The sequence below is a fragment of the Achromobacter sp. ACM05 genome, from assembly GCF_019218915.1.
Lineage (GTDB): Bacteria > Pseudomonadota > Gammaproteobacteria > Burkholderiales > Burkholderiaceae_B > Achromobacter > Achromobacter animicus.
The window spans coordinates 56,269-511,953 of record NZ_JAHUWQ010000003.1 but is presented as its reverse complement, the minus strand read 5'-3'; the positions used below and the strand labels follow the sequence as shown (position 1 = coordinate 511,953).

The window sequence follows — 455,685 nt, the reverse complement described above, 5'->3', positions numbered from 1 at the left end:
TTGTCTTCGCGCACGATCGCCTCGACGGCCTGCGCGTCCTGCTTGCCCAGCCAATCGGTAAAGCCCGGAATCGGCGACAAGGTGGCAAAGGCCTTCAGCTTGGGCAGTTCTTCCAGCAGCTGCTCGACCACGCGCTTGAGCAGGAAGTTGCCGAAGCTGATGCCCTTGAGGCCCGGTTGCGTGTTCGAGATGGAGTAGAAGATCGCCCAGCGCGCCTTGTCCAGGTCCTGCGGCGGCAGCGTGCTGTCCAGCAGCACCTGCACGTTGTCGGCCATCTGGCTGGCAAAGGCCACTTCCACGAAGATCAGCGGCACGCCCGGCATCTGCGGATGAAAGTACGCATAGCAGCGGCGGTCGGGCGCCACGCGGTGGCGCAGGTCGTCCCAGGACTTGATCTCGTGGACGGCCTCGTAAAGGATCAGCTTTTCCAGCAGCGACGCGGGCGAATCCCAGGTCAGCGGACGCAGTTCCAGCAGGCCCACGTCGAACCAGGCCGACAAGAGGCCTTCCAGCTCCTTGTCCAGCGACTGGATGCCCGCCACCTGCTTGCGCCAGCGCAGCATGTCCGCGCGCAGTTCCACCAGAAAGCGCAGGCCTTGCGGCTGGGCGTTGAAGCGCTTGAAGAGGCGCACCCCCTCGCCGCCATCGCCCGCATACGTGGCGCGGATCTGCGCCAGCGCGGCCAGCATCAGGCGGCGGTCCTTGCCGTCGGCCGCGGCGTATTGCTCGCACCAGCGGCGCGCCAGCTTGTTGGCGGCCACGTCGGTCAGGCGCGCCTCGAACAGGCGGCGGACTTCGGATTCGCTGGGCAGACGTCCCCGCTCCCACAGGCGGCCCAGCCGCGTGATCAGGCTGGCGCTTTCGGCCGCGGCGGCGGCATCGACCAGATCGGCCTCGGGCTCAGGCGTGCGTGCGCCGCGCGCGGGCGCGAGATTGGCGGGTGCGGACATGGGCGGGCTCCTCGATGACGATGGGATCGGACGGCGCCGCGTCGGCGGCGTCTTCGTTGCTAAGGACGCGCAGCGCTTCAAGCTGGCGCATCAGATGGGTGTGCGCCAGCGCCTGCGCGGCGTCGGAATCATGGGCCTTCAGGGCCTCGAAGATGGCAAGGTGTTCGGCGCAGGACTGCTCGATGCGGCCGGGCCGCGACAGGCTGCGATGGCGCGACAGGCTCAGCACCTTGCGCAGGTTGCCCACCATGTCGGACAGCCATTGGTTGCCGGCCAGCGCCTGGACGGCTTCATGAATGAGGTAATTGGTCTTGTAGTAGGCGTCGATGCGGCCCGCCTTCGCATGGCCGGCCAGCGCGGCGTGCAGCGGTTCCAGTTCGGCCAGCTGCGCGTCGGTGGCCTTGCGCGCGGCCTCGAAGGCGCAGCGCCCTTCCAGCATCGCCATCAGCGGGAATATGTCTTCCAGGTCCTGCGCGGACAGTTCGTTGACGAAGCAGCCCCGGCGGGGTTCCAGCCGGACCAGCCCTTCGGTGGCCAGCACTTTCAACGCTTCGCGCAGCGGCGTGCGAGAAATGCCCATTTCGCCAGCCAGGCGGAGTTCATCGATCCATTCGCCGTTACGCAGCGACCGCGCATGGATCATGCCGCGCAGGCGGTCCGCGACTTCCAGATACAGGGCTTGCCGGACGATGGGTAGGGTCATGGGCAGACGGCGGGGAAATGCCGTAATTCATAATTATGAATAAGCCGATGATAGACCCGGGTTTGGCGAAAGGTAAAGCCGGGGCGGGTTGGGAGCTTCCCTAATAAGAAGGGGCTGCGACGTCGGACGGCGTAGTTATGGACACGGACCACGATCCCGAAAGCTGGTCGGAAATAGGACTGAATTACGACTAAACTTAGTCCGATCAAGCCTATGATTTGGGAGTCCTACCCATGAAATACTCCACTCAAGTGAAGCCGATCTCATACCTTAAGAGTCACGCCGCCGAGATCGTGACCACGCTGACCGAAACCCGCGAACCCATGCTGATCACCCAGAACGGAGAGGCCAAACTCGTCGTCATGGACGTACGAAGCTTCGAGGAGCAGGAGCAAGCCATGGCCCTGCTTCAACTGCTTGCGGGCGGCCGCAAAGACATCGAAGAAGGACGCGTCATTCCGGCGGCGGATGTATTCGCGCAGATTGAAGCGATGGATCGGGACGATTCCGAATGAGTCGAACGGTGGTCTTTTTGCAGACAGCCGCAGATGATCTCCAGGAGATACGCCGCTACATCAGAAAGAACTTCTCGCAGCAGGTCTGGCTCGATTCATACGCCCGGATCAACAAAGCCATTCTGAATCTCGAACAATTCCCGTACGCGGGGCACCCCCTCCCGGAGCTGCCTGCCACCCACTTCATGCAAATAGTCGCGGTCAAAAATCGGGTCATTTATGAAGTTGTTGCAGACAAGGTATATATCCACCTCATCTGCGATAGCCGGCAGGACTTCAAGATCAAACTCGCCCGCCGGCCGCTCAGGACGCTGCGCTTCTGAATCGCTTCAAAAATGCAGTACCCCGTCTACTGCATGCCGCGTCAACGAGCGCGCCCAGCGGCGAGCAGGCAGCCCGTACTTGCCTTCCACGATCTCGGCGCGCGCCAGCAGTTCCGCCGGGGTAATCGCCAGGCTGGGGCCGGAAAACGCCAGAACGATCTGATTGCCGGCCTCGACCTCGGGCAGCAGCACGATGCGGTCGTCGAAGGCCTTGGACAGGTTGTCGATGTTCTTGCCGAAGCTTTCGTGCCGGCCGAACAGGTTCACCGCCAGGATGCCGACTTCGCCCAGGACACGGCGGCAGTCGCGGTAGAACTTCACGCTGTCACGTACCGGGCCCTCGGCGGCCGCGTCGTACAGGTCCACCATCAGCACCGGGCAGCGTCCGGCGTTCAGCGGATCGGCCACCCACGCGCCGGCGTCGGCGTGCTCGACCTGCAAGCGGTTCGCCCCGGGCAGGCGGAAGAACATGTGGCAGGCGGCGGTGACGCGCGGATTCCATTCCACGGCCAGCAGCGGGCCGCGCGTGTGCTTGGCGCAGAAGCGCGCCAGCGACCCGGCGCCCAGGCCCAGCATGCCGATGGCCTCTTCCTTCGGCGGCTCCAGGAACAGCAGCCAGGCCATCATCTGCGCGGTGTATTCCAGCACCAGATCGGCGGGGCTCTTGATGTTCATCGCGCCCTGCACCCATTCGGTGTTGAAGTGCAGATAGCGGACGCCGTCGGCTTCGGAAAGCGTCGGCTGGTCGAGTTCGGAGGGGAAGTTGGATTTGTACATGGGCGCGATTGTAGGCCGGCCGCCCCTCCCCCGGCCGCCGATTACGCCGCCGCTTCCCAGATGCGCTCGAGCAGGTCCGGGCCGGACACTTCAGCCTCCAGGCTGGCCGACAGCCGCAGGACGCGCTTCAGGTACAGATGCGCATCGCACTCCCAGGTCACGCCCAGCGCACCATGCGTCTGGATCGCGTTCTGGGTGGCGCGGCGGCTGGCTTCCACGGCCAGCAGCGGCGCGAACAGGCAATCGGTTGCCGCTGACGCCGCACGGTCATCGAGGGCCGTTGCCGCCGCCCAGCCCGCGAGTCGTGCATCGTCCAGCGCCATCCAGTCCTCGGCCAGCCGATGCTTGATCGCCTGATTGGCGCCGATAGGGCGGCCGAACTGCTGGCGCTCGCGGGCGTACCCCGCTGCCATGTCCAGCGCCGCCGAGGCCGCACCCAACATTTCCGCCGACCGCAACAGGCGCAGACGCGTGCGCAGCAGATGCCACGTGCCCGGCTTGACTTGGACATCGGTGCTTTCCAGGACCGCGGGATCCGCCGCGACCCCAACCGGCATGGTCGGATCCAATCCCGCCACGCCCGCCACCGGCGACAGCAGATCCAGCCGCACGGACGCCGGACCGGCCTCGCGCACGGCAAGCGCGCGCACGCCCTCGCCGGCGCCTTCGATGAAGGCCGACCCGTCGGGGCGTAGTGCCGCATCGGCGTACCAGGTATCGCCGGCCATCAAGTCGCCGGCCCATTGCGCAATAGCCCCCTCCGCCTCGCACAACGTCGGCAGCATCACCATGTTGGATACGAGCGGCAGGCTCAGCAGATGGCGCCCCGCTTCCTCGGCGACGATCCAGGCCTCGCGCATGCCCAAGCCGAGTCCGCCTTGTGCCTCGGGCGCCAGCAAGGCGGGCCAGCCCTGTTCGGCCAGATCGCGCCACAGCGCCTGGCGGGCCGACGCACCTTGATGACAAGCGCCGCGCGCCACGGCCACCGGATGGCGCTGCGACAGGAAACGGTGCGCGGCGTCGCGCAGCATGCGCTGGTCTTCACTCAGATGCAGATTCATTTACGGTCAGCCCTTGGGCAGGCCGAGCATCTGCTCGGCGATGATGTTGCGCTGGATCTCGGACGTGCCGGCCAGGATGGTTTCGGCCCGCGACCATAAATAGGCGTGCGTCAGCGACGCCGCGCGGGTGTCGGCTGCGTCCACGCCGAGGCAGGCGTCCTCGCCCAGCAATTGCATGGACAGTTCGAGCAGGCGCTGGTGCGCCTCGCTCCAGTGGATCTTGGTGGACGATCCTTCCGGTCCGGGCGGATCGCCCCGCGTCGCGGCGGCCAGCGCGCGCTGCGATTTCAGCGCCAGCACGTGGCTGTCGGCCGCCAGCCGCGCCCAGCGATGCCGCACCGATGCCGATGACGCCGGGACGCGGCCCTGCCTGTCCGCCTGCAGCGCCAGCGCGCGCACCTGACGCAGCTCCTGCGAGAAACGCACGAGGCGCGGAATGAAGTACGTGCCGCGCTCGAAGCTTGCGGCCGCCATCGCGATGCGCCAGCCCTGGTTCAATCCGCCCAGCAGCGCATCCTGCGGCACGAACACGTCCTCGAAAAAGACCTCGCAGAACTCGGCTTCGCCCGTGAGCTGGCGGATGGGTTCGACCCGCACGCCGGGACTGCGCATGTCCACGAGCAGAAAACTCAGGCCTTTGTGCCTGGATGCGTCCGGATCGGTGCGCGCCAGCACGAAGCACCACTGCGCCCGGTCCGCAAACGAGGTCCAGATCTTGTGGCCGTTCACGCGGAAGCCGCCCGGCGCCGGTTCCGCCCGCGTACGCACGGCGGCCAGGTCGGACCCGGCGCCCGGCTCTGAATATCCCTGGCACCACACCTCGCGGTTCCACAGGATGCCGGGCAGGAAGCGCTGCTTCTGCGCCTCGGAGCCGAAATGCAGCAGGGTGGGCGCCAGGATGCCGTGGCCGATCAGGTTCACGCCCAGCGGCGCGCCGCAACGCGCGTGCTCTTCATGGAAGACCGCCTGGCGCGACAGCGGCAGCGCCTTGCCGCCGTATGCCGCCGGCCAGCCCAGCCCGGACCAGCCGTTTGCGCACAGCGTGTCTTCCCAGGCGCGCCGGTAGTCCAGATTGCGCGGGTCGGCCCCGCCGGGCCAGGACCGCGCAAACGCTGCGTAGGCCGTGTCGAGCCAGCCCCGAAGCGTCTGCCGGAACGCCTCGTCGTCCAGCGCCGCGCTGTCGGGCACGGCGGTTTGCTGCATCGTCATGCCTCACTCCAGTCGGATGTTCGAGTCGCGCGCCACCTTGGCCCAGGTCGCGACGTCTTTCTGGATGAACGCGCCGAAGGCTTTGGGATCACTGCCGATGATGTCCAGCCCCAGCCCCTCGAACTGCTTCTTCACGTCGGGCTGCTGCAGGATCTGCGCCAGGTTCTGGTAGAGCTTGTCGATCACGGGCTGCGGCGTGCGCGCGGGCGCGACCAGCCCCAGCCACGGCATGGCCGAATAGCCCGGCAGGCCGGACGCATCCACCGTGGGCAACTCGGGCAATGACGCCGAAGGCCTGGCCGTCGTGACCGCCAGCGCGCGCAGCTTGCCGTCCTTGACGAAGGGGCCCGACGAGGCCCACGCATCGAACATCACCTGCAGACGCCCCGCAACCAGGTCGTTGAGCGCGGGCGCGCTGCCCTTGTAGGGAATGTGCGCCATCTGCACGCCGGCCATGCTGTTGAAGAGTTCGGCCTCCAGGTGGGTTGAACTGCCCGTGCCGACGGAACCGTAGCTCACCTTGCCCGGATTGGCCTTCAGGTAGGCGATCAGCTCGCCGACATTCTTGGCCGGCACCGACGGGTGGACACCCAGCACGTGAACCACCGACGCGACTTGCGTGATCGGGGCGAAGTCCTTGACCGGGTCGTAGTTGACCTTGGTGTAGATGCTGGGCGCGATGCCCAGCGACGACGCGGCCATCAGCAGCGTGTAGCCGTCGGGCTCGGCGCGGGACACGTAATCTGACGCGATCATGGTGCCGCCGCCCGGCTTGTTTTCCACGATCACCGGCTGGCCGAGTTTTCCGCTCAACTTCTCGGCCAGCAGACGGCTCATGATGTCGGTCGCGCCGCCGGGTGAGAACGGCACCACGATACGCACGGGGCGCGCGGGGTAGTTGTCCTGGGCTTGCGCGACGCTCGTGGCGCCGATGCAGGCCAGTGCGACGCCGGCCAATATTGTCTTGATCATGCTTGTCTCCTCCTGAGGAATGCGCAGACGCGCTACGGGGTTGCGGGCAGGATCAGCGCGTCCAGCACCGCAACGCCCTGTCCCGCCTCTTTGATCAGCAAGGGATTCACTTCTATTTGCGCCACATGCGCGGGCGCGGCAAGCAAGGCGTTGCCCACGGCCACGATGCTCCTGCACGCCGCCGTCAGATCGCCCCGGGGCTTGCCCCGGAAACCGTCCAGCAGCGCAAACGCCTTGAGCTCCTGCAACATCTGCAAGGCGATGTCCTCGTCCACCGGCAGGAGCCGGTGGCTGGTGTCCTGGTAGATCTCGGTCAGCACCCCGCCCAGGCCCACCGTCAGCACGGGGCCGAAGACCGGATCGCGCGTGGCGCCAACGATGATCTCCGCCACACCGCGCTCCATCTTCTGGACCATGACGCCGTCGATACGCGCATTGGGCTGCGCGCGCGTCACCGCCTGCGTCACGGTGGCCTGGGCGACGCGCACCGCCTCGTCGTCCGCAAGGTTCAGCGCGACGCCGCCCGCTTCGGTCTTGTGCGCGATGTCGGGGCTCAGGACCTTCAGGGCGACGGGATAGCCTGCAATGCGCGCATCGCGCACGGCTTCGTCCGCATTGCGCGCCATCGCGGTGGCAGCCTGGGGCAGACCGAATGCCGCCACGAAGGCGCGAGCGTCCGCTTCGTTGCATGGCAGAGCCGGCGCGCTGGCCATATCCAATGCGGGCGCCGCCGCCTGCCGCCGGGCCGTGCGCGCGTCACACCACAGCAAATATGGCGCCAGCGCCGCGACGGCCAGCCCCAGATCCTCGAACACCGCGACTTCCGCCTCGCGCAGCGCGGCACGGCTTTGCGCGAGGCCCGTATCGATGGCGACGAACAACCGCGGGTGCTCCCGGGAGGCTTCGGCCAACGCGTCGGCCATGCGGTCCAGCATGTAGCCGGGCGCATACACCACCACGGCATCAATGGCTTCCGACGTGCCCAGCGCCTGCACCACGGTGCGCACAAAGGCGGGATCGTTGACCACGTTGCCGGTCACGTCCACCGGATTGCCCACCATGCCGTAATCCGGAATGCCGCCGCGCAGCACCTCCTGCAGATCCGGCGGCAGGTCTGGCAGATCCAGCCCCGCACCGATGAACTTGTCGGCCAGGATGGCCCCCAGCGCCCCCGACATCGTCAGCACCGCCACGCGCTTGCCGGCCGAGCGGTGGCGCAGCGTCGCCAGACTGGCCAGATGCGCCATCTGCGCGAAGTCCGTGGCCTCGATGACGTTCAACTGGCGAAAGGCAGCCGCATACACGCGGCGATCGCCGGCGAGCGCCGACGTGTGCGACTGCACGGCCTGCGCGCCCTTATCGGTGGCGCCTGCCTTCAAGGCAATCAGCAGCTTGCCCTGGCGTTCCAGCTCGCGGCACGCGCGCACGAAGCGGCCGCCATCGCGCAACTGTTCGATGTAGCCGAGCACGATTTCCGTCTGCGGGTCCGCCGCCAGATATTCCAGGTACTGCGAAAAATCCAGGCAGGCCTCGTTGCCGGTGTTGATGAAGTGCGAGAACGGCAGCCCCAGCCGGCGCGCGATCGCGTACACCGCCGCGCACACGTTGCCGCTTTGCGTCAGCAGGCTGACCGAGCCCGGCCCCTCCTGCGCCGGCGCGGTCTTGAAGACCGACGCGAAGGCGGTATGCGCCTGCGTGTTCAGGTTTGCGAAGCCCATGCAATTCGGGCCCGCGACCGCCATGCCGCTTTCCGACACGAAGGCCTCCAGTTCGTCCTGCAAACGCGCGCCCTCGCCGCCCGCCTCGGCAAAGCCCGCGGCATACACGATGGCCGCGGAGATGCCCCTGGCATGGCAGCGCCGCAGCATGGGCGTGACGTCGGCCGCGGCGATGGCCAGCACCGCCAGGTCCACCGGCTCGGGCACGGCTTCGATATCGGGCCAGCACCGCAGGCCGAAGACCTCCTGGTATTTCGGGTTGACGGGATAGATGCCGCCCGAAAAGCCAAAGCGCGTCAGCAGTTCCAGCGGCATGCCGCCAATGCGGCCCGGGTTGGCACTGGCGCCGATCATGGCGATCGAGCGCGGATTCAGCAGCGGTTCAAGGCGTGAGGTCATGCGGCTTCGCCTTTCTTGTTGCGCTGGATGGCCTGCGCCAGGCCGCGCTCGCGCACCGCCTGGAATTCCTCGCTCAGGTGGGACAACTGATGCGTGTCGAAGTGCGCCGACAGCGCCGTGCGAAAGCCCTGCGCGTCCGCCGTGCGGTTCAGCGACCGCTTGATCAGGCGCAGTCCGAACGGCGGCGCCTGCGCGATGCGCTGGGCCAGCGCCAGCGTGGCGGCATCCAGTTCCGCTTCCGGCACCACCCGGTTCACCATGCCGATGCGCAATGCCTCCTGCGCATCGACCTTCTCGCCGGTGTAGAGCATTTCCTTGGCCTTGCGCAGCCCCATGACCCAGGGATGAATCAGCACCTCGGTGGCGGCCGCGGCCAGGGTGTGTCCGACCGGGTCCGAGAAGTACGCCGTGTCCGAACACACCACCAGGTCGCACATGTTGGCGATCATGAATCCGCCCGCCACGCACGCGCCCTGCACCTGCGCCACGGTGGGCTTGGGGAAGTCCCAGATGCGCAGGCAATACCCGTAGTAGCGGCGGGACTCGTAATCCCAGCGTTCCTCGACCGTGAAGTCGGCGCGCTTGGCCTGAGCTTCCTTCAGGTCGTGCCCGGCCGAGAAATGCGCGCCGCGGCCAGCCAGGATGACCACCCGCACCGCATCGTCCTGCTCGGCGCGCGAGAGGGCGTCATCCAGTTCGTCCAGCATCTGCTGGCTCTGGGCATTGCGCGCGGATTCGCGGGCCAGACTGATGCGGCATACCGCGTCGTGCCGTTCGACGGCCAGGGTGGCGTATTCCATGGTCTCCTCGTCCTTGTCATGCCGCGCCGTCGGATGCAGCGCGATCTCCATGCATTGAATTAACGCACCGCAAATCCTAAAATACAAAATATTCGAACCATTTTTCCCACAATATGAACAACCTAGGATCCACCGGCGGCACGCAGAGCATGCGTCGCGCGCTCGGCCTGTTGCGCGTGCTGGCGCAGCACCAGGAAGACGGCATCGACCTGCAGGGCGTCATGGCCGCCACCGGCCTGGAGCGTTCCACGGCGCACCGCCTGCTCAGTTGCCTGCTGGAAGAACAGTTCGCCGAACGCGACCGCGCCACCCGCCGTTATCGGCTGGGCGTGGATTCGATGCAACTGGGGTTTGCCGCCTTGCGGCGCACGCCTTTGCTGGACGCCCTGCGCCCGTTCGCGCAGAAGCTGGCACGCCTGTCTGGCGACACCGTGTTCCTGGTGATCCGCCAGGGCGACTACGCGCTATGTTTGCTGCGCGAGGCCGGCTCATTTCCGGTCAAGGTGTTCACCATCGACCAGGGCGAACGGCGGCTCTTGGGCGTGGGCGCGGGCGGCCTGGCGCTGATGGCGGCGCTGCCGGACGACGAGATCGCCGCGCTGTACGCCAGGCATGCGGCCAGCTACGCGCAGATCCGCGTCTCCAGCACCGCGCTGATGAAGGCGGTCAGGCAGACGCGCAATGCGGGATATTCCGAGATCGTAGATACCATCACGCCCGGCGTGTCGGGTGTGGGCGTGGCGTTTCCCGTGTCGGAGCTGACCTGGGTGGCGTTCAGTTTTGGGGCGATCAGCAGCCGGCTCGACGCGCCGCGGCGGGCGCAGATGGGCACAATGCTTCATGCCGAATGCCAGGCGTGGGCTCAGGACTATCTGGGCCACGACGCCCAATGAAAAACCCGCGAGGATCCGGCGCAGCCGGAACCTCGCGAGCTTGCCGAGCCGAACGAATCAGATCCGTTCGAAGATCGCGGCGATGCCCTGCCCGCCCCCGATGCACATGGTCACGAGCGCATAGCGTCCGCCCACGCGCTGCAGTTCATGCAAGGCCTTGGTGGTGATGATGGCGCCCGTCGCGCCGATCGGGTGGCCCAGGCCGATGCCGCTGCCGTTGGGGTTCACCTTGGCGGCGTCCAGCTTCAGTTCGCGCGACACGGCGCATGCCTGCGCGGCAAACGCCTCGTTGGCCTCGATGACATCCAGCTGATCGACCGTCAGGCCCGCCCGCTTGAGCGCCGCCTGCGTCGCCGGCACCGGGCCGATGCCCATGATGTCGGGGTCCACGCCCGCATGCGCGTAGGCCACCAGACGCGCCAGCGGCTTGACGCCGCGCTTGGCCGCGACAGACGCGTTCATCAGCACCAGCGCGCCCGCGCCGTCGTTCAGCCCGGACGCATTGCCCGCCGTGACGGTGCCGTTTTCCTTCTGGAACACCGGCTTGAGCGTCGCCAGGCTGTCGGCCGTGACGTCGCGGCGCACGTGCTCATCGGTGTCGAACACGATCTCGCCTTTGCGCGACTTGATCTTCACGGGCACGATCTGGTCGCGGAAGTAGCCCGCATCGATCGCGGCGGCCGCGCGGCGGTGCGATTCCGCGGCCGTGGCGTCCTGGTCCTGCCGGTTGATGCCGAACTTGGCGGCCACGTTTTCCGCCGTGACGCCCATGTGCATCTTGCCGAAGGGGTCGGACAGCGCGCCGGTCATCATGTCCAGCATGACGCTGTCGCCCATGCGCGCGCCCCAGCGCTGGGCCGGGGCGATGTACGGCGCGCGGCTCATGCTTTCGGCGCCGGCGCCCACGGCAATGTCGGCATCGCCCAGCATGATGGTTTGCGCCGCGGACACGATGGCCTGCAGGCCCGAACCGCACAGGCGGTTGACGTTGAACGCGGGCGTTTCCTTGGAGATGCCGGCATTCATGGCGGCCACGCGCGACAGGTACATGTCGCGCGGCTCGGTGTTGATCACGTGTCCAACGGCGACATGGCCGACTTCGTCGCCCGAGACGCCTGCGCGTTCCAGCGCGGCCCGGATGACGGTGGCGCTTAGATCGCAGGGGGGCACATCCTTGAGCGCGCCGCCGAAATCTCCAATGGCGGTGCGGACGGCCGAAGCGACGATGACTTCATTCATGGTGTTTCCTCCTTGTAGTGCGTTGTGGTTCGTGCGTTGTGGGTCGCGCGATGCGGTCCATGAAGTGCGTTCCATCATACTGCCCGCCACTCGATACAAAACCCATATCGCAAACCCGCAAAATAATATTGGACAGCTATCAGTGCATTCCCGGATAGTGGCTGTCGGCGCCTGTCGCGGCGCCCTCGCCTGACCCGGAGCGACTGATGATCGACACGCTGGAACTCACTGCCATTCCTCCCGAGGATGAAGCTTTGCGCACCGAGGTGCGCGCCTTCCTGGCCGATGCGCTGGACGGCCTGGAGCCGGATGAGCGCGCCCGTTCATGGATGGGTTTTGACGCGGGCTTCAGCCGCCAGCTTGCCGAACGCGGCTGGCTGGGCCTGACGCTGCCGCGCGAATACGGCGGCGCGGCGCGCGGCCACTTTGCGCGATTCGTGTTGTCCGAAGAATTGCTGGGCGCGGGCGCGCCGGTGTCGGCGCACTGGATTGCCGACCGCCAGAGCGCGCCGCTCATCCTGAAATACGGCACGCCAGCGCAAAAGGACTTTTATCTGCCGCGCATCTGCGCCGCGCAGGCCTTCTTCTGCATCGGCATGAGCGAGCCGGGCTCCGGCTCGGACCTGGCAAGCATCCGCACCCGAGCCGAACCCTTCGCTGGCGGCTGGCGGCTGAACGGCAACAAGATCTGGACGACGAACGCGCACCGTTCGCACTACATGATTGCGCTGGTTCGCACGTCCGGCACCGCGGACGACCGGCATCAGGGGCTGTCGCAGGTGATCGTGGACCTGTCGTTGCCCGGCGTGTCGGTGCGCCCGATCGAAGACCTGGCGGGCGATGCGCACTTTTCGGAAGTCTTCTTCGACAACGTCGAATTGCCCGACGAGGCGCTGATCGGCGAAGAAGGCGGCGGCTGGGCCCAGGTAAATGCGGAACTGGCCTTCGAGCGCAGCGGCCCCGAGCGCCTGTACTCCAGCATCGCCCTGCTGGAGTGCTGGCTGGCGCATTGCCGCGATGGCGGTGGCGATGCCGATGCCGCCAGCCGGACAGCGCTGGGCAGCATCCTGTCGCAGATGGCGGTGCTGCGCGCGATGTCGCTGGCCGTGGCCGGCAAGCTGGCGGCGGGCCTGAGCCCCGCCACGGAGGCGTCGCTGGTCAAGGATCTGGGCACCGAGCTTGAACAGGCGATTCCGCGCCTGATCGGCGATACGCTGGGCAGGCACCCCGACCGCCCCGTGCCGCTGCCACTGCTGCGCACGCTGGCCTATCTGGAACAGGTCGCGCCGACGTTCTCGCTGCGCGGCGGCACCCGCGAAATCCTGCGCGGCATCATTGCCCGCGGCCTTGGCCTTCGATAAGGACGACCGTCATGGACAACATTTTTGGCGACGCCGCCGAACGCCTTTTTGCCCAGACCTGCACCCCGGATGTGATCCGGCGCGTGGAGCGGGGCCAACCGTCCGGTGACGCGTGGCAGGCCTGCGAGGATGCGGGATTCGCGGATGCGCTGGTGCGGGAAGATCATGGCGGCGCGGGCCTGTGCCTGGCCGATGCGCTGCCCGTCGTGCTGGCGGCGGGGCGCCATCTGTGCCCCTACCCCATTGCCCACACGCTGCTGGCGCGCGCGTGGCTGAGCCGCGTGCAGCGGCCGCAGGCGGCGGGGGCCATCGCGCTGGCGCCACACGGCCTTGCCATCGACGGCGGGCGTATCGCGGGCGTGAGCGTAGCGTGGGCGCGCAGCGCTGACTACGTGCTGGCCGGCATCGATGGCCAGACCTGGCTGCTGCCCATGCAGGCGGCGCGCGTCGAATCCAACGGGGTGCACGGCAGCCTGGACGGCGGCGTTTCCTGCGCGCTGTCCGACGCCGAACGCCTCGACAGTCCGGGGCCGCTGGATACGATGGCGGCCGCCGCCTACGCGGGGTTGATCGCGGGCGCCATGGACCGCGTGCTGGCGATGACGCTGGACTATGCGAACCAGCGCGCGCAGTTCGGCAAGCCCATCGGGCGCTTTCAGGCCGTGCAGCAGCAGATCAGCGAGATGGCCGAACACGTGTGGGCCGCGCGCATGGCGGCGCAACTGGCCTTTCAGGGCGATGACGGCCTGCCCCGTCCGCTGCTCGCCGCGCTGGGCAAGGCCCGCGCCAGCCTGGCCGTGCCGCGTGTGGCCGACATCGCGCACGCGGTGCACGGCGCCATTGGCGTCACCGAGGAGTACGACCTGCAGTTGTATACGCGCAGGCTGCGCGAATGGCGGCTCGCGGCGGGATCGGAATCGCATTGGCATGACCGCATCGGGGCTGACGCCCTCAGCAGCCGCAGCGACGCGCTGACCTATCTGCGTACGGCGTTGTACGGCAAGGAAACGGCATGAAGGCCGATCCGCGCCAGCGATTCGCGTCAAAAACACGATGTAACGCGCCCTGCTTGCGGCAATGCCGCAGGCAGGCTTAGGATGGTGCTTCGATCCTCACCACCGATTCGGGAGCACATCGTGAAGACAGTTGCTGAGCTTCTCAGGGAAAAGGCCAATCACGCCGTCGTAACGGTTTCGCCGGATTCGTCGGTCTTCGACGCGATCAAGACGATGGCCGACCGCAGCATCGGGGCGGTGGTGGTGGTGGAGGGCGACGTGGTGCTGGGCATGCTGACCGAACGCGACTACGCGCGCAAGATCGTGCTGCAGGACCGGTCGTCGCGCACGACCAAGGTGCGCGACATCATGACGGACTCGGTGTATTACGTCAGCCCCACCGACACGCGGGAACACTGTATGGCCATGATGACCGAACGGCATTTTCGCCATCTGCCGGTCATCGACAACGACAAGCTGATCGGATTGCTGTCCATCGGCGACCTGGTCAAGGACGTGATGAGCGAGCAGAAATTCATCATTCATGAACTCGAGCGCTACATCACGGGGGAGCGTGGCTGACGGGAGAGTGAGGCCGGCGGTATCTCGCCGGCTGCGCCCGATGGGCCTCGCTTGGCCGGCAGCGCGTAGCCGGCCGCGCCTAGCCGGCCGTACCTAGCCGGCCGTACCTAGCCGGCCGCACCTAACCGGCCGTACCTAGCCGGCCGCCAATATCCTCGTCGCCGGGACGATGAGCCCCAGGCCGGCGGCCAGCAGCAGCACGAACACCATCCGCTTGACCTTCTTCATCGAATTCTCGGTGCTGTAGCGGCGCGCAAACCACGTCACGCCGATCACGACCGGCAGCGCCTGCACGCTCAACCAGAACGACGACACCATGAACGCGCCCTGCACGGTCACGAGCGCCAGGCGCACGGTGGCATTGAGCGAGAAGAGAATCAGCAGGCTGTTGCGGATGGTGGCCAACGGCAGCGGCTGGCGGTACAGGTGATAGACCATCGGCGGACCGGCGCTGGAAAACAGGCCGCCCAGCACGCCCGAAACGCCACCGAAAAATACGCTGGAAGTGCGGGACGACAACTGCGCCAGCGGCTGGGTCCGCGTCACGAGCAAAATGGCGCACGCCAGGATGGTGACGCCCAGCAGCAACTGCAGCAACACCGCCATGGATCCGCTGATCCACGTCAGCGCGGCCACGCCCACCCCGACGCCGGCCAGGCTGCTGACCGCGGCAGGAGTCAGCAGCGACCAGTTCACCTGCGGCTTGGCGCGCAGCAACGTGACGCCCGCATTGACCAGGGACAGCACGCTGACCACGTTGGCGACTTCGGACACCGAGGCAAGCTGGAACACGCCCGACAGGCCCAGCAGCACCAGGCCGAACGCAAAGCCCGTCATCGTCTGGGCATAGGTGGCAAGCGCCACGCAGGCCAGAAACAGCAGATGTTGATAGATGCTCATGCAGGAAGAGCCAGACCTCGGCTCTGCCCGGCTGCGCGCCAATTGGGGCGGCAGGAGAGCGGATCGACGGGAAACGGCAGCGTAATAGTTGATGTGACAACGATTTTTCGCCGGGGATGATAGCACCGGGTGCGGCACGCATTCCGGCCCCGATATCGCCGATTCCACACATATGGTCACAAACTGATGCGCTCATGCACCCCGGGTGCGGCCGGCGGCCGCTATCCTTGCCGCCCGGTAAGCCCTTCACGCCGGTCCCGCCGCGCCATCCCGGTTCGCGGCGCGCGGCCGGACCGCCTGCGTAGCGTAAATGACGCCCAGCGTAAATGACGCCCCGCGTAAAGGACGCCCCGCGAGAATGACGCCCAAACAGACCACTATCAACACGGTGACGCTGACCTGCTCCACGTGCGGCAGCGCCAGTTTCACCAAGCTGGACACCAACGAATACCAGTGCAGCCACTGCCATGCGGTGACGCTGGTCGAAGACAACGTCGCGCAGCGGCTGGAAAAGATCCTGCGCAACATCCAGCAGCCCAAGCCTGCGCCCATCAAGCCCGCCGCCATCGCGGCGATCTCGGCGGCGATCCTTGCCGCCGTCGTCATTCCGCTGGTCGTCTCATCGCTGGGTTCGCGCCCGTCGCCCCTGCCCGCCCGCATTGTCGAACCGCCCATCGACGCCTCGCTGGTCAAGCTGACGGACGTGCAGGAGATCAAGACGCGCGGGCGCAACGAGCTGGTCATGATCGTGCGCAACGAGACCGGCCGGAAGATCGACGTGCCGCGCGTGACGGCATCGTTCTTCCAGGGGGACCTGTCGCTGTCCACCGTGTCGGGCTCGGCGCCCGCGCGCTCGCTGGAACCGGGGGAGTACACGCCGCTGAAGATATCTTTGCCGTCCAAGGCGTACAGCCGCTACGACTTGCAGGTCGGCACGCCGTCGCCCGCGCGCGGCAAGAACAACGACGTGGCTGCCAGCCGCGTTCAGCTTGTGCGCAATGACGGCAGTTACCGTCTGGTCGGCCTGATCCGCAACCAGGGCACCAACCCTGCCAGCAGCACGCAGATCACCGTCATGCTGTACGGCGCCGACGGCGGCCTGATCGGCACGGGCAACGGCTACGCGACCGCCAGCCCGCTGGCCCCCGACGCGCTGACGTCCTTCGACGTGCGCTGCGAAATGCTGCGCGATGGCGAGGTCGCCTCCTACGATTACATGGTGCAAAGTGAAAGCTGATCCCTCCTCCTCCCGGCGCCTGTCGCGGCCGGCCCTGGCAGGGCTGGCGCTGATCCTGTTTGGCGCGGGCGGGTATGCCGCGTGGAAATACACCGCGCTGGGATCCGCCAGCCCGCCCCCGCCCCCGGCGCAGGCCGTGGCCAAATCCGCCGAGCCCGAGGCCGAGCCGCCCGTCAGCCGCATCGTGCGCGTCAGCCCGGCCAACACGCGGGTCATCGACCACGTCCGTCTGACCACCGAAGAACTGCTGGACCCGGATTTCGCCCTGTTTGAAGCCGGGGCGTTGAAGCTGTCCGCACCTCGCCGGCTGCTGGACGAAATCGAACGCCCGGTGCTGTATGCCGAACTGGTCAACACCAGCGACCAGTTCGTAGCGCTGTCGCCCCGGGCGGAAATCGCGGTGTTCGACGGGTCGCGTCCGCTCGAGCTGCGCCAGGCCTGGAGCCTGCCGACGCATCTGTACCCTGGCGAGCGCGTGCCCGTGGCGCTGACCGGGCGCGTCGAACGCTTTACGGAAGTGAAAACCAACTGGCTGCCCGCCAAACGCGCTGCCCTGCCCGGCCCGCGTCCGCAGTTGGCCGTGACGGTGGAAAACACCGAAGCCGCCATCGGCACCGGCACGCTGAACTTTACCTACCGCTTCCGTTACAAGTACGTGACGGTGCACGGCCGGGTGCGCAACGACAGCAGCAGCGAGGTCGAAAAGGTGCGCGTGTGGGTCAGCCTGTATGACGCGCAGGATCAGCTCACGGGCGCCACGTTCCAGGAACTGCGGGTGCCGCGGCTGCCGCCGGGCGACAGTGCGCCGTTCCAGGTGGACGTCAAGCAATACGGCGGCAACTTTGCCCGCGTCGGCGTGGTGTACGACGCCACGGCGCCCTGATCGGCTGGCGGTGGGCTGTTTTACCGAAGCGGCCCACGGGGCCGCTTTTTCTTTGCGGGGCGCCTGGGCCATTGTCGTCCAGGCGCCCCCACCTCCCCACCCCGCTGCCGCGTGCCCGACTCCTGCCGCACGACTCCAGCCGCCCGAGGCCCGCAGCCGACGACCAACGCCGGACGCCCGTCGCCCCGCCAAGGCGTCGCCACCCAACAACAGCTATCGGCTCAAGTCTTATATAAGATATAAGACATTTGCTACCGGCCCCCACTTGCTTCTACAATTCCGGCCGACAACCCTTCTTCCAACCCGACTTTGAGCAGGCCTCACATGCTGGATACTTACCGCCAACACGTCGCCGAACGCGCGGCTCTGGGGATTCCCCCGCTGCCCCTTACGGCCAAACAAACCGCTGAACTGATCGAACTGCTGAAGAACCCGCCCGCTGGCGAGGAGCAGAACCTGGTCGAGCTGCTGACGCATCGCGTGCCGGCCGGCGTGGACGATGCCGCCAAGGTCAAGGCCTCCTACCTGGCCGCCGTGGCGCTGGGCAAGGAAGCTTGTGCGCTGATCAGCCGTGCCAAGGCGACTGAACTGCTGGGCACGATGCTCGGCGGCTACAACATTGGCCCGCTGGTCGACCTGCTGGATGATGCGGAAATCGGCACCATCGCCGCCGATGCGCTCAAGAAGACCCTGTTGATGTTCGACGCCTTCCACGACGTGAAGGAAAAGGCCGACAAGGGCAACGCCAACGCCAAGTCCGTGCTGCAAAGCTGGGCCGACGCCGAATGGTTCACCAGCCGTCCGGAACTGCCGGAAAGCCTGACCATCACGGTCTTCAAGGTCCCTGGCGAAACCAACACCGACGACCTGTCGCCCGCCCCCGACGCCACCACGCGTCCCGACATCCCGATGCACGCCCTGGCGATGCTCAAGAACAAGCGCGACGGCGCTGCGTTCGAACCGGAAGAAGACGGCAAGCGCGGCCCGGTCAAGTTCATCGAATCCCTGAAGGAAAAGGGCCACCTGGTCGCCTACGTGGGCGACGTGGTCGGCACGGGTTCGTCGCGCAAGTCGGCCACCAACTCGGTGTTGTGGTTCACGGGTGAAGACATCCCCTTCGTGCCGAACAAGCGCTTTGGCGGCGTGTGCCTGGGCAACAAGATCGCCCCGATCTTCTACAACACGATGGAAGACGCTGGCGCCCTGCCGATCGAACTCGACGTTTCCAAGATGGAAATGGGCGACGTGGTCGAACTGCGCCCCTACGACGGCAAGGCCATCAAGAACGGTGAAGTCATCGCCGAATTCGAGGTCAAGTCCGACGTGCTGTTCGACGAAGTGCGCGCCGGCGGCCGCATTCCGCTGATCATCGGCCGCGGCCTGACCGCCAAGGCCCGCGAAGCGCTGGGTCTGGCGCCCTCGACGCTGTTCCGCCTGCCCAAGGATCCGGTCGACTCCGGCCGCGGCTACACGCTGGCCCAGAAGATGGTCGGCCGTGCCTGCGGCCTGCCGGAAGGCAAGGGTATCCGCCCGGGCACCTACTGCGAACCGAAGATGACCTCGGTCGGCAGCCAGGACACCACCGGCCCGATGACCCGCGACGAACTGAAGGACCTGGCCTGCCTGGGCTTCTCGTCCGACCTGGTGATGCAGTCGTTCTGCCACACCGCCGCCTACCCCAAGCCCGTCGACGTCAAGACGCACCACACGCTGCCTGAGTTCATCAGCACGCGTGGCGGCGTGTCGCTGCGTCCCGGCGACGGCGTGATCCACTCGTGGCTGAACCGCATGCTGCTGCCCGACACCGTCGGCACCGGCGGCGACTCGCACACCCGCTTCCCCATCGGCATCTCGTTCCCCGCCGGCTCGGGCCTGGTGGCCTTTGCCGCTGCCACCGGCGTCATGCCGCTGGACATGCCGGAATCGGTGCTGGTCCGCTTCAAGGGCAAGCTGCAACCCGGCGTCACGCTGCGCGATCTGGTCAACGCCATCCCGCTGTACGCCATCAAGCAAGGCCTGCTGACGGTTGCCAAGCAAGGCAAGAAGAACATCTTCTCCGGCCGCATCCTGGAAATCGAAGGCCTGCCCGACCTGAAGGTCGAACAAGCCTTTGAACTGTCGGACGCCTCGGCCGAACGCTCGGCCGCCGGTTGCTCGGTGTTCCTGAACAAGGAACCGATCATCGAGTACATCAACAGCAACATCGTGATGCTCAAGTGGATGATCGCCAACGGATACGAAGACGAGCGCACGCTGGGCCGCCGCATCAAGGCCATGGAAGCCTGGCTGGCCGATCCCAAGCTGCTGGAGCCGGACGCCGACGCCGAATACGCCGCGGTCATCGAGATCGACCTGGCCGACGTGCATGAGCCCATCGTTGCCTGCCCGAACGACCCCGACGACGTCAAGACGCTGTCGGAAGTCGCCGGCGCCAAGATCGACGAAGTGTTCATCGGCAGCTGCATGACCAACATCGGCCACTTCCGCGCAGCGTCCAAGCTGCTCGAAGGCAAGCGCGACATTCCGGTCAAGCTGTGGGTCGCTCCCCCGACCAAGATGGACGCCACGCAGCTGACCGAGGAAGGCCACTACGGCGTGTTCGGCACCGCCGGCGCCCGCACCGAAATGCCGGGCTGCTCGCTGTGCATGGGCAACCAGGCGCAGGTCCGCGAAGGCGCCACGGTCATGTCGACCAGCACCCGCAACTTCCCGAACCGCCTGGGCAAGAACACGAACGTGTACCTGGGTTCGGCCGAACTGGCCGCCATCTGCTCGAAGCTTGGCCGCATCCCGACCAAGGACGAGTACATGGCCGACATGGGCGTCATCAACAAGAGCGGCGACCAGATCTACCAGTACCTGAACTTCGACAAGATCGCCGACTACAAGGACGTGGCGGACGTGATCGAGGTCTGATCCCGACTCCCCTGCCAGGCCTCGCGGCCTGAACAACGGCCCCGTGCAATCGCCCGGGGCCGTTTTTTTTGCCTTTATCCGGGCAATTCGGATCGGCGCGCAGCCTGTATAACGAAACGTTTCAATACAATCCAGGCATGCCGGTGAGACGTCGGCCGCCAACGCCGGGAAAGCCCCGGCGCATTTTTCCTGGAGGAAGCCTGCCAATGATCCGGCTATTGCCGCCGACGCTGTTGCTGACGCTAGCCGGCTGCGCCACCGCGCCGCCCTCGAATCCCGACAACATCTGCGCCATCTTCCGAGAGAAACCGGAATGGCACGACGCGGCGCTGGACGTGCAGAAGAAATGGGGCGCCCCGGTGCCGGTGCCCATCGCGATGATGTACCAGGAGTCTTCCTTCAAGCACGACGCTTTGCCGCCGCGCTATTACTTTCTGGGCTTCATCCCGTGGGGCCGCGTCAGTTCCGCCTATGGGTATGCGCAGGCCAAGGACGAAACCTGGGCCGACTACAAGCGCGAAGCGGGCGGCTGGACGTCCAGCCGGGACAACTTTGCCGACGCGCTCGACTTCATGGGCTGGTACATGAGCAAGACGCAGCGCATCAACGGCATCTCGAAGTGGGATGCGTATGGGCAGTACCTGAACTATCACGAAGGCTGGACCGGATACCGCAACCGTAGCTACGACCGCAAGGCGTGGTTGAAGACCGTGTCGCAGAAAGTGCAGGCGCGCGCCGAGAAATTTACCGCGCAGTACAAGAGCTGCGAGTCGAGCCTGTCGCGGGGCGGATGGTTCTGGTAAGGCGGCGCCTGTCGGGTGTCTGACACCCCGCAGAGACGGCGGCACAGGCTGAGGATCGTCTCCCGAGGGTGTCAGACACCGTTGTGCACCTGCGCGGCGACAGGTCAAAAAAAATCCCCCGCGCCGCAAGGCTTTCGGGGGATTTTTCATGTACGGGCATCAGCCCGCAGCGATCAGAAGTCCATGCTGGCCGACAGCGAGAACGTGCGCGGACCGCCCAGGACGAGGTAGCCGTTGCCCGGATAGCCGCCCACCGACGACCAGTAGTTGCGGTTGGCGATGTTGTCGACGCGGGCGCGCAGCGTCACGACGTGGCCGTCGACGTCCATCATGTAGCGCAGGCCGGCGTCAAAGCGCGTCCAGCCGGGAACCTTGAGCGTGTTGGCGTCATCGGCATACGACGAGCCGGTGTAGACCACGCGGCCATCGATGGCCAGGCCTTCCACGCCCGGGATGTCCCATTCCACGCCCATGTTGGCCTGGAAGCGCGGCACGCCGATCACGCGGTTGCCGTTCAGCGAGGCGGTGCCGGTCTTGACCTGCTTGGCATCCAGCCAGGTCAGGCCGCCAAGGAGACGCACGCTACGCACGGGCTCGCCGAAGACGGTCAGTTCGACGCCTTGGTGGCGGTCTTCGCCCGAATTGGTCAGCTCGTTGCTGGCGTTGTAGGCCGCGCGCGGCTTGTCGGTCGAGAAGAACGCCAGGCCGCCACCGAGGCTCTCGCCTTCATACTTCACGCCCACCTCCTTCTGCTTGGACACGAAGGGCGGCAGGCTCTGGCCCACGTTCGGCACCGGACGGCCGCCAGCGGTCGCAGGCGCGGTCGGGCCCGCTACCAGGGCTTCGATGTAGTTGGCATACAGCGAAACGCTCGGCGCCACCTTGAACACCAGACCGAAGGCCGGCGAATTGTGGCTGGCGTCGTAGGCGCCGCTTTCCGCGCCGGTGTTGTAGGCGTAGTCACGTTGCGACATGCGCTGATGACGGATGCCGGCGGTGAACAGCACCTTGTCGTCAAGGAAGGACATCGTGTCGCCGATGGCATAGCTGCTCAGGCGGGTACGGCCCTGCAACGCGGGGTTGTCCAGATCGTTGCCGCGCAGCGCGCCGGCACTGAATGCAGGCTTGTCGTAAGAGATGGGATCGTAGATGTTCGTGGGGAACGTGTTGCGGAAGTCCATCACGTACGCGTTCTTCTTCTTCAGATCGAACCACGAGGCCGACACGACGAATTCGTGACCCACGGGACCGGTGCGCAACTTGCCGCGCAGGCCGATTTCTCCCGTGTTGACGCTGTCTTCACGGGTGTTGTCGAAGCGGTAGAAGTTGCCAGCGCCGGTGCTGCCATTGGTGAGCGTGATGTTGCCCAGCGAATTGGCTTCGTCGCTACGGCGCATGCCGAACGCGCCGTACGCGGTCAGCTTGTCGCTGAAGTCATGTTCGGCGCGCAACGTGCCGAAGACGTCGCGCTCGTTGGAATAGGTCCACGGCTGCGCATAGTTCGAGCTGGCGTCTGGCGCATCGGGCACGGTCGTGACACCGGCGCCCAGCGTCACGTTGGGACGCGGACGCTTGAGCTTGTTTTCCTGCCAGCCGATGTCGGCGGACAGGCGCGTATCGGCCGACCGCCAGTCCAGGCCCAGCGAAACGACGCTGGTGCGGCTGTGCTCGTCATCGATCGCCGTGTCGCCGCTGCGTTGTGCGGCGTTCAGGCGGATGCCGGTGCTGTCATCCGGGCCGAAGCGGCGCGCGATGTCGGTGGAAAGCTGGAATTGGCCGCCGCTGGAAACGCCCGTGGTGACGCGCGTCAGCGGTTCGTTCGGCGCGCGCTTGGGCACCAGGTTGATCACGCCGCCGATGCCGCCGCCGCCGGGCGTCGCGCCGGTCAGAAAGGCGGTTGCGCCGCGCAGCACTTCCACGCGCTCGAACAGCTCGGTGGCGATGTATTGGCGGGGAAGCAGGCTGTAGAGGCCGTTGTAGGCCACATCATCCGAGCTCAGGATGAAGCCGCGAATGAAGTATGACTCCTGGAAATTGCCGAAGCCGCGCGCCACGCGCACGCCCGAGTCGTTCTGCAGCACATCGCCCACGCTCTTCGCCTGACGATCCTGGATCAGCTCATTCGTGTAGCTGGTCACGCTGAACGGCGTGTTCATGAAATCCTCGGTGCCGAGGATGCCGACACGGCCGCCGCGGGCCACCTGGCCGCCCGCGAACGGCGCCGACAGGCCGCCGGCGGACGCGTCAGCGCTCGCCTCGACCCGGATGGCGTCCATCGAGGTCACGGGACCGCTGGTCGTGGCGGGCTGGGTCGTCTGGGGGGCTGTCTGGGGCGCGGTCTGGGCGTGGACGGCGCCAAAGCACGGCAGCGCGGCGGCCATGCAAGCGAGAGTTCTGATTTTCATATGGGGACGCTGGTGGTGCGGAAACAAGCTCCGCGGTGCGGTGGGGAGATCCGCTTGAGAGATCTGACGCGCTAGATGTTACCAAAAGAGAATCGTTCTCATTGCGTCCCTCAAGAAGAATCCGTGTCCAACGTTGCGGTTGAACAACAGATTCCGTCCTAAATCAGCAGATGCTCAATGCATCTTCCGCCGCCGGGCTCTCCACGGCGTCGTATGCCGTCAGCGCCTCGGCAAGGGCCGCATCGGCAGCCGGCGTGATGCCGGCGCCCTGCTTCGACGCCGCCACGACGGCGGGGCCGGCCACCAGCACAAAATGAACGGGCACCTTGCCTGCCATCAGCAGCAGCACGCCTTCTTCACCATCCGGCGTGGCGCTGGCGGCAGCGGCGGAACCGGCGGGCAACACCGCAAAGTCCGGATCGCCCCCCGCCACCTTGGGCAGCGGCGGCCCGCCCTTGCTGCGGTGCCGGGCGCGCACGCCCAGGTCGCCCTGCACCGCATAGAACCAGGCATTCCAGCCAGGCGGCATGGGCAGGAGCGTCGTCGCGCCCGGCCGCAGCCAGCCGTCCAGGATCAGCAGCGGTTCGGGCGTGCACAAGGGCGATTCAAGACCGGCATAGCTGCCCGCCACCACGCGGACCTTGCCCGAGGGGGTCTGGATGACCGGCATGTCCGCAGCGCGCAGCAACGACGTAGACGGCGGCAGGGACTTCAGATGCGCCGGGTGGTCGATGAAGATCTGCAGCCCGTGCAGCGTGGCATCGCCTGCCGGCCGTTGCGCGTGCACGATGCCTCGCCCGGCTTGTGTCCACTGCAGGTCGCCCGCGCGGATTTCGCGATTGTTCTCGATGCCTTCCAGGCTCTGCATGACGCCCGTACTGTCTTCCAGCAGCAGCGTCGCGGCGCTGACGCCGGCGTGCGTATGTGGCTCAAACGTGGGACCCGTCATGACGAAGTGGTCCACCAGCACCACGGGCGACATGCACCCCGAAAAATCGGTATGGCGGAACTGACGGATGGTGCAGGCGTCGCCCAGGTAGCGGCTGGATCCGGCGATGACGGCGCTGAGATGAAGAGTCAAAAAGTGCTGCCTTGCTGTTTGCTGAACATGTATTGCGGCGACAGCTTATGAGGTCGGCCCGCCGGACAGTAGGGGCCAATTTCAGGAATAATTGTCCCGGCCGTCAGGACAATGCCATCAAATTTTCGAATTTCTCCTATTAAAACGCTGTATGCCTAACTACGTTCATCGCCTTGAAGACCTGCTGCTTTTCAGTGAAGTAGTCGAAAAAGGTGGCTTCTCGGCGGCCGCACGTGTGTTGAATATGCAACGTTCCAAGCTCAGCCGCCGGGTTGCGGAGCTTGAAGCGCGCCTGGGCGTGCGGCTGCTTCAACGCAATACGCGCCGTGTGTCGCTGACGCCGATGGGCGAACAGATACATGCCCACGCCCAGGCGCTGGCCCGCGAGGCGCGCAGCGTCTTCGATCTGGCTGCGTCGATGGGCGATGCGCCGGCCGGCATGCTGCGCATCACCGCGCCGGCGCCGCTCGCGACGCGGGTGTTGGGCGGGCTGGTCGCCCGTTTCTGCGCGGACCATCCGCGCGTGCGGGTGCTGCTGGATACCCGCGACCAGATCATCGATTTGGTCGGTGAAGGCTACGACCTGGCGTTCCGCGCCCAGGCGTCTTCGCTCACGGATGCCAAGCTCAATGCGCTGGAAATTGCCCCTGTGCCGCTGGCGCTGGTGTGCAGCCCTGCGATGGCCAGATCCGCACCGCGCCACCCGCGCGATCTGGCCGCCCTGCCCCTGCTGGCCCACGGCACGCAGGACGGCCCGCACACCTGGCGGCTGACCGGGCCAGCGGGCGAGATGGAATCGGTGGAGTTCCAGCCGCGCAGCCTGAGCAGCAATATGGATACGCTGCGCGCAATGGCGGGCGCGGGGCTGGGCGTGGCGCTGGTCCCGCGCTATCTGTGCGGCCCCGAACTTGACCAGGGCGGTCTGGCGCACATCCTGCCCAACTGGTCGGCGGCGCCCGCGCGGATCTACGCCGTCATGCCCGCGCGCTGCGGTGAGCCGCTGGCGTTGAAACGATTTCTTGAATACGTGGCCGCGGAGCTGCCGGCGCGCCTGATCTAAGGGCCATTCTTGCGCGCGCAGGGTCTTGCAGGCTTGGCGCGCGTCCGCCAAAGTAAGGGTTTCGCCGAATCCGGACCGGTCTGGGTCGATAAAGGGCCGGAACTTTGACGCGTCGCCCAAGTCTTATATAAGATATAAGACATAAACCAAGATATAGACCCTCGGCAAACTTGTCCAAGAGACAATGACAAACCTGCCGAAACGCCTGAAAATGCCGCCTTCAGCCTGGGCAAAACCACGGAGTCCATCATGCCGCACAACACCCTAGACACACTCAAGAATTTCAAGATCGGCAACAAGTCCTGTCAGTTCTACTCGCTGCCGGCGCTGGGCAAATCGCTCGGCATCGACGTGCAGCGGCTGCCGGTCTCCATCCGCATCGTGCTGGAATCCGTGCTGCGCAACTGCGATGGCAAGAAAGTCACCGAAGAACACGTGCGGCAGCTCGCCAACTGGCAGGCCAACGCCAAGCGCGAAGATGAAATTCCCTTTGTGGTCGCCCGGGTCGTGCTGCAGGACTTCACCGGCGTGCCGCTCTTGGCCGACATCGCGGCCATGCGCTCGGTTGCCGACAAGATGGGCAAGAGCCCCAAGAGCATCGAACCCCTGGTGCCCGTGGACCTGGTGGTGGACCACTCGGTCATGATCGACTATTTCGGCACCAAGAACGCGCTGGACCTGAACATGAAGCTGGAGTTCAAGCGCAACCAGGAGCGCTACCAGTTCATGAAGTGGGGCATGCAGGCGTTCGACACCTTCGGCGTCGTGCCGCCGGGCTTCGGCATCGTCCACCAGGTCAACCTGGAATACCTGGCGCGCGGCGTGCACCAGGACAAGAAGAACAACGTTTTCTACCCCGATTCGCTGGTGGGCACCGACAGCCACACCACCATGATCAACGGCATCGGCGTGGTCGGCTGGGGCGTGGGCGGCATCGAAGCGGAAGCCGGCATGCTGGGCCAGCCCGTGTACTTCCTGACGCCCGATGTGGTGGGTGTCGAGCTCAAGGGCCAACTGCGCGGCGGCGTCACTGCCACCGACCTGGTGCTGACCATCACGGAAATGCTGCGCCGTGAAAAGGTGGTGGGCAAGTTCGTCGAATTCTGCGGCGAAGGCACCGCCAGCCTGACCGTGGCCGAACGCGCCACCATCGGCAACATGGCGCCCGAGTACGGCGCCACCATGGGCTTCTTCCCGGTCGACGAACGCACCATCGACTACTTCCGCGGCACCGGCCGCACCGAAGAGGAAATCGCCGCCTTCGAGGCCTATTTCAAGGCGCAGAAGATGTTCGGCGTTCCCGCGGCCCAGGACATCAATTTCACCAAGCTGCTGACGCTGGACCTGTCCACCGTCGCCCCGTCGCTGGCTGGCCCCAAGCGTCCGCAGGACCGCATCGAGATCGGCAACGTCAAGAACACGTTCATCGACCTGTTCTCCAAGCCGGTCGCCGAAAACGGCTTCAACCAGCCCGCCGAAAAGCTGGATCAAACCTTCACCACCAGCACCGGCACCAAGATCAAGAACGGCGACATCCTGATCGCCGCCATCACGTCCTGCACCAACACGTCCAACCCCAGCGTGCTGCTGGCGGCGGGCCTGTTGGCCAAGAAGGCCGTGGAAGCCGGCCTGACAGTGCCCAAGCACATCAAGACCTCGCTGGCCCCCGGATCGCGCGTGGTCACCGAATACCTGACCAAGACGGGCCTCTTGCCCTACCTGGAAAAGCTGGGCTTCGACGTGGCGGCCTACGGCTGCACGACCTGCATCGGCAACGCCGGCGACCTGACGGCTGACCTGAACGAAGCCATCACCAGCAACGACCTCGTTTGTTCGGCAGTGCTCTCGGGCAACCGCAACTTCGAGGCGCGCATCCACCCGAACATCAAGGCCAACTTCCTGGCCTCGCCGCCGCTGGTCGTGGCCTACGCCCTGGCCGGCACCGTCACGCGCGACCTGATGACCGAGCCCGTCGGCCGCGGCAAGAATGGCGACGTGTGGCTGGGCAACATCTGGCCGACCACCGAGGAAATCGACGCGCTGCTGAAGTACGCGCTGGACCCCGAGGCCTTCGAGGCCAACTACGGCCAGGTCAAGAGCAACCCCGGCAAGCTGTGGGAAAACATCAAGGGCGTCACGGGCGATACCTACAACTGGCCCGACTCCACGTACATCGCCGAACCGCCCTTCTTCGAAGGTTTCGGCATGACGCCGGGCGCGATGCCCACGGTCAAGGGCGCGCGCGCGCTGGGCGTCTTCGGCGACTCGGTCACCACCGACCACATCTCGCCCGCCGGCTCCATCAAGGAAAGCTCGCCCGCCGGCAAGTGGCTGAAGGAAAACGGCGTCATGAAGGCCGACTTCAACAGCTACGGTTCGCGACGCGGCAACCATGAAATCATGATGCGCGGCACTTTCGCCAACGTGCGCATCAAGAACCTCATGATTCCCGCGCTGCCGGACGGCAGCCGCTTCGAAGGCGGCGAAACCCTGTTCCAGCCCACCGGCGAACAGATGTCGATCTACGACGCCGCCATGAAGTACGTCGCGGCCGGCACGCCCACCGTGGTGTTCGGCGGCGAAGAATACGGCACCGGCTCGTCGCGCGACTGGGCCGCCAAGGGCACCCAGCTGCTCGGCGTCAAGGCGGTCATCACGCGCAGCTTCGAGCGCATCCACCGCAGCAACCTGGTGGGCATGGGCGTGCTGCCCCTGCAGTTCAAGGGCAACGACAGCGTGCAGTCGCTGGGAATCACCGGCGAAGAAACGTACGACATCTCGGGCCTGGAAAACGGCATCAAGCCGATGCAGGACGTGACGTTGACGATCACGCGCAAGGACGGTTCGAAGCAGGACGTGACCGTGCTGCTGCGTATCGACACCCCGATCGAGGTCGATTATTACCAGCACGGCGGGATCCTGCCGTTCGTGCTGCGCCAACTGCTTGCTGCCTGATCGTCAACGGTCGCAGCTTAGTAAATACGCCCCGGGACCTTGCGGTTCCGGGGCGTTTTTCATGGGCGGCAGAGGTGTCTGACACCCTCCAGAGATATCTTCGGCTTGCCGCCGTTTCTCAACGGGTGTCAGACACCAGGTAATGGCGCGAGCTTAATCAAACTGATAGGCGTCCATCGCCAACGCCGCGTACGACACCTCGTCATTCAGCCGCCGCGCCTTCGTGCCGCCCGCGCCTAATGCCACATACAGCGGCATCAGATGATCGTCATGCGGATGCGCCTGCATCGCGCCAGGCGCCTGCGCCTGCCAATCCAGCAGCGCAGGCACGTCATGATGCGCCAGCTTGTCCGCGTACCACGCCTGAAAGCCCGGTACATAGTCGGCCGCCGGCGCGTTCTGCGGCATGCGGACGTGGCGCAGGTTGTGCGTCAGCGACCCCGAGCCGATGATCAGGATGTCTTCGTCGCGCAGGCGCGCCAGCGCGCGGCCCAGTTCCATCTGTCCCGCCGCGTCGCGCCCCATGTCCAGTGACAGCTGCACAACCGGCACATCCACATCCGGGTACAGATAACGCAGCGGCACCCAGGCCCCGTGGTCCAACGGGCGCCGGGGATCACGCTCGGCGGCGATGCCCGATTCGGCCAGCAGCGCCTGCACGCGCGCGGCCAGTTCGGGCGACCCGGGCGCGGCGTACTGCAGCGCGTAAAGCTCCTGCGGGAAGCCGCCGAAGTCGTGCCAGGCGACCTGCTGATCGCGGGTCGAGAGCGCCAGCCCCTCGCCCATCCAGTGCGGCGAAACGACCAGGATGCCGCGCGGCTTGCGGCCCTGCGCGGCGCTCCAGTCCGCTAGTGCGGGGCCGGTGCGGCCGGGCTCGACGGCGAGCATGGGAGAACCGTGGGATACGAAAAGCGTCGGCCAACGCATGGCTGTGCCTCCAGAAACAATAACGATGCCGCCATTGTCGGCCGATTCAAACGAGCAATAAACCCCCGGCCTCGGGATAATCTGTTGCCCGATAAGCATCAATGAAGATCGTGCGCGCTTGGGAAGTCTGCCGTGGTCACGCCCCTACCGGACGGCGGCGGGGTCAGTCAGGTCGGCGCGCAATGGACCGTCACCCCGCCGAGGGTGCCGGGCGTTAAACTACGTCGTTACACACTGAATGGACGTTCCCCGAAGTTATGGCCCGATCCCGCAGCCAATCCGCTCCCCGCATGACCCGTGACGCTACCCGGCTGGTCGCGCTTGCCCAGGCGCTGAACCGCTCGGGCAGCCGCGTCGAAGACGTCTTCTGGGAGACCCAGCTTGGCGAAGCGATCCCGAAGCTGCTCAAGGCTGGCCAGGACGCCCCGCTCGAAGCGGCGCTGGACCACCTTGCCCAAAGCGACGTGGGCGCCTACGAGGTTCTGATCGAACAGGCCGAAACCCTGTCCGAATCGATGAAGATCGAGAAAAGCGGCGTTCGCTACGACATCCTGCTGATCGTCGCGCCCATCGTCGCCTGGACCCGCTACGCCATTCCCACCGGCCCCATTTCGGCCAGCGCGCAGCAAGCCCTGCTGGCCCAGCTTCACGGGCATGTCCTGTCGAGCAATGCGCGCACCACATTGATGCCGCTGCTGGTCAGCGTGGACCAGATGCCGCGCACGTTCTCCGAGACCTGGCAATGGCTGCAACGCCTGGGCTCGCAGGCGCTGGGCGCCGAGACCACCAAGCCGGCGCTGAACACCGACACCGAAACCGCGAACATGCTGGCCGACACGCGCTACATCGTCGGCACGGTCGCCGTGCCCGAAGGCGAGCCGATCTTCCGCTGGCAGGAAAAGCTGGGCGATGCCGACGCCAGCCGTGATGCCTGCCTGGCGCAATGGGCCGCGCAAGCGCAGCCCACGCTGGCCGCGCTGCTGCCGGGGTGCGGTTTCGAGGCCCTGCTGCCCGACGCCTACTACGTCAGCAACCGCGAAGCCGACCGTCAGGTGCGCCCGCTGTCGCTGCGCGCGGCGGTCAGCTGGCTGGAAGGCGCCGTCAACCTTGAAGCCTCGCAGCTCCGGGCCGTGGTGGCCGGCTGCGGCGAAGGCCGCATCGACGAATACCGCATCGGCTTTACCGCGCGCAGCAGCAACGACGTGTATTACGGCTGCGTGTGGCCGCTATACGGCCGCGAGGAAGACCTCGTCATGGACGAAGGCCAGCCCGACGTGGTCGACGAAATCGCGGCACTGCTGAAGGAATACGGGGTCACCGACGTTCGCCGCATCCCCGGCGTGCTGCCGCCCGAGTACTGCGAGGACTGCGGCGCGCCCTACTTCCCGAATCCCCTGGGCGAACTGGTGCACGCCGAACTGCCCGAGGACGCCGAGGCCGCCCCCGCCCAGTTCCACTAGGCCAGCCATGCAAGCGGACATTTTCTGCCGGGTCGTCGACAACTACGGCGATATCGGCGTCTGCTGGCGTCTTGCGCGCCAGCTCGCGCGCGATTTCCAGTGGGATGTCCGCCTGTGGGTCGACGACCTCGCCAGCTTCTCGCACATCCAGCCCGGCATCTCGGCCGACGCCGCGCGCCAGCAGTTGTCGGGCGTCGACATCGTGCATTGGTCCGATGCACCGGACGCCACGCTGCAGGCGCGCGACGTCGTGATCGAGGCGTTCGCGTGCGATCCGCCCGAGGCCTTCGTCGCGTCCATGCGCCGCAGCCACCCCGTCTGGATCAACCTGGAATATCTGAGCGCCGAAGCGTGGGTCGAAAGCTGCCACGGGCTGCCGTCGCAGCGGCCGGACGGCCTGGTGAAGCACTTCTTTTTTCCGGGCTTTACGCCGGCCACGGGCGGCCTGCTGCGCGAACCGGCCCTGGCCGTGGAGCGCGAAGCGCTACAGGGCTCGGCGGACATGCAGGACGCCTTCCTGCGGTCGGCCGGCGTGCCGGACGATGCGCTAGCGCTGCGGCGCAGTGGCGCGCGCACCGTGTCCCTGTTTTGCTATCCGTCGGCGCCGGTGGCCGAACTGGCCCAGGCCCTCGCGGCCGACACGCGCCCCACCCTGCTGCTGGCGCCGCAGGGCGTCGCGCCCGCGCTGGAAGCGGCCTGCCAGTCGGCTGGCGCGCCGCGCGTCGTCCGGTTGCCCTTTCTGGCGCAGCCCGATTACGACCGCCTGCTGTGGTGCGCGGACCTCAATTTCGTGCGCGGCGAAGATTCCTTCGTGCGGGCCGCCTGGGCCGCCCGGCCGCTGGTCTGGCAGATCTATCCCCAGGACGAAAACGTCCATCTTGAAAAGCTGGAAGCCTGGCTGGCGCGCTATCCGGCCCCCGAAACGGCACATGCGCTGATCCGCGGCTGGAACGAGTCCGAACCCGGCCGCACGGCCCCGGCCGTCACCGCCGCGCTGGCGCCCGACGCCTGGCGCGCGTGGTCCGACGCAGCCCGCGACTGGAACGCCAGCCAGTCGGCCCTGCCCGGCCTGGCCGAAAATCTGGCCACGTTTTGCGCAGAGTTGGCCAAGAAACGTTAGAATAGAGAGTTTTCTGAGTTGCCCTGAATCTGTCGGGCCTCAACTATGACGCCTCCCGGGGTGTGCAAAGCCTCACGCGGCTTATGCAAGCACGGCGAGTGCACCCATCACCCCCGGAGTTTTATCGATGAAAACCGCTCAGGAATTGCGAGTCGGAAACGTGGTCATGGTCGGCAAGGATCCCCTCGTGGTCCAGAAGGCCGAATACAACAAGTCTGGCCGTAACGCCGCCGTGGTCAAGCTGAAGTTCAAGAACCTCTTGACCGCCTCGGCCAGCGAATCGGTCTACAAGGCCGACGAAAAGTTCGAAGTCGTTCAACTGGATCGCAAGGAATGCACGTATTCCTACTTCGGCGACCCGATGTACGTCTTCATGGACGAAGAGTACAACCAGTACGAAATCGAAGCCGAAAGCATGGGCGACGCGCTCAACTACCTGGAAGAAGCGATGCCCGTGGAAGTTGTCTTCTACGACGGCCGCGCCATCTCGGTTGAACTGCCCACCACGCTCGTGCGCGAAATCACCTACACCGAACCCGCCGTCCGTGGCGATACCTCGGGCAAGGTGACCAAGCCGGCCAAGATCAACACCGGCTACGAACTGAACGTGCCGCTGTTCTGCGCCATTGGCGACAAGATCGAAATCGACACCCGCACCAACGAATACCGCAGCCGCGTCAACAACTGATCCGGCCCAGCGCAAAAAAGCCAGACCATTTTCGGTCTGGCTTTTTTTTGGGCGGTGGGTGGCAAGGTGTCTGACACCCTTTGAGACGCTGCTTCAAACTGCAGATCATCTAGCCAGGAGAGCCGGACACCTCGGCGCGCTATTGCAGCCGTTCGTCGTCCAGAAAATCCGGCACGGCCATGACTTCGATGCCGTCCTCGGCCAGGGCTTCGCGTTCTTCCACCGTGGCGGTGCCGCGGATGGGGCGGTCGTCGGCGTCGCCTTCGTGGATGCGGCGCGCTTCTTCGGCGAAGCGGGGGCCGACGTTTTCGGTGCTGCGCACCAGCGCACGAACCTGGCGCATGACGGCGGCCTGCAGGGCCGCCATCTTTTCCGCGTCGGACGCGCCGGCCGGCACGAGCGGCTGGGCCGCGGGCGCATGCAGGTGGGCCACGTTCAGCCGGGGAGCGGACAGGCGCTTGGTGATGGTGGCCGACCCGCAGACGGGGCACGTGACAAGGCCGCGCGCTTGCTGCGCGTCGTAGTCTTCGTGCGACCCGAACCACCCTTCAAAGATGTGGTCGTGGTCGCACTGGAGGTCAAAAACTTTCAGAGCCATGGCGTCTATATGGGGTGCAACGCCCAGAGTACAAGAAGGCGCGCTACTTGGCCCGGGTTTGCGCTGCCGGATTGCCGACCTGCGCCTGTTGCGCCTGCAAGGCGTCGATCTGACGCTGCAGGTCGCGCAGTTGCTGGCGCACGTCCTTCTGCTGGCCGGCCAGCGCCGTGGCTTCCTCGCGCGATTGCTGCTGACGCGCCGCGACCTGCTCTTCCTGCTGCAGCCGCACGGTGCGGTCAGCTTGCAGCGCGCTCAATTCGGCGCTGCGGCTGGCCAACAATTTTTCGGCATGCGCGTTTTCGGCCTGCATCTTGATGCGCTTGATGTCCACTTCGGCGAGCTCGGCGGACTGCGCGACGAACGCGCGGTACGTGGCTTCGGCCTGCTTGTCGGACTTGGTCTTGATCACGCGCCAGAAGTCCTTCTGCTGAAACAGCGCGACGTAATACGTCAGGTCGTCGGGCTTGAACAACAGGCTGGCGCCGTAGGTGCCGTTGTAGGCTGTGCGCAGCTCCGACACCTGGCGGTTCTGGATCAGGCTTTGCAGCTCCGACACCGTGGAGGCCGGACGCGCAGCCGGCGGCGGCGCGGGCGGTGTCACGGGCGTGGAGGCGGCCTGCGTGTCCTCGACCTGTTTAACCGTGGGCCGGGGCGGTTCCGGCTGCGCGCTGGCGCAAGCGGCCAGACTTGTCAGGACCGAGCCCAACAACGCCACGCGGGTGGCGCCACGGATAAATTGGACGTTCATATTTACCCCAAAAAAACGGTTGCGGAACTATATCAATTTATTTCTGCCGACAGAGCAACGCTCGTCTGATTCGGCTTCGAAACTGTGGCCCCGTACGGGCCATTCCCTATTGCGGGTTCAAGTCGTCTCGGCAAGGCCGTCGGCCGATTCGTTCTGCGCGGCGCCCAAGTGCAGCTTGCGCATCTTTTCCCATAGCACCTTGCGGCTGATGCCGAGCGTGTGCGCGGTGTCCTGACGGCGCCAGCCATTGGCTTCCAGCGCCGCGAGCACGCGTTCGCGTTCGGCGCGTTCGGCATCGGTGAAGCTGGCGGGATCGAATCGCACAGCCGCCGTGCCGGCCAGCCGAAGCGGTTCGGCCAATTGATCGAAGATGCGCTCGATGCGCGGCTGGTCCCAGGCCTGAAACTGTCGCCGCACGATGGCGACTCGCTCGGCCACGTTGGACAGTTCGCGCACGTTGCCCTCGTAGCGCGTGCGCGCCACGCGGTCCAGCAGCCATGGCGGGGGCTCGTCCTGCACGCCCTGGCTCAGCAGCAAGGCGCGAAAGATCGCCGCCTTCTCGTGCGGACCGCGCTGCTCCAGATTGGGAATGCGCAGCTCGATGACCGCCAGCCGGTAATACAGATCCGCGCGGAATTCGCCCTGCCCCACCAGCATCCGAAGATCCTTGTTGGTGGCGGCAACCAGACGAAAGTCCACCGGCACCTCCGCCGTTGAACCCAGCCGCGTCACCGTGTTCTGTTCCAGCACCCGCAACAGCTTGACCTGCTGGTACAGCGGCAGATCGCCGATCTCGTCCAGGAACAGCGTGCCGCCGTGCGCCTGCTCGAAATACCCTTTGTGCGCACCGATTGCACCTGTGAACGCGCCCTTCGCGTGGCCAAAGAAATGCGCTTCGAAGAGGCCTTCGGGGATGGCGCCGCAATTGACCGCCACGAACGGACCCGCGCGCCATGCGGCCTCGTCATGCAGCAGGCGCGCGATACGCTCCTTGCCCACGCCGGTTTCGCCGTGGATCAGCACATTGCTGCGGCAGTCCGCGTAGACCTCGGCTTCGGCCAGCAGGTCCTGCATGGCCGCGGATACGGCGATCAGCGGCTGCTCGCGCCGGGGCGCCGCGCGGTCCAGCTGGTTCAGCGCGCCCAGCAATTCCGTCAGCAGCTTGCGCAGGTCGGCGCTGGTAAAGGACAGCGGCAGCGTGTACGAGTATTCCGGCGGGTAGAAGCGCGGATCGCGCCCGCGCGCCTCCGCCGCCACCCAGATGACCGGCATGCCTTGCGCCGCCAGCCAGTCGTAGCCGCCGAAGCGCTTGTCGCCCATCACGGACACGGACACCAGCGCCACCGCGCGCCGCGACACGTCGCGCGGCGGCGGGAACGCCGTGCCGGCGTCGGCCCGGATCAGCGACACATCCATGCCGGCCAGACAGCGTTCGGCGCGGCTGGCGATGTCGGAGGCGCCTTCCCAGACGTACACGTCAAAATCTTCGCGCACGAAATTCTCGCTCATCGCTTGGCCCATGCGGGAGGGAAGGAAATGGAATTCAGGAGCGTTGTCATCAGTACACCAGGCGCGGTTTGCCGCAATCCACGGATATCAGGGCGACGTCGGTCTGGCCGACGCTCAGGCCCAGCACGTCGAGCAATTGCTGCAGCACCACGGACAGCGAGCTGAGCAAGGGGTCCAGCAGCACCATGACGACCGACAGCACGCCTCCGACCTGGCCGCTGCCGTTCAGGGCGAGCGTGCCGACCGCGTTGACCCGGCACTGCCGGATCGCATCCGGCGTCAGCGCCAGCGCGCACGTCACATCGCTGATGGGCGCCAGCAGCAGCGAGTTCAGAATGCCGCCCACCAGTTGCAGCGTGCCGCCCAGCACCCCGGTCAGGCCGCCGGTAGTCAAGCGCGCGCTCAACTGGTCCATCGCGGTCTTGGACCACTGCATGTCGTTGACCACCTTGGAGATCGTCTTGCCCGCGTTGTTCTTGTCGCCGCCCACCAACTGGGTCGCCAGGTCCTTGCGCTGCGCTTCGGTCAATGGCGTGCCGGTGTTGAAGAGGTCGCCCAGGATGCCGCCGATCAGCGCGTCCGTGAGGTTGGCGGCCAGCTTGGACAGGTTTACGTTCGTGGCGTTGACGGTGGCCGTGGCGTTGGGCGATGGCGGCTCGGTCAGCGTGACCGAAACGGGCGCCGTCGAACTGAACACCGGCAGCGTCACCCGCGCCGTGAGCGGCAGGATGCCCAGCACGTTCAGGACCTGATGGCGGCCGATTGCGGTGAACGCGCTGGGTTCGCAGCGATTGGTAAGCGACTGGAAGTTTGCGGCGCTGCTGTCGGTGGCCGACGTCATGCCGGGAAAGCGCCCCAGGCAGACGCTGGCTGCGGCCGACGTTACGTCGATCACCGCCTGGTTTTCCTGCAGCGGCGCCTCGCACAGCTTGCGCAGCGTGCCCGTCGATTGCGCCACGTCGATGATGATGGGCAGGTCCACCTTGGTGTTCAGGGTGTTGGCCAGCAAGGGGCCGACCAGCGGAATGTTGGTGGTGTTGACGCGCAGATAGACGCGGATCCCGGCGCTGATCGCCTGCGTGCCCACGCCGCCCACGCCCACGGATGGCGGCTCGACGATGCGCACACGCGCGTCCAGGCCAAGCAACGGCACACTCAGTCCCAGATTGATCAGGTTGCTGCCGTTGGCGATGACCAAGGCGGTTTCCAGGACGTTGAGCGCGTTGACCTCGGCCTGCAACGCGGCGCGGGCGTCGCCGCCCGCAACGTGCAGATCCAGCACACCGCCGTCGCCCAGCAGTTTCACCGGCAGGTTCAGCGGCATCACGGCCAGGACGGTGTTGATGGCGTTGCGCAGCAGCGCCACGTCGGCGGTGGCCGTTGCCTGTTTGTCGATGACGCTGAGCGTCGCGTTCAGCAACTGACCCAGCGTCAGGGTGTTGAGCGCGGCCAATTGTTCGGGCGTGCCCACGCCGGCCACGGCCGACAGCGGCAGGCCCAGCGCTTCCAGCAGGCCGGCCGGCGTGATGTTGACGTTGGCCAGCCCCGCGGCATCCAGCACGTCCAGTTGCGACGGCGAAGCACCCGCCGTCGCCAACAGCTGCGACAGCAACCCGCCGCGCTCCAGCCGCAGGAGGCGCGATCCCACCGTGAAGGCGGCCACCGGCGGCGTGCGGGTCGCCACCGCCGCGGCCGACGCCGTGACGCCGTCCACGCCGGGAACCAGATTGGCCAGCTGCTTGCGCACCGCCACCCGCACCGCGTTGTAGGCCTGCCCGCCCGCCGCGTCGAACACGTGCATGCCGCTGGCGTCGGACCGCGCCGGATCCCACACCTTGCACTCCACCGTCAGGTCGGCGGCCGTGAACGTGTCAAGAATGTCGGGCAGATTGGCCAGGGCGGATGCGCGGCCTGCGGCGGCGGCGCGCGTGCAGTCCGCGCTGGCGCCCAGATTCAGGACCTGCACCGCCGACAACGCGGCCAGATCCGCCGCCTTCTGCATCTCGCGCTTCATGTAGGCCCCGTAGCCCAACTGCAGCACGCCCAGCAACACCACCGCCACCAGCACCGCGAACACGGCGGCGACGGTCATGCTGCCGCGTTGCCGCGGCGGCGGAGGGAAACGTTGATGGCCGGCTGACATGCGCTTGCGACTCCGTCTGGGCATGCGGCGGGAGCGCCCCGCCGAGGGGAGCTATTGGACGTTGGGGATTTCCACGTTCCGGTCGAACCACACGGGAATGGGCTGCTTGAAGCTTTCCACGTAGCGGTTCCACGCGGCCGTGGAGACCGGCCCCAGCACGGGCAACGCATTGCCGGCCCGCCGTCCGTCGGCCTGCGCGGCAAGCAGCCCGCGCGTCACGTCGCCGAAGGCCTCCGGCGCGGCGGGGGCCGAAGAAGCGGCCGATGCCGTCGTCGCCGTTGCCGCAGTTGGCGCCGCCGGCATCGGCGTCTGCACCTGCTGCACCACCGGCCTGTCCGGCATGGCGGTCGGGGACGCCGCGGCGTCCGGCACGGCTGCGCCCGGCGCGGCGGACATGCCGCCCGTCAACGGCGCATTCGTCTGCGCGTGTGCCGCAGAAGGCGCCATCGCGGCGCAGGCCAGCATCAAAAGCGCGTGCGGAAGGGAACGGATCATGGCGGATATCCTGAACATTGGGTTAACGCACGATGGGACCATTGCCCAGCCCGTCCATCAGCGGGCTCATCCTGGGCAACACAACCTGCTCGCCGCTGGACACCCGGGTGGCCGACGCGGAAGACGCGCTTGGCGCCGGCGCCAACTGGCCACGAATCTCGGCGGCCATGCGCAGCACCTGTCCACGCGCCTCCTCGCCCAGTTGCGCGCGCGCCATCACCTGCTGCGCGCGCAGCGCATCGCCCTCCACCAGCAGCAGCACCGCCAGATTCGCCAGCACCTTGCCGCTATCGGGCGTCAACTCCGCCGCCTGCCCCAGCGGCACGCGCGCGCCCGCCGGATCGCCCGCGCGCAGCCGCGCATAGCCCAGGTCGCCGAGGATCCGCGCGTCCATGGGCGACTGCCGGGCCGCCCGCCCCAGGTAGTCCGCCGCCTGGTCGAACTGCCCGCGCCCGCCGGCGATGAGGCCCAGGCCATGCCAGCCCTCGGCCGCCTGATCGGTGGTGGTCAACGCGCGGTAGGCCGCTTCGCTTAACGCGGTCTGGCCGGTCTGGCGCAGCGCCTCGGCGCGCAGGACGGCCACGCGCGGATCATTGCCGAACTTCTGCTGAAAGCCATCGATATACGCCAGCGACGCGAAGTAGCGGTCCTGCCGCTGCGCCTCGACGATCAGGGACAGCATCAGCTCCGGCTCCTTGGGCCGCCGCTTGTTCTCGGCCTCGTCCTCCTGCTGCCGCATCAGCGCCTGCTCCTGCTGCTGTTGCTGGATCAGTTGCCAGGCGGATTCCGCCTTGTTGGTCTGGCATCCGGCAAGACCCGCGCCAATGACCAGCGCCGTGAGCACAAGCCCCCAGCGCGACCGGTTTTCCATTCTTCCGTCCATCACATCCCTCCCATGCGCGACAAGCCGCGCAACACCGCGATAAACCCCGCGCCGCCCGTCACGATCAACAAGGCGGGCAGCAGCGTCACGATCATGACGCCGGTCATCTTGACCGTGGTCTTGCCCACCTTCTCCTTCAGCTCCAGGCGCCGCTTGTCCCGCAGGCGCTCGCCGAAGCGGTTCAGCGGCTCCTGCACGGCGCCTCCGTGCTGATCCACCTGCGCGATCAGGCGGCAGATGGCGGACAGGTCGTCGTTGTCAAAACCCGTGGCCATGCGGGCCAGCGATTGTTCGCGCGTGCGCCCGCGCACATACAGTTCCGAGGCCAGCCGCAATTCCGAAGCCAGCACCGGCAGCACCTGGCCGAACTCCTTGACCAGCACCTGCAGGCTCTGGTCGATCGACAAGCCGACGCCCTGCAAGAGACGCAACAGGTCGATCAGCAAAGGCAGCTCGTCGGCGGCCTGACGGCGGCGGCGCGCCAGGCGGCGCTGCACGATCCACTTGGGCAGCATGTAGCCGATGGCAAACGCCACGAATCCCGCGACAAACGCGCGCAACGGCATCTGCGGCAACTGCTTGTGCCAGTCCAGCAAAATCACGGCCACCGGCAAGACCAGCGCCAGGCCAAACCTGACCAGCACGAAGCGCGAACGCGCGGTGCCGGGCTGGGAGTAGCCAGCCATGTCGACCAGCTTGCGGTCTTCGGCGGCCAGCAGCGCGTCGGCGAGCCGGCCTTCGCTCAGGCGCTTGCCGAACGTATCGGCCACACGCGCCGCCGCGGCCAGCCTGCCGCGTCTTTCTTCTCTGGGCGCCGCGGATGCCGCTGCGCCTTCCCGCGCCGCCAGCGCCTGATCCACCACCTGGCGGCTGCGATCCTGGCTGCGCAGACGCCGCGCCATGCCCAGGCCCAGCACCACCAGACCCGCCGCCACCAGCATCAGCGCCATCGCCAGCACGGTGTTCGCGTTCAAGGATTGGAGGGTGTCCATGCGCCGCCTCCCCTCAAATGGCCTTGGCCATGCGATACAGCCAATAGCAGCCGCCGATCTGCAGGCAGACCGCGGTCAGCAGCATCTTGAAGCCCTGCGGGTCTTCCCACAGGCCCATGAACAGGTTGTTGTTGGCGACGATGATGAAGCCGGCCACGCCCACGGGCAGCAGCGCCAGGATCCAGGCGGACAGCCGGACCTCTGCCGAGCTTGCCGTCAGCTCATTGCGTGCCTGGGCGACATCGCGCATGAAGGCCGCCATGCGCTCCAGCACCTGATCGCTGCGCCCGCCAAAGCGCATCGCCAGCGAGACCACTGCCGCCACCATGTACAGCTCCTTCAGCCCGTACATGCGGGACACGTGCGCCAGCGCCGCGTCCAGTTCTTTCGAGCTGCTCAGGCTGGCGGCCGTCTCCACCACTTCGCGCAGCGGCTCATCGGTGGCGGCCGCCGCCGTGCGGAATGCCGCGGCGATGCTGTTGCCGATGGTCAAGAGGCGCACGATGTTGTCCAGGAACGCGGGCAACTGCGAAATCATCCGGCGCTGACGCTTGTCGGCCCTCAGCCATAGCAGGAAGTACGCAAACACGGCCAGCAGCAGGAACGTCACAGCGCCCGACAGCGGTCCCAGAAAGGCCCACGCCAGCGCCCCGCCCGCGACGACAGGCAGCGCGATGCGCAGGTAAAGGCCGACGCTTTGCCGCAGGCCGGCCAGCCGCAGCAGACGGTCCCAGCCGGCGTGGCCGCTGCGGAACTCGCGCGCGTTCTCGGCAAAGGGCGCGTCGCCCGCCGTCTCTTCGCGGCCGCGCGCCAACTGGCTGTCCAGGAACGCGGAACTGGCGGCCCGGCGCGCGCTGCGGTCGGCGTGGCGCCACAGCAGCACCGCGCCCACGGCCAGCACCGCCGCCAGACTCAACAGCGCCATCACGTCCTGCATCAGCGCCTCCGGCTCCAGAAGCCGCCGCCGCCATCGCGGTCGTCCGGCGCGTTGTCGTTGGCGCGCGCCTCGTTGCGCAGCTTGGCCAGCTTGGGCGTGTGGGGATGGATGCCCAGCCAGTTCCAGCGATCCCGTTCCTCGCCATCCGGCGTCGCAAACGGGTCGTGGCGGTACAGCTCCTGCGTGGAGATGACGTTGTCGCCCATGCCGGTGATCTCGGTCACCGACAGCACGCGGCGCTTGCCGTTGGACAGGCGGCCGATCTGCACAATGAAATCCAGCGCGCTGGCAATCTGGCGCCGCAGGCTGTCCTCGCTGCCCTGGAATCCGGCAAAGCCGGCCAGCATCTCGATCCGGTACAGGCATTCGCGCGGCGAGTTCGCGTGGATGGTGGCCATCGACCCTTCGTGGCCGGTGTTCATGGCCTGCAGCATGTCCATGACCTCGGCGCCGCGCACTTCGCCCACCACCACGCGGTCCGGCCGCATCCGCAGGCTGTTGCGGATGAGTTCGCGGATGGTCACCGCGCCGCTGCCGTCAAAGCCGCCCTGGCGCGATTCCAGCCGCACCACGTGCGGATGGTTGAGCGACAGTTCCGCGGTGTCCTCCACCGTCACCACGCGCTCGTTCTCAGGGATGAAGAACGCCAGCGCGTTCAGCAGCGACGTCTTGCCCGAGCTGGTGCCGCCGGACACCAGGATGTTGCAGCGGTTCTTCACGGCCTCGTTCAGCAGCCGGTAGATCGCTTCGTCGAAGGTGCCCAGCGTCAGCAGGTCCGCCGGTTTGAGCGGGTCCTGCCGGAACTTGCGGATCGACACCATGGGACCGTCCACCGCCAGCGGCTCGATCACCACGTTCAGCCGGCCGCCGTCGGGCAGGCGCGCATCCACCATCGGGCTGGACTCGTCCAGCCGGCGGCCGATGGGCGCCAGGATTCGGCGCACGATGCGCAGCACATGCTGGTTGTCGGTAAAGCGCAGCGACTCGCGGGCCAGCACGCCGCGGCGCGAGACAAAGACGTTGTCGTAGCCGTTGATCAGGATGTCTTCCACGGCCGGATCCGCGAGCAGGTCTTCCAGCGGCCCCAGGCCCGCCAGCTCCTTGGTCAGCGCCTCCGCGATGGCGCGCATTTCGCTTTCGTTGATCGCGACGCGGCGCATCCGCACGAAGCTCGCGACCTCGATGTCCACGAATTCCTGAATGGCCGATCGCGCCCACCGGCCGAATTCCGCACCCAGTTCCTCGATGCGGGACAGCAGATGCTCGTAGGCCGCCGTCTTCACTTCCTGGTAGCGGTCTGACGTCGAGAAGCCTTTGTCGCCGTCGCCGCCGAACTCTATCGTCGCTGTCATGATCATGTCGGATTCCGTAACCGTCCGTCTGTTTCGCCGTCAGGCGCTGTTGGCCTTCAGCCGATCACCATGCGGCGATGCACGCCGGGCAGCCAGGTCGCCAGCCAGCTTGCGTGCCCGCCGGGCGAGGTTTCCTCGGCGCACAGGCGTTCGGCCAGCGTCTGCACCGCGCGCACGTAGACGTCGCGCTCGGCCTCTTCGTGCAGCAGATGGCCGCGGTTGGTGCACACCATCAGCGGCAGCGTGCGGTCCGGCAGCGTGCCCACGAGTTCCAGGTTGAAGCGCTCAGAAATCTGCTTGGCCGTCATGCCGTAGCGCTCGTCATAGCGGTTGACGATGAGGCCAAGGGTGGAACGGTCCACGTGTAGTTGCTCCAGCTCCTGCAGCAGCCCGGCCAGCGACACCAGCGCGCCCACGCTCTGGTCGGTCACGATCCAGTTCAGCTGCGAGTTGCGCGCCAGGCCCGACACGAACTCGGCATTGGTGAAGCCGCCCGCGTCGGCCACGACCACCGAGAAATGCTGGCGCATGCGTTCAAACACCAGCAGCGAATCCGACTGCGACACCTCGCGCATCTGCCCCAGATCGCGCGGCAGCGACAGCACGCTCAGGCCATTGGCCGTGTGCGCCATCGCCGACCCGAGCAGCGTGGAATCGAGGCGGCGCAGATTGCGCGCCGCTTCGGCGAAATCGAAGTCGCCACCGATGTTCAGGTACAGCTGGCAATCGCCCACGGGCCAGCCCAGGTCCATCAGCGCCACGCGGCTGGACAACGGCAGCGGCTCGCCCGGCGGTTGGGAAGCTTTGGCGGCGCGCTGGTTGTGCGCCAGTTTCAGGCGGTCCTGCACCATGCCCGCCAGATGGACGGACAAGGTGCTGGTGCCCACGCCGGGACGCGCGCCCATCAGCACGACGCTGCGGCGCGTGCCGTCCGTGCGCCCGCCCGACGGCCGGTCGAGCACGCGCAGCACCACTTCGCGAACTTCCTGCGGCGCCACGGACGGATCGACGAAATCAACCGCGCCCGCACGCAGCGCGGCGATCGCGCCTTCCGGCTGGCTGACGTAGCCGACCGCCACGCGCGGCAGCGTTGGCGCGATGCGCGCCAGAAGGCGCGCCAGTTCGGCGGACTTGAACAGCTTGCCGGGTTCGTCGTCGCTCAGTGAGAAATCCAGGAACACCACCTGCGGCGCCAGCTCGGTCAGGCGCCGCGCCAATTCCTCGATGCGCGGCGACTCCTGGGTCAGCACGCCCAGGTCGCCCAACGCCATTCCCAATTGCGCGGCGATCGCACTGCCCTGAGAACAAAACAGGAACCGCGTGCCGTTCTGCAGGCCCACTCCTTCGCTGGCATGTGTCTTCATATTGGTCACCGTGAGAATCCCGGCATCTGTTGGCCGCTTGCCGGGCCGGTCAGGTAATAACCCCAGGCATTGAACGCCGTGTCGGTCTGCTCCTGCCGCGCGCCCGGCAGCGGCAGGGCCACGCCGCGCGCGATCGGGCGCACCAGGCGCGGCGTCACGACGATGACCAGTTCGGTGTCTTCCTGGGAATAGTCGACGCTGCGAAAGAACGCGCCGATGATGGGCAGGTCGCCCAGCATGGGCACCTTGTTGACCATCGCTTTCGTCTGGCGCGACACCAGGCCGCTGATCACGAAGCTTTCGCCATCGCCCAGTTCGACCATCGTGTCGGCGCGCCGTGTGCGCAGCGCCGGAATGATGGTGCTGGTGTCTTCGCTGGTGTTGATGGCGATGCCGTTGGTGTAGTCGAGCTCGCTGGCCTCGGGCGCCACCTTCAGCGCGATGCGGTCGCGCGACAGCACGGTGGGCGTGACGGTCAGGCCGATGCCGAAGGGCTTGAAGGTTACGTTGACGGTTCCCAGTCCGCCGGCTTGCGGAATCGGCAGCTCGCCGCCCGCCAGGAAGCTGGCGCTCTGGCCCGTCAGGGCGACAAGCGTGGGCTCTGCCAGCACGCGCGCCATGCCGTTGGTCTGCAAGAGGCGCAGGCGCGCGGCAAAGTTGTTGGAGTCATAGAACAGCGAAAAGCCCGATGCCAACGCGCCGCCCAGGCTGGCGGGCATGGTGGAGCTGCCGCCGCTCCAGGGGCCGTTGCTGGCCGTGAAGCTGATGCCGGCCGCCTTCATCACCGAACGCGACACTTCCACGACCTTCACTTCCACCTGCACGACGCCGCCCGTGCCGGCGGTGGACAGGTCCACCACATTCTTGTCGCCGCCCACGGCGGCGGCCGCCATGGTCGCCGAGGCGATCTGCCCGAGCGGCGATTCGGCGTGGCCCGACACGACCGCGTGGCCGTCCGCGATGTCCACGTTGGCGCCGCCGCCCAAACCACGGCTGGCCAGTGCGCCCTGCACGCCGCTGCCGACGCGCACGGTCCAGACCTGCGGCGCGGCGTTGCCGCCCGTCCAGACCTGCAGCCGCGTGGTGCCGGGCTTCTTGCCGTACAGCAGCACGGCGCCCGCGCGGTTGCCGGTAGCGGGCAGCACCTTTACATCGGCCACGTCCGGATCGCCGATGGCGATGCGCGACGGCGCGCCGTGGTCGAGCATGACGGTCTGTTGCTCTCTGACCGCCATTGAAATGTCGCGGGCCGGCGCGTTTGCGCCGGTCGCGGGGGCCGCGGTTTGTGCCAGGCTGGTTCCTTCGTGTGTCATCGCCGCGGCGGCCGACAGAAGGCAGATCATGGTAGTGCGCTGAAGTTTCTTCATAGTGCCGGATCTGATGATGGGATTCTTCGGCTGCGGGCCGCGCCTGGTGCGCCCGCCGCCCCGTTCAGTAGCGCACGTGCTCGGATTTGTCTCCTCGAATGATTTCCACCGTCCGGCCGCCGCCGGTCCCTTGAGGCCGGACTGCCGGCCGGGCTGCGGGAGCACGCGCGGCGGGCGCCAGAGCGGCGGCCGTGCTGCCATCGAGCTGTACCAAACTTTCGCCCGCGAAGGCGCGGTTCGGGCCCGTCAGCAGCGACTCGCGCTGCGCGGGCGTCAGATCCGCCCGCACCGGCAACACTGTGCCGCGCGGGGCGAACAGGGCCACATCCGGCATGCTGTCGTCGCCCACCGGCCGCAGGGCCAGCTGCAGGCGGCCCGCGCGGCTGGCCAGCATCAATTCGTTCACGCGATCCACCGGCACCGCCAGCACCGCGGTGCGCGCCGGCTGGCCCGGACCGCCTTGCTGCAAGGCAGGCTTCTCGTCCGGTCCTTCCACCGTGGCCTGGCCATAGGCCAGCACGCGCACCTGCGACTGCAACAGGCGCGCCTGGCCCGAGGCGACTTCGGGGCTTTTCTCGATCATGAAGAACACGTCCACCATGTCGCCCGGGACAATGCGGTTGCCCCCGCCGACAACCTCGTCCACCGCGATGGCGACGGCGCGCTCGCCCGTCTTGAGCTGGCGCGCCAACCCCTGCGTCAGCAGGCTGGGCACGATGGGATCGCCCACGGCAATATCCACTCTCGTCACCGCGCCATCCAGCGGCGCAACGTCGGCAAAGCCGCCGGACAACGCAGCCTGCCACTGCACCACCGTCAGCATTCTTGCGCTGTCGATGCGTGAACCGGCCGGGATCGCCTCGCGCGCCACAACCACCGGATACAGCTTGACCGGCTCGGCCGGCGCAACAGCCACCGGCGCCGGCGCCACGGTGGCCGCCGGGCGCGGCGGCGCCGACGCCAGACGCCAGGCCACGAACGCAAGCGCGACGCCCGCCACCAGCAACAATCCCGCGACGATCTTGCTCAGACTGCTCATGGCGTCCCCTGCGATATCTGCACGACAGCCTGCGAATGCAGCCTGCTTGGAATCCAGTTGCGGTTTGCGCCCGGCAAGGCGGTGACCAGGCCACGCACGGTCTCCAGCAGCGGCCAGGTCTGCGTGTTGTAGGTCATGGCGACGATGGCGCAGTCGGCCTGCGCCCCGCCTGCGCCGCTCCACGCGCACGGCGCGCGCGTAGCGCTGCACAGCACCGCCGATCCGGCGGAGAACGTTCGCATTGCCGCCACGCAGGCGATGGCCGGCACGTCGGACTGGCCGCTGAACCGCGCATGGACGGCGGCGCGCGCGCCGTCAGCGGCGGCGGCGGCCAATTGCTGCTGCATCCAGAACAGCGCACCGAATCCGACCACGCCGCAGATGAAGAGCAGCAGCGCCGTGAGCGTCAGCGAAAACTCCAGCGCCGCGATGCCGCGCTGGCGCGCGCGGGTCTTGATGCGGTTGAGGGTTTGCGGCGTCGCGCGCATGTCAGCTACCCCCGCCCAGAGCGTCGCCCAGATGCACCGTGGCACGAGCGCTCAGCACGCTGGAAGCCGGCATCAGCGCCGTGTTCAAAAATGGCACGGCCGGCAGGAGCGGATGGGCGCCGTACGCGTACGACACGTTGACTTCGACCTGATCCTGCGCCAGCGGCAAGCCGCTGCACGCGCCGCCGGCCGCGCTGGTCAGGGCGCCCGCACTGCCGCAGACCGCAACCTGTACGGGTCCGGCGGACATGGCGCTGATCCACGCCGCCTGCGACAGCGCCGATTCTCGTCCCGCTTCCGCCCGCGCCGATAGCGACGCGGTGCCCGGCTGCCACTGCAGGATCTTGCGCGCGCCGTCCTGCGCGGCGAGCGTCACGGAATGCTGCGCGGCGACCACCAGGGAATACGTCAGGATCCCGTAGAACACCAGGAAGAACACCACGAATACCAGGGCGAATTCCACGGAATAAGCGCCGCGCTGAAGGCGGCCAGGCCCAGATATGCGGCATAGGGAATCTGGCGCGCGCGGTTGCTCAGTGCCCAGACGCCCGACACGGCCAGATACAGCAAGCTGTGCAGACCGGCCAGCACGCTGGCCAGCACCAGAGTGACCATCAGCGGCGCAAAGCCCAGCAGCAATCCGAGCACGGCGATGGCCTTGATATCGCCGGCCCCCATCAGACGCCAGCGCCACAGCGGCAGGAAAAGCGCCGCAGTCAGAAATCCGGCCAGCGTCGGCAGCCATCCGCTCCATCGCGGCGGATAGGCCCAGCCGGACGCCAGCAAGGCCGCCAGCAGCCAAAGCAATTGGGCCGCGAATCCCACGACGATCAGCCGGTTGGGGACGCGGCGATGACGCAGATCGCCATGGATCAGCGCCAGAATCCAGCATGTGAACAACAGCCACCACAGCAGCACCCCTGGATACAAGGCTAGACCTTCCAAAAATCCGGTAACACGACAGGCGCGCCATGGCGGACGCAGCCCCCATCAACCAAACGAGGCCGGGTTGCGGCGTCGCGCTGCGGTGGCCCGACCACCGCAGCGCGATTCCGCTTGCGCCTCAGCCGGCGCCGCCAGCCGGCGGCGTGGTGCCGGTACCTGCCTTGGCGTTGTCCAGCTTGGTGCCAAGGTCCTCGAACATGCCTTTCAAGGAACCGGTAAAGGCGCCCACCGCCACAATGAGGGCCACCGCCACCATGCCTGCGATCAGCCCGTACTCCAGGGCGGTGATGCCGTCTTCGTCATTCCAGAACTGCGCAAGTGTTGCTTTCATAACAAGCTCCATGAGCATCGATTGACGACCGAGGCCGTTGTTGCGTGAACAGAACCAGCCCCTTCAAATCCTGAACCGCCCGCACGCCACTGCACTGCCGCGGCGGGGACCCAGGGACCTGCTAACCCGGCCCAGGTGAGGCGCCGGGAGATCTGTGCGGCGCCTCAGCAGGCGCCGATTCAATGATCGAGTCGATGCGCTGCGCCATGCGCGCGCGAAAGCGTTGGGAAGCCCGCTGCAAATGCCAGCGCATGAGCAGCAAGGTGACGATGGACAAGGCGAATGCGATATACGGCAGCATGGCGCCCCCGATATACCCGCCGGCGGCGTCATTGGCGGCGGTGCAGATAACCGCGCCGGCGGCCGCGCCGGTGTAATGCATGCCGCATACCGCGACGGCCATCAATATGGCGGCGCCGATGCGCTGGCGTTCATTCTGCGTATTGAATGCAAGCCAGAGTGCGGCGGTGGCCGCAATGACGGCAATCAGCACCGACAAGACCACCAGGGGAAGATTCCAGAGCAGAACCGCCGGCATGCGCGCGGCACTCATACCGACATAATGCATGGATGCCACGCCGAAGCCTGCGGCGCACCCGCCGATCAGGCAACGGATAAAAGTGAATCGGTCGCGTCCGACATACCAGAAGGCCCAACCGGAAAACCCGGCGGCTACCAGAAAGCTGAGTATGGTCAGCCCCATCTGATAACCGACTTCAAACGGCAGGTTCTGCGCCAGCATGCCGATGAAATGCATGCTCCAGATACCCACGCCGCCCATCGCCACCGCGCCGATGACGACATAGCCGAGGCGGATCTCGCCGTCCTGCGTTTCGGCGCGGATGCCCGCCGCCGCCAGCAGGGCGACGTACGAACCCAGGGCCGCGATCAGGAACGACAGCGCAACCAGGCCGCTATCGAAGGAGAGCGGGACGATGTCGCCCGGGCTCATGAAAGCTCCTTGTGTGGTGACCGGCAGCGGTTATGTGCGGCCGGCGGGTAATTGCAGTGCATCTCGCAGTAATTCCCAGCCATATGAATCTCCGGGAGGGTCCACACATTTTGCGTATTTTTGATACGTGACCTCAGTTTATATATTGCCAAATCATACGCATCAGGGTTTTCACTGAATTTCGCAATGTTGCGACACACCAGTTGTAACGGATACTCCCAACTTCGAGGGAACCGTATAAAAAACACCCCAATCTCGCCTATCTTTCAACCAACGAATTAACGGGGACATCGGGACAATTGAGCGCGAGAGACATATTGCACGTCGTACAACCGCAGTTTGAAATCGATTGTCATTGTTCAGACAATACTGGCACCATATAAACGGCGTTAATCGAAACTTTTCATTACTGGTGACGCAACCCCTATTCCACTCGACACGCGATCTTTATCGGCTCGGCATTCACATGAGCAAGCAGAAATGAAAGATAAAAAAGGCACACGAGTGAAAATTCAGGGCGGGCCATTGGCCCTTGCCCTCTTTTGCCTGATGGCGACGGCCTCACCCTCCCGAGCGGAGGGACCGTTACGAGGCAATCCGGTGGATGCCCTGCCAAGGCCGGAACGTCCGCCATCGGCAAGGCAGCCGCCGCCGGTGGTCCAGACCGCCACCCCGGAGCAACTGGCCTTGCAGGCCCGGTTGGCGCAACGGATCGTGCCGCGTAACTTCGACGTCACCGGGGTGCGCGCCATTCCGTTCGAGGAAGTGTCCGCAATACTCGCCCCGCTGGCGGGCAAGGAAATCAGCCTGGGCGAACTGGTCGCTCAGGTGGACAAGATCACGCAGCTCTACCGCGACAAGGGCTATCCCCTGTCATTTGCGCTGGTGCAGAACCAGACGTTCGCAAATGGCCTGGTCGTCGTGACGGTGGTCGAAGGCTATATCGCCAATGTTCGGATCGACGGCGACATCGGCAATGCGCAGGACCGCCTTGAAGCGCTGGCCGCGCCGATGCTCGCGGAACGGCCGCTCAGCCAGATCACGCTAGAGCGCCAGCTGAACCTCATGCGTACCGTGCCAGGCGTCAGGTTCACGCCCAGCCTGGACCTGCCCCGCCGCGCAGACGGCGCCACCGAATTGTCGCTGACGGCCAGCCGCCAGCCCGTCAACCTTAGCGGCGACATTGCGGACCTGGGCACCGGCATGCAGCCCGTGGTGAATGTCACGACCAACAGCCTGACGCCATTGGGCGAACAAGTGAAGCTCACTGCGGCGGTGCCCTTCAATACCGATGACGTCAAATATGTGTCCGGCGAAATCCGGGTGCCGATCGGCGCGGATGGCCTGTCGGTCAAGGTTGACGGTTATTACTACGATGCGCGCCCGCAGGACGACGCGATCGAGCTGCTGGGTTTTGATCGGCGAGTCAAAAACGATCGTATCGGCGTCGGCGTCAGTTATCCGTTTCTGTTGAACAACCGGCGTTCGCTGACCGGCACATTGGGGGTATATGCCGCCAATTCCAAGGACCGTTACGAAGCCCGCGAATCCGACCGGTGGCTACAGCAAGACGCGCAGGTGCGCGCCGCGACGGCCGAGATGCGCTATATCCAGGTTTCAGAAACCAAAGCGACGGACGTCACGCTGACGGCCGCCAAGGGGTTTGACGCCGCAGGCGCAAAAAAGGATATCTCGACCAACTACGGTTATTCCGCGACGCCACGGCTGGATCTGGACTTCACGCGCTACAACCTGAACGCCCGGCAGACATTCGCGCTGCCCCACCAGTTCGGACTCGTGTTCTCCGGCGCGGGGCAGTATTCCAGCAATATCCTGCCCTCTTCCGAGCAGATTTCCTTTGGCAGCTGGCGGTTTGCCATGGGTTATCCGCAGGGTGAGCAAAGCGGGGATAAAGGCGTCGGCGTGTCGGCGGAAATCAATCGCCGCTTCGGCGTGGGCTGGACATACCTTTCCAGCGTGCAGCCCTACGCCTTGGTCGACTACGCGCGCACCTGGTACAACAACAAGGACCTGCAGACGCTGAATAACCGGCACCTGTCATCCGTAGCGCTGGGCGTGCGGATCACCGACGACAAGCATTATCTATTTGACTTCAACGTGGCCAAGCCGGTGGGGTCGGCCACTGTCAATAACGACCGTGACCTGCGTTTCAACGCCAATTATTCGCTCTTTTGGGACGCGCTATAACTGCCGAACCCTGCCCCGCGCGGTTGTGCCAATGGTTTAAAGACGCCCGTTTAGACGGGCGTTTTTAATGCGGGAAAGGCGCCGATGTTACGTAACGCCGGACGTAACGTCGGCCGTAACGTTACGGCCGATGACCGGCTTTCCGTAACAGTCGCAGGGTCGCCGACATCCCAAAACAGCGATTATCAGGAACCAGGGATAAACCCTTAAAACCCTGGATATGGGCCTGATAACAAAGGGGATTTTTCGGTACAGCATTACCGAAACTGGTGTTTTGCGTCGATTCTGAAAAATCTTGGCATGGTTTGTGCATCTGGAAGCGTACCGGGTTGTATCAACACCCGATTCTTCCAGCCAAAGGAGTTCGTCATGCAGATCCATTCCGAAAAGCGCCGCCTCCATCGCGTCCTCTCCGCCACCGTCCTGGCCACCGCGCTTGTAGGCGCACTGAGCGCCTGCGGAGGAAACGGCGGCAGCGGGAAGAAAACCGCAGGTCTCCCAGGAACCGATATCCCGACCAACCCCGGCGGAGGCGGCCTGGATCCCGGCGTGAACCCCGGCGGGGGCACGAACCCCGGGGGAGGCACCAACCCGGGCGGCGGTACGAACCCCGGCGGGGGCACCAACCCCGGTGGTGGCACCAACCCGGGAGGCGGCACCAATCCCGGCGGTGGCGGCACCGATCCCGGCACCAACCCGCCCCGCGTCATCGGCGTGCTGGAAACGACGCTGGGCAACACCGGCGGCGCAGTCGACAACGCCCTGCCTCTGAACCTGGACTCGACCCTTGGCGGCGTGGGCAAGGCGCTGGACCCCACCATCAAGCCGGTCGCGGACACCGTGGTCGGGCTGACGCAGCAGGTGGGCGCCACGACCGGCCTGGGCCAGCCCCTTGATGGCATCGTCAGACAGGTGGGCGGCGCGGTCAGCGACCTGGGCACGGACGTCAAGGGCGCGGGCCTGCCCGGCGGCTTGTCGGTTGGCGTGGGCGGGCTGGTGGATGGTCTGGGCAAGACAGTGGCCAGCACCGGCGGCCTGCTGCATGCGGACGCGAACAATCCCAATCCCCTGACGACGGTGCTGGGCAATGCCACCGGCGCGGTGGGCGCGCTGACCGGCCCGCTGGCTGGCCAGGGCGGTCTGCTGCAACCGATTACCCAGGTCGTCGCTGGCGTGACGGGCGGAGTGCTCAACGGGCCGACCACGCCGCTGCTCGAGCCCGCGCTGGGCAATGTCGGCAAGACCGTCGACAACGTGCTGCCGCTGGGCCTGCAGACGACACTGGCAGGCGTGGGCGGCGCGCTCGACCCCACCGCCAGCCCGTTGGCCGCCAACGTGGTGGGCCTGACTCAGCAAGTGGGCGACACGACGAAGCTGGGCGCACCGGTCGCCAACCTGTTGACCAGCCTGGGCGGCACGGTCACGAATCTGGGCGGCTCGTTGCCGGGTGCTGCACCCGGCTTGAACGGCGTGCTGCAAGGACTGGGCGGAGCCGTCGTCAGCGCAGGCGGATTGGTCCATGCCACGCCGGGCAACGCGAATCCGCTGGGTTCGACGCTGGCCAACGCCACGGGCGCGGTTGCGTCGCTGACGGGCGGCCTGGGCGGCGTGACCGGCGACGCCAATGGCGCGGGTGGCTTGCTGGCGCCCGTGACGGGACTTCTGGGCGGTGTGACGGGCGCCCTGAATGGCGCGGCGGGCGGCGCGGCGGGCGGCGGTCTGCTGGGTGGGGTGACCGGCGGACTGACCGGTGGCGCCGGCGCCACCGCCGGTGCGGGCGCCTCGGCTGGTGCAGGCGCCTCGGCCGGCACGAACGGCGGCGGCCTGCTGGGCGGGCTGTTGGGTGGCGTGAACGTCGCGGCGGGCGCGGGCGCTGGCGCGGGCGCAGGTGTCACCACCGGCGCGCCGGCCAGCTCGGGAGGATCGGGCGGAACGACGGGTGGCGCAGCCAACGGCGGCCTGCTCGGCGGTCTGCTGGTGGGGGTGACGGGCGCCACGACAGGTGGCACGACGGGCGGTGCGCCCAACGGCGGCTTGCTCGGCGGGTTGCTCGGCGGCCTGGCCGGCAAGAAGTAATCCCCCTAATCGCCAGGAAACCACATCATGCTGCAACAACAGACCTACCATCACCACGAGCCCATGACCGGCATGGTCGAGCCATCAAAGAGCAGCCGGCGGTCCGGCATGCTGGACGAGATCGGCCTGCTGCTCGGCCGGCAGTTTGCCGCCTACAACACCGCCTGCCAATCGGCCTTGGCCGAGAAGCTGGGCACGACAGTGGCGGACCTGAAGGCCCTGGAGCTGGTCATGGCGTTCGATGCCCTGCCCACGGGGCATCTGGCGCGGTTGATGGGCATCAGTTCGGGTGGCGCCACCGCGCTCATCAACCGGCTGGAAGCGGCCGGCTATGTGGAACGCGGCCGCCACCCGCTTGACCGCCGGATCATCGTCATCCGGCCGGTCGAGGCGCAGTGCCGGGTGCTCGCGCAGGAGCGGCAGTGGATCGCCGAAACCATCGCGATGACGTCATGCAACTTCGACACCGCGGACCTGGAGGCCGTGCACGGATTCCTGACGCGTTGCGGCCGCGGCGTAAAGCGCGACACGTTGGACTGGCTGGAGACAGGCAGCGCGCATCAGCCTGGGTAGGCGGCGGCAGGGCCTAAATCCTACAGCCGCTTCAACCGGATCCGGCCACATCGGCCGGATCCGGCTTCAACCCATTCACGCGGCATTAGACGGATCAATCCGCGTCAGGGGGCCCGAAGTGCAGACGCGGCACCGCGGCCAGCAGCCGGCGCGTGACCTCCTGGCGCGGCGCCAGCAACACCGATTCGGCCTGACCCAGCTCCACGATGCGGCCCTTGTCCATGACCGCGATGCGGTCCGCCAGGTATTCGACCACGCCGAAGTTGTGAGTGATGAAGAGATACGCGATGCCCAGATCGGCCTGCAATTCGCGTAGCAGATCCAGAATCTGCGCCTGTACCGACACATCCAGCGCCGACGTGGGCTCGTCGCAGATCAGCACCTTGGGTTCGACCGCCAGCGCGCGCGCAATGGCGATGCGCTGGCGCTGTCCGCCCGAGAATTCATGCGGATAGCGCGTCAGCGTGTTGGCGGGCAGCCCGACGCGCTCGATGAGCTGCGCGGCGTGCTTTTCGCGGTCCTGCCGGCTCATGCCGCGCTTGAGCGACGCCAGTCCCTCGTCCAGGATCTCGCCGATGCGCATGCGCGGATCCAGCGATGCGTACGGGTCCTGGAACACGATCTGGATGTCCTGCCGCAGCCGCTGCAACTGGCGGCGGTCGGCGGTCAGCAGGTCCTGGCCTTGCAGCATGGCGCGGCCCGAGATGCGCGCGCCGTCGATCAGCCGCAGCAAGGCCTTGCCGGTGGTGGTCTTGCCGCAGCCGGATTCGCCCAGCAGCGCCAGCGTTTCCCCCGCGCGCAGCGTGAAGGTCACGCCGTCCACGGCCTTGACCCACGACACGATGCGGCGCAGCGGCCCCTTGCGTACCGGGTAATGGACTTTCAGATCCTGCACATCCAGCACCACGCCTGCCGTGCGATCCGGCCCGGCCTGCTGGCGCTGCTGCGCGGCCACGGCGCGGCCCTGGTCGGTCAGCGGCACGCCACGCTTATCGAAGGTGGGGATCGCTTCGAAGAGCTGCTTGGCATACGGATGGCGCGGCGCGCGGAAGAATTCCTCAGCGCTGGCGCTTTCGACGATCTCGCCGCTGCGCATCAATGCGACGTGATGCGCCACATTCTTGACCACGGCCAGGTCGTGCGTGATCAAGAGGACGGCCATGCCCATTTCCTGCTGGATGCTGGCCAGAAGGTCCAGCACCTGCGCCTGCACCGTCACGTCCAGCGCGGTGGTCGGCTCGTCGGCGATCAGAAGAACGGGCTCGGCCGCCAGCGCGATGGCGATCATGACGCGCTGCTTCTGGCCACCGGAAAACTGGAACGGATAGTCGTCGATGCGGCGGTCGGGATCGGGAATGCCGACCCGGCGCAGCCAGTCGATGGCCCGCGCGCGCGCTGCGGCTCCGCGCAGCGGCGTGTGCGCGGTCAGCGTCTCGATGATCTGGTCGCCCACCCGCATGACCGGGTTCAGGCTGGTGGACGGTTCCTGGAAGATGATGCCGATGCGCCCGCCGCGCACGCCGCGCATGGCGCTTTCCGGCAGGCGGTTCAGGTCTTCGCCGTCCAGGTCGATCTGCCCGCCCACGATGCGTCCGGCGTCCGGCAGCAGCCGCAACAGCGCCAGCGCGGTCATGCTCTTGCCGCAGCCCGATTCGCCCACCAGCGCGAAGGTCTCGCGCTGCGAGATCGCCAGTTGCAGGCGCTTGACCGCGTGCGTCATGCCGCTTTCGCCCGCGACGTCGACGTCCAGGCCGTTTACGGTCAGCAAGGGAGTGTCGTAGCTCATGGCGCCTCTCCGGTCTTGGAGGCGCGGCCGTCCGCCGCCAGCATGGCTTCCGGACGGCGGCCAAGAAAGCCCAGGCGCGCCAGGCGGCTGGGCTTGTAGCGGCGCGTGCGCGGGTCGAAGGCGTCGCGCACCGCGTCCGCGAACAGATTGGCGGCCAGCACCAGCGCCAGCATGAAGAGGAAAGCGGTCATCAGGTTCCACCAGATCATGGGATCGCGCGACATTTCCAGCCGCGCGCCGTCGATCATCGAGCCGAACGAATTCATGCTGGGATCCACGCCGATGCCCAGGTAGGACAGCACGGCCTCGTAAAGCACCAGACCCGAGAATTCCAGCACCACGGTGATCAGCACCAGGTGCGCCACGTTGGGCAGCAGGTGGCGCGTCATGATGCGCCAGTGCGACACGCCGAAGGCGCGCGCGGCCTGCACGTATTCCAGCTCGCGCAGCTTGAGCGTTTCGGCGCGCAGCAAGCGGCACAGCCCCGCCCAGCCGGTCAGCCCCAGGATCATGCACAACAGGAACAGCCGCAGGTCGGCGCGTGCCGCCGAGGTGTCGAACAGGTCGGAATGGTTGTCGATGTACACCTGCATCATCAGCGCGCAGGCGGCCACCAGCAGCACGCCGGGAATCGAGGTGATGGTGGTGTACAGGTACTGGATGGCGTCGTCGACCTTGCCCTTGAAATACCCGGCCGCGATGCCGAAAATGATCGCCGGCGGCAGCATCGCCAGCGTGGTGAGGCTGCCGATGACGAGCGCGGTGCGGATGCTTTTCAGCGCCTGCCACAGCACGTCGTTGCCGATGCGGTCGGTGCCCAGCGCGTGATAGCCGGTGGACAGCCCCGCCAGCGCCCCCACCGTCAGGCACAACAGGGCGAAAGTGATCGTCATGGCGCGCCAGGGAATGTCGGCGCGGCCGGCCAGCAATTCCTCGGCGGCATGGGACGCCGAACCGGTGGCGCGCGTCAGGCAGACAAACAGCAGGACCGCGCCGGCCAACGCAACGGCCAGCCCCGCGGCCAGTCCCCATCCCAGCCGCATCGCGATATCGCCGCCGCGCTCTTTCTCGGGATCGGTCAGGTGCAGCGCCGCCCCGCGCAGCCGAGGAAAATCGCGCACCGGCTTATCGTCGACCAGCATGGTCTCTTTGGTGAACTGATGCGCGGCCAGCGGCTCGGAATAGGTTTTTTCGGGGCGCGTGAGCACGGTGCCGGCCAACAGGCCGTCCAGCGCGGACCGCACCGCGGGCGCATAGACCGGCGGGGCGTCGGCGGCGGCGCCCGGTGCGGGCGGCAGCAGCGGACGGTAGTGGACGGAATCCAGCAGGCCGACCACCGAAAAGGCAACCAGGATGACGGCCGAACACATGGCGGGCGTATCGCGCGCGACACGCGCCCAAGTGGCGCGCAGGTTCGGACTGCGGCGCACGTGCCAGACGTAGGCCAGCGCGCCTGCCACCATCAGCCACAGCGCGATATCGGTCCAGAGAAAGACGAACTTGGGCATGGCGGCTACTCGAAACGCACGCGGGGATCGGCCAGCGTGTAGGAAATGTCGGCCAGGATCAGCCCCACGATGTAAAGCGCGGCGCCCAGGAACACCATCGCGCGCACGATGGAGAAGTCCTGGGCATTGATGGCGTCGATGGTGTAGCTGCCCAGCCCCGGAATGCCGAAGAACGATTCGGCGATCAGGCTGCCCATGAAGAGCAGCGGCAGCGCGGCGACCGTGCTGGTCAGGATGGGCAGCATGGCGTTGCGCAGCACGTGGCGGAACAGCACGACGCGTTCGGCCAGGCCCTTTGAGCGCGCGGTACGCACGTAATCCTTGCCGATCTCTTCAAGAAACAGGGTGCGGTAGAAGCGCGCTTCGGGCCCCAGCCGCGACACGATCGCCACCAGCACCGGCAGCGCCAGGAACTTGATCACGTCCAGTCCGCCCGAATAGCCCGAGAACGGCACCAGCCGCAGCAGCTTCGCGAACAGCCACTGCCCCGCGATGATGTAGAACAGGCTTGATATCGACAGCAGCATCACGCACAGCACAACGCCCCAGAAGTCCAGCCGCGTGGCGCGGAAATACACCAGCGTCAGCGAGAACACGATGCTGGCGAACAACCCCAGAAAGAACGTGGGCACCGCCAGCGCCAGGCTGGGCCCCATGCGCGTCTTGATCTCGCGGCCGATGTCGCGGCCGCCATCCGACGCGCCAAAATCCATCACCAGCAGCGGCACCGAACGCCGGTAGAACACCGTGTCCGTGAGTTGCGCCGTGCCCTGGGCCTCGACATTGAAAAACAGCGGCTTGTCGTAGCCGCGTTCGGCCTTCCATTTCTCGACCGCGTCCTGGCTGACGCGCTGGCCGCCGATGGCCAGCCGCGCCATGTCGTCGGGCGTGTTCACCGCGAAGAACAGGATGAAGGTAAAGAGATTGACGCCGATCAGAATCAGCACGCCGTACAACAGCCGGCGGATGACATAGCCGATCATGATTGATGCTCCTTGCGTTCGGGCGGCACAAACGCCGTCTGGCGTTCACGCCGCTTGAGCGCCGCATACGAAGGCCAGATCGCCAGCGCCAGCAGCAGGATGAAGACGCCGACGGGCCACCAGATGGGCGAATTCCATTCGTCGATCTTCTGCTGCCGCAGTGCCGGGTCGATCTTCATGTACTGCAGCGTGTTGCGCACCATCTGCGTGGGCTTGGCGTTGCCGACCCACTGCTGATAGGCCCCGCCCGACATCGGGAAGTAGCCGAACATCCATGGCGCATCGCGCTGGACGACGGCGATCATATCGGCGATCAGCGCGGCCTTCTCGGGGCCGTCATCCAGGAATTTCATCTGCTCGAACAGCTTGTCGAACTCGGGGCTGGCATAGTTGGCCGCGTTTTCACCGCCGCCCTTGGCTTTGGCATTGGGGCCATACAGCAGGAAGAGGAAGTTCTCGGCGTCGGGGTAATCGGCATTCCAGCCCCACAGGAAGATCTGCGCGGCGCCGCGCAACATCTTGTCCTGGAAGCGGTTGTAGTCGGTGGCCCGCACGTCGAGCTGCACGCCGATCTTGGCCAGCTGGCGCCGCATCCAGTCGGACTGCGGGTTGGAGCCGCCGCCGGACATGGAATCGAAGTACAGCACCAGCGGCGCGCCCGTCTGCGCGTTGCGGCCGTCCGGGTAGCCGGCCTCGGCCAGCAGCCGCTTGGCCACGTCGATGGATTTGCGCACGGGCTTGCCGTCCACCAGGTCATACACGACGGGATTGATGCCTTCGGGCGGATCGCGGTAGCCCAGCACGCCAGGCGGCACCGGGCCATAGGCCACAGACGCCTGGCTGTTCTCGAACACCGCCACGTACTCTTCCCAGTCGAAGGCGATACTGATGGCCTGGCGCAGCTTGCGGTTGCGTTCCTGCTGCTCGGGCGTGTCGCCCTTGCCCACCACCGGATCCAGCCAGTTGAAACCCATGTACCAGTTGGCGGTCTCGACCGTGGTCGGCAGCTTGATGCCGTGTTCCTGATACTTGCGCGCCTTGTCCTGGCTGTCGCCGGCCGCCACCAGCATGGCCACGCCGTATTCGCCGCGCTCGATCTGCGGCACGTCGTAATAGCCCTGCATGAACTTGCCGGTCAGCGGAATGGCTTCCTTTTCGACGCTGAACTCGGCGCGGTCGATGAAGGGCGTGGGCTTGCCGCAGTCGGCCAGAAGACCCGCGGCCTTGTCGCCGGGTTCGCCTTCGCAGGGATAGGGTTCGCCGTGGTAATTGGGATTGCGGCCCAGCACGTGGCGGCGGTTCTGCAGCGATTCGACCAGCATGTACGGGCCGGTGCCCACCGGCCAGGTGTTCAGCGACAGGTCGTGGGCGGCCATGCCGGGCTGGTTGTAGAACCGGTCCGCTTCCCAGGGGATGGGCGCGGTGAAGGTCATGGCCAGCCAATACTTGAACTGCGGATACTTGCCGTCGACGCGGATCCGCAGCGTGTGGGCATCCAGCGCCTCGACGCCTTTGAAGCCGTCGTCCTCGCGCAGGTCCAGCCAGGGCGACGCGCCCGCGCCGCCGGGCACGTCGCGCCGCAGGTCCTGGTCGCGCTTGCGCAACCGGTCGCCGTAGTCTTTGAGGCCCTGCACGTGTTCGGCCATCAGCGAATAGATGGGCGACACCACGCGCGGACTGGCCAGGCGCCGGAACGCATAGACGTAGTCGTCGGCGGTGAGCTCGCGGGTGCCCGTCAGCGGGAAATCGGGAATGTAGAACTTGTCGTCGAGTTCGCCGGGCGCCAGCGGAAAGTAGGCGTAGCTGCCGTCCGGCTTGCGGGCGAAGGCCGGATGCGGCGCGAAGCGGATGCCCGGCCGGATCTTGATGTCGTAGATGCTTTGCGCGATCTGGTCGCCCGGCGCGTCCGCAGGCAGCGTGTTGCCGTCCTTGTCCAGGTACACCGGCGGATCGATCGACGCGGCCGCGCGCGGGATCAGCTCGTAAGGCCGCTTCAGGTAGTGATACCCGTACAGCGGCTCATAGATGTTGTAGGTATATGGCGTTTCGTCGCCGGAATAGGAACTGGCCGGGTCCAGGTACTTCGGAGAGCGTTTGACGAACGCGGAATACAGCGTGTTCTGGCTTTCGGCGCCGGATGGATAGGGGCTGTTGATGGGGCTTTCTTGCGAGCAGCCCGCCAACGCCAGCGACAGCAGCATGGCCGACGCCCAGAGCCGCTTCAGTACACCCATGGAAACCTTCCCTTCGTTTCGTAGCGACAGAGGATAGCAAAAGGGGGGCCGGGGAAATACCCCGGCATGCCCTTAGAGGCGCTACGGGCGGATCGGGCGGGAGCGCGACGGGGTGCCGGCCGGGCGGCTGGATGGCGGCGAGAAACCCGGAGGGCGGCGAAGCATCCCGAGGGCGGCGCTCAGTTGCACTGGCGCTGGCGCCAGCAGTCGTAGCGCCATTTCCAGGGCTGCATGGGGTCCGGCCTCGCCCACAGCCCGCGGCCCGCCGCCTTGGCCTGGCGCTGCAGATCCGGCATGGCCTTGTCGCGCAGGTAATCGCCCTTGCGTGCCGTGTAGGCCCAGGCGTAGCCGGCCTCGACCTGCACGCGGTTGGCGGAGCGGCCATCGTCCAGAATCAGCGCGCAGACATCGCGCCCATATTGGTCTTGCTCGTAGCACTGCGCCGTGAGCGTCTTGCCGGCCACCAGTCCGGCCAGATGCTTGCGCGCCGCTTCGGCGTCTGGCTGGCCGGGCTGATCCGTGCCATGGCCCTCTTCCGGCGCGTCGATGCTGTCCATCCGGATGCGCCGCTGCCCGTCGGGCGCCCGCAGCGTCACGGTATCGCCGTCCGCCACATTCACGATCGTGCCCGTCAACGTGTAGCTTCCTTGCGGCACACCGCCCGCAGGCGCCGTGGCGGACGGTTTACCGCCCGCCGGCGCTGTCCCCGAGGGCTTGCCGGTTGCCGTCGGCCCCGGGCGCTGCGGCGCGGAAACCTGCGGCGAAAGCCAGTTCACGATGGCACCCGCCGCCGCCAGAACCAGGGCGACGACAAGGGCGGTCAGCTTGCTGCCGCCGCGAAAGGGGGATTTGCCACGCACCGGCGGAACTCCAGAGGGAAAACGACAGCGAGTTTGCCACAAGGGAGCTCGCTGTAGACGCCTGGTTGATGTCGTCTGACACCCCGGGATTACAACCAGCCCGACTTCCGGAACCGCCAATACAGCACCGAACACACGGACGCGATGACGCCCAGCGTGACCGGATAGCCCCATGGGGATTTCAGTTCCGGCATGAACTCGAAGTTCATGCCATAAATGCCGGCGATCGCGGTGGGCACGGCCAGGATGGCGGCCCAGGACGCAAGTTTGCGGGTGGTGTCGTTCTGCGCCGCCTGCCCGATCATCAGGCTGGCTTCAAAGGCGAACGCCAGCGACTCGCGCAGCGAATTGAAAAGCTCATCCACGCGCAGCACGCGATCCGCCACTTCGCCAAAGTAAGGCCGCGCATGTTCGTCAACCGCGGACATTTCGACGCGCGCCAGCCGGCGGCAGATCTCGGCCAGCGGCGATACCACGGTATGGATGCGCAAGAGATCCCGCCGCTGCCGGTACAGCCTGCGGATGTCCGAGTCCTTGGCGCCTCGGATCAGCAGCTTCTGTTCGGCGCCTTCGACGACGCTTTCGATCTTGACGGCCGCCGCCACGTAGCGGTCCACCAGCCAGTCCAGCAGCTCGGACGCCACATAATCGCTGCCGCGCTTGAGCAGGTCGGGCGAGGCTTCCAGGCGCTCGCGCAGCGGGCTGTGCCCGGCGGTGGCGCCGCGCCGCACGGTGACCAGGAAGCCGTCGCCGATGAGGAACTGCGTCTCGCCGAAGATGGGACGCTCCGCTTCGACTTCGACCGTCACGGCGACGATGAGAATCATGTTGCCGTAGTCGATGATCTTGGGACGCCGGTGGGCTTCCAGCATCTCTTCCTGGTTCTTGTCGCACGCGCCAAGCTCGCGCGACACCTTGGCAAGCGTCTCCGGACTGGGGTTGCGCAACCCGATCCACAGCATGCTCTGGCCCTGACGCTGGGCAACGTACTGGCCGGCCTCTTCGATAGGGACCTCGCGGTCCCGCCGTCCGTTCACGTAGGCGATCGATGCCACGACTTCGCCCTTGGGCGCGTCGGCGGCTTGCTCTTCAGTAGACATAGACATCCTCGGACAAATCGATCCCTGCGGTGCAGCGTGTGATTATCGGCCGATGATAGCCCAGCCTCCGGGCGGGCCGACGCCTCAGAACAGGTTGCGCACCCGCTTGGCCACGTCGATGCGCGGCGCCTGCGGCTCGCGCGGCTCGGCCCGTCCGGGCGGCAGATCGGGCAGCTTGGGCAGGTGATCGAAGAGCGGCAGCATGGCGTTGGTGATGAACCGCGTGCGCGAGCCGTACACGTGGCGATCGCCCATCCCCGTCTGCTGATGCACGTAGAAGCGCTGCGGCACGACAAGCTGCAGCCGTTCCTTGGCCCGCGTCATGGCCACATACAGCAGCCGGCGCTCTTCCTCGATCTCTTCGGCCGTGCCCGTGCTCATGTCGGACGGGATGCAGCCGTCCACCACGTTCAGCACGTAGACCGCCTTCCACTCCTGGCCTTTCGCGGAATGGATCGTGGACAGGATCATGTAATCCTCGTCGCGCAGCGGCGCGCCGGATTCGTCGCTGGTGGCGTCGGGCGGGTCCAGCGTCAGTTCCGTCAGGAAGCGCTCGCGTGTCGGATAGCCCGACGCAATGCGCACAAGCTGGTCGAGATCTGTCTTGCGCACGCGCGCATCGTCGTACAGGCGCTCGAGCTGGCCGCTATACCAGCGCAGCGCCAGGTCCACGTCGGCCGGCCACTTCAGCGTGGGGTCGCACAGCGCGGCGTACGTGTCGGCGAAGGCGCCCCACTCTTCCTGCGCCGCCGCGCCCGGCTTGAACTCGCGCAGCGTGCGCAGCGGCTCGGTGGACGCGGACATCGCATCCATCAGCTTGCCCGCCGTGGCGGGGCCGATGCCCGGCATCAGTTGCGCGACGCGGAAACCCGCCATGCGGCCGCGCGGGTTCTCGGCCCAGCGCAGGATCGACAACAGGTCCTTGACGTGCGCCGCTTCCAGAAAGCGCAACCCGCCGAACTTGACGAAGGGGATGTTGCGGCGGGTCAGCTCCAGTTCAAGCGCGGCGCTGTGGCTGGCGGTGCGAAACAGCGCCGCCTGCGACTTGAGCGTCGCGCCGCCCTCGCGCTGCGCCAGCACCTGATCGGCGACCCAGCGCGCCTGCCCGGCTTCGTCGCTGACCGTGACCAGCTCGGGCAATTGCGACGACTTGCGGTCGGTCCACAGGTCCTTGGCATAACGTTCGGTCGCCTGCGCAATCACGGCGTTGGAGGCGGTCAGGATGGGTTGCGACGACCGGTAGTTGCGGTCCAGCGTGATGACGCGCGCGGGCGCGGGAAACAGGTTGGGAAAATCCAGGATGTTGCGGACCGTGGCCGCGCGGAACGAGTAGATGGATTGCGCGTCGTCGCCCACCACGGTAAGGCCGCGGCCGTCTGGCTTCATGGCCAGCAGGATGGCCGACTGCAGCCGGTTGGTGTCCTGGTATTCGTCCACCAGCACATGATCGAAGCGCGCGCCCACATCGGCTGCAATCTCCGCGTCCGACATCATTTCGGACCAGTACAGCAGCAGATCGTCGTAGTCCAGCACCTGCTGGTCCTGCTTGGCCGCGACGTACGCGCGGAACAGGTTCTTGAGCTCGTCTTCCCATTGCGCGCACCACGGAAACGACGTCTTGAGCACATCGCCCACGGGCGTCTGGCTGTTCACCACGCGCGAGTAGATCGCCAGGCACGTTCCCTTGAGCGGAAAGCGGGATTTGGTGGAGGACAGGCCCAGCTCGTGCCGCACCATGCCCATCAGGTCCTCGGCGTCGCCGCGGTCGTGGATGGTGAAGGCTTCGGACAGGCCGATACGCAGCGCGCAATCGCGCAACAGACGCGCGCCGATCGCATGGAAGGTGCCCGCCCACGGCAGCGACGGCGCCTGCTGCGACGAACGCAGGTTCATCACCCGCTGCAGCACCGACCCTACGCGCCGCTCCATTTCCAGCGCTGCGCGGCGCGAAAACGTGAGCAGCAGCATGCGCTGCGGGTCCGCCCCGTTCAGAATCAGATGCGCCACGCGGTGCGCGAGCGTATTGGTCTTGCCGGACCCCGCGCCCGCAATCACCAGCAGCGGGCCGTCGTTGCCGGGCGCGCCGGCCACACCAAATTCGGCGGCCTCGCGCTGCGCGGGATTCAGGTCGGCCAGCGGATCGGGCCGCTCGGCCGGACGGGCGGCGGTCTGGGGGTTGTCGGGCGTGCTGGGAGTTTGATCTTGGTCTGGCATGTCGCGGAGCCGCAGCGCTGCGGCCGCAAAAAAGGAAGGAGCCAAGGCTGGCTCCGGGTGAACACTGTATATTTATACAGAATTTTTTGACTTCCGTCTGAACCGCCCGGCGCCATGCCCGATTTTCCCCGCATCCTGACCGGCACCGCCTCCTGGACCGACCCCACCCTGCTGGCCTGCGGCCGCTTCTACCCGTCCGATGCACGCAGCGCCGAATCGCGGCTGCGGTTCTATGCGTCGCGCTTTTCGCTGGCCGAGGTCGACTCCAGCTTCTACGCGATGCCCACGCCGGACAACGCCTACCTGTGGTCCACCCGCACGCCGGACGATTTCGTCTTCAACATCAAGGCGTTCCGGCTATTTACCGGCCACCAGACCCCGCTCACCGCCCTGCCCGGCGACATCCGGCGCGAACTGGCGGACTGGCCGGATCCCATCATCTACCACGACCGCATGCCGGGCGAGCTGCGCGACGAGCTCTGGCGGCGCTACCAGCTGGCCATCGAGCCGTTGCGGATGGCGGACAAGCTGGGCGCGGTGCATTTCCAGTTTCCGCCTTGGGTACGGCGCGACGCCCGCGGCATGGCGCGCGTGGCGGACTGCGCGCGGCGGATGGAGGAACATCTGGTGTCGGTGGAATTCCGCCACCACAGCTGGTTCGAAACCCCGTCGGCCACGGCGGACACGCTGGCCTTCGAACGGGATCTGGGTGTCGTGCACACGGTTGTCGACGCGCCGCAAGGGTTCGAGAACACCGTGCCCGCGGTTTGGGAAAGCACCCATCCGGAGCTGACGCTGTTGCGCCTGCACGGTCGCAATGCGGCCAAGTGGAACGCGTCGGGGCCGGCGTCGTCGGGGCGGTTTCAGTACGAATATTCGGAAGCGGAACTGGCCGAACTGGTCGCACGTTTCACGCGGCTGGCCTCGCAATCGGCGCAGGCGCATGCAGTGTTCAACACCAACTTCGAAGACCAGGGCATGCGCAACGCGGCGGCCTTCGCGTCGGCGTTGCAACTGCCGGGCCTGTGACGGGGGTCAGACACCCGCCTTCGCACTCGTCCTTACCGCCGGCCGCGCCACCTCCGCCAGGCTCTCCAGCAGCACTTCAAATTTGCGCGCGATGTCGTGCTCCGGCACGCAGGCATATCCCAGCAGCAGTCCCGGCCGGCGCCCTTCCTCGTTCACGTAATACCGCGACAGCGCGCGCGTGAGCACGCCCTTGCTGCGCGCCACCTCAACGACGCGCAGGTCGTCCATGTCCGCGGGCAGCGTCAGCACCAGATGCAAACCCGCCATGCTGGCATCGCGATGCAGCCAGTCCGGACCCAGCCGGCGCTCGATCAGGTTGACCAGCATGGCGCGTCGGCGGCCGTACAGCATGCGCATGCGGCGGATGTGCGCCGCGTAATGGCCTTCGGAAATGAACGTGGCCAGCGCCGCGTGCGTCATCAGATGCCCTTCGCGGTACAGCTCCGCATGCGCCGCCTGAAAGGCCGCCGTCAGCGTCTTGGGCAGCACCAGATAGCCCACGCGCAGGCCCGGATACAGCGTCTTGCTGAAGGTCCCCATGTAGATCACCGGCGCATCGGACTCCAAACCGAGCAGCGACGCGATCGGCCGGCCGGAAAAGCGGAACTCGCTGTCATAGTCGTCTTCGATGATCCAGCTGCCGCACTGCCGCGCCACCGCCAGCAACTGCCGCCGGCGTGCCAGCGACATCACGGGTCCCAGCGGATACTGATGCGACGGCGTGACAAAGATGAATCGCGGCGGCGTGTCCACGGCGTCAGGCACACGCATGCCTTCTTCATCCACCGGCAGATGCACGGTGCGCAGGCCGTTGGCTTGCAGGATGGTGCGCGCGCCCCAATAGCCCGGGTCTTCGACCCACGCCGTTTCACCGGCCTCACCCAGGATGCGCGTGGTCAGGTCGATGGCCTGATGCGAACCCTCGGTAATGATGATCTGCTCGGGATCGCAGTCGATGGACCGCGTCAGCGCCAGATGCTGCGCCAGCGCCTCGCGCAGCGCGGGCAGGCCGCCGCCATACGAATACGTCAGCAGATCCGGCGCGGGATTGCGCCACAGCGCGCTGAAGATGCGGCCGAACTTCTTGTGCGGGAACTCAGTCAGGTCGGGCACCCCCGGCATGAACGCGCCCCATTGGTAAGGCGATGCCGACACGCCATCCACGATGGCCGCGCCGCGCGGCGACAGCGCCGGACGCGACGGCGCCTGCTGCGCCTGCCGCGCGCGGCGGCCGCTGGCCAGATACGAATCCGGCACCGAGGCATTGACGAAGGTGCCGTTGCCCTGCCGGCTGCGGGTATAGCCTTCGGCCAGCAGCTGGCTGTAGACGTGAACGACGGTGTTGCGGGCAATGCCCAGTTCGGCCGCCAGGTCCCGGGTGGCGGGCAGGCGCGAGTCCGCGGCAATGGATCCATCCAGGATGGCTTCACGGATGCCGCGATAGAGCCGCTTGTTCATGGGCTCGCTGGCGCCGTCGGCCAGGCGCAGCAGCAGCAAGTCACCGACGATGGACCGCAATTGGTTCTACCTGATTTATCAAAGTGGTTCCCACAAGTGGGGCCATCGTAGCATTAAATAAGTGTTTTACCGCCCATCACTCTCATCGAGACCGAGATGAAGAATCAGGATCTGAATACCCGCCGTTCCCTGGCCACGCCGCGCGGCGTCGGCGTCATGTGCGACTTCTACGCCGTGCGCGCGGAAAATGCCACGCTGTGGGATGCCGAAGGCAAGGAATACATCGACTTCGCAGGCGGCATCGCCGTCCTGAACACGGGCCACCTGCACCCGAAGGTCAAGGCCGCGGTCGCCGCGCAACTCGACAACTTCACGCACACGGCCTATCAGATCGTGCCGTACGAAGGCTACATCTCGCTGGCCGAGCGCATCAACCGTCTCGCCCCCATCGACGGCCTGAAGAAGACCGCCTTCTTCACGACCGGCGTCGAAGCCGTCGAGAACGCCGTGAAGATCGCGCGCTCGTCCACCGGCCGCTCGGGCGTCATCGCCTTTTCGGGTTCGTTCCATGGCCGCACGATGCTGGGCATGGCGCTGACCGGCAAGGTCGCCCCCTACAAGCTGTCGTTCGGCCCCATGCCGGGCGACATCTATCATGTGCCGTTCCCCAACGCCACGCAGTCCATCAGCGTGGCCGATTCGCTCAAGGCGCTGGACCTGCTGTTCAAGGTCGACATCGATCCGAAGCGCGTCGCGGCCATCATCATCGAACCCGTGCAAGGTGAAGGCGGCTTCAACATCACGCCGCCCGAACTGATGACCGCGCTGCGCAAGGTCTGCGACGAACACGGCATCCTTCTGATCGCCGACGAAGTCCAGACGGGCTTTGGCCGTACCGGCAAGCTGTTCGCGATGGAACACCACAGCGTGCAGGCCGACATCATCACCATGGCCAAAAGCCTGGGCGGCGGCTTCCCGATCTCGGGCATCGTCGGCCGCGCCGAGGTCATGGACGGCCCCGCCGCGGGCGGCCTGGGCGGCACGTACGCCGGCAATCCGCTGGCCGTCGCCGCGGCGCACGCCGTGCTGGACGTCATCGCCGAAGAAAAGCTGTGCGAACGCGCCGCCCAACTGGGCGAAAAGCTGCGCGCGCATCTGGAAGGCCTGCGCGCCAAGGTGCCGGGCATCGCCGACGTGCGCGGCCTGGGCTCGATGGTCGCGCTGGAACTGAACGATGCGGCCGGCAAGCCCGACGCCGAAGCGGTCAAGCGCGTGCAGCAGCGCGCGCTCGACGCCGGCCTGATTTTGCTAAGCTGCGGTGTATACGGAAACGTCCTGCGCTTCCTGTATCCCTTGACCATTCCCGACGCCCAGTTCGCACGCGCGCTGGACATCCTGTCCGAGGCGCTTGCCGCTTGAGGCAAAGGCCCTGAATAACCGGTTATTCGGCTGGCAGGAACAACGATTGCGGGCGTAGCAGGCAGGCGGCTTGATGAACAGGCCGCACGCCCGCCACGCCCGCAATCGCTTGGCCCGCCGCACCCATCAAGGAGACTTCCAACATGACAGCACTGTCCCATCCCCTCGCCCGTCCCGACCTGCTGCGCGACGCCTGCTACATCGACGGCAAGTGGGTCGGCGCCGGCGAAGGCGCATCGATCCCCGTCGACAATCCGTCCACCGGCAAGACCATCGTGTCGGTGCCCAAGCTGGGCCGCAAGGAAACCGAGCAGGCCATCGCCAGCGCACAGGCCGCGCTGCCCGCGTGGGCCGCCAAGACGGGCAAGGAACGCGCCGCGATCCTGCTGAAGTGGGCGCAGCTGATGATGCAGCACCAGAAAGACCTGGCTGCCATCATGACGTCCGAACAGGGCAAGCCGGTCACCGAAGCCGCGGGCGAAATCGCCTACGCCGCGTCGTTCCTGGAATGGTTTGCCGAAGAAGCCAAGCGCATCGACGGCGACATCCTGCAAAGCCCCAAGGCCGGCCAGCGCCTGATGGCGCTCAAGCAGCCCATCGGCGTCACCGCCGCGATCACGCCGTGGAACTTCCCGGCCGCCATGATCACCCGCAAGGTCGGCCCCGCGCTGGCCGCCGGCTGCACCATGGTCGTCAAGCCCGCGCAACAGACGCCGCTGACCGCGCTGGCGCTGGCCGTGCTGGCCGAAGAAGCCGGCGTGCCGGCAGGCGTGTTCCACGTCATCACGGGCAGCTCGCGCGACATCGGCGCGGCCCTGTGCGAAAGCGACGTGGTGCGCAAGCTGAGCTTCACCGGTTCCACCGAAGTCGGCCGCACGCTGATGGAGCAATGCGCGCCCACCATCAAGAAGCTGTCGCTCGAACTGGGCGGCAACGCGCCCTTCATCGTGTTCGACGACGCCGACCTGGACCGCGCGGTCGACGGCATCCTGGCATCGAAGTACCGCAACGCCGGCCAGACCTGCGTGTGCGCCAACCGCATCTACGTGCAGGCCGGCGTGTACGAGGAAGTGGCCAAGCGCCTGGTCGACAAGGTCAACGCCATGAAGGTCGGCGACGGCTTTGAAGACGGCGTGACGCAAGGTCCGCTGATTGACAAGAACGCCATTGAAAAGGTGCAGGAGCACATCGCCGACGCCACGGCCAACGGCGCCAAGGTCATCGCCGGCGGCAAGCCCCACGCCAAGGGCGGCACGTTCTTCGAACCGACCGTCGTGCGCGACGTGACGCAATCGATGCGCTTTGCCAGCGAGGAAACCTTTGGTCCCGTCGCGCCGCTGTTCCGCTTCGATTCGGAAGACGAAGTCATCGGCATGGCCAACGACACCATCTTCGGCCTGGCCGCCTACTTCTTCACGCGCGACTACGCCCGCATCTGGCGCGTGTCCGAAGCGCTGGAATACGGCATCGTCGGCATCAACACCGGCCTCATCTCCAACGAAGTCGGCCCCTTCGGCGGCGTCAAGCAATCCGGCCTGGGCCGCGAAGGCTCCAAGTACGGCATCGAAGAGTACCTGGAGATCAAGTACCTCTGCGTCGATCTCGGCGCGTGAAGTCCGGCGCGCGCGGCGTCCTGCCGCGCGCGCCTGTCGTCCGCGTGGCCGATGTATGCGCCACATTCACTCGGATACCATCCAGGCATGTTAGATTTGCGCGTTCCCTGGACGAGTCCGTATGAGCAGAACTTTCACCCTTGAGGACACCCGCAAGCTGGCGGCCATCCTGGCGGAAACCGCGCAGACCGAGGTCATGCCGCGGTTTCGCAACCTGCCCGAAGGCGCCGTGCGCGGCAAGACCTCGCCGCGCGATCTGGTCACCGACGCCGACGAAGCCGCCGAACGCCTCATCGCCGCGCGCCTGTCCAAGCTGCATCCGGGCGCCGTACTGATCGGCGAGGAAGCCTCGGCGCGCAATCCCGCCCTTTTGAACATGCTGGTCGACGCCGACCTCGCCTTTCTCATCGATCCCATCGACGGCACGCGCAACTACGTGGCGGGCCTGCCGCTGTTCGGAATGATGATCGCGGCCTGCCATCGCGGCGACGTGATTGCGGGCGTGATCTACGATCCGGTCAGCCGCGACAGCGCGCTGGCCGTGCGCGGCGAAGGCGCCTGGCTCGAATTCGAAAACGGCAAGCGGCTGCCGCTGGCCGTCGCCAGCCCCGCGCCCCCCGAGGACATGGACGGCCTGATCTCCACCGGCGCCCTGCCCGAGCCGCTGCGCACGACCGTCAACAGCAACCTGTCGCGCCTGGGCAGCACGGCCTCGCTGCGCTGCGCCGCGCATGAGTACCGCATGATCGCCGCCGGCCATTGCCACGTCGCGCTGTACAACCAGTTGACGGCGTGGGATCACGCTGCCGGCTGGCTGCTGCATCGGGAAGCCGGTGGCTATGCAGCCCATTTCGACGGCTCCCCCTACAAGCCCACGCATCGCACGGGCGGCTTGCTCTACGCGCCCGACGCGGGCAGCTGGCACGCGGCGCGCAAGGCGCTGCTGGGGGACGCATTGGAAGGCATCGAGACTTGACAACTGCGGCCGGGATCACCCCAAAAAACTGGGGTTATCCCTAGGAGTTATCCCCAGTTCCTGTGGACAACCCTATGGAAAGGTCTGTAACCGGCCGAAAAAATCGTTGCCGGGCAAGCACTTGCTTAGACCGGTCAAAAACCGGCCGCCCCCGCTTCTTTCTAAAGCGCTTCCAGCGCCAGCGCGATGGGTTGTTCCACTTTCAGGGTCAACAGGCTGTCCGCGCGGGTGCGTCCCAGATTGATGGCGGCAATGGGTAGGCCGGCTCGCGAGGCTGCCGTCACGAAGCGATAGCCGGAATACACCATCAGGGACGAGCCCACCACCAGCACGGCGTCGGCGCTCTCAAGGGCGGCATTGGCCCGCTCGACGCGCTCGCGCGGCACGGTCTCGCCGAAGAACACCACATCGGGCTTGACGATGCCGCCGCAGCGCGGACACGGCGGCACCGTGAACCGCGAAAAATCGTAGCCATCCAGATCGGCGTCGCCGTCGGGCGCGTCGCTGGCTTCAAGCTGCACCCAGTCCGGGTTCAGCGCGTGCAATTTTTCCTGCCAGTCGTGGCGGCCGCCACGCCAGTCGCAGTTCATGCAGCGCACGGCATCCAGGCGTCCGTGCAGGTCCACGACATCGCGGCTGCCCGCGGCTTCGTGCAGGCCGTCCACGTTCTGCGTCACCAGAATGGCGACGTGACCGCGATCCTGCAGTCGCGCCAGCGCTAGATGCGACGCGTTCGGCTTGACGTGTCCAAAGCGGCGCCAGCCCACCATGCTGCGCGCCCAATATCGCGCCCGCGAAAGCTCAGCGCCCATGAACGTTTGCAGCGTCATGGGCGGCTGGCGTTTCCATTCGCCTTCGGTGTCGCGGTAGTCCGGAATACCGGAATCGGTGCTGACCCCGGCCCCGGTCAGGACGAAGAGCCGCGGATGGCGGTCGATGAAGCCGCGCAACGCGGCCAGCTCCGGAAGTGCAGTATCCAATCCTCGCTCCTTGCGTCCCGCCACCGCGCGGCAATCAGGCCGCGCGGCCCGCCGCGGGTTAATCAGACCGCTCGGCCCGCCGCGGATTAATCAGACCGCGCGGCCCGCCGCGTTCAACCGCCCAGCCCGCAATCGGGCATGTCGCTGACCAGGCTGGCCTGCGTCACGTTGCTGCCGGGCGGCACGCTGCGCGTAAGCCAGACGTTGCCGCCGATGGTCGAGCCCTTGCCGATGGTGACGCGGCCCAGGATCGTGGCGCCGGCGTAGATCACGACGTCGTCCTCGATCAGGGGATGGCGCGCCAAGCCCTTTTTGAGTTCGCCGTTTTCGCCCGGCGGGAAGCGCTTGGCACCCAGCGTGACCATCTGGTAGAGCCGCACGCGGTCGCCGATGATGGCGGTTTCGCCGATCACGACGCCCGTGCCGTGGTCAATGAAAAAGCTGCGGCCGATGGTCGCGCCCGGGTGGATGTCGATGCCGGTGTCGGCATGGGCGATCTCGGCCACGATGCGCGCCAGCATCGGCACGCCCAGCCGGTACAGCACGTTGGCGAGGCGGTGATGGATCATGGCCGCGACACCCGGATAGCACAGCAGGACCTCGTCCACGTTGTGCGCCGCGGGGTCGCCCTGGTAGGCCGCCATCACGTCCAGATCGAGCGCGGCGCGCACGGCCGGCAGCTCGGCGCCGAACCGGCGCACGATCTCGGTGGCGCGCTGCTGAGTATCCGCCTGCTGGGCCGGATCATGCCGGCCTTCGTATTGCAGTTCCAGACAGACCTGATGCAAGAGCGCATCGAGCGCGGCGCCGATGGTGTGGCCGACGTAGAAGTCCTCGACCTCTTCGCGCAAGTCGATGGGCCCCAGGCGCATGGGGAACAAGGCGCCACAGAGGTCCTTGATGATCTGGCGCAGGCTTTCCTGTGAAGGGAATTCACGCAGGCCGGCGTCGTCGCGCAGGCGGCCGCGCGGACCGCGCCACGCAACGCGCGCATCGCGCAGTCCGGACACGATGCCGTCCAGGTTCCAGTGCGCCGTGGGGAAATAGCTGGGGCCGCTCATTGCCGGACTCCGGACAGGGAGCCGGCGCGTGCGGCTGAAGGATGGATAACGAACATGGGTTTGCCTCGCTGACGATGCGAAGCCCCCCGCGCAATGCCCCGGGGAATGCTGCTTCGCAATAATTCCGTCAACTGTAACCGCTCCGGCGTATGCGCCGGAAGTCCTCCGACACGGCGTTGGGGTTATGCCGCGGCCGGGACCAACCCCGGCTCCGCCTCATACCCTTGCGGGTTGCCCTGCTGCCAGCGCCAGCCGTCCGCGCACATGGCTTCCACATCGTGCGTGCTGCGCCAGCCCAGCAGCGTCGCCGCCAGATCGGGGTTGGCCCACATACGCTCGACGTCGCCCGCGCGCCGCGGCAGGATGCGCAGCGGGATCTTGCAGCCGTTGACGCGTTCGAACGCCCGCACCAGTTCCATGACGCTGGTGCCCTGCCCCGTGCCCAGGTTGACCGCCACGAAGCCGGGATGGCTGTCCGCATAGGTCAGCGCCTGCACGTGGCCGCGCGCCAGATCCATGACGTGCAGATAGTCGCGCACGCCGGTGCCGTCCGGCGTGTCGTAGTCGTCGCCGAAGACGCGCAGAAACGGTTGGCGCCCCACCGCCACCTGCGTGATGAACGGAAAAAGGTTGTTGGGCAGGTCGCGCGGACTCTCTCCGATCAGTCCGCTGGGATGCGCACCGATCGGATTGAAGTAGCGCAGCGTGACGGCGCTGAATGCGGGATCCGCCACGCACACGTCGCGCAGCATCTCCTCGACCATCAGCTTGGTGCGGCCGTACGGATTGGCCGGCGCCAGCGGATGGGCCTCGGTAAACGGCAGATACTGCGGTTCGCCATACACCGTTGCCGACGAACTGAAGACCAGCCGCGACACGCCCGTCTCGCGCATGGCGCGCAACAGGACAAGCGACCCCTGCACGTTGTTGTCGTAGTACTTGAGCGGGTCAGCCACCGACTCACCCACGGCCTTGCAGCCGGCCAGATGCAGCACGGACTGCACGGGCGAGCCCCGCGCCGCCGCATCCGCCAGCACGGCCGCGACCAGGCCGCGCGAGCGGATGTCGCCTTCGATCAGCGGTATCGGCGCACCGCAAAGCTGTTCAACCCGGCGAACAGCCTCTCGGCTGCCGTTGCTGAGGTTGTCCAGCACGATCGGCCGCAGGCCGGCGGCGATCATCGCCACCAGCGTATGCGTACCGATGTAGCCGGCGCCGCCCGTCACCAACACTTGCGTGTCCGGCATGTCCATGCTCCGTCAGAGGTGGGCCGTCATGCCGGGCACCCACGCATGGCGGGGACGCGGGGCCTGCGCATGGCTGCGGTAGCGGTCGATCCAGTACGACGTGGAAGCGTCATGCCCCCAGTCGACCACGCCCGCCGACACCGGCACCGCCAGCTCGCGCTCGATGCCGCTGGCCAGCCGCTTGCCCAGTTCCACGCCGTACTGGTCGAAGGGGTTGATGCCCCAGACCACGCTCTGCACGAACACCTTGTGCTCGTACAGGGCCAGCAGTGCGCCCAGGCCTCGCGGATCGAGCTGACGCAGCACGATCAGCGTCGACGGCCGTCCGCCCGGATGCACCATGTGCTGCGCCAGCGACAGCGCACGCTCCTGGTTGTCGATGTGAGCGACGTCCAGCAGCGCCTGCTCCAGGCTCTTGCCGCGCATCAGCGCCTGGCGCTGCGCCAGGCAGTTGGCCAGCAGCATGCGATGCGCATCGGGGCTGTCCGCGTGCCCTTGCAAGCTGGCGATGAAGTCCACCGGCGCGCCTTCCTCGCTTTGATGCAGCCACTGGAAGAAGGTGTGCTGGCCGTCCGTGCCCGGCATGCCCCAGATGATGGGCGCCGTCGGCACGCCTACCGCGGCGCCGTCGCCGGCGACCCGCTTGCCCAGCGACTCCATTTCGAGCTGCTGCAGATAGGTCACCAGGTGCAGCAGGCGCCCGCTGTAGGCCGCCACATTCAGCGAGTTGAATCCCAGCACGCTGCAATTGACCAGGCCGGCCAGCGCCAGCTGCACCGGCGCGTTGGACGCAAACGGCGTCTGCAGGAAATGCTGGTCCATGGCCTCGGCGCCCGCCCGCATCCCGATCAGCACGTCCAAGCCCACCGTCAGCGCGATCGACAAGCCGGCCACCGACCAGACGGAATAGCGTCCGCCCACCCAGTCGCACATCTTGAAGACCTGGCTGGACGGCACGCCCAGCGCGCGCGCGGCCGGCGCATTGGCGGTCACGGCCGCCAGATGGTCGGACACATCGGCCACGCCGCCCTGCTTGAGCCAGGCGATGGCGGCGCGAGCGTTGTGCAGCGTTTCCGACGTGGTGAAGGACTTGGAAGAAATGACGACCAGCGTGCGGCGCGGGTCCAGCCCGGCCACGGCGTCATGGAAGGCATGACCGCAAATGTTGGACACGAAGCGGATCTGCCGGCGCTGCTGCGGTCCGCCGAATGCCTGCACGGCCAGGCGCGGACCCCAGTCGCTGCCGCCGATGCCGATGTGCAGGACGGTGGAGAAGTCCGCCGTCTGGTCCACGCGCCGCACGAAGTCGGTCATGCGCGAATACTCGCAGACGGAATCCGCGTCCTGCCCTTCCGGCTGCTCGCGGGTGCGCCCGGCACGCAGCGCGGTATGCCATGCCGCCCGGTTTTCAGTCCAGTTGACCGGTTCCCCGGCAAACAGCGCGCGGCGCGCCTCTTCCAATCCGCGCGCCTGCAGCAGCGCCTGTCCCGCGCCGTCCAGCGACGCCGACTGGCGTTGCATGGTCAAGTCCACGCACAATCCTGCCGCTTCGATCACCTTGAGCGCACTGGCGTCCAGTTCAGCGTTTTGCGCAGCCTGCGCGAAAGCCACCCACTCCGGGCTGTTTGCCAGTCCGGAGTCTGCCCTTAACGCCTCAATCGCCTGTTGAGCCTTTCCCATCGCGTGATGCTCCTTAGAACGGTAAACGAATGTGAGGTGCAATGCGCCTGAACGCCTTGCGAAAGTCCTCCTCGATACGAGCCAGCGCGGCCACGTTGTCTCCTTCGAACCGGAGTACCACCGTCGGTGTGGTGTTGGACGGTCGCGCAAGGCCGAAGCCATCCGCGTAGTCCACACGGATCCCGTCGAGCTCGTTGATGGACACTGCGCCGGGGAACTCCCCTTGGTCGCGCAGCGCCTGCACCAGCTCGACGCCTTCCGTGGTCTCCAGTTTCAATTCGGGGGTGGCGCAGGACTGGGGCAAGCTTTCCAGCAAAGCCGAGGGGTCCGGCGCCGACGAGAGGATCTCCAGCAGGCGGGCGGCGGCGTAGATGCCGTCGTCAAAGCCATACCAGCGCTCCTTGAAGAAAATGTGGCCGCTCATCTCCCCAGCAAGTAGCGCTCCCGACTCGCGCATCTTGGCTTTGATAAGGGAATGCCCTGTCTTCCACATGGTCGCCTTGCCGCCCGCCTCGGTGATGGCGCGGGCCACGTGGCGGCTGCATTTGACGTCGTAGATGATCTCGGCGCCCGGGTTGCGCGCCAGCACGTCGCGGGCAAACAGGATCAGCTGGCGGTCCGGCCAGATGATCTGTCCCGATTTTGTGACCACGCCCAGCCGGTCGCCGTCGCCGTCGAACGCCAGTCCGACCTCGCAGTCCGAATAGCGCAGGCAGTAAATAAGGTCCTGCAGGTTATGGGGATCGGCCGGATCGGGGTGATGCCCCGGAAAGGATCCATCCACCTCGCAGAACAGCTCCGTCACCTCGCAGCCCAGCGCCCGGAAGAGCGCCGGCGCCACCGCGCCCGCGACCCCGCTGCCGCAGTCGATGGCGATCTTCATGGGCCGCGCCATGCGGATGTCGCCCACGAGGCGCGCCGCGTAGCAGGGCGTGATCTGCATCTGGGTGCGGCCGCCGGGCGTGGGCGCCGAATCGATCGGCTGGCGCATCGCGTCGCGCAGCGCGGTCAGGCCGTCGCCATACAGCGAGCCGCCTTCCATCACGATCTTGAAGCCGTTGTGCGTGGGCGGGTTGTGGCTGCCCGTCACCGCGATGCCGGTCCCGGTGTCCATCAACCGGGCCGTGAAGTACACCATCGGCGTGGTGGCCATGCCGATGTCGATCACGTGCATGCCCGCCGAGCGCAGCCCGGCCTGCAGCGCCGCGGACAGCTCGACACTGCTCAGCCTGCCGTCGCGTCCCACCACGATCGACCGCACCCCCTGTGCGTGCGCCTTGGCGCCCACCGCCATTCCGAGGCTGTGGGCAAACCTGGCATCCAGCTCGTCCGGGACCGTTCCCCGTATGTCATAGGCCTTGAAAACCGCATCCAGAATTTGCGGCGTGTCCCAGCCAAAAGTTCCGTGCATGCCAGTTTCTCCGTGTGGCGTTCACTTGGGACCGTTCTGTTTGAAATCACCGTAGTACGCCGCACGGGAGTAGCGATAACCACCGTACTTGGACCGGAACCCGAAACGTTCCGGCAGCAGCTTCAGACCGTTGAAGACCACGCCATCGACCGGCGCGCCCGCCTGGATCAGGCGCTTGGCCGTTTCGCGGATCTCGCCGACCGTATTCATGCCCGACCGCACCACCACCATGACTGCCGCGGCATGCGTACCGACCACGGCGGCATCCGGCGACGACAGCACGGGCGCCGTGTCCAGGATCACCATGTCGTACTGCGTGGCCAGTTCCCGCAGGGTCTCGCCGAACACCGGCGAGGCCAGCAGCTCCGACGGATCGAACGTCACGGCGCCCGTGGCGATGAAGTCCACGCCTTCGGACACGCTGTGCTTGCGGACGCGGCTGAGCGGGATCGTGCCGGTCAGCACTTCGAACAGACCATCTTCCTTCGGCACGCCGAAATAGCGGTTGAGCTGGCCCTTGCGGAAGTCGGCATCGATCAGCAGCACGCGCTTGCCGACGCCCCCCTGGATGAAGGCAAAGTTTGCAGACAGGAAGGATTTACCCACACCCGCCACCGGACCGGTGAACATGACCATGTTGTTGGCGGACTGGCGCAGCGAGGCCTGCAGCACGTTGCGGAAGGATCGCAAACTCTCGATCGGTGGCGAGTTGCCCTGGCTCTGCGCCAGGAGCGCAGGCACGGTGGCGTTCTTGCGCCGGCTGCGGCGCCACAGCTTGTCCTGCACGTCGCTGTACGGAATGGCGGCCAGCACCGGCAGGCCGGTATGGCGCTCGACGTCCTCCGGCTCCGACAGGCCGCCGAACAAGGCGTTGCGCACGAACGCGCACAGCATGGCAAAGATCAGACCGGCAGCGGTGGCCACGCCGATGATGATCGCGCCCTTCGGACGCACGGGCTTGTCAGGCTGCACGGCGGCATCCAGGATGCGCACGTTGCCCACCTTGCCGGCGCGGATCAGCTTGAGCTGCTGCGTGTTGTTCAAGAGCGCCGTGTAGAGCTCGGTGTTGACGCGCACGTCGCGCACCAGGCGCACCACGTCCTGTTCCAGATCCGGCAGTTGCTTGATGTTGTTGCCCAGGCGGTTGACGTCGCCCGTCAGCGATGCGATCTGACGGTCGATGCCCACGATGCTCGGGTGCGTCGGCGCAAAGCGCGTGATCAGTTCCTGGCGCTTCTGGCGCAGTTCCATCACGCGGGTCTGGGCGTCGACCGACTGCCCGAGGATCAGCTTCGCTTCTTCGCTCAGGTCGATCGTGCCGCGCTTGTTGCGCAGCTGGTTGTACTTGGTTTCCGCTGCATCAAGCTCGGCCTTCAGTTGCGGCAGCTGCTGCTCCAGGAACACCAGCGACTTCTCGGCCTGCGCGGACTTGCGGTTCACGTTCTGCTGCACGTATTCCTGGCCGATCTGGTTCAGCACCGCGGTGGTCAGCGCCGGATCATTGCCCTCCAGCGTGACGCCGATCACGCCCGACGTGCGGCCGCGCTCAAAGATGCCCAAGCGCGATTGCACATCCTCGATGGCCGCCAGGCGCGAGCTGCGCGACACCGTGAACTCGGTGCCGGGACGGCCCGACAGCGCGTCGACGTGCACGTCCATCGCGCCGCCACCCGGCAACAGGAAGCGCTCGGGCTTGCCCACCGTGCCGGTGAACGTGGCGCCGGTCAGCTTGTCGCTGAGCGTGTAGCGGCCCTCGCCCAGCGTGGTCAGCCGGAACGGCTTGCCCAGCCACTCGTTGGGCACGTCCAGTTGCGAGATCGCAATGGACTCGCCGCCCCACGCATAGCCCCCGCGCGGCAAGCTGGACGGATACGGCAGGCTTTCGTAGCGCTGCGCCAGCCATTCGCCCACCACGGGGAAGTAGCGCGGCTTCGCATGGATGTAGAGCAGGAACTTGTCGACGGCGGGACCGACGACCATGCGCGAGCGCAGCACTTCCATTTCGCCCGACGTTTCCGCCTTGGTGTCGAACATGGATGAGACATCGCCCAGCAGGCTGCGCGCCTGTCCGTTCGGGAGCTCCTCCTCCACCTGCACGATGATGTCAGCCGAATAGACCGACGGCGTCACCATCACATAAGCGAGCGCGCCGAGAAACGCGAACATGGTGATCGCAATGATCATCCAGCGGTTGGAAAAAATGGCGTCCACGTGGGACGACAACGGGGTTTCCTGCTGACGGGCCGGTACTGACGGCTCGAACGATTCGATGGGCAACGACATGCAGCTCTCCAGGAGAGGGCGCCGCCGCGGTTGCGGCGCCCCCAAAGGCGGGGTTTTGAGGCGGACTAATCGATGGACCTGACGGTCTGTACGGTCTGCGCGCTCGGGAAGAGGTTGCTGATGAAGCGGTTCCACCGCACCAGGCCCGCCGAATCCACGAACACGACATCCTTGGGTTGCAATTCAAACTTGGCGCCCACCGCCAGTGCCTGCGGCGATGCGGCGTTCAGGTGATACACCAAAGGCTTTGCCTCCTCCGTGGCGCGCACGACGAAAATCTGCGAGGTGTCGGCCGTGATCTGGTTGGGCCCGCCAGCAAGACCCAATGCTTCGGTCAGCGACAAGCGTCCATCACGCATGACGGAAGCCCCGGGGATGAACACCTCACCCATCACGAACACCTTGCTATCCTCGCGCGGCGTGACTCTCACGATGTCCCCTGCCTTGAGCATGACCTGGTTCAGGTCCTGGCCGCGCTCGATCAGCGCGGGAAGGTTCACGCGAGTACGCTTGCCATCGCGGATCACATAAACCGCACTGCGGTCTCCGGTTGGCAGGATGCCTCCGGCCCTGTTGAGCGCTTCCAACAGGGTCATGGGCACATCATTGATCGCAACCGTACCCGGCGTGGTTACCTCGCCATCGACGAAGATGCGCTTGCTGCGGAATCCCAGAACGCGTACGGTGATCTGCGGGTCCTGTATGTACTTGCCCGAACTATTGACTATGAGATTGCGCGCCTGAAGTTCAGTCAACCCCGCCACTTTCAGCAGTCCCGTATACGGAAACTGGATATATCCAGCGGATGAGACCGTATAGCCCGGAATGCCCGAGGCGGTATCCCCAATAGCTAATTCCGTTGCCCCTGATCCGATGGCGTAGGTTTGCGTCGGAAGCACGAGCTCGGGGTGATCCCACACGACGATCGAGAGGATGTCTCCCGGCCCGATGAGGTAGGGAGCCGGCTTGCCGATGAGGTGACCGATGCCTTCGTTATCGATCAGCGCTTCACGTGCGCGCTGCTCTTCAAGAACGAGGGACGGCGTGATCTGTTTGATGACCGCCTTGGAGTTCGGGTCCAGCGGATCCGCGAGCTGATTGGCGTTGAACGTCATACCGGGTGATAGGGCGCAAGCGCCTAGCGAGGACACGAGCGCGATAGCGGCTATGGCTCGGCTCATCGTTCCGAAAAATGTAGTCATGGCGAATCCACTGTGAATGACTTCGTTGCCTGGAAAGGAGCCCGATGCGTAACGGGTTGCGACATTCCACACGCTTTTCCTAAGCCCGCACATTCGACGGATGCCCTAAGCCTTCTCCTACACCGTTTGGAGGTTTCGGGTGAGTTGCGCACTCAATAAGATTTTGTCGGTAGCCACATGCTTTGCGGCACTGCACAGTTTTTGCATTGCGCAAGGCGTTTCCCCGAACAGGAGTGCGCGATGGACCCGTCCCAAACGGACACGTCGGCAAGGTTCAGTGGGGCAAGCTATCTGTATCGCTTGCTCGACGCCGCGATCGTCATCACCTGCGGCCTGACTGCCACCGGCTTGAAGTTCTCGGAAGATGCTTTCACGGATCCTCCGCAGATTCATTTGTTCCTGATCTATCTGTGCGGCCTGGGCGTGATCGCGCTCTTCCCGGCCTTCCGCCTGTATGTCTCGTGGCGGGGACGCCTGCTCACCGATCTGGTGGTGCGCAGCCTTGCCGCGTGGGCCACCGTGTTTGCGTTGGGCATCTTCGTCAGTTTTCTCATGCACCAGACCGGCGCGATATCCCGCTTATGGGCTGCAACCTGGTTCGGCATGACGGCGCTGGCGCTGGCCGGCGTGCGCATCGCCGTCTATGCGGTGCTGGGCGCGGCGCGCGATCGCGGCATGGACAAGAAGCGGGTGCTGCTCGTGGGCTTTGGCGCGCTGGGCCACGACATGTGGCGCCGCGTGGAAAAGTACCGCGAGGCCGGCTATCAGATATCGGGGATCTACGCCGAACCGCATGAGATCCTGCCGCCGCAGGTCCGCCGTCTGCACGACCTGGACAACCTGACCGACTTCGTTCGTGAGAACAAGGTGCGCGAGATCTGGATCGTGCTGCCGATGGAAGCCGGCCAGGAGCTGCGCGAAGTGCTCTATCACCTGCGCAACGACCTGGTGGATATCCGCTGGATTCCCGATGTGATGTCCATCCAGCTGCTGGGCCATCGCATCGGCGAGTTCCTGGGACTGCCCGCGATTCAACTGAACAGCCTGCCCGCCGCCGGCGTGCGCGGCTGGGCCAAGGAGGCCTTCGACCGCAGCTTCGCGCTGTGCGCGCTGATCGGCCTGGCGCCCGTCATGCTGACCGTGGCCATGCTGATCAAGCTGACGTCGCGCGGCCCCGTGTTCTTCACGCAACCCCGCCTCGGCGTGGACGGCAAGGTGTTCCACGTCTACAAGTTCCGCACCATGACCGTGCACCAGGAACATGGCGTGGTCACCCAGGCCACGCGCAACGACAACCGTGTCACGCGCATCGGCGGCTTCCTGCGCCGCACCAGCCTGGACGAGCTGCCGCAATTCCTGAACGTGCTGATGGGCGACATGTCGGTGGTGGGCCCGCGCCCGCACGCGTTGGAGCACAACGAAATGTACAAGGACCTGGTGCAGCGCTACATGATGCGCCACCGCGTCAAGCCCGGCATCACCGGCTGGGCGCAGGTCAACGGCTTTCGCGGCCAGACCGACACGCTGCGCAAGATGAGCGACCGCGTCGAACACGACATCTATTACATCCAGCATTGGACGTTCAGGATGGACCTGCTGATCATCGCGCGCACCGCGATATCGGGATGGACGGGCCGCAATGTCTACTGAACCGTTGGGATGGCCCGTGCGTGAAGCGCCGGGGCCCCGTGGCGGCATGCTTGGCCGCTCGGACTTCCGCCAGGCCGTGGAAATGCTGCCCCTGGTGTCGATCGATCTCCTGCTGCGCGATGGCGCCGGCAACTACCTGACCGGGCTGCGGGCCAATCCGCCCGCCCAGGGCGCGTGGTTCGTGCCGGGTGGCCGGATCCGCAAGAACGAGTCGCTGCGCCACGCGCTGCGCCGCATCGTCCACGACGAGCTGGGCCTGTCGTTGCCCGACCTCGAGTGGACGCCGCGCGGCGTGTACGAGCACTTCTACGACACCAATTTCGCGGGTGAGGCGGGACGCTCTACCCACTACGTCGTCCTCGCGTATGAGGCCGAGCTTTCTCTGGATACCGCAAGCCTTCCCCTGTCCCAGCACAGCGGCTATCGCTGGCTGCCGCGGGAAGTGATCGCCGCCGATCCCGGCGTGCATCCGTACACCCAGGCCTACTTCAAGGAGTGAGAGCCATGACCAACCCCCGTCCTCCGTACCGGGCAGTGATTCTTTGCGGTGGTTCAGGCTCGCGCCTGTGGCCGCTGTCGCGCGAACTGTTGCCGAAGCAGTTCATCCGTTTGACCGATGACCGCAGCCTTCTGCAGAACACCCTGCGGCGGCTGGAGTCGGCGGGCGCGCAAGCGCGGCCCATCCTGGTCTGCAATGAGGCGCATCGCTACATTGCGGCGGAGCAGGCTGATGAGCTGGGCATCAAGGACGTCGAGGTCATCCTGGAGCCGTTTGCGCGCAACACGGCGCCGGCCATCGCTGCCGCCACGCTGCGGGCCATGCAGGATGGGGAGGACCCCATCATGCTCATCATGCCGTCGGACCACGTGCTGGAAGACGGCGAGGTGCTCAGCGCGGCGTTTGCCCAGGCGTACGACGCGGCCCGCCAAGGCGCACTGGTGACGTTCGGCATCAAGCCGACCGCGCCGCTCAGCGGCTACGGCTACATCCAGGCGGACGAGCCCGGCGCCATGGCCCCGGCGCGCCGTGTGCGCCGGTTCGTGGAAAAGCCGTCGCCCGAGGTCGCCCAGCGCTTCATCGACGACGGCGGTTACTACTGGAACAGCGGCATGTTCGCCTTCCAGGCGTCGGTCTTCCTGGCCGAGCTGGGCCGGCTGGCGCCCAAGATCCTCGCGCAGGCGCAGTCGGCCGTGGCGACGGGGCATGGCGACAACGGCCTCTTCCATCTGGACGGCCCGGCGTTCGAGGCATGCCCCAGCGATTCGATGGACTACGCCATCATGGAGCGCACCGACAGCGCGGTGGTCATCCCGCTGGCCGCCTCGTGGAGCGACGTGGGTGCGTGGGATGCGGTATGGGGCATCGCCCAGAAGTCGGTGGAAGGCAACTCCACCACGGGCGACGTCATGGTGGAGGATTCGCGCAACTGCCTCATCCATTCGACCAGCCGGCTGGTGGCCTCGGTGGGCCTGGACGACATCGTGGTCATCGAAACGGCCGACGCGGTCCTGGTGGCGCACAAGTCGCGCTCGCAGGACGTCAAGCGCCTGGTCGAGGTCTTCAAGTCGCAGCACCGCAGCGAACTGAACCACCACCGCGAGGTCCAGCGGCCGTGGGGGTCGTACGACTCGGTCGGCCAGGGGCCGCGATACCAGGTCAAGCGCATCACCGTGAAGCCGGGCGCGCGGTTGTCGTCGCAGATGCATCACCACCGCGCCGAGCACTGGATCGTGGTGTCGGGTACGGCGCGCATCTACAACGGCGACAAGCAGTACCTGCTGACCGAGAACCAGTCGACCTACATCCCGCTGGGCGAGATCCACAGCCTGGAGAACCCCGGGAAGATTCCGCTGGAAATCATCGAGGTGCAGTCGGGGGCTTATCTCGGCGAAGACGACATCGTGCGCTTCCAGGACATCTACGGCCGTGTTTAGGGAGCCCCCACGCCGCACACGCTCCGCGCGCTTGCTGCCCCCCGAGGGGGCCGTCTTCGCCTTGGGGCGGCCCGGCGGCGAAGAGCCGGAGCGGGTTCCCTTTTGGCGCCCGGGCATGGCCAAGATCTGCCTGCCCGTGGCGGCCCTCTTTTTCATCGTTCTGATCACGGTGGGCAACCTGCCCGGGCTGGCGGCGGACATGTCCGATGCCTTTGGCGACAAGCGGCTGCATCTGGCCGCCTACGCCTTCCTGACCGGGCTGATCTACGTATCGGTCAACCGGCGCCCGGCGCTGGTGGCCATGCTGGCGGTTACCGCATTGGGAGTGGTGGACGAATCCATCCAGTCCCTTTTTCCCTACCGAGAGGCTGAACTCTTAGACCTTTTGGCCGATATCTCAGCGGCTGGTGCAACAGTAATCTCTTTGCACATTGGTAACGCAGCCATCGGCTCCTTTCGTGCAGTCACTAAGTCTTAAGGACACAACCATGCCAAAACGGGCACTGATTACCGGCGTAACTGGCCAAGACGGGGCCTATCTGGCGGAGCTTCTGCTGGCCAAGGGCTATGAGGTCCACGGCATCAAGCGGCGCGCTTCGCTGTTCAACACCGCGCGGATCGACCATCTGTACCAGGACCCGCACGACCAGCCCCGCAATTTCGTCCTGCACCACGGCGACATGACGGACTCGTGCAGCCTCATCCGCATCGTCCAGTCGGTGCAGCCTGACGAGATCTACAACCTGGCCGCGCAAAGCCACGTGGGCGTCTCGTTCGAGGAACCGGAATACACGGCCAACGCCGACGGCCTGGGCACCCTGCGCCTGCTGGAAGCCATCCGCATCCTGAAGCTGGAAAACAAGTCGCGCTTCTACCAGGCGTCGACGTCCGAGCTGTACGGCCTGGTGCAGGAAACGCCGCAGAAGGAAACCACCCCCTTCTACCCGCGCAGCCCCTACGCCGCCGCCAAGCTCTACGCCTACTGGATCAGCGTGAACTACCGCGAAGCCTATGGCATGTACGCCTGCAACGGCATCCTGTTCAATCACGAATCGCCCAAGCGCGGCGAAACGTTCGTGACGCGCAAGATCACCCGCGGCCTGGCGCGCATCGTGCTGGGGCTGCAGGAATGCCTGTACCTGGGCAACCTGTCCGCCCTGCGCGATTGGGGCCACGCCCGCGACTACGTCGAAATGCAGTGGCTGATGCTGCAGCAGGACACGCCCGAAGACTACGTCATCGCGACCGGCATGCAGTACAGCGTGCGCGAGTTCATCAACACCGCGGCGCGCGAGCTGGGCATCCTGCTGGCGTGGGAAGGCGAAGGCCTGGAAGAGACGGCCACGGTGCTGTTCTCGCCGGTGCATGACGTCAAGGCCGGCCAGGTCATCGTCCGCGTCGATCCGCGCTACTTCCGTCCGACTGAAGTGGAGACCCTGCTGGGCGATCCCACCAAGGCCCGCGAAAAGCTCGGCTGGTCGCCCCGCACCACGTTTGCGCAGCTCGTCAAGGAGATGGTCGAGGCGGACCTGAAGGACGCGCGGCGCGATGCGCTGGTCGAACAGAACGGCTACGAAATCTACGCCTACAAGGAGTAGCCCGCCATGACGAACCTGGACCAACGCGTTTTCGTCGCCGGCCACCGCGGGATGGTGGGCGCGGCGATCACCCGCGAACTGCACCGGCGCGGCTACGAGAACGTGCTGACCCGCAGCCGCGCGGAACTGGACCTGGAAAACCAGAACCAGGTGCACCGCTTCTTTTCGACCACGCCGGTCGACGTGGTGTACCTGGCCGCCGCCAAGGTGGGCGGCATCCTGGCCAACCAGACGCATCCGGTGGATTTTCTGTACAAGAACCTGATGATCCAGTGCAACGTGATCCGCGCCGCATATGCGGCCGGGGTGCGCAAGCTGCTGTTCCTGGGTTCGTCATGCATCTACCCGCGCGAGGCGCCGCAGCCCATCCGCGAGGACGCGCTGCTGACCGGTCCGCTGGAGTCCACCAACGAACCGTACGCCATCGCCAAGATCGCCGGCCTGAAGCTGTGCGAGGCCTATCAGCGGGAGCACGGCGCGCGCTTCATCTGCGCCATGCCCACCAACCTGTACGGCCCGCACGACAACTACGACCTGCACAGCAGCCATGTGCTGCCGGCCCTGATCCGCAAGTTCCACGAGGGCCGCGAGGCCAACGCGGAAAGCGTGACGATCTGGGGCACCGGGTCGCCGCTGCGCGAGTTCCTGTACGTGGACGACCTGGCGCAGGCCAGCGTCATGCTGATGGAGCATCCGGACGCCGAGGGCATCTACAACATCGGCGCCGGCCAGGACATCTCCATCGCGGACCTGGCGCAGCTGGTGGCGCGCGTGATCGGCTACGAGGGCAAGATCGTCTACGACACCTCCAAGCCCGACGGCACGCCGCGCAAGCTGATGGACTCGTCGCGCGTGCAGGCGTTGGGCTGGCGGCCGGAGATCTCTCTGACGCACGGCATCACGCTGGCCTACGGCCATTTCCTGCGCGAGCGCACGCAACAGGCGCTGCCGGTGGCCTGACGGCCGCGCCAGCATGACAGACAGGGTTACCGATGCTTGGATTCGTGAAGAAACACATCGCCGGCAATGCCTCCTTCTGGGGGCTGGTGGAGTACGGCATCGGTCCCGTCGCGGCGCTGGTGGCGCTGCCGATCCTGTTCCGCCAGCTCGGCACGGTCGGCTTCGGCCAGTATTCGATGATCATCGCGCTGGCCGGCTTCGGCAACGCGGCCAACCTGGGCGCGGCGGTGACTGCGACCAAGCTGGTGTCCGAGAGCGCGCACGAACCCGGCGGCGCCTATCGCGCGGCCGGCGTCAGCATGTCGCTGATCGGCTGTGCGCTGGCCGTCGTGACCCTGGCTGCCGTGCTGCTGTGGGGCGTGGTGGGGTTGGGCTGGCCAGAAGCCACATTCGGCGGCGTGGCGGTGACGATGCTGGCCATGCCGGCGCTCGCCATCTATCTCACGCAGCAGTATGACCAGCTCTTTTCCGGCTGCCTGAAGGGGCGCGAGGACTTTCGCGCCACCGCGCTGTGCGAGGTCTTCAGCCGCACGGGCACGATGGCGCTCGCGTGCGCGGCCGCCTGGTACACCGCCTCGCCCACGTGGACGGGACTGGCGCAGGCGCTGGGCCTCCTGATCGCGGGCAGCGTCAAGATGCGCGTGTTCTCGCGCGCCTACGACCGCTACATCGTGCGGCCCGTGCGCGATCGCGGCGCCATGATGGCCGCCTTCCGGTTCTCGCGCTGGTCGTGGCTGAACAGCCTGAGCGCGCTGGCCTTCGGCTCGGTCGACCGCGTGCTGGTCGGCAGCCTGATGGGGCCGGCGGCGCTGGCGATCTATACCGTGGGCGTGCAAGTGGGCCAGATCATCCACACCGCGTCCGTCGCCATCTTCCAGAAGGCCATGCCGCGCGTGACCCGCCTGTCGGTCTCGCCGCCCTACCCGGGCGCGGCCGAACGCGAGATCCGCCGCATGATGCTGTGGAACCTGGCGCTGTCGGCCGGCGCCACGCTGGCAGTGCTGGCGGTCAGCCGGCCGCTCTTGAACGTGCTGCTGGGCGACAACGTCGCCGGCGGCCATCTGGGCACATTCCAATTGCTGATCGTGGCGTCGGGCCTCTTGTCCCTGAACGCTGCGGCGCATTTCTCCCTGCTGGGGCTCGGCAATTCCCGCGCCGTCGCGATCCTGAACGGATTGGGCGGCCTGGCAATGCTGTGCGTCATGGCGGGACTGGTTCACGTGGCGGGGGAACACGCCGCAGCCTGGGGCCGCATGGCCTACGCGGCGATCACGCTGGCCGGCGTGGCCCTCGCCATCCGTCAATCCCGCCCCGAGTTTCCGGGCGCCATGCCTGCGGCCACCCGATAACCAACATGCTGAGGTCTTACATGCGCAAGCGCCACAACGAGTATTCACGCCAGCTCATCGACTTCGTCCGCGAGCTCCGTCCGCCAGCGCCCATCGCCAGCGGCCTGCTGCCCAAGGTGACGATCGTGACGCCCTCGTTCAACCAGGCCAAGTTCCTGGAGCGCACCATCCTGTCCGTGCTGAACCAGGGGTATCCGCGGCTGGAATACATCATCATCGACGGCGGCTCCACGGATGGCAGCGTGGACATCATCAAGAAGTACGAGCGCTACCTGTCCTACTGGGAAAGCACACCGGACCGCGGCCAGTCGCACGCGATCAACAAGGGCTTCGAACGCGCCACGGGCGATTACGTCGGTTGGCAGAACTCGGATGACCTGTATTTCCCGGGCGCGCTGCGCAAGCTGGGCACGGCCGCCGCCAAGGGCCGCGCGCCGATCGTCAGCGGCAACCTGTTCGTGGCGGATGCCAACAACCACATCTTCCGCAAGATCCACTACACGCCCGTCAACCGCGGCACGCTGACGGTGGTGAAGGCCTCGATCCCGAACCAGTCGGCCATCTTCCGCCGCGACCTGCTGCGCAAGTACGGCCTGCTGCAGGAAAGCATGCGTTACTGCATGGACCTGGAGCTGTGGAGCCGGCTGCTGCGCGAAGGCAAGAACCTGATCGTGCCGGACGCACTGGGTGTCTACACCGCTCACGACGAGACCAAGACGGCACTGATGCAGGACGTGCTGCTGGAAGAGCGCGAACAGATCGTCAGCCGCATCCGGCGTACCGAACCGGGTCTGGGCAAGCTGTTCGAACTGTCCTGCCGCGCCTCGAAAGTCGCCGCGCACGCACGCCAGGGCGATCTGACGTATCTGCTGGAAAAGCTGACCACCAAGATCTTCGGACGCGACGATTGGGCCGCGCACTAGGCCGGACCGACACTGATACGGAACTGCAATGACTACGCGCCGGCTTTCCACCCTGCACCTCCTGGGCCTGTTCGTCTTCACCGCGCTGGCGCTGAACGACGACAGGTTCGTCATCGGGGTAGGGAGCTTCAAGCTCTCGCCCTTCGACCTGCTGTTCGTGGCCATGCTGGGCGTCAAGGCGCTCCGGCTGGCCGACCCGGGCGCGTACGCGTTCCCGCGCGGCGCGCTGGGGGTGCTGCTGGGCATCCAGGCAATCTCGGTGATCTATCTGCTGGTGGTGTCGAGCCATCACCCCGGCATCGAGACCGGCGACGTCGCGCGCGACCTGCGCATCGTCTTCTACTTCCTTTGCACGCCGTTCCTTTGCTACAAGGACATCGACAGTCCGCACGCCTATGCGATCCTGCAGAAGTACATCGTTGCGGCGAGCCTGGCGGTTGCCACGTTGATGCTGGTGGAACAGGCGGCCGGCTTCAGCGTCGCCAATCCCCTGCGCAACGTGCGGCTGGGCGTGTGGGCGATCCCGATGGGCGTGGTATCACTGCTGTACTTTCGCCGCACGCTGAACGTATCGGGCCCCAAGGCCTACATGTTGACGCTGTACATGGTGATGGCGCTGGTGTTCTCGCTGAACCGCAGCCAGTACCTGCAGCTGGCGATCTCCGTCATCATCGCCGTGCTGCTGGCCGGCAGCGCCGACATCCGGCGCCGCGCCGTGATGATCTTCGCGCCCGCGGCCGTGGCCGGGGTGCTGATCTTCGGCGCCATCGGCTATCTGGACGTGCTGACCGATCGGATCTTCAGCGTCGAGCGCCTGGACGAAGACTCCAGCTACGGCGCGCGCGTCCAGGAGATGGAGGGCCAGATGCAGTTCTTCGCGGAAAGCCCCGTGTTCGGCAAGGGCGCGGGCTTTCGCAGCTGGGTGATGGGCGAAAACGGCTTCGAGCTGAGCACGTTCGCGCACAACTCATGGGCCTTCTACCTGATGAAGTTCGGCGTGGTCGGCACGATCATGATCATGTTGCCGCCACTATTGATCCTGCTGTTCTCGCTCTTTCGGCGCTACGCCCATCCCGGGCTGGAGATGCACCGGCGATATCTGCTCGCCACCGCGCCCATCTACATCTTCATCGACTCGATGTCCGGCGGTCTGGCCTATGCGCCCAAGACCGCGTTTACCGGCTTCCTGCTGTGCTATTGCCTGTCGCTGATGCGCAATGCACAGATCATGCCCGTGCCTCGCCAAGAATCTCCCGCTCCCAGCCCTCGCCCGGATATCGTGCGCCGGGCGCCACCCACGCGAGTAATACCCCATGTCTGATGTCTTGTTTGTCGCACCGGACTTGCATGGCGGCGTCGGAAGATGCGTCGCCTTCATTGTGGATGCGTTGCCGGAACAGGGGGTGGACTCCGCCCTGTTCCTGCTGCGTTCGCGCAATCGCGAGTATCCCATCGCCAATCCCAAGGTCACCCGCGCATTTCCGATCATCGAGTCCCCAACCAAGCTGCGGCTGGCGCTGCCCGTGGCGTTCTTCAAGCTGCTGCAGCACATCCGCCGCGAAAAGCCCGCCATCGTCTGCTCGCACGGTCTGTTGTGCAACATGCTGGTCGTGCTGGCCAAGAAGGTCCTGCGCGGCAACTTCCGAACCGTGGCCTTCGAGCACAGCAGCCCGGCCATCCACTACGGCGCATCGAAAATGCGCCGTCTGAAGTGCTGGCTGGTCAGCCAGACTTACCGGCGCCATGACGCCGTGGTGGGCGTGTCGCGCGGCGTGAAGGAAGACCTGGTCAGCATGTTCCCGCCGCTGCGCGGCAAGGTCCACACCATCTACAACGGCGTGCCGCTGGACAACGTGCGCCGGCAAGGCGCGCAACCCAAGCTGAACGACGGTGGCGAGTCGCCCTATCACGTGGTGGCCGTGGGCCGGCTCGAGGCGGTGAAGGACTATGCCACCTTGATCGACGCAGCCGCGCTGCTGGACGACCCGCGTATCGCATTCACGATCCTGGGCGAAGGCTCCGAGCACGCCGCCCTGCAAAAGCGCATCGACGACAGGCCATCGCGCACGCAGGTCACATTGGCGGGCCATATCGACAACCCCTTTCCGGTCATCGCCGGCGCCGGCGCCTTTGCGCTCACCTCCGTGCGCGAGAGCTTCGGCAACGTGCTGGTGGAGGCCCTGTGCCTGGGCGTGCCCGTGATCTCCACGGACTGCCCGCATGGTCCGGCCGAGATCCTGGACGCCGGCCGCTACGGGCTGCTGGTGCCGGTCGGCGACGCCGAGGCGCTGGCCGAGGCGGTGCGGCGCCTGGCCTACGACGGCGAGATGCGCGAGAAGCTGGCGGCCCAGGGCCCCGAGCGCGCGGACGCCTTTTCCCTTGAGCGGCACTGCCGCAACGTCATCGATCTCTTCCGCCCGCTCATGCAGCGCGGAACGCCCTGAACAGGACAGCATCATGCAGAAGATACCGGTATCCGTCGTGGTGATGACGAAGAACGAGGAACGCAACATCGCGAAGTGCTTGAAGGGGCTGGTGGAGTTCGACGAGGTCTTTGTCGTCGACTCCAACAGCACGGACGCGACCTGCTCGATCGCCACGGCGATGGGCGCGCACGTGTCGAACTTCAATTGGGACGGCAAGTATCCGAAGAAAAAGCAGTGGTGCCTGGAGCAGCTTCCTTTTTCGCACCCCGTCGTCCTGTATGTCGACGCCGACGAAGAAATGACGCCAAGCCTCGCCGCCGAGATCCGCGAGGTGCTGCCGCGCTTTGCGGCCGGCGCGGGCGGCGCCTTTGTGCCGTTCGACTACGTGTTCTGCGGCAAGAAGCTCGAACACGGCCACCGCGTCTACAAGCTGGCGCTGCTGGCGCGCGACCGCTCGCGCTTCCTGGACTACGACGACCTGGACGTCGCCAACATGTGGGAGGTCGAGGGCCACTACCAGCCGCAGGTCCAGGGCGAAACGTTCGCGCTGCGCCAGCGCATGGTGCACAACGACCACGATTCGCTCTATCACTACTTCGACAAGCACAACCGCTATTCGGACTGGGAAGCGAACCTGCGCACCAAGGGCCTGATGAACGACCCGCGCGAAGCCAATGTGGGCGGACGCGCGCTGCTCAAGAAAATCTTCCAGGCCATGCCGTTCAAGGCGCCCATCTCGTTTCTGCATTCCTACGTCTTCAAGCTGGGCTTCCTGGACGGCAAGGCGGGCTATGACTACGCCGTCGCACGCGCCATGTACTACTGGCAGATCCGCATCAAGACCGAAGAAATCCTGAAGGCGCGCCGGGCCAGCGAGGCCGCGTCGCAGCGCGATGCCGTTGCGGGAGCGGCCAAATGAGCACCTTGCAACGCCTGGACCAGTTCGCGCTGGCGCCGGGTCAGCGCGGGCGTTCGGCGCTGACCGTGCAGTTGTGGTGGATGGTGCAAGGCACGCTCTTTCGCTGGTCGCCGCAGGTGGCCTACGGCTTTCGCCGCTGGCTGCTGCGGTGCTTCGGGGCGCGCGTGGGCCACAAGGTGCTGATCCGGCCCACGGCCACGGTCACCTATCCCTGGAAAGTGGAAATCGGCGACTACGCCTGGATCGGTGACGACGCCGTGATCTACAGCCTGGGCCCCATCCACATCGGCGCGCACGCCGTGGTGTCCCAGCGCAGCTATCTGTGCGCGGCGGACCACGACGCCGGCCGGCCCGACTTCCCGCTGCGTGAACGCGCCGTGCACGTCGAAGACGGCGCGTGGGTGGCGACCGACGTGTTCGTCGGACCCGGCGTGACGATCGCGCGCGAGGCGGTCATCGGCGCACGCAGCTCGGTGTTCCGCAACATGCCGGCCGCAATGGTCTGCCACGGCAACCCGTGCCGCCCCATCCGGCCCCGCACCGCCACGCCAACATGAAAATACTCATCTATGGCATCAACTACGCGCCCGAACTGACCGGCACCGGCAAGTACACCGCCGAACTGGCCGAATGGCTGGCCGCGCGCGGGCACGAAGTCAGTGTGGTCACCGCCCCGCCCTACTACCCGCAATGGAAGGTGCACGAGGGCTACCGCGGCTCGCGCTATGCCAAGGAAACGCGCCGCGGCGTGACCGTGCGACGCGCGCCCTTGTGGGTGCCCGAAAGACCTGGCGGCGCCAAGCGCCTGGTGCACCTGGCAAGCTTCGCGCTGTCCAGCCTGCCGTCGCTGCTGCGCGCCGCAATGCGCCGCCCGGACATCATCCTGGTCGTCGAACCCGCCCTCTTCTGCGCCCCGGCCGCATGGCTGACCGCGCGCCTGACCGGCGCGCGCGCCTGGCTGCACATCCAGGACTTCGAGGTCGACGCGGCGTTTGAGCTGGGGCTGCTGAAGGGCGGCGCCTTGCGATCGATGGTCAAGCGCGCCGAGCGCTGGTTGATGCGCCGGTTCGATCGCGTGTCGACGATTTCAAACCGGATGCTGGATCTGGCGCTATCCAAAGGCATCGATCCCGCCCGTGCGGTGCTGCTGCCCAACTGGATCGATGTCAACGCCATCACGCCGCTGGCCGAAGGCGGCGATTACCGTGCGCAGCTCGGCATTCCGGATAACGCCATCGTTGCGTTGTATTCGGGGAACATGGGCGGCAAGCAGGGTCTGCAGATTCTGGCGGACGTGGCGCGGCGTCTCAACCGCGAGGACCGCCTGTGGTTTTTGTTCTGCGGCCAGGGCCCGGAACGCGCGGCGCTGGAGGAAAAATGCCGCGGCCTGACGCGCGTCATCTTTCTGGATCTGCAGCCTGCGGAACGCTTGGGCGCGCTGCTGGGCACCGCGGACATCCACCTCCTGCCCCAACGCGCCGGCGCCGCCGACTTGGTGATGCCCTCAAAACTGACCGGCATGCTGGCCAGCGGCCGCCCGGTGGTCTGCGGCGCGGCGCGCGGTACGGAGCTTGCCAGTGTGGTTTCGCGGTGCGGTCTGCTGACACCGCCCGAGGATGCCGTGGCGATGGCCGAGGCGGTGCGCAAGCTCAGCTATAACGCACAAATCCGCGAAACTTTGGGCGCGGCGGCACGGCAGTATGCGATGGCGCATCTGCATGTGGACGCGGTGCTAGGTGCGGCGGAGCGGGAGTTTATGGCGATTGCGAAGAGCAAGGGCCGCGGAGCGCCGGCGGGGACGCGGGCGAGTGAGGGGGATGTTTGAAGGGGGGGCCGGAATGGGCGCATGCATGGCGGGCGCGGAACAGCATGGACAGCGTCGCCTTGCTTAGCCACTCCCTGATTAGGCGGTAGAAAAACCACACCGTCGATTGTTCTCTTCCGGAAATTCAATCTCCGGATACTGGAGAATGATCAGATGCGGCAGGGCCATGGACGGCATGAACACGAGCAGAATCGCCAAATCCACCCAGATCATCAGCGGCGACCATCGCCGCCACTTCCTTGCGGTGAAGGACCTAATTATCCAATGTCCACCGTAGCGCAGGAGTACGTCTCTCGGGCTTTGAGGGAGCGAAACAATCTTTGGTGGGGGCAGGCCTTCAACCTTAGCCATATAACGATTGAGCCAAGCCCAGATATGATCTGGATAAATCTTCTCGTTAGACATGATGGGTATCTTGACCAATTGAGGTGCAGGCAAGTTGCGGGTGTAGCCCACAAGGTAAAGATAAGGTTGCGCTTGACCTGTTGACCAGCAAATGCCCTGCAACTGATCCCAGTCAAGTTCCCATATTTCATCCGGGCTTTCTTCGGGATAGGGGACGTAGTAGGCGCAGCGGCTACGGCGGTCGAACCGAACTTTCGAGCACCGGTATCGGAAGCGCGGTCCCAAGACACAAAAAAGAAAAAACACCATAAGCCCTATGGCCGGAAGGCCTAGAACGGCCAGCCAAATAAACCCGAACCCATTGTCAACGCCTGCGATCACTGCAGAAAAGAATACGAGCAGTCCAATAAGCGTGAAAACTTGAAGCATCAAGCTATGACCTTCGGATTTCAGCGAATCGGAGATGACCTCGATGCAATGCTCGTTGATCCGCGTCGCCTCTATGGCGGCGGGATCCTTCGGGTCTGGCACCAGAGGCAACAACGTGCTCGCGAAGCGAAAGATCCGCCATTTTTTCTGGATTTCTCTAAACGACGGGCGCGGCTGCCGGATTTGCTTGCTGGTTCGCATTACTTGGGCTGTCAGGCGATTGAGGAGGAGATGCGAGGATGGCGGTGCCGGCCTTGCGCAGGTGTTGGCGGGTGGGACGCCATTGAACGGGTCGTCTCGCCCGGCCATTACGTCACGCCAACTCAGGGTTGGCTATCAGACACGTATGATTCTGAAGTGCATCAGCTGAGCACTCGATCGGGTTCGCAAGACGTTCGCTTTGGTGGTGGCCGGGTTTCGCCACGCGCCGTTGTAATGCTCAGTGGCACAGCATCCGATGACGCAACGCTCAACGAACGACTTTTATTGCGATAACTTTCACGCGCCCAAAAAAAGCAGGGCCCGTGCAGGCAGCATCGCCACCCGCACAGGCCCTGACTCGCGTCATCACATCAACCCGCTTCGCCCTTCCCGGGCGCGGGCTGCCCATTCGAGCTTCGCACCAACCCCATCTGCACCGCAATGTACGCGGCCTCGGCCTGGTTGCGCGCATTGAGCTTCCAGTACAGCGTGCGCGCATGGCTCTTGACGGTGGCGACCGAGATGCCGACCTGCTGGCCGATCTCGCGCATCGTCTTACCCTGCACAAGGAGCTGCAGGATTTCCTCCTGCCGCTGCGTAAGTTCACGCAGCTCCTGCACGGACGCGTGTGTCGTGCTGGGCGGCCTGCCTGCGGGTTGGGGATAGCATTCGCCGCCTGCGATCACCAGGCTGACGGCCGCGGCCAGCGCGTCGGGGCTGGACGCCTTGGGCAGATAGCCCGCGACGCCGGCGCGCGCACACGCGGCCATGACGCTCTGGTCCATCGCCGAATACAGCACCAGCACCAGCCTGGGCATGAAGAACGCCATCGCCTGGGAAAGAAGCCCGATGTCCTGCTCCGCAGTGCCGCTGCAACCGACCACCAGCAACTCCACTGGCTTGTTGATCGAGCTGGACATATTGAGAAGGTGAGCTGGCGAGATGGCCAGGATATCGTCGGCGTTGCGCACACGTTCCAGCACATGCTGAATTGCGACACGAAGCAGAGCGTAGTCTTCGATCAGTACGGTTGTCATCCCGGGAAGAACCTTGTGACGCATGGCCCATTACGGCTCCCATGACGCTGGCGCGACGCCGCGCAAGGCGCGGGTTCACGCGCGTCGCCAGGTTCAAGGGAATCCTGTCCGCAGCCTTGGGATTGCAGTGGCGAGACTAAGTGATTCGCCCTATCAATCCATGCTTGCGGACACAACTCATGCTATCAGCGGCTACGTTCGCTGAATCTCGTTCAGGAGGATGATTGGTGGCGGAAAGCGAGGTGACAGCAACCCGAACACCTGCTTTCTATGCCTTAGCCGTATTGGCTATGCGCAACCCCGGCAGCGTTGGAACTGGGCGTTCCTGCTGCCGGGCAGGCAGCGCAAACCTGACTCAACCGAGCTTGCGCCCATAGATCTGCCCGGCATCCACTTCGCGCCCGTTCGGTTCATGCCATTCCAAGGTCGCACCGCGTTGCAGCGCCGCGTAAACGGCTTCGCCCTTGTTCTTGACATGCAGGCGTTGATACAGCGTGCACGCGTGCGTCTTGGCCGTCGCCACCGAGATGTTCAACATCCGGCTGACGGTCTTGATGGGATAACCCCGTGCAAGCAGCACCAGCACTTCGTACTGGCGCGGCGTGATCTGCAGGAGCTGTGCCCCCGCGCTCACGGGCATGGTGCCCTTCGAGCCGGCTTCTTCCGCGTCCCGCGACGGCAAGGCGCATACGGTGGAGGCCGGAGCCTGCAGCGCCTGTTCGCTGGGGAAGCATTGCCCGCCCGCCATCACCAGGCGGATGGCGGCCTCGAGGATCTCGACCGAGGCCGTTTTCATCAGGCAACCGTACACGCTGGCGCCAGGCAGGCCTTGCACCGGCATGGGCAAGGGCATGACGTCCGTCAAAAGCAGAATCCGCTTGGGCGTCAGAACGCGCTGAATCTCGTGCAACGCGCTCCATGCTTCATCGGTATCCACTGGCAAACCATAGATCAGAAGATCGGCGCCCGCGTGCACGCCGTCGGCCTTGGACACGTCCGCAAGGCCCATCCCCTCGATCTCCCACACATCATCCAACTTGCTAAGAATCTGCCACAAACCCAACCGCAGTAGCGGATGAGCTTCAATCAGGACCATCTTGGCCATGGTGTCCTCCCGGTTTTTCGACGGGCCTAGAAGGGATCTTCGCTGTGCTGAAGACTATTTTTTATCCAGCCCTGCGGGGGTGGTCCGCATATCCCGGAATATCTAATGAAGCTGAACCGGGACGTTTGGGCTGGGCGACTTTGGTAGCCAACATAACGGATGGCATGGAACCCATCTTATGGTTCGGATTTGTCAAAATCAAGACGTTTCAGGGCGATATAATCCGACAAAATCAGAAATCAATCGTTAGCCTTAATCACGTTCCTAAATATGGATGAGAAGTTCATCTCGTCCTTTTCGCCGCTAGGGTTTTCACCAGCGGCGACGGGCTTCGGGGACGTGTCTCCCTCTATGAAACGGCCCGTCAGGGCGGCCCGCACAGGCGCTCTGGCCCTTGTTACAGACGAAAAAAAGCCGCGTCGGGACATCAGCCGGACGCGGCGTCGAATAGCCGGTGGAAGAGGGAAACCTGTCAACTTGTATCCGCAGACACATCAAGCCCGTGAACAGTCCCTGTATTCGAAATAACGGTAACATTTTTTATTTACACGCCCGCAGGCGGATTTACTCCATATAGGCGAAGTCAAATACCGTGTGCCCCCCCTGATGATGCCAATGGTGCATTGAAGCATGGCGTTTTCTCAGGAAGTTTGCGTAGTGGATTTCGCCGTCGGTTTCGACATAGGTGGAAGGCGTCAATTCCTCGATCTGGTTGAGCGAGACACCCTTGCCGTAGTGACAGAAGCCCTGGTACTGCGCGCACCGGATCACGTCTCCTCCAGGCGAGACAACGATTCCGGCGTTGCGGGCGCGCATCGGGTTGCGCACGATCGGGTTGCAAGCGTGCGGCGTCCAGGTCGTGGAACGTGGCGAATCGGAGAAGAACGCGAACAGCTCGTCGCAATGGCTCTGCCCGTCCGTCCGGTCGATATTTGTTAATAGCCACCAGTATTCGCCGTGTTTAAAAATAATGGTATCCACGGCCGAAATATTGGTCATCAGATTAACGTCAAGCTCCCATTTCAGCGGAAATTCAGTGCATTTCCACAGTTCAATACTGCGATTTCCGCACGTTTCAGGAACCATGTACGTCACGCCTTCGTGTTCAAAAATGTACGGAAACGAAAGGTGATAGGGCAGGTTCAGCGCAGTGCCCAGCAGCCGGAAAGCCCCGTCGGAGTAGGTCGCGACCGAGATCGTGCCCTTGCGGGACGTAAAATCGTAGTCCTCGAAAAATATATATGGTTTTTTATCGTGCGTATAAACGAAAGGGTCGGCGAAAAACCGGCCCTTTGGCGGCTGCAATACCATGGCTTCGGAGACCACGGCCTGCTGGCGCGCAGACGGAAACATACCGATCCGCCAGCGGACATTGCGTTTCATGATGCGGCGCACAACGAGATCGGACATTAACCAAGCCTGGCGCGCAATATATGCAGCGCTATCCCACTCAGCCGGATCGGCCCGGCGCGGGCCGCTCATGATCTGCATGGCGGGCGGGGCGACGCCCGGGCGGTCATGGGCCAGCGCCTGCAAGGCGTCGTAGACCATGAAGTTTCCCAAACTGAATGCGCGCGCCTGATTCTTCAGCCAGAACACTTCCGTATTGAAGCTGCGCTGGTCCAGAAGCTCGTCGTCTTCCTGCCTGGCGCCCACGCGCCAGAGTTTCACGGTGGTGTGATCCTCGCGCTGAAAGACCTCCCAGAAACCCGCATATCGGCTTGTCGCCACCGCAATATCGGAATAGCTCAACTGCCAGACGCCCAGCCGCGACCAACTGGCGAGCTGCGCCCGCGTGGCCGGCGACGCACCCAGCGTGATGACCAGGTCCAGCCCCAGCGCCTGGACCTCGGCGCGCGCGTGCGGATCCTCGTCGCCCGGCGCCAGCGGGATCACCGACGCGCCCGCCTCCTGCAGGCCATCGCGCATGTCGCGGCAGGCCAGCATGTCCCGCTGCTTCTGCGGCAGCAGCTTGCCTTCCAGACGCGACAGCGAGCCAAACAGTGCCTTCACGCTCAGCCTGGGCGCGGTATCGGCGGCCTCGCCGTTCATCACCAGCAGTGCCGTCAGGTCGAAATCCTGGCTATGGAGTAACCACTCAACCATCTCGTGCATCCAGCCGGGTTGCTCATACCCGTCAACCAGCAGTCCCACCTTGTACGTCTTCATTTCTCGTGCTCCTGTATCAGGGCGATTGGCCTGCCGCGCCGTGACTGCGCGGGTGCCTCGCCCGGCACACACCCGGGGCAATGCGTTCATGTTCTCGCGCTGATACTGCGGGGTTTTCGGCGTGCGTTCCAGAGCACATTCATCCTAGGGCCGGTGTCCGAGGCCGATCGGCCAGAACTCAACCTGGCGGACATGTCGCGCCTCATTCTTCTTTCCGGCGGGTCTCGTCCTTACGCCCGATGCGAAGCGCACGTGCCGCAAAACCGACATATCACGCGCGCATTGTTAGGGGTAAACCCTATTGGGGATAGCAGAGGCTCGCCTCTCATCCCTGCCTCCCGCATAATGCTTTGAAACAAACGTTTGAATTCAACCTTATGCAAGAAATCCGCGCCACGTCCACCAGAGAAACCATCCTCGACACCGCCGAGTCCCTGTTCGCGCAACAGGGACACGAAGCAACGTCGATGCGCCAGATCACGGGCGCGGCCGGTGTGAATCTCGCTTCGGTGAACTATCACTTCGGCTCGAAAGAGTCACTCGTGCAGGCGGTGCTCAAACGCCGCCTGGAAGTGCTGAATCGCGAGCGCATGCGCCTTCTGGACGAACTCGAGGCGCAATCCGGCGGCAAGCCCCTGAAGCCCTCCCAGATCGTGGATGCGTTCTTCGGCACCCTGCTGCGCCTGGCCGCCGATCCGGCGCAGGCCGGCAGCACCTTTCTGCCGCTACTGGAGCGCACGATGACCGACCCCACGGATTTCATCCGCGCGTTGTTTGCCGAGGAATATGCCGACGTGCTCGCGCGCTACCGCAACGCGCTGTTCGCCGCGCTGCCCGACGTGCCGCGCGCCGAGATCATCTGGCGCTTCCAGTTCATGCTGGGCGCGACGTCGTACGCCATCATGGGCACCGACCTGCTGCGCTCGGTCACCGGTCTGGCCGGCGACGAGGCGGAACAGCCCAACGACCGCGAGCTGCTCTTGCCGCGCCTGATGAGTTTCCTGCTGGGCGGGCTGCGCTCGCCCCTGCCGCACTTGAATGCAAGCCCCGGAGGCGCCTGACCGCCTTCCACCGCAACAGGCCGGCGAGCCGCCTTCGGTCACCGCCAGGCAACTGAAGAACAACGAGGAGACAAGAAAATGTACGCAGTCATCGTCGCGCTGGTTGTCATTGCGCTCCTGGCCGCCGTGTTGCTGGGCGTGCGCCCCATCCGGCGGGCGCTGCTGTCCGCGCCGATCTTCAACCTGTACCGCAAGGTGCTGCCGCAGATGTCCGACACCGAGCGCGATGCGCTCGAGGCCGGCACGGTCTGGTGGGAAGGCGAACTCTTTCGCGGCCGTCCTGACTGGAGCCGCCTGCTGGCGTATCCGCGCCCCCGCCTGACCGACGAAGAGCAGCGCTTCCTGGACAACCAGGCCGAAGCCGCCTGCCGCATGGTCAATGACTGGAACGTCACGCAAGAGCGCTTCGACCTGCCCGCCGACGTCTGGAACTACCTGAAGTCCGAGGGTTTCCTCGGCATGATCATTCCCAAGCAATACGGCGGCCTCGCGTTTTCCGCTTACGCCCACTCCGAAATCGTGACCAAGCTGTCCACGCGGTCTTCCGCGCTGGCCGTGTCGGTCATGGTGCCGAATTCGCTCGGTCCCGCAGAATTGCTGCTGCATTACGGCACCGAAGAGCAAAAGAACCATTACCTGCCGCGTCTTGCGCGCGGCGAAGAGGTGCCGGCCTTCGCGCTGACCAGCCCGTGGGCAGGTTCGGACGCCGCAGCCATCCCCGACAGCGGCATCGTCTGCAAGGGCGAATGGCAGGGCCGCGAAGTCATCGGCATGCGCGTCACCTGGGACAAGCGCTACATCACGCTGGCGCCCGTCTGCACGCTGCTGGGCCTGGCGTTCCGCCTGTACGACCCGGACGGGCTGCTGGGCGGCAAGAAGGACCTGGGTATCACCTGCGCGCTCGTGCCGCACGACCACCCCGGCGTGGACACCGGCCGTCGCCACTTCCCGCTGAACGCCATGTTCATGAATGGCCCGACGCGCGGCAACGACGTCTTCATGCCTTTGGACTTCATCATCGGCGGTCCCGCCATGGCCGGCCAGGGCTGGCGCATGCTGATGGAATGCCTGGCCGCGGGGCGCTCGATCTCGCTGCCATCTTCCAACACGGGCATGTCCAAGCTGACGGCGCGCGCAGTGGGCGGCTATGCCCGCGTGCGCAGCCAGTTCCGCATGCCGGTCGGCAAGTTCGAAGGCGTCGAAGAGGCGCTGGCACGCATCGGCGGCAACACCTACATGATGGACGCCGCGCGCACCATGACGGCGGGCGCGGTGGACCTGGGCGAGAAGCCCTCGGTCGTGTCGGCCATCGTGAAGTACCACGTCACCGAACGCGCGCGCCAGGTCGTCAACGACGGCATGGACGTGATCGGCGGCAAGGGCATCTGCCTGGGACCGTCCAATTTCCTGGGCCGCGCCTACCAGCAGATCCCCATCGGGATCACCGTGGAAGGCGCCAACATCCTGACGCGCAGCCTGATCATCTTCGGCCAGGGCGCAATCCGCTGCCATCCTTATGTGCTGGCGGAAATGCAGGCCGCGCAATCGCCGGACCGCAAGCAGGGGCTGGACGATTTCGATGCCGCGTTCTGGGGCCATGCGGGCTTCGTGGTGCGCAACACGCTGCGGGCGCTGGGCACCTCGCTGACCGGCGCGCGCTTTGTGGCCGTCAACGCCGACGTCGCACCGGACATGAAGCGCTACTACCAGCTCCTGGGCCGCTACTCGGCCGCCTTTGCACTGCTGGCCGACACGTCGATGCTGGTGCTGGGCGGCAGCCTGAAGCGCCGCGAGCGTCTGTCGGCGCGGCTGGGCGATGTGCTGTCGCAGATGTACCTGATCAGCGCGACGCTCAAGCGCTTCGAGGACGAAGGCCGCCAGAAGGCCGACGCGCCGCTGGCGCACTGGTCGATCCAGGATGCGCTGTGCAAGTTGCAGGAGGCCTTTGACGGCGTGCTGGACAACTTCCCGAATCGCGCTGTCGCGTGGATCATCCGCCGCATCGTGTTCCCGTGGGGCCACAGCCAGATCCCGCCGTCCGACCAGCTTGGCCAGGACGTGGCCCGGCTGCTGATCAGCCCCAGCGCAACGCGCGACCGCCTGACGGCAGGCTGCCACCTGCCCGATACCGCGGACGAACCCGTGGGCGCGATCGAGCAGGCGCTGGCCGCCACGCTGGAGGCCGAGCCCATCGAGGCCAAGATCCGCGAGATCGAAAAACGCGGCGTGCTGGACGGCAATCCGCAAGCCAACGTGCGCGACATCGCCGACGCGGCGGTCACCATCGGCGCGATCACCGCCGAAGAGTATGCGGTCGTCAAACGCCGCAACCGCTTGCGCGATACCGTCGTCAAAGTGGATGATTTCCCCTTTGACCTCGGCGCCGCCGACGCAGACCGGCCCACGGCCGATCGCAAGGTCGCCTGAGGGAGGAAGCGGATGGCATTCAAACCGGTTTACGTCGTCGATGGTTCACGCACGCCTTTCCTGAAGGCCCGCACGGGTCCGGGACCCTTCTCCGCCGGGGATCTGGCAGTACAGGCCGGCCGCGCCTTGCTGCTGCGCCAACCCTACGCGCCCACGGATCTGGACGAGGTCATCGTCGGCTGCGCCGCGCCCTCGCCCGAGGAAGTCAACATCGGCCGCGTGATCTCGCTGCGGCTGGGCTGCGGCGACCGGGTGCCGGGGTGGACCGTCATGCGCAACTGCGCGTCGGGCATGCAGGCGTTGGACTCCGCCATCGCCAACATCCAGAACGGCCGTTCGCACCTGGTGCTGGCCGGCGGCACCGATGCGCTGTCGCGCGCGCCGGTGCTGTTTTCGGACGGCATGGTGCGTTGGCTGTCGCGCTGGTATGCTGCGCGCGGCCTGGGCGCCAAGCTCAAGGCGCTGGGCGGCTTCAGGCCGAAACACCTGGCGCCCGTCATCGGATTGCTCAAGGGGCTGACGGACCCGGTGGTGGGACTGTCGATGGGACAGACCGCCGAAAACGTCGCCACGCTCTTTCACATCGACCGCGCCGCGATGGACGCCTATGCGGCGCGCAGCCACCAGCGCGCGCTCGCGGCGCGCGCGGCCGGCATGCCCGAGATCACGCCGCTCATCGACACGCAGGGCAAGCTGCATCCTCACGATGACGGCGTGCGCGACGACTCCACGCCGGACAAGCTGGCCAAGCTCAAGCCCGTGTTCGACAAGCCCTGGGGCAACATCACCGCAGGCAACAGCTCGCAGGTCACCGACGGCGCCGCGATGCTGGTGCTGGCCTCGGAAGAGGCCGTGCAGAAATGGAACCTGCGCCCGCTGGGCCGCATCATCGATACGCAATGGGCCGGGCTGGATCCCGCGATCATGGGGCTGGGCCCCGTGCATGCCGCCACGCCGATCCTGCAGCGCCACGGCCTGGGCTTGAATGACCTGGACTTGTGGGAGATCAACGAGGCCTTCGCGGCGCAGGTGCTAGGCTGCCTGGCCGCGTGGCGGGACGAGGCCTACTGCCAGCAGAATTTCGGCACACCTGCCTGGGGCGAGCTGGACCCCGCACGGCTCAACGTCGACGGCGGCGCCATCGCCATCGGCCACCCGGTGGGCGCGTCTGGCGCCCGCATCGTGCTGCATCTGCTGCACGCGCTCAAGCGCCGCGGCGCCCGGCGCGGCATGGCGGCCATCTGCATCGGCGGCGGTCAAGGCGGCGCGATGCTGGTCGAAACCCTGGACGAGGACCGCCCATGACGACACTGGACACGCTTTCCCACTGGCGCCTGGACCGCGACCCCGACGGGCTCGCCTGGCTGACCTTCGACCGCGCGGGCAGCGCGGTCAACGCGCTGTCGGCCGACACGATGGCCGAGCTCTCCGTGGTGCTGGACGCGCTGGACGCCGATCCGCCCAAAGGCCTCATCATCCAATCCGGCAAGGCCACGGGCTTCATCGTGGGCGCCGACGTCAACGAATTCGCCACGCTGGACACGCCCGAGCAGGCACGCGGGCTGGTGTCGCGCGGCTGGAACCTCATGAATCGCCTGGCCGGCGTGCGCTATCCCACGCTGGCGGTGATCCAGGGTCATTGCCTGGGCGGCGGCCTTGAGTTGGCACTGGCCTGCCGCTACCGGCTGGTGGCCGATCAGCCCGGCGCCTCGCTGGCGCTGCCTGAAGTCATGCTGGGCATCTTCCCCGGCTGGGGCGGCATGCTGCGCCTGCCGCAGGTGATCGGCGCGCCCGCCGCGCTGGACATGATGCTGACCGGCCGCGGCGCCGATGCGCGCCGCGCGGCCTCGCTGGGGCTGGTCGACGCGCGTGTTCCCCCGCGGCTGCTGCTCGCCGCGGCGCGCCAGACCGTGCTGTCGCGCAAGCCTGCCCGGCGCGCGCGCGGCTTGGGCGGACTGCTGAACCGCTGGCCGTTCAAGGCCATCGTCGCCAACCGCGCCCGCAAGCAGATCGCGGCCAAGGATCCGCTCGGCCACTACCCGGCCGCGCCCGCCATCGTGGAGATCTGGGAAAAACATGGGGGCAATGCGCTGAAGGCGCCCGACCTCATCGACCGCATCATTTCGTCCGGCACCGCGCGCAACCTGCTGCGCGTGTTCCGCCTGCAGGAGCGCCTGAAGGCCAATGGCAAGCAGCCCGGCGTCGCGCCGGCCCGTCACGTCCATGTGGTCGGTGCGGGCGTGATGGGCGGCGACATCGCCGCCTGGTGCGCGCTCAAGGGCATGACCGTCACGCTGCAGGACCAGGAGATGTCGCGCATCGCCCCCGCCATCAAGCGCGCCGCCGAACTCTACGCGCGCCGCCTGAAGGATCCGCGCCTGGCGCGCGCCGCGTTCGACCGGCTGGTCCCGGATCCGGCGGGCGGCGGCGTGCCGCTGGCGGACGTCATCATCGAAGCCATCAGCGAGCAGCCCGATGCCAAGCGCGCGCTGTACCAGTCGCTGGAGCCGCGCATGAAGCCCGACGCGCTGCTGGCCACCAACACGTCCAGCCTGTCGCTCGAAACGCTCCGCGAGGGCCTGGCCCGTCCGGATCGTCTGGTAGGCATCCACTTCTTCAACCCCGTGGCCAAGATGCCGCTGGTGGAAGTCGTGCACGCGGACGGCGGCGATCCCGCCATAGAAGCCCGCGCCTGCGCCTTTGTCGGCCAGATCGACAAGCTGGCGCTGCCGGTCAAGAGCGCGCCCGGTTTTCTCGTCAACGCGGTGCTGGCGCCCTACATGCTGCAGGCCATGCGCAGCGTGGACGACGGCGTCGCGCCGGAAACCGTGGACGCCGCCATGGTGGCCTTCGGCATGCCGATGGGACCGCTGGAACTGGCGGACACCGTGGGCCTGGACATCGCGCGGGACGCTGGCGCGCAGCTTGCCGACGGCGCGGCGCCGCCGCGATGTCTGGCAGACCGTCTGGCCCGCAACGAACTGGGCAAGAAAAGCGGCAAGGGCTTTTACACCTGGCGCGACGGCAAGCCGGTCAAGCAACGCGACCCCGCCGCCGCCCCGGCAGGCCTGGCGCAGCGCCTGATCCAGCCGCTGATCGACGCCACGCGGCAACGCGTGTCCAGCGGCATCGTGGCCGACGCCGACCTGGCCGACGCCGGCGTGATTTTTGGAACGGGCTTCGCGCCTTTCACGGGCGGCCCCTTGCATTACGAAGACGGCAGCACCCAGCAGCACCGCAGCACAGCGGCTCGCGCCGAATAGACCGGCAGCAACAGGCCGGCAGTGGTAGAGAGAGACACACATTCAACTCGAGGAGTCAGTACCATGCGCAGACGTCCATTGTCCCTGAGCACCCTGTCGGCCATCCTGGTCGGCCTGGGCGCATCCGCAACGTCCTACGCTGCCGGCTTTCAGCTCTTGGAGCAGAACGCCAGCGGCCTGGGCAACGCGTATGCCGGCTCGGCGGCAAACCCGGAGAATGCCAGCATCATGTATTTCAACCCGGCAGGCTTGACCTATCTGCCAGGGCTCAATTTCTCCGGCGGGGTAAACCTGATCAAACCGTCGTTCAAGTTTTCGGACAACGGAAACAGCCGCAATCCCAGCGTGCCCGGTATTCCCGGATCAGGCTTGAACGGTTCGGTTCCCACCGGCGGCAATGGCGGGGACGCGGGCCACCTGGGCGTCGTGCCCAACATTTATGCCTCCTGGCAACTGAACGAGCAGTGGTACATCGGCCTGGGCGTCGGCGCTCCTTTCGGCCTGATGACCGAATACGACGACGGTTGGGTCGGCCAGTACCACTCGAACAAGTTCGACATCAAGACCATCAACGTCAACCCGTCCATCGCCTACAAGGTCAACGAGAAGTTTTCGATGGGCTTTGGCGTGAACTGGCAGCACATCGATGCGACCTACAAGAAAAAGACCGTCGTGCCCATCGCCGGCCTGCCGCTGGCCACGAATGGCGACGCGGACCTGAATCTGAAGGGTGACGCGTGGGGCTGGAACGTCGGCTTCATGCTGCAACCCACCGAAGACACGCGCATCGGCTTGTCTTACCGTTCGAAGATCAAGCACTCGGCCAAGGGCGACACCGACATCGACAACATCGGCCCCACCGGCCAATCCGTGTCGTTTGACGCCAAGGCCAACGTCGACCTGCCCGACTCGCTGATCCTGAGCGCCACGCACCAGCTCAACGAAAAGTGGGAACTGCTGGGCGACGTGTCCTGGACGGGCTGGAGCAGCATTCCGGAGCTCAAGATCAAGAACTCGGGCCCGGGCGCGCGCGACGACGAGCTGCCGCTCAACTTCCGCGACACCTGGCGCGTCGCCGTGGGCGCGAACTACAAGTTCGCCCCGGCCTGGAAGTGGAAGTTCGGCCTGGCCTTCGACCAATCGCCGGTGCACGATGCCGCCGACCGTCCCACTTCCCTGCCCGACAACGACCGCTACTGGTTCTCGACCGGCGTGCAATGGGCCGCCACGAAGTCCACCACGATCGACGTCGGCTACACGTACCTGTACCTGCGCAAGACGGACATCGACACCACGTCCGGCAGCCAGGCCACCAAGGGCCGCGTCGCGGGCACCTACGACAGCAGCGGCCACATCTTCGGCCTGCAGCTCTCGTCCCGCTTCTAGCCGTGAACGGGCGGACGGCCGCGCGCCGTCCGCCCGCCTTTTCAGGAGACTCCCTTGAGCAAGTTCGTCGTCAAACACGTCGCCGTGCTGGGTGCCGGCGTCATGGGCGCGCAGATCGCCGCCCACCTGGCCAATGCCGGCGTGCCGGTCACGCTGTTCGACCTGGCCGCCCGCGAAGGCGACCGCAACGGCACCGTCAAGAAGGCGCTGGCCGGTCTCAAGAAGCTGGAACCCGCGCCGCTGGCCGGCGCATCACGCCTGGCGCTCATCACGCCCGCCAACTACGATGACGACCTGGAGCGCCTGCAAGGCTGCGACCTCATCATCGAAGCCATCGCCGAGCGCATGGACTGGAAGACGGCGCTGTACGAGCGCATTGCCTCGCATGTCGCGCCCGGCGCCATCGTCGCCTCCAACACCTCCGGCCTGTCCATCGACGCGCTGGCCAACGCGCTGCCCGCCGGGCTGCGCGACCGCTTCTGCGGCATCCATTTCTTCAATCCGCCGCGCTACATGCGCCTGGTGGAAATCATCGCCACGTCACACACGCAGCCGGCCGTGCTGGACCAGCTGGAAACCTGGCTGACGTCTGCGCTGGGCAAGGGCGTGATCCGCGCGCTGGATACCCCGAACTTCGTGGCCAACCGCATCGGCGTGTTCTCGATCCTGGCCGCCATGCACCACACCGCGCGCCTGGGTCTGGCCTTCGACGAAGTCGACGCGCTGACCGGCCCCAAGATCGGCCGCCCCAAGAGCGCCACGTACCGCACCGCCGACGTGGTCGGGCTGGACACGCTGGCCCACGTCGTGGGCACGATGGAAAAGAACCTGCCCGACGATCCGTGGCATCAGTATTTCGCGCTGCCGGAATGGCTGTCGGCACTGATATCCAAGGGCGCGCTCGGCCAGAAAAGCGGCGCCGGCGTCTATCGCAAGCAGGGCCGCGAGATCCAGGTGCTGGATCTGAAAAAGCAGGATTACGCCCCCGGCACCGGCAAGCTGGCCGACGAGGTGGCGGCGCTGCTCAAGGAACGCGATCCGGCCAAGCGCTTTGCCGCGTTGCGCGCCAGCGACCATCCGCAGGCGCAATTCCTGTGGAGCCTGTTCCGCGACATCTTCCACTACAGCGCCGTGCAGCTTGAGCACGTGGCCGACAACGCGCGCGATCTGGACCTGGCCATGCGTTGGGGCTTTGGCTGGTCGCAAGGTCCGTTTGAAACGTGGCAGGCCGCCGGCTGGCAGGCAATTGCCGCCGCCGTGGCCGAGGACATCGCCGCCGGCCGCGCCATGAGCAACACGCCCCTGCCCGCCTGGGTGCTGGAGTCCAACCGCCAGGGCGTGCATGCGCCGGAAGGCTCGTATTCCGCGCGCACCGGCAAGCTGCATCCGCGCTCGACGTTGCCCGTGTACGCGCGCCAGCTGTTCCCGGAGCGCGTCGTAGGCGAAGCCCCCGACGACCGGGGCGTCACCGTCTGGGAAAACGAGGGCGTGCGCCTGTGGAACCTGCCGCAGGTCGACGCCGGCATCGCCATCCTGTCCGTCACGTCGCGCAACCACACGTTGGGCGCCGAAGTGCTGGAAGGCGTGCTGCAGGCGGTGGCCAAGGCCGAACGCGAATTCGACGGCCTGGTCATCTGGCACGACGCGCCGTTTGCCGTGGGCGCCAACCTGCAGCAGGTGGTAGAAGCCTGCGCGGCGGGCCAATGGGAGATGCTGGAAGCCACGGTCGAAAAATTCCAGCGCGCCTCGCAGTCGTTCAAGTACGCGCAGATTCCGACGGTGGCCGCCGTGCAGGGCATGGCGCTGGGCGGCGGCTGCGAATTCCTGATGCACGCCTCGCACCGCGTGCTGGCGCTGGAAAGCTACATCGGCCTCGTCGAAGCCGGCGTGGGCCTGATCCCGGCGGGTGGCGGCAGCAAGGAATTTGCCGCGCGCGCTGCGGCGCTGGCGGCCAAGACGGCCACGCCCGGCGAGGTCTTTCCATATCTGCAGCCGGTCTTCCAGACCATTGCCATGGCCCAGGTCGCCAAGAGCGGGCTGGAAGCCATCGACGCCGGGTTCGCGCGCGAGCACGACATCGTGCTGTTCCATCCCGGCGAACTGCTCTACGTGGCCATCGGCCAGGCGCGCGCCGCCGCGCAGGCCGGCTACACCCCGCCCGCGCGGTTGCAAAACGTGCCGGTGGCTGGCCGCAACGGCATCGCCAACTTCGAGATGGTGCTGGTCAACATGCGTGAAGGCGGCATGATCAGCGCGCACGATTACCGCGTGGCGCGTAGCGCGGCGGTCGCGCTGTGCGGCGGCGAGGTCGAGACCGGCACGAAGGTCGACGAGGAATGGCTGCTGGCCGTGGAGCGCAAGGAGTTCGTGGCGCTGCTGCGCACGCCGGAAACGCAGGCGCGCATCCGCCACACCCTGGAAACCGGCAAACCACTACGGAACTAGCCCAAAGGAAATGGATATGAGCACGCAGATCCAAGACGCCTACATCGTCGCCGCCACGCGCTTGCCGGTGGGCAAGCGCAATGGCGCCTACGTCACCACCCGCCCCGATGACATGCTGGCCGCCGCGCTGAATGGCGCGTTGGCGCAGGTGCCGGGGTTGGACGCAGCCCGCATCGAGGACGTCATCGCCGGCTGCGCCATGCCGGAGGCGGAACAGGGCATGAATGTGGCCCGCATCAGCCTGCTGCTGGCGGGGCTGCCGCAAAGCGTGGCGGGCGTCACCGTCAATCGCTTCTGCGCGTCCGGCCTGCAGGCCGTGGCGGACGCCGCAGCCCGCATCCGCATGGGCGAGGCCGACATCATGATCGGCGCGGGCACCGAATCCATGAGCGCCATGCCGCAGATCATGGGCAACAAGGTGTCCATGAATCCGGAAATCTTTGCCCATGACGAGAACCTCGGCATGGCGTTCGGCATGGGGCTGACCGGCGAAAAGGTCGCCGAGCGCTGGAAGGTGTCGCGCGAAGACCAGGACGCCTTTGCGCTGGCGTCGCACCAGAAGGCGTGCGCAGCCATCGCTGCCGGCCACTTCCGCGCCGAGACCACGCCTTATGAAGTGGTCACGCATCTGCCGGACGGCGCCAGCGGCGCGGTGCGCGTGGCGCGCCGGCTTATCGAGGTCGACGAAGGCCCGCGCCCGGACAGCAGCCTGGAAGCGCTGGCCCGCTTGAAGCCCGTGTTCTCCACGCGCGGCAGCGTCACGGCCGGCAACAGCTCGCAGATGTCCGATGGCGCGGCGGCCGTGATCCTGGTGTCCGACCGCATCCTGCGCGAATTCAACCTCAGCCCGCTCGCCCGCTTTGTGGGCTTTGCCGTGGCCGGCGTGCCGCCCGAGGTCATGGGCATCGGTCCGGTCGCCGCCATTCCCAAGGTGCTGGACCGCGCCGGCATCAAGCAGGACGCGCTGGACTGGATCGAGCTCAACGAAGCCTTTGCGGCGCAGTCGCTGGCCGTGATCCGCGAGCTGAAGCTGGACCCGGCCAAGGTCAACCCGCTGGGCGGGGCCATTGCGCTGGGCCACCCGCTGGGCGCCACCGGCGCGATCCGCACCGCCACGATCACGCACGGACTGCGCCGCACCGGCGGCAAGTACGGGCTGGTGACGATGTGCATCGGCACCGGCATGGGCGCCGCCGGCCTGTTCGAGGCCCTGTAAGCAGGCGGCGGACAGCGTGAAGCCCTACTGGTTCAAGAACCTGTCGCCCGAGTGGCGCGCGCGGCTGATGCGGGTGGGCTTCAACCTGCATCCGGCGTTTCGCGCCACCGGCGGCCGCGTGTTGCACGTGTCGCCGGACTTCCAGCACATCCGCATCAAGCTGCCGCTCTTGCGCCGCACGCGCAATATCGTGGGGTCGATGTACGGCGGCTCGCTATTCGCGGTGACGGACGGCGCGCATCCGACCATGCTGATGTCGGCGCTGGGCGCCGATCACATCGTGTGGGACAAGGCGGCATCGATCCGCTTTCGCAAGCCGGCCTACACCACGCTGTACGTGGATTTCCGGCTGCCGCCGGGCGAGATCGCCGAAATCCGGCGCCTGCTTGCCTCGCATCACGAAACGACCCGCACCTACACGGTCGAATTGAAGGACAAGGACGACGTCGTGTACGCCGTCGTGGAACGCACGATCTACATCGCAGACAAGAAGTTCTACAAACAGAAGAACACTGGAGGTGACCAATGCGTTTCAACCCCGGAGGGCGCGCCGCCGCCCTGAGTCTGATCCTTGCCGCCAGCCTGGCGGGCGCGCCGGCCCACGCTGACGTCGACGTCGCCGGCGTGCGCGTGCCCGAACAGCTTGCCGAAGGCGGCCACGCGCTGACGCTGAACGGCGCCGGCCTGCGCACCCGCTTCGTCGTGAAGGTCTACGTGGCGGCGCTGTACGTCACCACGAAGACCCACGACCCCGCCGCGATCATCGGCAGCACCGAGCCGCGCCGGATCCGTCTGCAAATGCTGCGCGACGTGGACAGCAAGAGCCTGGACGGCGCGCTGCAGGACGGATTGCGCGACAATACGCCCTCGCAGGCGCTGGCCGCGTTGAAAGAACCCGCCGAACGCCTGTCGCGCCTGATGGCCGACATCGGCGCCGCGCGCGAAGGCGACGTCATCGACCTGGACTTCGACGCCCGCGGCGTGGCCATCGCCAGCAACGGCAAGCCGCGCGGACGCATCGACGATCCCGCCTTCGCCCGCGCATTGCTGCGCGTCTGGCTGGGCGACAGCCCCGCGCAGGCTTCCCTGAAGAAAGCCCTGTTGGGCAACTAGGGCCTTGCGCCCCAACGGAACCGCAAGACATGGAACGAATCTGGCACAAGAGCTATCCCTACGGTGTGCCCGCCGAGATCGAGACCGACGGCGAGACAACGCTGGTGACGATCATCGAGGAGAGCTTCCGGCGCTTTCCGGACAAGACGGCCTACATCAGCATGGGCAAGTCGATCACCTATGCCGAACTGGACGCGCTGACGCGCCGCTTTGCCGCATGGCTGCACGCCCACGGCCTTGCGCGCGGCGACCGCGTCGCGCTGATGATGCCCAACCTGCTGCAATACCCGGTCTGCCTGTTCGGCGCCCTGCGCGCCGGCTGCATCGTGGTCAATTGCAACCCGCTCTACACCGCGCGCGAACTGGAACACCAGCTGGCCGACGCCGGCGCCCGCGCCATCGTGGTTGCGGACAACTTCGCGGCCACGTTGCAAAAGGCCTTGCCCGGCACGCAGGTCGAGCACGTGGTGGTCACCTCCATCGGAGAAATGCTGGGCCCGATCAAAGGACGCCTGGTGGACTTCGCGGTCCGGCGCGTCAAGCGCATGGTGCCCGCGTGGTCGCTGCCCGGCTCGCACAAGCTGGGCGACGTACTGCGTGCGGCACGCGACCTTCCCTACACCGACATGCGGCTCTCGCCTGCCGACCTGGCGTTCCTGCAATACACGGGCGGCACGACCGGCGTGGCCAAGGCCGCCATGCTGTCGCACGGCAACATGGTCGCCAACGTGAGCCAGGCCTACGCGTGGGTAAGACCCCTGGTGAAAGACGGCGAGGAATGCATCGTTACGGCCCTGCCGCTGTATCACATCTTCGCGCTGACGGCGAACTGCCTGACCTTCATGAAGCTGGGCGCGAGCAACCTTCTCATCGTCAATCCGCGCGACATCCCCGGGCTGATCAAGGAAATGGGCAAGGTGCCGATCTCGGCCTTCACGGGCGTCAACACGCTCTTTAACGCGCTGCTCAACCACCCCGATTTCGCCCACCTGGATTTTTCGCGCCTGCGGCTCACCATGGGCGGCGGCATGGCGGTGCAGCGGTCGGTGGCGGACCGGTGGCGCGCGGCGACCGGCGTATCGATCGCCCAGGCCTACGGCCTGACTGAAACGTCGCCCGCCGTCACCATCAATCCTCTGGACACCAAGATCTTCAATGGATCCATCGGATTGCCCGTGCCCTCCACGGATCTGTCGATCCGCGACGACGCGGGCCGCGAACTGGGCATCGGCGAAAACGGCGAAATCTGCGTGCGCGGTCCGCAGGTCACGCGGGGCTACTGGAACCGGCCGGACGAGACGGCGCTCGTCATGTACCCGGACGGCTTCCTGCGCACGGGCGACGTCGGTTATGTCGACGAGACCGGCTACGTGTATCTGGTCGATCGCAAGAAGGACATGATCCTGGTGTCCGGCTTCAACGTGTACCCGAACGAGGTCGAGGACGTGGCCGCGTTGCATCCTGGCGTACGCGAGGTAGCGGCTGTCGGCGTGCCGGACGAACGCTCCGGCGAGGCGGTCAAGCTGTTCGTGATCCGCAAGGATCCCACGCTGGACGCGGAAACGCTGATCGCGCATTGCCGCAGCCAGTTGACCGGCTACAAGGTGCCGCGCCATATCGAGTTCCGCGACGACCTCCCGCGCACCAACGTGGGCAAGATCCTGCGGCGTGAGCTGCGTCCGGACGCGCCGGCGCCCGCCGCCACGCCCGCCGCCAACCCTCCGACCCCCGCGAATCAGGCGACCCGCCAGGACTGATCGGCGTACCGCCGACCGCACCCCGTTCTTGCGGGTGCAACACTGTCGCGCGCCGCCAACAGCGGCCGCGGCAGCGTCCCGCATCGAGCCGCGCGTCAACCCCATGAATTGACAGGAGATTCCTGTGAAAGCCCTGCCGCCTCGGTGCGCCGCAGGGCTTTTTTACATCTTCCCGCGATGCGCGCTATTGGCTGAGCACATCGCCACAATTGATAATTATTATCGTTGTCATTTCTATACGTAACTGGCCGCACCCAACCGACGCCAGTGGGGAGATCCTCTTGAAGCACCACCACACCCCCGCCGCCCCGCGCGCGCGGCTGCACACCCGTGTTCCCGCCGCCGCCGCGCTGGCCGCCTGCCTGGGCGCGGGCGCCGCGCATGCGCAGCCCGAACAGCCCGCCACCCTGCCCGCCGTGCAGGTGCTGGGCACCGGCGAAACCGCCACCGGTCCCGTCGACGGCTACGTAGCCCGTCGCAGCGCCACCGGCACCAAGACCGACACGCCATTGTCCGAAACGCCCCAGGCCATCACCGTGATTCCGCGCGAGCAGATCATCGACCAGGGTTCGCAGAACGTGCAGGACACAATGAACTACGCAGCCGGCGTGCGGCCCAACGCCTACGGCGTGGACAACCGCGGCGACTACGTGCGTGTGCGCGGCGTGGAGCCCGTGCAGTACCTGGACGGCCTGCGCCAGTTCTTCAGCTTCAACAACCCGCGCACCGAGGTCTATGGCCTGGAACGCGTCGAGGTGCTGCGCGGCCCGTCGTCGATGCTGTACGGACAGGGCAGCACGGGCGGCATCGTCAACCTGGTCAGCAAGCGCCCGCAGGCCGAGCAGCAGGGTGAAATCGGCGTGCAACTGGGCAACTTCAACCGCCGCGAGATCCAGGCCGACATCACCGGCCCGCTGACCGAGGACGGCCAGTGGCTGTATCGCGTGGTGGCGCTGGGCCGCGACAGCGACACGCAGGTGCAGTATGCGCAGGACGACCGGATGTTCCTCGCGCCGTCGCTCACGTGGCAACCCAGCGCAGCCACGTCGCTGACGCTGCAGGCCTCCTGGCAGAAGGACCGCTCCGGCACGACGCAGTCGTTCCTGCCCTGGAGCGGCACCGTGGATCACAATCCCAACGGCCGCATTCCGACGCGCCGTTTTGCCAGCGAACCGGGCTTTGACACCTACGACACCGAGCAATTCAACGTCGGCTGGCTGTTCGAACACAAGTTCAACGACACCTGGAAGGTCCGCCAGAGCTTCCGCAACACGGTCAGCAGCGTGGACTACAAATCGCTGTACCCGAACGTGTATGGCGACCGCCGCGGCGATTCCTATATCGACCCCGAGCAGACCACCGTCGACCGCTACTACTACATCAACAAGCCGCGCATGCGCACGCTGCTGGCCGACCAGAACCTGGAAGGCAAGCTGAACTGGGGCCGCACGCAGCACACCGTCATCGTCGGCATGGACTACACGCGGTATCGCGAAACCAGCCAATCGGACAGCGGGCTGGGCTCACCGCTGAATCTGTACCACCCGGTGTATGGCAACGCGCCCGACTACACGCTCAGCGACTCGCCCAAGCAGCGCCAGCAGCAGTTGGGCTTCTATGCGCAGGACCAGATCACGTTCGACAAGAACTGGATCCTGCTGGCAGGCATCCGCCGTGATCGCGTCGAAAGCACGGCCGAGGGCCAGGACAAGGAAACCGATCAGGCCACGACCAAGCGCTTCGGCCTGATGTACGCGGCCGACAACGGCTGGTCGCCGTACGTGAGCTACAGCGAGTCCTTCACCCCCATCGCGGGCGCGGACTTCTACGACCAGCGCTGGAAACCCATGCGCGGCAAGCAGTGGGAACTGGGCCTGAAATACATGCCCCCGGGCGCCGACCTGGAATTCACGGCGGCCGCGTACGACCTGCGCGAAAGCAACCGCCAGACCAACGATCCGGACAATCCCAACAACCAGATCCAGGCGGGCAAGACGCGTACACGCGGCGTCGAACTGGAGATGCGCGGGCGCGTCACGCAAAACGTCGACGTGATCGCCAACTACATCTATACCGACATCGATCCGCAGCTTGAAGGCATGCCCAAGCACATGGTGTCGCTGTGGAGCAAGTACCGCTTCGCGATCGCGGGCCAGCCCGGCTTCGCGGTCGGCGCCGGCACGCGCTTCCTGTCCAAGTTCCGGGACGGCGGCGCGCCGGAGACGCCGTCCGTGACGTTGTTCGACGCGATGGTCAGCTACACCAACGGACCGTGGCGCTATGCGCTCAACGTCAACAACATCGCGGACCGCACGTATGAAGTGGTCTGCCTGGACCGTGGCGACTGCTTCTATGGTGCGCGCCGCACGGTCATGTTGAGCGGCGCCTACCGCTTCTGACGACGAAACCGTCCCCATATCCGGGACGGCAATTGGGGTCAACCTGTACGTACATGCTGTACGTACAGGTGTACACTACGGTTTTTTCACCCGTCCGACAGACGCGCGCATGAACGTCTGCAACCCAGAAAAATCGTCCTGGAGACCTCGATAGTGTCGACCGCAACTACCCGCTCGCCCTTTTTTGGCACGATGCAGAAAATCCCTGGTGGATTGATGCTGGTGCCGCTGATCCTGGGTTCCCTGATCGGCACCTTCGCCCCTGATGCGCTCGCCATCGGCGGCTTCACCACCGCCCTCTTCAAGAACAGCGCGCTGCCGCTGATCGCGCTGCTGATCTTCGCGACCGGCACGCACGTCAACGCCCGCACCGGCGGCCCGATCCTGGCCACGGCCGGCACCATCCTGCTGATGAAGACGCTGGTGCCCGCCACGCTCATCATCATCCTCGGCAGCTACGTCGGTCTGGACGGTCTGTGGGGCGTGTCGATCCTGGCCATGCTGGCCGCGTTCGACAACAGCAACGGCGGCCTGTGGCTGGCCTACACCGGCCAATACGGCGATGCCCGCGACCGCGGCGCCTACGTCGCCAGCGCGGTCAACGACGGCCCCTTCTTCAGCCTGCTGTTCCTGGGCGCGTCCGGCTTGGCCGACATCCCGATGATCGCCTTGGTCGCTGCACTGGTGCCCTTCCTGCTGGGCGTCGTCGTCGGCAACCTGGACCCCAAGTGGCGCGTCGTGCTCAAGCCCGTGCCCAACATCGTCATTCCGTTCTTCGCCTTTGCGCTGGGCACCGGCATCGATCTGGGCGCCGTGGTTGGCGGCGGCATCAGCGGCCTGATCCTGGGCCTGATCATCAGCCCGATCACGGGCGGCCTGGTCTACCTGGGCTACCGCATGATCCTGCGCCGCGGCGGCAAGAGCGGCCTGGGCTTCGCAGCCGGCACCACCGCCGGCAACGCCATCGCCACGCCCGCCGTGGTCGCGGCAGCCGACCCCAACTTCCAGCAGTACGTGTCCACCGCCACCGCGCAGGTCGCCGCATGCGTGCTGATCAGTTCCATTCTGGCCCCGGTGCTGGCATCCTGGTTCCTCAAGCGCGCCGGTGAACTGAAGTCCGAGGACGCCGACGCCACCGTCGCCCCGCCCCTGACCGAAGCCCGCGGAGAGGCCCTGTGAAACCCACCATCGCCATCGTTGCCGACGACCTGACCGGATCCGGCGACACCGCCGTGCAATTCGTGCGCGCCGGCTGGTGCACGCACCTGTCGATTGGCGGCGCGGACGAGGCCCTGTCCGGGCCCGCCCACGACGGCGTCGAGGTGCTGGCCGTCACGACCAACAGCCGCGCGCTTAGCGCGGCCGATGCGGCCGAGGTCATCCGCGGCAACGTACGTCAGTTGCGCGATGCCGGCGTGACCCGCCTGTACAAGAAAGTGGATTCGACGCTGCGCGGCGCATTCAAGGCCGAGATCGACGCGGCGCGCGACGCCTGGGGCGATGACGCGATCGCGGTGGTCTGCCCCGCCTTTCCGGCGACGGGCCGCACCGTCGAGCAAGGCATTCTTTATGTGAACGGCAAGCCGGTCACCGAAACCTCGGCGGCGACCGATCCGGTCACCCCCGTGACCGAAAGCCACATCCCCACCCTGCTCGGCTGCGCCCACGTGGCGCCACTGGCTGAAGACACGCCGGAAACGCTGGCCGCGCGCATCGCGCACGCGGGCGGCGCCGTGGTGGTGGACGCGTCCACCGATGCCGACCTGGAACGGCTGGCGCGCGCCGTCGGCCTGCTGGGCGAGCGCGCCCTGCCCGTGGGCGCGGGCGGCCTGGCCGTCCCGTTGGCCCGCGTTTGGGCGGGCGCCGACCAGACCGCCCCCGTTGTCGTCGTGGTGACCTCGCAGCACAGCGCCGCACGCGGCCAGGCTGCCGCATTGCACGCTGCGGGCGCCGACACCTGGCGCCCGTCGCTCGAACAACTGGCCGACGACGCGCAGTGGCAGGCCTGGAGCCAACCGCTCCTGCAGGCGCACGCGCAGGCCCCGCTGGAAGCCGGCACCATTCTGCTGCTGGCCCCCGAAGGCCAACGCGCCGGCCTGGATTCCGACAAGGTCGCCGACCGCCTCGGCAGCCTTGCCGCGCAATTGATCGTCGCCTCGCGCGCGGCAGGGGTCGTCGCCACCGGCGGCGACGGCGCGCGCAGCGTGCTGGTGGCCCTGCAGGCCAACGGCATTGCGCTGGTGGACGAAGTAATGGGCGGCGTGCCACTGGGCACGCTGACCGGAGGCACGGCCGCTGGCCTGCCCGTGGTGACCAAGGCCGGCGGCTTTGGCACCGAAGACGTACTGGTTCGCGCGGTGCGCGCGATCCGCGACAGGAGATTCAAGCGATGACACAAACCCCTCCCGCAAAGCTGCCCCTCTTGGCCGTGACCTTGGGCGACGTAGCGGGCATCGGGCCGGAAATCACGGCCAAGATGCTCATGGGCCACGACGAACTGCGCCAGAAGGCGCGCCTTTTCGTCGTTGGCGACGCAGACGTCATGGCCAATGCCGTGCGCAATCTGGGCGCCGACCCCGCCATCGTGCGCAAGATCGAACGTCCGGCCGACGCGACCAACACCCCCGGCTTGATCGAAGTGCTGCAGGCCGGCCCGTCGCTCGCGCACGTCAAGCTGGGCGAGATCAGCGCGGACGCCGGCGACGGCTCGGTGCGCTTTGTCACCACGGCCTGCGCCCTGGCGCGCGCCGGCGAGATCGACGGCATCGTCACCGCCCCGCTGAACAAGGCCGCGATGCACGCCGCCGGCCACAAGTGGCCCGGCCACACCGAACTGCTGGCGCATGAGTTCGGCGTCAAGACCTTCTCGCTGGTGCTGTCGGCCGGCGACCTGTACATCTTCCACGCCACGACGCACGTGTCGCTGCGCCAGGCCATCGAAGACGTGAACCCTGCCCGCATGCGCGCTGTCCTGCGTCTGGCCGGCTCGTTCGCCACGGCCTTGGGCCGCGCCGACGAACCCGTCGCCGTCGCGGGCCTGAACCCGCACGCCGGCGAAAACGGCATCTTCGGCAGCGAAGACGCCGACATCCTGGCGCCCGCCGTGGCCGAAGCCAACGCCGCGGGCATCCTCGCCGCCGGCCCCATCCCGGCCGACGCGCTGTTCCCGCAGGCCGTGCGCGGCAAGTGGAAGTTCGTGATCGCCTGTTACCACGACCAGGGCCACGCGCCCTTCAAGTCCGTGTACGGCGATGACGGCGTCAACATCACCGTCGGCCTGCCCGTCGTGCGCGTGTCCGTCGACCACGGCACCGCCTTCGACATCGCCGGCAAGGGCATCGCGCGCGAAGACAGCCTGATCCTGGCCGCCGAGCGCGCCGCGCATCTGGCCCCGGGCTGGACGCATGTATGGGAAACTGCGCGGGCACAAACCGGAGGTTGATTCCCATGGCGCCCGCCACGCACGACGCATTGCCCGATCTTGACCGCGCGGGAGACATCCCGCTGCACGCCCAGGTGGCGTCGCGGTTGCGCGGATACATCCGCACGAACAAGCTCGCGGCGGGCGCCGTGCTGCCCAGCGAGGCCGCGCTGTGCGACCGCTTCGGCGTCGCGCGCAGCGTGGTGCGCCAGGCCCTCGCAGCACTTGCCGCCGAAGGCCTCATCCAACGCGAGACCGGCCGCCCCGCCACCGTGGCGGCGCCGCAGGAGCACCGCCGCCTGGTGCAGCGGTCCACCGGTCTGTACGAACAGTTCGCCCAGTCGGGCGTTGCGCTGCGCACGCGCGTGCTGGCGCTGGGCCCGGCCGAGCCGCCCGCCGAAGTTGCCGAGTTCTTCGGCACCACCCGCCTCCTGATGCTCGAACGCCTGCGCCACGTGGCCGAAGCGCCGCTGGCCTACGTGCGCACGTGGCTGCCCGCCGACGCGGTGCCCGGCCTGCGCGCCGAACACCTGGCCGACGCCTCCCTGCACGGCGTGCTGACGCGGCAGTTCGGTCTGCGCCCCGGCGCCGGCCGCAACCAGATCCGCGCGGTCGCGGCGGACAGCGCGCTGGCGGCCCTGCTGGACACGCAGGCCGGCACGCCGTTATTGATGCTGCAGGGCCAGGGCATGGACCAGCACGGCAAGCCGCTGGAATGGTTCACCACCTGGCACCGCGCCGAACAACTGGTGTTCGACGTGGACGTCAGCATGGGCCATGAAAGCGTGCAGCCCCGGCTGCATGAAACCGCGCCCGAACCGCAGGCGCCGGTCAACGGACAGGACCCGCTGGCGCGCGCGCAGGCGCTGGTGGCGGAGTTATCGGCGGAATTGGCGCGACTGCGCGGGCAGTCCTGAATCACAACGCAACGCGCGCGATGCGGTTTTCAGCGTTCTGAACCGCTGCGATGCGCAGGCGCGTCAAGGCGCTTCAAGCCGCCTTCGCGCCGCTCCCGCTCGCCTTCCAGGCCGCCAACACGCTGTCGCAGATCGCCGGCGCCTCGCCCACATAATTCGCCGGATTGCCAAGACGATCCAGATCATCGTCACTGAGCATTCCCCGCGTCGCGGCATCGCTTTCCAACGCCTCGCGCAGCGCATCCCTGAGCGAAAGCCCGTTCGCAACAGCATCGCGCGACGCCCGTTCCACCAGCGCATGGGCGGGCAGACGGCCCAGCCGGGCGCCCAGCGCCAGCATGTAGGCCTCGCCCAGAATGAGGCCATCGGTCAGCGCAAGATTCTTTGCCATGCGGTCCGGATACACCTGCAGCCCATCCAGCACGCTGCCCAAATGGCGCAACGCCCCACCGGTCAGCGCGGCAAGCTGGGGCAGCACATCCCATTCGGCCTGCCAGCCGCCCAGCGCGCGTTCATGTTCCTGGATCATTCCCGCCAGCATCGTCGACACCAGCGGCGGCACGCGGATCGCGGCGGTCAGGATGGCCGCGCAGCCCACGGGATTGCGCTTGTGCGGCATGGTGCTCGATCCGCCTCGCCCCGGGCCCGATGGCTCGCTCACTTCGCCGATCTCGGATTGCGCCATCAGCGACAGGTCCCGCGCAATCTTGCCCATCGTGCCGGTCAGCACTCCCAGCGACGCGGCCAGGCTGGCAAGCCGGTCGCGGTGCGTATGCCATGGCATCGCAGCCGCGCCCAGGCCCAGCTCGGCGGCCAGCGCCTGCACCACCTCGTTTGCCGACGGTCCCAGGCTGGCCAGCGTGCCCGCGGCGCCGCCGAATTGCAGCAGCGCCATCTGTGACGTGTCCTGCCGCACGCGCAGCCGGCTACGTTCCAGCGCCTCCAACCAGCCTGCCGTCTTGGCGCCGAATGTCGTGGGCAGCGCATGCTGCAGCCACGTGCGTCCGACCATGATGGTGTCCCGATGCGCGCGGGTCAGCCGCGCACACGCCAGCGAGGCGCGCTCCAGCCCCGCGTCCAGCCTGGCCGCCACCTGAAGCAACTGCAGGACAAGCGCGGTGTCCAGAATGTCCTGGCTGGTCGCGCCCCAATGCACGTAGCGGGCGGCTTCGGCATCCACGCGCGCGACGGCCGCGGTCAGTTGCTTGACGAAGGGGATGGCGATGTTGCCCGCCGCCACCGCAGCCCTGGCAATGCCGTCCACGTCCAGTACGTCGCGGATTTCGCCACGCCGGCAGACCTCATTGATGGCGGTTGCGGCGCTTTGAGGAATGACGCCGCATTGCGCCTGCGCGCGCGCCAGGGCCGCCTCCACGGCAAGCATCTGGCCGAGGGTCGCCGCGCCCGAAAACAGCGACAGGATCGCGTCATCCGAATAGATGGATTCGGTCAGCCCGGAAAGGTTGCTCATCGTGTAGACCTTGTCGCACACCGGCTCAGATGTCGAAGAACACGGTTTCTTCCGAACCCTGCAGGACGATGTTCCAGCGCAAAACGCCCGCCTCCGCCGCTGTTGCCACTAGCGTGCCGCGCCGGTGTGCGGGCACTTTGGCCAGGATCCAGTCCTGCTCGTTGGCGCCGGGCTCATCCGGAAAGTACATCCGCGTCGACAGATGCTTGAGCAGGCCGCGCATGAAGACGGACACCACCAGATGCGGCGCCTGCATCTGTCCTTCCGGGCCGGGCACACAGCCCGGCTTGATCGTGGTGAAACGAAAGCCGCCGTCAGGCTGCGTCGCCACCCGGCCAAAGCCGCCGAAGCCCGCGCCGCCCTCGTCATGCCGGGGGTCGTCCGGATGCCCGTACACACCGCGCGCATCGGCCTGCCATATCTCGACCATGCCGTCCGGCACAGGATTGCCCTCGCCATCGATTACGCGTCCTTCGATGACGACGGGCGCCGCGCCCAGGTCGCCGCACCCTGCCGTCAGATCGTCACGGTTCAACCCGGACAGCCCGATGTGCAGATAGGGACCGACAGTCTGTGAACTGGTGGGATAGAGCATGCGTTACTCCATGGGGGTGGCGTTGCGGCCGCGCAGGACGATGTCGAAGCGATAGCCCAGCGCGTACTCGGGCACGGTGGTCTCCCAATCCAGCGCAGCGATCAGCCGGTTGCGCGCCTTGGCGTCTGGCACGCACTGGAAGATGGGATCGAACTCCAGCAGCGGGTCGCCGGGGAAGTACATCTGGGTGACCAGACGCGTGGCATAGGCTCGGCCAAACAGCGAAAAGTGAATGTGCTGCGGACGCCATCCGTTGTAATGGTTGCCCCACGGATACGCCCCCGGCCGGATCGTCTTGAACTGGTAGCGCCCCTGCGCGTCCGTGACGGTTCGCCCTTCGCCGCTGAAGTTCGGATCCAGCGGCGCATCGTGCTGATCGCGTTTGTGCAGATAGCGGCCCGCGGCATTGGCCTGCCAGATCTCGATCAGCGCGTCCGGCACCGGCCGGCCGTTCTCGTCCAGCACCCGGCCGGACACGATGATGCGCTCGCCGATCGCCTCCGCGGTGGAGACGCGGGTCAGGTCGTTATCGCCCTGTTTGACGAACGCCGCACCAAACATCGGCCCCGTGACCTCCGAAAGCGTCTGCGGCACGACGATCAGCGGTTCGTTCGGCGAGCGCAAACGCGTGGATCCATACGGATCGAAACGGTAGCCCGGCTGGGTGTCCCAGAAGGGGCGCCGGTATTGAGCAAGATCGGACATCGCGAAAAATCTCCAATGAATCGAGCTTCAGGTTGCGCCGGCGAGCGGCGCGGGAGGTGCGTTGGCGCCTACCCGCCAAACCACCGCGCGGGAATGATCACCAGGGCCGGAAAGGCCACCATCAGGAACATGACGAGAAACTCGGCGGCCATGAACGGCAGGACGCCGCGCGTCACGTCGTCCATCTTCATTTTCCCCACGCCGGCCACCACATTGAGCACGGTGCCCACGGGCGGCGTGACCAGCCCGATCGAGTTGTTGATGATGAACAGCACGCCGAAATACACCGGATCGATGCCCGCCGCGCGCACCACCGGCATCAGCACGGGCGTCAGGATCAGGATGGTCGGCGTCATGTCCATGGCCGTGCCCACCACCATCACCAGCACCATGATCGCGGCCATCAGCAGGATCTTGTTGCCCATGAAAGGCTGCAACATGTCCACGACCTTGGACGGCAGATCGGCCACGGTGATCAGCCACGCGCTGACCATGGCGGCGGCAATCAGGAACATGACGATGGCGCTGGTCTTGGCTGCCGACACGAACACTGCGTAGAGCTGATTGAGCTTGAGTTCGCGGTACACCAGCGTCGACACCAGCAGCGCGTAGGTCGCAGCGACGACCGCGGCTTCGGTCGGCGTGAAGACGCCCATCCGCAGCCCAACCAGGATAATCACCGGCAGCATGAGCGCCCAGATCGCCTTGCGGAACGCAGTGGCAATTTCCTGCGGAGACTTGCGCGGCGGAGGCACGATCTTTTCGCGCCGGACCAGAAACGCCCACGTCAGCCACAACGCCCCGCCGATCATCAGGCCGGGCGCGATCGCCGCCATGAACAGTTTGGAAATGGACACATTGGCCGCCACGCCGAAGATGACCAGGCCGATGCTGGGCGGAATGACTGGACCGATCACACCGGTCGCGGCAATCAGACCGCCCGCGGTCTGCTTCTTGTGGCCGGCGCTGACCATCATCGGCAGAAGCAGCGCCGTCAACGCGGCGGCGTCCGCCACAGCCGATCCAGACAGCGCCGACAGCAGGCAGCCCGCCATGATCGTGACGTAGCCAAGCCCGCCCTTCACGTGCCCGACCAGCGCCAGCGCAAGATCGACGATTCGGCGCGACAGCCCGCCCACGTTCATGATTTCGCCGGCCAGCATGAAGAACGGCACCGCCAGCAGCGGGAAGCTGTCCGCCCCGCCAATGACGTTCTGCGCGAGGATCTGCGCGTCGAAGATGTCCAGATGCCACATGAGCGCCACGCCGCTGGCCAGCAGCGCAAAGGCGATCGGCACACCCAGCGCCATGACCCCCAGCAGCGATCCGATGAACACGGCGATCGTCATGCGCTTCTCCCGGGCGCGCCGTTGCCGGCATCCTCGAGAATCTGCTTGAGCTGCACCGCCTCTTCGGATTCCTGGACCATGATCAGATCCTGGTCCTGCAGCTTGCCGGCGAGCACGCGGTACAGATCCATGGCGATGATCAGGCCCGCCATCACCGAGAACACCAATCCGGCCACGTAGACAATGGCCATCGGCAGGCCGCTCACGGGCGCGCTGACGTCCGCATTGATCACCGCCTGATCCCAGCTTCCCTTGAACATGAGGCTCACGATGTAAAGCATCAGGACCTGTCCCGCGACGAGGCAGATCTTCTTGCCCGCCGTGGGCAGCTTGGCCACGACCATGTCCATGCCCAGGTGGCCGCGCTCCTTCAGGGCGATGACCGCCCCTAGAAACGTCAGCCAGATAAACATCCAGCGCGACAGCTCTTCCGACAGCGTGATGCCGGAGTTAAAGCCGTAACGCGCCACGACATTGCCGAAGACCAGCACCACCATCGCCGCCAGCAGCAAGGCGATGGCGAACTCCAGCACACGGCAGACCGCGCCGATGAATCTGTCTATGACGACCATGGCCAGCCTCCTTGCGGCGTCGGATGCGCGGGCGCCGGGCTCATGCCTTGGCGTCCTGCAAAAGCCCGACCAGGCCACGCAACGCCGTCAGGTAGGACTGGGGGCCCAACCCTTGCACCGTGCCGCGCACCGCCGGCGAAATGATTGAATGCGCGCGCCAGGTCTCACGGGCGGCGATGTTCGACATGTGCACCTCCAGCGTGGGAAACGGCATGGCCTTGATGGCATCGTGCAGCGGCACGCCGTGCTGGGTCAGCCCGGCAGGGTTCACCAAGGCGCCCTGGGCGGAGTCGATGTTCTCGTGCAGAAAGTCAATCAACGCGCCCTCATGGTTCGATTGCAGCGTCGACAACTGGACGCCCAGTTCCGCGGCCAGCGCCGCCAGGCGGTCATTGATCTCCGCAAGCGTCGTGGTTCCGTAGATGTGCGGCTCGCGGCGGCCGAAAAGGTTGAGGTTGGGGCCGTGCAGGACAAGGATCTTCATGATGGGGATGCCGGTGCGGGTTACTTGCGGATGCGGGCGAGTTCGTCGTTGTAGAGCTTGACGATCGCGGGGTCGTAGCTGCTGGTGAAGTGCTCGATCACCGGCTTGACGACCTGCTGCATGCGCGCCTTTTCGCCCGGTTCGATTGTGTTGAACTGGATGCCCTTGGCCTGCAATTCCGTCACGGCCTTCTGCGCGGCGGCCCGGCTGACTTGGCGCTGGTACCCGCGCGCTTCAGTAGCTGCCTCTTGCAGGATCTTCTGCTCGGCGGGCGACAGCTTGTCCCAGAACTTCTTGCTGACCAGCACGATATTCGCGGCATACACGTGGTTGGTCGCGCTGACGTACTTCTGCACTTCGTAGAACTTGTTGGACAGGATCACCGAATAGGGATTTTCCTGGCCGTCGACCGCCCGCGACTCCAGCGCCCCATACAGCTCTGCAAAGGGCATCGGCACGGGATTGGCCTTGAACGCCTTGAACGTATCGAGGAAGACAGGGTTGGGAATCACGCGGATCTTCAGGCCCGCCAGATCCTCCGGCTTGCCGATGGCATGCTTGGAGTTCGTGACGTTGCGAAAGCCCAGATCCCAGAAGCCCAGCGCGACCAGGCCTTTTTCGGGCAGCTTGGCTATCAGCGCCTGCCCCAGCGGGCCGTCCAGCAGCGCGTCCGCCTGGCCGAAGTCGGTCACGGAAAACGGCAGATCGATCAGCCCGAACTCTTTGACGATGCCCGCCAGCGACGTGGAAGCCGGCGCGGACATCTCCTGCACGCCACCCTGCAGCCCGGACTGCTGCTGCATTTCATTGCCGAGCTGCGAGGCGGGAAACTCCTTCACCTTCAGCTTTCCGCCGCTCTTGGCCGCCACCAGTTCCGTAAACTTCTGCACCCCCGCGCTGACGGGGTGATCCGTGTTGTTCAGATGGCCAAAGCGTATCGTGCGTTCCTGGATGTCCTGCGCGGAGGCCGTCATGGCGCTGGCGCACAGGGCCGCCGTCAATGCAATGCGGAAAAGGCTGGTCTTCATCGTTGTCTCCGGTGTTATTTGGAATTTTTTCGATGTCTGGCAAGACTCGGTAGTGGAATGTAATTCCGAGTGGAATAGTTTTCCACCTAGGGTTATCATCCATCACCCCATTACTTGTTGAGATGACATGGCCGGAGTCCTCGAACGCGCGCTCGCCGTCATGGAGTACCTGTCCTCCAGACCCGAAGGCGTCCCCCTCGCTTCACTTGCCCAGCAACTGGAGATTCCGCAGAGCGCCGCGCACCGTCTGCTGACAGACCTTTGCCGCTGCGGCTATGTGCGCCAGATCCGGGATCACGGCGACTACGCGCTGACAGCCCGCGTCGCTTCAATCGGGTTGAGCTATCTTGCGGCGACAGGCATCGTCGACATCGCCCAGCCGCTGGTGGATCGGCTGGCGGACATCTCCGGCGAACTCGTGCGGCTGGCCATCGTGGACAACGAAGAGCGGCTGACCTGGGTTGCGAAGGCGCAGGGCGCGCGTCACGGCCTGCGCTACGACCCGGAGATGGGCTCAGAAGCCAGGCTGTCGTGCAGCGCCTCGGGCCACGCGTGGATGCTGACGATGACCGACGAACGCGCGCTGGACCTGGTCTCGCGCCAGGGTTTCGGTTCGCCGGAGGAATACGGTCCCAATGCCCCCACCACCATCGCTGCGCTGACGAAGATGCTTCAGGCCGGACGCAAGCGCGGCTACGCCATGATCAACGAAGTGTTCGCGCCGGGGATGACCGCGATGGCAGCGCCCGTGCAGCGCAAGGGCGAGGCGGCCATTGGCGTACTGAGCATTGCCGGTCCGGCGATGCGCCTGACCGAAGCGCGGATGGAAGCGCTGGGTCCCGACCTGCTGGCGGCTGCGCAGGAACTGGCGCTGGCCAGCCTGGCATCGCCGATGTTCCGGACGCGCTTCCCGATGCAGGGCCGCAATTCCGGAGACGAGGCGTCCGCGGATTAATCCGCCGCCGGCTCTTCACCCTGCGCGGGGCCGTTTCCCCAGGTGCCCACGCGCGCGGAGCGCAGCAACGGCGAGGCGTCTCCGGCCTGCGCCAGCTCGCTTGCCGCGCGCAGCAGCGCCGGCCCGAATTTCTCCATGGCTTTAACGGTCAAGCGTTGCGACGGACCAGCCACCACCAGGATGCCGGTGCTTTGATGCCCGGGACGGCGGATGGGAGCCGCCATCGCGCTCATGCCGGCCGCGTAGACGTCCTGCAGAATGCTGTAGCCGCGCCGCCGATGCGCGTCCAGGCTGGCGAGCAACGTGCGGATCGACGTGGGGGCATTCGGCCCGAAATCCCGCGGTTTTCCCAGCCCCTGTTCGGTGACGTAGGCAATGGCCTGGTCTTCAGGCAACGTCATCAACCACGCGTGGCCGGCCGCGCTGCACGACAGGCGCAGGTCGATGCCCATGTCCGGGTCGTACAGCAGCCCGGATTTTGCGCCTTGCGCCTTGGCCACCAGCGTCAGGCGTTTGCCGTCGACGATGGCCAGGCGCACGAGTTCACCGGTTGCAGCGGCAAAACGGTCGATGACCGGCTGCGCGATGTCGATCACGCCGGACCGGCTCAGGAAACTCAAACCCATCGACGCCAGCTTGGTCGTCAATGCGTATTCGCCCCGCACCGACGTCTGCCGGACGTAGCCGAACTTCATGAGTTCGTGCAGGGTCCGGTGACATCCGCTGCGCAGTTGATTCAGGTCGTCCGCAATGTCGGCGAGATTCGCGCCGTCGGGATGGGCAGCCAGGTATTCAAGCAACGCCAGTGTTTTTTCGATTGCCCCGCTCATCGCGCTCTCCGGGTGGCATCCATGGAATCGTTCAATTTTTGAATTCGATCAAATTTTGAACCGGATTCAAAATTATGCCCTATGCTCGCAGCCGGGTATTCACACGATGGCCCGCCGCCGTAACCGCATCAACCGGACCTTTGCCAACGACAACCGAAGAAGGTGCTTGTGATGAATTCAAAGAAGACGTGCTTGCGCATCGCCGTGAATGCCGCAGCGACCATCCTGACCTGCCTTGCCGTGGCGGGAACCGCCGCCGCACAAGAGATCAAGGCGCGCACGATGAAATTCGCGTTCAGCCTGGCTGCGGACCATCCCCTGGGCCAGGGCGCGCAGAAATTTGCCGATCTGGTCGCCGAGAAAAGCGGCGGCAAGATGAAGGTGTCGATCTACGCCAATGCGGTGTTGGGTGGGGACCCGCAGAACCTGTCGGCGGTTCGCGGCGGCACGCTGGACTTCACCTCGATGGCGACGGGCCTTCTGGCCGGCATCGACAAGCGATTCATGGTCTTTGACCTGCCGTTCCTGTTCAACGACGCACGCGAGGCGTACGCGGTTTCGGACGGACCCGTTGCCCAGCGCCTCTTGAATGGCCTGTCCGATCACGGCCTGATCGGCCTGGGCATCTGGGACCTGGGCTTTCGCAACATGACCAACAGCAAGCGCCCGATCGCGCAGGCGCAGGACCTGCAAGGCCTGAAGATGCGCGTCATCGCCGCCCCCGTCTACATCGACATGTTCAAGACGCTGGGCGCCAACCCGGTGCCGATGACGTTCGGAGAGGTCTACGGCGCGCTGGAGTCCAAGGCCATCGACGGCCAGGACAATCCGGTGGGCGTGATCCTGTCCGCCAAGTTTGCCGAAGTGCAGAAATACCTGTCGCTGACGCGCCATATCTACACGGGCATGCCATTCCTGATGAGCCGCAAGACGTGGGACAGCATGTCGGAGGCCGAGCGCAAGATCATCCTGGAAGCGGCCGCCGAGGCCAAGGCGGAAGAACGGCGGATCTCGCAGGCCAAGGAAGCGGTGGCCATCGACGATCTGCGCAAGGTCATGCAGGTCAACACCTTGACGCCTGAAGCGGTCGAGCGCCTGCGCGGCGCAGTCAAACCGGTGGTGGACAAGTTCGCGGGCGAAATCGGACCCGACGTCATGCAGCAGGTCACCGCGGAACTTGCCGCTTTGCGGGCCAAGAACTGATCATGGCCATGCTCGGAAAGGCCGCGATCGCAATGTGGTGGGACATTGCGCCGGCTTGGCGCGCGGAGTTCGAAGACTGGCATACCCATGAGCACTTCCCGGAGCGCATGGGCGTTCCCGGGTTTCTGCGCGGCACGCGCTGGACCAGCGCCCAGGGCGGGGAAGGATTCTTCGTGCTGTACGAGCTGGAGGCCTACGAAACGCTGGTCTCCCCCGGCTACCTCCAGCGGCTCAACGCCCCCACGCCGTGGTCCACGAAGCTCATGCCGCAGCACCGCAACATGATCCGCAGCCAATGCCGCGTGGTCGAGAGCGTCGGCGGCGGCTTGGCCAGATATGCTCTGACGATTCGCCTGTCCCCCTTGCCGGGGTCGGAGGAAGCGCTGCGTGCGTATCTGAAGGCGCATGCGGCGGCCGCGGCGGCGCAGCCGGGATTGTCCGGCGCGCATCTGATCGTGACGGACACGCCGGCAATGAACGCCACCACGGAACAGAAAATACGCGGCGGAAAAGACCGCGCGGCCGACTGGATCTACGTCGTCAATGGTTATGCGATCAACGCGGTGACCGCCTGCGACGGCGACATTCTGAACTCGGCCCAGATGCGCGCGATGACGGGTGGTGGCCCGGCGTGGTCAGACGTCTATTGCCTGTCCCACACACTGGAGCGTGCGGGGGCAAGGTAGTTCCCTGCCCCGCGCCCTGCCCCGTCACCGCCCGGCGCGATGCCGATCAGCGCACCATGCAAGGCCGCTTGTTGTCGAACTTCCACCCAGGCACCAGATACTGCATCGCCGTAGCGTCGTCGCGCGCGCCCAGGCCGTGCTGCAGATAAAGCTGATGGGCGCGCTCGATCGCGTCCATGTCCAGCTCGATGCCCAGCCCGCCGGTCTGCGGCAGCTCGACATAACCGTTGCGGATTTGGAGCGGGTTGCGGGTCAGGTGCTGGCCGTCCTGCCAGATCCAGTGCGTGTCGATCGCGGTGACGCGGCCCGGCGCGGCGGCGCCCACATGCGTGAACATCGCCAGCGACACGTCGAAGTGGTTGTTGGAATGCGAGCCCCACGTCAGGCCGAACGCCTGGCAGGTTTGCGCCACGCGCACCGAGCCCTGCAGGGTCCAGAAATGCGGGTCGGCCAGCGGGATGTCGACCGATTGCAGCGACAGCGCATGCGCCATCTCGCGCCAGTCGGTGGCCACCATGTTGGTGGCGGTGGGCAGGCCGGTGGCGCGGCGGAATTCGGCCATGACCTCGCGGCCGGAAAACACGCCTTCGGCGCCGCACGGGTCTTCCGCATAAGCCATCACGCCATGCAGGTCGCGGCACAGGCGCACCGCGTCCTTGAGCAGCCAGCCGCCGTTCGGGTCGAGCGTGACGCGCGCCTCGGGAAAGCGCTCGTGCAAAGCGCGGATGGCTTCGACCTCTTCTTCGCCGCGCAGCACGCCGCCCTTGAGCTTGAAGTCCTGGAAGCCGTAGCGTTCGTGGGCCGCCTCGGCCAGCCGGACGATGGCCTCGGGCGTCATCGCCTTTTCGTGCCGCACGCGCAGCCAGCCTTCGGCGTCGGGCGCCGTCTGGTAAGGCAACGGCGTTTGTGCTGAGTCGCCCACGTAGAACAGATAGCCCAGCATCTGCACGGACGTGCGCTGCACGCCCTCGCCCAGCAGCGCTGCGACAGGCACGCCCAGGTGTTGCCCCAGCAAGTCCAGCAAGGCCGATTCCACCGCCGTCACGGCATGGATCGCCACGCGCAGGTCGAAGGTCTGGGCGCCGCGGCCGGCGCTGTCCAGCCCAGCGAAGGCCTGGCGCATCTGATTCAGCGTGTGCTGATAGTTGCCGATGGAGCTGCCCGCGATCAGGGCGCGTGCGTCCTCCAGCGTGGTGCGGATCTTTTCGCCGCCGGGGACTTCGCCCACGCCGGTGTTGCCCGCGCTGTCGGTCAGGATGACCAGGTTGCGCGTGAAGTAAGGGGCGTGAGCGCCGCTCAGGTTGAGCAGCATGGAGTCCTGGCCGGCCACCGGCACGACGCGCATGCCGGTGATCGTGGGCGTCGGGGAGGCTAGGGATGCGTGAAGAGTCATGATTGCTTCTTGAAAAAGCCCGGCCGCCACGGCCGGGCGCGTTGCGTCATTGCACGGAGATGCCGCCGGTCTCGATGACCTGCTTCCAGCGGGCGCTTTCCTGTTGCTGGAATTTCGTGAAGGCTTCGGGCGAGTTGGCGACGACCTCCAGGCCGATGTCGGTGAAGGGCTTGCTGATCGCCGGATCCTTCAGGGCGGCGGTCAGGGCGGCGGACAGCTTGTCGCGCACGTCTGCGGGCAGGTTCTTCGGGGCCACGACGGCCTGCCAGGCGTAGACGTCGACGCCCGGCACCGATGCTTCGGCGAACGTGGGCACGTCGGGCAGCACCGGCGAACGCTTGGAACCCGTGACGGCGATGGCCTTGAGCTTACCGGACTTGATGTGCGGCAGCACGGCATTCACGTTCTGAAAGGACATCTCCACCTGATTGCCCAGCAGATCGGAAATGGCCGGTGCGCCGCCCTTGTACGGCACGTGCAGGCCCTTCGTGCCGGTCTTCTGCCAGAAGAGTTCGGCAGTCAGGTGGTCGGACGACCCCGCGCCCGACGTCGCGAAGCTGATCGCGCCCGGCTTTTCCTTCAGCAGCGCCAGCACGTCCTGCACGCTGTTGACCTTGGAGGCGAGCTGCGGGCTGACCACGAGCACGTTGGGGGTCTGCACGGCCACGGTCAGGTACGTGAAGTCCTTGGCCGGATCGTAGGTGATGCCCTTCATCAGGTGCGGCGCCACCACCAGCGGCGCCAGCGACGTGACCATCAGGGTGTAGCCGTCCGGCGCGGCGCGGGCCACCTGCGAGGCGCCGATCGTGCCGGTGGCGCCGGCCTTGTTTTCCACGACGAAGGATTGCTTGAGCTGTTCACCCAGCTTGTTGGCCAGCGCGCGCGCCACCGAATCGGTCGCGCCGCCGGGCGGGAACGGCACGACGACGGTGACGGCCTTGTCTGGCCAGGCGTGCGCCACGCCGGCTGCGGCCATCAGGGTCAAACCAACAATCCACTTGCGCGCGTTGCTCGTCATTACTGTCTCCGGTATAGGTTCTTTTATGGGCGTTAACGTTAACATTTCTTTTGTTAACGTTAACATCGCGGCCTTTTTAGAATATTTCTTCGCCCTCTCCGGCTACTATCCGGACAAACCCTAACCGCCTCCGGCCCGCAAGACCGGCGTCTGCAGGTAGGCTTGACCCCAGTTTCACGTCCGTTCCTGTTCCCTTTACGATGCGCCCGTCCCGAATGCCGTCCGCCGATTCGCCTTCCCGCTCCCCGGAGCGCGCCAACGTCACCGTGCGCGAGGTGGCGCAGGCGGCCGGGGTGTCCATGATCACCGTGTCGCGCGCCATCAATACGCCGCAGCATGTTTCCCCGGCCACGCTCGACAAGGTCAATGCCGCGATCCAGGCGCTGGGCTACGTGCCCAACCTGATGGCCGGCAGCCTGCGCCTGTCACGCAGCAACCTGGTCATGGTGCTGGTGCCCTCGATCACAGGCTCGCTTTTCGGCGGCATGCTCACGGCGTTGACGCGGTCGCTCGAGGCCAAGGGCTTCCAGCTCATGGTGGGCCAAAGCGGCTACGACTCACCGCGCGAGGACGCCCTGCTGCGCGCCATCATCGGGCGCCGCCCCGACGGCATCGTGCTGACGGGCGTGATGCATTCGCCGCAAGGCCGGCAGCTCCTCAAGGCATCCGGCATCCCCATCGTCGAAACGTGGGACGCGACGGACGCGCCCATCGATATGCTGCTCAGCCTGTCGCATGACGCGATCGGGGCCGCGGTCAGCCACTATCTGCGCGACGCCGGCAAGACGCGGCAGGCAGTGCTTAGCGGCGACGACCACCGCGCCCGGCTGCGCGCCGAAAGCCTGGTCCGCGCCGCCGTCGATTCGGGCCTGCCCGAACCGCTGGTGCACTACATGCCCGCGCCGACGACGCACGCGCAAGGCCGCGAAGGCCTGCGCGCCCTGCAGCGTTCTGGCCAGGGCATCGACGCGGTGTTCTGCAGTTCGGACATGATGGCCGCTGGCGTCCTGACCGAGGCCGCGGCGCAGGGGCTGGAGGTGCCGCGGCAACTGGCCGTGATGGGCTTTGGCGACATGGAGATCGCCGCGTCGATGTCGCCGGCCATCACGTCCGTGCACGTGGATGGGGCCGCCATCGGCGCGCAGGCGGCCGAGATGATCGGCCTGCGCGCGAACGGCCAGCGTCCCGCGCAATCGGTGGTGGAAATCGGCTTTCGCATCGTGATTCGCGACAGCGCATAAATCTGGCCCGCAGCATCCTCGCAGCGCATTGTTGTCGCCCGGACAACACGGTGCGTCCCTGCGCGGGTCTACCGCGCCGCAACCGCCACCTCTAGGATCTGTCCTGACCGGCCACGCACCGCGGCGCGGCGATTCCAGGAGATCCCCACATGTCCACGCCCGCCATCGCGCCCCACCGCAATACGCAGGGAGCGCCGCATGCTGCCGCATGAATGGATCGCGCAATACGGCGTGCTGGCCGTGTTCCTGAACGTGCTGGGCGCATCGCTCGGCCTGCCGCTTCCCGTCATGCCCACGCTCATCGCCGTGGGCGCCAGCCAGGCGGCGACGGCCGGCGCAGCGGGCCACGTCGCCTTGCCGCTGGCCGTCGTGCTGGCCGCCGCGGTGCTGGCGGGCGTGCTGGCGGACCTGCTCTGGTTCCGCGGCGGCCGACGCTACGGGCCGCGCACGCTGCACACCGTGTGCAACCTGTCGCTCTCGCGCGAGGCCTGCATCAGCAGGACCGAGCGCTTCTTCAACCGCTGGGGCGTGCGCCTGTTGATCGTCGCGCGCTTCATGCCCGGTCTGTCGATGGTGGCCGTACCGCTGTGCGGCGCCAGCGGCAAGCGCCTGCGGTCGTTCGTCTGGCACGACTGCGCGGGCCTGGCGTTGTGGGCCGCGGCGGGGCTGATGCTGGGCGCAATATTTTCCGCGCGGGTGGAAGCGTTGTTGGCAGCACTGAGCGCGCTGGGCGGCCGCGCGTCGGTCGTAGCCATCGCAGCGGCGGTGCTGTTCCTGGCGTATCGCTATGCCCGGCGCGCGTGGGGCTCGAAAGCGGCGCGCCAGGCCGACCCGACCGCTCCTTGAACGGACGTCTGAAGGCAATCAGGAATCGACATCATGCACCTCGGAAAATCCTATCGCCTGTGCGAATTCGTGGTCTGGACGCGCCGGACCATCTATATCCTCGCCGCCCTCAGCCTTGTGCCCGTGCTGCTGTACCAGGTGGCTGGCATGAAATGGCTGACGCTGCCTTTGTCGGTGGTGACGCTGTTGGGCACCGCGACCACGTTCGTCGTGGGCTTCAAGAATGTGCAGACGTACACGCGCACGGTGGAGGCGCAGAAGATCTGGATGGGCATCGTCAGCGCCAGCCGCGCGTGGGGCATGCTGTGCGGCCACTATGCGGGTGACGCCGGGCGCGCCGCAGGGCTGGTCGACCGGCATCTGGCGTGGCTGACGGCCCTGCGGTATCAGCTTCGCGCGCCCCGGGTCTGGGAGTCCATGCAGAACCGGCCGAATGCGGAATACGGCAAGCACTACGTGATCCCCGAGCGCCGCATGCCGCTTGATTCCGCGCTGGCCCGTTACCTGCCGGCGGCGGAAATCGCAGCCTTGGCGGCGGCAGACAACAAGGCGGTGCAACTGCTGGATGGGCAAGCCCGCGCGGCCAGGCAACTGTTGGACGAGGGCGCGATCACGGCGTCGGAATACGCTGACCTGAACGGGCGACTGCGCGACCTGCTCGACCTGCAAGGGCAGGCCGAACGCATCAAGGATTTTCCGTATCCGCGCCAGTACGCGATCATCAACACGCTTTTCGTGCGCGCGTTCTGCGTGGCGCTGCCTTTTGGCCTGACCGCGCAGTTCGACCTGATCGGCGACGCTGCGGGCGGCTTCATGCAGGGCCAGATGGCGTGGCTGGCCGCGCCCTTCAGCGTCATCATTTCGTGGATCTACACCTCGCTGGAACAGGTGGGCCAGAGCACCGAAAATCCGTTCGAAGGCAATGCCAACGACGTGCCGATCAGTCAGTTGAGCACGATGGTGGAACGGGACCTGAGGCAGATGCGCGGCGCCACGGCGCTGCCGCCGCTGTGTACGAATGACATCGTGCTGTAGCTCTCGCGGCTCAAAATGGGAGACCGCCATGGACGTCCCGCGCGCTTGTCGCAGGCAGGCCCCTGCGGCAAAATACCTGCCTCCCTCCCCCCTCGTCCCGGCGCTGGCCCCCTCCATGACCGACTCTGTCGCCCTCTTCGACCAGCACCGTTCCCGCCTTTACGCCATCGCCTACCGGATGCTGGGCGCCGTGGCCGAGGCCGAAGACGTGGTGCAGGAAGCCTGGCTGCGCTGGCATGGCGCGGACCGCGCCTGCATCCAGAACCCGGAGGCCTGGCTCGTCACTGCCACGACGCGCCTGTCCATCGACCGCCTGCGCGCCGCCAAGGCCGAGCGCGAAAACTACGTGGGCGTCTGGCTACCCGAGCCGATGCTGATGGCCGCGCCGTCGACGCCGGAGCAGATCCACGAGATGGCGGACGACGTTTCGGTGGCGTTTCTGTTCATGCTGGAACGACTGTCGCCAGATGCTCGCGCGGCGTTTCTGATGCGCGATGTGTTCGACGCGGACTACGAGGACATCGCACAAACGCTGGACAAGAACCCCGCCGCCATCCGCCAGATGGTGCGGCGGGCGCGGCAGCAACTGCGCCAGGGCGCACCGCGCGAAACAGTGCCGCGGGCAACGCTGCAGCGTCTGTTGCAGGCGTTTGCGGATGCGATGCAGCGCAGTGATTTCAACGGGCTGCTTGCGTTGCTGAGCGACGACGCCGAGCTCATCGGCGACGGCGGCGACAAGGTCACGGCATTTGCCAGCCTGGTTGGCGGCAAGCGACTGGCGCAACTGTTTTATGCGGGCAAGCGCCGGTATCGCGACGCGCTGGACGTCGAGGTGGTGCAGGTGAATGGGCAATGGACCTTGTTGCGCTTCATCGATGGCGAGCTGGAATCCGTGCAGTCTTATGAGACCGACGGCGAGCGGTTGACGCGGGTGCTGGTGCAACGGAATCCGGATAAGCTGGCTCGTATTGCTGCTTCGCTCAAGCGTGCCTGATGAATTCAGGCGGGCGCGGTTTGAGGTTTTTGGGTTCTTTAGACGCCCGGCGCGGCGTGGGCCTGGGGTGGGCGGGGCTCCGATTGCGGTCCGGAGCCTTCGCTCCGGACTACCCCGTCCTCAACCTCGTCCGCCTTCGGCTCCCTTCGGTTTCCGTCGGGCGCATCTAAACGCCCCGCCCACCCCAGGCCCACGCCACACCGGGCTCTAGTTGATTGATCTTTACGGGCGCTGGGGCGGCTTGAGTTCTTAAGGTTCTTGCACACACTTGAGAGGACGAGAAGCATCTTGCGGGGCCCGCCCCCGGGCGGCCGCGCGGGCGGCCTTCGTGGGCTTACGCTGCGTCTTGCGTCGAAGCGATGACGCTTCGCGCGTGGCTGCTTCTGCGTCGGGTGTCAGACACCCTGGCGAAATTTGCGTCATGCCAAGTCCGACTCCCAAAGGTGTCAGACACCGGCAGCGATGACGCTTCGCGCGTAGCTGCTTCTGCGTCAGGCGTCTGATACCGGCAACGGCAGACGTTCTCGCCTACCTCAAGCGGCGCGTCCCCAATCGCCACTTGAACTCCAGTGCCCGATGGGCGGCGCGAACAGGTCGGCAGGTTGTGGCGAATCGTCGCGGCGCCGCCCATCACCGCCCCACCCTCCGTGACGGCGGACCATTAGCAAACCAATCCCCGCCAGCGCGAAGCGCACCCCGCCACGACGCCCCACCAACCCAATGCCGGGTTGCCGCCGCCCGGGCGGCAGCAACCCGGCGGCCCCGCAGATCTCCTTCCCTGACCACAGGTCTTGTAGCGCCCCAAACCAAAGACCCTCGTAGCACGGCGTCGTGGTCACCGGGGAGGCGAGCGCCGTCGATGCGCCCGAGGGAATCTGAAGGCAGTCGCCGAAGGCGACAACGAAGATGACGAAGGGGAAGTCCGGAGCGAAGGCTCCGGACCGCAATCGTGGGCGCTCGCCTCCCCGGTGACCACGGCGTCGGGCGACCTACGGAAACCACGGCGTCGGGCGACCTACGGAAACCACGGCGTCGGGCGACCTACGGAAACCACGGCGTCGGGCGACCTACGGAAACCACGGCGTCGGGCGACCTACGGAAACCACGGCGTCGGGCGACCCGCTGCCACCTAACCCTCGGCCGACCTGCAAACGTTGGTGCATACCAGGCAACACCGTGATCCCCTATACGGACCTACCGCCCCGCCCCCACCAAACCTACGATGGACCCGTCACCCCTCAAAGGACAAACCATGTCAAAGCTCACAAAATTCGTCTTGCCCTTCATCGCCACAGCGACGTTGCTCAGCCAGCCCACCCAAGCCGCCTCCCATCACGCCCAAGCCACCCCCAAGCCAACCGACCCCGTCGTCACCAAAGTAATGACAAAGGCCCTTCCCGACATCCCCGGCAAGGAAGCCCTGATGCTCGTCGTCGACTACCCGCCCGGCGGCGCCGACCCCGTCCACCGCCACGACGCCTCCGCCTTCGTCTACGTGCTGGAAGGCAGCATCGTCATGCAGGTCAAGGGCGGCAAGGAAGTTACGCTCAAGCCCGGTGAAACTTTCTACGAAGGCCCCAACGACATCCACACCGTGGGACGCAACGCCAGTCAGACCGAGCCGGCCAAGTTCGTGGTCGTCCTCATCAAAAAGCAAGGCGCGCCCGCCCTGACGCCGGTCGACTGAAGACGCCAGGCGGACGCCGCCCTTCAAACGCCAACAGGCCTTCCCCCCGGGGAAGGCCTTCTTTTTTTGCCCTCGATGTCACAAGATTGCCGCGCGCGCCGTCTTAGCTGTAGGATCAACCCACTTGCGGCGCCGCCACCATGTCGACACCCTACCCTCCCTCCTCCGACACCCCTTCGAACGGACCGGATTCCCTGGCCGACAGCTTTGCCACCAGCTATGCCGGTGTCATGGCTTTCATTGCCGTCGCCGCCGAGGGCAACTTTGCCAAGGCGGGCGACCGGCTCGGTATCGGCCGCTCTGCAGTCAGCCGCAGCGTCCAGAAACTCGAAGACCAGCTTGGCACCCGCCTCTTCGTGCGCACCACGCGCAGCACCTCGCTCACGCCCGAGGGCCAGCGTTTTTACGAACAATGCCACCCCGGCGTCGAGCGCATCATCCAGGCCCTGGACGACATGCGCGATCTGCGCGAAGGCCCGCCGTCGGGCCAGCTTCGGGTGTGCGCCACCGTGGGTTTCGGCCGCAAGGTCGTTGCCCCGCTGCTCATGGGGTTTCGTGAGGCCAATCCCGGCATCTCGGTCGAGCTGCTGCTGGACGACGGCCCCACCGACTTCACCACCGACCGGGTCGACGTCTCCTTCCGCAACGGCCGCATGGAAGACAGCCAGGTGATCGCCAAAAAGATCATCCCGATGCAGATGATGCTGTGCGCCTCGCCCGCCTATGCCGCCGCGCACGGCCTGCCCAGCAGCGTCGACGACATCGCCGACCATGCCTGCGTGAACTTCAAGCTGGCGTCGGGCCGCGTTTTCGAGTGGGAATTCAAGGTGGCCGGCCAGCTCCGCAAGGTGGCGCCACCGGGCATGCTGACGTTCAACGATGCCGATCTGGTGCTGCAATCGGTGCTGGATGGTCACGGCATTGCGCAGATGGCCGCTTACCAGGTCTGCGACCACCTGCGCGCCGGCACGCTGGTCGCCTGCCTGCCGCAATATGCGCCCGAGGACCGCGGCCATTACCTGTGTTTCCTGAGCCGCCAGCACTTGCCGGCGCGCATGCGCGTGTTCATCGATTACATGACCGAACACATCCGCGCAATGGACCTGCAGATATTGGACAGCCTGCTCGCGAAGCAGGCGTGAAGAAGGCCGCGCTACTGCGTCAGCGCGACCACGCTATCAATGCCGCCCTGCGCCATCTTGGAATACGGACAGAGGCGTTCCGTATTGCGCACCAGTTCTTCGGCAAGGGCCTTCTCCAGGCCGGGCAGGTGGATGTTGACATCCGCGGTCAGCGCAAACAAGCCATCGACCGGATCTCGCCCGAACGAAATGGTGGCTGTGACCGAGGCTTCGGGAATCGACAGGCCCGACCGCTCGGCCAGCATGCTCAGCGCGCCATGGAAACACGCCGCATAGCCGGCGGCAAACAGCTGTTCGGGGTTGGTTCCCCCGCCAGTGCCGCCCAGCTCCACCGGCAGCCGCAATTCCACGATCAGTTCGCCATCGTCCGAGATGGCAATGCCGGAGGCGCGCCCGTGCGCGGCCTCCCCGCCGCGCACCGTCACGCTGGTGGTGTACAGGGGACGGAAGTCGCCGCCCCGGTACTTGTCCAGGAGGCTTTGGGGACGAGGCCGCAGTTTGCTCATGTGGGTCCTTGTGCCCGCCGCTACTTTCTTGCGCCCGAACGGCTGAACCAGGTTTCGAAGTCGATCTTGCCCAGGCGGGGGCCGGATCCCGGCACCAGCGTGTCGTCGTCGAGCAGCGCGCCAAAGTAGCGCACGCCGGCGTCCGCCTGCACGGTGCGAGTGTCCCCGATTCTACCCATGTACCGTTGCGCCAGTTCCGACAGCCTGACCTTTTCGGGACCGGCGATCTCCACGATGCCGTTCACGGGTGCGCCCAGCGTGGCATCGGCCATGGCGAGCGCCACGTCGTCAGACGCGATGGGCTGCACGTAGGCGGACGACAGCCGCACTTCCTCGCCCTGCGTGCCGGACTGCACGATGCCGCCCAGGAATTCAAAGAACTGCGTGCTATGGACGATGGTGTACGGAATGCCCGCCGCCTCGATCAGGTCTTCCTGCGCGATCTTGCCGCGGAAGTAACCGCTTTCGGCCAGGCGGCGGGTGCCGACGACCGACAGCGCGACGTGATGGCGCACGCCGGCGCGCTTCTCGGCGGCCAGCAGGTTGCGGCCCGAGGTCTGGAAGAATTCCAGCACGGCCTTGTCTTCGAAGGACGGCGAGTTGGCGACGTCGACCACCACGTCAACGCCGGCCAGGGCCGCATCCAGGCCTTCGCCCGTGATGGTGTTCACGCCGGTCGCGGGCGAGGCGGCGATGGCCTCATGACCGCGTTCCGTAAGCAGCTTGACGAGCTTGGAGCCGATCAGGCCCGTGCCGCCGATGACGAGGATTTTCATGATCGTTCCTTAATTGAATTGGGCCTTGTCCAGCCCATATGCCTTGTCGGCGGAGCCCGGCACCGTCTGGAAGCCCACGTTCAGGCGGTTCCAGCCGTTGATGGCCATGATGGCAAAGCTGAGGTCCGAGATTTCCTTTTCGGACAGTTCACCGCGCACGCGCTCGTACACCTCGGTCGGCACGCCGTGCACGCCCAGCGTGGTCAGCGCTTCGGTCCAGGCCAGGCATGCACGTTCGCGCGCCGAGAACTGGTTCGATTCGCGCCAGATGGCGACGTGATGCAGGCGCAGTTCGCGTTCGCCCGCAATCTTGGCCTGCTTGATGTGCATGTCCAGGCAGAAGGCGCAGCCATTGATCTGCGAGGCGCGAATGTCGACCAGTGTCAGGATGGACTCCTCGATCGCGCCGGCCTTGGCCAGCATGCTGAATTCGACAAATTTCTTGAACAGTTCGGGCGACTGGGCAAAGGCGTTGAGACGTTGGCTCATGGTGACTCCTGGGTGGGTTGGGCGCTGCCCCGATGGGGTTATCGGGTTTTGCGCTGGCTTGTTCGACGCCCAAATCGTAGGCCGGCGCGCAGCGCGGCAGTAGCCCCGGCGCAGGGACCACGATGTTGCCGCAATGACAACAATCGCCCCGCGCGATCACCCCGAAAATACCCAGGCAATCAAGGCTCGCGCCCGGAAATCATCATGAACAGAAACGTTATCTCGATGCAGGACATCCATTACTTCGTGGAAGTCGCCAAGCGCGGCAAGCTGTCCGCCACCGCCGCCGGACTCGGCCTGCCCGTGGCCACGCTGTCCCGGCGCCTGACGCAGTTGGAGCAGACGCTGGGGTACAAACTGCTGAACCGCACCACCCGCAGCGTCAGCCTGACCGCGATCGGCCAGCAGTATTTCGACCAATGCGCGACGCATGTCCAAGCCGCCCTGTCCGCGCACGAAAGCATCCATTCCGGCCTTAATCATCTGGCCGGCACCCTGCGCGTGTCGGTGATGCCGGGACTGACCATGATCCTGCCGGCGGTGCTGAAGGAACTGCGCGAAACCTATCCGCAGATCTCGTTCGAGGTGGAGCTAGGCTCGGCCGGCGCCGCCCGCAGCGGCCATCCCTTCGACCTGATGCTGCGCACGGGAGAGCTCGAGGATTCCGCGCTGATCCAGAAGCACGTGGCGCAGGTGCAATGGATTCTCGTGGCGGCCCGCAGCTATCTGGACCGCTTCGGCCGCCCGACCTGCCCGGAAGACCTGGGCCTGCACGAGCGCATCGTCACGGGCGGCCTGCCGGACTGGACGCTGGGGGCAGGCGAAAGCCTGCTGAATGTTCGCGGACCGACCCACATCGGCACCAACAGTGCGGCGCTGGGCGTGCAGCTGGCCACCGCCGGGCTGGGGATCGCCTGGATGCCCAGCCATCAGGCGCTGTCGCAAACGCTGCGGGAACTGGCGCTCGAACAGATCCTGCCCGATTGGAAACTGCCGCCAGCCACCATCTACGCCCTATCCGACAATCGCGTGACGCCGGCGCGGGCCAAGGTGTTTCTGGATACGCTGCAACGGCATTTGCGGGTGAATTAGGCCCTGCCCCCTTACCCCAGCAGGTTTTCTCTGACATGCACCAGATGCCGCCGCACGGCCGCCATGGCGCGGTCCGCGTCGCGGTCGTGCAGCGCCTCGACGATCTCGCGATGCTCGACCTGATACGCCGCGCGCCGCTCGGGCGTCAGGCTCTTGCGCTTGAGTGCGCCCCACGTCGCCTGCGAGCGCGCCGCGGTCATCAGTGCAAACACCTTTTCGATGAAGAGGTTGTGCGTGGCCGTGGCCATCAGTTCGTGCAGTTTCGCGTCCCAGACTTCGAATTGTTCAAAGCTGGCTGCGGCCTCCGCTTCATCACAGGCGTTCTGCATCGCGGCAAAATCCGCCGGCGTGCCGTGCTGCACGACCAGCGCCGCGATGGCCGGCTCCAGCACCAGCCGCGCCGCCATCAGTTCGGCCGGACTGGTGGACAGCACCTCGCCGCGCAGCAGCGCCTCGGTCTGCGCCAGCGCCGAGGGCGGGTTGGCGTAGGTGCCGCTGCCCACGCGCTGCGAAATCAGGCCCTCTTCCTTCAATTGCGTCAGCGTCCGGCGCACGGTTGACCGGCTGATGCCGAATTGCTCGCTTAACGCGCGTTCGGTCGGCAGGCGGTGGCCCGGCGCCCATTCGCCCGACTGCAGGTTTTTGATGATGACCGCCCGCATGGCGGAGGCTTTGTTCATGGATGTCCCCGGATGATGACGCCGCAAATGATACCAAAACAGGCCAATAAATTCTTTTCCATCCGCGAATTAGCCGATTCGCCAAGACACGATTTTGGTTTATCCTGCCCAACACCAGCAATTGGGCCTGAGAATCGGCCGATTGGTATCTTTTGGTATGTCATCACGGGCGGCCCTGGCCGCCGTAGGAGCAAGCATGAAAATCGCGGTATTTCGAATCAACGGCGAGCGGCGCGTGGGCGTGGTGTCGGACGATGGCGGCACGGTCACCGCGCTGGACTTCCCGCCGCAACTTGCGGCAGCCGGCGCGCTGACGGCGGTGCAATGGCTGGCCGAGGGCCGCGCCCTACCCGCGAAAACGGGTCCGGCCTATCGCTGGGATCAGGTCGAGCACGAAGCGCCCCTGCCCGCGCAGCCGCGCAACCTGTTCTGCGTCGGCCGCAACTATCACGCGCATGCCAAGGAACTGCGCGATTCCGTGTTCAAGGACAACGACGCCAATCCGGAATCCTGGCCCATCGTTTTCACCAAGGTGCCGCAGACCGTGGTCGGCCCCTGGTCCGACGTGACGCTGCCCACCGGCATTTCCGACAAGATCGACTACGAGGCCGAACTGGCCGTGGTCATCGGCAAAGGCGGCCGCAACATTTCGCGCGCCGAAGCCATGAGCCACGTCATTGCCTACACCGTCGTCAATGACGTCACCGCGCGCGACGTGCAGATGCGCCACCAGCAGTGGGACCTGGGCAAGTCGTTCGACACCTTCTGCCCCATGGGCCCGTGGCTGGTCACCGCCGACGAACTGGACGGCCGCCGGACGCGCGTGCGCTGCTGGGTCAATGGCGAACTGCGCCAGGACGGCAACACGGAAGACCTGATCTTCGACATCCCCACGCTGATCGAGACCTGCTCGCGCGGCATCACTCTGTACCCCGGCGACGTCATCGCCACCGGCACGCCCGCGGGCGTGGGCCAGGGTCTGAACCCGCCGCAGTTCCTCAAGCACGGAGACGTCGTCCGGATCGAAATCGACGGCATTGGACGCATCGAAAACCGATTCGTCTGACGCCCGCGTAAACGAGCGCCGGTCACAAGAAACCGGCGCCGCGCAGCAAAAAACCTAAGGAGTGAGACATGAACCTGCGCTGCAAGCATGTAGCCAGACGGGCGGCCGCGGCCGCCTTGCTATGCCTCGGGGCCACGGCCGCGACGGCCGCCGGGTATCCCGAGCGGCCCGTCACGATGGTGGTGCCCTTCCCGCCCGGCGGCGTCGCGGACACCATCGCCCGGCCGCTGGCGCAGGCCCTGGGCGACAAGCTGGGCCAGCCCATCGTCATCGAAAACAAGGGCGGCGCGGGCGGCGCCATCGGCATTGGCCAGGCGGGCCGCGCCAAGCCCGACGGCTACACGCTGTTGCTGAGCCTGTCGTCGATCTCCATCCTGCCCGCCGCAGACCGCCTGCTGGAACGCAAGCCGGCCTATCAGCTCGACCAGTTCGTGCCGATCGCCCGCATCACGGCCGACCCGACAGTGCTGGTCGTGCGCGCGGACGCGCCATACAAGACGCTGGACGAGTTCATCGACGCCGCTAAAAAACAGGGCGGCAAGCTGAGCTACGGTAGTTCGGGCATCTACGGCACGATGCACGTGCCGATGGAAATGCTGCAAAACGCCGCGGGCGTCAAGATGATGCACGTGCCGTTCACGGGCGCAGGTCCCGCGGTGCAGGCGCTGGTCGGCGGCCAGGTCGACGCGTTGGCAACCGGTCCGTCCAGCGTCATGCAGCTGATTCAGGCTGGTCGCGTGCGGCCGCTGGCGCATTGGGGCGACGGCAAGCTGGACAGCCTGCCCGACGTGCCGTCGCTTACGTCCAAGGGCTACGACGCCAGCTTCGTGCAGTGGTCCGGCGTCTTCGCGCTGGCCGGCACCCCGCCCGCCGTCATCGACAAGCTGCGCCAGGCCGTCAAGCAGATCGCGGCCGACCCGGCCGTGCAGGCGCGCATTGCGGGCACCGGCAGCCCGATGCAGTACCTGGACGCGCCGGCATTCGACGACTACTGGAAAAAGGATTCGGCCTCGTTGGAAGTGGCCGTCAAGCGGATCGGCAAAGTCGAATGACTGACGCTTGAGCCATGCACACGCAAGGGGGGCATCGCGCCCCCCTTTCGCGTTTACTGCACCGTCTCCCGCGCCGCCGCCTGGCGCGCCAGCGCCTTGCGGTCCACCTTGCCCACCGCGTTCTCGGGCAGCCGGTCGATCCAGCAGACGTCGCGCGGCACATAGATCCGGCCCAGCCGCGCCAGCACCTCGGCCTGTATCGCGGCCGCATCCGGGGCGGTTTCGCCATTGCGTTGCACGAAGATCACCGGCGTCTCGCCCAGGTCATCGTCCGGCGCCCCCACCACGCAGCAGGCCGCGATGCCCGGCATTCCGGTGACCACGCCTTCGATCAGCGCGGGCGAGATGTTCTCGCCGCCCCGGATGATCACGTCCTTGATGCGGCCGGTGATGGTCAGGTAGCCCTGCGCGTCAAAGCGGCCCAGGTCGCCGGTGCGCAGCTGCCGGGGCGCGCCCGCGTCCGCGCTGTCCACACCCAGATAGCCCAGCATCAGGCTGTCGCCCGCGATGCAGATCTCTCCTTCCGCGCCGGCCGGCGCCACGCTGCCATCGGGCAAGCGCAGGGTTACGTCCTGTCCTTGCAGCACCGTCCCGACCGATCCCACGCGCCGCGCATCGGGCGGATTCATCGTGGACGTGCAGGTGGCCTCAGATAGCCCATAAGACACGACGAGCGGACACCCAAGAAAGGCTTCGATCCGCCGATGCAAGGCCTCGGTGATGGGCGCCGATCCGCACCGCGCAAAACGCAGCACGGCGAGGCTGTCCGGATCGAACGTCAGTTCCAGCATGCGCGCATACATCGTCGGCACGCCGGTGATGATCGTGGGCCTGAAAGCGTCCAGCAGACCGGGCATGTCCTGCGCGCGGAACCGGCCGGCCAGCGCTACACTGGCGCCTGCCAACAGCGGCGTGAAGATCTGGTTGTTCAGCGCGTTGGTGTGATGCAGCGGCATGACGTGCAGCAGGCGATCCGAAGGCGTCAGCCCCGTGTGCGCCAGCACGCCGCGCGCGTTGTTGACCAGGCCTTGATGGGAAAGCAGCACACCCTTCGGATTGCCCGTGCTGCCCGACGTGAAGAGCAGCAGCCCCGGCGCCTGCGGCGCAATGTCCGCGCCCGCCCAGTCCGGGGTATTCGACGCCACATTCGACGCCACCTTAGCGGCATCCAGCACGCGAGCTTCCGGCAGGCCGCAGGCGCTGGCCGTGGCGGCGTTGTCGGCATCCGCCAGCATCCACGTCAAGCCCACCGCCACCACGCGCCGCGCGGTTTCCTCGACCGACAGTCGCGGCTCGAGCGGACACGGACAAGCGCCCGCCGCCATGACGCCCAATAGGGAAACCACCTGCGCCAGCGAGCGCTCCATCGCCACGCCGACGTAATCGCCCGGCGCGACGCCGGCGGCGCGCAGGCCACCCGCCGCCTGTCCCACGCGGCGGCGCAGGTCCGCGTAGCTGACCGTTTCCTCGGCGGTCACCAGCGCAGGGCGCGCTGCCCATTCCGGCTGGTCCCACAAGCGCGCAAACGCCGCCACGATCGTGGCATCGGCAATCGTCATGATTACTCCCCCTGTACCGGGCTCGTTGATGCGTGGCGCTGTCAGCGCAATGCGACGGCGGCGTCGCGTTCGAACTGTCCGTCGGCGTCCAGCTCGCGCAAGGCGCGCGCTTCCTGCTCGGTCGGCGGTTCGGTCGGGCCCGCGCCGCTGGCGTCGAACTCGAAGCCGGTGCGTTCGCGTACTTCAGACAGGCTGGACTCCGGATGCCACGACTGCAGGGCCAGCCGGCCGTCGCGCTTGATGAACACCGCAATCGGCGTCACCACGCCATGAAAGCCGCCCCACGACGTCATGAAGTCCAGCTTGGGCACGAACGTGCGGCGCGAATGCTCGGTGCGCCAGGTGCAGGCGCGCTTGGCCGTGGGCAGCATCACCGCCCCGCCGCCCCCGCCCGGCAGCCGGACCTTGGGTTCATGCCAGTCGCCGATGCACGAGTTGTTGGCGCAGCCCGCGCCGTCGATCTGCGCGGCGCCCAGAAAGGTCAGGTCCATGCGGCCGCGCGTGCACAGGTCGTAGAAATCTTCGTTGGAAAAGATCGACGCGGTGTGCTCGGCCAGCACCGGATCCGAACTGGACAACGGAATGTGCGACGGCCGCGGGTTCACGCCGCCCGCCACGTTGATGTACACGAAGTCCCAGTCGTACGCGCGCTTGGCCAGCAGGCACGCCAGCATCGGCATGGTGGAATTCACGCCGCTGAAGGTGATTTCGTCAGGACGGATGAATCGCGCCAGATTGGTGACGATGTACGAAAAGCCCGACCATTGCTCAGCCATGATTTCCCTCCCGCGCTTCGGGCGCCGCGGCCATATGCGCGCGCAGATCGCTGTTCTTGTCCATGTAGGTTTCCACCGCCGGATAGTCGATGGCGTAATCGGGCCAGCACGAACCCGGCCACGCGCCCTGCGGCACGACCGCGAAGGCTTGCACCATGAAATACGGCACCAGCGTGGACTCGGGCTGCGCCTCGAACACGGCGCTGTCCACCTGCTTTTCGGCCACGACCAGCACGCTGCCCGCGGCGCGCGACATGATGCGGTCCCAGTGCGCCGTGCCCTGCACGCGCACGTTGCCCAGCGCATCCACTTCGGACGCCTGGATCACGGCGAAGTCCGGCCGTATCGCCGGCACCACCCAGGTCTTCTCGCCGCTGCCGTACGGATCGTCCAGGCATTTCCAGCCGTTCAGCTCCGGCAAACCGCTGCCATGCAGACCGCCGCAGGGCTGGAACGGCACGCCAAAGGCCGCCGCGCGCAGCCCGGCCGTCAGGCTGGCGCAAGCGTGTTCCTCAAGTTCGATCTCGTGGCGCTCCACGGCGCGCCGATACCACGGCGCCAGCCCGAAGTTGCCTTCCATCGCGACGATGCCCGCGCGTACGCGGCGCAGCACGCCCGCGCGGCACAGGATGTCCACGTCATAGCCCGGCGACTGCTTGATCAGTTCAAGATCGCGCTTTTCCTGGCGGATCAGTTCGCGCACAAAGGCGAACGGTCCGCGGTGCAGAAAGCTGCCGCCCAGCGCGATGGACGCCCCGTTGGGCACCAGCGCCGCCAATTCCTGCAGGCTGCACTGCTTGTTCTTCTGGTTGAATCCTGAAGCCATTGTCTTCCTCCTGCTTGATGGGACGCGCTTAGCGCGCCTGCAGATACGCCGCCACGCGGTCCTTCAGGCCGGGCGCCGCGGCCGAACGCACCAGCCGCGCCAGATCCGTGTCCGGCGTCTCCTGCGACAGGGCCGCGTAGAGCTGCGTGCGGCTCGCGTCGGTCAGCGCGCTCGCCGTTTCCAGCGCAGCCTCGCCGATCTGCGGCCATTCCTGCGTCGTGGCCAATCGGCTGACGAAGCCATCGCGCAACGCGTCTTCGGCGTTGAATGTGGCGGCCTGTTCAAGAATCGTGCGCGCGCGCCCCGCGCCCACCAGCGACGCGAAACGCCGCGTGCCCAGCACCAGGCCAAACTTCAACCCGGGCATGCGGAACGTCGCATCCGGCGCGCTGATGCGCCATTTGCAGGCGCCGAACACGTCCACGCCCGCGCCGAAATTGCGCCCATGCGCCAGCGCCACGGTCAGGCACGGCGAGGCCGCCAGCCGCTGCAGCAGCGTCTCGATCCGCACGAAGCGCAGCAGCAGATCGCCTTCGCTCTGCGTCTGCCAATCGCCAAAGTCGAAGCCCGCGCTGAAGTTCTTGCCCTCGCCTTGCAACACGATGACCTGGGCACGTGCGCCCTCGGCCTCGTCCAGCGCGGCGATCAGCGCCTCAACCAGGTCGGCCGACAGCGCATTCATCTTTTCGGGGCGCGCCAGCGTCAGCACGTGGCGCGGCCCTTGCCGGTCGATACGCAGAACGCTCATTGCTTGCCTCCCTTGGCAGACACGCGCAGCGGTCCCAGCACCTCGTCGTTGTGCTCGCCCAGCGCGGGCGGCCGGCGGCGCAGCGCCGTGGTCTCGCCGTCAAACCGCACCGGCAGGCCAAACGTGCGGGTCTGCACGCCATTCGGCAGTTCCAGCGCCTGCACCCAGCCCATGTGCTCGACCTGCTGATCGGCCAGCACCTCCGAATACGTGTTGATCGGCGCGCACGGTACGCCGGCCGCGCGAAAGCGTGCCAGCCAGTCCTGTGCTTCGTGCTCAGCGAAGATCGCTTCCAGGATGTCGCGCAGCGCCGTCTGATTGCGAGCGCGGGCGCTGGTATCGGTAAAGCGCGGATCGCCCAGCAGGTCTTCACGCCCCACCGTCACGCAGACGGCCTTCCACAACGCCTGGTTGCCCGCGGCCATGCCGAAGTATCCGTTCTTGCAGCGAAACGCCTGATACGGCGCATTGCGCGGATGGGCCGATCCCAGCTTGACCGGATCCTTGCCGCTGCCGAAGAACTCGGACGTCTGCAAGGCGGCGATGCCCAGCGTGGCACCCAGCATCGGCACGTCGATGTGCGTGCCCTGCCCGCTGGCCTGCGCCGCGCGCAGCGCCGATGCGATGGCGAACGCGCCGTAAAGTCCCGCGGAAAAGTCCGCCAGCGGCACGCCGCATTTGACCGGTTCGCCGCCGGGCTCGCCGGTGACGCTCATGATGCCGCTCATGGCCTGGATGGTCAGGTCAAAGCCGCCTTCCTGCGAACGCGGTCCAGACTGGCCATACGCCGAGATCGAGCAGTACACCAGCCGGGGATTGGCCTCGCGCAGTTGCACGTAGCCCAGGCCCAACCGCTCCATCACGCCCGGCCGGTTGTTTTCGATGAGCACGTCGGCGCGCAACGCCAATTCGCGCGCCAAGGCCAGATCGCCGGGGTCCTTCAGGTTCAACGTCACCGACCGCTTGTTGCGGTTGAGCGAGGCGAAGTTCTCGCTGTAGCCGTCCGAGATGGGCGGCCAGCTGCGCAGCGTATCGCCGCCTTCCGGGTTCTCCACCTTGATCACGTCCGCGCCCATGTCCGCCAACAACATGCCGCAAAAGGGTCCCGCCGCGACGTTGCAAATCTCCAGCACCGTAATGCCGGCTAGCGCCGAACTGGGTGTCATGTCTGACCTCTCGTTATGAAAATTCAATATTTGGGATGCGGAAAACAGTATAAGACGCGGCCTTCAACGATGGCATCATCCAGACGCGCCGCCCGGGAAAGCCGCTGGTGTCCGGGGGAATCCTAGTGCAATCCCTAGGTGCCGCGGTTAATTGTTGACCAGCATAGCACCGTGTGGAATTCTAGGTAAACCATTTATTGAAACGTCAATCCTATTATTTAGGATTCACAAAAGAGGACTGCAGCGGCCCCGGCGCCCCGCAATCGCGAACCGCCTCCGTCGCATGCTGGCCCATCCACCGAGGAGACTTGCATGAGACTGTCGTGGCGTATTGCCCTGGCCAGCACGGTGCTGGCGCTGTCGGCCAACCCCGCATCGGCCGACAACTGGCCGACCAAACCCGTCCGCATGGTGGTGCCGTTTCCGCCGGGCGGCGCAACCGATGCGGCCGCGCGCATCTATGCGCAGCATCTGGGAGACTTCCTGGGACAGAGCGTCGTCGTCGAGAACAAGGCCGGCGCGGGCGGCGAGATCGGCGCGGAATTTGTCGCCAAGTCCGCAGGCGACGGCTACACCCTGCTGATGGGCGCAGTCGGCAGCCATGCCATCCACGCCGCCATGCCCGACAAGCCGGGCTACGACTTCGGCACGGCATTCGTTGGCGTGTCCATGGCCACCAGCATGCCGATGGCGGTGGCCGTGAACAGCAGCAAGATTCCAGCCAAGAACGTGCAGGAACTCATCGCGCTGGCCAAGAGCAAACCCGGATCGATCACCTTCGGGTCAGCCGGACCCGGCACTTCGCAGCACATGGCCGGCGAGCTCTTCCAGGCGGTCACCGGCACGCGGCTCATGCACGTGCCTTACCGCGGCAGCGGTCCCGCCATTACGGATCTTCTGGGCGGCCAGATCGACATGGTGATCGAAACGCTGCCCGCGCTGCTGCCGCAGGTCGCCAGCGGCAAGATCCGGCTGCTGGGCGTCACGACGGCCAAGCGCGCCACCGCGTTGCCCGACCTGCCGACGCTGGCGGAACAGGGGGTGAAGGATTATTCGGTTGCCACCACGTATGCCCTGCTTGCGCCGGCAGGCACCCCGCCCGCGGTCGTAGACAGGCTGTCGGACGGCATGCAGAAGGCCGCGGCGATGGAATCCGTGCAGCAGGCCGCGCTGAAGCTGGGCGCCGACGCGATCGCCACCTCTCCCGCCGACACCAGCCGGATGCTCAAGCAGGAAGTCGCGCGCTGGGCCGACGTGGTGCGTCTGTCGGCGGCGAAATGACGCGCGCCACCGCACTGGCCCAGCCGGCCACCTCCGAACTCGCCATTGTCGGCGGCGGCTCGGTTGGCGTCAGCTTCCTGTATCAGTTCCTGTTGGCGCTGCAAGCCGCGCCGGCCGTGCGCCCGCCGACGGTCCATCTCTTCGAACCGCAGGCCGACCCCGGTCCGGGCGGCGCGTACCAGGACGATTTGCGCAGCAACCTGCTCAACATTCCCGCAGGCAACATGTCCGCGCGCGCCGATCATCGGCTGGACTTCGTCGACTGGCTGCGCGAACAGGATGCGGACTGGCTGCACGGCTACGGCGTCACGGCCATCGACCCTGCCGACTTCCTGCCGCGTCCGCTGTTCGGCGCCTACATGCGCGCGGTTTACGAGCGCTGCCGCCGGCTAGCCGAAACGCTGGGCGTGACGCTGGCGCATGTGCCTGACCGCGTGCACCGCGTGGTCCCGCAGCCTGATGGCCGTGTGCATGTCCAGCCCGATCAATGTGCGCCGATCGTGGCGCGCCACGTCGTGCTGTCCAACGGCAACCTGCCTTCGCAGGCGTTTCCTGCGCTGGATGGCGTGGCAGGCTACTTCAACAGCCCTTATCCGGTGTCGGCGCTGGCACAAGCCATCGCGCCCGATGCGTCCGTGTGCGTCGTCGGCACCAGCCTGAGCGCCGTGGACGCCGTGGCTGCATTGCAGCAGGCCGGACACCGCGGCCCCATTCTGTGCGTCTCGCGCAACGGGCGGCTGCCATCGGTGCGCAGTCCGCACAACCGTGCGCCCGGCACGCTGCAACAGCTGAGCGCCGACGGCGCGCTCCAACTGGCGGCTCGGCACGGCGGCGCGCTGACGCTGGACGTCATCTGGCAGGCGCTGCGGGACGAGGTGATGGCGTTGCACGGCTCGCTGGACGACGATGATGTGTTGGGCATCGACGGCGACGCGCGTGCCGCCTTGGATGATGAAATCCGCCGGTCGGCCACGGCGCCGCGTCCGTGGCAGGCGGTGGCCGCCGCCACCAATGGGGCGGTGGACCGGATCTGGCATCTGCTGCCGGACACCGAACGGCGCCGCTTCCAGTCGACTTGGCGTTCGCTATGGATGGCTCGGCGCGCGACCTTCCCGATGCGCAACGCCTTGAAGTTGCAGGCATTGTTCGGCGCCAAGCAGCTTCACGTTGCCGCCGGCTTTGCCGGCTGCGATCACGATCCGGCCACCGGCCTGTTCCGCACACGGCTGCACACGGCAGGTGCGCACGTCGAACACTCAAGCCAGTATCTGATCAATGCCACGAGTTTTTCCGTGGACGCGCAGCGCACGGCCGATCCGCTGGTGTCCCAGTTGCTGCGCGACGGTCACGCGCAGGCCGATCCGCATGGCGGCCTGGCGCTGGACTACGGCACCGGCTGCCTGAAGAACGCCGGTGGCCACATCGTGGCGGGCGTCTCGGTGCTGGGCAGCCTGGCAGGCGGCACGTACTTCTGGACCACGTCCATGGACGTAAATGCCCGGCTGGCGCGCGATCAGGCCGGACGGATCGCGGCCACCCTGCGCGCCGCGCCCGCTACTGATCCAGAAATCCCCGGCGATATCCCATCCCCTGAGAGATGGACTGCGCACAGGCCGCCACATCCGGCGCAAGCTGCTTCATCCTAGCGGCGCTCAGACGATCCAGCGGCCCGGAGATGCCGACCGCGGCCACGGGCTGGTCCAGGCTGTTGAACACGGTCACGGCCAGCCCACCCACCCCTTCACGCCATTCGCCGCGATTGATCGCGTAGCCGGCACGCGCGATTCTACGCAGTTCGTCTTTCAAGAGCGGCATGGACACGATGGTGGACGGCGTGTGCCGCACCATCTGCTCCGCGTAGCGTTCGACGTAGCCTTCGGGCTGGTAGGCCAGGAGCGCCTTGCCGGTCGCCACCGCGTAGGCGGGCGCGCGGCCGCCCACCATGGAGTACGCGCGAATGGGCTGCGGGCTGTCGATCTTGTCCACGTACACCACGTCAAAGCCGTCCAGCACCGACAGGTGCACGGTCTCGCCGGTCTGGTCCGCCAGCGTGCGCATGTAGGGCGCGGCCAACTTGCGCACGTCCAGTTGCGCCAACTGCCTCGCCGCCAGTTCAAACAGGCGCACGGCCCCACGGTATCCGCCGCCGTCGTCGTCCTTGATGACGTAGCCGGCGTGAATCAGCGTCTGCAGGGTGCGATGCGTATTGCTGCGGGTCAGGCCCACGCGCGCGGCCAGCGCGTCGATGGTGCGCGGCGGATTGTCCACATCGGTCACCGCTTCCAGCACCATCAGCCCTTTAAGCAGCGTCTTGTCCATTCGTGATTTTTCCTAATATTTAGGACGGGAACATAGCACGAGACACGCCGCGGGAACAGCGGATTTGCCGCAATGCCCGCGCTAGGCCAGCGTGGCGCGGACAGCGGCAGAGCGGTCCCACAAATTGGGCTGGGTGGGCGACGAATAGCCCGAGACGAATGGCTTGGCGACGCCGGTGACCGGGTCGTACACATGGCGCGACACGGCGCCGATGTTGCCGCCGTACAGATGCACGCTGATGGAGACGCGGTCGGGATACGCGTTGGACACCCGGTGGATGTCGCCCTCGGCCGGCGACAGGCGCTCCACATCGCCGGGCCGCAGCGTCGTGGACTCGCCCGCCATGGCCAAACGCCCGTCGACGTCCCGCGTGAACCGCTGATTGATCTCCGAGCCGCGCAGCATGCCGACATAGCCCCAGACCTCGTGATCGTGCACGGGCGTCAACTGGCGGGGGCCCCAGACAAAGCTCACCAGTGAGAAGCGTTCCAGCGGATCGCAGTGCAGCAGGTACTGCTGATAGAACTGCGGGTGCGGGGCGGTACAGGCTTCGGGCAGCCAATCGTCGTGGCTCACCAGGTCCGAGAACGCTGCCTCAAGTTCGGGGCTCTGCTCCAGCGCCTGCGGCGTGGCCAGCCGCGTCGCGGTGGCGATAAAGCGGCGCAGCCGTTCCAGGCCGGTGGTCGATTCAGGCATTGCAGGTCTCCAGGCGGGATCAAATCCCAGAATGAAAAAAGAGTATCCACGATTCAGGACGGCGACGCACGCGTCTGCCGCTTCCGGCTCGGCCGAACATCGCGCAACCACGCTTGACATCCCCGTGGCGGCGCGTGCAGCGTATCGGACTGTCTGCAAGGTTGGAAATGAAAAACACGCATCACGATATTCCGCCCCCGCTGGCGCAGGCGCTGCGCGACGCGCGCCGCGTCGTCGTCTTCACGGGCGCAGGGGTCTCCGCGGAAAGCGGCATCGCCACGTTCCGCGATGCCTTGACCGGGCTCTGGTCGCGCTTTGACGCACAGGCGCTGGCCACGCCCGAAGCTTTTCAAGCGCATCCCGACATCGTCTGGGGCTGGTACGAATGGCGGCGCGCGCAGGTCCTGCGCGCTTCGCCCAACGCCGCACACCATGCCATCGCGACGCTCGCCCGCCATGTCCCCCAACTGACCGTCATCACGCAGAACGTGGACGACCTGCACGAGCGCGCGGGTAGCCGCGATGTCACGCATCTGCACGGCAGCCTGCATGCGCCGCGCTGTTCGCGCTGCGGCGCCCCCCAGTCCTTTGCCACGGAAACACCGGAAGAACCCGATGCCGGCCGCCGCATCCCGCCGCCTGCCTGCACGGCTTGCGGCGCCCCGGTGCGGCCGGGCGTCGTCTGGTTCGGCGAAAGCCTGCCCGCGCAGGCCTGGCGCGACGCCACCCTTGCCGTGCAACAGTGCGACCTGCTGTTCAGCATCGGCACCTCGTCGCTCGTGTACCCCGCCGCAGAACTGCCCCAGCTGGCCATCGCAGGCGGCGCCACGGTCGTGCAGGTCAACCCGGCCGCGACGCCCCTGGACGGCCTGGCCCACCACAACCTGCGCGGCGCCGCGGCCGAAATGATGCCCAAGGTGCTTGCCGCAGCGAGGTTTGGTGAGGATCCGTCGTAACCGGATCACACGTCTATGACACTTGCGCCACACTCGCGGGGAAACCCTCACTTTCACCATTACAACCGCGCTATACAGTGGTGTAATGAGCTTCGCTTGTGGAGATGATCATTCCGTTTTCCTGGAGACTTCCCGACGTCTTCGTACGTTCGCCAGACGGTGTGCTGCACCGTGTGGTGCGTCACGCCACGACCACGGAAACCATCGCCCTGCTTGAAGGCATGCCAAGCAATACCCATCTGGATTGCGAATGCAAGCTCGATAACGGCGAAACGCTGTGCTGGGTGGGCAACGACGAATACCGCCAGTTGAATGGCGGCGCCGTCTTTCTCGCCGTCACCGCGCACACCACACCTCGAGGCGAGTCGCGGCACAACGTCTCCGCCCCGAGCGATGAAAAGCCGGCCACCGCGCCGCGTGCCTCTCGCAAGACATTTGCGGGGGCTCAAGCGCGCCTGCCGCCCGCTGTAGTCAGTCTAAAAACCGGCAACGATTGGAGCCTGATCCGCGCCTGGCGCGAGCACCTGAACATCAGCACTGCTGACATGGCTGCCCGGCTTGGCGTCGATCACTCCATCTATATCGATTTGGAACGGCCCCGCCCGCGGCCCAGGCAGGTCATTCTTGACCGCGTGTCCGAAGCCCTCGGCGTTTCGCCGGAACAACTCGATGATTCATTGTTAGGAGGACAGTTTCATTAGCGCAGCGCGCGACGGCATTGCCCCGCGCCCGCGCCATGAATTGTTCAAACGACTTTGGCGCCGACACCTGACGGCCCGCGCATGGAGGTATTGAATATGCTCGGCACCGCAAGACGATTGACCGACGTGCTCGCCACATCGCCGGATGGCACGTTGTATCGCATTGAACGCTTCGTTTCCGATCCTGGCGCGTATTCCGCGCTGGGCACGCCACGCTTCGATCCAAAGACGCACTGCGTCTGCCGCACCAGTTCCGGTGAAAAGGTTGCGTGGCTGGGCGGCCAGACCTACCAGCTTCTCAAAAGCGGCACATCCCTGACCGCAGTGGACCGACGACGCGCCTGACGGCCGCCGCCAAAGCATTCCACGACAGCCCGCCCCGACAGCCCGCCACTACCGCCCGAAACGCGTCACGACAAAATCCACGAATGTCGTGAGTTTCGGCGGAGCCTGGCGGTCCTTCGCATACAGCAGCGTGATGGGCCGGGCCACCGGCCAGTAAGGCTGCAGGATAGGCACCAGGCGGCCGGCGCGCACGTCGTCGGCCAGCAGCAGCTCCGGCTGCAGCACGATGCCAAAGCCCGCCAGCGCGGCCTGCCGGAGCGCCTGCCCGTTGTTCGACACGAACCGCCCCGTCGGATACCCCATTTCTCCGCCCTCGTCCGTGCCAAGCCGCCAGCCGGTGCGCCGGCTCCAATGCGAGAAATCCAGGCACTGATGCCGCGACAGATCGCCCGGCACGGCTGGGGTGCCGTACCGCGCCAGATACGCGGGCGCCGCGCAGATGATCATCTGGTAAAGGCCGATGCGGCGCGCCACCAGGCCGGAATCCGCAGGCTCGCCGATGCGCAGCGCCACATCGAAACGCGACGCCACCACGTCCTCCACCATATCGCTTAGCGACAGCTCCACGCTGACGTCCGGGTAGATCGACAGGTACTCGGCGATCGCCGGCGCCAGCGCAAAGGATCCGAACGATACGGACGAGGTGATGCGCAGATGCCCGCGCGGCGCCGAGCGCAGCGCTTCGGCCCCCTGCTCTGCGTCGCGGATGTCGGCAAGGATTGTCTTGCAGCGCGCGAAGTAAGCCTGGCCCGCCTCGGTCAGACTCTGGCGCCGCGTCGTGCGGTTCATCAGCCGCAGCCCCAGCCGGTTTTCCAGGCCTTTGACATGCTTGGCCGCCATCGCAGGCGACATATCCAGCTGCGCTGCTGCGGCAGACAGGCTGCCCAGTTCCACCACCGCCACAAAGACTTCCATGCTGAGCAGGCGATCCATGGATTACACACTCCGAGTGTTGACTGATCCAACAATTCTAGGATTTTTCGGGCGGAATACGGCGCGCAGAATGCGTCCATGCGTCGGCGTCCTGCCGGCGCGCTTTATCGGCATTCCCGGAGAACCTCATGAAGATCATCCTCATCGGCGCAAGCGGCACCCTCGGAAGCGCGATCGCCCGCGAGCTGGGCCAGCGGCACGACATCATCACAGTGGGCAAGACCCGCGGCCAGTACCAGGTCGACGTGACCCGCAGCGACAGCATTCGCGACCTGTTTGAACGCGTGGGCAAGGTAGACGCGATCGTTTCCGCTACCGGCAGCCTGCATTTCGGGCCGCTTGCCGAGATGACGGCGGATCAGTTCAAGATCGGCCTGCATGACAAGCTGCTGGGCCAGGTCGACCTGGCGCTGATCGGCCAGCACTACGTCAACGCGGGCGGCTCGATCACGCTGACCAGCGGCATCCTGAGCGATGAACCCATCCGCTTTGGCGCCAATGCCGCCGCCGTGAACAGCGCCATCGACGGTTTCGTGCGTGGTGCAGCGGTAGAACTGCAAGGCGTCCGCATCAACGCAGTCAGCCCCACGGTCTTGGAAGAATCGCTGGACAACTATGGTCCGTACTTCCAGGGTTTCGAAGCGGCGCCGGCCAGCCGTGTCGCGCTGGCCTACAGCCGCAGCGTCGAAGGCGCGCAGACGGGGCGCGTATATCGCGTGTGGTGATCGCGGGCGTCGCAGCTGCCAAGAAGGCGCAAAATCTGCGGCAAAAAACGCGGAGAAAAAAAAGCGGCTTGATGAAATCATCAAGCCGCTCTTCGCGTACGCATTGCTGCGTCTTTCTGGTTGAAACCATGCTGTGAAGCATGACCTCGAATAAGTTGGCGCGCCCGGCAGGATTCGAACCTACGACCCCCTGGTTCGTAGCCAGGTACTCTATCCAGCTGAGCTACGGGCGCCCCGAAAGAGGCGTGTTTATAACACGAAAGAACCGCGCCATGCAAATCGGCCCCGTTTAAATGGCGTACTGGCACAGACAGCGCCCTGGCCTTTGCGGGATGTCAATGAAACACACGGCCAGGCAGCAGTACGCTGAGTTCAACAAGAACACATCAGGCAGACAGCATGGCCAAGAAATTTCCCCTGCACCCCAAACATCCCGAACGCATCTGCTGGGGTTGCGACCGATACTGCTCCACCGACTCCATGGCCTGTGGCAACGGCTCGGGCCGCACCATGCACCCGGCGGAATCGCTCGGCGAAGATTGGTATCTATTCGGAGATTGGGGCTTCGATGAAGCGGACGACAAGCCGCAATCGAAAGAAAAGGAAGAGGCTGCGCATTGATGCGATGGGGCTGTATTGGATGTATCGGCGGGATGCGCAGTTATTTGATGCGCATCGGTGTGATGCCCCACCTATTGATGCCCACCTATTGATGCCCACCTATTGATGCCCACCGATGTACCTCCACCAATTTGACGCGCAAAACAAAAAGGCCTTCGATTCAAGATCAAAGGCCTTTTCATTTTCTTTGCCGCTTTTACATCGCGGTGTTTAGACCGTGAAGTTTGGCGCGCCCGGCAGGATTCGAACCTACGACCCCCTGGTTCGTAGCCAGGTACTCTATCCAGCTGAGCTACGGGCGCTCCGGCAAAGAGGCAAAATTATATCAGAATAATCGTGCCATGTTTGTAGTGCAGTAAAACTTATCGCAGAACTTCTTGCGGCAACTTGTACTTCACTACGCCTGCTTTTTATTCCCTTTCTGGCAAGTCTGCGTAAAACGCAAACAACACAAAAAAGAACTTGGCGCGCCCGGCAGGATTCGAACCTACGACCCCCTGGTTCGTAGCCAGGTACTCTATCCAGCTGAGCTACGGGCGCTTGAAAAAGCAAGCCTTGAATAATAGCGTTGTTTCACGGGATGCGCAAGTCGGAAGGCGCGCGGATGACTGCGTACAGCTTCCCGACAGCGGATGGTCACATCGATAGAACGTTGTCTCTTTAGCCTAGCGGCCGTTAACGATGCCGGCTGTCATCCGGCGATCTTCGTGACGCAATGACAGTGCGCCACGTCATCCGCAAGCTCAAGAGACCTTTCATGTCCGACAAAGACAAAAGCACTGGAGAACCTTCCCAGGACGCCCCCAGCACGACGCCGGTGCGCGCCACGCGCCGCGGCTTTCTGACCGGCATTGCCGCACTCGGCGCGAGCGCAGCCGCGATGGGCGCGCTGTCCGGATGCTCCAACGACGACGATGACAGTCCTGCGGCGCCCGCCCCAGCGCCTGCGCCGGAACCCACGCCCGCCCCTGCTCCTGACCTCACCACGCAGCTGCGCAACAACGTCAAGACGCTGGTGGTGATCTTTGCCGAGAACCGCAGCTTCAACAATCTGTTCGCCAACTTCCCCGGCGTGGAAAAGCCGCTGTCCGCGCTGACGCCGGCCGACTACACGCAGCTCGATCGCGACGGCACGCCGCTGCCCGTGCTGCCGCCGGTCTGGAACGGCATGGTGCCTACGTCGCAGCAGGCCAACCACATTACTTATCAGGTGGATCAGGCCGCGGCCTACATGAATAACCTGCCCAACGCGCCCTTCGCGTTGCAGGGACCGCAAGGCGAGCCGCTGCCGCAAGGGGTGGTGACGCGCGACCTCTGGCACGTGTTCTACCAGAACCAGATGCAGATCAACGGCGGCAAGAACGACAAGTTCGTCGCGTGGGCTGATTCCGGCGCGCTCGTCATGGGGCACTACAGCGATTCGGCGTACAACCTGCGGCTGTGGAAGCTGGCGCAGGAATTCGTGCTGTGCGACAACTTCTTTCAGGGCGCCTTTGGCGGTTCGTTCCTGAACCATCAGTACCTGGTCGCGGCGCGTCCGCCTTTCTATCCCGACGCCGCCACGTCGGTCGCCAAGACGCAGATCGCGCAACTGCAAAGCGCGGACCCCACCGATCCGCGCCTGGAACCTAAGGCCACGTCACCCGCCAGCGCGCTGACCGGCATCCCGCAGTTCGGCGCCAGCGCGCTCACGCCCGACGGCTATGGCGTCAATACGATGGCCCCGCCCTACTGGCCGTCGTTCAGCCGCGATGCCACCGATCCGACACTGGCGGATCCAGCCAGCCCGCAAACGATGGTTCCGCAAACGCACGCCAACATCGGTGATCTGATGAGTGCGAAGGGCCTGGACTGGGCCTGGTACGCAGGCGGTTGGAAAGCCGCCGTCGATTCGACAGCCAGCACGGGCTTTCCGTCGTCGCCGAACTTCCAGGCGCATCACCAGCCGTTCAACTATTTCAAGAGCACGGGGCCGGGCACGGCGGCCCGCACGGCGCACATCCGCGACGGCGGCCTGGGTGATCTCAATTCCACCAACAAATTCCTGGCCGACGCCGAAGCGGGCACGCTACCGCCGCTGACCTTTTACAAGCCGCAGGGCAACCTGAACATGCACGCGGGATACGCGGACGTGGACTCGGGTGATCGCCACATCGCGCACATCGTGGACAGCCTGAGGAAGAGCAAGCAGTGGGAGAACATGGTGGTGGTGATCACCGTGGACGAGAACGGCGGCTGGTGGGATCACGTTGCGCCGCCGCAAGGCGACCGTTGGGGCCCGGGCACGCGTATCCCGGCGGTGATCGTGTCACCCTTTGCCAAGAAGGGCACGGTGGACCACACGATCTACGACACGGGATCCATCCTGCGTCTTGCCACGCGGCTCTTCGACCTGCCGATGCTCGATGGTTTGAAGGCGCGCGATGACGCCATGACGGCGCGAGGACAAGCGGCGATGGGCGATCTGACGAATGCGCTGACGTTCGGCGCCTGACACGGGCTGGCGGGGCGGCGATCCGTCGGGCGGCGATCCGTCGGGCGGCGATCCGTCGGGCGAATCGCCCTCTCTACGCCGCGCCCGCCTGCCCGTGCACCAGCAGCGCATAGATCTCCGCAACGCGGCCGGTCGTGATCCCCTCGCGTTGCTCCACCGCCAACGGATGACTCGTGGGCTCCAGCTCGATGTACGGCCGGATGCCGTCGTCCCGAAGATGCACGTGCGTCTTCAGTCCGATCGTGTCGGGATACGGATCGAGCCGCGTCGTAAGCCAGCCAAACAACGGCGGCGTGTGCGAACGCTTTGCCTCGTCCGACATCCGCACCCACGTCTCGTAGCTTTGCAGACTGAGCGAGACCCACACGCCCCACACGAAGGGTTCTGGGTGGCCCGCGATCGGCAGCTCGATGCAGCCGCGCACATAGAAGTGCTGCTCGTCGATTACGCAATCGTCGCTGCCCAGATCGCAACGATGGTCGCGTTCTTCGGGCGGTACGGCGTAGTACGTTGCGGGCGCATCGGCGCCGAAGCTCGGCAGGCCGTGGTGGAACTCGTCGCAGGTGGTGCACTTGAAGGAAAAGTCCATTGCTACTTTTTTCGGTGTGGGTTCTTGAGGCGTCCGGCACGGTGGCGTCCCGGGGTGCGCGGGGCCACGATTGCGGTCCGGAGCCTTCGCTCCGGACTTCCCCTTTGTCATCCTCGTCCTCGCCTTCGGCGACTCCTACGGATTCCCTCGGGCTTATCGACGCCCCGCGCACCCCGGGCCGCCACCGCACCGGACTCTAGCATTTGAAACCTGTCGGGCGCTGGGGCGGTCTGTGTGCTTGGCGTTTTTGCGCAGAGGTTCTTGGGCCAGAAGCATCTTGCGTTGCCCGTCCCCGTTCGGCCGCGCGGGCGGCCTGCGGTGACTTACGCAGTGTCTTGCGTTGGGGTGATGACGCTTCGCGATTAGGTGGCCTCGGTGTCTGGCATCCGCATCGATGGACTACATGCTTGTAGCGACTTACGCAGTGCCTTGCGTTGAGGTGATGACGCTTCGCGAATAGGTGGGACCTCGGTGTGTGACACCCGCATCGATGGACTACATGCATGAAACTGCGCCCTCCCAGGGTGTCAGACACCCATCCTGGCGAGGGCTGCCATTCTATCCATCCTCAATGGGATCCAGCTCGACACCGCAGCGCAGCGTGCGAGAATTGCAGATCGACTTACCGAGGGGCGGTCCGCGTGAAACACCTGCTTGTCAGTCTGGACAGACTGCATGATTTCGACGAAATCATCGACGTGCGCACCCCGCTGGAATACGCCGACGATCACATTCCGGGCGCCTGCAACGCGCCAGTGCTCGACAACGAAGAACGCGCCCTGATCGGCACGATGTACAAGCAGGTATCTCCCTTCGAAGCATCCCGCGCGGGCGCAGCCATCGTCGCCCGCAACATCGCCCGCCATCTGGAAACCACCTTCGCCGACCGCCCGCAAGGCTGGCGTCCGCTGATCTACTGCTGGCGAGGCGGCAAGCGGTCGGGCTCAATGACGTTGATGTTCAACATGATCGGCTGGCGCGCCCGGCAACTCGACGGCGGCTACAAGACTTACCGGCGCGCCACCCTGGACGGTCTGCAAACGCTCCCACAACCGCTGCGCTTCGTCGTACTGACCGGCCCTACCGGCAGCGGCAAGACGCGCTTGCTGCACGCGCTGCGGGACGCAGGCGCGCAGACGCTGGACCTGGAAGACCTTGCCTCCCATCGGGGTTCGCTACTGGGCGCATTGCCCGGCGCGGAGCAGCCCACGCAGAAGCGCTTCGACACGTTGCTCGCAGGCAGGCTGCGCGAACTCGACGCCAGCCAACCGGTGTTCGTCGAAGCAGAAAGCCGCAAGATCGGCGCGGTGGAACTGCCCGCATCCTTGCTGCACGCCATGCATCAGGGTGACTGTGTCGAAGTCCGCGCCAGCCGCGACGACCGCACGCGCTTCCTGCAGCAGGATTACGCGCGGCTGTTCGACACGCCGGATTGGCTCAAGGCGCAGTTGCAGCGCATGGTGGGACTGCACAGCCGAGAAACCATTAAGGGCTGGATAACGCTGGTGGACGAAGGCCGCCGCGAAGACCTGGCGCGCGAACTGATCGACAGGCACTACGACCCGGCGTACGCGCGCAGTTCGCAATCGCACTTCGTGCGCCTTGCGCAAGCAGTGCAGGTGGATTTCCGGCCGAACGACGCGGATGTGGTGGAACAGGCGCGGGCGTTGATCGGAAGAAGGACGTAGATCACCGCAACCGTATCGAGACTAGGACTACAACTACAACCAGGACGACGGCTACGCGTGGTCAAACGCGCACAATTACCGCGTAGAAAACAAAAAACCCGCAGAGCAATAAGCTATGCGGGTCTTGAGGCAACCTTGGTTCACTGGTGCAAGTGTCTTTGGCGGAGACGGTGGGATTCGAACCCACGATGCAGTTTTTAGCCACATACTCCCTTAGCAGGGGAGCCCCTTCAGCCTCTCGGGCACGTCTCCGAAAAGAGAACGAGATTCTAGCACGATTTTTTTGGCTCTTGCCCGCGATCGGGGCGTTCACGCAAAAAAATCGTGCCGGACCTGATTCATCAGACCTTGGTGGCCGGCGCCTGGTCCAGACCGAAGGCCTTGTGCAGTGCGCGCACGCCCAATTCCATGTACTTGTCGTCGATGATGACCGAGGTCTTGATTTCGCTGGTGCTGATCATCTGGATGTTGATGCCCTCTTGCGAGAGCGTCTGGAACATCAGGCTGGCGACGCCGACGTGCGAGCGCATGCCGATACCGACGATGGAGACCTTGGCGACCTTTTCGTCGGTGGACAGTTCACGGGCACCGACGGCGGGGATGACTTCGCGCTTGAGCAGGTCGACGGCGCGCGTGAATTCGTTGCGGTTCACGGTGAACGAGAAGTCGGTCGTGCCGGCCACGGACTGGTTCTGCACGATCATGTCGACATCGATGTTGGCGGCGGCGACGGGACCCAGGATGGAGAATGCGATGCCGGGTTTGTCGGGAACGCCCAGCAGGGTGATTTTGGCTTCGTCGCGGCTGAAGGCGATGCCGGAGACAACGGCGGCTTCCATTTTTTCGTCTTCCTCAAAAGTAATCAGCGTGCCCGAGACCATTTCTTCGTCGAGCGGGATAAGGGGGTCGGTCAGCGAGGACAGGACCCGGACCGGAACACGATATTTGCCGGCGAATTCGACCGAGCGGATCTGCAGGACCTTGGAGCCCAGCGAGGCCATTTCCAGCATTTCCTCGAAGGAAACGACGGACATGCGGCGCGCTTCGGGCACGACGCGTGGATCGGTCGTGTAGACGCCGTCCACGTCGGTGTAGATGAGGCATTCGTCGGCCTTGATGGCGGCCGCCACGGCTACAGCCGAGGTGTCGGAGCCGCCGCGGCCCAGCGTGGTGATGTGGCCGTCAGGGTCGATGCCCTGGAAGCCCGTCACGATGACCACACGGCCGGCGTCCAGATCAGCGCGCACGCGGGCGTCGTCGATGGACGTGATGCGGGCTTTCGTGAAAGACGAATCGGTGCGCACGGGCACTTGCCAACCGGCATAGCTGCGCGCGGACACACCCTCGGCCTGCAAGGCAATGGCCAGAAGGCCGCTGCTGGCTTGCTCGCCGGTGGCGGCGATCATGTCGAGTTCGCGGCCGTCGGGCTGGGGCGAGAGCTCGCGCGCCAAGCCCAGCAGACGATTCGTCTCGCCCGCCATGGCGGACGGAACAACAACAACCTGGTGGCCGGCGGCGTGCCACTTTGCGACGCGACGCGCCACGTTTCTGATGCGCTCGACCGAGCCCATCGAAGTACCGCCATATTTGTGAACGATCAGGGACATCTCGTACTCTGGCTGGACACCCGCCGCAAGTGTTGACGGGCAAAACCATATATTTTAGCGCGACGGTAAAAATTTGCGCAGTTTGCGCAGATTTATGTCCATTTTCGGGGTGAATACGGTGTTGGGCTTGTCGATACCGCCCCAAATCGGAGTAGCTGACCTCCTGCCGCAAACCGGCTTCCGATCCGGCGTCCGATCCCGCTTACGAACCGGCTTACGTACCGGCCTGCATACCGCCTTACATACTGATTTACGTACCGGCCTGGCCCCGGCGCTCCACCCACACGCGGCCGCGGTGACATCGAATCACGTGGCCCGCCTGCTCCACTCGCAATTGCCGGTCATGGCCCAGGCTGTGCAGGCCACGCAACTGCCTGAGCAGGTCCGCCATGCGCGCGTCGGTGGGCATCCGCGCCCCATTTCGCTCCAGCCAATACCGCAACACCTGCGACTGACGGGCGGGCGATAGTCCGCGCCACGCCTGCAACGAAAAACTGGCGTCATCGGCACCGGGATCCAGCCGTGCGAAATCTTCACGGGCAACTTCGTCCAGAATCTCTGCCGCTTCGGCCATGTGCCGCGCATGGCGCGCGACGATGCCGCGCCAGCCGGGCCAGCGCGCATCCAGCACGGGCGCCAGCAATTCACGCAGCGCGGCACGGGTGTAGCGCGGATCGGCATTGGTGGGGTCCTGCACGGCGCGCCAGCCGATGGCTGCCTCTACGTCATCTGCCGCCTGAAGAATTGCGCTGCGATCCTGCTCAAGCCACGGGCGCACGTACGACACGCCATCGCGCTGCGTCACTGGAGACATGGCCGCCATGCCCGACAGCCCGGTCCCGCGCAGCAGGCGCAGCAACACGGTTTCCGCCTGATCGTTGCGATGGTGGGCGAGCAGGATGTGGTGGACGGCGTGCTCCTGCGCCAACCGGGCGAGCGCGGCATACCGCGCATCGCGCGCGGCGGCTTCGATGCCCTTGCCGCTGGCCGGCTCGACCTGCACGCGCGCCTCGATAAGCGGAACCGACAGTCTTGCGGCCAAGGCTTGGCCGTGTTGCGCCCACTCGTCGGCCTGCGCCTGCAAACCGTGGTGCACATGGAAAAGCATCACCTCGATGCCCAGCAGCGGCGCGACGGCGGCCGCATGTACAGCCAGCATGGCCGAGTCCGCCCCGCCGCTGAACGCCACGGCGATGCGGCGCGGACGCTCGGGCAGTGCCTGGAGCATCTGGCGCAACGCCGCGGCCAGCGCGGTGGAGATGGGCAGGGAGGGAATGGCGCCCGCGTCGGCCCGGGGATGGCTGCCGGGCGGCGGGACGTCAGTCATGAGCGTGCAAGGGCGCGGGGGCCGCGGCGCCGGTAGGGGCCGGCGCCCTGCCCGCTTTACGCGCGCACTTCCTGGAAGGCGCCGTACGAGCGCACGCGCGCAAGGCGCTGCTCGACGAGCTGTTCGGGGGTCATGCCCTGAAGCTGGCGCAGGGCGTCGCCGAGCGCGCGGCGCAAGAGGCGGGCCATGACGCGGGGGTCGCGATGAGCGCCGCCCACGGGTTCGTTGACCACGCGGTCCACCAGACCCAGATCCTTGAGGCGGGGCGCGATGATGGCCAGCGCGTCGGCGGCCTCGGGGGCCTTGTCGGCGCTGCGCCAGAGGATCGAGGCGCAGCCTTCCGGCGAAATCACGGCGTAGGTGGCGTATTGCAGCATCAGCACGGCGTTGCCGACGGCAATGGCCAGCGCGCCGCCGGAACCGCCTTCGCCGATGATCGTGCAGATCAACGGGACTTTCAGTTCGGCCATGGCGTAAAGATTGTGGCCGATGGCTTCGGACTGGCCGCGCTCTTCGGCGCCGATGCCGGGATAGGCGCCCGGGGTGTCCACGAAGGTGAAGACGGGAATGCCGAATTTTTCGGCCAGGCGCATCAGGCGCAGGGCCTTGCGATAACCCTCGGGGCGCGGCATGCCGAAGTTGCGCGCGGCGCGCTCCTTGGTGTCGCGGCCCTTCTGGTGGCCGATGACCATGCACGGCGTGCCGTTGAAGCGCGCCAGGCCGCCCACGATGGACTGGTCGTCGGCGTACATGCGGTCGCCGTGCAGTTCATGGAAGTCGGTGAACATTTCGCGCACGTAGTCCAGCGTGTAGGGACGCTGGGGGTGACGCGCGACAAGCGCCGTTTGCCAGGGCGTGAGCTTGGCGTAGATCTCCTTGGCGAGCGTCTGGCTCTTCTGCTGCAGACGTCCGATTTCATCGGAGATGTCTACCGCCGAATCGGCCTGCACATAGCGCAGCTGCTCGATCTTGTTCTCAAGCTCGGCGAGCGGCTGTTCAAATTCCAGAAATGTATTGCGCATGTAGTGTGGTTCCGTAGATGGGCTGCCTGGTTTGCGTCAGTATTGGACCGGCGTCGGTTCCAGACTGCGCCACAGATACCAGGTCGCCACGGTACGCCAGGGCTGCCACGCCAACGAGACTTCGCGAGCCTCGAAGCGAGAGACAGGCTCGCCGCTGAAATAGTGTAGCGAGATTGCCTTGAGCAACCCGGGATCATCCAGCGGCAGGACATCAGGCCGCTGTAGATTGAAAATCAAAAACATCTCCGCCGTCCAGCGTCCGATGCCGCGGATGGCGACCAGTTCCGAAATGACGGCCTCGTCGTCCATGGCCGCCCATTTCTCGGGATGGACCCGGCGCTCGCCGAAATGCACGGCCAGGTCGAGCACATATTCGGCCTTGCGTTGCGACAGTCCGGCCTTGCGCAGGCCATCCAGGCCAACGCGCAGCACGGCGACGGGCGTGGGTCGTTTGCCCACGGCGTCGATGAACTTGGTCCAGACGGCATCGGCCGCCTTCGGGGAAATCTGTTGCCCGATGATCGCCCGCGCCAGCGTGATGAACGGCGTGCCGCGCGAGGTCAGCCAGACCTCCGGGTGCTGGGGGATGATCTTTTTCAGAATGCGGTCGCGGCGCATCAGGTGCGCCACGGCGGCCTCCCAGTATTCAGGCTTGGGAATCTCGAGATCTGCGGTGGACATGTCCGGCGTATCCTGCGGGGTCACGCGCGGCGCCATTGCGTCAGGCCGCCCGGTTTGTCGTCCAGCTCGATGCCGGATTCGCGCAGCTCGGCGCGGATGCGGTCGGCTTCGGCAAAGTTGCGGGCAGCCTTGGCGGCCGCGCGCGCGTCGATCAGGGACTGGATGGCGTCGGCATCCAGCGTGCTGCGCGCGCCTTGCTCGATAGCGGCCGCGGAATAGCGGGTGGCGGATTGGAAGTACGTGGCGGGCGCCTGCTGCAGCAGGCCCAGCAGCGAAGCCAGGGCCTTCATCTGACCGGCGCTGCGCGCGCTTTTGGTGCGGTTGGCCTCGGAGGCCAGTTCGAACAACGCGGCCACGGCGCCCGAGCTGTTGAAGTCGTCGTCCATCGCGGCCTTGAAGGCCTGTGCCTGCGGCTCGTTCCAGTCAATGCCCTGATCGTCGGCCGGCACGTTCTGCAGGGCCTGATACAGGCGATCCAACGCGTTCTGCGCGTCGATCAGGTTGTCCGGCGTGTAGTTCTGCGGGCTGCGGTAATGGTTGCGCACAATGAAGAAGCGCACCATTTCCGCTTCGCGCGGGTTCACCTGGTACTCGGACTGGTCAGCCGCCGGGTCATTCTGCGCGACGGTCTGGCGGATGGTGCGGAAGTTGCCCAGGGACTTGGACATCTTGTCCGAATCGACCATGAGCGGGCCGCAGTGCATCCAGATGTTGGCCAGCGTGCCGCCGAACGCGCCTTCGGTCTGGGCGATCTCGTTTTCATGGTGCGGGAATTTCAGGTCCGGACCGCCACCGTGGATGTCCAGCGGCAGACCCAGCAGCGACTTGCTCATGGCCGAGCACTCGATGTGCCAGCCCGGGCGGCCCAGGCCGTACGGCGATTCCCACTTGGTGTCGGCGGGTTCCTCGGCCTTGGCGGACTTCCAGAGGACGAAATCGAGCGGATCGCGCTTGCTGGATCCCACCGCCACGCGCTCGCCGGCGCGCAGGTCATCGAGCGTCTTGCCGGACAGCTTGCCGTAGCCGGGGAAACCGCGCACGGCGTAATTCACGTCGCCGTCTTCGGCCTGGTAGGCCAGCCCGTTGGTTTCGAGCTTGCCGATGATGTCGAGCATCTCGCCCACGTACTGCGTGGCGCGGGGTTCGCGATCAGGCGATTCGACGCCCAGCGCGCGCTCATCGGCATGCATGGCGTCGATGTAGAACTCGGTGACTTCGCCGATGCGGCGGCCCGTTTCCACGGCGCGGCGGATGATCTTGTCGTCGATGTCCGTGATGTTGCGCACGTAGTCCACCGACAAGCCGCTGGCGCGCAGCCAGCGCTGCACGACGTCGAACGACACCAGCATGCGGGCGTGGCCCAGATGGCAGAAGTCGTACACGGTCATGCCACACACGTACATGCGCACCTGGCCGGCCTGGGCCGGTTTGAACGGTTCTTTGGTACGCGATAACGTGTTGTAGATTTGCAGCATGGCGCGATAGGTTTCGTTTAGTGTTCCGTGGCGGTTTCGGAAAGTTGCTGTCGACGGAACATACCGTCAACGCGTGCCGCCCAATTCGCCGCCCCATTTACATTGCCGCCCCGATGGCAGTGCAGTTCCATTGGCAGCGCTGTCCATTGGCAGTGCAGTCCTGGCAGTCTGTCCCGGCAGTGCTGTCCCGGCAGTGCTGTCGGTGCAGTGCTGTCCGTGCGGGATCGATGGCCCGTATTCTTCCGGTGGCCCCTATTCCCTACTGCCTTGAACGCGATGGTCGAGCCAAAAACGCAACCGGGGCTAAAATGGCGGTCGTCAAGTATAGCAAGCGGCCCGGTCGCGCGCGTAAGCGCCAGCCGGCCAAGACTTTTAACGGAAAGCCCACGTGACTATCAAGCCGCGTTTTTGCGTTGCCCTGCTCGCCCTGGCCTTGGCCGGCGCGCCGGCGGGCGTCGCCCTTGCCCAGTCGATGAGCGGCGGCGCGGGAGAAAACCCCAACGCCACCCGCACCACCCTGGACCCGATTCCGCCTGAAGGCGGCTGGGACGCTCTGGCCAATCTGCTGGAAGCCGCCAAGCCCAGCGTGGACACCCGGCTGATCCCCTCCGCGTCGCAGATCACGACGCACATCGAGCGCATGCTGAACCGTGGCGAAAACGCGGAAGCGCTGGCGATGATCGAAAAGCGCCAGGCCGAGATCAAGGACCAGCGCGGCACCGACGTGCAGCTCATGTTCCAGCATGCGCGCGCCCTCGCCGCCCTGGACCGCACGAACGAAGCCATCGACATCTACAACGATATGACCACGCGGTTCCCGGAATTGCCGGAACCCTGGAACAATCTGGCAGCTCTATATGCTGGACGCGGCGAACTCGACCGTGCGCAGGATGCCCTCCAGATGGCATTGCGCGCAGACCCGAACTACGCCGCCGCCCGCGCCAACCTCGGCGACCTGCAATTGCTGCAGGCCTTGCGAACCTACAAGGAGGCCGCCGGCGACGGCGTGCCTGGCATGCGGGAAAAGGTCCGCGAAGTTGAAACAATGTTGAAGGATAAACAAGGCAAATGATGTCCCGTTACTCCCCTCTTCACCTGCTGCGCCTGACGGCGTGCTCGTTCGCACTGGCTGCATTCGCTCCGGCGTTCGTCAGCGCCGCCCCCGCAGCCTCTTCTTCTCCCTCCACCTCCGAAGGCACCAAAACCATGAGCACCAATCCCCGCGTCAAGCTTCAAACGAACCAAGGCGACATGGTCATCACCCTGGACGCCGCCAAGGCGCCCAAGTCCGTTGAAAACTTCCTGACCTACGTCAAGGAAGGCTTCTACAACGGCACCGTGTTCCATCGCGTGATCGACGGCTTCATGGTCCAGGGCGGCGGCTTCGAACCCGGCATGAAGCAGAAGCAGACCCACGCCCCGATCGAAAACGAGGCCAACAACGGCCTGAAGAACGACAAGTACACCCTGGCCATGGCCCGCACCAGCGATCCGCACTCGGCCACCGCCCAGTTCTTCATCAACGTGTCCAATAACGACTTCCTGAACTTCACGTCGCCCACGCCGAACGGCTGGGGCTACGCCGTGTTCGGCGCCGTCACCGAAGGCCAGGACGTGGTCGACAAGATCAAGGGCGTGAAGACCGGCAACAAGGGCTTCCACCAGAACGTGCCGAACGAAGACGTCATCATCGAGAAGGCCGAAGTTCTTGAATAAGATCTCCCTGCCCGGCCCGGTCTGGCTGGCATCCGACCTGCACCTGGGGCCGGCCACGCCGGCCACCTCGGAGGCCTTCCTGGCCTTTCTGCAGGCGGCACAGGAAGAGGCGGCAGCCCTGCTGCTGCCCGGCGACATCTTCGACGCCTGGATTGGCGACGACGTGATCCGCGCCGCCCCGCCGTGGCTTGCCACGGTGCTGGTGGCGCTGCGCAATACGGCCGCCCGCATCCCGGTCTGGCTGGGGCGCGGCAACCGCGATTTCCTCATCGGCGAGGAACTGGCAAAAGCCGTGGGCGCCAGCCTGCTGCCCGAGCCGGCCCTGCTGGAAACCGATTTCGGCCAGGTCCTGCTGACGCACGGCGACGAGTTCTGTACGGACGACGCCGCCTACCAGCAGTTCCGCAAGATGGTCCGCAACCCGCAATGGCAGGCCGAATTCCTGGCCAAGACCATTCCCGAGCGGCTGGCCATGGCGCAGCAGGCACGGGGCGAGAGCCAGGCGGCCAACCAGACGAAGTCCATGGAAATCATGGACGTCAACGCGGACGCCATCGAATCGATCTTCCGTGAGACGGGCGTGCGCGTGCTGGTGCATGGCCACACGCATCGCCCCAACCGCCACGTGCTCGATGTCGACGGCCAAAAGCGCGAGCGCTGGGTGCTGCCCGACTGGGACTGCGATCACGTGTCGCCGCCGCGCGGCGGCTGGCTGGTGATTGACCGCGACGGGCTGCAGTTCTACGACCTGGAAACGGAAGCGTAGACGCCACCCGTCCCATGCCGGACAAAACAAGGGCCGCTTGAGAAAGCGGCCCTTTTTCTTTCTGCGATCGCCGTGTGGCGGGAGGAGTCAGCGCGTGAAGATCCAGGCCGCCACGATGCCGCCGAAGATGATCCGGTACCAGGCGAACACGCGGTACGTGTGGTTGGCCACGAAGCGCAGCACGGCACGCACCACCACCATGGCGCTCAGGAACGCCGCGATGAAGCCCACGGCGATGCCCGACAGGTCGTGCTGGGTCAGCAGGCCGAAGTTCTTGTACATGTCGTAGGCCGCCGCGCCCAGCATGGTCGGCATGGCCAGGAAGAACGAGAATTCGGTGGCCGTCTTGCGCTGGATGCCGGCGATCATGCCGCCGATGATGGTGGCGCCCGACCGCGAGGTGCCGGGAATCATCGCAAAGCACTGCGCCACGCCCACGCCCAGCGCCTGCTTCCAGGTGATCTGTTCCAGCGTGTGGGCCGACGCGCGCTCGTCCGAGGCGGTGTCGTCGGCGGCGCCCGGCGCATCGCCCGGCGTGTGGCGCGTGCGGCGTTCGACGTACAGCATGATCAGCCCGCCCAGCACCAGCGTCACCACGACCACCGCCGGGTGGTAGAACACCGATTTGATGGTCTTGATGAAGATCGCGCCGATCACTGCCGCCGGCAGGAACGCCAGGATCAGGTTGCGGGTGAAGGCCACCTCGCTGGGCACGCCCGTCAGCGTGCCGCGGATCAGCTTGAGCAGCCGGGCTCGGAAGACCCACATCACGGCAAGGATGGATCCCAGCTGGATGACCACCTCGAACACCTTGCCGTCGCCCGAATCGAAATTGAGCCAGTCGCCGACCAGGATGAGGTGGCCCGTGCTGGACACGGGGATGAATTCCGTCAGGCCTTCCAGGATGCCCAGGATGAATGCTTTGATCAGATAGAGCGAGTTCTCGGTCACGGGCTGGGGTCTCTCTCTGTTAGTCGTTGGCTAGGGTTGCTTCGTCAGGAAAATGCTCTTCGGGGCGCTTCTCGACTCGCACCAGCGCGATGCGGCGGCCATCCATTTCCAGGACTTCGAAGCGGAAATGCTGGTGATGGATCTGGTATTCGCACACGTCGCCCGGCTTGGGCAGGTGTCCGAAGCGCGAGAGCAGATAGCCCGCAAGCGTGGAAAAGTCCTGGGCGTCGTCGACCAGGCCTTCGGTTTCAAGCACCTGCTCGACGTGGTGCAGGTCGGCCGCCCCGTCGATCTTCCAGGTGTTGTCGCCGTCCGCCACGATGTCGGGCAGCTCGTCTTCGTCGGGGAATTCGCCGGCGATGGCCTCGAAAACGTCGATCGGCGTCACCAGCCCCTCGATGGCGCCGAACTCGTCAGCCACCAGCACGAGCTGGCCGCGCGAGCGCTTGAGGGTGTCCATGAGGCGCAGGATGCCGATCGACTCGTGCACGATGATGGGATCGCGCAGACGGTTGCGGCGCACCCGGCCCTCGGTGATCAGGTCCGCGATCAGATCCTTGGCGCGGCCGATGCCCAGCACTTCGTCCAGCGAGCCGCGGCACACCGGGAAGAAGCTGTGCGGCGCCTCGGTGAGCTGGCGGCGGATGTTGTCGGGATCGTCGTCGATATTGATCCAGGAAACGTCCGTGCGCGGCGTCATGATGGAACGGATGGAACGCTCGGCCAGCGTCAGCACGCCGCTGACCATGTTGCGTTCTTCGACTCCGAAGGCCTGTACTGCCGGGCTGCCGGCATTGGGCAGGTCGGGTTCGTCGCTGGCCGGCGGCCGCTTGCCCAGCATGCGCAGCACGGCCGAGGCGGTGCGTTCGCGCATGGGAAACCGGGCGTCGAGCTTGAGCAGGTTGCGGCGCGCCACCTGGTTGAGCGCTTCGATGGCGACCGAGAAGCCGATGGCGGCGTACAGATAGCCCTTGGGCACCTTGAAGCCGAAGGCTTCGGCCAGAAGCGAGAAGCCGATCATCAGCAAGAAGCCCAGGCACAGCACCACCACCGTCGGGTGGGCGTTGACGAAGCGCGTCAGCGGCTTGGACGCGATCAGCATGATGCCGATGGCAATGATGACCGCGATCATCATGATGGCCAGGTGATCCACCATGCCGACGGCGGTAATGACCGAGTCCAGCGAGAACACCGCATCCAGCACCACGATCTGCGTGACGATCACCCAGAAGCTGGCATAGACGCGCGGGCCGGACGAGCCGGTGTGCATGCTGCCTTCCAGGCGCTCGTGCAGTTCCATGGTGCCCTTGAACAACAGGAACAGGCCGCCCACCATCAGGATCAGGTCGCGCCCCGAGGGCGATAGCGGACCGATATTGAACAGGGGGGTAGTCAGCGTGACCAGCCATGACATGACGGACAACAGGCCCAGGCGCATGATCAGCGCGAGGCTCAGGCCCATGATGCGCGCGCGATCGCGCTGCGCGGGCGGCAGCTTGTCCGCCAGGATGGCGATGAAAATCAGGTTATCAATGCCCAGGACGATCTCAAGGACGACCAGGGTAAGCAAGCCGACCCACGCAGCGGGGTCCAGCAGCCACTCCATCAGGAGCTCCAGAAGTTACACGACCGGTAATCGTACATGGAAAATCCATGACATGCCGGTGACGCATCCCCTCCGTAAGCCTGATGGACAGAGGCTTTGGGCCGTATGGACTAAGGCTTGCAAGCGCCTGAAACGGGCCGTGTGTCCCGGTTTACACGCGCAGCGCGTCAAACGTTGCGGGCATGAAAAAGCCGGCCCCCCGGCCGGCTCTTGCTTGTCTCAACAGACCCGTCGGGGCATCAGCCGCCGACTTTGAGCGTGCCCTTCATCATGGCCCAGTGGCCGGGGAAGGAGCAGAAGAATGCGTAGTTTTCGCCAGCGGCGAGCTTGGAGACGTCGATCTTGACGGAGTCGGATTCGCCACCGCCGATGACCTTGGTGTGGGCGATGACGCGGGTGTCGCCCGCCTTGACGTAGTCTTGTGCCAGCCCGGCGCCCATGCCGTCCGTGGCGACGGCCTGCTTGTCGGCTTCCTTGGTGAGGACCCAGTTGTGGCCCATTGCGACCTTGGCCATCTTGCCGACGTGCTTGAGGTTGACCGTGAATTCCTTGCAGCTCTTGTCGACCACGATTTCTTTGACGTTGAACTGCATGGCGTCGTTGCTTTCGACGGTGGCTTCACATTGCGCGGCCAGCACGGGCAGGCTGGAGGCGGAAAGAAGGATGGCGAGGGTGGCTTTTGCCAGCATGAAATTCTCCGATGACACAGCGGTCGATGCACGTACGCCAGCCAGATGCAGACGCCGTTGCCGCCGCGGATCAGTGTAGGACTGCCTTCCCCTCGCTCTCTTGACATCCATCAACACCCCCTGCGGATACCCCTCAAAACTCAGGAACTTCCCCTACATTTCGTAGGGCTATTAGGCCTTCGACTCTGGCAGATTGACAAACCGCAATCCGGTCCTGGGTGCATGTTCGTAGGATGCCCGTAAGCAAACACGACGAACAGAGTTCAGCATGCGCGGCAGTACCGAAGTACCCCACCGGTTCACCAAACACATTCAGGCCGCGTTCTTTGTTTTATGGCTTTCCTGTCTGTTCCTAGCGCAAACCGCGCAGGCGCAGCGCCTGCCTGACTTTCTTGCCAGCACACCCATCACAGACGTGTTCCCCGGCGCCGACCGCACCGGCCCCGTCGAAGGCAAGCCCGCAATTGCCCGCGTGTTTGCAGGCAACAAGCCACTGGGCCTTGTCTACCTGACCACCGACGTCGTCAACACCCGTGGCTACTCCAGCAAACCCATCGACGTGCTGGTGGGGCTTTCCGACAGCGGCCGCATCATGGGCGCAAAGCTGGTCGAACACCACGAGCCCATCGTGCTGATCGGCATCCCGCAAGCCAAGGTCGATCACTTCATCCAGGGCTACGTCGGCCTGAACTTCGTCGACTCCCCGCCCCGGCACGGCGCGCCGCCGCCCGTCGATATCGTCAGCGGCGCCACGGTCACACTGATGGTGATCGGCGACACGATCACGCGGTCCGCCATCGCGGTGGCGCGCGCCCACGGCATCGACAAGTCGGGCGCGCCGCGCCAGGCCGCGCAGCCAGTGGCAACCCGCGTCATCGACGAAAGCAAAGACACCGTGCAGACCTGGCAGGAACTGCTTGACGCCGGCGCCGTGAAGAACCTGCGCCTGACGCCCGACGACGTCAACCAGGCGTTTCTGCGATCCGGCCGCAAGGACGCCGCCGAACACGGCGAAGGCGGTCCCGACGACACCTTCATCGACCTGTACGCCGCACTGGTCAGCGCTCCGTCCATCGGCCGCAGCCTGCTGGGAGACATCGGCTGGCAGCGCCTGAAAGAACGCCTCAAGCCCGGCCAGCAGGCCGTGCTGGTCGCCGGCAATGGTCTCTATTCGTTCAAGGGTTCGGGCTACGTGCGCGGCGGCATCTTCGACCGCATCGAGGTCATCCAGGACGAAAGCGCCTTCCGGTTCCGCGACCGCAACCACCAGCGGCTGGCCGACGTCAACGCCAAGGGCGCGCCGGCGCTGCGCGAAGTCGCCCTTTTTGTCGTGCCCGAGGATGCCTCGCTCGACCCGGTCAAACCGTGGCGCCTGCAACTGATGGTGCAGCGCGTGCTCAGCGTGTCGGACAAGGCGTTCGTCACATTCGACCTTCCGTATGACCTGCCCACGGCCTACACCCGCGCCGTCGCGCCGCCGACCGCACCCGCAGCAGCAGGCCAACCCGCCACTGCACCCGCGGTTTCGCCCGACGTCGAAACCGCCCCGCCCGCGTTGTGGAAGCAAATCTGGCAAGGCAAGGCCGGCCAGATCGCCATCCTGACCGTCGCCCTGACGGTGCTGGTCGGCATCTTCTTCTTCCAGGATCAACTGACGTCGCGCCCGTTGCTGCACGACCGCCTGCGCCTCGCGTTCCTGGCCTTCGCGCTGTTCTGGATCGGCTGGTACGGGCAGGCGCAGTTGTCCATCGTGAATGTACTGACGTTCTTCTCGGCCCTGCGCACCGACTTCCGCTGGGAGTACTTCCTGATGGACCCGCTGGTGTTCATCCTGTGGTGCGCCACCGCCATCTCCATGGTGTTCTGGAACCGCGGCGCGTTCTGCGGCTGGCTGTGCCCGTTCGGCGCGCTGCAGGAACTGACCAACCGCATCGCCCGGCGGCTTGGCGTGCGCCAGCTCAAGATCCGCCACGGCGTGGCGCAGCGCCTGTCCACGTTCAAGTACGTGATCTTCCTGCTGCTCTTCGGCTTCTCGCTGTACGACCTGGCGGTCGCCGAACAACTGGCCGAAGTCGAACCCTTCAAGACCGCGATCATCCTGCACTTCGTGCGCCACTGGCCCTTCGTGCTGTTCGCCGTGGCGCTGCTGGCCGCGGGCCTCTTCATCGAACGCTTCTTCTGCCGCTACCTCTGCCCGCTGGGCGCCGCGCTGGCCATCCCCGCCCGCCTGCGCATCTTCAATTGGCTCAAGCGCTACCGCGACTGCGGCAACCCCTGTCAGCGCTGCAACATCGAATGCCCCGTTCAGGCGATCGACCCCTCCGGCGAAATCAACCCGAACGAGTGCATCCAGTGCCTGCACTGCCAAATGCTTTACCACCACAAACAGAAGTGCCCTCACCTGATCCAGAAGCAGGCTAAGCGTGAGCGGCGCCCGGCTCCGCCCCCTGAGCCGTCGGTGCAGGAAGTCGTTCTGCACCGCATGCCGACGCCCAACTCGGCAAATCGCCCCAACCGGGAATCGTGAAACACGGTTTCGTACCGCGGCGCTCTGCGCCGTCCCTACCTAGGAGTTATCCATGTCCGACAAGACCCCCGAAAAAGCCGGCCTCACCCGCCGAAGCTTCCTGGGCACCGCAGCCATCACCGGCGCGGCCGGCCTCGTAGCCGGGGCGCAGATGTCCACCGCGCACGGCAAAGAGGGCAAATCAGGCAACGGCGCCGTGCTCGGGCATGTCGCGCCGGGCGAGCTCGACGAATACTATGCGTTCAACTCCAGCGGCCAGTCCGGCGAAGTCCGCGTGCTGGGCCTGCCGTCCATGCGCGAACTCGTGCGCATCCCCGTGTTCAACCATTGCAGCGCCACCGGCTGGGGCCGCACCAACGAAAGCCGCAAGGTGCTGACCGAAGGCCTCACGCCTGAAACCCGCGAGTACCTGAAGGACAAGGGCGGCGTGTTCCCCAACGGCGACGCCCACCACCCCCACCTGTCGTTTACCGACCAGACCTACGACGGCCGCTACCTCTTCATCAACGACAAGGCCAACAACCGCGTGGCCCGCATCCGCCTGGACGTGATGAAGACGGACAAGATCGTTGAACTGCCCAACGTGTCGGGCGTGCACGGCCTGCGTCCGCAGCGCTATCCGCGCACCGGCTACGTGTTTGCCAACGGCGAGCACATCATCCCGCTGCCCAACGACGGCAAGGTGCTGGACGATCCCAAGAAGAACTTCTTCTCGGTGTACTCGGCCATTGATGGCGACACCATGAAGGTGGCGTGGCAAGTGCTGGTCGACGGCAACCTGGACAACGGCGACGCCGACTACCAGGGCAAGTATTCGTTCGCCACCTGCTACAACTCCGAGAAAGGCGTCACGGTCGAGGAAATGTCCGCCAACGAGCAGGACTGGGTCGTGGTCTTCGACCTCAAGCGCATCGAGAAGGCGGTCAAGGACGGCGACTTCAAGACGATGGGCGGCGTGCCGGTGGTCGACGGCCGCCACGGGTCCAAGTACACGCGCTACATCCCGGTGCCGAATTCGCCGCACGGCTGCAATGCCGCGCCCGACGGTATCCACCTCATGCTGAACGGCAAGCTCTCGCCCACGGTCACCGTGATCGACGTGCGCAAGCTGGACGACCTGTTCGCCGACAAGATCAAGCCGCGCGACTGCGTCGTGGCCGAACCGCAACTGGGGCTGGGCCCGCTGCACACCGCGTTCGACGGCCGCGGCAACGCCTACACCACGCTGTTCATCGACAGCCAGATGGTCAAGTGGAACATCGACAAGGCCAAGCGCGCGTACAAGGGCGAAAAGGTTGACCCCATCCTACAGAAGCTGGACGTGCACTACCAGCCGGGCCACAACCACTCGACCATGGGCGAAACCAAGGAAGCCGACGGCAAGTGGCTGGTGTCGCTGAACAAGTTCTCGAAAGACCGCTTCCTGAACGTGGGTCCGCTCAAACCCGAAAACGACCAGCTCATCGACATCTCCGGCGACGAGATGAAGCTCGTGCATGACGGCCCCAGCTTTGCCGAGCCGCACGACATGTGCCTGGTGCACCGTTCCAAGATCAACCCGATCAGCGTCTGGAAGCGCGACGACCCCATGTGGGAAGACGCCCGCCAGATCGCCAAGAAGGACGGCGTGTCGCTGGAAGACGCGGCCAAGGTCGTGCGCGACGGCAACAAGGTCCGCGTGTACATGATGGCCGTCGCGCCGATGTTCAGCTTGAAGCAGTTCGAGGTGAACCAGGGCGACGAGGTCACCGTGTTCGTGACCAACATGGAAGTGATCGAAGACCTGACGCACGGCTTCACGCTCGAAGGCCACGGCATCGCCATGGAAATCGGACCCCAGGCCACGTCGTCCATCACGTTCAAGGCGGATCGCCCCGGCATCTACTGGTACTACTGCCAGTGGTTCTGCCACGCGCTGCACATGGAAATGTCCGGCCAGATGATCGTGCACCCCAAGAAGTCTGCGTAACGATCCATGGCTGCCATCGCAACCTTGCGAAACGCGGCGTGGGCCGCGGCCGGCTTCGTGCTGGCCGGCTTCGGCCCGGCCCTGCACGGGGCGGCCGCGGCCGCCACCCTGGAGGTCGCCGCAGGCGCCGACCTGGCGCAGGCCGTGGCCGCGGCGCAGCCCGGCGACACGCTGCGGCTGGCGCCCGGCACCTACCCCGGCGCCATCGTCATCGACAAACCCCTCGTCATCGAAGGACCGCAGGACCGCTCCGCCATCATCGCCGGCACCCGCGAAGGACGCACGCTGTGGGTCAAGGCCGCGGACGTGTCGCTGCGCAACCTGACCGTCACGCGCTCCGGGCTGGACCTGCCCGCCATGGACGCGGGCATCTTTCTGGACCGCACCGCGCACCGCGCGGTGGTCGAACACAACGACATCCTGGATAACCTGTTCGGCGTTTATGTATGGGGCCCGCAGGACGCGATGGTGCGCGGCAACCGCATCGTCGGCAACCAGGAACTGCGCGTGGCCGAGCGCGGCAACGGCGTGTCGCTATGGAACACGCCGGGCAGCGCGGTGGTGGACAACGACATCTCCGCCGGCCGCGACGGCGTTTTCGTGAACACCAGCAAGCAGAACCGGTTCACCGGCAACCGTTTCCATGACCTGCGCTATGGCGTGCACTACATGTACACGAACGACAGCGAGATCAGCGACAACGTGTCCACCGGCAACGACATCGGCTACGCCATCATGTACTCGCACCGCCTGGTCGTTACCGGCAACGTGGCGGTGAACAACGTGGAGCAGGGGCTGATGATGAACTACGCCAACAACTCCGACATCTCCGGCAACACCGTCGATGGCGCGGGCAAGTGCGTGTTCATCTACAACGCCAACAAAAACCGCTTTGCGGACAACCATTTCTCCAACTGCGACATCGGCATCCACTTCACCGCCGGCTCCGAGGGCAACCGGATCTCAGGCAATGCCTTCATCAACAACCGCAACCAGGTCAAGTATGTGGGCACGCGGGTGATGGAATGGTCGGACAACGGCCGCGGCAACTACTGGAGCGACAACACGGCCTTCGACCTGGACGGCGACGGCATCGCCGACACGGCCTACCGCCCGAATGACGTGGTGGACCAGTTGCTGTGGCGCGCGCCCGCCGCGCGGATTCTGCTCAATAGCCCCGCCATCTCGGTGGTGCGCTGGGCGCAATCGCAGTTCCCCGCGATCCTGCCAGGCGGCGTGATCGACAGTAGGCCGCTGATGAAACCTGTGCGGGAACGGATCGATTATGGCGGTGCGATGGCCAACGCGAAGCCCGGTGCATCGCCTGATGCAAAAAGCGCCGCCAACCCCGTCGCAATAAACGGCGCGAAGCGCGCCGAGGACAATCAATGAGCAACCCACTGGTGACGCTTGCGGGCGTCAGCAAACACTATGGCGGCCACAGGGCGATCAGCGTCCTGGACCTGGACCTGCGCGAAGGCGAATGCGTGGCGCTGGCCGGGCACAACGGCGCGGGCAAAAGCACCCTCATCAAGCTGATCCTCGGACTCATCCGACCCACGCACGGGCGCGTCACGCTCTTCGGCCAGGACGCGCACAGTCCGGCCGCCGCGCGCCTGCGTGACCGGATCGGCTACCTGCCGGAAACCGTGGCGCTGCATCCCGCGATGACGGGCGCGGAGACCCTGGCCTTTTACGCGCGCCTGAAGCGCCAACCCGTGTCGCGCAACGACGAACTGCTCGAGAAAGTGGGAATCTCCGGCGCGGCGCACCGCCGCGTGGGCGGGTATTCAAAAGGCATGCGCCAGCGGCTGGCGCTGGCGCAGGCACTGCTGGGCGCGCCCCGCATCCTGCTGTTCGACGAGCCCACCACCGGCCTTGATCCGGCGTCGCGTCTCAAGTTCTACGAGATCGTGCACGAACTGCGCGCAAGCGGCGCCACCATTCTCCTCAGCACGCACGCCTTGTCGGAGCTGGCCGGCCACGCCGACCGCATCGTCGTCATGAAAGCGGGCGTGAAGATCGCCGACGGCGGCATGTCGGCGCTGCGCCGCGACACCGGGCTGCCCATCCGCATCAGCGTCACGCTCGGGCCGGACAACGCATCCGCCCCGCCCTCCTCGGCCTGGCGCCAGGTCGACGCCAACCGCTACGAACGCCTGTGCCACGAATCGGACAAGGTCGAGGCCATCCGTAGCATCGGCGCCATCGGGGCGCCCATCAGCGACCTGGACATCCAGGTCCCGGGGCTGGACGACATCTACGCCCATTTGCTTGAACGGGAAGACGCATGAACGCCGTAAGCACAATCATCGGCAAGGAAATCCGCGACGGCCTGCGCAATCGCTGGGTCCTTGCCACATCGCTCCTGTTGGCCGCTCTGGCGCTCGCGCTCGGCCTCTTGGGCAGCGCCCCCACCGGTGCGGTCAAGGTCGATCCGCTGACCGTCACGGTGGTCAGCCTGTCCAGCCTCTCCATCTTCCTGGTGCCGCTCATCGCAATGCTGCTGGCGTATGACGCCATCGTCGGCGAGGTCGACCGCGGCACCATGGCGCTGCTGCTCAGTTATCCGGTGTCGCGTTGGCAGGTCATCATGGGCAAGTTCATCGGGCACCTGGCCATCCTGGCCATTGCGACCGGTGCGGGATATGGGTCGTCAGGGCTGGCTTTGCAATGGGTCTACGGGGGCATGGACGCCGGCGCGTGGCGGCCCTTCGCCATGCTGATCGGGGCCAGCGTCCTGCTGGGCGCCAGCTTTCTGGCAATGGGCTACCTCATCAGCACGCTGGTGCGGGAACGCGCCACGGCGGCGGGCATCGCGCTGGGCGTCTGGCTGTTCTTTGTCGTCATCTACGACATGGGCCTCCTGGGCGTGCTGGCGGCGGACCAGGGTCGCCACGTCACGCCGGGCATGCTCAATGCCCTGCTGCTGGCCAATCCGTCCGACGTCTACCGCCTGCTGAACCTGACCGGGTTCGAGAACATTTCCATGTATGCGGGCATGGCCGGCGTCAGCGATCAGGCCCACATGCCCGTGCCGCTGCTGGTGGCGGCGCAATTGCTGTGGATCGCGGTGCCGTTTCTGCTGGCCGCCTTCTGCTTCCGGAGGAAACAGCTATGACGCTGAAACGTTGGGCCGCAATGGCGGCCTTCTCGGCCATCGTGCTGGCGGTCTCGGCCTGCGGCGGCGACGAACCCGCCGCGCCGCCACCCGCGCCGCAGGCCGTCTCCGCCGACGCCGTCGGCCACTACTGCGGCATGATGCTGCTGGACCATGCAGGGCCGAAGGGCCAGATATTCGTGAAGGGCCGCGCCGCGCCGGTGTGGTTCTCGTCCATCAAGCAGGTCTTCGCCTACACGCTGCTGCCCGAAGAACCCAAAGGCCTGGCCGCCATCTACGTCAACGACATGGCAGCCGCCGGCCCCGATGGCGCGGCGGATCTGAAAGCGTGGGTCGACGCTCGGCAAGCCTTCTACGTTATCAACTCCAGCTTCATCGGCGGCATGGGCGCCGAAGACGCCATTCCGTTCTCGGATCAAACGCGCGCGCTGGCCTTCGCCCAGTCCCACGGCGGGCGTGTCGTGCGTTTTGCCGACGTGCCCGAGGACTATGTGTTTGCGCAATAGCGCCAAGCCCTCCGACCTGCCTCATGTGCCCGCGCCAATCGCGCCTTAATCAGTTGATATCGCCATGAACCCTCCCGCCCGCCGCCGCTTCCTCGGCATCATCGCCGCGTCTTCCGCGCTGGCCCTCGCTCCCAGCTTCCTGCGCCGCGCGCACGCGGCCATCTCGCCGACGCGTTGGCAAGGCGTGGCGCTGGGCGCGGACGCGGAATTGCGGCTGTACCATCCCGACCGCCAGGCCGCCGAACAGCTCATCGAGCGCGCGTTGCAGGAACTGCGTCGCCTCGAGGGCGTGTTCAGCCTGTACCGCGACGACAGTGCGCTGTCGATCCTGAACCGCCAGGGGTTTCTGGTCGATCCTCCCTCCGACCTCGTCCGCCTGCTCAGCGAAAGCCGGCACTACGCGGACCTGACGGGAGGCCTCTTTGATCCGTCCGTGCAGCCGCTGTGGCGCGTGTACGCAGATCACTTCGCGCGGCCTGACGCGTCCCAGGATGGTCCGGCCCAGGCGGACATCGCCCGGGCGCTGCGATGCGTGTCGTACCAGAACATCAAGGTCGACCCGCAGCGCATCGACCTGCAGCCGGGCATGGCGCTGACGCTCAACGGCATCGCGCAGGGCTACATCACCGACCGCGTGACGGACCTGTTTCGCAACGCCGGGCTGGAACGCGCGCTGGTCGACATGGGCGAGATACGCGGACTGGATGCGACGGCCAACGCAACGGGCTGGCGCGTCGGGCTGGCCGACCCCATGTCGCCGGACCAGATCCTGGCGCAGGTGCCGATCAGCAACCAGGCGCTTGCCACTTCTGGCGGCTACGGCACGCCGCTGGATGCCGCGGGACAGTATTCGCACCTGTTCGATCCGCACTCCGGTCGGGCGCGGCCGCTCTATCGCAGCGTGTCGGTCATGGCATCCACCGCCACAACTGCCGATGCCCTGTCCACGGCGTTCTCGAACATGCCGTTGGAACGCACCGCGACGCTGGTGCGCAGCCTGGGCGTGCAGGCGTGGATGGTGTTGCCAGATGGACAACTGGTAGCGCAGACCGGCGTAGCCTGATTGCGCGCCGCATGAAAAAACCGGCCGCCAGGGCCGGTTTGCTTTGACCATGAAAAACCGGCCTTCACGGCCGGTTTGCATTGACCACGAAAAACCGGCCATGAAGGCCGGTTTTTATTGCCCGCCGCGCCGATCAGGCCGCCGAGGGCGGGTTCAGCGTCGAGAGCATCTGCGTGAAGATCTTGGGACTGGCGGCCAGGACGTTGCCGCTGTCCATCCAGCCTTGTTCGCCGTCGAAGTCAGCGACCAGACCGCCCGCTTCCAGCACCATCAGGCTGCCCGCCGCCACATCCCAGGGCTTCAGGCCCACGCCGCAGAACCCATCCAGGCGGCCGGTGGCCACGTAGGCGAGATCCAGCACGGTCGAGCCCAGGCGGCGCACGCCGGTGGCGCCTTCGGCCATCTGGCGGAACCGCTGCGAGCCCTGTTCGGGATCGCCGGCGTTGGGCCAGTGCGCGCCCAGCAGCGCGTCGTGGTAGCGGGTGCGGCCCGAGACGCGCACGCGGCGGTCGTTCAGGAACGTGCCGCTGCCACGGCTGGCGGTGAAGAGTTCGTTGCGCGAGGGATCATAGATGACCGCTTGCGTGACCTGGCCGCGCTGCGTCAGCGCGATCGACACGGCATAGTTGGGCAGGCCGTGGATGAAGTTCGTGGTGCCGTCCAGCGGGTCGATGATCCACTGGAATTCCGCCTGGTCCGGACCCTGCAGACCGAACTCCTCGCCCAGGACGGCGTGGTCAGGGTAGGCAGCGCGCAGCGTTTCGACGATGGACTCTTCGGCGGCCCGATCGACTTCCGTGACATAATCGCGCGGCCCCTTGCGAGCCACGCTGAGTCGTTCCAAATCCATGCTGGCACGGTTGATAATGGTGCCGGCACGCCGGGCCGCCTTGATGGCGATGTTGAGCATCGGGTGCATAAAATTCCGTACGTATGCGATGAGTTGGCTTGATGATAGGCCGCTTGCCGCCCCCCGGCACGCCGTCGCCCCCGCGGGGAAATCGACTCAAAAAACCAGGAAGGCACGAAGCCAAACGTGCCATTTTAAATGACTCAAGCATTTTCACGTGTTCGCTTCGTAATGGTGAACCCCAGCCACCCCGGAAACGTCGGTTCCGCGGCCCGTGCGATCAAGACGATGGGCTTCTCGGAACTGGTTCTGGTGGACCCCAAATTCCCGGATGTAACAAGCCAGCCGGAGGCCGTGGCGCTGGCCAGCGGCGCGCTGGACGTGCTTGAGAACGCCCGCATCTATCTGTCGCTGGAAGAAGCCCTGGCGCCCGTCACGCTGGCATTCGCGCTAACCGCGCGGGTTCGCGACCTGGGTCCCCCGCCCTGCGACATCCGGCAGGCAGCCGACCTGGCCTGCGCCCACCTGGCGGACACGGCCGAGGGCGTGACCGCCGTTGTGCTGGGCACTGAGCGCGCCGGTCTGACGAACGCGCAGATCGCGCTGTGCCACCGCATCTGCCACATCCCTGCCAATCCCGAGTACAGCTCGCTGAACGTCGCCCAGGCGCTGCAATTGGCCGCCTGGGAGTTGCGTTATGCGCTGCTGGTGGACCAGGGCGCCGAACTCTTGCCGCGTTCCACCGCGCAGGAGCCTTCGCGTGGCGCGGAGCCGGCTTCCAGCGAGGCGGTCCAGGCGTTTCTGGCGCACTGGGAGGAAGCGCTGGTCGGCGTGCAGTTCCTCGACCCGGCCCATCCCAAGAAACTGATGCCGCGCATGCGCCACCTGTACTCCCGCCTGGCGCTGACCCGCGACGAGGTCGACATGATGCGCGGGGTCTGCACGGCGATGCTGAACGCGGCCAAGAAGAAATAGCGGGTCCGAGGAACCGGCTGGATTCGCCCTTGGCGGGCAACGCATGAAAAAGGGACGGTCCATGACCGTCCCTTTTTACTGTGCCAACTGCCGGCGTGTAACCGGCAGAGACGCCGATCAGTCCACCGTGGCGCCCGAGGCCTTGATCACGGGTGCCCAGCCTTCGACTTCCGACTTGATGAATTGGCCGAATTCGGCCGGCGTGGTCTTCACGCCCACGGCGCCCAGCTTTTCAAAGCTGGTTTGCACGGAGGGCTTGTCCAGCGCCTGCTGCATGGCGGCGTTGAGCTTGTTGATGACTTCCGGCGGCGTGCCGGCCGGGGCAAGCAGGCCGAACCACGACGACACGTCGAAGTCCGTGAAGCCCGATTCCTTCATGGTCGGCAGATCCGGCGCGCTCTTGGAGCGGTCGGCGGTGGTCACGGCCAGCGCCTTCAGCTTGCCCGATTGCGCGTGCGGCCAAGCCGACGGCATGTTGTCGAACATGAACTGCACCTGGCCGCCGATCAGGTCGGTCATGGCCGGGGCGCTGCCCTTGTACGGCACGTGCAGGACGTCGATGCCCGCCTTCATCTTGAAGAGCTCACCCGCCATATGGATGGAGGTGCCGCTGCCGGACGAGGCGAAAGCCAGCTTGCCCGGGTTCTTCTTGGCGTAGTCGACCAGCTCTTGCACGGACTTGACCGGCACCTGGGGATTGACCACCAGGATGTTCGGGACCTTGGCGCCCAGGGCGACCGGAGCAAAGTCCTTCGTCAGGTCGAACGAAACGTTCTTGTACAGGGTCTGGTTGATCGCGCTGGTCACGGCGACGAACAGCAGCGTGTAGCCGTCCGGCGTGGCGCGCTGGACCTGGTCGGTCGCGATGTTGCTGCCGGCGCCCGGCTTGTTTTCAACCACGAAGGACTGGCCGAGCGACTCGGTCAGTTCCTTGGCCATGATGCGGGCGATCACGTCGGTGGTGCCGCCGGCCGAGAAACCGACCACGATGCGGACGGGCTTGTCGGGATAGGCGGCGTGGGCGGAACCCATTGCAAATGCGCTTGCGGCGGTGGCCAGAAGGGTGGCGGCCAAACGCCGCATGCCAGGCTTGTGACCTGTAGTCATAGTGTCTCCGTGCAGGTACTGTCCATTAGATGGACGATTTGAATTATTGGATGAACGCATTCTGCGCTATACATGCGCTGGCCATCAAGGTAGAGTCCACCCTACGGACGATGGTTTTCCCTCGTCCGTACGTTGATAACCCTTAGTTTTCAGAGATCTGCATGCAAGACAGCGATGCCGCGGCCGCCGGCCCACGTACTCTGCGACGCGGCCTCGCCGTTCTGGCCGCCCTGCGCGACCAGGGTCCGGACGGCCTGAGCGTCACCGATATCGCCCGGTTGACCGGCATACAGCGGCCCACCATCTACCGGCTGCTGGCCGCCCTGCTCGACGCGGGGCTCGTGCTGCCGGTTGCGGGCACCAAGAAGTACCGTGCCCAGCTTGCCGTCGATCCGGACACGCGTTCCCGCGATCCGCGGGTGCGCCAACTGCTCCCCGTGCTGCGCCGCCTGGCCGACCGCACCGGCGACGCCGTGTTCCTGGTGGTGCGCGAGGAAGACGATTCGATCAGCCTGCATCGCGAAATCGGCAGTTATCCCGTGCAGATCCTTGCCACCTATGCGGGCAAGCGCCAGCCGCTGGGTGTGGGCTCGGGCGGGATGGCGCTGCTGGCTGCCCTGCCCGACGACATCGCGCGCGGCATCGTCGAACGTAATTCGGGCAGGCTGGACGAGTACGGCGGCATGACGCCCCAGGAAATGTTCCGCCTTATCGAAAACACGCGCGCGCGCGGTTATTCGGTGGTGGGCAACCACGCGGTGCGTGGCGCGCTGGGCGTGGGTTGCGCGCTGCTGGACGCGCAGGGCGCGCCTCTGCTGGCCGTCAGCGTCACCGCCATCATCGACCGCATGCCCGCGCAGCGACAGCGCGAGATCGCGGGCTGGATCAAGACGGAACTGGCGCGGCTTGCGATGCCGGCCTGATTGGCAGGTTGCCGGGGCGACGCGGGGACGACGTCACGCATCAAGCCGTCACCCCGGGAAGCCGAAGATCCAGAAGCGGTCATGCCGTCACGCCTTGCTGGTTCACGCCATCTTGCCGTCGAATAAAAATGGGCGCCTCCAACGAGGCGCCCATTTTCATGGCTGACAAAACAAGGCTCGCACTCAGGTAGCGGCTGCGCCCGTCTTGGGGTTCTGGATCTCGCGCAGCGGGATCGGGGCCTGGAAACCGGCCTCTTCGAGCGAGCGGCGGATCTCCTGGTACAGGCTCCAGCGCAGCTCCCAATATTTGCTCGACTCGGCCCACACGCGCACGTTCACCGTGACGCCGTTTTCCTTGTAGTCGAACACCTTCACCTGCGGGGCCGGGTCCTTCAACGCATCGGGACGCGCGTCCACGATCTGTTGCAGTTTGGCGACCACCGCATCCAGGTCATCGCCATAGCGAACCGGCACCGGGATGTCCAGGCGGCGCGTCTTGTTGCGGCTGTAGTTGGTGATCGTGGCGTTCCAGACCGTGCTGTTGGGCAGCGTCATGTGGATGCCGTCACCCTGCACGAGGCGCGTCAGAAACAGGCCCACTTCCTCGACCGTGCCGTCCGCGCCCGAACTGAGCGCGATGTACTCGCCGGCGCGGATCGGACGCAGGATCAGCAGCATGATCCCGGCCGCAATGTTCTGCAGCGTGCCCTGCAAGGCCAGACCGACGGCAAGACCCGCGGCGCCCAGCACGGCGATCAGGCTTGCCGTCTGCACGCCAAAGCGCGCCAGCACCGCGATCACCGTGAAGATGCGCACCGCCCACATCACGGTCGTGGAGAACATGGGCACGATCGTGGGATCGATCTTCGGCGACCGCGTAGCGGCCCGGCGAACCCAGTTGCCCAGCAACGACGACACCCACCAGCCAATACCGAGAATGAGCAAGGCGACGAGCAGATTGATGCCCATATCCATCAGCCTCGGGGCCCAGATATAGAACTCTTTTACGGCCTCATCCATGGAACCTCCTGCGAAAAAAATCGACGGCAGAATGTATCAGAAGCGGCTGGCACAAAGCGGCGCAGCGCCCGACGGGAGTGTCAGGCTTTGTAAAGCGGAGCAGCGCGTGCCGCCGCGGCGTACGGCGTAAGACTGATTCCGGTGTCTGACACCCGAATCCGAAATCGGTCAGACATGCAGCATAGGTCTTGCCGCGCCGGCAGGCAAAGCGGCGTTACGCCGGCACGATGCGGAAATGGTTGTCCCAGGACATGTCACGCGATGGCGGCAGGACCGGCCTTTCCTTGCCTTGCGCGTCAACGCGGATCATCGCGCCCAATCCGCTACTGATCAGAAAGCCCCCTTGCACGGCAGGCGCGACGCCGCAGCCGTCGGCGAGTGCGGTGACGCCCAGGCATTTGCCGCTGGCGGCGTCCCAGTAGATCACCTGCCCGCCAACCGGGCTGGACGTGGCCACAATGCCGCCGGCGGCGTCGACCGTGACGGAGCCGACGTAGTTGCGCATGTTGCGCAGCGTCTCGGCCGGGCCGTCGAACAGTTCCAGCGCCGCGCCGCGTCGATGGCGGCCGACCAGCGCCGGACGATCCGCGGCCGGGCCCATGTATTGGCAACCGAACCACACCGCGCCATCGGCCGCCAGGGCCAGGTGCCGGATCGACAGCCGGTGCAGCGCTGGCGCGAGCTCCACCTTCTCCAGCAGTTCCCCCGAAGCCGCGTCGATATACGCGAGCGACGGCCGCATGGTGTCCAGGTTCAGTTCCAGCTTGCCGTAGTCAGGGTGCGTCAGGATGCCGCCGTTGGCCACGCACAGCGTCTTGCCGTCGGGCATCAGCACGACCTCGTGCGGTCCGATGCCGCCGGAATCGAACTCGCCCACGCGCCGGTAGCCGCCGCCGGGCGTGGCGTCGTACAGACCCAGCACGCCGCGTCCGCCTTCGAAGTCGTTTTCCGTGGCGGCCAGCAGGCGGCCGCCTTGCACGAAGGCGCCGTGACCGAAAAAATGCCGGTCATCGGGCAGCGGCAAGGGCGCGGGCTCGCCGCCTTCCAGCGAAAAGCCCAGCGCAAAAAAGCCGGGTTGGCGGCCGAACACCACGGCGCGCTGCGCGCTGGCGTCGATCGCAAAGCTGTGGCCGCGCGCGGGCATGGGGATCGTGAGGCGATCGCGGCCCGTCCCGTCCAGCACCACGGCTTCGTCGCGGCCGCCGCGCTTGCGCGCGGTCAGGTACAGCGGCCCGCCATCAGCCGGCAGCGCGGCGCGCGCCGCAGAAGGCGACAGGCCCAGCGCCGCGGCCAGCGCCAGGAAGCGGCGCCGGTCAATCTCCATCGAGCGCGTTGAAGCCGATGGTGACGCCCAGGGCAGGCGCCAGGTTCTCGTCAACGATGGCCTTGGCGTTCTTGAGCGTCAGCGACGCCAGGACCAGCAGGCGGCGCCCTTCCTCGCCCGCCAGCGCCTCGTCCAGCGGCGCAGGCACCGCACGCAGCGTCTCTGCGGCACTGGACAATTCGCCGCGCACCGACGCATCCATCCATTCCTCGCCCGCGGGCAAGGGATAGCCGCCCGCCACATAGAACGCCTTCAGCGCATCCAGGTTGGCCGCCAGCAGGCTCATCGACAGGCCGCTGCGCCAGAACGCCGCGCGCTTCGGACGGGCGGCCTGCGGCGAATCGCCCAGCACCGGCTCGATCTTCACGTCGCGCGCGAACTGCAGGCCGGTGGACAGGGCCTTCATGGCCTCGGCCGCGACTTCCTGCGAACTGCGATAGAGGTCATTGCCCGGTTGGGGCTTGGCAAACTGCCGCCCGAATTCGCCCTGCGCATCCCAGGCCTCGCCCAGGTCGCGCGAGATCGTGGCGACATTGGCGGATACGGCCGTGGCGTAGCCGCAGGCATACGCAAAGCTGGGCTCGCCGGTCTGCTTGAGCAGGTCGGGCTCGCCGTACAGCACGTACTCAAGCGCGGGCAGGCCCTGCACCGCGACGCTGCGGCCAGCCAGCGCGCCGGGCTTGAGCAGCGCGTCATCCTTGGCCGCGATCAGCGCCTGCACCTGGCGGGGCATCACGCCGCGCGTGTCGGGCCAGAAGGCCAAACGTTCAAAGCGGTTGGCCTGCACCAGCGGGCCGAAGCGCAGGATCTCGACGCCCGACCATGCGTGCGCCAGCGTCTTGAACGCATCGCCGACGCGCCCGGCGCCGGCCGCATCTGGCTTGGCGCACCAGCCGCCCAGCGCGCTTTCCAGCGCGGCAGCGGCGTCCGTCATCTTCGCGACCGCCGGCCGGGCGTAGTCGCGCGCCAGGCGTTCGCCCAGGTCGGCGGGCAGCGCGGCCTGTGCCGCAACCACGGCAATCGGCGCCGTCAGCATCAATGCCGCAGCCGCAGCGCGCATGAACAAATGGCGGGCCATCACAGGGACTCCAGGAAGCGGATCAGGTCCGCGCGTTCTTCGGGCGTCATGTCGACGACGCGGTCGCGCGCGGGCTTGGCCGCGCCGCCATGCCACAGCACGGCTTCCAGCAGCGTGCGGGCGCGCCCGTCGTGCAGCCAGGTCGCATTGGGATTGACGGTCTTGGTCAGGCCAATGCCCCACAACGGCGGGGTGCGCCATTCGCGGCCGGTGGCCATGCCGTCGCTCACGCCGTCGGCCAGGTCGTCGCCCATGTCGTGCACCAGCATGTCGGTGTACGGCCAGATCAGCTGGAAACGGTGTTCCGGCTGCTTGGCGTTGCGGCTGGTCACGTACTTGGGCACGTGGCAGGCCACGCAATTGGCTTCGTAGAACAGCTTCTTGCCCGCCAGCACGCGCGCGTCATCTGCATCGCGCCGCATGGGCACGGCGAGGTTGGTCGAATAGATGGTGACGAAGTCCATCAGCTTGCCCGGCACTTCCTCTGGCCCAAAGCGCGGCTGCGCGCCGTGCGGCATGTCCAGGCATTGCGTCTGCGCGGGCGTGCATTCGCCGGAATGCTTGGGGAACAGCGGCGTGGACAGGCCCATGTCGTTGGAGAACGCGGCAGCGCTCTGCTGCTCGACCGTCGGCTGTCCCGCCTTCAGGTTGAAGCGGCCCAGCACGCGCGCGCCGGTGCGCGCATCGGTGACCCAGTTGGCCTTGCCGACGATGCCGTCGCGCTTGTCCGCGCCAACGTTCGCCAGGATGTCGGACTCGTGAATCGATTCCAGCAGGCCCAGCCCGATCATCGGCGGCGCCAGCCGCGGCGAGATCTGCGTGTCCGCGCGCATCGGCCCGTAACCCAGGTTCTCGATGCGATACGTGGGCTTCATCAGCGTGGCGGTCTCGCCGCCGCGCAGCGCCACGGGCACGGCTTCGTATTCGATTTCCATGCGGCCTTCGGCCGGCAGGCCCGCGACCGCGAAATTCTGCAACTGCACGCCGTAGACGGGTTCCGGCAAGGCCGCGATCTCGTCGGCGCCCAGCTTGGGATGCCCGCGATCGGCGCCTTCCGGCACGGCCAGGCGCAGCAGCAGCGCGACCGCATCCGTGCGTTCCAGCGGATCGAAGCCCGGCACCGTGCCGCGGCCGTCCTTGGTGTGACAGGCCTGACAGGAGCGCGCGTTGAACAGCGGGCCCAGGCCGTCGGACGCCTGCGTGGACGAAGGCGCGGACACCCAATCCTTGCGGAACAGGCCGTTGCCGACGATGAACTCCTGGCGGCCTTCAAAGCTCATGTTGGCCGACGGCTGCGAAAAGATGTCGGCGTTGATGAGCTTGTTGGTCGTCGTGGCGCCGGCCTGCATGGTCTCGAAGGATTCGACCTTCGAGAAATCGCTGGTGGGCGCCGTGATGGCGGTGACGCGTTTCTGGTCTTCGGGCGTCAGATCGTCACGCCCGCCGGGAGCGGCGGGCGCGGCGGCGGCGACGGCATGAACCGACGCCGCCAGTACGGCGGCTAATGCGAGTTTCACTTGAATACGGCGTCAGGTTTATCCAGGCTGTCGGACCCTTCGATGGCGACCTTGCCCAGGTCCAGCAGCGCGATCACGCGTTCCAGGCTGCGCGTCTGCGCGACGAGGCTGTCGATGGCAGCCTGCACCACCGCGTTGCCCTCCTTGTTGCCTTCCGCGATCATCTGGTCATAGGTCTCGACCGTTTCGGCGCGCGTCTTCATGGCCTGCATGGCGGCGACGGTGGCGTCCAGCTTGGCGCGCACTTCGGCGTCCAGCTTGGAATCCTTGGCCTTGACCAGTTCGGACAGGCTGGCGCCAGTCACCTTCTTGCCGTCGATGCGCGTGTACGAACCCAGATAGACGTTGCGGATGCCGATCTGGTCGTAATAGTGCGAATTGTGCGTGTTGTCCGAGAAGCAATCGTGCTCTTCCTCGGGATCGTGCAGCATCAGGCCCAGCTTCATGCGTTCGCCCGCCAGTTCGCCGTACGACAGGCTGCCCAGCCCGGTCAGCATGGCGATGAGGCCGGCCTTCGGATCCTCTTCGACCGCCTTGCGCGCCGCGCCGTCCTTCTTCCAGTTGCCCACCATTTCTTCGAGATCAGTCACCAGCAAATCCGTTACCGCCTTCAAAAACTCAATACGGCGTTCGCAATTGCCGCCGGTGCACTGTTTCGGATCGAAATCCGTATGCGGGCGATTGCCGGAGTGACGCTCCTGCGGCGTGCCCTTGCGGTCCGCGGGCGCGGCGCCGGTGCCGTTCAGGTCCTGGCCCCACAGCAGGAACTCGATCGCGTGATAGCCCGTGGCCACGTTGGCCTCGTTGCCGTCGGCCTCGTGCAGCACGTCGGACAGCAGCTCGGGCGTGATCTTGCTGACGTCGACCGTCTTGCCGCCCACCGAGATCTTGGAATTGGCGATGACGTTCACGGCGTAGAACGCGTTCTGGTCGTTTTCCGTGCCGTAGGAGGCGTCGACATAGTCGATCAGGCCTTCATCCAGCGGCCACGCGTTCACGCGGCCTTCCCAGTCGTCGACGATGGGGTTGCCGAAGCGGTAGGCCTCGGTCTGCTGATACGGCACGCGCGCCACGATCCATGCCTCGCGCGCGGCCTTCAGGGTTTCCGCGCTGGGCTTGGCGACCAGCGCGTCGATGGCGTCGCGCAGCTTCTTGGCGGCCGTCAGCGAATCCTCGTAGCCGGCCAGCGCCAGGTCGGAGTACGTGGCGACCACGGCCTTGGGTTCGACGGCGGCCTGCGCCACTCCGCCATACACCGCGGCGGCCAGCACCGCACCCAAAAGCAACTTGCGCATCGTCTTTCTCCCGTAATTCGGACGGCCCGCCCCCGCGGCGGCCCGTTCCGGCTTGAATTTTGTGGATGCGAGTGTAAACAATTTTCGTTTGATATTCAGGCGTTGTTCAGATAGCTGACATATTTTTGAACGAAAAAAGTATGCTCCGGCAGGTCACCCGGGGCCCCGCCGGCCCCGTTTTCTTCAGCCTGGAAACCGCCTCATGGAACTGCGCCAACTCCGTTACTTCGTCCGCGTCGCCGAGCTGGGCAGCATCGGCCGCGCCGCGCGCGACCTCGGGGTGGTCGCGTCGGCGCTCAGCCAGCAGATCAGCCGGTTGGAGAGCGAGCTGGCGACGCGGCTGCTGACGCGCAGCCCCACCGGCGTGACCACCACGCCGGCCGGCGCCGCTTTCCTGCGCCAGGCCCAACTGACCCTGCGCCACGCGGAAAGCGCCGTGGCGGCCGCGCGCGAGGCGCGATTGGCCGGCACCGTCAGCATCGGCTTTGCGCCCACCACTGCGTCGCTACTGGCCCGCCCGTTCTACGCCGCCATGACCGAGCGCTATCCCAACGTGCGCCTGCATCTGGTCGAGGGGCTTTCGGGCAATCTGGGCGACCTGCTCAACGCCCGGCGGCTGGACCTGGCCGTGCTGTTCCAGAACGACACCGCGCAGGGCCGCAGCGTGGTGCCCGTGCTGGACGAGCGTCTGTTCCTGCTGGCGCCGCGCGGCATGGTGGAGCGCCCCGATGGCGAGCCAGTCCGTATGACCGATCTGGCCGGGTTGCCGCTCGCCGTCACCAGCAAGGCGCATGGGCTGCGCGCCTGGGTCGAAGCGGCCTTCGAGCGGGCCGGCATCGAACCCTGGATCGGCGTCGAGGTCGACGGCCTGACGACGCTGATGGACCTGGTGCAGGCCCATCCGATCGCGACCATCCAGCCCGGCGCGGCCGTGGCCCGCGTCGAGACCGGCCTGCTCAGCATGCATCCCATCGACGATCCCTATCTGTTCCGCCGCAACCACATCTACTGCATCAGTGACGACGAGCTGTCGCCCGCCGCGCTGGCCGCGCGCGTGGTGCTGCTGGACGCCATGCGCGGACTGGTCCGGCACGGCGGCTGGCCGGGGGCAACCCTTCTGGATTCGTGATGCCCCCATAGCCTCGGGATGCCTAGGCGGTCGGATTTTCTGAAGATAAATTGATCCACATCAAGTCGCAGCGCGGTGCATGCGACGATCAACCTTCACGAAATCCGATGACCACTTCCCCTTCTCGTCCCGGCCGGCTGGGCATTTCCTCCATGCGGGCGCACTGCTCCGAAGCGGAATGGCAGGCCCGGGTGGACCTTGCCGCCTGTTATCGCCTGGTCGAGCTCTACGGCATGGCCGACATGATGGCCAACCATATCTCGTCCCGCGTGCCCGGCGAGGACAACGCCTTCCTCATCAACCCCTACGGGATGATGTACGAGGAGATCACCGCGTCCAGCCTCATCAAGGTCGACGTGGACGGCACCATTCTGTCCAAGCCCGATTTCGGCGATCTGGACTACGGCATCAACAAGGCCGGCTACGTGATCCACAGCGCGGTCCACGCCCACCGGCACGAGGTGGACTGCGTCATCCACACGCACAGCTGGGCGTCGATGGCCGTGTCGTCGCTGGAGTGCGGCCTGCTGCCGCTGACGCAAACGGCCATGCGCTTCCTGAAGATCGGTTATCACGACTACCAGGGCGTGGTGCTGGGCACCGAGGAACAGGCGTCGCTGCTCGAGGACCTGGGCCAGGGCGAGGCGCTGATCCTGCGCAATCACGGCGCGCTGACCGTGGGACGCACCGTGGGCGAGGCCTTCAACTGGATGCACCGTCTGGAACTGGCCTGCCGCTCGCAGTTGGCGGCGATGGCGACGGGCGCCCCGCTGCAAGCCGTGCCGCCGCCCGTCCTGGAGGCCACCTGGAACAACTACCAGCCCGGCACGCGCCGCCCCTATGGCGTCATGGAGTGGCCCGCGCTGCTGCGCAAGCTGGACCGCATCGACCCCGGCTACCGGGACTGAGGCCGCGCCCGGAATCCCCCTGAACATTTCCAGCGCCGGCCGGCGTGGCGGCACGGCGCGATATCCCACACGACAACGACCACGCGAGGAGACATTCATGAACACTGCCCAAGCCCTGCTGGCTTGCGCGGCGCTGGCGGGCGCCTGTATCGCGCCCGCCGCCAGCGCCGCCGGCTACCCCGACAAGCCGGTCAAGGTCATCGTGGCGTTCTCGCCCGGCGGCACCACCGACACGCTTACGCGCAGCGTCACGAACACGCTGACACAGAAGCTGGGCCAGCCCTTCGTCGTGGAAAACAAGCCCGGCGCGGGCGGCAACATCGGCACCGAATACGTGGTGCGCGCCGCGCCCGACGGGCACACGCTGATCGTGAACTCGGTCGGCCCCATCGCCGTCAATCCCACGCTGAACAAGCTGAACTACGACCCGCTGACCGACCTGGTCCCGATGGTGCAGATCGCCACAGTGCCCAACGTGCTGGTCGTGCCGCCCTCCTCGCCCGCCAAGGACATCCAGGGCTTCCTGAAATACGTCAAGGGCGCGCGCGAACTGAACTACAGCTCGACCGGCGTGGGCACGTCTTCGCACCTGTCCAGCTACATGCTGATGGACGAACTGAAGGTGAACGCCACGCACGTGCCCTACAAGGGCGCGGACGCGGTCAACGATCTGCTGGCCGGCCGCATCGACTTCATGTTCGCCACCATTCCGTCCGTGATCGGCCACATCCGTTCGGGCAAGCTGCGCGCGCTGGCGGTCAGCACGCTGCAGCGGTCCGCCACCCTGCCCGAACTGCCGACCATCGCCGAGTCGGGGTATCCAGGCTTTGACGCCGGCTCGTGGTTTGGTTTCTTTGCGCCCAAGGGCACGCCGCAGCAGGTGGTGGAATTGGTCAACCGCGAAGTCAACGCCTCGTTGCCGGCACTGAACGAACAGATGATTCGCGAAGGCGCCGAGCCTGTCGGCGGCACGCCAGCGCAATTCGCCACGTTCATCAAGGGCGAGCACGACAAGTGGGCCGTGCTGGTACGCAAGTTCGACCCGCAGGCGCATTGAAGCTCGGTTAGTGGGCTGATCCCATACCCGGGGCCACGACGGCGGCCGTGAACTGATCCGAGGCGCGGCACGCCAGTTCCGCCACCAGCCGGATCGCGTCCGAGCCGCCGCTTTCCAGATAGCTCACCATCAATAGCTGCGGCGGCACCGGCAGATCGGTGCGGATGACCTGGATCTCGCCGCGCGCAACGTACTCGTACATGGGCGGCAACGGCACAAGCGCACGGCCGAAGCCGCTGCGCACCAGCCGCGCCAGCGCCGAGATCGAACTGACGAAATGCACCTTGCCCTGCGGCATGCCGACTTCGCGGTACAGGGCCTTCAGCGCCTCGTGCGGCTGCGATCCCGGGCTCATCGTCAGCACCGGCTCGCCGAGCAGATCGTGCGCCGACATTGTGTCCTCGCTGCCTGGCGGCCCGACCCAGCCCATCTCCATCGGCAAACAGGGCATGCTGATGATGCCCGTGTCGTTCAGCACGTCGGTCTGGAACGCGATATCCAGCGTGCCTTCGCGCAACCCGCGATGCAGGGCGCGCACCGTCTCGGACGTCAGCTGGACCTCGATGCCGGGATACGTGGACCGCAGGTTCGTCAGAAAGCCGATCAGCCACGTATGCACGACGGTCTCGATGGCGCCGATCCGCACCAGCCCGGCGACCTCGTCGCCGCGCTTGCCCAGCGACAGGATCTGCTGGCGGATCTCGAGCAGGCGCTCGCCATAATCCAGCAGCCGCGCACCGACCGCCGTGAGCTTCAGTTCCTTGGCATCACGTTCGAACAGGCGCGCGCCGATGTCCTCTTCCAGCGATGCGATGCGGTTGGCCACGGCCGCCTGCGTGATATGCAGGCGGTCGCTCGCGGCGCGAAAACTTCCCAGCCGCGCGGACCACAGAAAGGCTTCGACAAAACGCGTGTTCATGCGCCGATGCTACTGCCAACGCAGCCGGGGCGGGACGCGTCGTTGCCGGCGAGCGGACACGGCAAGAGGACACGTTATGTCCCCTTATGTGGTGCGCCCTGCACCAACTTGGTTCATGCCGAGCACCAGCCTGAGGCGGCGTGACCCGGCGTCATGGGAGAAGCCGCCCCGCGCAAAACCTGGCACGGCTATTGCTTGATGACTGGTATGCAAGCTTGTCTACAAGCGCCCCCAATCAAGCAGCCCAGGAGCCTTACATGATCCATCGCAATGCACCCTACGCCTTCAACGCCACCCGCCGCCGCCTGATCCAGGGCGCCGCCATGGGCGCGGCGGCGCTCGCCGCCCCGGCGCTGGTGCGCGCGCAATCGGGTCCGGTCATCCGCATCGGCTTCTGGCCCGTGGCCGCTGGCCTGCCGTTCTACGCCGCGATCGAGAAAGGCTATTTCAAGGAAGCCGGCCTGAACGTCGAGGCGCTGAAGTTCGCGGGCGCGCAGCAGGTCATGGAAGCCATGCTTGCGGGCCGCGCCGATGGCAGCGCCAACGGCACGGGCTCGGCCAACCTGGCCATCGGCGAGATCGCTTCGCCCGGCCTGTTCAAGATTTTTGCGTCCAATCCCAGCAACGCCAAGAACGTGCTGGATGAGTTCATCGTCGCAAAAGACAGTCCCATCAAATCCATCGCAGACCTCAAGGGGAAAAAGGTCGGTTCTGGTCCCGGCATCCAGAATTCCACGCTGGCCAAAGCAGTCCTGGAGCGCGCCGGCGCAACGGGGGCAACCGTGGTCGAGTTGGCGATCAGCCAGCACGTCGCCGCGGTTGCCGCCGGCCAGTTGGATGCGTGCTACACGCTGGAACCCACGGGCACGGTGGGCCGCCTGAACGGCACGACCCGCGTCCTGGAGACCGGCGTCATCGCCAAGTACGTCCTGGGCGATCCGATGGCGCCGTGGTTCGGCGGCTCGGCTTCGCTGACCACCGCCTTCCTGAAGAAGCATCCCGAGGAAAGCAAGAAATTCATCGCCGCCTATGCGCGCGGCATCGAACTGATCCGCACCAAGCCTGAAGAGGCGCGCCCCTTCCTGAAGGGCTACACCGCCATCGAAGGCCCGATGACCGAGGAAGTGCCGCTGGCCGCCTACACGCTGCACAACGAGTTCACGCCCAGCGACGTGCAGTACTTCCAGAAGTTCTTCGACCTGTTCACCGACAAGGGCGTCTTCGCGCAGAAGGTCGACGTCTCGACCATGCTCTACAAGGGTTGATCCATGACCGCAACCACGGCTACGGGCGCCACGCCCGCTCCCTCCCAGGCCTCTGCCACCGCGCCGGCGAAGACGCAGCCCGCCAAGGCGCAACCGGCCATGTCCAAGCCGCCGCGCAAGTTCGACACCTCGCGCCTGCTGCCGCTGATCGGCCCGCTCGCGCTCTTTGTGGTGTGGGACCTGGTGGTCCGCCTGCAGCTTGTCAGTCCGGTGTTGCTGCCCACGCCCAGCGCGACCATCGTGGCGCTGGTCAAGGGCATGGCGGGCGGCCCGCTGCTGGCTGACTTTCTGTCGTCGCTGAACCGCACCGTTCAGGCCTTCCTGATGGCCGGCGTGATCGGCGTGCCGCTGGGCGTGCTGCTCGGCAGCAATGAAAAGGCCTACCGCAGCGTCGAGTTCCTGGTGGACTTCTTCCGGTCCACGCCGTCCTCCGCCCTGATCCCGCTGTTCCTGATGATCTTCGGCGTGACCGACATGAACAAGATCGCCATCGCTGCCTTCGCGGCCGTGCTGGTGATCCTGTTCAACAGCGCGTACGGCGTCATCAACGCCCGCAAGCAGCGCGTGATGGCGGCGCGCGTGATGGGCGCGTCGCGCTGGCAGATCTTCAAGGACGTGCTGATCTGGGAAAGCCTGCAGCCCACGTTTGTCGGCCTGCGCAGCGGCGTGTCGATGGCGCTGGTCATCGTGATCGTGGCCGAGATGTTCATCGGTTCGGACAGCGGCCTGGGCAATCGCATCATCAATGCGCAGCAAGTGCTGAACGTGCGCGAAATGTACGCCGCAATCCTGGCGGCCGGCGCGCTCGGCTATGTGCTCAACATTCTCTTTCTCGTGCTGGAAAAGCGCGTGGTTCATTGGAGCGGCCGATAAATGTCCACCGTCATCAACCCCGTCATCGCCCCCGCGCCGCCCGCCGCGCCCTTCCAGCCCGGCCCGCTGGGCACGCACATCACCATCCGCGGCCTGACCAAGTATTTCGCCGGCTGGCCGCTCTATGAAGACTTCAACCTCGACATCCCCAAGGGCAAGATCGTCTCGGTCTTCGGCCCCAACGGCTGCGGCAAGTCCACGCTGATCAACATGATCGCCGGCCTGATCCCCATCGATTCGGGCGAGATCCTGTTCGACGGCAAATCACTGGCGCAGACCAAGATCGGCTACGTGTTCCAGAACTACCGCGAAGCCATGTTCCCGTGGCTGCGCACCATCGACAACATCGCCTACCCGCTGCGCCTGGAAGGCCGCAGCAAGGCCCAGGTCGATGCGCGGGTCGAGGAACTGGTGGCGTCGTTCGACGTGAAGTTCGACCTGAACCGCTATCCATACGAGCTGTCGGGCGGACAGCAGCAGACCGCGTCCATCATGCGCGCGCTGGCCCCCGGACCCGAGGTGCTGTTCCTGGACGAGCCGTTTTCCGCGCTGGATTTCGAGATGACGCTGTTCATTCGCGAAAAGCTGCAGGAAGTCTTCCTGCAGACCGGCACGACCATGCTGCTTGTCTCGCATGACCTGGAGGAAGCGGTGTACCTGGCGGATCAGGTGCTGCTCTTGACCAAGCGCCCCACGCGCGTCGCGGAGATCCTGGACTACACGGACGCGCGGCCGCGCACGGTCGAGACGCTGTCCGAGCCAAGCTTCATCCAGATGAAGAAACTGAGCCTGGAAATCTTCCAGCGCGAAGTGCGCAAGTGATTCCACGCTATTAATCCCAAGCCAATACCGGGAGCATTCGCCATGACACAGGAAACCATCGACCAATACGTGCGCAGCGCGCTGGCGCTGTCGGGATATGCGTTGCGCGAGTCCGCCGCCGAGCAGGTCGTGCAGCAGTTCTCGCGCATCCACGACATCGCGTCGACCTTCGCCGACGAGGCGCTGCCCGTGGAACTGGAATCCGCTTCGGTGTTCCGTCCGTGACCGGCCCCGCTCACGACATCGCCCGCCAGGTCCGCAGCGGCGAACGCAGCGCCGCCGCCGTGCTGGACGCCACGCTTGCCCGCGTGCGCGAGCGCGATCCCCGCTACAACTGCTTCACGGCCGTCACGGAAAGCCGCGCGCGGCAGGAAGCCCTGGCCATCGACGCGCGCCGCGCACGCGGCGAAACGCTGCCGCCCCTGGCGGGCGTGCCGTACGCCGTGAAGAATCTCTTCGATATCGCCGACGAGGTCACGCTGGCCGGCGGGCGCGTCAACGCCTCCAACCCGCCCGCTCGGCGCGACGCGCTGCTGGTCGAACGCATGCGTGAGGCGGGCGCCGTGCTGATCGGCGCGCTCAACATGGACGAGCACGCCTACGGCTTCACCACGGAAAACACCCATTACGGCGCCTGCCGCAACCCGCACGACACCTCGCGCATCGCGGGCGGCTCGTCCGGCGGCAGCGCCGCCGCCGTCGCCGGCGGTTTGGTGCCGCTGACCCTGGGATCGGACACCAACGGTTCGATCCGCGTGCCTGCCTCGCTGTGCGGCGTCTTTGGCTTGAAGCCCACCTTTGGCCGCCTGCCGCGCACGGGTTCCTTCCCGTTCGTGGGCAGCCTGGATCATCTGGGTCCGTTTGCAAACAGCGTCAGCGACCTGGCCGCCGCCTACGACGCACTGCAAGGCGCCGATGCCGCGGACGTCGCCTGCGCGCAGCGCCCGGCGGCGCCCACGTTGCCGGCCATCGCGGAAGGCAATGGACGGCTGCGCGTCGCGGTGCTGGGCGGCTACTTTTCGGAATGGGCGGGTCCGCAGGCGCGCCGCGCCGTGGAAATCGCCGCGCGCGCCCTGGGCGCGACTGACGTGGTCGACATGCCGGCCGCCGTGCAGGCGCGCTCCGCCGCCTTCATCATCACCGCGGCGGAAGGCGGCGCGCTGCACCGCCGCCGGCTCGTCACGCATTACGACTACTACGAACCGCACTCGCGCGACCGCCTGGTCGCCGGCAGCCTCGTCCCAGCAGCCTGGGTGCAGCAGGCGCAGCGCGTGCGCCATCGCGCCTACCTCGAGGCGCTGGCCCTTTTCGACCAATACGATGTGCTGATCGCGCCCGCCACGCCCGTCAGCGCCACGCCCATCGGCGCGGACTGGCTGACACTCGCGGGCAAGCAACTGCCCGCTCGCGCCAGCATGGGGCTATTGACGCAACCCATTTCCGCCATCGGGCTGCCGGTCTGCACGGCGCCCACGTGGCCGGAACTGGACGAAGACGGCCACCTGCCGCTGGGCGTGCAACTGATCGCCGCGCCCTGGCGCGAAGCCGATTGCCTGCGTGCGGCCCACACGCTGGAGCAGGCTGGCGCGGCACGCACACGGCCGGTTTGACGTTTCCTACACCGCAACGCCTGGAGCTTCGACATGGAATCCGCATTCGCCGCCATCGACATGCCGCGCACGCTGGCCGACTCCGCTTACACCACGCTCAAGCGTGACATCCTGGAGTTCCGGCTGGCGCCGGGCGACCGCTTCACCGAAACGGAGATCGCGGACCGGCTTCAGGTCAGCCGGACGCCGGTCCGTGAGGCGCTGTTCCGGCTAGAGCGCGAAGGCTATCTGGAGGTGCGGCAACGCAATGGATGGCTGGTCAAGCCGCTGGATTTTGAAACGCTGGATCATTTCTATGAGCTGCGCAGCGTGCTGGAAGCGGCAGCGGTTCATGCGCTGTGCACGCCCGGGCAATCGCCCGATCCGCTGCTGGCGCTGCGCGCGCTCGTGGAGACGTGGCTGGTCGATGAGAGCGAGCGGTCCAGCGATTGCGAATGGCTGGCCGACCTGGACGAGCGCTTTCACATCGAATTGGTGGCGGCCGCCGGCAACCCAGAGATCGCACGGGTGCATCGGGCGGCAACCGAGCGGATCCGCATCGTGCGCCGGCTCGACTTCACCCAGCCCGATCGAATCGGCACCACGTACCGGGAACACGCCGCGATCCTGTCCGCCGTACTGGCGCGCGACGGCGCGAGCGCCGCGGCGCTGCTGCGCGCGCATATCAAGGACAGTCAGGAGGCCGTGCGCAAGATTACGTTGCACCGGCTGTACGCGACACGCCGCGCGAAGGCGGCGTGAAGGCGGGCGGGCGGGGGGCCTGCGGGGGTTGCCAAAATTCGGGCTTGGGGGCGCGCGGGCTTTCGAGCTTTGGGGGCCTTAACGCTTTTGGGCTTTGGGGCTCTCGGGCTCTCGAGCTTTTGGACTTTCGGGCTTTTGGGCTTTCGGGCTTTCAGGCCGCTCCTCGGGCGGCCGCCATGCCGGCCCGGTTCAGCTGGCGCGCAACCAGCGGTGCAGCACGCGCGTAATGACGGGAATGCAGACAAACACCATGATGGGCGTCAATATCACGCTCGTGATCAACACACGCCAGAACACCGGCAGGATGCTCAAGTGCTCGCTCACCAACACCGAGAACACCAGCAGCACCGGAAAGTAGGCCAGCCAAATGCTGACCGCCTGCTTCCAGCGCGGCGGCGTGCTGGCCTTCGGCGCAAACCACCCAGCCGTGCCGCTCACCCGATGCTCGTGACTCGCGCGCACCAGCGTTGCACCGCGCTCCAGCCACATGCGGCGTGGCAAGGACTTTTCCCACCGGTTCAGGCTGGCCTCGTCGGTGAAGCGCAGCACGATCTGATACTCATCGCCGCCTTCCGGCGGCTGCAGCACGCCAGATCCGAGAAACCCCGGAAAACCCGCCGCCAGGATTTCGCCCTGACGCATCCAGGACAGGAAATCGCTATAGCGCTCGGGCGCGATGTGGCGCGTCACCAGCATGGTGACCGGACCGGGAACGGCAGAATGAGACATGGCGGAACTCCTGGGCAGCGTGCAGCGTGTTATGCACGTTAACCCTAGCAATCCGTGTGCCAGCCTTGCGGCGCAGCATTTGCCCCTTGGCGGTGTCATTCAGCCAGAAGGCCCGAGTAATTGCGCACCGCAACACACCCCATATTGGTGATAACCCCTACACGACGCACCAGTTCGGTGCATATCGGAGATAAGCAGCAATGGACATCAATCTGCCCGACGTCTTGGCCGAAGTCACGGCCGCCGTTGAACGCTACGAAGCCGCACTGGTTTCCAACGACGTGCAAGTGCTCGACACCCTGTTCTGGAACAGCCCGCACACGCTGCGCTACGGCGCAGGCGAAAACCTCTACGGTTACGACGAGATCCGCGCCTTCCGCGCACAGCGTTCCCCGCAAGGCCTTGCAAGAGAGGTCCTGCGCACCGCCATCACCACCTATGGCCAGGACTTCGCCACCGCGAACCTGGAATTCCAACGCGAAGGCAGCACGCGCATCGGACGCCAAAGCCAGACCTGGATGCGGACGCCGCAAGGCTGGCGCGTGGTGGCGGCGCATGTCAGTCTGATGACCTGACGCGGCCATCGGCCTTGGCATGACTCGCGGCTGACGACGCCATATGAATATGCGCAATCGGCATTGAGCCCGGCCCCGTGCAGGTCTACACTGGCTGTTCCTTTTTCCCTCGTTGGAGCACACGCTCATGAGCACATACAAGATTGCAGTCTTCGTCGGAAGCCTTCGCGCCGCCTCGATCAATCTGCGCCTGGCGCGTGCGCTGGAAAAGCTGGTTCCGGCCGACTTCAAGTTCGAGTATGTGAGCCTGGGCGACATCCCGCTCTACAACCAGGACAACGAAAACAATCTGCCCGCGCCCGCCGCCAAGCTCAAGCAGCAGATCGCCGACGCGCAAGGCATCCTCTTCGTCTCGCCCGAGCACAACCGCTCGGTCCCGGCCGCCATCAAGAACGGCATCGACTGGGGCTCGCGCCCGTGGGGCCAGAACTCGTGGCCCGGCAAGGCCGTAGGCATCGTGGGCGCATCGCCCAGCGCCGCTGGCACCGCCATGATGCAGCAACACCTGCGCAACATCCTCGCCGCCGAAGGCGCCAACGCCCTCACCACGCCAGAAGTCTTCCTGCAGTATTCCGAAGGCCTGGTCGACGACCAGTTCAACATCACCAACGAAGGCACCCGCAAATTCCTGCAGGGCTGGGTGGACCGCTACGTCGACTGGGTCAAGAAATTCAACACCTGATCTGCCGCCGACGCCGGCCACGCGCAGCGTGCCGGCGCCGATCGCCCGACCTACCTCCGGGCGATCAAGCCCCTCGATTCGTCGAGGGGTTTTTTTTATCCGCGCCGCTTCGTTGTTAGACCAACTTGGGTGTCAGACACCCAGAGAGAAACTTATCCCCTTCAACTGTGGAGAAAGGTGAGGACAGCCTTGGGGCAGGTGCAAAATTCCCTGACGCGCCAAGCACTTGCAGGACGCGGTCAATAAATGCGCAATCATCCTTATGGGCGATTTCTGATGGAGTTATCCCCGGTTTTTGGCACTAGCGTCCGAGAAAGCCAGGTGTCGCGCACTCCAATGTGAATTTGTCCCCGCCTTCTGTGGAAAAGCATGAGGACAGTGTGCGCACAGGTTGAAAATCCTGTTGCATATCAACGCCCTGCGGGGCGTGGTCACGAAAGGCCCAAACGCAGTTTGTTTGGGCCTGTGTTGTCCCCGCCAAATGTGGATAAGCCTGAGGACAGCCTAGGGGGAGTCTGCAAAAAGCCTTGCAGGTCAGGGACTTGCAGCTCGCGGGCAAGAAACGCTCACTAGGCAACCGAGATGCGGGCCGCATCGAGAATGGCAGGCCTCTTGCAAAAAGCAGACAGGCTTGTCCCCATGGAATGTGGACAAGCCTCTGAACAGTCGCACAACAAGTACAGAAACCCGTTATGTGACAGTCACTTGCAAGGTGCGGTCAAGGAATGACCAGCACCGGGATCAGGAATCGCCTTCGAGGCGCATGCCGATCTTCAATCCCACCTGCCAGTGCGCCACCTTGCCGTCCTTGATGTGACCGCGCACTTCGGTCACTTCAAACCAATCCAGGTTGCGCAAGGTTTCGGACGCGCGCTCAATGGCTTTCGCGATCGCATCGTCGGAGGATTTGGTGGAAGAGCCCACCAACTCGATCTGCTTATAGACATGATTCGACATAGCTCGTCTCCGCTGTGAGGTGAGTCGTGAATCGTCGGTGCTTGGCCGTGTTCCGGCGCTTACGACCGGCAATCCATTCGAACACACAGGATACCTGCGCAGCGATAGAGTGGTGTTACGAGTTCCGTCGCGCGGTCTCGACCGGCGACGGAATCGCTTTTGCAACGCGAAGCAAAGGAGATCACCATGCCTGAACGAAAGACCATCGAACGCGCCAAGCGCGACAAGCGGGAGGGAAAGTCCGCGTCGACGCAGGCCGGCGAATTTGTGCGCGAGGAAATCGACAACGTGCGCGAAGGCAAGCATGGCGTGCGGTCCAGCAAGCAGGCCATCGCGATCGGCCTGTCCAAGGCGCGCCGCGCTGGTGTGAAGCTTGCCACGCCCAAGAAGGCCAGCGCCGAAACCAAACGCAAGGCCGAGCAGGACACGCGCGCGGCGCACGACGGCCATGCCAAGTCGAGCACGCGCTCCAAGGCCGCAACCAAGGCCCTGAAGAAGGAAAGCACCAAGCCCGCATCGAAGTCGGCGCTGTCACGCAACGCGACCAAGACGGCGAGCAAGCGCACAGCTGCGGACCGCTCGGCTGCGGCTCGCAAGGCCGCGGCGACCAAGGGTGCGGCTGGCCGCTCGGCCGCTGCCAAGAAGGCGGCGCGCACGCGTGCGGCGAACAAGCAGGCAGCGGGCGGGCATCACGCGGCGCATTGATTTGGCGAACGGCTGCGGCGTATCCCTACCGCGGCCCCCCAATTAACGCGCCGCTAACCGGCCTCGAACGCCTTGAAGCGCTCCTGCAAAAACTCCCGCAGCCGCCGCACTGCGGGGGATAGGAGCATGCGGTGCACGCACAGCAGGTACAGCGGTGACGGTTCGCTGACGTAGCCGGTCAGCAGTTCGACAAGCCGGCCCGCACGAAGATCCGTCAGCACGTCGTAGCGTGATTTGTACGCCACGCCGTGCCCAGCCAGCGCCCAGCGCCGCACCAGGTCGCCGTCATCGCCGACGCGATCGCCCTTGACCGGAATGGTGAGGCTGGTGCCGTCATGCTCGAATGTCCAGCGGTCATGCAGGGTTTCGCCGAGCACGAACGACAAGCAGTTGTGCCGCCGCAGATCCGCCGGCGTTTGCGGCACGCCATGTCGCGCTAGATAGGCGGGCGCGGCGCACACCACGCGCCGGTTGTGTTCGGCAAGCGGCAGCGCGACAAGGCTTGAGTCGTTCGGGGTGCCGTAACGCACGGCGATGTCGACCGGCTGCCGGTACAGGTCCGCCAGCCGGTCGCTGATGCGCAACTGGAAATTGACGCGGGGATGCTGACGCTGAAACTCGTCCAGCCACGGCAGCAGCACGTGGCGGCCCAGGTCGGAAGGGATCGACACCGACAAGGTGCCGGCGATGTCCGTCTTGTCGCGCGCCATGGCGTTCTTGCCAGCCTCGAGCGTGGAGATCGCTGACCGCGCGTATTCCAGATAACGCTCGCCGTCGCTGGTCAGCCGCAGGCTGCGCGTGGACCGCACAAAGAGCCGCGTTTCAAGTTCCTGTTCCAGCCGCTTGAGCGCGGCACTGGCCACCGCCGGCGTCAGGTCGAGCTCGCGCGCGGCGGCGGAAAAGCTGCCCAGATCCGTCGCGGCGACAAAGATTCTCAAATCCTCGAATCGGACCAATTCCGGCCTCATTTTCAAAAAATTATTGAAACTGCCTGCGATGCTAGCCGGTTTTTCATCGCTGCGGTGTGGGTAATCATGCATCCATTCCCCGACACGCAAGGAGTCACCGCATGAACATCGAACTGAAGGGCAAGAAGGCATTGGTCACCGGATCGTCCGGTGGCATCGGCCTGGCCATCGCCACCGGATTGGCGCAGGCTGGCGCGCAGGTCGTCCTGCACGGTCGCAATGCAAGCAAGCTGGCGCAGGCCGCGCAGACCATTTCACAGCAGGTGGCAGGCGCACAGGTCACCACCGTGCAGGCGGACCTGGCCACCGCGGACGGCGCGGCGTCGGTCAGCGCCGCGCATCCCGACGTCGACATCCTGGTCAACAACGCCGGCACGTTCACGCCCAAGTCCTTCACCGAAATCACCGACGACGACTGGCAGGCCATGATGGACACCAACGTCATGAGCGGCATCCGCCTGTCGCGCTATTACCTGCCGCGGATGCTGGCGGCCAACTGGGGCCGAATCGTGTTCATCTCCAGCGAATCCGCCGTGCAGATTCCCGCCGAGATGATCCATTACGGCGTCAGCAAGACGGCCCAGCTGGCCGTGTCGCGCGGCCTGGCCGAGCTGACTGCGGGCACCAATGTCACCGTCAATGCCGTGCTGCCGGGCCCGACGCGGTCCGAAGGCGTCTCCGACTTCTTTGCGGAAATGGCCAAGGAGCAAGGCGTTTCGCAGGAACAGATGGAGCAGGACTTCATCGCCCAGCACCGCCCGACCTCGCTGCTGCGCCGCCTTGCCACGGTGGAAGAAGTGGCGAACATGGTCGTCTACACCTGCTCGACGCAGGCGTCAGCCACCAACGGCGCGGCCCTGCGCGTGGACGGCGGCGTGGTCCGCTCCATCATCTGATCCCTTGAATCACCAGAACCCCATCATGAAAGCCATTGCCTACTTCAAGAACCTGCCCGCCGACCACGCCGAAGCGCTGCAGGACATCACCGCCCCCGAGCCCGTGCCGGGCGACTACGACCTGCTGGTGGACGTGCACGCCATCTCGGTCAACCCTGTCGACGTGAAGATCCGCGCCAACCGCAAGCCGCAGGAAGGAAAGCCCGAAATCATCGGCTGGGACGCCGCGGGCGTGGTGCGGGCGATCGGCGCCCGGACCAGCCTCTTCAAGCCCGGCGACCGCGTCTGGTACGCCGGCGCGTTGACCCGACCGGGCGCCAACAGCGAGCGCCACATCGTGGACGAGCGCATCGTCGGCCACATGCCCAAGAGCCTGGATTTTGCGCAGGCCGCCGCCCTGCCCCTGACCACCATCACCGCATGGGAATTGCTGTTCGACCGCCTGCGCGTGCTGGACAACGCCGCGCCCAGCCAGCGCAGCCTGCTCGTCATTGGCGCGGCCGGTGGAGTTGGCTCGATCCTCGTGCAGTTGGCGCGTCAGCTCACCGGCCTGACGGTGATCGGCACCGCCTCGCGCCTCGAAACCCAGGCCTGGGTGCGGGAACTGGGCGCGCATCACGTCATCGATCACACGCGGCCGCTGACCGAGGAGCTCAAGCGCATCGGCTTTGAGAACGTCAGCTATATCGCCGGCCTGACGCACACGGACAAGCACTTTGCGCAGATGGCCGAGGCGATTGCGCCGCAGGGCAAGATCGCACTGATCGACGACCCGGCCGCCGTGGACGTCCGGCTCCTCAAGGGCAAATCGGCGTCGCTGCATTGGGAATTCATGTTTGCGCGCCCGCTGCACAACACGCCCGACCTCATCGCCCAGCACGAGCTGCTGAACCAGGCCGCCCGCCTCATCGACAACGGCACCCTGCGCACGACGCTGGGCGAGCACTACGGCAAGATCAACGCCGAAAACCTGCGGCGCGCGCATGCCTTCATCGAAAGCGGCAAGGCGCGCGGCAAGATCGTGCTGGAGGGGTTCTAGAAACGCGGCGATCCCGAGCGGGATCGCGTGCGCCAGCGCGGCGCGCCGGGCGTGAACAGGCCTGTCAGGCCCGGCCTTCGCGCTTGGCGCGTGCGTGCGGATCGTTGATTTCGGCTTCCAGCTCGGCAATCAGCCACTGGAACCAGCCGTTTTCCGTGCGGGCATAGACGGCGGCCGCCGGCGTCTTGCCTTCGCGCCAACCCGTCTGATGCGCGTCCATCCAGGCGGACAGGCTCTTGTGCGGCGCCAGCAGGCCGGACAACCAGGACCACACGTAATCGGGCACGTTGCGGCGAAAGCCCTTGGCGCTGGCATAGATGGTCGGCTCCAGCGGCAGGTTGCCCGCACGAGCCAGCTTGGCCTGCGTCCGGCGCAGCGTCTCGACAGCGGCCTGCAATTGTTCGGTGCTGAGCTTTTTCACGTACGACTCCTGATTCTTGATTTGTGCGGATTATCGCCGCAGGGTGCGGCGGTTACCAAGCTGCCATTTACCTTTTGCGAGCCGGCGCAAGGCCTAATAGCAGCGTGGCGGCAAAACGCTCGCCGGGTTCCAGCACCTGCATGCCGGTGCGGGTCTCGCCAGCCGCAGCGAGGTTGAACGCGTCGGCCACGTTGGTGACCGGTTCCACACAAAGAAAATCCGCGCCCGGGGCCGTGTACACCACCAGATGCGCGAATGCCGGATCGGCATGCAGCGCCAGTTCGTGCCCATCGGGCCAATGCAGCGTCGCGCGGCCCTGCCACTGCGACAGGTACGTGTCGCAGCCCTCGGCGGACTGGCGCAATTCACGCACTGTCGTCGTTTTGCTGCCGGTGGGGAGGCCATTCTCATCCGACGGCCAGATGCGTCGGGCGTGCAGCGACACGCGCTGGGCAGTGAAATACGGATGGATGCCCATACCGCATGGCATCGGGGTGTCGCCTTGGTTGGTGATGGACAGCTTCAGGCTGAGCCCGCGGCTGTCCAGGCGCCAGCGCTGCACACACTCGAACGGCCAGGGCCAGCCCAGTACGCCAGCAGGTTGGTCGAGCACGAGGTCGACGCTATCGGGTGTCAGATTGCGGACCTGCCAGGATTGGAACAACCCGGCTCCATGAATCGCCTGCGGGCGGTTCGGCACGGACTGCAGCGCGTATCGGGCGCCGTTGAAGGTGAAGACGCCGTCGCGGATGCGGTTGGAATATGGCGCGAGCGGATAGGATCCGGCGCGAGGCCATTTGCCGGCGGGCCATTCGGTGGCGGTCAGGGGCACGATCCAGTCGTGAGCGCCGGTGGAGAGACGCGTCAGCCGCCCGCCCCCGTCTGGGGCGAATTCGGCTTGGTGGTCGCCGCTGGAAATGGTCACCCTCTCGGTGGCGTCCAGCTCGGCAGGAACAGCAATATCGGACATGGGGGTTGAAACTCCTGCGGCGTCCACGTGCGCCACGAGGGGGGATTGTGCCCGGCGGGGCAATAAGGCTGCAAGTTGGCGGGATCGTGACGCCGGCGGCTAGTCTCTGGCGGACCACCACAGCCATGCCGCCGCGGCAAAGGCTGCCCAGGCCGCAACGATCAATATCGCGCCGAGGACGCTCCGGGGCTTTGCACCCTTTTCTCGCATCCATTCATCAGCGTGCTGACGGCAATCCGAGATGACATCCGAAGGAAGGAGTTTGATGGTCAGCCAGATCAGGACGGGGAGCAGCAGGACGTCGTCGACGTATCCCAGCACCGGGATGAAATCCGGAATCAGGTCGATCGGGCTCAAGGCATAAGCCACGACCAGCACGCCGAGCGCCTTCGCGTACCAGGGCGTTCGCGGGTCCTTGCCGGCAAACCATAGCGTGACGCCGTCACGCTTGATTCGTTTGGCCCAGGTCTTCAACTTTTCGCTTGTGGTCACGGATGGGCAGACCGTCTGGATAACGCGCCAATTGTATTAGCCGGCATGCGGATCGGCGGGGCTTGCCAACGGTAAGGGTCGCTGCAGATCACGGCGCGGCCGCTGGCTCGTCTGACGCTTGAATGTGCCTGACACTGGACGGAAATGTTTAACAAGTCGCTTGTCAGATGCTGAGCCAAGTCGCCAGCGGCGACAACGACAGCAGCACACCAGCCCACGCTACCTTGCTGCCATCTCGGTGTATGGCATAGACGCCGGAAGCCACGCCGGGAAGCCCGGGGATCAATTCGAAGATGATGTACGGCCAGAGTCCCTCGTGCATCACCACCCACCAGTGCAACCAGGCAGTAGCAATACCGCAAATCAGCGCAAGGATGCTGTAGAAGGACCAACCCAAATCGCGCAGCATGCTGATTCCCTTCTGCTGGTTAATGCTGTTGCCTCGCTTGGTTAGCGAGCAATCGTACCCGAACAGCGCAAACGCATCCGCGAAGGTGATCGTATCTGCAAGCGTATCGGCTAGATCGCCCGGCATGGTTGTGAACGTACGCTCGATCTCAATCTGGCCCTTCATTGCCCGCTGGAGTTCGACGGAGTCAAAAATCGAGGGATTTCTGTTCCAGCCACCGTGCACACGAACCGCCCGCCCATCCGAAAAATCGCAACCCGCCGCCAGATCGTCCCGCCCCAGCTCAGCAACCCCTTCCCCGCCCCGATACAATCACGGGCATGAATTCCGCACTGCAAAACACCGCCGCCGACGCCCACGCGGGCCATACCCCCATGATGCAACATCATGCGCGATAGTTCACCTAACGCTTTGACTTTCAACAGGTAATTGCGATACACGTCTAATATTCTGTGCCCGCTTAGCACCCCGTAAGCCCGCATGTTTCCTAGTCGATTCTGCGAGTATTAGACGCAAGAAATGTCCTACTTCACTCCCCTATCCGAGCGCCCCGGAGGCTGCTGGACCTGTACCCACTGGCACGGTGAAACAACCGACCAGGGGCGCAGGCCGTACTGCCGCCGTGAACCAGACTACAAGATAGCCCCCGCGCATCCAGACGATGGGTGCGGGTCATGGGTGCGGGAGATTGGGGCAGATGATGAGATCAATCTATCCAAGGATCGCGGGCCCAAGGAGATCGAATAAGTATGCTCGAAACCTACACAACGCCCGACGATTATCAGTCCCCGGATTGGGGTGATTGCGGGAAAGCGCATGAATGGAAGAACTACGTTACCGAGGAAGTTCGAGGTATGTGGCACACTTTCTCAGACGAATTGAAAAAAGCGCTAGCTCGCCAATCCGAGGCCATAGCAGATATAGAGGAATGGGATTAGTCGTCCATCCCGGGCCAGTCGCACAGCCTTGCGCCTAGCTTGACTAGGGTCGGATCTTCGCTGCCGCCTGCGCCCAAGCGTCGGCCTCCCTCAATCCGTCGATGGCTGCGTCAGCGTCTCTTGCCAGCGCTGCATATTCGTCCGTGCACGCTTTGAGAACGTCCCAGGCTCGGGTAGCGGCTTGCTCAGAGATGCCGGCGCGGGCGGCAGCCTGGGCGGCTCTGGCACGCTGGGTGGCGATGACGTCGCGCAAGCTGCCAGCAGCATCGTTAGCAAGATCGCGCTCGGCGTTCGAAAGGCGGACGTCTTCATTGGCTTTCTCCAGGCGGCCCGTGTAATCAGCCACCATTTCCTGTTCCTGGCGCCGGTACTGCGCCTCGATCTGGCGGGCATTTGCAGCCGCTTCCAGCAGCGTTTGATTGACTCCCGCTCGGTACTGACTCGCGCCGTACCACCGCACACCAAGGCCGACGGCCAACAGCACCCCGGCACCAATCAGATAGGGAAGCGCGGTTCGCAACAGCGGATTCATGGCGTATTCAACCAGTCAGGCACTCTTGCGGGCGGCGCTGGCGGCGGTGACAGGACTTCATCCACCTTCTTGACGACCGTGCTGGCCGACTTTGCCGCGGCTGTGGCCTTCGTCGCTGCCGTACTGGCTTTGGTTGCGGCCCCCCTGGCAGCTTTGATAGCCCCTTCGGCAGCTTCAGCGGCCTGGTCCACTCTGTCAGCCGCCTGCTCTGCCGTCCCGGCGGCTCGGCTAACAGTGGCGGATAGGGCAGCCAGCGCCTGACGATAGTCCTCGCGCTGCTGACGATTCACTTCAGCCTGTTCCGATAGTGCCAATGAGGCACTTTTCCACGTGACCAGACTGCCCAACGAGTACCCGCCGCCGAAGATTGTCGCCACCAGAACGATGGCATACAGCCCACGAAGTGCGCGCGCCAATTTCGGGTGCTTGCACAGGCACCATTCATGCAGCTTTTCCACGTACCTCTCCCTGTAATGCACGCACCTGAGCGGTCAGTTCGGCAATCAATGTGTTCTGCCGCTCTATCGTCTGGGCTTGATAGGCCGTCCGCTCATTCAGCGCAGCCAGCTCGGCTTGCACCTTGGCAAGATCTAGATAGAGGTCGTTGCGCTGCTTGTAGGCCTCATTTGCGGAAGCTCGAGCCGCTTCGGCTGCTTGGCGCTCGACCGCCAACTGAGCCTCAAGCCGTTCGATTGCGTCCTTCTCGGACTTCGCACCGGCCATGGACACAGCCATGCGAGCCATCAAGATGGGCAAGACCTTCCACATGGCGCCGCCGCCAAGCAGCGCCGCGACCAGGTATCCGACGATCTGGGAAAGCGTCAGCGGCTCGCCGGCCGCCGCTGCGCTCACCGCATCCGCACCCACTACGGACAGCATGAATCCCAGGTTCTCCTGCATCATGCCCCCGCGAGCGTGCCGCCGGCGCGCACGTAGGCTTCGCGCAACCGCTCGATCTTCTGCTCGTGCTGGCCGTACCCGGCGCCAGGCAGCGAGGCCCAGATGTTGCGCACCTTCGACACGGCCTCATCAAACCGGCCGGCCTGGATATCAGCGATCGCGCGCCGCTCCTTGAGCTGCTGGACGGCGTAGCGGTCCTGGGACAGCGGCCCAAAATCGGGAAGCTGCAGCAGCGCCTTGTAGTGCGGCCAATAGCGGTACAGGATCTGGTAGCGCCCCGCCGCAGTGGACGACAGCGAGGCGTTCAGCTTTACCAGCACGTTGGGGTGGTCGTCGTAGCCCGCGAACAGCTTGCCTCCCACCAGCACGTCGTAGCCGTCATCCTTCGTCGGCTGCCGGTGGTCGTCGGTCCCCTCGGACACCGCCAGCATGTCCAGGAACGCCAGTACGTTGCGCCCGCCTGCCTCTTTCTCGCTCACCCTTGCCATGATTTGCCTCCCTTGCAGGCATAAAGAAGCCCGCCAAAGCGGGCACGAAAAAGCCGCCCGAAGGCGGCTCGCTTTTGGTCGAAAAGTATCCTCTACGCAGCTCTCGCGCTGGGTCCCCCGAAAACGCGGCGGTTCAAGAAGCTCCGTAACGGCGAACGGAACGGGCGCTCGATGAATTCAAATATCAAAGCTGCGCCAACGATTGAGATAAGCCAATAGGCTGCATAAGCGGTCATCAAGTTGGCTTTCAACCATGGATCGAAATAGGCGAGCATGACCCGCAGCACGAGCTGGTGCAGCAAGTAAAGGGAAAAGCTGATTTCTCCGAGGTAGACAAGCGGTCGAAACCCGAGAACCCTCGAAACGAAGCCTCGCTCTGCAAAAAAAACAACTAGGCTCGCTGCAAAAATAACCGTTGGGCCTGTTACCAAAATCCATAGAGCCAGCTGAGGGTGAGAGGTCCAGAGAACGGACCTCGCCAGCCAGGCGGTGAACACCATGCCGGCCACCATAGCTGCCAAAACAGCCGCTTCCAGCGTCGTTGCTCGAACCACGTCCAGTCCCTTCAAGGCGCTTACGAAGCGAGTTGCTAAGGGATAGGCCGCCATGCCAATGAAGAATTCAGCCACTCGGCAGAGTGGCGATATGTAAAGAAGTCCCCACGCTGAGACCGGGACTCCCTCACTCACGCTCATATCGGCCATCGCGGCAACAGAGACGTTCGCAACGACCACTAGAGCGGCAACTCCAAGCAGATACCAAAAACTCCGTCGTAAGAGCAGCAGAGCGAAAGGGAACGCGAGATAAAAAATCATCTCCGCCGAAACGCTCCAGGCCACCCCGTTAAAAGAGAAATAGAACCAGCTCGACGGGACCAACGACTGAAGCATCAATAGGTTAACGACCGCCCTAAGAAAGTCGTAAGCCGTATTGATGGGAGTCAGAGCGAGAATAGCTATGAGGCCCGTGAACGCATAGGCGGGCCATAGACGTGAGATGCGCGCTGAAAGAAAGGTCCAGTAATCTTTCTTCGCGTTTATGGTCCCGTAGGAGTGGACCAGGACGAACCCAGAAAGAACAAAGAAGAACGAGACCGCATTACGGAGGTCGAAGACATGGATAGAAATACCAAAAGTCTTCATCCCGTGCCCGAACACGACCAACGCCGCAGCAAAAAAGCGCAGCGAGGTCAGGCCATCTATCTTCCTCGTTCCAGACACGTTCATTCAGGGCTTCCGAGCGTTCAAGCAGGCTAGTTCACCCCAAAAATTTGGGGCTAACCTACTGTTGGCGCGAGCAATTCATCTCGGCGCGCCGATGTTACAACGCCCTCATCGACAAGTAAATTTAGCGTCATCGCGACACGCGGGTCATCCAGGTCGACGTACTGGGCGGCAATTAGCATGTCAAGCCCGAACTGGACGGCCAGGTTGTCATGCTGACGAGCCGCGGCGTACTCTTCAGTCGTGAACTTTTGCAGGTAGTCCAGCGAGGAAAAGACCGTGACAGGCACAGGGCTAGGATCCACCGGTTGTGGGGCCTCTCCGGGGACAAGAGTTTCGGGAACGCTGATCAGAAGGCTTCCGCTTACGTCGAAGAAACGGTATACGCCATCAATCAAGCGAATATCGTCGCTCTCAGCAAACTGCCAAGGGCTTCCCGTTTCCGTGTCGATAAAAGTTTTCATTAGCGCAACTCCCTCCAAATCGTTCCCGTGATGCTGCCGATGTTCTGCACCACGTAGGTAGATCCTGCAGGAACCACCATATTGAGAACCAGCGACCCCGTGGAACCGTCCCGTGTGCTGTATGCCGCATCGAATCCGTTTATTCGGCCCACGATTCCACTGCTAGTGGTTGTCCCTGTCGTGGAGACATAAACGACAATGGGCTTGCCAGTTGAATTGGTGTACGTGGTCGCGATGGCACGGCTTGCAGTGACATCCTGCAGCGTCTGCCCGACGCCAAATGTTTGGGACTGAACCACCACATCATCCGAGGCGGCCGATGGTGCGGCCTTGAACGTCAGAGAGGCGCTGCCATAGCTTAAAAGCGCCCCTTCAACGACCCACGCCGAATTCGCGTCGTTGCGCCGCTTGATGAGCATGTTGCCGGTATCGGCCCAAGTCATGTAAGGCCCGGCGAAGGCCGCCGGATCTACGCTACCCGCAAAGTCAGTCGCGACTGTCTCCAGAGCAGCGTTCAGATCCTGTACTAGCTTGAGGCCAGGCAGGGGCGGCGTTGTTGAAATTACGATAGCTTCTTGCGTCATGTCAGTACCCTTGTGCCAACCAGTTGATTACCCGTTCGACGGGCGTCACGTTGTTAAAAATCTGGACGTCAAAACCTAAAAGTGGGTCCGTGGTTTGCCGAATTTCGACCCGATCCCCGCTTACCGCGTCCAACTCGGTGACTTGCAGGTTCGGCTTAGCGTGGAATGCTTTGCCATAAGTGACGCGCATACCCGCGGCTGGGACAGTGAGACCGGTCCCCGTCTGCACCAGGTCCGGCACATCAACAGTCCATGAGAAGTGACGCACGAACGGCACGATTAGCGGATCGTCGGTCTGAAGAACGAGCCGGACGCGGAAATACCGCGCGTTCACTGTGCCGGGTATGTAGTCCTGCCAGTCGCCGAACACCCCATCGTCCTGAGCGAACTGGATCTGCGGTATTACCTGATAGCGTTGGCGGTTCGAATCGTTGAGGATGTCCGATTCCTCTAGGACATCCACAATCGACAGCACATCCTCGCCAAAATTGAGCGCGTACTCATCAATACTGAAGTCGATTCGAACAGGCGTCGCGTACCCGATGTCGATTATGTTCGAATCGTTGGTGGTGTAGATGCCTCCGGATTCCACCCCGCCGAACCACAAGACATCTTCGAGGCTAAGCACGTCTAGGGCAGACAGAATGTCGCCCATCCCCCTCAGCGTCAGTTCGCCATCGTGGATGAACGCCCCGCCTTCTAGCGAACCAGTCCATGCCGGATCTTCGTGGATAGTCGCAAGGACATTTCGGACTAGCACCGCTCCTGTGATCTGAAGACTGTCCGCGGGGCCGTAGATCGTTTGAGAGCCAAACCTGAAGCGCGCCGCCACAAAGTAAAGCCCGTTGCCGACCGCAAGCATATCCAAGCCCTGCGTGGTGCCGACCGTTCGCGAGTTTGCCCAGGAGCTACCTATCCTCACCTCGTAGTCCGGCTGTCGGATATCCGTCACCCGGTTCCAGATAAGGGTTGTCAGCCCATCGCGGAACACACTTGTCAACCCCGTAACCGCTGGCAGGGGAGCCAGAAGGCCTGTTACCGTGTACTGGCTTCGAAACGGCGCCCCGAGGCCAAGCAGATTGACCGGCCGGACGGTGACCACTATCAGGTCGCCCGTCTTCGCGGAAACCGTGATGTTGCGTTCGGTCGTGATGATGGGCTGGAGCGCGACGCCCGCCACTGAAACGTTAACTTGAACCTTAGTGGCAGCAGAAATAGACCAGTTGATCTGAACGTCAATGTCATCGTTAGCGACGCTCCGAATTGCTTCGGAGAACGTCACATTGAACACAACGCCGTTGAGCAACCCTCCATCTCTCGGCGGCGTGTACTGATACGGATTGTTCTCACTTGCGTAATAGCCCGGGTCATCGTCGATTGCCGTAAATTTCACCCCATCAGCGGACGGCTCCACAGAGGTAATCTTGAAACGACGCCCAGGAGTTTGAAGCGGGTCAAACTGCCACACCCAATCAAGCGAGTTGATATCCTCAAAGCCTGGATCCCCCGGCATCGGGAACCCGGCAAGGTCCGAAACGATGGTGAATTCGGTCACATCGCCCACTGCCGAAGTGACCGATACGACTTTCATTCTGCCTCGAGGATCACGCAACAAGGCCACGCCTGTGCCATCGGACGGAACCGCGGAATCAAGCACAACTCTAGGGAGTGCTCCGCCGACGGCACCCCTACTACCCGGCATCATGCGACCTGAGTATCCCCAAACAGTCAAGTCGTGCGTCAGGCGGATCACGTCACCCTTAGACGCCACATAACCTTCGATGTCGGTCTCAAACGAAACCCGCCGGCGGTGCCAGACCTGAGACGCTGCAAGCAGATTCGCTTCGCGGCTCGCCATGTCCAGATTCGTGCAACCATCCAGATCTAGCTGCAGCGGATTGGTAGTCGTAGTCGCGCCGGGAACGCGTACACGCACCTCATCCATCAGCCAGTTGCGATCCGCGTTAACAAAGTTCAGAACGATCTCGTCGACCGTCCCTTCGTTGAGATATGCAATCTGAAAAGATCCAGCTTTGATGTTGAACGGCCCGAATGTGGCCACTTCAGGAAGGTTCGCGGCATCCCAAACGACGCCAAGTTTGCCGGTGTGCTGGGTCTTCGCTGCACGTCCCGCTCGGGCGATCATGTCCAGCACGTCGGCTGAACTCATCTTCCGATCCAACACATAGTTGAACGTCAGGCGGTTTGCATCGCACCACGCGCCCCAGGCCTTGATACCCTCAATGTCAATCTGAGCATCCGTCAGCCCGCACCCGAAGACTCTCGATCCGTTCGGAGCAAGGCGCCCTTTTGCGTACCAAAGGAACCACCAGGCCGGATTGCTTGTCGGCCCAAAGACCCATGCCGATCCGTTCCAAACATTGCACCGAGCGACAGCAACCGCGCTAAATTGATCGACTTGGCCGTTTAGTTGACCGGTCGCCTTGATTCGCAACGCAAATCGACTTTGTCCGGTGTAGTCCGCCTCATCCTGCTGAAAGGCGAGAATTTGGGAAACAGCAGTTTCATTCGATTCCCGGGAATCATTGATATCGCCGGTCACCTTCCGCACGCGGATTTCGAACTGCCCAGGCGGGACGTTCCAAGTCACCTCTCTACGGGTTGGCTCCTGCCGAGAACCAGTCATCCTGAACCCTGGCGCCGCCGGGGATAACAGTGGATCAGGAGCAACCCCAACCCAGGGCTGCCCCAACTGAAAGGGATGCGGTTTCCACTGCCATTGGCCGGAGATTAGTGCTCCGGTGACAGGATCGATGTCTGACCATGATTCTCCGTCCGTATGGTCGCCAAAATTGGTGGAACCAAATCCAATCTGTACCCTCGATGGATAGACGACTTTCGACCAGTAGTGGGTCGCATATACAGCGTCGATGTACCCAAGCTGGTTCCAGGGACCGCCACTGGCATAGCGGTATTCAATCTCAACGTCGACGGACCTAGACGCCATAGACCCATCATCATTCACCCGGAAAAGGCGAGAAGCCAGCTCGACCGAGAGAGTGGTGACGCCAGGCGACGTGGTTCTGCTACGCCATCCATCGGCGGAAGATATCGTGAACCCCTGAAGCGTGTCGACGTTCCCAGGAAACAGGCTCACTCGTCCATATAAATCAGCAACTTGGGCCTGCACACCGGAATAGTTGTAGATCGACGTCTCGCCAATCTTCGGATCTTCAATGATGACTTCCCAGTTCTGAAGCCCAAAATTGAAGATTTGATTCAGATACTGATCGTCCCCCTGCTGCTGCGTGAACGGAATCGCGCTCAAATCCGGTACTACCCGGTGGCGTCCAAAGACCAAAAGCATCGGCTCCCAAGGGCGTGCCTGGTTACGGCCTCCTTGGATGGCGTAGGTGGGACTAGATTCGTACTTTTCTCCAACACCAAGCTTCGCTGCGGTAGGCATCGGCATTGGGAGCAATGCGTTAATAAGCATCGTCCCGGCCAGCATTATCATGCTGCTGCCGATGGCACCGGCTGTTGCTCCAGTGAACCCAAGAGCGCCGCCTAGCGCAGCGCCGTAACCGGCACTGACAACTACTAAAGCTACGAGCGCAACTGTCCGAAGGATCTTGCCAGCCCCGCCGCCGCCCTCCATCTTGGCACGGATCAGAATCTGATCCCCAGTCCTAGGAATCAACCGCTTCCACAGCTTAGCGGGGACCGGGTATCCGTTGTGCCAAACGTGCATAGGCGCGTCTAGTACGCGAACGCCAACCCGAGACAAATAAGCTTCGAGGGTTTCACCGGGCAGGAACGACGCATAACTGACTACCTTGCCGGCGGGCGTGATCGGGTTCGGCAGGTGGACGAGAGAAGGCTGCGTATCCACTACTTCCATTTGTAAAAGCCTTCCAGTTTGAAGTGAATCCGAGTCATGTCACGGAGGCGTTGCCTGATGACTGAGCCGGCAGTCTGGTCCGCGTGTAACACCCACCATTCATGCGCAAGCCAGCACATCACCCCGATATGGCAAAGTCGGCCGCGCCCAATAAATAGAGCGGGACAGCCATCAAAGGGCTGGTCAATCCGGTCGGCGAGTTCGTCGCGATGCTGGAGGATTTGCGTCGTCTGATCGCGCAGCGTCAACGCGTGAGAAGTTGGCAAATTAGGCACCGTGCCGAATTCCGCTTCGGCAACTTTGGCCGCCAATGCGGCGCAATCACCTGTCACGGGGACATACGCCACGCCGACGTACTTATCTGACCAATGCATTACCAAAGACCCGGTGAAGTGAGCGGATCGAACCGCACGGCAACCGCCGTTTGTCCCAACGTGTTTTGGAACCCGAGCAGACCGCTCACTGTCATGTTGTCGATCACTAGACCGGTCAAGTCCATGGTCATATCGAACTCAATCACATTCGGGTCACTGCGCAGCACCTGAATGATTCGGCATCGGGCTCCTTTACCGCCACGGCTGTATTCAAGCCATTGCGTTAGCTCTCGTCCCACGTTGTCGACCTCCAATCGCGCTTGAGGCAACTGTTGGTCCTTGTCATCCGGCAGAGCGACCCGAAATGCAGTCGCAAAAAACTCACTGCCTTGAATGAGGATGTTTTGGGTGTCGTTAACGAACCGTGCCGGGGTCGTCAGATCCGTGTGAAGGATTTCAATAGCAACAAGGAACGGCTCATCCGGACTGGTCGATAGCAGGTTCTCCCGTGCCGCGTTGGAGTAATTTGCCGGCATATCAACCCACCGTCTCAATCTGGCCACTTGCCCGCCAGACTTTGCCAGGACTGGTCCAAGACAGCTTCCCGCCAACGATGCGAGTCTGTTTCACCACACCGTCCAGCGGATCGAGCCAGTCGAACCATCCCGCGCTGCCAGACAGATCAACCCGGCGCCAGGCATCAAAGGCGTTCTTGTCTGCTAGCGAATCAACATGAATCACCACAGTGCGCGTAACGATGGGAAGTGAACGCCGCGGCCTCTGCTTGGCGATGCCGTTGTCCATCTCGGTTCGAAGAACTCCGTAGTCGGAATCCTCCGCGTAGCCGGACAGCAAAATCTTCGCGTAGCTCGGGAATGTGCTCATGCCGCCATCCCCTTGATCGCCCGGGCGGTATCGCCGTTGCGCTGGATATCTCGCACAACGATGCGGATCACTTCGCCCTGAGCGTCGAACGAACTGCTGGCGCTGGATACCTGTTGCGGAGTGCCATTGTTGATGATCTCAACGCGGGTGGATCCACCTGCGGAAGCGGGCATCCCGGATGCACCAACATAACCGCCCTCGGCGTAACCCCGGAGTCGGGACAGAAACCCGACGCCCAGGCGGCGAGTGGAGTCCGCATCGAACACGTACTCACCCTTGTGAACGATGCCAGCCGGGTCAAGTTTCCCACCAGAACCGGTGTATCCGCCTTCGTCGAAGTAGGACAGGCCTTCCCAACTACCCGTGGCCGGCCCAGCGCTGACATAGGAGCTAGACGCCGAGATACTGTTGCCGAAGATCCCAGCCGCCAACCCGCCCAGCAATCCGCCGATCTGGCCCGTCTTTCCATAATCTCCGAACAGCGCTCCCGCGAGGTTGGCGGCAGCTGCATCCGCAGCCATGCGAGTGAGGGTTTGCGCGAACTTCTGCCCAATATCATCAAAGTTCCCAGACAACAGGCCGTACAACCCATCGCCCAGAGAATCCTGAATGCTTCGAGCCGCTTCTCGGGCGAACTCGTCCATTTCCGTCGCGGTATCCTGCGACACTTTGGACATCGCCTTGAGATGCGCCTGTGTTTCTTCGTAGGCCTTGTTCTGCTCTTTGATAAAGTCCAGCGTCTGAGCCGAGGCAAGTGCCTCGTCCTGCTGAGCTTGAGTTTTGAATGTCACAGAGCCAAGTCGGACCTGCTCCAGCAGCTTCTCGTACTCGGTAAGCTTCCCGGTGAGCGCGATCTGTTGGTTCATCTGGTCGATCAGCTTTTGGCCTTGATCGACACGCTCTTTAATCCTGCCTCCACCGCCTCCACCGCCGCTGGGAGGAGTTCCACCGGTCGTTACGATGGGATCCAGCGTGGGAGCGCCAGTCTCTCCCACTCCAGCGTAAGGGTTAGGCTGGTTCTTCAGATAAATCAACAGTCCTTCACGCTGCTTCTGAAGTTCAGCAATGCGATCCTTGAGGTCCTGCGTATCTCCCCAGATGAAGTCGTTAACCTTGTTGGCGAGCGACGCTTCTGGATCCAGCACTTCTAACTGCCGCTGGAACTCCGAGATCTTTTGGTCGATATCAGCGATAGCTCGATCAGGATTGTCAATCTCCGATCCGGAAAACTTCAGCCATGTCGTGAACGACGTTGCGTTGATGACGCTAGCCGCGTTGACAACTTCCCTAACCATATCCGCAAGGAATGACGTGAAGGCAGCAAACGACGCCTTTGTCTCGTCAGATCCAAGCGTGTCGGTAAGGGAGTTAATCGATGCGGTCAACCCATCTACGCTTCCGCCATCTCCGGTCATCAAATCATCGATCTGATTCTGAAGTGCTTGCAATGCGCCGCCCAAAGTCTCCCGGGCAGCTTGCGCGGCGCCGCCATAGGAAGACTCCAGCGCCTTGAGTACAACGTCTTGTGCTTCGGCAACACGTCCAGTGGACTCCAGCGACTCAACAAGCTTTTTCTGCTCTTCAGTGAACCGGAAGCCCTGTTTGGACAGCGATTCGAGACCCTTGCTGGGCACGTCGAGCGCTTTGCCCACCGTTTCCGCGGACTGCTCGACGGTCATGCCTAGGCGCACCGACATGTCGATAGCGGCCTGAAGCGCCCGGGGGAACTCATCGCCAACCACCCCGGTATAGGACAGCAGGCGGGTCTGGGCGCGGTTAATGTCGCCCTCACTGACAAACCCGGCCATACCGCTGGCCATCTTGTTCAGTTCAGCCGCGGTGAATCCTGCTGCGTTAGCGGTGGACTTCAGAACGGCTGCAAGCTGAGCCTGCTCGCTCTGGGCGTTCTTCGTCTCTTCAATGAACTTGTTGAAGATCGTGCCGACGCCGACGCCCAGCAGCGCCCCGCTCAAAAGTCCTGCAAATGCACTGCTCACTTCCGTAGCGGTTGCCTTCGCCTGCTTCTCGATCTCCTTGAAGCGCTTTTCCGAGATCTTGGACGCACGTTGGGCATCGGTCTCAAATGCGCCCGTGAGCAATTTGAGATCGATTGTTATGGACCCTGCCGTTGCCATTGTTTGTCCTTAAGGTTTCAGGCCGAACGCCTTGAGAGTGCGCAAATCTGCATCGGAGTAGTCTTTGACGAACGGGTTCGATAGCAAGTCGACCTTCTGGGCGAAATCGCCTCCTCCCATGCTCTGCGCAATCAACGCCGCAGGCCGGTGGAACACGTGCAGGTCGTCGAAAGGATGCCGTTCGTAGAACGCCTTCCAGTACCTAAACTCATGCTGTGTCATGGCCGACATCAACTCTTGGATCGTTCTGCCCCCGAGCCTCATAGCGAGGACAGCCCATAACCAATCGTCGGAGCCGGCCTCTACGTGTTTCCCGGATCGTCCTGATCTTCCTCGTCTGGCTTCTTGTCAACGACGAACCCGTTGACCTCAAGCAGCGCGACAAACATGGCATTCATCGCTTCGGGTCTCAACCCGCACGCTTGGGAAAGAGTCAATTGGCGTTGACCTTCTTCATTGCAATAACAGTCTGCAATCAAGATGGCCTTTGCCCTGCCTTGCTCCACGGAATCCTGAGATCGAACGGCGTAACCGTAAGCCGCGAATCCTGCCCCGCTGTACTTGCGAAAGTGCAGCTTTTGAAGCTTGCCGTCGCCGAGATCAACGTCCTTTTCGAACACCGTCTCCGGAGTGAAGTACGACTTGTTGAGCATGCTTAGCCCTTCTTCGTGAAGATGACAGAGCCGGAACGCTGGATCGTCAGCGTGCCCTTAACGACGTCATTGCCAGCGAAATCCAGACCCCAGTCCGCAATGTAGCCAGTGAACTGAATGCTGGATCGGCCAACGGGCGGCTCGATGTCACCATTGGAGTCCAAGGTCGGCAGCGTCGTACCGTCAGACATACCGATGACCCATTGCAGGGTTTCACCGGACGCCTTCAGATCGAACATGTCTTCGTGGCTAACCTGCTGCGGGTCGAAGTTCACCGGAGCCGACACTTGGCCAGGGTTGCCCAGACCACGGACGTACTGCTTGTCTTCCGTGTCCGACAGACACGTGGTTTCAACCTGGTCCGCCGCACCACCAAGGCCCGTAATGCCGGTCGGGCAGTGCAACTTGACCAGAACCGGCGAGGAGCCGGGACGAACATAGAAAAGCTCGGTACCTTGAGAGCGGATCGGCATTTCAAAACTCCATAAAAAAGCCCGCTCTAGGCGGGCAGTCGAAACAGGAAAATGAGGTTTAGCGGGAGGTGATGTAATCGGCTTCCAAGCCGATCCGGTATAGCCGCGTCTCTGGCTCCCGAGAGTTCACGACAAGGCGATTGGCGATACCTGCCAAATCCAGCGCGTCCCGGACCGCAGAAGCCAACTGCTCAACCTGTAGATCCGACTTGGACCAGCAGTCAATCTGCACGCTGTCAAAGTCTCCGCACGGCGTGCCGCTGATTTGGTCATACGGCTGCCCAGCGACTTCAAACCACGTGACATAGGGCTTTTCGGTGTCCTGTGGCGCTGCGCCGTGGCGAAAGATGCGAACGGGTGTACCGCCGACGATTGCCAGCACGGCGGGCGTCTGAAGGGTCTGGAATACGGCGGGCAGCATCACTTGTTCCGGTTCTTGGCACCCATTTCGGACACCACCTTTTCTATGCGCTTGTTCAGGTCTTGCGTAATGACGTTGATCGCCGCTTCCCCATGCTGGCGCACTGCGGGCCGCAGCCACGGAGTCGCCGGCTGGTCTTCCGTCCCGTACTCCATAAAGCTTGCCGTGGCCCGGGTCGTCACGGGCTTGCCCTTCTTCCCCGGGTAGGTCTTGCGGCGCACACGCACCAAGTACCTCTCACCCTTTCCAGTGCTGGGCGGCTTGCCTCGACTGGAAATGACATTCTTCTCAAGCAGCCCCGTCGATTCATCGCCGTTCATGACAATGGCGCGGCGCAGGTTCTTCTTGGCCTCGTCGCGAATTAGCCGGGCACCTTTGGCCAACGCGAGCTTCACCGGGCCGCCTCGCTTCGACACGATCTCTGGGGGTAAGCTCTTTAGGGTTTCAATTACCCCATCGACGCCCGAAAGCTTGACCTCGACCTTCATTTGATCCTCATGAACGCGTAGCTCCGGATGCCTTCCCGACCAAGCTCCGTCTCTGCTTCGTTATGCTCCATGCAGGCAAACCCATGGACCAGCATCCAGTCGATCAGACCGCGATGGCTGAAGTACCAGATGTGCTCACCCGGCTTGAAGTGGCGGCTGCCAGGCACGCCGTCCCCTTCCTCGAAGATCGGGATGGAGATAAACGCCCACTCCCGAACCTGGGCCAACAGCGCAGCAGGGTCCGGAATGTGTTCCAGGCTGTCCCAGCACGTAATTGCGTCCACCGGGCGGCTGTAGGGATCGCAGAAGGCCTCGCGCTGCCGCAGCCATTCGTTGGCCTCGACGTTGACGTCGTAGCCCTGAGCCGCGGCGTATTCGACGAACCGACCGCCACCGATACCAATGTCTACCACCTGGCCCGCATAGTGGCGCCGGACCATCGCCAGCCGTGCTTCGGTCAGCATTTCTCCCATCGACGACGCATCGCGCTGGCGGAACTCTTCCCAATAGCTGGTCGTGTAGTCCATCGCAGCGCGGGGATGAAACCCCATGCCGCGCTCAGGCCACCAGATCAGGCAGTCTTCGAAGCCAGTCGGCAAAGTCACTCGCATGGTTTTTGATTCGCTTGTCGCAGTTGTGTTGTCTTTGCCGGCAGCGGCAAAAGTTGTCCGGGACCGCGAACCGAATACGGCTCAGGTCCATGTACTTCTCGTCTGTGATCAGTTCCGGAGCGTTGAACCCGCCCTGCCCGCCGCATATCACCCAAGCGGGGACTTTCATCGCTATGGCAGCCGGGAGAACCCAACCGATCCCGCCAATCACCGTCGCAGCGTTCCGCACCAGCGCCATTAGCTGCCGGACGTTGAACTCCCCACCGTGGTACGTCTCGTCGGCTGGTGGTAGCTTTCCCACCGCCCACTCTTTTCCCTGCTCCAGGTCAGCCACCGAGATAACCCGGTACCCAGCCGCCCGGGCTGCCTCTGCCGCCTCAGCGATGTACATCGTCAGCGGGTTGCGCGCTTCTGCGACCCACTCGGCCCGCACTGTCGCCGGACGGACCACGATGTACCGCCCTGCAATTGGTGACGGGCCGAAATCAGGCAGATCAAACGACCCAGGCGCCACGCCGAAGCATCGACGCATCCCAGTAACGATGCCGGCCGATCCGTACTGCACCGTGACCACGGATTCCCTGGGCGGCGCTTCCCAGCGCGAAGCCTGCTGCAGCGCCATGTTCTTGGCTTGCGTACGTAGCGGCGTATCCGCCTTAACGAACTTCACCCCAGGCAGGTCTTCGTACAGCTCCGGCCAGGGAGTTTCCAGGTATACCGGTCCCTGCAACCGCTTCACAAAGGCGCGCTGGTAGATGTTGTCTCCCAGCCCCTTCATGCCCCGTACTATCAAGCCGCCTCCATTGGGAAGCAGTCCAACGCCGACCCGGGCGTACAGTTCACTACCTCGACCTTCGGGTTGGAACGCGCCCAGTCCCGGAACTGCTGCAGGTGTACCGCTCGCCGGTATGGCTTCGTGTTAACCAGGCCGTTGGTGTATTCACCGAAGTAATGCGACCCGTGCATGTCAAATCCGTACAGCCGGATCCGCGTAGCCCCCAGGTTCACCGCAACCTGCAGCGCCAGAACTCCACTCGCCCATTGCGTATTACCTGGGCGGCACCGCTCAACCCCGGGTAACTCACTGCTCGAAAACCTTCGACCTGCAAAATTCATCGCGTCCGGGTAAGCGCGCCACCAAGCCCGGTCATTAGCAGCCAGGAAGTCAGCCCACGGGGCCAGCTCAAACACATTGCTGACCACCCCGACGCGCTCACCGCGCATGGACTCGGCCAGATCACGGCTCATGCTCGGACCCGGCGCCAGCAACACAAACTCCAACTCAGCCCTCGTTTACCCCAGCCGCTACCGGCAGGGTGATGTATTCCAGGCCGCTATCCTTGTCGGCAAGCACGCCGCGGATGTTGTAGACCGTGCCACGATGGATGATTCGATCGGTGGCCAGAATGTCACGGGTGCGGATCGTGATGCGCGCCGTCACCTCAGCCTGTCCCGCAGCCGACTGAACAAATTCCCGAGCGGAAAGCGGCTCAACAGCAGCCCAGACTTTGGCGATTTCCGTCCACGTCTCAGCAATCGCGCCAGTAACCGGATCTTGGGTACGCTCGATGCGCTCAATTGAGACTCGGTGGCGCAGGCGCCCAGCCTCCAGACTCATCGCACCGTACTCTTCCGCAGACCAGACAGCAGGCTCGTCGCGCCAGCGCCCAGCACGTATCCATGCCCCCAATGGGCGGGCACAGCGCCTGCATCTGACCCATCCCGAAACCGGTACTGCTGGGCCAGTTCAACCAAGACTGCGGCCTTCACCGCATATTTCGGAATCGGGTCGCCGTTCGAATCCTCAGCAGGGATCGGATCGCCAGCGCTGTCGACGTCGCCCGATGCCTCATAGGCACGCCACGAGTCCTTCAGCCAAGTGAAAACTGCGTTCTCGACAGCGGGAATCCACGTTGCAAACCACGGATCGTCGTCCAGCGAGTCAACCCGAAGGTGCATGCGAGCTTCCTCGACGCTCACGAGGCTCATGCTTGGCCCTTCAGTTTGATCGGCTCTGCCGGGCCGGTAGTGACCTTGCGCACAATAGACTCCCCGTCCCGACCCTTGCGGGCAAGGAGACGCCAGTCTTCCTTAGAGCCGTGGCCTGGCCGCTCCTTGGTATCCTTCAACGCGATCCAGGCACTACCGTCGTGGGTGACAATGTCGCCCTTCTGGATTGGCATTCCGTCCCGGTAGTAGCCACGGTCAAGAGGAATCGGCAAGTGTTTGGCGATCGATCCTGATTTTCCCTGAATCGTCAGCGTTCGCTCACCGTCGTAATCAAACGAAGTCTCGGTGAAGTCGGCGCCGTTGCTGCCCACCACAACGCCCAGAGACTTGACCTCTCCATTGGACAGGGTCAGTAGCAAGCAGCCGTCGCGATCAATCATCGCACCAGCAACACCCACACCGGGCTTCGGCTCGGGCAGATCCTTCACGGCCTGGTCAACGCGCCGCTGGGCTTCATCGCTTATTGCCTTGATGGCCTCGTCAACTATGGGCTGAACGTCCTTCAAGGTCACACTTTTGCCGTCTTCGGGCTGCCGCAGTTCACCGACCGCCTTGAACAATGAGTCTCGCGCTGCTTCAGCTAAACGCAGAGGCTCGGCTATAGCTTCATCTGCTTCTTTTCGGATCTGCTGGAGTGCTGCGTCCAGAACCGGGCGAACGTCTTCCAAAGTCACGCTCTTTCCCGGAGCGGGTGCCGGCAGTTCCTTCACCGCATCCGCTACTAGGCCTTTGATCGACTTTTCGAGGCGCGATTCAGCCAGTTGCTCCTTAAGACGGGCAACTTCTTCGCGCAGTGGCTCAACCGCCGCCCGGATTGCGTCGCCCATGGCTTGGCCGAACAGTTCAGGGTCAAACGACATAGGTAGGCTCCAGGGCTTTCTTCATTGCGGCGATAGCCTTGTGGGTACCTGCAAAGGCGCGCAATTCTTCTAAATCAGGGTCCGGTTCGGGCGCAGGAGCGGGCGTGGCGGCAGGCTGCATGGCGGGATCCCATTCTTTGCGGTCTGCCAGCATGCCCAGCGGGTAATCCTGGTTCTGTCCCCACAACGTGTCACCGCCCGCGGTGGGAGCCAGGTTGAACGGCCGGCGCCCTTCGTCAGGAGTCTTGATCATTCCGCCTACAAGCTTCGTGTTGATCTCAGCCTTCTTCGCCTCGTCCATGCGCAACAGTGGCTCCGTATCCAACTCAATACCGAGCGGGCGAATAACCTTCAAACCATCATCCAGCAGGTCTTCCATATGCTGAATGGGGGCCTGCAGCGCATCGCTGTAGTACATCAGGTTCACGCCATCGACGCCCAGACCGGACGGAATGGTCCCGATCCCGACCTTGAACGGCGGAATCCCGAACGGCTGGCAGATTTGCTCGTCGCTGTAGCGCATCTGCTCGATCATCTGAGCGTCGATGCTCTTCATGGCGAACGGGGTGAACTTCATGTCCGCGCCGATGATGGCCACCTTGCCGGACTTTCCTTCCGAAAATTCCTTGTTCCAGTAGTCTTGCACGGCTTTTGCGTCGTCTTCGGACATACCGGCCGGAGCAGTCAAGAGACCGCCAGGCTGCGCATTGTTTGCGAAGAACTCCGTTGCTGAGCGCATGATCTTCATGTTCTTCAGCGCCGGCCAGTGGGCCGCGGCAAGCGGCGGGACACCGATCAGAGGGTGGTGAACCGTCATGCAGCGGTCGTGGATGATCTCGCTGGCCGGAACAATCAGATTCTCCGCTGGGTAGCCCTCAGGTAGGCTGTTTAGTTTGTCGGTCTGCAGCTGGTAGAACACAGCGCCCGAATCCGACACCATCGGCAGCACGCGCTCAGGATCCAGCACGTACAGTTCCGTCACCACTCCACGGCCATCGCGGCGCTTCAGGATGTAGGCGTTCCCTTGGGTCAGCTTGGTGATTATCCAGTACTCACGGAACTGAGCAGGCGTCTGAAACCCGTTGGGCTTGCGAAGCACCGGGTCATACGCCGGATTGCTGACTTCGGTCCACACGCCGTTAGCATCTCGGCTGCGTAGCGAAAACGGCAGCTTCCCGATGTCCGACGAGATGCGGTAAATGCACGCATAGAGCGTCGGATAGGTGATCAGGTCGCCCTGCTTTTCCTCAATGTTCCGCTGCCAGGCGCCAGTAAACGGTTCACTAATGACCCGCCAGGCATTGCGCCACGTACCGCCCACGGCTTCCATAGCCTTCTGACGCCCGAAGGTTACCCCGAGGATCTTCACTCGGCGGCCTCTCGCAGGGCGGCGCGAACCTTGTCCGCACCAGCCTTGTGATGCACCTTCACACCGCGATCACGGGCGAGTGCGTGCAGCGCGTCACCATCCAGCGCATCCAGGTCGATGTCTTTACGCTCGCCAACTGGGGCCACGACAGCAACAGGACGAGCTGCCGCCATGTCTCGGGTCAGGTAGGTGCCCTTTCCCAGGCGCTGCAGCAGTTCGGCATCCCGAGCAGACAGCATCCGTTCACGCCCGTTTTTGTAGGTGAAGGTCACTTTTTGCATGTCAGTCCTTTCGTCTTGCAGAAGGGGCCTCCCTTCGGAAGCCCCTTGAACCTGACGGCTGATTAGACGCAGGGGTTCCAGTTCGCATTCGCCCAGACGACCGCTTGCGGGCGGCGCTTGGCGAAGTTGATGAAGCGTTCGACCAGGAAGGCCACGCTGTTGGTCTGGAACATCGACACCACTTGCGCCGCGGTGGGCGTGGTGCTGTTCATGGTCGGCGCATCGTCCATCACCAGGGAGGCCTGGTCGGACATCGACACCTGCACGCCGCCTTCGTCACCGAGGAAGATCTCGTCGCCCTTGATCAGCATCACCACCGAACCGCTCGAATCGGTCGGGATGTACTGGGACGTGAAGACCGGCAGGCCCATGAAAGTCCCACCCGTGGGGGTGACGCCCGGGAAAGCCGGAGCGCCCATGGCGTTGACCGCCGACGACAGGTCGATGGCCACGGTTTCCGGCATGACCCAGAACGCACCCGCCACGCTCAGGTTGTCGCCGACCAGCTCCTTCAGCATCGCCGCGGCGTCGCAGCGGATGCCTTCGACGCTGCCGTCACCGGTCAGGGTCAGCGGCGTCACGCCGTTGCGGATGCCGGCCGGGGTGGAACCAGACACTGCGGCCGAAGCGCTCACGAACGTGCCGTCGATGGCGGCGTTGACCGAGCGGGCCAACTCGTCACGGATCAGTGCGTCGGCAGCCACCGAAGCGCGATTCAGGAGTTCCTTCGTGGCGGCAGCGATTGCAGCGACCTTCAGGGGCTCCAGCTTGGTCTTCGTGTAGGTCCACTGCGTCAGCGGCTTGGCGGCACCTTCAGCGGTCCACTTTGCCGCGCCGGCCGAACCCTGGATCATCACGGGGGTGTCGAACGGCAGGCGGCGCAGGCGATCGCTGATCTGGCCGACCACCGAACGGGCGCGCAGGTATTCCACGAAGTCGGCGAAGTAACCACCGCCTTCCAGGATCAGATTTCCCGCCCAAGTAGCGTTGCCACTGTTGGCAGCGGGAACTGCGGCCTTCGTGAACGACTTGACCAGGGCCTCGTCGTCGGGGTAGATCGACTTGGCGATCTGGGCGGGGTCCATGTGCTCGATGTGGGCCAGAGCCTTCACGCGGGCTACACGGGCAAACCCGATACCGGGTTCCAGCTTCTCGGTGTTCTTGACCTGAACGGGCATGGAACCACCAGCGGCAGGAGCGGCCGCCTTGGCTTGTGCGGTAACGGGAGTTGCGGAGGCCGCATCCGTCTGGGCCAGCAGCGACAGACGGCCGATATCGGCGTCAAGGCGCTTGATTTCGCTCTGCAGCGTGTCGAACTGTTCCGATTCGCCCTCGTCCATCGAGCGACCTTCGTCGACCGACTTCTGGGCCACCGCACGCATGGCGGCGTCCTTCTCTTGGCGGGTCGCCTTCAGCGCCGCAACTTGTTCAGCAAACGTCTTCATGACGAATTCCTTTCAGAAATGAAAAAACCGCCTCGAGGGCGGTTGCGTATGTGGTTTGATCGGTGCGACCTGCTTGCAACGGCAGGCGGCGGATCGGAAAGCTAGAGGCGGCTCAGCCGAACGGCCCCGTTCAATGATTCGGATTTGCCTCGGGGGACTTCAATAAGAGGCACCCCGTTTCGCAGCGACTTTTCGATCAAAGCGCGGCGTTCTGCGGAGGCCTTTACCTCAAGGCCCATCTCACCTCGAATTGAAGCGACGTCGCATGACTTGAATGCATGCACCAGGGCGTCAGGATTCGCGGGCACGCCGACCAGTGAGAGCTCCAACATTTCCCACTTAAGGAAGCGCAGACCTCCCGTCTTCAGCATCTCGACCGCATCCTCAAGGGGCGAAAATCCAATGCTCACCGCTTGCAGCAGGCGATATTTGACCGAGTGCCAGGCTTCGTTAACGCGTTCCCGCACTACGCCTTCTTCCTTGACGTCCGGGATAGAAGCCTCAAACGGAATCCCCGTCTTGGTAGGGCGGCCAAAATCAACTTGGCCGACAGGCATATCGTGCTTGTGATACAGGAACAGGTTGATTGGGCCACGGCGTGTCATGCCCAGAGGCTCCACCACGTCACGAACACGATCAGGGGTAGGAGTGGTGGCGGTGCCGCTAAGCACCCGCAACTCGTCGCTGATCGCCTTGACCTCAAATAGGCTGTAGGCCCTCATGATTTCCCCGCTTCCATTTTGGCGAGCCTGGCTTGAGCCTTCTCGCACATCCTTGTCATGCCGCGCCGACACAGCCACGCGACCAGTTTCCGTTGCCGGTTAATGCAGCCTTGGCACATGTCAGCCTGCCGTTGCTAGGACCAGCTTGCGCTTCGACGTGGCTGCCGTATTCGCGGCACCAAATGCCATGCAAAGCGCTACCGCGGCGTCGATCTTGTTGATCGACCGCGTTTTAGCCAGCCAGTGATTGCCCCATTTGTCTTCTTCGGTGACCGCCGACATCATCGCGGAGATAAGAACCGGGTTTCGCTTTAGCCGGATCCGCCCTTCCAGCAAGGCGTCTTCCAGCAAGCGAAGCGACCCCGGCATCCAAAGGCCTTCCGCCTTCTCGCCTCTCGCCTCAGCGGTCTTCTTCATTTCCTCACTGGGCTGACCCTTTTTGGTGCCGCCCTGAGGATGTTCCAGAAACTCCAGATCTAGGCCGATCTCCTGCACGGCCTCTTCAAACCGCTTGAATGCGTACCGGTCATATGCCACGAAGGGCAATTTGAACCGTTGCGCATCCTCGGCAAGCGCTTGCGCCACATGCCGATAGTTGATGTTCTCGCCCTGTGGTGCGTGGATGAACCCCTGATCGCGCCACACGGTGTAGGGGATCTTGTCCCGCAACTCGCGTGCAAGGATCGTATCCCCCGGCGTCCAGGCCTCAACCCAGGCATCAAACGTTGGCTTGCCGTCCTCGGTCGTCCCCGTTTGGACCACAGAGGCCTTCGCGGTGATATCCCGGTTTTGAGACAGGTCCAGCCCTGTGAAGACCGCTTTTCCTGCGTGCTCCTCTGGATCGAAGTCCGCTAGCGCCGGGTCCAACGTGGCCCGAGTCATCCACGCGGTTTCCGCTTCGGTCCATACACAAAAATGCAGCCGCAGGATCCCGTTTAGCTGCCCGGGAATCGCCTTGGCCTGGTGGACAATATCCCCCAGCGTTTCATCTGTGATCGTCACTCCCAAGAGCGGGTTGGCCTTCACCCAGCAACTTGGATCCCGCAACGGATCGTCCCCTTCGTCCAGCGCGCACACGTAGCTGAACGTTCGGTCATCAATGACGTCACCGACAAAGGTCGGGTCGTTCACTGCTTCCGTATGCCCAGCGGCCACCTTCACAGCGTGTTCATGCTCTTCCCAGGCTACCGAGTTCCGATCCGACCCGCTGTTCGTGATCATGAACAGCAACGGCTGCCGGCGAAACTTAAAGCCCCGCTCCAGCATTTCGATGATCTTGCGATCTGGCAGCTCGTGGACTTCATCAGCCAGCACGAAGTATGGGCGCGGGCCGGAGCCAGTCTTGCCCGTATCGCGTGACACCGGCCGGAAGAAGCTCGAATTCCGGTGGTACGCAATGTTGTACTCGCGCCCTTCCCCGCCCGAGAACTCCAGACGTTTCTTCAGGCTGGGCGACGCCTTCACCATCTTCACGGCGTCGGCAAACAGAATGCCAGCCTGCTCTTTCTTCGCCGCGGCAGCGTAAATCTGTGCGCCAGCCTCACCGTCAGCGGTCAGACCAAGCAATCCAATCCCACCAGCCAACGGCGACTTACCGTTGCCTTTCCCCTGCTCGATATAGGCTCGACGGAACCGCCTCGTCCCATCAGCCCGCTTCCAACCGAACAGCGACCCGACGATGAACGCCTGGCTTGGGTGAAGCTCGAAATCCTTGCCTTCGAACTGACCTTCTGACAGCTTTAGCACGCCCTCGAAAAAATCGAATGCGTACTCGGCGGCGGCGTGGTCGAAGTACAAACCCCGCTCCCCACCCCTCTCCAGATCCAGCAAATGCCGCTTGCAACTGTTGCGCACATGGGGACCGGCTACGATCACCCCGGCGACTACAGCCTCCGCGTACTCCTTAGTGCGGTCGGCCAAAGAACTCGTCGTGCGGGTCTTCTTCCTCGTCGTCGCCATGGTTCAGTTTTGTTTCGTCGACCGGAGTGGCGGCAAGCTTGGACAGCATCGCGCTGTAGGTTGTAAGAGCATTCACCCCGATATCAGGGTCAGTATTCAGCCTGGCCCGCAGCACACATACCGCCTGCAGCAATGCCCGGTGAGACGAGTTCAGCCAGGGAAGCTCCACGCGGAACTCTTCCCAAGCCTCGACTTGCGCCTCGGTCATCCTGGCGAATGGTTCGCCAAGGGGCCGTACCCGTTTAGGTGCCTTGCGGTCTTTATGCCGCCCGGGGTTTTTGACGTCTGCCCCGCTCACGGAAGCCTTAAGTGCGGGTAGCCGCGGGTTTGCCATGCCTCATGTTTCCAACTGTGGATGCGAAAAGGAAGGTGAGCGGCCGGCCGTGGTTGACGAGCCTGTCCCCGTTTTGACCAGCCCCCCCGGGGTCAGACCTGCCCGGCATACCCCTCAAGGATCGCCGCGCACTCTTCCCCGTAGGTAGGCTCCTTGCCTTCCAGACGTTCGTGCAAGTGGGCCAAAGCCGCCTTGCTGATGTCCTCGAACCGCTCGGGGTTCTTCGTGTAGTCGTCCATCCACATGTTGAACGCCTTGGCCATCACTTGCTTGTCCATGTCATGTCCCTGTGGGGTATCCGTCGACACCGATCTGTACCTTCCGACGCCCGGACTTCTCGAGCGCCTGCTTGTCTGAGTCGTGGTGCGTCTTGCACAGCGACTGAAAGGGGCCGTTCCAGAACTTCTCCGGATCGCCCTTGTGCGGCTCGATGTGATCGCACACCTTTGCCTCTGTCACTCTTCCCTCTGCCTGGCACATCACACAGAGAGGATTCGCTCTTAGGTGGCGTTCCCTTAGCTTCTGCCAGCGCCAGGTCTTGTACCAAGCGCTCCAGGGCTGGCTGCTCATTTCGAGCCTGCCTCCTTGGAGCCGTCGCATTCGGTGTTGATGCAGAACAGTGGTCCAAACCACTTCTTCGCGACGGTATGGCTACCACACCTAGCGCAGTACCCATGCCGCATTGGCGGCCCTGCCATAAGAACCCTGTACAGCAGCCGCCTTGGAGGCGGTGGCGGAGCGGGAACCCTTAACGCGCTGCTCATAGCGGCTTATGCCAACTGCGGAACTGCCCAACTGAAGCGACCTCGAAAGGTTGGTGGATTACCGACCTGGACACCAAGCGGTATCGCACCCATCCGTCCTTCATCTCTACTACTTCCTTCTCGAAGCCTGTCATCTTGCTAACCCACAAGGAGCCAGCAACTACTGGCTGCTTTCGGAATGGCCAGGTCATAGCGGCTGGGAGTCGTCCCGCTCGCCGCCTACTGCCTCACCATCCAGCGTCAGATCAGGCTGATCCATCTCTTCACCTTCATCTGCCAGGGCTTCTATCAGGGCGTCGAGCTTGCCTTCTATCCTGGCCATCTGCTCAGAGATTCTGGCCATTTGTCCACCGCCCACGGGGAGCGGGTAATTCTGCTTGGCGCGCCGCTCTTGGTCACGCTTCAGGCTTCCAGGGAACCCGCGACGGTCTTGCACCATCTGGACCATATCAGCCTACTATCTGCTTGATGGCTTGAGCCACCTTGCCATTCCGCCGAATGTCCTCAACCACCGTTCGAATTACTTCGTCCCCAGCTTCGCGCGGTGTCGCCTCCGGCATTTGAAAGCGGGGTTCGGTAGTTACCTTGAGGTTCACCTTTGCCAGCTTCATCTGCCCGTCATAGATCCACTCCAGATCGCGCTGCACAGTGTTCGCTGCTTGGTACAGCGGGTGCTGGCTCATCAGCGAACCCGTTTCCTTCCTCTCGATGAAGTCGGAAATGGCAGTCTTCACCTCATCCTCGGTGAGAACGCCTTCAAAGCGGACTTCTGCTCGAGTACCGAACTCCGAGGGCGAGTGCTCATAGGAGACGTTGATATGGTCAGACATGGTTTCCCGATCCAAAGCAAAAAAGCCCCGGCGAGTGCCGAGGCTTGTGTTTACTGCGGACGCAATTAGGGCGTCGATACTTCATAGGATATGTCATCATCCTTGTAATTGCAAGTAGATTTAGACGTGTTGTTCGCTTCCCACGTTCTCTGAGACAGCTTCCCATCATGGGCCGCGCCTGCTGTGCTGCCTCGCCTGGCATAGGCAATCTCCTTCTTCTCCTTCAACTTCTGTCTTGCCTCAATGGCTCGCGAGCATCGCTGGTGATAGTCAAGCGCATTGCCGAGATTCGTGGTCAGGTACACATTGCCGACTGCGTAAGGCCCGTCGTCACGCTCTCTCGCCATGCACAGGCCATTCTTCCCCTGCCCGCGCAAATGGTAGTAAGGGCGCCAAATCTCCCACCATTGCGCGAAGGTCAATTCCCACGAGATCCCGCGCACCCGCGCACTATTGGCCTGGACGGCACATGCCCTATAGGGGTCAGGCAATCCTCGGGAGTTGGTCTGCTCCCGAATCTCGGCCAACTGCTCTCGGCTTATGCCGCGGACAAGTGTGGCCATCACTACGCTCCCACCGGCTGCTTGATGAGATCGCGCCGGCGCAGCATCGGAAGCAGCTTGTCCTTGGCCTCTTGGTAGCGACGGTGCTGCTCTTCCCTGCTGCACCGAGGATTGATGAAGACCTTGTTGGGCGCGTCCTTGTTCTTCATGCTGAAGCCAATAGCCACCCTCAATTCAAGGTCTAGCATGGCGACGCACAGTGCAACTTGCTGGCCAATGTACCTGTTTATCTTTGCGTCGGTTTCGTCCGTATCGCCGTAACCATCTAGGTCGGATACGCCCTGAAACCCAGGCGCGACCGCCCTGTAGCCCAAGTTGTCCCGCTGGGCTTTCTCCCAGTGGTACCAGGTCATGAGCAGTTCTTCCAGTTGTTCGCTTTCGTCTTTCGTCATGTGATCCTCGCTGAATAGCTGCTCCAATCCTTGTCTTGCGATCTCCTGCCGACTGAGCCGTGGCTTCTGTGGTCGACGTCGGAGTTCTTCCAGCCGCTCGCACACCAAGGCTGGGTCACCCATCGCCCACTTCGGCAGGAGGGCGCCCATTACGCAAACTCCGGGCTGTACTGGACCTTGCTGGACATGCTGACCGGGCTAGGCATACGCATTGCCTGCAGCCTCGCCGCGGCATTCCTCATCGTGCTGTCCAAGGTGTAGGGCTGCCCACTTCCATAAGCGAGGCGACCTGGGACTACCTCGGAAGGTTTGAGCGCAACCCACGCCCGGATCAACACCATCGCATCCTCCGACTGCAATGAGGGTTCAATGGTCCGAATGGCGTCGGCAATTCCTTCAGATCCGCGGCGCTTCTTATCCAGCACTACGCCATGTTCCGCACGCAAGCGTTCGATTGCCGCTGTACGCATCTGCTTGTTAGAGTCTTCAATGCTTCTCGGGAGTGCCATGGTTGTCCTTTAGTCAGTCTTTGATAATCTCCGCAGGATCTGCGGTGAATAAGGGGCCTAATCTCCGCATCCATTGCGGTATTCACTAACGAAGACACGCACCCGTCCGCCCTTGCAGACGACGCCGCGCTCAATGGAAAGCTTGTCTATTTGGCTGTCGTCCTCAATGACCTGGGCATGAACTAGGCCGTCGAGCAATCCCTTCATCATGTTGTCCAGATCCCTGCGGCGGTTGTCAGGCGGGAATGCGTCGATGTGGACCGACAGCCTTCCAGCCAGCTTGGCGAGCTGGTACCGGCTGGCCTCATCAATCACGGCTTGGCGGTACTCGCGGCCCTTCTCGGAGATCAGATGGCGGCCAGCCAGCTTTCCCTTGGTCGGGTGACGCCAATAGGTGTTGAGGCTCGGCGGGAATGGGAGTTCGAGGACGTTCATTTCCTTCCAGCCTCCTTGATGGCATCGCAAACTTCAGCCGCGCCAAAAATCAAAATCTGGGTGGCGAGTATCGTGGCGGACCACCAAACTTGACCAAAGACAGCTAGCGCGAGCAGTGCGCCTAGGAACTGCAGATACATGTAAACGCGAGTACTCATGCCGTCACCTGGGCAATCAGGGTCGAGAATGGATTGGTTTGGCACTCCGCCAGCTTTTGACGCATCGCACGCGCCTTTACCCAGGCCAGCTTCTTGAGGTTTCGATCCTCGTTGCTTTGAACAACCCTGTTGGCGTCTCGTCCGTACCCGTAGGAATAGACGGGTGTCCGAGGTCCCTTCCCTTTGGGCGGCAGCCAGTCGGAGATATGGATCTTCCCGTCGTCACGAAGCTTGCGCAGGTTGTCGTGAACGGTCACTGGGCTGCATTTCAAGTCTTCCACTAATTCACGGTGCGTCATGTCGCCGCGCTCTTCGAGGGCCTCCAAGATCGAGGGGTAGGTGTAGTTTCTCGGAGGCATCTTCACGCTCCAATGAGGTTGATTGGCTGGCAGCGGCTATCGGCCACGTACTGCAGCGATTGGGGGTGAAACCAAAGCGCGATACTTCCCTCCCACTCGCCGTGCCGGTTCTTGTCGCAAATCAGCATTGCGTCAGGGGCATTGGCGAACTTGTCAGGCAGCGGTGTGCCGGTCCGGGCGCATTGGTCCAGCGCCTTCTCCTTCGCCTTGTTCCGCCACACGGTCAGGAACTGGTCCACCTGGTCAGAAATCGAGCCGCTGCCTTTGGCGTCCAACTTTCCAGGGGGTTTTTCTTCGCTTTCGCCTTTGCGCACGTGATGCACAAGGTGGATATGGACTTGGTGATCCCGCGCTAGGGATGTCAGCATGTCTACGAAGTCTTTCTGCGCGTTGTAGTCATCTTCGCCACGCACGCACTTCATCAAGCTATCGATCACGATGTGCTTAATCCCGAGTTTTGACGCGCAGTACCTGATAACTGCGTAGACCATTTCAGGCTTCACCGTGCCCTGCTGGTCGTACAGCCACACCCTGCCCTTCAGCCATTCTCCGAACTTGCGCGCCATTGCCTCACTAGGACGGTCGTTCATGGCGCCCTGACGCAGCATCCGCTTCAGCGTCGACAGAGGCTTCATTTCGAAGCTCGCAATGCACAACTTCTCGCCAGCCGCGGCAAAACCAAGACACGCCATCCCCAAGAGTTGGCTCTTGCCGTGGCCATTCATGCCCTGCCACACCGTCACCTCGCCCGGGCGAAACCGCAGGTGGTCATGCGTCTTGGCCCACGGCAACGTCGCTCCAGTCACGACATTTCCATTCCGGATTGAATCGACCAGATCATCGGTCCAGGTGTCTGCGCTGATCACCTTGGCCTGCGGCTCCGACTCGGTCATGTAGGCCTTGAAGTCGAAGGTGTCGGGGGTAATCATTTGGACTACGTTGTTCATGCAATCTCCAGGCGGCGAATTTCGCCGTTCTCGTATCGAAGAATTCCAGTCGAATCCAGTGCACATGCCGTCACATCAGCCGGGGAAAAGTCCAGGATCCGCTTGAATAGCGCCTTCACGTGACGCCCCTCAGGGCCGGAAAGATGGACGCTCAGCCCAGCAAGAACGCGCAGGTCTACCGTCTTGAGCGCGTCGTCCGGAAACACGTCAATCTCGGGCAATCCACCGAGTGACATGACCATGTCCGGGTGGGTAAAGACCGTGTAATCCCGCGGCTCCGTCAGGCAGACAAAGACAGCTGCCGGTCGATAGCCTCGCATCCGCAGCGCGAGTAGGGTTTCGTGGCCAATCACAGGGCACCCTCCCAGGGCTGATCCGGGGAGCCTCCGTCCGCCACCACCCCGTCCTCCCAGCGCCGCTGGTTCAGGTAGGTCAACGGCGCGGGTTCAAAGCCGTCCTGCCACTGCTTCGTGCCCTTCATCGCCGCCACGTGGGAAATGATTTGGTCTGCAACGGAGTCAAGTTTTCGCAACCGCCACTTCTTCGCACACTCAGCCTTTGCCGCTCTCCGCTGCGTTACCGGCCAGGTATCCCAGAACTCCTGAAACCGGTCGGCATGGTCGGCGTGAGCCGACGAATGTTTTTCTTTATTGGTGTCTGGTGTCTGGTTAGGTTGATCGTTCGTTCCACGATTCGTCGCACGATTCGTGCTAGTTTCGTTAGACGATCTCGCCTCTTTGCGTTTAGCCTCACGTTCCTGAGCGATGCGACGATTCGTGTCCGCCTGCTTGCCAGCTTTTTCAAGCTCCGCCTCGATACGGCTGTGCATCAAGCCAGACTCAACCACCGTAAAGAACCGCGTCACAGCCTTCACGGCGTCCTTTTCTGCCTTAGTGAAGGCGCCAGCGATGCGGCACAGAGCGCCGTGATCGTTTGGCAATGGGACCTCAGTCGCGTAGTAGTGGTGCATAAGCGCTAGGTAGGCACCGCGCTCCGTCAGGGACAAGTGCCCGGTGTCGCGCTGGAAGTCACCGATGTAGTGCTTGTAGAAGTTCATGCTGCTGCCCTCTTCATCGGCTCATAGGCGGTCTTGTAGGCCTCCTCAACATCGGCAGGCCACAAACCACGTGCAATAAGTTCGGCCCTGGTACGGTCTACGTAAACGACCTCGAGCTTGCGACGCGCTTCTTTACTGATCCCGCCGCTGTCGTGGAATCGATGACAGTCCGGGCAAGCGGGGAAGGTTTGGGAATCGCATGCCTTCAGGCCCAGCCCCTTACCAAAGTTGGCGTGGGCACATTGAGAAGGCCCGAACCGACCGCACACGACGCAATCCAAGCTGGCCACATTGCGGCGGTGCTTCTCTGAACGCATTACCGTGCTGGCCTTCATGCCCGGCGGACGCAGGAAACCAAGGTGAGCTGCAACCTTCTGACCGAGGCCTTGGCCGCGATCCGACTTGGCCCGGAGAGACTTGCTGCGCTTGAGGGTGGAATTCCACGTCATCGTTAAACCCCGTCCCTAACGAACGAGCCATAAATCAGGCACCCGACTCCAACGACCCAGCAAAGCCACCTCGGCGTAGACCTGGAAAGATAGATTGCTGAAAGCAGCACAAAGAAGTAGTACTTATGTTCCGGGCTCATGCTGCCTCCACATCCAGATGAACGCCGCGGCTCGCAAAGTCGTCACGGACGGCTTCGGCGTACTTGGTCAGTTGCTTGGTGGTCATGCGGGAAGTGACGGGGAAGACGCGCATCACGAGCAGCTTTTGCTCATAGGACAAGCCTTTGATGGCGCCGTCATACGCTGCGCGGAACTCTTCATCTTCAGCGCGCAGGATCGGGACGCCGTGATGCAGCTTGCAATAGCACTTCCAACCCAGCGCGTCGTCTTCCGGAAGAGCCAGAGAGATTTCCTCGTACCAGGCGTGGGAAAAGGCGTTCTGCAACTTCGAGCGAGTCTTCGCCTTGATCTCCACCTTGTAGCCATCCGGCGCGTGTGCGCAGGCATAGGCCGCGTTACGGCGGACCAAGGGGCTAGAGAGGATGAACACCTGGCGTTCCATTACTTGCTCGCAGCGCGCAGGACGTTGCGCTCGAGGCGATGGCACATAGTGCGCAGATCGCGGACAAACTCAACAATCTTGTCTGCTTCCGACTGCTCAATCTTGCCGTCAGCAACGGTCTCGACAGTGACGCCCAGGACGCTGCCGGCAATTGCACCGATTTGCATTACCTTGGATTGAATCGCCGTCAGTTCGCACGCCCAGCCGCCAGTCGGAGCCGGCGGAACCGAATCCACGGCCAGACCTTGTTCAGCAGCAAACGCCAAGAACCAGTCATGCGCGTAGTCGACACCGCCCTCTTTCTCTTCCATCCACTCGGACAGAAGACCGGCCATTTCCACGCTGATCGCGTCACCTTCCGAGCGCTTGAGCTTGGCGCGCAGGCTTTCCGGGTGGATCGACTTGCCGCGGCGCTCCGTCAGAAAGCGAGCCGCGTCAGCCACACCGCCCGGCGTCTTGCGCACGCAGTTGTACAGAACGTCGAGCCAGTCAGTGTTGGTATAGCGGCAGGTCATACGTCACCTTGAAATCTGATTTCTTTCAGCCTTTCGGCCCTTGTGCGGTGCAACTAAGATTCACCGCATGGAAAACAACAACAAAACTCTGTCTCTACGAAGCAACAGCGGACTCGGCCTTACTGCGCTTACGCGGTTTGGGTGGGAGGCCAAGCAACTCAGGGCGCATCGACCGGCGGGCAATAGCTGCAATCACGCGGTCCTCGATACGGCGAGGTAGTTCCTCGGGCCACTGAGTTACGGCCTGGGACTTGATGCCAATAGCACGCGCGACTTCTGACACGGTGCCGCCTAGCAAGCGAATAGCGTCGGTCTTTTTCATAAGCTCTATGTTAGCACGCTTACAGCAAAAAGCAAGCACGCTAACGCACCAATAAGTTGTAATCACGCTTACGATGAACACCCTAAAAGAACGCATTCAGGAACTAATGGTCGCGACCGGCTGGGACACCAATCAGGTGGCCAAAGTCGCTGGCGTTAGCCGATCGGCTGTGGCCCAATGGCTAGGCCAAGGTTCGAAAATCATCAACACCATCGGCAAAGTGGAGGTGGCTGAACGGCTATCCGAGCAAAGCGGGTTTAGCGCTCTTTGGTTGGCCCAAGGCATGGGGCACAAGATGCGCGCTTCCTCACTCCGGAGCGCACACTCAAGATCAGAAATCGCCGATCTGGATGAATCTATCCGGATCCCACGGTTCGACACGGGGGGAAAGATGGGACATGGATTGCAGCTCAGGGATCAGCCGGGGATCATTGACAGCTTGAAGGTCAGCCCTGAGTGGCTTCAAAAGAACGTCAAGACGTATTCCGCCGAGACAAATTTGGCAATAGTGACGGGGTTTGGCGATTCCATGCAGCCCATGTTCAACCCCGGTGACCCGCTCATCATCGACACGGGGATAGTCACCGTGGAGTTTGATGCGGTCTATTTCTTCCGGGTCGAAAACGAGGGTTTCATCAAGAGGCTACAACGTATCCCAACCGAGTCCGGCATGGTCATTCGCGCTAAGTCGGAAAACAAGGAATACGATTCCTGGGACATTACATCCGGGATGGACTTTGAAGTATTTGGGCGCGTGCTCAAGGTGTGGTGTAGCCGCGACTTTTGATTTGGCTTCCGTGTTACTGCTTACGAAAAGCTAAACTGACTGAAACTGATCATTTTTTGAGCGCGCTATGGAACTCATCCTTTTATGGCCACTTTTGGCCCTCGCTGTTGGAATCTGGGCCTCAAATAAGGGGCGAAGCGGATTCGGATGGTTTCTGCTAGCCATCCTCATTAGTCCGCTGCTGGCGGCGATTTTCCTGGCCGTCAGTGCCGACCTATCGAGGCAGGCCGAAGCCAGGCCGACAAAAGCTACGCATGTGAAGTGTCCTGACTGTGCCGAACTTATCCTCAAGGAAGCAAAGGTCTGCAAGCATTGCGGCTGCCGCTTGGCGCCGCAATACTCGGATCCAGAGCCAGGCACGTTAAAGACGATCATTGGCGACATTCCTGATACCGGCGCAAGCAAGGTGATCTATTGGGTTTGCGTTGCTCTAGTGCTAGCCGTCGTGATCTGGATCTCTAAACGATAGACGCTCATGCTTACCATCGTCTTCTTCTGGCTGATGTTTGCCCTGGTCGTCGGCATGATCGCCTCCAGCCGCGGCAGATCCGGCTTCGGCTGGTTCCTCCTGGCCTGCCTTGTCAGCCCTCTGCTGGCTGGTATTTTCCTTCTGGTTAGCTCCAACCTGGCAACGAAAGCGGACCGTCCCAACCCGTCGACGCACGTTAAATGCCCGGATTGCGCCGAGCTTGTTCTGGCTGAGGCAAAGGTGTGCAAGCACTGCGGCTGCAAGCTGATCCCCGTTTCCCTTCAAACCAATGCGGACGGCGAGCCGGTAAAGTTGCCTCCACCAAAATACGAGCCCTCCGGCTGGATGATGCTGTTCTTAGTTGGAGTAGTGATCGCTGTTATTTACCTAGCGCGCTGAAGCGTAGACCCCAAATCGCCCGCCTTAGTGCGGGCTTTTTTTCGCCCTCATCATAAGCACGCTTACGTTTTTAGCGTTAGCACGCTTGACATTAAGAGTTAGCACGCTTACACTGGCTTCACGCTATCAAACAGCGAAGCAAGACCCCCACGGACCCTCAGCCAGCAGTCAGGGCATCGCCTCAAGAGGGAGACGTAGCAAGCACGAAGTTGCATGGGGAAGGCGAGAACTGGTGTACAGGCGGTGGCCCCGCCGAGAGAGAAAGCCCGGATGCCCAGACCGTAAGAGTGGTGGTGAGCCACGCGGGAATTGCCTAGCCAGGGCTGCAACCTGGTGGACCGGATCGCCACGACGAGTACCCCTTGGGAGACGTGGACGCTGCGAGCAAGGGAAGAGGATATGGCCTCGGTTGAGGCCACATTCACCAGCCCACTCATTGAGTGCTGGCTGACGAATGAACGATCAATACCGCAGCCTGGGCGGCCCGTAGTCGGGATAGCCAGGACGCGTAAGCCGGTAGAGCGCGCATCAGTTATCACCGGCAGCAAAGGCGCTTCCCTAATCTCCTTTGAACCTCAGGATGCAGTGACCCGGACAGTGTGGGGCCCGACGGTTCGGCCAGCCCTGTGCGTTGCGACGATCTGCATTGCGTGACTTTGCCGACTGACCGGGCGTAAGCGGTCCATCTGCCTGCGCCGTGACAGGACGCAGACACGTGAATCCTGAAAGAAGCGGCGGCGTGGAAGGACACGCTAATTGCGGACTAGGGGTGTCCAGCGGCCGCACAGCTAAGGTTGCCAACCCCAAGCCGGTACTCAAGCCCGGCCCGCTTCTTTCAGGATCCATACCGATTAACAAGGAGAACGAGCATGGCACTGACCATCCAGAAAAGCCCGAAGATGCGACGAATCATGGTGACGGTCCCACAGATCCTGGATGACCAGAACCGCGACGTGACGATGCGCGAATTGAAAAAGGTAATTGTCCGCGAGCATTTTGGCGGTGATCTTGGGTCGCTGAAATCTATCCCGAGTACCAAGGCCATCAGTTAGACATAGTTGCCCCTCCCTATTAGCAGCCCGAATGGCAAAGGAGAAGATATGACAACGCATACGCCGGGGCCGTGGCATCTGAGCGCGGCTAAGGATTGCATCTGGCATCAAGACCACGGGCGAGTCTGTACGTGGCCCAATCACGCGCAGGTATGGAACTGGGAAGCGAACGCCCGCCTGATCGCCGCCGCCCCGGATCTCCTAGATGCGCTTGCGGCATTGATCGGATGCATTGATCACGGGAGCGACGATCCTGCATCAAAACTTGATGCAGCAAGAGCAGCCATCGCCAAAGCCACCGGAGCATAGCCATGACCACCACCCACTACGCAGCATCCGCCAGCAACGCCATGGCCAGCTGGTACCAGATGTGGGACCACGCCGACGCTACGTACTGGGTATCGCTTGGACTTGACGGCTGGTACTCGTACGGTCTTGGCGTGATGGACGACTTTGGCAATCTGGTGAAGGTGAAGTAACGCGCTCAGGGCCGCGCAAGCCCTGAACCAACATAAGGAACGAGTAAATGTTCTTGTTCTTCCTGATCCTGGCGGCGTGGTCAGACCCGCGCCCGCTTTGGTGGTCGCCTCCTGCCAGAGGCCCCTACCGTGAGCCGCCTAAGCCGCGCGTGTGGAAAGTGGAGTGGGGTTAGTGACCAGTAACCCTAAATAGACAGCGGTTGGCAGACCGCGAACATACCTTAGATCGCAGTACCTAACCCGGACCGGGTAAGAGTCCGGGGCTTTCGACAGACCGCATTACGGCAGCGTGTTAGCGACGTTGCTTTCTTTCATCAATGCGTGAAGGTGTAGATGGTCAAAATACCGCACCCTACGGCGGGACCGAGGCTTTGCATCGGGGCGTAGTGCGGTCTGTCGAGGGTGAGCAGGAAATCAGCAGGCACCGGATCTTGTAATCCGACGAGCCAGGAGTAACGGGGATGAAAAGCCACTGGCCTCCCCGCCGCTGACATACGGGTAGCTCCCGGCCACCCCCACCCAAATCTCCCTGGCGCCGTGCAACAGTCGGCCGTCTCCCGGACGAAACCCGGGGTCCTCAAGCGAGGTGGCTTAGCGAGATCTGGACGTTTTGACCGGCAGGCATGTCGGCCAATCGGGATGCAGACGTTAGCAACGTGGCCACGTGAGCCGCCTCCCTTGATGGCAGCAGTACCGTGCTAGCCGGTCCGGGCCAAACCCGGCTGTTATCACGAGGCGCAATCGTTAACTGCGATGACGGGCGGAGAAAATTAGCGTGCCGCTGACCACCCCGGGAAAGCAGCGGGGGCTATCAAGGCAGAGTGTTCTACCCACGTTATGCGGTGGTTGCCATGGACGCATGGCCTAAAGAGCGCTCTGCCTTGAGGGTATGCAGTACGCCCAGGCGATGGGCAGCGGGCTAGAAGTGGATCCACCCGCGCTAGGCAGACTTACTACGCAAGCCGGATTCGCACCCGGCACCCTCACCCCTCAAGCCCCCACTATTCCCCCTAATTCTCCCGTGCAGGGTATGCCGGGGGAGAGCGGGGGCTTACCTGATTGGAGATCGTATGGAAGACCGTGAATGGCTGCAATCGCTGACCGATGGTAGCGAAGTTCTTGTCACTGGAACGTGGGTTAAGCCGCGCATTGCTACGGTCGATAGGGTCACCAAGACGCAGATCATTGTCGGTGGCTCTCGCTACAGCAAAGAAACCAGACAGCTAATCGGCGCAGATAGATGGTCTAGAGCCCAGATCCAACAGGTGTCAGACGGATTCCGAGAAAGCCAAAACAAAGCGTTGCTCAAGGCAAAGATACTTGACCGGCTAGATAGCGCGACCACCGAAGAACTGGCCCAGATCAACGTGATCCTAACAAAGGAGCATTCATGAGAAAGAACAAGATACTGCTGCCAGATCTTCCGTACAGCCTGCTTGAAACGCTCTCTGGAGACGAGATCAACGATGTGTACGACTACGCCGAGCGAGCCGCCCGTGCGGCTATGGCGGCGCAGGAGCCAGCGGCGTGGATGATGGTCGAGCGGAATTACTGGGGTGATCCACCATTCTGTTTGTCTAACCCCGCCAGAATATACAAGTCCCTCTACGTTCCGCTTGCCCGAGTTCCCAATCCCGACAAAGACTCGCCATGCTAGCCGCCCTCAAGCACATGCTGCACAACGCCTGGGCCATGCGCTGGTACTACGCAACCCTAATTATCCCGCTCGCGTGCGTAGTGGGGTGGTAGGACTTTTCTGATTGGGAGCTTACATGAAGCAATCATTGATTCTTGTCGTGGCGTTGTTGGCTGGATGCACGAATGCCGACGACGCAACCCGGGCCTTGAAAGCTGCTGGCTATACCGATATCCAAATCACTGGGTATCGCTGGTTTGGATGCAGCAAAGACGACAGCGTACACACCGGGTTCATTGCGACAGGCCGCGACGGATCCAAAGTCACCGGCATCGTGTGCGGCGAGTTGTTCTTCAAAGGAAACACCATCCGCACCGACTAGGAGACTGACATGGACCGTTGGCATGGAGACGAGCAATACGAAGTCCTCACCGCCACCGTGCAGGACGTATGCCAGACGCTGGGAAACCCTGCTAGCTGGGACGCAGACGGGCATGACGCTATGTGGTGGACCAAGCGGCTGGAGGAAGCTGAGTTTTTCAAGAATCTCGGGCATGCGGATCATCTGGCTATTTTGCAGACGGTGATGAACAGCAATTCTCAGTGGTGCTTGCATCTTCAGAGAGATATCAAGCACGCGATCAAGATTGAATTGGAGGGATAGATGAACACTGACAAAGACGGCGGCAACGCCTTTCCGGTCCCTGGCTTGCAGGACGATCCCGACTTCAACGGCCTAAGCGTGCGCGACTACTTCGCGGCCAAGGCGATGCAGGGATTCAATGCAAACCCCACCCCTGAAATGCTGACGTGGTCGCTGGAGAAAATAGCCAAACACTCTTATAGGCAGGCCGACGCCATGCTGGCTGCCAGAGGTGAGACATGACCCGCCTACTCCGCAAGATCCTCCAATCCGATGCCTACGAGAAAGTAGGCATTTTTTCTGCCGCCGTCCTTGTAGCAACCCTGCTTGCCGTGGCTTACGGGGAGTTGTTCCGAGCCGACCAAGAATCCGCCGAGCGCTGGGCGAAGGACGGCGGCACCCGATACGCAGCAGGTGAAAGCTATGGGCCACGATGACGAAGCCGCCGCGCTGGCCTATCAGCAACAACTAGACGAACAGGAACACGACTATGAGCGTTCACAAGAAACTCATGCAGGCCAGGCTGCGCTTGCAGCAGGCCGAACTGAAGAAGTCCGGGCATAACAAGTTCGCGGGCTACTTCTACTTCGAGCTGGGCGACTTCCTGCCGACCACCCAAGAAATCTTCCACGAGTTGGGCTTGTGCGGTGTGGTGAGCTTCACCGCCGATGTTGCCAGTCTGACTGTGGTTGATACGGACGGCGGCGGCCAAATCGTCTTCACGTCCCCAATGGGAAGCGCCAACCTCAAGGGCTGCCACGAAGTCCAGAACATCGGTGCAGTGGAAACGTATCAAAGGCGATACCTGTGGGGCACCGCCATGGAGATTGTCGAGCATGACGCTCTCGATTCCAGTGAGCCGGTGAAGGAAGCGAAGGCCACTAATAAGGCCAAGCCGACTGACGGGGCCATGGCGTCCCTCAGCAATCAGGAACGCCAAACAGCAAGAAAAATTGCTGACGCCATTCAGCAAGCCTATGTGGCTGATGACGGCTGGAAGGCTTACGAAGAATGGGACACCACGGAAGGCAGCGTGGAATTCAAGACTGCTATCTGGAGCCTGCTTGACAGCAAGTGTCGGGCGGCAATCAAGCAAATGAAGGAACAGGCTCAGAACGAGCCAGCGGAGGTTACTCAGTGAGCTACGACAACAGCGGCATCTTGTTCAAAAACGACCGCAAGACCGAATCCAAACATCCTGATTACAACGGCTCTATCACCGTTGATGGCGTTGAGTACTGGCTTTCGGCCTGGATCAAGGAGGGCCAAAAAGGCAAGTTCATGAGCCTGTCTGTCAAGCCGAAGGAAGAGAAGGCCCAGAAGCCCACCGCACCGGCCCGCCAACCCGCTTACGGCGACGACGATCCCCCGCCGTTCTGATCCCCGGCAGCTCCCAGCACAACCTACCTGGAACCCGCAGCATCCGCTGGGGGCTGCCACCCTATTCCTTGGAGATATGACTATGGACCGCCCAGTTTGGGTCGTTGAATCGTTCTATGCGAACAAGTGGGGGATGGACGAAATGTTTCGAACCCGCCGAGAGGCGCGGCAATACCAACAACGGTACTACGCGCCTGGCGTTTCCCGCATCCGCAAGTACGTCCCCGCCTAACGGAGTTCACATGAGCAAGCGATATGGCCGCAATCAAAAGCGGCGAGCGCGAGAACGTATCGCGCAGTTGGAAGCCGCTCGTGTAAGTGATCAAGGACTGTTGACTCACGTTCGCCGTGAGCTGAGCAATGCCGAGCAAGTTATCGACCACGCTCGAAAAGTCCTGGGGAACGACGTTGCACTGCCTCCCATAGAGAGGGGCTACCACCCTAACCCGCTTGGCGGCGATTTTCGGATGGCTGAGCAGAAGCGATCATTTGCCTGCTCCTACGAGAACTCGCCGATGTTCCTGGAAAACAAGGTTATCCAGTTGCGACAGCTACTTGCCCGCATTGAGTTCCGAGACTCCCCCAGAGCGGTGCATTTCTATGTGCGCTTGGATGACGGCAATGTCGCCTACGCCATAGACGAGCGCGCCTTCATGCAGATGCGTCCAGAGGAACTGGAAGCAACCCTTCTTGGCCCCATAAGCCGAGAACTGGCTCGGCACCTCGCACGCCACCTAAGCAAACGCTGAACCACCATTCGGAGCAGATATGGACATCGCGCAACAACTCGAGCAAGCCGACGCAGACCGCGTTGACGGCTTCACGACCGACAAGCAGTACATGGAGCGCCGTGCCGAGATTGTGGCGCGGACCGTGGACCTTGATGACGCATATGACCGATACAAGGAGCGTGCGCTCCTGAGGGGGATGTGATGACTACGGACGAATTTCGCGACGACGATGAAGACCCGGTAGAGAGCCTTGTGATGGCCTGGGGCCTCCCGGGCTTCGTGATCGGCCTGGCGCTGGCTTGTGTGTTTTTCCTGTACATCGCCAACCGCATTGCATCCTTCTTCTACCCTGGAGCGTGAACAAATGACACAACAATGGAAGCTGGTGCCGGTCGCGGAGCCCACGCCTGAAATGCGCGATGCCTTCGCCCGAGTATTCCACGATAACGAGCAGGCTGACACCTTCGGCCCGGCTGTGGTGGCAATGCTGGAAGCTGCGCCCACCCCTCCCGCCAGCGCACAGGACGATGCGAAGGACGAGCGCGCGACCCTTGCTCGCAAGGCCATCGAATGGGCCACTCCGGGCAACGTCATGGCTGCCCCGCTTGTTGCCTGCGAACACATTCGCGGGATGGCGACTTTGGTACTCAAAGCTCCCGCTGCTGGCGATGCGCGGGATGCGGCGCGCCTGGATTGGATCGCTCAGAACGCATGGGCTATTCGAGATCTTGAGAACGGCCGAAAGAATGCGCTCGTCTGGCAGCAACCGCGCACGTCAACCGAAGGGGCGTTGGATCGCCTGCGCGCCGCCATCGACGCCGCCATTGCAGCCTCTCAGCAGCAGGAGGGGTGAGACATGCGAGTCGAGCAAATCGGCGGAGCCACTCTGTACCAGGGCGACTGCCGCGAGATCCTGCCGACGATTCCGAGGGTGGAAGCGGTGATCACCGACCCCCCCTACGGGATTGGTGAGGCAGCCGGCAAAAACCGCACCAGAGGCTCAGCCGCTGGGGCCAACAAATGGAAGGGATCACGAAACACCACGGGTGTGGGCGTCGCTTCCACCGACTTCGGGGCAGCGCTGGAATGGGATAGCGCGCCACCAGACCGTGAGCTACTGAAGCTCGTGCTGGCTGCAGGAGATTTGCAGGTGCTCTTTGGCGGCAACTACTTCGAATTGCCGCCTTCCAGTTGTTGGCTGGTCTGGGACAAGGTGAATGGGGAAACGGACTTCGCAGACTGCGAATTAGCCTGGACCAACATGAAGAAGGCCGTGCGTCTCATCCGATGGATGTGGAACGGCATGCTTCAGCAGGACATGGCGAACAAAGAGATCCGTGAGCACCCAACCCAGAAGCCGGTGCCAGTAATGACGTGGGCAATCCAACAGGCGGGATGCCCGGGAACAATTTTGGACCCCTTTATGGGGTCTGGCACCACAGGTGTAGCCGCCGTTCAACTCGGCCGGGCCTTCATCGGCATTGAACGGGAACCCCGGTACTTCGACATTGCCTGCAGGCGCATCGAAGACGCTCAACGACAAGAGAGGCTATTCGCATGACCAACAACACCCCTGCCCCGGCGCCGAAGGATGCCGTGCTGACCACTGGGCAAATCCTGAGTCTGGAACGTCGCAGCAACATGACCGACGACGAAGCGTTGCGCTTCGCCCGCGCCATCGAATCCGCCCTGCTACCCAAGCTGCGCGCCCCTGTAGCCGATGAGCGGCCCGACGAGTACGAGCATTTTTCGGACTGGCTCAAGAAAGATGGCCCGATTGAGCGCGAAGTGACGAAAGCCGAAATGGCGCGTCATGGTTGGATGGCGGGCATGAGGTTTGCCGACTTCTACCCCCTGGCAAGCGCCCCTGTAGCCGGTCCGATCCAGTGGCCGACCATGCCACCGTCTAAGGGGCAATCGCCCGTGCTATTCGAGGATGGCTATGCGGAAGGCTGGGCCAAGTGCATGGACGAGTGCCGGCGCGCAGTGTCTGCGGCAAGCGCCCCTGTAGCCGGGGAGGCGCAGCCGGTGGCGTGGGGGACAACGGACGGCCGCGAGCCGATCAGCGACGCGCTCAAACGTGCGCATTCCCGATACGCCACGGCCTACACCGTGCCCTACTATGCCGCGCCCCAGGCCAGCGAGGCGGACCCGCTGCAAGGCGCGGCAGATTGGCTTATGCGCGCATTTGAGCCTCCGTTGAGCGCTTCGGACTTGGCCCGCCAATTGGTGATTGGCTACAACCGCGCAACGCGTTTACGTGACGCCGCCCTGTCCGCGCAACCGGGCGCGCAGAAGAACGGAGGCAGCGATGCGGGTTGAGCAGATTGGTACCGCGACGCTTTACTGCGGAGACTGCACCGATCACTTGGCTGCCTTGCAGGAAGCGGCCGGCGTGCTCACTGATCCGCCTTTCGGAATCAGTTACCGCAGCGGGTTCGCAACGGATGCGCTATGGAGCGAAGAAGGCATTAAGGGCGATAGCTCGCCTGCCATGCGCGATTACGTCCTGGCCAGACTCCAGGGAAAACCCATGCTCGTTTTCGGAAGCTGGAAAGCCCCACGTCCCCAAGGTACGCGCGCCGTTCTCATATGGGACAAGGGCCCTGCCCTGGGCATGGGTGCACTGGATATCCCATGGAAGCCTAGCACCGAAGAGATTTACGTCCTCGGAAAGGGCTTCGTCGGATCCAGGGACGAAGGCGCCGTACTTATGTGCCCGCCCGTCCAAAGCATGGCGAAGAATGGTCGCAGTCACCCGAACGAAAAGCCTGTCGCGCTTCTGCAGCGGCTACTTCGGAAGCTGCCCGAAGGGTTGATCGCAGATCCCTTCATGGGTAGTGGGAGCACCGGGGTCGCATGCGTTGAGGCTGGCCGACCTTTTGTAGGGTGTGAGCTGGACGAGCGGTACTTCGACATCGCATGTCGTCGCATCGAGGACGCTCAGCGGCAACATCAACTATTCCCCCTTGGTGACGGTGCCCAGTCCCACCCCGACCACAAGGACGGAGGCACTTGACTCATATATAGCGCATAGCCCGTTACTGTGAATCATTAATGAGACAAACATGACCAAAGACGAACTAGAGCAGATAGCCACCCGCGAGGCGCACTGCAAGCCCTATGGCTCTGCGGTGACGCTCAGTATTGGAGAGCGCGACGAGCTGGTGGCGCTGGCGAGGGATGGAATGCTGCTGCGGGAGAAGTTCACCAGCGGCAATCAGATTGCGGTTGAGCGGGTGACTGTGCGGGCCGAGGAATTGGACAAGGAGGTAGTGTGAAGGTATCTGAACTGGAAGGCATCAAACTGGACTACTGGGTAGCGCAAGCCAACATCCTAAACGGGGGGCATTGGAAGGACATCGAGCTACGCCCCTACCGCTCCGACTGCTGGACGCTCTATGACCGTTCTGAAGACATGATTTTCGGTTGGATCACCGAGAACTTCCTTGACTCTATCAAGCTCAGGCAGGAACTCAATCTAGGTCACGCGGGCCTTCATTTCTGGCCGTCGGTCGACTGGCAGCACGGGGGCCCGATCATCCAGGCCGAGCGAATCAGTGCTTATGCCCAAGTTGACGAGGGCAACCTACTGCACTGGGTCGGAGTGGTCGAGCAGATGCAAACCGCCCGGCGCGGTTGGCTCGGGCCCACGCCCCTGGTCGCCGCCATGCGCGCCTACGTCGCCAGCAAGTACGGAGAAGAAGTACCGGATGAATGATGCAATTGAGCAGATGCTCAAAACGACGCAGCAACAATGGATGCCCGCCTAGCGCGGGCTTTGTTTTGGAGAAAGCAGATGGGATACCGCACCGTTGTGATGCTCTACAACGATCAGGCTGGACAGTGGACCAACGACCCGGACCTTGGGATGAAGATTTCCAGGAAGATGAACTTCGCGATGGGCACTCCCATCCATCCGCGGGAAGTTGATCTTTCCTACGGGCGGATCATCCAGTGCCACCATGCCGACTGCCTGGACCTTGGCATCTTCAATAGCTACCAATTCGTGCCCCTGGCGTCTGGAGCTTGGCAGCGTGGCGAGGAATCCGACGTAATGGCCCTTCGCATGCTCAAGGAAGCGGCGGAGAAGCTTGGCTACCGACTGGTAAAACGCCCTGCTTGATGCAGGGCTTGGTTTTGGAGGCGATATGCTGACCCTTACCGACCAGGAAATCGGCGAGATCACCGCTCGCCAGCGTCGCCCGGCCCAGATGAAGGTCCTCAAAGCGCTGGGGATCCGCTATCAGGTCAGGCCCGATGGCTCCCTACTGGTCTACCGTCGATACGTGGACAAGGGCCACCCCGATACAATCCCGTCTCGGGAACCGCAAATGAGGCTGAGAAATGGGCCGTCCGCGCAAATCTGACAAGCATTTGCCGCCCTGCGTCTATGAAAAGCACGGCGCTTACTACTACGTCAAAGCCGGGAAGTGGACTCGCCTGGCGGCGGATCTGCCTGCCGCTTTGGCCGAGTACGCACGTCGGTTCGATAACCCGCGTGGAGGCATGCCGGAGCTTGTGGAAAAGGTCCTGACGCACATGTCTCCGAAGCTATCGAAAAACACCATCGATCAGTACAAGATCGCTGCTGCGCGGATCAAAGAGACGTTCGCTGAGTTCGCTCCGGACCAGATCCGGCCGAAGCACGTTGCCGCGCTCAAGATGGACATGTCCGACACGCCAAACATGGCGAACCGCGTGCTGTCGTTCCTGAAGACGGTTTTCAGTTATGCCGTCGAATGGCAACTGGTCGACAGCAATCCTTGCGTCGGGATCCGCCGTCATGCCGAGGGAAAGCGCCAGCGCTACATCACGGACGACGAATACGCCGCCATTTACGCGAAAGCAAACCCGCGGATGCAGGTCATCATGGATTTGCTGTACCTTACCGGGCAGCGCGTCGGGGATGTGATCGCTATCAAGCGAGCGGACATCAACGACGAGGGCATAGCGTTCGACCAGCAGAAGACTGGCGCGAAACTGCTGGTCCGCTGGACGCCAGAGCTACGGGACGCGATTGCTCGGGCAAACGCTCTGAATGGTAATGTGCTGGCTCCCACTCTGTTCCGCACCCGGTCCCATACTAAGGGCGCACCTTCCTATGGAGCCACCAGGGACCGATGGAAGGAGGCAGTGGAGGCTGCCGGTGTCAAAGACGCCAACATTCATGACCTGCGCGCCAAATCCCTGACGGACGCAAAGCGCCAAGGCAAGGACGCGCAATTGCTGGCTGGCCACACGACCGCCGCCATGACTGACCGATACATCCGGCTGCGTGAAGTGCCTGTAGTTGATGGCCCCACGTTCAGCCGCCAAGCAAAGAAAACCGCCTGAGTTTTAGACTGTCTAATATAAGCATGTCGCAAGTCATTGATTCACAACATACTCCCATGATGCAACAGTACCTGCGCCTCAAAGCCGAGGCCGGGCCGTTGCTGCTGTTCTATCGCATGGGCGACTTCTATGAAATGTTCTACGAAGACGCCGAGCGCGGCGCGCGGTTGCTTAACCTCACGTTGACCAAGCGGGGCTCGTCCAACGGCGTGCCCATTCCCATGGCCGGGCTGCCCGTGCATGCCATGGAGCAATACCTGGCGCGGCTCGTCGCGATGGGCGAGTCCATCGCCATCTGCGAACAGATCGGCGATCCCGCCGCCTCGAAGGGCCCGGTCGAGCGCCGTATCGTGCGCATTGTGACGCCTGGCACGTTAACGGACGACGCGCTCCTGCCCGCCAAGGCGGACCGCGCGCTGGCGTCCATTTTCGTCAGCGGCAGCGCGCGTGCCCCGCGAGCGGGACTGGCCTGGCTGAATCTGGCCAGCGGCGAGTTCCGCGTGACCGAATGCGCACCTGCCCAGCTGGAATCCGAATTGCACCGGATCGCGCCGGCGGAAATTATTTGCGCCGACAGCGCCGAATTCGACTTTCCGTTCGAAGGCGCGCGCTCCCGGGTGCCGGACTGGCACTTTGAAAGCGACGGCGCGCGCGCGCACCTGCTGGCGCATTTCAAGACCGACACGTTGGCGGGCTTTGATATTGAAGACATGCCAGCCGGCATCTGCGCGGCGGGCGCCCTGCTGCGTTATGCAGCGCGCACGCAGTCGCAGGCGCTGGCGCACGTGCAGAGCCTGTCCGCCGAGCGGCCCGGGCAGTTCGTGTTGCTGGACCCGGTCACGCGCCGCAACCTGGAGCTGACCCAGACGCTGTCGGGCGAAGACTCGCCCACGCTGTTCTCGCTGCTGGACGGTTGCCGCACGCCGATGGGTAGCCGTCTCCTGCGCCGCTGGCTGCATCACCCCTTGCGCGAGAATGAGCAGGCGCTGGCGCGGCAGCAGGCCATTTCTGCGCTGCTGGCCGGCCGTATGGACGTCGAGCAGACGTTCGGTTCGGCGGGACTGCTGGAAGCCCTGCGCGCCTCCTTGAACGCCTTTCCCGATATCGAGCGCATCGCGGCGCGACTGGCGCTGCGGTCCGTGCGTCCGCGCGAACTGGCCAGCCTGCGCGATGCGCTGCAGGCCCTGCCGGCGCTGGCCGATCTGGTCGAGCCCATGTCGGCCTCGCCGCGCATCGGCGAACTGATCTCCCACCTGTCGGTGGATCCCGCGCTGGCCGCGCTGCTGGTGCGGGCGATTGCCCCCGAGCCGGCCGTGGCCATCCGCGACGGCGGCGTGCTGGCGGCTGGCTTTGATGCGGAACTGGACGAATTGCGCGGTCTGGCCGCCGATGGCGGGGACTTCCTGGTCCAGCTCGAAGCCCGCGAGCGCGAGCGCACGGGCATCAGCAATCTGCGCGTGGAGTTCAACCGCGTGCATGGCTTCTATATCGAGGTCACCAAGGGCCAGACGGCCAAGGTGCCAGAAGACTACCGCCGCCGCCAGACGCTCAAGAACGCCGAACGCTATATCACCCCCGAGCTCAAGACCTGGGAAGACAAGGTGCTGTCGGCGCAAGACCGCTCGCTGGCGCGCGAAAAATGGCTGTTCGAGCAGTTGCTCGACGTGCTGGCCGAACACGTGCGCCCGTTGTCCGACTGCGCCGCAGCGCTGGCCGAACTGGACACGCTGGCCGCCCTGGCCGAGCACGCGCAGCGTCACGACTGGATCGCGCCCGAGCTGTCCGAGCAGGCCGACATCGACATCGACGCCGGCCGCCACCCGGTGGTGGAGCGCGCCATCGAACGCTTTACGCCGAACGGCTGCCGCCTGGATCCGGCGCGGCGCATGCTGTTGATCACCGGCCCGAACATGGGCGGTAAGTCGACGTACATGCGGCAGGTGGCGCTGATTGTGCTGCTGGCGCGCATCGGCAGCTTCGTGCCTGCGTCGCGCGCCCGGATCGGCAAGATCGATCGCATCTTCACGCGCATCGGCGCGGCCGACGATCTGGCGGGCGGACGCTCGACCTTCATGATGGAGATGACGGAGGCCGCGGCCATCCTGTCGGCCAGCACGCCCAACAGTCTGGTGCTGATGGACGAGATCGGGCGCGGCACGTCTACCTATGACGGCCTGGCGCTTGCGTGGGCTATCGCCTGCCGCCTCTTGTCGCACAACCGCGCGCTGACGCTGTTTGCCACGCACTACTTTGAATTGACGCGTCTGCCCGCCGAGCAGGCCACGGCCGCCAACGTGCACCTGGCCGCCGCGGAATCGGCAAGCGGCATCGTGTTCCTGCACGAAGTGCGCGAAGGTCCGGCCAGCCGCAGCTATGGGATTCAGGTGGCGCAGCGCGCGGGCGTGCCCGCCGCGGTCATCCGCCAGGCGACACGCGAACTTGAACGCCTGGAAGCGCAAGGCGCCCCGACGCCGCAGCTCGGCCTGTTCTCGGCCGCCGCCGAGGCCGACGCGCAGGCGTACGCCGAAGCCGAACGTTCGGACGCCATCGAAGCGCTGGACTCGCTGCGCGAGGAACTTTCCGGCATTGACCCCGACAGCCTCACCCCGCGCGAAGCGCTGGATGCCCTTTACCGCTTGAAGAAGCACCTCCAATGAACCTCGACCAACCGCTGCCGCTCCTGGGCAATCAAAGCCCCAACGACTTCATGCGCCGTTACTGGCAGAAGAAGCCGTTGCTGATCCGCCAGGCCATTCCGGCTTTCAAGCCGCCCGTCACCATCGCGGCCATCAAGAAGCTCGCGCGCCGCGACGACGTGGAATCGCGTCTGATCTGGCGCGAGAACGGTGAATGGCAGATGGAAAACGGCCCCTTCGCGCGCCTGCCCAAGGATAACGAGGGTGACTGGACGCTGCTGGTGCAGAGCGTGGACCTGCATAGCGATGCCGCGGCCGAACTGATGGCCTTATTCCGCTTCATTCCGGACGCGCGCCTGGACGATGTGATGATCAGCGTCGCCAGCCACGGCGGCGGCGTCGGTCCGCATTTCGACAGCTACGACGTGTTCCTGCTGCAGGCCGCGGGCGAGCGCGAATGGAGCTACGGCCGCCAGAAGGACCTGTCGCTGGAGCCGGGTCTGCCGCTCAAGATCCTGAGCAACTTCCAGCCCGAGGAAAAGGCAGTACTGGCGCCGGGCGACATGCTGTACCTGCCGCCGCAGGCCGCGCATGACGGCATTGCCATGGGCGACGGCTGCATGACGATCTCCATCGGTTTCCGGGCGCCGACGCAGGCGACACTGGCGCGCGGGCTCCTGGAAGCCGCTGCGGACCAGGTGATGGCCCGCGTGGGCCTTCTGGGCGGTCCGTACGGTGAACCCGCCCTGCCCGGCCCGAAGCTGTCGGCGGTCTACCGCGACCCGGCCCAGCCGGCGGTGGACACGCCCGCGGCGCTGCCGGACGGGCTGGTGGCCGCCACGCTGGAAACGGTCGAGAAGCTGCGTTTTGACGATGCCCTGGCCTCGCGCTTCCTGGGCTGCTGGCTGACCGAGCCCAGCAACCTCAGCGTGTTCGATGCGCCCGAGGGGTTGGATGTCGATCTGGAAGAAGATTGGCCCGCGTCCGGCCGCCTGGTGTTGGATCGCCGCAGCCGCATGCTGTATCGCGGCAAGCAGCTTTTCATCAACGGGGAAACGGCCATGACGCCCGCCGACGTGGCGTTGCGCCTCTTGGCCGATGCGCGTAGCCTGGATTGTGCGCATCCCGCTTGCGCCCGTCTGTCAGAGGATGCGCGCGCCTGCCTGGCGGATTGGCTGGACTCGGGTTGGATTCATTACCGCCCCGAGTAGTATCTGGAAACCTGAAAGTATCCGTGTCGCACAGAAAGAAATCAGGTCTGTAAGCCGGGTCACATCAAGAAAGACATAACACCAAGCTGAAAGGTTTGTTGCTTTTGGGATGCCACCGCTTTAACTTTCACACGCGATCGGCATGAACCTTCCTGTAGCCTGAATTCTGGTTTCCCCTAACGGGGTTTCAAGAGTCGTCATCTACAGGAGTTCAAATAATGATGAGCAAAACCTTGATTATTGCCTCGGTGCTGGCCGTTGCGCTCAGCGCTTGCAACAAGAAGGAAGATGCCCCGGCACCGGCGGCTAACCCCACTCCCGGCGCGACCACGCCCGCTCCTGGTGGCACACCGCCGGCATCGCCCGCGCCGACCCCTGGCACGACCCCCGGCACCGGTTCCACCACCCCGGGCGGCTCGACCACCCCCGCGTCGTAAATCTTCAGGCACGAACCCCCGCACTGAAAGACGCAAAAAAAACCCTGGCATGTCATGCCAGGGTTTTTTTGTGCCTTGCCGCGGCACGCTGAGCGTGCGCGGCAAGGTGGTTTCAATTACATCTTGTCCTTCAGGACGCTCAGCAGGCGCTGCGCCGTCGGGCTGTTGTCAGGCGAACCGTTGGCGTCCAGTACCGAGACGGTGGTCTGTTCGCCGTTGCCCACCAGGTGGATGCGGTACTGGGGCGCCTGCGCCTTCTTGTCGCCGGAGAACATGCGGCTGAAGAAGCCGGGCTGTTCGATCTTTTCGCCGGTGTCCGTGTCGACATAGCGAACGAAGTAGTCGCCAGCCGAACGGTCGCGGTCTTCGACGGCGAAGCCGCCGCCATCGAGCGCCACGCCGACACGGCGCCAGGCGCGGTCGAAGGATTCGCTGACGATGAGCGACGCGCCCTGTGCGCGGACGTCCTGCTGAACAGCCGGACGCTGCGGCGAGGCTTCCGCCTGCTGCACCAGCCTGCGGGCGTTGTCGACGTCGGTGCCCAGGTAAACCATCATGCGCGCCAGCATGGCGGCGTTCAGGCCCGGGTCTTCCTTGCCGTTCTGCCACTGCACCTGAGCGCCGTCGGAGCCGACGCGCTTCTCAAGCATCTGGCGGTGGCTGACATAGATTTCGGTGTGGCCGTTGACGCGTTCGACGCGGGTGCGGAATTTTTCGCGCTCGCCGCTATCCCAGGCCGTTTCCAGCACGGCGCCCAGGGCTTGGCGCAGCCAGCTTTCCGGGATCTTGGCGCGGTTCTCGGCCCAGTCCGTTTCGATCAGGCCGGCGCCGGGGTTGTTGGTGGCGACGGTAAAGCCGCTTTCGGTCCAGAAGTCGATCAGGCGGGGGAAGACCTGCTCGGGCGGACGGTCCACCACGAGCCAGCGCAGGTCGCCGTCGCGCTCGACACGCATGTCGGAGCGGCTGGGCAGCACGTTGCTGGTCTTCGGGGCGCTGGCCTGGGCCACGCCTTGCTGCTGGAACTCAGAGAAGGTGGTGGAGCCGGATGCCGGCGCGCGGTAGCGGGGGTCGCTGTTGGCTTGCGTCAGGTCGGGCGGAATGCTCAGGGGCTCTCCGCGTTGGTTCACTGCGCTCTTGTAGTCGACCGATTCTTCATTGCCCAGGAATTGGTTGACCTCGGAGCACCCGGCCAGCAACACCAGAGACATCAATGCCGACAAACCGGCATGACGCTTGTTCATACGTTTCCTCACGATATTTAGAGCAGTCCCGTTTCCTGGAGCGCGTTGCGCACCGTTGCGTGATGCGGCGCGCTCAGTTCGACCAGTGGCAGTCGGTAGCCAAGCGCGCTGCGGCCCATTTCGGCCAACGCCCACTTGACGGGGATGGGGTTGGCTTCAACGAACAAAGCCTTGTTCAGACGCGCCAGGAACGCGTTAAGTTCACGGACCTTCGGCACGTCGCCCGCAAGGGCGGCGGCACAGAGGTCGCGCATGAGCTTGGGCGCCACGTTGGCCGTGACGGAAATGTTGCCGCGCGCCCCCAGCAGGATCAGGGCGGCCGCGGTGGGATCGTCGCCGCTGAAGACCTGGAAGCTGGCAGGCGCCTCGCGGAGGAGCAGGCCGCCGCGGGCGATGTCGCCAGTGGCGTCCTTGATGCCGATGATGCCCGGCACCTGCGCCAGACGCAGGATCGTGTCGTTGCTCATGTCGGCAACGGTACGGCCCGGCACGTTGTACAGGATGGTGGGCAGGTCGACGGCTTCCGCGATGGTGCGGAAGTGGCGGTACAGGCCTTCTTGCGACGGCTTGTTGTAGTAAGGCACGACCGACAAGCCCGCGTGAGCGCCGACCGCCTTGGCGTGGCGCGTCAGGTGGATGGCTTCGTCGGTGGAGTTGGCGCCCACGCCAGCAATGACCGGAATGCGGCCGGCGGCGTGTTCGACGGCAACGCGGATCAGTTCCGCGTGTTCTTCCATGGAGACCGTGGGCGACTCCCCGGTGGTGCCCACCACCACCAGCGCGTCGGTGCCTTCCTGGACGTGCCAGTCGATCAACGACCGGTAGGCAGCGTAGTCCAGGCTGCCGTCGGGTTGCATTGGGGTGACCAGGGCCACCATGCTGCCCTGGAAATTAACGCCTGCGGCGGTAGCAGGGGATGCCATAGATTCGGGCTCCAAAACCCCGCGGCGGGATTGCCCCAGGGCCTGATTCAGTGAAACCGCTGAGTTTAACGGATATTGGGGGGAATCTTACAGAAACCACTGAACGATTGTCGTTCCCAGCCCGAGCACCGGTTGCATCAATAACCAGAGCACATCGGTGACCAAAAGCACAATGACGATGATCAAGCCATACGGCTCGATTTTCGAGTATTGCCAGGCCAGACGATTGGGCAGCAGGCTGAACAGGATGCGTCCGCCGTCCAGCGGCAGGATGGGCAGCAAGTTCAGCGCCATCAGCACGAGGTTGACGTTGACGCCCGCCACAGCCATTTCGAACCAGAAGCTTTCGTGCAGGCCGCTTTCCATGAACAGACGCAGCGACAGCGCCCACAGGATGGCCATGAACATATTGGCAGCCGGACCGGCCAGCGCCACCCAGGCCATGTCCTTTTTGGGACGGCGCAGGCGGCCGAAGTCGACGGGAACCGGCTTGGCCCAGCCGAAGAGCAGCATGGAGCCGCCAATCAGCTTGGAGGCCAGCAGGATGGCGACCGGCACCAGCAGCGTGCCGACGGGGTCGATGTGCCGCGCCGGATTCAGGCTGACCCGTCCGGCCTGGTAGGCGGTCGGATCGCCCAACATGCGCGCCACGTAGCCGTGCGCGGCCTCGTGCAGGGTGATGGCGAAGATAACCGGTATCGCGTAGACCGCAATGGTTTGGATGATGTCATTCATGGCGAACCGGATTGTAGATGAGCCACGCCCGCGCGCGGCACGTCTCGTGCATCGAGGCGAGGGGTGAAATCAGACAAGTCCGAGCGTGGCGGGATCGCCGCGGCCCAGGCGCACGACAACCGGCTCGTCGGCCGTGAGGTCGATCACCGTGGTGGGCGCCTGCGGGCAGGCGCCTGCATCGATGATGGCGGCCAGATCGTGGTCGTAGCGCTCGCGGATTTCTTCGGCGTCGTTCAACGCCTCGGTTTCATCCTTGGGAATGAGCGTCGTGGACAGGAGCGGCGAGCCCGCCTGTTCCAGCAAGCCCAGGAGGACGGCGTGATCCGGCACGCGGATGCCGATGGTCTTGCGCGATGGGTGCGATACGCGCCGCGGGACTTCCTTGGTGGCCTCGAGGATGAAGGTCCAGGGACCAGGGGTCGCGGCTTTCAGCAGGCGGTACTGCTTGTTGTCGACGCGGGCGAAGTGGCCGATTTCAGCCAGGTCGCGGCATAGAAGCGTGAGGTGGTGGCGTTCGTCGAGTCCGCGCAGGCGGCGCAGCCCGTCGGCGGCGCTTTTGTCGTCCAGGCGGGCGACGACGGCATAACTGGAGTCGGTGGGCACAGCCACCAGGCCCCCGTCATTAAGCCATTGCGCGGCTTGCTTGAGCAGCCGCGGCTGGGGATTTGCTGGGTGGACGGAGAAGTACAAAGCCATGGGTTTATCCTAACATCCTTGAAGGCCGCTCAATTGCGCGGCGATGCAAAATGGCGGTATCGCCGATCCGCCCCGGAGAACGAATATGCGCCTTGGAAATTCGCGCCAGAGCAACAATGTGGAAGACCGCCGGTCGGGCGGCCCGCGAATCGGTGGCCGCGGCACCATCGGCATAGGCACGATAGTACTTGCCCTTGTCGCAATGTACTTCGGCGTGGATCCCCGCGTGGTCCTGGACATGGCCGAGGGGCCGGCGATGCAGGAGCAGGCGCCCGCCACGGCCCCGCCGGCCAACGATCCGCAGGCCGTCTTCGTGTCCAAGGTGCTGGGCGAAACCGAGGACGTGTGGAACGCGATCTTCCAGAAGGAACTGAACCGCCAGTACGTCGAACCCAAGCTGGTGCTCTTTCGCGGCGCCACGCCGACGGCCTGCGGCACCGGCCAATCGGCCATGGGGCCCTTCTACTGCCCGGGCGACAGCAAGGTCTATATAGACCTGTCGTTCTTCGACGAGCTGCAGAACCGGTTCAAGGCGCCGGGCGATTTCGCGCAGGCGTATGTGATCGCGCATGAAGTCGGCCATCATGTGCAGCACCTGCTGGGCATTTCGGACCAGGTTGACCAACTGCGCCGTCGCAACCCATCGCAGGCCAATGCGCTGTCGGTGCGGCTGGAGCTGCAGGCGGACTGCTTTGCCGGCCTGTGGGCGCAGCGCGCCGATGCGGCGCGCAACATTCTTGAAGGCGGCGACGTCGAAGAAGCGCTGGCAGCGGCCACCGCCATCGGCGACGACCGGCTGCAGAAGCAGAGCCAGGGCTACGTGGTGCCCGATGCCTTCACGCACGGCAGTTCCGCGCAGCGCGTGCGGTGGTTCAAGCGCGGCCTGGAAAGCGGCAGCATCAAGCAGTGCGACACGTTTGGTGCGACATCGCTGTGACGGCGGAGTCGCGCTGGGCGTCGGCACCGGCACCGGCACCGGCACCGGCATCGGCGTCGGCGTCGGCGTCGGCATGTCATCATTCCAGGCCGGCCGCCCGCCTGACTGTATATCCATACAGTCAGCCCACCCCTACCGTCTTCATCTTGTAAGATTACGCCCCCTCGCAATGCTGCGCGCGCGTGTTTATCTCCGCGGCGCGGCGGGCGCAGCGCACGCCACTCGCAGGTTTGCCCACGCGCCCTCCAAGACCCTTTATCTGTTTCCATGGCCAACAAGTTCGAACCGCTAATCACCGTTGATGAGGTGCAAGAGATTCTTGCCGAACCCAAGGAAACCGCGAAGCCCATCGTCTGGGTCCCGAAGCCGGCGGCGGGCAGCGCGCAGTGGATGGAGTTCAGCAGCCCTTGCAAGATCAAGGGCGACGTGCGCGAGGACGTGATCTTTCGCGTCATGTACCGGGGCGCCCGCACCGCCGTGCACGGCCAGGCCACCATCTTTCTGACGGAAGCGTTCTGTGCCAGCCTGTTCGTCGGGCCGCACCGGGTGTACGGGGTGGACACCGACGACTCGTTTCACACCAGCCTGGTGGGCGCGGACCGGCCGCAGTACCGCAAGCCGCTGGCCGACCGCAGCCATGAGCACATCTGGGTCGAGGAAGGCGAAGGCTATGCCGAGCCCGTCGTGCCCGCGCTGGACACCATCGCGGCGCTGATGCAGTATTTCCTGCCGCGAGCGAACCTGACGCTGGCCGGCGGCTTTGCGCATCCCCTCAAAGGCCGCCAAATCGAACTGATCCTATGAGCAATTTTCTGGAAGCCTCCGGCTGGACCGTCCTGCCGGCGGGCGAACACGCCATCCGCGCCGTGTCTCCCATGACGCTGGGCCTTGACGGCCAGCACGCGGCCTTTTTCATCGCGCATCCGGACGAGTCGTCGTTCTACCTGACCGACGCCTGTGAGACCGCGATGCACGCGTCGAGCTTCGGCATCGAGGTAGCGGCCAAGCGCATCGACATCCTGAACGAGACGCCGGGCGTCACCCTCGCCCACTTCGACCGGTCGGGCGCCATCGTGGCGTCGGGCCCGAACGAACAGTTGCAGGAAGCGCTATGGGACGCGGTAAAGCTGGCGATGGCCCTGTCGTTTCAGTGCGCGAAGTGGATGCCGCGTTTCAGCCAGCTGCGCTTCCGCGCCCAGGTGGGACGCGCGCTGGCCGAAGGCGTGGGCGTGAACCGCATGGTCAAAGGTGCGCGCGCCAAGGGCAGCAGCGGTCACACGGCGGACTTCGCGTACGCGGTGCGTGCGGCGGGCAGCACCGCCCTCACCTACATCGAGCCCATCGCCCTGAAGGCGGGCAAGAAGATGGACTGGACGCAGGTCTATCAGACCCACGGCAAGATGTCGGACGTGAAGATGGCCGATGCGCGCAACTCGCGCATGGTGATTCTGGAAGACGGCGCGTCGGCCGAGGAATTCAAGAAGGCCGTGACGATCCTGGAGCAGTCCGCCACCGTGCAGACGCTGGCCAAGACGCGCGACTGGCGCGAAGTGTTTTCGACGTAGCCGCCAAAAGGCAGGCGGGTCAGGACGGCAGATTGGTCAGGCCGTCCACGATTTCGCGGCCATGCAGAATGGCCGCATGGACGGCCTCGCGCGGGCTGTAGACAAAGCCGCCGCCGGCAAATTGCGGTACGGGGTATTCGTCGCCGCCTTCAAGGATGGCGCCTGCCTGCACGACCATCACCGATGCGATGAAGACAGGGCCGCTGGATTGCGCCGGAACTTCGATAGCGCCGCTGCCCCGGGAAACCTTGGCCGTGAGGCGGTATCCCTTGTAGATCAAGTTGTTCTGATGCACTTCGGTAGTCCTCTATCTGCCGTCGAGCATACTCCGTGATTCGATGACAATCCGGATAAGTTTTGTAACCCAAGCAGAAAATAGAAACACTGTTGCGCTGCCGCAAGCGCGTCCCCGTTTCTCAACCGCTGGGAAACAAAATGGCCATTTTGCCAAGAGTCAGCGTAGACGCGGCTTGCGGGGCTGCACCGCCATTTAGCGGTGCAGCATCAATAGCGGTTTCCGGGGATTTACCCTAGGCCCTGTTGCGAAAGTGCATCCTGGGACACTTTCATCCCTGTCACGCGCATGTAATCGTCCAGCCGCCAGCCTTTACCGAGCAGGATCATGCGGGTATGCAGGTCGTCCCGCACGGCCGGACTGACCTCACTTCCCAGATACGTAAGCTGCTTGCTGCGCAGGTCCACGAAGCCCAGCACATAATCGCGCGCCAGCCCCATCCACAAACGATGCGCACCCACCGACTGGCGGGCGCCGCTCAGGATGCACAAACCCGCATCCAGCGCCCAGCGGTACACCGCGGTGGCCAGTCCCATGCCCTGGTAAGGGGCGGCGTACTTGGAATGCGGGGCGCGCACGTAGGGATCGGCGCGGCGCCCCACTTCGATCAGGCGGTTGAAGACGGTATAACCCGCCAGCCGGCCGCGCCGCACGTCCACCACATACACGTAATACTCGCCGTCGGCCTCGCGGTAGCGAAGCACGATGCCAGGGATATCGGTCTTGACCTCCGGCAATCCATGCAGGCGGTCCATCGGACGATTCATGCGGTTGTGGATGGCATCGAGTTCCTTGTCGACCTCTTCGGGACTATGGTTAACGTCGATGCGCAATTCCGTCACGATCGACATGACGTGACGGAACGCGTGCAGGGCCAGCGTAGGCAAGGCCACCTCCTGTACAGGGTTGAGAAGCTGTCCGCGAGGGACGGGACGTAAAAAAAGCCGCATCCGCGGCTTGAAAGATTGTGTGCGGGTGCACCGCCGTATGGGGCGGTATGGATGAGGCGAGGCGCGGAGGAAGCGATCAGGCTGCTGCATGCGCGTCCCGTTGGGCGGCGGGTTGGTCGCCGGCAAGACCGAAGAAGGCCGGAAACTGGCGTTCGCCCTTGGCCGTGATGCGCAACGCGCGTGAGTCCAGATCCTTGCTGATCCAGCCGCGCGCCAAGAGCGCATCGAGCAGCGCGGCGCCCAGTGCGCCTCCCAGATGCGAGCGCCGCTCGCTCCAATCCAGGCACGCGCAGGCAAAGCGGCGGCGGCGCTGGCGCGCTTGCGGGGCATCAACGCCCACCTGCGCGAGCGACGCCTCGCCCAGCGGCGTCAGCAGATAGTCGCGGCCGTCCGGCGTCAACCAGTGCCGGGCCAGCATCGCATCGTGAATATGCACGGCCAGCGTGCCAGCCATGTGGTCATAGCAGGTGCGGCTGTCGCGCAGCGCGGAAGGCGTGGTCGGCTTGAACGGGGCGCGGTCGGCGCCCGCCACTACCAACAGCGCCTCCAGCGCGTGGCCGACGTCGCCGCTCGCCAGCCGGTAGTAGCGATGCTTGCCCTGCACGGCCATTTCGACCAGACCCTGATCGCGCAGACGCTGGAAATGGCTGCTGGCTGTGGACGCGCCGATGTCGGCGGCAGCGGCCAATTCCGTGGCGGTGCGCGCGCGGCCGTCCAGCAGCACGCATAGCATGCGCGCCCGCGCGGGATCGGCAATGGCGCCCGCCACGGCGGACAAGTTGATGTCGGCGAACTCGGAATCCATGATTCGGTATGGACCAAAGTGTTGTGTGCAGGACGTAAGCATACTTCGACTCAACGAAAACAACATCCTCGCCATCCCATGCCTGCTTCCCCTTCCTTTTTCGGCTGGAAAGTCCTCTACGCCACCTTCATGCTCGCCATCTTCGGCTGGGGCGTCGGCTTTTACGGGCCGCCGGTCTTCCTGCATGCCGTCGTCCAGCGCACCGGCTGGAGCGTCGGGCTGGTGTCGGGCGCGGTAACCCTGCATTTTCTGGCGGGCACGGTGGTGGTGGCCAATCTGCCGCGTCTGTACCGGCGCATCGGCGTCGCCCGCACGACCGCAGGCGGCGCGGCGCTGTTGGCGCTGGGCGTGGCGGGATGGGCGGTGGCGCAGGCGCCGTGGCAGCTTTATGCCGCCGCAGTGGTCAGCGGAATGGGCTGGGTCACGCTGGGTGCGGCAGCCGTCAACGCGCTGATTGCCCCGTGGTTCGTGCGGCGGCGACCCGCCGCGCTGGGCATGGCGTACAACGGCGCCAGCGTCGGCGGCATCATCTTTTCGCCGCTATGGGTGTTCCTGATTGCGCAGGCCGGCTTCGCGCAGGCAGCCCTGTGGGTTGGCATTGCGATGGTCGCCGTCATTGCCGTGCTGTCGCACAAGGTGTTCAAGGTGACCCCACAGCAAATCGGCCAGGCGCCGGACGGAGATTTGTCGGGCGGCGTGCCGTCGGGCGGCGTCCCGTCGGGCGGCTCATCGTCGGCCGGCTCATCGTCGGGCGGCATCCAATCTAGCGGCACGCCCCCGGCCACCGCCCCATCGCGCGCCGCGCAAGAAAGCGCCGCACCGCCCACGCCAACACTTGCGATCAAGCTGCGCCAAGACCGGGCGTTCGTGACGCTGGCCGCCGGCATGGCATTGGGGCTGTTCGCCCAGATCGGTTTGATCGCGCACCTGCTGTCACTGCTGGCGCCGATCTTGGGTGCGCAGACGGCAGGCCTGGCGATGGGACTGGCAACGGCCAGCGCCATCGCCGGCCGCTCGCTCGTCGGCTGGCTGATGCCGCCAGGGGCCGACCGCCGCAAGATAGCCTGCGCGGCATACGCCGTGCAGATTGCGGGATCGCTGGTGCTGATGCTGGCCGCCGACCATGCGTGGGCGCTGTGGACGGGCGTCGTGCTGTTCGGGTCGGGCATCGGCAACGCCACGTCGCTGCCGCCGCTGATCGCGCAGACGGAATTTGGCCGCGAGCAGGCGGCACGCGTGGTGCCGCTGATCGTCGCGCTGTCGCAAGGCGCGTATGCCTTTGCGCCCGCGGCATTCGGCGCGCTGCGCACGTGGCTGCAGCCTTCGGGATTGACGCTTCCCGGCTTCCTGGCTGCGGCCGCCCTGCTGCAAGCCGCGGCCATCGCATGCTTTGCGGCCGGCCGGGGCGCGCACGCCAAGCGCGGCGCGCCCTGATGCCTCAGGCGCCTTTGCCGCGCCGGGCCACCAGGCCGGCCATGACCGCGTCGCCGCGTTCGCTGACCAGCCCTTCGGCGACGCCCTCGCGATCCGCCGCGTTGCGGTTCTGGCTGACCTTCCACTTGCCTTCGATACGGGCAATGGGGATCTCGACGCCGATAATGGCGCGCATCTGCGCGGCAATGAAATCGGCGGGCGCCTCGTCCACGCGCCACGGCTGGACGCGCGCCTTTTCCTGGCTGTCGGTCAGCGCCTCAAGCTGCGCGCGCAGCCAGGCCGGATCGCCCTGGATCACCGGCGTGCCCCACACGTGCACGGCCACGAAGTTCCAGGTCGGCACGACCTTGTGCGTTTCCGCCTTGGTCGCGTACCAGGACGGCGTGATGTAAGCCTGCGCGCCATGAAAAGCCACCAGACACTCACGTCCCGCGGCCAGCTCGGCCAACTGCGGATTGGCGCGCGCCACGTGCAGGCGCAGGACGCCATGCTCGCCTTCGGGATACAGCAGACAGGGGATGTGATTCGCCATCAATCCGCCCTCTCCGCTGGTGAAGACAACCCCCAGCGGGTGGGCGCGGATGAACTCGTGCTGGATTTCCAGCGAATCTTCGCGAAAAGCGGACGGCAGGTACATGGCAGGCGCGATCAGTAGGACGGAAACCGACAACATACCGCGCGCGTGGCACCACTGAAAGAGCCACACAACCTGCCTTTCATGGAGCCATGCGCGGCGCACACCCGGAACACCGCCCGTGCCCGGCTTGCCCTATTGCCGGGATCGACCGTACGCCGCGTTCATGCGCTCGCGAGCCTGCGTTTCATGCGCGAAAGCGCGGTCGTAGTTTTCCAGGCACCCTGCCGTGGGATTGGGCCACTGGATTGCAGCGATTGCGTCGGTCAGTTCGTCACGTGCCCGCTGCCATTCCTTGACGGCGGCATACCATTCGTTGGCGGTGTCCATAGATACTCTCCCCCTTCTATGTGCACAGGCCAATCGTAGCGCTGGCAAACACCAGCGAGACAGCGTTTTCGCGTGGCCAGATGGATGATGTGGCGGCGACGCAGCGATGCATTGCGCGAGCGAAAAAATTGCCGCGCCGCGCCGCGGTTCAGGCAGATAATTCCCAGCAAGGATCGTGCCGGTTTTGCGCCTGCCTGCCGCGGGCGCCGTTTTTCTGACAAGGGAAAAAGCCATGAAGCCCAACCTCGCACTGCGCGCGGCCTGCTGCGCGCTCATCGGACTGGCCGGCTGCACCAATTTGCCCAAGGCCAAGGACTATTCCACCGCGCTCGGCGAACCGCAAAGCCAGCTTCAGCAGGATCCCAATTGGAGCGGCGGCCGCATCTGGGTCAGGCCGGGTCCGCCGATCGGCAGCCAGTTCGACAAGAAGCTGCTCATGGAAGACGTCACCTACATTCCGGGCGACCGGCCGGACGAGCTGGACTTCCGTGACGACGCCGAGATGCGCCAGCGCGTGCTGGCCTACATGAACGCGGCCCTGCGCCGGGAGTTCACGCAGGCGGGCTATCAGCTGATCTCCGCGCCAGCCCCGCGCTCGGTGCGGCTGCGCGCCGCCATCACCGGCACCTTCCGCAACGACCGCGATCCGCGGCCCGGCGAGTATGTGCCCATTGGTTATGTGCTGGGCCAGACTGCCAAGGCTGCAGGCCTGCGCGACCAGTCGGCGCGGCTGCTGATCGAAGCATCGGCGCGCGATGCCACCACCAACCAATTGCTGATCGCGTCGTTGGGCGCAGTCACAGGCAGCAATTTGCCGGAAAACCGCAAGCCCACCGCCGCCGACGTGCAAAGCGCCATCGACGACTGGGCGCGCCGGGTCCGCGAGCAGTTCGACCGCATCTGGGTCGGCGAAATACCCAAGACCAAATGACGCGCGGCGGACATTTTCCGCCTTCATATCACGATGTGATGAATATTGACGTCAACCCTCACTTACCCAGGGCCGCCGGCTAATGCTACTGTTCCGCCTGTGCAAGGAGTACATGCAATGGATCAGAAAACGAAGCCCTGGGCATTTCCCAAACCCCACCCCGAAAACACGCCACGCGGCGAACGCAACAAACAAGAGTTCGACACGCCGCCCAAGGAAGAAAAACCCGCGGCCAAACCGCGCGCCAAAAAGCAGACGCCTGCGACCGGGCGGGCGCGCCCGTGAGGCTGGCGGCAAAGGTCTGTACGGCAGCGCTGGCGGCGCTGTCAACGCTGTCCATGGCCGCCGCCGCCGCGCCCGACATCCAGACGGGCGACATGGTGTTCCAGCAGTCCCGGTCAGCGCAAAGCCTGGCCATCCAGCAAGCCACGCACTCGCCCTACAGCCACATGGGCATGATCGTGACGCGCCAAGGCCAGCCCTACGTGCTTGAGGCCGCGGCGCGCGTCAGCTACACCCCCCTCTCTCAATGGACCGCGCAAGGCGAGCGCGGCCATTACGTCGTCAAGCGGCTGCGCGACACTTCCCTGCTGACGCCCGACGCGCGCGATCGGCTGGCGAAGGCGGGCGCCGCTTACGTCGGCAAGCCCTACGATCTGGTATTCGCCTGGTCGGACGATCAGATCTACTGCTCCGAACTGGTGTGGAAAATCTATCAGCGCGTACTGGGCGTGAAGGTCGGCGCGCTGGCGCCGCTGAAAAGCTTCGATCTCGCCTCGCCTGCCGTGCAGGCCAAGATGCGGGAACGCTACGGCAAGAACATTCCGTGGGAAGAACCCATCATCTCCCCGGCCGCCATGTTCGAGTCCGACCAACTGGTCACGGTAGGCACCTTCTGATTGCAGTGCGCGGCGCAACCGCCGTCCAAGGAGCGCAATGACGGTTTCCATCCTGCTGGGCATCGCCATTGCGCTGGAAACGGGCTGGGGTGCGCTGGCATTGTGGATCCGCGCGCCGCTTTCATCGGCATGGAAATTGGTCGCAGTGCTGGCGTGGGTGATGTTGGCATTGGCGGCCATCGCCGGGCTGGTATGGCCGCGTTGGTGGCCGGGCCTGGTTCTGCATGGCGCGGCGCTAGCCGTTCTGCTCGTGTGGTGGCTGCGCATCCGCCCGTCCAACGACCGCCCCTGGCTTGCCGAAGTCGCCCGCCAAACCCACGGCGTCGTCAATGGCAACACCGTCACGCTGCACAACGTACGCAACTTCGACTGGCGTTCGCGCACCGACTTCACGCCCCGCTGGGAAACCCGTCGTTATGCGCTGGACACGCTGCAATCGGTGGACGTGGCCCTGTCGTATTGGGGCCGTCCCGCCATCGCCCACGCGCTGGTGTCGTTCGGGTTTGGCGACGACGATCACGTGGTGTTCTCGGTTGAAATCCGGCGCAAGCAGGGCGACCGGTTTTCCGAGATCGGCGGATTTTTCAAGCAGTACGAACTGAGCGTGATCGCCTCGACCGAAGCGGACAGCCTGCGGGTGCGCACCAACGTGCGCGGCGAAGACAGCTACCTGTACCGTATCCACATGCCCGAGGGCGCGGAGCGCGAACTCTTCGTAGCCTACGTCGACGCCGCCAACCGCCTCCGGACAACACCCCGCTTCTATCACACGCTCACGGCAAACTGCACCACCATCGTCTTCCAGATGGCCCGGCGCATCGTGCCCGGATTGCCGATGGATTACCGCCAGCTTCTGTCAGGCTACCTGCCGGAATACCTGTACAAGCTGGACGCCCTGCGCGGGGCCGGCAGCGCCGCAGAGTACCGGCGCCGCGGCCGCTATACGGACCGCGCCCGCGCCACCACCGACCCGGCCGAATTCTCCCGCAACATCCGGCAGGGTGTACCCGGCATCGCGCCTGAATGAGCCTGGTCCACGGCTCCGTCTAGGGAACGCCGGCCTCGGCCATGCGTCACGCGCCGGAACTCCGCGAGCCCCGCCAGCGGACGCCTCGCTCAACGGACGGGCACTGCATCCTTGTAGATGACGCCATCCTTCATGATGACCAGGAAGTTCTTGTCCGGATCGCCGATCAGCTTGATGTCCTGGATCGGGTCGCCATCGACCAGCAGCAGGTCGGCAAGCGCGCCTTCGCGCACGACACCCAGATCGCCGCGGTAGGGGTTGCGCTTGCCCGACAGTTTCAGCAGCTCCGCGTTCGTGCCGGTTGCCATGATGAGCGTCTGCGCCGGCGTGTACCACCGCGTCAGGCTTGCCAGGATGCGGCCCTGCTGCTCGGCCAACTGGCTTGAAAACAGGATGTCCGTGCCGAACGCGGTCTTGAGCTTGTGCTTGATCGCCAGCTGGTAGGTCCGGTCGGTCCCGGCAAAGACCTCCTGCGCCTTTTGCCATTGATCCGATCCTCGCGGAAAGGCGTCGGCCAGTTCGTCCGGAAAGGGCTGCGTGCTCAGCCACACGCCCGCGCGCGCCATTAGCTCGGCCGTTTCCTCGTCCATCATGCTGCCGTGCTCGATGCTCTGCACGCCCGCCTTGATGGCGCGCTGGATGGCGGTGGGCGTGTAGGCGTGCACCGCCACATACGTACCCCAGTCCGTCGCGGCATCCACCGCCGCGCGCAACTCCGGTTCGGTGAACGTCACCACGTCCAGCGGGCTGTGCGGTGACGACACCCCTCCACCGCCGGTCAGCTTGATCTGCGTCGCGCCCTGCATGAGCTGTTCGCGCGTGCGAAGGCGCACTTCGTCGGGGCTGTCGGCGATCGTGCTATCGCCGGACAGATCGTGCCGCGAGCCCGGCGCGCCCAGGGTGCGCGGCAGGTCCGCCATCGAGCGGAAGTCACCATGCCCGCTGGTCACGCTGATCATCGCGCCGGACGGATAGATGCGCGGACCGGGGATCACGCCCTGGTCCACCGCCAGCTTCAGGCTGAAGGCCGAGCCGCCCAGGTCACGCACCGTGGTGAAGCCGCGCATCAGCGTCTTCTTTGCCTCGACGCCCGCGACGATGTTCAGGTAAGTGGGATCCTGCGTCATCGCCACCGCCAGCGGCACGCCCACGAACATGCTGTGCCAATGCATGTCGATCAGCCCGGGCATCAGCGTGCGGCCGCCGCCATCGATGACGCGGGCGCCGTCTGCCGCGATCTTGTCCCGCGACACTTTCTCGATGACGTTGCCGTGAACCAGAACACTGCTCGCCGGGCTCAGGTCGCCGGACACGCCGTCGAAGATGCGCACGTTTTCAAACAAAATCCGCGAATCCGCCGCGGCCTGCGCGGTCGGCGGCGGCGCCGTGGCATCCGGCGCCGCAGGCAAGCTATGAGAATGCGCCAGCGAAGCGCCAAGAAGCAGCGATGCCGCCGTGAATGCAATGCCAGTCCTGACAAACATGATCGAACCTCCGGATGGGGTCATCCGCCCTCAGGACGGAAACAGGATCGGAATCAGCAGCACGCTGACCACCAGCGAAAACACAGCAAGTGGTGTCCCGATCTTCAGATAGTCGGCAAACCCGAAACCGCCCGCCACGCTGACCAGCGCATTGGACGGCGTAGACACCGGCGACATGAACGCCGCCGACGACGCAATGGCCACCGTCATCGCAAATGCATAGGGAGACGCGTGCAGGCTTTCGGCGATGCTGATGGCGACCGGGCCCATCAGCACGGCGGTCGCGGTGCCGGAGACCACCACGCCCAGCGTCACCGTCGCCACGAACACCAGCGCCAACTGGCCGTAGATGCCCCAATCGCCCGAATAGTGCAGCAGGAACTGCGCGGCCAGATCCACGCCGCCGCTGCGCTTGAGCGCCAGCGCAAACGGCAGCATGCCCACGATCAGGATCAGCGCCCGCCAGTTGATCGACCGGTACGCCACGTCCAGCGTCACGCAGCCGAACAGGCCCATCATCAGGGCGCCGATCAGCCCCGCCATCACGTTGGGCACCCAGTCGGTCAGCATCAGGAACACCACCGTCGCCAGCGAGAGCAGCGCGTGGATGGCGCGGTTGGGCACCGGCACCAGCGAATCGGCTTCGACCGGCATCGCCAGGCTGACCAGATCGTGCTCTTCGGCCTGCAGGGAAAAAATGCCCGCCCACGGCCCGACCACCAGCAACGTATCGCCCACGCGCATCTTCACGTCGGGCAGGTCGCGCTTGGCCTCTTTGCCGCGCCACAGGCCCACGACGAAAAGTCCATGCCGCCCCAGCACCACGGAATCGCGCGCATTCGCGCCGTCCAGCCGCGATTCCGACGGGATGATGACCTCCACCATGCCCACATCACGGGCCTGATCCGTGAAGTACACGCCGGACATCTCCAGCCGCCGCAGGTGATGCCGGCTGCAAAAGCCGTCGATATCGAACCCCTCTGCATCCCTGTCCAGGAGCAGGATGTCGCCCGCCTCCAGCACGTCGTCCGCCGTCGCGCGCATGACGGCCCGCGCGAACCGCGTGTTGCGCTCGATGGCGATGACGAATGCTGCCTTGCCGAGTTCGCCCGCCCACAGTCCGAGCTGGCGTCCCACCAGGTCCGAGTCGGTCTGCACCAGCAGGCGGCATGCCCGGTTCTGCAGCGAATATTTGGTCGCCCAGTCGCCCAGGCTGGGCCGGTTCAGCGCGCGCGGCCCCTGGCCCGCGTCGATGAGCTTGCGCGCGAACAGCATGTAGGTGACGCCGCCCGCCAGGACGACGATCCCGATCGGCGTGAAGTCGAAAAAGCCGAAACCCTCGTAGCCCGCATAACCGAGCGCGCTATTGAGCACCAGATTCGGCGTGGTCGCCACCAGCGTCAGCATGCCGCTGATCGCCGCCGCCGCGCCCATCGGCATCAGGATCCGCCGGGCCGCCATGCCGGATTTGCGCGCGATCCGCAGCACGATGGGGATGAAGATGGCCACGACGGCCGTGGAGCTCATCACGGCGCCCATCGCGCCGACCGCCCCCATCACCAGCAACACCAGCCAGCCCTCGCTCTTGCCGCCGTGCCGCAGCAGCAGATCGCCGACGGCCTGCGCTACCCCGGTCCGCACCAGCCCCTCGCCGACCACGAAGAGGCACGCGATCAGGATGATGGCGGGATTCGAGAACCCGTCCAGCGCCTCGCGGTAGGTCACCGTGCCGCTCAGCGGCAGCAGCAGCATGACCAGCAGCGCGACGGCATCCGACCGCGGCCGCCCGATGACGAACAGCACGACGGCCGCACAAAGGATGGTGAGGACAATCGCCAGTTCGCTGCTCATTGCCGTGCTGCCCCCCTGCCCCTTTCGGCTAGAACGCCGTATTGCCCGTGCTGATCGCCCACACGCCGATGCCGCAGGACACCAGCACAAGCAGCAGGATCGGCCACTCGTACGGCGCGAAGATGTTGCCGCGCTGCTCGCGGCGCGATATCAGGAAAAGAATGGTGCCCGGCGCGTAGATGACGCAAGACAGGACGAAATACCGGAAACCGCCCGCATACACCAGCCCGGCCGCATAGACCGTGGCCGCGACCGCCAGCCCCAGCTCGATCTTGCGGCGCCGGCTCCAGCCGTCATAGGTTTCGCCCCGCAGCGCCAGCATCAGGCCGAACGCCGCCACGAAGAAGTACGGAATCAGGCTCATCGAACTGGCCATGTTCTTCAGGAGCACGAAGGTGTCCTCGGTGAAGAGCGTGACGATCAGAAAGAGCTGCACGATGCCGTTGCTGAGCCACAGCGCCGCAGCCGGCACGCCGTGGCGGTTTTCCCGGCCCAGAAACGACGGCATGATGCCCGCGCCCGCCGCGGCGCGCAGCACTTCGGCGGCCAGCAGGATCCACGCCAGGTAGGCGCCCGCCACCGACACCATCAGCCCCACGCTGACCAGCATGCTGCCCCACGGCCCGACCGCCGCCCGCAGCACGCCCGCCATGGACGGGTTGCGCAGCGAGGCCAGTTCCGCGCGCGGCAGCACGCCATACGACAGCATCGTCACCAGCACCAGCAGCGCCAGCACCAGCAGGAACCCGACGATTGTCGCCACCGCTACGTCCTCGCGGCGCTTGGCGTAGCGGGAATAGACGCTGGCGCCCTCCACGCCCAGGAACACGAACACCGTGACCAGCATCGTGTTGCGCACCTGTTCGAAAAGACTGCCCTTGCCCCCGCCGCTGAGCCCTTCGGCAATGTTGGCGCGCAGCACGTCCAGGTCCACGGCAAACGCGGCGAAGACAATGAAGATGGCGATGGGCACGACTTTGGCGATGGTCACGACCGTGTTCATGCCCGCCGCCTGCCGGATGCCCCGCAGGATCAGGAAATGGGTGGACCACAGCAGCACCGACGACACCAGCACGGCGGCCACGGTATCGCCGTCGCCGAAGAACGGCAGGACGGCGCCCAGCGTTCCCTTGAAGATGACGAAATAACTGACGTTGCCCAGGCAGGCGGCCGTCCAGTAGCCCAGCGCGGCCAGAAAGCCCAGATACAGCCCGAATCCGGCCTTGGCATACGCGAAGATGCCGGCGTCCAGATCGGGGCGCCGGCGCGACAGGAACTGGAACACCATCGCCAGCGTCAACATGCCCGTGCCAGCAATGGCCCAGGCCACCAGGCCGCCCACCGGCCCGGTATTGCGCGCAAAGACGCTGGGCAGCGAAAAGATTCCCGCGCCCACCATCGATCCCACCACCATGGCGGCCAGCGCCATGCGAGAAAGTTTGGCAGTTTCCCCGCTCACGTTCTTCTCCTGAAAGCGATCCGGTGGTTGCGCGCCCGCGCGGCCGCCCTTTTCAGGGATGGCCGCGCGCGGCAGTGCGCCGCTAGGCGGGATCCCGCGAAATCGGGCACGTCATGCAGTGCCCGCCGCCGCGGCCCCGGCCCAGTTCGGCGCCGACAAAGGTGACGACCTCGATCCCCGCCTTGCGCAAGAGCGTGTTGGTGTAGACATTGCGGTCATACGCCAGCACGACCCCGGGCGAGATGCAGACCAGGTTGGCGCCGCTGTCCCACTGCGTGCGCTCGCGCAGATAGGCGTTGCCGCCGGTCTCGACGACGCGCATCTTCTTGATGCCCAACGCCTCGCCGATCACGTCCACGAGCGACCCCTTGTCCTTGTGCAGCTCCAGCGACCCCGGCGCGCTGCCCGGCCGGTAGGAGAACGCCTGGATGTTGTTGACGATGTCGGGATACATCAGCACGCAATCGCGGTCGGCAAAGGTCAGCACGGTGTCCAGGTGCATGGCCGCCCGCAGCTTGGGCATGGCCGCCACGATCACCCGGTCTGCCGCATTCTTGGCGAACAGGCTGGCCGCCAGCTGGCTGATGGCCTGGCGCGACGTGCGTTCACTCATGCCGATCATCACCGTCCGGTTGCCGATGGGCATGACGTCGCCGCCCTCCAGCGTGGCCAGTCCATGGTCGGCGGTGGGGTCGCCCCACCAGACGTTCACCTTGCCGGCAAAGCGCGGATGGAACTTGTAGATGGACGACGTCAGGATCGTCTCTTCGTGCCGCGCGGGCCAATAAAGCGGATTGAGCGTGACGCCGCCATAGATCCAGCAGGTCGTATCACGCGTGTACAGCGTGTTGGGCAGCGGCGGCAGCAGGTACTCCGTGACGCCGGCGGCTTCCTTGATGAGCGTGAGCTGTTCGCCGCCGATCGACTCGGGGAACTCCTCGGTCGACAGCCCGCCGATCAAGGTCTCGGCCAGCTTGCGCGCCGGCAAGCCGTCCAGGTAGCTGCGGATCTCGTCGAGCAGGCCCAGGCCAACCTGGTTCGCCACGACCTGGTTGTCCAGGATCCACTTCTTCGCTTCAGGTATCGCGACCGTTTCGGCCAGCAGGTTGTGCATTTCCACGACGTCCACGCCGCGGTCCCGCATCTTCGTCATGAAGTCGAAATGGTCGCGTTTCGCGTTGTCGACCCACATGACATCGTCAAACAGCAGCGCATCACAATTGGAGGGCGTCAATCTTTCGTGGGCGCGTCCTGGCGCGCAGACCATCACCGTGCGCAATTGCCCGACTTCTGAATGGACTCCAAATTCCTCGGTATCAGCCATGACTAGCTCCCAGACGTTAGATGGCAATCCAGCCGTAGATCAGGCCCACGATGGCGGCCAGGGCTCCGACGCATGCCACGATGAAAACGACCAACTCCCAGCCGGTGAAGAATTTCCGGCCCTGCTCACGCCGGGCCCAGAAGTACAGGACCGACCCGGGTGCATACAACAGCGCCGACAACAGCAGGAACTTCAAGCCGCCGGCGAAGATCATGAAAAGCGTATAGACGGCCGCGATGCTGGCAAGTGTGAGATCGCGCTTCTGGTCCTTGCCGCCGACATAGGTTTCGCCGCGCTTGGCGAGCAGCCAGCCGAAACCCGCGACCAGCAGGTACGGAATCAGCGACATCGCGCTGGTCAGGCTGAGCATCAGCGAAAATGCATCGCGTGACCAGTACGTGCTGATGACGAAAAGCTGCACGATGATGTTGGTCACCCACAGCGCGACGACCGGCACGCCGTTCTTGTTCTCGCGGGCGAACGCGCGCGGCATGTCTTCCGTCTTTGCTGCCGCGTGCATCACTTCGGCGCAGATCAGCGACCAGGCCAGATACGCGCCCAGCACCGAGATCAGCAGACCGACGCTGACGAATACGGCGCCCCACGGCCCCACCACCGACTCCAGCACGCCGGCCATGGACGGCTGGCGCAGCGCCGCGATGTCGGTCTGTTGCATGGCGGCATAGGGCAGCAGAGACACCAGCACCATCAGCAGCAGCGCGGTCACAAACCCGATCAGCGTGGCCACCCCCACGTGCGAACGCTTCGACGCGAAGCGGGAATAAACGCTCGCGCCCTCGATGCCCAGGAAGACGAAGACCGTCACCAGCATGGTTCGCCTCACCTGCTCGAACAGGCTGTAGCCGCTCATGTCGCCCCAGAAATTGATGCGGAAGAGGTCAACCTTGAAGGCCACGAACAGCACGATGATGAACACCACGATCGGGATGATCTTGGCCACGGTCACCACGGCATTGATGAACGCCGCCTGCTGCACCCCGCGCAGGATCATGAAGTGGAACATCCAGATGCCCACGGACGCCACAGCGATTGCGATGACCGTGTTGCCGTCGCCAAAGACGGGAAAGAAGGCGCCGAGCGTCGATTTGATCAGCACCCAATACGACACGTTGCCGATGCAGCTGCCGATCCAGTATCCAAACGCGGACAGAAAGCCCAGGTAATTGCCAAACCCGGCCTTGGCATACGCAAAGACGCCCGCGTCCAGGTCGGGCTTGCGCTCGGCCAGCGCCTGGAACACACGGGCCAGCGTGTACATGCCCGCGCCCGCGATGATCCAGGCGATCACCGCCCCAACCACGCCCGTTGCCCCGCCAAAGGTCCGGGGCAGCGAAAAGATCCCGGCGCCGATCATCGACCCCACCACCATGCCCGTCAGGGCAAGCAATCCAAGCTTCTTGGGAGTACTGCTTTCCATCATGCACCTCCAGTATTGAGCAAAGACGTGAGCAGGTCGGCCGCCGTCCCGGATGCTGCCCGGGACGGCCGGCTCAGCCGCGGGTAACGCGCAAACTGCGGCTGGCGCCGTACACCGTGGTCATCGTGATAAGAAGCGGCACGCCGATGAACGTGCCCGGTATGCCCCACACCAACCCCCAGAAAAACACCGCAAACATCACCATCAGCGGCGACAGCGAAAACGCGCTGCCGGCCAGCCGGGGTTCCAGATAGCAGCCGTAGACGATCTGGATGCAGTTCAAGACCACCAGCACCAGAATGCTCGTCTGCAACGATCCGTATTGCACGAACGCGAAGAACGCCGGAAACACCGTCGCCACCAGCGGTCCGAGAAACGGGATGTAGTTCAGCAGGAACGCCAGCCCGCCCCAGGCGGTCGCCAGCTCCAGCCCGGCGTAGATCGCAAACAGCCAGACGGTCACACCCGTCAGCACGCTGGCGATGGTGCGGATCACCATGTACCAGCGCAGCTTGCTCGCCACCTCGCGTGCGACCGCCATCCAGCGCTGCGCCCTTGCCTCGCCCAGCAGGCGGGTCAGCCGCGCCGGCGCCTCGTCCAGTTCGAACAGCCCCAGCGCAATGAACACGAAGGCGATGAAGATCATGCCCAGCATGCTGTTGATCCGCAGCGCCACTTCCTGGATCGCCCGCACCAGCCATGACACGTTGAAGCTGTCCTGGAACATCTGGATCGCCATCGCGCCGTGCGGGTGCAGCGTTTCGGTCTCTACCGTGAACAGGCGCTGGAAGCGCGCAGCGTTGGCCATGACCCACTGCGCGACCAGGCTGAAGCCCCATGCCGCCAGCGACAGGAACACCACCGACACGACCAGCGTCACCACCAACGCCAGGATCGCCGCGAGCGGCGCGGGCATCTTGCGGCCCAGGTACTGGCGCAGCGGCGCGACCAGGCAGATCACGAACAGCGCGAACGTCAACGGCACGAACACCGGGCTGGCCAGGTACAACAGCCCCAGCAGCAGGATGGCGAAAATGCCGGACAGTGCGAAAGACATCATCTTGGTATCACCCCATCAACGCGCTTGACCAGATAGGCATAGAACGGATTGGAGGTCAGCCGGGTCAGCGTATCCATGCCGATCACGAAAGCCCCGACCTCGCCGCGCATGGACATGGCGCCCAGGCTGATGCCGAATTCCTCGATGTTGTCCGGGTGCGTGCCGTACAGCGCGTCGTCCGTCGGGAACGGCAGCGCCACGTGCGACAGCGAATAGACCTCGCGCGGGTAGTCCATGCCGATGGCGCGTTCCACGACCGCGGTCGCGTTCGGCTCGATGACGCGCTCGATCATGGCGCTGGACGTGGGGCTGGCGTTGGTGACGAGCGTCAGCCGGTAATTGCGCTTTTCCCCTGGCAGCGTGCCCGCCAGCTGCCAGGCCACGCCACGGCGGAACAGCGGCCCGAGCTTGGTGGCGCGGTTCAGGTCGAACAGCACCAGGTCGCTGCCGTTGGCGGGCAGGCGCGCATACAGGGCGTTGATCAGCGCGCGCGTGCTGACGGTGAAGTCCAGCACCGAATGGAACGTGATGATGGGCGGCAGACGCTCCAGGCCGCCGGATCGCTGCTGCGCAACCAGCCTGTCCTGCAGCGTCTGCGTCAGTTCGAACGACTGGCGCGCCGCGTGGACCGGGAAAGAGTTGTACTTGAACGGGTTGAACTCCGGCACGATGCTCAGCCACGCGGCCTTGGCGAACGCGGGCAGGATGGCGGGCAGCCCGGCCACGCCCGCAAAGCGCGCGAACGACGTGATGCCGACCATCGGCGACAGCAGCACCAGGCGGTCGGGCTTGTCGAGCTTGGGATTGTCCAGCGCGTCCAGCGTGTGCATCAGCGCCAGCGCCCCGCCGTTGGAAAAGCCCACCATGTGCAGCGGCTTGGGTGCGGGCACCCGGCGCCGCGCTTCGCGCACCGCCAGACGCGTCGCGGCCGCCCAATCCTCCCAGTGCGCGTCCGTCAGCCCGCCCGGCACCGTGCCGTGGCCCGGCATCCGGATGGCGATCGCCACGTAGCCGACGGACTGATAATGCGCGGCGACATGGCGCAGGCTGTACGGCGAATCCGTCAGGCCATGCAGCAGCACGGCCACGCCCTGCGGCTCTCCCGCCGGCGTCAGGACGAAGGACCGGTTCCAGTCGTGCGCGAAGTGTTCGGGGTAGACCTTGGCGTCCGCGAAATAGCGGTTGCTGTCCACCTTGTCCTCCGGCAGCAGCTTGTCGCCTACGTTCTGCCGGACCAGCGTGAAAAGCGCGTCCTCGTGCGCGAGGTAATCGTCCCAGGTGCTGTGGTCCAGGCGTTCGGCGTCCAGCTCCTGGGGAACATACGTGTGCCAGGCGGCCAGCGGCGGGCCCTGCTGGATGTCGTACAGGCGCACCCCCATCAGCGTGACGACGACCAGCACGGCAAGGCCGGCAAGGATGAACACGGCTTTGCGCAGCCTGCGCCACCCCGGGCGCGGGCTGGCGCTGCCGGGCTTGCCGGCGTTCACTGGGGCGCTCCCACGCCGGGCGGCGGAACGGGGGTAGACATGGCGGGCGAACCCTTGGCCGCAGGTTCGCCTGCCGCCCCCCCCGCGCCCGGCGGCGATCCCGCCATCACCACCTGCGGCTGCTCATCCCCGCCCCCCAGCGCGACATACAGCGACACGCCGTTCTGAAGCTGGGACGCGCGCAGCGTCAGCATCTGTTGCTCTGCATTGAACAATCCGCGCCGGGCGTCCACGACTTCCAGGTAGATCGAGATGCCGTTCATGTAGCGCAGCTCGGCAGTCTCGGCCAGGCGGCGCTGCGCCTGGATCGCCGTTTCCTGCGCGGTCACCTGCTCCTGGAAGCGCTTGCGGTTCTCCAACGCGGTGGCCACTTCGCTGAACGCCGTCTGCACCGTCTTGCGGTAGTTGGCGATCAGTTCGTCGCGCTGCGCCGTGGCAAGATCCACCGCCGCGCGCCGCTGCCCGTAATCGAAGATCGGCCATCCGATTCCCGCGCCGATGTTCCAGATCTGGCTGGGCGACGAAAAGAGGTCCGACAGCTCGGTGGAGGCATAGCCGAACGAACCGGTCAGCGCAATGCGCGGAAACAGGGCTGCACGCGCGGCGCCGATATTGGCGTTGGCGCTGCGCAAGCGGTTCTCGGCCTGGCGGATGTCGGGTCTTACGACAAGCAGCGACGACGGCAGGCCGGGACTGAGCGCATCGAACTGGCCCGCGGCCTCAATCGGCGGCCCAACGGTCATCTCCCGCTGCAGGTCTTCGCCCACCAGCACCCACAGACGGTTCCAGTGCGCCGCCGTGGCGCGCTGCCACTCAGCGAGCTGGGTCTGCGCCTGCGTCAGCAGGATGGCCGACTGCTCGAAGTCGACCAGCGAGGTCACGCCGGCGTCCAGCCGGTCCTTGGCGACGCGCAGTGCATAGCTGCGGGTTTCGACCGTGCGCTGCGCCAGCGCGATGCCTTCCTCGCCCGCCCGGGCGTCGTAATAGGTCGAGGCCACGTTCGCAATCAGCGACAGTCGGAATGCCCTCCGCCCTTCCACGGTCGCCAGGTATTGCTGCAACGCGGAGGCGGTCAGGTTGCGGATCCGCCCCCAGAAATCCAGCTCGAAGGACGAGACCATTACCTGGGCGCTGAACTGGTTGAACTGCACGGTCTGCCGCGACCCCGCCAGCGCCGGATCCAGTACGGTCAGCGGCTGCTGGTTGCGCGACGCGGCCGCGCCGGCATCCAGTTGCGGCAGCTGGTTGGCGCGTTCGATGCGGTAGAAGGCGCGCGCCTGCTCGATCCGGGCCGTGGCTGCGGCCAGATCCTGGTTCAGTTCCAGCGACCGGGCGATCAGGCGCTTGAGTTGCGGATCGCCGAAGAACTGCTCCCACGTGACGTCCTGCGCCGCCACCGCATCCGGCGGGACCTCGCCGGGAAACACGGCGGGCGTTGCGACTTCCGGCTGGCGGTGCTCCGGCGCGAAATTGCAGCCGGCCAACCCCCAGCCCATCAGCGCCAAGATGGCAATGCGCGCCGGCCTCATGGGTTCTCTCCCCGCTCTTCGGCCTTGGCCGGAACGCTGGCAGCAGGCGTGGACCCGGGCTTGGCCGCATTCTTGCGCGGCCCCGACCAGCGCCGCGCAACCATGTAGAACAGCGGCGTGAAGAAAACGCCGAACAGCGTGGCGGTCAGCATGCTGCCCATCACGCTGGTGCCCACCGCCTGCCGGCTGGCCGCGCCGGCGCCGGTGGCCAGCACCAGCGGCAGCATGCCCAGCACGAAGGTGATGCTGGTCATGATGATGGGGCGCAGACGCTGCCGGGCGGCATCGACCACCGCCTCTTTGCGGTCGCGCCCTTCCAGCTCCTCTTTCAAGGCGAACTCCACGATCAGGATGCCGTTCTTGGCGGCCAGGCCAATGATCGTGACCAGCCCGATATTGAAATAGATGTCCGCCGACATGCCCCGCCCGAGCGTGAACGCGGCCGCGCCCAGAATGCCGAACGGCAGGATCAGCAGCACGGACACCGGCACGGACCAGCTTTCGTAGAGCGCCGACAGCAACAGGAACACCACGATCAGCGACAGGCCCAGCAGCAGCGCCACCTGGTTGCCCGCCTGGCGTTCTTCGTACGCCGTGCCGGTCCATTCATAGGTGATGCCTTGCGGCAGGACGCGCCCGGCAATGGCTTCCATCTCGGCCAGCGCCACGCCGCTGGAGCGGCCGGCGGCGGCCTCGCCCGAGATGGTGATGGACGGAAAGCCGTTGTAGCGTTCCAGCTGCTGCGGCCCGTCGATCCAGCGCATCCGCGAAAACGCCGAGAACGGCACCATCTCGCCCCGGTTGTTCGGCAACTGCAAGGCGGCAATGTCCTGCGGCTGCATGCGCTGGTCGGCCTCGGCCTGGATGAACACCCGCTGCACCGAACCGTCGAGCAGGAAGTCGTTGACGTAGTTCGACCCGAACGCCAGCGTCAGCGCCTGGTTGACCTGCGCGACCTGCAGCCCCAATGCGCGCGCGTGCACCCGATCGATCTCGACATACAGGCGCGGTCCCGGCGGCATGCCGTCCAGCCGCACGCCGGTCAGCACGGGGCTGGCCGCAGCGGCCGCGATCATGGCCGCGCCGGTGGCGGCCAGACCCGCGCCGCCCTGCGCAGTGCGGTCCTGCACCTTCATGGAAAAGCCCGACGCGTTGCCCATCGACGGGATGGGCGGCGGATTCAGCGCGAAGATCATCGCCTGCGGAATCGACCGGAACGCCAGGTTGCTGCGCCCGACCAGCGCGTCGACGGCCTCGGCCCGATCGGTGCGCTCGCTCCACGGGTGCAGGTCCACGAACGACAGCGCCGCCGTCTGCCCCTGGCCGAAGAAGTTGAACCCGACCACCGATGCCACGTTGCGCACGGCTGGCAACTGGCGCAGCTGGCTTTCGGCCTGCTGCACGGCGGCCTCGGTCTGGTCGGCCGTGGTGCCGGGCGCGCCGGTGTACGACACGAAGAAGTAGCCTTGATCTTCCAGCGGCAGATAGCCGCCCGGCAGGCGCGAGAACAGAAACACCGTCAGGCCGCAGACGCCCAGGAATATCAGCATCCAGCGCAGGGGCCGCACCAGCATGTGTTCGACCGCGCGCACGTACTGGCGTGTCATCGCGTCAAAGCCGTTATTGAACTTGTCGAAGACCCACTGCTTGCCCTTCGAGATCCGGCCCTTGGGCGGCTTGCCGTCCGGCAGCTTGAGCAGCGTGGCGCACAACGCGGCGCCCAGCGACAGCGCCAGCACGGTCGACACCACGATCGCCACGGACAGCGTGATGGAAAACTGGCGGTAGATGGCGCCGCTGGAACCGGGAAACATCGCCATCGGCACGAACACCGCCACCAGCACCAGCGTGCTGGCGATGATCGGCCCCCACACCTGGCCGACCGCCTTGCGCGTCGCTTCCGGCGCAGAAATCTTCTCGTCCTGCATGATCCGCGCGACGTTTTCCGACACCACGATGGCGTCATCGTTCAGCACCCCGATCGCCACCACCATGCCAAAAAGCGACAGCAGGTTGATGGACGCGCCAAACAGGAACAGGCCCGCGCAGGTGCCGATCAGCGCGATCGGCACGATCAGCGTGGGGATCAGCGTGCTGCGCCAGCTTTGCAAGAACAGGAACACCATTGCCGTGACCAGCAACAGCGCCTCGACCATGGTGACCAGCACCGAGCTGATGGACGTGGTGATGAAGGGCGTGGTGTCGAACGGCACCGTCCAGCCGACGCCCGCCGGAAACACGGGCTCCAGCTCGGCCATGCGCTGCCGCACCTGCCGTGCCACGTCCAGCGCGTTGGCGTCGTTGGCCAGCTGGATGGCGATGCCGGCAGCCTCCTTGCCATTGACGCTGAGCCGGAAGTTGTAGCTTTCGTTGCCCAGCTCAACCCGCGCCACGTCGCCCAGGCGCACCAACGAGCCGTCGTTGTTGACGCGCAGGATGACCTGCCGGAACTGCTCGGGCGTGGAAAAGCGGCTCTGCGCCACGATCTGCGCGTTGAAGTCCGCCCCGCGCGCCAGCGGCAGGTCACCCAGCGATCCGCCGATCGTCTGCGCATTCTGTTCCTGCACCGCACGCATCGCGTCGCTGGCCGACATCTGGAAGCTGGCCAGCTTGCGTTCGTCCAGCCAGATCCGCATCGCGTAAGACGAGCCGAACAGCTGCACGTCGCCCACCCCGCGGATGCGGCGCAGCTCGTTGAGGATGTTGTTGGACGCGAAATTGCCCATCTCGACGGCGCTGACGTTGCCGCTTTCCGATTGCAGCGCCAGCAGCATCAGGAAGCCGGACGACGCCTTGGTCACCGCCACGCCAAGCTGGCGGACTTCCTGCGGCAGCCGGGGTTCGACCCGGCTCAGGCGGTCCTGCACCTGGCTGCGGGCCACGTCCAGGTCCGTGCCCGGCTGCAGCGTCACCGTGATCTGCGACGTGCCGTTGGCGCGGCTGACCGACGCCATGTACAGGAAGTTGTCGACCCCGTTCATCTCCTCCTCGATGATCGAGGTGACCGTGCGGTCGATGGTGGTGGTGTCGGCGCCCCGGAAGGTCGCCTGGATCGTGATCGAAGGCGGCGCGATGTTCGGGTACTGCTCCACCGGCAGCAGCACCACCGCGATCAGCCCGAACAGCAACAGGAACAACGCCACCACCCAGGCAAATACCGGCCGCAAGACGAAGAATGAGCCCATGACCGACTCCGCTAGGGTTTCGCGGCTTGCTGTTCGACCGGGTCAACCTGTTGGCCTGGCCTTATCTTGTGCCAGCCATCCACGACCACTTTCTCCCCTGGTTCAAGGCCGCGGCGCACCAGCCAGCTTCCTGAGATCTGCTCACCCACCTCGATCTGCCTGGGCACCGCCGTGTTGTCGGGCCCGATGACGAACACGGTGGCCGTATCGCCGTTCAGCCGCGCCGCCCGCGCGGGAATCAGGACGCCCTCCTGGCGCACCCCGACAAGTATCTGACCGTTGACGAACTGCCCGGGCAGCAACTCACGCTTGGCGTTGTCGAAACGGGCGCGGATGGTCTGCGCGCCAGTGGTCCGGTCGACGCTCAGGTCCGCGAAATCCACGACCCCGGTCTCGCCAAACTCCCGGCCGTTGGCCAGCGTAAGCCGCACCGGAAACGTATTGCCCGCCGTCGCCAGCGCGCCGGAGCGCGCGTAGTCGGTCAGGTCCATGATGGCGGTGTTGGACTTGGTGAACGTGGCGCTGATCGGCGACAACTGGTTGACCTGCGCCAGCAGCGTGGCCGCCGATGCGCTGACCAACGCCCCTTCGGTGACCAGCGCGCGGCCCACGCGACCGGCGATGGGCGCCCTGACCGTGCAGCGGTCCAGCCGCAACTGCGCCAACGTAACCGCGGCCTGCGCATCGGCCACATTGGCCTGCGCCTGCCCCAGCGCCGCCAGCGCGGCTTCGTATTCCTGCGCGCTGACCGCTTGACGCTGCACCAGCGGACGGAACCGGTCCGTGACCGAGCGCGCATTCTTCTGCACGGCCTGCGCACGCTGCAGCATGGCGTTAGCCTGCGCCAGCTGCGCCTTGTAGTCGCTGGGGTCTATCTGGAACAGCGGATCGCCGGCCTGTACGTCGCTGCCTTCGGTGTACAGCAGTTTCTCGACGATGCCGTCAACGCGTGCCCGCACTTCAGCGGTGCGAATCGGTTCGATCCGCCCGGGCAGGTCCACGTTCAGGTCGACCGGCTGGCGGCCGACGGTCATCACGAACACCTTCATCGGCGCAATGGTGACGGCCGCCGCGTCGTTCCGGTCACCACATCCCGCCAATGCAAGCGTCCAGGCGCCCAAGGCATACAACATGACACGACGGACATTGCTGCTTACTTGCGTCATCCACTACTCCCAGGCGGTCGGACTCGGGGTCTCGCGCTGCCCTCACCTCATGGCGGAGGCGAAGGCCTTACTTGGACAGCTTGTATGCGGAACAGCTTATGGGTGGACACCTTGCGGGCGCGCCTGGGCGCGCCGGACTGACGGACGTGCAGCTTATGAAGCGAGGGCGCAGCAAGGCGCCATGGGGTTATCGCGTTGAAGTAGGAGAATGCCGCTGATCGGAAAAAGGCCGACCCAGGCGGGACCTGCCCAATTGAGGCCAGGCTGGCTCTGGCCCGGCGTGGGCCGGGCGCCATGCAAAACGAACAAGACCATCGACTTTCGCACAAGCATCCTTTATGTCGTTGACGAGGAAGACTGGCTGAAATGGGGCTGCATGGTCGTGCGGCGGAAAGGGAATCCGCTTGCGGGCTTTGGCACGGAACGTGCTGAGTGCGGCGCGAAAGCACAGCTTAAGTAGCGACGGCACTTAGTGCAAGCTTTTCTCGTTTGCGCCGTTGGCGAACAGGAACGAAGGCGAAGCGTTTAGAACGGGTGCCGCAGGACAGGGCCATGGGAAAAAGTGCCCCCGATTAAGCGTCTGCCCGCGCATTTGTTGCCAGACTAAACAAATAGGATCAGAAAGAATCCGCCGTGGCGAAACGAGCCGGGAAGTGGCGGCAAACGCATGTGCCGGCCTCTTCCCAAACGCGCGGATCACCCGCGCAACCGCAGCTTGCGAACCACTTCGAGCAGATCGTCCAGCGACACCGGCTTGCTGATGTGGGCGGAAAAGCCTGCGCTGACGGCTTCGCGCATGTCTTCCTTGGCGCCAAAACCGGTGAGCGCGATGGAAGGCAGATCGGCGCCGCTGTCTTTTTCGCGAATGGCGCGCATCAGCGTATAGCCATCCATCTCCGGCATGCCGATGTCCGACAGCATCAGGTCGAAGCGGGCGGTCTCCAGGATTTCCAACGCCTGCCGGCCGTTGGAGGCGGCCGTGACTACCGCCCCTTCCATGTCCAGCAGCTCGTGCATGATGTGCAGGACGTCCTCGGAGTCATCGACCAAAAGCACCTTCAGCCCTTCCAAAGGCATGTCGGCGTTAGCTTGCGGCGCGTCCTCGGCTTCAAGGGAACCGGCCAGATCCAGCCATACCGTGAAGCGCGCGCCAAGTCCCACGCCATCGGAATGGACCTGAATCGTGCCGCCATGCGCACCCACCAGCTCGCTGACAACCGCCAGGCCGATGCCCAGTCCAGAGGTGGCGCCCGTCTTCTGGCGCACGTCGCCCTGGCTGAACATGTCGAACACCCGGCCGATGAACAGCGGGTCGATGCCCTGGCCCGTGTCGGCGACTTCCAGTTTCAAGCGGTTGTCCTCGATGGCCAGCTTAAGCGCGACGGAACCGCCCTCGGGCGTGAACTTGATCCCGTTGTTCAGCAGGTTCCAGATCACCTGTTCGATGCGCACGGGATCCGCGTCCAGGTAGATCGCCAGCGCAGGATCAAAGTCGCTGCGCAGATCGATGCCGGCCGACGCCGCCACGGGCTTGAGCACCTCGAGGATGTTTTTCGCGATGGCCACGACGTCGATGATCGATTTGTTGAGCGCCAGCTTGCCCGTCCGGACGCGCGAGAGATCCAGCAGATCGTCGATGATGCGGGCCTGGCCTTTGACCGAACGCTGGATCAGGTCCGTGGCACGCGCGGCGGGGCCGAAATTGCGCACGGCCGGCGTGCGGGCCAGCAGCTCTGCATTGAGCTGGATCAGGTTGAGCGGGTGCTTCAGTTCGTGCGACACGACCGCGAAGAACTCGTCCTTCAGCACGCTATCCGCATGTGCGCGGTCCAGACGGGACTCCTGCTCGGCGTCGCGCAACTTCAGGTCAGTGACATCGCGCACGATCTTGGCAAACCCCTGATAGACAGGATCATCCATCCGGTTCACGCCGCCCGTGCAGAACACCAGGCTGCCGTTCTTGCGCTTGTGCCAGCGTTCGTCAGGGGCGTAGCCGATCTTCCTGGCGCGATTCAGCTCATGCTCGGGTCTGCCGGCCGCGATGTCCTCGTCGGTGAAGATGATCGCGATAGGCTTGCCTTCCGCCTCGGCGCTGGTGTAGCCGAACATCAGCTCGGCGCCGATATTCCAGTTGGTGATGATGCCTTCGTTGTCCAGCGTCATAATGCCGAAATCGCGCGCGCTCTCGGTCATCAGCTTCAAGTGGGCCTCGCCCAGTCGCACGCTTTCTTCTGCCTTGCGCCGGTCCGTGATGTCGATGAACGTAAGGACCGCGCCTTCGATGCGGTGGTCACCGCTCCGGTACGGTAGCAGCCGCGCCAGATACCAACGGTCCGTCGTGCTGTGCACCTCGCGCTCCAAGGGGCGCAGCAGTTCGAACACGCCGGCGGCATCCTTCGCCAGGTCCGGGTACTCCAGCCGGTGCGTGATGTCGAGCACCGAACGTCCGGCGTCGCTCGGGATCACATTGAAGATGTCGGACGCCCGGGGCGTGAACCACTGGATGCGCATCATGCGATCCACGAACACCGTGGCAATGTCGGTGGACGCGATCAGGTTCTGCAGGTCGTCATTGATCTTCGCGGTTTCATCGACCTTGGCCTTCAGTTCCGCATTGACCGTGATCAGCTCCTCGTTGACGGACTGCAGCTCTTCCTTGCCGGTCTCCAGTTCTTCCGTGGTGGAGCGCAACTCTTCATTGATGGCCTGAAGCTCTTCATTGGAGGCCTTCAGTTCTTCCGTGGAGGTTTCCGCCTGCTCAATGGTCGCTTGCAACTGGCCCTTGGTGCGCTGGAGTTCGGCCTCCAGTTGCGTCAATACCATTGCGGAGCCGGTCGCGGGGCTGACAGCGCCCTCTGCGCTCATGATGTCCTCGACTTCCTCGAACAGCACAAGCAGGTAATCACTGGCCGACTCATCGTGCCGGAATGGCCGCACCACCATGTTGACGTAGGTCTGGCGCTCGCCAAGCGTCATTCTCACGCGCCGCGCCTCGACACTCTTTCGCGAATGCAGGGCCTGAAACATCGCGGTGCGCAATTCCGTGCGCAATTCCGGATGCACCGACAAGGGCAGATTGCGGGAAGGCTCGCCGCCCGGATGGCGCAGGAAGCGGCCTGCCCGCTCCGAAATGTGCACGATGTCGCTGTGAGCGTCGACGATGACACTGGGCGGCGCGAACATTTCGAGCGCACGCTGGTGCACGGCGGCATACGAGACCTTGGGCTGGCGAACCGGCCCCGCCGAGGCGTGCACCGGCCGAACGTGATTAATCCTCCCGTCGGTCAGTTCGGGCATGCCGCTCAGTTGCGACGGCGTTTCCCGAGCGATATAGATGCGGTGGCGCTTGTCCACCACCTGAAAAAGCTGCGGGCACGCATCGGCCGATTCGGAACTGCCGAGGAAAAGATAACCGCCCGGCTTCAATGCGAAGTGGAACATGCGCAACACGTCGCGCTGCACTTCGCGGTCCAGGTAGATCAAGAGGTTGCGGCAACTGACCAGATCCAGCTTCGAGAACGGTGGGTCGCGCAGGATGTTGTGCACGGCAAACAGCACCCGCTCGCGGATTTCCTTCTTGACGCAGTACTCGTTGTCCTGCTCGCTGAAGAAGCTTTGCAGCATGGCTTCAGGCACGTCGCCCTTGATCGCCATCGGATAAGCCGCCGCCCGGCCCACGGCCAGCGCCGTTTCGTCGATGTCGGTGGCAAACAACTGGATCTTGGGCGGGTGGGGCAACGCATCGGCCTGCGCGCTCATCAGCATGGCCAGCGAATACGCCTCTTCACCTGTAGAACATCCGGCCACCCAGGCGCGCAACGCCACGTCCGGCGTGGTGCTCAGCGACTTCAGCAGCTTGGGCAACACGAATTCATCCAGATTGGCGAAAGCTTCCTTGTCCCGGAAAAACTGCGTGACGCCAATGAGCATATCGGACAGCAGTTTAGGGGTCTCGTCGATGCGTTCCTGAAGCAGCTTTCCGTATTCGGGCAAGGTTGACACGCCCGTAACCTGCATGCGGCGCTCGATTCGGCGAAGCACCGTGGCTTTCTTGTAGTGACGGAAATCGTGCGCCGTGCGGGCGCGCAAGAGGGCAAGAATGTCCCGCAACGCATTGCGTTCCTGTTGCGCCCCGTCCGTCACCTGCTCGGCATCCGCGGCGCCGGAGGCCTCGGCCTCGGTCAGCGGCGGCAGATGGATGCTGCCCATGTTTTCCGCGATCTGCTTGAGACGCTGCGGCATGGTGGACACAGGCAGCACAATGTCCACCATGCCGGTGGAAATTGCATTGCGCGGCATGGTGCCGTGCTCTGCTTCCTCGGGCAACTGCGCGAACGTCACGCCGCCCTGTTCCTTGATGCGGGCAAGGCCCACCGATCCGTCGGACCCGCCCCCCGACAGCACGATGCCGACGGCACGGTTCGTATGCACATCGGCCAGCGTGCGGAAAAATTCGTCGATCGCAATCTGGCGGCCTTCCGGGCGACTGGCCCCCGCCGAAATACGCAGGTAGCCATCATTCATCGACAGCGAGGCCGCCGGAGGAATCACGTAGACGTGATCACGCAGGATCGGCACCGGCTTGGTGACCTGCTCGACCGGTAGCCCCGTGCAGGCCTGCAGAATCCTGTCGAGAATGCTTTCGTGATCGGGAGACAGATGCACCACGACGACGAAGGCCATGCCGGGTTTGGCCGGCATGTTCGAGAAGAAAGTCTTGAGCGCGTCGATCCCTCCCGCAGAGGCCCCCAGTCCGACCACCGGGAAGTTCAGGTCGCTTCGGACGACTCCCGGTTTGATGTTGGGAACAGACGGCGATTGGGACATTTTGGGCCTGTAGGTTGCGTGCGTGGGAGTACCCGCCATGATACAGCCGCCAGTTTGCGTGAGGTGCCGCGACAGCAGTCTCAAAGACAGATGTTTGGCGTCGTCGCGCAGCGTCTTCAAATCATTCGATGGGCCCCGGCGGCAGCATCCGCTTGTGCGCCGTGGCGCGGTACTGGCGCTCGATCACCGCGACCGCGTCTTCGGCAACCTCCTCGCCTTCCAGATAGCCATCGATCTGCGCGTATGTCACACCGTACGCGTCCTCATCCGGGCGCAACGGCCGCAACGACTCAAGGTCGGCGGTCGGCACCTTGAGCACCAGCCGGTCCGGCGCGCCCAGCAGCGACCCCAGCGCCCGCACCCGCCGCTTGGTCAGACCGCGCAGGGGCAGCACGTCCGCCGCGCCGTCGCCATGTTTAGTGAAAAACCCCATCAAGGCCTCGGCGGCCTGGTCCGTGCCGATCACCAGGCAGTCAAGCGCGCCTGCAATCGCATACTGGGCAATCATGCGCTGCCGCGCCTTGATGTTGCCCGCCCCGAAATCCTCGGCCGCCTCGTCCGCGTATTCAAGGCCGGCGGCGCGCAGCGCCTCGCGTTGCGCATCCACGGCCGGCTTGATGTCGATCCGCATACGGCGATCGGGTGCAATGAAATCCAGTGCCTGCGCCGCGTCTTCTTCGTCCCGCTGCTCGCCGTAGGGCAAGCGCACGGTGACGAACGTGGCCGGTCTCCCCTGGCCGCGAACGCGCTCGACGGCAAGCTGCGCGATCCGCGCCGCCACCGTGGAATCCACCCCGCCGCTGATTCCCAGGACATAACCTGCGCGGCCTGACTGGATCAGGTAGTCGGCGAGGAACGCGATGCGCCTTTCCAGCTCTTCGGTCGCGTCGAAGTCCGGGGTTACTCCCAGTTCTCCGGCGATGGCATCCCGCAAGCGCAAGGGGGTGTTACCTGAGTTCATTTTTACTTCTCCACGTTGACACATCGGAGCAGCAATCAGCGTTCCTGCGGTCGACTCATGCCCTGCGCGGCGCCCGGCTTGTTTGGGCACGGCACTTGCTTGCCGTTTGATGTTTCATTGTCGGAGGCGCCACGATGGACCCGGACTGGTCGACGATGTTTTCGTTTTCGCTCTCGCCGCTAGAGATTTTCATCCGCGGGACGATCGTCTATTGGTTCATCTTCGTGCTGCTGCGGCTTGCGGGCCGGCGAGATGTCGGGTCGCTGGGCGTGGCCGACATGCTGGTGCTGGTCCTGATCGCCGATGCCGCGCAGAATGCGATGGCGGGCGAATACAAATCCATTCTGGACGGGATGGTCCTGATTTCCACGATCATCGGCTGGACTGTGCTGGTCGACCGGGTTGGCTACTTTTTCAAGCCGCTTGGCCGCCTGCTCGAATCGGACCGCGTATGCCTGGTGCGCGACGGCGTGATCGCCAAGCGCGCGCTGCGCCGCGAATACCTGACGGAAGACGAGCTGATGAGCCAGCTCCGGCTGAAAGGCGTCCTCGAGGTTTCAGAGGTGCGCCGCGCGTATATGGAGCCGGATGGAGATATCAGCGTCATCAAGCGCCGGGCGCACAACCGCTTTCGCCGGACCTAGCGTCGCGCTACCCGATGCCGGCCCGGCGGGATTCCGGCGCCCAGCTCAGCAGCGCCGTACCCCGGCGCTTATGGCAATGTGTGCGCGTCCTCGGTCAGCACCTGCATCAGCGCCTCGACGGAGTACGGCTTCTGCATGACCGGAAATCCCAACGCCCGCGGCCCCGCCATCGCATCGCTGTAGCCGCTGGCCAGCACGATCCGAATGCCGGGCCAGTTTTCTCGAATCCGGCGGGCGAGTTCCATCCCGTTCATGCCGGGAAGCACCAGATCCAGGATCGCCAAGTCAAAGCCGCCGTTGCGTTGCTCCAGTTCGTGCAGGGCCTTCTCGGCATCGACCGTCCACGTCAGATCCTGGCCCAGCTCCGCCAGCCACGCCGACACCACCTCGCCGACCATGCGGTTGTCTTCCACCAGCAGCACCTGGCGGCGCACCGGCACGTTGAGGATGACGCCGGCGGCAGGCGCCTCGACCGCCTCGCCGGGTGACGTGACGGCCGGCAGGTAGAGCGTGAACGTGGTTCCCTTGCCAACCGTGCTGTCCACGGTCACGTCGCCGCCGGACTGCTGCACGAAGCCCTGCACCTGGCTCAGACCCAAACCAGAGTTCTCATGCTGGCCTTTGGTGGTGAAAAAAGGCTCGAACACGTGCGCCAGCACGCCGGGCGCGATTCCCGCGCCGGTGTCCTGCACGGACAGGGCCACGTGCGGGCCATTGAGTTTGGTATGGCCTTCCAGTTCCGACGCGTCCGGCACAACCTTAGCCAATATCTTGAGTTGGCCGCCGGCCGGCATGGCGTCGCGCGCATTGATGATCAGATTGAGCAACGCGGTTTCAAGTTGCCCCGGGTCCGCGAAGATCGTGCAGTCGCCCGGCCCGAACTCGTAGCTGATTGCCACGTGCGATCCGACCGAGGTCTCGAAAAGCTCCCGCATCGACGCCAGGCTGTCACGCACATCAAACGCGTGCGGCTGCAGCGGCTGCCGCTTGGCGTAGGCCAGCAACTGCCGGGTCAGCTGAGCTGCCTTTTCGGTGGTGTCGATGATGATGCCCACGTAGCGCATCAGCGAGGGGGGCAGTTCCGGATAGCGCTTGATGAACTCCGCGGAAAAGCGGATCGCGGTCAGGAAGTTGTTGAAATCGTGCGCAACGCCGCCGGTGAGGCGGCCGATGGCTTCCATGCGCTGGGCGTGATGCATGGAATCGCGGGCTTCCTGCAGTTGCTCGTGCCGCTCCTTCTGTTCGGTGATGTCGCGCGTGATCTTGGCGTAACCGACGAGGACGCCCCGGTCGTCATGGACCGGATCGATGACCACGCTGCACCAGAAGGTACTGCCGTCCTTGCGGACGCGCCAGCCCTCGGCCTCAAAGCGCCCTTCACGCCGCGCCGTCTCCAACGCACGCTCCGGCACGCCGGCATTTCGGTCTTCAGATGTGTAAAAAACGGAGAAATGCTGCCCGATGATCTCGTCCGCGCCATAGCCCTTGAATCGTTCCGCGCCGGGATTCCAGCTGCTTACGCGGCCCTTGGCGTCGAGAAGATAGATAGCGTAATCCCGCACTGCGCCGACTAGAAGGCGATAGCGGTCCTCGGACGGAAAATCCGGTAAAGAAGTCATGCAATGTCCCCACCTGCGTGTTTATTCATGCTCATCGCTCTCAGCAAACGCCGTGCCGTTCAGAAAATCCTGTTACAGCAATCGCCAAACGGGCACAGAATTTGCTGTAACCCGTAGTCAGTGGGCGGCCCATTCCAGGCGCCGCCCGGGCATAGAGGGCCTTAATAATGCAACCGATTCGTAAAGCTGTATTTCCCGTCGCGGGCTTGGGCACCCGCTTTCTTCCCGCCACCAAGGCCATGCCCAAGGAAATGCTGCCCATCGTCGACCGGCCGCTGATCCAGTATGCCGTTGAAGAAGCGGTCGCGGCAGGCATCACCGAACTGATCTTCGTCACCGGCCGCAACAAACGGGCGATCGAGGATCATTTCGACCGCGTGCCCGAACTTGAGTACGACTTGGAGGCGAAGAACAAGAACGCCCTGCTGGAGACCGTCCGCAACGTCATTCCGGACAGCGTCAAATGCGTGTACACCCGACAGCCCGCCGCCCTGGGGCTCGGCCACGCCGTGCTTTGTGCGGCGAACATTGTAGGCAATGAACCGTTTGCCGTGCTGCTGGCGGACGACATGATAGACGCGGACGCCCCCGTGATCGGCGAAATGATGAAGGTTGCCCGGGAATTCGAGGGCAGCGTCCTGGCGATCCAGCAGGTGCCAAAAACCAACACGCACCAGTACGGGATCGTGTCCGGCAGCCGCAAGGCGCACAGCGTCATGAGCCTGACCGGCATCGTGGAAAAGCCCAAGCCCGAGGACGCGCCGACCGACCTGGCGGTGGTCGGACGCTACATCCTGGAACCCCAGATCTTCGCGCTGCTGGAAGCCACCCAGGCGGGCGTGGGCGGTGAAATCCAGCTGACCGACGGCATTGCCGCCCTGCTCAAGACGCGCAAGGTGTTCGGGTTCGAATACGAAGGCGTCCGCTATGACTGCGGCAGCAAGGAAGGCTTTTACCGCGCCACGATGGAAATCGGGCGCAAGTACCACAACCTGGCCTGAGAAAGGAGTCTTTCCATGACCGATTCGAAACCCGCTCCCCCGCCCAATCCGCCGCCCTCCCCGCATGTCGATCGCGCCGAGACCGGCTTCACCGGCCAGCCGACCGAGGACGGACCGCCGACGGGGGAGGTGAATAAGAACCCCGACTCCAATTCGGGATACCCCGCCGGCGGCTCGCAAGCGCCGGCCGGCAAGGATCCGTACGGACGTCCCAAGCAGTCCGATTCCTGAGCCTGCCCGCCGCATTCACCTTGCGCCTTCAGCGACCGCACGGGGCCTTCCGCGTGCGGTCGCTGCCATCTGGCGCCCGTATTTTCCGTGACCGCAGGCGATGCCGACGCCCCCCGCCATGCTGTAGATGAATCAGTTGCCGATGAGCCCCCTCTTTTCCCATTTATTGAAACGCGCTGCCGCCTACCGTGCCGCCATTGCCGAGGACAGCGTCCGCCTGCCGCTGCAAACCGTGGCGGCGGTACTGCTTGCCTTTGGCTGCATGACGTGGTGGCAGATGCCGGACGTCGCGTGGGGCGCCTTCTCCGCCCTTTTTGTGGTGCGCGCCACGGTCGAGGGCACGGTCGGCGAGGCCGCTGCCCGCATCCTGGGCGCACTGATCGGGGTGGCGCTGGGCATCACGATCGTCCCGTTGGCCCATGCCGCAGACATTCCGGCGCCATGGAGCATCGTGGCCGGCGTGGGGGCCGCCGCCTGCCTGTCGATACGCTGGCCGACGCTAAATTACAGCCTGGTCACGGCAACCATTCTGACCGTCACGCCGGACGCCGACATCGTCGCGGGCGCGGTGAACAAGACGCTCGCCATCGTCGTGGGCTCCATTGCCGGGATTCTGGCCGCTTTTGCGGTGCTGCCCCTGTCGGCCCGGTACAGCATGCGGTACAACCTCGCTGCCTCGCTGCAGCTCTACGGCGAACTGCTGGTTGAATGGGCCGCTGCCGTGAACGAAGGCCGTGCCCGGCCGCGGCCCCGCGACAAGCCCGCGCTGGAGCGCACGCACTGGCGCGCACGCGACATGGCAAGCCAGTCTCGATCAGTGCCCATTCGCATCCTGGGCGCGGACACGCAGGCCCATCGGCTGCAGGAACGGATCGAGGAACTGTGGCTGACCGTGCCGCTGATGGAACGCATCGGCGGCATGGAGCTGACCGACAACGTCTGCCGCCGTCTGGGCCCCGCGCTGCACGACGTCGCGATGGCGGCCCGGCAGCAGATCGACGGCTTGGCCCGCGTCATTCGTGACAAGGGCGCCGAAGCGCCCATGTGCAGCACCGGCGAGCCATTTGCCAAACTGGATGCCGCGGTTGAGGAAGCCGCGAGCGGCGGCGGCTTCACGGCCCGCGAACGCGTGGCCGTGGATCTCATTCGCTGGTCGTGGCAGGAGGTCACGCGGGAACTGGACGCCCTGTGCGACACCGTCCAGCCGGAATCCTGACAACCGCGAGGCCGGATGCAGGATTTCCGGCCTCGGTGGTCAAAGCCCAACGATTAAATCGGTCAACGCGTCAAGACTTCAAGGCGTCAGCACGACCTTGATGCAGCGGTCTTCCTTGTCACGGAACGTCTTGTACAAATCCGGCCCGGCCTCCAGCTTGGCGCGATGCGTGATGACGAACGACGGATCGATCCTGCCCTGCACGATGAGGTCCAGCAGCTCGTCCGTCCAGCGCCGCACGTGGGTCTGGCCCATGCGCCACGTCAGCCCCTTGTTCATCGACGCGCCAAACGGAATCTTGTCGATCATCCCGCCATACACGCCGGGCACCGACAGGATGCCCGCCGGCCGGCACACGTACATCATTTCGCGCAGCACGTGCGGCCGGTCGGTCTCGGCGCCCACGGCCTGCTTCATGCGGTCGTACATATGCTCCATCGTGCTGCTGGCGTGCGACTCCATGCCGACCGCGTCGATGCATTTCTCCGGCCCTTTGCCGTTGGTCAGTTCCTTCAACCGCTCCACGACATCCTCGTCCTGAAAGTTGATCGTGACTGCGCCAGCATCGCGCGCCATCTGCAGGCGTTCCGGCACGGATTCGATGCAGATCACCTGGCGCGCGCCCAGCAGGATCGCGCTCTTGATCGCCATCTGGCCGACGGGGCCACCGCCCCACACCGCGACCGTGTCGGTCGATTCGATGTCGCATTGCTTGGCGGCCTGCCAACCGGTGGGCAGAATGTCTCCCAGAAACAGCACCTGTTCATCCGACAGTTCGTCGGGCACCTGCACGTGCGTTGAATCCGCGAATGGCACGCGCACGTACTCCGCTTGCCCGCCGGCATAGCCGCCCGTCAGATGCGTGTAGCCGAACAGTCCCGCCGTCGTGTGGCCGAACATCTTGGCCGCCTGCGCCGCATTGCGGTTCGTGCGCTCGCAGACCGAGAAGTTGCCGCGCTTGCACTGGTCGCACTCCCCGCAGGTAATGGTGAACGGGATCACCACGCGGTCGCCGATCTTCAGGTTCTGCGCCTGTGCCCCGACTTCCACGACTTCGCCCATGAACTCATGGCCCATGACGTCGCCCGACTTCATGCCAGGCATAAAGCCATCAAACAGATGCAGATCGGATCCGCAAATGGCGCACGCGCTCACCTTGATGATCGCGTCGCGCGGGTGCTCGATGACGGGATCGGGAACGGTGTCGTAGCGGATGTCGTGTTTGCCGTGCCAGCAAAGTGCTTTCATCAGAATCTCCTTTGACGTGACCGCAACACGCGATCAGGCGTAGCGCAGCAAATGCCATGCCGCGAGGAATGATTCATCTGAAATGGTCGCAAAGACGCTGGGTCGAACGCAGAACTTGCAACGCAGGTCGAAAAATATCCACGACGCGTCAACACCTTGGGCCGCAATCGCCATTGATCCAGGCGATTTATCGCAGCCCCGCGTCCCGCGCGCGTTCGGCACGATGCTTGCGAAGCGCTTTCACACGCTTTCGGTGTGATACCCCGGCTCAAGCCGCCCCGCCATCACCGGACCCATCCCCATCTCCTGGAGTTTCCATGCGTACCGTCGATTCCTCAATTGGCGGCGCACCCCACGCCCGCCCTCCCACCGCACCGGAAGCACCTGCGGCGAACGGATGGCTGACGCGCGAGCGCCCTGCGATATTGTGCTTTTCCCATCTCCGTTGGAATTTCGTGCACCAGCGGCCCCAGCATCTGATGACGCGTTTCGCTCGGGCCCACGCCGTCTACTACGTTGAAGAACCCGTCTGGGAAGACGCCGCCCGCCACGGCTGGCTCGAGTCCAGCCGCGTCGATGGCGTCACCGTCATCACGCCGCACGTGGCGCGGGAAACGGCGGAGCAAGACCAGCGCTGCCTGCTTGCCGAGCTTGTCCGCGAGCACGGCCTTGCCACACCGGTCCTTTGGTACTACACGCCGATGAGCCTGCCGTTTACCGAAGATCTGGACGCCGGGCTCGTGGTGTACGACTGCATGGACGAACTGTCCGCGTTTCGCGGCGCGCCGCCTGAACTCGTCGCGCTGGAACGGCAACTGCTCTCGCGCGCCGACGTGGTCTTCACGGGCGGGCATAGCCTTTACGAATCCAAGCGACGGCTGCACCCGAATGTTCAGGCGTTCCCCAGCAGCGTGGACCGGCAGCATTTCGCGCGGGGCCGGACGTCGGCCAGCATCCCTGCCGACCTGCTCGCGATTCCATCTCCTCGCCTGGGCTTTTACGGCGTGCTGGACGAGCGCTTCGACACGGCACTGCTGGCGCAGGCGGCCGGCATGCGGCCGGAATGGCACTTCGTGCTGATAGGCCCGGTGGTCAAGATAGACCCGGCCACACTGCCGCAGGCGCCCAACATCCACTACCTCGGCTCGCGCACGTACGACCAGCTTCCCGATTATCTGGCGGGCTGGGACGTTGCCCTTATGCCGTTCGCGATGAACGAGTCCACGCGCTATATCAGCCCGACCAAGACGCCGGAATACCTGGCGGCGGGCAAGCCCGTCGTCTCCACGCCAATTGCGGACGTCGTGCGCGCGTACGGCGGCTGCCCCGTCGTGCACATCGCCGCGGACGCGCCGGCCTTCGTCAACGCAATAGCGCTTGCGCTGGACGCGGCGGCGGATCCGGACACGGTGTCCCAGCACGCCGACCGCGCATTGGACGGCATGTCGTGGGATCGAAGCTGGGAAGGCATCTGCGATGCGATGAATCGCGCCTGGACCAGCTCCCCGCGCGGGGCCCGTCAGGTGTCCGCGGCGCCAGCCGCGCTGCGCCTGCCGCAAAGTCTGACGCCCACGCACTATGACTGCCTGATCGTCGGGGCCGGCTATGCCGGCAGCGTGCTGGCCGAACGCCTGGCGCGCGGCAGCGGCAAACGCGTCATGGTGGTGGACCGGCGTCCGCACATCGCGGGCAATGCTTACGACTTCTATAACGAGGCCGGACTGCTCGTGCACCGTTACGGCCCCCACATCTTCCACACCAACTCGGACAAGGTGCTGCAATACCTGTCCCGGTTTACGGAATGGCGGCCCTATGAACACCGGGTCCTCGCCCGCACCGACGGCATGCTGGTGCCCATGCCGATAAACCTCACGACGCTCGAACGGCTGAACGGACGGTGCTTCACCGCCGCCGAGGCCGAACAATTTCTGCAGACGATGGCCGAGCCGGTTTCCGTCGTGTCCAGCGCCGAGGACTTCGTCGTCTCGCAGGTCGGCCGCAACCTGTACGAAAAGTTCTTCCGCGGCTACACCCGCAAGCAATGGGGCCTGGACCCCTCGCAACTGGACCGCTCCGTCGCGGCGCGCGTACCCACGCGGCTCTCGCGCGACGACCGCTACTTCACTGACCGCCATCAATGCATGCCGCTCAAAGGCTACACGCACATGTTCGAGCGCATGCTGGACCATCCCAACATATCCCTTGCGCTCGGGATGGACTTCGAGGAAGCCAAGACGGCGTTCAGCTATGACGAGCTGATCTATACCGGCCCCATCGACGAATACTTCGGCTATTGCTTCGGCCCGCTGCCGTACCGGTCCCTCAAGTTCCGGCACGAAACGCTGGATGAGGAATGGCACCAGCCCGTCGGCGTCGTCAACTACCCGGCCGAAGACGTCCCTTACACCCGCATCACGGAATACAAGCACCTGACCGGCCAGCGCCACGCCAAGACCGCGGTGACCTACGAGTATCCCAGCGCGCAGGGGGACCCGTACTACCCCGTCCCGCGCCCCGAAAACGCTGCGCTGTTCCGGCGGTACCAGGCGCTGGCGGATGCGTGCGAAGGCGTGCATTTCGTCGGCCGCCTGGCGACTTATCGCTACTACAACATGGACCAGGTCGTGGCGCAGGCCCTGTCCACGTACGAGGAGATGGCAAACCGGCAGGCAGAACCGCGCGGTGCGGTCGTGGCCGAATGAATCGGGGCATGGCGTTTCAGAGCTTCCTGCAGGCGGGATTCGAATGCTCCTGTCACCGCTTCCCCGATGGCCGGCAGCTTGACCTGATCGAGTCCACGGGCCATGCGAAGTGGGCGGCCCAGGACTACGCCGCCATCGCCGCGCTGGGCATGCGGACGGCAAGAGACGGGGTGCGCTGGCACCTCGTCTGCCCCGCCGCCAACGTATACGACTGGTCTTCGCTGCTGCCGCTGCTACGTGCCGCCCGCGACAGCAACGTCGAAGTGATCTGGGACCTGTGCCACTACGGCTGGCCGGCGTGGCTGGATATCTGGTCGCCCTCCTTTCCCGAGGCGTTCGCCCGATATGCCGCCGCAACGGCGCGCCTGATTGCCGGAGAAACCGATATGCCAACCTGGTATTGCCCGATGAACGAAATTTCGTACTGGAGCTGGGCGGGCGGCGACATGGCGCACTTCGGACCATGCACGCTCGGCCGCGGCCTGGAACTCAAGCGGCAGCTCGCCCGCGCCGCCATCCAGGCCAGCGACGCGATCCAGGAAGCCGACCCGGACGCGCGCCTGGTCTGCGCCGAGCCGCTGATTGCCATCCAGCCCGCGCAACCCGGCGACGCACTGGAAGCCGCGGCGGCCAGCGAGGCCCAGTTCGAAGCGCTCGACATGCTGTGCGGACGCGGGCACGCGGACCTGGGCGGCGACGAGCGCTACGTCGACGTCATCGGGTTGAACTACTACCCCCACAACCAATGGCTCCACCGCGGCGCGCCCCTGCCGTGGGACGACGCGCGCTACACGTCCCTGGCCCACCTTCTGCAAGGTTGCGCGCACCGCTACGGCAAACCCCTGTTCATTGCGGAAACCGGGGCCGAAGGTCTCGCCCGCCCCCGCTGGATGCGCTACGTCGCCGACCAGGTCGCGCTGGCGCAGGCGCGCGGCGTCGACGTCGCGGGCATCTGCCTGTATCCGGTGACGGACTACCCCGGCTGGGAAGACGACCGCCACTGCCCGACCGGCCTCCTCAGTGCGCCCGCGTCCGACGGCCGGCGCAGCGTGTACGCCCCGCTCGAAATCGAACTGCGCGCGCAGGCGGCACGCGCGGGGCGCGGTCCCGCCGGCCTGCTCCCCGCGCCCGCACGCAGCGCCGACGGAGATTGAGCCATGCCCGACCTGCCCGCCCTCCCCACCCATCCCACGGCCTTTCTCTGGCGGTACGTCCGCCAGCGGCCCTGGGCGTTCGGCTTGCTGGGGTTGATCGTCGTCCTGGCCGGGGTGTGCTCGGTGACGGTTCAGTACGCCATGAAGCTCATCGTCGACGCCATGGCCCTGGGCGCAGACGCATCCGTGCAGGTGTGGTGGGCGCTCGGCCTGTTCCTCGCCGTCATCGCCATTGAAGCCGCACTATGGCGCTGCGGCGGATGGCTGGGTTGCCGCAACATCGTGGCCGCCTGCGCGGCGCTGCGGGTCGAGGTCTTCGAGCACCTGAGCCACCATTCCACCCGCTACTTCCGCCAGCACCACTCCGGCGCCCTCGCCAACCGCATCTCGTCCACCGCAAGCGCCGCCGGCGCCATCTACGGCGCCATGGTCTGGAGCATCGTGCCGCCCTGCGTCGACTTCCTGGGCGCCGTCGTCGTGCTCAGCATGGTCGACTGGCGCATGGCCGCCGCCCTGCTCGGCTTCGTCCTCGTGCTGGCCGCCATCATCATCTCCTTCGGCGCGCGCGGGCGCAGCCTGCACCAGCAGTACGGCGAGCAGGCCGCCCACGTCGGCGGAGAAATCGTCGACGCCATCTCCAACATCTGGGCCGTGCAGGCCTTCTCCGCCCAGGCGCGCGAACGTGCACGTCTAGAAAAGGCGCTCGGCGAAGAAGCCCGCGCCCAACGCCGAAGCTGGATGTACGTCGAAAAGGCACGCGTCATTCATGACGCCTGCCTGTGGCTCGTGGCCGGCGGCATGCTGCTCTGGGTGCTGCGCGCCTGGGAACAGGGCCAAGCCAGCCCCGGCGACGTCGTCGTCGTCAGCGCGCTCACCTTCCGCATCCTGCATGGCTCGCGCGACTTCGCGCTCGCGCTCGTCGGCACCGCGCAGCAGTTCGGCGTCATCGCCGAGATGCTGCGCCTGGTCGGACGGCCACACTCCGTGCCCGATGTACAGAACGCCCAAACGCTGCGCGATCCCGCCGGCGCCATCGCCTTCGAAGGCGTCCAATACACCTACCCCGACGGCTGCCATGCGCTGCGCGGCATCACCCTATCCATCCGCCCCGGCATGAAAGTAGGCCTGGTCGGCGCCTCCGGCGCCGGCAAGTCGACCCTGCTCTCGCTATTGCAGCGCGCCGACGAACCACAACAGGGCCGCATCCTGATCGGCGGCCAGGACATCCGCGAGGTCACGCTAGCAAGCCTGAAAGACGCCATCTCCGTCGTGCCACAAGACGTCAGCCTCTTTCGCCGGACCATCATGGAAAACATCCGCTACGGCCGGCCCGACGCCACCGAAGAAGACGTCATCACCGCCGCGCGGCAGGCCCATTGCGACACCTTCATCCAGCGCCTGCCCGACGGCTATGCCACCATCGTCGGCGAACGCGGCGCCCTGCTGTCCGGCGGCGAACGGCAACGCATCGGCATCGCCCGCGCGTTTCTGAAAGACGCGCCCATCCTGCTGCTCGACGAAGCCACCTCCGCGCTGGACAGCTACTCCGAACAGCTCATCAAGGACGCCCTGGCCGAACTCATGCGCAGCCGCACTGTCGTCGCCGTCGCGCACCGGCTGTCATCCCTGACCCGCTACGACCGCATCGTCGTCGTAGACGCCGGCCGCATCGTCGAAGACGGCTCCCTGGACGAACTCCTGGCCGCCCGCGGCCCGCTGCGCGCACTCTGGGACCTGCAAGCCGGCCACGACCGCCGCAGCGTCCAGGACGGCATCCACCCGGTGCCCGCCACCGCCTGACCGAACCTTCACCCACTAATCCAGGAGCACCAATGGAACTCGTCCGCCCTCCGGAAGATCCGACCGTCCCCCGCCGCCTGCGCCGCGCCAGCTTCCTGCTGGGCTTCGCCATGGGCGGCTTCTTCGACGGCATCCTGCTGCACCAGATCCTGCAATGGCATCACCTGCTCTCCAACATACAGGTTGGCCCGCTCGGCAGCCTGAGCGCCCAGGTCGCCGCCGACGGCATCTTCCACGCCATCATGTACGTCATCGCAGCCGCGGGCTTGATCGAGCTATATCGCGCCCGCTCCGCCGCCACGACCGGCCCCGCGCTCCGTCCACGATGGGGCCACTTCTGGATCGGCTTCGGCGTCTGGCACATCATCGACGCCCTGCTCTCGCACTGGATCACGGGAATCCATCGCATCAAGATGGACGCGGAGGATCCGCTGGTGTGGGACTTGGCCTGGTTTGTCGTATTTGGCTTGGTGCCCCTGGCGTACGGCTGGCGCACGCGCAATCATCGCCGTCCACCGCCCACAGGACGCACGGGCAAGACGTTTGCCAGCTTGTTGGTTGCAGGCGTACTGGCCGGCGGCCTTATGAACCTTTTTCCCTTGCGCGCGGACGCCGACACCACCGTCATCGCGCTGCGGCCCGGCGCATCGCCCGGGGCGATGTTTCAGGCGCTGGCGGATACCGATGCGCGGGTCGTATGGTCGGATTCGCAGGGATCGGTGTGGGTGATGACCGCGATCCCGATGGCAGAGAAGCTGCGGTTATTTGCGGCCGGCGCAATGTACGTCAGCGGCTCGGTGGCACCGGCCGGTTGTTCGGCGTGGCTGAAGGCAGGCATCACGAGTTGACGTGCGCTTTCCTGCGCCGCCGTCAGACACCCAGCAAAACGATCTGCGGTTCGGAGAACAGCGCACGCCGCAAGCGCGAAGCGTCATCCCCAAACGCAAGACACCGCGTAAGTCCCACCAGGCCGCCCGCGCGGCCGTCGTGTGACGGGCCCCGCAAACCGCTCCATACCCAAATGACGCAGCCAGGAACCTAAAGAACGCCACCCACCCCAGCGCCCGTCAAGCTCAAGCCACCGGAGCCCGGCGTGGCGTCGGCCTGGGGCGCGCGGGGCGTGTAGATGCGCCCGAGGGAATCGGAAGGCAGTCGCCGCAGGCGACAACGACGATGACGAAGGGGAAGTCCGGAGCGAAGGCTCCGGACCGCAATCGTAGCCCCGCGCGCCCCAGGCCGACGACGCGCCGGGCGTCAAAAGAACCCTGCCCGCCACCAAACCCCACCAGCCAACCACCTCACCGCCGCGACCGCAGCAACCAGCAAGCCGCCCCACCAATCACGACGGCAGCGGCAACGAGCGAAGTACTAGGCTGATTAACCGCCATCTTGGTGTACATACTCCGACGGCCAACCTGCTGCTCGGCGGAATGCGACCCGCCGCCTTCATACAGCGAGTCAGATCCCCCGTCAGCCACCGCGCCACCGCGCTGCTGCCGAAACAGCCATCCAGCCATACGGTCCACCAGCCCCGGCATATTCTGACCCAGCGTAGAAATAGCCCGCGACGCGCTCCCCACGTACAAATCCCGCGTCGGATGCTCCGCCGCGTGCAGAATCGCATCAGCCACCGCCTCCGGCGCGTAAACCGGCGCTGGGAGACTAGGCTGAACGTCCATATAGTTGCGCGCGTGCGAAGTAAACCCTGTAGCAATCGAAGCCGGCTTGATCAGCGTCACCGACACCGGCGCCCCTTCTTCACGAAGCTCCATCCGCAACGCATCCGTAAACCCCTTCACCGCATGCTTAGCCGCCGAATACGCCCCCTGCAGCGGCACAGCCCGATCCGACACCTCGCTGCCCACATTGATCAACGCACCGCCACTTGCCTTCATGTGCCGCACCGCCACCATAGACCCGTATACCACGCCCCAGTAATCCGTATCGAACAGCTTGCGCTGGTCCTCAACCGGCACCGACTCCAGCGTTCCAAAGATCGAAACGCCCGCGTTGTTCACCCACGTATCAACCCGCCCATAACTATCAATCGCGCGTTCCAGAATACGATCGTGATCGTCCTGCACACCCACGTCCGCAACCACGCTGATCGCCGATCCGCCGCCGCGCACGATATCGTTCAGCACGCTGTTCAGCCCGTTTTCCTGGCGTCCCACCAGCACCACCTTCGCCCCGCGTTCAGCCGCCATCTTCGCTGTCGCCGCGCCGATGCCGCTGCTCGCGCCCGTAATCACCATCACCTGCTCACGTAGCGGTTTCAGTTTCAATTTCATTGAGTGCTCCCGGTTGCCAACGCGAAAACCGCGCTGCGGATCGGGCCAGCAATCCCCATTCCTGAAGCGTGCCCCAAACGCCACCCCGTCCGCGTCCGCTCCCTCCGCGCCACGCCGCTCCCGCGCCCGCCACGCCAGCGATCCCAACGCCATCCCGAGTCCGAACGCCCCGTAGACCAACACCAGCGCCAACGTGCTCAACCGATGTTCGAATCCCGGGGTCAGGCGCTGCGGCGTCGCGCGATAGTCAACCAGGCACGCGATCGCCGCCGCCGTCAGCCCCGCCGCCACTGCCGGCCCCGTACGATAAGTCGCCGGCATCCCCTGCGTGCCCCGCGCATGCAGCACCCCCCAGAACACCGCCGCCGAATGGTGAATCGCATAGCCGGTTGCCGTATGCCGCCACGTCGGCGCATCGGCGTGCAGCGCCGGTCGTCCCCATATCCAGTGGCTGGTCGAATTGGTGGGCGCCGTCCAACTGTCGGCCTCCTTGCGGCCCGCAACCGCCAACACCAGCGTCGACAGCACACTGGCGGCGGATCCACTGATTGCGCCCTCGCGCAACGCCGTGAGCCATGGGTTCATGAGCATTCCTTGTGATAGTCGACGGGCACGGAGCTTGCGGCGCCCGACATCGCAACGGCGGCGCGGCATTCCCGCAACCGCCAGGGAGAATCGGCTTGAGAATCTTGTTGACGGGGGCAAGCGGTTTTATCGGCGGCAGTCTTGCGCGCGCCTTGCTGGCCGAGGGACACACCCTTGTGTGCCCCGTGCGCCGCATGCCAACCGGCAACGCCATGCCCGACGCAACTTTCGTACCCATGGAGTTCGGCAACGCCCAGTCCGAGGACGACTGGATGCCGCTGCTTAAAGACGTCAACGCCGTCATCAACACCGCCGGCATCTTTCGCGAGCGACAGGCCGGGGACTTTGCCGCCGTGCATGTGCGCGCGCCACAGGCTCTGTTCCGCGCCGCCCAGCGGCAGAACGTCCGATGCGTGATCCAGTTCTCGGCACTGGGTTCCGATGAAAACGCCGCCAGTGACTTTCACCTCAGCAAGCGTGCAGCCGACGACGCCCTGCGCCTGACCAACCTGCCCGCTGCGATCATCCAGCCGTCCCTGGTTTACGGACCCGGCGGCGCCAGCGCCTCGCTCTTTAACCGGCTTGCCGTACTGCCTGCGGTGCCGCTGCCCGGCGGCGGGCCGCAGGCCGTGCAACCCGTGCATCTGGACGACGTCATCGACGGCGTGCTCGCTCTGTTGCGCTCGCCGCCACAAGCGCCCGTCACCATTGCGTTCTGCGGGCCTGCGCCCATCACCGTGCGCGATTACCTTGCCGCGCTGCGCCGCGCATTGGGCGTTGACTCGCGTCAACGCGTCATCGCCATCCCCTTGCGCCTGGCCACGGGCCTCGCCACCGCTGCGGCGATGCTGCCCGGCAGCCTGATCGACCCCACGGCCTTGTCGATGCTCGAACGCGGCAACACCGCCGACCCCGCCCCTTTCTCCGCGTTGCTCAACCGTCCCCCGCGCGCGCCCGGCCGCTTCATCACGCCGCCCACCCGCGACGGCCTGCGCGCAAGCGCGCTACTGGACATCACGCTGCCGCTCTTGCGGTTCAGCATCGCACTGGTGTGGCTGTGGACCGCCGCCGTCTCCTTCGGTCTGTATCCGGTCGCCGCCAGTCTCGACCTGCTGCATCGAACCGGCGTGCCCGCAGTCCTTGCGCCCATGGCGCTCTACGGCGCGGCAACGCTCGACCTGAGCTTCGGCGTATTGACCCTGCTATTACGCGGCCGCGCCCGGCAATGGTTGTGGGTTGCACAGGCCGTGCTTATCGCGGGCTACACCGCGATCATCACCATTCGGCTGCCCGAGTTCTGGATGCACCCATTCGGACCGTTGTCGAAAAATTTACCGATGCTGGCAGCGTTGGTGCTCCTGTATTTGCATGAACCCGTCACGCCCAGGAAACGCGAATGGAATACCTGATCTTCAAGCTGATCCACGTGCTCTCGTCGACGCTGCTTTTCGGCACCGGCATCGGCTCCGCGTTCTACCTGCTGTGCGTCGTGCTGCGCAGGGACGTCCACGTAATCGCCGTCGTAGGACGCCTGGTGGTCGTGGCCGACTGGCTCTTCACCGCGACAACCGCCGTGCTGCAGCCGCTCACCGGCCTGTATCTGGTTCACCTCATGCAGATGCCGCTATCCACGCCGTGGATCGCGTGGTCGCTGGGGCTGTATGCCGTCGCCATCGCGTGCTGGTTGCCCGTGGTGCGTTTGCAGATGCTGATGCGTGATGCCGCGGCGGCGGCGGACCATGCAGGAACTCCGTTGCCCGCAGCGTTCTGGCGCTGGTTTGGCTGGTGGGTCGCGCTGGGCGCAATCGCCTTCGTGGCATTTCTGGCGATCTTTTATCTGATGATCTTCAAGCAAGCGTGATCGTGAAAGAACCAGGCCGTCAGGAACATTTGTTGCGGCATCGGTTCGCTGTCCGCCGCACACGGGGCGACACATTCAGGAGAACGCTATGGAAAGTGATACCAGTAAAGCGGCCGAGCATCTGTTGGATTGGCTGCGTGACGCGCACGCCATGGAAGAGCAAGCCGAAACCATGCTGACGAGCCTGGCGGGCCGCATCGAGACCTATCCCGAGGTCAAGCAGCGGATCGAGCGTCACATTGTCGAAACGCGCGAACAGCAACGCCTGGTGCGCGGTTGCATCGAGCGGCTGGGCGGGGACACGTCGATGTTCAAGGACCTGACCGGCAAGATGATGGCGACGTTCCAGGGATTTTCTGGCGTCTTTGCCAGCGACGAGATCATGAAGGGCGCGATGTTCAGCTACGCCTTCGAGAATCTTGAGATCGCCGCATACAGCCAGTTGGTCGAAGCCGCCAAGTTCGTCGGCGATGCGGAAACGGCCGCGGTCTGCGAACGCATCCTGCAGGAAGAGCGCGCCATGGCGCAGTGGATCGAACACAACACACCGGGCCTCATGCGCCAGTTCCTCATGCGGGCAGATGACCCGGACAGCCAGGCGAAGCGCTGAATCTACAACCCGCGCGTAATGCCTTCACGGCTGCCGCGCAACACGCATCCCGGTGGAGCGCCGGGTATCAGGAGAACGTTATGTTTGCACACAACAAGCGACTGCAATACACGGTACGTGTCAGCGAGACCAACCCTGGTCTTGCCAACCTGTTGCTGGAACAGTTTGGCGGCCCGCAGGGCGAACTGGCGGCGGCCTGTCGCTATTTCACGCAGGCGCTGGCCGAAGACGATCCGGGCCGCAAGGACATGCTGCTCGACATCGCCACGGAAGAACTGAGCCATCTGGAAGTCATCGGCACGCTCGTCGCCATGCTGAACAAGGGCGCCAAGGGCGTGCTGGCCGAAGCCACGGTATCCGAAGCCGAGATCTACCGGCGTCTGAACGGCCCCGGCAATGACTCGCACGTCACGCAGGTGCTGTATGGCGGCGGTCCCGCCCTGGTCAATTCCGGCGGCCAGCTCTGGACGGCCGGCTACATCGACACCATCGGCGATCCGTCCGCCGACCTGCGGTCGAACATCGCCGCGGAGGCGCGCGCCAAGATCATCTATGAGCGCCTCATCAATGCCACCGATGATCCCGGCGTCAAGGATGCCCTGGGCTTCCTGATGACCCGCGAAGTGTCGCACCAGCGCTCCTTCGAAAAGGCGTTGTACTCGATGGAGCCGAATTTCCCGCCCGGAAAGCTGCCCGGCGACCCGCGCTTTGCCTCGGTGTACTTCAACATGTCGCAGGGCGAAGGCGACACGCGCGGCCCGTGGAACAGCGACGCCAACTTCGAGTACATCTCGGACCGCGAAGAACAGGGTGCCATCGACGGCGACGGCATGCCCAATGTGAACCTGACCGAAGACGAAGTGCTGGCGCTGCAGGCCATGGCGGCCCGCACGGCGTCCGACCCGAGCAGCGACCCGGTGACAGGTACGGAGCTCGGTCAGGTGAATGCGGCCGACGAATTGAAGCAGCCGTGACGCGACGCGCCGCAGCCCGGCGCATCCCCTGCCCGCCCCGCCCTTTCGGCCGGGCGGGCTTTCATTTTTTGCGGTCGGGCGGCTGACCTTCTCCGGACCGGTTGTCCACGGGCGGCGCATCCGGCGTGGCGCGGCCCGGGTCCCATACATCCGCGGGGTCCATTCCCGGCGGAAACTGGCGCCCCGCGCCAGTGCGGTTCGGATCGGCCGGGCGGTCCGACAGTGTGCGCTCGCCGGGCGGCACCGGCTTGCGGTCCGCGTCGGCGGGGTCGTCCTGGTGGGAATGGGGCTTGGTGCTCATGGCGCATCTCCTTGAGGTGGAAACGTCCGGGCCAGCAAGCCCTGTGCCGCGGCCCTGGCGGCCAGGCTTCAGGGAAGCTGCTGCGCCACCGCTTGGGCTTGCAAGGCGGGCATCCGCCCCTCTCGCCGCGCCCGGTCCCGGTCAGCGCAGAAGTACGCCACCGTGCGCGCGATGCCATCGACCGGGTGCACGCGGGGCGACCATCCCAGGCTGCGCTGCGCCAGCGAGATGTCCGGGCAGCGGTGGGTCGGATCATCCACCGGCAACGCGCGATGCACGACAGGCACGCGCGATCCGGTCAGCTCTCGCACCATGTCGGCCATTTCCAGCATCGTCAGTTCCACCGGGTTACCCAGATTCACGGGTGTGGCGACGTTGTCGGCGCTTTCCATCAGGCGCACCAGCCCATCGATCAGGTCGTCCACGTAACAGAACGAGCGCGTCTGCGTCCCGTCCCCGTACACGGTGAGCGGCTGGCCGGCCAGCGCCTGCACGATGAAGTTGGACACGACCCGGCCGTCGTCGGGCGACATATGCGGACCATAGGTGTTGAAGATGCGCGCGATCTTGACGACCACGCCTTCGTGATGGGCGTATTCCATGAATATCGTCTCGGCGCAGCGCTTGCCTTCGTCATAACAGGAGCGCGGGCCGACGGGATTGACGTGGCCCCAGTATCCCTCGCACTGCGGATGCTCGAGCGGATCGCCGTAGACCTCGCTGGTGGATGCCTGCAACACGCGCGCACCGGTGCGCCGCGCCAGTTCCAGCAGCTGCATCGCGCCCAGGACGCAGGTGCGCAGCGTCTTCAGCGGATCGGCCTGGTAATGCACGGGCGACGCGGGGCACGCCAGGTTGTAGATCCGGTCCACCTCCATGTCGCCCAGCGGGTCCACCACGTCATGCCGGATGACCGTGAAGCGCGGATGCGACGCAAGCGCCGCAACGTTGCAGGCCCTGCCGGTCTGGAAGTTGTCCACGCAGACCACCTGCCAACCGTCGTTCAGCAGCCGCGCGCAGAGATTCGATCCGAGGAAGCCGGCGCCGCCGGCCACCAGCGCGCGGCCAGTACGGGGAATTGCATCCATCATGCCGTCTCCATCAACGTCTCGAATACGTCCACCCAATCCGACACGAACCGATCCATGCCGAATCGCTGCAGCGCCATTTCACGTCCGGCCGCGCCCCACGCGCGGGCAAGCTCCGGCTCGGCCAGCAGTTGGCGGCCTACCTCCACCAGCTGGTCCAGCCGGTTGTCGACGTAGCCGTTCTCGCCGTTGCGGATCAGCACGGGCAGCTCCGTGCCGCCAAACCCCACGACGGGAACGCCGCAGAGCATGGCCTCGATCAGCGACAAGCCCAGGCTCGCGTAGCGGATAGGGCTGAAAAAGTATCGGTAGCGCGCCATGAACGCCGCCACCTCCATGTTGGGCACCTCGCCCAGCCCGCCCAGCTTCTCGGACTCCATGCCGATCAGATCCAGCGGTGTGTGCGCGCGCACATGCTCGAACACGTCGACCCCGATGCGGCGGCCGCGGCGGCCCAGATGGTTCACCACGGCAATGCCCTTCTCGAAGCTGCCGTCATAGGACACCGACGGCACGGGCACACCATGCTCCACCACGCGGCTGGGCATGTCCCCGCAATCCCACATCACGGCGTTGTACGGCGTCACGTGCACGATCATGCCCTTGTCGTGGCGGAACACGTGGCGCGTTTCCGTGGGATGCGGCATGGGGGGATCGTGCTCCAGGTACGCGGACGGCAAGGCGCGCTGCGCGTCGCTGAGCAGCAGCCGCGCGTCCTCCAGATTCTGGCGGGACTGGTACAGCACGCAATCGAACTGCATGTCACGCAGCGCATAGGCGGACACCTGCGTCAGACCCGGTCCCCAGGGGATGCTGCTGCCCAGCGCCCCGTAATGCGGCACGCGGCCCGGCAATCCGGGCACGATGAAATCATGGGGCGCCTGGCTCAGCGCATACAGATAATTACCATGGACGTGCCACGTCAGGATGCGCAGGCGGCGCTGCGGGCGGGCGGCGGGCGTCATTGTCTTCCCCTTGCTAGCTGGCGGTTCACTTCGCGGAGCACCTGGGGAACCGTCACGGCCAATGCGCACGGGTGGCCAATGGGACAGTGCTCATGCGCGCAGGGCCGGCAAGGCGCATCGCCGGCAAGCACGACATGCAGATCGCGGTTGGTCGGCGCCCAGCGCCGCGCGTCGCTGCCGCTGGCGATGACGACGCTGGGCGCGCGCACGGCCGCCGCAATGTGCGAGATGCCGGTGTCGTTGCAGAGCAGCAGCCGGCTCGCCTGCACCAGCGAAGCCAGGCTGCCCAGCGTGGTTTTGCCGCACAGGTCGGGCAGGTTGCGCCCCGACAGGCGCCGCACGTCGGCCGTGAGCGGCCGTTCCGCGGCGGTGCCGGTCAGCGCCACCTGCCAGCCCTGCAGCAAGAGCGCGGTGGCCATCCGCGCATAGCGCTCCAGTGGCCATCGCCGCGACGGCAGGCGCGCCCCGACATGCATCAGCACCAGGCGCGTTGGATCAAGCGAGTGCTCGCGCAGCAGATCGGCGGCGGCTTGCTGGTCGTCTTCCGAACAAGGTAACTCCAGCGCGTCGTCCTCCGCAGGCAGCCCCAGATGCCGCAGCAACGCCAGGTAGCGATGCGGCTCGGGAAGCTCGTCCGGCCAGGGCAGCCACTGTCCAGGAACGCCCTGATCGGCCTGCGCGACGAAGCCGCCGCACCGCCTGGCGCCCAGTTGTCCCACGATGGGATTGCTCTGCCCGCCGCTGCCGTGCATCTGCAGCGCCACATCAAACTGCGCGCCGCGCACGCGGGTGTAAAACCCAGGCAGTTCGTCTTCGCGGGCAGCCTGCTCGGGAAACGCTTCCACGCCCGGAAACTCGATCAGCTCGTCCACGTAGGCGCGAAAGCGGCTGACGAACTCCCGTGCGTTCGGCAGGCCGATCAGCGCAATGTGGGCCTCCGGAAACGCCTGGCGCAGCGCACGCAGCGCGGGCACTGCGCAGAGCATGTCACCCAGTTGCAACGCCCGGAAGACCGCGATGCTCGCGGGTGCGGGCGACGATGCAAGCAGCGGGGCGTTCATGCGGCGCTCCTGCCAAAGCGCAGCAGACCCACCGTGCGCCAGAAGATGGACAAGAGCGGGATGCACACCGACGTGATCGCCAGATCGATCACATTGCGCGCCGTCCGGCTGGTTCCGCGCAGCCGCCGCATGAAAAAGTGCGCCGTCAACGCAGCCCAGACGCCCGCAGCCGGTATCGCTGCCGTCGAATGACCCGTGGCGAAGAGGCCCACAGCCAGCACGAACGCGCCGGTCACGCTCAGGTAGAAGCGCGGGCCGTGGCGGCGGATGCGCTCCTGATACAGCGCGGGGTACTTGCGCCGCAGCAGCATGTCGAACATGACCTTCTTCTGCATGCCCAGCCCCGCCGCGAAGCGCACGGGCCGCACCGGGTGCACCACCCGCGCGCGCTCGCACCGCGCAATACGAAACCCCGAGTCCAGCAACGCAAACTGCAAGTCGGAATCCTCGCGCCACGCCATCGTGTAGCGCGTGTCGAATCCGCCGACCGCCAGCAACGCCGAGCGCCGCACGAAGCAGTTCGCGGTAATGAACTCGGCGCGCGTCAGCCCCGACGCGTCGCGCTCGTAGTCGCTGGGCGGGTCGGGGATGGGCATTTCCGTGACCCCGGTCACCGCGGCCACATCCGGCGCGAACCCGCGCAATCCCTGCGCCAGCCAGTCCGGACGGGGAATGGTGTCGTCGTCCGTAAAGGCGATGATCTCGGCCTTGGCGCTGCGCCAGCCAAGGTTGCGCGCGCCGGAGGGGCCGCGGGTGCCGGTTACGGCCAGATAGCGCAGCGCGGGCGCACCCTCGCGACCACGCGGAAACTCCTCGACCTGACGGCGCGTGGCCTCGCTGGCCGCATCGTCACACACCAGGATCTCGTAACGCGCGCGAAACTGCTGCCGAACCAACGCGTCCAGGCACCGCGCCAGCAGGTCGGGCCGCTGGTACGTCGGCACCACCACCGACACGGCGATCGTTTCTCCCGGGGCCGTCATCGCGGCTTCTCGACGAGGTAGGAGCCAATCACCAGCGCATCCAGGGGCGACGTCCAGAAGCACTCAATCGCATCGCGCGGCGTGCACACCACCGGTTCGCCCCGCGTGTTGAACGAGGTGTTGACCAGCACCGGCACCCCGGTCAGCTTCTCGAAGGCGGCCAGCAGGTCGTAGTAGCGTTCGTTCTGGTCGCGACGCACGGTCTGCACGCGCGCCGTCCCGTCAATGTGCCGCACGGCCGGGATCTGCCTGGCACGGTGCGGCAGCACGTCATAGACGAACAGCATGAACGGCGCGCAGATCGACGCCGCACCGCGGCCGTCAAACCACTGGGCCGCGCGCTCTTCCATCACCACGGGCGCCACCGGACGGAAGTCTTCGCGGTCCTTCAGGCCGTTCAGGCGGGCCTGCATCGCACTGTCGCGCGGCGACGCCAGGATCGAACGGGCGCCGAGCGCGCGCGGGCCGAACTCCATGCGCCCCTGGAACCAGCCCAGCACTTTCTCATCGGCGAGCAGCGCCGCAGCCTCGCCGGCCACGTCGTCCAGCCGGCGATAAGTCAGATGCGATTTGTCCAGGAAGCGTTCGATCTCGTCATCCGAGTACGACGGCCCCAGATACGCATGCTCCATCGTCCACGCGCGCTTGCCGCCGCGCCGGTGGTAGTCCACGTACAGCGCCGCGCCCAGCGACGTGCCCGCGTCGCCCGCGGCCGGCTGCACCCACACCTCGTCAAAGGGGCCATCCCGCGCGATGCGCGCATTCATTACGCAATTGAGCGCCACGCCGCCCGCCATGCACAGGCTCTTGGCGCCGGTCGTCTCGTACAGCCACTGCGCCATGTGCAGCGCAGTTTCTTCCAGCACGTATTGCAGCGAGCTGGCCACGTTCTTGTGGCGGTCCTCGAACGGCGCGCCGCGCCGCCTTGGCGGGCCGAATCGCTCGGTCAGGCGGGCCGGCTGCAACGAGTACCCGCCCTCTTCTTCCAGGCGAAGGATTTCTCGGAATTCCTTGCGGTACTCGGGCTTGCCGAACGAAGCCAGCGCCATCACCTTGTACTCGTCCGACGAATGCAGAAAGCCCAACCAGGTCGTGACCTCTTCGTACAGCAGGCCCAGCGAATGCGGCAGGTCGATCTGTTTGAGCCGCGCGTACTCGCCGCCCGAAAAGTGGCCGTAGCTGGTCGTCGTGCGCTCGCCGCGGCCATCCATGGTCAGCACCGCGCACTCCGCGCACGGCGCCGCCAGAAAGGCGCTGCTTTCGTGCGACAGGTGATGGTCCAGGTAGATCCAGCGGTCCATGATGTGCTGCAGCGTCAGATCGTCAAAGCGCGGCGACTTCAGGTGCAGCGGGGCCCCGTCAAGCAACTGGCGCGGCGCGTTCACCAAGTACGACAGAAACAGGGGATCCCACGGCGACGCGCCTTCTGCGCCGGCGCCGGCGCGCGAGGGCTCCAGCGGCAGCACGATCTCCTGCGGCAGCGCCGCGCCGTTGGCCAGCAGCGACGGGTCATACGAGTACACGATGTGATCCACGTCGCGCAGCCGGATGCCCGCTTCCGACAGGCAGTAGTCAATCGCGTAGTACGGCAGTTGCCACGTCGTGAACGGGACCGGCCGCTTGCCGTGCTTGACGCGGGTGAAGCGCTCTTCCTCGGCCGCCGCCACCACCACGCCGTCGCGAACCAGCGTGGCGGAGCAGTCGTGATAAGCCGCATTGATGCCTAGCGTGAACATGAAATCTTCTCCTTGACGGCGCGCGGGCCCGTCTGAAACCTGCGGCTTTGCCCCAGCAATTCCCGGGCCGCAAACGCGACACGCTCGGGGCTGACGCCGGACAGGCACGCTTGGTGTCCCTCCGGACAAACGCTGCGGTAGCAGTATTTGCACGGCACATCGTTGTTGAGCACCCGAGCGTCGGTGCGCCAGGGCGTATGCTGCGGATTGGTCAAGGCGTACAGGTCCACGATCGGTGCGCCCACTGCCGCGGCGATATGCGCCGGGCCGCTGTTGTTGCAGATGACCACGGCCGCGCCCTCAAGCGCCGCGCCCAATTCGCCGAGGGTCAGGCCGTCGGACAGGTCGATCAGTCCGGGCAACAGACGCCGCCCGCTGGCCAACGCCGCAGCCAGCGCCGGGTCCTCGTGTCCGCCCAGCAGCAGAATGCGGCGGCCATCGCCGCGCAGGTCGATCAGCGCCTGGACCATCAGTTCGGCCGGATAGCGGCGCGACGATGCGGTGGCGCCCGCGTGGACGCAGATCCAGCCATCGGTTTCGGTCACACCCGCGTGGTGCAGCTTTTCACGCAGCGACGCGCGGTCGGCCTCGCGCACCCGGAACGACAGCCCATCATCGTCACTGCGCGCGCCCACGGTGGCCACAAGATCAAGCTGGCGCTGCACCTCGTGACGGATGCCGTCCCGCGGCTCGACGTCGCGCACCCAGTCGGTGATGAGCCGGTATGGGTTTTCGCGGCAATGCGCCAGCACGCGCGGCACGCCCGCCAGATGGCACAGCAGCGCCGCCGGCAACGGACTCTGGCTGAAGGTCGTGAAGATCACGGCCGCGTCCGGCCGCAGCGCGCGCAACCGGCCGATGGCGTCGACGTCTTGATCCCGCCCCTGCGATCCGTTCTTCACCCACGCGGCGTCGTACGCCATGACGGTGTCCACCTCCGGCATGAAGGGCGCCAGGCGCGCGCCAGACGGCGACGTCAGCAGCGTGATCCGGTGCGCGCCCGCTTGCCGCAGCGCACGCATCGCCGGCGTGCACATCAGCACGTCGCCCATGTTGTCCAGCCGCATGCAGAGCACGTGCGCGTCACGCGGCCACGCCGGATCGGAATTCATGATTGCGCTCCCGGCCTCAGCGTCGCGCCGGCCGTGACGATCTGCGCCGCTGCGTCGAGGTCCGGGGCGCGGCAGGTCGGCTCGCGGTGCGGGCCGGTGCGCCATTCGGTTTCATTGCCCACGTCCAGCAGGATGGTGCGGCAGCCGGCGCGATTGCCGGCCTCTACATCGTCCAGGATGTCGCCGATGAACCAGGACGCGGGCAGATCCAGTTCCAATTCCTGTGCGGCCCGCAGCAGCAGCCCGGGCTGAGGCTTGCGGCAGTCGCACGCAATCGCATAGGCCTCGACCACGCCCTCGGGATGGTGAGGACACCAGTAGAAGCCGTCCAGATGCGCGCCAGCTGCATGAAACATGGCGGCAAGCTTGACGCTGACGGCGTTGAGCGCGTCGGCGGCGAACAGCCCGCGCGCGACGCCCGGCTGGTTGCTGATCACCACCAGACTCAGGTCCGTCTGCGCCAGCCGCGACAGCCCGGTCAGCGCCATCGGCGCGTAAGCCATGCGCTCGGGCTCGACGTTATAGGGCACGTCCGCCAGGACGGTCCCGTCTTTGTCGAGGAACACGGCCGGCCTCAAGGCCATGACGTTTCCTTCATCGGCAGCACCATGACTTCCGGCACCACGGTTTCCGGCGGTTGGGTCAGCACAAAGCGCACCGCGCGCGCGACGTTGGCCGGGTCCTGCAGCGTGCCCGTGTCGATATCCGGAAACCGATCCAGCAGAAACGGCGTGCGCATGCCGCCCGCAATGACCGCGCTGACCTTGATGCCCATGCCGCGCAGTTCGGCGTGCAACGCATGCGACAAGCCCATCAGCCCCCACTTGCTGGCATGGTAGGCACTGGCATTGGGCCAGGCGCGCCGCGCCGCGGTGGACGCCACGTTGACGATATGACCGCCGGGGCTTAGCCGGTTCTTGCCCAGCTTGGCCATCAAAAATGGCCCCGTCAGATTGGTGCGAAGCACACGCTCCCAGACATCCGCGTCGAGCTGATCGATGGGCGCCGTCACATCGACGCCCGCGCTATTCACGATGGCGTCCAGCTTGCCGAATTGCCGCACGACGGCGTCCATGCACTCGGCCACGTCAGCCGCCACGCCAACGTCCATGACGCAGGCCATGACGTCGGCGCCGCCTTCCTTGAGCTTGCTTGCGACCGAGTGCGCGCGCTGCTCGTCGATATCACTGACCGCGACGCGCGCGCCTTCCGCTGCAAGCTGCTCGCAAAGCGCCGCCCCCAGCCCGCTGCCGCCGCCGGTCACAAGGATTACCCGCCCGTCCAGGCTCTCGAATTCGTGCATGGTTCCGCTCCTTTAAGCCGCGATGCGCGCGGCGATCCGATCTTCCCGAGGCGCATCGGCCACCATGCGTCCATAGACGGACAGCAGGTCCTGACCCACGCGCTTCCACGTATAGAGGCGACGCGCGCGCATGCGCCCCGCCTCGCCCATCCGTTCGCACAACGTTCGATCCGCCGCCAGTTCGGCGAGTCTGTCCGCCAGGCTGTCGGGATCCTTGGGGGGCACGAGAAACCCTGTTTTTCCATGCACGACGGTGCTGCGGATTCCGCCGGTGTCCGCGCCGATGACGGGTCTGCCGCAGGCCATGGCCTCGACCGGTGTGATGCCGAAAGGCTCATACCAGGGTGTCGTCACGAACACGTCGCTGGCGCAGTAGTAGGCGCCCAACGCCTCACGTCCACGCCGCCCCGCGAATTCGACCCACTCGGCCACGCCCTCCTGCTCGGCAACGGCCCGCAGGCGGCCGATCTCCGGCGTGGCCTGCACGTTCGCATCCTCGGTATTGCCGCCCACCACGCACAACCGTGCTTCGACGCCATGCCGCTGGCGCAAGCGCGCCAGCGCCCGGATGACGTTGTCGACGCCTTTGCGCGGCACCATGCGACCAAGCTGCAGCACGGTGAACACGTCGTCGTTCCACCCCAGCGCCCGCCGCGCCGCCGCCATCGGCTGCGGCGTCATTTCGGCGGCGTCATAGCCGCAAGGCACGATGTCGATACGGCGCGGATCCGCGCCATACAGTTCGATGAGGTCGCGCCGGTCCTGCGGGCATTCCGCGATGAGGCGATCCGCGCGCCGCGCGATGTCGTCTTCGATCTCGAAACGTGAATCCGGGAACAGGTCTGCGCCCTGCTGATACTGCCTGCGCACCTTGCCCAGCGCGTGGAACGTCACGGCAAGCGGCACGCCATGGTGTTGCGAGACCGGCAGGGCCGCCATGGCCGACATGAAGAAATTCGCGTGAATGACGTCATAGCCCGTCCGCTGCCGGCTGAAGTGACGCATCAGGTAGGCAGAGAATTCATCCATGTACGGAAGCATCTGTTCCTTTGGAAGAAAGCTCGCGGGTCCCGCAGGAACGTGGATGACCTTGACGCCGCGCATCCACCGGAACTCGGCTTCCAGCGCCGCGTTGTCCCTGCGCGTAAAGACATCGACCTCCATGCCTGCGCGGGCAAGCTCGCGCGCCACATGCGCGACATACACGTTCTGTCCGCCGCTATCCACGCTGCCCGCCAGCGCCAGTGGCGAGGCGTGTTCGCTGATGATGGCAATCTTCTTCATGAGGGCAACTCCGTTCGTCGAGCGGGTGCCCGGCATACACATCGTCGAGAGCAAGTGGTGTGCCGAGACGCTGCTACCAGAACGCATGCGGAACAGCGGTTCTATCCGGCACTTCTTACAAGCACGCGTAAGAACTGCCGAGGACGCGCTGTCAACTGGTCTCGCGCCGGGTTTGCACACGCGTGGCGGGCAACAACGCACCGACTGTTGCCAGCAGTTCGTTCGGATCGACAGGCTTGGACAAGTGCACCTGAAAGCCGGCCAGCAGCGTGCGCAGGCGGTACTCCTGGCTGACATGGCCCGACAGTGCAATGGCGGGCAATCGATGCGACAGCGCCGCACCACGCTCCGCTTCCATCGCACGCACACGCGCCACGACTTCGTAGCCGTCCACGTCCCCCAGCGACAGATCGCAGATCAGCACCTGCGGCCATTGCGCCGCCGGCGCGGACGCGAACGCGGCGATCGCCTTGCCCCCGTCCCCAAACTCGGTCACCTGCGCGCCGTTTTCCTTCAGGATTTCGGCGACCATTTCGCGCGCCTCGGCCTGGTCGTCCACCAGCATGACGTGCGCGCCGGTTAGGTTCGGCAAGTCCACATCCACCCGCAGCGGCGTGGGCTCGACGGCGCGCACCGGGAAGTCGACGCAATAGCAAAGGCCGCCCGACGGCGCGGCCAGGCTGTGAAACGCGCCCCCCTGCCGCTGCGCGCGCACGGCAAGTTCTGCAGGATCCAGCGCGGCCGCCACGCGCAGCCCGTCGGTCGGGTTCACCAGGGGGGCATCATCTGCAATCGCCGGAGCGGCCTCGTGTTCCGTGCGGCCGTCGGTGACGGCAAGGCGTGCCAACGGCCCCTCGCGGCGCAGGCTGATCTCGATGCGCCCGCCCGGCGGCGTGACGGCAATCGCATGCAGGCACAAGTCCCACACCAACTGCTGCAACGCGCTGGGATCGCCCGTGATGCGCGCGGCCTCGTTGCCGATCAGCGTGTACACGTTCACACCCTTCTCCTGCGCCAGTTCGCGCGATCCGTCCAGCACACCCGCCACTACCGCCACCAGGTTGACCGGCTGCCGGGTGTCTCGGCCCATCGCTTCTTCCAGAGCCGATTGCTGGCGCTGCAACGTCCACATCTGCGCGTAGATGCCCTGCAACTTGAGCAGGTCTTCGTGGCGGCCCTGCTCGACCACTCTGCCGCGGTCAAGCACGATGATGTTGTCCGCATGCACGATGGTGGATAACCGGTGCGCAATGATCAGTGTCGTGCGGCCCCGCGACAGCCGCTCCAGTTCCGCCTGGATCGCGCGCTCGGTGCGCGTATCCAGCGCCGAGGTCGCCTCGTCGAACACCATGATCGTCGGATCCTTCAGGATCGCGCGCGCGATGCCCACGCGTTGGCGCTCGCCCCCCGAGAGCTTCACGCCGCGTTCGCCCACCGGCGTGTCATAGCCGCCGGGCAGGCTCTCGATGAACTCGTGGATGCGCGCGCCCCGCGCCGCCTGGACGATCTGATCGCGCGTGGCCTCGGGGCGGCTGTAGGCGATGTTGTAGGCGATGGTCTCGTTGAACAACATCGTGTCCTGCGGCACGATGCCCACCGACCGCCGCACGCTGCGCACGTTGACCGCACGCAGGTCCTGACCATTGATCAGCACCCGCCCCGCGTCGGGGTCATAGAAGCGCAATAGCAGCCGGCCCAGCGTTGACTTACCCGAGCCGCTGCCGCCCACCACGGCCAGCGTCGTGCCGGCCGGCACCGTCAGATCGACCCCCCACAGAATCTGCCGTCCCGGTTCATAGCCGAAGTCCACGCCTTCAAATCGCACCTCTCCCGGACCGGCTTGCAGCGAAGGCAGATTGTCGTCGTCCCCTGTTTCTGCCGGATAGCGCAACAGGTCGCAGACGCGCTCGGCGTTGACGAACGCTTCCTTGGCCTGCCGAAAGATGAGACCCAGCGTATTCAGGGGCAGACAGATCTGGATGATGTAGGCGTTGACGAGCACCAGATCACCCACGGTCATCTCGCGCCCCACGACCTGTTGCCCGGCAAGCAGCATCACAGACGCCACGCCGCACGCGATGATGCCGCTCTGCCCCACATGCAGACGCGACAGCGAGCGCTGGTTGCGTTCGCCAACACGCGTCCATTCGTTCAGCACGCGCGACAGCCGGTCTGCCTCCAGCCCTTCGTTGGCGTTGAGCTTGACGGCTTCGTAATTGAGCAGACTGTCGACCATCTGCCCGCTGGCGCGCGAATCCAGTTCGTTGAGCCGCCGTTGATACGCGACACGTTTGCGCACGAGCACCGTCGTGTAGGAAAAGTAGGCAATAAAGGTGACGGTCACGATCAGCGCGAACCAGACGCTGTAGCCCATCACCAGGATCAGCACCACCGATACGATTTCCACCAGCGTCGGCAGCAAGGTAAAGAGCGCGGTGCCCATCAAGAAACCCACGCCGGCCGTGCCGCGCTCCACGTCGCGCGCCAGCGCGCCGGTAGGCCGGCCGCCATGAAATCGGGCGCCCAGCTGTTGCAGCCGCGAGAACACGCTGACGGTGAAGTCGGCGACGGTGCGCAGGGCCACGCGCGCAAACACCACGTCGCGCAGTTCAGTGAACACCCCGCCGCCAAACCGCATGAGCGCGTAACCCAGCAGCAGGAACACCGGCAGCACCAGCGGTCCCGGCGCGCTGAACAGGTCGACGATGGCCTTCAGGACCGCCGGCACCGCCACCATCAACAGCTTGGCCGCGACCAGCAGCGCAATGGCGGCGGCAGTGCGGCCGCGGTATTTCCATAGTGCCCGCAGTATGGTCCGATTGACCTCCTTGCGGGAGAAATCACTGGTGCTGGTGTCCGGCTCGCTCATGGTGCACGCCCTCCTGCGAAGCCCGGCGGGCCAGCAATTGGCGTACCGGGCAGCCGGCCATGCCGACGTCAGCGCGCGCGCAACCGGTCGCGGCGGCCCTGCACCACCGCCTTGAACAGCGATGCCACGGCGGCGGCAAAAGCTTCATCGAACCAGGGGTTTGCGCCGCTGACCGCGACCACGATTCCGTCCAGGCACACGCTCCCCCAGACCTGGGTGTCCTTTGCCTGCAGCAGATGGGGTTTAAGCGCCATGACTTCGTGCGTGGCCAGTCCAGTGCGCCAGCTCACGCGCGCCTTGCCGCGCGCATAGGCGCCATAGTCCGCATCCCAGCCCGCGGGATCGCCGATGCTTTCTTCGTACAGGATCGCGTCCGCGAATTCGCTACTGCCCGGCTGCGCAAGCGGATTCATGACCACCACATGCAGAAAGCCGCTTTCACCGACGCTGCTGTTGGACAGTGCAGCATCCAGCATCGGCCGCGCGAGCTGCACGGCCTCTTGCGCGGCATCGCGCTCCCAATAGGCGGGCAAAGGGGTAGCTGGCATTGGGACTTCCTCCTGGTTGATGCGGCTAATGGACTCGAGCGGGGCGCACGCAGCAAACTGCATACCTGCACAAATCGCCGCTCCAGGCTCCGCGAGACCGGGCGGCACTTCGGAACGCCGCTTGCTGCATCGCGCACGTCAACGGCGGATGCTGCGATGCGTATTGACCACGCCCAGCCCGCATGCACCAATAGCCCGAACGGTGAACAGGAGGCTCACATGGCGAACCCAGCCTACAAGCGTGTCATGGAGGTGGTGGCAGCCGCCGCCGATGGCAGCACTTACCGAATCGACAGATACTGCTCGCAGCCCCAAGGCGACGCAAAGGCCAATTTCTATTGCTGCCTGCCCGACGGCCAGTTAGTCACCTGGGAGGGCGATGGACACTACAAACTGCCCGACGGCACGGTCGTCACGATGGTGGCATCGCGACTCTGCCAATAGCGTGCGGCGCAAGCGCGCCTGATGCAAACGCGCGGCTACATCCCGCGGATCAACAGACCCACGATGAACAGCACGGCCACGGCGCCAATCCAGACGGCCAGCATCAGCCAGGGTCCCCGGCCAGTCTTGGCGCCGCGCCGCGCCGGGCGGGCGCGGGTGGAAGTATCGTCAACAGGTTTCATGATGCGCTCCCAAATATTCGCGCCCGACCGGTGACGCGATGACGGCCCTGCACCACAAGGACACAGGGCCGCATTAGCATCGCTACCGGCTTCATGCAGGTTGCAATTACTTTGCCTTGCCTGCCTTGGCCGCGTCAGCGTTGGTCTGCTGCAGCGCCAGCATGCTCAGCTTCTCGTCGGTGGCCTTTTCTTCAGCCAACGTTTCCTTCAACAGCGTCAGCGCCTCGGTCTCGCCCAGTTGCTTGGCGAAGGTGCAAAGCGTGCCGTAGCTGGCGATCTCGTAATGCTCGACCTTCTGCGCCGCGGCGATGAGCGCAGCATCGCGCACCGGACCTTCTTCGACGTCTTCAATGACGTCCTTGCCTTCTTCCACCAGACCTTCCATGGCGGCGCATTTGATGCGCTTCAGGCGGAAGTCCGCACCTTCAACGATCTTGTCGATGCGTTCGATCTGCCCGCGCGTCTCTTCAAGATGCGCGGTAAAGGCCTCCGCCAAGGCGGGGTCAGTGGCGGCGCGGGCCATCTTCGGCAGCGCGCGGGTCAATTGCTTTTCGGCGCTGTAGACATCCGACAGCTCGTGAATAAACAGTTCCTTCAAAGTCTTCTGGCTCATGATCACTCCTGTATGCGGATCGAGGGTGGGAAGCGGGCCTTGCCCACGCGGTGTAGAGCAAGGCGCATGCCGGTGAACCTTGCGTCAATGGCGAACGGGCAGGCCCGCTTGAACAGCCGGGCGCCGATGCGGACACCGGCTCCGATGGACGCGATTACTTCTTGGCCGACACGCTTTGCTGCAAGGTCTTCGCCGCTTGCAGATGCTGCTGCAGGCTGGGCAGCGTTTCGATCGCAAACTGCTTGACCTCCGGATCCTTCACTTCCTTTGAGGCCTTCTCGAAAAGCTTGACGGCATCCTCGTGCGCGTCCACGCCGATCTCGTCGGCGTACGCCTTGTCGAATCCCTCATCACGCAGCCCCAAGGCCTTGAGCTTGGCCGTCTGCATCATGGAAGGATCCTTGGGCGGCTCAAATCCCTTGCTCTTGGCCAGGGCTTCGAGCTTCTGGGCTACCTTGGTGTGATCGTCGATCATCTTCTGCGCAAATTGCTTGACCTCGGCGTTCTGCGACTTCTCCAGCGCCATCTTGCTGCCGGCAACCTCAAGATGGCCGGACTCTGCCGCGTCGGTCAGGAAGCCGCGAGCTTCGCTGTCCAGCTTGTTTGTTGCAGCGGGCACCTGGCCGCCGGGCGTCGCCGCCGTCTGCGCGAGCGCAACCGAACTCAGGCTGAGGACAATTGCGGCGCCAAGCCCTGCTTTCAAAAGACGGTTTTTCATTCGGACCTCCAGTAGAAATTAAGTCGCCGGCTATCGGCCTGATGCCGCCCGGCGAACGAGAAACACTCAGCAATCGTCATGCCTGGCGACGCTGCGAGGCCGGCCGAACGGCCGGTGTTACGCGGCGGCATCCGACTCAGCCGAAATCGCCCTCACCCACTTGTATCGGGCCATCGGACGGAACCCACTGGGTGCGGTGCGCAAGCTCGCGCAGCGCGTCCGCCCCGCTTTCGAATGCACGCAACAATTCGGGCGCGGTGTCATCCGCGGCGCCAAACCGCCGCCGCAGCACGTCGCCCGATATCTCGAACTGCCGCGTCACGCCGGCCGTTTCCATCTCGAACACAATGGCATCGCCTTGCGCTTTCGCGTTGGTCGCTTTCGTGAATTTCATTCAATCCTCCTGCCTCGTGGTTGATGGAGGCGCGCCGCGCAACGACGCGCCGACAGGAAGGGCCAGCAAGTAATGTTCCTCTCTGGCCCACTGGATTGCGCAGGGCTTTCGCTCGGATGCCCTTCATCCCCGCGTCCAGCGCTCGAGCCAATCCACGCAGCGCTGCACCGCGTCGATGCGGTGGTCGGTCTTGCCGTTCTCGAAGAAGTGGTGATCCCCGTGAAGAACGCCTCGGCCTGCGATTTGGGACAGCGATTGTCCGCATCACCCTGCAGGATCAACGTCGGCGTGCGCACGGCTTCCACGCGCTCCAGCGGCGATAAGCGATGCATCAGATCGCGGCGTTCCCACGGTGCGCCGCCCATCGAGTACGCATCCGAGTAGTAGCCGCTATCCGACGTGCCGAAATGGTGTTCCAGCGAGGTGACGGGCGCGGACACCACCGCGGCCTTGAACGCGGACGTGGTGCAAACCGCCCACGCGGCAAGGTATCCGCCGTAGGACTTTCCGGTAACGGCGATGCGCTCGTCCGCAATCCCTTCGGACCGCAACGCTTGGGCGGCGGCCAGATGCTGATCCAGATCGCATTCACCCCAGCGTCCAAGCACACGCGCGCTGAACTCGCGGCCGTAGCTGCTGGACCCGGCCGCGTTGACCGCAAGAATGCTCCAGCCCAGTCCCAGCAGGACATACCAATACACATGCGACCGAAAATCGAGGAGCACATAGCTGGACGGGCCGCCGTGCAAATCCACCAGCATCGGCGTGGGGCCGTTCTGCCCCGGCGGGCGCAGCAGCCAGCCGTCGATCTGCTCCCGGCCGCCGATGCCGTCCGGCACGTCGAACCGTTTGACCTGCACGTCCGGCAGCAGACGGTCATTCCACCACGCATTGAACTGGGTCAGCTGCTTCTGTTCATTGCCCTGCAGGTCGGCGCACCAGACCTCCTGCGGCGATCGCGCATCCTGATCCACGTACAGCAGCCACTGCCTGGATACCGCCGCCATCGAGATGTGACGGTCGCCCGTGACCAGCGGCGTGACGTCGCCGCCGGGCACCGAGATGCGCGCCAGGTGCTGGCGGCCGCTGCGTGCGACCACGGCCACGATAGCCGGCGTATCCGGCAGCCAACGCACGGAACTGCCCAGCACGATTTCTATTGCGTCGCTTCCCAGCGGCTCAACCACCGCGTCCGCAACGGCCACCAACCACAGCCGCATCTGCGCATCGCCGTCCACATCCGAGCCGGTGACAACGATGGATGTTCCGTCTTGCGACCATCGCGGGCTTTGCACCGACGCCAGATCGCGGCTCAGTTGTTTGGCGCCGCTGCCGTCGGCGGCGACGACCCACAGATCCGAGCGATGCGCGAGCCGGCCCTCACGGGTCCGCGTGTAGGCGATGTATTGACCATCCGGGCTCGCCTCTGCGCTGGTGACGTCAAAAAAGCCATGCGTCAGTTGTGTGGTGTTTCCACTTTGCACGTCCAAGACATGCAGATGCAGCGCGGTGTTGGTCTTTTCGGCCGGGCCGTCCAGCTTGAACGGCAGACGCGTGGCGACGCGGGGCGCATCGGCCGGCTGATCCGCATTTTCCGGCGGGTCCGCGTCAGGGTGTTCGGGATCGATGATGAGGCTGGTGCAGATCAGCATGCGTTGTCCGTCAGGCATCCAGTCGGCCGAAATCACACCCGAGGCCAGGCTGGTGATCTGACGAGCCTCGCCGCCAGATCGCGCGATCAGGTACACCTGCCGGCCCGCGCCACGCGTCGCCAGGAACGCGACACTCGAACCGTCTGGCGACCATCGCGGCGCATCATCCGCGTCGCCTTGCGTGAATTGTTGGGGCGCCGTGCCGTCGGTGGGCACGAGCCACAGATTGGTCAGGGGATCGCCCGAACCAGCGTCGATGCTATGGACCGCACAGACACCCAGGCCGTCGTCATGCGCGCAATCCAGGCTGCTGATGGCGCGGTACAAGCGCAGGTCTTCGGCACAAAAGGGGTCGGCATCGTCTTATCCAAAGGGAGAATGCATTGCGCGGTGAAGGCCCGAGGCGCCGGCGCACTGCGCCGCGCGCCGCCCGGTCCATCGGCGCTTACTTACGTACCTGCTTACTTACGTTGCTGCTGGCGTTCCTCGTTCTGTTCGTTTTGACGGTTGCCCTGTCGTTGGCCTTGCTGATCCTGCCTCTGGTTTTGCTGCTCCTGTTGACGATTCTGCTGATTGCGATCGTTCTGGTTTTGTTGGTTCTGCTGGTTTTGCTTTTGGTCCTGCTGGTTCTGTTGCTGAGTCATGACGTGCTCCAGATAGGCCGGCAAAGCCGCCGGCGGGCGCAGCCTTGCCGCAAGTGGCGCGCCTAAAATCTGGCGGGCCACAATCACGCGGAATGACGCGCGGTCTCGCCGGCCGGGATCGCGCTGCGCCGGCCCGCCAACCGCTCAAACTCCAACGTATCGTGACCGCTGAAGACCAGAACGCTGTCCCCGTTGGACCGGATCAGCTCCCGCAGGCGGCGCTGATTGTCCAGGCGCGCGGCGCGGTCATGTTCAAGCATCCATTGGTAAAGCCGCAGTCCCACGGGACAGCCCGGCCGCTCCAGCGACATCTCGTCGACATGAAAATACGCATCGCCGGCAAGCAGCAGCCATCTGTCCAGCCCACGCATCGCCACTCCCGCATGGCCGAACGTGTGGCCGGACAGCGGGACCAGCGCGATTTCCGGCGGCAGGCCATCGAGCGGGCGAGCCCGCGCAAAGCCATACCATCGCTCGCCTTCGCCCGCCTCGTAAAAGCGCCAGCGCGGGCGCGAAGACCATTGCTGCGGCCGGAAGCGTTGGCGGTCCATCCAGCTTTCCTGCAGCAGGGCCACGTCGGCTTCACGCTGCATCATGTGCACGATCGCATTCGGAAAATCATCAAGGCCGCCCGCGTGATCGAAATCCAGGTGGGTCAACACAATGTGCCGCACGTCTTCGGCAGAAAATCCCAAGGCTTCGATCTGGCAGCGCGCGGTCATCGACTCGCGCCATTCCGGCTTCACCAGCGCCAGAAAAAATGCGCTGAGCCGGCTGCGCGGATCGCGCACGTCGCGCGTGCCCAGGCCGGTGTCGACCAGCGCGAGCCCACCCGAGTCCAGCTCCAGCAGCACGCAATGGCAGCAAAGCCGGCCCCGCCACGCCCACGGTGGCGAGCGCCCATCCATCAGGCGGCCTCCGGCCGGACATGTGGAAATGCAGTTCAGATGATGGATCTTCATATCGGCGCGCTCCCTTGATAAAGGCCGCGCGCCTCTCGGCAAATTCAGACGCGGCAGAAGCCGTCGGGGCCGCAAGCGGCATTCCGAGCGGGGACCATGGCACACGCGATGTATCAGGCATGGCCCCCCGACGCGCGCATTGATCGGCCTGCACGTTTACGCCCGCCTCAGCAGTCCGACGCTTCCAGCCAGCTTGAGAAACCAGCGCACGTCAAATTTTTCCGGTCGTGTAGAAATCGCATCAGTGAATGGGCATGAATGCACGCTACGCGCCGTCATCTTTCCGCCACGCGCGACGGGAACAATAGTTGCGGCGATCCGGTTGTCACAGCGGCAGGGTTACCGGTCTCTGGTTGGGGAGTCCGGTGGCTGGCACGGCCTCGCCACGTCGCTGTGACCTTTGCGTTTTGTTGGACCGTGAGTCTTCGCCCCGCATCGCGCGGGGCGCTTTTTTGCGGCAGAAATAGCGTGTTTTACGGCGATGTAACAAAGAAACGCAGCGTTACACGCCCTCCGTTGCGCGAGCGCAGTGCCATCGGCACACTAGCTGCTCGCATCTTTTGGGAGAGTTGCCATGCAAGTGGATATCCAGAAGTTGGGAGCAGACGCCGCGCGCCAAGGGTTGACCCTTTTGGATTGCCCCTATCTTCGCTCCGCAGCCATGCCTGCGCAGACCGGCGAATCAGTCCATGAATGGCGCAGCCGCGTCGAGATGTGGAAGGCCGGCTGGAAAGACGGCGTCAGATCTCGCGTCGTCGGCCGCGCGCCGTCATCCCCCTTCACGATCACCCGCAGTTAGTCACTGCCTGCGGTGCGTATCCCGCCAGGGCCCTGGGCATCGTCCAGGGCCCGATTCATTTGAAGAACCGTCGGGCATTTGGCGGCGCGTTTTCATGCGCAAATTCGCTTGCGGGCCTTGGTCGGGAATTCTTGCACTTTGTTGCACCCGCGTGGAGGCAGTTTTTGCAAAATCCCGGGCAGGAAATTTTCCGAACACCACGCTCTGGAGCGCACGATGAATACTGAAAAGGGTATTTGCGTAGATGGATTCAAAGTCCACTGCGATGTCATTGAGTTGCCGAGCGGCAAGTATCGGCTCGACGTCACGACCCGGCGTGACGGCGAACACGACGGGAAGGCCGTCTGGCCCATCCCCAGCGGCAAGCTGTTCTCGGCGCAGCACGAGGCCGAGCGTCACGCCAAATGGATCCTCAAAGGCATCCGGCGCGTCGACGCCAGCGGCGCCCCGCAGTTCTGCCTGACCTGATCTTTGCAAGACCCGGCGCATTGCGCGCTTAAGTCTTCTGGAGCGCCCTCGGGCGCTCTTTTTTCGTTGACCCCGCCTCCGCCTGGGGTCCGGGCACGCGCATTGCTCTGGCGTCACGGCCCTGTAGTGTGAATGCGCTATCGCACCACCGCAGAACCACAGCACGACATGGCCGGCAGCCCAGAAACGAGGCGCCGGCCCTTCAACCGAGGAACATCATGAAACGGCCACGCCACCGCACGCAAAAGGATTCAGCGCTTACGGCATACGCATGGCCATCTTGGGCGCTGACGTCGCGACGCTTTCCGGGATCGCGTTAAGTGCCCCGCCCCGCCGTGCAGGACGGCCAAGCCCTGCCGGATCCGCGCGCGTCCATGCTCAAGGGCCTGCTCGGAACCAGTCTGCTCGCACTCAGCGCGTTCGGCGTCTTCGCCCTGTGGCGTTACCTGGACGCCTCGCATCCGGCGGTGGGTGCGGCGCTGCTGGGGGGCTTGCTTGCCGCTGGCGCCACCGCGCTGGGCGCGTTGCCGGTGGCCTTTTCGCAACGGGTGCCCGAACGGGTCCAGGACACGTTGCTGGGATTTGGCGCCGGCATCATGCTGGCCGCCTGCGCCTTTTCTCTCATCATTCCGGGCCTGGACGCCGCCCGCGAGCTCGGCAGAGGGCCATGGGGCGCCGGACTCTCCATCGCCGGCGCCATCCTGCTCGGCGCGTCGGCGCTGCTGATTCTGGACCGCGTCCTGCCGCACGAGCACTTCATCAAGGGCAAGGAAGGCAAGCCCGCCCGCAACCTGCGGCGAACGTGGCTGTTCGTGTTTGCGATCACGCTGCACAACTTTCCCGAAGGCCTGGCGATCGGCGTCGGTTATGCCGGCGCAGACCCCGTGCAGGCCGGCTCGCTGGCCTTGGGGATCTCGATTCAGGACGTGCCCGAAGGCCTTGTGGTGGCCATCGCGCTGCTGGCCGCCGGCTACCGGCGCGCATTCGCGGTGGGATTCGGCATGGCCTCCGGCCTGGTGGAACCGCTGGGCGCAGTGCTGGGTGCAACCATCGTCGGCTGGTCGGCGTCGTTGCTGCCGTGGGGGTTGGGCTTTGCCGCGGGCGCCATGCTGTTCGTCATCAGCCACGAAATCATTCCCGAGACCCATCGGAAAGGTCACGAAGTCCCCGCCACCTGCGGCCTGATGCTGGGATTTGTGTTGATGATGGTGCTGGACACGGCCCTGCAGTGACGTCAGGCCGGCGATACGGCTTAACCGGTATAAACGCGTCATTCCGCCCTTTGGTGCAATGTGCGTTGACGACGCTCATCCGTTTTCAGTAATTTAGGCCGGTGAGCCTTGCGCTCACGTTTTTTGTATAGGCCGTTTTTGTCCGTTTCTCAGTAAGCCGTTTCGTCTGCAAGCCAACCCCCAGGAGCTCGAATATGAAGAAGCACCTACTGATGATTGGTCTTATTGGCTCAATGACCTTCGCGGTCACCGGCCAGGCAGCTGATGCGAAAAAGCCTCTCGCGCTATGGCAATGCCAGGATTTCCTAGGCGTCCAAGAGACCTATCGCCCCGTCGTCGTCAGCTATGCAGAAGCGCTTAACAACAAGGGCAAGCCCGAAGAGGCCGTGCTTGACGTCGAGGGCATCAGCACCCGCACGCCGATGCTGGTCAAGCAGTGCAACGAAAACCCCAAACAGATGCTGCGCGACGCCCTGGCGGGTCTGAAGAAATAATTGTTCGCGCTCCCCTGGAGCTTGCGCTCCGGGGGATTTGGCTGCATCGGCGGCTGCTCGGCTTATCTCCTGCGCTTCCCCTCCTTCCGCGCCCGTCCGGCGCTCCGCAATCTCCCCTGTTCTTAAAAACCACGCGCCCAGTGCGAGGTGCCTGCACGCGCCGTGCTGCGCTGCAAGGAACAACATTTGCTGCGGTCGCGCTTCCCGCAACTGGAGGCCCGACGATGAATTCATGGATTTTTGGAGACTGGATCAACGCACATCCGCTGGCGCTGTGGATCATCGCGCTGGGCGTGGGCGCGGTGCTGTTCATGGTGCTCGCCACCGTGCTGAAGGTGGTGCGCGCGCGGCTGGAGGCGCGCGCGCAACTGCCCGGCCACGGCTTTGCCAATGCCATGGCCCAGATCCTTCGCCGCACCAACTGGGTGGTGTTGGCGTTGCTGTGCCTGATGGCCGGCATCGACATCAGCGATGCGCCCATGCCGTGGAGCGGCGCCACGATCAGTCATCTGTGGTTCGTGCTGATGGCGCTGCAAGGCGCGTTGTGGCTGGAACGCGCCGTGGACGTGATGGTGCGCCGCGCCGTCCTGGCGCGTGGCGAAGCCAGCCTCGTCACAGCCACCCTCCTCGGCTTGCTGCTGCGCACCTTCGTGTGGGCGGTCGCGTTGCTGGCCATGTTGGACAACCTGGGCGTGAACATCACGGCGCTGGTCGCCAGCCTGGGCATCGGCGGCGTCGCGGTCGCCCTGGCGGTGCAGACCATTCTGAGCGACCTCTTCGCCTCCATCTCCATCGGCCTGGACAAGCCGTTTGAAGTGGGCGACTTCATCGTGTTTGGCGCGGTGGCAGGCAGCATCGAACACATCGGCCTGAAGACCACCCGCATCCGCAGCCTCGGCGGCGAGCAGATCGTGTGCTCGAACACCGAACTGCTCAAGCAGACCATCCAGAACTACAAGCGCATGCAGCAGCGGCGCATCGTCTTCTCGGTGCGCATCAGCTACAAGACCGACGTCGAACGCGCCGCCACCGTCCCGGGCATCCTGCGCGACCGGATCAACGAGCAGGCCGACGTGCGATTCGACCGCGCGCATCTGGCGCGATTCGGCGACAGCGCGCTGGAGTATGAGGCCGTGTATTACCTGATGAGCGCGGACTACAACCGCTACATGGACACTCAGCAGGCGATCAACCTGGGCATCATGCGCTCGCTTGAAGCGGCGGGCATCACGCTGGCGCTGCCGGAGCGCATCGTCCACGTCAACGCGCCCGAATCCGAGGAACCGGCCGAGCCGGTGTTGGCGTCGGCGCGCGGATAGGCACGGGGCTTGCAGCCAGAATGCGTTTTCAAGGAGAACACCATGAACGCCAACCATCCCGGCGGCCGCGATCCGGCCGCAGACGCCCACGATCCGGCGCGTGCCGCCACGAACGCAGACGGCAATCCCGCTCCCGAGCCGTCGACCGAAGACCAGGTTGATATTGCGGATCGTGTGCAGAAGGACTTGGCCAAGGCCAACGACCGGGAGCGCGCCCGGGAAGACGCGTCAGTGGAGCAACAGGCCATTGATGGCAATCCCGCACCGCAGCCCGACGTGGAAGGCGGCATGTTCGAGCCGGCCGACGACACGCCGGCCGTGCTGCGGGAGAAGTCCGGGCCGAAGGAATAAACCTTCCGTCGCTATAGCCCCAGGGTCAGCAGCATCAGGAACGCGCCAAACAGCACAAAGTGCGTCAGGCCTTCGATGGCGTTGGTCTGGCCGTCATTCAGGTTGATGGCCGCCACGATCAACGTGACCAGCATCATCAGCGTCTGCAGCGGCGTCATCGCCATGTCGATCCGCTGGCCGGTGAAGAGGGCCATTGCCTCCATCGCCGGCACGGTCAGGATCACGGTCGACAGCGACGCCCCGAGCGCGATGTTGACCACCGACTGCATGCGATTGGCAAGCGCTGCCCGGAAGGCCGTCAACATCTCGGGCGCGGCCGAGATGCCCGCCACCACCAGGGCGATCAGCCCGACCGGCACATCCATTCCTTCCAGACTGCGGTTCAGCGCATGCGACATCTGCTCGGCCAGCGCGCCCACCGCCACGATGCCTACCGCCATCACGGCGGCCGACTGGCGCCATCCGGGACCGCCGCCGGGCGGCACGGGCGTGCGCGTCTTTTTTTCGGGGTAGCTGTAGCTGAAGAAATAGCTGTGAGGCCCGGTCTGCATGCGCACAAACACGCCGTACATCAGCAGCATCGACACCACGGTGAAGGCGCTATAGGCGCGCCAACTGGGCTGCGGCACGAACTCGGGAATGATCATCGACACCGTAACGGCTGTCAGGATCATCACGCTGTACGTGCGCGCCGAATCGTCGTTGTATGCCTGCTCGCCGTGCTTGAACCCGCCGATCAGGGCGGCCACGCCAAGAATGCCGTTGATATCCAGCATGACCGCCGAATAGATGCTGTCGCGAACCAGCGTCGGCGAGCCCGCCTTGGACGAGACGATCACCAGCACGATCACTTCCACCAACACCGCTGACAGCGTCAGGATCATGCTGCCGTACGGGTCGCCGAGTTTCTGCGCGATGCGTTCGGCATGGCGCGCAACGCTCAGGGAGGCGGCAAGGATCGCCGCGATCAGCACGGCCGTTTCCGCCAGGCTTGCGGCTTGGCCTAGACCCTCAAGTTGCGGGTCGATCATGAACCCCGCGATCGCAAGCACGCAGGCGAGCAGCAGGAATTTTTCGGAATGCAGTAGGGATTTCATCGCAACGTGGCGGGCCGGAATTCCGAGAGCCTAGCACGCACCGTTCCAGCCGAGGCGCGCGGAATCGGGCATGCGGCTTGCTGTCCATGGGGTCCGTGCATGTATGGATGGAGCGCCATGCCGAAAAGGAACGCAGCAAAGCGGCAAACGAGATCCCGGCCGCAACCACGACCCCGGAAGACCGGCAAACCCAATCCGGTTTCCCATTTTTTTGACCGCTTCGCGTCGCTTGTAACCAAGTGGGCGGGTTCGCCCGTCGCTTTCGGCATCGCGCTCATCGCGGTAGTGGTATGGGCGATCTCGGGGCCCGCGTTCGGCTTCTCCGAGACCTGGCAACTGGTCATCAACACCGGCACCACCATCATCACCTTCCTGATGGTTTTCCTGATTCAGCAAAGCCAGAACAAGGACAGCGAGGCGCTGCATCTGAAACTGGACGAGCTGCTGATTGCGGTCAGGGGGGCCGACGAGCAACTGGTCGACGCCGAGCGGCTGGATGAAGACAAGCTGCTTGCCTTGGCGTCGGCGCTGACTGCCCGCGCCCGCAAGCAACATCGTCAACGGGCACGCGGCCGCCGCCGTGACGATTAGCGGGCCATCAGGCGCGCACGCGTCGACGATGCGTGCGCAGCCAGATCGCCTGAACTACCGCGCCCACGACAAATATGCCCAGCCAAGCGGCCAGCGCGCCCCGCACGACAGGCGAGTCGGGCCCGCTTGCCAGAGGATGCGCCATCGGCAGGCGCGTCAACGTCTCGTTGATGCCCGGCACCCAGAGCAGAAAGAAGCTGAACGAAAAACCAAGCTGCGAGAGATACGGGTGCGCGTTGGACAGAAAGGGAATACGCGGCGCAAGCAACGCACCTGCGATCGCAAGCAACGCGAGGATGCCCAGCGCGTGCCCCACATTGAAGCCGCCGCTGCTGGACAGCCCGAACGACGTCAATACCGCGACCACCATGCCGGCGACATACGTCTTGCCGGCCGGTGTGCCCGGTTCAACGCGGCGATAGCGTGCCAGGCTGTAGAGCCCTGCGGCGGCAGGAATGAGACTGATGAGGGTATGGACGGCCCCGAGGGCGGAAATGGGATGCGGCACGAGGGTGGCTCCTGATTAACAACCAACTAGTTGGTCGGTTATGTAGAAAAAAAAAAGGCGCGCACTTTCGCACGCGCCTAGCTGCTGTCAGGCCGGCACAGCCATTTGCCGGATCGCGGCCTGGGTGATCGCGGCAAACGCCTTCGGATCGTTGAACGCACGCGCGGTCAGCATGGCGCCATGCACGGTGGACATGAAGGCCTGCGCCTCGACCTGCGCGCTATCGCGCAGTTGGAGCTGCCCTGCCGTCGCCCCGGCTTCAAGCACCGAGGCGAGCCAGGCGGTCAAATCCTTGAAGTAAGCCCGCACCTCGGCCGCGACTTCCTGGGGAATCATCGGCGACTCCGCCGCCAGCATCGCGCAGATGCACATCGACGCGCTGCCTTCGCGGATGCACTTGGCCCAGTAGTCCGTGTAGGCGGTCAGGCGTTTCACCGGATCTGCCACGTGCTGATCCAGCGCCGCCAGACCCGCGAGCGCTTCTTCGCGATGGCGGACGACGACGGTCAGGACGAGTTCGGCCTTCGTCGGGAAGTGATGATGGATGCTGGGTTTGCCGATGCGCACGCGTTCGGACACGTCGGCATAGCTGAACCCGTGATAGCCGCCTTCGGCGAGCAGCAGTTTGGTATGCGCGACGATCTCGGCGGCGCGGGCAGAAAGTTCCAGGCTCATGGCCAGAATGACTCCGATTGGCGGGGGGCAAGTCGATGCGAATGCTCGCCAATCTACTAGTTGGTCGGTTGTATGTCAAGGCGGCTACAGCGCCGCCTTGTTCGTGTCCAACTATGGAATCGCCGACACATCCCGGCCGGTAGGCGCCTCGAGGTTGCCCGAAGGATGCGCCGGCCGCGACAACTGCGCCGGACTCGACCGGGCCGAAGGAATCGGCGCATGCGCCGGCCGTGACAGATTCGACGGATCCGAAGGCCGCAACGCGCGCGAGGCCTGCGTGGCCTGCAACGCCCGCGCCGTCCGCAGCCGCCTCACCTGGTCGTCCAGCTGCGCCCGCAGGCGCTCGATCTCCGCGTCATCGGCCGAGCGCACCGCGGCGGCGCGCACTTCCTCAACCATCTTTTCCAGCCGCGCCATGTCCGGATCAGGCAATGGATTGCTGACGCGCCGCACCTGCATGCGGCCCATCAACTCGTTAACGCGGTCGCGCAGCGCCACGGCAGCCATCGCGCGCAGGGGCTGCCGTAAAAACTTTGGCCATCCGAGCGAAGCTCCCGCGGCCAGTGCCGCGGTCCGCGCCCACGCCCCGCCGACCTTGCTGCGGGGCGCGCTGCGCGCCATGGGAACGGAGAGCGCCTGGCGGTCACGTTCCATCTTGGCCAGAAGGGCCGCCTTGTCAGCTAGCGTGGTCATCTTGGGCATAGTGGCTCCGTGCAGCAGCGGTATCGAGGCGCACCTGGTGGCTCAGCTCCGCAAAGGGCGACCCCTTCGGTGCGCTACGTGTCGAAATGGCGAGCGAAATGAGCGTGATGAGCAACCACGCGCCGGCAACGAGCCACGCGGCAAGTTTGCGATGCTCCGTGTCCCAGAAGCTCACGATGGCGGCCACCGACACGAACCCCAACGTGCCCAGACCGCAGAAAACCAGGGCCACGCTGCTGATCACCGTGGCGACGAGCGCGGCCCGGTACAGGGACAGTTCGATGCCGACCAACTCGACATAGTCCCCCGAGCGTTCGGCAGCAAAAGCCGCGATGCGGCGCAATCTGCGCAAGCGTTCTGAAATCATGGCGTCTCCTTGGGGCGATGACGGGCGATGTCAGCAAATGCCATACCCGTTCGCCCCGCGAGACGCCACAACGCGGCTGTTACCGCCAATGCGCCGGCCAGAGCTGCACGTGGAGTCTGAGCGATTGGCCGGCGACGCGATCCTGCTGGAAGGTGTCGCCCTATCCTCGCCCGGCAGCGCGTCTGCCAGTCAGGCGCAGCAGCAACCCCGCCAGTTGCTCCAGCCGATACGGCTTGGACAACAGCGGAATACCCTCTTGCCCCGCCCTTTTCACTTCCTCGCCCAGAAAGCCGGTCATCAACGCCACCGGAAGATCGGGCCTCTGGGCGCGCACTTCCCGCGCCAGTTGAATGCCGCTCTTGCCACCGGGCATCATGGCATCCGTCAGCATCACATCAATAGCGGCGCCGTCATTCAACACGTCCAAGGCTTCGGCGGCACTGGCGGCGGGCGTCACGACATAACCCAGCTCTTCCAGCATGCTGGCGGTCAGCGTCGCAACGTCCGCGTCGTCTTCCACCAGCAGCACGTTCAAGGCCGCCGGCCGCTCCTGGACCACGCCGGACTCGCCCGATTTTCCCTGCGCAGCCAGCCGCCGTTTCGACCGCGGCAACAAGACCGAAACCGTGGTGCCGACGTCCATCTCGGTGGAGAGATCGATGGCGCCGCCCGATTGTTTGGCAAAGCCGTACGCCTGCGCCAGCCCCAGCCCCGATCCCTTGCCGACATCCTTGGTGGTGAAAAACGGTTCAAACACGCGTTCAGCCACCGCCGGGCTCATGCCGGTCCCCGTGTCCGACACCCGCAATGCAATGTGGTCGACGGTCAATTCACCCTTCCCGGATGCGGTCATGTTCTCGGTCCGGATCTCGATCACACCGCCGTCCGGCATGGCGTCGCGCGCGTTGACCGCCAGATTCAGGATGACGAGTTCCAACTCACCAGGGTCCACTTCGACCGGCCAGAGGTCGTCGGCCAGCGCCAACGCAATGACGATGTCGCCGCGCAGGCTGCGCTCGAGCATCTCGAGCATGTTTTGAACGACCGTGTTCAGGTTGAGGACCTCCGGGCGCAACGCCTGGCGGCGCGCGAACGTCAGCAATTGGCGAGACAACGAGGCGCCGCGGTCCACCGCCTGCCGCATCGAGCCATACAAGCGGGTGCGCCGCGCTTCGTCGATGGGACGCTGCAGCATTTGCAGCCCGCCGGAGATGACCATCAGGAGGTTATTGAAGTCGTGGGCCACCCCACCGGTGAGCTGACCCAGCGCTTCGAGTTTCTGGGCCTGGCGCAGCGATTCCTCGATCCTGCTGCGCTCGCGCATCTGCTGCTGAAGCTCGGCGTTGGCCAGTTCCAGTTCGCGCGTCCGGCTTGCCACGACCGACTCAAGCGCCTGCGCGGCCTGCTTCTCAGCTTGCAGCAACGTGCGGATTTCATATTGCCGGGTCCGGGCGCGCGCCGCCGTTTGAACCGTGGTGGTCAAAGCGAGGCTCTGAACCGGGCGTTCCAGGAGCGAGACATTGCCCAATAATTCGGTCATTTTCTCGCGCCAGCGCACGATAGGGCCGGTTTGCGTCTTGCCGGTCAACACAACGAACGGCAGCCCCGACCACGCCGGCTGCGCCTTCAGCCACTCGGACACCAGTTCCAGGTTCTTGCCGAACAGCCCTTCCTCGGTCAAACAGACGGCCAGGGCGCCGGCGTCCGCCTGCGCCAGCAGCTCCTCGATATTGCGACAGACGAACGTGTCGAAACCCGCGCGCTGCAGCAGCCGCGCGCCGGCTTCCCCGTCGCGGCCGATCGGTGCGTAGACGAGCACGCGCGATTCAGCGTCCTCAGGTCGATGCATCGGGATTGTTCAGCAAAAGGCGCAAATCGTCGCCGGTGTATTGCGGCGTTCCCGAAAAGATTCCGTCAAACGAGGTCAATGGCGGGCCAACGATCAGCCCATCTTCGGACATGCTGAATTCGCGGATGGCATGTTCGTGCGCGCCACTGCGCTTCTTGACGACGGAGATGGCACGCCGGACGCGTCCGTCGTGCTCGAAATACCGCAACATGATCACCGTATCGCTGAGATAGCTGATGTCCATGGGCGTTTCCATCGGGCCCACCAGACCGTGCTGGGCCAGGATCATCACCGTCGTCACGCCCTGCTGCCCCAGGTAGCTCAGTAATTCGTGCATCTGCAGAATCAAAAAGCGCCCGTCGGGCATGGCGTTCAGATAGCCGTTCAAACTGTCGAACACCACCACGCGCGCGCCATCATTTTCGACCGCGCGGCGAACCATCGCGGTGAATTCGCCCGGCGCCATCTCCGCGGGATCAATTTGCTTAAAGGTCAGAAGCCCTGCGTCCAGCGCGGATTCCAGCGGCATTCCCAGCGCACGTGAGCGCGCGAAGAATGTGGCCCGGGACTCGTCGAACGCGAAAATGGCTGCGTGCTCGCCGCGCTGCGTCGATGCCAGCGCATAGGTTGCCGCAAGCGAAGACTTGCCCACCCCCGCCGCGCCGATCAGCAGAACATTCGTCCCGCGGTCCAACCCGCCGCCCAGCAAGCTATCCAGTTCGGCGTTGCCGCTGGGCGTGGGCGTCGGGGCAAACTCTTTGTGATGCTCCGCCGCAACGAGCCGCGGATAGACCTCGAGCCCGCCCTTCCTGATCGTGAAGTCGTGGTAGCCACCGCGAAAATCCATGCCGCGCATTTTCAATATGCGCAGCCGCCGTCGCTGGGCGCCATAGTCGACCGCCAATTGCTCAAGTGCGATGACGCCGTGCGAGATCGAGTGCAATTGCAGGTCGTCCTCTTTGGCCGCCTGATCGTCCAGCAGGATCACCGTACACCGGCGATTGGCGAAAAAATGCTTCATTGCCAGAATCTGCCGGCGATAACGCAGTGAGCCCTGCGCCAGCAGGCGCAGTTCCGACAGGCTATCGATGACGACCCGTGCTGGGTCAAGCTGTTCAACCTTGTCCAGGATCAGGCGCGTGGTCTCGGTCAGCTCCATCTCGGCGGGGTGCAGAACGGTGAGTTCCCGCTCGGGATCCAACACGTCTTCGGACACCAGTTCCAGGATCTCGACACCGTCCAATGACCACCCGTGGCGGTGGGCAACCAGACTGAGTTCGGCCGGACTTTCGGAAAGCGCGACATAAAGGGCGCGCTCGCCGTGGCGGACGCCTTCCAACAGGAATTGCATTCCCATGGTCGTCTTGCCCGTGCCCGGCCTTCCCTCGCACAGATACATTTTGTTGGGATCCAAGCCGCCGCCGAGAACGTCGTCGATGCCGAGGTTTCCGGTCGAAATTCGGGGATCTGGCTTGAAAGCCGCAGTCTGTTCTTCAATCGTTGCGCTCATGGCTTTCCCGTAAAAACGAGTGAGAAAGCAAGCATATCGCCATCGTCAATCCCGAATGGCATCCAGCACGAAAGATATGTTACGTACTGAATCGCACCCGTCGGACGAGAATCGCGGCTTCAAGTCCGACCAGAAGGAGGTCAGCGCGGGATTGCACGGCCTGGCATGCCGCTTGGCCATGTAACAAAGGCGCAATGCAACCCGCAAAAAGCCCGCCTTCTGCATGCGAATGCAGAAGGCGGGCGTCTTGCGGGTGAACCGGCTTATTCGAACGAAATCTGAAGCTGAGGATTGATCTTCCATTCGAATCGGGCGCTGGCCTCGCCGCCGCCGGCGTCCTGGGCCAACACCACATACCGGCCTTCTTGCGGCGTCGGCGGCACCAGGCCCCGTAGCGTGCCGGTGGCCTCGTCGAACTTCAGGCCTTCCGGAAGCCGGGCGGGCGTCGTGCCGTCCTTGTCGAATAGCGTGTAGCGCACCGCACCGCTTCCGCCCGTGGCGCTGACCACCGGCACCGCCGACGGCATCGTGGCGCCCGCCGTGAGTTCGATCGGAAGGGTGGAGACCTCCAGCGCGGGCGCCAGGTTGAAATCGACGGGAATGGAAACGCGGGCGCCGCCCTCGTCGCTGATGGTGGCCGTGAGCCCCGCCATTTTTTCCAGGGACTTGGGCACCGCGCCGCTGACACGGCCGCTGCCGTCAAGCACCAGCCCGGAAGGCATGCGCATGGCGCTGCCGTCGGGATTGGAATAGGAGACGGCGTAGTTGCCGGTGCCGCCGCTGACGTTGATGAACTTGACGGGGCTCTTGATGCGCCCGCCCGCCGTCGCTTGAATGGAGCCGCCCTCGACGTTCAAGGGCGGATTGATGGTCAGTTGCACGGTACGGCTGGCCTTGCCGCCGCCGCTGTCTTCGACCTGGATGAGATACGTCAATGTCTTGGGGCTGGCCACAGAAGGAGCGGCGCCAGACAGCGAACCGTCGGATCCGAACACCAGCCCGGTGGGCAGTTCGGCGGGTTTGCCGCTGGTATCAAGCAGCCGGAAGTTCAAAGCCCCGGTGCCGCCCGACGTGCGCACCCGGATCAACTGGGAATTGAGCGTTGCGCCCGAGGTGATGGAGAGGCCCTTGTCCGGTGCCACGGCAGCCGGGCGGGCGCGGGTGATGTCTTGAGATCCCGTGGTTGCCGCGGACGCTGCCGGCGCTTTGGTGCCGGATGAAGGTGCCCCCTTGGCAGGCGCGGCACGCTGAGTGATTTTCCCCACGGGCGGTTTGAAGTCTTCGGCAGCGATGGCTTGGCCAGGCGTGACTGCGATCAGTCCAACAGCGGCTCCCAAGCACGCGAATCGGGAGATTATCTTTTTATTCATAACGGTCCTTGTGACTTAATCAACGATGCGCAGTGCGCATTACACGTCTCTCTACAGGCCAGGCGCGGCAGCCTGGCGTGCGAGCCCCCAATTACCTCGTGCCCTTTAATCAGACCTTGATGCGCCGCTTTGCCGCTTTGCATTTAAATCACGGCGTCGCGCAAGGCTGTAGGCCACGTTCTGCGTCAACGAATCTGGAAACTGGGCGTCACATTATTTCAAGATCAACAGGCCGAAATGCAGAGTAGAACTACCTCTTTGCAGGCAAAAAATGGCGAGGCGACTCAGTAAGCCTGCCGTCGCTGACCGGCTTTATCAGACCAATGAAAAGGCGGGCCAAGGCGAGCGAGGTGTTGATGTTCAACTTCGAGTAAATGCGCGCCTTGTGGTTGTCGACGGTACGGACTGAAATATGGAGGTGCTCTGCGATCTCTTTGCTGGAATGCCCGGCGATGACGCCTTGGACAATCACCAGTTCACGCGGCGTGAGCATCGCTTTGCGTGCTTCTTCCTGGTCTGATCGGAGCCGGTTCAGGTGAGCGCGGCGGCTCAGGCGCAGTGCATGGTGAATGGCTTGGCAGAGCCGGCTTGAGTTCAAGGGCTTGGCAAAGAAATCGACGGCGCCGCGCCGCATGGCTTCGACGGCATCTCCGAATTCGGGTTCGGCCTTGATGAAGATGGTTGGCAACGCCGCGTTGACCTGAACCAGGTCGCGCTGTATCGCGGTATCGGCAGCCGCCTTCCCGAAATCCATGATGAGACAGTCGCACTCGCCCGCTGAATAAATAGACAGGAATTCGTCGACTGTTCGGCTCTGCACGACTTCGATGGAGAAGTCGGCGAGCGTCCGGCGCACCGCCCACACCGAAGACTCGTCCTCGTCCACGATGTAGGCTTTGGAGCCACTGGGCAAGGCGCTGGCTTGGCCAATGACTGACTCCGCATCACGCGATGCCAGAAATTCGTCCGGAATGGACCGGTATTGATACTGCCTCCACCGCAGCGGTTGTTCGGAATACGGCATCGTTGAACAGCCAGGAAGAATTGAAAAGTGTCCAATACGGCCGGCAAATTGCCAGCACGCTGCGCAGGCGAGTATAGGTATGCAGTCCCCGTCCCGAAATCGGATATTTATTAAAAACTTGGGGTGACCGCTCACCGGACAGGATGACTCAATCTTGCCGCCATCGCTTTATAGCCAGGAGTAATATGACGCGTCTGGCGTCAAACCCGCCGGCGCAAGCAAGCCGATTCACGCCTGGTCCTTCCCACCCCCTGTCGACAGCGGAGCGTCCCTCCGTGCCCGCCCTCGGTGTCTGCAAGTCCTGGCGCGCAAGCGGCCACAAAAAAGACATCGAGGAGAAGCGGATTGGATAAGCAAGAGTCGGGCGGCTGGTATTTCGGCTGGAACATCGTCGGTGCCGCCACGGTACTCACCCTGTTTACGGTCGGCCTGCGCATGGGCATCGGACCGTTCTTTCTGCCCATGGCCGAAAGCCTGGGTTTTTCGCGCAGCCTGCTGTCGGGCATCGTCGCCATCGGCATGCTGTGCTATGGCCTGGGCATGCCGCTGGCGGGTTATCTGGTCAGCATCCGCGGCACGCGCTTCGTCCTGCTGACCGGCACGGCCATCGTGGTATTGGCTTCCATCTGGACCGTCTTCGCGCGCGGACCCCTCGAATTTTTGCTGGCCTTTGGCGTTGCGCTATCCGTGGGTCTGGCCTTCACCAGTCCGGTCGCGCTGACGCCGGTGATCAGTCGCTGGTTCACGCGCCAGCGCGGCATGGCGCTCTTCTTCCTGTCCACCGGGTCGATGGCCGGCATCGCGCTGATGACCCCGACGCTCACCTACGCCATCTCGGCGGTCGGCTGGCAGGAAACGCTGCTGGGCTTTGCCGTGCTGTTTGCGCTGCTGACCGTGCCGGTCGCGCTTTTCGTGATGCGCGACGAGGCGCCCGAGCACACCGACCTGCTGCCCCATCAGATCATCGAAAAGACCGGCACGGCCAAGCCGACAGCCAAGGCGCCCGCGCCGGGGCTGGGTGATGCCCTGCGCACGTTGCCGTTCTGGCAGGTCGCGCTGGGTCTGTTTGCCTGTGGTTTCAGCATGAACCTGCTGGGCACGCACGGCATGCCCATGCTGATGGACCACGGCTTTGACGCCACCACCAGTTCGCTGGGCATCGGCCTGATTGGCTTGGTCGCCATTTTCAGCACCTTGGTGCTGGGCCGCATGTCCGACCAGGTCGAACGCCGCAACATCCTTGCGGCCATCTATCTGGTGCGGGGACTGGGATTCTTCGCGCTGGTCATGGTGGGCGCGCACTGGGAACTGTATCTGGCCGCCACCATCGGCGGCATCGTCTGGGCCGGCAGCATCGCGCTGTCCTCGGCCATCCTGGCGGACGTGTATGGCATCCGGCTGGTTGGCGTGCTGTACGGGCTGACGTATCTGGGCCACCAGATCGGCGGCATGATCAGCTCGTGGCTGGGCGGCTGGGCGTTCGAGACCTTTGGCACGCACTGGGTGGCCTTCGGGTCGGCCGGCGCGCTGCTGTTCCTGGCCGCATTCATCTCGATGCGCCTGCCGCCGCGCGGAATCCTGCGCGCGCCACGGGCAGTGCCTGCCGCCGGACGCTGAATCGCCCGAGCCTTGGGCGACTTGCCGAGGGTGCGCCGCACCCCCGGCCCGCAGGCGTTAACGGTCTTTCAGCAACGACACCAGCTCGGGCACATAACGTTCGCCGCCGCCTTGCGCAACGGCCTGATCGAACGTTTGCTGCACGGCGGCGCCGATCTCGCGGACCGCTCCGGCTTCGGCGGCCATGGTGTTGTAGTACGAAAGATCCTTCTGCGCGTTCGACATGAAAAATCGCAGGGACGACGGATCCTGTTCCAGCAGATACGGCTTGATGCGCTCCAGCGCTACACCGCCGCCGCCGCCCTTGGCCAGCACTTCCGCAAAGACGGCCGGGTCGATGTCCGAACGCAGCGCGCACGCCGCGGCTTCGGACAGCAGCGCCACCACGCCCAGCGACACATAGTTGTGCAGCAGCTTCATGCGATGGCCGGCGCCCACCGGGCCGGCATGCGTGATGTTTTCAGCGAAGCAGGCCAAGAGCGGCTTGCATTCGTCAAACAACGCCGCATCGCCGCCCACCAGCAGGTTAAGACGGCCTTCGGCGGCTTCTTTCGGGGTGCGCGTCATGGGCGCGTCCAGAAAGCGTCCGCCGCTTTCGGTGACGGCCTGCGCGACCTTCACGGTCGACGACGGAATGGCCGTTGAGCAATCGATGATGACGGTGCCGGGACGCAGCCCCTCGAGCACACCGGCCGGCGACAGCAGCACGGCTTCGACCTGCGGGCTGCCGGTGACGCACAGGATGATCACATCCGACTGCGCAGCCAGCTCGGCCCCGCTGGTCACGCTGACCGCGCCGGCCGCCTTGAGCGCGTCCAGCGGCTGGTTGCCCGGGTGTTCGAGCACGGTCAGCGCGTGACCATGCTTGACCAGGTTGCTTGCAATGCCGTGGCCCATGAGGCCGATACCAACCATGCCGACTTTCGCCATCTTCAAATGCTCCTGCCATGTAGGGTGATTGTTGTGCCGTAGATCTTACCTTCAGAAGATGAGCGCTGGGCCGGGGGGGGGGGGGGGGGGGCCGGGGGGGGGGGGGGCACGGCGTGGTGACAATTCCGCGTGCGTCCGCGCCCCGATCACCGCGCTATGCCTGCGCGGGCGCGTCTGGAATACTTTCGGGGATCGTCCTACGGGACTCTTGCATCGCCAGCCATGACAGACTCCCTTCCCGCCGGTTTCACGCCTTGGTATCCCAGCAGCCAGTTCATGCGCCACCTGAACGACCTGGGCCCGTTCTACCGCCGCAAGGCCGACAACGTGTTGGCCCTGCGGGTCACCACGGCGCACGGCAACATGCACGGCATGGCACACGGCGGATTTCTGGCCACGTTTGCCGACAGTGCGCTGGGCCTCGTCATTTCCGAAGACGCCCACGTCTCCGTCGTCACGGCGCAGATGTCCGTCGAGTTTCTGAATGCCGTCAATCCGGGCGATTGGCTCGAAGCCCACGTGCAGATCGACAAGCAGGGCAAGCGGCTCATCTACGCGACCTGCCGCCTTCAGGTGGAGGGCCGCGTCATGCTCAAGGCGAGCGCCGTGTTCGCGGTGCGACATGCGGCGGTGCCGGCTTCGGACGGCTGATCGACGAAGCGGGCATGGCCGGCGGCACAGGCTTGCCGGCCGGGACCCTCGCTACAAGGGACCCACGCTACAAATAAGGCGTGGCCAGCCAGATCACCTTGTTGCGCAGGCGCTTCGCAAAAGGCGCCTGCAGCAGATCTTCCAGCGTCACGCGATGCGCGTTGGCGATCAACGCATCAACGCGCGCGCCGATCCAGCGCGCCACCTCGGGATCGTAGATCTCGGTGTCCAATTCAAAATTCAATCGCAGGCTGCGCGGATCCAGGTTCGACGAGCCGGCGTAAGTCCACGCGCCGTCCACCGTCATCAGCTTGGAGTGATCGAACGCACCGCTCGACCGCCAGACGCGGCAGCCCGTTCGCACCACCTGATCAAGCTGCGCCGTCATCGCGTAGTCCACCAGCCGCAGGTTGTTCTTGCCCGGAATCACGATGTCCACGACGATCCCACGTCGCGCCGCCGTGGCCAGCGCGCCGATCAGCGTCTGGTCGGGCAGGAAGTAAGGCGATTGGATCCGCACGTGATGCCGCGCCACCGCCAACGCGCCCAGCAGCATGTTGTGCGTGCTGCCGATTGCGCGGTCCGGGCCGGACGGCACGCAGCGGATCGGCACACGGCCCGACGGCGGCAGGTAGTCAGGATCGAACCACGGCTTGGCGGACAGCGACTCGTGCGTCGTGAAATTCCAGTCATGCGCGAACACCGACATCAACTGCGTCACGATCGGCCCTTCCACGCGGAAGTGCGTGTCGTGGTTGGTGGCGTCCCCCGCCAGCGCGCTGACAAACGCAGCCCGCACGTTCATGCCGCCCGTAAACCCCACACGTCCGTCCACCACCAGCACCTTGCGGTGGCTGCGCAGATTGGCGTAGGGCATGCGCAGCACGCCCATCGGATTGGTCATGAACCGCGCCACCGGCACGTTCGCCTTCGCCAGCATGCGCACGATCGGCGGGCGTGAATACTTGGAACCCACGGCGTCGATCAGCACCCGCACCTGCACACCGCGCGCCTGCGCTTCGATCAGCGCCTCGGCCACCTCGCGCCCGATCGGATCGTTATCGAAGATGTAGCTCTGCATCGCCACCGTGTGCCGCGCCTCGCGGATGGCCTGCAGCATCGCGGGATACGTCTCGTCGCCACCCGCCAGCGGCCGCACCTGGTTGCCGCCCAGCAGTTCGAACCGGCTGACGCGGTCGCCAAGCACTTTCAATGACGCAAACTGCTCGCCCGATATGGGCACCACATCCACCGGCGCCGTCGCGACCTGCCCAGCGTCCTCGAGCATCGCGTCGTCCCGCTGCTGCGACACCCGCGTCTTGCGAATGCGGTTGATCCCCGCCACGAAATAGAAAAGCGCCCCGAGGATCGGCGAGAACATCGCCACCCCCACCCAGCCAATGGCCGCCCGCACATCCTGCTTGGTCATCGCGGCATGCACCGCCGCGCCCGTGCCCGCCACGATGCTGATGGCAAAGGCAACATGAGGCCAGTATTCGATCAAAAATGCGTGTATGCGATCCATGGCGATGGCTTGAAACACGGCCTCCAGTGGTTAACCAGCGCAAGAATAGCAAGGCTGCCGCCGGTGGCAAGACTACTTTTTAAAGGCGATTTCACACCCTTCAAAAAAACGTGCTAGAATTCGGCCTCTTCGTTGTTGAGCAGCTTTCGAAGCAAATTTGAAAGGCGCAAAACGACGAAAGCACTGAAGGAAACTGAAGTGCAAAGCAGTACCAGAGGTGGCTGTAGCTCAGTTGGTAGAGTCCCGGATTGTGATTCCGGTTGTCGTGGGTTCGAGCCCCATCAGCCACCCCAAGAATTCATTTGAAATCAGCCGCTTTTAGCGGCTTTTTTCTTTTCTGGCGCTAATTAAATCCAATAATCCAGGCGCTGGATAACAAGTTTTCATGTCGGGTCGCGGGCCAAAGCGCTCGTCAAATCGCACCATCACGGCGCACATCAAAGCGCACACCAAAGCGCGCATCAAATCGCCCGTCAAAACGCATCGCAAGGCAAAATTCGACCGGCCGCCCCGCTGCCGGTCGAAGTTGCGAATGAACGGTGTCTGCCACCCATGACACGGTTGCGCCAAGGGATGGCTATCGCAGCGACACCGGGATCAGCCACCCTGCTCCAAAAACGCCTGCAAAGCGGGCACCGTATTCAGTACATGCTGGCGCATCGCGGCCTCGCAACGTGCCGCGTCGCGGGTCTGTAGCGCGTCGATCAGTTCCTGGTGCGATTCGCGCACGCGCAGCACGCGGCCGGGTTGGGCAGCCCAGAGGCGCATGTAGGGTTCGACAACCGAATGCAGTTCTGAGATCTGATTCAACAGGCGCGGTTGTTTACAGAAGCTGCACAGGTATTCATGGAATTCGCGGTGCGCGGCGGTCCAGTCAAGATCTTCGTTTGCGCCCTGGTCCAGCTGCTCGAGCATGTTCGACAGCCGGCGGAGGTGTTCGGGGCCCATGTTTTCCACGGCATTGCGCGTGGCCAGCCCTTCGAGCACGGAGCGCATCTCGAAGACCTCGAGCATCTCCTGCTGATTCAAGCCGCGCACCACGGCGCCGCGATTGGCGCGGATCTCGACCAGACCTTCCGACGCCAGGCGGCGCAGCGCGCCGCGCACGGGCATGCGGCTGGTGCCGATCTCAGCGGCCACCACGTCGGGCACGAGGCGCTGGCCGGGCGCGTAGCGGCCCAGGCGGATTTCGCGCTGTAGATGCAGGTACGCCTCGTCCTCGGCGCTGATGGCTGTCTTCTGGAATTGCAGCACTGACGTCCCCGGGCTTGGAAAGCCGCCATGATAGATAAGGGCAAAAATAACACAAATTGGATCCAATGATCCATGGATGCAAATACCTATGGCCGGGGGTTCGCGCGTTGCGTTTAATCCAGGGCAGGACGCGGCAGACCGCGCCCGCTCGGCCGGAACGGGCATCAGACCCGACCCGGCCCATACGCTTTCCATAACGCGATCAAGGGGAATCCATGAAATTTCGTCTCATCCGGGCGCTGGCAGGCGCCGCCGCGATGGCCTTCGGGGCGCAAGCGGCCGCGCAAGCCACGGACTGGCCGCAGCATCCCGTGCGCATCGTCGTGCCCTTCCAGGCCGGCTCGGCCACGGACCTGATCTCGCGCCAGCTTGGCGCGGCGCTGTCCGCCGAACTGGGCCAGCCCTTCGTCATCGAGGCCCGCCCGGGCGCCGCGGCCGCGATCGGCAGCGCGTCGGTCGCGCGGTCGGCGGCGGACGGCTACACGTTGCTGATGGGCGGTCCGGCCGCCGTCGTCACCAACCGCTTCCTGCAGAAACGCCTGGCCTACGACCCCGACGCTTTCGAGCTGGTGTCGATGGTGGCCTACACGCCGAATATCCTGCTGGCCAATCCGTCGCAGCCGTTCAAGACGCTGCCCGAAATGGTGGCCTATGCGCGCGCCAATCCCGGCAAGCTGACCTATGCCTCGTTCGGCACGGGCACGACCTCGCACATGGCGGGCGAGATGCTCAAGTCCGTCGCTGGCATCGACATCCTGCACGTGCCCTACAAGGGCGCCGGCGAAGCCATCCCCGCCCTGCTGAGCGGTCAGGTGTCGATGTACTTCGACACCATCATGACCGGACTGCCCCAAGCCAAGAGCGGCTCGCTGCTGGCGCTGGGCATGTCCAATTCGCAGCGCTCGGCGCTGGCGCCGGACATCCCGACGATCGCCGAGCAAGGCTTCTCGGGCTACGACATCGCGCCGTGGTACGGTCTGGTCGCGCCTCAAGGCACGCCCGCACCGATCCTCGACAAGCTCAACAAAGCCGTCAACAAAGTGCTCGCCGACCCCGCATTGCGCGGTAAGCTCGCCGAAGCCGGCGCCGAGCCGCGTGGCGGCAGCCGCGAGGAATTCGCCGCCTTCATCAAGGCCGAGATTCCGCGCACCAAGCAGCTGATCGACCAGGCCGGCATCACCCCGCAGTAATTTTTCCAACGAGTTCCAGCACCCATGTCCTCCCCCTTCGATTGGTCTTTTCCGTACGCTTCCCGAAAAATGCCGGTCCTGGCCGCCAACGCGGTCGCGACCAGCCAGCCGCTGGCTGCGCAGGCGGGACTACGCATGCTGCTGGCCGGTGGCAATGCCGTTGACAGCGCCATTGCCACCGCGATCGCCCTGACCGTCGTCGAGCCCGTGATGAACGGGATCGGCGGCGACATGTTTGCCCTGATCTGGCACGACGGCCAGCTTCATGGCTTGAACTCCAGCGGCTGTGCGCCGGCCGCGTGGACGCCCGAGTACTTCAAGGGCCGCGACGCCATGCCGGGCACCGGCTGGGGCACGGTCACGGTGCCGGGTCAGATCGCGGGCTGGAAGGCCTTGTCCGACCGCTTCGGCAAGCTTCCCTTCGCCAAGCTCTTCGAACCCGCCATCGCGTATGCCGAGGAAGGCTTTGCGGTGTCGCCCACCATTGCGCGCCAATGGGCCAATCAGGCGCCCAAGCTCGCGGCCGAGCCGGGCTTTGCCGAGGCCTTCCTGCCGCAGGGCCGCGCGCCGCAGGCGGGCGAATGGTGGCGCTTTCCCGACCAGGCCAAGACCTTGCGCGACATCGCCGAAACCGGTGTTGAAAGCTTCTACCGCGGCGAACTGGCCCGCAAGATCGCGGACTTCGCGGCCAAGACGGGCGGCGCGCTCAGCGCCGTCGACCTGGCCGAACACCAGGCCGAATGGGTCAAGCCCATCTCGCAGTCGTTCCGCGATTACGAGCTGCACGAAATCCCGCCCAGCGGCCAAGGCATCTCGGCGCTGATGGCGCTGGGCATGCTGGAACAATTCGACCTGGAAGGCATGGGCCGCGACAGCGCCGACTACTACCACGTCAGCATCGAAGCCATGAAGCTGGCGTTTGCCGACCTGCACCATCACGTCGCCGATCCGCGCCACATGCGCACCGACGCGCGCGCCCTGCTCGACCGCGCCTATCTGGCCGAGCGCGCCCGCCTGATCTCGATGGACCGCGCCAGCGTGCCCACCGCGGGCACGCCCGCCACCGGCGGCACCGTCTACCTGACCGCGGCGGACGCCAGCGGCACGATGGTGTCGTTCATCCAGTCCAACTATCACGGCTTTGGTTCGGGCGTGGTCGTGCCGGGTACCGGCATCAGCCTGCACAACCGTGGCCTGAATTTCGTGCTGACGCCCGACCACGTCAACCAGGTCGCGCCGCGCAAGAAGCCGATGCACACCATCATCCCCGCGTTCGTGACGCGCGGCGGCCAGCCGGTCATGTCGTTTGGCGTGATGGGTGGCTCGATGCAGGCGCAAGGCCATCTGCAGATGGTCACGCGTCTGGCGGCCTTTGGCCAGAACCCGCAGGCCATGAGCGACGCGCCGCGCTTCCGCGTCGAGAAGGGCCCGGTCGTGAACGTGGAATCGCACCTGCCGGCCGACGTGGTCGACACGCTGCGCGCGCGTGGCCACAACGTCGCGGTGGCCCCGGTGGACAGCCTGGAGTTCGGCTCGGCGCAGCTCATCTGCCGCTTGCCGCAAGGCGGCTACGTGGCGGCGTCGGACTCGCGCCGCGACGGACAAGCCGTCGGCTTCTGACGCGTTGCGGGGGCACGCCGGACGTCCCTTGCGGAAGTTCGGCGACAATCCGTGACCTGCCGGCGCGCGCCCGTGCGCTGGCAGCCTGCCGCCTTCGCGCGCCGTCACATCCCTGCAGCAGCGCCGCCCGATACTGCCGCGTCGCTGCATGAAGGACCGAAATGCCCCACCCGGCTTCACCGCCCCGCCTCAAACGCGCGCGCTCAGCGCAGCGTTTTCTTCTGACCCTGCAACGCTTACCCGCCTCGCTGGCCGCCGTCGGCCTGCTGGTGCTGGCGTCGGCGCCCACGCCCGGCCGCGCCGCGCTGCCTGTGGCAGTCGGTGGTCAACCGCTGCCTTCGCTGGCGCCAATGCTCGAACGCGTCACGCCGGCCGTCGTCAATATTTCAGCGTCTACCGACGCTGCGGCATCGAGCGGCGACCGCGCGTCCACGCCCGGCAGCCTGCGGCAGAACGTGGGTTCTGGCGTCATCGTCGACGCCACCCAGGGCAACATCCTGACCAACCATCACGTGGTGCGCGGGGCGTCCGCCATCCGCGTGTCACTGCAGGACGGGCGCAGCTTCAACGCCACGGTGGTAGGCAGCGATCCGGACACGGATCTGGCCGTGCTGCGCATCGCCGCGCAGCACCTGCAGGCGCTGACCCTGTCCGACTCCAGCGACCTGCGCGTGGGCGATTTCGTGGTGGCGATCGGTGATCCCTACGGCCTCGGACAGTCGGCGTCGTCCGGCATCGTGTCCGCGCTGGACCGGTCCAGCCTGCGCGCCGCGGGCTACCAGAACTTCATTCAGACCGACGCGTCCATCAACCCCGGCAACTCGGGGGGCGCGCTGGTCAATCTGAACGGCGACCTGGTCGGCATCAACACCATGATCTACACGCCGTCGGGCGGGAATGTAGGCATCGGCTTTGCCATTCCGTCGAATCTGGCGGGCGAAGTCATGCAGCAACTGTTGCAGCACGGGCAGGTGCAGCGCGGCGGACTTGGACTGGACACGCTGGACATCACACCGCGCAATACCCGCCAGCTCGGACTGGCGCCGGGATCGACCGGCGTCGTCGTGGCGCGCGTCGCCGATGGCTCGCCGGCGCAAAAGGCAGGCGTCCAGGCCCGCGACCAGATCCTGTCTATCGACGGCAAGACAATCGGCTCCAGCGCCCAACTGCGCAACGCGGAAGGCCTCTTGCCAGTCGGGCGCCAGGTGCGGCTGGGATTGTCCCGCGCCGGCGCAAGGACCGAGGTCCTGCTGCGCATCGAGCCGGAGCAGAACGAGCGCTTGCATGCAGGTGCACTGGACGCCCGGATGATGGGCGTGGAGTTTTCCGAGGTGGGACGCGCGCAACGCGTGCAAGGCAACGACGGCGCCGCGGTCAGCGCCACGTTTCCCGATCGCGGCCCCGTGGCCGCGCGGCTGCAGCGCGGGGATATCGTCATCGGCGTGAATCAGCGCCCCGTCAGCACGCTTGCCGACCTGCGCAACCTGCTGACCGGCGCGGGAGCGCAGCCGCTGGTGCTGACGCTGCTGCGCGGACGGACCGCCTACACGCTGCAGGTGAACTGAGCGAGGCGCTGCCCGGGAATCGTGGCAGAATGGCCCGACCCGGCGTTCGGCGCCGGTTCCAAGGCAAGCCGTCACGACAAACCATGCATCGCGGGCGCGCCCGGCCCGCCAGAAGGAGCACGGATGAACCGCATTCCGCCTCACACCCGCCAAAAGCTGCCCCGCCTGCTGCTGGCGGCCGGCCTCGCAGTCATCGCGACCGGCGCGGCCGCACAGGACAAGGCGCCGCAGATCATGCAGGTGCCGGCCGACAACCGCATCGTCTGGCAGGCGCCGGCGGAAGGCGACATCACGTATGAATGCCGGCTGACGCAGACCGACGGCGCGCGCTACGCGTGGGTCATCGCGGGCGCGGCTGCGACGCTTGGCGCGGGCCAATCCGGCCAGACCGGCACCTACAAAAGTCCGCCTGAAACCTGGCGGGCAGCCGACGGGTCGACGCTGACCGGCATGGAAACCGTGCGCGCCAATGCCGGGCCGGACCGCCTGTACGACCAGCTCGTCCTGGCCAATCCGTCGTCGGGCGTGGGTCTGTTGACCGGCGTGACCTACATCCAGCGGTTCGTGCGCGCGGGCGGCGGCGCGCCGCAGACGCCCTGCTCGGCGGCCAACAAGGGCCAACGGGCGCAGGTCAAATACCAGGCCGATTACGTGTTCTGGAAACCGAACTGAGGTTGGTTCGCTGAACGGACGTCCGGCGTCGGTCGCATTGCGGCAATGCACCGCGCCGGTCGTACCGCGGCTGCCCCCCAACGGCGGCCCCTGCTGCGCCGCTCGTGCGCCCCCATCGGGCAGATGCCCGGCGTTACTGCGCGACGGACATGCCCTGCTTCAAGGCATCGACCAGCCCGGGATGCCGGGCCTTTTCCTGCGTGAGCGTGTAGGCGGAAAACGTCACCACCTTCTTGCCCGACGCCGCGAACAGCGCCGTCAGCTCGGCCGGGCGGCCCGACAGTTTGCTGGTCGCGTCCACTTGAAAAACGCCGATGCTGCCGACCTTGAACGCGCCGTCTCCCGTCTTCTTGAACGTCGGCACCGCTTCCTTCTGCTGCGACTGAAAGCCCGCGGCCATCGCGCCCAATGTGAACGCGTCGTCATCGCCGACGGCCAGTTCGACCGGCACATCGATCACGATGATCGCCTGCATGGTGGCGCGATTCAGGTAGATCTTGCCGGAGACCTCGGGCGTTGCCGGGTCCGACGGAAATTCGGTTTCGGTGAAGCCGGCGGGGATGAGGACCTTGAGCTTGCCGTCCAGCACCTGCAGCGTTTGCGGCTGCGGCGGGGGAGCGGCGGCGGCGTCCGCCGTCGCGCCATTCGGGTCTTGTTGCGCAGCAGGCGATCCGGCGGCCGGCGAACCGGCGGCCGGCGAACCGGCGGCCGGCGATCCGGCGGCGGGCGATCCCGCGGCGGGCGATCCCGCGGCGGGCGATCCTGCGGCCGGAGGAGCCGGTGTCGGCGATGCCGGTGCCGGCGCGGCTGGCGCTGACGGCGCCGGCGCTGCTGGAGCAGGTGCTGCTGGGGCAGGTGCTGATGGGGCGGGCGCTGCCGGTGCTGGCGTAGCTGCTGCTGGGGCTGGCGCTGCCGGTGCTGGCGTGGCTGCGGCCGGCGCGGCTGGGGCGGGCGCTGCCGCTGCTGACGCGGCAGGTGCCGGTGATGCCGGCGCTGGCTTCGCAGAAGCCGATGCCGCAGGTGCAGGTGCAGGTGCGGGCGCCGTCGATGCCGCCGCCGGCGCTGCCGCTGCCGCTGCTGGCGGCTTAGCCGCAGGTGAAGCCGCAGCAGGCGCTCCGCCTGCGGCCGCCGCATCCCCCGGCTGAACATTCTGTGCCTGCGCAGAGGCGCCCGCGGCCATGGCCAGCGTCAACGCCAATGTCATTTCTGCGAGCCGTGCGTTGTGCGTGTGCATAGCTATCCGATGATTAGGCTGAGCGTTCAATACTACAACGACACTCACCCTGCCCTCGGGCGATGAGGGTCGGCAGGGTGATCCAAAATGCTACGCAATCCGGCCTCAAAAAATGACGAAGCCCGCGCAAGCCTGCGCGGGCCTTCAAATTGCCATGATCGGAGTTCGGGTGAGCGGACTGGGAGTGGAGCTAGGGAGGTGGCCGCTTTTTTCGCGTCTGTGGCCGGGTAAGACGCCCAATCCGCTCAGTGCAACCGCGGTGCAGGGCGCAAGCGGCGCGCGCCTGGCGCGCGCCGCTCATCACGTCTGCCGCTTAGAAGCGATGACGGACACCGACCATGCCCACCGTGCTCTTCACGCCGTCGATGAACGCGAAGTCCGTGGCGTAGGAGCCCAGCGCGTACAGGTTCGTACGCTTGGACAGGTTGTACGTGTAGCCGATGCTGTACACGTTCATGGCCGAATCGCCACCGGTCAGCAGATCGCTGTCCGGATCGGCACGTTGCCACGAAGCCAGGATGGTGCTGGCGCCAAGCGGAACGGTCACGCCGACCATGTACGAATTGGCCTTGAAGTCTTCGACGCCAACGTTCGAGCTGAAGCTCTTGGCCTCGGGGCTGCCGCTGCCGAAGGCGTTGATGCTTTGGCCGGTGAACCAGCCGTCACGCGTCTGACCGAACGCGGCAGCCAGCTTCACGACTTCAAAGTCGTACGAAGCGCCGATGCTCCAGGCCTTGGGCGTGGCGTCATTGCCAAGCTGGTTGGCCGGGTTCAGTTGGTCGTACGTCAGGGCGACGTTCAGCGGACCGTTCACGTAGCGCACGCCGGCCGTGATGGCGCGGGTGTTGTCAGCGGTGCGGAAGCCGGTCTGTGCGGCGGTCGTGTCGGCGATGTTGAACGAGTAGCCGACGCCAGCCTGGAAGCCGCCGAACGACGGGGTCGAGTACTGGACCATGTTGTCGTAGCGGACCGTGTTGGCGGCGCTGAACGCGTTGCCGATGTTGGCTTGGCCGTAGCTGGCGCCGAACGGATCGATCGCGCCCAGGTACTTGGAAGCGATGTTGGTCTGACGGCCGAATTCCAGCAAGCCCCACGACGAGCTCTTCAGGCCGATGGTGGCTTGGCGGCCGAACAGGCGGCTGCTCTGGCCCGACTGGCCGTTGGCCGAGTTGAAGCCGCTTTCCAGCGTGAACACGGCGGAGAGGCCGTCGCCCAGATCTTCCGAACCGCGCAGGCCCCAGCGCGAACCGCTGGAAACGCCGTTGCTCATGCCGACCTTGGATTCATGGTAGCCATCGCCCTTGATCCGCTGATAGCCCACGCCCGTATCGATCAAGCCGTACAGCGTCACCGAGGTTTCCGCCTGCGCCATGCCGGACAGCGCGGCAAAGATGGCGGTGGCGAACAGAGTCTTTTTCATTACAGATTCCCATTGATGTGAACAGACATGCGCATGTGGCCAGACCCGCATTGCAGGCGGCACAGTGATGCACACGGCGCATGGCAGGAACGGATTCTAGGGACGCAATATGTCAGTTCTGGGGACACAAGCGATTTCGCAGCAAGAAATGGAAATAATCGCTTTTTTGTGGCGCGACGCCGACAGCGGCGCGCACATCGGCCACGCCGGCAGGCGTGTCATGTGCGTGTGCTATGAAGACAGCATGCGCGCAAACGTGCGCAGCAGTTGGCGCGCATCGTGCGTGGGGACGAGGCCCGCCACCATCGCCGCCACGTCGTGGCCCTCCGCCTCGAACACCGGCGCGCGGCGCGACAGGCACGCCGACATCAGCGTCGGCGAGAACTCGGGATGGAATTGCACCGACCACGCGTTCGGCCCATATCGCAGGACCTGATGCGGATCGTGCCGCGAACGGGCCAGCACTTCGGCGCCCGGCGGCGGCGTCAACACGCTTTGCTCATGCGTCAGATTGGCCAGAAAACGCCGCGGCAGCGCGCCAAGCAGCGCATCGTCGCCAACGTCCGCGCAGAAGTCGATGGCATGCTGGCCGATCTCGCGGCCCTGCGGATGAAAGTCGACGACGCCGCCCAGCGCGTGCGCCATCAGTTGATGGCCGTAGCAGATGCCCAAGAGCGGCAACCGCGCGCCATGCGCGCCACGCAGCCATTCGGCCGTGCGCTCGCTCCAGGGCTCGCGATCCGTCACCATGGACCACGATCCCGTCAGCACCGCGCCGGACACGTCATTCCACGTGGGCAGGGGTTCGTCGTCGTGGGGCTTGAAGACCCGCACCGGCAGGCCCGGATCATCAAGCGCGGCCAGCATCCAGTCGGATTGTTCGCCTTGCGCCTGCCGCAGATCTTCGGGCGGGCGGCCCATCTGAATGATGGCGAGCGGTTTTCGGGTCATGGACAACGATTCTGCGGAAAGGAAGACGGAGTTTACTTTCCGAACAGGCGCCGCAGGCGCTGGGACTCCGCGAGGTTCAGGCGCTTGGCTTCGTCTTCGGCGTAATCCCGCTCGCCGACATCGTAGGACCCTTCGTGCAGGCACTTCTTGCGATTGGATTTGCACTCATCGTTGGACCGGGCCGGCGTGGTGGCCGCCATGCTGGCCTTTTCCGCAGCCGTCGGTTTGCTGGACGAGCACCCCGCCACCACCGCGACAAAAAACAACGCCGCGCCGCAGCGGCTGATCGTGAATATCGACATTTTCCCGGCCCTACAGAAGTGCTATAGCCGCTTTTATAGCAAACGCGCGCGGGGAAAGGCGTGTTAAGTCGTAGCAGACGCGCGATCCGATTCAGCGCGATACCGCAGCGCCTCTATCACCAGCGCCAACGCCGGCGAGAGCTGCCGGCGATTTGCGTAGTAAAGGTGATAGCCCGGAAACACCGGCCACCAATCCTCCAGCACGGGCGCCAGCCGGCCCGCTTCGATGTGGGGTTTGACCAGGTCATAGGGCACATAAGCCATGCCCATGCCATCGAGCGCCGCCTGCAGCATCAGGAACGTATTGTTGAACACGGTCTGCCCGTTCACGCGCACGCTCAGCGCGCGTCCATCCTTTTCAAAATCCCAGGCGTACAGGCCGCCGTGCGTGGGCAGCCGCAGGTTCACGCAACAGTGTTCCGTCAGTTCCTGCGGCGTGGCGGGCAGTGATCTGCCGGCCAGGTAGCCCGGCGACGCGGCGACCGCCATGCGCAGGTCGGGCGCGATGCGCACGGCGATCATGTCCTTGTCCACGCGGTTGCCCACGCGCACTCCCGCGTCGAAACGTTGCGCAGCGATGTCGGTCATCGCGTAGTCCACGCTGAATTCGATCTGCACGTCCGGGTACTGCCGCAGAAGCGGCAACAGGCGCGGCCATAGCGCCGTCACGATGGCGTGGTCATGCGCGGTGATGCGTACCGTGCCCGCGGGCTTGTCGCGCATTGCGGTCAGCGACTCCAGCTCCTGCTGTATTTCGCTCAGCCGGGGACTCAACACACTCAGCAGCCGGGCGCCGGCTTCAGTAGGTGAAACGCTGCGGGTCGTCCGGGTGAGCAACCGCACGCCCAGGCGGCGATCGTGCCCATTGCCGCGTTGGCGGCAACCGGCGACATCGCGCGGCTGAACGCGGCGCTTGAACAAGGTCTGGATGCCGGATTGACGGTCAGCGATGCCAAAGAGGTGCTGGTGCAGCTGTACGCCTACGCCGGCTTTCCGCGCAGCCTCAATGCCCTGTCCGAACTGATGAAGGTAAGGCAGGCTCGCCAGCAACGCGGCATCCAGGATGCGCCCGGCGCCGAGCCCAGCCGGCCGATCCCGCAGGGCGACGCGCTGCTGGCAGCCGGAACTGCCAATCAGACCAAGCTATCTGGCGGCCCGGTCCAGGGCCCCTTGTTCGACTTCGCTCCCGTTGCCAACGAATACCTGCGCACGCACCTCTTTGGCGACATCTTCGAGCGCGACAACCTCGATTGGCAAAGCCGCGAAATTGCTACGGTCAGCATGCTGGCCGCACTGACGGGCGTCGAATCGCAACTGCAATCGCACATGCGGATCAGCATGAACGTGGGGCTGACGGCGCCGCAACTGCGCCAGCTTGCCCAGGTGCTGGCGTCACAAGTCGACGCGCAGACGGCCCGCCGCGCAACGGACGCGCTGGACCGGCAATTGCTGGTGCAAGCCGGCAAGTGACGGCAAGGGCCGCCTCCTGTGCAGGCAGGACCGGCCCCGGACACTGGCGAATTTGTCCCTTTAATGAACCAACCCGGGATTTTTTGGGCAAAATTCCGGACTCAAGCAATGATCCCCGCCACCCGAGGCAAGGCAGCTTGTCGTGCCCTCCCCCTGGACTCCCTTCATGACGCAATTGCAAATCAACGGCCAGACCAAGGACGTCAACGTCCCGGATGAAATGCCGATCCTATGGGTCCTGCGCGATGAATTGGGCATGACCGGCACCAAGTTCGGCTGCGGCATGGCCTTGTGCGGCGCCTGTACGGTGCATATCGACGGCACGCCCGTGCGATCCTGTCTTACGCCCGTCTCCGTGGCCACCGGCCGCCAACTCTCCACCATCGAAGGCATGGAAGCCGATCCGGTCGGCCGGGCGGTGCAGGCGTCCTGGGTTACCAATAACGTCGCGCAATGCGGCTATTGCCAGGCTGGCCAGATCATGACGGCGGTAAGCCTGTTGAAGGCGACTCCCAACCCGACCGAACAACAGATCGCGGACGCCATGAGCGGCAACATCTGCCGCTGCGGCACGTACCCGCGGATCCTCGCGGCCATTCAGCAGGCCGCAGCCCGCCTCGCCCAAGGAAGCAAGCAATGACCGCCGCCGTTCAGCATTCGCGCCGCGCCTTCCTGCAGGGCAGCCTGGGCGTGCTCACGCTGGCCGTCACCGCAAAGGGATGGATCACGGCGGCGGTGGCCGCCGAACCGGCTGCCAAAGCATACGGCGCCGACAGCATGCCCGGCGGCACCGTGGACGATCCGCTCGTCTTCGTCAGCATTGCTGCCGATGGCGCCGTCACCATCGTGGCGCACCGTGCCGAGATGGGCACCGGGGTGCGTACCAGCCTGCCGATGGTGGTGGCCGACGAAATGGAAGCACGCTGGGAACGCGTGAAGGTCGTGCAGGCCCCCGCCGACGAATCCCGCTACGGCAATCAGAACGTCGACGGTTCGCGCAGCATGCTCCACTTCCTGATGCCGATGCGGCGCGTGGGCGCGGCCGCCCGGCAGATGCTCGAAGCGGCCGCGGCGGCGCGGTGGTCCGTGCCCATTGCCGAGGTCAAAGCCGAACAACACGAAGTGCTGCATGTGCCGAGCGGCCGCCGTCTTTCGTATGGCGACCTGGCGGCGGACGCGGCCAAGCAGCCCGTGCCCGCGGGCAACGCCCTCAAACTCAAGGCCCGGTCCGAATTCCGCTACATCGGCAAGGACCAGGTGCGCCTGGTCGACCTTGAAGCCATCGGCAAAGGCCAGGCGACCTACGGCATGGACATGCGCCTTCCCAGCATGGTCTACGCCGTCGTTGCGCGCCCGCCCGTCGTGGGCGGCCGGGTGCGCCGCGTCGACAGCGCCAAGGCGCTCGCCGTGCCCGGCGTGCTGAAGGTCGTAGAAATCCCCGTCATGCAAGGGGCGCCCGCCTTCCAGCCGCTAGGCGGCGTGGCGGTTGTGGCGCGCAACACCTGGGCCGCGCGGCAGGGGCGCGATGCGCTGCAGATCGAATGGGACGACGGTTCGAACGGCGCCTATGACTCCGTCGCCTACCAGCAGACGCTGCAGGCGGCGGCGCGCGCGCCCGGCAAGACGATGCGCAATCAAGGCGACGCCGCGAATGCCTGGACCAACGCGCCGGAAGCCGAGCGCGTATCCGCGGAGTACTACGTCCCGCACCTGGCCCACGCGTCGATGGAGCCGCCCGTCGCCACCGTGCAAATCCAGGGCGATCGCGCCGAGGTCTGGACGTCCATCCAGAATCCGGTCGCTGCCCGGGACGCCGTGGCCGCGCGCCTGAAGCTTGAGCCCGCCAACGTCAAGGTCAACGTGCTGCTGCTGGGCGGCGGTTTCGGCCGCAAGTCCAAGCCCGATTTTGTGGACGAAGCGGCCATCGTCGCCGGCGCCATGCCCGAAGGCACGCCGGTCAAGCTGGTCTGGACCCGCGAAGACGACATCCATCACGACTACCTGCACACGGTCTCGGTCGAGCGCCTGGAAGCCGTCATGAACACGCAGGGGCATGTCCAGTCCTGGCTGCACCGCAGCGCCTCCCCCACCATCGCGTCGTTGTTTGCGCAAGGCGCCAAGGGGCAGCAGATGTTCGAGTCCGCCATGTCGGCGATCAACATGCCCTATCGCATTCCCAATGTGCGCGTGGAAACCGCCGAAGTCGAAGCCCATGCGCGCATCGGCTGGTTCCGGTCCGTCGCCAACATTCCGCATGCCTTCGCGGCCCAGTGCTTCATCGACGAACTCGCGCATCGCGCGGGCAAGGATCCTCAGGCATTCGCGCTGGATCTCATTGGCCCCGCGCGCCAGATCGATCCCGGCACGTTGGCCGACACCTGGAACTACACCGAATCGCCTGAGCGCTACCCCTACGACACCGGCCGCCTTCGCGGCGTGATCGACGCCGCGTGCAAGGGCTCGGGCTGGGGCCGCACACTACCGAAGGGGCATGGGCTCGGGCTGGCCTTCTGCTACAGCTTCATGAGCTACACCGCCACGGTGGTCGAGGTGGCGGTGGACGACAAGGGCGAGATCCGCGTCGTCGCCGTGGACATGGCGATGGACTGCGGCCCGCAGATCAACCCCGAACGCATTCGCGCGCAGATGGAAGGCGGCGCCATCATGGGGCTGAGCCTGGCGCTGACCAGCGAGATCACCTTTGAAAAAGGCCGCGTCAAGCAAAGCAACTTCCACGACTACGAGGTGCTGCGCCACAACGCCTCGCCGCGCGTGATCCGCACGCATCTGGTCAACGACGACCACGCGCTGCCACCGGGCGGCGTGGGCGAACCGCCAGTGCCGCCCGTCGCCCCCGCGCTGTGCAACGCGATCTTCGCCGCGACGGGCAAGCGGATCCGCACCCTGCCGGTCCGCAAGCTGGCATAAGCGGAAAGCCAATCTATGACTGAATCAGGGCCGTCCGCCATGAACGCCTTTTTGATCCAAAGGAAGCACGCCCATGGAAAGCGTTGATGTCCGCGTGCTGCGCGCGGCGCGCGACTGGCAGGAGGCCGGGCATCGCCTAATGCTGGCTACGGTCGTCAAGACATGGGGCTCGTCGCCGCGGCCCGTGGGGTCCATGATGGTGCTGCGCGAGGACGGCCGTTGCATCGGCTCGGTGTCCGGCGGCTGCATCGAGGACGACCTGATCCACCGCTACACGCGGGCTTACGGCGACGGAAGCATTCCACAATCGGCGCCCGAACTCGTCCGCTACGGCGTCACGGCCGACGAGGCGCACCGGTTCGGACTGCCCTGCGGCGGGACGCTTGAACTGCTTCTGGAATTTGCACCGGACAGCGGAATACTGAATGAACTGGTCCGCCGGCTCGAGACCGGCCAGCTCGTACAGCGGACGGTCGATTGCGCCAGCGGCGCGGTCACGCTGAGCGACGCCTCGGCGCCGGAGGCCCTGCATTTCGATGGCGTCACCCTATCCAGCACGCTGGGCCCGCAGTACAGGCTGTTGCTGATCGGCGCCGGGTCGCTGGCCGAGTACGTCGCCACCATGGCGCTGTTCAATGACTTCGCGGTCACCGTGTGCGATCCGCGCATCGAGCATCTGGGCACATGGTCCGTCGACGGCGTGGCATTCACCACCGAAATGCCCGACGACGCCGTACGCGCGCTGAACCCGGATTCCCGCACGTGCATCGTGGCGCTCAGCCATGACCCCAAACTTGACGACATGGCGCTGCTGGAAGCGCTGCACAGTCCCGCCTTCTACGTCGGCGCCATCGGCTCGCGCCGTAACGCCGCCAGCCGCCGGCAGCGGTTCATCGAGCATCTGGACGAAACCGAAGCATCCGTGCAGCGGCTGCACTCGCCAGTCGGTCTGCACATCGGCAGCAAGACGCCGGCCGAAATCGCGGTGAGCGTGATGGCGCACATTCTGGCGGTGAAGAATGGCGTGATGACGGGATAGGGGCGCCGCCGTTCGCAAGTGATGTGTACCTGTCTATACTAGGAACCGCATCTTTCCTTGCTTATGTGTTGCACTCCCAGGATCCCACCCGTGGCCGCTTCTCCCCCCCGATTGCCCGTCCCGGCGAATGCCCTGCCCGCCCCGCTGTACGCGCAGGTCAAGCAGATGATCGCGCAGCAGATCCGCAGCGGCGCCTGGCCCGCGCATTACCGCGTGCCGTCCGAAGCCGAGCTGGTCGATGAACTGGGATTCAGCCGCATGACGATCAACCGCGCGCTGCGCGAACTGACCGCCGAAGGCCTGCTGGTGCGGATGCAAGGCGTCGGCACGTTCGTCGCGCAGCCCAAGGCGCGCTCTGCGCTGTTCGCCGTGAACAACATTGCCGACGAAATCGCGGCGCGCAACCACCGCCACCACAGCCGCGTCGTGCGGCTGGCCGAAGAACCGGCCGGCGCTGAGCAAGCTCAGGCGTTGGACATCCGCGCAGGCCAACCGGTGTTTCATTCACTGATCGTCCATTACGAAGACGACGTACCCATCCAGCTTGAAGACCGCTACGTCAATGTCCGCCTTGCGCCCGACTACCTGCTGCAGGACTTCACGCAAAGCACGCCGTACGAATACCTGACGCGCGTGGCGCCGCTGAGCGCCGGCGAGCACGTGGTCGAAGCCATTCTCGCCAAGCCGCGCGAATGCCAGTTGTTGCAGATCGACCGCGAAGAACCCTGCCTGCTGATCCGCCGGCGCACCTGGTCCGGCGACCGCGCGGTGACACTGGCCCGCCTGATCCATCCGGGTTCCCGTCACCGGCTGGAAGGCAAGTTCACAACGTGACGTTCACCGCTTTCCACTCGCCGTACCTATGACGCGACGAGTCGCGTCCGACTGAACTGCAACGCGCCAGTGCGCCCTCCCGCATGACTTTTCCCATGCCGAAATCTCACAGGTTTCGGCATTTCTCATTGGGGTAATCCCTCAGTCCAAAATCAGTCATCTACTATTGTATATACAACCATAGTCGTCTTAAGATCTGCTCACCTTGGCGCTGGATCACAGCGCGCCTTGACCCGATCCAGGAGACTTCACTTGAACCCATCCCCCCGATTCCGCGATGCCGTCATCCGCGCCCCGCGCGGCAGCCAGCTCAACACCAGAAGCTGGCTGACCGAAGCGCCCTTGCGCATGCTGATGAACAACCTCGACCCCGATGTGGCCGAAAACCCGAACGAGCTCGTCGTCTACGGCGGCATCGGCCGCGCGGCCCGCGACTGGGATTGCTACGACAAGATCGTTGAATCGCTCAAGGCCCTGAACGACGACGAAACCCTGCTCGTGCAATCGGGCAAGCCGGTCGGGGTGTTCAAAACGCACGCCAACGCGCCGCGTGTCCTGATCGCCAACTCCAACCTTGTCCCGCACTGGGCCACCTGGGAACACTTCAACGAACTGGACGCCAAGGGCCTGGCCATGTACGGCCAGATGACCGCCGGCAGCTGGATCTACATCGGCAGCCAGGGCATCGTCCAAGGCACGTACGAAACCTTCGTCGAAGCCGGCCGCCAGCATTACGGCGGCAACCTGTCCGGGCGCTGGGTGCTGACCGCCGGCCTGGGCGGCATGGGCGGCGCGCAGCCGCTGGCCGCCACGCTGGCCGGCGCGTGCTCCCTGAACATCGAATGCCAGCAAAGCCGCATCGACTTCCGCCTTCGCACCCGCTACGTGGACGAACAGGCAGCCAACCTGGACGACGCGCTGGCCCGCATCGCCAAACACACGCAGGCCGACCGCGCCGTGTCCATCGCGCTGTGCGGCAACGCCGCCGAAATCCTGCCCGAACTCGTGCGCCGCGGCGTCAAGCCCGACATGGTCACCGACCAGACCAGCGCGCACGATCCCTTGAACGGCTACCTGCCCGCCGGCTGGTCCTGGCAGGAATACCGCGACCGCGCCCAGCGCGAACCGGCGGCGGTCATCAAGGCCGCCAAGCAATCCATGGCCGTGCACGTGCAGGCGATGCTGGCCTTCCAGCGCCAGGGCATCCCCACCTTCGACTACGGCAACAACATCCGCCAGATGGCCAAGGAAGAAGGCGTCGCCGACGCGTTCGACTTTCCCGGCTTCGTTCCGGCCTACATCCGTCCGCTCTTCTGCCGCGGCGTGGGCCCCTTCCGTTGGGCTGCGCTGTCCGGCGACCCGCAAGACATCTACAAAACCGACGCCAAGGTCAAGGAACTGATTCCCGACGACGCCCACCTGCATCATTGGCTCAGCATGGCCCGCGAGCGCATCAGCTTCCAGGGCCTGCCCGCGCGCATCTGCTGGGTCGGGCTGGGCGAGCGCGCCAAGCTGGGCCTGGCGTTCAACGAAATGGTGCGGTCAGGCGAACTGTCGGCGCCCATCGTCATCGGCCGCGACCACCTCGATTCCGGCTCGGTCGCCAGCCCCAACCGCGAAACCGAATCCATGCGCGACGGCTCGGACGCCGTTTCCGATTGGCCCCTGCTCAACGCCCTGCTCAACACCGCCAGCGGTGCGACGTGGGTGTCGCTGCACCACGGCGGCGGCGTCGGCATGGGCTTCTCGCAGCACTCCGGCATGGTCATCGTGTGCGACGGCACCGACGCCGCTGCCGAGCGCATCGCCCGAGTGCTGACCAACGACCCTGCCACGGGCGTGATGCGGCACGCGGACGCCGGCTACCAGATCGCCATCGACTGCGCACACGAGCAAGGTTTGAACCTGCCCATGGTGACCGGCAAGCGCTGACACCCCGCGCGGCACTCCGAAACCGCCAACTCCCAGGGGCCGGCCCGGCCCCACTTTCCACGCGAGGCAATGCGATGGCGCAGCAAGGTGATACAAGCACGGCACCCCTCATCGAGCGGCGCTCAATCGACTTCATCCCCGAATCCGAACGGCATGGCAAGCTGTACAGCCAGTTCACGCTCTGGATGGGCGCAAACCTGCAGATCACCGCCATCGTCACGGGCGCGCTTGCCGTGGTGCTGGGCGGTGATATGTTCTGGTCACTCATTGGCCTGTTCATCGGGCAGGTGCTCGGCTGCGCGGTCATGGCGCTGCATGCGGCGCAAGGCCCCAAGCTGGGATTACCGCAGATGATTTCCAGCCGCGTGCAATTCGGCGTGTATGGCGCGGCGATCCCCATCGTGCTGGTGTGCCTGATGTATTTGGGCTTTACCGCAACGGGGACGTTGCTGTCGGGCCAGGCGCTGGGGCAGTTGTTCGGCGTCAGCGACACCTTGGGCATCCTGATATTCGCGGCCGTGATCATCACGGCCACCTTGTTCGGCTATCGCGTCATCCACCTCATCGGCCGGGTCGCCACCGTGCTTGGGCTGATCGCATTCTTCTACCTGTTCAGCCGCGTCCTCGCCGTGGGCGACCTGGCCAAGTTGCTGCAGATCCGCCATTTCAGCTGGGCTTCATTTCTGCTTGCGGTATCGCTGGCCGCAGCGTGGCAGATCGCCTACGGGCCTTACGTGGCCGACTACTCGCGTTATCTGCCCGGCAAGACGTCTTCCACCAAAACGTTTCTGGCGGTGGGCCTCGGATCTGTCGTCGGCGCGCAGATCGCCATGGTCCTGGGCGTGCTGGCGGCCGCAATGGCGGGGGGCCAGTTCGCCGGGCGCGAAGTCGCGTACATCGTGGGCCTGGGCGGCACGGGGACCGTCGCGGCGCTGCTGTACTTCAGCATCGCGTTCGGCAAGGTCACCATTTCCACGCTGAATTCGTATGGCAGCTTCATGTGCATCGCCACCATCATCAGCGGCTTTCGGGGCCATATCGAGATCTCGCGCCGGCAGCGGGCGGTGTGCGTGGTGCTGGTCGTAGGCGCGGCGACCGCGCTGGCACTTATCGGACAGCACGCATTCCTTGGCGCCTTTACATCCTTCATCCTGTTCCTGCTGGCCTTCTTCGTGCCCTGGAGCGCGGTGAATCTGGTCGATTACTACTTCGTGAACCGCGGACGCTACGACGTGGCCGCGCTGTCGGATCCGGACGGACGGTACGGCCGGTGGAACTGGCCGGGCATCCTGGTTTACGCCGTCGGCGTCGTGGTGCAGTTGCCCTTCATTTCCACCAAGCTTTACACCGGTCCGATGGTGGAGCGGCTGGGCGGCGTCGATATCTCATGGATCATCGGCCTGGTCGTCCCCAGCGTCCTGTATTACCTGTTCGCGCGCCGCGGCCTCCAAATGGACCGGCCGGCACAACAGATCGCATAACAACGATTGCAAGCAGCCGGACCACCGGCGTAGGAGAAGAGGAATGGAATTGCATGTGAAACCGGGCCAACTGACGCTGGCCGACCTGCGGCGCGCCTATCAGCAGCCGGTGCGCCTGACGCTGGATCCCGGCGCCGCGCAGGCCATCGACGCCAGCGTGGCCACGGTTGAACGCATCATCGCCGAAGGCCGCACGGTCTACGGCATCAATACCGGCTTTGGGTTGCTGGCCTCCACCAAGATCGCGCGCGAAGACCTGCAGGCGTTGCAGACTTCGCTGGTCCGTTCCCACGCGGCCGGCGTGGGCGAAGCGCTGGACGACGCCATGGTGCGTCTCATCATGGTGCTCAAGATCAACAGCCTGGCTCGCGGTTACTCGGGCGTGCGCCGCCACGTCATCGACAGCCTGATCGCGCTGGTCAACGCGGGCGTGTACCCGCATATTCCGCTGAAGGGATCCGTAGGCGCGTCGGGCGACCTGGCTCCGCTTGCCCATATGTCGTTGGTGCTGCTGGGCGAAAGCCAGGCGCGCTATCAAGGCGAATGGCTGCCCGCGCGCACGGCGCTGTCGCGCGCCGGCCTGGAACCGCTGACGCTGGCCGCCAAGGAAGGGCTGGCCCTCTTGAACGGCACCCAGGTGTCCACCGCGTTCGCGCTGCGCGGCCTGTTCGAAGCCGAAGACATGATGGCGGCAGGCCTCGTGTGCGGCAGCCTCAGCGTCGAAGCCATGCTGGGCTCGCGGGCACCGTTCGATGCCCGCATCCACGCCGCACGCGGCCAGCTTGGGCAGATCGACGTGGCCGCCGTCTACCGCAGCCTTTTGGGCGACGACAGCGAGGTCGGCCACTCCCATGCCGATTGCGGCAAGGTGCAAGACCCCTACTCCCTGCGCTGCCAGCCCCAGGTGATGGGCGCCTGCCTCACGCAGATCCGCCACGCCGCGCAGGTCCTGGAAATCGAATCGAACGCCGTGTCCGACAACCCCCTGGTGTTCGTCGACCAAGGCGACGTCATCTCGGGCGGCAACTTCCACGCCGAACCGGTGGCGCTGGTCGCCGACAACCTGGCGCTGGCGCTGGCCGAGATCGGCGCGCTGGCGGAACGGCGCATCGCGCTGATGATGGACAAGCACATGTCACAGTTGCCGCCCTTCCTTGTGCGCAAGGGCGGCGTCAACTCGGGCTTCATGATCGCCCAGGTGACGGCGGCGGCACTGGCCAGCGACAACAAGGCATTGGCGCATCCGGCCAGCGTGGACAGCATGCCCACGTCGGCCAACCAGGAAGATCACGTGTCGATGGCGCCCAACGCGGGCAAGCGGTTATGGGCCATGGCCGACAACGTGCGAGACATCCTGGCCATCGAATGGCTGGGCGCATGCCAGGGCCTGGACTTCCGCGAAGGGCTCAGGACGTCTCCGCAACTGGAAGCCGCGCGCCGCGCCCTGCGCGAGAAGGTGTCCCACTACGAGGAAGACCGCTTCTTCGCGCCGGACATCGCGGCGGCCAGCGGCCTGATCGACGCGCAAGTCATGAACGGTCTGATGCCCGCGGGGCTGCTGCCCAGCCTCTGACGCTGCCCCTCTGCCGGCCGGACGCATCCGGCCGTCATCGCCTCGCCGCGCGCACGGGCCCATCAGAAGGCACCTGCGCGGCGCTTTATGAGAGACCGACCAAGGAACCGAGAGAGACAACGATGCAAGCATCCTCGCAGTCAGACACACCGGCAGAAGCGCAGACACTCAACCGCGGGCTGAACGCCCGGCACATCCGCTTCATGGCATTGGGCTCGGCCATTGGCACGGGCCTTTTCTATGGGTCGGGCAAGGCGATCCAGGCGGCGGGTCCTTCGGTGCTGCTGGCCTATCTGGTCGCGGGCGCCGCCGTCTATATGGTCATGCGCGCCCTGGGAGAAATGTCGGTGCGCAACCCGGTGTCCGGCTCGTTCGGCCACTACGCCACGCAATATCTGGGACCGCTGGCCGGCTTTCTGACAGGCTGGACCTATGCATTCGAGATGATCATCGTCTGCCTGGCCGACATCACCGCGTTCGGGCTGTACATGGGATTCTGGTATCCGGACGTACCGCGATGGATCTGGGTCCTGTCCATCGTCTGCTTCATCGGCGCCATCAACCTGCTTTCCGTCAAGGTGTTCGGCGAACTGGAGTTCTGGCTGTCGCTGCTGAAGGTCGGCGCCATCGTCGCGATGATCGCGGGCGGGCTAGGCATCATGCTGTTCGGTATGGGGATGGGCGCAGACAGCCCCGCCACCGGCGTGCACAACCTGTGGGAGCATGGCGGCTTCATGCCCAATGGCGTGGGCGGGTTGATCGCATCGTTGGCCGTGGTGGTGTTCGCGTTCGGCGGCATCGAGATCATCGGCATCACCGCCGGCGAAGCCAAGGACCCTGCCCGCACCATCCCCCGCGCCATCAACGCGGTGCCCATGCGCATCCTGCTGTTCTACGTGTTGACGCTGTTCGTGCTGATGTCCATCTTCCCGTGGACGCAGATAGACGGCAAGAGCAGCCCGTTCGTGCAGATCTTCGACAGCCTCGGCATCAGTTCCGCGGCCACCATCCTGAACATCGTCGTGATCTCAGCTGCGGTATCGGCCATCAACAGCGACATCTTCGGCGCGGGCCGCATGCTGTTCGGCATGGCCCAGCAAGGCCAGGCGCCGCGCGGATTTGCCTCCGTATCGGCCAACGGCGTGCCGTGGATGACGGTGGTGGTGATGTCCGTGGCGCTGCTGGTGGGCGTGCTGCTCAACTATCTGATTCCGGAGAACGTATTTCTCTTGATCGCGTCCATCGCCACGTTCGCCACGGTGTGGGTGTGGTTGATGATCCTGCTGTCGCAGGTGGCGATGCGGCGCAAGATGCGTCCGGAAGAGATCGCGCAACTGAAATTCCCCGTTCCGCTCTGGCCGCTGGGACCCTTGCTCGCCATTGCCTTCATGGCCTTCGTGATCGCGGTGCTGGGCAATTTTCCAAGCACACAGCAGGCGTTGGGCGTGGGCGTTGTCTGGATCGCGCTACTTTGCCTGGCCTATCGCTTCTGGGTATATCCCAAGCGCCTGCCGGACCGCGAACCCCTGCCTGCGGCCCAGGGTTCGGATTGATCGACGCAGCGCCGGGCCATGGATTCCGCCGGCGCCTGCACCAAGGAGAAACGCATGAGACAAGTCTGGCGACACTGCCACGCCGCCACGATGGCCGGCGGCACGTATTCCGCAATCGAGAACGCGGCCATCGTGACCCGGGCCGATCGCATCGAATGGATCGGCCCGGATTCGGAACTACCCTCCGTCGATGCCGCGCACGTCCACGACCTGGGCGGCGCGTGGGTCACGCCCGGACTCGTCGACTGCCACACCCACCTGGTATTCGGCGGCGACCGCAGCCGCGAATTCGAACAGCGCCTGCAAGGCGTCGACTACGCCACCATCGCCGCCCAGGGCGGCGGCATCGCCAGCACCGTACGCGCCACGCGCGCGGCAACCGAAGACGAACTGTACGCCAGCGCCCACCGCCGTGCGCTGCAGTTGCTGCGAGATGGCGTGACGACATTGGAGGTCAAGTCGGGATACGGGCTCGATCTGGAGAATGAACGCAAGATGCTGCGCGTGGCCAGGCGCCTGGGTCAGACGCTGCCGCTGACGGTGCGTGCAACCTGCCTGGCCGCGCACGCGCTGCCTCCAAAGTTCACAGGGCGTCCGGATGAGTACATCGACGAAGTTGCTCTGACCATGCTGCCGGCGCTGGCCGCCGAGGGGCTGGTCGATGCCGTGGATGCCTTTTGCGAACACTTGGCATTTACGCCGGTGCAGGTGGAGCGGGTGTTTCAGGCGGCTGCCCGGCTGAACCTGCCCGTGAAGCTGCATGCGGAACAACTGTCATCGCTGCACGGCGCGAATCTGGCGGCGCGCTATGGCGCCTTGTCTGCCGACCATCTGGAGTACCTGACCGAATCGGATGTACTGGCGATGGCCAAGGCGGGGACAGTCGCGGTGCTGTTGCCCGGCGCGTTCTATGCGCTGCGTGAGACGCAGTTGCCGCCGGTGGATCTGCTACGGCAGCACGGCGTGCCGATCGCGATTTCGACGGATCTGAATCCTGGGACGTCGCCGGTGCTGTCGTTGCGGTTGATGCTGAACATGGCGTGTACGTTGTTCAGGATGACTCCCGAGGAGGCGCTGGCGGGGGTGACGGCGAACGGGGCGCGGGCGTTGGGGTTGTCAACGACGCACGGGACGCTGGAGGTGGGGAAGGTGGCGGATTTTGTGGCGTGGGAGATCACGCATCCGGCGGAGCTTGCGTATTGGGTGGGGGGGGATGTGGCGAAGCGTGTGGTTCGGCGTGGGGCTTTGGTCGACGTGCCTGCGCAGTGAAACGCATCAATCCAGGACTCAACTCCAGGCGCGTCAGGTCCCACCCGCTGTCTTAGCCGCGCCGGAGCTGGCGGACGCTCAACATCGAAAAAAAGCAAAACCTATAGTTACCTTGAAAACCGGCAAGACCGCCACCGCATCGCCAACGCGGTGACCTCCCTGGCTGATCTTCCAAATGCTCAGAACGTGAAGGCCCTGACGAACCACCAGCGAATCGCGGCCGCGCTGGGTCTTCGGTTCGATCAACTCGACATCTGATTTCGAAATGCAAAAGCCCCTACAGGGTTATCCCTATCGAGGCTCACGGGGGCGACTACGACGATGATCGTCGCAAAAATCGATCGCCCCGAAAGACGACTCAGGCAGTCAAAAACCGCACGACTTCCGCCCAATCATTCGTCGACAGCGCCACATCCTCGTAGTCGCCTTCTTCTTCGTCCCAACGCGAGACGCAGTAGCGCTGGCTTCTGCCGGATTCGCGGTCGGCGTAGTTGGCGTAGTCGACATACACCTTCAAGCCGCGCTCTTCGTTCACGAAGGACGGGGCGGCGTCGATGCGCTCGGACGCGTCGACGTAGCCTTCGGGCAGCGTCGGAAGGGTGGTTATGTCGTAGCGGGGAAATTCGCGACGCAGTCGGTCTAGGTTCATAAGGAAAGCCAGTGGAGCTGGCGCGGCAGGAGGGGCTCGAACTTCGGCCCCGAGGGCTTGGAAAGCCTGGGTTAAATGAGGCTAACGCCTTGAATTTGCGCGCGTCTTTCTGCTCTGCGTTAGAACAGGTTCAAGTTGTGGGCTCTGATTATATGCGGCTTTGCAGCCGTCTGTTCCAACGCGCCATGTCCTGGTTCATTCCCCGATCGCCGAAGGATGCCGGACCTGTACTCACTGGAACGGCGAGGCAACCGACTAGGGCGCAGGACGTACAGCCGGTGTGAGCCTGACTGCAACAGGGCTCGGCCTAGGCGTCGACCACGATTTGGTGCCGGGCCAAGCACTCCGGGTCTGGGCAATGGCCTGGGAAGTTTTCAGTCACCCAGCTTCACCATGAACGAAAAAAAGCCCGAAGGTGCTTGGAGAAAATGAATTGCCTATCGCCAGGCTATGTGCTGGCCACCGAAGCCTTGGATAAATGCCGACGTCGCATGAAGGGCGCCTCGATGAACCGGAAGGAAATAGAGCCGGCAAGGAAAGACACCGACATGGAAATCACTAGCGTCAGCAGATACTGAAGCCGAATGTCGTAGTTCTGCCGAGCTACCGTGGCCTGTATCCACGGGAAGAACACCAGGTGCCAGATATAGAGGCTGTAGCTAGCCCTTCCGATCCACACCAGCCATTTTTGCTCAAGAGCACGCGTCACCTTTGACTGAGGCGAGGATTGCAAGACCGCGAACAGCATCATCGCAATCGCAACCGACAGCGCCGTATACCCTACCATCTGTAGCCAGGAGACCATCTTGAATGGCTTGGAATCGAGCGCCAAGCTAGAAAGCAGAGCAACAAATACAAGCACACCGATCAAACCGGCGGCTGAGCGATAACGCTTGTAGTCGTTCAAATTGATGCAGGCGAGAAGGCATCCCAGCGCCAGGGAATCGGCCCTGCACAGCGAGAATGAATAGATGGCGTTGTCGGACACCCCAAAATGCACAAATGCCATTCGGCACGCCAACGCTGCCGCAACCAACACACCTGCGGCGCGCTTCACTGACCCAGTCATAAATACCAGCAGGGGGAAGAGCAGGTAAAAATGCCACTCCACCGCGAGGGACCAAAAATGCACAAGCGAAAAATAGGGATCGCCTAGTGCGTTACGGTCGCCGAAGCTGGCTTCAATGTTGGAGGTCAACGTCCACAACAGGTACTGATTGTTAAAAGCCTTGCTGCCCGGGACAAAGAGCCATGCAACTGCCCCAAATACGAGGAGGCAGAAAATGTAAGGCGGTGCCAGACGACGGAAACGCCTACCGATAAAGTTCGAATATCCGGCTATGGAAGAAACAGGGCGCGTTTTCAGTACTTTGGCGATCAGGTACCCGGAAAGGACGAAAAAAATATCGACCCCCACCCAGCCAGTACCTGCGACCCCTGCGAATACTTGCCACCCAACGCCAAGCAGCCGCAGTTGAGGGACAAACCCGGCAGTGAAATGAAAGGTCATCACCACTAGCACGGCGATGGCACGCACCCCGTCCAGGCCGGGAATGTAGCTCAATGAACTTGCGTCGCGGATTCCGATCTGCACAGCCAGGGACCACTTTGAAAAAGTCGACGGATGTTAGCATCCGCCACCATATCCCGCCGACGCCTGACTCTCGGGAACGGCCGCCTACTAGGCGGCCTATGCTGCCATCAGAGCAGGACGCTGGCGCCGGATCGACCGGTCTGCTGAAAGCCGCACCGGTGTATAAATCGGCGAGCATGGGCACACCGTTGGCTCCCGCACTTGAGATTGAACGACAAGCTTGGTCGACTCCATACCCGCGGGTCACTTTCAGCGGGTTCCACGCCGCAACCTTGCTTGAGAAATAGGCCCGCCAAGCGTACCCGACGCGAGACAGCATTACTGGGAGTTAAGCAGCAGTGAGCGCCGCAGATTTATCTGAATGTCAAGCCAATTAGGTTAGGAATCTTGATCTAGTAATTACTACAGATTGCAGGGCTGTCATAAATTGGTAAATTGGTTCAAGCTCTTGGAGCGATCTGACGATTGAGTGAAGCCAAACAACCTACGACTAAAATGGAGCAATCGATGACCCGGCCAATTATCGAGCACATCGTCAATAAGGCAAAAGAAAAGCTGACGATCGTCGCCACCGACGAGCCATGCACTGCCGGCATGAACCACCTTTATGTAGTGAGTGGGTTTAACGCGCAGACCAATCCGTCGCGCCAGCATGTCGAGGACTGTCCATCCTCTGCTGAGAAGATAGAAATCCTTTTCCAAAACGGTCCGGTTCTCGATTTGGTTCCAAACGGCGTTACAAATGAAGCACTGCTGGCTGTCGTAGTTGACCGCCTGCGCTGCATCCAGGCCGGACTTGGCGCGTCCCCCGCCTATGGAGTTGCACTAACGAAGCTCGAGGACGCGCTTGATTGCCTTAAGCACAGAACGATTTTGATGGATCGGTTTCAAGTCAGAGGCGTGCCTCTTAGCAGCTAGACGACACCCGACTCGCGATCCAACAGGCAGAGTGAGATCTTAAGGAAGCAGGGGCCGACCAATCATCGGTCCTTTTCTCTTGCCACGCACCTGAATTGCGAACTGCAACCATCAGAGGCGATGCAGCCCAAAAGATTCATCCATCCGCATTTTTTTCTAATAATGGCCTGAGCAACGAACTTCCCCGTCACGCGATACCTTGATTTGCTTCGGCAACTCTGGCGCGGCAGGAGGGGCTCGAACCCCCGACCCCGGGCTTAGAAGGCCCGTGCTCTATCCAGCTGAGCTACTGCCGCGCGGTGTGGTGACGCCCGGAACCCGTCCGGGCCGCGCATTTTACCCTGTTGCGGAAAAAGTGGGTCGGCCCCAAGTTACTCCTCGCCTATATCCGTATGCGTGGACACCCACAACACAATCGCATCCTCCGGACTGAGGCTGATCACCCGGTGCCCCATCCGGCTATCTATATAGAAGCTCTCCCCCGCCTTCAGCCGGGCCGGTTCATAGAACTCGGTATAAAGCTGAACCTCTCCCTCCAGCACATACACAAACTCCTCCCCCCCGTGCCGGCTCCAGTCCTGGAACTCGTCAAAGGCGCGCGCCTTGACGCGGGTATGAAACGGCATCATGCGCTTGTGCGATAGCGCAGTGCATAGCAACCGATGATCGTAATACGGAGTTTCGTACTGCCGGCCTTCGCCCTGGCGGCTCAGGCTGCGGCGGCCGGTGCCCATGTGGGCGTCGGAGGCGGTGAAGAGTTCGGCCACGTCCAGGTCCAGGCCCGCGGCGATCTTGATCAGGTTGTCATAGGTGGGGGACAGCAGGCTGTTCTCTATCTTTGACAGGGTGGACGCGGACACGCCGGTGGCCTCGGCCGCCTGCTTCAGAGTCCACGCGCGCGCCTGGCGCAAGGCTCGCAGCCGTTGTGCCAATGCGCTCTGTTTGTTGCCTTGCATCTGTATACCCTGTCATGCCCGCAGTAGTCAGGCCCGCAATACTCAGACCCGAACCCTCAGGCCCGAATCCTCAAGCCCGCAATAGTCAGCCCCGCGATTGACGCTCACGCCACCAATCGCGCGCCTGGTAAGACCAATAAGTCAGTTGAACAGCCGCCGTGCCCAGGCTTCCGCCGTTCCAGGCCAACCCGAACGGTTCGAAGAGCTTGTAGCGCTGCGTGTCGCCGGTAATGCCCTCGGCCACGACGCGCCCCCCCACGGACGTGGTGTTCATGCCGTGTCCGCCGAACGCGGTGCAATACCAGACATTCCGACCCAGCAGGCCGATCTGCGGCATCAGGTGCCGCGCGTAGGCCATGCGTCCTGACCACGCTGCCTCCACGCGCACCCCTTGCAATTGGGGGTAGACGCTGAGCAGTTCGCGGCGCAGGGACTCGGCCAGATCGGGCGGGTCGTCGACACGGGTGGTGATTCTACTGCCCCAGCCGATGCGGCCGCCATCCAGGACGCGGTAATAGTTGCCGGCGCGCCGGTCGTCGCCGATGGCCGCATTGCTGCGGATGGCTTCGCGCACGCGGTCGCCCAGCGGTTCGGTCAGCATGATGTAGGTGGCGATGGGCAGCATTGCGCGGCGCAGGGCCGGCACGACGTCGCCGGTGTAGCCGCCGGTGGCCAGCACGACGGTGGCGGCGTCGATCTGGCCTTGCTCGGTCTTCAAATGCTTGACCGCGCCGTCCAGCGTGGCCTGCACGACGGGCGAATCCTCGTGGATGCGCACGCCTAGCCGCACGCACTCGCGGGCCAGCGCGCGCGCGTAGTTCAGCGGATGGAAGTGGAAGGACGAGGGGTCTTCGATGCCCTGATGGTAGACGTCGGACACCAGCCGCTCGCGAACCTGGCTGCGCGAGAGCAGCCGCACGTCGCGCCCGAAGTCGCGCTGCTGGCTGTCGCACCACTGGCGCAGCGCGTCGGTGGCTTCGTAGCGCACGACGCGCAGCCGCCCGTCGACCTTGTGGGCGTCGGCGATGCGCAGGTCGCGGATGTTGTCGCGGATGATCTCGACGCCTTCCATCGACAGCCGGTAAAGCTGGCGGTAGTGGTCTTCGTCGACGTGCTTGCGGATGGCGTCGGCGCCCGCGGAAAACGCCGGCGACACCGAGCCGCCGTTGCGGCCCGAGGCGCCCCAGGCGATCCGCCGCGCTTCCAGCAGGGTCACGTTGCGGCCGCGCCGGGCCAGTTCGAGCGCCGTGGACAGTCCGGCCAGCCCCGCGCCGATCACGCAGACGTCGGCGCTGGCCGCGCCCGCCAGCGGCGGATAGTAGGTGTCGCCGTCGGCGATCGTGCGCTTGTAGTAGGTGTCGATGTACTCGGAGACCATGGTGTCGGCTCAGTGCAGGCCCGCGCCTTGCAGGCCCCCGGTCAGGCGCTTTTCCAGCCAGTTGGCCAGGCGCAGGAGCGGGTAGCAGTAGATGAAGTAGATGGCGGCGATCATGCCGTAGATGAACAGCGATTTGGCCGGGAAGGTGATGATGAAGACTTCCCCCTGGCGGGTCAGCTCGGTAATACCGACCACGGACAGGATGGCGGTGCTTTTGATCAGCATGACGTACACGCCGCTCATGGGCTGCACGATCAGGCGCATGGCCTGCGGCAGGATCACCAGCCACAGAATCTGCAAAGGGCGCAGGCCCAACGTCATTGCGCCTTCGGTCTGTCCGCGCGGCACGGCCTGGATGGCGCCCATGACAATTTCCGCCACGTAGCAGGACGTGTACACCGACAGCGCCACGAAGGCCGCCGTGCCGGAATCCCAGTGCAGCAGCTCGATACCCGAACTGGGCAGCACGAAGTAGACGATGTAGAGCTGCACCAGAAACGGCGTGCCACGCAGGATGTGGATGTACAGCCCCAGGATCTGATGCACGCCGCGGATGCGGTAGCTGCGGATCACGCCGATCACGAAACCCAGCAGCGAGCCGGCAATGATGGCTACAAACGAGATCTTCAGCGTCTCCCAGAAGCCCTTGAGCAGAAAAGGCAGCACGACGCCGGCGGTGGAAAGATAGGAGTCCAGCATGATTACCTCGCGTTCCAGGCCGGGCCGGCCAGCCACAGGCTGACGCCCTTGGACAGCAGCAGCATGACGCAGTAGATCAGCAGATAGGCTGCCGCGATGGTCAGGAAGGCTTCGTTGGGCACGATGCGTTCGCTGTTCATCTGCACGCCCGCGGCAACCAGTTCAAAGACCGTGATCAACGACAGCAGCGACGTGTCCTTGATGAGTACGGCGGTCTGGCCCAGCAGCGGCGGCAGCGTATTGGCAAAGGCCTGCGGCAGCACCACGTAGCGCAGACGCTGGTGGTAGTTCATGCCGCAGGCCTTGGCGCCTTCGATCTGGCCGCGCGGCACGGACTCGATGCCGACGCGGATGATTTCGCTCATGTAGGCCGCGTGGTGCAGGGTCATGGCGAGGATGCCCAGCACCATCTCGCTCCAGCCCTTGGCGCCCGGCACAAGATAAGGCACCGCGTAATAGACCAGGTAGATCTGCACGAGCAGCGGCGTGGAGCGCACGAATTGCACATACGCCGCCACCGGGCGCCACACCGCGCCGCGGGACGACATATGGGCAAGCGCGAGCGGAACCCCGGCCAGCACCGACAGCACCAGGCTTGCGCCCGCAGCGATCAGGGTGTTGGCCAGGCCTTCGGCAAATTGGCCCGTGTACTGGCTGACGATGCGCCAGTTATAGAAATCGATCAGCCAGTCCATGGGCGGTCCCGTCTCCGATCAGTGGTCTTTCTTCCAATCGGTGGAATACCAGTACTGGACCAGTTCCGGCAGCGAGTTGTCAGCGGTCTTCAGCGTCTGCCAGTTGTCCAGCCAGAATTTCAGGCGGAACGCGTTGGGGCCGACGGCAAACGCCAGGGGCTCGCGCACCATTACGCCCTCAAGCACGCGCAGGTTGCCGAAGTCGACGAGAAACTGGTTGGCGGTGGACAGCGACATGATGCCGGCATCCAGCCGGCCGCTGGACAGCGCCTGGCCAACCGGCGCGCTGCCGCCCGAGAACTCCTTGAGCGTGGCCGTGGGCAGCATCTTCTTGCCGACTTCGGCGTAGGTGCTGGCGCCCAGCGCGCCGACGGTAACGCCCGACTTGTTCAGTTCGGCGTAGTTCTTGTACGGCGAATCCTTGGGCACCACGGCGACGGTGTCGGCGTAGAACATGGGCAGCGAGAACAGCACCTGCGCGGCGCGCTGCGGCGTGGGCGTCATGTCGGCGGCCACCATGTCGGCCTTGCCCGACAGCAGCGCGGGCAAAAGGCCCTTCCATTCATAATCCTGCAGCACCAGCTTCACGCCCAGGTCGTCGGCCATGCGCTTGGCGACTTCCACGGCCAGCCCCGTGCGCTTGCCCGTCTTGTCCATGAAGCTCATCAGCGGCCCGGAGGTCTGCACCGCCACGCGCAATTCACCGCGCTTGATGATGTCGGAAAGTTCGTCCGCCTGTGCCGGCAGGGCCACGGTGGCGGCCGCCAGGGCGACGCTGGCCACGCCCAGCCATTGTTTGATTTTCAACATTGCTAACCCCTTTGGTGATTGGACCCATATCGTTCCGGGCAAGGCACATCGCGCCGGCAGCGCCCGGATAAGCCGGACCGGCGGGACTACAGAATCTTTTCCAGGAAGGCGCGGGTGCGCGCCTCTTTGGGGTGGCCGAACACTTCGTCGGGCGTACCCATCTCCACGATGCGGCCCGCGTCCATGAAGAGCGCGCGGTCGCCCACGTCGCGGGCGAAGCCCATTTCGTGCGTCACCACCGCCATCGTCATGCCATCGCGCGCCAGGGCGCGCATCAATTCAAGAATGCCGCCCACCGTTTCAGGATCGAGCGCCGACGTGGCCTCGTCGAACAGCATCAGTTGCGGGTCCATCGCCAGCGCGCGCGCAATCGCCACGCGCTGCTGCTGGCCGCCGGACAACTGGCTGGGGTAGCGGTCGCCGAACTCCGCCATGCCGACGCGGCCCAGGAGGTCGCGGGCGTAGCGTTCGGCATCGGCACGGCTGCGGCCGCGCACCACCCGCTGGGGTAGCGCCACGTTGTCGAGCGCAGTACGGTGCTGGAACAGGTTGAAGTGCTGGAACACCATGCCGACGTCGGTGCGCCAGCGGTTGACGTCGGTGGCCGGATCCGTCAGCGACACGCCATTGACGCGGATCGTGCCGCTGTCGATGCTTTCCAGGCCGTTCAGGGTGCGCAGCAAGGTGCTCTTGCCCGAGCCGGACGGACCGACCACGACCATCACCTCGCCGCGTTCGAGCTGGCAATCGATGCCGTCCAGCGCCAGATGCGGGGGATGCCCGTCGCGCTGATAGGTCTTTTTGACTGCCTGAACAACGAGCAACGGTTCCGCCACGAATTCACCTTCAGGTGCAGTGCGCGAGGGGCTGACTGAGGATCTGCCGCACGCACTGGCGTTTCAAGGAGGCCAGCAAAGGGCGCCTCAAAAATATTTCGCATTTCACGTCATAGTTTCGTATAGTAAATTTTTTTCCAGAATCGCCACTTAGGCATAACCCTTAAGCGAAGGCGCTGACTTCGCAAGGCCTCGAAGGAACCGGCATGGACACTCCTCAAGACATCCTGCGCAATCTCGGACTCACCTCCAGTGCGCTCACCGGCGGCACCCTGATCGCCCGCAGCCCGATCGACGGCGCCGAACTGGCGCAGGTGCATGAGCACACGGTGGCCCAGGCCCACGCCGCCATCACCCGCGCGCGGCAAGCCAGCCTGGCTTGGCGTGACGTCCCCGCCCCCCGCCGCGGCGAACTGATCCGCCTGTTCGGCGAAACCCTGCGTCAGCACAAACAAGAACTCGGCCGCCTCGTCAGCTTGGAAGCCGGCAAGATCGTCGCCGAAGGCGAAGGCGAAGTGCAGGAAATGATCGACATCTGCGACTTCGCCGTCGGCCTGTCGCGCCAGCTCTACGGCCTGACCATCGCCTCCGAACGCCCCGGCCACCGCATGATGGAAACGTGGCATCCGCTGGGCGTCGTCGGCGTCATCAGCGCCTTCAACTTCCCCGTCGCTGTGTGGGCCTGGAACTCCGCGCTGGCGCTGGTCTGCGGCAACGCCGTCGTCTGGAAGCCTTCGGAAAAGACCCCGCTCACCGCCCTGGCCTGCCAGGCGCTCTTCGCGCAGGCCGTTCAACGCTTTGGCGACGCGCCCGCCGGCTTGTCCGAAGTCCTGATCGGCGGCCGCGAGGTCGGCGAAGCCCTGGTCGACTCGCACACCGTCGCGCTCGTGTCCGCCACCGGCTCCACCCGCATGGGCCGCCAGGTCGGCCCGCGCGTCGCGCAACGCTTCGGCCGCGTCCTGCTTGAACTGGGCGGCAACAACGCCATCATCGTCGGCCCCACCGCCGACCTCGACATGGCCGCCCGCGGCATCGTCTTCGGCGCCATCGGCACCGCCGGCCAGCGCTGCACCACCACCCGCCGCCTGATCGTCCACGAAAGCGTCGCCGACGAACTGGTCCAGCGCCTGCACAAGGCGTACGCCAGCGCCCCCATCGGCAACCCGCTCGACGGCGGCAACCTCGTCGGCCCCCTGATCGACCGCGCCTCTTTCGACGCCATGCAGGCCGCGCTGACCGCCGCCCGCGAACAGGGCGGCAAGGTCACCGGCGGCGAACGCGTCCTGGCCGACCAATACCCCGACGCCTGGTACGTGCGCCCCGCCATCGCCGAAATGCCCGGCCAGACCGACGTCGTCTGCCACGAAACCTTCGCGCCCATCCTCTACGTCATGCGCTACAAGGACTTCGGCGACGCCCTCGCCATGCAGAACGGCGTGCCGCAAGGCCTGTCGTCCGCCATCTTCACCAACGACCTGCGCGAAGCCGAAACCTTCCTGTCCGCCGCCGGCTCCGACTGCGGCATCGCCAACGTCAACATCGGCACCTCCGGCGCCGAAATCGGCGGTGCGTTTGGCGGCGAAAAGGAAACCGGCGGCGGCCGCGAGTCCGGTTCGGACGCCTGGCGCAACTACATGCGGCGCGCGACCAACACCATCAACTACTCGCGCAATCTGCCGCTGGCACAGGGCATCAAGTTCGGGGAATAACCCCGACGCGATGCCACGCGCGGCGCTTGCAGCAAGCCTGCGCATGGCATCGCATCGAGCCGCAAGGCCCGGCCCGCTGAACCTCGATTCCCGCATCACAACCGGCTCAAAAAGCCCCGCGCATTGTCGACAACGCGCGGGGCTTTTCGCATTTTTTACAGCCCACACATACGATTAGTCTGATTTACAAACTGTTGCCGGAGTCGGTGCTACATTGCCTGATCACAAAAATCAGATACATCCTCAATGACCTCCCGCCGTCCTTTTCACCGCTCTCCCACCCCCCGCCTCCTTGCCGCCGTCCTGGCCCTGAGCGCGGCCGGCTCCGCCGCGGCAGGCGTGTCATACCGGTTGGACCGCCCCTCCGCGGCGCCCGGCGAAACCGTCACCATCGAGGCCGTATTCTTCAACGAAGGCGGCTCGCGCGTCGACTGGCAGGCCCCGCCCGAACTCGTCCTGCAGTGGCGCAGCCCCGACGGCCAGATCGTCCGCAGCCTCGCCAAACTGAAAAGCGGCCGTGACAACTACAGCGTGCCCGTCAACAACTTCGCGCGCATGTCCTGGTCCGCCGAAGTGCCCGCCACCGCACGCGGCCTGCAAGCCGTCTCCATCGAAGGCCAACCGTCCATGATGGCGCTCGACGCCACCGGCCGCGACAGCGGCACCCTGGCCACCACGCCCGCCCAGACGCCCGTCGTCGACCCACGCAGCGGCCAACCCGTCCCGGCCGCAGCCGTCGCCGCCGCAGGCGCCTCCCCCGAAGCCGGCCCCGCCCCCGCCGCCACCATCGAACCCACCGTCGAACAGGCCGCCTTCGACAAATTCCGCAGCGCCTTCTCCGCCTACAAGCCCGTCTACTTCGCCGTCGGCACCCGCGGCCTCACCACCGCCCGCTTCCAGATCAGCGCCAAATACCGCCTGATCAGCCCGCGCGGCGGCGAAGACACCTGGCACGACGACTTCTACCTGGGCTACACCCAGACCTCGCTGTGGGATCTGGAAAGCGACTCCAAGCCCTTCATCGACACCACGTTCAATCCCAGCGTTTTCTGGATGACCGACGACATCTGGAAATCCGAGAACCAGAACTGGCGCTTCGGCATGAACACCGGCGTCGAACACGCCTCCAACGGCAAGGACGGCGAAGACTCCCGCTCCCTCAACGACGGCTACATCGAACCGCGCTTCCACTACCGCTTCGACAGCGGCAGCACCCTCACCTTCGCCCCCAAGGTCAAAGCCTACTTCGCCGTCGCCAAGGAAAACAGCGACTACGCCGACTACGCCGGCCACGTCGACTGGCAACTGCGCTGGGCCCAGGACAACGGCGCCGTCGTCTCGGCGATGTACCGCCAGGGAGATCAGAAGCGACGCACGACGCAGCTGGATTTTGCGTGGCCGCTGCGCCGTACGTTCCTGAACTGGAACGGGTACCTGCATCTGCAGTACTTCAACGGCTACGGCGAGACGCTGCTGGGCTACAACCAGCGCAACGAAAGCCAGTTCCGCGTGGGCTTGTCGCTGATTCCGTAAGGGTTCAACGCATCGCACGAGCGACAATCAAAATCGCCGGCCTAACAAGCCGGCGATTTGCTTTGCGCGCACTTCAATATGGCGCTTCCGTCAGCGGGACGGTGTCAGACACCTCGATGTGAGCCGCCGACGCAAGACACCCGAACGCCAGATAAGGCCGCCCGCGCGGCCGACATCTGGCAGCCCCGCAAGATCTTCCGGCCACCAACAAACCTACAAAAGAAGGCCAAGCAAGCCGCCCTCCCCGCCGACCGCACGACCTCATACGACGCAGCCCGGTGCGGCGGTGGCCTGGGTGCGCGGGGCGTGTAGATGCGCCCGAGGGAATCGGAAGGCAGTCGCCGAAGGCGACAACGACGATGACGACGGGGCAGTCCGGAGCGAAGGCTCCGGACCGCAATCGTAGCCCTGCGCACCCAGGCCACCGCCGCGCCGGGCGTCTTAAGAACCCGCACCGAAGCCGCCAAATTCAACGAAGGGATTTCCCTCACTCCCCCCGCAACTCCCACCCACTCCCGTAAACTCCGCGCAAAAGCGCAGCCAATAATCCGCGCACCAAGGGGATCCGGGGCAACTCCCCGGCAGATTCATCAAGCACCAGGCCATTCATGTTCGCCGACCTGAAGCACCTCTCGCACCACGCCGCCTGGCGCCGTCAGCTTGAAATGCTGCTGGAATCCGCCGGCGAAGGCATCTACGGCATCGACCTGCGCGGCAGATGCATCTTCATCAACAGCGCCGGCGCCGACATGCTCGGCTACACCCCCGATGAGCTCGTCGGCCGCAACATGCACTACCTCATCCACCACTCCCACGCCGACCGCACCCTCATGCCGGTCCACGACTGCCGCATCTTCAAAGCCTTCCGCGACGGCCGAGGCGAACGCGCCGACGACGAAGTGCTCTGGCGCCGCGATGGCACGTGCTTCGACGCTCAATACGCCTCGTACCCCATCCGCAACGACCAGGAAGTCGTAGGCGCCGTCGTCACCTTCTCCGACATCACCGCCCGCAAAGGCATCGAACGTGAGCTTCAAAACACCCAGGCCCTGCTAGAACGCCGCGTCGGCGAACGCACCGCTGAACTCAGCGCCGCCCACGAATCCCTGCGCCGCCTGTCTTCCCACCTGAGCACCCTGCGCGAAGAAGAACGCGCCCACATCGCCCGCAACATCCACGACGACCTCGGCGCCTCCTTCACCGCCCTGCAACTGGATTTGAACTGGCTGCGCCGCCAGCTAAGCGCCACCCCCGCCCTGCAGACGCACCTCGACCGCATGCTCGACGTCACCCAGACCGCCATGGGCGCCACCCGCCGCATCCTCAACGACCTGCGCCCCGTCGTCCTTGACCATCTTGGCCTCTGGGCCGCCCTCGAAGCCCTGCTGCAAGACCTGCAAACCCGTAGCGGCCTCCAATGCCGTTACCTCTGCCCCCCCGACACCGAAAGCCTGCGCCTCGACCGCAACGCTGAAATCGCCATCTACCGGATCGTCCAGGAACTGCTTACCAACGTGCAGCGGCACGCCCGCGCACGCAGCGTCAGCGTCAGCGCCGCCTGGGGCGCCGACGGCCTTGTCCTCACCGTCGAAGACGACGGCGTCGGCATGCAGTTGCCCGAAGACCGCCACACCTTCGGCATCCTGGGCATGCGCGAGCGCGCCCGCGCCATCGGCGGCGACCTTGCGCTGGACAGTGCCCCCGGCGCCGGCATGCGCGCCCGCCTGCGCCTGAACCCGCTGGCCGCATGAAGGAAACCCTGCCATGCCCCTGAACCTGCTCATCGTCGACGACCACCTCATCATCCGCCGAGGCCTCGCCCGCATCCTTGAAGAAGACCCGCGCGTCGCCCTCGTCCACGAAGCCGCCGACGGCCCCGCCGCCCTGCGCGCCCTGCGCCAGGCGCATTACGACGCCATCGTCCTGGACGTCGCCCTCGGCGAACGCGACGGCCTGGACGTGTTGAAAAGCGTGCGCGCCGACCACCCCGGACTCGGCGTCGTCATGCTGTCCGTCTACCCCGAATCGCAGTTTGCGGTCCGCGCCCTGCGCGCCGGCGCTCACGCCTACCTCAACAAAGGTTGCGAACCCGAAGAGCTGCTGGCCGCGCTGACCAACGCCGCCGCCGGCAAGATGTACGTCACGCCCACCGTCGCCGAACTGCTCGCCCACACCGTGCGCCAGGACAGCTCCCGCCCACCGCACGAACTGCTGTCCAACCGCGAATTCCAGGTCCTGCAACTGCTCGTCGCCGGACGCTCCGTCTCGGCCATCGGTGAACAGCTGGCGCTGTCCGTCAACACCATCTCCACCTACCGCAGCCGCATCTTCGAAAAGCTCAACGTCCGCACCCTGGTGGAACTGGTCTCCTACGCCAACACGCACCAGTTGGGTGCGATCTGAGCGCGCACGCACTACCGCGGCGCACCGCGCGCACCACGTAGTAAGTCCCCTACACGCGTATCGTTGAACCGGCGATACCGGCTGCCGCCACGCAGCCCCATGATGGCTCCATTCCCGATCGAAGGAGCCACCATGTCCCTCTTCAGCAATCCGTTCGACGCCAACAGCCGCCTTGCCTGCGGCTGCGGCCGCCACGCCTCGCAGGCCGAACACGAACGCGCCGCGCAAGCCGGTCTGACGGGCGACACCGCCGCCAGTGCCGTCGAGCAGGCCGTCATGCGCGCCCTCTTCCCGCAGGATGCGCTGCGCCGGCGCTTTCTGCGCGCCGTCGGCAGCGGCACCGCCATGGCAGCCATTGCGTCGATCTTTCCGCTGGCCGCCGCCAAGGAAGCTTTCGCGCAGACCGCCGGCCCGCTGGAGAAGCAGAAACTCAAGGTTGGCTTCATCCCCATCACCTGCGCCACGCCCATCATCATGGCGCACCCCATGGGCTTCTACGGCAAGCAGGGCCTGGACGTCGAAGTCGTCAAGACCGCCGGCTGGGCGCTCATCCGCGACAAAGCCATGTCCGGTGAGTACGACGCCGCGCACATGCTGTCGCCCATGCCGCTTGCCATCTCGATGGGTGTCGGCGCAAGCCGCGCCGTGCCCTGGACCATGCCCGCCGTCGAAAACATCAACGGCCAGGCCATCACGCTGTCCATGAAGCACAAAGACCGGCGCGACCCGAAGGACTGGAAGGGCTTCAAGTTCGCCGTCCCCTTCGATTACTCCATGCACAACTACCTGTTGCGCTACTACCTGGCTGAACACGGCCTGGATCCCGACACCGACGTGCAGATCCGTTCCGTGCCGCCCCCCGAAATGGTGGCCAATCTGCGCGCCGACAACATCGACGGCTTCCTGGCGCCCGATCCCGTCAACCAGCGCGCCGTGTACGACGGCGTCGGCTTCATCCACACCCTGTCCAAGGCCATCTGGGACGGCCACCCCTGCTGCGCGTTCTCCGCCAGCAAGGAGTTCGTCACCACCATGCCCAACACCTATCAGGCCCTGCTGAAAGCCATCATCGAGGCCACCGCCTACGCCCGCAATCCCGCCAACCGCAAGGAAATCGCCACCGCCATCGCCGCCCCCAACTACCTGAACCAGCCCGTCACGGTGGTCGAACAGGTGCTGACCGGCACCTACGCAGACGGCCTGGGCAAGGTGATCACCGATCCCAACCGCATCGACTTCGATCCCATGCCGTGGCAGTCGTTCGCCGTGTGGATCCTGACGCAGATGAAGCGCTGGGGCCAGGTCAAGGGTGACGTGGACTATCAGAAGATCGCCAGCGACGTCTTCCTGGCCACCGATGCCGTGCGCCTGATGCGCGAAGCCGGGCTGACCCCGCCCGCGGAAACCGGCAAGACCTTCAGCGTCATGGGCAAGCCCTTCGATCCCAGCCAGCCCGAGGCCTACCTCGCCAGCTTCAAGATCCGGAGGACCTGATGGGGTCCGTGCAACACTGGCGGGCCACGTTCCTGTCCGTCGCCCTGTTCCTGGCGTTTCTGCTGCTGTGGCACGCCGCCACCCGCCCCGATGCGGGCGAGGCGACGGTGGATCCGGCCTACGCCGCGCTGGTCGGCAATGCCGCGGCCAGCGGGTCCAAGACGCCGTTTCCCGGTCCTGCCGAGGTCGGCGCGCAGTTGTGGCAGCACCTGAAGGACCCGTTCTATGACCGCGGACCGAACGACAAGGGGATCGGCATCCAGCTGGGTTACTCCGTCGCGCGGGTGCTAACTGGCTTCGGCCTGGCCGCGCTGGTCGCGATCCCACTGGGATTCCTGATCGGCATGTCCCGAACGGTGTACCGTGCGTTCGACCCCTTCATCCAGGTGCTCAAGCCGATCTCGCCATTGGCGTGGATGCCGCTGGCGCTCTACACCATCAAGGACGCCAACACCTCCGCCGTGTTCGTGATCTTCATCTGCTCGCTATGGCCCATGCTGGTGAACACGGCGTTTGGCGTAGGCGCCGTGCGGCAGGACTGGTTGAACGTGGCGCGCACGCTGGAAGTGTCGCGGCTGCGCACGGCGCTGCAGGTCATCCTGCCCGCCGCGGCGCCCACCATCATGACCGGCATGCGCATCTCGGTCGGCATCGCATGGCTGGTGATCGTCGCTGCCGAAATGCTGATCGGCGGCACCGGCATCGGCTACTTCGTCTGGAACGAGTGGAACAACCTGTCCATCTCCAACATCATCTGCGCGATCTTCTTCATCGGGCTGATCGGCATGCTGCTGGACAACCTGCTGGCGCGCGCCGCCCGGCTGGTGAGCTATCGGGAGTAACGCGCATGAGCCAATCTTTCCTGCAGGTCCAAGGGCTGGGCAAGCGTTACGCCGGACGCGATGGCCGTCCGCAGCCGCCCGTGTTCGAGAACATCGACTTCCAGATCGACAAGGGTCAATTCGTCTGCGTCATCGGCCACTCCGGCTGCGGCAAGACCACCATCCTGAACGTGCTGGCCGGTATCGACGACAGCAACGAGGGCATCGTCATCATGGACGGCCGCGAGGTCGCGGGGCCGTCGCTTGAACGCGGCGTCGTGTTCCAGGCGCACGCGCTGCTGCCGTGGCTGACGGCGCTGCAGAACGTGGAATTCGGCGTGCGATCGCGCTGGCCGGCCTACAACCGCGAACAGGTCCGCGTGCACAGCCAGCGTTACCTGGACATGGTTGGCCTCGGTCACGCCGCCGGCAAGAAACCTTGCGAACTGTCTGGCGGCATGAAGCAGCGCGTCGGCATCGCCCGCGCCTTTGCCATCCAGCCCAAGATGCTGCTGCTGGACGAACCCTTTGGCGCCCTGGATGCGCTAACGCGCGGCGCCATCCAGGACGAGTTGCGCGCGATCGTCCAGGAAACCCGGCAGACCGTTTTCATGATTACGCACGATGTCGACGAAGCCATCCTGCTGTCCGACCGCATCCTGCTCATGAGCGCGGGTCCTTACGCCCGCATCGCCGAATCCGTCACCGTGGACCTGCCGCGCGACCGCACGCGCGCCAGCCTGCATCACGAACCCCGCTATTACGACATCCGCAACCATCTCGTCGACTTCCTGGTCGACAAGGCCCATCACAAGGAGTGAACCATCATGATGTCCCGCGCTGAAGTCACCGAACTCGTCGTCACCCGCAAGCTGGAAAAAAAGCTGTCATGGGGCGCCATCGCCGAAGCCGTCGGCCAGAGCAAGGAATGGACCACCGCCGCGCTGCTGGGCCAGATGACCATGACCGAGGAACAGGCGCAGGCCGCCGCCCGCGTACTGGATCTGCCTGCAGACGCCGTCGTGCAGTTGCAGGTCGTGCCCTACAAGGGCTCGCTGCCCAGCACCGTGCCCACCGACCCGCTGATCTACCGCTTCTATGAACTGATCAACGTCTACGGCACCACGTTCAAGGCGCTGATCAATGAAGAGTTTGGCGACGGCATCATGAGCGCCATCGACTTCAAGATGGATCTGTCGCGCGAAGCCGACCCCAAGGGTGACCGGGTGCAGATCGTGATGAGCGGCAAATTCCTGCCGTACAAGACGTACTGAAGCGGGCAAGGCGGGACAAGTCCCGCCTGTCGCTAGCCTTCGGCGGCCAGCTCTTCCCAGCCCTGTTCGCGGGTGCGCTCCAGCGTCACCGTGACCTGGGCCGCCGCTTCGCGAACCGCCTCGATGAGGTCCAGCCCGTTCAGCAGCCGCGACGCGACGCCCGCCATGAACACGTCGCCCGTACCATGCACCGACGGCGGAATGGCGATCTCCGGGTGCGTGACCACCGTGGCGTCATCCCGCGTCACGGCCACCAGTTGCAGTGTGCCGGGCGCGGCGGCCATCGGCGCGGCGCTGGTCACGACGATCCAGGTCGGCCCGCGCGCGATGAGTTCGCGCGCCGCGGCCACCACCTCGTCCACCGACGACAGCGCCCGGCCAACCAGCAATTCCAGCTCGAAATGATTGGGCGTCATGCCCTCGGCCAACGGCACCAGCAAATCGCGGTATTGCGCGACCAGCCCTTCATTGACGTAGAGCCCGTCGTTGCGGTCACCCATGACCGGATCGATGAACACGCGCAGCTCCGGACGCGCCGCGCGCACGTCCGTCAGCCATTGCGCCAGCAAGTTCGCCTGGCCCGGCTGCCCCAGATACCCGCAGACCACCGCGCGCGCCACCTGGCTCACGCGCCGTTCGTTCAACCCTTGCAGCAAGCCTTCGAACCAATCCAGCGGCACGGCCCCGCCATGCAGCGTGGGATAGTGCGGCGTGTTGCTCAGGATGACGGTGGGCAGTGCAATCGCGCGCAGCCCCGCCTTGCGGAACACCGGCATCGCGGCGTTGTTGCCGACATAGCCGTAGACGACCTGGGACTGGATCGAGACGACGTCCACCTGCGCGGTGCGGGCGGGCAGCGCTGCGCCCGGAGCGGGAGCAGCGGGAATTGCGGTCATGAGGATGGCTCCTGGGTACAGGCCGACAGCTTCAGGCCATGCGGGTAATGAAATAGATCTTCTTGACGAACTCGTCCACTTCCCAGCGGCCGGTGTAGCCCTCGGGCATGACGAAGGCCTCGCCCACCGTCAGCTCATGCACCGTGCCGTCCGGGTCCACCAGGCGTGCCGCGCCTTCGACGATGTAGCCGAACTCGATGTAGCCGGTGGTGTTGGACTGGAACGATCCGGCCGTGCTTTCCCACACACCGGCTTCCGCCTTGCCGGCGTTGCCTTCAAACGCGGTCACGGTACGGAAGGCGGCATCGCCCGAGATCGGACGGCGCGGCTTGCCGGGCACCGGGTTCTTCATCGGGCCGGCATCGATGCGGACGAGCCGCGATTGATCGTTTTTCATGGTTATTCCTGTGTCATTCATGATTCGATACGCCGCCCGCGCGCTCAGTGCGCCGCCACCACGAGCACTTCGGCCATCGCACGGCTGACAGTGCGCATGCGGTGCGGAAGTTCGGAGTCGAAATAGACGGAGTCGCCGGTTTCCAGGCGGAACTGGCGTTCGCCCACGTGGACTTCGATGGCGCCTTTGAGCACCAGCAGGAATTCCTCGCCCGGGTGGGGGAATACGGCCGCGGCGTCCGGAAATTCGCGCGGCGGATGGACGACGAAAGGCTCCATCGCCTTGACCTTGCGGCGGCCAGCCAGCGACTCGTAATGATATTCGCTGCCCAGGCCGCGGCGTTGCAGGGCCTCGCGGTCGGCAACCCGGACCACGCTGACCACTTCATCCTGCGCGGCGTCGTCCGCGCCCACCAGTTGTGACACGCCCACGCCATAGGCCTCTGCCAGGCGCAGGACCGTCGAGATCGAGGGCTCGCTCAGGCCCCGCTCCAGCTTCGAGAGGTAGCTCTTGGTCAATCCCGTGCGCTGCGCAAGCTGTTCCAGGGACAGGCTTTGCTGGCGGCGCAAGGTGCGTAGGCGGTGCGGCAGGTCGATCATGGGGCGGAAAGGCGCAAATACAACCGGCAAGAATGCCCCAAAAGGGCGTCGCCGTCGAGCGGCCCCGCCCCGCCCTCGTCAGCTCAGCACGTCGGCGTGCGTCCGCAGCGCCCGGCGCGCGTAATACGAAAACCCCACCTGCGACCGCTTGGGCGTCAGGATCCAGTCGTGCGCCTCGTGCCCCAGTTCGGGCGGAATCGGCTGGATCTTGCCGGCGGCCATGGCCAGCAGCTGCATGCGCGCCGCGCGCTCGAACTGCAGCGCCAGCACGCAGGCCTCTTCCACCGTCCCGGCGGCGATCAGCATGCCATGGTGCGACAGCAGGATGGCGCGCTTGTCACCCAGCGCCTTGGAAATGATCACGCCTTCCTCGTTGCCCACCGGCACGCCGGGCCAGTCCTTCAAAAAGGCCACGTCGCCGTAAAGCGGACAGTTGTCCATGTGCGAGACCTCCAGCGGGACCTCCAGCATCGACAGCGACGCCACGTGCAGCGGGTGCGTGTGGATGATGCAGTTGACGTCAGGACGCGCGCGGTAGATCCACGAATGGAAGCGGTTCGCCGGATTCGGCATGCCGCCGCCTTCCTGGACCACGAGGTCTTCGTCGACCAGCAGCAGATTGCTGGCCGTGATCTCGTCAAAGCCCAGTCCTAAACGCTGCGTGAAGTACCGGTTGGGTTCTGGCGCGCGCGCGGTGATCTGGCCCGCCAGGCCCGAATCATGCCCGCCGTCGAACAGGATGCGGCAGGTCAGCGCCAGCCGCTCGCGCAACGTCCATTGCGGGGTCTCGAACTGGCGCTGCATTTCCGCCTGCGCGCGCGCGATCAGTTCGTCTTTTCCCAAGTGCATCGTATCGGCCATCATGTCTCCGTCATGCCGTTTCGATCAACGGCGTAAATCCCGGCAATGCGCGCATGCGCGCCAGCCAGGCTGTAATGTGCGCAAAGCCGGACAGGTCATAACCGCCCTCTTCAGCCATGCTCGTGTAAGGGTACAGCGCGATATCCGCGATGGTCGGCGCCGTGCCCACCAGGTAGTCGCGGCCCGCCAGGTGAGCGTCCATCAGCGCCGCGGCCTTCATGCCGGTGACGCGCCACGCCACCATCTCCGGATCGTCTTTTTTTGCAGTCTGGCGCAGGTGGATCAAGAGCCGCGGCTGCGCGAAGGCGTGCATGTGCTGGGTCTGCTCGAAGCTCAGCCAACTCGACACCTGCGCTTGTGGCAGCCGGCCTTCGGGCAGCCAGGACGTCCCTTTTCCGAGATACCAGAGAATGGCTTGCGACTCCACCAGCCATTGCCCCTCCGGCGTCAACAACGCGGGCACCTGCCGCCACGGATTGATGCGCGCGAACGCATCGGTTTCCAGGTCGCCCTGGACGATGTCGAACGTGCGCCGCTTGACCGGCAGGCCCATCAGCCCGCAGGCCAGCCGGATCTTCCAGGCGTTGCCCGATCGCAGCGTATCCGCCAGCTCCAGCGGCTTGCCCGCCAGCGGGTGAGTCACCCCATTGTTCATATAAGGCTCCTTTTCATATGCGCGTTGCCTAATCCATTTTGATATTGGCGCGCTTCACGATTTCGGCCCACTTGGTCTTTTCGCCGCCAATGAAGCGCTGGTACTCGTCGGGGGTTCCCGTGTACAGCTGTGTGCCCTGCGCGGCCAGCCGCTCCTTCAGCTCAGGCGACGCCAGCGTCTTCTGCAAAGCCGCATTCAACGCGGCCAACACGTCAGGCGGCGTACCCGCCGGCGCAAAGAAGGCGTTCCACGAGCTGATCTGCAGGCCCGCATCGCCAGCCTCGGTGCTGGCCGGCACAGCGGGGGCAGACGGCAACCGCTTGTCGGACGCAACGGCCAGCGCACGCAATTTGCCCGACGCCACGTGCGGCATGATGACCGGACTGGCGTCCATCACCACATCCACTTGCTCGCCGATCGCCGCATTCACGGCCTCGCTGCCGCTCTTGAACGGCACGTGGACAATGTCGACGCCCGCCGTCAGCTTCAGCAGCTCCAACCCCAGGTGCGGCGAACTGGCGTTGCCCGCCGAGCCGAAGTTCAGCTTGGCCGGATTGGCCTTGGCATATTTGACGAATTCGGCGAACGACGCCGCAGGCACCCCCGATCGCACGGCCAGCAGGTACGGCGATCCGGACACCATGCCCACCGGCGCAAACTTGTCCGCGTCGTAACTGAGCTTGGTGTAGATCAGCGGATTCACGACCTGCGTGCCCACCGTCCCCATGAAGATCGTGTAGCCATCGGCCGGCGCCGTGGCTGCCACCTGCGCCGCGATCACGCCACCCGCGCCGGGCCGGTTCTCGATCACGATCCCCTGCCCCAACACGTCCCCCATTCCCTTGCCCACCTGCCGGGCAACGATATCCGTGATGCCGCCGGCGCCAAACGGCACCACTAACCGGATTGGGCGATCAGGAAACGCGGCCTGCGCGCCTCCGGACATAGCTGCTGTTGTCGCCAGTGCGGCCACCAAGCTCAAGACCTTCATGCCATTCCCCTTGTGTGCGCCGTCGCGGCGTTATGACACAAAGTGTCCTATAGATCATTGATTTTCCGCAAGGGGAATTGGATTAGGGAAATCCTTGAGCGGCGATGCGAACGGACGCGCCATCATCACCCGCCCCTCCCGCCTTGCCTGCGCATCGGCAGTTCTCTACAATAAAGAATAATTATCATTTGCAAAAGCATGCGATGCCCCTCACGAAGCAGGCCCAAGTCGAGACGCTCTATGCGGACCACCACGGATGGCTGCGGGGCTGGATTCGCAAGCAAGTAGGCAATTCCTCCGAAGCCGCCGACCTGGCTCACGACGTTTTCCTCCGCTTGCTGGGCCGGCCGGCGGTGATCGAGACACGCGAGCCGCGCGCCTATCTCAGTACGATCGCGCGCGGGCTGCTGGTGGATCACTGGCGCCGCAGCGAGCTCGAGCGTGCCTGGCTCGCGGTGCTGGCGCGCACACCCGAAGAACTGGCGCCGTCGCCCGAGAACCGGATGCTGGTGCTGGAGGCGCTCATCAAGATCGATCAAATGCTGGATTCCCTCAAGCCGAAGGTGCGCCAGGCCTTTCTGTGGGCGCAGCTGGAGGGCATGCGCTGTCCACAGATCGCCGAACGTCTGGGCGTCTCCCTTGCCACCGCCGAACGTTATGTCGCGGCGGGCTTGCGCCAATGCTATGCCCACCGATTTGGTGACGCGTGAGCGAGGCCGCCACGATTCCTGCCGCCGTGGTCGATGAGGCCATCGCCTGGTCGGTCAAACTGAACTTCGGTTCACCTGATCCCGACACCTGTGCCGCCTTCGAGCGCTGGCGCCGCGCGGCGCCCCTGCATGAGCGGGCCTGGTTGCGCATGCAAGCGTTGAATGCCGATTTCACTGCAGTACCGCAGGAGCTGGCGCTGGACACGCTCATCGCCATGGGAACGGCGCACGACACGCGACGGCAGCAGCGCCGTGCCTTGGTCAAGGGCATGCTGCTGCTGGGCGGACTGACGGGCACGGGCTGGGCCGTGCGCGAGCACACCCCGTGGCAGCGCATGCTGGCGGACGTAAGCACCGGTGTGGGCGTGCGCGACCGCATGACACTCGAGGACGGCACTTTCCTGGCGCTGAACACCGACAGCGCCGTAGGCGTCCGGATGGAAGGCGACAAACGCGCGCTCGTACTCTATCGCGGCGAGATCTCGATCCAGACCGGCGCCGATGCGCGGTCACCCATCAAGCGGCCGTTCTTCGTCCACACGCCGTTCGGCGCAGTCCAGGCGCTGGGCACACGATTCGTAGTGCGCCTGGACGACGATTACGCCCGGGTCAGCGTGCAGCAGCACGCCGTCGCGCTGCGGCCCGCCGACGGTGGCGCCCCGGTGATCGCCGAGACAGGCCAGACCGCACGGCTGGACCGCGTGGGCGCGCGGCTGATGAGCCAGCCTGCCATGGTGGCCGATGCCTGGCTGGACGGCGCGATCGAGGGCACGGACATGCGGCTGGCGGACCTGTTGGCCGAATTGTCGCGATACCGCCATGGCCGCATCAGTTGTGCGCCTGAGGTCGCCGATCTGCGCGTGTCGGGCACCTATCATGTGAACGACACCGATCGGACGCTTGCGTTCCTGGCGCAGACATTGCCGATCCGGCTGCGCTACAGGACCCGCTACTGGGTTGCCGTCGGGCCCGCGTGAAACCCGTCCTCACCCGGTTTTGCGGCTGCCAAGTTTTTTTTCATGAAAAGTGAGGGGATTTGCGGTTTCGACCGGCCTACAGGGAAAGACATCTTTCAACCTGGCCTATCAAGATTTCGCAATGACCCTCGCTCGTACCCCCAGGACGTCGCGCCTGACGCCCGTCCCGACCGTGTTGCCCACCGTTCTTTCCGGCCTGCTGTGTGGCGCCGCTCTTGGCTTTATCGCCCCAGCGGTCCAAGCGCAGGCCGGTGTCGCCGCGCAAGAAGCGGAATACACCTTCGCCATCGAAGCCGGGCCGCTTGAGCAGGCGCTGAACCAGTTTGCGCGCGCCGCCGGCGTGAATGTGTCGTTCGATGCCGCGCAGGTGAGCGGGCTGCGGTCCGAGGGGCTGCAAGGACGCTGGAGCGCCGGGCGCGGTTTGAGCGCATTGCTGTCCCGTACCGGATTCGAGGGAGTCAGGCTTTCCAGCGGCGGCTATGCCGTGCGCCGCCTGCCTGGCGGCGGCGCGACCATGCTCGAACCTGTCACCGTGACGGGGCAGGAGTACCGGCTCATGACCGAAGGCACCGGGTCCTACACCACGTCGGCGGTCACCATCGGCAAGGGCGAGCAGCAGCTGCGAGACATACCGCAATCGGTCAGCGTGGTGACACGCCAGCGCCTGGACGAGCAGAACCTGACCTCGGTATATGACGCGCTGGAAAACACCACCGGAGTGACCTTGCAACAGAGCCCGCAGGGCGGCAAATACATCTATTCCCGCGGCTTCAACAACAGCGTGATCCAGTACGACGGCGTGCCGCTGGAACGCAGCATGTATGGCCGCGCCAGCAACTACTCGGGCGGCACCGCGTTCTATGACCGCGTCGAAGTGCTGCGCGGCGCGGCCGGCCTGCTGCAGGGCTCGGGTTCCCCTGGCGGCGCGGTGAACCTGGTGCGCATGCGCCCCCTGCAGGAAGACCGCTTCATGGTCGAAACCCAGGCCGGAAGCTGGGACCGTTACGGCATGCAGTTGGACGGCAGCGCTCTGCTGAACGAAGACGGCAGCCTGCGCGGACGCGCCCTGATCGACCGCCAGGACCAGCACTCTTTCGTGGACCGGGTAAACCTGAAGAACACCACCGTCTACGCCACGGTCGAGTACGACTTCTCGCCGCGCACGCAGGTGAATCTGGGCTACAGCTACGAAGACCTGCGAGGCCGTCCTTCGATTTCCGGCCTGCCTCGCTACAGCAACGGCGAAGAGGTCGGTTTCAGGCGGTCCACCAGCTTCGGCGCAAACTGGAACCGGCAGGAGACCTCGAACCAGGGCTTCTACGCCGACTTCACGCATGCGTTCAACGACGACTGGCGTTTCAAGATGACCGGCGCCTACGTGAAAGAAAGCCAGCATCTGAAGTACACCGCGTCGAGTCGGGCGGTGAACCCCGTGACGCAGATGGCGACGGTCAGCGTGGCCAGGACGGTGGCCGACATCGATACCTCGGGCGTGGATGCAAACCTGACCGGCAAGTTCCGTGCGTTCGGCCGCACGCACGAGGTGGTCGTGGGCGCCAACTACGGACACAGCAAGATCGACACCTCCTACGCGTACCTGGTCAATTACGCGACCTTCAACGCGTTCAATTTCAATCCGAGCCTGCGCGAGCCCACCACGGCCGAGATACGCGCAGACACCGACGAGGCGCGCATCGGCTCGAACCGTGAGCTAGGCTTCTACGGCACCACGCGCCTGCAACTTGCCGATCCCCTGAAGCTGGTGCTGGGCGGCCGATTCAGCCGATCCAACCGGGTCTGGACGACCAACACGACTGAAGCCGGCGAGCTCGTCAACGATCAGACCAAACAGGCCAACACCCACTTCACGCCGTATGCCGGCCTGATGCTGGACCTGTCGCCGCAATGGACTACCTATGTGAGCTACACCGACATCTTCCAGCCGCAGAGCGAGGTGAATGCCGCGGGAGAGTCGCTCAAGCCAATCGTTGGTGAAAGCTACGAACTGGGCTTGAAGGGGGAGTTGCTGGACGGCCGCGTCAATACCGCATTCGCGCTCTTTCGCATCAACCAGAACAACCGCGCCCAGGTGGATTTCAACACCAGCCCGACCTGCGCTGCCGGCTATTTCTGCTACACCGACGCGGGCAAGGTACGCAGCCAGGGCTTTGACGCCGAGATCAGCGGCGAGCTGACCCGGGGCTGGAACCTCTTTGCCGGCTACACCTTCAACACGACCAAGTACCTGAAGGACCAGGACAGCGAAGGCCAGGCGTTCGCGTGGTACACGCCCAAGCACATCTTCCGGCTCTGGACCACGTATCAATTGCCTGGCGACCTGAACGCCTTCACAGTGGGCGGCGGTGTCAATGTGCAGAGCGGGCAGTCGCGCCAGATCGGCGCCACCACCGTGCACGCCAGCGGCCGCGCGGTGTGGAGCGCCTACGCGAAGTACCAGATCAACCGCAATTGGGCCGCCACGGTCAACCTCAACAACATCTTCGACAAGACCTACTACAGCGCCGTCGGCAACCTGGTCAACGGCATTCATTACGGCGATCCCCGCAACGCCATGCTGACGCTGCGCGGCACGTTCTGACATGAAGCCCGGCCTGCGCCAGCGCATGAGCTGGCTGCACACCTGGTGCGGACTGGTGTGCGCCTGGCTGCTGTGTCTGATCTTCCTGGCCGGCAGCATCAGCGTATTCCGGGGGCCGATTTCGCGCTGGATGACGGCCGAACCCGTCTTGCCGCCCGCGCCGCTGGTACTGCCGCAGGAGGCCGTGCTGGCGGCGGCCTCGCGTTTTCTCGCTGACCAGGAAGCCGACGTACGCTTCTGGCGCATCGAGCTGCCCGAAGCGACGACGCAGGCAATGCGGCTGGTGTGGCGCACCAACGCCGGCGTCACGCACGAAGCCGCGATGGATCCGCGCGACGGCACCGCTTTGCCCCAGCCGTGGGGACGCAAGAGCGAAGGCGGCCGCCATTTCATGACGTTGCACTACAGCTTGCATGCCGGCACGTTCGGCTTCTGGCTGGTGGGCTGGCTGACGATCGGCATGCTGGCCGCGCTGCTGTCAGGCATCGTTGTCCATAAGCGCATCTTCAAGGACTTTTTCACCTTTCGTCCGGGGCGCGGCCAGCGCGCCTGGCTTGACGGCCACAATGCGTCGGCCGTGCTCACGCTGCCGTTCCAGCTGATGATCGCCTATACCGGGCTGGCGATCTTCTACACCAGCTACATGCCAGGCCCGCTTCGTGCGGTCTATGGCGAGCAAGGGGCGGCGCGCTGGCAGGCGGAGCTTGCCGAGGCGTCGCCGCAAGCCGGGACCACGGCATTGCCCCCACGTCCTCAGCTGGACGACGGTCTGCCGGCGCGCCAGCAATTGGGCGTGCTGATGCACGCGGCGCAGACGGCGCTGGCGTCCCCCGCCCGCATGATCATGGTGGAGCGCCCGGGACAGCCGCGTGAGCGTATCAGCGTGTATGGCCGGCCGGATTCGGCGGCCACGATACGCGATCTCACCAGCCCGGTCGGACGCGCCGTATTCGACGGCGTCAGCGGCGCGTTTTCCGCCCTGCATCCAGCCGCCGGCCGGCAAGCTGGCGACGCCGCGCATGAAGTGATGGAGCGCCTGCATGTGGCCTCATACGGCGGCTGGACGATCAAGTGGCTGTACTTCGTCTGCGGACTGGCGGGCACGCTGATGATGGCGACCGGAGCGATGCTCTACACCGTCAAGCGGCGCAACAAGGGCCAGAGCGAATTCGGCGCCGCCACGCGAGCGTTCTACCGCATTGTCGAAGCGCTCAACGTGGCGGCGATTGCGGGAGCCGCTCTGGCCTGCATCGCGTACTTCCATGCCAACCGCCTGCTCCCGGCAGCACTGCCCGCCCGCGACACCTGGGAGATCAGGGGCTTCTTCGTGGCTTGGCTCTTGAGCCTGGCACATGCCTGCGTGCGGCCGGTGCGGCGCGCCTGGGTCGAACAGGTTGCCTGCACCGCGCTGCTGTGCCTCTTGCTGCCGGTGACCAACGTGCTGACCACCGGGCAACATGCGCTGGCCTATGCGCGTCGCGGCGACTGGCAGGCGGCATTGGTGGAGTCCACCATCGTCGTGCTTGGCGGCCTTTTCACCCTGCTGGCCTGGCGCCTGCGCGCGGGGGACTGGAACGCTCCCCGGCAGGCACGCGTGACGGCCGCGCCGCATGGCCATCGCTGGCGTGTGCTGGCCCGGGTGCTCTGCGCGGTGCTGGGCGGCTACGCGCTGGCGACCGTGAGCGCCATCGTCCTGGCTCAGCTCCTGCCGCTCGGCGGCCTCGTCAGCCCCGCGATCGCGGTGGTCGTGGCCAGCCTGCTGAGCTTTCTGATCTACACGGTGGCAGGGCTGTGGGTGTTCGCGGCGCAGAATGCGTGGCGGTGGCTGCTGACCGGCATTACCGTGCTGGCAGCGCTGGCCTGGGCGATGGGGACCGCATGAGCACCACGGTCGCAGCCCTGGCCGCTCTGGCGTTGGCCTTCGCCACCTTTGCCTGCCTGGCGCTGGCAATGGACCGGCATCACGAACAGGCAACCGGTCACGAAACCATAACGTCCGGGCTCAGATTCGGCATGCGTCTGGGCGCCGCGCTGCTGGCGCTTGCTGCGATGGCCGCCTGCCTGCAGGCCTGGGGTATCGCGGTGGCGACACTGGTCTGGCTCGGCATGCTGTCATGCGGCGCGATCCTGACCACCCTCACGCTCAGCTATGCGCCGCGGCGGCTTCGGGCTCTGGCCGCGATGGCGGCGTTGCTGGGCTTGGGCCTGGCCTGCACGTGAAACAGCCCGGCTGAACATCGGCGCTTTGCCTTATTCTTGCCCCCTATACACAATTGCCACACCGAGACAACAGAGAAAACCTCATGCACATTCACCGGATCGCTGCATTCACCAGCCAGGGCCAAGGCGGAAATCCCGCCGGCGTCGTTCTTGCGGATCAACTCCCCTCGCCCGACGAAATGCAAAGGGTGGCAGCCGAGGTCGGCTATTCGGAAACGGTCTTCTCTTGTCCAAACGGCGATGGTTCGTGGCGCACCCGGTACTACTCGCCTGAAGCCGAAGTCGCCTTTTGCGGGCATGCGACCATCGCGCTAGGCGCGGTGCTTGGGCAGACCGTGGGGCCGGCCCGGTATCCGCTGGCCCTGGCAAACGCCCGAATCGAAGTGTCGGCTGAAATCCAGGATGGCGAATGGGTAAGCGTGCTGCGCTCGCCGCCGACGCGCAGCGCACTCGCCAGCCCCGAGTTGTTAGCCGAGGCGCTCGAACTCTTCGGCTACGCAATGGACGACCTGGATGCCACGCTCGCGCCCTGCATGGCCAACGCGGGGATCGACCACTTGATTGTCCCGCTGGTTTCACGCGCCGCATTGGCGCGCATGAACTACGACCTCGACCAAGGACGGCACTTCATGCAAGCGCATCGCATCGGAACCATCGCGTTCGTGTTCAGCGAGAGCGATACCCTGTTCCACGCGCGCAACGCGTTTGCCATTGGCGGCGTGCTGGAAGACCCGGCAACCGGCGCAGCCGCCGCGGCATTTGCCGGAATGCTGCGCGACCTGGGCCGGAAAGCCCATGGCGAAATCGTCATCCTGCAAGGCGAGGATATGGGCATGCCCTGCCGCATCGAAGTGGCGTTCTCGGGGGAGCCGGGATCCCCGGTGAATGTGCGCGGCAAGTCGTCGGCAATCGGCTAGGCGCGCGGGCCGACCGGTCGCGGGACGGATAAATCCGTCACCGCGTTCAGCACGATGTTCAAGAAGGCGCTGGGGAAGCACGCCCGTCCCGGGGCAAGAAAATCAGCACCAACAACGAGCAAGCGCCGGCGCAAAGGAACGCGATATCGTACCTGCCGCTGAACGCCACCGTGGCCGCGAAAGCAGCCGGCGCCACGATGTTCACCAAACTGACCAATATCGAGGCTCCCGCAGCCGTTTCTGCGATCTGGTGGGCAGGCGAGCGGCGGGCGACCTCCGCAATCTGCACACCGTTCCAGCTTGCCGCAGAACACCCGGCGACCAAGGCTAGAACCATGAGAGACCACAGCGGCCATTGCGGGGTGGTAAATCCCAAGAGGATTGTCGTGCCTGCCGAGAACAGGGCAGCAATCGATAAACTTCCGGTAGCCGACCCCAAGCGGTCCGAAAGCCAACCCAACGCAATCCTGCCGACGACTCCTCCCACTTGCATCACGGCAAATACCGCCCCCGCCAGGCTCAATGAAAAGCCCAGCCGGTCCACCAGGTAAACCACCGTGAACGCGAACCAGCAGCTTTGGGATACGGCAAACAGGCTGCCCACAATCGACATCTTCAACAAGCCGCGATTGCTTCTCAGCGACGCCAACGGCACGCTGAGCATGCGTAACGAGTGCAGCGTAGGCATCATGGACGGCCGCCGCTTCTTCGCCGAGCCCTTCACATCCAGGATTCCACTCAATCGCCAGGTCAGCGCGGTTGGCACCAAAACAATCACCGCACAGACAACGAGGGCCAGGCGCCACCCGACAAGGGCGATGACTACCGGAATACACAGCCCCGCGATCATTCCGCCCAGTGGCACACCCGCCTGCTTGACCGAGAACATGAGATTGCGCATCTCCGGCGGCGAGAATCTCTGCAGCACCTCACTTCCGGCCGGGTTCGCGGCCCCGTTGCTCATCCCCATGGCAAAGCAGGCCACCAGGGCCACGGCCATGCTCGGATAATAGAAAAGCGCCATGCTTGCCGTTCCCACAACCAGAGCCAGCTGCAAGCTGCGCGTGCCCCCAATTTGCCGAAGCATGGACGAGCCGACAACGAGAATCATCAGGCCGCCTAGCGCGTTGCTCGCAGTCAGGTAGCCGATGGAACTCCCGCTCCATCCGAACTCTTCGGACATCGCAGTCGCAACGATCGGGATAAGGCGTGAAAGAAACGCGGAGACAGTCTGTAGCGTGAAAATAGCCACGACAGGCATGACCCACGCGGTAGAAGAGCTCTTCATGGCGGCAGGACTCAAAGGGGTGACGAGGATGATCCCTCGTTGAAGCCAAGCGAAATGATACCGACTGCGGCCTGACTCGCTACCGGCGACCTGGGCACCGCCGCCGCGGAGCCGTCTCTAGCTGGGGATTCCGACCTGCCTCTCAGATGCCGCCCTGGCCCCGCCCTCCCGCGCCCCGGCGCGCCTTGCGCCGCACGCGCCACACCAGAAAACCCGTCACGCACAACAACGCCACTACCAGCCCCGTCACCGCGACCAGCACCTGGCCGGGCCAGCCCAGGATGCGGCCAGTGTGCAGCGGGTATTGCCAGATCAGGAAGCGATCGCCGGCTGTACCGCTGTCGTATCCCGTCATGCCGCGCAGCAAGCCGGTCTGATCGTCGATGAAGATCTGTTCATAGCGCAGGCGCAGCGCGCGCTCGCGCATGCCGTCTTCCTTGAAGGCGATGCGATAGACGCCTTTGTCCGGCAGATGGCTGGCGTACCAGGGCAGGAAGCCGAGCGCGGTTGGGGGCAGATGCTCGCGTGCGCGCGCAATCGCCGCCTGGATGCCGTACGCGGGCGGCGGTCGCGTTCCGGCATGGCGGGGCAGGCTTTGGACGGGATGCGGCGTGATCGGGGAAAACAGCCTGACGGCCGGCCGGAAGATCTCGTTGCCCAGATTGAAGTACACGCCCGAGCCCGCGAGCACGATAGCCGCGGCCAGGGTCCAAAGTCCGCCCGCTCGGTGCAGATCAAAGGTGAGCCGCTGCCGGGAGGCGCCGCGTTTGATCTGCCACGCGGGCTTCCACTTTTGCCAGAACGTCCCCCTTCCCTGGGCCCACCCCGGCAAGGTGAGCCACGCGCCAATAAGCGACGCGAGCAACCAGACAAGCGCCAGGCCGCCCACCAGCCACATGCCCCATGGCGCGGGCAAAAGGAACGTGCGGTGCAGCTGGTTCATCCAGCCCATGAGATGCGGCAGGTCCATGCGCCACGCGCCCCACTGGCGCTGCCCCAGCACCGCGCCAGTCGCGGGGTCGACGAACAGACGGTTGAACGCCAGTGAGGGGGACGCGCCCTCGGCCGGCGGCCTGCGCGCCGCGACCGTAAGCTCGATGGCGTCGCCCGGGCGCGTATCGAGCGGCAGCAGTGCGACGCGCAGGCGCGGGTCGGCCGCTTCCACGCGCGCGATCAAGACGTCGGGCGGCAGCGCCACGCCTTGCCGTGCAGGAGTGAACAGCTGGGGGTTGAGCCAGCGGTCGAGCTCGTGCTGGAACGCCAGGACACTGCCGGTCACGGCGTTGACCAGCAGTAGCAGGAGCATGGTCAGGCCCAAATAACGATGAACCTGGACCCAGGCCTTGCGCGCCATGGCGGCTTACCAGCGGTGCGTATACGTCATGCTGAGCACTGCGCCCGCCGCAGGCAGGCGGCTGTTGTTGTTGCCGCTGCGCAGCAGTTGGCTGTAGAGCGGCAGGTATTGGCGATTGAAGAGGTTCTGCACGCTGAACGTGAACCAGTTCTGCTTGTCGAGATCGTAACGGGCCATCACGTCGACGGTCAGGTAGCTTTTCACGTCGGCGCGCGCGAATTGCGTACGGCCATCAGAGAGGCGATAGTCGCGCGCGCCGAAGTAAGTCAGCTCCGCGCGCGTGCGCCAGCGCTCGCTGGGCTGGTATTGCGCGTAGGCGGTGAGCTTCAGGGGCGGGATCCGATAGCCCGTCATGATGCGCGTATCGCTCGCGCCCGGCGCCTTCTCCTTGCCGTACATCCAAGTGAACGTGCCACCCACGGCCCAGACGTCGTCGTCGAAGTAGTGGTCCACGGTAGCTTCGACACCGTGGATGCGTTCGCGCGTCCGCGTGAGCGTGAGGCCGTTGTTGAAGGACTGCACCGCGCCAAGGTCGGAGTCGGAGCGGAACACGGCCAGCGAGGCGGCGGTGCTGGCAAAGCGTCCGCGCCAGCCGAGTTCGTAGTTGTTGGTCTTGACTGCCTGCAGCTCTGACGAGTTTATGTCGAAGCCCGCACGCGCATTGCGCAGTTGCAGGCCCACGTCAGGAAGGTCAAAACCCTGGCTGAACGAGGCGTACAGCTCATGATTGTCGGTGGGCTGGAACATCACGCCCGCGTTGTACATGAACGCGTCGTAGCTGATGCGCCCGCCTTCCACGGTGGCGGGCCGGGCCAGGCGCGACTGCGACAACGGCTGGAAATCATCGAACCAGGCGCTCGACCGCTCGTAACGCACGCCCGCCTCTGCCGACCACCGTTCATTGAAGCGGTGTTGAAGCTGCGTGAAGATACCGACGCTGCGCGTGGTGGTCCAGGGCAGATAGGTATTCGTGCCGATGCGCCGGAATTGCAGGCCGCCGCTCTGGTCATAGATCTGCGGGTCGAACACGTCCAGGGGCATTTCACTGCGCTCCTGGATGAAGTCCGCCCCCCAGCTGAGCGTGGTATCGCCCGAAGCAGTCAACGGCGTGTCGATGGTAAGGCGGCCGCCAAAGATCTTGTTGTTCTGCATAACCTGGTCGACGTTGTTGCCGCGATTCACGTTGGCGCGCGAGTCCGATGGCGCGAAACGCGTGCTGCTGTCGCGGGCATAGGCCAGCGCCGAGAGGCTGCTGCCCCAAAGGTCCCGGTGGTCGTAGCTCACGCTGACCAGCGTATTCTCGACCTCGTTCTGGCGCGCGAGATCCAGGCCTCTGATGGCGCGGGCATTGGTCGAGCCGAGCGGCGTGCGGGACACGCCAGGATCGCTGGCGTAGTCCGTATCCTGCCGGGCGCGCAGGTAACTGGCGGCCAGTTGCACGCGCTGATTGGCGTCGATGCGAAAGCCGAGCTTGCCACCGATGCTGTAGGTGTTGGAGTCAAACAGATCGCCCTGGCTGGCATCCGGCGCGATGCGGTCACCATGCGCATCGTACGAGCCGCCGATGCGGCGGTACGAGAGATCCAGCTCGTAATCGACCCGGTCCTTGCTACCCGAGAAAAAGTGCTGCACCTGACCGCCCATCCCCGCAGCGCCCGGGTTCGACAGCGACATGTCCATGCCGACCTTCGTCTCGGCGATGGGCTCGCCACCCGGCTGGCGGGTGGTGATCGAAATGATGCCGCCGGTGGCGCCGCTGCCGTAGATGGCGTTGCTGCCGCGCACGACTTCGATGCGTTCGATGCGCCCCGGATCGACGTTGACCAGGTTGCGCGAGGAGTCGCGATTCGTGTTCATGGGAATGCCGTCCACGAGAATCAGCGCGTTCCGGCCACGCAGCGTCTGACCGAAATCGGTCAGGTTCCGGCTTGAATCCGACATGCCAGGCACCGCCTTGGTCAGCATCGTGGCCAGATTGGGCGAGTTGTCGCGCAAGTCGTCGAGCGTTTCGCCCTCGATCACCGTGACCGAGCGGGTGGGCGCCATCAGGTTGCTGGCAAGACGGTCGGTGCTCACCGAGACGACCGGCAGGGTTTGGACCTCGGGCGCGGCAGCGTCCGCGCGATTGGGCAAGCGCTGTATCGTGATGGCGCCGCTTGCGAGGCTGACCGCCTGCAGGTCAGAACCCGCCAAAACGCGTTGCACGGCTTCGAATGCGGTCATGCGGCCAGAGAGCGCGGGGGCCTGACGGCCAACGAGCAGCGCCGGGTCGGCGGCAATACTGCGTCCCCCCAACTGGCCGATGCGGGTAAGGCTCCCGGTCAAGGGGCCGGCGGGCAGGTTCAGGTCGATCTGGGCACCGGCTGCCGCAGCATCGGCTGCCGCAGCACCGGCTGCCGCAGCATCCGCCGCCTCTGCGCTGAGGGGAAATGTCAGCGGGGCTGCGGCGCAGGCCAGCCAACCGGCGACGGCCAGAGGCCGCAGGGGCGCTGTAAATCGGTATGGCATGAAAGCTTCTCCAGGTTTCGTTTCACCCTTGTTGTGGAGCGAGAACGAAAAACCCCTCACCGATTCACGTATTTTTTTCGGGCACGTCGATCGAGATAAGCCATCCGAGCCGGCGGGTCCGCAAGCCGAGGCTCGCCGACACCGCCTGGATGGCCTGCTCAGGATCATCAAGGGCGAACACGCCGAAGACCGGAAGGCGGCGTGCCGCTGGCGCCACGCGCAGGACACCCACGTAATACGCCTGCAATGCCTGGACCACGTCTTCGAGCGGGGCATTGTCGACGCTGAGCATGCCGGTTTGCCAGCTGGCCAGTGCCGTGGGATCGCCGGACAAGGGTTGCAGACCCCTCCGGGTCAGCCGGACGCCTTGGCTGGATTGCAGCGTGGCCTGGCTACCGTCCGCGGCGGACACGCTTACCGGGCCGTCCAGCGCCACGACCCGAACGGAATCGCCGTGATGAGCCGCCATGACGCGCCCGCTGGCTGACCGCAGCGTGCCGTAGGAAGTGCCGATCGCCAGAGCCGACGCCGCGTGCGCGTGCACCCGCGCAATCAAACCTCCCGCTCTGAGCGAGATTTGCCGGTGTGCACCGGAGAAATCAAGATCCACGGCCGAGCGCGCGTCGAGCATCACGTGGCTGCCGTCGGGGAGGTCGAAGCTGCGGCGTTCGCCGGTGCCCGTGCTCAGATCGGCCAGCATCTGACTGATTGGCCGCGCACGATCCAGCGCCATCAGACCCCCACCTGCCGTGCCTGCCAACACCAGCGCGCCGCGCAGCATTTGCCGCCGGCGCTTGTGCAGGAGCGCCTTGCGCGCCGCGAGCAACTGGCCATGCGACGGCCCATTGAGTTCCTGCACGACCGTGATCGGTTGCTGCAGCACGCCCGTCACGCGGCGCCACGCCTGGGCGTGGCGGGGATCGGCATCATGCCACCGTTCAAACGCGTCGCGGTCGGCGGCCGACATGCGGCCGGCTTCCAGGCTTACCTGCCAATCGACCGCCGCCTCCAACATCGTCGAGTCGGGCTGGCGCTCGTCATCCGTCAGGGTTCGCATGCCAGGCACTGCAGCAGCGCGCGCTTCATATAGCGCTCGACGGTGGCGAGCGACACCCCCAACGCCTGCGCAATCTCGGGATAGCGCATGCCATCGAGCCTGCTGTACAGGAATGCCGTCTTGACAGGAACCGGCAGTTGATCAAGCGCCCGATCTATGCGCTCGATCGCTTCAAGCAACAGGGCGCGCTGCTCGGCGGAGAGCGCCACGGCCTCAGGCACTGCCATCAGGGATTGCAGATAGGCGCGCTCCAGATCCTGCCGCCGCCATAGATGAAACAGCACGCGCTTGGCGATCGTGGAGAGAAACGCACGCGGTTCGCGTAGATGCGGCGCGTCACCCGACTCCGCCAACTGCACGAATGTCTCGGCCGCGACGTCTTCCGCGTCGGCACGGTTGCGCAGGCGCGCACACAAACGGCCCAAAAGCCAGGGCTGATGGTCTCGGTACAAGGACGCTAGAAGCGAACCGTGCGGGGCGGTCAGGGGCGAGGAAACGGAGGACGTCATCAGCGCAAGCGGGGATCATTCCGCGCCGGAACAGACGAGCCCCGGCCAAATCGTAATGTAAATAAGAGCCATTCTTGATAAATCTTACCCTGAAATGGCTTCTATTTCCGGCTGGTGCGTGAGATGAAGTTGAGGTTTCTGCGCTCAGGAAGGCAGGAGGCCCGTGGCGACGAAGACATCGCAGCCGATGTCCGCCTCGGAAGGCGCCGCGTGTTGGCGATAATCTTGTGCGGGTATGGCGCTTGCGCCTCGACCCGCAGACATGCATTTCGGCTATCGCTCAGCGTATCGGGAAGAACGTGCCGGCCAAGGTTCCATTCGCGCCGCAATAAGGCGGACCCGATGCACCCGCGCCGGGCGGCTGTTCCTCCACGACCAAGGCATCGCCCTGGCGCTTCAGGTTCAGTACCCAGCCCTTCGTGTCGACGCTCTTGACCTGCAGCCGTTCGCCCTTGGCCTTGCCGGAAGCCTCCACGTTGCACGACCAGCTTCCGGTGCGCGGCTTTTCGGCGGATCCTTCATACAGGATGTCGCCATCGGGCTTCTTCCAGAGCGAGATCTCGCCCGAGATGTTGCGCCATCTGCCGGTAAAGCCCTTGCGTTCAGCCAAATCCAGCGAGGCAAGGAACGCGTCCCGGTGTTTCATGCGGGTCGCGATCTCCTCGACTGGCTTGTCTTTGTCGAACGGCTGCTCGAAGGCATCGTCGCGCACCTTGGTGAAATCGCGCTGGTCGCGCAACAGCGCTTCGGCCGTGACGGCGTCCAGGGATTTACGCGCCTCGTTGTAGCGCTTGGCGATGCTCGCATCAAGCGCCGCGAGTTGCGGGTTCGCGCAGATGGCCTTTTCTGCGCCCGTGCGCGCCTTGGCGCAGTCGAACGAAGGCGAAGCCTGCGGCGCCGCCGTGGCGGTCAGGGAGAGTGCGCACAGCGCAGCGGCGCAGGCGGCGGGGAGCAAGTTTTTTGTCGGCATGGTGCCGTGGATGATAGCGAGAATTCAGGAGGCGTAGGGTCAAAATGATCCTTGCCCTGACTGGCGCGAAACGATACCTCCGCCCCCCACGAAAGGAGCGGGATTTCAAGGCTATTTGCGCTCAGATCCTTCACCGCCCTGCCCGTCATCAATTCCCGCAAGCGGCAAACGCTCGTCGAGCCATCCCGTGATCCCGCCGCGCATCACCTTTACCAGCCGCCCCAACTGAGCTAGCCGTATCGCGCCCCGTGTCGCGCCATTGCAATGCGGACCTGCGCAGTACGTCACGAACAGCGTGTCCACGGGATAGCTCGCCAATTTCGACTCGACTAGCTTTCCGTGCGGCAGATTCACCGCGCCCGGCACATGGCCCTGCGCGAACAGCGTGGGACTACGCACGTCCAGCAGCACGAAACCGGGTGAGCCGCTGGCGAACGCGCCGGCGACATCTGAACAATCGGTCTCGAATTGCAGTTCTGCGCGAAAGTGGGCGAGCGCGGATGCGCTGTCGGCGGCGGGGATGGCGGTGACGGGGTTGGGGGTCGGCATGGTTGAACTCTGTGTGAAAGGGCCAAAGAAGCGATGCTGGAAGATCGATCCAGGAGCCTCATTCTGACGGCGGACCGCGCGCCGGATAAGTGGCGTAAATGACAATTACCGGTAACATCACGCCATGGAAAAACACCTTGTCGTCGCGCTGGCTTATGACCGGCTGTGTACTTTCGAATTCGGCTGTGTGACCGAGCTGTTTGCGCTCGAGCGTCCCGAGCTCGACGTCGATTGGTATCGCTTCGCGGTCTGCGCAGTCGAGCCCGGCCCGCTGCGCGCGGCAGGCGGCATCACCGTGGCGGCGCCCTACTCGCTCAAGCTACTTGATCGGGCGGATACGATCGTCGTGCCCGGCTGGCGCGACGCGGACGAGTTGCCGCCTGCGCCCTTGCTGAAAAAGCTCCGGATGGCTTACCAGCGCGGCGCGCGGCTCTGTTCGATCTGTTCCGGTGTGTTCGTGCTGGCGGCGGCGGGCGTCCTTGATGGAAAGACCGTCACCACGCACTGGCGATACGCCGCCAAGCTGCAGCAGCGCTACCCGCAAGTGCGCGTTCAGCCGGACGCGCTTTATGTCGATGAAGGGCAGCTCATCACGTCAGCGGGCTCGGCAGCCGGTCTGGACATGTTGCTCCACCTGGTGCGACGCGATTATGGGGGGGCCGTGGCAAATCGGGTGGCGCAACGGCTCGTAGTGGCTCCGCACCGGGAAGGCGGGCAGGCGCAATTTGTGCCGCGCCCCATGCCGCACAATGAAAGCGGGCGACTGGCCAAGCTGATGGACTGGATGCGCCTGCATCCTGCTTTGCCACACACCCTGCGATCACTGGCAGAGCGCGCAGCCATGAGCCCGCGCACGTTGCAACGGCAGTTTCAAGACGCCACGGGCATGGCGCCGTATGAATGGCTGGTCCGCGAACGCGTGGCCGCGGCGCGTGACATGCTGGAGGCCAGAACGCCGTTGCCGATTGGCCGCATTGCCGAACTCGCCGGTTTCGGCTCCGAGGAGTCCATGCGCAGGCACTTCCGGCGCATCGTAATGACGAGTCCGGCCGCTTACCGGGATAAGTTCGGCAACGGCGCGTAGGCGTGTTGACGAGACCCGCTCAAGTCGCGGCAGCCGTCTGCCTCACCAGCGGATCTTATACGGATCGTCTCCCAACCCCCATACACCGCTTTTCCGTTCCAGCATGATGTGCCGGGTCTGCCACTCGTCAGGCTGATCCCTCGAAGCAAAGCCGCTTATCTGGGGATAGAACGCGGGGTCCGCTGCCCAATCCGCGGTGGCGCGATCCAGCCGCCATTCGAACTTCACCGCCGACACCGCGTTGGGGTTGTCGTCGAACGGATTCTTGCCCGGCTTGGAGTAGTCGAGGATCTTGCCGACCTGCAGGCCAGGGGCGCAGAACTTCGCGGTATAGACCAGCTTGGAAGCGAGGCGGACCTCGCCAACGGTGTAGTACGCACGGCCCTTTTCGGTCAGCGCCATGTGGCTGGTGGCGTCGTCGGGATCCTCATCCGGTTTTGGAGGTGAACCATCGCCGTCAGCACTGACGCGCTTGACCGTGATGAGTCCGTGTTTGATTAGCCCTTGCACGACCTTGTCCTGTTCTTCCAGGAAGACCGTGTAGACATCGGTCGGCAAGGGCCGCACACCCACCACATTGACGCAGGCGCTGCCTGGGGCATTGGTGGGCGTTTCCATGGCGGCGACCAGGATCTTGCGTATCTTGCTTTCGGTCAGGCCTGGACCCAGCGGGGATTCCTTCCAGGCATAAAACCCCACGGCTGCGGCGATGGCCAGACCCAAGGCCCAGGCCTTGCGCGGAATCCGGCGGCGTTTGGTCGTGCGCTGCTGCTGATTCATTCCCTTCCTTGCGGCTGGTGGACTCGCGATAATACCGCGCAGCGCAAGGGGCCTGCGAGCCCCGGGAGGCGACCTCGCGCGATTGCCTGCCCAGGGCATCTGCCATCGAAGCCACAGACCCGCAAGAATCACCGTCATCCTGACGCTGACTCTGCGGGCGGTCCACTTCGGCCATCACGGCTCGTATTTCGAGATCTTCGTTCCCTCGAGCGAGACGCCGGCCATCAGGCCTCCGTTGTTCATCACGAAGCCAACAATCGGCTGCTTCGCAGTGTTCGTGTCGATGCGTCCGTTGGCGCCGATATTGACGATCGCCACCGTGGCATCGGCGCCGACCGTCCAGCCGCTGCTGTTGCGAAACTTGTTCAAGGCGTCATCCGTCATGAACAGCAGGACCATGGCCTTTGATTGCGCGCCCGCCTGAAAGCCGATCGACCCCGACGTGGTGCGGTAGTAGCCTACCGCCGACTGACCTACGCGCAGCACACCTTTGCCATGCTCGGCGCCGACGATGAAGCTCCCGCTGAGCACATCCGGGAACACCAGCACGCCCCTGGCGCGAGCGACCAGCTCACGGGATGACGGCGCGGCTTCGTAAAGCTTGGATAAGGTCGCATTGGCCGCGTCGTCCAAAGCAGCCCGCGTATCGGTCTTGGGCGCAGCAGACGGTTTGGACGGCGGTGTCGTGGTACAGCCCCCAAACAGAAAGCCAGCCGCAATGATGGTGAAGAGGGCCATACCGGTCCGGCAGACTGCGGAATATTTATGAGACATGACGTACTCCTTTTGTGGTGTGTCGCACGGGAAACTGGGTAACGCATGAAAAAAAACGCCCTGCGCGTTTACGGCCCGACCTGATAGCCGCGCTGCTGCATGCAAGCGGCATAAGCCGACGAAGCGTTCGCACTCTGCTGCGCCTGGTTCGCACGATCCTGACGCCGGTCCTGTCGTTGGCGCGACCCGCCCACCACCATGCCCGCCGCGGCGGCGTCCTTCGCCTGGTTCTGCCGGTACGCCTGCTTGGTGTCGTCATCCATACGGTCATACACCTCTTCGTGCTGGCGCCCACGCGCGCCTGCGACGACAGCGCCCGCCGTGGCGCCGGCTGCTGCGCCACGGGCTCGTCCGCCAGCCGAAGGCGTGTCGGCGGCCGCCGCGCTCGACGTGTTGGCCGACTGCGCCTGGCACGCGGCGATGTCCTGCTGGGTCAATTCGGGAGTCTGGCCTTTGAGCGGCGTAACGGTCTGGGCGGCCGTCGACAGGCAGACGCCTGAGAGCACGACCGCCATGCAAGGGAAAATCGACTTGTTCATGAAAATCTCCAGGTCCGCATCGTTCGAATCGCCAGCGCTGGTGTCCCGATTGGCGGACACCAGCGCCGGCCCGCCACCCATGCATCCAAAGATGCAGAGATCGGTGTCGTGCGGTGCGGGGATGCTAGTTCGATCAGGCGTGGACGAACAGCGTGTTTCGCGGGCACATTGCGTAGCCCGATACGGATTCACACGGGAAGGGGCGGGCTGGATGAGACGTATCGCGGATATTCATTGCGGCCTCCGATGCATAGAACAACGGTCAATGAAAATACGTCTTGCGCGGCGCCAAAAGCGCGGCAAGTTCCGGAATGCGATTTGTCACTTGGGACTTGTTCTGGTCGGGCGCCAGGCGCATCGCACCATGCTTGATGCGAAATCTACCTGACGCCTGCGGCCGTCTCAATCATCCCAAAGATGCTGATTCTGCGGATGAATATACTGCTGCGAAATAAAAACAGCATCATCGTTTTTACAGTGACGGAAGACGCCATGGCGGGTCCAGATCAGGTGATTTCATTCCATCCCGACAGCCCAAGCATCAATCCCATGACCAGCTGAGCAGTCGTCCTCTCTGGCGCTCGTCGCGCGAGGTTAAGTTCATTCGCTCCATGCCGTAGTACCAGAAAGAGCTCGAATCGGCGCTACGGCGCACATCGACCAATGGAGGAGTGCGACATGCCGAGGTTTCCCTTGAAGCGTCTTACCAATCAGAGAACCCCGCGCCGCCTGACGGGCTTTGTCGCCGTCCCCCTGTTGAACCTCGCGTCCAGCGCCTATATCGGGCAAACCGCCCTCGCCGGGGACTGCACCGTAAGCCCCATCTCCGTTTGCGCTGGCCCGGCTGCCGTTACGGACGTCCCGCAGGCCATCAATGCGGGGGCTCCCATCTCTGTCACCACCCAACCCGGATTCGGCCTGTCCGTATCCGTGGCAGATAACGGGATCGATCTTCAGGGTATAGGCGGGGTGTCGTTCGTCGACGACCATCAGTCGAATATCAGCACGGCAGGCAGTTTCGGCATCTATGGCTTGAACGACGTCAGCGGCGACCTCAACATCACCTCCACCGGCGCCGTCACTGCGACGGGCCCGTCGGGCGAAGGAATCCGAGGCGACAGCTATGGTGCAAACATGCTGATCATCGCCAATGACACCCAGGGCGGGGAAAACGGCATCGGCGCCAACGGCTACGGCAGCGGGTCGGTTCGGGTTGTCTCGACGGGGACGGCCACGGGCGTGAGCAAGGCAGGCATCTACGCCAACATGGTCGGCGGCACCGATCTGACGATCGAGGCGAATCACACGCAGGGCTATGAGAATGGCATCGTCGCCATGACCGGAACCGGCGCGCTGACCGTGACCTCGTCAGGCTCGGCCACCGCGACGAACGGCCATGGCATCGCGCTATACGGGCAAAACGGTGCTATCACGCTCACCGCAAGCGACACCTACGGTGGCAACGGCAACGGCATCTATGTGTCGAACAGCGGTACGGGCGCTGTCCGCGTCACGTCCACTGGCACGGCCACCGGGTCCATCGACGGCATCGGCGTGCAGATCGCAGGCGGCACCGATACGACCGTCACCGCGGCGGACACGGCAGGCCTGAGTGGCGCGGCCATCATCGTCAACAACAACGCCGGCACCGGCGCCGTCCAGGTCAGCTCGACCGGCACGGCGAATGGCGCCAGCGACGGCATTGCCGTCACCAACGCGACCGGCACCAGCACCACGGTCCGCGCGGTGAACAGCAACGGCGCCAGCAACATGGGAATTCTGGTCGACCACAGCGGATCCGGCGCGGTGCAGATCGACTCCACGGGCACGGCGACCGGCGGCTTCAGCGGCATCGCCGCGTTCACCTATTCCGGGGTGGACACGACTATCGACGCCGTGGATACACGCGGTGAATTCGGCATTGCGGTCTCCGGCAACGGCGGCGCCATTTCGGTCAGGTCGACCGGTACCGCCACTGGCACGACGTCGTCGGGGATCTCTGTCGCGAATGCGGGGGCCGGAGACGTTGCCGTTACCGGAAGGGTCACGAACGGCGGACTGTACGGCATTTACCTGGTGACGACTGACACGGGCGATGTCAGCATCACAAGCACGGACACCTCGACGGGCGCCGGCATGGATGGCGTGTATGCCGAAACCCGCGGCCTTGGGTCGGCGCTGGACATCACCGTCAATAACGCCCAGGGCGGACGCAGTGGCGTGTATGCCGTGAATGGCGCTGGCGCCTCGCCGACCGCCAATAGCACCAACGTCGTCGTGCTGGGACACGTGGCGGGAGGTTCCGGCGCCGCGATCTCTACAGCCTCGAATGCCGGCGGCATGAGCACCGTCGACGTCAGGCCGGCTGCCCGCGTCGAATCAACCTCCGGCATTGCTATTTCGAACAATGGCGGGAACAGCCACGTCATCGTCCGCAACGGCGCCGTCGTCAACGGCGCCATCAACCTCGGCGCGGGCAACGATACGGTGGACCTGTACGGCGGGTTCTCCGGCATCACCGCGCTGGACGGCGGCAGTGGCGGCGTTGACACCCTCAACGTGTCCGATGCCGTGAACGCGACGCGCGCCGGCAGCGGCATCCGCAATTGGAGCGTATTCAATCTGGCCAGCAGTGGTCTCACCTTGACGGATGCCGGATTGGCAGTGGGCACACCCGCCGACACGACGACCGGTGTGTTCCTGCGTGGCGGATCGTCGCTGACGGTTCAGCAGAGCGGTTTCGTCCTGAACGGCAATTTGTCCCTGGCTGCGGGCACGGCCCTGTTCGGACCGGCCATCAGCGGCGGCACCTCCACCATCAGCGGTACCGTCACCAACGCCGGAACCATCACGCTGGGCGGGGCCGCGCCCGGCAACGTGCTGACCATCGGCGGCAGCTACGTGGGCAGCGCCGGCGTCATCGCCTTGAACACCGTACTGGGCAACGACGCGTCGATCACCGACAAGGTGGTGGTCAACGGCGATACGGCCGGCACCTCGGTGTTGAAGGTAACCAACGCGGGCGGCGCGGGGGCCGCAACCACGGAAGGCATCATGCTGGTTTCGGTGGGCGGCGCCTCGAACGGCGCCTTCTCGCTGGCCGGCGATTATCAAGTGAACGGCAAGCCCGCAGTCGTGGCGGGCTCGTACGCCTATCAGCTTTACCAGGGCAACGCGTCCGGCACGGAACTGGGCAACTGGTATCTGAGGTCTGAACGGACGGACGACGCACCGTCCGCGCCGGGGGTGAACCCCGCGCCGCAACCGCTGTATCAGGCCGGCGTATCGGCCTACGAGGCCTACCCACAGGCGTTGCTGGCGCTGAACGGGGTGTCGACGCTGCAGCGCCGTGTCGGGAATCGCTACTGGTCGGGCGCGGGTGGCGGGCAAGGAGCAGGCAGCGATGCCCGCGCGGGTGGCACGCAGGACGCCGGCGCTCACCTCGACGGCACCGGCGCGTGGGCACGTATCGAAGGCGGCAACCGCCGGATCGAGCCCAGCACGTCGACCAGCGGCACCGACTTCACGCTGAACTACTCGAAGGTGCAGGCGGGCTCGGACGTTCTGTTGTCCCGCCGCGAGAATGGCGCGCTGGTGGGCGGCGGATACTTCCAATATGTACACGGCAACACGTCGACGCGCTCCGTATATGGCAATGGCGACATCGCCACCGACGGCTACGGCCTGGGCGGCACGTTGACGTGGTACGGCAACGACGGCCTCTACGTGGATGGCTTGGCGCAGGTCATGTGGTTCAACTCGGACCTGAGTTCGCGACTGGCTGGCCGCCGCCTGGTCAAAGACAACGATGGCGCCGGTTACGCCCTGTCCGTCGAAAGCGGCAAGCGCATCGCGCTGAACGGCGTATGGTCGCTGACGCCGCAGGCGCAGTTGACCTATTCGGGCGTGCACTTTGATCGCTTCGACGATGCGTTCGGCGCGACGGTGCGCTCAAGCCGGGGCGGCAGCCTGCAAAGCCGGCTGGGCGTGACGTTGGACCGTGAGACGCGCGGCGGCAAGGATGGGATGGACCGCTCGCATGTCTATGGTGTCGCCAACCTGTACTACGAGTTTCTGAATGGCAGCCAGGTGGATGTGGGCGGGACGGCATTCAAGTCGCGGCCGGATCGCCTTTGGGGCGGCATCGGCGCCGGCGCGTCCTACAACTGGGGCAAGGACAAGTATTCGATCTATGCCGAGGGGTTGCTGAACACCAGCTTGGCGCACTCAGGCGGCAATCGCTCGTTGTCGGGGACCATGGGCTTTCGGATGCGCTGGTGAAGGCGGCGGACGACTGCCCGCTCTACTTCTTGAACATCCCTTCCGCGACCAGATCCGCTTGCCGGCCATTCACGAGCGCGGTCGCTTCCGTGATCCGGTAGTCGGCCTGAAAATCGCAGAATTCCTGGGTCTTCATCGGCAACAAGGTGCTTGAACTGAACGAATCCCATGCCCGGCCATCCAGGCCTTCGTTCATCGTGTTCATGCCAAACGGACTGAACGCCAGGGTGCGCTGCGTCGTCGCGCCCTGGTCATTCTTCAATTCGACCGTCACCCGCAGGTTGGCGATTTCACCCAGCTTGTCGGTGGTGACGACAAAATGCGGTTCGCAGGCCAAGGCGCCGCCGTTGCCGCCGTGGTACGTCGACTTGTGCTGCAGGCGCAGCGTGGGCGCCGCTTTGCCCGCCTGTTTGCGCTGGTCCAGATCGCTTTTGCATTGGCCCAGGAACTTGGCATCGTCCTGCGGATCCGGCTGATGGTTGCGCCGCTCCTGGCGGTATTGCAGGGCCTTTTGGCAATCGGTCCTTACCGACTGGCCGTTGTAATAGATCCAGCTCAGGAATCTTGGTGCACGGGCGGAGCCCTGCTCAATCGCCTCTTCAAACAGGGAACGCGCCCGGGCGTAATCGACCGGAACGATCTCGCCCAGGTAGTAGATTTCGCCCAGATTGACCAACGCATCCCGGTCGCTTTGCGCGGCCGCGCGCTCGAACCATGACACGGCGACGGGCGGATCCTGATCCACGCCCCACTTGCCTTGCAAGTAGGCAAGGCCCAACAGGTTCTGCGATTGCGGCTCGCCGGCTTCTGCCGCGCGTTGCCACCACTTGAAGGCCTCGGCGTCCTTCTTCTCGACGTGCGAGTAGCCAAAGTTGTAGAAGCTGCCAACACGGAACAGCATCTCGGGTTCTTTGTCCCGCTCTGCCCAGACGCGCGCCAACCGCAGGGTGTCCAGCTTGGTGAAGCCGATTCGCGCCATCATCGCGCGGGCATCGGAGGAGGCCGACCCGACGTGACGTTCTAGGTATTCGATGACCGGCAGCCGCATTTCGACGTCCGTCTCGGCTGCGGCCTTGCCCTCGTAAACGATGTGGCGCTGGCGCTCCAGCTCTTTCATGTCGTCGATGTTGTCGATGTCGTCCTTGGCGATGAGCCCGATGTAGCGCTCAGCGATGCTGGCGTCTTTGTCGACACCGATGCCGTACTCGAAGAAGTAGGCGGCGTTGGCACACCCGTATTGACCGCCCTGATGGCACGCCAGCGCGAAGTTGGCGATGGCCAATTTGACGTCGCGGCTGACGCCCACGCCGTGCTCATACATGAAACCCAGCGCCATGAGCGCTTCGGCATCGTTGTCCTTGGCGAGGTCCTGAAGCGCCTTCAGCGCCCCGGCGTCCTGCTGGACGGCGCGGTCATAGAGGCGTTCGGCCTGGTGGTCTGGTTCGGCGATGGCCGAAAAGGCGCATCCCACCAGCACCGCTGCGGCGGCGAGCTTCAAATACGTGTACATGTACTGCTTCCCTGTGAACAACGGCTGTCGCTGCGGTGCAAACGACCGGGCGATTGTATCTGCGCCATGTGGCAGCGCGGTTCCACGCAGATCAAGACGAACGCATTGATCCCGCACTCAGCCTGACCGCGCGATGCGTTGCGATAGACTCCCGGCTTGTTCGGCATTTGAATCAGCAGGAGTTACACGCAATGAGCAGCCCATTTCCAGGCGACATGTGGGCAGTGGGCGAAGCCCAGATCAACGGTCTGCCGGTCGTCGTTCGCTTTCGCACCGGTCTGCCGTCCGAGTCCGATCGTCAGGTCAATGAAAACCTGATCATCATCACCTGGGCGTATGAGGGCATCGAGACGGGCATGCCGAACGACGAAGACAAGCAGCGCACCAATGCGTTTGAAGAAGCCATCGAACAGGGCTTCGAGCATTCGGACGCCGGTGTGCAGGTGGCTTGCCTGACGGGCAATCATCAGAAGGAGTGGCGGTACTACACACCGAATGTCGAAGCGTTCCTGGATGCGTTCAACGCATGCCTTGCGGGGCATCCGGTCTATCCGGTTGAACTGCGCATGTTCAAGGATCCGGACTGGAATGCCTTGGCGGGATTGCAGCCGAAGGGGTCGGATCAGCTGCATTGAAGCGGGGCCGGTTCCATGCTGCATCCCCGGCCCCGCTGACGCATCGCTCCACGACATCAAGCCGCGGCCGGCTTGATGTTCTGGTTATGCCGAAACAGATTGTGCGGATCGTAGCGGGTCTTCACCTGCACCAGCCGGTCGAAGTTTTCGCCATAGGCCGCTCCCACCCGTGCGGTTTCGTCCTGCGTCAGGAAGTTCACATACACGCCGCCTTGCGACCAGGGCTCAGTCGCCTTGAAGATGTCCCGCGCCCAGGCGATGCACCGCGCATCGTCCTGTGGATCGTCCCAACGTCCGTGCACATTCATGGCGAACTGCGCCGCCCGGTGCGGATACGCGGTGGCTGACACCGGCACCTGCATCGCCACGCCGGCAATGTGGCCAAAGAAGATCTCGCATTGCGGCGACGGCACGTTCTGTACCGCCGACACGACGGCGTCGATCAGGCCGTCTTCCAGCTCCCCGATGTTGTGAGACTTCCAATAGTTGCGCGCGCCGGGCGTCAGCAATGGATCGAACGCCTTCTGCCAGGCCGCGTAAGGCATCGGCCCAAGATGTTCGCCGTAGGGCTCGCCCAGACCACGCACCACTTGCAGGGCATCCGGCCCCTTGTCCACGCCGCCCGTGTAGCACGACGCAAAGGCGATGATGGGCTTGCCGTGCACGGATGCCGGCAGGAACGGCAGCGGCGGCGCCTGGCGCAGCACCGCCCAAACGGTCAGCTCCTGAGGCATGGACGGCAACGCATCGCGGTATCGCGCCAGCGCGTCGCGCGCCTGTTCGAGCGGTATCACCACCAGTCCGCCGTAGACCTCCGGCCCCACCGGATGAAGCTGAAACTCGAACATCGTGACCACGCCAAAATTACCGCCGCCGCCGCGAAGCGCCCAGAACAGGTCCGGGTTTTCCGAGTCGCTGGCGTGCAGCAATTGGCCGTCGGCCGTGACGACGTCGGCAGACACCAGATTGTCGACGGTCATGCCGAACCGGCGCGTCAGCCAGCCGAAACCGCCTCCCAACGTCAAGCCGGCTACGCCGGTCGTGGAGTTGATGCCCAGGGGAACGGCAAGGCCGAATGCCTGCGCTTCGTGATCGAGGTCGGACAAGGTGGCGCCGGGTTCCACGAAGGCCCGAGCGCGCACGGGATCGATGCGTACCGATTTCATGGGTGACAGATCGATCATCATGCCGTCATCGCAGACGGCGGTGCCCGCGATGTTGTGGCCGCCGCCGCGCACGGAGACTACCAACTGATTCTCGCGCGCGTAATCCACGGCGCGGCGCACGTCGGCAGGGCCCGCGCATCGCGCAATGACGGCGGGCCGCCGGTCTACCGTGGCGTTCCAGATCTTGCGGGCGTCGTCGTAGCCGGCATCGCCGGCGGACAGGATCTGGCCCCGGACCGCGGCGCGCAGATCTTCCAAGGTGCTGCTGGACAGTTTGTTCATCACACATCTCCTCGAAGGCGATGCATTTACAAACAGCGTCTAAAGCAAGCCGTCTATCTGCTGGGGCGCGACATGGGAGTTGCCTCCTTGAAAAAGGGGCCATGACCCTGTGCACATGAATGCCCGGCGAACGCCGCGCGGGGGGAAGGCGGCAGACGCCCTGTGCCGTGCGCCGGAGCGTGCGTGATGGGGAAAAGTATAGGCCTTTGCCCGCGCGGACAGGAGTCCTACGAATCGTTTTTCAGAACCCCGCGCACGTTCATGACGGCCAATCCCAGTTGCAGTGCAATAAGCGCCCACGCGTCATCGTGCAGGCCCCACGCCACCCACAGCACGTTGCTGGCGAGAAAGACCCAGAAGCCCGCGTGGCGGCGCCCGGCGCTACGCGACGCGACCAGCCAGGCGGCGGCAAGCGACGCCGCCATGGCTGGCCACTGCAGAAAGTCCCACAACGCGTCAAGCGTCATCGGCTACGGTCCCTGCACAATCTGTGCACCGGGATCACGGCTTGGACCGGGCGCCCTGACCGCGGTTGCGCTGGCTCTGCTGGTCCTGGCCAGTGCCGATCTGCGTGGTATGGCCCTCCTTCTTCGTGCGGTTCTGCGTGTCGCCGTGACTCGCCTGCGACTCGCGGGGCGTGTCGTCCTGGCTGCGGTCGGGCGCGTCCGTTTCGTGCGTGCTGTCCTTGTGTTTGGTCATCATGTGCTCCTTTCATCAGGGTCAACGTGGTACGTACTGGGGGACCAGTCATTCCTTCGCGGTGCCGACGTCATCGACACTGCCGGTGCTACCGGCGCCCGAGCTGCTCGCGCCTGGATTCAAGCCTCCCGCGGCTCCAACGCGGATCCGGTTCTCGACATCATTCACGCCCGCGCACTCGACCGTGCAATCCTCGACGCGGTGTTTGGTGCGCCGATCGGGAACGGTGCCCTCCAGCACGACATGACCGTCCAGGACCGCGACCGAAACGTCGCTCACGTCCAGGCCGCTATGGGCCAGCGCTTCGCATACGTTCTCGCGGATGCGATCGTCCGAACGGATGTAGCCCTTGGGATCGGTCCGGCGCGATGCGCGATCCCGCCAGGCCGTCGGGCCACGGTTATAGCCGCCCCGTTCGGCGGTTTCGAACGACATGGATTCCTCGCGCCACGCGGGGCGGTCGCCGTAGTAGCCGCCTTCGTCATCGCCGAACGACGTGGGACCGTCGTAGGCCTGTTCCCGGCCGCCATAGGCACGGTCGCGGCCGCTCTGGAAGCGTCCCTGGCCGCCGGCCCCGCGGCCTTGATCGCCATATCTATTTCCTTGCGGGTCGTATCCGCGATCATCACCGCCACGGCCGCGGCTCTGACCCTCATAGACCTGTTGGCGCTGGAACGAGGGATCTTCATTCGAAAACCCGCCATAGCTGCTTTGGCCGGGATCGGCACCGCGGCTGCGCACCGGTTCCCGGGTCTCGCGCGTGCCGCCTTGTCGCGTGCCTTCGCCCTGGTAACCGTATGACGGCGCGGGGTCCTGCCACGGTTCCCGGTCGCCGCGATAGTTCGACGTGTTCCTCGGGTCTCTACTCATATCGTCTCTCCCGTTGCAAGTTGCGAAACAAGCAGGCCGGACTCGCGCTCAAACGTTGAAACGCGCGCCCTCGCCCGCCCGCTTGGTGTAGGCAGCAAGTGCTGTGCCGGGTGCCGATTGCGCAAGCGGGGGCAGGGTCCACGCTTTATGGCCGATAGGCCAAAGGCGGCCGCGATGCTAAGAAAGGGTCATGCGGTCAGAACGCCGTGGCAAGGCCAAACAACCGCATCCGGCAACACGACACTCGACATTCAGGAGATGAATATGGCTTCAGGATCCAGGCTGTCCGACGTAATCGTAAAACTCCCCGATCGCTCCACATGCCGCGTAGAACGGCGTTTGATCGCAAAGAGAACCCAGGAGGCCTCCAGCGTCCCCATCTATGTCTGCACCTTGCCTTCTGGCGAACCCGTAACGTGGCTGGGAGGCGGTAAATATCGCTTGCCGTGCGGGTCGGTAGGCGTGGCCGTTGCGCACAAACCGCCAGAAAGATGACGGGAGGGCGGACGGCACGGAGCTTGCTGGGCCCGGGCATTCACGCAGGAGGATCGGAATGAATGCCATCGAACGGGTCGCCGCTTACATGCACGAGCATTCGCTGAAACTGGTGACGGCCGAGTCCTGCACGGCGGGGCTGATTGCGGCCACGCTTGCGGACATACCGGGCGCGGGCGCGCTGCTGGATTGCGCGTTCGTCGCCTACTCGCCGCAGGCCAAGCAGAAATGTCTGGGCGTGGCCGCGCGCACGCTGCAACGCCACAACCTCACGAGCGAAGCCGTGGCACGGGAAATGGCGCTGGGCGCGGCGCGAAACAGCCCGGCGAATGTAGCGATCTCAAACACGGGCGTCACCGACGATACCGACCCGGAGATTCCCGCCGGCACGCAGTGCTACGCGTGGGTGTTCAAGTCGGGTCCGGCCGACGTCTCGCCGGCGATCTATACCGAGACGGCGCGCTTCGAGGGCGATCGTAATGCCATCCGCCGCGCCAGCGCCGAACACGCCCTGGCGCAGCTGATCGCCTATCACAAGCAGTGGCTGGACGGCGCCCGCCCCTCCTCGTCCCGATCAGCCTGAGCACCAGCGCCGTCCGGCTCGGCCTCCCACCCCATCCGCAGTGCGGCGGCGAATCCGCCTTCGACGCGCGAGTACGGCCGAGCGCTTGTGCTGACGCGCGGCAGGCACGACCATGCGATGTGCGCCCCGCCGGCTTCCAGCTTGTCGACCAGGGCCTGGTCCTCGCTGCACGTCAGCGCCGCAAAGCCGCCGATGCGGCGGTACGTGTGCGCCGCGATGCCCAGGTTCGCACCATGCACATGCCGGTGACCGTCGCGATCGTGGTAGTGCGTGGCGAACGCCCGGCGTGCGCGCTGCGCGAACTCGCCATGCGCATCCCATCCGGTGACCGATACGGTGCCGCAAACCACCTCGGCATTCAGGGAAAGCTGGTCGGCCAGCCATCCGGGCGACACACAGGTGTCGGCGTCGGTGAAGGCCAGCCAGCGCGCGCCGGCATTGAGCAGATGTTGAGCGCCCGCCGCGCGCGCCATGCCGACGTTGCGCGCCTGGACCATCAGAAGCTCCACCGGCCAGCCTGCCGCCCGGCGCGCGGTTTCATCCTCGCAGTGATCCAGCACCACGACGATACGCACGGGTTCCCGGCCAAGACGCGGATGGCGGGATGCGCGCATGACGGCTCGCAGGCAGTCTTCGATGTGGCGCTCTTCGTTGTGCGCCGGAATGCATACGCCGATCATGAATGGCTTCCTGATTGGGGGTGTCTGCGCCAGGCATCCAGGCGGAACTCGTCTTCCACGTGATGCACGCTGCGCGACAGGCCGGGCAACGCGCCGATCGCCGCGTGCAGCGCGTCCGTGTTCTGAAGACGGTCATCGAAATCCGGCCGCCAATGGCAGGCAACGATCTCGCCGTCCGGCGCAAGGGATGCATCGACGGCGCTCAAAAACCTGCACAGCGCGGCCCCGTCCAGGTAGTACGCGACTTCCGACAGCACGATGAGGTCATAGCCAGCGGCGGGCGTCTCGGGCCACTGCCGCGGCAGGTCCAGCGTCAAGACCTGGACATGGTCCATGCCTTCGCCGGCCACGCGGGCGCTGCAACGCGCCGTTGCGGCCGGCGCGGCGTCCACCGCACAGACGCGCGCGCAGCGCAGCGCAAGGCACCGCGTCAGCTCGCCCGTGCCGCAACCCGGCTCGAGGGCATGGCGATAACACTCGCGCCCCAGCGCCGCCAGCAACAGGCCGCGTTTGCGGCGTTCATACCATGCGCTGGCCACGCGCCACGGATCGGGATCCGCCTGGTAGAGCCGTTCAAAATGGTCCACGGCTACAGAGCCCATGGCGTGCCTCCGTCGTTGAGCACCGCCTGTCCATGCGCGGCCTGATCACGCTCCGCATGGCTCTGCCGGATAAACACGGGCAGATCGGCCATTACCTGCGCAAAGTCCGCGTCGCGGCACAACGGACCCGCGCCCAGCGCCCGCGCGGCCCGTTCCACCACCACCGACGCAGCCGCTTCCACGGCCAGCCGCGCGCGAGCGCAGGCCAACGCGCACGCCTCCCGCGGATGCGCGTCGATCTCGGCGGCGGTTTCGCGCAACACGGCCCGGGCCTGCGCCAGGGCCACGTCGATGGCGCCCAGATGCGCCAGCCGATGCGGGTCGGCGGAATGCCTGGGCAAGGCCCGGTGCAAAGTCTGTGCGATATGCAGCAATCCGCCGTACCAGCACGCTGCAATACCGGCGCCGCCGTGAAGAAAGCCAGGCCGATGCACGTACGCGCCAGGATCATCCACCAGCGCGCAGCGCGCGTCCCGAAAGACCACGTCCACGCTTGCCGACGCGCGCATACCCACGGCATGCCAGCCGGCATCGGTCACCTGCACGCCGTCCTGATCCATTGCCACCGCGGCCAGACACGCCTCGCCCGCGGGATTCCAGCCGCTGACGAGCGCGTGCGTGACGGCAGCCGCGCCGGAGCACCACGCCTTGACGCCTTGCAGCACTGCCGTGCCGTCGGGCTGCGGGGTGATTTGCACGCGATGATCCGGGGGCTCCGCGCACCACACCGCCCAGCGGCTATTCGCCGGCGGGACAGGCGCCTGGAGTTCCGCCAGGATGGCGAGCGCATCGGTGTGCCCTTCGTAGAGTTTGACCAGGCTCAGGTCCGCCTCGGCCACGCGGGCCAGTGCGCGCCACCGATCCAGCGTTTGGCCCGACCCCGGCAAGGGCAGTTGATCGCATCCCTGTTCCACCAGGACGCGCAGCCAACGGCCGGGATCCAACGGCGCATGGGCGTCGGATAGGACCTCATTCAATCGTTGGTGCGCGGACTGCCGGGGAGGTGACGGGTCGGGACGTTCGGTCATGGCGATGCGTAGGTGCGGCGTTGGGGTTATGTCCCCGGACAGCAAGCGCCGTGCCCATCACCGCACGCGCGGCGTCCAACCCATGGGCAACGCGTCGCCTTCCACGCAAGCGACCAACGAAGCCCCCTGCCCGCCCTGCACCGCATGGCCGCCGGTGAAATCGGAAAACGCCGGCAGCACGGTGATGCCTTCACGCAGCCAGAACGCGGGCCAGCTGCGCGGGACGCCCGGCACACGCGTTTTCGGGTGCACGTGGCCGGCGATCACGTGCCGGCCCTGCGTGTCTGGTGTCGGCAGGTGGCGGAACAGGAACGGGCCGTCGGCCCACGCCTCGCCGAGCTGGCGCATGCCCAGCGCCGGGGCGTCCAGCGCGCGGTCATGGTTGCCGGCCAGCACCGCCACGTCCACGTCCGGATTCGCCTCGCGCCACGCAATCCACGCATCGCGCCACGCGGCCTGCGCGGCGGGCCCGTGCAGGACGTCGCCGACAATCAAAAGCTCCGTGGCGCCCGTCGCGGCGATCAGGTCCGACAGGCGCCGCAGGTCGTCCATCGTCGCCCCGCGCGGCACGGCGATGCCCGCTTGCCGAAAGACGTGGCTCTTGCCCAGATGCAGGTCCGCGATCACCAGACGGGACCGCGCAGGCCAGTGCAACGCGCGCGCCCCCAGCAGGACGACAGGCTCGCCTGCCAGCGCCATCGCAAGTCCGGCCTCAGGCGATTCGCGCATACCGCTTCTCCAGTTGCTCGGCGGCGCGCTTGACTCGTGCCTGCCAGGTTTCGGTGCTGAGCTGCCCGCGCAGGCTTTCCGTCCACAGCGGAAACGACAGCGGCGTGAGCGCGCTCGGCTCGCACAAGGCCAGCTCGCGCCGCTGGCAGTCCTGCAGCGCCGCCAGGAGCCGCGGCGCCTCCAGTTGCAGTTCAAAGACTTCGCGCTCGGCCTGCGCGAGCAGCAGGTGATCGGGATCGTAGCGGCGCAGCACGTCGTAGAGCAGCCCGCTGGAGGCCTGCACCTGCCGCAGCGAACGCGCCGCCTGCCCCGGCAGCGATGGCGTCAACAACCCCGCGACACGCGCGATCTCTCGAAACTGCCGGCGCGCCATTTCGCCCAGATTGACGCCTTCGCGCAGGTCATCGGCCATGTTGTCCGGGCTGAGCAGTGCGCGCAGCAGCGTGTCGTCCAGGGCTGCGGGTTCGGCCAGCGTCAGCATCAGGCCGTAATCGTTGACGGTGTAGGAGATGGTGTTGGCCTGCCGCCGGCCCCAGCGCAGGGCGACCATTGCAGCGATGCCTTCATGCACGGCGCGGCCTGCGAACGGAAACAGGAACAGATGCGAGCCGCGCCGCGTCTTGATCAGTTCGGCCACCAGACGGCCGTGGTCGGGCAGTGCGCTGGCCTGTTCCTGGATGCGCAGCAGCGGGGCAACGGCGCGCATTTCCGGGTGCTCGCCGGGATGGGAGTACAGGCTCTCGACCTCGCTCGCCAATTGCGTGGACAAGGGCATGCGCCCGCCCTGCCAGGTCGCGACGGGTCCGTCTCCGCCCTTTGCCCGCCGTACGTAAGCCACCATGCCCTCCAGCCGCACCAGTTCCAGCGTGCGCCCGGCAAATTGAAACCGGTCGCCGCGCCGCAATCGCGCCAGAAAGCCCTCCTCGACCGATCCCAGGCCGCCGCCTCGCAGATACTTCACCGCCACCGCGCCGTCGGACGTGATGGTGCCGATGGACAGCCGATGCCGGAACGCGATGCGCCGGTCATGCACGCGGTAGCAGCCGTCTTCATCGCGCACGACGCGGTGGTAGTCCGGATACTTCGCGAGCGCGCGTCCGCCCTGCACGATGAAATCCAGCACGGCCTGCCAGGTCGCGGCATCGAGCGTGGCGTAGGCATGCGTGCCGCGCACCTCCTCAAACAGATCGCCAGCTTCGAAGCCGCCACCCAGCGCCAGCGTCACCGCGTGCTGCGCCAGCACATCCAGGCTGCCGATGGGCGGCACGCGGGACTCGATCTCGCCGCGCGCGATCGCCTGCCGGGCCGCGGCATACTCGATCAGTTCCAGCGCTTGCGCGGGCACGCAGACCACGTTGCCGGACTCGCCGGGCCGGTGCTTGGCGCGGCCGGCGCGTTGCAACAGCCGCGCGACGCCCTTGGGGCTGCCGATCTGCAGCACCTGATCCACCGCCGGAAAGTCCACGCCCAGATCCAGGCTGGACGTGGCCACCACGCAGCGCACCGTGCCGTCGCGCAGCCCTTGTTCGACTGTGGCGCGCAGTTTGGGGTCCAGCGAGCCGTGATGCAGCGCCAGCGTGCGCGGATCCTCCGGCCAGATCGACTCCAGCGCGCGGTGCCACAGCTCGGCCTGCGCACGCGTGTTGGTAAAGAGCAGCGTGGCGCGCACATCGAACAGGCGCTTGAAGACGCGTTCCAGCTGCGACAACCCCAGGTGGCCCGCCCACGGCAGGGCGCGGCTGCGCTCGGGCAGCAAGGTGGAGATTTGGATCTTGCGCGGCTTGGCGCCCGCCACCAGCGCGCTGTCGGGCGCCTGCGGCAGCAGCACGGCGCGGGCCTCATCCAGATTGCCCAGCGTGGCGGACAACCCCCACGTTCGAGCCGCCGGCGACAGCTTGCGGACCCGCGCCAGACACAGCTGCAGTAGCACGCCGCGCTTGTTGCCCAGCAGTTCATGCCATTCGTCGACCACGATGCAGCGCAAGGCGCGAAAGCGCATCGAGGCATCGGCGTAGGAAAGCAGCAGCGCCAGCGATTCCGGTGTGATCACCAGCACGTGCGCCTTGCCCTGCCGCGCCAGCCGCTTGTCGCGCGCGCTGGCATCGCCCGTGCGCAACGCGACAGTCCAGTCGATGCCCAGTTCGGCCGCCGTCTGCGCCAATGCCCGCGTCGTGTCCGCAGCCAACGCGCGCAGCGGCGTCACCCACAAGACGCGCGGACCTTCGCCGGTGACCGCCTTTGCCGGCATATCTTCCGAAAGCGCTTCAAGGAGCGGGCCGCCAAATGCCGCCAGCGTCTTGCCGCTGCCCGTGGGCGTGTGCAACAGGCCCGACTCGCCGTCCAGATAGCGGCGCCACGTCTCGCGTTGAAAAGGCGCGGCTTTCCAGCCGCGCGCCGCAAACCACGCGACCAGCGCCGCATCCCTGCCCCGGGCCGTGCCGCTCATCGCGCCAGCGCCTTCAGCGTGTCCAGCTGATCGGCCTGATCCGCCGGCTTGTCGTGCCGCCAGCGCAGGATGCGCGGAAAGCGCACGGCGATTCCGGACTTGTGACGCTTGGAGATGTTCACGCCTTCGAAGCCCAGTTCAAACACCTGCACGGGTTCGACCGAGCGCACCGGACCGAAGCGCTCGCGCGTGTGCGCCCGCAGCCAGCGGTCCAGTTCCAGGATCTCTTTATCGTCCAGGCCCGAGTAGGCCTTGGCAATGGGCACCAGCGCGTCGCCCTCCCACAGCCCGAAGGTGTAGTCGGTGTAGAGCGTGCTGCGGCGGCCGTGGCCGGACTGCGCGTACAGCAGCACGGCGTCGATGGTGAGCGGGTCGATCTTCCACTTCCACCAGTCGCCGCGCCGCCGCCCGCTTTGGTATGGCGCGCTGCGCCGCTTGAGCATGAAGCCTTCGACGCCGCGCTCGCGCGATTCGCCGCGCAGCGCGTGGGCCTCGTCCCAGCTTGCCGGCGCGACGGCCGGCGACATCCGCAGCCGAGGGTCGGGATGGCGGCGCAGCAGCGCCTCCAGGCGCTCGCGGCGCTCGGCCTGCGGCAATTCGCGCAGGTCCTCGCCTTCAAGTTCGAGCAGGTCATACGCCAGCAACTGCACCGGCGCCTCGGCCAGCCACTTGGGACCGGGTTTCAGGCGCTGGATGCGGGTCTGCAGGGCCGAGAACGGCATGGGGTCCGTGTTGCCGTCCTGCCAGGCCAGCAGTTCCCCGTCGATGACGCAGTCCACGTCGAGCGCGGCGGCCGCCGCTTCAACTTCCGGAAAGCGGCCGTCCAGGCGCTCTTCGCCACGGGACCAGATGGATACCTCGCCACGCCGCCGGATGAGCTGCGCGCGGATGCCGTCCCACTTCCATTCGAGCAGCCATTCGTCGATGGGACCAAGCACGGCGGGATCGCCTTCGAGCGGCGACGCCAGGAAAAAGGGATACGGTTGCTGGCGGTCGCCTGGCAGTTCCTCGGCGCTGAGCAGATCGCGCAGGAACGCCGGACTGGGCGACCACGCGCCCAGCATGCGCTGCGCAATGCGGGCGATGGGCACGCCCGACATTTCGGCCAGCGCCTGCTGCACCATGCGCTGAGACACGCCGACGCGCAGCGCGCCGGTCAGCAGCTTGTTGAAGACCAGGCGTTCTGCATAGGGCAAGCCCAGCCAGGCCGAGACGACCACCTCGCGCCGCTCGATCTCATCGCGGTTCGCGACGGGCAAGAGAATCTCTTCGATCCAGTCAGCCAGGCCGCGATCCGGCGCGGCCGCTTCCGGATCCGGGACGAGCAGCGCCAGGGTTTCGGCCAGGTCGCCGACCTGGTCATAGCAGGCGTCCAGGAGCCAGGGCGCAGTGTTGGAAGCGTCGGCCGCCCAGGCCCGCAACTCGCCAACCCCCGCGATCTTCTTACGTGTGCTGGTGATCTTGCCGCCGGCCAGCAGATACAGCGCCCAGACCGCGTCGCGCGGCGGGGCATCGCGGAAGTACGCCACCAGCGCCGCGCGCTTATCCAAGGTGGCGGTGCTGCGGTCAAGCTCCTGATACAACGCCGCGAATCGCTTCATGCCTGCGTCCGTTCCCCTGTCGATCTTCGTTCGATGGCCGCCCTAATCGTCTTCGCCATACTGCGTCACAAGCGTCTCGGCGGCGATGCCGGATTCATTCAACGTACGCACCAGCGCCTCGGTGTCGCCGTGCGTGGCGATGACCCGCTTGGCGCCGGTGTCGTGGATAGTGCGCAGCAGGTCGGGCCAATCGGCATGGTCCGACACGACAAAGCCGCGGTCCATGTTGCGGCGCCGGCGGTTGCCGCGCAGCCGCATCCAGCCCGACGCAAAGCCATGCTGCGCCTTGCGGAAGCGCCGCAGCCACGCGCTGCCCGCCGCCGACGGCGGCGCCAGGATCAGCTCTCCAGCAAATCCCGTTCCCGAGGCCGCGGAAGGGCCGTCCGCGTCGATGACCAGACGCGTGTCGGCCAGCGGAACACCGGCCTTGCGATAGACGTCCACCCCCGCGGCGATCGCGCCGTGCAGGTAGACGGGCCGGTCCGCAAAGGGGATCAATTCAGCCAGCACGCGCTGCGCCTTGCCCAGGGCGTAGCAATAGAGGATGGCGGCCTCGCCGCGCGCGGCGCAGTGGTCGCGCCATTGCACGATGTCGCGCGCCACGTCCGAGGCGCTGGGCCAACGGTAAATAGGCAGGCCAAAGGTGGCCTCGGTGATGAAGGTGTCGCAAGGCACGACTTCAAACAGGCTGCACGTCGGATCGGGCTGGCGCTTATAGTCGCCGGACACGACCCAGACTTCGCCATCGACTTCGATGCGCACCTGCGCCGATCCCAACACGTGGCCCGCCGGATGCAACGACACGCGCGCGTTACCCAACGTGAAGACTTCGCCATAGGCATGGACCCGGTAGTCCTGGTCGCCCAACCGCCATTGCAGGATAGGCAAGCCTTCGGCGCTGGTGTGGTAGCGCCCCATGCCGGAACGTGCATGATCGCCATGACCATGCGTCAGCACGGCGACCTCGACGGGCCGCCACGGATCGATATGAAAGCCGCCGGCTGGGCAATACAGGCCTTCCGGACGCAATTGCACGATGTCGCGCATGGGACCTCCCGATCGGCGCGGCGCGACGGTTTCGCGGCCGCATGTCTTTGGTTATACCCCGCGAGGACGCAGAAAAAGTGCGCTGAAAACGCACCGCTAACATCCGATGAAAAATTAAAAGTTCAGTTGCAGACGGGGGGCAGCGTAAGCCGGTAGTGTGGAGCGGTGGCTTAAAGGAGAGAATATGCGTACCAATCACATCCTCACGATTATTGTTGTGGTCGTCGTCGCTTCGATCGCCCTGTCGGTCGTCCCCTGGTAATTCCTTGGCAGCGAGGCCGGACATGACACGGAACCTTCATGCCCTCTGCTTTGCCGCATTCCCTGCTGGACCTGACGCTGCGCGCCATCCCGCGTCGCTATCGCGTGGGTCCGATGCCCGCGGCCCGCAGCGGTCTTGAAGTTTCCGACCCGGCGACGGCGCTTGCCATCGCCATCGAACAGGCCCGCGTTGCGCTCAGTGCAGACGCAGAGCCGTCATCCGCCTGTGAACGCCTGTTCTTAGACTCGCTCTCGCAACTGATTCGGGACGCACTGCGCGAAAGCGGCGGAGATTCCGCGTTTCAGGCCATGGTGCTGCGGCATCAATCCCCGCTGGTGCGCGAATACGCTTCGTTGTCGGCGCACGCCCAGGCGGACCGGCGCGCGGTACGTACTGCGGTCGATGCGTTTGCGCATCCCGGCAAGCGCCGCGGGATGCCGGCCGGGCCGTTGGCGGACGCGCTGGCGTCGTTGCATGCGGCGGCGGCAGCCGAGGACTGGGCCGCATTGACGCAACGCGCCGAGCGCCTGCTTGCGGCGCAGCCCTCGGATGCCGCGACAAGCCCGGCGATTTCCGCGCCACTGGAACGGTTGCTGAACGATCCCGCCTTGGCGCGTCTGCGGCGCATGAAGACGTTGTCCACGGATCCGCTGGTACAACGCTATCAACATCTTTGGCAACGGCAAGGTCCCCGCCCCGGCACGCCGCAGGCCGCCGCGCGGGGGCTGGACGCGCGCCGCCGCGGCATCGCCGTTGAAGCGTTGGCCGAAGGCGCCATTGCCGCAATGGCCACGCAGCTTGCGCAAAGGACGGGCGAAAGTTATCGGGTGGTCACGTCAATGCACGTCCCGGCGTCTATCCCGGGCAACGCAAACCGCGCCAAGACCGAATGGGACGTGGCGCTGCTGCGCCAGTCGGCCGGCGACGCTGCGGCGCCGGTCTGGGATGTGTGCCTGCTGGTCGAGGCCAAGGCGTCAACGGACGCGGCGACGACGGATCTGCCCCGGTTGCTGCGCGGTCTGCGGTTGCTTGCGCACGCAGACGCACAGACCATTTATGTGTTCGAGAGCCACCAGGGGCCGGTGCGGCTGCGCGGTGCGGCGTTGGCGGCGCTGTCGGCGGACGACGCTGATCTTGCCGGGACGATTCTCTACTTTTCCGACGCGCCGGCGGATACCGCGCCGCGGCTGCTGAATGCCGCTGGCCGGATGCAGCTGTTGTCAGCGCAGGAAAGCCTGGACTTCGCCAGCGCGATGGCCGCAGGCGAGGCGCCGGATGCGTCGGCGCTTTCGCCGGTGTGGCAACAGTTGCTGGTTGCGCCTCGCTGGAGCGCCGTGCTGAACCAGTTCGCGCTGTTGCGGCAGGTGCGAGAACTGATGGTGCATGTGGATGACGTGCACGCTGCCATCACGCGCTTGGGTCAGGATCGCGCCGGCGCATAAGCGCAGTCGCCCGCGGCCGCTCCGCTCCAATCCGGCGCATGCCGCTCGATGTGCGCGCGGATGAAATCCGCCAGCACGCGCGTAGCCATGGACGGGAACCGGTTGGGCGCGGTCAGCAGGTAGATGGCATCGCCCACCCCCTCGGGCTCGTACGCGGGCAGCACCTGCACCAGCGTCTCGTCACGCAGCAATTCCCACACGGCATAGCGGGGCAGCAGCGCCACACCCAAGCCCGCCAGCACCGCATCGCGCAGAAACGGATAGTCGCCCGACTGCAGCCGCGGCGCGACGCGCAGGATCAGCGGGTCGCCATGCGCCTGCTTGAGCCGCAGGTCGAAGCGCCGGCCCAGCGATTGCGGCGCGATCAGGTCGCAGCGGCCCAACTGCTCCATCCGTTGCACCGGCCCGTTGCGCGCCAGGAAATCCGGCGACGCGCACAGGCACCACTGAATGTCGCACAGCCGCCGCGCCACGTGATCTTCGGGCGGAGACGAGGTGATCTTGAGGGCGATGTCGACTTCAGCGGAGATCAGGTCGCCGATCCCGTCGTTGATGTGCACACGCAGCGCAATGTCGGGATGCGCGCGCGCAAATTCCAGCAGCACGGGGGCAAGATAAAGGTGGCCCAGGCCAGTGGGCAGCCGGATGCGCACATCGCCGCGCACGGTCCCATCCAGGCTGTCGATGGCCGCCTGCACCGCGCGCATCTCGTCCAGCAATCGGATCCCGTGCTGGTACAGCAACTGGCCGGCCTGCGTCAGCTCGACATGCCGGGTGGTGCGCCGGAATAGCTGCGCGCCCAGATCGAGTTCCAGCCGCTTCAGGCGGTGCGACATGTTCGACCGCGTCATGCCGCAACGCTGCGCGGCCGCGCTGAGGTTGCGCGACTCGACCATCGCGACAAACAGTCTGACGAGGTTCAGGTCCGGCTTATTGTCAATCATGGTTCACCATTCCCGGCACAAACCGGTGGATTGTCCAATGCGTCGGCCGAGTCTAGCATCGTCTTCATCGCCTTCGAACCCTTGCTCCGGACTGACATCCTCCCATGCCCACCCCGTTGACCGACGTTTCCAGCGGACCCTATTCCGGACTGCGTGTGCTGGACCTCAGCCAGGGCATCGCGGGCCCGTACTGCGCGCAGATGCTGTGGCAGCAAGGCGCCGACGTCGTAAAGGTGGAACCGCCAGACGGCGACTGGGGCCGGCACGTCGGTGTGCTCCGCGACGACCAGAGCGCGCTATCCATCGCCTACAACGCCGGCAAACGCGGCGTGTGCGTGGACGCGCGCCAGCCGCAAGGCAAAGTGCTGCTGGCGGACATGGCGCGGCGCGCGGACCTCGTAATCCAGAATTTCCGCCCCGGCGTCGCCGAACGCATGGGGGTGGGCTACGACAGCCTGGCCGCACGTTGCCCGGGCCTGGTCTACGTGTCCATCAGCGGCTACGGACCGGACGGCCCCTACGCCAACGCCCCCGCCTCCGACTCGGTGATGCAGGCGGATAGCGGCCTGATGTTCGCCAACCAGACACCCGCCGGCGAGCCGCGCCGCATCGGCCTTCTGATGGCGGACATCGCCACCGCGCTGTACGCCGTGCAGGCCGCCAGCGCCGCCCTCTACCAGGTGGCGCGCAGCGGCCGAGGCCAGCATGTGCAGCTGAATCTGCTACAGGCCTGCGCGGCCTTGCAGGTGAACGACATCCTTGCGTACGGCATCGCGGGACAGCGGGAGGCCGTGGCGGTCAGCGCCCCCAACGGCGTCTTCGACACCGCGGATGCGCGCCTGTCCGTGCTCGCGTTGAACAACGACCAGTTCGCGCGCTTGTGCCGCGCGCTCGAACGAACCGACTGGTTGGCGGACCCCGCCCTGTCCACCAACGCAGGCCGCATGGCGCAGCGCGACCGACTGCATCGGGAAATGGCGGAACAGTTGGCGCGGCGCCCTGCCGAGCACTGGGCGCAACGCCTGGCGCGCGAGGACGTGCTGCACGCGTACGTGCGGGACTACGACGGCCTGGCGGCGCATCCGCAGGCGGCGCATCTGGGGCTGCTGGAACCGCTGGCGCAGCCCGGCGGCCAGCCCCTGCCCTATGCGCGCGCGGCCGGGGCCTTGTCACGCCGGCCGCTCACCGCGGCGCCGGCGGTTGGCGAGCACACCGTGGATGTGTTGACCGAGTGGGGCGTCGCGCCCGCCGACATCCAGGCCATGCTGCATGCCGGCGTGCTGCGCCAGGCGGAATGCGGCAAGGAGGCCCGCTGATGCGCGCCCTGGTCTGCCATCGCCATGGTCCGGTTGAAGACGTGTTGCCCGGCGAGCTTCCCGAGGCGCCGGCGCCCGCGCCCGACGAAGTCACCATCGCCGTCGAGCATGCCAGCGTCAGCCACGCAACCAAGCTGCTCATCGAGGGACGCTATCAAAGCCGTCCGCCGCTGCCGTTTGCACCCGGCACGGAGGCCGCGGGCCGCGTCATCGCGTGCGGCGCCAAGATCACGCGGTTCAAGCCCGGCGACAAGGTGGTGGCGCTGGCGCGCTGGGGCTGCTATGCCGAACGACTGACCTTGCCGGAATACACCGTCTATCCCGTGCCCGACGATCTGCCGCTTCTGACCGCGCTGCCCATTTCCATCTCGTACGGCACGGCATGGGGCGCGTTGTTGTGGCGCGCCGCGATGCAGCCCGGCGACACGGTGCTGGTGCTGGGTGCGGGCTCGGGCGTGGGACTGGCGGCCGTGGAGATTGCATCGGCGCTGGGCGCGACCGTGCTGGCCTGCGCCAGCACGCCGGCCAAGCGCCAGGCCGCGCTGGACGCGGGCGCGGCGCAGGCGTTCGCCGCTGACGAGTCCATGCCGCAGGCCGTCAAGGCGGCCAGCGACGGGCGCGGCGCTGACGTGGTGCTGGACGCGGTGGGCGGCGACGCGTTCGAACGCAGCGTGCGCGCCGCGGCGGCCAATGCCCGCATGGTGTCGGTGGGTTTCGCCAGCGGCCGCATCCCGGATGTGCCGCTGAACCTGCTGCTTGTGAAGAACATTGCCCTGCATGGGTTTTTCTTTGGCCGCTACATCGGCTGGACGCCCGCGGACGAACGCATCGTCCACGCGCCCGCCATGCAGCGGACCATGTCCACCCTGTTCGACTGGGCCCGCCGCCAGCGGATCCGGCCGGCTGTAACGGCGATCTATCCGATCACCGGTCTTGCCGCAGCACTCGCCGCCCTGGAAAGCCGACAAGTCGTCGGCAAGGTGGCGATCACGATAACGACGGAGACAACCCCATGCGTACCAACGACTTCCGGCGCGCCGCCCGGCCACGCCACCTTGCCGCCGCGGCGCTAGCCGCCGGCTGCGTCAGCCTGCCCGTCGCCGTGGTGGCGGCCGACGCCTATCCCAGCAAACCCATCACGATGGTCGTGCCCTACCCGCCCGGCGGGCCGACCGACATCGTGGCGCGGCTGGTGGCCGCCGAGATGTCCAAGACCATCGGCCAGAACATCGTCGTCGACAACAAGCCCGGCGCCAGCGGCATGATCGGCGCGGACCTCGTGGCGCGCGCCGCGCCCGACGGCTACACGTTCCTGGCCAACGCGTCGCTGCACGTCATCAACCCGTACATCTACGCGTCGATGCGTTACGACGCCTTCAAGGACTTCGCGCCCATCACGCAGCTTGCGGACGTGCCGCTCGTGCTGGTCGTGCCTGAAACCTCGAAGGTGCGCACGGTGCAGGACCTTGTGGCGCAGGGCAAGGCCCAGCCGTTGAACTTCGGATCGGCGGGCTCGGCCTCCGCGCAACAGCTTGCAGGCGAATCGTTCAAGGTGCGTTCCGGCCTGCCGATGCAGCACGTGCCTTACAAGGGCAGCGCGCCCGCGCTGACGGATCTGGTGGGCGGACAGATCCAGCTGATGTTCGACTCCATGCCGTCGGCGATGCCGTTCATCAAGTCGGGCAAGCTGCGGGCGGTGGCGGTGACAACCAGCAGCCGCGTCGATGAACTGCCCGACGTGCCCACCATGGCCGAATCCGGTTTCCCGGGCTTTGACATCAGCACGTGGTACGGTCTGTGGGCGCCCAAGGGCACGCCGTCGGCCATTGTGGCCAAGCTGTCCGAGCACGCGGCGCGGGCGCTCAAGCAGCCCAATGTCGTGACGCAGTACGCCGGTCTGGGCGCCAAGCCAGTGGGATCGGACCCCGCGACGTTTGCCCGTTTCAACGTGTCCGAGGGCGAAAAGTGGCGCGACATCGTCAAGGCGGCGCATATCACGCCGCAATAGTGGAAAAGGCGGCTCAGACTGACCTCGACCCGGGCGGCGCGGGTAATCCCCCATAAGCAGCGCCACGCCGCTGGATAAGAATTCATGGTTTCCTATCCGCGGCCGCCGCGCGCATCGCGCGCCAACCAACCCCGAGGTCCCAGGCATGAAGGCGTTCTTCCACGACGATCAAAAGCTTCACCATCCGCAGACCTACTTTTCGCGCGGCAAGATGCGCACGCCGCAGGAGGTGCCGTCGCGGCTGGACGGCCTGGTGCAGGCGGCGCGCAAGCTGGGATTCGACGTCCAGGCGCCCGCCGACGACGGGGCGGGTGCGATCGCGGCGGTCCATAGCCTGGATTACCTGCGCTTCCTGCAGGACGCGCATGAGGACTGGATGAAGCTGCCCGGCGACTGGGGCGGCGAAGTGGTGTCGAACGTCTTCGTGCGAGAATGCAACGCGCTGCGCGGCGTGCTGGCCAAGGCCGGACGTTACCTGGCCGACGGCAGTTGTCCGGTCGGCCCGAAGACGTGGCAGTCGGCGTATTGGTCGGCGCAATGCGCCATCGCGGGCGCCGACGCCCTGCTGGCCGGAGACCGCAGCGCCTACGCGATCTGCCGCCCGCCCGGTCACCACGCGCGGCGCGATGCCGCGGGCGGCTTCTGCTACCTGAACAACGCCGCCATCGCGGCCCAGCGGCTGACGTCCGGATTTCCGCGCGTGGCCATCCTGGACACCGACATGCATCACGGCCAGGGCATCCAGGAGATCTTCTACGAGCGCAGCGACGTCCTGTACGTGTCCATCCACGGCGATCCCGAAAATTTCTATCCGGTGGTGGCAGGCTTTGAAGACGAGCGCGGAGCCGGCGAAGGATACGGCTACAACATCAACCTGCCCATGCCGCACGGCTCGCCCGAATCCGTGTTCTTCGACCGGCTGGCGCAGGCGCGCCGCGCGATCACGTTGTTCCAGCCCGATGCGCTGGTGCTGTCGCTGGGTTTTGACATCTTCGAAAAGGATCCGCAGGCCATGGTCAGCGTGTCCGAAGACGGCTTCGACCGCTTGGGCCGCGACGTGGGCGGACTGAACCTGCCCACGCTGATCGTGCAGGAGGGCGGGTATTACATCGAAGGTCTGGAGTCGAACGCGAAGCGGTTTTTCGCGGGCCTGACGGGCGCCTGATCCACCGGTGGGCACACTGGCCGTCAGAAGCTGACCGCCACCCCTGCGCCGCCGCGGTCAGACGGTTCAAGCCGAACCACCCGAAATCGCTGGTGGCCGCCGGGCGGGTTCAAGCCTCGGCCGACGCTTCCCACATCGTCACTCTGTCCCGGCCCGTCTGCTTTGATCGGTACAGCGCCTGATCGGCGCATTTGATGACGGCCTGCGGCGATGCGCCGTCCCGCGGCCACAGCGCCACGCCCACGGACACGGTCACCGGACGCACGCCATCGGGCATCGGGCGCGCCGCGACGGCCGCCCGGATGCGCTCGGCCGCCTGGGCTGCTGTCTGTACCGCCGACCGCGTGGCGTCCTGCGTCGTGTCGTGCGCCGTGTCCTGCGTGTCGTTCTGCGCTTTGTCCTGCGCGCCCCGCTGAGGCAGGATCATCACGAATTCCTCGCCGCCGATGCGGAAAGCCTGATCCCCGGCGCGCACGTTCTCCTGCAGGGTCCGCGCCAGCGCCACCAGGACCTTATCGCCCGTCGGATGGCCATACTCATCATTGATCTGCTTGAAGTGGTCGAGATCGAGCGCGATGACCGCGAACGGCGACGCGGCGGCGACCAGCTCGTCGATCCGCGCGCGCAGGGCGCGGCGATTCATCAGCCCGGTCATGGGATCGGTCAGCGATTCCGTGTTCAAGCGGCCGACTTCGTCCCGATGGCGCGCTTGCGCGGCGGCCAACGCCTGCCGCAGCTTTTCGGCCTCGAAATACCAGGTCTTCAGCGTGGTGGCGCGCAAGGCCGTCGGACCAACCGGCTCGTCGCTGGCGAAGGCGTCAGCCAGGCGTGCGAGGGGCCGCGCGATCGCGTAGGCGCATGCGCTGACGAGCAACAAGGTCAGCACCACAGCCGGCACGGCGAACTGCAGCGACGCGCCCAACAGGTCCTTGAGGGGCGACAGCGCGCTGTCGAGCGGACGCTGCACCACGACCGCCCAGTTGCCCTTGACCAGCGGCGCGTATCCCGCGATCACCGCCGCGCCGGAAGCGTCCATGACTTGCTCGACGCCCGGCCCCGTGGCGGGCGACAGGCGCGCCTGGACCGCGCTCGCAATGTCCGCGTCCGCGCCATGCCGGTACAGCATCTGACCCTCGCCGTTGACCAGATACACGGAGGTGCCGTCCGCATACGCATGCTGGCCGACGAGCCGGTCCAGGCCGCCGCCATGCTCCAGCACAACGATGGCGGCGAGATAACCCGAAACCGCGTTCTGCGGGCCAGGCACAGGTTCCACCAGTGTCAGCGTCGCAAAGCGCGCGCCCGGCAGGCAGCATGGCCGCGCCCATTGCCCCGCGCGCAGCTCCCGTACACCCAATTCGTCCAGTTGCTTGATGGCGGCCAGCGGCGACGGACTGTCCTTGGACCGGCTGGTGATCCGGCCACCGGGATCTGCCAGCAGTACCGCCGTTACGCCTTCGATCGTGCCGGCCAGATCCGACAGTTCAGCTTGCAGCGCGCCGGGCGCATCCGCCAGCCGCGGGATGCGGTTTGCCCCGGCGGTAAGCTGCCGGTCGCCCGTCTGGATATACAGGTTGATGATGTCCGCCAACTTCTGCGCGTAGGCCAGATTGGCGTCTAGCGTGTTCTTGACGACCTGCGTCTTCTGCGCCTGGTAGCCCGCGTACATGGCATTGAAAAAGCCGACCGCCACGCTGAGCACCGCCAGCGCAATAAGCACGGTCAACAAGCGCACTCTGCGTTCTCTTGCCATGTCGCTCCTGAGGGGAGAGCACCGCGAATCGCCCGGATCGGCGTAGCTGCCGGATGCGCGCGCCACGGAGGACGACAGCGCAGTCACCGGCGCGGGCTGGCGCACCGGGATAACGCAGAATACCGAACTATTTTTGGGTAATCCAGCGGTCGTCAACCGCAGTTCGGCACGCCCAACGCGGCGCTTGGGCTATGCGTCCGGTGCCCGGTGCAGGCGCATCGCCACGCGCCGCTCAACCGGCAGCCCGTGGCTGGCCTCGGCCGCCAGCACCGCATGCAGCCGTGAGCCCGGCATTGCCTGCACTTCGCGGAATCCGAGCCGCGCATACCAGGGCGCATTCCATGCCAGGTCACGAAAGGTCGTCAGGGTGACCGCAGCCAAGCCCGCTGCCCAGGCATGGCCGCACGCGGCCTGCACGAGAGCGCGGCCAATTCCCATGCGCTGATGACCGGCATCAACCGCAAGCTCCCGCACGTGCAACGCGTCTTCGAAGCGCTCGGCGCAAAGGAATCCGCACAGTTGGTCCGACGCTTGCGCCACCCATGACGTACCCTGCGCGATCAGGCGCAGATGGTCGGCCTCAGACATCACCGCGTCGTCCGCGATCCATTCCAAACCGGGCGCGGCGCGAAACAACGCGCCCGCAGATCGTTCGATCGCGGGCAGCAGCGCAGCATCCTCGGGACGGGCGGGGCGGATAAGCGTGGACAAGGCAACTCCAGATTGCGGCAGGCGCATGCGATTCTACGCCCCGCTCTGGTTGACGCTCCTCTCTGCCGGGAGTCAGACACCGATCTGCCACGACCCGCCATCAACGCGCGCCATGTTTCAGCCGGCTGCGCAAAATCCAGTGTTTAATCGGCGCTCCCTCGCGGGAAACTTCGCCCGGGCGGCAGCGAGAGGCCAGGCCCGGCGATTCCAACAACAAGATTCAGGATTTCGCACGTGTTTCATGTCATCACCGCGCTGATCGCGCTCTACGTCATCTGGCGCTTCGTCTGGCAATTGAAGTGGCCCGCTTCCAGCCGAGTGCTGCTGTCGATATTGGTCGTGCTGGCCGCCGAGCACCATCTCATTACCCGCAACTTCTTCGGCACCATGGCGTCGCCCGAGGTGCCCGCCGCCGTGCTGATGACGCTGGGCTGGGCATTTGGCGCGCTCATTCTGCTGGCCAGTTTTCTCTTCATTACGGATGTGGCCGGGATCATCGTGTCGCTGTTCTCGCGCGGACGCGGACGCGCGCTGCTGGGCTGCACGCGTCTGCGCGCCGGGTCCGCCGTGGCCGCGCTTGCGCTGTCCGCCGTTGGCGTCTGGCAGGCCGTGCGCGTGCCGGAGGTCAAGACGATCGAGGTCGCCTTGCCCAACCTGCCGCAAGCGTATGACGGCTTTCGCATCGTGCACCTGACCGACCTGCACGCCAGCCGCCTGCTGCAGGGCGACTGGATGCAGGCCGTCGTGGCGCGCACCAATGCGCTCAAGCCGGACCTGACGCTCATCACGGGTGATCTGGTCGACGGCACGCCTGCGGCCCGCGCGGCCGACGTGCAACCGCTGGCCGATCTGCGCGCGCAGTATGGCGTGGTGGCGATTCCGGGCAACCACGAGTATTACGCCGAGTACCTGGGCTGGATCGAGGCCTTCAGGAAACTCGGCCTGCGCATGCTGCTCAATGAACACATGACAATTGAACGCGACGGCCAGCCGCTGGTCCTGGCGGGCATCACCGACAGCGTGGCGGCGCGCGTGAACCAGCCGCTGCCTGACATCGACGCGGCCATGAAGGGCGTGCCGCCGTCGTCGGCGGTGATCCTGCTTAGCCACCGGCCCGTGGGCGCTGAGCGCCACGCGCAAGCCGGCGCCGGCCTGCAGCTGTCGGGCCATACGCACGGCGGCCAGATTCTGGGTCCGCATTTCATCACCCAACTGGCCAACGAAGGCTACGTGTCGGGCATGTACCAGGTCGGCAACATGCAGCTCTACGTGAGCAACGGCGCGGGCCTGTGGCCAGGCTTTCCCATCCGGCTTGGCCGGCCGTCGGAGATCACGCAGATCGTGCTGCGCGCCGCGCCGCCCGCCTGACGCGGCCCTGCCACACACGCGGCGGCGCATTGACAAGCGCCGCCGCGCTGACTTAGCATTCGGCCCTGCTTTTTAAACGCCTTTCGCTTTTTGGGTGCAACCGTGTCTGCCATTCGTCAATTCGCCTGAACGCCGACGAGTACCGTCCTGGTACCGCGGTCAGCCTGCCCGCATTCGCTGCTCGACGCCATGTAATGAGCACACCCCCGCCCGGCAGGCGCGGATCCAGGAAGCGCAGCACCTCCCATCCCCGCTTCCCCTCCCGTAAAGACTGTGTCGTCGGCTTTTCCCATCTGCTGGAGAAGACCCATGACGCTGGATTTCTGCGCCTACGCGCAATCGCTAGACCTGTTCCGATATCCCCGAACGCCCCACCTTGAAGGCTCGCGCCTGCAGGACGGGGACGAAGGCCATGACCACGTGCCCTATCGCACGCTGGCCGGCCAGACGCTCGTCGTCGAAGAAAAGCTGGACGGCGCCAACACCGGCATCAGCTTCAGCCCGTCGGGCGAACTGCTGCTGCAATCCCGCGGCCACTACCTGGTGGGCGGCGGCCGCGAGCGGCAGTTTAGTTTCGTCAAGGCCTGGGCCGCCGCGCACGCGGACTGGCTGCTGGAGCGGCTGGAAGATCGCTATGTGATGTACGGCGAAACGCTGTCGAAGAAGCACTCCGTGTTCTACGACGCCCTGCCGCATCACTTCTTTGAATTCGACGTGCTGGACCGGCGCACCGGCGAGTTCCTGTCGACCGGCGCGCGCCGCGCGTTGCTGGCCGATGGTCCGGTGCTGTCGGTGCCCGTGTTGTACGAAGGCCCCGCGCCCGCGCGGCTGGCCGAACTGAAGGCCATGCTCAAGCCGTCGCTTGCCAAGACGGCTGGCTGGCGCGATGCCTTCGAGGCCACCGTGCTGCGCGAAGGCCTGGATCTGGCTCGCGCGTGGAAGCAGTGCGACAAGTCGGATCTGTCGGAAGGCCTGTATATCAAGGCCGAAGCGGACGGCAAGACCATCGCCCGCTACAAGTGGGTGCGCCGCGACTTCGTACAGGCCATTCTGGATTCGGACATGCACCATTCGGAGCAGCCGTTCATCCCCAACCAGCTCGCCGACGGCGTCGACCTGTACGCGCCGCGCCTTGCAGTCGGCTGGGACACGTTGCGCGACGCCCGCACGGGAGAGACATCATGAATCACGAACAGATCCGGGCCCTCGTGCCCCAGCCGGGGCGCGGCGCGGACTATGCGGCCTGCCTGGCCGCCTTCCCCGCCCTGGAGCTGGCCAAGACCACGCCGCAGGCCCCCCGCTATCACGGCGAGGGCGATGTATGGACGCATACGCAGATGGTGGTGGACGCGCTGCTCGCGCTGCCGCAGTACCAGGCCGCGCCCCGCGCGGAGCAGGAGATCGTGTTCCTGGCCGCGCTGCTGCACGACGTGGCCAAGCACAGCACCACGGTGATCGACCCGGTCACCGGCGCCATCGGCCAGCCTGGCCACTCGCGCAAGGGCGCCATCGACGCGCGCATCGCATTGTGGGACGCGGGCGTGCCGTTCGCGGTGCGCGAAGCGATATGCCGGCTGATCGCCACGCATCAGGTGCCGTTCTTCGCGCTGGAAGGCTCGCGCCGCGGCCGCTCGCCGGAGTTCATCGTGCGCGAGTTGTCCTGGCACGTGTCCCTTCCATTGCTCGCCATGCTGGCCGAAGCCGACATGCGCGGCCGGATATGCGCTGACTCTGCACGCGTGCTGGACAACATCGCCCTCTTCTGCGAGCTGGCGCGCGACGAGCAATGCTTCGGCCAGCCCCGTACCTTTGCCGACGCGCACACCGCCGTCAGCTATTTCCGCGGCGCCGACGTGCATCCCGACTATGCGTTGTTCCAGGAGCCGGGCTCGCGGGTCATCGTCATGTCGGGGTTGCCGGCGTCCGGCAAGAACACGTGGGTGGCGGCGCATCATCCGGACCTGCCGGTGGTGTCGTTCGACGATGCGCGCGAGGAACTGGGCCTGCGCCATGGCAAGAACGAGGGCATGGTCGCGCACCTGGCCATCGACCGCGCAAAGACCCTGCTGCGCGCGAAAGCGCCCTTCGTGTGGAACGCGACCAACCTAAGCGAGCTGATGCGCAAGAAGACACTGGATCTGCTCTTTGCCTATCACGCGGACGTGGAGCTGGTGTATCTGGAAAAGCCGCGTGTCGAGCTGCTGCGCCGCAATGCGCGGCGCGATACGTCGCTATCCAACAAGACGCTGACCGGCATGCTGCACCGCTGGGACCTGCCGCTGCCCACGGAGGCACACCGGGTGGTTTATGCGGTGTAGCGCGGTGTAGCGCGGGTCAGGCAGGCACTGGCGCCGGCGTCAGCATGCTGTCGCGCAAGCGCAGCACGGATGCGCACGAGGTGTCGCGATGCGTCACCAGCGACAGCGACAGCGCGCCCTGCGCATCCAGGTCGGTCAGCGGCACAAACGCCACGTGCGGCGTCGAATACGCGCGGGTCACGCCGGGCACCAGCGCCACGCCCAGGCCGCTGGCGACCAGGCTGACGAGCGTCTGCACCTGGATGGCTTCCTGGCTGATGCGAGGCGAAAACCCCGCCTTGTGACACAGCGCCAGCGTCACGCCGTTCAACCCCGGGACCTTGGCTGGCGAATAAAGCACGAAGTTTTCGGACCGCATGCGCTCGAGCGCAATCGGGCCAACGTCGGCCAGAGGATGGCGGGCCGGCACGGCCAGCATCAGGTCGTCGCGCTCGACCACCCAAGAATCCAGTTCGCTGTCTTCGGCCAACGGACCGCGCACCAAACCTGCGTCGATCTCGTTGGCGCGCAGCATCGCCACCAATCCGACCGTGCTGTCTTCGCGCAGGTCCAGATGAACATCCGGGTACTGCGCGCGGAAGGCCGGCAGGCAGCGCGGCAGCAGCATGTACGTGGCCGAGCCCACAAAGCCCAGGCGCAGCGTCCCCCATTCCCCCAACGCCACCCGGCGCGCCGCCTGGCGCGCCTGATCGGTATGGAACAGCGCGCGGCGCGCATCGGCCATCAGGGCGTCGCCCGCGGGTGTCGTGGTGACGCCCTTGGCGCCTCGCACCAGCAGCGGCACACCCACCGCGTGCTCCAGCTTCTGGATCGACACCGACAGCGCGGGTTGGGCGATGTGCAGCGCATCGGCGGCGCGGCGGTAACTCCCCAGCTCGGCGATCGTGACGAACTGCCGAAGCTGGCGCAAATCTATAGCCATAACAGATTCCGTATCAAGCAATACCGAAGCCATATTAGACGCGTATGTGCGGCGCCGATAGGATTTCCGCCATGACGACAACTCCCCTCTCAAATGGCCCGGCGCTGGACGGCGTCCGCGTCCTGGACCTGACTTCCGTCGTATTCGGCCCTTACGCCTCGCAGATCCTGGCCGACTACGGCGCGGACGTCATCAAGGTCGAAGCGCCCGGCGGCGACTCCACCCGGCAAACCGGCCCCGCGCAGGAACCCGGACTGTCCGCGATCTTCCTGGGTCTGAACCGCAACAAGCGCAGCATCGTGCTGGACCTGAAGCAGCCCGCCGCGCGCGAGGCGCTGCTGACGCTGGTCGACCAGGCCGACGTGCTGATGCACAGCATGCGGCCGGCCAAGATGGCCGCGCTGGGGCTGGACCCCGCCACGCTGTGCGCACGCAATCCGCGGCTAGTCTATGCCGGCCTGTATGGCTTCGGTGAAGGCGGCGCGTACGACGGCCGCCCAGCCTACGACGACATCATCCAGGGCCTGTCGGGGTTCGCGGATCTTGTCGGCCGCCAGACCGGCGCGCCGCGCTACCTGCCCACCGTCGCCGCCGACAAGACGTGCGGTCTGGTCGCCGCCCACGCCATTCTTGCGGCGCTGTTCCAGCGCGCGCGTACCGGACAGGGCCAGCAACTGGAAGTGCCCATGTTCGAAAGCATGGCGTCCTTTGCGCTGGTCGAGCACTACTATGGCCGGCATCTGGCGGACGAGCCGGGCGACGCCGGTTATCCGCGCGTGCTCACGCCCTGGCGCCGGCCCTGCCAGACCGCAGACGGGCACGTCTGCCTGATGCCCTATACCGACGCGCATTGGCGCGACTTCTTCAACGCGGCCGGCCGCCCCGATCTGGCGCAGGATCCGCGCTTTGCCGACATCTCGGCGCGCACGCGCCACATCGAGACCCTGTACGAATTGCAGGCCGGCCTCGTCGCGGCCCATGACACGGCGTACTGGCTGGCGCTGTGCGAGCGGCTGCAGATCCCGGCCGCACCCGTGAACCGGCTGGAAGATCTGGAGACCGACCCGCATCTGGCCAGCGTGGACTTCTTCGTGCCGCTGGAAAGCGCGTCCGGCAGTCACTACCGCTTTCCGCGTAACCCCGTTCGTTTGCAGCATTCCCACGTGCCGCCCGCCATGCCGCCGCGCCTGGGCGAGCACACGCGCAACGTGCTGGCCGAAGCGGGCCTGTCGCCGGCAGCCGTCGACGCGCTGCTGAACACCGGCGCCGCCCGCCAAGCCATCGCCCCCCTTTCTGAAAACGCCAAGGACCCCGCATGACCCAAGACCGCGACACCTCGCCCGCCATCCAACTCGGCCAAGGTTTTTACTGGCAGGACCTGACGGTGGGCCAGCGCTTCCAGACATTTCGCCGCACGGTGACCGAGACCGACATCGTCAACTTCATCAGCGTCACCGGCATGCTGGAGACCATTTTCATCGACGCCACCTACACCCACGGCGCCATCCAGGGCCGCCCCGCGCCGGGCGCGCTGACCTATGGACTGATCGAAGGCCTGATCATGCAGGGCATGGTGCAGGGAACGGGTCTGGCGCTGCTGGAGGTTCACAAGAAGATGATTGCGCCGGTGGTGGCCGGCGACACCATCTGGGCCGAGATCGAAGTGACCGGCGTGCGCCCGACCTCGCAGCACAACCGCGCGGTCGTCACATCCGCCATCGACGTGCGCAACCAGCACGGCAAGCCGGTGATGGCCTACACGGCCGTGCGCATGCTGGCCGGCAGGCCGCGCTGACCAGGCTGACCGCTATCAGCAGCAGGCATCCCGCAGAGGACGCCGCCGCCCATCCGCAGTACCCATAACAGCCCAAGGAGACAACCCATGAAAAAAGCACTGCTGGCGACCACGCTGGCCCTTCTGGCGCTGGGAGGCGCCGCCAGCGCCCAGGCCGCGTGGCCCGACCGCCCGATCACGATGGTGGTGCCCTTCCCGCCCGGCGGTCCGACTGATCTGGTGGCGCGCGTGCTGGCCAAGCAATTGACGGACCAGCTGGGCCAGACCGTCGTCGTCGAAAACAAGGGCGGCGCCAACGGCAACATCGGCATGCAGTACGCAGCCGCGGCCAAGCCCGACGGCTACACGGTGCTGTACAACACCTCGTCCATCGCGCTCAGCCCCAACCTGTATCGCTCGCTGGCCTTCGACCCGGTCAAGGACTTTGCGCCGGTGTCCACCACGGCCGTCATTCCGCTCGTCCTGCTTGTGCATCCGTCGGTGCCCGCCGACACTGCGCCCGCCTTCGTGGATTATGCGCGCAAGCGTCCCGGCAAGCTGTCGTACGGCTCTGCCGGCGCCGGCAACGTCACGCATCTGGGCGCGCTCCTGCTTTTGCGGTCGCTGGATATCGATGCGGTCCACGTGCCCTATCGCGGCAGCGCCCCGGCCATGACGGATCTCGTCGGCGGGCAGGTCCAGGTGATGACCAATACGCTGAACGATTCGCTGGGCTTCATCCGCGAAGGCAAGCTGCGTGCGCTGGCGGTGACCAGCGAGACGCGCAGCGACCAACTGCCCAACGTGCCGACGGTGGCGGAAACCGTGGCGCCGGGTTTTGGGATGGGGGCTTGGCAGGGCGTGGTGGTGCCGGCCGGCACGCCCGCGCCTGTGATCGACAAGCTCAATGCCGAGATCCTGCGCGCGCTGAAATCTCCAGAGATGCAGAAGCAGCTCAAGGTGCAAGGCGCGCAGGCGCTGGGGTCGACGCCGCAGGAGTATGCCGCCTACATCAAGAGCGAGATCGCGCGATGGGGCGAGGTGGTGAAGGCGGCGAACGTGAAGCTGGATTGAACGCAATTGCGCCTACGCGTCACTCGCCAAGACAAACGCCCGCGTGAAGCGGGCGTTTTCAATACTGCTTTGGTAAGCCGGGCGACTTAACGTCCCGCGGCCTTGGCGCTCAGGCCATTTGCTACGCCCATATCGGTCTTGGGCACGTCGCGCAGGATCACGCGGACGTCTTCGCCAGAGATGTCGAGACTGGCGCACACGGCCTGGTTCAGCGCCGCGATCAGGGCGGCCTTCTTGGCTTCGTCGCGGCCTTCGATCAGATCCACGTCCACGCGCGCCATGCGCTTGCCGATTTCCCCCGCGACGATCACGTGTTCGGCCGGGACTTCGTGCAGCACGGCGCGCACGCTGGACAGCGGCGCCGCGATGCTTTCGACCACCGCGTTGGACGCGGCTTTGAGCAGGTCGGCTTTCTGGGCGGCCGTGTGGCCTTGCATGATCTGGACGTTCAAGAGGGGCATGACGATTCCGATGTTCCGATAAAAGGAAAACCGGTCAAGCCGACCGGCAAGCCATCATATCGTGACTGCGCCCGCGTGCAAGCAACTGCACGCGGGCGCAAGGGGTCATGCGGGGAACGCCGGAATCAGGCGGCGGCCTTGCCTTCGCGTTCCAGTTCCGGTTGGACGTTCGACGCGTCTGCATCCGCCGTAGCCGGGGTTTCCGTCAGGGTTTCAGCCGACACCGGCGTCTCGGTCAGGGCCGGCGTGACCAGTTCCACGACCTTTTTGCGGGACAGCATGCCCAGGAACTCGTCGTCCTCGCCCGTCACGGC

Annotated in this window: 444 protein-coding genes and 6 tRNA genes (2 of these 450 cut by a window edge); 203 read left to right on the top strand and 247 right to left on the bottom strand. The window is 65.1% G+C overall.

What is annotated here, in order from left to right; translation table 11 throughout:
- A protein-coding gene (locus KW836_RS20815) for a malonyl-CoA decarboxylase domain-containing protein (RefSeq protein WP_218344633.1) crosses the window boundary here: on the bottom strand, window positions 1-950 show its 5' portion. It extends 367 nt beyond the left edge of the window; only the first 950 of its 1,317 coding nucleotides appear in the window; its start codon is at window positions 948-950; the stop codon falls past the left edge of the window.
- A complete protein-coding gene (locus tag KW836_RS20810; protein ID WP_175123649.1) occupies window positions 901-1,653 on the bottom strand; it encodes a GntR family transcriptional regulator in 753 nt (250 codons plus the stop codon). Before KW836_RS20810 ends, KW836_RS20815 begins: the two co-directional genes overlap by 50 nt.
- Window positions 1,654-1,886: 233 nt before the next feature.
- On the opposite strand from KW836_RS20810, the gene KW836_RS20805 reads away from it, so the two are divergent.
- Both KW836_RS20805 and KW836_RS20800 read left to right on the top strand, forming a co-directional pair.
- Window positions 1,887-2,168 (top strand): type II toxin-antitoxin system Phd/YefM family antitoxin, encoded by a 282-nt coding sequence (locus KW836_RS20805; protein ID WP_191575764.1) that lies wholly within the window; start codon window positions 1,887-1,889, stop codon window positions 2,166-2,168.
- A complete protein-coding gene (locus KW836_RS20800) occupies window positions 2,165-2,491 on the top strand; it encodes a type II toxin-antitoxin system RelE/ParE family toxin (protein ID WP_175138081.1) in 327 nt (108 codons plus the stop codon). The genes KW836_RS20805 and KW836_RS20800 overlap by 4 nt, the downstream gene beginning before the upstream one ends.
- A 6-nt stretch (window positions 2,492-2,497) precedes the next feature.
- Here KW836_RS20800 and KW836_RS20795 read toward each other — a convergent pair whose 3' ends face one another.
- The 6 genes from KW836_RS20795 to KW836_RS20770 are packed head-to-tail and all read right to left on the bottom strand — an operon-like array spanning window position 2,498 to window position 9,427.
- Window positions 2,498-3,268, bottom strand: a complete 771-nt coding sequence (locus KW836_RS20795; protein ID WP_175183960.1) for a spermidine synthase — start codon at window positions 3,266-3,268, stop codon at window positions 2,498-2,500.
- Between the two features lie 41 nt (window positions 3,269-3,309).
- Window positions 3,310-4,329 (bottom strand): acyl-CoA dehydrogenase family protein, encoded by a 1,020-nt coding sequence (locus KW836_RS20790; RefSeq protein ID WP_218344632.1) that lies wholly within the window; start codon window positions 4,327-4,329, stop codon window positions 3,310-3,312.
- 6 nt (window positions 4,330-4,335) lie between these two features.
- Window positions 4,336-5,538 (bottom strand): acyl-CoA dehydrogenase family protein, encoded by a 1,203-nt coding sequence (locus tag KW836_RS20785; protein ID WP_255596017.1) that lies wholly within the window; start codon window positions 5,536-5,538, stop codon window positions 4,336-4,338.
- Between the two features lie 3 nt (window positions 5,539-5,541).
- Window positions 5,542-6,510: a tripartite tricarboxylate transporter substrate binding protein gene (locus KW836_RS20780; RefSeq protein WP_218344631.1), complete on the bottom strand. Its 969-nt coding sequence runs from the start codon at window positions 6,508-6,510 to the stop codon at window positions 5,542-5,544.
- Window positions 6,511-6,542: 32 nt separating this feature from the next.
- Window positions 6,543-8,627, bottom strand: coding sequence for an acetate--CoA ligase family protein (locus KW836_RS20775; protein ID WP_218344630.1), 2,085 nt, complete (start codon window positions 8,625-8,627; stop codon window positions 6,543-6,545).
- On the bottom strand, window positions 8,624-9,427 hold the full coding sequence (locus tag KW836_RS20770; protein ID WP_175138156.1) for an enoyl-CoA hydratase: 804 nt from the start codon (window positions 9,425-9,427) through the stop codon (window positions 8,624-8,626). The genes KW836_RS20775 and KW836_RS20770 overlap by 4 nt, the downstream gene beginning before the upstream one ends.
- Before the next feature lie 113 nt (window positions 9,428-9,540).
- Here KW836_RS20770 and KW836_RS20765 point away from each other — a divergent pair, with 113 nt between their 5' ends.
- Window positions 9,541-10,320, top strand: coding sequence for an IclR family transcriptional regulator (locus KW836_RS20765; protein WP_218344629.1), 780 nt, complete (start codon window positions 9,541-9,543; stop codon window positions 10,318-10,320).
- A gap of 57 nt (window positions 10,321-10,377) precedes the next feature.
- Here KW836_RS20765 and KW836_RS20760 read toward each other — a convergent pair whose 3' ends face one another.
- Window positions 10,378-11,559, bottom strand: a complete 1,182-nt coding sequence (locus tag KW836_RS20760; RefSeq protein ID WP_218344628.1) for an acetyl-CoA C-acyltransferase family protein — start codon at window positions 11,557-11,559, stop codon at window positions 10,378-10,380.
- Between the two features lie 206 nt (window positions 11,560-11,765).
- Between KW836_RS20760 and KW836_RS20755 the strand changes: the two genes are divergently transcribed.
- The 3 genes from KW836_RS20755 (at window position 11,766) to KW836_RS20745 (ending at window position 14,497) form a co-directional block, all read left to right on the top strand.
- Window positions 11,766-12,920, top strand: coding sequence for an acyl-CoA dehydrogenase family protein (locus KW836_RS20755; RefSeq protein WP_218344627.1), 1,155 nt, complete (start codon window positions 11,766-11,768; stop codon window positions 12,918-12,920).
- Between the two features lie 11 nt (window positions 12,921-12,931).
- Window positions 12,932-13,936: an acyl-CoA dehydrogenase gene (locus KW836_RS20750; protein WP_218344626.1), complete on the top strand. Its 1,005-nt coding sequence runs from the start codon at window positions 12,932-12,934 to the stop codon at window positions 13,934-13,936.
- 120 nt (window positions 13,937-14,056) lie between these two features.
- Complete coding sequence (locus KW836_RS20745) at window positions 14,057-14,497, top strand: CBS domain-containing protein (RefSeq protein ID WP_105239654.1); 441 nt, start codon at window positions 14,057-14,059, stop codon at window positions 14,495-14,497.
- A gap of 135 nt (window positions 14,498-14,632) precedes the next feature.
- Here the strand turns inward: KW836_RS20745 and KW836_RS20740 are convergent, their stop codons facing one another.
- Entirely contained in the window at window positions 14,633-15,397 is a 765-nt protein-coding gene (locus KW836_RS20740; protein WP_218344625.1) for a TSUP family transporter, read from the bottom strand.
- Window positions 15,398-15,755: 358 nt separating this feature from the next.
- Here KW836_RS20740 and KW836_RS20735 point away from each other — a divergent pair, with 358 nt between their 5' ends.
- From KW836_RS20735 to KW836_RS20720, 4 genes are all read left to right on the top strand, one after another.
- Window positions 15,756-16,634, top strand: a complete 879-nt coding sequence (locus tag KW836_RS20735; protein WP_218344624.1) for an FxLYD domain-containing protein — start codon at window positions 15,756-15,758, stop codon at window positions 16,632-16,634.
- Window positions 16,624-17,517 (top strand): FxLYD domain-containing protein, encoded by an 894-nt coding sequence (locus KW836_RS20730; RefSeq protein WP_218344623.1) that lies wholly within the window; start codon window positions 16,624-16,626, stop codon window positions 17,515-17,517. The genes KW836_RS20735 and KW836_RS20730 overlap by 11 nt, the downstream gene beginning before the upstream one ends.
- Window positions 17,518-17,841: 324 nt before the next feature.
- Window positions 17,842-20,433: a bifunctional aconitate hydratase 2/2-methylisocitrate dehydratase gene (acnB, locus tag KW836_RS20725; protein ID WP_218344622.1), complete on the top strand. Its 2,592-nt coding sequence runs from the start codon at window positions 17,842-17,844 to the stop codon at window positions 20,431-20,433.
- A gap of 206 nt (window positions 20,434-20,639) precedes the next feature.
- Window positions 20,640-21,236 carry a hypothetical protein gene (locus KW836_RS20720; protein WP_056563184.1) on the top strand — a complete coding sequence of 199 codons (597 nt, stop codon included), beginning with the start codon at window positions 20,640-20,642 and terminating at the stop codon, window positions 21,234-21,236.
- 173 nt (window positions 21,237-21,409) lie between these two features.
- Here KW836_RS20720 and KW836_RS20715 read toward each other — a convergent pair whose 3' ends face one another.
- Window positions 21,410-23,641 carry a TonB-dependent siderophore receptor gene (locus KW836_RS20715; protein WP_218344621.1) on the bottom strand — a complete coding sequence of 744 codons (2,232 nt, stop codon included), beginning with the start codon at window positions 23,639-23,641 and terminating at the stop codon, window positions 21,410-21,412.
- A 163-nt stretch (window positions 23,642-23,804) separates the two neighbouring features.
- Window positions 23,805-24,722 (bottom strand): pirin family protein, encoded by a 918-nt coding sequence (locus tag KW836_RS20710; protein WP_175138070.1) that lies wholly within the window; start codon window positions 24,720-24,722, stop codon window positions 23,805-23,807.
- A gap of 151 nt (window positions 24,723-24,873) precedes the next feature.
- Between KW836_RS20710 and KW836_RS20705 the strand changes: the two genes are divergently transcribed.
- Window positions 24,874-25,782: a LysR substrate-binding domain-containing protein gene (locus tag KW836_RS20705; RefSeq protein WP_218344620.1), complete on the top strand. Its 909-nt coding sequence runs from the start codon at window positions 24,874-24,876 to the stop codon at window positions 25,780-25,782.
- A gap of 249 nt (window positions 25,783-26,031) precedes the next feature.
- Window positions 26,032-28,737, top strand: a complete 2,706-nt coding sequence (acnA, locus tag KW836_RS20700) for an aconitate hydratase AcnA (RefSeq protein WP_218344619.1) — start codon at window positions 26,032-26,034, stop codon at window positions 28,735-28,737.
- A gap of 153 nt (window positions 28,738-28,890) precedes the next feature.
- Here acnA and KW836_RS20695 read toward each other — a convergent pair whose 3' ends face one another.
- Complete coding sequence (locus KW836_RS20695; RefSeq protein ID WP_218344618.1) at window positions 28,891-29,664, bottom strand: class III extradiol ring-cleavage dioxygenase; 774 nt, start codon at window positions 29,662-29,664, stop codon at window positions 28,891-28,893.
- Window positions 29,665-29,921: 257 nt separating this feature from the next.
- On the opposite strand from KW836_RS20695, the gene KW836_RS20690 reads away from it, so the two are divergent.
- The 3 genes from KW836_RS20690 to efp all read left to right on the top strand — a co-directional run bounded on the left by KW836_RS20690 (window position 29,922) and on the right by efp (window position 32,932).
- The gene (locus tag KW836_RS20690) at window positions 29,922-31,124 is read left to right on the top strand and encodes a DUF2863 family protein (protein ID WP_218344617.1); all 1,203 of its coding nucleotides are present in this window, start codon (window positions 29,922-29,924) and stop codon (window positions 31,122-31,124) included.
- A 7-nt stretch (window positions 31,125-31,131) separates the two neighbouring features.
- Window positions 31,132-32,244, top strand: a complete 1,113-nt coding sequence (gene earP / locus KW836_RS20685) for an elongation factor P maturation arginine rhamnosyltransferase EarP (protein WP_218344616.1) — start codon at window positions 31,132-31,134, stop codon at window positions 32,242-32,244.
- A 127-nt stretch (window positions 32,245-32,371) separates the two neighbouring features.
- On the top strand, window positions 32,372-32,932 hold the full coding sequence (efp, locus tag KW836_RS20680) for an elongation factor P (RefSeq protein ID WP_006225610.1): 561 nt from the start codon (window positions 32,372-32,374) through the stop codon (window positions 32,930-32,932).
- Between the two features lie 139 nt (window positions 32,933-33,071).
- Here the strand turns inward: efp and KW836_RS20675 are convergent, their stop codons facing one another.
- The 17 genes from KW836_RS20675 to KW836_RS20595 all read right to left on the bottom strand — a co-directional run bounded on the left by KW836_RS20675 (window position 33,072) and on the right by KW836_RS20595 (window position 49,075).
- Window positions 33,072-33,530 carry a DUF1178 family protein gene (locus KW836_RS20675; RefSeq protein WP_175123669.1) on the bottom strand — a complete coding sequence of 153 codons (459 nt, stop codon included), beginning with the start codon at window positions 33,528-33,530 and terminating at the stop codon, window positions 33,072-33,074.
- A 43-nt stretch (window positions 33,531-33,573) separates the two neighbouring features.
- Window positions 33,574-34,278 (bottom strand): DUF2968 domain-containing protein, encoded by a 705-nt coding sequence (locus KW836_RS20670; RefSeq protein ID WP_175123670.1) that lies wholly within the window; start codon window positions 34,276-34,278, stop codon window positions 33,574-33,576.
- A gap of 117 nt (window positions 34,279-34,395) precedes the next feature.
- Window positions 34,396-35,787 (bottom strand): sigma 54-interacting transcriptional regulator, encoded by a 1,392-nt coding sequence (locus KW836_RS20665; protein WP_218344615.1) that lies wholly within the window; start codon window positions 35,785-35,787, stop codon window positions 34,396-34,398.
- Between the two features lie 49 nt (window positions 35,788-35,836).
- Window positions 35,837-37,879 (bottom strand): TadG family pilus assembly protein, encoded by a 2,043-nt coding sequence (locus tag KW836_RS20660; protein WP_218344614.1) that lies wholly within the window; start codon window positions 37,877-37,879, stop codon window positions 35,837-35,839.
- Window positions 37,880-37,981: 102 nt separating this feature from the next.
- Complete coding sequence (locus tag KW836_RS20655) at window positions 37,982-38,425, bottom strand: DUF3613 domain-containing protein (protein ID WP_218344613.1); 444 nt, start codon at window positions 38,423-38,425, stop codon at window positions 37,982-37,984.
- 22 nt (window positions 38,426-38,447) lie between these two features.
- The gene (locus KW836_RS20650; RefSeq protein WP_218344786.1) at window positions 38,448-39,296 is read right to left on the bottom strand and encodes a tetratricopeptide repeat protein; all 849 of its coding nucleotides are present in this window, start codon (window positions 39,294-39,296) and stop codon (window positions 38,448-38,450) included.
- An 11-nt stretch (window positions 39,297-39,307) separates the two neighbouring features.
- Entirely contained in the window at window positions 39,308-40,300 is a 993-nt protein-coding gene (locus KW836_RS20645; RefSeq protein WP_218344612.1) for a type II secretion system F family protein, read from the bottom strand.
- 13 nt (window positions 40,301-40,313) lie between these two features.
- Window positions 40,314-41,237 (bottom strand): type II secretion system F family protein, encoded by a 924-nt coding sequence (locus KW836_RS20640; protein WP_175123675.1) that lies wholly within the window; start codon window positions 41,235-41,237, stop codon window positions 40,314-40,316.
- The gene (locus tag KW836_RS20635) at window positions 41,237-42,595 is read right to left on the bottom strand and encodes a CpaF family protein (protein ID WP_218344611.1); all 1,359 of its coding nucleotides are present in this window, start codon (window positions 42,593-42,595) and stop codon (window positions 41,237-41,239) included. Before KW836_RS20635 ends, KW836_RS20640 begins: the two co-directional genes overlap by 1 nt.
- A gap of 50 nt (window positions 42,596-42,645) precedes the next feature.
- The gene (locus KW836_RS20630) at window positions 42,646-43,962 is read right to left on the bottom strand and encodes a pilus assembly protein CpaE (protein WP_175123677.1); all 1,317 of its coding nucleotides are present in this window, start codon (window positions 43,960-43,962) and stop codon (window positions 42,646-42,648) included.
- Window positions 43,959-45,320 carry a pilus assembly protein N-terminal domain-containing protein gene (locus KW836_RS20625; protein WP_218344610.1) on the bottom strand — a complete coding sequence of 454 codons (1,362 nt, stop codon included), beginning with the start codon at window positions 45,318-45,320 and terminating at the stop codon, window positions 43,959-43,961. Before KW836_RS20625 ends, KW836_RS20630 begins: the two co-directional genes overlap by 4 nt.
- Window positions 45,321-45,384: 64 nt before the next feature.
- The gene (cpaB, locus tag KW836_RS20620; protein WP_218344609.1) at window positions 45,385-46,359 is read right to left on the bottom strand and encodes a Flp pilus assembly protein CpaB; all 975 of its coding nucleotides are present in this window, start codon (window positions 46,357-46,359) and stop codon (window positions 45,385-45,387) included.
- The gene (locus KW836_RS20615) at window positions 46,356-46,847 is read right to left on the bottom strand and encodes a TadE family protein (protein ID WP_218344608.1); all 492 of its coding nucleotides are present in this window, start codon (window positions 46,845-46,847) and stop codon (window positions 46,356-46,358) included. Before KW836_RS20615 ends, cpaB begins: the two co-directional genes overlap by 4 nt.
- A 1-nt stretch (window position 46,848) precedes the next feature.
- The gene (locus KW836_RS20610) at window positions 46,849-47,310 is read right to left on the bottom strand and encodes a TadE/TadG family type IV pilus assembly protein (protein ID WP_175123681.1); all 462 of its coding nucleotides are present in this window, start codon (window positions 47,308-47,310) and stop codon (window positions 46,849-46,851) included.
- The gene (locus KW836_RS20605; RefSeq protein ID WP_218344607.1) at window positions 47,256-47,777 is read right to left on the bottom strand and encodes a prepilin peptidase; all 522 of its coding nucleotides are present in this window, start codon (window positions 47,775-47,777) and stop codon (window positions 47,256-47,258) included. Before KW836_RS20605 ends, KW836_RS20610 begins: the two co-directional genes overlap by 55 nt.
- Window positions 47,778-47,910: 133 nt before the next feature.
- On the bottom strand, window positions 47,911-48,123 hold the full coding sequence (locus KW836_RS20600; protein WP_056563247.1) for a Flp family type IVb pilin: 213 nt from the start codon (window positions 48,121-48,123) through the stop codon (window positions 47,911-47,913).
- A 121-nt stretch (window positions 48,124-48,244) separates the two neighbouring features.
- Entirely contained in the window at window positions 48,245-49,075 is an 831-nt protein-coding gene (locus KW836_RS20595; protein WP_218344606.1) for an MHYT domain-containing protein, read from the bottom strand.
- Between the two features lie 549 nt (window positions 49,076-49,624).
- Between KW836_RS20595 and KW836_RS20590 the strand changes: the two genes are divergently transcribed.
- The 3 genes from KW836_RS20590 (at window position 49,625) to KW836_RS20580 (ending at window position 53,932) form a co-directional block, all read left to right on the top strand.
- The gene (locus tag KW836_RS20590; protein WP_218344785.1) at window positions 49,625-51,283 is read left to right on the top strand and encodes a ShlB/FhaC/HecB family hemolysin secretion/activation protein; all 1,659 of its coding nucleotides are present in this window, start codon (window positions 49,625-49,627) and stop codon (window positions 51,281-51,283) included.
- 369 nt (window positions 51,284-51,652) lie between these two features.
- Window positions 51,653-53,359 carry a collagen-like triple helix repeat-containing protein gene (locus KW836_RS20585; RefSeq protein ID WP_218344605.1) on the top strand — a complete coding sequence of 569 codons (1,707 nt, stop codon included), beginning with the start codon at window positions 51,653-51,655 and terminating at the stop codon, window positions 53,357-53,359.
- 27 nt (window positions 53,360-53,386) lie between these two features.
- Window positions 53,387-53,932 carry a MarR family winged helix-turn-helix transcriptional regulator gene (locus KW836_RS20580; RefSeq protein ID WP_175138053.1) on the top strand — a complete coding sequence of 182 codons (546 nt, stop codon included), beginning with the start codon at window positions 53,387-53,389 and terminating at the stop codon, window positions 53,930-53,932.
- Window positions 53,933-54,026: 94 nt separating this feature from the next.
- Here KW836_RS20580 and KW836_RS20575 read toward each other — a convergent pair whose 3' ends face one another.
- From KW836_RS20575 to KW836_RS20545, 7 genes are all read right to left on the bottom strand, one after another.
- Window positions 54,027-55,718: an ABC transporter ATP-binding protein gene (locus KW836_RS20575; RefSeq protein WP_218344604.1), complete on the bottom strand. Its 1,692-nt coding sequence runs from the start codon at window positions 55,716-55,718 to the stop codon at window positions 54,027-54,029.
- Complete coding sequence (locus KW836_RS20570; RefSeq protein WP_218344603.1) at window positions 55,715-57,226, bottom strand: ABC transporter permease; 1,512 nt, start codon at window positions 57,224-57,226, stop codon at window positions 55,715-55,717. Before KW836_RS20570 ends, KW836_RS20575 begins: the two co-directional genes overlap by 4 nt.
- A 5-nt stretch (window positions 57,227-57,231) precedes the next feature.
- Window positions 57,232-58,209, bottom strand: a complete 978-nt coding sequence (locus KW836_RS20565; RefSeq protein WP_218344602.1) for an ABC transporter permease — start codon at window positions 58,207-58,209, stop codon at window positions 57,232-57,234.
- A complete protein-coding gene (locus KW836_RS20560; protein ID WP_218344601.1) occupies window positions 58,206-60,443 on the bottom strand; it encodes an ABC transporter substrate-binding protein in 2,238 nt (745 codons plus the stop codon). Before KW836_RS20560 ends, KW836_RS20565 begins: the two co-directional genes overlap by 4 nt.
- Before the next feature lie 179 nt (window positions 60,444-60,622).
- Window positions 60,623-61,303: a thermonuclease family protein gene (locus KW836_RS20555; RefSeq protein ID WP_218344600.1), complete on the bottom strand. Its 681-nt coding sequence runs from the start codon at window positions 61,301-61,303 to the stop codon at window positions 60,623-60,625.
- Window positions 61,304-61,392: 89 nt separating this feature from the next.
- Complete coding sequence (locus tag KW836_RS20550; protein WP_175126147.1) at window positions 61,393-62,403, bottom strand: magnesium and cobalt transport protein CorA; 1,011 nt, start codon at window positions 62,401-62,403, stop codon at window positions 61,393-61,395.
- Between the two features lie 84 nt (window positions 62,404-62,487).
- Window positions 62,488-64,617, bottom strand: a complete 2,130-nt coding sequence (locus KW836_RS20545) for an ATP-dependent helicase (protein ID WP_218344599.1) — start codon at window positions 64,615-64,617, stop codon at window positions 62,488-62,490.
- 114 nt (window positions 64,618-64,731) lie between these two features.
- Between KW836_RS20545 and KW836_RS20540 the strand changes: the two genes are divergently transcribed.
- Complete coding sequence (locus KW836_RS20540; protein ID WP_218344598.1) at window positions 64,732-65,646, top strand: DUF72 domain-containing protein; 915 nt, start codon at window positions 64,732-64,734, stop codon at window positions 65,644-65,646.
- Window positions 65,647-65,652: 6 nt separating this feature from the next.
- Here KW836_RS20540 and KW836_RS20535 read toward each other — a convergent pair whose 3' ends face one another.
- Entirely contained in the window at window positions 65,653-67,164 is a 1,512-nt protein-coding gene (locus tag KW836_RS20535; RefSeq protein ID WP_367352700.1) for a PLP-dependent aminotransferase family protein, read from the bottom strand.
- Window positions 67,165-67,260: 96 nt separating this feature from the next.
- Here KW836_RS20535 and KW836_RS20530 point away from each other — a divergent pair, with 96 nt between their 5' ends.
- The 3 genes from KW836_RS20530 (at window position 67,261) to KW836_RS20520 (ending at window position 71,112) form a co-directional block, all read left to right on the top strand.
- The gene (locus KW836_RS20530; RefSeq protein WP_175126150.1) at window positions 67,261-68,523 is read left to right on the top strand and encodes a 4-aminobutyrate--2-oxoglutarate transaminase; all 1,263 of its coding nucleotides are present in this window, start codon (window positions 67,261-67,263) and stop codon (window positions 68,521-68,523) included.
- 143 nt (window positions 68,524-68,666) lie between these two features.
- A complete protein-coding gene (locus KW836_RS20525) occupies window positions 68,667-70,136 on the top strand; it encodes an NAD-dependent succinate-semialdehyde dehydrogenase (protein ID WP_175138046.1) in 1,470 nt (489 codons plus the stop codon).
- 121 nt (window positions 70,137-70,257) lie between these two features.
- Window positions 70,258-71,112 (top strand): inositol monophosphatase family protein, encoded by an 855-nt coding sequence (locus KW836_RS20520; protein WP_175126152.1) that lies wholly within the window; start codon window positions 70,258-70,260, stop codon window positions 71,110-71,112.
- A 161-nt stretch (window positions 71,113-71,273) separates the two neighbouring features.
- On the opposite strand, the gene KW836_RS20515 is transcribed toward KW836_RS20520, so the two are convergent.
- From KW836_RS20515 to KW836_RS20485, 7 genes are all read right to left on the bottom strand, one after another.
- Window positions 71,274-72,092, bottom strand: a complete 819-nt coding sequence (locus KW836_RS20515; RefSeq protein ID WP_175183992.1) for an NAD-dependent protein deacetylase — start codon at window positions 72,090-72,092, stop codon at window positions 71,274-71,276.
- A gap of 113 nt (window positions 72,093-72,205) precedes the next feature.
- Window positions 72,206-73,153: a serine O-acetyltransferase EpsC gene (gene epsC / locus KW836_RS20510; RefSeq protein WP_175138044.1), complete on the bottom strand. Its 948-nt coding sequence runs from the start codon at window positions 73,151-73,153 to the stop codon at window positions 72,206-72,208.
- A 182-nt stretch (window positions 73,154-73,335) separates the two neighbouring features.
- Window positions 73,336-74,400: a UDP-glucose 4-epimerase GalE gene (gene galE, locus KW836_RS20505; protein WP_175126155.1), complete on the bottom strand. Its 1,065-nt coding sequence runs from the start codon at window positions 74,398-74,400 to the stop codon at window positions 73,336-73,338.
- 12 nt (window positions 74,401-74,412) lie between these two features.
- A complete protein-coding gene (pgi, locus tag KW836_RS20500) occupies window positions 74,413-76,080 on the bottom strand; it encodes a glucose-6-phosphate isomerase (RefSeq protein WP_218344597.1) in 1,668 nt (555 codons plus the stop codon).
- A 13-nt stretch (window positions 76,081-76,093) separates the two neighbouring features.
- The gene (locus tag KW836_RS20495) at window positions 76,094-77,491 is read right to left on the bottom strand and encodes a phosphomannomutase/phosphoglucomutase (protein ID WP_175126157.1); all 1,398 of its coding nucleotides are present in this window, start codon (window positions 77,489-77,491) and stop codon (window positions 76,094-76,096) included.
- A 21-nt stretch (window positions 77,492-77,512) separates the two neighbouring features.
- On the bottom strand, window positions 77,513-79,774 hold the full coding sequence (locus KW836_RS20490) for a GNVR domain-containing protein (protein WP_175126158.1): 2,262 nt from the start codon (window positions 79,772-79,774) through the stop codon (window positions 77,513-77,515).
- 65 nt (window positions 79,775-79,839) lie between these two features.
- Entirely contained in the window at window positions 79,840-80,976 is a 1,137-nt protein-coding gene (locus tag KW836_RS20485) for a polysaccharide biosynthesis/export family protein (protein WP_175126159.1), read from the bottom strand.
- Window positions 80,977-81,216: 240 nt separating this feature from the next.
- Between KW836_RS20485 and KW836_RS20480 the strand changes: the two genes are divergently transcribed.
- From KW836_RS20480 to KW836_RS20420, 13 genes are all read left to right on the top strand, one after another.
- Complete coding sequence (locus KW836_RS20480; RefSeq protein WP_175126160.1) at window positions 81,217-82,626, top strand: undecaprenyl-phosphate glucose phosphotransferase; 1,410 nt, start codon at window positions 81,217-81,219, stop codon at window positions 82,624-82,626.
- 46 nt (window positions 82,627-82,672) lie between these two features.
- A complete protein-coding gene (locus KW836_RS20475; RefSeq protein ID WP_218344784.1) occupies window positions 82,673-83,125 on the top strand; it encodes a GDP-mannose mannosyl hydrolase in 453 nt (150 codons plus the stop codon).
- A gap of 5 nt (window positions 83,126-83,130) precedes the next feature.
- Window positions 83,131-84,561, top strand: a complete 1,431-nt coding sequence (locus tag KW836_RS20470) for a mannose-1-phosphate guanylyltransferase/mannose-6-phosphate isomerase (RefSeq protein WP_175183996.1) — start codon at window positions 83,131-83,133, stop codon at window positions 84,559-84,561.
- A 115-nt stretch (window positions 84,562-84,676) separates the two neighbouring features.
- Window positions 84,677-85,039, top strand: coding sequence for a VanZ family protein (locus KW836_RS20465; protein ID WP_175138037.1), 363 nt, complete (start codon window positions 84,677-84,679; stop codon window positions 85,037-85,039).
- A gap of 10 nt (window positions 85,040-85,049) precedes the next feature.
- Window positions 85,050-86,159 carry a GDP-mannose 4,6-dehydratase gene (gmd, locus tag KW836_RS20460; RefSeq protein ID WP_175126163.1) on the top strand — a complete coding sequence of 370 codons (1,110 nt, stop codon included), beginning with the start codon at window positions 85,050-85,052 and terminating at the stop codon, window positions 86,157-86,159.
- Window positions 86,160-86,165: 6 nt separating this feature from the next.
- On the top strand, window positions 86,166-87,119 hold the full coding sequence (locus KW836_RS20455; protein ID WP_175126164.1) for a GDP-L-fucose synthase: 954 nt from the start codon (window positions 86,166-86,168) through the stop codon (window positions 87,117-87,119).
- Window positions 87,120-87,163: 44 nt separating this feature from the next.
- Window positions 87,164-88,468 carry a lipopolysaccharide biosynthesis protein gene (locus tag KW836_RS20450; protein ID WP_239213175.1) on the top strand — a complete coding sequence of 435 codons (1,305 nt, stop codon included), beginning with the start codon at window positions 87,164-87,166 and terminating at the stop codon, window positions 88,466-88,468.
- Between the two features lie 5 nt (window positions 88,469-88,473).
- Window positions 88,474-89,391: a glycosyltransferase family 2 protein gene (locus KW836_RS20445; RefSeq protein ID WP_224776689.1), complete on the top strand. Its 918-nt coding sequence runs from the start codon at window positions 88,474-88,476 to the stop codon at window positions 89,389-89,391.
- A gap of 28 nt (window positions 89,392-89,419) precedes the next feature.
- Window positions 89,420-90,712, top strand: a complete 1,293-nt coding sequence (locus KW836_RS20440; RefSeq protein WP_175126166.1) for an O-antigen ligase — start codon at window positions 89,420-89,422, stop codon at window positions 90,710-90,712.
- Complete coding sequence (locus KW836_RS20435) at window positions 90,705-91,835, top strand: glycosyltransferase (RefSeq protein WP_218344596.1); 1,131 nt, start codon at window positions 90,705-90,707, stop codon at window positions 91,833-91,835. Before KW836_RS20440 ends, KW836_RS20435 begins: the two co-directional genes overlap by 8 nt.
- A gap of 13 nt (window positions 91,836-91,848) precedes the next feature.
- Window positions 91,849-92,736 (top strand): glycosyltransferase family 2 protein, encoded by an 888-nt coding sequence (locus tag KW836_RS20430; RefSeq protein WP_175138034.1) that lies wholly within the window; start codon window positions 91,849-91,851, stop codon window positions 92,734-92,736.
- Window positions 92,733-93,293, top strand: coding sequence for a putative colanic acid biosynthesis acetyltransferase (locus KW836_RS20425; protein WP_218344595.1), 561 nt, complete (start codon window positions 92,733-92,735; stop codon window positions 93,291-93,293). The genes KW836_RS20430 and KW836_RS20425 overlap by 4 nt, the downstream gene beginning before the upstream one ends.
- On the top strand, window positions 93,290-94,561 hold the full coding sequence (locus KW836_RS20420) for a glycosyltransferase WbuB (RefSeq protein WP_218344594.1): 1,272 nt from the start codon (window positions 93,290-93,292) through the stop codon (window positions 94,559-94,561). The genes KW836_RS20425 and KW836_RS20420 overlap by 4 nt, the downstream gene beginning before the upstream one ends.
- A gap of 78 nt (window positions 94,562-94,639) precedes the next feature.
- Here KW836_RS20420 and KW836_RS20415 read toward each other — a convergent pair whose 3' ends face one another.
- The 4 genes from KW836_RS20415 to KW836_RS20400 all read right to left on the bottom strand — a co-directional run bounded on the left by KW836_RS20415 (window position 94,640) and on the right by KW836_RS20400 (window position 99,847).
- Window positions 94,640-95,536, bottom strand: coding sequence for a hypothetical protein (locus tag KW836_RS20415; RefSeq protein WP_218344593.1), 897 nt, complete (start codon window positions 95,534-95,536; stop codon window positions 94,640-94,642).
- Between the two features lie 371 nt (window positions 95,537-95,907).
- On the bottom strand, window positions 95,908-96,573 hold the full coding sequence (locus KW836_RS20410; protein ID WP_191575823.1) for a response regulator transcription factor: 666 nt from the start codon (window positions 96,571-96,573) through the stop codon (window positions 95,908-95,910).
- A gap of 355 nt (window positions 96,574-96,928) precedes the next feature.
- On the bottom strand, window positions 96,929-97,678 hold the full coding sequence (locus KW836_RS20405) for a response regulator transcription factor (protein WP_175138027.1): 750 nt from the start codon (window positions 97,676-97,678) through the stop codon (window positions 96,929-96,931).
- A gap of 564 nt (window positions 97,679-98,242) precedes the next feature.
- Window positions 98,243-99,847 (bottom strand): hypothetical protein, encoded by a 1,605-nt coding sequence (locus tag KW836_RS20400; protein WP_175126201.1) that lies wholly within the window; start codon window positions 99,845-99,847, stop codon window positions 98,243-98,245.
- 377 nt (window positions 99,848-100,224) lie between these two features.
- Here KW836_RS20400 and KW836_RS27975 point away from each other — a divergent pair, with 377 nt between their 5' ends.
- From KW836_RS27975 to KW836_RS20330, 15 genes are all read left to right on the top strand, one after another.
- Window positions 100,225-100,908, top strand: a complete 684-nt coding sequence (locus KW836_RS27975; protein ID WP_239213168.1) for a TetR/AcrR family transcriptional regulator — start codon at window positions 100,225-100,227, stop codon at window positions 100,906-100,908.
- Between the two features lie 78 nt (window positions 100,909-100,986).
- On the top strand, window positions 100,987-103,335 hold the full coding sequence (locus KW836_RS20395; protein WP_255596011.1) for an acyl-CoA dehydrogenase: 2,349 nt from the start codon (window positions 100,987-100,989) through the stop codon (window positions 103,333-103,335).
- Window positions 103,336-103,347: 12 nt separating this feature from the next.
- Window positions 103,348-104,640, top strand: a complete 1,293-nt coding sequence (locus KW836_RS20390; protein ID WP_175126200.1) for an acetyl-CoA C-acetyltransferase — start codon at window positions 103,348-103,350, stop codon at window positions 104,638-104,640.
- On the top strand, window positions 104,637-106,598 hold the full coding sequence (locus KW836_RS20385; protein ID WP_218344592.1) for a 3-hydroxyacyl-CoA dehydrogenase NAD-binding domain-containing protein: 1,962 nt from the start codon (window positions 104,637-104,639) through the stop codon (window positions 106,596-106,598). The genes KW836_RS20390 and KW836_RS20385 overlap by 4 nt, the downstream gene beginning before the upstream one ends.
- Before the next feature lie 63 nt (window positions 106,599-106,661).
- The gene (locus KW836_RS20380; protein WP_175126198.1) at window positions 106,662-107,984 is read left to right on the top strand and encodes an OmpP1/FadL family transporter; all 1,323 of its coding nucleotides are present in this window, start codon (window positions 106,662-106,664) and stop codon (window positions 107,982-107,984) included.
- 54 nt (window positions 107,985-108,038) lie between these two features.
- Complete coding sequence (locus KW836_RS20375; RefSeq protein ID WP_218344591.1) at window positions 108,039-110,429, top strand: 3-hydroxyacyl-CoA dehydrogenase/enoyl-CoA hydratase family protein; 2,391 nt, start codon at window positions 108,039-108,041, stop codon at window positions 110,427-110,429.
- A gap of 16 nt (window positions 110,430-110,445) precedes the next feature.
- Entirely contained in the window at window positions 110,446-111,645 is a 1,200-nt protein-coding gene (locus KW836_RS20370) for an acetyl-CoA C-acyltransferase (protein WP_218344590.1), read from the top strand.
- A 16-nt stretch (window positions 111,646-111,661) separates the two neighbouring features.
- Window positions 111,662-112,207 (top strand): DUF4442 domain-containing protein, encoded by a 546-nt coding sequence (locus KW836_RS20365; RefSeq protein WP_175126195.1) that lies wholly within the window; start codon window positions 111,662-111,664, stop codon window positions 112,205-112,207.
- A complete protein-coding gene (locus KW836_RS20360) occupies window positions 112,171-112,758 on the top strand; it encodes a chalcone isomerase family protein (protein ID WP_175126194.1) in 588 nt (195 codons plus the stop codon). Before KW836_RS20365 ends, KW836_RS20360 begins: the two co-directional genes overlap by 37 nt.
- Before the next feature lie 29 nt (window positions 112,759-112,787).
- Window positions 112,788-114,515: an AMP-binding protein gene (locus tag KW836_RS20355; protein WP_218344589.1), complete on the top strand. Its 1,728-nt coding sequence runs from the start codon at window positions 112,788-112,790 to the stop codon at window positions 114,513-114,515.
- Between the two features lie 281 nt (window positions 114,516-114,796).
- Window positions 114,797-116,914: a TonB-dependent siderophore receptor gene (locus KW836_RS20350; protein WP_370633054.1), complete on the top strand. Its 2,118-nt coding sequence runs from the start codon at window positions 114,797-114,799 to the stop codon at window positions 116,912-116,914.
- A gap of 192 nt (window positions 116,915-117,106) precedes the next feature.
- Window positions 117,107-118,093: a 2-keto-3-deoxygluconate permease gene (locus KW836_RS20345; protein WP_255596105.1), complete on the top strand. Its 987-nt coding sequence runs from the start codon at window positions 117,107-117,109 to the stop codon at window positions 118,091-118,093.
- The gene (gene dtnK / locus KW836_RS20340) at window positions 118,090-119,307 is read left to right on the top strand and encodes a D-threonate kinase (protein ID WP_218344587.1); all 1,218 of its coding nucleotides are present in this window, start codon (window positions 118,090-118,092) and stop codon (window positions 119,305-119,307) included. The genes KW836_RS20345 and dtnK overlap by 4 nt, the downstream gene beginning before the upstream one ends.
- Entirely contained in the window at window positions 119,304-120,356 is a 1,053-nt protein-coding gene (gene pdxA / locus KW836_RS20335; RefSeq protein ID WP_056323631.1) for a 4-hydroxythreonine-4-phosphate dehydrogenase PdxA, read from the top strand. Before dtnK ends, pdxA begins: the two co-directional genes overlap by 4 nt.
- Window positions 120,357-120,361: 5 nt before the next feature.
- Window positions 120,362-121,252, top strand: a complete 891-nt coding sequence (locus KW836_RS20330) for a GntR family transcriptional regulator (protein ID WP_218344586.1) — start codon at window positions 120,362-120,364, stop codon at window positions 121,250-121,252.
- 73 nt (window positions 121,253-121,325) lie between these two features.
- Here the strand turns inward: KW836_RS20330 and KW836_RS20325 are convergent, their stop codons facing one another.
- The 7 genes from KW836_RS20325 to KW836_RS20295 form a co-directional block, all read right to left on the bottom strand.
- Window positions 121,326-122,723 carry a 3-carboxy-cis,cis-muconate cycloisomerase gene (locus KW836_RS20325; protein WP_218344585.1) on the bottom strand — a complete coding sequence of 466 codons (1,398 nt, stop codon included), beginning with the start codon at window positions 122,721-122,723 and terminating at the stop codon, window positions 121,326-121,328.
- A 25-nt stretch (window positions 122,724-122,748) separates the two neighbouring features.
- A complete protein-coding gene (gene pcaG / locus KW836_RS20320) occupies window positions 122,749-123,318 on the bottom strand; it encodes a protocatechuate 3,4-dioxygenase subunit alpha (protein WP_218344584.1) in 570 nt (189 codons plus the stop codon).
- Window positions 123,319-123,321: 3 nt separating this feature from the next.
- Window positions 123,322-124,023 (bottom strand): protocatechuate 3,4-dioxygenase subunit beta, encoded by a 702-nt coding sequence (gene pcaH, locus KW836_RS20315; protein ID WP_175126187.1) that lies wholly within the window; start codon window positions 124,021-124,023, stop codon window positions 123,322-123,324.
- Between the two features lie 68 nt (window positions 124,024-124,091).
- Window positions 124,092-125,372 (bottom strand): TRAP transporter large permease subunit, encoded by a 1,281-nt coding sequence (locus KW836_RS20310; RefSeq protein ID WP_175138018.1) that lies wholly within the window; start codon window positions 125,370-125,372, stop codon window positions 124,092-124,094.
- Window positions 125,369-125,935: a TRAP transporter small permease gene (locus KW836_RS20305; RefSeq protein WP_370633061.1), complete on the bottom strand. Its 567-nt coding sequence runs from the start codon at window positions 125,933-125,935 to the stop codon at window positions 125,369-125,371. Before KW836_RS20305 ends, KW836_RS20310 begins: the two co-directional genes overlap by 4 nt.
- A 49-nt stretch (window positions 125,936-125,984) precedes the next feature.
- Window positions 125,985-126,428, bottom strand: a complete 444-nt coding sequence (locus KW836_RS20300; protein WP_056563405.1) for a type II 3-dehydroquinate dehydratase — start codon at window positions 126,426-126,428, stop codon at window positions 125,985-125,987.
- A 20-nt stretch (window positions 126,429-126,448) separates the two neighbouring features.
- Window positions 126,449-127,456 (bottom strand): TRAP transporter substrate-binding protein, encoded by a 1,008-nt coding sequence (locus KW836_RS20295; protein ID WP_218344583.1) that lies wholly within the window; start codon window positions 127,454-127,456, stop codon window positions 126,449-126,451.
- 127 nt (window positions 127,457-127,583) lie between these two features.
- On the opposite strand from KW836_RS20295, the gene KW836_RS20290 reads away from it, so the two are divergent.
- The gene (locus KW836_RS20290; protein ID WP_175138015.1) at window positions 127,584-128,411 is read left to right on the top strand and encodes an IclR family transcriptional regulator; all 828 of its coding nucleotides are present in this window, start codon (window positions 127,584-127,586) and stop codon (window positions 128,409-128,411) included.
- Here the strand turns inward: KW836_RS20290 and KW836_RS20285 are convergent.
- Window positions 128,408-129,241, bottom strand: a complete 834-nt coding sequence (locus KW836_RS20285) for an IclR family transcriptional regulator (protein ID WP_218344582.1) — start codon at window positions 129,239-129,241, stop codon at window positions 128,408-128,410. The genes KW836_RS20290 and KW836_RS20285 overlap by 4 nt on opposite strands.
- Before the next feature lie 171 nt (window positions 129,242-129,412).
- On the opposite strand from KW836_RS20285, the gene KW836_RS20280 reads away from it, so the two are divergent.
- Window positions 129,413-130,444, top strand: coding sequence for a TRAP transporter substrate-binding protein (locus KW836_RS20280; RefSeq protein ID WP_218344581.1), 1,032 nt, complete (start codon window positions 129,413-129,415; stop codon window positions 130,442-130,444).
- Window positions 130,445-130,446: 2 nt separating this feature from the next.
- Complete coding sequence (locus KW836_RS20275) at window positions 130,447-131,130, top strand: hypothetical protein (RefSeq protein WP_175126180.1); 684 nt, start codon at window positions 130,447-130,449, stop codon at window positions 131,128-131,130.
- Between the two features lie 46 nt (window positions 131,131-131,176).
- Here the strand turns inward: KW836_RS20275 and gudD are convergent, their stop codons facing one another.
- Together gudD and KW836_RS20265 are read right to left on the bottom strand one after the other, a co-directional pair.
- Entirely contained in the window at window positions 131,177-132,523 is a 1,347-nt protein-coding gene (gene gudD / locus KW836_RS20270) for a glucarate dehydratase (RefSeq protein WP_218344580.1), read from the bottom strand.
- Window positions 132,524-132,569: 46 nt separating this feature from the next.
- Window positions 132,570-133,541 (bottom strand): tripartite tricarboxylate transporter substrate binding protein, encoded by a 972-nt coding sequence (locus tag KW836_RS20265; RefSeq protein WP_175126178.1) that lies wholly within the window; start codon window positions 133,539-133,541, stop codon window positions 132,570-132,572.
- 215 nt (window positions 133,542-133,756) lie between these two features.
- On the opposite strand from KW836_RS20265, the gene KW836_RS20260 reads away from it, so the two are divergent.
- The 6 genes from KW836_RS20260 to KW836_RS20235 all read left to right on the top strand — a co-directional run bounded on the left by KW836_RS20260 (window position 133,757) and on the right by KW836_RS20235 (window position 140,486).
- Window positions 133,757-134,782 (top strand): LacI family DNA-binding transcriptional regulator, encoded by a 1,026-nt coding sequence (locus tag KW836_RS20260; RefSeq protein ID WP_255596006.1) that lies wholly within the window; start codon window positions 133,757-133,759, stop codon window positions 134,780-134,782.
- 198 nt (window positions 134,783-134,980) lie between these two features.
- Entirely contained in the window at window positions 134,981-135,628 is a 648-nt protein-coding gene (locus tag KW836_RS20255; RefSeq protein ID WP_218344579.1) for a DedA family protein, read from the top strand.
- 33 nt (window positions 135,629-135,661) lie between these two features.
- Window positions 135,662-136,663: a bestrophin family protein gene (locus KW836_RS20250; protein ID WP_218344578.1), complete on the top strand. Its 1,002-nt coding sequence runs from the start codon at window positions 135,662-135,664 to the stop codon at window positions 136,661-136,663.
- A 115-nt stretch (window positions 136,664-136,778) separates the two neighbouring features.
- Entirely contained in the window at window positions 136,779-137,657 is an 879-nt protein-coding gene (locus tag KW836_RS20245) for an RNA polymerase sigma-70 factor (protein WP_218344577.1), read from the top strand.
- Between the two features lie 1,252 nt (window positions 137,658-138,909).
- Entirely contained in the window at window positions 138,910-139,344 is a 435-nt protein-coding gene (locus KW836_RS20240) for a cupin domain-containing protein (protein WP_218344576.1), read from the top strand.
- Window positions 139,345-139,484: 140 nt separating this feature from the next.
- Window positions 139,485-140,486 carry a LysR family transcriptional regulator gene (locus KW836_RS20235; RefSeq protein WP_218344575.1) on the top strand — a complete coding sequence of 334 codons (1,002 nt, stop codon included), beginning with the start codon at window positions 139,485-139,487 and terminating at the stop codon, window positions 140,484-140,486.
- Window positions 140,487-140,497: 11 nt separating this feature from the next.
- On the opposite strand, the gene KW836_RS20230 is transcribed toward KW836_RS20235, so the two are convergent.
- The 3 genes from KW836_RS20230 to KW836_RS20220 are packed head-to-tail and all read right to left on the bottom strand — an operon-like array spanning window position 140,498 to window position 142,257.
- Window positions 140,498-140,992: an Ohr family peroxiredoxin gene (locus KW836_RS20230; RefSeq protein ID WP_218344574.1), complete on the bottom strand. Its 495-nt coding sequence runs from the start codon at window positions 140,990-140,992 to the stop codon at window positions 140,498-140,500.
- Window positions 140,993-141,012: 20 nt separating this feature from the next.
- Window positions 141,013-141,768, bottom strand: a complete 756-nt coding sequence (locus tag KW836_RS20225) for an SDR family oxidoreductase (RefSeq protein ID WP_175124210.1) — start codon at window positions 141,766-141,768, stop codon at window positions 141,013-141,015.
- A 9-nt stretch (window positions 141,769-141,777) separates the two neighbouring features.
- The gene (locus KW836_RS20220; protein ID WP_056563450.1) at window positions 141,778-142,257 is read right to left on the bottom strand and encodes a carboxymuconolactone decarboxylase family protein; all 480 of its coding nucleotides are present in this window, start codon (window positions 142,255-142,257) and stop codon (window positions 141,778-141,780) included.
- Window positions 142,258-142,461: 204 nt separating this feature from the next.
- Here KW836_RS20220 and KW836_RS20215 point away from each other — a divergent pair, with 204 nt between their 5' ends.
- Window positions 142,462-143,349, top strand: coding sequence for a LysR family transcriptional regulator (locus KW836_RS20215; protein WP_218344573.1), 888 nt, complete (start codon window positions 142,462-142,464; stop codon window positions 143,347-143,349).
- Window positions 143,350-143,360: 11 nt separating this feature from the next.
- Here KW836_RS20215 and KW836_RS20210 read toward each other — a convergent pair whose 3' ends face one another.
- Window positions 143,361-144,029 carry a FadR/GntR family transcriptional regulator gene (locus KW836_RS20210; protein WP_218344572.1) on the bottom strand — a complete coding sequence of 223 codons (669 nt, stop codon included), beginning with the start codon at window positions 144,027-144,029 and terminating at the stop codon, window positions 143,361-143,363.
- A 196-nt stretch (window positions 144,030-144,225) separates the two neighbouring features.
- On the opposite strand from KW836_RS20210, the gene KW836_RS20205 reads away from it, so the two are divergent.
- Together KW836_RS20205 and KW836_RS20200 are read left to right on the top strand one after the other, a co-directional pair.
- Complete coding sequence (locus tag KW836_RS20205) at window positions 144,226-145,095, top strand: fumarylacetoacetate hydrolase family protein (protein ID WP_218344571.1); 870 nt, start codon at window positions 144,226-144,228, stop codon at window positions 145,093-145,095.
- A 68-nt stretch (window positions 145,096-145,163) separates the two neighbouring features.
- On the top strand, window positions 145,164-146,147 hold the full coding sequence (locus KW836_RS20200; RefSeq protein WP_175124215.1) for a tripartite tricarboxylate transporter substrate binding protein: 984 nt from the start codon (window positions 145,164-145,166) through the stop codon (window positions 146,145-146,147).
- A gap of 53 nt (window positions 146,148-146,200) precedes the next feature.
- Here KW836_RS20200 and KW836_RS20195 read toward each other — a convergent pair whose 3' ends face one another.
- The 5 genes from KW836_RS20195 to KW836_RS20175 are packed head-to-tail and all read right to left on the bottom strand — an operon-like array spanning window position 146,201 to window position 151,222.
- Window positions 146,201-147,706 carry a class I adenylate-forming enzyme family protein gene (locus KW836_RS20195; protein ID WP_218344570.1) on the bottom strand — a complete coding sequence of 502 codons (1,506 nt, stop codon included), beginning with the start codon at window positions 147,704-147,706 and terminating at the stop codon, window positions 146,201-146,203.
- Window positions 147,707-147,747: 41 nt separating this feature from the next.
- Window positions 147,748-148,482, bottom strand: a complete 735-nt coding sequence (locus KW836_RS20190; RefSeq protein WP_175186438.1) for a CoA-transferase subunit beta — start codon at window positions 148,480-148,482, stop codon at window positions 147,748-147,750.
- Window positions 148,475-149,308: a CoA transferase subunit A gene (locus tag KW836_RS20185; protein WP_175124218.1), complete on the bottom strand. Its 834-nt coding sequence runs from the start codon at window positions 149,306-149,308 to the stop codon at window positions 148,475-148,477. Before KW836_RS20185 ends, KW836_RS20190 begins: the two co-directional genes overlap by 8 nt.
- Before the next feature lie 28 nt (window positions 149,309-149,336).
- Window positions 149,337-150,056: an enoyl-CoA hydratase/isomerase family protein gene (locus KW836_RS20180; protein ID WP_175138590.1), complete on the bottom strand. Its 720-nt coding sequence runs from the start codon at window positions 150,054-150,056 to the stop codon at window positions 149,337-149,339.
- Entirely contained in the window at window positions 150,053-151,222 is a 1,170-nt protein-coding gene (locus tag KW836_RS20175) for a CaiB/BaiF CoA-transferase family protein (protein WP_218344569.1), read from the bottom strand. Before KW836_RS20175 ends, KW836_RS20180 begins: the two co-directional genes overlap by 4 nt.
- Window positions 151,223-151,534: 312 nt before the next feature.
- Between KW836_RS20175 and KW836_RS20170 the strand changes: the two genes are divergently transcribed.
- Both KW836_RS20170 and KW836_RS20165 read left to right on the top strand, forming a co-directional pair.
- A complete protein-coding gene (locus KW836_RS20170) occupies window positions 151,535-152,503 on the top strand; it encodes a tripartite tricarboxylate transporter substrate binding protein (RefSeq protein ID WP_175138592.1) in 969 nt (322 codons plus the stop codon).
- A complete protein-coding gene (locus KW836_RS20165; RefSeq protein WP_218344568.1) occupies window positions 152,500-154,149 on the top strand; it encodes an FAD/NAD(P)-binding protein in 1,650 nt (549 codons plus the stop codon). Before KW836_RS20170 ends, KW836_RS20165 begins: the two co-directional genes overlap by 4 nt.
- Here KW836_RS20165 and KW836_RS20160 read toward each other — a convergent pair.
- Complete coding sequence (locus KW836_RS20160; RefSeq protein WP_175124223.1) at window positions 154,058-154,822, bottom strand: IclR family transcriptional regulator; 765 nt, start codon at window positions 154,820-154,822, stop codon at window positions 154,058-154,060. The genes KW836_RS20165 and KW836_RS20160 overlap by 92 nt on opposite strands.
- An 81-nt stretch (window positions 154,823-154,903) precedes the next feature.
- On the bottom strand, window positions 154,904-155,518 hold the full coding sequence (locus tag KW836_RS20155) for a cysteine dioxygenase (protein ID WP_218344567.1): 615 nt from the start codon (window positions 155,516-155,518) through the stop codon (window positions 154,904-154,906).
- A gap of 167 nt (window positions 155,519-155,685) precedes the next feature.
- On the opposite strand from KW836_RS20155, the gene KW836_RS20150 reads away from it, so the two are divergent.
- The 3 genes from KW836_RS20150 to KW836_RS20140 all read left to right on the top strand — a co-directional run bounded on the left by KW836_RS20150 (window position 155,686) and on the right by KW836_RS20140 (window position 157,520).
- Entirely contained in the window at window positions 155,686-156,474 is a 789-nt protein-coding gene (locus KW836_RS20150) for an NAD-dependent deacylase (RefSeq protein WP_218344566.1), read from the top strand.
- Between the two features lie 98 nt (window positions 156,475-156,572).
- The gene (locus KW836_RS20145; RefSeq protein ID WP_218344565.1) at window positions 156,573-157,175 is read left to right on the top strand and encodes a helix-turn-helix transcriptional regulator; all 603 of its coding nucleotides are present in this window, start codon (window positions 156,573-156,575) and stop codon (window positions 157,173-157,175) included.
- Window positions 157,176-157,271: 96 nt separating this feature from the next.
- Window positions 157,272-157,520 (top strand): hypothetical protein, encoded by a 249-nt coding sequence (locus tag KW836_RS20140; RefSeq protein WP_175124227.1) that lies wholly within the window; start codon window positions 157,272-157,274, stop codon window positions 157,518-157,520.
- A 48-nt stretch (window positions 157,521-157,568) separates the two neighbouring features.
- On the opposite strand, the gene KW836_RS20135 is transcribed toward KW836_RS20140, so the two are convergent.
- Window positions 157,569-158,453 (bottom strand): LysR family transcriptional regulator, encoded by an 885-nt coding sequence (locus KW836_RS20135; protein ID WP_218344564.1) that lies wholly within the window; start codon window positions 158,451-158,453, stop codon window positions 157,569-157,571.
- Window positions 158,454-158,581: 128 nt separating this feature from the next.
- Here KW836_RS20135 and KW836_RS20130 point away from each other — a divergent pair, with 128 nt between their 5' ends.
- Window positions 158,582-159,178, top strand: coding sequence for a short chain dehydrogenase (locus KW836_RS20130; RefSeq protein ID WP_175124229.1), 597 nt, complete (start codon window positions 158,582-158,584; stop codon window positions 159,176-159,178).
- A gap of 156 nt (window positions 159,179-159,334) precedes the next feature.
- Here KW836_RS20130 and KW836_RS20125 read toward each other — a convergent pair.
- Window positions 159,335-159,411, bottom strand: a tRNA-Arg gene (locus tag KW836_RS20125).
- 166 nt (window positions 159,412-159,577) lie between these two features.
- On the opposite strand from KW836_RS20125, the gene KW836_RS20120 reads away from it, so the two are divergent.
- Complete coding sequence (locus KW836_RS20120; RefSeq protein ID WP_175124230.1) at window positions 159,578-159,799, top strand: DUF3079 domain-containing protein; 222 nt, start codon at window positions 159,578-159,580, stop codon at window positions 159,797-159,799.
- A gap of 225 nt (window positions 159,800-160,024) precedes the next feature.
- Here the strand turns inward: KW836_RS20120 and KW836_RS20115 are convergent.
- Together KW836_RS20115 and KW836_RS20110 are read right to left on the bottom strand one after the other, a co-directional pair.
- Window positions 160,025-160,101: transfer RNA gene (locus KW836_RS20115), tRNA-Arg, on the bottom strand.
- Window positions 160,102-160,262: 161 nt separating this feature from the next.
- Window positions 160,263-160,339: transfer RNA gene (locus tag KW836_RS20110), tRNA-Arg, on the bottom strand.
- 217 nt (window positions 160,340-160,556) lie between these two features.
- On the opposite strand from KW836_RS20110, the gene acpA reads away from it, so the two are divergent.
- Window positions 160,557-162,293, top strand: coding sequence for an acid phosphatase (gene acpA / locus KW836_RS20105; protein WP_218344563.1), 1,737 nt, complete (start codon window positions 160,557-160,559; stop codon window positions 162,291-162,293).
- A gap of 73 nt (window positions 162,294-162,366) precedes the next feature.
- On the opposite strand, the gene KW836_RS20100 is transcribed toward acpA, so the two are convergent.
- On the bottom strand, window positions 162,367-162,882 hold the full coding sequence (locus tag KW836_RS20100; protein ID WP_218344562.1) for a DUF2199 domain-containing protein: 516 nt from the start codon (window positions 162,880-162,882) through the stop codon (window positions 162,367-162,369).
- A gap of 641 nt (window positions 162,883-163,523) precedes the next feature.
- Here KW836_RS20100 and mnmH point away from each other — a divergent pair.
- A complete protein-coding gene (gene mnmH / locus KW836_RS20095; protein WP_218344561.1) occupies window positions 163,524-164,570 on the top strand; it encodes a tRNA 2-selenouridine(34) synthase MnmH in 1,047 nt (348 codons plus the stop codon).
- A gap of 159 nt (window positions 164,571-164,729) precedes the next feature.
- Here mnmH and KW836_RS20090 read toward each other — a convergent pair.
- From KW836_RS20090 to cysS, 6 genes are all read right to left on the bottom strand, one after another.
- Window positions 164,730-164,822, bottom strand: a tRNA-Ser gene (locus tag KW836_RS20090).
- An 89-nt stretch (window positions 164,823-164,911) separates the two neighbouring features.
- Window positions 164,912-166,177, bottom strand: coding sequence for an aspartate kinase (locus KW836_RS20085; protein ID WP_175124234.1), 1,266 nt, complete (start codon window positions 166,175-166,177; stop codon window positions 164,912-164,914).
- A 250-nt stretch (window positions 166,178-166,427) separates the two neighbouring features.
- Complete coding sequence (tilS, locus tag KW836_RS20080; protein ID WP_370633060.1) at window positions 166,428-167,426, bottom strand: tRNA lysidine(34) synthetase TilS; 999 nt, start codon at window positions 167,424-167,426, stop codon at window positions 166,428-166,430.
- A 134-nt stretch (window positions 167,427-167,560) separates the two neighbouring features.
- Complete coding sequence (locus tag KW836_RS20075) at window positions 167,561-168,526, bottom strand: acetyl-CoA carboxylase carboxyltransferase subunit alpha (RefSeq protein WP_218344559.1); 966 nt, start codon at window positions 168,524-168,526, stop codon at window positions 167,561-167,563.
- Between the two features lie 36 nt (window positions 168,527-168,562).
- Complete coding sequence (locus KW836_RS20070; protein WP_175124237.1) at window positions 168,563-169,207, bottom strand: DNA-3-methyladenine glycosylase; 645 nt, start codon at window positions 169,205-169,207, stop codon at window positions 168,563-168,565.
- Between the two features lie 20 nt (window positions 169,208-169,227).
- Window positions 169,228-170,682, bottom strand: a complete 1,455-nt coding sequence (cysS, locus tag KW836_RS20065; RefSeq protein WP_218344558.1) for a cysteine--tRNA ligase — start codon at window positions 170,680-170,682, stop codon at window positions 169,228-169,230.
- A gap of 388 nt (window positions 170,683-171,070) precedes the next feature.
- Here cysS and KW836_RS20060 point away from each other — a divergent pair, with 388 nt between their 5' ends.
- The 3 genes from KW836_RS20060 to KW836_RS20050 all read left to right on the top strand — a co-directional run bounded on the left by KW836_RS20060 (window position 171,071) and on the right by KW836_RS20050 (window position 173,164).
- Window positions 171,071-171,754: a tetratricopeptide repeat protein gene (locus KW836_RS20060; RefSeq protein WP_175124239.1), complete on the top strand. Its 684-nt coding sequence runs from the start codon at window positions 171,071-171,073 to the stop codon at window positions 171,752-171,754.
- Between the two features lie 134 nt (window positions 171,755-171,888).
- Window positions 171,889-172,398: a peptidylprolyl isomerase gene (locus KW836_RS20055; RefSeq protein WP_175124240.1), complete on the top strand. Its 510-nt coding sequence runs from the start codon at window positions 171,889-171,891 to the stop codon at window positions 172,396-172,398.
- Window positions 172,391-173,164, top strand: coding sequence for a UDP-2,3-diacylglucosamine diphosphatase (locus KW836_RS20050; protein ID WP_218344557.1), 774 nt, complete (start codon window positions 172,391-172,393; stop codon window positions 173,162-173,164). Before KW836_RS20055 ends, KW836_RS20050 begins: the two co-directional genes overlap by 8 nt.
- Window positions 173,165-173,251: 87 nt before the next feature.
- Here the strand turns inward: KW836_RS20050 and KW836_RS20045 are convergent, their stop codons facing one another.
- The 3 genes from KW836_RS20045 to azu form a co-directional block, all read right to left on the bottom strand.
- On the bottom strand, window positions 173,252-174,115 hold the full coding sequence (locus KW836_RS20045) for an undecaprenyl-diphosphate phosphatase (RefSeq protein ID WP_175124242.1): 864 nt from the start codon (window positions 174,113-174,115) through the stop codon (window positions 173,252-173,254).
- Window positions 174,116-174,134: 19 nt separating this feature from the next.
- The gene (locus tag KW836_RS20040) at window positions 174,135-175,721 is read right to left on the bottom strand and encodes a TerC family protein (protein WP_175124243.1); all 1,587 of its coding nucleotides are present in this window, start codon (window positions 175,719-175,721) and stop codon (window positions 174,135-174,137) included.
- Window positions 175,722-175,960: 239 nt separating this feature from the next.
- On the bottom strand, window positions 175,961-176,410 hold the full coding sequence (gene azu, locus KW836_RS20035; RefSeq protein ID WP_175124244.1) for an azurin: 450 nt from the start codon (window positions 176,408-176,410) through the stop codon (window positions 175,961-175,963).
- Between the two features lie 268 nt (window positions 176,411-176,678).
- On the opposite strand from azu, the gene KW836_RS20030 reads away from it, so the two are divergent.
- From KW836_RS20030 to KW836_RS20000, 7 genes are all read left to right on the top strand, one after another.
- Window positions 176,679-178,937 (top strand): NosR/NirI family protein, encoded by a 2,259-nt coding sequence (locus KW836_RS20030; RefSeq protein WP_218344556.1) that lies wholly within the window; start codon window positions 176,679-176,681, stop codon window positions 178,935-178,937.
- A 52-nt stretch (window positions 178,938-178,989) separates the two neighbouring features.
- Window positions 178,990-180,906 carry a TAT-dependent nitrous-oxide reductase gene (gene nosZ / locus KW836_RS20025; protein WP_175138605.1) on the top strand — a complete coding sequence of 639 codons (1,917 nt, stop codon included), beginning with the start codon at window positions 178,990-178,992 and terminating at the stop codon, window positions 180,904-180,906.
- Between the two features lie 6 nt (window positions 180,907-180,912).
- A complete protein-coding gene (locus KW836_RS20020; protein ID WP_255596001.1) occupies window positions 180,913-182,298 on the top strand; it encodes a nitrous oxide reductase family maturation protein NosD in 1,386 nt (461 codons plus the stop codon).
- Window positions 182,295-183,200, top strand: coding sequence for an ABC transporter ATP-binding protein (locus tag KW836_RS20015; protein WP_218344555.1), 906 nt, complete (start codon window positions 182,295-182,297; stop codon window positions 183,198-183,200). Before KW836_RS20020 ends, KW836_RS20015 begins: the two co-directional genes overlap by 4 nt.
- Window positions 183,197-184,027, top strand: coding sequence for an ABC transporter permease (locus KW836_RS20010; RefSeq protein WP_218344554.1), 831 nt, complete (start codon window positions 183,197-183,199; stop codon window positions 184,025-184,027). Before KW836_RS20015 ends, KW836_RS20010 begins: the two co-directional genes overlap by 4 nt.
- Window positions 184,024-184,533 (top strand): nitrous oxide reductase accessory protein NosL, encoded by a 510-nt coding sequence (locus KW836_RS20005; RefSeq protein ID WP_218344553.1) that lies wholly within the window; start codon window positions 184,024-184,026, stop codon window positions 184,531-184,533. The genes KW836_RS20010 and KW836_RS20005 overlap by 4 nt, the downstream gene beginning before the upstream one ends.
- A 64-nt stretch (window positions 184,534-184,597) precedes the next feature.
- Window positions 184,598-185,596, top strand: a complete 999-nt coding sequence (locus tag KW836_RS20000; RefSeq protein WP_218344552.1) for an FAD:protein FMN transferase — start codon at window positions 184,598-184,600, stop codon at window positions 185,594-185,596.
- Between the two features lie 133 nt (window positions 185,597-185,729).
- On the opposite strand, the gene KW836_RS19995 is transcribed toward KW836_RS20000, so the two are convergent.
- Window positions 185,730-186,515, bottom strand: coding sequence for an inositol monophosphatase family protein (locus KW836_RS19995; protein ID WP_105239790.1), 786 nt, complete (start codon window positions 186,513-186,515; stop codon window positions 185,730-185,732).
- A 129-nt stretch (window positions 186,516-186,644) separates the two neighbouring features.
- Between KW836_RS19995 and KW836_RS19990 the strand changes: the two genes are divergently transcribed.
- The gene (locus tag KW836_RS19990; RefSeq protein WP_218344551.1) at window positions 186,645-187,421 is read left to right on the top strand and encodes an RNA methyltransferase; all 777 of its coding nucleotides are present in this window, start codon (window positions 186,645-186,647) and stop codon (window positions 187,419-187,421) included.
- A gap of 117 nt (window positions 187,422-187,538) precedes the next feature.
- On the opposite strand, the gene KW836_RS19985 is transcribed toward KW836_RS19990, so the two are convergent.
- Window positions 187,539-188,528 (bottom strand): tripartite tricarboxylate transporter substrate binding protein, encoded by a 990-nt coding sequence (locus KW836_RS19985; RefSeq protein WP_105239792.1) that lies wholly within the window; start codon window positions 188,526-188,528, stop codon window positions 187,539-187,541.
- Between the two features lie 161 nt (window positions 188,529-188,689).
- Here KW836_RS19985 and KW836_RS19980 point away from each other — a divergent pair, with 161 nt between their 5' ends.
- Complete coding sequence (locus KW836_RS19980; protein ID WP_105239793.1) at window positions 188,690-189,451, top strand: IclR family transcriptional regulator; 762 nt, start codon at window positions 188,690-188,692, stop codon at window positions 189,449-189,451.
- Between the two features lie 183 nt (window positions 189,452-189,634).
- On the opposite strand, the gene KW836_RS19975 is transcribed toward KW836_RS19980, so the two are convergent.
- From KW836_RS19975 to KW836_RS19955, 5 genes are all read right to left on the bottom strand, one after another.
- Window positions 189,635-190,471 carry a mechanosensitive ion channel family protein gene (locus KW836_RS19975; RefSeq protein ID WP_175124253.1) on the bottom strand — a complete coding sequence of 279 codons (837 nt, stop codon included), beginning with the start codon at window positions 190,469-190,471 and terminating at the stop codon, window positions 189,635-189,637.
- 214 nt (window positions 190,472-190,685) lie between these two features.
- Window positions 190,686-191,795 carry a DUF1513 domain-containing protein gene (locus tag KW836_RS19970; RefSeq protein ID WP_218344550.1) on the bottom strand — a complete coding sequence of 370 codons (1,110 nt, stop codon included), beginning with the start codon at window positions 191,793-191,795 and terminating at the stop codon, window positions 190,686-190,688.
- Window positions 191,785-192,873 (bottom strand): imelysin family protein, encoded by a 1,089-nt coding sequence (locus KW836_RS19965; RefSeq protein WP_218344549.1) that lies wholly within the window; start codon window positions 192,871-192,873, stop codon window positions 191,785-191,787. The genes KW836_RS19970 and KW836_RS19965 overlap by 11 nt, the downstream gene beginning before the upstream one ends.
- Window positions 192,873-194,390 (bottom strand): di-heme oxidoredictase family protein, encoded by a 1,518-nt coding sequence (locus KW836_RS19960; RefSeq protein WP_175138613.1) that lies wholly within the window; start codon window positions 194,388-194,390, stop codon window positions 192,873-192,875. The genes KW836_RS19965 and KW836_RS19960 overlap by 1 nt, the downstream gene beginning before the upstream one ends.
- Window positions 194,387-195,685: an imelysin family protein gene (locus tag KW836_RS19955; RefSeq protein ID WP_175124257.1), complete on the bottom strand. Its 1,299-nt coding sequence runs from the start codon at window positions 195,683-195,685 to the stop codon at window positions 194,387-194,389. The genes KW836_RS19960 and KW836_RS19955 overlap by 4 nt, the downstream gene beginning before the upstream one ends.
- Before the next feature lie 202 nt (window positions 195,686-195,887).
- On the opposite strand from KW836_RS19955, the gene KW836_RS19950 reads away from it, so the two are divergent.
- The 3 genes from KW836_RS19950 (at window position 195,888) to KW836_RS19940 (ending at window position 198,779) form a co-directional block, all read left to right on the top strand.
- Window positions 195,888-196,814, top strand: coding sequence for a LysR family transcriptional regulator (locus tag KW836_RS19950; RefSeq protein WP_218344548.1), 927 nt, complete (start codon window positions 195,888-195,890; stop codon window positions 196,812-196,814).
- Window positions 196,815-196,921: 107 nt separating this feature from the next.
- The gene (locus KW836_RS19945) at window positions 196,922-197,722 is read left to right on the top strand and encodes a class II aldolase/adducin family protein (RefSeq protein ID WP_175138615.1); all 801 of its coding nucleotides are present in this window, start codon (window positions 196,922-196,924) and stop codon (window positions 197,720-197,722) included.
- A gap of 97 nt (window positions 197,723-197,819) precedes the next feature.
- Window positions 197,820-198,779, top strand: coding sequence for a tripartite tricarboxylate transporter substrate binding protein (locus KW836_RS19940; RefSeq protein WP_175186458.1), 960 nt, complete (start codon window positions 197,820-197,822; stop codon window positions 198,777-198,779).
- Window positions 198,780-198,786: 7 nt separating this feature from the next.
- Here the strand turns inward: KW836_RS19940 and KW836_RS19935 are convergent, their stop codons facing one another.
- Window positions 198,787-199,698, bottom strand: coding sequence for a LysR family transcriptional regulator (locus tag KW836_RS19935; RefSeq protein ID WP_218344547.1), 912 nt, complete (start codon window positions 199,696-199,698; stop codon window positions 198,787-198,789).
- 257 nt (window positions 199,699-199,955) lie between these two features.
- Between KW836_RS19935 and KW836_RS19930 the strand changes: the two genes are divergently transcribed.
- The 6 genes from KW836_RS19930 to KW836_RS19905 are packed head-to-tail and all read left to right on the top strand — an operon-like array spanning window position 199,956 to window position 205,009.
- Window positions 199,956-200,963 carry an ABC transporter substrate-binding protein gene (locus KW836_RS19930; RefSeq protein ID WP_105239799.1) on the top strand — a complete coding sequence of 336 codons (1,008 nt, stop codon included), beginning with the start codon at window positions 199,956-199,958 and terminating at the stop codon, window positions 200,961-200,963.
- A 3-nt stretch (window positions 200,964-200,966) separates the two neighbouring features.
- The gene (locus KW836_RS19925; protein ID WP_370633053.1) at window positions 200,967-201,836 is read left to right on the top strand and encodes an ABC transporter permease; all 870 of its coding nucleotides are present in this window, start codon (window positions 200,967-200,969) and stop codon (window positions 201,834-201,836) included.
- The gene (locus KW836_RS19920; RefSeq protein ID WP_218344546.1) at window positions 201,837-202,658 is read left to right on the top strand and encodes an ABC transporter ATP-binding protein; all 822 of its coding nucleotides are present in this window, start codon (window positions 201,837-201,839) and stop codon (window positions 202,656-202,658) included.
- 42 nt (window positions 202,659-202,700) lie between these two features.
- Window positions 202,701-202,883, top strand: coding sequence for a DUF4089 domain-containing protein (locus tag KW836_RS19915; RefSeq protein WP_218344545.1), 183 nt, complete (start codon window positions 202,701-202,703; stop codon window positions 202,881-202,883).
- Window positions 202,880-204,268, top strand: a complete 1,389-nt coding sequence (locus KW836_RS19910; RefSeq protein ID WP_218344544.1) for an AtzE family amidohydrolase — start codon at window positions 202,880-202,882, stop codon at window positions 204,266-204,268. The genes KW836_RS19915 and KW836_RS19910 overlap by 4 nt, the downstream gene beginning before the upstream one ends.
- A 33-nt stretch (window positions 204,269-204,301) precedes the next feature.
- Window positions 204,302-205,009, top strand: a complete 708-nt coding sequence (locus tag KW836_RS19905) for a GntR family transcriptional regulator (protein WP_218344543.1) — start codon at window positions 204,302-204,304, stop codon at window positions 205,007-205,009.
- A 189-nt stretch (window positions 205,010-205,198) separates the two neighbouring features.
- Here the strand turns inward: KW836_RS19905 and KW836_RS19900 are convergent, their stop codons facing one another.
- Window positions 205,199-205,738: an antibiotic biosynthesis monooxygenase gene (locus tag KW836_RS19900; protein WP_175138620.1), complete on the bottom strand. Its 540-nt coding sequence runs from the start codon at window positions 205,736-205,738 to the stop codon at window positions 205,199-205,201.
- A gap of 200 nt (window positions 205,739-205,938) precedes the next feature.
- On the opposite strand from KW836_RS19900, the gene hpxZ reads away from it, so the two are divergent.
- On the top strand, window positions 205,939-206,313 hold the full coding sequence (hpxZ, locus tag KW836_RS19895) for an oxalurate catabolism protein HpxZ (RefSeq protein ID WP_105239804.1): 375 nt from the start codon (window positions 205,939-205,941) through the stop codon (window positions 206,311-206,313).
- A gap of 127 nt (window positions 206,314-206,440) precedes the next feature.
- The gene (locus tag KW836_RS19890) at window positions 206,441-206,995 is read left to right on the top strand and encodes an NADPH-dependent FMN reductase (RefSeq protein WP_218344542.1); all 555 of its coding nucleotides are present in this window, start codon (window positions 206,441-206,443) and stop codon (window positions 206,993-206,995) included.
- Window positions 206,996-207,736: 741 nt separating this feature from the next.
- On the opposite strand, the gene KW836_RS19885 is transcribed toward KW836_RS19890, so the two are convergent.
- Window positions 207,737-207,952, bottom strand: coding sequence for a dodecin (locus KW836_RS19885; RefSeq protein WP_056563617.1), 216 nt, complete (start codon window positions 207,950-207,952; stop codon window positions 207,737-207,739).
- 186 nt (window positions 207,953-208,138) lie between these two features.
- Between KW836_RS19885 and KW836_RS19880 the strand changes: the two genes are divergently transcribed.
- A complete protein-coding gene (locus tag KW836_RS19880) occupies window positions 208,139-208,657 on the top strand; it encodes a DUF6496 domain-containing protein (protein ID WP_218344541.1) in 519 nt (172 codons plus the stop codon).
- A gap of 53 nt (window positions 208,658-208,710) precedes the next feature.
- Here the strand turns inward: KW836_RS19880 and KW836_RS19875 are convergent, their stop codons facing one another.
- On the bottom strand, window positions 208,711-209,613 hold the full coding sequence (locus tag KW836_RS19875; RefSeq protein ID WP_218344540.1) for a LysR family transcriptional regulator: 903 nt from the start codon (window positions 209,611-209,613) through the stop codon (window positions 208,711-208,713).
- 113 nt (window positions 209,614-209,726) lie between these two features.
- Between KW836_RS19875 and KW836_RS19870 the strand changes: the two genes are divergently transcribed.
- A complete protein-coding gene (locus tag KW836_RS19870; protein ID WP_218344539.1) occupies window positions 209,727-210,521 on the top strand; it encodes an SDR family NAD(P)-dependent oxidoreductase in 795 nt (264 codons plus the stop codon).
- Between the two features lie 25 nt (window positions 210,522-210,546).
- Complete coding sequence (locus KW836_RS19865) at window positions 210,547-211,560, top strand: zinc-binding alcohol dehydrogenase family protein (RefSeq protein ID WP_218344538.1); 1,014 nt, start codon at window positions 210,547-210,549, stop codon at window positions 211,558-211,560.
- A gap of 64 nt (window positions 211,561-211,624) precedes the next feature.
- Here KW836_RS19865 and KW836_RS19860 read toward each other — a convergent pair whose 3' ends face one another.
- The 4 genes from KW836_RS19860 to KW836_RS27970 all read right to left on the bottom strand — a co-directional run bounded on the left by KW836_RS19860 (window position 211,625) and on the right by KW836_RS27970 (window position 214,017).
- A complete protein-coding gene (locus tag KW836_RS19860) occupies window positions 211,625-211,981 on the bottom strand; it encodes a hypothetical protein (RefSeq protein WP_175124275.1) in 357 nt (118 codons plus the stop codon).
- A 67-nt stretch (window positions 211,982-212,048) separates the two neighbouring features.
- On the bottom strand, window positions 212,049-212,951 hold the full coding sequence (locus KW836_RS19855; RefSeq protein WP_218344537.1) for an aldose 1-epimerase: 903 nt from the start codon (window positions 212,949-212,951) through the stop codon (window positions 212,049-212,051).
- 99 nt (window positions 212,952-213,050) lie between these two features.
- Window positions 213,051-213,443, bottom strand: a complete 393-nt coding sequence (locus KW836_RS19850; RefSeq protein ID WP_218344536.1) for a YkvA family protein — start codon at window positions 213,441-213,443, stop codon at window positions 213,051-213,053.
- A gap of 163 nt (window positions 213,444-213,606) precedes the next feature.
- Window positions 213,607-214,017: a hypothetical protein gene (locus KW836_RS27970; RefSeq protein ID WP_255595997.1), complete on the bottom strand. Its 411-nt coding sequence runs from the start codon at window positions 214,015-214,017 to the stop codon at window positions 213,607-213,609.
- 584 nt (window positions 214,018-214,601) lie between these two features.
- On the opposite strand from KW836_RS27970, the gene KW836_RS19840 reads away from it, so the two are divergent.
- The gene (locus KW836_RS19840) at window positions 214,602-214,790 is read left to right on the top strand and encodes a hypothetical protein (protein WP_218344535.1); all 189 of its coding nucleotides are present in this window, start codon (window positions 214,602-214,604) and stop codon (window positions 214,788-214,790) included.
- A gap of 43 nt (window positions 214,791-214,833) precedes the next feature.
- Here the strand turns inward: KW836_RS19840 and KW836_RS19835 are convergent, their stop codons facing one another.
- The 45 genes from KW836_RS19835 to KW836_RS19615 all read right to left on the bottom strand — a co-directional run bounded on the left by KW836_RS19835 (window position 214,834) and on the right by KW836_RS19615 (window position 245,665).
- Entirely contained in the window at window positions 214,834-215,322 is a 489-nt protein-coding gene (locus KW836_RS19835; RefSeq protein ID WP_218344534.1) for a hypothetical protein, read from the bottom strand.
- Window positions 215,319-215,780 carry a hypothetical protein gene (locus KW836_RS19830; RefSeq protein WP_218344533.1) on the bottom strand — a complete coding sequence of 154 codons (462 nt, stop codon included), beginning with the start codon at window positions 215,778-215,780 and terminating at the stop codon, window positions 215,319-215,321. The genes KW836_RS19835 and KW836_RS19830 overlap by 4 nt, the downstream gene beginning before the upstream one ends.
- Window positions 215,764-216,225 (bottom strand): hypothetical protein, encoded by a 462-nt coding sequence (locus KW836_RS19825; RefSeq protein ID WP_218344532.1) that lies wholly within the window; start codon window positions 216,223-216,225, stop codon window positions 215,764-215,766. The genes KW836_RS19830 and KW836_RS19825 overlap by 17 nt, the downstream gene beginning before the upstream one ends.
- Complete coding sequence (locus KW836_RS19820) at window positions 216,222-216,710, bottom strand: glycoside hydrolase family 104 protein (RefSeq protein ID WP_218344531.1); 489 nt, start codon at window positions 216,708-216,710, stop codon at window positions 216,222-216,224. The genes KW836_RS19825 and KW836_RS19820 overlap by 4 nt, the downstream gene beginning before the upstream one ends.
- A gap of 92 nt (window positions 216,711-216,802) precedes the next feature.
- Window positions 216,803-217,936, bottom strand: coding sequence for an acyltransferase (locus tag KW836_RS19815; RefSeq protein WP_218344530.1), 1,134 nt, complete (start codon window positions 217,934-217,936; stop codon window positions 216,803-216,805).
- Between the two features lie 50 nt (window positions 217,937-217,986).
- The gene (locus KW836_RS19810; RefSeq protein WP_218344529.1) at window positions 217,987-218,397 is read right to left on the bottom strand and encodes a hypothetical protein; all 411 of its coding nucleotides are present in this window, start codon (window positions 218,395-218,397) and stop codon (window positions 217,987-217,989) included.
- Entirely contained in the window at window positions 218,397-218,981 is a 585-nt protein-coding gene (locus tag KW836_RS19805; protein WP_218344528.1) for a hypothetical protein, read from the bottom strand. Before KW836_RS19805 ends, KW836_RS19810 begins: the two co-directional genes overlap by 1 nt.
- Before the next feature lies 1 nt (window position 218,982).
- Window positions 218,983-222,843 (bottom strand): host specificity protein J, encoded by a 3,861-nt coding sequence (locus KW836_RS19800; RefSeq protein ID WP_218344527.1) that lies wholly within the window; start codon window positions 222,841-222,843, stop codon window positions 218,983-218,985.
- Window positions 222,834-223,217: a hypothetical protein gene (locus KW836_RS19795; protein WP_218344526.1), complete on the bottom strand. Its 384-nt coding sequence runs from the start codon at window positions 223,215-223,217 to the stop codon at window positions 222,834-222,836. The genes KW836_RS19800 and KW836_RS19795 overlap by 10 nt, the downstream gene beginning before the upstream one ends.
- Window positions 223,217-223,693 (bottom strand): DUF1833 family protein, encoded by a 477-nt coding sequence (locus KW836_RS19790; protein ID WP_218344525.1) that lies wholly within the window; start codon window positions 223,691-223,693, stop codon window positions 223,217-223,219. The genes KW836_RS19795 and KW836_RS19790 overlap by 1 nt, the downstream gene beginning before the upstream one ends.
- A 1-nt stretch (window position 223,694) precedes the next feature.
- Window positions 223,695-224,042, bottom strand: a complete 348-nt coding sequence (locus KW836_RS19785) for a hypothetical protein (RefSeq protein ID WP_218344524.1) — start codon at window positions 224,040-224,042, stop codon at window positions 223,695-223,697.
- Complete coding sequence (locus KW836_RS19780; protein ID WP_218344523.1) at window positions 224,039-226,177, bottom strand: phage tail length tape measure family protein; 2,139 nt, start codon at window positions 226,175-226,177, stop codon at window positions 224,039-224,041. Before KW836_RS19780 ends, KW836_RS19785 begins: the two co-directional genes overlap by 4 nt.
- A 9-nt stretch (window positions 226,178-226,186) precedes the next feature.
- Window positions 226,187-226,399 carry a hypothetical protein gene (locus tag KW836_RS19775; RefSeq protein WP_218344522.1) on the bottom strand — a complete coding sequence of 71 codons (213 nt, stop codon included), beginning with the start codon at window positions 226,397-226,399 and terminating at the stop codon, window positions 226,187-226,189.
- A gap of 80 nt (window positions 226,400-226,479) precedes the next feature.
- A complete protein-coding gene (locus KW836_RS19770; RefSeq protein WP_218344521.1) occupies window positions 226,480-226,830 on the bottom strand; it encodes a hypothetical protein in 351 nt (116 codons plus the stop codon).
- A 2-nt stretch (window positions 226,831-226,832) separates the two neighbouring features.
- Window positions 226,833-227,303 (bottom strand): phage tail tube protein, encoded by a 471-nt coding sequence (locus KW836_RS19765; RefSeq protein WP_218344520.1) that lies wholly within the window; start codon window positions 227,301-227,303, stop codon window positions 226,833-226,835.
- Between the two features lie 58 nt (window positions 227,304-227,361).
- Window positions 227,362-227,724, bottom strand: a complete 363-nt coding sequence (locus KW836_RS19760; protein ID WP_218344519.1) for a DUF3168 domain-containing protein — start codon at window positions 227,722-227,724, stop codon at window positions 227,362-227,364.
- The gene (locus KW836_RS19755) at window positions 227,724-228,212 is read right to left on the bottom strand and encodes an HK97-gp10 family putative phage morphogenesis protein (protein WP_218344518.1); all 489 of its coding nucleotides are present in this window, start codon (window positions 228,210-228,212) and stop codon (window positions 227,724-227,726) included. The genes KW836_RS19760 and KW836_RS19755 overlap by 1 nt, the downstream gene beginning before the upstream one ends.
- The gene (locus KW836_RS19750; RefSeq protein ID WP_218344517.1) at window positions 228,209-228,739 is read right to left on the bottom strand and encodes a bifunctional 2-polyprenyl-6-hydroxyphenol methylase/3-demethylubiquinol 3-O-methyltransferase UbiG; all 531 of its coding nucleotides are present in this window, start codon (window positions 228,737-228,739) and stop codon (window positions 228,209-228,211) included. The genes KW836_RS19755 and KW836_RS19750 overlap by 4 nt, the downstream gene beginning before the upstream one ends.
- 31 nt (window positions 228,740-228,770) lie before the next feature.
- Entirely contained in the window at window positions 228,771-229,601 is an 831-nt protein-coding gene (locus KW836_RS19745) for a hypothetical protein (RefSeq protein ID WP_218344516.1), read from the bottom strand.
- A gap of 11 nt (window positions 229,602-229,612) precedes the next feature.
- Window positions 229,613-230,071, bottom strand: coding sequence for a hypothetical protein (locus tag KW836_RS19740; protein WP_218344515.1), 459 nt, complete (start codon window positions 230,069-230,071; stop codon window positions 229,613-229,615).
- Between the two features lie 34 nt (window positions 230,072-230,105).
- On the bottom strand, window positions 230,106-230,441 hold the full coding sequence (locus KW836_RS19735) for a phage head closure protein (protein ID WP_218344514.1): 336 nt from the start codon (window positions 230,439-230,441) through the stop codon (window positions 230,106-230,108).
- Window positions 230,438-230,812 (bottom strand): head-tail connector protein, encoded by a 375-nt coding sequence (locus tag KW836_RS19730; protein WP_218344513.1) that lies wholly within the window; start codon window positions 230,810-230,812, stop codon window positions 230,438-230,440. Before KW836_RS19730 ends, KW836_RS19735 begins: the two co-directional genes overlap by 4 nt.
- Complete coding sequence (locus KW836_RS19725) at window positions 230,809-231,693, bottom strand: hypothetical protein (protein ID WP_218344512.1); 885 nt, start codon at window positions 231,691-231,693, stop codon at window positions 230,809-230,811. The genes KW836_RS19730 and KW836_RS19725 overlap by 4 nt, the downstream gene beginning before the upstream one ends.
- Window positions 231,683-233,062 (bottom strand): phage portal protein, encoded by a 1,380-nt coding sequence (locus tag KW836_RS19720; protein WP_218344511.1) that lies wholly within the window; start codon window positions 233,060-233,062, stop codon window positions 231,683-231,685. Before KW836_RS19720 ends, KW836_RS19725 begins: the two co-directional genes overlap by 11 nt.
- Window positions 233,059-233,343 carry a hypothetical protein gene (locus KW836_RS19715; protein WP_218344510.1) on the bottom strand — a complete coding sequence of 95 codons (285 nt, stop codon included), beginning with the start codon at window positions 233,341-233,343 and terminating at the stop codon, window positions 233,059-233,061. Before KW836_RS19715 ends, KW836_RS19720 begins: the two co-directional genes overlap by 4 nt.
- 62 nt (window positions 233,344-233,405) lie before the next feature.
- Window positions 233,406-234,788, bottom strand: coding sequence for a phage major capsid protein (locus tag KW836_RS19710; protein ID WP_218344509.1), 1,383 nt, complete (start codon window positions 234,786-234,788; stop codon window positions 233,406-233,408).
- Between the two features lie 101 nt (window positions 234,789-234,889).
- Window positions 234,890-235,510 carry an HK97 family phage prohead protease gene (locus KW836_RS19705; RefSeq protein ID WP_218344508.1) on the bottom strand — a complete coding sequence of 207 codons (621 nt, stop codon included), beginning with the start codon at window positions 235,508-235,510 and terminating at the stop codon, window positions 234,890-234,892.
- Between the two features lie 120 nt (window positions 235,511-235,630).
- Window positions 235,631-237,307 carry a terminase large subunit gene (locus KW836_RS19700; protein WP_255595996.1) on the bottom strand — a complete coding sequence of 559 codons (1,677 nt, stop codon included), beginning with the start codon at window positions 237,305-237,307 and terminating at the stop codon, window positions 235,631-235,633.
- 106 nt (window positions 237,308-237,413) lie between these two features.
- Window positions 237,414-237,677: a hypothetical protein gene (locus KW836_RS19695; protein WP_255595995.1), complete on the bottom strand. Its 264-nt coding sequence runs from the start codon at window positions 237,675-237,677 to the stop codon at window positions 237,414-237,416.
- Between the two features lie 218 nt (window positions 237,678-237,895).
- Window positions 237,896-238,081, bottom strand: coding sequence for a hypothetical protein (locus tag KW836_RS19690; protein ID WP_218344506.1), 186 nt, complete (start codon window positions 238,079-238,081; stop codon window positions 237,896-237,898).
- A gap of 673 nt (window positions 238,082-238,754) precedes the next feature.
- Window positions 238,755-239,015, bottom strand: coding sequence for a hypothetical protein (locus tag KW836_RS19685; RefSeq protein ID WP_218344505.1), 261 nt, complete (start codon window positions 239,013-239,015; stop codon window positions 238,755-238,757).
- A 1-nt stretch (window position 239,016) separates the two neighbouring features.
- Window positions 239,017-239,397, bottom strand: a complete 381-nt coding sequence (locus tag KW836_RS19680; RefSeq protein ID WP_218344504.1) for a hypothetical protein — start codon at window positions 239,395-239,397, stop codon at window positions 239,017-239,019.
- A gap of 65 nt (window positions 239,398-239,462) precedes the next feature.
- Window positions 239,463-239,960, bottom strand: coding sequence for a hypothetical protein (locus KW836_RS19675; RefSeq protein WP_218344503.1), 498 nt, complete (start codon window positions 239,958-239,960; stop codon window positions 239,463-239,465).
- A 2-nt stretch (window positions 239,961-239,962) separates the two neighbouring features.
- Entirely contained in the window at window positions 239,963-240,502 is a 540-nt protein-coding gene (locus KW836_RS19670; RefSeq protein WP_218344502.1) for a hypothetical protein, read from the bottom strand.
- The gene (locus tag KW836_RS19665; protein ID WP_218344501.1) at window positions 240,502-240,861 is read right to left on the bottom strand and encodes a hypothetical protein; all 360 of its coding nucleotides are present in this window, start codon (window positions 240,859-240,861) and stop codon (window positions 240,502-240,504) included. The genes KW836_RS19670 and KW836_RS19665 overlap by 1 nt, the downstream gene beginning before the upstream one ends.
- 57 nt (window positions 240,862-240,918) lie before the next feature.
- Entirely contained in the window at window positions 240,919-241,296 is a 378-nt protein-coding gene (locus tag KW836_RS19660; RefSeq protein ID WP_218344500.1) for a RusA family crossover junction endodeoxyribonuclease, read from the bottom strand.
- Window positions 241,293-241,454: a hypothetical protein gene (locus tag KW836_RS19655; protein ID WP_218344499.1), complete on the bottom strand. Its 162-nt coding sequence runs from the start codon at window positions 241,452-241,454 to the stop codon at window positions 241,293-241,295. The genes KW836_RS19660 and KW836_RS19655 overlap by 4 nt, the downstream gene beginning before the upstream one ends.
- Entirely contained in the window at window positions 241,451-241,813 is a 363-nt protein-coding gene (locus KW836_RS19650) for a winged helix-turn-helix domain-containing protein (RefSeq protein ID WP_218344498.1), read from the bottom strand. Before KW836_RS19650 ends, KW836_RS19655 begins: the two co-directional genes overlap by 4 nt.
- Before the next feature lie 2 nt (window positions 241,814-241,815).
- The gene (locus KW836_RS19645) at window positions 241,816-242,760 is read right to left on the bottom strand and encodes a DnaB-like helicase C-terminal domain-containing protein (RefSeq protein WP_255595994.1); all 945 of its coding nucleotides are present in this window, start codon (window positions 242,758-242,760) and stop codon (window positions 241,816-241,818) included.
- A complete protein-coding gene (locus KW836_RS19640; RefSeq protein WP_218344497.1) occupies window positions 242,757-243,113 on the bottom strand; it encodes a hypothetical protein in 357 nt (118 codons plus the stop codon). Before KW836_RS19640 ends, KW836_RS19645 begins: the two co-directional genes overlap by 4 nt.
- Window positions 243,110-243,817: a YdaU family protein gene (locus KW836_RS19635; RefSeq protein WP_218344496.1), complete on the bottom strand. Its 708-nt coding sequence runs from the start codon at window positions 243,815-243,817 to the stop codon at window positions 243,110-243,112. Before KW836_RS19635 ends, KW836_RS19640 begins: the two co-directional genes overlap by 4 nt.
- The gene (locus KW836_RS19630; protein WP_255595993.1) at window positions 243,814-244,266 is read right to left on the bottom strand and encodes a hypothetical protein; all 453 of its coding nucleotides are present in this window, start codon (window positions 244,264-244,266) and stop codon (window positions 243,814-243,816) included. The genes KW836_RS19635 and KW836_RS19630 overlap by 4 nt, the downstream gene beginning before the upstream one ends.
- A gap of 136 nt (window positions 244,267-244,402) precedes the next feature.
- Window positions 244,403-244,828 carry a recombination protein NinB gene (locus KW836_RS19625; RefSeq protein ID WP_218344495.1) on the bottom strand — a complete coding sequence of 142 codons (426 nt, stop codon included), beginning with the start codon at window positions 244,826-244,828 and terminating at the stop codon, window positions 244,403-244,405.
- Window positions 244,828-245,343: a hypothetical protein gene (locus tag KW836_RS19620; RefSeq protein WP_218344494.1), complete on the bottom strand. Its 516-nt coding sequence runs from the start codon at window positions 245,341-245,343 to the stop codon at window positions 244,828-244,830. The genes KW836_RS19625 and KW836_RS19620 overlap by 1 nt, the downstream gene beginning before the upstream one ends.
- A 94-nt stretch (window positions 245,344-245,437) precedes the next feature.
- Window positions 245,438-245,665, bottom strand: a complete 228-nt coding sequence (locus tag KW836_RS19615; RefSeq protein WP_218344493.1) for a Cro/CI family transcriptional regulator — start codon at window positions 245,663-245,665, stop codon at window positions 245,438-245,440.
- A 73-nt stretch (window positions 245,666-245,738) separates the two neighbouring features.
- Here KW836_RS19615 and KW836_RS19610 point away from each other — a divergent pair, with 73 nt between their 5' ends.
- The 28 genes from KW836_RS19610 (at window position 245,739) to KW836_RS19475 (ending at window position 262,862) form a co-directional block, all read left to right on the top strand.
- Window positions 245,739-246,452: a S24 family peptidase gene (locus tag KW836_RS19610; protein WP_255595992.1), complete on the top strand. Its 714-nt coding sequence runs from the start codon at window positions 245,739-245,741 to the stop codon at window positions 246,450-246,452.
- Window positions 246,453-246,519: 67 nt separating this feature from the next.
- The gene (locus KW836_RS19605; protein ID WP_218344492.1) at window positions 246,520-246,921 is read left to right on the top strand and encodes a hypothetical protein; all 402 of its coding nucleotides are present in this window, start codon (window positions 246,520-246,522) and stop codon (window positions 246,919-246,921) included.
- Window positions 246,922-246,927: 6 nt separating this feature from the next.
- On the top strand, window positions 246,928-247,320 hold the full coding sequence (locus KW836_RS19600) for a hypothetical protein (protein ID WP_218344491.1): 393 nt from the start codon (window positions 246,928-246,930) through the stop codon (window positions 247,318-247,320).
- Between the two features lie 869 nt (window positions 247,321-248,189).
- On the top strand, window positions 248,190-248,372 hold the full coding sequence (locus tag KW836_RS19595) for a hypothetical protein (RefSeq protein ID WP_218344490.1): 183 nt from the start codon (window positions 248,190-248,192) through the stop codon (window positions 248,370-248,372).
- Window positions 248,373-248,420: 48 nt separating this feature from the next.
- Window positions 248,421-248,681: a hypothetical protein gene (locus tag KW836_RS19590; RefSeq protein ID WP_218344489.1), complete on the top strand. Its 261-nt coding sequence runs from the start codon at window positions 248,421-248,423 to the stop codon at window positions 248,679-248,681.
- Window positions 248,682-248,683: 2 nt separating this feature from the next.
- Window positions 248,684-248,851: a hypothetical protein gene (locus tag KW836_RS19585; protein WP_218344488.1), complete on the top strand. Its 168-nt coding sequence runs from the start codon at window positions 248,684-248,686 to the stop codon at window positions 248,849-248,851.
- A gap of 1,070 nt (window positions 248,852-249,921) precedes the next feature.
- On the top strand, window positions 249,922-250,245 hold the full coding sequence (locus tag KW836_RS19580) for a hypothetical protein (protein WP_218344487.1): 324 nt from the start codon (window positions 249,922-249,924) through the stop codon (window positions 250,243-250,245).
- Window positions 250,242-250,508 carry a hypothetical protein gene (locus KW836_RS19575; RefSeq protein WP_218344486.1) on the top strand — a complete coding sequence of 89 codons (267 nt, stop codon included), beginning with the start codon at window positions 250,242-250,244 and terminating at the stop codon, window positions 250,506-250,508. Before KW836_RS19580 ends, KW836_RS19575 begins: the two co-directional genes overlap by 4 nt.
- A 115-nt stretch (window positions 250,509-250,623) precedes the next feature.
- Complete coding sequence (locus KW836_RS19570) at window positions 250,624-250,869, top strand: hypothetical protein (protein WP_218344485.1); 246 nt, start codon at window positions 250,624-250,626, stop codon at window positions 250,867-250,869.
- A gap of 9 nt (window positions 250,870-250,878) precedes the next feature.
- Complete coding sequence (locus tag KW836_RS19565) at window positions 250,879-251,151, top strand: hypothetical protein (RefSeq protein ID WP_218344484.1); 273 nt, start codon at window positions 250,879-250,881, stop codon at window positions 251,149-251,151.
- Entirely contained in the window at window positions 251,152-251,373 is a 222-nt protein-coding gene (locus KW836_RS19560; RefSeq protein WP_218344483.1) for a hypothetical protein, read from the top strand.
- A gap of 247 nt (window positions 251,374-251,620) precedes the next feature.
- A complete protein-coding gene (locus tag KW836_RS19555; RefSeq protein WP_218344482.1) occupies window positions 251,621-252,271 on the top strand; it encodes an ERF family protein in 651 nt (216 codons plus the stop codon).
- Complete coding sequence (locus tag KW836_RS19550) at window positions 252,268-252,510, top strand: hypothetical protein (RefSeq protein ID WP_218344481.1); 243 nt, start codon at window positions 252,268-252,270, stop codon at window positions 252,508-252,510. The genes KW836_RS19555 and KW836_RS19550 overlap by 4 nt, the downstream gene beginning before the upstream one ends.
- A gap of 242 nt (window positions 252,511-252,752) precedes the next feature.
- Window positions 252,753-253,259, top strand: a complete 507-nt coding sequence (locus KW836_RS19545) for a hypothetical protein (RefSeq protein WP_218344480.1) — start codon at window positions 252,753-252,755, stop codon at window positions 253,257-253,259.
- Window positions 253,260-253,278: 19 nt separating this feature from the next.
- On the top strand, window positions 253,279-253,443 hold the full coding sequence (locus KW836_RS19540; protein WP_218344479.1) for a hypothetical protein: 165 nt from the start codon (window positions 253,279-253,281) through the stop codon (window positions 253,441-253,443).
- On the top strand, window positions 253,443-253,601 hold the full coding sequence (locus KW836_RS19535) for a hypothetical protein (protein WP_218344478.1): 159 nt from the start codon (window positions 253,443-253,445) through the stop codon (window positions 253,599-253,601). Before KW836_RS19540 ends, KW836_RS19535 begins: the two co-directional genes overlap by 1 nt.
- Before the next feature lie 4 nt (window positions 253,602-253,605).
- Window positions 253,606-254,094: a hypothetical protein gene (locus tag KW836_RS19530; protein WP_218344477.1), complete on the top strand. Its 489-nt coding sequence runs from the start codon at window positions 253,606-253,608 to the stop codon at window positions 254,092-254,094.
- A 3-nt stretch (window positions 254,095-254,097) separates the two neighbouring features.
- Window positions 254,098-254,802: a DNA methyltransferase gene (locus KW836_RS19525; RefSeq protein WP_218344476.1), complete on the top strand. Its 705-nt coding sequence runs from the start codon at window positions 254,098-254,100 to the stop codon at window positions 254,800-254,802.
- Window positions 254,799-255,563: a hypothetical protein gene (locus KW836_RS19520; protein WP_218344475.1), complete on the top strand. Its 765-nt coding sequence runs from the start codon at window positions 254,799-254,801 to the stop codon at window positions 255,561-255,563. Before KW836_RS19525 ends, KW836_RS19520 begins: the two co-directional genes overlap by 4 nt.
- Window positions 255,553-256,260 carry a DNA methyltransferase gene (locus KW836_RS28170; protein ID WP_218344474.1) on the top strand — a complete coding sequence of 236 codons (708 nt, stop codon included), beginning with the start codon at window positions 255,553-255,555 and terminating at the stop codon, window positions 256,258-256,260. Before KW836_RS19520 ends, KW836_RS28170 begins: the two co-directional genes overlap by 11 nt.
- A gap of 49 nt (window positions 256,261-256,309) precedes the next feature.
- On the top strand, window positions 256,310-256,522 hold the full coding sequence (locus KW836_RS19510) for a hypothetical protein (RefSeq protein ID WP_218344473.1): 213 nt from the start codon (window positions 256,310-256,312) through the stop codon (window positions 256,520-256,522).
- The gene (locus KW836_RS19505) at window positions 256,519-256,962 is read left to right on the top strand and encodes a phage protein NinX family protein (RefSeq protein WP_218344472.1); all 444 of its coding nucleotides are present in this window, start codon (window positions 256,519-256,521) and stop codon (window positions 256,960-256,962) included. The genes KW836_RS19510 and KW836_RS19505 overlap by 4 nt, the downstream gene beginning before the upstream one ends.
- Window positions 256,963-257,040: 78 nt before the next feature.
- Window positions 257,041-257,367 (top strand): hypothetical protein, encoded by a 327-nt coding sequence (locus KW836_RS19500; protein ID WP_218344471.1) that lies wholly within the window; start codon window positions 257,041-257,043, stop codon window positions 257,365-257,367.
- A 25-nt stretch (window positions 257,368-257,392) separates the two neighbouring features.
- The gene (locus KW836_RS19495) at window positions 257,393-257,611 is read left to right on the top strand and encodes a DUF4224 domain-containing protein (protein ID WP_218344470.1); all 219 of its coding nucleotides are present in this window, start codon (window positions 257,393-257,395) and stop codon (window positions 257,609-257,611) included.
- Window positions 257,589-258,578 (top strand): tyrosine-type recombinase/integrase, encoded by a 990-nt coding sequence (locus KW836_RS19490; RefSeq protein ID WP_218344469.1) that lies wholly within the window; start codon window positions 257,589-257,591, stop codon window positions 258,576-258,578. Before KW836_RS19495 ends, KW836_RS19490 begins: the two co-directional genes overlap by 23 nt.
- A gap of 56 nt (window positions 258,579-258,634) precedes the next feature.
- Window positions 258,635-261,235, top strand: coding sequence for a DNA mismatch repair protein MutS (gene mutS / locus KW836_RS19485; protein ID WP_218344468.1), 2,601 nt, complete (start codon window positions 258,635-258,637; stop codon window positions 261,233-261,235).
- Entirely contained in the window at window positions 261,232-262,425 is a 1,194-nt protein-coding gene (locus KW836_RS19480) for a cupin domain-containing protein (RefSeq protein ID WP_218344467.1), read from the top strand. Before mutS ends, KW836_RS19480 begins: the two co-directional genes overlap by 4 nt.
- A gap of 218 nt (window positions 262,426-262,643) precedes the next feature.
- Window positions 262,644-262,862 carry an endopeptidase gene (locus KW836_RS19475; protein WP_218344466.1) on the top strand — a complete coding sequence of 73 codons (219 nt, stop codon included), beginning with the start codon at window positions 262,644-262,646 and terminating at the stop codon, window positions 262,860-262,862.
- A 116-nt stretch (window positions 262,863-262,978) separates the two neighbouring features.
- Here the strand turns inward: KW836_RS19475 and bamC are convergent, their stop codons facing one another.
- The 4 genes from bamC to KW836_RS19455 all read right to left on the bottom strand — a co-directional run bounded on the left by bamC (window position 262,979) and on the right by KW836_RS19455 (window position 266,457).
- The gene (bamC, locus tag KW836_RS19470; RefSeq protein ID WP_218344465.1) at window positions 262,979-264,103 is read right to left on the bottom strand and encodes an outer membrane protein assembly factor BamC; all 1,125 of its coding nucleotides are present in this window, start codon (window positions 264,101-264,103) and stop codon (window positions 262,979-262,981) included.
- A gap of 17 nt (window positions 264,104-264,120) precedes the next feature.
- A complete protein-coding gene (dapA, locus tag KW836_RS19465) occupies window positions 264,121-265,026 on the bottom strand; it encodes a 4-hydroxy-tetrahydrodipicolinate synthase (protein WP_175124281.1) in 906 nt (301 codons plus the stop codon).
- Between the two features lie 87 nt (window positions 265,027-265,113).
- Complete coding sequence (locus KW836_RS19460) at window positions 265,114-265,761, bottom strand: site-2 protease family protein (RefSeq protein ID WP_175124282.1); 648 nt, start codon at window positions 265,759-265,761, stop codon at window positions 265,114-265,116.
- Window positions 265,762-265,830: 69 nt separating this feature from the next.
- Complete coding sequence (locus KW836_RS19455; protein WP_175124283.1) at window positions 265,831-266,457, bottom strand: L-threonylcarbamoyladenylate synthase; 627 nt, start codon at window positions 266,455-266,457, stop codon at window positions 265,831-265,833.
- 85 nt (window positions 266,458-266,542) lie between these two features.
- Between KW836_RS19455 and KW836_RS19450 the strand changes: the two genes are divergently transcribed.
- From KW836_RS19450 to KW836_RS19440, 3 genes are all read left to right on the top strand, one after another.
- Window positions 266,543-267,394: a neutral zinc metallopeptidase gene (locus KW836_RS19450; RefSeq protein ID WP_218344464.1), complete on the top strand. Its 852-nt coding sequence runs from the start codon at window positions 266,543-266,545 to the stop codon at window positions 267,392-267,394.
- A 267-nt stretch (window positions 267,395-267,661) separates the two neighbouring features.
- Window positions 267,662-268,198 carry a hypothetical protein gene (locus KW836_RS19445; RefSeq protein ID WP_175124285.1) on the top strand — a complete coding sequence of 179 codons (537 nt, stop codon included), beginning with the start codon at window positions 267,662-267,664 and terminating at the stop codon, window positions 268,196-268,198.
- Window positions 268,195-268,959: a DUF1828 domain-containing protein gene (locus KW836_RS19440; protein WP_175124286.1), complete on the top strand. Its 765-nt coding sequence runs from the start codon at window positions 268,195-268,197 to the stop codon at window positions 268,957-268,959. The genes KW836_RS19445 and KW836_RS19440 overlap by 4 nt, the downstream gene beginning before the upstream one ends.
- Window positions 268,960-268,978: 19 nt before the next feature.
- Here the strand turns inward: KW836_RS19440 and KW836_RS19435 are convergent, their stop codons facing one another.
- The 3 genes from KW836_RS19435 to KW836_RS19425 all read right to left on the bottom strand — a co-directional run bounded on the left by KW836_RS19435 (window position 268,979) and on the right by KW836_RS19425 (window position 271,009).
- On the bottom strand, window positions 268,979-269,254 hold the full coding sequence (locus KW836_RS19435; protein WP_175124287.1) for a hypothetical protein: 276 nt from the start codon (window positions 269,252-269,254) through the stop codon (window positions 268,979-268,981).
- A gap of 230 nt (window positions 269,255-269,484) precedes the next feature.
- Window positions 269,485-270,141 carry an N-acetyltransferase gene (locus tag KW836_RS19430; protein WP_218344463.1) on the bottom strand — a complete coding sequence of 219 codons (657 nt, stop codon included), beginning with the start codon at window positions 270,139-270,141 and terminating at the stop codon, window positions 269,485-269,487.
- A 139-nt stretch (window positions 270,142-270,280) separates the two neighbouring features.
- Entirely contained in the window at window positions 270,281-271,009 is a 729-nt protein-coding gene (locus tag KW836_RS19425; RefSeq protein WP_218344462.1) for a helix-turn-helix transcriptional regulator, read from the bottom strand.
- A gap of 78 nt (window positions 271,010-271,087) precedes the next feature.
- Between KW836_RS19425 and KW836_RS19420 the strand changes: the two genes are divergently transcribed.
- Window positions 271,088-272,443 (top strand): MFS transporter, encoded by a 1,356-nt coding sequence (locus KW836_RS19420; protein ID WP_218344461.1) that lies wholly within the window; start codon window positions 271,088-271,090, stop codon window positions 272,441-272,443.
- A 4-nt stretch (window positions 272,444-272,447) separates the two neighbouring features.
- Here KW836_RS19420 and KW836_RS19415 read toward each other — a convergent pair whose 3' ends face one another.
- Complete coding sequence (locus KW836_RS19415) at window positions 272,448-273,080, bottom strand: FMN-binding negative transcriptional regulator (protein WP_218344778.1); 633 nt, start codon at window positions 273,078-273,080, stop codon at window positions 272,448-272,450.
- Between the two features lie 132 nt (window positions 273,081-273,212).
- Window positions 273,213-273,407, bottom strand: coding sequence for a hypothetical protein (locus tag KW836_RS19410; protein WP_175124291.1), 195 nt, complete (start codon window positions 273,405-273,407; stop codon window positions 273,213-273,215).
- A gap of 232 nt (window positions 273,408-273,639) precedes the next feature.
- Between KW836_RS19410 and KW836_RS19405 the strand changes: the two genes are divergently transcribed.
- The 4 genes from KW836_RS19405 to KW836_RS19390 all read left to right on the top strand — a co-directional run bounded on the left by KW836_RS19405 (window position 273,640) and on the right by KW836_RS19390 (window position 276,264).
- Window positions 273,640-274,338 (top strand): DUF3313 domain-containing protein, encoded by a 699-nt coding sequence (locus KW836_RS19405; protein ID WP_175138635.1) that lies wholly within the window; start codon window positions 273,640-273,642, stop codon window positions 274,336-274,338.
- A gap of 117 nt (window positions 274,339-274,455) precedes the next feature.
- Complete coding sequence (locus KW836_RS19400) at window positions 274,456-274,623, top strand: hypothetical protein (protein ID WP_174245436.1); 168 nt, start codon at window positions 274,456-274,458, stop codon at window positions 274,621-274,623.
- Window positions 274,620-275,237: a YiiX family permuted papain-like enzyme gene (locus KW836_RS19395; RefSeq protein WP_370633052.1), complete on the top strand. Its 618-nt coding sequence runs from the start codon at window positions 274,620-274,622 to the stop codon at window positions 275,235-275,237. The genes KW836_RS19400 and KW836_RS19395 overlap by 4 nt, the downstream gene beginning before the upstream one ends.
- Window positions 275,238-275,274: 37 nt before the next feature.
- A complete protein-coding gene (locus KW836_RS19390) occupies window positions 275,275-276,264 on the top strand; it encodes a DUF4105 domain-containing protein (protein ID WP_218344460.1) in 990 nt (329 codons plus the stop codon).
- Between the two features lie 89 nt (window positions 276,265-276,353).
- Here KW836_RS19390 and KW836_RS19385 read toward each other — a convergent pair whose 3' ends face one another.
- The 12 genes from KW836_RS19385 to nadE all read right to left on the bottom strand — a co-directional run bounded on the left by KW836_RS19385 (window position 276,354) and on the right by nadE (window position 298,035).
- The gene (locus KW836_RS19385; protein ID WP_255595989.1) at window positions 276,354-277,748 is read right to left on the bottom strand and encodes an amidohydrolase family protein; all 1,395 of its coding nucleotides are present in this window, start codon (window positions 277,746-277,748) and stop codon (window positions 276,354-276,356) included.
- Between the two features lie 30 nt (window positions 277,749-277,778).
- Complete coding sequence (locus tag KW836_RS19380; protein ID WP_218344459.1) at window positions 277,779-279,599, bottom strand: SLC13 family permease; 1,821 nt, start codon at window positions 279,597-279,599, stop codon at window positions 277,779-277,781.
- A 28-nt stretch (window positions 279,600-279,627) separates the two neighbouring features.
- On the bottom strand, window positions 279,628-281,058 hold the full coding sequence (locus KW836_RS19375) for a basic amino acid/polyamine antiporter (protein ID WP_370633050.1): 1,431 nt from the start codon (window positions 281,056-281,058) through the stop codon (window positions 279,628-279,630).
- 82 nt (window positions 281,059-281,140) lie between these two features.
- Entirely contained in the window at window positions 281,141-282,382 is a 1,242-nt protein-coding gene (arcA, locus tag KW836_RS19370; RefSeq protein ID WP_175124296.1) for an arginine deiminase, read from the bottom strand.
- Between the two features lie 16 nt (window positions 282,383-282,398).
- Window positions 282,399-283,820, bottom strand: a complete 1,422-nt coding sequence (locus tag KW836_RS19365) for a basic amino acid/polyamine antiporter (RefSeq protein ID WP_218344458.1) — start codon at window positions 283,818-283,820, stop codon at window positions 282,399-282,401.
- A gap of 73 nt (window positions 283,821-283,893) precedes the next feature.
- Complete coding sequence (locus KW836_RS19360) at window positions 283,894-284,880, bottom strand: AI-2E family transporter (protein WP_175138637.1); 987 nt, start codon at window positions 284,878-284,880, stop codon at window positions 283,894-283,896.
- Entirely contained in the window at window positions 284,877-286,367 is a 1,491-nt protein-coding gene (locus KW836_RS19355; protein ID WP_175138638.1) for a carboxylesterase, read from the bottom strand. The genes KW836_RS19360 and KW836_RS19355 overlap by 4 nt, the downstream gene beginning before the upstream one ends.
- Window positions 286,364-287,896, bottom strand: coding sequence for an efflux transporter outer membrane subunit (locus KW836_RS19350; RefSeq protein WP_175138639.1), 1,533 nt, complete (start codon window positions 287,894-287,896; stop codon window positions 286,364-286,366). The genes KW836_RS19355 and KW836_RS19350 overlap by 4 nt, the downstream gene beginning before the upstream one ends.
- The gene (locus KW836_RS19345) at window positions 287,893-291,081 is read right to left on the bottom strand and encodes a multidrug efflux RND transporter permease subunit (protein ID WP_239215523.1); all 3,189 of its coding nucleotides are present in this window, start codon (window positions 291,079-291,081) and stop codon (window positions 287,893-287,895) included. The genes KW836_RS19350 and KW836_RS19345 overlap by 4 nt, the downstream gene beginning before the upstream one ends.
- Before the next feature lie 11 nt (window positions 291,082-291,092).
- Window positions 291,093-292,247 (bottom strand): efflux RND transporter periplasmic adaptor subunit, encoded by a 1,155-nt coding sequence (locus KW836_RS19340; RefSeq protein WP_175124301.1) that lies wholly within the window; start codon window positions 292,245-292,247, stop codon window positions 291,093-291,095.
- Between the two features lie 696 nt (window positions 292,248-292,943).
- Window positions 292,944-297,074, bottom strand: a complete 4,131-nt coding sequence (locus KW836_RS19335; RefSeq protein WP_218344457.1) for a CheR family methyltransferase — start codon at window positions 297,072-297,074, stop codon at window positions 292,944-292,946.
- 121 nt (window positions 297,075-297,195) lie between these two features.
- Complete coding sequence (gene nadE, locus KW836_RS19330) at window positions 297,196-298,035, bottom strand: ammonia-dependent NAD(+) synthetase (protein WP_304505133.1); 840 nt, start codon at window positions 298,033-298,035, stop codon at window positions 297,196-297,198.
- Between the two features lie 134 nt (window positions 298,036-298,169).
- On the opposite strand from nadE, the gene KW836_RS19325 reads away from it, so the two are divergent.
- Entirely contained in the window at window positions 298,170-298,679 is a 510-nt protein-coding gene (locus KW836_RS19325; RefSeq protein WP_191579192.1) for a DUF421 domain-containing protein, read from the top strand.
- A gap of 68 nt (window positions 298,680-298,747) precedes the next feature.
- Here KW836_RS19325 and KW836_RS19320 read toward each other — a convergent pair whose 3' ends face one another.
- Window positions 298,748-300,298 (bottom strand): PAS domain-containing sensor histidine kinase, encoded by a 1,551-nt coding sequence (locus KW836_RS19320; RefSeq protein WP_218344456.1) that lies wholly within the window; start codon window positions 300,296-300,298, stop codon window positions 298,748-298,750.
- A 167-nt stretch (window positions 300,299-300,465) separates the two neighbouring features.
- On the opposite strand from KW836_RS19320, the gene galU reads away from it, so the two are divergent.
- From galU to KW836_RS19305, 3 genes are all read left to right on the top strand, one after another.
- Window positions 300,466-301,299: a UTP--glucose-1-phosphate uridylyltransferase GalU gene (galU, locus tag KW836_RS19315; RefSeq protein ID WP_218344455.1), complete on the top strand. Its 834-nt coding sequence runs from the start codon at window positions 300,466-300,468 to the stop codon at window positions 301,297-301,299.
- A gap of 15 nt (window positions 301,300-301,314) precedes the next feature.
- A complete protein-coding gene (locus KW836_RS19310) occupies window positions 301,315-301,530 on the top strand; it encodes a hypothetical protein (protein ID WP_218344454.1) in 216 nt (71 codons plus the stop codon).
- A 142-nt stretch (window positions 301,531-301,672) separates the two neighbouring features.
- The gene (locus KW836_RS19305) at window positions 301,673-302,746 is read left to right on the top strand and encodes an FUSC family protein (protein WP_246282963.1); all 1,074 of its coding nucleotides are present in this window, start codon (window positions 301,673-301,675) and stop codon (window positions 302,744-302,746) included.
- A gap of 78 nt (window positions 302,747-302,824) precedes the next feature.
- On the opposite strand, the gene KW836_RS19300 is transcribed toward KW836_RS19305, so the two are convergent.
- Window positions 302,825-303,994 (bottom strand): zinc-dependent alcohol dehydrogenase, encoded by a 1,170-nt coding sequence (locus KW836_RS19300; protein ID WP_218344453.1) that lies wholly within the window; start codon window positions 303,992-303,994, stop codon window positions 302,825-302,827.
- Window positions 303,995-304,473: 479 nt separating this feature from the next.
- Here KW836_RS19300 and glf point away from each other — a divergent pair, with 479 nt between their 5' ends.
- The 4 genes from glf to KW836_RS19280 are packed head-to-tail and all read left to right on the top strand — an operon-like array spanning window position 304,474 to window position 310,498.
- Window positions 304,474-306,696 carry a UDP-galactopyranose mutase gene (gene glf, locus KW836_RS28165; RefSeq protein ID WP_218344452.1) on the top strand — a complete coding sequence of 741 codons (2,223 nt, stop codon included), beginning with the start codon at window positions 304,474-304,476 and terminating at the stop codon, window positions 306,694-306,696.
- Window positions 306,697-306,704: 8 nt separating this feature from the next.
- The gene (locus tag KW836_RS19290; protein WP_218344451.1) at window positions 306,705-307,850 is read left to right on the top strand and encodes a beta-glucosidase; all 1,146 of its coding nucleotides are present in this window, start codon (window positions 306,705-306,707) and stop codon (window positions 307,848-307,850) included.
- Window positions 307,851-307,853: 3 nt separating this feature from the next.
- Complete coding sequence (locus tag KW836_RS19285) at window positions 307,854-309,650, top strand: ABC transporter ATP-binding protein (protein ID WP_218344450.1); 1,797 nt, start codon at window positions 307,854-307,856, stop codon at window positions 309,648-309,650.
- A gap of 32 nt (window positions 309,651-309,682) precedes the next feature.
- Entirely contained in the window at window positions 309,683-310,498 is an 816-nt protein-coding gene (locus KW836_RS19280; RefSeq protein ID WP_218344449.1) for a DUF2243 domain-containing protein, read from the top strand.
- A gap of 450 nt (window positions 310,499-310,948) precedes the next feature.
- Here KW836_RS19280 and KW836_RS28160 read toward each other — a convergent pair whose 3' ends face one another.
- A complete protein-coding gene (locus tag KW836_RS28160; RefSeq protein WP_370633049.1) occupies window positions 310,949-312,526 on the bottom strand; it encodes an SDR family oxidoreductase in 1,578 nt (525 codons plus the stop codon).
- Window positions 312,527-312,537: 11 nt separating this feature from the next.
- Here KW836_RS28160 and KW836_RS19270 point away from each other — a divergent pair, with 11 nt between their 5' ends.
- The 4 genes from KW836_RS19270 to KW836_RS19255 all read left to right on the top strand — a co-directional run bounded on the left by KW836_RS19270 (window position 312,538) and on the right by KW836_RS19255 (window position 315,971).
- Entirely contained in the window at window positions 312,538-313,935 is a 1,398-nt protein-coding gene (locus KW836_RS19270; RefSeq protein WP_370633048.1) for an SDR family oxidoreductase, read from the top strand.
- Window positions 313,923-314,387, top strand: a complete 465-nt coding sequence (locus KW836_RS19265; RefSeq protein ID WP_218344447.1) for a DUF2269 domain-containing protein — start codon at window positions 313,923-313,925, stop codon at window positions 314,385-314,387. Before KW836_RS19270 ends, KW836_RS19265 begins: the two co-directional genes overlap by 13 nt.
- An 88-nt stretch (window positions 314,388-314,475) precedes the next feature.
- Complete coding sequence (locus KW836_RS19260; RefSeq protein WP_218344446.1) at window positions 314,476-314,997, top strand: ferritin-like domain-containing protein; 522 nt, start codon at window positions 314,476-314,478, stop codon at window positions 314,995-314,997.
- A gap of 80 nt (window positions 314,998-315,077) precedes the next feature.
- Window positions 315,078-315,971, top strand: coding sequence for a manganese catalase family protein (locus KW836_RS19255; protein ID WP_218344445.1), 894 nt, complete (start codon window positions 315,078-315,080; stop codon window positions 315,969-315,971).
- Between the two features lie 61 nt (window positions 315,972-316,032).
- On the opposite strand, the gene KW836_RS19250 is transcribed toward KW836_RS19255, so the two are convergent.
- The 12 genes from KW836_RS19250 to KW836_RS19195 form a co-directional block, all read right to left on the bottom strand.
- Complete coding sequence (locus KW836_RS19250; protein WP_191579371.1) at window positions 316,033-316,272, bottom strand: hypothetical protein; 240 nt, start codon at window positions 316,270-316,272, stop codon at window positions 316,033-316,035.
- A 68-nt stretch (window positions 316,273-316,340) separates the two neighbouring features.
- Complete coding sequence (locus KW836_RS19245) at window positions 316,341-317,363, bottom strand: UDP-glucuronic acid decarboxylase family protein (protein WP_370633047.1); 1,023 nt, start codon at window positions 317,361-317,363, stop codon at window positions 316,341-316,343.
- Window positions 317,360-318,325, bottom strand: coding sequence for a glycosyltransferase (locus tag KW836_RS19240; protein ID WP_218344444.1), 966 nt, complete (start codon window positions 318,323-318,325; stop codon window positions 317,360-317,362). The genes KW836_RS19245 and KW836_RS19240 overlap by 4 nt, the downstream gene beginning before the upstream one ends.
- The gene (locus KW836_RS19235; RefSeq protein WP_218344443.1) at window positions 318,322-319,386 is read right to left on the bottom strand and encodes a glycosyltransferase family 9 protein; all 1,065 of its coding nucleotides are present in this window, start codon (window positions 319,384-319,386) and stop codon (window positions 318,322-318,324) included. The genes KW836_RS19240 and KW836_RS19235 overlap by 4 nt, the downstream gene beginning before the upstream one ends.
- Complete coding sequence (locus tag KW836_RS19230) at window positions 319,383-320,369, bottom strand: glycosyltransferase family 2 protein (protein WP_218344442.1); 987 nt, start codon at window positions 320,367-320,369, stop codon at window positions 319,383-319,385. Before KW836_RS19230 ends, KW836_RS19235 begins: the two co-directional genes overlap by 4 nt.
- Window positions 320,366-322,105 carry a carbamoyltransferase C-terminal domain-containing protein gene (locus KW836_RS19225; RefSeq protein WP_218344441.1) on the bottom strand — a complete coding sequence of 580 codons (1,740 nt, stop codon included), beginning with the start codon at window positions 322,103-322,105 and terminating at the stop codon, window positions 320,366-320,368. The genes KW836_RS19230 and KW836_RS19225 overlap by 4 nt, the downstream gene beginning before the upstream one ends.
- Window positions 322,093-323,217, bottom strand: a complete 1,125-nt coding sequence (locus KW836_RS19220) for a glycosyltransferase family 9 protein (RefSeq protein ID WP_218344440.1) — start codon at window positions 323,215-323,217, stop codon at window positions 322,093-322,095. Before KW836_RS19220 ends, KW836_RS19225 begins: the two co-directional genes overlap by 13 nt.
- Complete coding sequence (locus tag KW836_RS19215) at window positions 323,214-323,801, bottom strand: HAD-IIIA family hydrolase (RefSeq protein ID WP_218344439.1); 588 nt, start codon at window positions 323,799-323,801, stop codon at window positions 323,214-323,216. Before KW836_RS19215 ends, KW836_RS19220 begins: the two co-directional genes overlap by 4 nt.
- Window positions 323,792-324,520: an SDR family oxidoreductase gene (locus KW836_RS19210; RefSeq protein WP_218344438.1), complete on the bottom strand. Its 729-nt coding sequence runs from the start codon at window positions 324,518-324,520 to the stop codon at window positions 323,792-323,794. The genes KW836_RS19215 and KW836_RS19210 overlap by 10 nt, the downstream gene beginning before the upstream one ends.
- Before the next feature lie 12 nt (window positions 324,521-324,532).
- A complete protein-coding gene (locus tag KW836_RS19205; protein ID WP_218344437.1) occupies window positions 324,533-325,804 on the bottom strand; it encodes a glycosyltransferase family 1 protein in 1,272 nt (423 codons plus the stop codon).
- A 151-nt stretch (window positions 325,805-325,955) separates the two neighbouring features.
- A complete protein-coding gene (locus KW836_RS19200) occupies window positions 325,956-328,673 on the bottom strand; it encodes an ATP-binding cassette domain-containing protein (RefSeq protein ID WP_218344436.1) in 2,718 nt (905 codons plus the stop codon).
- Window positions 328,674-328,741: 68 nt separating this feature from the next.
- Complete coding sequence (locus KW836_RS19195; RefSeq protein ID WP_218344435.1) at window positions 328,742-329,221, bottom strand: hypothetical protein; 480 nt, start codon at window positions 329,219-329,221, stop codon at window positions 328,742-328,744.
- Window positions 329,222-329,440: 219 nt separating this feature from the next.
- Between KW836_RS19195 and KW836_RS19190 the strand changes: the two genes are divergently transcribed.
- A complete protein-coding gene (locus KW836_RS19190) occupies window positions 329,441-329,665 on the top strand; it encodes a hypothetical protein (protein ID WP_218344434.1) in 225 nt (74 codons plus the stop codon).
- A 35-nt stretch (window positions 329,666-329,700) separates the two neighbouring features.
- Here KW836_RS19190 and KW836_RS19185 read toward each other — a convergent pair whose 3' ends face one another.
- The 7 genes from KW836_RS19185 to KW836_RS19155 all read right to left on the bottom strand — a co-directional run bounded on the left by KW836_RS19185 (window position 329,701) and on the right by KW836_RS19155 (window position 334,830).
- Complete coding sequence (locus KW836_RS19185; RefSeq protein WP_191579359.1) at window positions 329,701-329,847, bottom strand: hypothetical protein; 147 nt, start codon at window positions 329,845-329,847, stop codon at window positions 329,701-329,703.
- A gap of 106 nt (window positions 329,848-329,953) precedes the next feature.
- Window positions 329,954-330,460, bottom strand: coding sequence for a ferritin-like domain-containing protein (locus tag KW836_RS19180; protein WP_218344433.1), 507 nt, complete (start codon window positions 330,458-330,460; stop codon window positions 329,954-329,956).
- A gap of 154 nt (window positions 330,461-330,614) precedes the next feature.
- Window positions 330,615-331,178, bottom strand: a complete 564-nt coding sequence (locus KW836_RS19175; RefSeq protein WP_218344432.1) for a DUF4142 domain-containing protein — start codon at window positions 331,176-331,178, stop codon at window positions 330,615-330,617.
- A 136-nt stretch (window positions 331,179-331,314) separates the two neighbouring features.
- On the bottom strand, window positions 331,315-331,572 hold the full coding sequence (locus KW836_RS19170) for a DUF1488 family protein (RefSeq protein WP_175138669.1): 258 nt from the start codon (window positions 331,570-331,572) through the stop codon (window positions 331,315-331,317).
- Complete coding sequence (locus KW836_RS19165) at window positions 331,569-333,551, bottom strand: prolyl oligopeptidase family serine peptidase (protein WP_218344431.1); 1,983 nt, start codon at window positions 333,549-333,551, stop codon at window positions 331,569-331,571. Before KW836_RS19165 ends, KW836_RS19170 begins: the two co-directional genes overlap by 4 nt.
- 134 nt (window positions 333,552-333,685) lie before the next feature.
- Window positions 333,686-333,868 (bottom strand): hypothetical protein, encoded by a 183-nt coding sequence (locus KW836_RS19160; protein ID WP_218344430.1) that lies wholly within the window; start codon window positions 333,866-333,868, stop codon window positions 333,686-333,688.
- A gap of 83 nt (window positions 333,869-333,951) precedes the next feature.
- Complete coding sequence (locus KW836_RS19155) at window positions 333,952-334,830, bottom strand: MBL fold metallo-hydrolase (protein ID WP_218344429.1); 879 nt, start codon at window positions 334,828-334,830, stop codon at window positions 333,952-333,954.
- A gap of 574 nt (window positions 334,831-335,404) precedes the next feature.
- Between KW836_RS19155 and KW836_RS19150 the strand changes: the two genes are divergently transcribed.
- The 6 genes from KW836_RS19150 to KW836_RS19125 all read left to right on the top strand — a co-directional run bounded on the left by KW836_RS19150 (window position 335,405) and on the right by KW836_RS19125 (window position 339,493).
- Complete coding sequence (locus KW836_RS19150; protein ID WP_218344428.1) at window positions 335,405-335,629, top strand: CrpP-related protein; 225 nt, start codon at window positions 335,405-335,407, stop codon at window positions 335,627-335,629.
- A 216-nt stretch (window positions 335,630-335,845) separates the two neighbouring features.
- On the top strand, window positions 335,846-336,097 hold the full coding sequence (locus KW836_RS19145; RefSeq protein WP_175138674.1) for a hypothetical protein: 252 nt from the start codon (window positions 335,846-335,848) through the stop codon (window positions 336,095-336,097).
- A gap of 374 nt (window positions 336,098-336,471) precedes the next feature.
- The gene (locus KW836_RS19140; protein WP_218344772.1) at window positions 336,472-337,329 is read left to right on the top strand and encodes a ZIP family metal transporter; all 858 of its coding nucleotides are present in this window, start codon (window positions 336,472-336,474) and stop codon (window positions 337,327-337,329) included.
- 194 nt (window positions 337,330-337,523) lie between these two features.
- Window positions 337,524-337,823, top strand: coding sequence for an acid-activated periplasmic chaperone HdeA (hdeA, locus tag KW836_RS19135; protein WP_056563757.1), 300 nt, complete (start codon window positions 337,524-337,526; stop codon window positions 337,821-337,823).
- Between the two features lie 224 nt (window positions 337,824-338,047).
- Window positions 338,048-339,142 (top strand): mechanosensitive ion channel family protein, encoded by a 1,095-nt coding sequence (locus KW836_RS19130; protein WP_175138675.1) that lies wholly within the window; start codon window positions 338,048-338,050, stop codon window positions 339,140-339,142.
- 42 nt (window positions 339,143-339,184) lie between these two features.
- A complete protein-coding gene (locus KW836_RS19125) occupies window positions 339,185-339,493 on the top strand; it encodes a hypothetical protein (protein WP_218344427.1) in 309 nt (102 codons plus the stop codon).
- Between the two features lie 11 nt (window positions 339,494-339,504).
- On the opposite strand, the gene KW836_RS19120 is transcribed toward KW836_RS19125, so the two are convergent.
- Window positions 339,505-340,590 (bottom strand): calcium:proton antiporter, encoded by a 1,086-nt coding sequence (locus tag KW836_RS19120; RefSeq protein ID WP_218344426.1) that lies wholly within the window; start codon window positions 340,588-340,590, stop codon window positions 339,505-339,507.
- 117 nt (window positions 340,591-340,707) lie between these two features.
- Between KW836_RS19120 and KW836_RS19115 the strand changes: the two genes are divergently transcribed.
- Window positions 340,708-341,181 (top strand): low affinity iron permease family protein, encoded by a 474-nt coding sequence (locus KW836_RS19115; protein WP_218344425.1) that lies wholly within the window; start codon window positions 340,708-340,710, stop codon window positions 341,179-341,181.
- A gap of 7 nt (window positions 341,182-341,188) precedes the next feature.
- On the opposite strand, the gene KW836_RS19110 is transcribed toward KW836_RS19115, so the two are convergent.
- The 8 genes from KW836_RS19110 to KW836_RS19075 form a co-directional block, all read right to left on the bottom strand.
- On the bottom strand, window positions 341,189-341,689 hold the full coding sequence (locus KW836_RS19110; RefSeq protein ID WP_218344424.1) for a hypothetical protein: 501 nt from the start codon (window positions 341,687-341,689) through the stop codon (window positions 341,189-341,191).
- Between the two features lie 87 nt (window positions 341,690-341,776).
- Window positions 341,777-342,364: a TetR/AcrR family transcriptional regulator gene (locus KW836_RS19105; RefSeq protein ID WP_218344423.1), complete on the bottom strand. Its 588-nt coding sequence runs from the start codon at window positions 342,362-342,364 to the stop codon at window positions 341,777-341,779.
- A gap of 111 nt (window positions 342,365-342,475) precedes the next feature.
- Window positions 342,476-343,066: a hypothetical protein gene (locus tag KW836_RS19100; protein WP_218344422.1), complete on the bottom strand. Its 591-nt coding sequence runs from the start codon at window positions 343,064-343,066 to the stop codon at window positions 342,476-342,478.
- Complete coding sequence (locus tag KW836_RS19095) at window positions 343,041-343,433, bottom strand: phage holin family protein (RefSeq protein WP_175124327.1); 393 nt, start codon at window positions 343,431-343,433, stop codon at window positions 343,041-343,043. The genes KW836_RS19100 and KW836_RS19095 overlap by 26 nt, the downstream gene beginning before the upstream one ends.
- Window positions 343,434-343,593: 160 nt before the next feature.
- A complete protein-coding gene (locus KW836_RS19090; protein ID WP_218344421.1) occupies window positions 343,594-345,252 on the bottom strand; it encodes an ATP-binding protein in 1,659 nt (552 codons plus the stop codon).
- A 16-nt stretch (window positions 345,253-345,268) separates the two neighbouring features.
- Window positions 345,269-346,792 carry an ATPase domain-containing protein gene (locus KW836_RS19085; protein WP_218344420.1) on the bottom strand — a complete coding sequence of 508 codons (1,524 nt, stop codon included), beginning with the start codon at window positions 346,790-346,792 and terminating at the stop codon, window positions 345,269-345,271.
- Window positions 346,793-347,055: 263 nt separating this feature from the next.
- The gene (locus tag KW836_RS19080; RefSeq protein ID WP_218344419.1) at window positions 347,056-347,934 is read right to left on the bottom strand and encodes an Ig domain-containing protein; all 879 of its coding nucleotides are present in this window, start codon (window positions 347,932-347,934) and stop codon (window positions 347,056-347,058) included.
- Window positions 347,935-348,412: 478 nt separating this feature from the next.
- Window positions 348,413-349,186 carry a response regulator transcription factor gene (locus tag KW836_RS19075; protein ID WP_218344418.1) on the bottom strand — a complete coding sequence of 258 codons (774 nt, stop codon included), beginning with the start codon at window positions 349,184-349,186 and terminating at the stop codon, window positions 348,413-348,415.
- Between the two features lie 345 nt (window positions 349,187-349,531).
- Here KW836_RS19075 and KW836_RS19070 point away from each other — a divergent pair, with 345 nt between their 5' ends.
- Window positions 349,532-350,803, top strand: coding sequence for an MFS transporter (locus tag KW836_RS19070; protein ID WP_175185726.1), 1,272 nt, complete (start codon window positions 349,532-349,534; stop codon window positions 350,801-350,803).
- A 57-nt stretch (window positions 350,804-350,860) separates the two neighbouring features.
- Here KW836_RS19070 and KW836_RS19065 read toward each other — a convergent pair whose 3' ends face one another.
- Window positions 350,861-351,733, bottom strand: a complete 873-nt coding sequence (locus tag KW836_RS19065; protein ID WP_191579344.1) for an NAD(P)-dependent oxidoreductase — start codon at window positions 351,731-351,733, stop codon at window positions 350,861-350,863.
- Window positions 351,734-351,955: 222 nt separating this feature from the next.
- On the opposite strand from KW836_RS19065, the gene KW836_RS19060 reads away from it, so the two are divergent.
- Window positions 351,956-352,384: a PaaI family thioesterase gene (locus KW836_RS19060; protein ID WP_056563788.1), complete on the top strand. Its 429-nt coding sequence runs from the start codon at window positions 351,956-351,958 to the stop codon at window positions 352,382-352,384.
- A 67-nt stretch (window positions 352,385-352,451) separates the two neighbouring features.
- On the opposite strand, the gene KW836_RS19055 is transcribed toward KW836_RS19060, so the two are convergent.
- The gene (locus KW836_RS19055; RefSeq protein WP_175185727.1) at window positions 352,452-353,909 is read right to left on the bottom strand and encodes a phospholipase D-like domain-containing protein; all 1,458 of its coding nucleotides are present in this window, start codon (window positions 353,907-353,909) and stop codon (window positions 352,452-352,454) included.
- Between the two features lie 217 nt (window positions 353,910-354,126).
- On the opposite strand from KW836_RS19055, the gene KW836_RS19050 reads away from it, so the two are divergent.
- Window positions 354,127-354,202, top strand: a tRNA-His gene (locus tag KW836_RS19050).
- Window positions 354,203-354,506: 304 nt separating this feature from the next.
- Here the strand turns inward: KW836_RS19050 and KW836_RS19045 are convergent.
- Window positions 354,507-355,163 carry a GntR family transcriptional regulator gene (locus KW836_RS19045; protein WP_175185728.1) on the bottom strand — a complete coding sequence of 219 codons (657 nt, stop codon included), beginning with the start codon at window positions 355,161-355,163 and terminating at the stop codon, window positions 354,507-354,509.
- Window positions 355,164-355,378: 215 nt separating this feature from the next.
- Here KW836_RS19045 and KW836_RS19040 point away from each other — a divergent pair, with 215 nt between their 5' ends.
- The 4 genes from KW836_RS19040 (at window position 355,379) to KW836_RS19025 (ending at window position 360,210) form a co-directional block, all read left to right on the top strand.
- On the top strand, window positions 355,379-356,353 hold the full coding sequence (locus KW836_RS19040) for a tripartite tricarboxylate transporter substrate binding protein (protein WP_175124358.1): 975 nt from the start codon (window positions 355,379-355,381) through the stop codon (window positions 356,351-356,353).
- 24 nt (window positions 356,354-356,377) lie between these two features.
- Window positions 356,378-357,973 (top strand): gamma-glutamyltransferase, encoded by a 1,596-nt coding sequence (gene ggt, locus KW836_RS19035; RefSeq protein WP_218344417.1) that lies wholly within the window; start codon window positions 356,378-356,380, stop codon window positions 357,971-357,973.
- A 161-nt stretch (window positions 357,974-358,134) separates the two neighbouring features.
- Window positions 358,135-359,538: a trypsin-like peptidase domain-containing protein gene (locus KW836_RS19030; protein WP_218344416.1), complete on the top strand. Its 1,404-nt coding sequence runs from the start codon at window positions 358,135-358,137 to the stop codon at window positions 359,536-359,538.
- 123 nt (window positions 359,539-359,661) lie between these two features.
- Window positions 359,662-360,210 carry a DUF3455 domain-containing protein gene (locus KW836_RS19025; RefSeq protein ID WP_175124360.1) on the top strand — a complete coding sequence of 183 codons (549 nt, stop codon included), beginning with the start codon at window positions 359,662-359,664 and terminating at the stop codon, window positions 360,208-360,210.
- 133 nt (window positions 360,211-360,343) lie between these two features.
- Here the strand turns inward: KW836_RS19025 and KW836_RS19020 are convergent, their stop codons facing one another.
- Window positions 360,344-360,799 carry a hypothetical protein gene (locus KW836_RS19020; RefSeq protein ID WP_218344415.1) on the bottom strand — a complete coding sequence of 152 codons (456 nt, stop codon included), beginning with the start codon at window positions 360,797-360,799 and terminating at the stop codon, window positions 360,344-360,346.
- 326 nt (window positions 360,800-361,125) lie between these two features.
- On the opposite strand from KW836_RS19020, the gene KW836_RS19015 reads away from it, so the two are divergent.
- Complete coding sequence (locus KW836_RS19015) at window positions 361,126-361,299, top strand: hypothetical protein (protein ID WP_218344414.1); 174 nt, start codon at window positions 361,126-361,128, stop codon at window positions 361,297-361,299.
- A 458-nt stretch (window positions 361,300-361,757) separates the two neighbouring features.
- Here the strand turns inward: KW836_RS19015 and KW836_RS19010 are convergent, their stop codons facing one another.
- From KW836_RS19010 to KW836_RS18995, 4 genes are all read right to left on the bottom strand, one after another.
- Window positions 361,758-362,864 (bottom strand): porin, encoded by a 1,107-nt coding sequence (locus KW836_RS19010; protein WP_175138695.1) that lies wholly within the window; start codon window positions 362,862-362,864, stop codon window positions 361,758-361,760.
- Window positions 362,865-363,095: 231 nt separating this feature from the next.
- Window positions 363,096-363,815, bottom strand: a complete 720-nt coding sequence (locus tag KW836_RS19005; RefSeq protein WP_218344413.1) for a glutamine amidotransferase — start codon at window positions 363,813-363,815, stop codon at window positions 363,096-363,098.
- A gap of 32 nt (window positions 363,816-363,847) precedes the next feature.
- Complete coding sequence (locus KW836_RS19000) at window positions 363,848-364,117, bottom strand: hypothetical protein (protein ID WP_218344412.1); 270 nt, start codon at window positions 364,115-364,117, stop codon at window positions 363,848-363,850.
- A 63-nt stretch (window positions 364,118-364,180) separates the two neighbouring features.
- Window positions 364,181-365,047, bottom strand: coding sequence for a LysR family transcriptional regulator (locus KW836_RS18995; protein WP_370633059.1), 867 nt, complete (start codon window positions 365,045-365,047; stop codon window positions 364,181-364,183).
- Here KW836_RS18995 and KW836_RS18990 point away from each other — a divergent pair.
- The 10 genes from KW836_RS18990 to hutI all read left to right on the top strand — a co-directional run bounded on the left by KW836_RS18990 (window position 364,973) and on the right by hutI (window position 378,196).
- The gene (locus KW836_RS18990; protein WP_218344770.1) at window positions 364,973-365,587 is read left to right on the top strand and encodes a carboxymuconolactone decarboxylase family protein; all 615 of its coding nucleotides are present in this window, start codon (window positions 364,973-364,975) and stop codon (window positions 365,585-365,587) included. The two genes, KW836_RS18995 and KW836_RS18990, sit on opposite strands and share 75 nt — an antisense overlap.
- Window positions 365,588-365,753: 166 nt before the next feature.
- Window positions 365,754-366,227, top strand: coding sequence for a (2Fe-2S)-binding protein (locus tag KW836_RS18985; protein WP_218344411.1), 474 nt, complete (start codon window positions 365,754-365,756; stop codon window positions 366,225-366,227).
- The gene (locus KW836_RS18980; RefSeq protein WP_218344410.1) at window positions 366,224-368,515 is read left to right on the top strand and encodes a xanthine dehydrogenase family protein molybdopterin-binding subunit; all 2,292 of its coding nucleotides are present in this window, start codon (window positions 366,224-366,226) and stop codon (window positions 368,513-368,515) included. The genes KW836_RS18985 and KW836_RS18980 overlap by 4 nt, the downstream gene beginning before the upstream one ends.
- Window positions 368,516-368,588: 73 nt before the next feature.
- Window positions 368,589-369,554, top strand: a complete 966-nt coding sequence (locus tag KW836_RS18975) for an XdhC family protein (protein WP_218344409.1) — start codon at window positions 368,589-368,591, stop codon at window positions 369,552-369,554.
- 90 nt (window positions 369,555-369,644) lie between these two features.
- A complete protein-coding gene (gene hutC, locus KW836_RS18970) occupies window positions 369,645-370,388 on the top strand; it encodes a histidine utilization repressor (protein ID WP_279974892.1) in 744 nt (247 codons plus the stop codon).
- 252 nt (window positions 370,389-370,640) lie between these two features.
- Window positions 370,641-372,320, top strand: coding sequence for a urocanate hydratase (gene hutU / locus KW836_RS18965; RefSeq protein ID WP_218344408.1), 1,680 nt, complete (start codon window positions 370,641-370,643; stop codon window positions 372,318-372,320).
- A gap of 74 nt (window positions 372,321-372,394) precedes the next feature.
- Entirely contained in the window at window positions 372,395-373,801 is a 1,407-nt protein-coding gene (locus tag KW836_RS18960; RefSeq protein WP_218344407.1) for a cytosine permease, read from the top strand.
- A 43-nt stretch (window positions 373,802-373,844) separates the two neighbouring features.
- A complete protein-coding gene (gene hutH, locus KW836_RS18955; RefSeq protein ID WP_218344406.1) occupies window positions 373,845-375,374 on the top strand; it encodes a histidine ammonia-lyase in 1,530 nt (509 codons plus the stop codon).
- A gap of 122 nt (window positions 375,375-375,496) precedes the next feature.
- On the top strand, window positions 375,497-376,927 hold the full coding sequence (locus KW836_RS18950; RefSeq protein WP_218344405.1) for an amino acid permease: 1,431 nt from the start codon (window positions 375,497-375,499) through the stop codon (window positions 376,925-376,927).
- A gap of 54 nt (window positions 376,928-376,981) precedes the next feature.
- Window positions 376,982-378,196 (top strand): imidazolonepropionase, encoded by a 1,215-nt coding sequence (gene hutI / locus KW836_RS18945; protein ID WP_218344404.1) that lies wholly within the window; start codon window positions 376,982-376,984, stop codon window positions 378,194-378,196.
- 358 nt (window positions 378,197-378,554) lie between these two features.
- Here hutI and KW836_RS18940 read toward each other — a convergent pair whose 3' ends face one another.
- On the bottom strand, window positions 378,555-378,845 hold the full coding sequence (locus KW836_RS18940; RefSeq protein ID WP_105239900.1) for a hypothetical protein: 291 nt from the start codon (window positions 378,843-378,845) through the stop codon (window positions 378,555-378,557).
- 448 nt (window positions 378,846-379,293) lie between these two features.
- On the bottom strand, window positions 379,294-380,409 hold the full coding sequence (locus tag KW836_RS18935; RefSeq protein ID WP_218344403.1) for an acyltransferase: 1,116 nt from the start codon (window positions 380,407-380,409) through the stop codon (window positions 379,294-379,296).
- A gap of 495 nt (window positions 380,410-380,904) precedes the next feature.
- On the opposite strand from KW836_RS18935, the gene KW836_RS18930 reads away from it, so the two are divergent.
- Window positions 380,905-381,357, top strand: coding sequence for a hypothetical protein (locus KW836_RS18930; protein ID WP_218344402.1), 453 nt, complete (start codon window positions 380,905-380,907; stop codon window positions 381,355-381,357).
- A 219-nt stretch (window positions 381,358-381,576) separates the two neighbouring features.
- On the opposite strand, the gene KW836_RS18925 is transcribed toward KW836_RS18930, so the two are convergent.
- The 7 genes from KW836_RS18925 to KW836_RS18895 form a co-directional block, all read right to left on the bottom strand.
- A tRNA-Arg gene (locus KW836_RS18925) sits at window positions 381,577-381,653 on the bottom strand.
- A gap of 75 nt (window positions 381,654-381,728) precedes the next feature.
- On the bottom strand, window positions 381,729-382,313 hold the full coding sequence (locus KW836_RS18920) for a helix-turn-helix domain-containing protein (protein ID WP_175124382.1): 585 nt from the start codon (window positions 382,311-382,313) through the stop codon (window positions 381,729-381,731).
- 85 nt (window positions 382,314-382,398) lie between these two features.
- The gene (locus KW836_RS18915) at window positions 382,399-383,691 is read right to left on the bottom strand and encodes an FAD-binding oxidoreductase (RefSeq protein WP_175124383.1); all 1,293 of its coding nucleotides are present in this window, start codon (window positions 383,689-383,691) and stop codon (window positions 382,399-382,401) included.
- A 9-nt stretch (window positions 383,692-383,700) separates the two neighbouring features.
- Window positions 383,701-384,390: an amino acid ABC transporter permease gene (locus KW836_RS18910; RefSeq protein WP_175139291.1), complete on the bottom strand. Its 690-nt coding sequence runs from the start codon at window positions 384,388-384,390 to the stop codon at window positions 383,701-383,703.
- Window positions 384,391-384,392: 2 nt separating this feature from the next.
- Window positions 384,393-385,085, bottom strand: coding sequence for an amino acid ABC transporter permease (locus KW836_RS18905; protein ID WP_218344401.1), 693 nt, complete (start codon window positions 385,083-385,085; stop codon window positions 384,393-384,395).
- A gap of 18 nt (window positions 385,086-385,103) precedes the next feature.
- Window positions 385,104-385,895: an ABC transporter substrate-binding protein gene (locus KW836_RS18900; RefSeq protein WP_175124386.1), complete on the bottom strand. Its 792-nt coding sequence runs from the start codon at window positions 385,893-385,895 to the stop codon at window positions 385,104-385,106.
- An 86-nt stretch (window positions 385,896-385,981) separates the two neighbouring features.
- Window positions 385,982-386,731, bottom strand: coding sequence for an amino acid ABC transporter ATP-binding protein (locus tag KW836_RS18895; RefSeq protein WP_056563861.1), 750 nt, complete (start codon window positions 386,729-386,731; stop codon window positions 385,982-385,984).
- A 206-nt stretch (window positions 386,732-386,937) separates the two neighbouring features.
- Between KW836_RS18895 and KW836_RS18890 the strand changes: the two genes are divergently transcribed.
- The 8 genes from KW836_RS18890 to cynS all read left to right on the top strand — a co-directional run bounded on the left by KW836_RS18890 (window position 386,938) and on the right by cynS (window position 395,965).
- Window positions 386,938-388,440 carry an aldehyde dehydrogenase family protein gene (locus KW836_RS18890; protein WP_218344400.1) on the top strand — a complete coding sequence of 501 codons (1,503 nt, stop codon included), beginning with the start codon at window positions 386,938-386,940 and terminating at the stop codon, window positions 388,438-388,440.
- Window positions 388,441-388,686: 246 nt separating this feature from the next.
- Entirely contained in the window at window positions 388,687-389,973 is a 1,287-nt protein-coding gene (locus KW836_RS18885) for a phospholipase A (RefSeq protein WP_218344399.1), read from the top strand.
- A 608-nt stretch (window positions 389,974-390,581) separates the two neighbouring features.
- The gene (locus KW836_RS18880; RefSeq protein ID WP_218344398.1) at window positions 390,582-391,724 is read left to right on the top strand and encodes a PAS domain-containing sensor histidine kinase; all 1,143 of its coding nucleotides are present in this window, start codon (window positions 390,582-390,584) and stop codon (window positions 391,722-391,724) included.
- Between the two features lie 13 nt (window positions 391,725-391,737).
- Complete coding sequence (locus KW836_RS18875) at window positions 391,738-392,376, top strand: response regulator transcription factor (RefSeq protein ID WP_056563872.1); 639 nt, start codon at window positions 391,738-391,740, stop codon at window positions 392,374-392,376.
- 132 nt (window positions 392,377-392,508) lie between these two features.
- Window positions 392,509-393,870, top strand: a complete 1,362-nt coding sequence (locus KW836_RS18870; protein ID WP_175124390.1) for a CmpA/NrtA family ABC transporter substrate-binding protein — start codon at window positions 392,509-392,511, stop codon at window positions 393,868-393,870.
- Complete coding sequence (gene ntrB / locus KW836_RS18865; RefSeq protein WP_175124391.1) at window positions 393,870-394,712, top strand: nitrate ABC transporter permease; 843 nt, start codon at window positions 393,870-393,872, stop codon at window positions 394,710-394,712. The genes KW836_RS18870 and ntrB overlap by 1 nt, the downstream gene beginning before the upstream one ends.
- 5 nt (window positions 394,713-394,717) lie before the next feature.
- Window positions 394,718-395,512 (top strand): ABC transporter ATP-binding protein, encoded by a 795-nt coding sequence (locus KW836_RS18860; protein WP_218344397.1) that lies wholly within the window; start codon window positions 394,718-394,720, stop codon window positions 395,510-395,512.
- Window positions 395,513-395,521: 9 nt separating this feature from the next.
- Complete coding sequence (gene cynS / locus KW836_RS18855; RefSeq protein ID WP_056324548.1) at window positions 395,522-395,965, top strand: cyanase; 444 nt, start codon at window positions 395,522-395,524, stop codon at window positions 395,963-395,965.
- A 32-nt stretch (window positions 395,966-395,997) separates the two neighbouring features.
- Here the strand turns inward: cynS and pdxK are convergent, their stop codons facing one another.
- The 6 genes from pdxK to KW836_RS18825 form a co-directional block, all read right to left on the bottom strand.
- Window positions 395,998-396,861, bottom strand: coding sequence for a pyridoxine/pyridoxal/pyridoxamine kinase (gene pdxK, locus KW836_RS18850; protein ID WP_218344396.1), 864 nt, complete (start codon window positions 396,859-396,861; stop codon window positions 395,998-396,000).
- Window positions 396,862-396,892: 31 nt separating this feature from the next.
- A complete protein-coding gene (locus tag KW836_RS18845) occupies window positions 396,893-397,258 on the bottom strand; it encodes a cupin domain-containing protein (RefSeq protein ID WP_175185756.1) in 366 nt (121 codons plus the stop codon).
- A 44-nt stretch (window positions 397,259-397,302) separates the two neighbouring features.
- Window positions 397,303-397,857 carry a helix-turn-helix domain-containing protein gene (locus tag KW836_RS18840; protein WP_056563890.1) on the bottom strand — a complete coding sequence of 185 codons (555 nt, stop codon included), beginning with the start codon at window positions 397,855-397,857 and terminating at the stop codon, window positions 397,303-397,305.
- A gap of 78 nt (window positions 397,858-397,935) precedes the next feature.
- Entirely contained in the window at window positions 397,936-398,718 is a 783-nt protein-coding gene (locus tag KW836_RS18835; RefSeq protein ID WP_105239914.1) for an aldolase, read from the bottom strand.
- A 10-nt stretch (window positions 398,719-398,728) separates the two neighbouring features.
- Window positions 398,729-399,373, bottom strand: a complete 645-nt coding sequence (locus tag KW836_RS18830) for a glutathione S-transferase family protein (protein ID WP_218344395.1) — start codon at window positions 399,371-399,373, stop codon at window positions 398,729-398,731.
- A gap of 28 nt (window positions 399,374-399,401) precedes the next feature.
- Entirely contained in the window at window positions 399,402-400,364 is a 963-nt protein-coding gene (locus KW836_RS18825; protein ID WP_218344394.1) for a tripartite tricarboxylate transporter substrate binding protein, read from the bottom strand.
- A gap of 203 nt (window positions 400,365-400,567) precedes the next feature.
- On the opposite strand from KW836_RS18825, the gene KW836_RS18820 reads away from it, so the two are divergent.
- From KW836_RS18820 to KW836_RS18795, 6 genes are all read left to right on the top strand, one after another.
- The gene (locus KW836_RS18820; protein WP_218344393.1) at window positions 400,568-401,074 is read left to right on the top strand and encodes a sigma-70 family RNA polymerase sigma factor; all 507 of its coding nucleotides are present in this window, start codon (window positions 400,568-400,570) and stop codon (window positions 401,072-401,074) included.
- Entirely contained in the window at window positions 401,071-402,051 is a 981-nt protein-coding gene (locus tag KW836_RS18815) for a FecR domain-containing protein (RefSeq protein WP_218344392.1), read from the top strand. Before KW836_RS18820 ends, KW836_RS18815 begins: the two co-directional genes overlap by 4 nt.
- A gap of 121 nt (window positions 402,052-402,172) precedes the next feature.
- Complete coding sequence (locus KW836_RS18810) at window positions 402,173-404,650, top strand: TonB-dependent receptor (RefSeq protein WP_218344391.1); 2,478 nt, start codon at window positions 402,173-402,175, stop codon at window positions 404,648-404,650.
- A 1-nt stretch (window position 404,651) separates the two neighbouring features.
- Window positions 404,652-406,532 (top strand): PepSY domain-containing protein, encoded by a 1,881-nt coding sequence (locus KW836_RS18805; RefSeq protein WP_218344390.1) that lies wholly within the window; start codon window positions 404,652-404,654, stop codon window positions 406,530-406,532.
- Window positions 406,529-406,870: a DUF3325 domain-containing protein gene (locus KW836_RS18800; RefSeq protein WP_175139306.1), complete on the top strand. Its 342-nt coding sequence runs from the start codon at window positions 406,529-406,531 to the stop codon at window positions 406,868-406,870. The genes KW836_RS18805 and KW836_RS18800 overlap by 4 nt, the downstream gene beginning before the upstream one ends.
- Window positions 406,871-406,953: 83 nt before the next feature.
- The gene (locus tag KW836_RS18795; protein ID WP_218344389.1) at window positions 406,954-407,787 is read left to right on the top strand and encodes a PhzF family phenazine biosynthesis protein; all 834 of its coding nucleotides are present in this window, start codon (window positions 406,954-406,956) and stop codon (window positions 407,785-407,787) included.
- Between the two features lie 58 nt (window positions 407,788-407,845).
- On the opposite strand, the gene KW836_RS18790 is transcribed toward KW836_RS18795, so the two are convergent.
- The 7 genes from KW836_RS18790 to KW836_RS18760 all read right to left on the bottom strand — a co-directional run bounded on the left by KW836_RS18790 (window position 407,846) and on the right by KW836_RS18760 (window position 416,022).
- Window positions 407,846-409,075 (bottom strand): MFS transporter, encoded by a 1,230-nt coding sequence (locus tag KW836_RS18790; RefSeq protein WP_218344388.1) that lies wholly within the window; start codon window positions 409,073-409,075, stop codon window positions 407,846-407,848.
- Between the two features lie 142 nt (window positions 409,076-409,217).
- Window positions 409,218-410,429 carry a PepSY domain-containing protein gene (locus tag KW836_RS18785; protein WP_218344387.1) on the bottom strand — a complete coding sequence of 404 codons (1,212 nt, stop codon included), beginning with the start codon at window positions 410,427-410,429 and terminating at the stop codon, window positions 409,218-409,220.
- 6 nt (window positions 410,430-410,435) lie between these two features.
- Window positions 410,436-412,937: a TonB-dependent receptor gene (locus KW836_RS18780; RefSeq protein ID WP_218344386.1), complete on the bottom strand. Its 2,502-nt coding sequence runs from the start codon at window positions 412,935-412,937 to the stop codon at window positions 410,436-410,438.
- 64 nt (window positions 412,938-413,001) lie between these two features.
- Window positions 413,002-413,994, bottom strand: coding sequence for a FecR domain-containing protein (locus KW836_RS18775; protein ID WP_175185763.1), 993 nt, complete (start codon window positions 413,992-413,994; stop codon window positions 413,002-413,004).
- The gene (locus KW836_RS18770; protein WP_175139312.1) at window positions 413,982-414,503 is read right to left on the bottom strand and encodes a sigma-70 family RNA polymerase sigma factor; all 522 of its coding nucleotides are present in this window, start codon (window positions 414,501-414,503) and stop codon (window positions 413,982-413,984) included. Before KW836_RS18770 ends, KW836_RS18775 begins: the two co-directional genes overlap by 13 nt.
- A gap of 280 nt (window positions 414,504-414,783) precedes the next feature.
- Window positions 414,784-415,458: a lysozyme inhibitor LprI family protein gene (locus tag KW836_RS18765; protein ID WP_255595969.1), complete on the bottom strand. Its 675-nt coding sequence runs from the start codon at window positions 415,456-415,458 to the stop codon at window positions 414,784-414,786.
- A gap of 126 nt (window positions 415,459-415,584) precedes the next feature.
- Window positions 415,585-416,022, bottom strand: coding sequence for a rhodanese-like domain-containing protein (locus KW836_RS18760; protein ID WP_218344384.1), 438 nt, complete (start codon window positions 416,020-416,022; stop codon window positions 415,585-415,587).
- A 124-nt stretch (window positions 416,023-416,146) separates the two neighbouring features.
- On the opposite strand from KW836_RS18760, the gene ftrA reads away from it, so the two are divergent.
- On the top strand, window positions 416,147-417,106 hold the full coding sequence (gene ftrA / locus KW836_RS18755) for a transcriptional regulator FtrA (RefSeq protein ID WP_218344383.1): 960 nt from the start codon (window positions 416,147-416,149) through the stop codon (window positions 417,104-417,106).
- A 42-nt stretch (window positions 417,107-417,148) separates the two neighbouring features.
- On the opposite strand, the gene KW836_RS18750 is transcribed toward ftrA, so the two are convergent.
- The 3 genes from KW836_RS18750 to KW836_RS18740 all read right to left on the bottom strand — a co-directional run bounded on the left by KW836_RS18750 (window position 417,149) and on the right by KW836_RS18740 (window position 419,199).
- Entirely contained in the window at window positions 417,149-417,886 is a 738-nt protein-coding gene (locus tag KW836_RS18750; RefSeq protein ID WP_218344382.1) for a hypothetical protein, read from the bottom strand.
- 174 nt (window positions 417,887-418,060) lie between these two features.
- The gene (locus tag KW836_RS18745) at window positions 418,061-418,660 is read right to left on the bottom strand and encodes a YSC84-related protein (protein ID WP_175125286.1); all 600 of its coding nucleotides are present in this window, start codon (window positions 418,658-418,660) and stop codon (window positions 418,061-418,063) included.
- Between the two features lie 68 nt (window positions 418,661-418,728).
- On the bottom strand, window positions 418,729-419,199 hold the full coding sequence (locus KW836_RS18740; protein WP_175185769.1) for a YMGG-like glycine zipper-containing protein: 471 nt from the start codon (window positions 419,197-419,199) through the stop codon (window positions 418,729-418,731).
- A 432-nt stretch (window positions 419,200-419,631) separates the two neighbouring features.
- Here KW836_RS18740 and KW836_RS27950 point away from each other — a divergent pair, with 432 nt between their 5' ends.
- Window positions 419,632-419,760 (top strand): hypothetical protein, encoded by a 129-nt coding sequence (locus KW836_RS27950; protein WP_255595966.1) that lies wholly within the window; start codon window positions 419,632-419,634, stop codon window positions 419,758-419,760.
- 408 nt (window positions 419,761-420,168) lie between these two features.
- Window positions 420,169-423,480, top strand: coding sequence for an autotransporter outer membrane beta-barrel domain-containing protein (locus KW836_RS28155; RefSeq protein WP_218344381.1), 3,312 nt, complete (start codon window positions 420,169-420,171; stop codon window positions 423,478-423,480).
- A gap of 22 nt (window positions 423,481-423,502) precedes the next feature.
- Here the strand turns inward: KW836_RS28155 and KW836_RS18730 are convergent, their stop codons facing one another.
- The gene (locus KW836_RS18730; protein WP_218344380.1) at window positions 423,503-424,990 is read right to left on the bottom strand and encodes a tetratricopeptide repeat protein; all 1,488 of its coding nucleotides are present in this window, start codon (window positions 424,988-424,990) and stop codon (window positions 423,503-423,505) included.
- Between the two features lie 191 nt (window positions 424,991-425,181).
- Here KW836_RS18730 and KW836_RS18725 point away from each other — a divergent pair, with 191 nt between their 5' ends.
- Entirely contained in the window at window positions 425,182-425,625 is a 444-nt protein-coding gene (locus KW836_RS18725; RefSeq protein ID WP_218344379.1) for a DUF695 domain-containing protein, read from the top strand.
- A 56-nt stretch (window positions 425,626-425,681) separates the two neighbouring features.
- Here the strand turns inward: KW836_RS18725 and KW836_RS18720 are convergent, their stop codons facing one another.
- The 4 genes from KW836_RS18720 to KW836_RS18705 form a co-directional block, all read right to left on the bottom strand.
- Window positions 425,682-427,073: an FAD-binding oxidoreductase gene (locus KW836_RS18720; protein WP_218344378.1), complete on the bottom strand. Its 1,392-nt coding sequence runs from the start codon at window positions 427,071-427,073 to the stop codon at window positions 425,682-425,684.
- 227 nt (window positions 427,074-427,300) lie between these two features.
- Window positions 427,301-427,540 (bottom strand): hypothetical protein, encoded by a 240-nt coding sequence (locus tag KW836_RS18715; RefSeq protein WP_175125271.1) that lies wholly within the window; start codon window positions 427,538-427,540, stop codon window positions 427,301-427,303.
- Between the two features lie 34 nt (window positions 427,541-427,574).
- Window positions 427,575-427,775, bottom strand: coding sequence for a hypothetical protein (locus tag KW836_RS18710; RefSeq protein WP_246282998.1), 201 nt, complete (start codon window positions 427,773-427,775; stop codon window positions 427,575-427,577).
- 45 nt (window positions 427,776-427,820) lie between these two features.
- Window positions 427,821-428,642 (bottom strand): BON domain-containing protein, encoded by an 822-nt coding sequence (locus KW836_RS18705; RefSeq protein WP_218344377.1) that lies wholly within the window; start codon window positions 428,640-428,642, stop codon window positions 427,821-427,823.
- A gap of 553 nt (window positions 428,643-429,195) precedes the next feature.
- Here KW836_RS18705 and KW836_RS18700 point away from each other — a divergent pair.
- Window positions 429,196-429,720, top strand: coding sequence for a CinA family protein (locus KW836_RS18700; RefSeq protein ID WP_218344376.1), 525 nt, complete (start codon window positions 429,196-429,198; stop codon window positions 429,718-429,720).
- Here KW836_RS18700 and KW836_RS18695 read toward each other — a convergent pair.
- The 7 genes from KW836_RS18695 to KW836_RS18665 are packed head-to-tail and all read right to left on the bottom strand — an operon-like array spanning window position 429,669 to window position 437,853.
- Entirely contained in the window at window positions 429,669-430,400 is a 732-nt protein-coding gene (locus tag KW836_RS18695; RefSeq protein WP_175125266.1) for a glycosyltransferase family 2 protein, read from the bottom strand. The genes KW836_RS18700 and KW836_RS18695 overlap by 52 nt on opposite strands.
- Window positions 430,397-431,002 carry a bifunctional 2-polyprenyl-6-hydroxyphenol methylase/3-demethylubiquinol 3-O-methyltransferase UbiG gene (locus tag KW836_RS18690; protein WP_218344375.1) on the bottom strand — a complete coding sequence of 202 codons (606 nt, stop codon included), beginning with the start codon at window positions 431,000-431,002 and terminating at the stop codon, window positions 430,397-430,399. Before KW836_RS18690 ends, KW836_RS18695 begins: the two co-directional genes overlap by 4 nt.
- Entirely contained in the window at window positions 430,990-432,030 is a 1,041-nt protein-coding gene (locus KW836_RS18685; RefSeq protein WP_218344374.1) for an acyl-CoA dehydrogenase, read from the bottom strand. The genes KW836_RS18690 and KW836_RS18685 overlap by 13 nt, the downstream gene beginning before the upstream one ends.
- Before the next feature lie 57 nt (window positions 432,031-432,087).
- Window positions 432,088-432,759, bottom strand: a complete 672-nt coding sequence (gene pdeM, locus KW836_RS18680) for a ligase-associated DNA damage response endonuclease PdeM (RefSeq protein ID WP_218344373.1) — start codon at window positions 432,757-432,759, stop codon at window positions 432,088-432,090.
- Window positions 432,743-435,205, bottom strand: a complete 2,463-nt coding sequence (locus KW836_RS18675; RefSeq protein ID WP_218344372.1) for a ligase-associated DNA damage response DEXH box helicase — start codon at window positions 435,203-435,205, stop codon at window positions 432,743-432,745. Before KW836_RS18675 ends, pdeM begins: the two co-directional genes overlap by 17 nt.
- A complete protein-coding gene (locus KW836_RS18670) occupies window positions 435,202-436,806 on the bottom strand; it encodes an ATP-dependent DNA ligase (RefSeq protein WP_175139335.1) in 1,605 nt (534 codons plus the stop codon). The genes KW836_RS18675 and KW836_RS18670 overlap by 4 nt, the downstream gene beginning before the upstream one ends.
- Window positions 436,807-436,848: 42 nt before the next feature.
- The gene (locus KW836_RS18665; RefSeq protein ID WP_175125251.1) at window positions 436,849-437,853 is read right to left on the bottom strand and encodes a ligase-associated DNA damage response exonuclease; all 1,005 of its coding nucleotides are present in this window, start codon (window positions 437,851-437,853) and stop codon (window positions 436,849-436,851) included.
- 300 nt (window positions 437,854-438,153) lie between these two features.
- Here KW836_RS18665 and KW836_RS18660 point away from each other — a divergent pair, with 300 nt between their 5' ends.
- Window positions 438,154-439,557: a 3-deoxy-D-arabino-heptulosonate 7-phosphate synthase gene (locus KW836_RS18660; protein WP_218344371.1), complete on the top strand. Its 1,404-nt coding sequence runs from the start codon at window positions 438,154-438,156 to the stop codon at window positions 439,555-439,557.
- Here the strand turns inward: KW836_RS18660 and KW836_RS18655 are convergent.
- Window positions 439,536-440,501: a LysR family transcriptional regulator gene (locus KW836_RS18655; protein ID WP_218344370.1), complete on the bottom strand. Its 966-nt coding sequence runs from the start codon at window positions 440,499-440,501 to the stop codon at window positions 439,536-439,538. The two genes, KW836_RS18660 and KW836_RS18655, sit on opposite strands and share 22 nt — an antisense overlap.
- 104 nt (window positions 440,502-440,605) lie before the next feature.
- Here KW836_RS18655 and KW836_RS18650 point away from each other — a divergent pair, with 104 nt between their 5' ends.
- The 4 genes from KW836_RS18650 to KW836_RS18635 all read left to right on the top strand — a co-directional run bounded on the left by KW836_RS18650 (window position 440,606) and on the right by KW836_RS18635 (window position 444,990).
- On the top strand, window positions 440,606-441,817 hold the full coding sequence (locus KW836_RS18650) for a CaiB/BaiF CoA-transferase family protein (protein ID WP_218344369.1): 1,212 nt from the start codon (window positions 440,606-440,608) through the stop codon (window positions 441,815-441,817).
- Entirely contained in the window at window positions 441,817-442,890 is a 1,074-nt protein-coding gene (locus KW836_RS18645; RefSeq protein ID WP_218344368.1) for an NADPH:quinone oxidoreductase family protein, read from the top strand. Before KW836_RS18650 ends, KW836_RS18645 begins: the two co-directional genes overlap by 1 nt.
- Entirely contained in the window at window positions 442,830-443,825 is a 996-nt protein-coding gene (locus KW836_RS18640) for a tripartite tricarboxylate transporter substrate binding protein (RefSeq protein WP_218344367.1), read from the top strand. Before KW836_RS18645 ends, KW836_RS18640 begins: the two co-directional genes overlap by 61 nt.
- Window positions 443,826-443,970: 145 nt before the next feature.
- Window positions 443,971-444,990 (top strand): histone deacetylase family protein, encoded by a 1,020-nt coding sequence (locus KW836_RS18635; RefSeq protein ID WP_218344366.1) that lies wholly within the window; start codon window positions 443,971-443,973, stop codon window positions 444,988-444,990.
- A 109-nt stretch (window positions 444,991-445,099) separates the two neighbouring features.
- Here KW836_RS18635 and KW836_RS18630 read toward each other — a convergent pair whose 3' ends face one another.
- Both KW836_RS18630 and KW836_RS18625 read right to left on the bottom strand, forming a co-directional pair.
- Window positions 445,100-446,725 carry a diguanylate cyclase gene (locus KW836_RS18630; protein WP_370633046.1) on the bottom strand — a complete coding sequence of 542 codons (1,626 nt, stop codon included), beginning with the start codon at window positions 446,723-446,725 and terminating at the stop codon, window positions 445,100-445,102.
- A 207-nt stretch (window positions 446,726-446,932) separates the two neighbouring features.
- The gene (locus tag KW836_RS18625; RefSeq protein WP_255595958.1) at window positions 446,933-447,454 is read right to left on the bottom strand and encodes a GNAT family N-acetyltransferase; all 522 of its coding nucleotides are present in this window, start codon (window positions 447,452-447,454) and stop codon (window positions 446,933-446,935) included.
- A gap of 234 nt (window positions 447,455-447,688) precedes the next feature.
- Here KW836_RS18625 and KW836_RS18620 point away from each other — a divergent pair, with 234 nt between their 5' ends.
- The 3 genes from KW836_RS18620 to KW836_RS18610 all read left to right on the top strand — a co-directional run bounded on the left by KW836_RS18620 (window position 447,689) and on the right by KW836_RS18610 (window position 451,140).
- Complete coding sequence (locus tag KW836_RS18620) at window positions 447,689-448,822, top strand: metallophosphoesterase (protein ID WP_218344363.1); 1,134 nt, start codon at window positions 447,689-447,691, stop codon at window positions 448,820-448,822.
- Window positions 448,823-449,131: 309 nt separating this feature from the next.
- Complete coding sequence (locus KW836_RS18615; RefSeq protein WP_175185791.1) at window positions 449,132-450,007, top strand: RNA ligase family protein; 876 nt, start codon at window positions 449,132-449,134, stop codon at window positions 450,005-450,007.
- On the top strand, window positions 450,004-451,140 hold the full coding sequence (locus KW836_RS18610) for an AAA family ATPase (RefSeq protein ID WP_218344362.1): 1,137 nt from the start codon (window positions 450,004-450,006) through the stop codon (window positions 451,138-451,140). Before KW836_RS18615 ends, KW836_RS18610 begins: the two co-directional genes overlap by 4 nt.
- 16 nt (window positions 451,141-451,156) lie before the next feature.
- Here the strand turns inward: KW836_RS18610 and KW836_RS18605 are convergent, their stop codons facing one another.
- Window positions 451,157-452,062, bottom strand: coding sequence for a LysR family transcriptional regulator (locus KW836_RS18605; protein ID WP_255595956.1), 906 nt, complete (start codon window positions 452,060-452,062; stop codon window positions 451,157-451,159).
- A 71-nt stretch (window positions 452,063-452,133) separates the two neighbouring features.
- Between KW836_RS18605 and KW836_RS18600 the strand changes: the two genes are divergently transcribed.
- The 3 genes from KW836_RS18600 (at window position 452,134) to KW836_RS18590 (ending at window position 454,910) form a co-directional block, all read left to right on the top strand.
- Complete coding sequence (locus tag KW836_RS18600) at window positions 452,134-453,381, top strand: CaiB/BaiF CoA-transferase family protein (protein WP_218344360.1); 1,248 nt, start codon at window positions 452,134-452,136, stop codon at window positions 453,379-453,381.
- Window positions 453,378-453,857 (top strand): MaoC family dehydratase, encoded by a 480-nt coding sequence (locus KW836_RS18595; RefSeq protein WP_175125232.1) that lies wholly within the window; start codon window positions 453,378-453,380, stop codon window positions 453,855-453,857. The genes KW836_RS18600 and KW836_RS18595 overlap by 4 nt, the downstream gene beginning before the upstream one ends.
- 87 nt (window positions 453,858-453,944) lie before the next feature.
- A complete protein-coding gene (locus KW836_RS18590; RefSeq protein WP_218344359.1) occupies window positions 453,945-454,910 on the top strand; it encodes a tripartite tricarboxylate transporter substrate binding protein in 966 nt (321 codons plus the stop codon).
- 86 nt (window positions 454,911-454,996) lie between these two features.
- Here KW836_RS18590 and KW836_RS18585 read toward each other — a convergent pair whose 3' ends face one another.
- A complete protein-coding gene (locus tag KW836_RS18585; RefSeq protein ID WP_175139351.1) occupies window positions 454,997-455,371 on the bottom strand; it encodes a tautomerase family protein in 375 nt (124 codons plus the stop codon).
- Between the two features lie 125 nt (window positions 455,372-455,496).
- Window positions 455,497-455,685: the 3' end of a glycine betaine/L-proline ABC transporter ATP-binding protein gene (locus KW836_RS18580; protein ID WP_254595051.1), read on the bottom strand. Its footprint extends 1,095 nt past the window's final position; only the last 189 of its 1,284 coding nucleotides appear in the window; its start codon lies beyond the right edge, outside the window; its stop codon occupies window positions 455,497-455,499.

Coding starts and splice junctions, on each gene's coding strand:
- KW836_RS18695 (WP_175125266.1), bottom strand. CDS start 430,400: ATGATCGGCGTATGCATTCCGGCGCACAACGAAGAGCGCCACATCGAA.
- KW836_RS19115 (WP_218344425.1), top strand. CDS start 340,708: ATGCCGAAAAGGAACGCAGCAAAGCGGCAAACGAGATCCCGGCCGCAA.
- KW836_RS20795 (WP_175183960.1), bottom strand. CDS start 3,268: ATGTACAAATCCAACTTCCCCTCCGAACTCGACCAGCCGACGCTTTCC.
- KW836_RS20655 (WP_218344613.1), bottom strand. CDS start 38,425: ATGATCCGTTCCCTTCCGCACGCGCTTTTGATGCTGGCCTGCGCCGCG.
- KW836_RS19350 (WP_175138639.1), bottom strand. CDS start 287,896: ATGAGGCCGGCGCGCATTGCCATCTTGGCGCTGATGGGCTGGGGGTTG.
- KW836_RS19385 (WP_255595989.1), bottom strand. CDS start 277,748: ATGTTTGTCAGGACTGGCATTGCATTCACGGCGGCATCGCTGCTTCTT.
- KW836_RS18725 (WP_218344379.1), top strand. CDS start 425,182: ATGAGCAGCCCATTTCCAGGCGACATGTGGGCAGTGGGCGAAGCCCAG.
- KW836_RS20195 (WP_218344570.1), bottom strand. CDS start 147,706: ATGACGATTGCCGATGCCACGATCGTGGCGGCGTTTGCGCGCTTGTGG.
- KW836_RS20300 (WP_056563405.1), bottom strand. CDS start 126,428: ATGAAGATCCTTGTCCTGCACGGCCCCAACCTCAACCTTTTCGGCCGC.
- KW836_RS20440 (WP_175126166.1), top strand. CDS start 89,420: ATGACTACGCGCCGGCTTTCCACCCTGCACCTCCTGGGCCTGTTCGTC.
- KW836_RS19900 (WP_175138620.1), bottom strand. CDS start 205,738: ATGTCTCATTCTGCCGTTCCCGGTCCGGTCACCATGCTGGTGACGCGC.
- KW836_RS19870 (WP_218344539.1), top strand. CDS start 209,727: ATGAACATCGAACTGAAGGGCAAGAAGGCATTGGTCACCGGATCGTCC.
- KW836_RS20135 (WP_218344564.1), bottom strand. CDS start 158,453: ATGGATCGCCTGCTCAGCATGGAAGTCTTTGTGGCGGTGGTGGAACTG.
- KW836_RS20155 (WP_218344567.1), bottom strand. CDS start 155,518: ATGCCTGAATCGACCACCGGCCTGGAACGGCTGCGCCGCTTTATCGCC.
- KW836_RS19770 (WP_218344521.1), bottom strand. CDS start 226,830: ATGCTCAACAAGTCGTACTTCACTCCGGAGACGGTGTTCGAAAAGGAC.
- KW836_RS20030 (WP_218344556.1), top strand. CDS start 176,679: ATGCGCGGCAGTACCGAAGTACCCCACCGGTTCACCAAACACATTCAG.
- KW836_RS19705 (WP_218344508.1), bottom strand. CDS start 235,510: ATGAGGGCCTACAGCCTATTTGAGGTCAAGGCGATCAGCGACGAGTTG.
- arcA (WP_175124296.1), bottom strand. CDS start 282,382: ATGGCTGATACCGAGGAATTTGGAGTCCATTCAGAAGTCGGGCAATTG.
- KW836_RS20690 (WP_218344617.1), top strand. CDS start 29,922: ATGGCCCGATCCCGCAGCCAATCCGCTCCCCGCATGACCCGTGACGCT.
- KW836_RS18730 (WP_218344380.1), bottom strand. CDS start 424,990: ATGTACACGTATTTGAAGCTCGCCGCCGCAGCGGTGCTGGTGGGATGC.
- KW836_RS20590 (WP_218344785.1), top strand. CDS start 49,625: ATGGCGACGGCCTCACCCTCCCGAGCGGAGGGACCGTTACGAGGCAAT.
- KW836_RS20675 (WP_175123669.1), bottom strand. CDS start 33,530: ATGGCTCTGAAAGTTTTTGACCTCCAGTGCGACCACGACCACATCTTT.
- KW836_RS19210 (WP_218344438.1), bottom strand. CDS start 324,520: ATGCACGAATTCGAGAGCCTGGACGGGCGGGTAATCCTTGTGACCGGC.
- KW836_RS19205 (WP_218344437.1), bottom strand. CDS start 325,804: ATGAAGAAGATTGCCATCATCAGCGAACACGCCTCGCCACTGGCGCTG.
- KW836_RS20575 (WP_218344604.1), bottom strand. CDS start 55,718: ATGAGCTACGACACTCCCTTGCTGACCGTAAACGGCCTGGACGTCGAC.
- KW836_RS20660 (WP_218344614.1), bottom strand. CDS start 37,879: ATGACCGTCGCCGCCGTGTTCGCGGTGCTGGTGGCGGTGGTGTTGCTG.
- KW836_RS18605 (WP_255595956.1), bottom strand. CDS start 452,062: ATGGCTATAGATTTGCGCCAGCTTCGGCAGTTCGTCACGATCGCCGAG.
- KW836_RS19740 (WP_218344515.1), bottom strand. CDS start 230,071: ATGAGCCGTGATCTGGCCGAGTCCATGCGCGGTGAGCGCGTCGGGGTG.
- KW836_RS19590 (WP_218344489.1), top strand. CDS start 248,421: ATGACAACGCATACGCCGGGGCCGTGGCATCTGAGCGCGGCTAAGGAT.
- hutI (WP_218344404.1), top strand. CDS start 376,982: ATGAGACAAGTCTGGCGACACTGCCACGCCGCCACGATGGCCGGCGGC.
- KW836_RS19675 (WP_218344503.1), bottom strand. CDS start 239,960: ATGGCCACACTTGTCCGCGGCATAAGCCGAGAGCAGTTGGCCGAGATT.
- KW836_RS19075 (WP_218344418.1), bottom strand. CDS start 349,186: ATGCCGTATTCCGAACAACCGCTGCGGTGGAGGCAGTATCAATACCGG.
- KW836_RS20200 (WP_175124215.1), top strand. CDS start 145,164: ATGAACCTGCGCTGCAAGCATGTAGCCAGACGGGCGGCCGCGGCCGCC.
- KW836_RS18940 (WP_105239900.1), bottom strand. CDS start 378,845: ATGAACCTAGACCGACTGCGTCGCGAATTTCCCCGCTACGACATAACC.
- KW836_RS19325 (WP_191579192.1), top strand. CDS start 298,170: ATGGACCCGGACTGGTCGACGATGTTTTCGTTTTCGCTCTCGCCGCTA.
- KW836_RS19305 (WP_246282963.1), top strand. CDS start 301,673: ATGAGCCCCCTCTTTTCCCATTTATTGAAACGCGCTGCCGCCTACCGT.
- KW836_RS19120 (WP_218344426.1), bottom strand. CDS start 340,590: ATGAAATCCCTACTGCATTCCGAAAAATTCCTGCTGCTCGCCTGCGTG.
- KW836_RS19925 (WP_370633053.1), top strand. CDS start 200,967: ATGACCGCAACCACGGCTACGGGCGCCACGCCCGCTCCCTCCCAGGCC.
- ggt (WP_218344417.1), top strand. CDS start 356,378: ATGTCCTCCCCCTTCGATTGGTCTTTTCCGTACGCTTCCCGAAAAATG.
- KW836_RS19615 (WP_218344493.1), bottom strand. CDS start 245,665: ATGAAAAAGACCGACGCTATTCGCTTGCTAGGCGGCACCGTGTCAGAA.
- KW836_RS20520 (WP_175126152.1), top strand. CDS start 70,258: ATGAGCAGAACTTTCACCCTTGAGGACACCCGCAAGCTGGCGGCCATC.
- KW836_RS20715 (WP_218344621.1), bottom strand. CDS start 23,641: ATGAAAATCAGAACTCTCGCTTGCATGGCCGCCGCGCTGCCGTGCTTT.
- KW836_RS20740 (WP_218344625.1), bottom strand. CDS start 15,397: ATGAGCATCTATCAACATCTGCTGTTTCTGGCCTGCGTGGCGCTTGCC.
- KW836_RS19630 (WP_255595993.1), bottom strand. CDS start 244,266: ATGACGTGGAATTCCACCCTCAAGCGCAGCAAGTCTCTCCGGGCCAAG.
- KW836_RS20175 (WP_218344569.1), bottom strand. CDS start 151,222: ATGACACCCAGTTCGGCGCTAGCCGGCATTACGGTGCTGGAGATTTGC.
- KW836_RS20790 (WP_218344632.1), bottom strand. CDS start 4,329: ATGAATCTGCATCTGAGTGAAGACCAGCGCATGCTGCGCGACGCCGCG.
- KW836_RS20525 (WP_175138046.1), top strand. CDS start 68,667: ATGACAGCACTGTCCCATCCCCTCGCCCGTCCCGACCTGCTGCGCGAC.
- KW836_RS19625 (WP_218344495.1), bottom strand. CDS start 244,828: ATGGAACGCCAGGTGTTCATCCTCTCTAGCCCCTTGGTCCGCCGTAAC.
- KW836_RS18590 (WP_218344359.1), top strand. CDS start 453,945: ATGAAAAAAGCACTGCTGGCGACCACGCTGGCCCTTCTGGCGCTGGGA.
- acnB (WP_218344622.1), top strand. CDS start 17,842: ATGCTGGATACTTACCGCCAACACGTCGCCGAACGCGCGGCTCTGGGG.
- KW836_RS20720 (WP_056563184.1), top strand. CDS start 20,640: ATGATCCGGCTATTGCCGCCGACGCTGTTGCTGACGCTAGCCGGCTGC.
- dapA (WP_175124281.1), bottom strand. CDS start 265,026: ATGGCATCCCCTGCTACCGCCGCAGGCGTTAATTTCCAGGGCAGCATG.
- KW836_RS18915 (WP_175124383.1), bottom strand. CDS start 383,691: ATGGTCTCCGAGTACATCGACACCTACTACAAGCGCACGATCGCCGAC.
- hdeA (WP_056563757.1), top strand. CDS start 337,524: ATGAAGAAGCACCTACTGATGATTGGTCTTATTGGCTCAATGACCTTC.
- KW836_RS20485 (WP_175126159.1), bottom strand. CDS start 80,976: ATGACTACATTTTTCGGAACGATGAGCCGAGCCATAGCCGCTATCGCG.
- KW836_RS20635 (WP_218344611.1), bottom strand. CDS start 42,595: ATGATCATGACAGCGACGATAGAGTTCGGCGGCGACGGCGACAAAGGC.
- KW836_RS19105 (WP_218344423.1), bottom strand. CDS start 342,364: ATGAGCCTGGAACTTTCTGCCCGCGCCGCCGAGATCGTCGCGCATACC.
- KW836_RS20160 (WP_175124223.1), bottom strand. CDS start 154,822: ATGGACAAGACGCTGCTTAAAGGGCTGATGGTGCTGGAAGCGGTGACC.
- KW836_RS19060 (WP_056563788.1), top strand. CDS start 351,956: ATGACAGACTCCCTTCCCGCCGGTTTCACGCCTTGGTATCCCAGCAGC.
- KW836_RS19545 (WP_218344480.1), top strand. CDS start 252,753: ATGAGCAAGCGATATGGCCGCAATCAAAAGCGGCGAGCGCGAGAACGT.
- KW836_RS19820 (WP_218344531.1), bottom strand. CDS start 216,710: ATGGCAAGGGTGAGCGAGAAAGAGGCAGGCGGGCGCAACGTACTGGCG.
- KW836_RS18910 (WP_175139291.1), bottom strand. CDS start 384,390: ATGCTGGACTCCTATCTTTCCACCGCCGGCGTCGTGCTGCCTTTTCTG.
- KW836_RS19365 (WP_218344458.1), bottom strand. CDS start 283,820: ATGGAAAGCAGTACTCCCAAGAAGCTTGGATTGCTTGCCCTGACGGGC.
- KW836_RS20180 (WP_175138590.1), bottom strand. CDS start 150,056: ATGAGCGTTCTGCGTATCGACCGGCAAGGGCCGCGCCACGTGCTGACG.
- KW836_RS20215 (WP_218344573.1), top strand. CDS start 142,462: ATGAACAGAAACGTTATCTCGATGCAGGACATCCATTACTTCGTGGAA.
- KW836_RS19725 (WP_218344512.1), bottom strand. CDS start 231,693: ATGTCGTTTGACCCTGAACTGTTCGGCCAAGCCATGGGCGACGCAATC.
- KW836_RS19800 (WP_218344527.1), bottom strand. CDS start 222,843: ATGGAAGTAGTGGATACGCAGCCTTCTCTCGTCCACCTGCCGAACCCG.
- KW836_RS20810 (WP_175123649.1), bottom strand. CDS start 1,653: ATGACCCTACCCATCGTCCGGCAAGCCCTGTATCTGGAAGTCGCGGAC.
- KW836_RS20355 (WP_218344589.1), top strand. CDS start 112,788: ATGGAACGAATCTGGCACAAGAGCTATCCCTACGGTGTGCCCGCCGAG.
- KW836_RS19345 (WP_239215523.1), bottom strand. CDS start 291,081: ATGGGCTCATTCTTCGTCTTGCGGCCGGTATTTGCCTGGGTGGTGGCG.
- KW836_RS19025 (WP_175124360.1), top strand. CDS start 359,662: ATGAACCGCATTCCGCCTCACACCCGCCAAAAGCTGCCCCGCCTGCTG.
- KW836_RS19580 (WP_218344487.1), top strand. CDS start 249,922: ATGGAAGACCGTGAATGGCTGCAATCGCTGACCGATGGTAGCGAAGTT.
- gudD (WP_218344580.1), bottom strand. CDS start 132,523: ATGACTCTTCACGCATCCCTAGCCTCCCCGACGCCCACGATCACCGGC.
- KW836_RS20230 (WP_218344574.1), bottom strand. CDS start 140,992: ATGAGCAAACTGCGGCCTCGTCCCCAAAGCCTCCTGGACAAGTACCGG.
- KW836_RS19455 (WP_175124283.1), bottom strand. CDS start 266,457: ATGGCTTTGTACTTCTCCGTCCACCCAGCAAATCCCCAGCCGCGGCTG.
- KW836_RS19225 (WP_218344441.1), bottom strand. CDS start 322,105: ATGTTCACGCTAGGCATCAATGCGGCTTATCACGACTGCTCCGCCACG.
- KW836_RS18880 (WP_218344398.1), top strand. CDS start 390,582: ATGTTCGCCGACCTGAAGCACCTCTCGCACCACGCCGCCTGGCGCCGT.
- KW836_RS20550 (WP_175126147.1), bottom strand. CDS start 62,403: ATGTCTACTGAAGAGCAAGCCGCCGACGCGCCCAAGGGCGAAGTCGTG.
- KW836_RS19235 (WP_218344443.1), bottom strand. CDS start 319,386: ATGAACGCCCCGCTGCTTGCATCGTCGCCCGCACCCGCGAGCATCGCG.
- pdeM (WP_218344373.1), bottom strand. CDS start 432,759: ATGCGCGAATCGCCTGAGGCCGGACTTGCGATGGCGCTGGCAGGCGAG.
- KW836_RS19000 (WP_218344412.1), bottom strand. CDS start 364,117: ATGTCGATATTCACGATCAGCCGCTGCGGCGCGGCGTTGTTTTTTGTC.
- KW836_RS19410 (WP_175124291.1), bottom strand. CDS start 273,407: ATGGACACCGCCAACGAATGGTATGCCGCCGTCAAGGAATGGCAGCGG.
- KW836_RS18975 (WP_218344409.1), top strand. CDS start 368,589: ATGGAAAGCGTTGATGTCCGCGTGCTGCGCGCGGCGCGCGACTGGCAG.
- KW836_RS19240 (WP_218344444.1), bottom strand. CDS start 318,325: ATGACGCCCGCCGCCCGCCCGCAGCGCCGCCTGCGCATCCTGACGTGG.
- KW836_RS20670 (WP_175123670.1), bottom strand. CDS start 34,278: ATGAACGTCCAATTTATCCGTGGCGCCACCCGCGTGGCGTTGTTGGGC.
- KW836_RS19390 (WP_218344460.1), top strand. CDS start 275,275: ATGACGGTTTCCATCCTGCTGGGCATCGCCATTGCGCTGGAAACGGGC.
- KW836_RS19805 (WP_218344528.1), bottom strand. CDS start 218,981: ATGACGCAAGAAGCTATCGTAATTTCAACAACGCCGCCCCTGCCTGGC.
- KW836_RS19635 (WP_218344496.1), bottom strand. CDS start 243,817: ATGAACTTCTACAAGCACTACATCGGTGACTTCCAGCGCGACACCGGG.
- KW836_RS20185 (WP_175124218.1), bottom strand. CDS start 149,308: ATGGCTTCAGGATTCAACCAGAAGAACAAGCAGTGCAGCCTGCAGGAA.
- KW836_RS19525 (WP_218344476.1), top strand. CDS start 254,098: ATGCGAGTCGAGCAAATCGGCGGAGCCACTCTGTACCAGGGCGACTGC.
- KW836_RS20565 (WP_218344602.1), bottom strand. CDS start 58,209: ATGATCGGCTATGTCATCCGCCGGCTGTTGTACGGCGTGCTGATTCTG.
- KW836_RS19610 (WP_255595992.1), top strand. CDS start 245,739: ATGAACACCCTAAAAGAACGCATTCAGGAACTAATGGTCGCGACCGGC.
- KW836_RS19815 (WP_218344530.1), bottom strand. CDS start 217,936: ATGAACGTGTCTGGAACGAGGAAGATAGATGGCCTGACCTCGCTGCGC.
- KW836_RS20260 (WP_255596006.1), top strand. CDS start 133,757: ATGCCGTCCGCCGATTCGCCTTCCCGCTCCCCGGAGCGCGCCAACGTC.
- KW836_RS18820 (WP_218344393.1), top strand. CDS start 400,568: ATGCCCCTCACGAAGCAGGCCCAAGTCGAGACGCTCTATGCGGACCAC.
- mutS (WP_218344468.1), top strand. CDS start 258,635: ATGATGCAACAGTACCTGCGCCTCAAAGCCGAGGCCGGGCCGTTGCTG.
- KW836_RS19490 (WP_218344469.1), top strand. CDS start 257,589: ATGGGCCGTCCGCGCAAATCTGACAAGCATTTGCCGCCCTGCGTCTAT.
- KW836_RS20645 (WP_218344612.1), bottom strand. CDS start 40,300: ATGGACACCCTCCAATCCTTGAACGCGAACACCGTGCTGGCGATGGCG.
- KW836_RS19915 (WP_218344545.1), top strand. CDS start 202,701: ATGACACAGGAAACCATCGACCAATACGTGCGCAGCGCGCTGGCGCTG.
- KW836_RS19755 (WP_218344518.1), bottom strand. CDS start 228,212: ATGAAGGTCGAGGTCAAGCTTTCGGGCGTCGATGGGGTAATTGAAACC.
- KW836_RS18960 (WP_218344407.1), top strand. CDS start 372,395: ATGGCGCAGCAAGGTGATACAAGCACGGCACCCCTCATCGAGCGGCGC.
- KW836_RS20290 (WP_175138015.1), top strand. CDS start 127,584: ATGGCCGGAGTCCTCGAACGCGCGCTCGCCGTCATGGAGTACCTGTCC.
- cpaB (WP_218344609.1), bottom strand. CDS start 46,359: ATGAGCAGTCTGAGCAAGATCGTCGCGGGATTGTTGCTGGTGGCGGGC.
- KW836_RS19460 (WP_175124282.1), bottom strand. CDS start 265,761: ATGAATGACATCATCCAAACCATTGCGGTCTACGCGATACCGGTTATC.
- KW836_RS18810 (WP_218344391.1), top strand. CDS start 402,173: ATGACCCTCGCTCGTACCCCCAGGACGTCGCGCCTGACGCCCGTCCCG.
- KW836_RS19595 (WP_218344490.1), top strand. CDS start 248,190: ATGGCACTGACCATCCAGAAAAGCCCGAAGATGCGACGAATCATGGTG.
- hutH (WP_218344406.1), top strand. CDS start 373,845: ATGGAATTGCATGTGAAACCGGGCCAACTGACGCTGGCCGACCTGCGG.
- KW836_RS19310 (WP_218344454.1), top strand. CDS start 301,315: ATGACCGATTCGAAACCCGCTCCCCCGCCCAATCCGCCGCCCTCCCCG.
- KW836_RS19840 (WP_218344535.1), top strand. CDS start 214,602: ATGCTCGAAACCTACACAACGCCCGACGATTATCAGTCCCCGGATTGG.
- KW836_RS18650 (WP_218344369.1), top strand. CDS start 440,606: ATGCCCACCCCGTTGACCGACGTTTCCAGCGGACCCTATTCCGGACTG.
- KW836_RS18715 (WP_175125271.1), bottom strand. CDS start 427,540: ATGACGCTTGACGCGTTGTGGGACTTTCTGCAGTGGCCAGCCATGGCG.
- KW836_RS20760 (WP_218344628.1), bottom strand. CDS start 11,559: ATGAATGAAGTCATCGTCGCTTCGGCCGTCCGCACCGCCATTGGAGAT.
- KW836_RS19665 (WP_218344501.1), bottom strand. CDS start 240,861: ATGGCACTCCCGAGAAGCATTGAAGACTCTAACAAGCAGATGCGTACA.
- KW836_RS19765 (WP_218344520.1), bottom strand. CDS start 227,303: ATGCCGATCCGCTCTCAAGGTACCGAGCTTTTCTATGTTCGTCCCGGC.
- efp (WP_006225610.1), top strand. CDS start 32,372: ATGAAAACCGCTCAGGAATTGCGAGTCGGAAACGTGGTCATGGTCGGC.
- KW836_RS20445 (WP_224776689.1), top strand. CDS start 88,474: ATGCTGAGGTCTTACATGCGCAAGCGCCACAACGAGTATTCACGCCAG.
- KW836_RS20415 (WP_218344593.1), bottom strand. CDS start 95,536: ATGCGAACCAGCAAGCAAATCCGGCAGCCGCGCCCGTCGTTTAGAGAA.
- KW836_RS20640 (WP_175123675.1), bottom strand. CDS start 41,237: ATGCAGGACGTGATGGCGCTGTTGAGTCTGGCGGCGGTGCTGGCCGTG.
- KW836_RS20475 (WP_218344784.1), top strand. CDS start 82,673: ATGCTTGGCCGCTCGGACTTCCGCCAGGCCGTGGAAATGCTGCCCCTG.
- KW836_RS19655 (WP_218344499.1), bottom strand. CDS start 241,454: ATGAGTACTCGCGTTTACATGTATCTGCAGTTCCTAGGCGCACTGCTC.
- KW836_RS20390 (WP_175126200.1), top strand. CDS start 103,348: ATGGCATTCAAACCGGTTTACGTCGTCGATGGTTCACGCACGCCTTTC.
- KW836_RS19570 (WP_218344485.1), top strand. CDS start 250,624: ATGAAGCAATCATTGATTCTTGTCGTGGCGTTGTTGGCTGGATGCACG.
- bamC (WP_218344465.1), bottom strand. CDS start 264,103: ATGAACAAGCGTCATGCCGGTTTGTCGGCATTGATGTCTCTGGTGTTG.
- KW836_RS20735 (WP_218344624.1), top strand. CDS start 15,756: ATGACGCCCAAACAGACCACTATCAACACGGTGACGCTGACCTGCTCC.
- KW836_RS20010 (WP_218344554.1), top strand. CDS start 183,197: ATGAACGCCGTAAGCACAATCATCGGCAAGGAAATCCGCGACGGCCTG.
- KW836_RS20370 (WP_218344590.1), top strand. CDS start 110,446: ATGAGCACGCAGATCCAAGACGCCTACATCGTCGCCGCCACGCGCTTG.
- KW836_RS19200 (WP_218344436.1), bottom strand. CDS start 328,673: ATGAGCGAGCCGGACACCAGCACCAGTGATTTCTCCCGCAAGGAGGTC.
- KW836_RS20395 (WP_255596011.1), top strand. CDS start 100,987: ATGTACGCAGTCATCGTCGCGCTGGTTGTCATTGCGCTCCTGGCCGCC.
- KW836_RS19415 (WP_218344778.1), bottom strand. CDS start 273,080: ATGTACCTGCCGTCCGCTTTTCGCGAAGATTCGCTGGAAATCCAGCAC.
- KW836_RS20600 (WP_056563247.1), bottom strand. CDS start 48,123: ATGAAAGCAACACTTGCGCAGTTCTGGAATGACGAAGACGGCATCACC.
- KW836_RS18655 (WP_218344370.1), bottom strand. CDS start 440,501: ATGATTGACAATAAGCCGGACCTGAACCTCGTCAGACTGTTTGTCGCG.
- KW836_RS18705 (WP_218344377.1), bottom strand. CDS start 428,642: ATGAGTAGAGACCCGAGGAACACGTCGAACTATCGCGGCGACCGGGAA.
- KW836_RS19735 (WP_218344514.1), bottom strand. CDS start 230,441: ATGAGTCTGGAGGCTGGGCGCCTGCGCCACCGAGTCTCAATTGAGCGC.
- KW836_RS18825 (WP_218344394.1), bottom strand. CDS start 400,364: ATGAAGGTCTTGAGCTTGGTGGCCGCACTGGCGACAACAGCAGCTATG.
- KW836_RS18785 (WP_218344387.1), bottom strand. CDS start 410,429: ATGGCGCGCAAGGCCTGGGTCCAGGTTCATCGTTATTTGGGCCTGACC.
- KW836_RS20015 (WP_218344555.1), top strand. CDS start 182,295: ATGAGCAACCCACTGGTGACGCTTGCGGGCGTCAGCAAACACTATGGC.
- KW836_RS19065 (WP_191579344.1), bottom strand. CDS start 351,733: ATGGCGAAAGTCGGCATGGTTGGTATCGGCCTCATGGGCCACGGCATT.
- KW836_RS19260 (WP_218344446.1), top strand. CDS start 314,476: ATGGAAAGTGATACCAGTAAAGCGGCCGAGCATCTGTTGGATTGGCTG.
- KW836_RS20465 (WP_175138037.1), top strand. CDS start 84,677: ATGGCCAAGATCTGCCTGCCCGTGGCGGCCCTCTTTTTCATCGTTCTG.
- KW836_RS19215 (WP_218344439.1), bottom strand. CDS start 323,801: ATGGCCTTGAGGCCGGCCGTGTTCCTCGACAAAGACGGGACCGTCCTG.
- KW836_RS18595 (WP_175125232.1), top strand. CDS start 453,378: ATGACCCAAGACCGCGACACCTCGCCCGCCATCCAACTCGGCCAAGGT.
- KW836_RS19290 (WP_218344451.1), top strand. CDS start 306,705: ATGGCGTTTCAGAGCTTCCTGCAGGCGGGATTCGAATGCTCCTGTCAC.
- KW836_RS20245 (WP_218344577.1), top strand. CDS start 136,779: ATGACCGACTCTGTCGCCCTCTTCGACCAGCACCGTTCCCGCCTTTAC.
- KW836_RS18985 (WP_218344411.1), top strand. CDS start 365,754: ATGACGCAATTGCAAATCAACGGCCAGACCAAGGACGTCAACGTCCCG.
- KW836_RS18770 (WP_175139312.1), bottom strand. CDS start 414,503: ATGACGTCCTCCGTTTCCTCGCCCCTGACCGCCCCGCACGGTTCGCTT.
- KW836_RS19540 (WP_218344479.1), top strand. CDS start 253,279: ATGGACATCGCGCAACAACTCGAGCAAGCCGACGCAGACCGCGTTGAC.
- KW836_RS19170 (WP_175138669.1), bottom strand. CDS start 331,572: ATGAAATTCACGAAAGCGACCAACGCGAAAGCGCAAGGCGATGCCATT.
- KW836_RS20150 (WP_218344566.1), top strand. CDS start 155,686: ATGAAAAACACGCATCACGATATTCCGCCCCCGCTGGCGCAGGCGCTG.
- KW836_RS18845 (WP_175185756.1), bottom strand. CDS start 397,258: ATGAAAAACGATCAATCGCGGCTCGTCCGCATCGATGCCGGCCCGATG.
- KW836_RS20785 (WP_255596017.1), bottom strand. CDS start 5,538: ATGACGATGCAGCAAACCGCCGTGCCCGACAGCGCGGCGCTGGACGAC.
- KW836_RS18600 (WP_218344360.1), top strand. CDS start 452,134: ATGACGACAACTCCCCTCTCAAATGGCCCGGCGCTGGACGGCGTCCGC.
- KW836_RS20240 (WP_218344576.1), top strand. CDS start 138,910: ATGTCAAAGCTCACAAAATTCGTCTTGCCCTTCATCGCCACAGCGACG.
- KW836_RS19855 (WP_218344537.1), bottom strand. CDS start 212,951: ATGTCCGATATTGCTGTTCCTGCCGAGCTGGACGCCACCGAGAGGGTG.
- KW836_RS20405 (WP_175138027.1), bottom strand. CDS start 97,678: ATGGCCAAGATGGTCCTGATTGAAGCTCATCCGCTACTGCGGTTGGGT.
- KW836_RS19955 (WP_175124257.1), bottom strand. CDS start 195,685: ATGCGCAAGTTGCTTTTGGGTGCGGTGCTGGCCGCCGCGGTGTATGGC.
- KW836_RS18800 (WP_175139306.1), top strand. CDS start 406,529: ATGAGCACCACGGTCGCAGCCCTGGCCGCTCTGGCGTTGGCCTTCGCC.
- KW836_RS20400 (WP_175126201.1), bottom strand. CDS start 99,847: ATGAAGACGTACAAGGTGGGACTGCTGGTTGACGGGTATGAGCAACCC.
- KW836_RS27950 (WP_255595966.1), top strand. CDS start 419,632: ATGAATATACTGCTGCGAAATAAAAACAGCATCATCGTTTTTACAGTG.
- KW836_RS19420 (WP_218344461.1), top strand. CDS start 271,088: ATGCCTGCTTCCCCTTCCTTTTTCGGCTGGAAAGTCCTCTACGCCACC.
- KW836_RS20650 (WP_218344786.1), bottom strand. CDS start 39,296: ATGGAAAACCGGTCGCGCTGGGGGCTTGTGCTCACGGCGCTGGTCATT.
- KW836_RS19530 (WP_218344477.1), top strand. CDS start 253,606: ATGACACAACAATGGAAGCTGGTGCCGGTCGCGGAGCCCACGCCTGAA.
- KW836_RS20800 (WP_175138081.1), top strand. CDS start 2,165: ATGAGTCGAACGGTGGTCTTTTTGCAGACAGCCGCAGATGATCTCCAG.
- KW836_RS20275 (WP_175126180.1), top strand. CDS start 130,447: ATGGCCATGCTCGGAAAGGCCGCGATCGCAATGTGGTGGGACATTGCG.
- galE (WP_175126155.1), bottom strand. CDS start 74,400: ATGCCGGACACGCAAGTGTTGGTGACGGGCGGCGCCGGCTACATCGGT.
- KW836_RS20100 (WP_218344562.1), bottom strand. CDS start 162,882: ATGGACTTTTCCTTCAAGTGCACCACCTGCGACGAGTTCCACCACGGC.
- KW836_RS19380 (WP_218344459.1), bottom strand. CDS start 279,599: ATGAGCAGCGAACTGGCGATTGTCCTCACCATCCTTTGTGCGGCCGTC.
- KW836_RS20000 (WP_218344552.1), top strand. CDS start 184,598: ATGAACCCTCCCGCCCGCCGCCGCTTCCTCGGCATCATCGCCGCGTCT.
- KW836_RS20750 (WP_218344626.1), top strand. CDS start 12,932: ATGGACAACATTTTTGGCGACGCCGCCGAACGCCTTTTTGCCCAGACC.
- KW836_RS18635 (WP_218344366.1), top strand. CDS start 443,971: ATGAAGGCGTTCTTCCACGACGATCAAAAGCTTCACCATCCGCAGACC.
- KW836_RS19500 (WP_218344471.1), top strand. CDS start 257,041: ATGGGATACCGCACCGTTGTGATGCTCTACAACGATCAGGCTGGACAG.
- KW836_RS20055 (WP_175124240.1), top strand. CDS start 171,889: ATGAGCACCAATCCCCGCGTCAAGCTTCAAACGAACCAAGGCGACATG.
- KW836_RS19405 (WP_175138635.1), top strand. CDS start 273,640: ATGAAGCCCAACCTCGCACTGCGCGCGGCCTGCTGCGCGCTCATCGGA.
- KW836_RS20235 (WP_218344575.1), top strand. CDS start 139,485: ATGTCGACACCCTACCCTCCCTCCTCCGACACCCCTTCGAACGGACCG.
- KW836_RS20470 (WP_175183996.1), top strand. CDS start 83,131: ATGACCAACCCCCGTCCTCCGTACCGGGCAGTGATTCTTTGCGGTGGT.
- KW836_RS19935 (WP_218344547.1), bottom strand. CDS start 199,698: ATGAACACGCGTTTTGTCGAAGCCTTTCTGTGGTCCGCGCGGCTGGGA.
- KW836_RS18610 (WP_218344362.1), top strand. CDS start 450,004: ATGAATCACGAACAGATCCGGGCCCTCGTGCCCCAGCCGGGGCGCGGC.
- KW836_RS19945 (WP_175138615.1), top strand. CDS start 196,922: ATGACCACTTCCCCTTCTCGTCCCGGCCGGCTGGGCATTTCCTCCATG.
- KW836_RS20220 (WP_056563450.1), bottom strand. CDS start 142,257: ATGAGCCAACGTCTCAACGCCTTTGCCCAGTCGCCCGAACTGTTCAAG.
- KW836_RS18740 (WP_175185769.1), bottom strand. CDS start 419,199: ATGAACAAGTCGATTTTCCCTTGCATGGCGGTCGTGCTCTCAGGCGTC.
- KW836_RS19680 (WP_218344504.1), bottom strand. CDS start 239,397: ATGTCTGACCATATCAACGTCTCCTATGAGCACTCGCCCTCGGAGTTC.
- KW836_RS19715 (WP_218344510.1), bottom strand. CDS start 233,343: ATGCAAAAAGTGACCTTCACCTACAAAAACGGGCGTGAACGGATGCTG.
- KW836_RS19730 (WP_218344513.1), bottom strand. CDS start 230,812: ATGAGCCTCGTGAGCGTCGAGGAAGCTCGCATGCACCTTCGGGTTGAC.
- KW836_RS19125 (WP_218344427.1), top strand. CDS start 339,185: ATGAACGCCAACCATCCCGGCGGCCGCGATCCGGCCGCAGACGCCCAC.
- KW836_RS27975 (WP_239213168.1), top strand. CDS start 100,225: ATGCAAGAAATCCGCGCCACGTCCACCAGAGAAACCATCCTCGACACC.
- KW836_RS19280 (WP_218344449.1), top strand. CDS start 309,683: ATGGAACTCGTCCGCCCTCCGGAAGATCCGACCGTCCCCCGCCGCCTG.
- KW836_RS19685 (WP_218344505.1), bottom strand. CDS start 239,015: ATGGTCCAGATGGTGCAAGACCGTCGCGGGTTCCCTGGAAGCCTGAAG.
- KW836_RS19450 (WP_218344464.1), top strand. CDS start 266,543: ATGCGCCTTGGAAATTCGCGCCAGAGCAACAATGTGGAAGACCGCCGG.
- KW836_RS19990 (WP_218344551.1), top strand. CDS start 186,645: ATGACTCAAGCATTTTCACGTGTTCGCTTCGTAATGGTGAACCCCAGC.
- KW836_RS19780 (WP_218344523.1), bottom strand. CDS start 226,177: ATGGCAACGGCAGGGTCCATAACAATCGATCTCAAATTGCTCACGGGC.
- KW836_RS19790 (WP_218344525.1), bottom strand. CDS start 223,693: ATGCCGGCAAATTACTCCAACGCGGCACGGGAGAACCTGCTATCGACC.
- KW836_RS19660 (WP_218344500.1), bottom strand. CDS start 241,296: ATGAACGTCCTCGAACTCCCATTCCCGCCGAGCCTCAACACCTATTGG.
- KW836_RS20755 (WP_218344627.1), top strand. CDS start 11,766: ATGATCGACACGCTGGAACTCACTGCCATTCCTCCCGAGGATGAAGCT.
- cynS (WP_056324548.1), top strand. CDS start 395,522: ATGTCCCGCGCTGAAGTCACCGAACTCGTCGTCACCCGCAAGCTGGAA.
- KW836_RS20165 (WP_218344568.1), top strand. CDS start 152,500: ATGACGCGCGCCACCGCACTGGCCCAGCCGGCCACCTCCGAACTCGCC.
- KW836_RS20705 (WP_218344620.1), top strand. CDS start 24,874: ATGCCTAACTACGTTCATCGCCTTGAAGACCTGCTGCTTTTCAGTGAA.
- KW836_RS18950 (WP_218344405.1), top strand. CDS start 375,497: ATGCAAGCATCCTCGCAGTCAGACACACCGGCAGAAGCGCAGACACTC.
- KW836_RS19100 (WP_218344422.1), bottom strand. CDS start 343,066: ATGCCCAAGATGACCACGCTAGCTGACAAGGCGGCCCTTCTGGCCAAG.
- KW836_RS20265 (WP_175126178.1), bottom strand. CDS start 133,541: ATGACGAGCAACGCGCGCAAGTGGATTGTTGGTTTGACCCTGATGGCC.
- KW836_RS19795 (WP_218344526.1), bottom strand. CDS start 223,217: ATGCATTGGTCAGATAAGTACGTCGGCGTGGCGTATGTCCCCGTGACA.
- KW836_RS20780 (WP_218344631.1), bottom strand. CDS start 6,510: ATGATCAAGACAATATTGGCCGGCGTCGCACTGGCCTGCATCGGCGCC.
- KW836_RS20585 (WP_218344605.1), top strand. CDS start 51,653: ATGCAGATCCATTCCGAAAAGCGCCGCCTCCATCGCGTCCTCTCCGCC.
- KW836_RS18700 (WP_218344376.1), top strand. CDS start 429,196: ATGAATGCCATCGAACGGGTCGCCGCTTACATGCACGAGCATTCGCTG.
- KW836_RS19180 (WP_218344433.1), bottom strand. CDS start 330,460: ATGAGCCAGAAGACTTTGAAGGAACTGTTTATTCACGAGCTGTCGGAT.
- KW836_RS19975 (WP_175124253.1), bottom strand. CDS start 190,471: ATGGATGAGGCCGTAAAAGAGTTCTATATCTGGGCCCCGAGGCTGATG.
- KW836_RS18980 (WP_218344410.1), top strand. CDS start 366,224: ATGACCGCCGCCGTTCAGCATTCGCGCCGCGCCTTCCTGCAGGGCAGC.
- KW836_RS19160 (WP_218344430.1), bottom strand. CDS start 333,868: ATGACTCAGCAACAGAACCAGCAGGACCAAAAGCAAAACCAGCAGAAC.
- KW836_RS18905 (WP_218344401.1), bottom strand. CDS start 385,085: ATGGACTGGCTGATCGATTTCTATAACTGGCGCATCGTCAGCCAGTAC.
- KW836_RS19190 (WP_218344434.1), top strand. CDS start 329,441: ATGGCGAACCCAGCCTACAAGCGTGTCATGGAGGTGGTGGCAGCCGCC.
- KW836_RS18760 (WP_218344384.1), bottom strand. CDS start 416,022: ATGCCGACCCCCAACCCCGTCACCGCCATCCCCGCCGCCGACAGCGCA.
- KW836_RS19890 (WP_218344542.1), top strand. CDS start 206,441: ATGAGCACATACAAGATTGCAGTCTTCGTCGGAAGCCTTCGCGCCGCC.
- KW836_RS19400 (WP_174245436.1), top strand. CDS start 274,456: ATGGATCAGAAAACGAAGCCCTGGGCATTTCCCAAACCCCACCCCGAA.
- KW836_RS19865 (WP_218344538.1), top strand. CDS start 210,547: ATGAAAGCCATTGCCTACTTCAAGAACCTGCCCGCCGACCACGCCGAA.
- KW836_RS19145 (WP_175138674.1), top strand. CDS start 335,846: ATGAATACTGAAAAGGGTATTTGCGTAGATGGATTCAAAGTCCACTGC.
- nosZ (WP_175138605.1), top strand. CDS start 178,990: ATGTCCGACAAGACCCCCGAAAAAGCCGGCCTCACCCGCCGAAGCTTC.
- KW836_RS20665 (WP_218344615.1), bottom strand. CDS start 35,787: ATGAGCGAGAATTTCGTGCGCGAAGATTTTGACGTGTACGTCTGGGAA.
- KW836_RS20430 (WP_175138034.1), top strand. CDS start 91,849: ATGCAGAAGATACCGGTATCCGTCGTGGTGATGACGAAGAACGAGGAA.
- KW836_RS19335 (WP_218344457.1), bottom strand. CDS start 297,074: ATGTCCCAATCGCCGTCTGTTCCCAACATCAAACCGGGAGTCGTCCGA.
- KW836_RS19645 (WP_255595994.1), bottom strand. CDS start 242,760: ATGAACAACGTAGTCCAAATGATTACCCCCGACACCTTCGACTTCAAG.
- KW836_RS19930 (WP_105239799.1), top strand. CDS start 199,956: ATGATCCATCGCAATGCACCCTACGCCTTCAACGCCACCCGCCGCCGC.
- KW836_RS20070 (WP_175124237.1), bottom strand. CDS start 169,207: ATGTCCACCGCAGATCTCGAGATTCCCAAGCCTGAATACTGGGAGGCC.
- KW836_RS19555 (WP_218344482.1), top strand. CDS start 251,621: ATGAGCGTTCACAAGAAACTCATGCAGGCCAGGCTGCGCTTGCAGCAG.
- KW836_RS19495 (WP_218344470.1), top strand. CDS start 257,393: ATGCTGACCCTTACCGACCAGGAAATCGGCGAGATCACCGCTCGCCAG.
- KW836_RS19600 (WP_218344491.1), top strand. CDS start 246,928: ATGCTTACCATCGTCTTCTTCTGGCTGATGTTTGCCCTGGTCGTCGGC.
- KW836_RS20495 (WP_175126157.1), bottom strand. CDS start 77,491: ATGCACGGAACTTTTGGCTGGGACACGCCGCAAATTCTGGATGCGGTT.
- KW836_RS19055 (WP_175185727.1), bottom strand. CDS start 353,909: ATGGATCGCATACACGCATTTTTGATCGAATACTGGCCTCATGTTGCC.
- KW836_RS19130 (WP_175138675.1), top strand. CDS start 338,048: ATGAATTCATGGATTTTTGGAGACTGGATCAACGCACATCCGCTGGCG.
- KW836_RS20040 (WP_175124243.1), bottom strand. CDS start 175,721: ATGGAGTGGCTGCTGGACCCCGCTGCGTGGGTCGGCTTGCTTACCCTG.
- KW836_RS19985 (WP_105239792.1), bottom strand. CDS start 188,528: ATGACTACAGGTCACAAGCCTGGCATGCGGCGTTTGGCCGCCACCCTT.
- KW836_RS20130 (WP_175124229.1), top strand. CDS start 158,582: ATGAAGATCATCCTCATCGGCGCAAGCGGCACCCTCGGAAGCGCGATC.
- KW836_RS19175 (WP_218344432.1), bottom strand. CDS start 331,178: ATGAAAAACCGTCTTTTGAAAGCAGGGCTTGGCGCCGCAATTGTCCTC.
- KW836_RS20170 (WP_175138592.1), top strand. CDS start 151,535: ATGAGACTGTCGTGGCGTATTGCCCTGGCCAGCACGGTGCTGGCGCTG.
- KW836_RS19185 (WP_191579359.1), bottom strand. CDS start 329,847: ATGAAACCTGTTGACGATACTTCCACCCGCGCCCGCCCGGCGCGGCGC.
- KW836_RS28160 (WP_370633049.1), bottom strand. CDS start 312,526: ATGAACCCATGGCTCACGGCGTTGCGCGAGGGCGCAATCAGTGGATCC.
- KW836_RS18920 (WP_175124382.1), bottom strand. CDS start 382,313: ATGCAAGGCAACAAACAGAGCGCATTGGCACAACGGCTGCGAGCCTTG.
- KW836_RS19520 (WP_218344475.1), top strand. CDS start 254,799: ATGACCAACAACACCCCTGCCCCGGCGCCGAAGGATGCCGTGCTGACC.
- KW836_RS19085 (WP_218344420.1), bottom strand. CDS start 346,792: ATGAGCGCAACGATTGAAGAACAGACTGCGGCTTTCAAGCCAGATCCC.
- KW836_RS18870 (WP_175124390.1), top strand. CDS start 392,509: ATGTCCCTCTTCAGCAATCCGTTCGACGCCAACAGCCGCCTTGCCTGC.
- KW836_RS19140 (WP_218344772.1), top strand. CDS start 336,472: ATGCTCAAGGGCCTGCTCGGAACCAGTCTGCTCGCACTCAGCGCGTTC.
- KW836_RS18835 (WP_105239914.1), bottom strand. CDS start 398,718: ATGGCCGATACGATGCACTTGGGAAAAGACGAACTGATCGCGCGCGCG.
- KW836_RS20330 (WP_218344586.1), top strand. CDS start 120,362: ATGGCGCCCGCCACGCACGACGCATTGCCCGATCTTGACCGCGCGGGA.
- KW836_RS20435 (WP_218344596.1), top strand. CDS start 90,705: ATGTCTGATGTCTTGTTTGTCGCACCGGACTTGCATGGCGGCGTCGGA.
- KW836_RS19425 (WP_218344462.1), bottom strand. CDS start 271,009: ATGGATTCCGAGTTCGCCGACATCAACTTGTCCGCCGTGGCGGGCGCC.
- KW836_RS18780 (WP_218344386.1), bottom strand. CDS start 412,937: ATGCCATACCGATTTACAGCGCCCCTGCGGCCTCTGGCCGTCGCCGGT.
- KW836_RS20490 (WP_175126158.1), bottom strand. CDS start 79,774: ATGTCGTTGCCCATCGAATCGTTCGAGCCGTCAGTACCGGCCCGTCAG.
- KW836_RS19995 (WP_105239790.1), bottom strand. CDS start 186,515: ATGCACCCGATGCTCAACATCGCCATCAAGGCGGCCCGGCGTGCCGGC.
- KW836_RS20250 (WP_218344578.1), top strand. CDS start 135,662: ATGCACCTCGGAAAATCCTATCGCCTGTGCGAATTCGTGGTCTGGACG.
- KW836_RS18885 (WP_218344399.1), top strand. CDS start 388,687: ATGACCTCCCGCCGTCCTTTTCACCGCTCTCCCACCCCCCGCCTCCTT.
- KW836_RS19885 (WP_056563617.1), bottom strand. CDS start 207,952: ATGTCGAATCATGTCTATAAGCAGATCGAGTTGGTGGGCTCTTCCACC.
- KW836_RS18690 (WP_218344375.1), bottom strand. CDS start 431,002: ATGGGCTCTGTAGCCGTGGACCATTTTGAACGGCTCTACCAGGCGGAT.
- KW836_RS20360 (WP_175126194.1), top strand. CDS start 112,171: ATGCGTTTCAACCCCGGAGGGCGCGCCGCCGCCCTGAGTCTGATCCTT.
- KW836_RS27970 (WP_255595997.1), bottom strand. CDS start 214,017: ATGAAGGGCCAGATTGAGATCGAGCGTACGTTCACAACCATGCCGGGC.
- KW836_RS19440 (WP_175124286.1), top strand. CDS start 268,195: ATGAGCAATTTTCTGGAAGCCTCCGGCTGGACCGTCCTGCCGGCGGGC.
- KW836_RS19745 (WP_218344516.1), bottom strand. CDS start 229,601: ATGAAGGGGCTGGGAGACAACATCTACCAGCGCGCCTTTGTGAAGCGG.
- acnA (WP_218344619.1), top strand. CDS start 26,032: ATGCCGCACAACACCCTAGACACACTCAAGAATTTCAAGATCGGCAAC.
- KW836_RS20805 (WP_191575764.1), top strand. CDS start 1,887: ATGAAATACTCCACTCAAGTGAAGCCGATCTCATACCTTAAGAGTCAC.
- KW836_RS20385 (WP_218344592.1), top strand. CDS start 104,637: ATGACGACACTGGACACGCTTTCCCACTGGCGCCTGGACCGCGACCCC.
- KW836_RS20560 (WP_218344601.1), bottom strand. CDS start 60,443: ATGGGTGTACTGAAGCGGCTCTGGGCGTCGGCCATGCTGCTGTCGCTG.
- KW836_RS20205 (WP_218344571.1), top strand. CDS start 144,226: ATGAAAATCGCGGTATTTCGAATCAACGGCGAGCGGCGCGTGGGCGTG.
- KW836_RS19150 (WP_218344428.1), top strand. CDS start 335,405: ATGCAAGTGGATATCCAGAAGTTGGGAGCAGACGCCGCGCGCCAAGGG.
- KW836_RS19250 (WP_191579371.1), bottom strand. CDS start 316,272: ATGAGCACCAAGCCCCATTCCCACCAGGACGACCCCGCCGACGCGGAC.
- KW836_RS19585 (WP_218344488.1), top strand. CDS start 248,684: ATGACCACCACCCACTACGCAGCATCCGCCAGCAACGCCATGGCCAGC.
- KW836_RS20020 (WP_255596001.1), top strand. CDS start 180,913: ATGGCTGCCATCGCAACCTTGCGAAACGCGGCGTGGGCCGCGGCCGGC.
- KW836_RS20190 (WP_175186438.1), bottom strand. CDS start 148,482: ATGGCTGAGCAATGGTCGGGCTTTTCGTACATCGTCACCAATCTGGCG.
- pcaG (WP_218344584.1), bottom strand. CDS start 123,318: ATGCTCTATCCCACCAGTTCACAGACTGTCGGTCCCTATCTGCACATC.
- KW836_RS20295 (WP_218344583.1), bottom strand. CDS start 127,456: ATGAAGACCAGCCTTTTCCGCATTGCATTGACGGCGGCCCTGTGCGCC.
- KW836_RS19750 (WP_218344517.1), bottom strand. CDS start 228,739: ATGGACTACACGACCAGCTATTGGGAAGAGTTCCGCCAGCGCGATGCG.
- KW836_RS20455 (WP_175126164.1), top strand. CDS start 86,166: ATGACGAACCTGGACCAACGCGTTTTCGTCGCCGGCCACCGCGGGATG.
- KW836_RS20410 (WP_191575823.1), bottom strand. CDS start 96,573: ATGACAACCGTACTGATCGAAGACTACGCTCTGCTTCGTGTCGCAATT.
- KW836_RS19980 (WP_105239793.1), top strand. CDS start 188,690: ATGCAAGACAGCGATGCCGCGGCCGCCGGCCCACGTACTCTGCGACGC.
- KW836_RS18890 (WP_218344400.1), top strand. CDS start 386,938: ATGGACACTCCTCAAGACATCCTGCGCAATCTCGGACTCACCTCCAGT.
- KW836_RS20255 (WP_218344579.1), top strand. CDS start 134,981: ATGCTGCCGCATGAATGGATCGCGCAATACGGCGTGCTGGCCGTGTTC.
- KW836_RS18790 (WP_218344388.1), bottom strand. CDS start 409,075: ATGAAGAGCTCTTCTACCGCGTGGGTCATGCCTGTCGTGGCTATTTTC.
- KW836_RS20770 (WP_175138156.1), bottom strand. CDS start 9,427: ATGGAATACGCCACCCTGGCCGTCGAACGGCACGACGCGGTATGCCGC.
- KW836_RS19620 (WP_218344494.1), bottom strand. CDS start 245,343: ATGACCTGCCGCTATACCAACACTGACTGGCTCGACGTTCTGTACAAC.
- KW836_RS18675 (WP_218344372.1), bottom strand. CDS start 435,205: ATGAGCGGCACGGCCCGGGGCAGGGATGCGGCGCTGGTCGCGTGGTTT.
- KW836_RS20480 (WP_175126160.1), top strand. CDS start 81,217: ATGGACCCGTCCCAAACGGACACGTCGGCAAGGTTCAGTGGGGCAAGC.
- KW836_RS20530 (WP_175126150.1), top strand. CDS start 67,261: ATGAAGAATCAGGATCTGAATACCCGCCGTTCCCTGGCCACGCCGCGC.
- cysS (WP_218344558.1), bottom strand. CDS start 170,682: ATGCTGCAAATCTACAACACGTTATCGCGTACCAAAGAACCGTTCAAA.
- KW836_RS18900 (WP_175124386.1), bottom strand. CDS start 385,895: ATGTTGAAAATCAAACAATGGCTGGGCGTGGCCAGCGTCGCCCTGGCG.
- KW836_RS19880 (WP_218344541.1), top strand. CDS start 208,139: ATGCCTGAACGAAAGACCATCGAACGCGCCAAGCGCGACAAGCGGGAG.
- KW836_RS20765 (WP_218344629.1), top strand. CDS start 9,541: ATGAACAACCTAGGATCCACCGGCGGCACGCAGAGCATGCGTCGCGCG.
- KW836_RS20615 (WP_218344608.1), bottom strand. CDS start 46,847: ATGCGCGCGACGCCGCAAACCCTCAACCGCATCAAGACCCGCGCGCGC.
- KW836_RS20380 (WP_175126198.1), top strand. CDS start 106,662: ATGCGCAGACGTCCATTGTCCCTGAGCACCCTGTCGGCCATCCTGGTC.
- KW836_RS19220 (WP_218344440.1), bottom strand. CDS start 323,217: ATGAATTCCGATCCGGCGTGGCCGCGTGACGCGCACGTGCTCTGCATG.
- KW836_RS18665 (WP_175125251.1), bottom strand. CDS start 437,853: ATGCGCGACATCGTGCAATTGCGTCCGGAAGGCCTGTATTGCCCAGCC.
- KW836_RS18685 (WP_218344374.1), bottom strand. CDS start 432,030: ATGACCGAACGTCCCGACCCGTCACCTCCCCGGCAGTCCGCGCACCAA.
- KW836_RS19475 (WP_218344466.1), top strand. CDS start 262,644: ATGATGAGCAAAACCTTGATTATTGCCTCGGTGCTGGCCGTTGCGCTC.
- KW836_RS18640 (WP_218344367.1), top strand. CDS start 442,830: ATGCGTACCAACGACTTCCGGCGCGCCGCCCGGCCACGCCACCTTGCC.
- KW836_RS20580 (WP_175138053.1), top strand. CDS start 53,387: ATGCTGCAACAACAGACCTACCATCACCACGAGCCCATGACCGGCATG.
- KW836_RS18860 (WP_218344397.1), top strand. CDS start 394,718: ATGAGCCAATCTTTCCTGCAGGTCCAAGGGCTGGGCAAGCGTTACGCC.
- KW836_RS19230 (WP_218344442.1), bottom strand. CDS start 320,369: ATGACGGCCCCGGGAGAAACGATCGCCGTGTCGGTGGTGGTGCCGACG.
- KW836_RS20425 (WP_218344595.1), top strand. CDS start 92,733: ATGAGCACCTTGCAACGCCTGGACCAGTTCGCGCTGGCGCCGGGTCAG.
- KW836_RS20225 (WP_175124210.1), bottom strand. CDS start 141,768: ATGAAAATCCTCGTCATCGGCGGCACGGGCCTGATCGGCTCCAAGCTC.
- KW836_RS19195 (WP_218344435.1), bottom strand. CDS start 329,221: ATGCCAGCTACCCCTTTGCCCGCCTATTGGGAGCGCGATGCCGCGCAA.
- KW836_RS19360 (WP_175138637.1), bottom strand. CDS start 284,880: ATGATGTCTTTCGCACTGTCCGGCATTTTCGCCATCCTGCTGCTGGGG.
- ftrA (WP_218344383.1), top strand. CDS start 416,147: ATGGAAAAACACCTTGTCGTCGCGCTGGCTTATGACCGGCTGTGTACT.
- KW836_RS18805 (WP_218344390.1), top strand. CDS start 404,652: ATGAAGCCCGGCCTGCGCCAGCGCATGAGCTGGCTGCACACCTGGTGC.
- KW836_RS19010 (WP_175138695.1), bottom strand. CDS start 362,864: ATGAAAAAGACTCTGTTCGCCACCGCCATCTTTGCCGCGCTGTCCGGC.
- pgi (WP_218344597.1), bottom strand. CDS start 76,080: ATGGGAAAGGCTCAACAGGCGATTGAGGCGTTAAGGGCAGACTCCGGA.
- KW836_RS19905 (WP_218344543.1), top strand. CDS start 204,302: ATGGAATCCGCATTCGCCGCCATCGACATGCCGCGCACGCTGGCCGAC.
- glf (WP_218344452.1), top strand. CDS start 304,474: ATGACGCGTTTCGCTCGGGCCCACGCCGTCTACTACGTTGAAGAACCC.
- ntrB (WP_175124391.1), top strand. CDS start 393,870: ATGGGGTCCGTGCAACACTGGCGGGCCACGTTCCTGTCCGTCGCCCTG.
- KW836_RS19320 (WP_218344456.1), bottom strand. CDS start 300,298: ATGACTTCTTTACCGGATTTTCCGTCCGAGGACCGCTATCGCCTTCTA.
- KW836_RS20075 (WP_218344559.1), bottom strand. CDS start 168,526: ATGCGCAATACATTTCTGGAATTTGAACAGCCGCTCGCCGAGCTTGAG.
- KW836_RS19480 (WP_218344467.1), top strand. CDS start 261,232: ATGAACCTCGACCAACCGCTGCCGCTCCTGGGCAATCAAAGCCCCAAC.
- epsC (WP_175138044.1), bottom strand. CDS start 73,153: ATGAGCGGCCCCAGCTATTTCCCCACGGCGCACTGGAACCTGGACGGC.
- KW836_RS19710 (WP_218344509.1), bottom strand. CDS start 234,788: ATGAAGACGTTTGCTGAACAAGTTGCGGCGCTGAAGGCGACCCGCCAA.
- nadE (WP_304505133.1), bottom strand. CDS start 298,035: ATGAACTCAGGTAACACCCCCTTGCGCTTGCGGGATGCCATCGCCGGA.
- KW836_RS19825 (WP_218344532.1), bottom strand. CDS start 216,225: ATGATGCAGGAGAACCTGGGATTCATGCTGTCCGTAGTGGGTGCGGAT.
- KW836_RS19300 (WP_218344453.1), bottom strand. CDS start 303,994: ATGAAAGCACTTTGCTGGCACGGCAAACACGACATCCGCTACGACACC.
- KW836_RS19575 (WP_218344486.1), top strand. CDS start 250,242: ATGAGAAAGAACAAGATACTGCTGCCAGATCTTCCGTACAGCCTGCTT.
- KW836_RS19940 (WP_175186458.1), top strand. CDS start 197,820: ATGAACACTGCCCAAGCCCTGCTGGCTTGCGCGGCGCTGGCGGGCGCC.
- KW836_RS19965 (WP_218344549.1), bottom strand. CDS start 192,873: ATGGCCCGCCATTTGTTCATGCGCGCTGCGGCTGCGGCATTGATGCTG.
- KW836_RS18875 (WP_056563872.1), top strand. CDS start 391,738: ATGCCCCTGAACCTGCTCATCGTCGACGACCACCTCATCATCCGCCGA.
- KW836_RS20085 (WP_175124234.1), bottom strand. CDS start 166,177: ATGTCCCTGATCGTTCACAAATATGGCGGTACTTCGATGGGCTCGGTC.
- KW836_RS19030 (WP_218344416.1), top strand. CDS start 358,135: ATGCCCCACCCGGCTTCACCGCCCCGCCTCAAACGCGCGCGCTCAGCG.
- KW836_RS19920 (WP_218344546.1), top strand. CDS start 201,837: ATGTCCACCGTCATCAACCCCGTCATCGCCCCCGCGCCGCCCGCCGCG.
- KW836_RS18645 (WP_218344368.1), top strand. CDS start 441,817: ATGCGCGCCCTGGTCTGCCATCGCCATGGTCCGGTTGAAGACGTGTTG.
- pcaH (WP_175126187.1), bottom strand. CDS start 124,023: ATGTCCGATCTTGCTCAATACCGGCGCCCCTTCTGGGACACCCAGCCG.
- KW836_RS20345 (WP_255596105.1), top strand. CDS start 117,107: ATGCAGAAAATCCCTGGTGGATTGATGCTGGTGCCGCTGATCCTGGGT.
- KW836_RS18720 (WP_218344378.1), bottom strand. CDS start 427,073: ATGAACAAACTGTCCAGCAGCACCTTGGAAGATCTGCGCGCCGCGGTC.
- KW836_RS19005 (WP_218344413.1), bottom strand. CDS start 363,815: ATGACCCGAAAACCGCTCGCCATCATTCAGATGGGCCGCCCGCCCGAA.
- KW836_RS20570 (WP_218344603.1), bottom strand. CDS start 57,226: ATGCCCAAGTTCGTCTTTCTCTGGACCGATATCGCGCTGTGGCTGATG.
- KW836_RS18840 (WP_056563890.1), bottom strand. CDS start 397,857: ATGATCGACCTGCCGCACCGCCTACGCACCTTGCGCCGCCAGCAAAGC.
- KW836_RS19775 (WP_218344522.1), bottom strand. CDS start 226,399: ATGACACAGCATGAGTTTAGGTACTGGAAGGCGTTCTACGAACGGCAT.
- KW836_RS20280 (WP_218344581.1), top strand. CDS start 129,413: ATGAATTCAAAGAAGACGTGCTTGCGCATCGCCGTGAATGCCGCAGCG.
- KW836_RS19785 (WP_218344524.1), bottom strand. CDS start 224,042: ATGAGCACATTCCCGAGCTACGCGAAGATTTTGCTGTCCGGCTACGCG.
- KW836_RS19950 (WP_218344548.1), top strand. CDS start 195,888: ATGGAACTGCGCCAACTCCGTTACTTCGTCCGCGTCGCCGAGCTGGGC.
- KW836_RS19040 (WP_175124358.1), top strand. CDS start 355,379: ATGAAATTTCGTCTCATCCGGGCGCTGGCAGGCGCCGCCGCGATGGCC.
- KW836_RS19340 (WP_175124301.1), bottom strand. CDS start 292,247: ATGACGCAAGTAAGCAGCAATGTCCGTCGTGTCATGTTGTATGCCTTG.
- galU (WP_218344455.1), top strand. CDS start 300,466: ATGCAACCGATTCGTAAAGCTGTATTTCCCGTCGCGGGCTTGGGCACC.
- KW836_RS19670 (WP_218344502.1), bottom strand. CDS start 240,502: ATGGGCGCCCTCCTGCCGAAGTGGGCGATGGGTGACCCAGCCTTGGTG.
- KW836_RS20140 (WP_175124227.1), top strand. CDS start 157,272: ATGCTCGGCACCGCAAGACGATTGACCGACGTGCTCGCCACATCGCCG.
- KW836_RS18795 (WP_218344389.1), top strand. CDS start 406,954: ATGCACATTCACCGGATCGCTGCATTCACCAGCCAGGGCCAAGGCGGA.
- KW836_RS20120 (WP_175124230.1), top strand. CDS start 159,578: ATGGCCAAGAAATTTCCCCTGCACCCCAAACATCCCGAACGCATCTGC.
- gmd (WP_175126163.1), top strand. CDS start 85,050: ATGCCAAAACGGGCACTGATTACCGGCGTAACTGGCCAAGACGGGGCC.
- KW836_RS20625 (WP_218344610.1), bottom strand. CDS start 45,320: ATGAAGAAACTTCAGCGCACTACCATGATCTGCCTTCTGTCGGCCGCC.
- pdxA (WP_056323631.1), top strand. CDS start 119,304: ATGACACAAACCCCTCCCGCAAAGCTGCCCCTCTTGGCCGTGACCTTG.
- KW836_RS18745 (WP_175125286.1), bottom strand. CDS start 418,660: ATGTCTCATAAATATTCCGCAGTCTGCCGGACCGGTATGGCCCTCTTC.
- KW836_RS18615 (WP_175185791.1), top strand. CDS start 449,132: ATGACGCTGGATTTCTGCGCCTACGCGCAATCGCTAGACCTGTTCCGA.
- KW836_RS20285 (WP_218344582.1), bottom strand. CDS start 129,241: ATGAGCGGGGCAATCGAAAAAACACTGGCGTTGCTTGAATACCTGGCT.
- KW836_RS18775 (WP_175185763.1), bottom strand. CDS start 413,994: ATGCGAACCCTGACGGATGACGAGCGCCAGCCCGACTCGACGATGTTG.
- KW836_RS19535 (WP_218344478.1), top strand. CDS start 253,443: ATGACTACGGACGAATTTCGCGACGACGATGAAGACCCGGTAGAGAGC.
- KW836_RS19695 (WP_255595995.1), bottom strand. CDS start 237,677: ATGACCGAGGCGCAAGTCGAGGCTTGGGAAGAGTTCCGCGTGGAGCTT.
- KW836_RS20695 (WP_218344618.1), bottom strand. CDS start 29,664: ATGCGTTGGCCGACGCTTTTCGTATCCCACGGTTCTCCCATGCTCGCC.
- KW836_RS19510 (WP_218344473.1), top strand. CDS start 256,310: ATGACCAAAGACGAACTAGAGCAGATAGCCACCCGCGAGGCGCACTGC.
- KW836_RS18585 (WP_175139351.1), bottom strand. CDS start 455,371: ATGCCCCTCTTGAACGTCCAGATCATGCAAGGCCACACGGCCGCCCAG.
- KW836_RS20540 (WP_218344598.1), top strand. CDS start 64,732: ATGCCCGATTTTCCCCGCATCCTGACCGGCACCGCCTCCTGGACCGAC.
- KW836_RS28170 (WP_218344474.1), top strand. CDS start 255,553: ATGCGGGTTGAGCAGATTGGTACCGCGACGCTTTACTGCGGAGACTGC.
- KW836_RS19605 (WP_218344492.1), top strand. CDS start 246,520: ATGGAACTCATCCTTTTATGGCCACTTTTGGCCCTCGCTGTTGGAATC.
- KW836_RS20005 (WP_218344553.1), top strand. CDS start 184,024: ATGACGCTGAAACGTTGGGCCGCAATGGCGGCCTTCTCGGCCATCGTG.
- earP (WP_218344616.1), top strand. CDS start 31,132: ATGCAAGCGGACATTTTCTGCCGGGTCGTCGACAACTACGGCGATATC.
- acpA (WP_218344563.1), top strand. CDS start 160,557: ATGTCCGACAAAGACAAAAGCACTGGAGAACCTTCCCAGGACGCCCCC.
- KW836_RS19650 (WP_218344498.1), bottom strand. CDS start 241,813: ATGCCTCCGAGAAACTACACCTACCCCTCGATCTTGGAGGCCCTCGAA.
- KW836_RS18670 (WP_175139335.1), bottom strand. CDS start 436,806: ATGAAGCGATTCGCGGCGTTGTATCAGGAGCTTGACCGCAGCACCGCC.
- KW836_RS19560 (WP_218344483.1), top strand. CDS start 251,152: ATGAACACTGACAAAGACGGCGGCAACGCCTTTCCGGTCCCTGGCTTG.
- KW836_RS20775 (WP_218344630.1), bottom strand. CDS start 8,627: ATGACCTCACGCCTTGAACCGCTGCTGAATCCGCGCTCGATCGCCATG.
- hpxZ (WP_105239804.1), top strand. CDS start 205,939: ATGGACATCAATCTGCCCGACGTCTTGGCCGAAGTCACGGCCGCCGTT.
- KW836_RS18830 (WP_218344395.1), bottom strand. CDS start 399,373: ATGAACAATGGGGTGACTCACCCGCTGGCGGGCAAGCCGCTGGAGCTG.
- KW836_RS19445 (WP_175124285.1), top strand. CDS start 267,662: ATGGCCAACAAGTTCGAACCGCTAATCACCGTTGATGAGGTGCAAGAG.
- pdxK (WP_218344396.1), bottom strand. CDS start 396,861: ATGACCGCAATTCCCGCTGCTCCCGCTCCGGGCGCAGCGCTGCCCGCC.
- KW836_RS18710 (WP_246282998.1), bottom strand. CDS start 427,775: ATGATGACCAAACACAAGGACAGCACGCACGAAACGGACGCGCCCGAC.
- KW836_RS19760 (WP_218344519.1), bottom strand. CDS start 227,724: ATGCTGCCCGCCGTATTCCAGACCCTTCAGACGCCCGCCGTGCTGGCA.
- KW836_RS20595 (WP_218344606.1), bottom strand. CDS start 49,075: ATGAGCCCGGGCGACATCGTCCCGCTCTCCTTCGATAGCGGCCTGGTT.
- azu (WP_175124244.1), bottom strand. CDS start 176,410: ATGCTGGCAAAAGCCACCCTCGCCATCCTTCTTTCCGCCTCCAGCCTG.
- KW836_RS19245 (WP_370633047.1), bottom strand. CDS start 317,363: ATGATGGATGCAATTCCCCGTACTGGCCGCGCGCTGGTGGCCGGCGGC.
- KW836_RS19565 (WP_218344484.1), top strand. CDS start 250,879: ATGGACCGTTGGCATGGAGACGAGCAATACGAAGTCCTCACCGCCACC.
- KW836_RS20325 (WP_218344585.1), bottom strand. CDS start 122,723: ATGAGCAACCTTTCCGGGCTGACCGAATCCATCTATTCGGATGACGCG.
- KW836_RS20420 (WP_218344594.1), top strand. CDS start 93,290: ATGAAAATACTCATCTATGGCATCAACTACGCGCCCGAACTGACCGGC.
- KW836_RS19285 (WP_218344450.1), top strand. CDS start 307,854: ATGCCCGACCTGCCCGCCCTCCCCACCCATCCCACGGCCTTTCTCTGG.
- KW836_RS19835 (WP_218344534.1), bottom strand. CDS start 215,322: ATGAATCCGCTGTTGCGAACCGCGCTTCCCTATCTGATTGGTGCCGGG.
- KW836_RS19255 (WP_218344445.1), top strand. CDS start 315,078: ATGTTTGCACACAACAAGCGACTGCAATACACGGTACGTGTCAGCGAG.
- KW836_RS19155 (WP_218344429.1), bottom strand. CDS start 334,830: ATGAAGATCCATCATCTGAACTGCATTTCCACATGTCCGGCCGGAGGC.
- KW836_RS19095 (WP_175124327.1), bottom strand. CDS start 343,433: ATGATTTCAGAACGCTTGCGCAGATTGCGCCGCATCGCGGCTTTTGCT.
- KW836_RS19970 (WP_218344550.1), bottom strand. CDS start 191,795: ATGGAGATTGACCGGCGCCGCTTCCTGGCGCTGGCCGCGGCGCTGGGC.
- KW836_RS19690 (WP_218344506.1), bottom strand. CDS start 238,081: ATGGACAAGCAAGTGATGGCCAAGGCGTTCAACATGTGGATGGACGAC.
- KW836_RS20545 (WP_218344599.1), bottom strand. CDS start 64,617: ATGCCAGACCAAGATCAAACTCCCAGCACGCCCGACAACCCCCAGACC.
- KW836_RS20310 (WP_175138018.1), bottom strand. CDS start 125,372: ATGACGATCGCCGTGTTCATCGGATCGCTGCTGGGGGTCATGGCGCTG.
- KW836_RS20210 (WP_218344572.1), bottom strand. CDS start 144,029: ATGAACAAAGCCTCCGCCATGCGGGCGGTCATCATCAAAAACCTGCAG.
- KW836_RS19810 (WP_218344529.1), bottom strand. CDS start 218,397: ATGAAAACTTTTATCGACACGGAAACGGGAAGCCCTTGGCAGTTTGCT.
- KW836_RS18660 (WP_218344371.1), top strand. CDS start 438,154: ATGCCCTCTGCTTTGCCGCATTCCCTGCTGGACCTGACGCTGCGCGCC.
- KW836_RS18750 (WP_218344382.1), bottom strand. CDS start 417,886: ATGAATCAGCAGCAGCGCACGACCAAACGCCGCCGGATTCCGCGCAAG.
- KW836_RS19265 (WP_218344447.1), top strand. CDS start 313,923: ATGGAATACCTGATCTTCAAGCTGATCCACGTGCTCTCGTCGACGCTG.